This is a genomic window from Affinundibacterium fentianense (assembly GCF_018139545.1).
GTDB lineage: Bacteria > Pseudomonadota > Gammaproteobacteria > Burkholderiales > Burkholderiaceae_D > Undibacterium > Undibacterium fentianense.
Genome location: NZ_JAGSPJ010000006.1, coordinates 1 through 404,677, shown reverse-complemented (window position 1 = coordinate 404,677; position 404,677 = coordinate 1). Strand labels below are relative to the sequence as shown.

The window sequence follows — 404,677 nt, the reverse complement described above, 5'->3', positions numbered from 1 at the left end:
TATTCAGTTGTGCTGCATTCGGGGCAGTCAAAGGATTCGTGATCGTTACCGCTTGTGATGCACTGATCGCTGTGCTGCTATTTAAACTAATCACCGCTGCACTTGTTGCACCGAAGGTATAACCGCCTGCTAAGACGCCTCCGGTGATCGCGGTCTCCGTGACCGTACACGTTTCACCTTGTACCAAGCCCGTGATCGTGCCGGTGGTTCCTGCTGTAAAACTCGTGGTCTTGGTGCCGCTGATTGAACAAACCGCTTGCACACCGATTGTTGGTTGCGTTGTGACTTTACTTGGTACCGTGTCGCCTGAGTAGTCTTTAGTGATATTGAGTTGTGCTGGGTTGGGTGCAGTCAAAGGATTCGTGATCGTTACCGCTTGTGATGCACTGATCGCTGTGCTGCTATTTAAACTAATCACCGCTGCACTTGTTGCACCGAAAGTATAGCCGCCAGCTAAGACGCCACCCGTGATGGCAGTCTCCGTGACCGTACACGTTTCACCTTGTACCAAGCCCGTGATTGTGCCGGTGGTTCCTGCTGTAAAACTCGTGGTCTTGGTGCCGCTGATTGAACAAACCGCTTGCACACCGATTGTTGGTTGAGTCGTGACTTTACTTGGTACGGTGTCGCCTGAGTAGTCCTTGGTAATATTCAACTGCGCTGGCGCCGTAAGTGGATTCGTGATCGTCACCGCTTGTGATGCACTGATCGCAGTGCTGCTATTTAAACTAATCACCGCTGCACTTGTTGCACCGAAGGTATAACCGCCAGCTAAGACGCCACCCGTGATGGCGGTCTCCGTGACCGTACACGTTTCACCTTGTACCAAGCCCGTGATCGTGCCGGTGGTTCCTGCTGTAAAACTCGTGGTCTTAGTACCGCTGATGGAACAAACCGCTTGCACACCGATTGTTGGTTGAGTCGTAACCTTACTTGGTACGGTGTCGCCAGAATACAGCTTGGTGATGTTGAGTTGTGCTGGTGGCGCAACCAGTGGATTGGTCACTGTTACCGAATTTGTCGCTCCACTTAAGGTTAATGGATTCGATCCACTAATCACGGCAGAAGAGGTACTCGAAAATGTATAGCCCCCAGCCAAAGTTCCACCCGTAATCGCAGTCTCACTCAAGGTGCAAGTGTCACCCGGAACAGTGTAAATTGTCCCAGTCGCTGGCGGAGTAAATGTCACATCTTGGGTACCACTCGCGGTACAGACCGCTCGCATCGTAATACTTGGCTGCGAGGAAATCTTGCTCGGAGCCGTATCGTTGGAATAGGCTTTGGTAAAAATCAATGCTGCTGGGTCAGGTAGTTCACCAATAAAATCAAAATTATGAAACTCATTGCCTGAACCGTTTTGAATGAGGTCTCCATAGACAATCACACGGCCATTCATACCCGGCACCGCATGCAGCATGCCGCCATTTGGCACCATGACACTACCACGAAATTGGGAGCTGCCAGTCAAGTTTACTTGGCTAGCGTTCGCAAAATTCCAAACAATACGACGAGTAAGGCTTGGACTAGTATCATTAGGAAAGCCACCTTCGTAAAAGCTATTACTATCAATTGTCACGCTTCCACTTGAAACGACATTGATCAAGACGGTCGCATTAGATGGAATAGACTCAAAATTAATGGAAACGCCTGAAACACTTCCTGCCAAACTAAACACTTGCAAGGCCGACGTTCCGTTGCCGGTAAAGGTCAAGGTTCCGAATTCGTTCACCGCCGTACCTGTGGTCGGCATTCTCAACCAAATTTGACTATTTGCCTGGAGTGCGGAGAAATCGATCGGAGAACTTGGAACTAATACATTTTCACTGACGGTGCCGCCAGTTGTTAAATTACCTGATCCTGTTCTTACGCCGCCAATTAGAGTATTTGTTGATAGTCCTAGACCATCCAGTGCGGCTGTTGCTCCGCTTGCAATATTGAGATTGCCACCAACCACCAATCCAGGATTCCCCGTAATCGATGAATCTTTTGGGACAACGCAGGCTCCCGCGCCTACCGCTATTAAATTATAGAAACCAGCGTTCAGATTAAGGTTACCAGCCACATAAATTCGGCCTTCACCCTCCGCACCCGAATTCACAGAAAAATTTCCACCAACAACAATATTGTAGGACTCATCTCGTCCCACAGAGCCAGCAGAAGGACAATTTCCAGGTTGGGAATAACTGGCAGGGCAACTTGAACCAGAACATGCGGCTGGTCGCGTCGTTGAGAACGCAAAACTCACTTGGGAGAAACTTGCCATGCCGCAGACCACTAAGACCAAATTTATCGCCAAATTCTTAACTCTTTTAGCTAAATTTCGCAGGAGGATTTGACTCCCAACCTGCGCAAAAAAAGCGAAAAGAAATTTGAACGACAATAATACCACTTCCTCAAACCGATGAATCAACATAATTGTTCGAACTTTCATGAATTTTTCCCGACATGGTGGGCGAGAGAGAATTTTGCGACACAAGCATCTCAAAAAAGGAAAAAGAGAATCCAGAAGAAACTTCAATTTCTCATTCAAAAACATAGGCTTAGTGATCTATTAACCCAGAATTATCGCTAGCAAGCAAAAAGCCGTCAAATAATCAAAACTTCATGCATTTATGAAAATTGATTTCAAAAAACTAATTTTAGTGATTGAAACAACAATTAAAGTGGCATTAAATAGGTATTTAATTTGAAAAATACTGGTATTTATTGTTTTTCGAATATTTTTTAATCTTTTTTTGATTTTAGAGGTCTGAACCTAATTCACAATTCTTTACAATGACAAACAAAGAAATCTCAGAATCTGTGGCGCTTAACGTGAAATAAGGAAACCGAATCCAGAATTATGTTGGGACAACTAAAAATGTCACATACGCTGATTCGATCAAATGTGAAGACCTTGATAAAAATAAGAGTGGCGCCCCATCATGCAATTACTTCAGATCCGTTTTCATCCAATTCTATGGCATTCGCATCCACAACCATAAAAGAAACCGACAACCACTTACTCCGATACGACACCCACTTAAATACCAGGCAAATAAAGCTCTTAGTAAAACTATTTCTTTAAACGATGACTCAAACACGAAACAACAAACACCCACAACATCAAACCGCCAGCGAATAAAAAGCTAAAGTGAAATACGCCGATAAATTTGTCGGTGATTTACACCGAAGATACTGCCAATAAAACAGACATGCGTGGGGATTGATGCCACCGCCAAACCGATTGCGTCTCGTTTCAGGCTAGCCTGTGGACCCGCAAAATTGGGGGTATACGGTATAAATCGCAAGTTTTTCCCATTGCTACAAGGCGCGATGTTGGTACACTTTGTGTCCCTACGATTTTCTGGCGGAACAGGATTAGTCAATGAAAAAGAAGTTTGAAAAACTCAGTCAAATTGCAATGCAATCGGCGAATGATGCGGGACGCGCAATAATGAGAGTCCAGCACCAAGCAAAAGATAGGTCACAAGATTTCGCTAAGGATCTGCTACAAAACGTTTCCCACACCGTCAACCAAGAAGTCCTTGAACGTACCCGCGCTATGACGACGGTCGCTCTAGAGACCAGCAAATCTTTGCATCAATCGGTGCAACACACTTTGCATCAAGCTGTCGAACATGAGACTACGCAAGCAATCGTGAATCAAGTCAAAGAGCGTGGCATGCAAGTCGCAGAAAGCACGACACAAGGCGTGAAATTTATCGGCAACCAAGTGGTCGAAGGCGTCAAAAAAGTCGATCAAAAATTGGAAGAGAATCACCTTGAAATCAAGGAAAAAACTGAGACGGTGTCGATGGGACTCGGCATCGCCGCTGGAGTTGCTGCTGGTGCCGCAATAATTGGGCCGCCCCTAGCCGTCGCAGTGGCACCGGTAATAGGCGCAGCCGCCACCGTCACGGGGGCAGTGGCTGGTTCAGCGTATTTCTACTCCAAATGGAAAACCAAAGATGGCAATAAAAATCTCGACGCGACTTCGAATACCGATGTCGATACTAGCAACGGTAACGAGCAAATTTCTAAAGAAGACCCAATGAAATAGACAAGCAATTCTCTCGACAACGGTCTTGCTCGAATTACCTTCGATATTTGCCGTTCGCCTTTAAATAAGCACCCGATTCCTCAATTCAATCAGACCGCTTATTACGCTGCCATTATCTTTCTAGAGCATTCGGCTATCGGCTACAAGTATTCAAGTGATAAACAACTTCTGTGGATGCGACTTTTCCCTTCATCCCGCCTGCGACATCCACTCGCTCCAATAGCGTAATTTCATAAGCTTTGGCATAGTGCTCGAAGACTTCTTGTTCTGAGATAGAAAACGGCGGCCCCTCAACTGCATCTTGTTGATATTCATAAGTGATCAACAATTGAGGCGCACAGTGTGTGATGTGACTTAAATGTCGCGAATAGTCTTTGCGCATCGCAAGCGGTAGCGCAACCAGAGCCGCACGGTCATAGATCGCATCCACTTTTCCGAGCAAATCATGGTTAAATGAAAAGAAATCTCCGACAAAGATTCGGATCTTATTTGCGGAATAGCATTGAAAGCCGGCGACTTGCGTCACTTCTGGTGTGAGCGATAAGTCCTCGAACAATTCCCGTACTGCCAATTCACTCAACTCCACTCCAGTCACTTGATAACCCTGATTCAAGAGATACGCTATATCCTTGGTTTTTCCACATAACGGTAGCAAAATGTGTTGACCACTTTTTAGCTTAAGTTGATGCAAATGGGCGAGCAAATGCGGATTAATGTCTTGCCGATGAAAACCGATTTCGCCACGCCGCCATTTTTCATGCCAAAAATTTATATCCATACAAACTTATCCTTTCAACTCAATTAATAAATATTTCCAAGCCACTTCACGCTCAACATCGATGATAGGATACAAGCTCAAGTCAACTTGAGGTCAAGAACTTTTTTTCTGAAACGATAGGATGGAGTGCGCCTATGGATATCGCTGAAGTTACGCAAACGAGTGGTTTGGCTGCATCAACCCTACGTTACTACGAGGAGATCGGCTTGATCAGTTCAACTGGGCGACGCGGACTTCGTCGGCAATTTCATGAAAGTGTCGTCGAACGCCTCGCCTTCATCCAACTGGCACGCCGTGTTGGTTTTAGTTTGACGGAAATTGCCGAGCTTTTATTAGAATCGACATCCGAAAGAAAACAATTACGACGCGATTTACTGAGCTTAAAAGCGCAACAGATTGATCAACAAATTCGCGAACTGACGGCGATGCGCAACGGCCTCAAGCATGCTGCAGTTTGCCCCGCACCCAATCACTTCGAATGTCCAAGTTTTTTGCGGCTCCTTCGCATCAGCACAAAAAAGGCTAAGCGTGAACATGGATTGTAAACTCCATTTGAAATGCGATTGGTTTCTATACCATTTGAAGTCGTCTCACACTCCCCTCACAAATTCAGTAGCTGAACGCCGTCAGCATGGGATACTATCAACTTTTCGATTATGGCTAGTTCGACGTATGGTAACTTCCTTTGTTCGTTTCAGACTATTGCGAGCGCTCTGTATCGCTGTTACTTCCACCTGTATGACGTTTCCTTTTGGCGTCTTGGCACAGACTGCACCGCCAGCATCAGTTGAAGTGTTATTGAAAAAAGCAGGCCTTAAAAATCAATATCTGAGCATGGTCGTAATGCCAGCGCGAGAAGGTAAACCCGAATTCGCTTATCAAGCAGAAAATATCGTCAGCCCGGCCTCGACGCTCAAATTACTCACAAGTTTTATTGCGCTCGACGAGTTGGGTCCCAATTTTCGTTGGAAAACCCAAGCCTACATCGATGCGCCGATTCAACAACAGGTTTTACAAGGGAAATTGTACTTAAAAGGCGGCGGCGACCCCAACCTCACCTACGACAAATTAAGCCTATTCTTACGCAGCTTACGGATACAAGGACTCAGGGATATCCAAGGAGACATCGTGCTCGATCGAAATTATTTTCAGCCCAATCGCCCCGAGCTGAACGCAAGCAATTTCGATGACAATCCCGATGCCTATTACAACGTGATTCCCGATGCGCTCCTTATTCATAGCAACATCACTGCATTGACTATCACGGCAGATCAACAGCAGGTCGAGGTCAAACTTGCGACACCAATGGACAAGGTGCAAGTAATCAATCAAATAGCGCGTAGCAACGCGCCTTGCAATGAGTGGAAAAATTCCTGGCAAGCTCCGAAAGCACAGCTAGACCAGACCGGACAAATTCAAATAATTTTAAAGGGAAGTTTCCCCAAAAATTGCCAAACAACTGTCTACTTGAACCTACTTGATCGCAATACCTATATAGCTAGCGTTCTACGCGCTTTGTGGCAAGAGTTAGGGGGAAGTTGGCAAGGCAAAGTGATAGATGGCGCGGTTCCACCGAATGCAACTTTGCTCGGACAAAAAGAGTCAGAGACGCTCGCTGACACCATCCGCATCATTAATAAATTTTCTGATAATGCCATGGCACGCATCGCATTTATGACAATGGGTGCCGAATCCGCATTAGCAAAAAATTTTGCTGATACCAATCAAGCAGCCAATGCCGTGGTGCGGGACTGGTTTTTCAAACATGACATCAGTGCACAAGGTTTAGTGATAGAAAATGGTTCAGGTTTGTCGCGCATTGATAGAATTAGCCCAATGCAACTTGCCCATATCCTGCGTGTTGCTGCGAACAGTCATTGGTATCCAGAATTTGCCAGCAGCTTACCCATAGTCGGTATCGATGGCAGCATGCGGAATCGTTTAAAAACAAGTAAAGCGGAAGCAAAAGCAAGAATTAAAACTGGCTATCTAAAAAATGTCATGGCCATCGCGGGCTACGTGCGGGACCAACAAGATCGCGATTGGATTGTTGTCGCCCTATTGAATACCGAAGACATGCCAGCAAACAAAGGGAAAGCTGCTTTAGACGAGGTCATCAATTGGGTTGCGTTAGGACGCCCATAAACCCATTGATGATGCTAACCGCCGCCTCACAAAATAGTCGATTCGTCATTATCCCGATCCAATTTCACCATTGACCCCCTCAATTTTGCAGTTGGTCGTCATCTCGGTGCTTCGAGCAAGAATAATCGCTATAGTGTATGCATGAAGTAGGCTTGCAAGCATACAAGTCACCACATTCACACAGGCGTATTGGTTAAGGAGTTGCTATGTTAAGTTTCTTAATTTGGATTATCGTATTCATCCTCTGTTGGCCCCTTGCACTGCTTGCGTTGGTGCTCTATCCGATTGTCTGGCTACTACTCTTGCCCTTCCGTCTCATCGGTATCACAGTCGATGCCGTATTTGAATTGCTCCGCGCGATTTTATTTTTGCCGGCCCGCATCTTCGGAGCAAAACCACGCTAGTGCATACTTGGTGCAATATCGCTATCCCGCCATACCATGCGAGATCGAGCAAGCAATTAGAGGAATAAATCGCTAGGACAAATGACTAATGCGGGGTGTTAAACAGATCCTGCAACTCTTCACACCAATCCTCGGCATCGTGCGCACTAATTCCTAAAAACTGGCAGACCAATGCGCCGCCTTTGTGCCATTCTGAGGAGCTTTCTTGGCCTTCATATTTCTGAATCGCATACTCTGCCAGAGAGGTGAGCGCGATCAAACCTCGTACACCTTCATCCGTTGCGGTGTCTTCGAGCGTTGCATAATCATGATGCAACAAGATCGCCGTCGAAACTTGTTCTGGGAGTCCCCAAGTTCGCGCCATAAGCGAACCGATCGAAGCATGATTGGTGATGTGGTATTGGTCTTCGATTGAAGTTAGTGGTAACGCATACTCGCTATTCGCTTTTTTCCAAGTTTCACCGTAATCAGGAAATCGTTCCATCAAAATCGGTACGCCGATATCGCAAAACAATCCAAAAGTATGGGCCACATCGGAGGTACAAACTGGAGCACGTCGTACCATCGCACTCAATGCTTGCGCACGCTTACTTGAAAAATCCCAAAATTTTCCCATTTTCATGGCACTCGCACTGATCGATTGGCGGGCAATAATCCCTGTCATCAAAATCCCAGTTTGCGAAGTACCAATCAAATTCACTGCATGATCAACCGACTGCGCTTTGAGCCGTAAGCCAAAAAAAGAGGAATTCGTTAATTTCAACAGCGAAGCGGCGAGCGCGACATCGTTCGCAATGATTTTGGCGAGACCTTTTGCACTTGGTTCGTCTTTGTTCAATTCTTTTTGCAAATCCACCAACAAACTAGGACGAGGCGGGATACGAATTGTCTTTAAGAGGTTGTCGACAGCTTGCTTATCCGACACCACAGGTTGAACAGGTTGATTCATCTTCATTCATATCGAAATTGGAGTGGCCAATTGGCCTATCCGTCTATTAGACATTATTTCCACAAGGAAATCAATTCAGTTCCAGCACCTTAGCGCTATTGCGCTTTCCAAAAAAGCAAATACCATCTCCCTGCCCCAGTTCCCAACACTAATTCAATTGAAGCAGTCATTTAGACTAGACCTGCATGTCACGATGAATTTTGACAAGCATTGCAATTCATTTCAAAGGGATAGGCGTTTGGCGATCAACCGGAACGGCGGTCACACTATTTTGCGGTGAGCCCTCAATTAATTTATCAGAATAAGTCAAATAAATGAGTGTATTTCGTTCAAGATCGACCATACGGACGATACGCAATTTTTTAAATAAAATTGAAAGACTTTGATTAAATACTTCTTCTTGCTGTTTTAATGCCTGCACAAAATGGATCGCTCCCACTTGCCGGCAGGAGATGGATGCTTCAGCCTTATCTTCCGCCAGTCCCAACCCACCTTTGATGCCCCCTGTCTTAGCTCGCGACACATAGCAGGTAATGCCGTTCACCTTCGGATCGTCATAGGCTTCAACCACAATTTTATGATCTGGTCCTATCCACTTGAACGCGGTATCCACACTCCCTATTTTTTGTGCCTTCGCCTCCAAACCTAGCGCCAAAAAGCCGCATGCTATGAGTGCTACGGCATAATTTTTTGCTTGCATATCTTTATCCTTCTCCCGTTCTTAAACAGTTATTTTTTGATCCGACCAAAAAGAGCTTAGCGTAAAAGATGCTAACAGATTTAACATCGGTCAAATACGATCAACTTTCCACGCCGTGCTCTGAGGTGTTAGAATCTCGGCTTATGAAAGCATTTTCTCCATTTAAACTATCACGACGCTTGATCATCGCGGTGTTATTCCTGTACGGATTAACGCTCGGTATCGCTACCGCTGCGCCCGTGATCAATAGTTTGACTGGCGAAAGCATATCGATGATTTGTACCAGTACAGGCGTAAAGTTTGTCACCGCTTCTGGCAAAATCGTCGACGGCAAAGCGAGCAGCCATACTTTAGATTGTTCATTCTGTATGCCTAGCGCAATCACACCAAGCTTGCCACAGCTCGACGCTGCCCCTCCTGTGCATGCGCTTTCTTACGCGACACAAAGTATTCCGTCGGCACGTTTAGCGGCCATCGTTTCAGCCCCACTTCCACCGCGCGGGCCACCCGCACTCAACGCAATCTGATACACAGTCCCGTTCAAGCGCTTCCACTTGAACTGGGCAGTTTGGTATCCATTCCGCTTCTGATCATCTGTTTTGCCGAAGTATTCAGCTCATTTGTGCGCATATTCGCGTCTCTGATTCTCCGAGCACTGCCGTGATCAGGCATTACTTATACCTTGAGTATTTTCATCAAATCATATTGAGACCCGATTCGTCCAATTGATGAAACAAACAGCGCCATACGTGCGCTGCGCTCATGATTGCAATGAGAACACAATGAAACTTTCTAACACTATTCAATTGCGTCGTACCGCTTTAATTATCGCCTTATCTACTGCATTTCCAACTTTTGCGCACGATAACAACAATGACCAAGATGGCGAAAAAGCGAAAGCAGAACGCGTCATTATCAAGGGGGATAAGCCGACGACCCTGCCAACTGAAATTCCCACAACTATCGAAGGCATCAATGCCAAAGCCATTGAAACCACGATCAATGCACTGGATGCGGAAGACGCCCTGAAATACTTGCCTAGCCTGTTGGTGCGCAAGCGCTACGATGGCGACTATAACCACGCTGTGCTAGCGACGCGCGCTTCCGGCACAGGCAATAGCGCCCGTTCGATGGTGTATGCCGATGGTATTTTGATTTCCAACTTACTAGGCAATGGCGCAGGCTTTACACCACGTTGGGGTCTGGTCACACCAGAAGAAATCCAACGCGTCGATGTCCTATATGGCCCATTCTCAGCTGCCTATGCTGGCAACTCAGTGGGTGCGGTGGTCGACTACGTCACCCGGATGCCAGAAAAATTTGAAGGCCATGTCAAACTCGCTGGCTTCACCGAAGACTTTAAAGAAGTCGCCACGGATCAACGCTACAGCGGTCATCAACTGAGCGCCAGCCTTGGCGACAAGCAAGGAGCTTTCTCCTGGTGGGTAAACCTCAACCGCATGGACAGCGATAGCCATCCTTTGGTATTTACCAACAAATTATTGTCAGCAGGGACCGTAAGTACAGCGGGCAAACCTGTCACTGGCGCAGTGGCAGGTCGTAATCCACAAGGTTTAGACTGGTGGTTGATCGGCGCCACCACGCAATATCACACGATTCAAGATCACGCCAAAGTCAAACTTGCCTATGAAATCACGCCAACAATACGCGCGAGCTACACCTATGGTATCTGGCGTAATGATATGAATAGCACCGCAGATAGTTATTTACGCGACGCGAGTGGCAATGCGGTGTACAGCGGCGACGTGAATATCGCTGGCCGAAAATTCACCATCAACCCAACGGATATTGCGAATAGCAAAAATAAACTACAGCATGTCACCCATGGCGTGAGTGTGAAGAGCAATACCAAAGGCGAATTCGATTGGGAAGTGGCTGGCAGTATCTACGACTACCAAAAAGACATCGCTCGCGCACCGACTGTCGCGATTCCAGCCGCCGACATCGGCGGCGCGGGTCGCATCACTGATGGCAGCGGCACTGGCTGGAATACCTTGGCATTAAAAGGAATTTGGCGCCCGAACACCGAGCACATTGTGGAATTCGGCTACCAACGTGACGCCTACAAATTGCACACGCTCGTCTCCAATACCGCAGACTGGATCAACGGTGCCGCCACGACACGCTTCTCCGCCTTCCAAGGTAATTCTGATTTATCAAGTTTCTATGTGCAAGACGCATGGCGCATCAACTCAAACTGGAAAACCATTGTCGGTGGGCGTTTTGAACAATGGTCTGCACATGACGGTGCATTATCGAATGCCACCACCACGTTGCCATTCGTGAAACGCGATGAGAACGCATTCTCACCCAAAGCAGCACTGGCCTATCGAGCGTCAGACGACTTGACTTTGAAGGCATCGATCGGTCGCGCAGTACGGAACCCGACTGTCTCTGAGTTATATCAGGGAACGGTATCGACGCAAACCATCGTCAACAATGACCCCAATCTCAAAGCGGAAAAATCTTGGACTAGCGAATGGAGTGCGGAACAATCACTGCATAATGGTAAAGGATTATTGCGTACGACCTTCTTCCATGAAGATACGGCTGACGCACTGTATTCACAAACGAATACCTTAGTCACACCCAATATCACCAACATTCAAAACGTCGATAAAATTCGCACCAATGGTCTGGAAATCGCTTACCAAGATAACGACGTGGTGATCAGTGGACTCGATATTGCCGGTAGCGTGACTTTCGCGGATTCCATCATTACGAAGAATGATAAATTTGCGAAGAGCGTCGGCAAATGGCAACCACGTGTCCCCAAATGGCGTGCCAATTTCGTCGCCAGCTATCGCGTCAATGAACAACTGTCGACCACACTCGGCATTCGTTATAGTGGCCGCCAATACGGTTCTCTGGACAACAGCGATGTCAATGCATTCACGTATTTAGGCTTCTCCAGCTTCTTAGTGGCTGACTTGCGCGTGCGCTATAAGATCGATAAGCAATGGACTGCGGCTGTGGGGATCAATAATCTCAATAATAAAAAATATTGGGCTTTCCACCCGTACACCCAGCGTAGTTTAGTGGCGGAATTGAAGTTTGATTTTTAGTCATACGCGAAAAATCCCCTCCTCCACATGCGGGGGAGGGTTGGGATGAGGGTGTCTCAGACATTGCACAAGCATTTTGAATCACTCTCTTTTTCAGCCAAGTTACAGTGAAACAGGTCGCAGATTTAGCCAATCGAAATCAAAATTCGAAAAAAGGATTTTAAGATGTATCCAACTTCTCATATGTCCCAACAACGTCGGCAATTTTTAGCTGTCAGTTTGGCTTTGGGTCTAGCTGCGTGCGACAGAAAATCACTCAACTTCAACAGCATCGACATCACTGGTGCCGATTATTGTCGCGATTTTAAGCTCAACGACAGTGATGGGAAGCAACGACAATTGTCCGATTTTAGAGGACGTTATGTCTTAGTATTTTTTGGCTTTACACAGTGCCCCGATATCTGCCCCACCGCGCTTGCCCGTGCTGCCGCAGTAAAACAAAAACTCGGCAAAGACGGTGATCAATTACAAGTGATCTTTATCAGCATCGATCCAGAGCGCGACACCGCGGATCTCATGCGCGCCTACACACACAACTTTGACCCTAGTTTTATTGGTCTACGTGGCAGCGCCGAACAAACAAAACGGGTTGCTGATGAGTTTAAAGTCTTCTATGCTAAGGTCGCCACCGGCAGTAGCTATACGATGGATCATTCGACTTTGAGCTATCTATTCGACAGCACAGGCAAGATACGACTAGCGATGCGGCATGAACATAGCGCCGATCAATTCGCATCGGATATTCGTCAATTAATGCAGCACGCCACTTAGCTTTTTACGGCACACCAATGTCATCCACTTTGTACTGTATGTAGTCCCCACCAACGAAAGGAAAGACCATGAAAAAAATCATCGCTCCACTCTTCGCCGCTCTCAGCTTAAGCCTCAGTGCGGCTGCCTTCTCGCAAGTCGCAGTCAAAGATCCTTGGGTGCGCGCCACAGTCGCACAACAAAAAGCAACGGGCGCCTTTATGCAACTAACTTCGACCCAAGATACGAAAATTATTTCTGCCAGCTCACCTGCCGCAAAATCAGTGGAAATTCACACCATGGAAATGGATAAAGACGTCATGAAAATGCGTCAAATCATGACTTTAGATTTGCCAGCAGGTAAAGCAGTCGAACTAAAACCTGGCAGCTTTCACGTCATGCTCATCGGCTTAACTGCGCAAGTGAAAGAAGGCGACATCGTGCCATTGACACTGACCATCGAAGGCAAAGATAAGAAGACGCAAACAATCGAAGTCAAAGCGGTTGGCAAAGCGATGAATACAACGGCACATAAGATGCAACACTAAACAGCGAACACTGTTCAGACAAGTCAAAAATGCAGTGTCATCCCTGTGAAGGCAGGGATCCAGCGACTTTAACTTTTTAGCTCTCTGGATTCTCGCCTTCGACTTGTACAAGTCGAACAAGATACAAGACTCAACACGCCAAGCAACAAGGCAAAAACCGGAGGACATATGAAGTCAAATTTATCCATGTTTTTCAGCACCATGCGTTGTTTCAATGTCGCTGCCATGGTGGCTTTAGCGATCTGGCACGGCTATGTTTTCTATTTAAATCAAGCCATATCAAGAACTCCGCCATCCCCAGTCATCGAGCTCAAACTCAGCACACCAAGCAATCCAAGCACCGATCACACCGGCCAAAGCACGGTCTAAAAACAATCTGAAGCAAAATTAAACCCATCATGAAAAAACTTCTCTTACCTCTCTGCCTGATTGCCATCACCAACCTAGCCAACGCCCATGTCACACTAGAACAATCAAAAGCCAAAGCGGGCAGTTACCACAAGCTCACATTTAAAATTGGTCACGGCTGCGAAGGTAGTACCACCCATACGGTCAAAATCAGTTTGCCAGAAGCCGCAACAGGCGCGAAGCCCATGCTCAAACCCGGCTGGAAAATCGACACTGTGAGCCAAACCCTGAGCAAGCCGTATGAATCACATGGCAAAACTATCACCACAGGCGTACGCGAAGTGACTTGGAGCGGCGGACAATTGCCCGATGCCTACTACGACGAATTTGTTATTCAAGTCAAACTCAGTGACGAAGTCGGCAAACAATATTTTAAAGTCACGCAATTATGTGAAAAAGGTCGCCTCGATTGGATAGAAATTCCCGCAGAAGGACAAAGCAGTAAAGCGCTTAAATCACCCGCCCCCGTGCTCGAAGTCGAAGCCAAAAACGAAGTCGCGCCGCATCACTAAGCGCCGATTTTCTTCTCAAGCAAAACGAGAATAAACCAAACGAAAAGGTACCAGAGAAGGCGATCGCAGTCGCCGACTCTTCCCGCTAGACACTTTCTTACATAACACATTGAAAAACCCACTCAAAGCATCTTGGAAACGCCCTGCGACATGGTTTCGCTGGCATCGCTGGCTAGGCTATCTGATCGGTATCCAACTACTGATTTGGATCATCGGTGGTCTGATCTTTGCTATCGTGCCATTTCAAACCATGGTCAAAGGAAAAGATTTAGTCAGCAAACCTAGCCTGCAACTACCCGAACAATGGCAACTCAACTTTAGCAAACTCACCACCGAACACGGCGCCTTACAGGGCTTGCAAAGTATCGCATCCGCGCACGGCTTCGCTTTACGCTTGCAATTCAAAGACAAAAATTTGATCACCGATCTTCATGGCACGCCACTGCCCAAGCCGAGCCAAGACCAAATTCAAACTTTCGCGCAACAACTCTATCGCGGCCATGGCAATTTAGAAGCAGTACGACTCCTATCCGCCGTACCTAGGCAACTAGCAATCGTCAAAGAACTAGGCACTCGCACCAACATCTGGCTCGCGCAATTTAAAGACAGCCAAAACACCCGCTTATATTTCGATGCCAACACAGGCGAGTACATCACCGTCCGAACAGACGCTTGGGTCTGGTACGACTTTTTCTGGCGCTTGCACGTGATGGATTATTCCGAAGGCGAAGACTTCAACAATACCTTACTACGCATCGCAAGCATGCTCGCACTTTTGATGATGCTGACGGGCGTGGTCCTCAGTGTGCGGAATCTACTACGCAAGCGATTCTAAAACCCAATCATCAATTGAAAACGATCCTGTCAATAGTCGTGCAGTTACTCGCATCAATTTATTTATCGCATTTTAAACAGAAATACACTCGAGATAGCTAGACAGGGTGAAAATTTGTTTAATTGACACCACCAAATAACTTGATAGAATCATTGACTTTATTGCTGACGCATTTCATCGCTTTTTTAATACACAATAAAATTGTCGAAAAGTAGAAGAGAACTAGGATTTATGCATGCTTGAGAGGGATCACATGAAAAGTGTTATGCGTCAGGTTAAAATGTTATGCGACATTGTGTCGTATATATCTAGTTCGGCCTCACGTTAAATGCAACTCAACTCCGACAACCTGCGCACTATTGCAAGCTCTTCTGACGCATCTGAAGGGGATCGGCGCGTCGCGGCTGCAGTTTGCGTCGCGATGGACGACTGGCCCACACAAGGTCAGATTCTCGTTGACGAATTTCTTCGCGAGTTATTGGCGGAGTTTGGGCAGCCAACTTACGAAAACATTCGTTCTGGTGCTGCCCGTCTAAACATCACGACCGATGCGTGGAAGGCCGAGGCGCTTACGGGTCTCTTGGTTGCATGGTCCGAGAATAATAGGCATTTGAGTCTTTGCGACCTCTTAGGGGGTCTAAGCTCCCCATCGCCGAACCATTCATTCAACCCGGACGCGCTAAAGCGCGCCGGTTAATTCAAGCACGTTAGGAGGCGTAAGTTGCATCACTGCTACGTCTGCGGAGCACCGACAGAAGATCCGCCTTGGGGTGATGACGGGTGCTGTCCGAGCTTCGAAATATGCCCGTGTTGCGGGTGTGAGTTTGGTTACGAAGACTCCTCGGTGAAAGGAATCGAGACGTTGCGAGCAACCTGGCTTGCTGGTGGAGGAGAGTGGCGTGAGCCCAAGTTCAGGCCGCAAGGTCTATCTCTAAATGACCAGTTGAGACAAATTCCAACGGAGTTGCCGGCGAAGGTTCTACGGAACAGTGCGCCGCCTCCTAACTAATCGGTGCAGGCGCGACCGCCCTGACGGGCGGCGGCCTGAGCTCAAACGTTAGCCAGACGAGGTTCGCGAGCGATGACGCCTTCCCATCTCGACTTCATTCGACTCGTCGTTGAAGGAGACGTCGAACAAGTCGCTCGCTGCTTGGCGGTGACTCCCAGCATGGCTTCGACACCGTCCAGTGTCGGCGCGACAAGGACAGACTCGTCTCGGTACTTTTTCTCGGAAATTGCTCACTACTTGTATGCAGGTGATACGGCGCTCCACCTTGCGGCAGCTGCATTCCAACGCCAGATCGCGGAAATCTTGGTAACGGCTGGCGCAGATTGCCAAGCCAAGAATCGTCGTGGCGCAGAGCCATTGCATTACGCAGCTGATGGGAACAGGCACGCCCCTGTCGCTCAAGCTCAGACGATTGATTACCTGATCTCTGTTGGCGCAGATCCAAACGCCACCGATGGATCCGCCGTCTCGCCTCTCCACAGAGCCGTCAGGACACGGTCAATCGCAGCAGTAGCGGCGCTTGTTAAAGGGGGCGCAGATCCACGAAAGCGGAACGCCGCAGGCTCAACGCCATTGCACCTCGCCGTTCAAACGACTGGGCGCAGTGGAAGTGGAACTGATCATTCGCGTGCGCAGCAGGCCGCAATCATCAAGTTTCTCATTGAGCAGGGCGCAAAGGTTACGGACAAAGACGGACGTGGAAGGTCCATCTATGAGGCGGCATCCGATGAACCGTCGCGCTCGGTCCTCCGAGAACTTGGCGCTGGCTAACAGCCCGTTGAACCTGACGGTCCGCCGGGAGCGCGAGTTAGCCAATCGTCTGGTAGAGTCCCGGCGGCCCGCAGGTTAACGGCACGTTATGCCTTTGAAAAAAATGAGCAACGAGTCCTTTAAAGAGTCTTGGTGGCTGATGTATTCCGATTTTCCCAATCTAAATTGGGCTCGGCTTCGTGTATTTGGTACCGGAATGGCGAAAGTATTCGACTCGGATGAAAAGACGCATTCTTTTTCGTCTGAGGGCGACGCAGTGAATTGGCTTCTGGAAGATGAATTCACTTCATACGAAAAACTAGACGAAGAAGATGAACGAGAATATGAAATTTCGATTTCATCAATTAGGCCACCGGTCGGAACAACGCTTGAAGAACTAAAAGGCAAAATGTATGTCAAGGCGAAAAAAGCATAACGACGCGCTCAACACGGAGGGTCTTGGTCAACGCGCCCATGGCGCGTTGACCAATCCCGTCTGGTAGCGTGAACGTTATATTTTAGCTCCCTCCCACCAAGACGATTCTCATGGATGAACGGGCAAAAGCTTGCAACCCGCACTGACTAACAATTGAGATCGATAGAAAATTAGTTTTACCCTGTCTCAGTAATTCAAAAAATAATACGCAAATTCAACTACAACGGGAGACGAGCGGCTTAACATCGGCAATCCAAGCTGGATTGACTCACCCACTCGCTAGCATTGCCAATTCCCCACACCCAAGCTAGCATCTGTCATCTTCTTTACGAGTTCGTCTTATGAAGCCGTTCATCAAGTCGCTTTTTCTATCCTTCTCTTGTATCGCCCTCGTTATCACTAACCTGTCGGCGCAGAGTGCAACTTGGGAAGAAACCGATGGGCAGTTTTTTATCAATGGTGATTTAGCTGCAGTCAAACGCATCTTGTCTAAAGAAAAATACAGCGGTGATCAGCTGAGTTTGGCTTTGAATTTTGCTGCGTCTTCTGGCAATGTGGCGTTGACGCAGTATCTTGATAGCCTTGGTTGGATAAAAGCCTGTCAAAAACTACGCGATTGCAAACCGATTCAGTGGGCTAGCATGAACCAAGCTAGACCGCAGATGGTGGAATGGCTACTAAGCAAAGGTTTTAAATCTGACGCGGAATCGCTCGAAGCTGCGGCCGTACTCAATTTGCCGCAAGACAGCACGGTTGCCAATAGCTTTGCTGTGGTCAAATTGCATTGTGAAAATGGCGTCAATCCGCTCTTAAGTACCAGCTATCAACACGAAGGAAACAAGGTGATGGTGGCTTCAGTGATTGAAAGACTCAGCGAGAGATTAAATTCGGCTAGTCAAGATCAAGGCTACGCTTTGCTACATGCACGAGCGCGTGCAGCGGAGGTGATCACCACCAGCTTTATCAAAGCGGGTTTATGTAAAAAAGGCGCAAAACAATCGACATGGTTTGACGATTACTTGAATCTCATCACAGCAAGCCGACCAGGTGATACCGATCTTAGCAAATCCAATGTTTACCTAGCGGCCAAGGTCGGCAAGGAATGGCGTGGCATCGTCGAAAACTATCTGATGAGTGAAGCCCTGCTAAGCAAAGATGCTGCACAAAGACTGTCGATGTTGAACGCCTTCAAAACAGCAAAATGGCTGGAACGCTGTCGTCAAAATCGGTATTGCAGCCTGATCGATGTCGCCGCAGAAAGTGGCGCGGACAAAGCCACTTTCGATTTCTTGGCGAATGAAGGCTATCCACTTGATAGCCCAAATGCTTCCGGCGTCACTCCACTCGCCTACGCGACAGCAAATGCACAATTCGCTACGGTAAAAAACTTGTGCGAATCCGGTGCCGATTTTCGGAAGACCACCAAAATGGAAATCTATGACCGCTCGATCATCAGCATCGTCCGTAGAGCATACAGCTATACGTGGTGTAGCGCGATCATCGACGCGCCTCTATCCAAATCAGAAAAAGACCCTATCCAACATCGCTGTGAATATGAAGGCGGCTCAATTGCTAGCCCGCAAACTGGTGTCAGTATTCCCGAATGCATACCAGGCAAATCTTGCTTGGGCGTGGCCTTTCCACCAAAGGGAAATGAAACACAGATAAAAAACCTCAGAGCCCTCGCTGACCTCTTTGACTATTACAAGAGTGGTCAATGTAGAACGCCAAACAAAGTACTAAGTTGTAACGCCAACATCAAGCCTTATGCGGTATTGATCGCCGACAAAGTACAACTGCGTAGCGAAGCCAATGCCAATAGCAACAAAATCGAAACGCTATCGTTTGGTACGACGTTTGAAGTCATCGACAGCAATCGCTCCTGCGAAACCATGGCAACGCGCGAAGGGCGTTGGATCAAAGTGAAGGTCAATTTCATTCCGCTGCGTTCTAGAGAAGAGTACATCGACATGCAAGGATGGATTTTTGATGCGTATGTCGATTATCTGCCGACATTAGAACCCTGAGCGCATTCCAATTGCACGCGCTGAACAAGATTGTTCAATTTATGCCTTCCGCATTCGTGGTATGAGAAAGTATCTCCGTCACTCAGTGTTTGGATCTTAATGGTTTCTGCACAGCGCTAGGCGATTGACCAAGATTGCTTAATCGCTAAATTTCGCTCAAGCATCTTCAAAGTGACATGATTTTATCGATGATTTATAACTAACTTTATAGCTAACTTTATAGCTAACTTATAAAGGGAAATAGAGAATTTTACGTGTAAAGATTAGCAATCTTACACCCGATTTATTTGTCCCCAAACAGGAGCACATCCAAAATCAATTCAATTCCACAAGGAAACTTAAACTGGAGTAGTATCCTCAAAACTTGATCGAAAATTCGACCCAATTGGATCACGCCGCTAGAGCAGATTTCATTTGATCGGTTCAACAGATGTCAGGGGGAACGAAGATGCAACATACATCGTTTGAGGAAATGGCAGCGCTGTTTGCCTTGATCCTTGATCACGTCCCCATTGGTGTGGTCATTTTGGATGCCGATTTGCGCCTCCGCTTTATCAACCAAAGGCATGCGCAAAACAACCGCATGGATACAGCCGATCAAATAGGCAAAAAACCGCGCGACTATTTGCCCGAAATCGCCCACATTATTGAACCCAAATTACAATTTGTCATTGACCATGGCATTCCCCTTCTTAATCAGGAAATTCAATCACGCAATCAGACTATCCATGGTCAAGCAATTCATCGCTTAGCGCACTATTACCCATGGAAAAATAAACAGGGGGAAGTACTCGGCGTCTTCGGCATTATTCTTGATTCGCAAGTCGATCAATTTTCCGAAAGTTTGCTCAAAGAGAGCGAGCAACGCCTACTCAATGTCTTAGACAATCTATTCACCTTCGTTGGCGTCCTTGAATTAGACGGCACGGTCAGTCATGCGAATAAAGCGCCATTAGAAGCTGCGGGCATCACCATTGAGGATGTTCGCGGCAAGAAAGTGTGGGAGACCTATTGGTTTGCGCACGACCCGCATTTGCAAGACAAAATGAGAGAATGCGTTGAACTTGCTTTGCTCGGCCATATTTCTCGTTTTGACATGCAGGTTCGCATGCGCGATGGTCAATTAATGTGGATCGATTTTATGATGGCTCCCCTGCGCGATAGCCTTGGGAATATCACCCATTTAATCCCGTCTGGCAATGACATTTCACAACGTCATCATGATGCTGAGGCTTTAGCGATTTCTGAAGCACGTTTTCATTCGATAGTAGATTCCTCAGACGAAGCCATCATTTCTAAAAATCTCGAAGGGATAATCACGGCATGGAATCCCGCAGCAGAACGCTTGCTCGGATACACTTCTCACGAAGCCTTAGGGCAAAAAATTAGCCTGATTTTTCCGCCTGATAAAATCGACGAAGAACGACGAATCCTGCACCAAATCGGTCAAGGTGAACATGTCTCGCCTTTCGAGACCGTCAGAATTCATAAAGACGGCTACCCAATCGAAGTGTCGGTCACCATCTCACCGTTAAGGGATAGACACGGAAAGATCGTCGGTGCTTGCAAGCTTGCGCGGGACATCCGCCTTCAGAACCAACAACGATCGCAAATTCAACGCTCACTCCAAGAAAAAACGGCGCTTTTGCACGAAGTCCATCATCGCGTTAAAAACAACTTGCAAATCGTTTCAAGTCTCTTAAATATGCAAGCGCGCAAAGTGTCAGATGACGCCGCGAAAGCAATCAATGAATGTCAGATTCGAATTCGCTCTATGGCATTGGTTCATCAATTACTCTATGAATCTGACAATCTATCGAATGTCGATATCGTCGACTATTTGCAGCAACTCATCGCTTTAAATAAAACGAGTTATCAAGATCTCCAAGGAGACATCGATATCCACTTTGAATGTGAGGTCGGTGCGGTGTCGCTCGACGTGCAACGTGCGATTCCTTGCGGACTCATCGTATCAGAACTCATTTTAAATGCGTTCAAACACGCATTTAAAGATAGACAGTCTGGCAGAATTCAGGTGCGCCTTAGTGCAATCGACGATCAACAAAGTCCCAAGTTAATCGCGCTTCAAATCAGTGACAATGGCTGCGGTCTTCCTACGAGTTTTGCTTGGGGTGGCCGTCAAAGTCTCGGCGCACAACTCATCCCTTTATTTGTACAACAATTGCGTGCCCACCTCGAAACCCACAGCGATCAAAACGGGGCAAGTTTTCTTATTTCTATTCCGTGTTGAAGACCAAGCTAAGATGATTTCCTTATCGTATTCAAGCTGGTGCCCTAACAAGAACAGGAGTTCTCTATGCAAGTCGAGCGTATCCTAATTGTAGAAGATGAGCCCGTCGTGGCATTGGATCTACAACAAACGCTAGAAGAGATGGGGCACAAGGTGCTTGCAATTAGCCATAGCTTTGAAACTGCGCTCGAGGCTGTGGTACGCGAGCAGCCTAGTCTCGTCATGATGGATATCAATCTGCAAGGTGACATAGACGGTATTGATGCTTGTGATGTGATCTACCAATCATGGCGAACACCGGTCATTTTTCTAACAGCCTATGTCGATGAAAAGACCATTAATCGCGCTGCCGCGTGTCATCCTTTTGGTTACATAATGAAGCCCTATCAAAAAAAGGAATTGCACGCTGCATTGCAGATTGCACGCGCTCGCCACAATGTAGAAAAAGCATTAGCTCGATCTGAGGAAAGACTAGCATTAGTGGTCGAAGCTGCTGATTTGAGTATTTGGGAATGGAACTCGGAAGATCAACAATTGACGGGGGATCCGCATTTCCAGGCTTTGTTTGGCACGCAATTACAACCCTACACAAATAGTCTTCAAACCCTGTTGCAAAGGATTCATCCTGACGATCACGCGCAAGTTCGTAAAATGCTTTCTATCACAGGATTTTTTAATTTCGCGTTTCGCTATCTACAAGCCAATGGCGACTATTGTTGGCTTGAGTTATATGGCAATCTACGTGAGAGGAGTGATGGTCATGTATATGTACTCGGCGCGGTCCGTGACATCACCCAAGAAAAGCAAGTAGAACAACAACTGCTTCAATCTAGTGTCGTCTACAGTGCGGTGGCAGAAGGCATCATGATCCTCGACGCACATGGCCAATTGATCTCAACGAATCCTGCGTTCACACGCATGACAGGTTTCAATGAGGACGAGGTATTAGGGCAACATCCCGCAGACTTTTTACTCATTCCGCAGCAAGACCAACCTAGTTATGCCAACATCGCAGCAACGATTGAGGGGGCTTGGTCAAGTGAGGCGCTTTGCCAATGTCGCGACGGGCGCGTATTCAATACACTTCAACAAATTTGCGCGGTACGCGACGAACAAGGAAAGCTCATCCAATTTGTTCATACCATTGCTGACCTGACCGCGATTCGCGCCTCTGAAAAGCAACTTGTTTATCTCGCCTACCATGACTCGCTAACACGCCTACCGAACCGACGCATGCTCATGGATAGACTTCAGCATACGATGCTCGCGAGCGATAGAAATGCGCAATTCGGTGCGATCTTATTTATCGATCTTGATAAATTCAAACTGCTCAACGATACACTTGGTCACGATGTAGGCGATATTTTATTAACCCAGGTTGCAGAACGCTTACAAGCATGTGTTCGGGAGTGTGACACCGTCGCACGATTAGGAGGCGACGAATTCATCGTCATGCTCGAGCAATTGCAATCCGACTATGAGCAAGCGAAATTACAGGCAAACGTGGTTGGTAAAAAAATACTCGACGCGCTCAATATGAAGTATCAATTGGCTACACACGAGCATATCTGTACGCCGAGTATGGGCATCGCCTTGTTCCAAGGTAGCGAAATCTCGGCAGATACAATCTTAAAACGCGCCGATTTAGCCATGTACCAATCCAAAAAACTAGGGCGAAATCAAGTGAGTTTTTTTGATCCCGACGCCCTACCCCATTTCATTGAACGTCGAACCTTGGAATTTGAATTGCGCGACGCTCTTCAGAAACAAGAGTTTTTACTACATTTTCAAATTCAGGTTGATCACTGGCGGCAACCCATCGGAGTTGAGGCTTTAATTCGCTGGCAGCATCCAGAACTCGGCTTGCTCCTCCCAAGCGACTTCATCCCACTCGCCGAGGAAAATGGTGCAATTATTCCCATTGGCTTATGGGTTTTGGAGCAAGCATGCCAACAACTCAAGGCATGGCAAGCCTCGAACAAGACGGCGCAATTGAGCCTGTCGGTGAATATCAGCGGAAAGCAGTTACAGCAGGCAGATTTCGCCCAGCAGGTCTTAGCGCGAATCGCGCAGTATTCGGTTCCTGCCCATCTCCTCCGTTTAGAGATCACCGAAGGCGTGTTATTGGGAGAGATTGACGCGATCGTTCATAGCATGAATCAATTGAATGCAGCGGGTGTGCGCTTCGCTCTAGATGATTTTGGTGTGGGCTATTCCTCCTTGCAGTATCTTAAACGACTCCCCATCGATCAACTCAAAATCGATCATTCGTTTATACAAGATTTAGAACATGATCAAAGCGATCGCACTATCGTCAGGACCATTGTGGCGATGGCTAACAATTTGGGTGTTGATGTCATTGCAGAAGGTGTAGAAAATGAGTTGCAACTCGAATTATTGCGCAATAAAGGATGCGTCCATTTCCAAGGATATTTGTTTGGACGTCCAATTGATATCCGTCAATTAAACGGGTTTCTATCTTAAGTCGCTATCGATCTGAGTGGGCAAGCTTGATCACAAGGCGACAAGTCATGAGCCGAAATTAATCATGAGCCGAAATTAAATCTTCACGAAGGAAGTTTGGCATGCAATTAAGCTTCAATGCTTTGAATTGGCGCTTTGATTGCATACTTTGATTCCATGTTCTAGCAATTCCATTGAGATTTTACGCATCCAAGCACCCGCAAAAGGAGCTTGACAGAACTGCCCAAAAATTCGACACTCTCAATTATTAGTCAAACACCTAATAATTGAGAGATTGCCGAATCATGGCGCGCCCTTCGCAAAATATTGACCAAGTTTTACTACAAAGCGGGCGCGAGCTATTTCCGCTCTGCGGCTGCTATGACCTATCGCTGCGGGCACTGACGGAACATGCCAAAGTGAATATGGGGATGTTTCACTATCACTTTCGGACCAAAGACAATTTCCTTGCGATTTTGCTGCAATCGATGTACGAAGACTTGTTCAAGCAATTGCAAGCGGAAACGGAACAGCCAAGATCTACACTAGAAAAACTCAAGCACACCATGCTGCGCCTCGCAGGTTTATTACGTGAACATGGAGGTTGGCTCGGTCGTGTATGGGCCGACGCGGCCCGTGGTGATCAAGTCGCCCAAGACTTCATGAGGAAAAATGGCTCAAGGCATATGCAGCTGATCATTTCGCTGATTTTTCAAGCGAAGCAAGAGCAAGTATTGGCTGATATCGCACCGATGCAAGCCTTTACTTTTCTCATGGGTTCGATTGCGGCACCCATGGTGATTGCACCACGTGTGATGCAAATGGGCTTTGCGCCACAATTTTTTCATGAACAAATGCAAGAAACGGTGCTCAGCGATGATGCGATTGTCGAGCGTGTTGAACGTGCCTTGTTTGCTCTGACCATTCCTAAGACATCCCTACCATGTGGAGAAAAGCATCATGCGTAAGACAATTATTGTGTTTGCTTTGTCGGCTGTTTTCTTTACCCTAAGCGCCTGCACCCCATCGCCGAGCAAATCATGGGTGGGCTATGTCGAGGGCGAATATCTTTATATCTCCTCGCCACTCGGCGGTCGCATCGAAACATTGAACGTCCTCGCAGGTCAAGAAGTCGCGCAAAACGCGCCTTTATTTAGCCTAGACAAAGAAGCAGAAACTGCCAATATTGAGGAAGCCAATGCGCGTGCAAAGGCGGCGCGGGCGCTGTCTTCCAATACGGAAAAAGGCAAACGCACCGAGGAGATCGCCGTAACGCGTGCACAACTAGTGAGTGCCGAAGCGCAAGCCAGCCTGGCGCAAAATGAACTACAGCGACAACAACAATTGCTCGCACAAGGCTTTATCTCAAAAGCCAAAATCGAAGATGCTACGACCAATGTGAAACTTACCCAAGCCCGCGTAAATGAATTGAAAGCCGCATTAGCCGTCGCGAGTTTGCCTGCTCGCATTGATGAGCGAACAGCCGCAGGTGCCAATGCAGTTGCGGCAGAACAAGTACTGCGCCAGACCAATTGGCGTGCTAAGCAAAAGACCGAAATGGCACCGCAAGCCGGCTTAATCAGCGATGTGTATTTCCGAGCGGGCGAAGTCGTCAGCGCGGGGCAAGCTGTCTTAGCGCTATTGCCGCCGGGCCATGTCAAGTTACGCTTTTATGTACCTGAGGCAGAATTAGCCACGGTACATGCGGGCGATGCTGTCAGCATACATTGTGACGGCTGTGGCACACCGATTACTGCGACGGTGACCCGAATCGCCAACCAAGCTGAGTACACGCCGCCGGTCATTTATTCCAACGCCCAGCGCGCCAAGCTGATGTTTTTGGTCGAAGCACGACCCGATCCAGCCGTCGCTAAACAACTCCATCCTGGTCAGCCGATTGAAGTAAAACGCAATAAGACGGCACTCCTACCATCCGCACTATCGGAGAAAAAATCGTGAACGGCTTAGCGATTGACGTCAACGGGCTCAGCAAATCCTACGGTGGTCGCGCTGTGGTTGATCAAGTGGATATTCAAGTAGAGCAAGGAAGAATTTGTGGCTTCCTCGGTCCCAATGGAAGCGGAAAAACGACGACCATACGCATGCTTTGCGGATTGCTAACACCCGATGCGGGCAGCGGTACTTGCCTAGGCCTCGACATCTTCAAAGATGCCGCCAGTATCAAACGCCAAGTTGGCTACATGACCCAAAAATTTGGTTTGTATGAAGATCTATCAATACGCCAGAATTTAGACTTTGTCGCGCGATTGTTTGAACTCCCACATCGTAAAGACGCAGTGGATGCGTCACTCGAACGCCTAGGCTTAACTGCACGAGCCTCACAATTGGCAGGCGCATTATCTGGTGGATGGAAACAGCGTTTAGCTTTGGCTGCGTGCTTGATTCATACGCCGCGTCTATTGCTACTCGATGAACCCACCGCAGGGGTCGACCCAAAAGCACGTCGTGATTTTTGGGATCAAATTCACCAACTTGCGACAGAAGGCATTACCGTCTTGGTGTCGACCCATTACATGGATGAAGCAGAACGTTGTCACGAATTGGTTTACATTGCTTATGGAAAAATCTTAGCGCGCGGCACCGAAGCACAAATCATCGATCATTCACAGCTCAAAGTATGGACAGTAGAAGGTGATGATCTGGGAAAAATTTTAGAGCCACTAAAACATTCTGAAGGTGTGTTAAGCGTGGCTGCCTTTGGTAATGCGGTCCATGTCGCAGGACTCGACCAAGATTTGGTCATGGCGGCTCTGGAAGGTGTTCGCCAACGCCATCCCTTGAAGATTGCGGCAAGTCGTGCCAATTTAGAAGACGTGTTTATCAGCATGATTGCGCAAGCGCCGGACAACTTTCAACTGCACTCTCAATATCAGCAAGAGCGAGGACGTTGACCATGACCCACTTCGCAACGCTTGTGCGCTTTTCATGGAAACGCTGCCTCGCCGTATTCATCAAGGAATTTCAACAAATGATGCGGGATCGCTTAACTTTTGCGATGGCTGTTGGGATACCCATCATGCAATTGATCATGTTTGGTTATGCGATTAATACCGATCCCAAAGGCTTACCAACCGCACTCGTGAATTTAGACCATGGTCCTTTTGCCCGCAGCTTCACCGCTGCGTTGCAGAATACGGGTTACTTTCGGATGGATTTTAATCTTAAAAGCGAAAGCGAAGCGGAGGATTTGATTGAACAGGGCAAAGTCCAATTTATCGTCATCATTCCACCGCGCTTTACCGAAAAAGTCGTGCGCGGTGAAAAACCTAGCCTACTGATTTCGGCAGATGCAACGGATCCTTCCGCGTCAGGCAACGCGATTGCAGCACTCAACGCCATCGCTCCGCTCGCCCTAAAGAACGACCTGGTCGGCCCATTCCAGCGTCTACAAAGCATGCCACAAGCTTACGACATACGCATACATAAACGATATAACCCCGAAGGTTTGTCTCGCTACAATATTGTGCCTGGCCTCATCGGGACAATATTGACAATGACAATGGTCATGCTTACCTCACTCGCCATGACACGGGAGCGTGAACGCGGCACCATGGAAAATCTGTTGGCCACACCGGTTCGTCCTGCGGAAGTCATGGTGGGAAAAATTTTGCCCTATGTTGTCATTGGCTACATACAACTCAGTGTGATTATGAGCGCGGCCTTGATTATTTTCGATGTACCGATGATGGGAAGCTTGTCACTACTATTGTCGCTAATTGGTATCTTCATCATGGCCAATCTCGCCGTTGGATTTACATTTTCCACGATTGCCAAAAATCAGCTGCAAGCAATGCAGATGACCTTTTTCTTCTTCTTACCGTCGATTCTCTTGTCTGGTTTTATGTTTCCTTTCCGAGCAATGCCAGAATGGGCGCAAACCATTGGTGAAGTTCTGCCACTGACGCATTTTTTACGTATTGTGCGGGGCATTCTCTTGAAGGGGAATTCTATCGCCGAGCTAAGTCAAGAACTCTGGCCGATGGTCGCATTTCTCGCCGTCGCCGGATTCGTGGCGCTGAAACGCTATCGTCAAACTTTAGACTAACTGAATTTACTGGACATTTGGCTCGCAAACTCCACCGCCAATGCGGCATTGCTTACCTTAGGATGAAAGCGCAAGATCCACGATTGACACGAGCACGAATATAAAAAAAACCGCTGCAAGAATTTGCAGCGGTTTTGGTAAAGATCATGAAAAAGGCATTAGCTTCATTGTGCATCCAACCAGGCTTTCAACGCCGGCAATCGTTCCTGTTTGACTTTCATTTTATATTGTATTCCTGCAATAACCGTATCAACTTCTCTGCGCGCACTCACATCAAGATGGGTTTTCGCAAAAGACTCTAATTTTTCGATCATTTTGGGATCTGTCGATTCTGCTGCAAGCAAGGGAAAATAACGACTGCGTGAAGTCGCATCTACTCTCTCATTGATCTTGTCGATATGACTTAAGGCAAAATCGAAGGCTAAATCAGGATGTCCTCCCGCCACCAAACGTATCATTCCCGCACTAATCGTCAAACCGGGTTCGTCTGTCAATGCCAAATCCAAGGCACGTTGCGCTAACAGAGGATCATTGCTGGAAGCTAATAACTCATAATAACTTTGACGAACCAAAGAAGACGATTCGTTTTTTGCTTGCGCATGCAAGAGATCCCATGTTGCCTGATCCGCGTTTTCTGCAACGATACTGAGTATGAGCAAACGCAGCGCTGCTGGGACTGCATTCGGATCGAGTTGCATCTGATCAAAGCGACGCTTCACTTCCGCTAAGACGCTAGGTTCACCGAGCTTACCCAGGACACCAATTAAATTGGAACGAAGGTTAGCCATATATTCCGCCTCGCCAGTTTTGGCATCCCAGCCCATTGCCTGCAAGAGCGGAGTCAGGCGTTGAAATGCGAATTGCTTGAATGCTTTCTCGCGTGCCTCATCTCCTTTCAAATACCCATCTATCGTCGAAAAAACGCCGGCGATATTGCCCCACACATGGCTACTTGCATTGGCCGGAGTCGCTTTTGCAAGATCTAAATAATTGGCGATATTTTCTTGACCCGCCAATCCTAGAGCCCAACTATCGGTCAAGATACCCACCTGATCAATTGCCGACACCTCTGAGAAATGTTGTACCAGTTGCGCGAATACCGGTGGCGCGTACTGGGTTCGGTAATATCCCATTTGTCCTGCATTCACAACGACCACGCCACACTCTGGCAAAACCAATTTTGCTTGGCCGTTCACAACCAAAGTTCTTCCCTCAACTTTTGTTCCCGCAATTTGTGCAACAACTGGCACACGCCAGTGCAAGGGCTTTTTGTTTGGCAAATCTTTGGAAAACTCACTTTGACGCAAGCTCACAATCGCCTTGCCATTTTGGCAGACGACGTTCTCGACGTAGATCAAAGGAACGCCTGGTTGTTCCGTAAAGTCTTTCGCAATGGCGATGATTGGTTTCTTGGCAGCTTTTTCGACTTGTTGCCACAAATCACGAGACTGCGTATTGGCATACGCATGTTTTTTCATATACCCGCGTACTGCGGTACGCCACGCGTCGGCTCCCACGTAATTTTCCAACATACGAATGACAGCTTCACCTTTTTGATAAGTAATCGTATCAAAAGCTTGGCTCGCCTGATCAACTGTTGTGATCTTTTGTACGACAGCATGTGTCGTCGCTAAGGCATCACGCCCAATCGCCTGTTCACGTACTGAGATAGCATTAAACTCAGGCAACCATTCAGGATGAAGACGCATCATCGTGCGATTCTCCATCCATGAAGCAAAGCCTTCGTTCAACCACAAATCATCCCACCATTGCATCGTGACCAAGTTACCGAACCATTGATGCGCAGTTTCATGCGCAGCTGTCACAAACGCTAATTCTTTGTTTGCGTGGGTCGAAAAAGCAGGGTCAAGCAAGATTGAACTTTCAAATGTAAATATCGCACCCCAATTTTCCATTGCGCTAAAAAACTGACTACTACCAGGTGCAGCAATATTATCCAACTTCGGCAAAGGATAGCGCACACCAAAGTAGTCATTAAACTCGCGCAATATCCCTTTAGATTCTTCCAATACATAGCGTGCTTGGTCCAGGCTTCCACGTTTGGCGATCACACCAATTTCCGTCCCCTCCGATTCAACGGTAGCCCGTTCAAAATCACCGACACTGAGAAACAATAAATACGTCGACATCTTCGGTGAAGTCGCAAATTTCACCCGCGTTTTTCCATCACCTAACGCTGTCTTCGAAAGAACAGGCATATTACTGACTGCGAGCTGTACGCTAGGAACTGTCACTTCCAAATTGAAAGTTGACTTGAACATTGGCTCATCCCAAGAAGGAATGACACGACGTGCATCCGAATTTTCAAACTGGGTATACAAGGCGCGCTGTTTTCCACTAGGGCTATCGTAATCCAATGAGAACAATCCGACCGCTTGGGTACCAATCACACCTTCGTATTCGAGCTCAAGTTGATATCGACCGGTTTTCAGCTGTTGGGAAAAATCGAAACTGGCTGTCTGTGATTCAGGATGGAGGGTGATCTTTGGGTTGTCACGTAGCAGGCGCCCCTGTCCATCCAATAGACGTACTTTATGGAAACGCAAATCCACTGCGTTTAAGGTTAAGACTTGGCGTGCTTGTAACACATCCAAATGTATTTTCACTTTGCCGCTAAAACTCGCCTCGCTAGCATTCGGAATTAAAGCAACATCGTAATGCAGTGGGCGTACGCCGCGCGGCAACTGCGTGGTGACCTTAGCAAGCTCAAGCAAGCTTGGTGACGTGTTCTTCTGAAATGGGGCTACCAAAGCAAAGGCACTCAAACTACTGAGGCCAACGACACTGGCAATCGCGATTGCCATCAATTTCAATTTCATATTTTCCCTTATTTGACTCTTGTATTTTATTGTATTGGTTGTCACCACCGTCCTGCGAAGGGAGTCAGGCTGAACTCGATCAATACCTTATGAACGAGCGTTCATAAGGAAGCTCCTTCTGCGAAAAAAATCGATGACGACAAGCCTATTGTAATAGAACATAGTCTTGCTCTATTACTAAAGCTTAGTCTGTACTCTGTCGAATTAGTTCCCGCTCTCGCTCTCTCTATCCTTTCAAGCCATACAAGATTGCTTGAATACCTTACTTAATTTCCATACTTTCCCCACTCATCAAGTTGCAAGAGCGGTTTAGTTTAGCGAAAGCGTTAATCAAGATTGGCGGTACGATACGGATTGACTTCCGATGCAAACACGACACTGGCCTGATTGCCCCAAGCATTGCGAATATACGTCAGGACTAGTGCAAGCTCTTGATCATCCAAAAACGGGGCGAACGGCGGCATACTATAGGGTCGTGGATTCGATCTTGTTGCTGACGCAAATCCGCCGGCCAAGATGACCCGTAAGGGGTTCCCAAAATTATCCATTTGTAGCGAACGATTTCCTTGCAAAGCGGGATAGACACCCGACTGTCCTTCGCCTTGTTGCCCATGACAATCCATGCAGTGTTGCCGATAAATTTTCTCGCCACGCATCATCATAACTTCCATTTGAGAAGCATCGAATGATGGACGTGCTAGGACTTGATCCAACATATCAGGAGCAGCACGTATCTGGCGTGGCAATGATTGTAGGTATTTCACCATCGCGACGGCATCTTCTTTGTGTAAATATTGCAGACTTTCCCTTACGACTTCAGCCATCGGTCCCTGCACACTAGACTGCTGATTCACACCATCGTGTAACAACTTAACGATTTCCTGCGTGTCGCGACTGCCTAAATCGAGCTCCTCCTTCGCCAACAGTGCAGCCGCATACCACCGACTGCCAAACATTTCGCCCCCAGAAAAATCATTCGTTCCATTGTTTGCACCCAAACTGTTGCGACTACTATGACAGGCACTGCAATGCGTCAAGCCACGGACCAAATAGGCACCGCGATTCCATTCCGCACTTTGTTGCGACTGGACTGTTAGTACGCCAGGCTTAAAGTAAAGCGCACGCCACCATGCAAGGGCAAAGCGCTGATCATAAGGAAAGGACAAACGATGTTCGGGATTGCGCTGCGATACGGATGGCAAAGTTTGCAAATACGCGAACATCGCATCAGCATCATCACGCGTGATATGGGTGTAATTCTGAAAAGGGAAGGATGGATATAGCAAGCGTCCACCTTTCGCTTTGCCATTATGCAGTGCATTCCAAAAATCCTCGGCACTCCAATCACCGATTCCGGTGGCTTTATCAGGAGTGATATTCGGCGTTACAAATTGCCCAAACTCAGTCTGCATCAGGCGGCCACCAGCAAAAGCGACCCCACCTCGTTGGGTATGACACCCTTGGCAATTGCCGAGTTTGACTAAGTACGCACCGCGCTCAAGTAGTTCTTTCGTGAGTGATGCATTGGCGGCGCTGAGTTCGTTGGCGCCCTTCGCCTGACCCGATCCAGATCGAAGCACATGATCAGAAGTACGATTGCTTTCGGTGCGTGCCGCATGCTGATACGAATCGCCAAGTTGATAACCGTACCAAGCCAACAGAATAAATCCAAGCATCAACAACCAAAAAAGTCGCGACACCACATATTTTATTTTCCTTATCATGGTTGAATGCTCCCGCAACGCATAGGAAATTGCTGATCTTTGGTCGCTGTCATGGCTTTGGATTGCACTGGAATCGTTTGATTCGCAAGCCATGCTGAAACGGCGGCGATATCTCCCGCGTCAAGTTGTCTTGCAATGCTTTGCATACAATCAGGCGATGATGCGTGCCGATTACCCGTCTGCCACGCACCCAGTTGGGCGACCAAATAGTCGCGAGGCAGACCAAGCAATCCCGGCACAAATGGCGCTAGCCCTGTCATCAGTTCACCATGACAAGCGACACAGGCAGGAATTTTCTTTACGCGGTCGCCCAATTTCACCAAAGACTCACCGCGTTTCAGCTCAGCCACGCTCGCTGGCGTTGGCTGAGGAGCGGCATAGGGAGGATTCAGTTTGGAGAAATAGTCAGCGATTTCGCTCAAATAGCTCTCGTTCAAATGACTCAGCATATACGTCATCATTGGATAGCTACGTTTCTCATCGCGAAAGTGACGTAATTGATTCAATAAATAGCCACTTGGTTTTCCAGCGATGCGAGGGTAATAACCATCGCTCGTTGCGCGACCTTCTGCACCATGGCAGGCCGTGCATGCCTTTAGCCTTTGCTCTAAGGTATCTGGGATTTTTTGGGCTGAACTGAATTGACACAGAATCAGCGCTGCAAAACACGCCACAATCCGCCAAAATTTAACATACCGCAAGGAGCTTGGAGAGGCATCTCCAATGTGATCGTACTGCGTTGTGAGTAACATCTTCATTCACCAACAAAAAAACAAAAGACGCTGTTGCGCGCACGTTACCAACCTCGCGGTCGTAAGGCACAAACAACAAGCGTCTTCTGTCGATACTTCATTCAACTCGACATATCGATTTCAAAACTTGCGCACTCTGAGGTGTATCTCAATTTTAAGGCAAGCAACTTGGTCAATACGCAAAACAATCTTGCCCAGTCATCGCGATACGACTTTCCGTCCTTCAGTTTTACTCGACTTCTTTACTCTTTACGCTCGCGCGCGAGATCGTTTTATCAGCGAGACGTTTGCTCGACTTCAGCAATTCAATTTCGTCGCTCAATATGTGTGCGGCTTCAATCAACAACACATCTTTCGCTTCTTTACTGGCTTTTTCTGCTGCCAATTCGGAGGCGAGGCTACGTTCACTGCCTTGCAAACCATCATCTTGGGTCGCTAATTTGCTCGCATCACCTTTGGTTTTCACTTTACCTTCTAGGCTAGCGCGAATCGCTTCACGATCCTTAATTTTTTTCTCGCGAGCATCACGTTCTGCGCGGCGCTCTTCTTCATTCAAAGAAATTTCTTTCTTTTCTTTTTGCTTTTTGAATTCCGCGACATCCTCTTTGATGAATTGGAATTCTTTATCTTTTGCGATGCGCAGCTCGTGACGTACTTGTAACATCCCCTGGATATCTTTTAAATTTCCCAAAGCATGATAATTCGCTGGTTTAATTTGCACCCATGGCAATGCGTTGTCATAGCTTGATTCACCATAGCTGTCCGCATCTGTGAAACTAGGATAAGCAATGTCAGGCGTCACACCACGTAATTGCGTGGTGCCACCGTTCACACGGAAAAACTGCGCGACGGTCATCTTCAGGTCGCCATACTGCGCCTTTTCGCTACGCGCCATTTGATCTAAGCTGATTACAGTTTGGACTGTGCCTTTGCCAAAGCTGTTTTCACCGATAATCAGACCGCGACCATAATCTTGAATCGCTGCGGCAAAAATCTCGGACGCAGACGCGGAGCCTCGATTGATCATCACGCCCATAGGTCCATCCCACGCAATTACGCCTGCACTATCATTTTCGACATGGATTTTCCCTTGCGAATTGCGCTGCTGTACAACAGGACCTTTTCCGATGAACAAACTGGTTAATTCAACTGCCTCATTCAATGAACCACCGCCATTGTCACGTAAATCGATTAACACACTATCGACTTTTTCCTTTTTCAACTCCGCCAATAATTTGGCGACATCCCGTGTCGCGCTCTTAAAATCTTTATCGCCACGGCGACGCGCGTCGAAATCTTGGTAAAAAGTCGGCAGCGCAATCACACCAATACGGCGCGTACCCTCTGCTGTTTTGACTTCTTGAATCGATTTTTTTGCGGCCTGTTGTTCAAGGGTGATCTTATTTCTGACCAGCAAAACTGTTTTGTGTGCGCCATCGGGACCAGCATCAGCAGGTAATACATCTAACAAGACAGTCGTATCTTTCGGACCCCGGATCAATTTGACTACATCGTCCAAACGCCACCCCATCACATCAACAGGTGTACTATTCGCCCCTTGGCCGACACCAACAATCCGGTCACCCACTTTCAACTTACCGGACAAAGCAGCTGGGCTACCAGGTACTAATTCCCGTACGGTCGCCATTTCATCTCTATCTTGCAAAGTCGCGCCAATGCCTGTCATAGACAAACGCATAGAGATATCAAAATCTTCCGCTGCCTTTGGTCCAAGATAGTTGGTATGCGGTTCGACTGACATCGCATATGCGTTCATAAACAGTTGAAAAACATCTTCGCTCTTCAACTTGTTCATCCGCGTCAAAGTCGTTTCATAACGTTTTTCTAAAGTTGTCCGAATTGCGGCGGGATCTTTCCCTGCTAATTTGAGACGCAGCCAGTCATTCTTGACACGTTGACGCCACAAATCTCGCATTTGTTCTTCGCTTTGCGGCCAAGGTTCTTTTTCGCGCTGATAGCGATAGCCTTCTTTTTGTGTAAAATCGAAATCCGTCTTCAGCAACTCACGCGCGTAAGTCAGACGTTCCTTGAAACGCTTGTGGTAGAGATTAAACATCTCAAAAGGCGTACGCAAATCCTGTCCAAGAATCGCATCATCTAATTTGTCACGGGCTGCCGAAAATTGATCAATGTCGGACTGCAAGAAAAAAATTCTGTCACCATCAAGTGACTTAACATAGCGATCAAAGATCTTTTCTGACATGGCGTCATCTAAAGGCATGGCCTTATAGTGAAACCGGGTGAAAAATTCGGCCGTCATATTGGCGGCTTGGATTTGTTGTGGTAGCGGCTGAAAATTCAGAGGAGCCACAGCTTGGCTCACTTTAGTGTTATCAGCGGCGTTGGCGAGCACCACTGAACTTGATTCAGCGGTGGCAAAATGAGCGGATACCGCGATGGCAATTGCCATTCCAATCAAGGTTTTCTTCATCGTCTTTCTCCAAGTATTCGTATAACAACAATTACACCATACTGTCTTTTTAAGTGTAATCAACACCACTTTTTCTCATATCTACATACGAATAGTTTTTACTAATATTTCTTACTAATATTTCTTACTAATATTTCTTACTAATACGCAAATCTGACTAATCGCGCTGACCAATCATAGATGGGGACCGATATCTAGCACGATCATAGGCTAGCAGCATATCACTTGTTGGGATTTCCCACATCCGCTCAAGCCTGACTTTCCGCTGTTTCTACGACGTTTTTTGTAACGGTATGTTGTTCCGACCTGTTACAGAATGTTAAGTTCCAGCCATTTGAATATCCGACCACAAATATGAGCAACTAATTCGCATCGCCCCGACTCAGCAAACTTTGATGAACAAGGCGAAAACCGCAAAAGAAACCGAACCCAGCGGCGCCCCAAACAAGCGCGGCAACTATTTCAAACGTATTGCGCAGCTCGGGGTGGCTCAACATCAAAGGCCACAATATCAGCGCGCGACAAGAACAAATGCATGCCATCCCAATCAAACCCGTCCGCAAAAGTGGCAAGCGTCGAATATGCCCAAGGGCTGACAAAGCATACAGCGCACAGATTCCCATCAGTAAGGCGATTACCGCACCACTAACTGGTGCGAGCCAAGTACCTTGACGTGCCGACTCGACAATACTCGGCGGCGCACCAAAAAACGCATACCAAGTTGGTCCAGCAAATAATGCGACAACATGAATCAAGACGCCTATTATGGCAATCGTAGCCGCCACATAGACTCCAAATTGAGTTTGCTTCATCTCTCTATTCCCCAATACCATTCACTGAACCAGCGATACCTACACGTCTATTGATCGATGTTTTTCCCAGCAGGTTTTAAAACCAATAGTCAGCAACACATTTTCCATCGCGCGGCAAATCCTCGAAACTGATCAATCCATCAAAATGATCGATGGGTATCTGCGCCACCTCGGCGGGCTCGGCCAAGCGCAAGTTCACCGCCAACCGGCGTCGTCCAAGTTCGTCGAGTTGTAAGCCACGCCAATGGGTAACACAAGAACATACTGGACACGAATGAAACTCCAATGCTTTTCCGCGTACATAGGTCTGCGTGCGGCCAGTCACGACGATGCCACCCGTTACTCCAGTTCCTCCAGTTCCTCCCTTGGCTCCGGTTACCGCATTCTCATAATCATAGGCCCACAGAACACCGTACCGCCTGCACGCTGTGCAATTGCACGCGGTTGCGCCGTCGGGAAGATACGGAAATCGCCAATTCACGGCGCCACATAGACAAGTTCCACTCAACATCGTCATCTCCTTATTTATTTCAATGTTCTACCAAACACTCGCAAGACTAAGTACGGATTTTCAACAAAACCCTACGTATCGCTTGCACACGCTTATCTGATTACCACGACATTCCGATCTCAAAATTCACCAGCATCGATCTCAACTCATTATTAACTTAAGTGCAACAGCTTCGTTTCCATCGCGATTGTTAATCTACGCAAAATTGCAAAGCTAGCTAGACCAAAAAGGTGACCAGTGCGGGATTGTACAGCGCATTTTCCCTCCGACGATTGAGTGAAAACCAAGTTAATCCCTGCCTACTTTATAAAACACGAGGAAAGAAAATGGAAAAAAGTTCTTGCTTTACTGTGCAACACACAGTACAGTGCACCACATGGGTACAACAGATCATTTTAACAAACTCGAACTTGAATTAAGGCGCGGTGTCGTCGTCCTGGCGACGTTGTCTCAACTCCGCGAGCCTCGTTACGGTTACGAGTTAAGACAAGCATTGACAAGCCAAGGGATGAACATCGAAGAAGGCACGCTTTATCCCTTGCTGCGACGTTTGGAGACACAAGGCTTACTCAAAAGTGAGTGGAGAATTGACGGAGGGCCACCGCGTCGCTATTACGCATTAAATGAGGATGGCCAGCGATTACTCGATCAGCTCAGCTCTTCATGGCATTCCATGAATGAGGTGATGGGACGATTGTTAAAGGAAGTTTAAATGAATCCGAATCAAATAATTGAATCTTATGTCCGCGACGTCGCAGCGCATCTACCGCGCGGCATGCGCAATGATGTCGCGTTTGAACTTCGCGTGCTTTTGCAGGAAGAACACCACGCGAAAACCGAAGGCGCCGTCGACCTTTCCGACACCACAGCCGTGATGAATTTACTCCGCGAATTTGGTCATCCTCACGAGGTTGCCGCCCGATATCGCCCCAACTTCACAGTCATTGAACCAAGCGATGGCCCCCGTTTCATCCGCCTAAGCATCATTGGATTGCTGATCATTTGGTCACTAGGACTCCTAACAAGTTGGCAACAATTAAGTTCAGCGCCAAACAATGTGTTGCAACTACTCGTTAAATGGTGGGGCGGAACGGTCATTCCTTCACTGTGGTGGCCAGGCGCACTAGTTACCAGTTTTGCCATCGCGTCTTGGGTCAAAAAACGTTGGCCTCGGTCGTCCAACTGGAAACCAAGTGACCCAGATCGCATCGTCGGCGGGCGCCTTAGTCTTGCTTTCGCCATTGTCGGCATGCTTTGCGGGATCATCATTTTGATCCAACCTACTTGGATATTGGATTTCTTTTGGAATGGCAAAGCAGCACCCGCGGCTTACGCCGCCTTAACCTACAGCGAGTCTTTTCTGCAACGCCAAGCAGGTCCACTATTCATTCTTATCACGCTGAATGTCCCGTTTTTCATCGCCGTCATGATACAAGGTCGATGGAGCAATCGACTCCGTCAATTCGAGTTGACCTTGAGTTTGCTGACATCAAGCGTCATTCTTTGGACTATTGTTGATGGGCCAATATTACTAAGCGAGGTCAGCGACAAGACAACAAAATTTCTCCTCGTGTTATGCCTAATTTTTACCCTATTCCATTTGACGATACAGTGGATGCGCAAAACGAAACCAAACTTAAGTCCGACGGCGCTGTATTCTCAAGATGTCAGACAATCACACTAGAAAAATAGTCCCCATCGAAGTAGAGGTGAACGAGCACATCATTAGCCATGTGCGCGCGCGGTCGCTAATCAAAACTCTAAGGAGTGGGTCTTAAGTTGCAGGCAAGGAGATCCGAATCTCGGTTCCTTGCCCAACTTCACTACGCAATTGAAATTCGCCACCCCATGCCAAAACCCGTTCGCGCATGCCCGAAATACCGATTCCAGCGACGGCCTGCTCTGGATCGAAACCAACTCCATTGTCTTTTATCTCAATACATAACTGCGTGGGCTCGAAACATCGAGTCAGTTTTATTGAAACTTGGGTAGCCTCAGCATGCTTTAAAATATTCGAACAAGCCTCTTGCACAATCCGATATACGGAAATTGCCAAATCTGCGTCTAATTGCGTCAATTCACCTTCTGTGGTGAATTCAAAATGACAGGCCTCATGTCCAGCATTATATAGGCGCAGCATCTCTTCAATTGCGCCTTCTAATCCCAACATATCGAGAACTTCAGGTCGTAGGCGGCGAACCAAATTGCGCCCATTGGCATACAGATCTAGCGCCAGTTTAACAACTGATTTTGCCCGCTCTTGTATTTCTAAGAAAATTGGTGCGTGGTCACCATTTACTTCGACTCGACTCGCCATTTTTGCAATGCGCTCTGCCTCTAGTCGCACCGCGATCAACGAAGCATTCAGTTCATCGTGAATTTCCACAGCAATACTTTGTCGTTCATTTTCAACTATCGCGTTAACCTTATGAATTAAGCGTCGCTTTTCCGCGTCTGCTTTGAGTGCTTGATTGCGAGATTCGGTGAGCTCTTTGGTGCGCTCGACAACCGTATCCTCTAGCAGTGTCTGCGACTGATGCAAGCTGCGAGCCATCTCATTCAAGGAACGCTGTAACTCACCGACCTCCCCCCCATGCGTCAGCGGAATTTGGGTGTTTGTGCGTCCCGCACTGATATCCTTCAGAGCCTCAATTGCTGCATGCAAAGGACTAGTCAATCCCTTAGACAAATACCATGCCAAACATCCGCTTGCAGCGAGCGCGAGCAAAGACATCAATAATTCGATCGAGAATCGATAGCGCTGCTTATCGAGCAAATAGGTTCTCGTCATGGTTACACGAACATACCCCAGAATCGTTTGGGCTTTTTCCTTGCTTTGGGCAAGCTCATACCGTTCGTGATTCTCGGTATGTAAATTCACCCAAACCATGTGACGCTTAACGGGCAGCTCGACAAATTTCACTTCTGGCTTTGCCCGCCCCGCATTTTCAACGTGACTCATCTCGACCTTATTGGCGTCCACAATATCAATCCGATAGACATTCTGATCCGATTGAATGACGCCATAGATCATTTGCTTGATACCCTGTACATTTCCAGCGATCAAATTGTATTCAACACCGTCTGCAAGCGCCGTGGTGATGGTTTTTGCGCGAGCATTCAACTCATCTTCGACTTCTCTCAAGCGCGCGAAATAGGAATAAGAGAGTAAAGAAAAAAACAGATAAAAGACTGGAAATACGGCGATCACCATCAATCGCGTACGGATGCTCCAGCTACGCCATCTTAGAAACCAAAAAAAACGGTGCCATGAAGCTTGTTGGGTGTCAGTATGCATATTACCTAAGGCTCGATCAGGCCATGTTTAACAGCAAGCTTGGTGATTAATGCAGGACGATGGATTCCTAATTTTTCTTTCACTGCTTGACTGATATTGCTAATCGTTTTTTGCGAGAGATCGAGTTTCTCTGCAATTTCGACATTGGTTAGTCCTTCTGCCATCAACTTAAAAATCGCTAAGCTACGCTCATCTAACAAGGTTTGCGGTGAGGCATCGCCGCGCACCGACAGGTTTGCTAAGCGTTCAGCGATATGCGGCATGAAATACAGTTCTCCTTGGCTCGCTCGATGTACCGCAACCGCCAATTCTGCTGGATCACAATCCTTGGTCACGAACGCTTTTGCGCCAAGCCGATAAGTCTCTTTGATCAAAGCATCTTGATCGAATTGACTCAAAAACACGATCTGGGCTTCGCGATGCTTTTCCATGATTTGTCGTGCCGCATCAAGGCCTGTCATCTCTGCGCCAAAACGAATATCCAAAACCACGACATCAGGGCGCAATGCCTCAAATTGCTGCACAGCCTCCTGCGGAGTTTTCGCCTGCCCGACCACATTGACACCCTCGGCACTGAGTGACATCGCAAAACCTGTCATCACAATAGGGTGATCATCGGCTAATAAGACTCGAATCATCTGGCTCATACACTCTTCTCTATTAAAAGTCCTTCATTCCCACGTAAGCAACCCAGTCAGGCGAATCGCTATGAATCCGACTCGTTTAGCCCAGCTTGATCTCATGCTCTACGCTCACCACAATTTTACTAGTAAATAGCAATTGTATGTTCACAATCAACTGAAATCACTCAATCACCAATGAACCAAAAACTTATCAAGAGCGACATTTCATACAAAACGACACGCAAAGTGGAGTGATCGCATTGCAATTCAAGTCATTGTTTTAGAAGGATAAATTTTAATAGCAACTATTAATGTCATTTAAAAGCAATTAAAAATAAAAAATATTCCTTTATTTTTGCTAGTTACTAGCATAACATGATTCCACAAACACGCAAATCGATGATGTGTACAGCCCCTCGTAGGCCCCATGTATTCCTTCATTGTGAAGTCTGTTTGGTCGCCAGATCCCTATCTACTAAGGAGCACAAGATGACTACGCAAAGCTATGAACAAATTCCCAAAAGAAAACTGACCTCACTGACGGTTGCTGCATTGCTGCACGCCGCAGCGATTGGTCTCGGTTTACAGGCAACCAATGTCATCGATTTTCGACAAGCGCGCATTATCGAACTCGCAACAATCGAGCCTATGCCGCCGCAACCTGCGCCCGAGCCCCTGCGAGAACCACCAAAAACGATGCCTTTGCCGACTTTGATCGAACCGCCACCACTAACACAAATCAATTCCGGTCCCAGCATCACGACCGAGAGGCGCGATCCGGGTGAACAAATAGAAACTGGCTCAGGTGGCACTACTGAGTTAATGACAGGCAAAACCGACGTCATCGCGCCACGCGCGCCCATTCGTATTGCCGCACAAGTCGATGCGCATGCTTGTGCTAAGCCTGACTACCCATCGAGTTCTATCCGCAATGGTGAAGAAGGCATCGTGCACCTTGCGATGCTAATTGGTGCAGACGGTCGGGTTTTGGAAGGCAAGGTTGAAAAATCGAGCGGCTCGCGCGTTCTCGATAAAGCCGCAATTCAAGGCTTGAGTTTATGTCAATTCAAGCCCGGTAGCGTCGATGGCATCCCTGAAAAATCTTGGGCAAAACTTCAATATGTTTGGACCCTTGACCAACCATAAGTGCGAATAGGTATTGCCATCAATTTGCAAGCATTACTTCACAAGGAAATCACCATGCAATCTCTCACATCTCACATCGATCAAGCAAAGTTAGCAGCGCGTTTCGCTTGGGTATGCCTAATTGGGCTGGCCGTCAACGCCTGCAGTTTCTCGAGCAAAATAGACACGGCGCACGAGACGCAATCCAATCCTAGTACCGAGTCAGACATCATCATCCATGCAAAGACAATCACTGAATCGCCACCCTCCCCAATTGCATTGCAAAGCCCAATGGAACTTGCTATGGAGATGCCGGTAGCACCGCCACCGTATATTCCGCCAAGCGGCTCGCCAAACCCAACGAACGCAATGGCAAAAGTGAAGGCTGACTTCGATTCCCATCAGTACCCAACTTCCAGTACGGCGAAGTATCCAAGCTACAAAGAAAATAACTGGAAACTGGTTAGCGAAGAGCCACTTTCCACTTTTAGTGCAGACGTCGATACTGGCAGTTATGCCAATGTCCGACGATTCATCCAGCAAGGTCAGCTGCCTCCACCCGATGCCGTCCGCGCCGAAGAATTAATCAACTATTTCTCTTATAACTACGCGTTACCAAGCAAAGATGCGCCGCACCCTTTTAGCGTACACACCCAATTAAGTCTTTCGCCATGGAATTCCGCGCATCAACTTGTACGAATCGCCATCAAAGGTAAAGATCTTGCCAAAGAAAGCCTGCCGTCCGCAAACCTCGTCTTCTTAGTGGACGTCTCGGGCTCGATGGCATCATCAGAACGCTTACCTTTAATCAAGAGTGCGCTCAAATTACTAACGGCACAATTACGTCCACAAGATCGCGTCAGCTTGGTGACTTATGCCAATGGAACTCGGCTCGCATTAGCAGCAACACCGGGCGATCAAAAACACCAAATTAAGCTCGCAATCGATCAACTCAGCGCTGGCGGGGGAACCAATGGCGCAGCGGGAATCAAATTAGCCTATGCACAGGCGCACTCAGCCTACATTCCAAACGGGATTAATCGCGTCCTATTGGCGACCGACGGTGATCTCAATATCGGTGTCACCAATCAGGATGAGCTCAAGGCACTGGTCGAACGGGAGCGCAAAACAGGCATTAGTCTAAGCACATTGGGCGTCGGCGACGACAACTACAATGAAGCACTCATGAAAAAACTTGCCGACAATGGTGACGGCAGCTACCACTATCTCGATAGCCTCCAAGAAGCACACAAGGTTCTTGTCAATGAATTCACTTCGACGCTGTCAACCATTGCGCAGGATTTAAAGCTTCAAATAGAATTTAATCCCGCACTGGTGCAAGAGTATCGCCTGATTGGCTATGAAGCACGCGCCTTAAATCACGAACAATTCAATGACGATCAAGTCGACGCGGCAGATATTGGCGCGGGACATACCGTGACAGCCCTATACGAAATCAGTCTAAAAGGAGCAAAGGGACATCGAGACACGTTGCGCTATCGCGCCAATGACACGAAGGCCAAAGAAAACCACGCTGACGGCAATGCGAACGAACTGGCGTGGCTGAAACTACGCTATAAACAAGTTCGGGAACATCGCAGTGAATTAATTGAAATACCTATACTTGCTGATCGAGCCGTGAAGGCGATCAATCTGGCGGATCAAGACTTTCGATTTGCCACAGCTGTGGCTGCTTGGGCACAGTGGCTACGCGGAAGCAGTTTAATCGGGGATTTCGGACCAGAACAAATCCTGGCGCTGGCTCGGTCGGCAGCAGACCACGATCACTTTGGACGTCGTGCTGAATGGATACGTTTAGTCGAGTTATCCGCAGCGCTCCACCCTACAAATGCCGATCACTCTCGCCAGAGTCATACAACAGCGCCAACCTTAAACAGCGGAACCACACAATCAATCCCATAAAGACAGGGAAGTTTGTCATGGTAAAGCGTCCATCAATTCTCCGCGTTTAGAATTCAAGGGAATTGATGCGCTTTGTTTTATGACACATTGGCTCTCAACAGATTTGATGGTTGCACTCGAATGCTTTTCAATCGCCCCAGCAACGCCTACAACAAATGATCACGATCGCAGTAGAAGCATGTTAGAAAATCATGTATATTGCCTTTCTTGGAATTATTTTCTATACCGAAAATAACTTTCTAACGATCAAGTCAGTCTCTCCCTTCGCATCAAATTAACCGATCATCATCGCTATGAACCAATTCAATGCACTGCGGGCATTCATAACATTTTTTCTTTTCAGTTTAATGTGCGCATGCGGTGGGAACCACGACGACATAGGATCGTCGAGCCGCAGTTTTCAGCCGGCCCCAAGTAACGCAACAACCATCAATTTAGACGGCCTACGGAGTGACTTTGAGTTAGTCAAAACCTCGACACTATTTCAACTGCGGAATAAGAAAACAGGACAAATCAATTCCTACCCGCTCGCGACGACTACTTTCCAGTTTACTGACGTCAAATTAACAACCACACTCAAGGACATTAGCACGAGCATTGCCGAGAGCGATCTTAAAATTTTAGTCGAACTGTATATCGCTTTTTTCAATCGCGTCCCCGATGCCGAAGGGCTAGCGTATTGGATCAACGAAAAACGCGCTGGCAAATCCATCCCTGAGATTGCAGATATTTTCTACAACGCTGCCATTCAGTACAGCGCGCAAACAGGTTATTCAGCACAAATGAGCCATGCTGATTTTGTCCGGATCATTTACAAAAACGTACTCGGACGATTCGGCGCAACGGCACCACCAGCGGAAGACGTGAATTACTGGGCGGGTGAGCTCGATACTGGAAAGACTAGTAAAGGCGGTCTAATTTTAACTATTCTGAATGTCGCCCATAGTTTCAATAATCACGTTGAGTTCGGTTGGGTACCACGACTATTAGACAACAAATACGCAGTGGCAGCCGAGTTCGCCATAAGCGAAGGAATCACCTATATCAAACCCGAAGAATCCTTAAACAAGACGATGGCCATCGCTGCGGCAGTCTTACCCAATTCGGCAGACGCCGCAAAAGCCTTGTTTAAAAGCATAGGTCTAACAGCTGACCCAAATAGTCTGGCACCACGATTAATTGGCAGTCCTCGCTTCACACTTGGCAACCCGTCTTTGTTAGAGCTCACATTTGATCGTGACATGGATGTGGGCTATCAAACCGAGGGCAGCTACGAACTTGGAAAGACCGGTTGGCGTAGCGATAAACGTAGCTTTTTTATGGAGATAAATAAGTACACGCCGAACAGCAAAGTGATCTTCTATGGGACCGGTACCGATGGCAACCCGGCTTTCGCTTCGGTTGATCACATCCCGATGGAAGAGAATGTGACTTTCTATTTCCCAAAAGATCCAGCCCATTTAATGGATCCTCCTGTGATTGCGAATCCCGTGAAGTTCACTGAGGGCCCCAACCCTATTTTGGAATTTCAATTTGATAGCGATATGAACGCTAGCTACGCACTCGACGGAAACTTCAACTTAAAAAAGGCCTACTGGAAATCCGATAAACGCAGCTTTGTAGTCGAGCTCCTCAATTTTGTAGCGGGCGGCACGATCAATCTAATGGGTGCAAATGCTGATGGCACGCCCGGCTTTGTTGGCACCAACAACGTTCCGATGAAAGTCATGTTTGTCTATCGCTTTCCGCAAGGTGATAACCCGGGAAATCTCGGTGTCGCCAAAGTCATTCAGGGCCCAACTTTTACGGGAGGTAGCAATCCGCAAATCAGTGTCACTTTTGACCGTACAATGGGTCCAGGATTTACTGTGACGGGTGACTATATTCCCAAGTCGAATACTTGGACTGCCGACAAAAAAACGTTTGTTATCAGCTTAGCGAGTTTTACACCAGGTGGAAAAATTGTCTTTGAAGGCGGCACGAATAGCGGCTTCCGCTCGACTGCAAACGAAGCTTTGGGCGAGTCAGTCAGCTATACCTTTCCGAAAGAAGACAACAACAGCACAGGCTACAGCAAAATTATTAGTGGCCCAACTTTTACCAGCGGCAGTGCGCCGAGCATTCGCATCACCTTTGATCGCGATATGCGACCTGATTTTGTGATGTCTGGTAACTACATAGTGAAATCAAGCTATTGGCTGCCAGACCTTAGAACCTTTGTCGTCGATTTTCTCAGTTATACACCCGGCGGGACTATCCGTTTTGAAGGAGGCGACCAAGGCGGTTTCCGCTCAACGCTGAATGAACCACTAGCAGAAGGCTTTACTTTCACATTCCCATTGCAATAGCCTTCGCAAAAAGAACCCGATAAGGATCGCGCTTGACATCGAACACGCTGATACGATCTTTCGATGCAACGATGCAGCCGAAATAGGGACAATTTTTACAAATTACATTGCCTCAACTGAGGCCACTCAACTTTTCTTTGACTATATCGATTGAAGTCGAATTCTCTATGCCTATTCATGAAGTCAACACGTCCACCCGTGTTTCAAAAAATCACCTGTCCACGCAAGTTTGCGCCAACTGCGGTGCTGAAGTTGAAAAATCTTACTGCCCTGAGTGTGGGCAAAATATCCATATTCACCATTCGCTGCTACACCTAGTCGAAGAATTGTTGCATGGCCTATTTCATTTTGATACCAAAGCTTGGCGCACGATCCCAGCACTGACACTTCGACCTGGCGAATTAACCCGAAACTATATCCAAGGCCAACGCACCCGATATGTTTCGCCGCTCGCCTTGTTCTTGTTTCTCATTTTTTCAATGTTCTTTGTGTTCAACTTGACTAGCGGCGCATTGCCGAATGCGATGCATGCGGATAAAAATCAAACTGCACTCCAGACTCAAATCGACTTGCAACAAGACGCTCTCATTGTTTTACAACAGCAACGAAATACCTTGCCACTTAACACACCAGAAGCCCAAACCATCGCATCAAAAATAACTGAAGCAGAATCAACATTAAAACAACTCAAGGCAGCGAAAGACGAACTAGAAAATCAAACTGATTTGGATAAGAGCCCCTTTAATAACCATTCTGAAGACAGCGTACGCCTCAATCTAGAAAAAAACACGCCAAATCTGGCCACGCCATTCGTCGTCAAGAGCCTATCTAAAATATTGCAAAATCCAGAACTCGCCTTATATAAGTTCAAGAATACCTTGTCCAAACTGGCATTCCTTTTGGTGCCAATTTCCCTGCCATTTCTATGGCTGCTATTCGCTTGGCGTCGACAGAATACGATGTTTGAACATGCTGTTTTTTCCTTACATTCGCTTTCGTTCATGTCGATGTTGATGATGTTATCGTCACTGCTTGCAGCTCTTAACTGGTACGCACTATCGAGTTTGATTTTGATTTGTGTTCCACCTATTCATATGTTCCATCATTTGCGCGGGACTTATCAACTTGGTCGCCTGTCAGCAGTTTGGCGCAGTTTTGCTCTATCGATCGTTGCGCTCCTATCACTTGCAATTTTCGCTTTGATCGCCTTGCGCTTTAGCATTTGAAATTGGACATTGAATCCAGAACTGCGCTCTCGCAAGACAACTTTCCGTTGTAGGACACTGGCAACTTAAGGTCACGCCAGATATGATGCCTAGAATCTCTACATTCCAATGCTATCCCTAGTTCAAGAAAGTACGCTATGTCAAATCAAACTAACAATCCAGCCGAGGACTTTTTGGATGAAGTTGAAATTCGGGTATTAGGTTCTCTTGCCGAAAAAGAAGCGACCACACCCGACAACTATCCTCTCTCCCTCAATGCTTTACTCAACGCTTGCAATCAACTGACTAGCCGCGATCCCGTCATGACTTTGAGTGAAGCTGAAGTCACCGTAGCACTTGATCGGCTTGCGCAACGAAAATTAATCAGTGTGACGCATCAAGCAGGAGCGCGCGTCGCGAAGTATGAACACCGCATGCGCCTTAAATGGATGCTTGAACAGGACAAGCTCGCAGCATTGGTGATTTTGATGTTGCGTGGTTGGCAGACTGCGGGAGAAATCCGCAGTCGCGCCGGACGCTTGCACGAATTCCGCGATATTGCAGAATTAGACAAGGCACTAGAATTCCTGATGAATAAATACCCAGCCTTGGTAGCGCGTCTGACGCTCTCTCCTGGGACAAAAGAACCCCGCTATGCTCATCTCCTTAGTTGCGATGAAACTTCAATCGAACAACAACAAGCGACCATGACTAGTCATTCCTTAGCGCCAGCAGTCCGCGCTGACCGAATCAATCAGCTAGAAGACGAAGTTGCAGAACTCAAGCGAAATGTCGAAGATCTGAAGACGCAGTTTGCAGAATTCAAACGTCAATTTGATTAAGAAAAATTCCAAGCAGCCTTAATTATTTTGTTCGTTGAGGTCGATACCGTTCAAATTCTTGGTTTGCGTCTCTACTTTGACCCATGTCTCAAGTTCAAACTCTCCCATTAATTATTGTGGGTATCGTGAATCTTCTCAGTCGAGAGCAAGGAACAAAGAAAGCGATAACTCGGGACGACCTAGATGCAAGCAGCCCCGTTTGCATTGAGGCCTTCTGAACAAATGTCCGATTGGACGAGGATATTTTCCTTTCCATTCATCAGGCTCCATGTCAATATACTAACGTTTTCATCGCCCCCCGAACATAGCACACCACTTAATTGAAGCTTCAACTTTATGAACACGCTCAACTTATTGCTCAACTTATTGCACAACTTATTGCACAACTTATTGCATAACTTACTTAAGCACGCCTATGTCTTTTCGCTGAGTGTATTCCTCAGTCAAACTAGCTTTGCTTGCGACGCTCCAGTCATTGAACGCCCCATTGTTGCCATCGCTGTGCAAACGGATGCACTCATTCAAAAACGCGACTTCAACAGTTTGAATCAGCTGATCTCTGAAATGAATAAGGCAGATTCACTAACGAGCGATGGTCAACCTAAGCTAATGGGCTTTTACCAAGGAATTGCAAACGCCTTATCAGACTGCAAGCACCCTCGCTCAGATATCGACTGGGCGGATTATCGTAGAATCCTACGCGATTGGCATGACACGACAACATATAAAACAGCTGCAAAGATTGCGCTTGCCCAATTCGAACTTGAATATGCTTGGTCTGCACGCGGCAGTGGGTATGCTTATAAAGTGACACCAGAAGGGTGGCGCCTATACTGGGCTCGGACCAAGAAAGCGAAAGATATTCTGAACCAAATCCCCCCAACTGAACGGAATAATCCAGCATGGTATTCAGCAATGTTGGAAGTCGCGGCAAGAGAAGAGCTCAGAGAGGAAAACTACGAAAAGCTGTATCGTGAAGCAATTACTAAGTTTCCCCATTATTACGATTTCTACTTCACCAAAGCTTCTTATATGACAGAAAAATGGGGAGGAAGCGATCAAGAATTTCAACAGTTTGTTCAAGAAACATTGAAACGCTTCGATGAAAAAACGGCGCGCGTCATGTATGCTCGCTTACATTGGTCGCACGGTAGCGACGATATGTTTATTTCAGGGCAAACCGATTGGCCGAAAATGAAAGCCGGATTCGAAACGCTGATAGCAGACTTTCCCGACAAGTGGAATCTGAATAATTTCGCTAAGTTTGCATGCCGCGCAAATGACAAAAAAACTGCGAAGCAACTGTTTGAAAAAATAGGAAAACACGTCACTTTCGCGGCATGGCAGGAACCTGAAGATTTTACCCAGTGCAAACTTAAAAGTAAGGGTAAATCCTAGACAATTCGTTACCTAGGCGATTGAATCGACTTTACGATGCGAATCAAGCGCCATTTCCAAGCACAAATTCTGTTTCGACTTAAGCAATCTGCTGACGCACACATTACATTGGTCGCCAGATTGCAAGTCGTTGACAGTGAGAAAAAATACCTTTGATTTGGCGGCTTTCAAGGTATATTCAATTAAGCAGGCTCTCTCTAGCTCTGAGCAAGCTCAATACAGACTCAATACAGACTCAATACAGACTCAAATCAGCGGTGTTAATTCCGATCAATTTCAACGCTGTCTGCGCATCCGTCGGAGTGACTGCTGCTGCGATTTCCATTCCGTGTTTTATCGCATCATCCCCACTCGCATAACCCAGTCCCAAATCAATTGCGAAACTACGTGCAACCGCGATTTTATTATCGAGTAAATTCGCAACCCATCCTAAAGTTGGATCGCCTTTAAAATTGTGGGCAGCATCCAAGATTGTTGAAACCAAACTGCCTCGGGTTTCACTGCCATCCGCGAGTTTTCCATTCCAATAACTCAAGCCTCCGGCATCGGCTCCCTCTGCGCGTCCCAATACATTTTTGTACACCACATTAATGAATGCGGTGTTTGTCATATTTGCCGTAAAGCCAGTGAGGTCTGAGAACTGCACGCCAGCACCATAGAAAATATCAGCAACCTGATTCACGCTCTTTCCAGCCTGCATCTCACCTATCCAATACACCATACCATCGGCGTCGGGTACCCGATTAAAAAAGGCGACGTACAATTCAATCAATCGCTGGACGCTTGCTGTTGGTGCTTTCGCGGCAACCGATTGCACCATCAAATTCACGGTCATATCCGCAAATTGCAACTTCTCAACCTGACTTAGACTATCAATGCCATCTACGCCCAATTTTGAATAGATTTGATAGGATTCGCCCGATCGTGTGATCTTATACTCGCCCAATTTGCCCGAATACACAGCTGTGTCGATGCCAGCACCACCATCCATCGCATCATTGCCGCCCCCGCCATTCAAGAGATCATCACCTGCTAGGCCATTCATTACATCGTTCGTATTCGTTCCCAATAAATTGTCACTCAGTGCGCTACCGTTGACGATATGCGCATCCAAATTAATTTGCACAAACACTTTATATTGATTGGTATTCCCTTTTCCATCCGACAATGAATAGGTGAAACTATCGAAATTCTTAGTTGCAGAGTTGATCGTGTAGGTGTACGCGCCGTTCGATTGAAGTTGGACACTGCCACTTTCTGGTGCTTTTAAAAGTTGGTAGACTGCCTCGCCATCCGAGAGATCACTCGACACTGGTAAATGACCGCTCTGCGTCGTTCCAAAATCGACAATCAACTCCATATCCGAACCGAAAGCTTTGTTCGCTAGCGTCAAGGTTTGATCTGAAAAACTCAACTTCTCGATATTCAGCAAAGTGTCATACCCTGAAGATCCATCGCGTGCAGCGACAAAAATCTTGCCAAATGCGCTTGTAATGAAATAACTGTCACGATTTGCGGTAAAGATCGCCGTATCGATTCCTTTACCGCCATCGATCCAATCATTACCATTCTGGCCGGTCAATTGGTTGTCAACATCATTTCCCAACAAAAAATCATCGAGTTGTGAGCCGATCAGATTTTCGATCACACTCCCCACCGCGATGCCAAGATTGTTCACAGCTGGAATCCCATCCGCAGTGACACCAAAACTACTTAAATGACCCGGTATTAAATCCATACTCACGCCGACTTTTGAAGCCGAAGCATCGATCGAGTCTATCCCGCCATCATCCACAATCGTCTTTTGTTGCGCAGCATAACTACTGTCCAAGACAATACGTGTATCGGAAGTATTGATGGATTTGGTTCCATACAGGTAGCGCAGTGCGGCGATATCCATATTGCTCCAAGTCGCAGGAAAAAGACCATCGGCCGAGTAATTTTGCGACATCACTGTATAACTCGTTTGATCGTAGGCACTTAGAATTTCTTTTGCGTAATGATCGGCAGCGTCGATATTCCGTGTATGTCGCAAACCTAAGGCGTGACCTAGTTCATGTAAGTACGCGGTATATCCCGCTGTGCCAGGAGCAAATTTCAGCATCGACTCGACGTCCATCCAAATGTCGCCCGCTGCATCACCCGCTTCCCCCGGAAAATGACTCATTCCCTTAGAGTTTAACTGTTGACTGACTCCCATCCGAATACTGCCTGCTTGCCCCGACGACTCATCAATTTCTCGAAACTGCAAACCCGTGAATTGACTCAATTCCTTGAATATCGCTCGCACGCTGTCTCTCTCAGCAGGCGAAAAAGTTCGGAATTGCGTGACTTCGCCCCCCGCACTGGTCGCATTGAGTATAAAACTAAAACTCACTTCAACCGCACTACCCACGCTTGACGACGCATTCCATCGATTTGCAAGCCCCTGTATCAGACCATCCACAGCCAGATCTTGCACGGTCACAAACTCGGTCAGCAAACGCTGTTGTTCGATCTCGCCATCCCAAATCGTGAGTGCTTCAACATTGCTTAAACTTGCAACAAATTGATTCGACAAGCGACTGGTCACCGTAGCGCTCTTTCCATCTACGCTGACTTTAATCGTAAAGTCATCCCACTTTGGTGCCGTATCTGAAAACCACGGCAAATTGACGACATCAAATCCTTCTCGTCCGTCGACAGTATTTTTCCCCGTTCCAGCCCAAAAAGCGTTGGCGTTTTTACTGCCATAAAATTCATTCTCAAACCAATTTCCTGCAGCGGCTTCGATTCCAATTAAGGTGTCACGCCCACCCCAACCATCCAATGCCCAGCCCTCGCCAAGATCAACAACAATTTTTCCCGGCGCACCATCCCAGTATGCCGCTACGACTTGCCACCATGGTTCTCCCTCGATAGGAATAAACTGTATGGTGTCATTCCCACGACCACCCAAAACATTCCCGCTATACGAGCGGATGATGTCGTCACCGTCATCGCCAAAGACATTATTCCAGCTGTAGCGCTCACTAATAGGCTGGGTATAGTCATCTTTACCTTTCGTCAAACGTATGTCAGCCATGCCACTCATCCTTTTTTATGTCGAGAAAACAAATACCAATTTGTCAGTGCCTATAAAACTATCTCAACCATCCAACTCGAGCTGAGCAATTTCCTGAAAAATCGTGCTTATGTTTTAAACAGAGGTAAAGTTTTTTGTGAAAAATTATTTAGATTTGGGAATACGGTCGACAACTGCGCCGCCGGCAAACCCATCCATTGCATGAGACTTGCGCCAACCTGTTCGGTACTGGTGGTGGGTACATGGCGGCCCCCTCTGCCAGGATCTCCGTCTTCGACGCCGCCCAATACCAAAGATGGGAATTGGCCAAACACTTGCCCTCCTGCGACAGCACCACCGAGAACAAACCAATGATTGCCCCATGCATGATCTGAACCAGCGCCGGAGGCTGGGCGTAAGGTACGTCCAAAGTCACTCAAACTAAAGGTGGTCACTTCCGAACTCATACCCGCTGCGACGATCGCTTGATCAAATGCAGCAACCGCTTTGCCGACGACAGCCAGCTGAGCATCTTGGGTACGCGCATCATTCCCACGCTGGCCATAATGCGTATCGAAGCTGCCCCAGCTGACTAAGAACACCTGGCGCTTGTAGCCCATGTTTTTAAACGCGGGAAGAACACTCGCTAAAGCCCGCAAACGCGTCGCTAAATCATCACTTGCGAAATTCGCTTTCGGCTCACTCGCTTTAAGAAAAACCTGTGTCAATAGAGTCGACTCGCTCACACTCAAGTCTAGGGTGCGCGCGTATTCCGATTCGTATTGATTCGAAAACTGCAATTTCGCCATATTATTTAAAGCCTGTGCCCAATAGGTCTGGGGCGAGGCGAGGTCAGCGCGTCCCCAATAACGCGCACCACCTGGCGACATAAACGAAACACTTGCATTTTTTCCGAGCACCAACGTACGATCCGAAGACATCGTGACTGCATTTAGTTTATTCAAGTAAGCAGCAGGTAATAGCTCTAAGGCTCGTCCAGCCCAGCCACTTTGATCAAAATCGCCGCCCCAACCTTGCTGCATCGCAGTTTGATCACTGTGCGACATCAGATAGGGAGGAATAGCAACCGCACGATCAATAACCTGCGCACCCGTTGCGGGTGCGATCAAAGGACCAGCATTCACAATCCATCCAAGTCGCTTCTGGTCATACAAGGACGCGAGTGGCGCTAAACCAGGGTGTACAGCAAAGCTATGCCCCGCACTGGCTCCGCTTAAACTGATGAGCGATTCTTTAGGTAACGCCAGATCGGGGCGTGACTTGCTGTAGTCATTGTAGGCAGCATCAGTCGGAATCAAACTATTGTGACCGTCATTTCCACCATTCAGAAAAATACAAACAAGGGCCTTATAGTCATTCGACGCGGCTTGGCTGAGATTCGTATCACTATATAAAGTACTGATGCCCAATCCGCTTAAAGCTGGCAATCCCAAGGTTTTCAAAAAAGCGCGTCGTTTCATTTGATCACTCCAAAACTTGGACTTGTTAATGCAAACTGCAAAGTCGTCAACGCACCTTGCTCATTTGACTCCCAACGCTCACCGTTCATCAAGCTTGTTAAACTATTGCGCAAGGTCGCGGGCATCGCCCCACGAAACCAACGCTTACTGAGAAGATCTAAAAAGGCTGTCGGCGAAATGCCAAACGCTGCTGTCAACTCATCGAGTTTGCATCCCGAATTTTTCAAATTATTCTGATGATTCGGGTTATTTGTATCCGAAAAACGCCAAGATAAATCACCGAGGCGTGAAGTAAATTCTAGTGTGTTTAACAGACGTTGCTCTGGCGCCAGCAAATTGCTGCCAGGCGCACGGTCACCCGCCTGGTAGTAGGAAAAAATACTAGGAGGGGAAATGGTTGCTTGATTTTGTGGCTGATCCACGTATTCATTCCCTTGCCAAACACCGCGCGTCATATGCTGACAACCGAGTCCTCGATAAACCGATGACAGCCACAACACGGGCTCCCGCAAATAGCCTGACTGACGATCATTGCCACCGAGTTGATCGCCTTGACGCGCTTCAGGATCGAGTAAGATTGCTTTCACCACTGCGGCTAGATCCCCACTCACTCCTTTTCCATTATTCTTGAATACAGCGGAAACTCTTGCGAGATATTGTGGGCTGGGATTGCTAGCGACCAAATGCTGAATCAGACGAAGACTAACAAACGGCGCAGTATTCGGATGCTTCATTAACATCGCAATCACGGCATCCAATTCTTCGGCAGGTCCCATGCCGGATTTAAGGAGAGTTCCCATCACTGTCTTTTGACCACTGTCATGTAAAAAACTCGCTTGTTCTGGGACCATCGCTTGACCGTAATGTGGCCAACTCTGATTCGGCAGTCCGGTATTATTCGGCGGAGCACGCCAGCCCGTCAGGGCGCGCGCCAATTCTTCCACGTCTTTTTGCGTATACGTTTCTTTGACTTTACCTTGTGCATCACGAATCACGCTACCGTCTGGATTCAGTTGCACCACACCGACCGAAAATAGCTGGAGTAACTCGCGAGCATAGTTTTCATTTGGCGTACAACCGAGACATTGGGGCGAGGTTGGGCGATTTAATTCATTATTCAAATAAAAGCCCATGTGTGGATTCAACGTGACTTCTTTTAACAGCGTTGCATAATTTCCTAAGGCGTTGCGACGTAGCATGTTGTAATACTCCATGCTGCCATTCGCTTGTCCCATACTCACCGGAATGTACTGAAAAATCGCCCAAGTCACACGTTGGCGCAGTTGATCGCGAGCAGTTAGCGCAGAATCCCAAAACTCACTATTGCGGTATAGCCAAGCGACTGCCTCACCAGCTTGGTTTGTAAAGTTCAACGCTTCTCGAGGTATCGTATAGGGCACCGCCGGCATCGCGATTTGTGCATTGATCCATCCTTCGTATCCGACACTTTGCAGATCGGCGATCAATGCTGGATTAACGCCAAAACTGACTTGTTCAGCAAATCGCGCAGCAGCGTAATAGCTGAGCGGTGAAGTACTTTGCGTGCTCACTTGCCCACTTGAATTGTGTGCCGCAGGCACAAGATCTTCATTGCTCCGAGTGCAGGCTGTGATCAAAAAAATACTCGTTAAGTAGAGACAGCGGTAAAAATCTTGCATTTTCATTGTTGCCTTCTCCATTGAGACACCCCTCGAACAAAAACTGATCCTTTGTAATGACCGATCTCAGCTCATCAATCCAATTCCAGCTGCGCCCCGAGCAATGACTTCTTAGCTCGCTGAATACGGCGAAATCAATCTCGAAATGGAACTCAAAATGAAACTCCAATTACAAAGCGAATAGAGTGAGAATAACTTAGGTAGGAAACAAACTGTAGGAGGAGGATCCAATTAACAACAGAGTCGCCAACTTATTGATTACAACAAAACAAGTTCAGGTCGTTCGATGGAGAAGCTTCCAATGTCACGCCATTTAACAATAGTCATAAAAGCAATTTCACTTGATCAATCACGTTCGCACAAAATTGATATAAGCTTTCAACAATCAAAACATATGGTGTTAAGACTTGAATCCAAGTGGTGCAAGCGCAATCCGTTTCGCTGAACAGCCTTTGCTGACTAATCAAAACAAGTCATCGAGAACAACTGCCGGCATCGATCAAAGAAATCCACTTCATTCCTCATGACAAAGGACCGTGATGCCACAACATCGAATTTTTACCACTGCTTTCTCAAAGGTCTATCCACTTTACGTCAAGAAAGCGCAAAACAAACAACGTACCCAACAAGAAGTTGATCATCTCATTTGTTGGCTCACAGGCTATACCGAAGAAGCACTCCAAGCGCAAATACTTAGCGAAAAGACTTTCATTGAGTTTTTTGATCAAGCACCCAAAATGCACCCGAACATCCATTTAATTACGGGTGTGGTCTGTGGAGTACGAGTAGAAGAAGTGGCCGATCCGCTGATGCAGAAAATTCGCTATCTCGATAAATTGGTGGATGAACTCGCGAAGGGAAAGCCACTAGACAAGATAAAACGATGAGTTATCGTCAATGAAAAAACATGGGCTTTCTGGTGATTGCCGCGATTTTTCCGACTCGTCTCGACTGCGAATGCCGACTCAGAATCTTGATGGCAATTTGTCTGAGGTAAAACTTAAAAATATCCGTTCGAGTGAGTGCTGTCGACAATCAAGTAGGCGTAGAATTGACACGATTTCATCGATTCTTGTTGAATAAATGCTGTTGATAGCCCGCTGAGAATCCATTTCAAGATAAGCGAAAATAGGCCAAATCCCCAATATCGGCGATGCTTTTCTTGAAATAGATTTTCAAATTCTAAGGATGTCGTCATGAACATTAGAGAAGGAGCAGCACTAGCACACATTATCATTGTTGGCGGAGGCGCTGGTGGACTGGAATTAGCCGTACGCTTGGGCAAACGTTTAGGAAAACGTGGTAAAGCACGGATCACACTGGTTGATGCCTGTCGCACCCATTTGTGGAAGCCCTTACTCCATCAAGTTGCAGCGGGAACGTTGGACAGTCATGCAGATGAGCGTGAATATTTCGCACTAGCGCGCAGTAATCATTTTCATTTTCGATTGGGCCGCATGCTGGACTTATCACGCGAAACCAAGGAAATCTACCTTGCCCCCACTTTAGATGGGGACGGCAAAGAGTTGTTGCCACAACAGGCGATTCAATATGACCATCTCGTCCTTGCACTTGGAAGTCAAACCAATGATTTTGGCACGAAGGGAGCGAAAGAAAACTGCATCATGCTCGATTCGCTAAAGGCAGCCGAGCGTTTTCACCAAAAACTGATCGATCAGTGTCTACGCGCACAAACGCAACAGCAAACGGCAGGCACAGGACGTTTTACGGTCACGATTATTGGAGGCGGGGCGACTGGCGTTGAACTTGCTGCCGAATTGCATATGACCACAAAAATACTGTCAAACTATGGGCTGGTCAATTTCGATCCAGAAAAAGATTTGCGTATCGTTATCGTCGATGCTGCGCCGCGTCTATTACAAATGCTCCCGGAGCGACTTTCCGCTGCGGTTGCAAAAGAGTTACGCAGTATTGCAATTGAAATTCACACGAATGAGCGCGTAATCGAAGTGACGCAAGAAGGGGTCGCTTTAGCAAGCGGTCAGTTTATTCCCAGCGGACTAGTCGTTTGGGCCGCCGGAATCAAAGCACCCGATTTTTTAAATGGTATCGATGGTTTAGAGAGCAACCACTTGAACCAACTCATCGTAAAGAACACGTTACAAACTACACAAGATCCGGCGATTTTTGCAATCGGGGACTGCGCTGCGTGCCCACAAGGAGAGGGTTTACCCAACGTTCCACCACGAGCGCAATCTGCTCATCAACAAGCCAGTTGCTTAGCCGATTCGCTATGTCGATTACTCGAAGGAAAGTCACTCCAAGAATTTCACTACAAGGATCACGGCTCTTTGGTCTCACTTGGCAACTACAGTACGGTTGGCAGTCTGATGGGAGCAATTGCAAGTGGTTCTGTCTTTATTGAAGGAACACTTGCAAAATGGATGTATTGGTCCTTACACAAACACCACCAAGTTGCGGTCAATGGCTGGTTCCATACTTGGCTGTCAACTTGGGCAGAAACGATTGACCGCGTACGCAATCCACGGATCAAACTACACTGAGATAAACGACCTAGCTATGTGCAAAGAAGGAGGAAACAGCACGGGGTTTAGGCAAATGACTTGAGCTTGAGTGACCATTATGCAATACTTGATTCCGATCATCTTGCATTAGCATTTATCTCGCACGAACTCGCGGCTACTTGCCTGCAAATGGACCTGACAAACGATAACTAGCCAGCCATTCAATATCAACACACAACATAAATTCAAAAGCTGCGAGGCTGGTGCCAGCCATTGAATTCACAGGGAGAGTTTTACTATGCGATATTTATTGTTTGGCGCATTATTTTTGCTTACTTTGAGCAATCCTGCACAGGCACAATTTTTCTCATTATTTGGGACGACATTAGATATCGTCGCGACCCCATCAAGCGCCACCATCTACAAGAAAAAGGCTCAAGATAATTCCTTGGTGCCCATAGGTGTAGGAACTGCAAAACTAAAACTAGAGAAAAATGATTCGAATACCATCGTCGTACGTCAAGATGGCTATCGCGATAGCGTACGGAGCTTTTCCAGTGAGGCTGACTATCCCGACAAAGTTTTCAATATTTTCCTGACTAAGCGTGTGGTTCAGTTGACTGCTCTTCCCTATGACGCGAAGATCTTGATCAACGGTGAATACCGTGCGAATCGCTCCTACGAAGTCGAAGTCGACGAAGGTCAAACAACCACGATCGAGATCGTGAAACCCGGATTTGCGACAATCAAACGGATCTACCGCTGGGATCGCGGCGGAGAATTACCACCGATCGAAGACCGTGTTGAATTACAAGACCGCAAAGTATCAATTACCACCGCAGGCGAAGGAGTCGAACTCTTTAGCAACGATGCAAAACTCGGCGAAGGAGACCTCGATTTCATCGTCAAACGTGGTAGTTGCGCGAAACTCTCTGCCAGAAAAAATGGCTGGATGAATGAAACCAAAGAGTATTGCAATAAAGACGGTCAACCCGAACCTCCCCTGTTTGATAAATTCGTGCTCAAAGGTCGTCTCGTCAAAGTTTCAGGTCCCGAGGAGGCCAGAATTTATGTCAATGAAAAAGCCGTCGGCACAGGTAGCATGGCTGTTCAGGTTCCATTTGGCAGCTGTACGATGGTCAAAATTAAGCAAACTGGCTTTCTCACTTTCCTCCAAGAATATTGTGCGAAGCCCAATGAAGTGGAACCACCCTTAGAAGAAAACGTCGTACTCCGCCCCGACGGCTCCTATGCCGCCTCGACTGCGAGCGACCAAGCGAATGTCAATTTCACCATCGAAGTCGGGAAGAAATTAAAGGAAGAACAAGCTTGGAAGCTACTCTCATCGATCGTCCTCAATTATTTCGATGTTCTCGATAATTCAGACAGTCAAACGGGCTATTTACGGACCGCATGGCAGATTAAAACGTGGGGGCAAAATGAAACCAACGAATCCGTTGTGCGCACACGGGTCATACTCAAAAGAATCAGTGATTCCCCACTACGCTACTCTTTGAAAATTGTTAGTGAAAAAAATAAAGATGGATTGCGCGGTAAATGGTCAATCAAAGACGATGAACATTTTGACTCTTGGGATAGGATACTCAATACCTACAAAGACCTCATTAGCGAAGCACAAACTCGTCTTAAATAGCCATCACCATCGGCGATAAGCGCGACACAAAAAAGTCTCCTAGCAAAGTCAAGGAGACTTTTTTTTTAAACAAATGCTAGCTCGTGAAATTCACCAAAATATATAAGTCAAATGTCTCCGAATTAGACAACAGAATTATCAATAAGCTTGAACGCACTGCGCTCTACCCAAGGTAGGAGTTGAACTAATTTTGATCGTTTATTGAATTGACTTTGATTGCGTCGACTGGTCACTTGAAGTGGAAGCATGGAAACTCAGTACCTGTGACAGATTTTGCGCGCCCGGCGCTGATGTTTGTAGAATCCAACCGGCTAAACTGACAACCAATCCGGTGAACAAAAATGGCCAGATCGTCTTGCGAACCGCCGTCCTAAGCCATGTCCCATCTGCTTGTTTCTTCAAGTGCCGATAAAACCCGGTCGTCAACAAAAAATCCACCATCAACTCAGCAAGCAACATCGGAGCGGAATAGACGACGTAGAGCGTGGACAGCAAGATTGCCAAAATTAAGGCACACAGGGCAATAGGAACCCAGATATCATCGGCATCAGCGAGGCTCGATACTGACTTCGCACCTTCCTCGCCTGTTCCCCCAAATAATGACGGTGTCGAGACATTGCTCGCAGATTCAAACGATGTACTTGAACCAGCACCCGAAAAATCACCGCCGCCGCCCTGTAACGAGTTGGCTGTCGGCTCCAACGAAATCGAATGGCCATGCCCAGCGTTGATCAATAAATCAGCAGCATCAACGCCACCCTCCAATAAACCATGCCTATCCAAACTCAACCATAGTCGTAACATCAAAATAAAACCGATATAAGCAAAGCAAAAAGCGCAAAAGTATCGCAACCACATTGCGTGCATACCTAAATGGAAGAGAAGAAATGTCCCAAGAAATCCTAACATCCCTGTCAATGCAACAATCAGCATCATTTGCAAACGTGGGTTAGTATTTTTCTCAAGATAAGTCCGCCAACGCGCAACTAACTGCGCTCGACTAGGTTGGGTAGTGCGATGACTTCGTGGTTTGATCTTTGACATAAAATAGACGCCTAAGGTGGAATCTCAAAGCATCCATTTTAAGAGTTTTTCATATTGCCATGTTAAGCGAGTCACTCGCTAATCTCGATAGAACGGCTTAACGCGACACCTCGAACCAATATGGTAAGTCAGTTTGAATCTGCACTCCCCTAGCTCACTAAGCTCCTTTAGCTCCATCAGCAGACTCACATCACCACATTTTGTAGCATAAATTGGAATTCTTTCGCGTCTGGACCGCTGCCGCCACCGGTCATCACGATATCCGCGCTCCGAATCCCGAATAGACTAATTTCAGTATTGATTTCTGAGATGATGGCAGAATTCAAAACCTCCCCCTGCTCAACCTGTGATGCGACGCCTATCCAAATCGTAGGATTAAATTGAAACACTGCTTTTTGCCCTGGTGCGAGATTCGACTTACTAGCAAACAATCGGCCAGATTTATAGACATAAGCGTTAATCGCTCCACGATTTAAGTTATTCAACAGTTCAATCGCATTCGGGTTATGCGTGACGCCGACTGTGCGTAGTTGATCGCCGGACTTGGTCAATACCATTTCAAAAGCTTCCCCTTGATTGACGGGAAATTGTGGCGTGTAGTTGCCCCAGCTGTCACTCGCGCCGATACTCGAGTCAATAGGATAGACAAAAGGATGGGAATCTCCTTGACCGCAATTTTTGATGACCGTCCAAGCGATGTGATTTGCATTTTCAATGTCAGCAATATTCTTAGCAAATATCAGCACATCGGAGTTATTTTGATCGTTAGAGAGATTAATAAAATTAAGCTGGATATTCATGATGTTGTCCTTGTCTGTTGAGTCGAGTCACTAAGCGACAGAGTTCACCTCAGCAAAATGCATACCATACGCCTCCCATTGTCGAAGATGACTGACGCCATCGACTTACCACGCGCACAATCGTGCTGGCCTCCCTCCTCGTATGAAAGAAGAAACAAGATTTATTTCACTTATTTATTACATGTCAAAAAACTGTCATGACACGACAAACTGAACAGACTTTGATCTACATACATAAGGACTACGCATCCCTGTGCTACAAGTTTCATTTCTTGTACTTCCATCCCAACATCCAGAAATTTACTGAGCTACAGCGCGAAAACACTTATGCTAAAACTCCACTTTTCAACATTCACTCTAGAAGATTTTCTCCAAAACTATTGGCAACAGCGACCTGTCGTCATTCGACTAGGATTTCCTGAATTTGCTGATCTTATCTGTCCAAACGATCTCGCCGGTTTGGCTTGCGAAGATAATGTGGAATCGCGATTGATTTACAAAAAAGATGGCGAATGGCAAGCCGAAGCAGGCCCATTTGAATCATATGAACACGTAGACAATCTTGCGTGGACCTTGATTGTGCAAGCAGTCAATCATTGGTCGCCTGAAGTTGCGCGCTTAGTCGAAGTCTTTTCATTTATTCCTAAGTGGCGATTTGACGATGTCATGATTAGTTATTCGACGCCTGGTGCCGGGGTTGGTCCCCATATTGACCTATACGATGTCTTTATTTGCCAAGGTTCGGGTCGACGTACCTGGCGCGTCGGCGAACAAGGGACGCATCGTCAATTTGCGGCGCATCCCGCACTTTTACATACAGATCCATTCATACCGATTATCGATGTTGAACTACTCCCTGGCGATATACTCTATATTCCGCCTGGCTTCCCACATGATGGCGTCTCGCTTGAAACCTCAATGAGTTTTTCAGTTGGTTTCAGGAGCAAGTCCGCCCGAGATATGCTCAGTGGTTTAGCGGACTACCTAATTGATCAGGATTTAGGCAATACGCTGATCAGTGACGCTGGGCGACAGATCCATCGCCATCAAGGACTCATCAACAGCCAAGATTTTAATTTAATCCAAAATCAAATGCGCGCAGTTCTTGAAGACAAAACTTTAATCACGAAGTTTATCGGAAGCTTTTTAACAAGAACTAAATGTCTACTCGATTTACAAGAGCTTGACGATCCCTATACTGAAGTCGATCTACTTGCGCAACTCCAACTACAAGATCTAAAGCGGACGGGTGGTCTACGATGTTTTTATTTCGAAGATCAAGTCGAACAGAGAATCTGCTACGTGAACGGTGAATGCTATCAGTTTGAGGCATTCGACTCAAATGCGATAAGCCTCATTTGTGATCAAGAGCGATTAACTTGGTCCGACCTCAAAGATCAACTCATTCCATCGGATGGTCAATCAGATTGCGCGGATTTGTTGACGACATTAACTGAGTGGGTCAACTTGGGCTACTGGTATTTTGAAGATCAAGAATAAGCAGCATAGATCTAAGGCGAATTGACAATGCCGCTTGTCGAGAAAGCGGCGAAATTTTGCATCTGTCACGCGATGTTGCGAATCGCGTTGTCATGAACTATGCCAGTGTGAGAGGTGCGACGACTTCTCTAGCAGAACACTAACTTGCGCAACGCTGCGTACTTAAAAGAAAAAGCTTTGCGGTGCTTTGACAGGAATAAAACGAGAATTGCACGCAATAACAAGGTCTCGAAGAGATCTCGATTGAAGATCTTGACGTCGATTGTTTATCGCTCATTCCGAACTTGGCGGCGTATGCAAGATGGTCGCACCTTCACCTTCTCGGCCCTTAAAAAAACTAGCAGAAGCTTGTTCGGCGCAATACATACGAACAATTTGCATGGCAATCCAAGGTGCTTTAACCGGATCTAATCGCACAATCAATCGAATCTCTGCAAAGACCGCATCGCCCTGGCTATTTTCGGCTATGGGATATGGTGTATAACGAGGCTGTACTAGCCAATTTTTCGCGAAATCCAATTGGTCCAAATCTTTAGCATTGGGGCTAAGTAGCAAATCCTTACCGCCACAGGAATCCATTTTTTTGGCTACAAGATGTTCGGGATTGATGCCCAATTCACGCCATGCATCGGCTCTCACGTTTCTTGGCTCAAATGGAATCTTAAGATCTGCACACAGCCCCTTTTGAACTAGAAAGAACCACTCAGGGTGACTATGCCACCTAAGCTGAGCCGATTTGATGTTCTCAAGAAAAGGATGCTCAGTAGGTAATTCATTCAATATAAGGCGATTTAGGATTTGGTCGTGTTGGTTCCGTTTTCCATTGAGAATGGAGAACAAGCGACCTTGTGCGTCGATCTCGACTTGATGCGGCTCCACAATCGGAACATCCCACAACAAGGAAGTTGCATACAGATCGAACAAGGTTCCGCGCTGCCAAACTTGATGTTCCAGCAAGGCTGGCGAATTGCCCCCGACCACCCATTCACGAGCATTCTGTAGCCATTCAGCGTCGCAACCCACATCATGCCAAGGTGGACAATCCGCAAGTTCCGGCCAAAGATCACTGTGTAGTTGGTGCAAGCGAAATCCGGTGCTCAACAGCGAAGTGAAAGCTTGAAACTCCACTAAGCGAATATCCCAACCATTTCCATCCTCGACTATCGCATAATCAACCGTTAAAACGTCGGCTTCATGCGCTTGCTTCCAGCCTTTTTCCAGCGTCCTTACAGCTTGCAAATGGGGTCCCAACGTGGCACACAGAGCATTGAGTCGGGTACACAATCTTTGCTGCAAAGCATGGGATGCAATCACAGGCCACTCGGAAAAAAGTGTCAGATCCTTGGGCAATCGATGGTAAGAGGTATCAGCAGTTCCCGCCCGTTCCGCCCAACCGTGATGCATAGTATGCTTGGAATGCGGCGCAGTCTGCATCAACTCAAAACTACGTGGATGCAGAGGATGCGAAGATGCATCTTGCCCAAAAAAGGTTCGCTCCGCAGTAGTATTAGGGCGAATAGGCTTTCGACTATTGTAAGTAGGACGTAGGAGCAAATTGTGCCTCTTCCGTTGCATGAATCAAATGTTTTACAAGAGTTTGATAGTTTTCAGAGCGCTGAAAAATACCTCGCTGAATATCCGCCGATGCGCCTTGTAAAAAAAGCGCCTGGACTTTCTCTTGTATGCTTTCAAATAGTTGCAATTGTCGCGCGACTTTTTCTATGCGTGCCAACCAATGGGTAAAATAATCGACTAAACTCACCGATTCTTCACTGCCCCAATCGATCAAGCACGCGGCAAGACCACGGCGACGTACACGCCACTTATTCTCCTCAAGACAAGCGCGGGATAGCGGCTTTGGCAACGATCCATTCTGGTAATCCTGTACGAGGCAAGCGACCTCACATTGCAGCAATGCCGTAATTAGCCAAATGTGATCGAGCGACGGAGTCGCATCACAAATTCTGACTTCCAAAGTATGATATCGATGATGAAGTCGCAGATCTTCCCACATCCCATGCTGAGCTTCGAGTGTGCCAACTTTTCTCAGGAGTTGAATATGCCCAAAGTACTCTTCCTCCGATTGCCATATATCAGGGGTCCCCATTCTTGGAAGACGATCTAGCATAGAATGACGCCAACTTTGCATGCCTGTATCGCGCCCTTCATAGAAAGGCGAGCTCAGTGAAATGGCCAGTACTGCCGCCAAACTATTGCGCAAAGAATTGAAAATTGGCATTGGCGGAATGCCCGATGGCAGTCCCAAATGGACGTGAAATCCATACGAGACCAAACTTCGCATAATGTCTGCGTATTCATCCACCAGACGTATATAGTGCTGATGCTTCAGATGATCTTTATTAATTTCCTGTTCTTTCCAATTCGAAAATGGATGCACGCCAGCGGATAAGATCCTTTGGCCTTGGGATTGGGCTCGCAGCCGAATAATTTCGCGCATCGAGGCAACACTGGCGACAATTTGATCGGGTGTTGTGCAGATCGGTGTTTGTAATTCGACAACGGCTTTATGAAGTTCGCATGAGGAACTACCGTTTTGATCCGGAAATTCTGCTTGGCCGCGCTCAAAATCGTGAGGGACCAGCTCAAGACTGTGTTGATCAACAATCTGCAATTCCTCTTCTGCACCTAAAGTAATGCCATGTATCATACGTCGCTCTCTCGTTCGTGATCACTTATACCCATTTACTTGACTCGGATTTTTCGACCCAATTTAGACTTGGGACATTCAACCCAAGAACCCGCTTCCGTTTTGTCGGACAAACTTCCAACGCGATTTCACAACAGTCTAGAATGCCAGAGAGACATTCAATTCTGCCAATACAGGGGTATAAGTGCCCTAGTTCGGGCAATTGGCTGATGTCATCTCTGAGAGGTACGTCAAGGACACATGGTATTGTCAGCAGCGCACGAAGTAGGTTTACACAAGTTAAAAATCTTGCGTCGCTGCACCGTCCTCGTGCAAACGTAAGCAAGGCGCTCGATGATGAGCACTAAATCAGTGCAAACGTATTAAAAATAAGCTTCACTTAGACAATTAATTCTTTACAAATCAAATACTTAAAATAGATCACCAAATTGGAACATTTATTGCTTAAAAGTATGATCAAATCACTTTTACGCACTCAATTAGGGAGATCTCGTCATGAACGAAATGAAGCACGGCGTCGACGCGCTTTTTATATTGCTAGGCGCAATCATGATCCTCGCCATGCATGCAGGGTTTGCCTTTCTAGAACTCGGCACGGTTCGCAAGAAAAACCAAGTGAATGCCTTGGTAAAAATTTTGGTCGACTTCGCCATCTCCACAATTGCTTACTTTTTCATCGGTTATTACCTCGCCTATGGCGTGCATTTTTTTAGCAATGCCAATGTACTCGCGGAAAAAAGTGGCTATGAATTAGTCAAATTCTTTTTCTTACTCACTTTCGCTGCTGCGATACCCGCCATCATCTCGGGTGGCATCGCCGAACGCGCTAAATTTGGCCCTCAATTAATCGCAACCACACTCTTGGTTGGCTTCGTCTATCCTTTTTTTGAAGGCATAGTCTGGAATCAAAGTTTTGGTTTTCAGGCTTGGCTGAAATCCCTATTTTCCTTTGAGTTTCATGACTTTGCTGGTTCGGTTGTGGTGCATGCGGTCGGTGGATGGGCTGCCTTACCCGCTGTCTGGCTACTTGGTGCACGACGAGGACGTTACTCACGTGATGGCGCGATAGCTGCGCACCCGCCATCGAACATCCCATTTTTAGCTTTAGGAGCGTGGATACTCACCGTGGGGTGGTTTGGTTTTAATGTTATGAGTGCACAAAGCCTAGAAAAAATGAATGGCTTGGTTGCCATCAACTCCTTAATGGCGATGGTCGGTGGCACCTTAGCGGCCTTAATTAAAGGTCGCAATGATCCGGGCTTTGTGTACAACGGGCCTCTAGCTGGTTTGGTTGCGGTCTGTGCAGGGTCCGACCTCATGCATCCACTCGGCGCGCTGCTTACAGGCAGTATTGCGGGCTTAATTTTTGTCTGGATGTTTACCTTGACGCAAAACAAATGGAAAATCGATGATGTCTTGGGCGTTTGGCCACTCCATGGATTATGCGGGACTTGGGGAGGCATTGCGGCAGGCATTTTTGGCCTACCAACATTTGGGGGCATGGGTGGCGTTTCATTCATGGCGCAGTTGATCGGCACTTTGTTAGGCCTGCTGATTGCCTCCATCAGCGGCTGGTTGATTTACGGCGTCCTGAAAAAGACTGTGGGAATTCGGCTCGACCCAGAGGATGAATTTAATGGAGCGGATCTGAGTATCCATAAAATTTCATCGACAGCGGAACGCGAGACGAGTTGGTAAATGCTGAGGAGTCAGATGTGGGAATCGCGCGATACCTAGTCTAGGCCCTCAATATCAAAAATAGCACAACCCATAAAAACTCTTTCGACTTCATGCTATTGTGGAGCCAGATTAGGCACACTCGCTCCACTTCATCGACCTTTCTATGATACGTCTTGCTACCCATTCAGACTTTCAATTCATTTTTGACCTCTACATGCACCCCGTCGTCAATCCTTACTTACTCTATGAAAGGATGGATGCCACGGAATTCCAGCCGATTTTCGCGCAACTGCTAGAGGCTCAGGTGCTATACATCTTTCATGATGAGGCACAAGCCGCCGGCATGTTCAAACTTGTACCGAATCGACATCGGACCTCGCATATCGCCTACATCGGAGGTGTCGCGATCGATCCCCAATTGACGGGCAAAGGTTTAGGAAAAAAAATGTTTCAGGAAATTCTGGCATTGGGACAGGCGCAAGATCTTCATCGTCTTGAGCTGAGCGTTAGCGTCGAAAACCGACGCGCTATTGAGCTATACACACAGTGCGGCTTCGTCGCAGAAGGTATCTTACGAGACTACACCTATTTAAAAAGTGAGGATCGATTCATCAATGAAGTCTTGATGTCTTATCTTTATCCGCACCAATCGAAAGAAATCAACTGATACAAAAAAAATGTCGTACCATCGTGGTAGACAGTACGACATTTTCATTCTCTGCGTGTTTCAAGTTGAATGAACGCAAACCCAAGCGACACTTTAATCTGGTCGTGCCAAGGTCGGCGTTCCTCCTATGTACTTTTGTAGCCAGTTCTGTACTTCCCAGTACCAATATACCGAATTTTGGGGTGAAAGTATCCAATGATTTTCATTCGGGAAAATCACCAAACGTGAAGGAATTTTCATTCCCTGCAACACGCCATACAGTGCTGTACTATTGACATACGGTACCCGATAGTCAATTTCACCATGCGTCAAAAGCATTGGTGTCTTAAAATTTTTCGCATAGGTCATGGGGTTATTTTTTTGCATCGTTTGTGGGTCACGCCACGGGCTTCCACCCAATGTGATTTCAAACGAATAATTCGTCGAGTCGGAACCATATTGCGCAATGAAGTCGTTGACTCCAGCATGATCAATAATCGTCGCAAATCGATCCGTATGTCCAGCAAGCCATGCCGCTAGGAATCCGCCATAACTCGCACCTGCTGCGGCAATCTTCTTCGTATCGATGTTGCCGATTTTTTTTACCAAAAAGTCATTCGAACGCAAAATATCTTGGGTGGGTTTCTCGCCCCATTGGAAATTGATACTACGCGCAAATTGCTCACCAAAACCAGTTGAGCCATGACGATTTACCCAACTCACGATGTAGCCGGGTGCAGCCAATACATGGGCATTCCAACGAAAATTAAATGCATTCCCCACCATCGTATGCGGACCGCCATGCATGAGTTGGAGTAAAGGGTAAGTCTTGGTTTTATCGTATTCTGGTGGGAAAATTAACCACCCCTGCACCGTTTCATCATTTGCCCCTTTAAATTCATAACTCTCCACTTTTCCTAACTTCATACCATCCATCAAAGCGTCATTGAAGTGGGTCAACTGACGTACTTCCTGCGTATCCATATCGAAGGAAAAAATTTCATTCGGTCGGTCAAAGCGACTTTGCAAAAAGATCAATTTGTGAGGGATAGTCCGAAGTTTCGACATACCCGCTTGACGCAACACCCGCGCAAAATTGCTACCATCCGTCTGACTGCGATAAATGCTTGTCTCCCCTCGGTCTTCCGCAAGCATCCAAATTTCGGATTGATCATGATTCAATTGAAACTCTGCAATTGCAACATCGCGCGAAGTTGTCACCCCGGTATTTTTCCCCGTGGTCAAATCATGTCGCCATAATTTGGCCGAACTTCCATCGTAAATCGGGGTGTTGGTGCGCAAATAAAAAACGTCCTTATCATTCAAGGACACTTGCACACCAAAGTCGGTACCACGGTTATCCGGACTCAAATTCCTGACATGTTTTTCAGTACTAATTGGAATCCAATAGAGGTCCATATTCTCTGCTTCAGCATGAGGGGCTGCGATGCTATTTTTGCTCAAAACAAGCGCTTGACTATCAGCGGTCGGTTGGAAGTCAAAAGTCCCTGTGACGCTAAATCGATCGATTGAATCCGGTGTCAAATCTCGTATTTGGCGGGTCGCAAAATCCAGCAATAACAAATGGCTGCTCAAATTATCCGTTAGCCAATGATCAAAAAAGCGATACACCCTATCTTCCGTGACTTTTGCGGTCATTTTATTGTCGCGTCGTCGCTTTATTTCTCTCTTCATCGCTTGCAAATCGGATGCACTCCAATTGCCCTTTAGATTCGGAATTGCATAGCTTCCGAATACAATCCCAGAACCATTCGGTAACCACTGTGGATTGATCACGCCAAAAGGCAAATCCAGCAGTTTCTCAGCCTCACCACCGTCCAATCGAAGCATGTACAACGCAGACGCTTCATCATCTTGGCGTTTCGAAGTGAAGATAATTCTTGTCCCATCCGGGCTCCAAATCGGCGCACTATCATTTGCATCCAAACTAGTTAAGCGCCGCGGATTCGCACCGTCGATGTCCATCAACCAAATATGTGTTTGCGCACGATTACGTTCGAGCGACCAATGCTGTACGGTGAACGCGATTTGCTTTTGATCTGGCGAGACGTTGGGATTATCAACCCGCTTGATTGCCCACAAATCTTGTGGCGTGATAAGACGTTTATTATCCCGACTACTCTGGCTCTGTTCGTTTACAGCTGGCGGTCGCACACTGCTACTTTGTTCCTTCACAACCGACTCACTGGCATTCGCGATGCTCAAACTCCCTATCAGAACCGCAATAAAACTGGTCCTTTGAGCATACTGGGTGAATTGTTGCCAATAAGCATAGTGGATTGTTTTACATTGCCTAATCATGGTTTACCTCATTCTGTTTTTATCAAAATTGAATTGTGCAGCAACACGAACAACAATCTGAACAATCGCAATCTGCTCAAATCAATTGGATAGCATACCTTACCGTCCTTCGTGATGAACAGCTTTGTATCGCTGACTGCTTCCCCAAAATGACAAATTTTTTCAAGATACGAGACCTCGCCACCCTCTTTTGCTGCAAATCGCGACCATCCTCGCCATCCGCTCAGGAGAGCAAACTAAGACAAGGTTGAGTAAGTTCGATAAAATGAGGGACTAGAACTCAACGCCTCACCGACAAGCGCCTTGCTTCAGTTAATTGTGCTTGCTATGATGAATCGCCTCCGCGAAAAAATCCCACCTGACTCTCCTTCATGTTACAAAGCCCTATGTCATTTACCTCCTTCGGTCTCTCTACCGCCCTCCAAAATGCTCTCGGGGGACGTGGCTATCTCGCTCCTACCACGATACAACAAGAGGTCATTCCAGCCATGCTAGCTGGGCACGATGTCATTGCAACTGCACAAACAGGCTCGGGCAAGACGACCGCGTATTCCGTGCCAATATTGGAGCGATTTCAAAAGTTAGAGGGAGATAAGAGCCGTCCCGTACGCAGTTTGATTTTGGTCCCTACGCGTGAATTGGCAATTCAGGTCGGCGACACCTTGCGGAGTCTCAGTCAAGGTTTTTCGCATCCGCCAAAATTAGCAGTCCTGTTCGGTGGCATCTCCATCAATCCCCAGATGATGCATTTACGTGGTGGCGCGGATATCGTCATCGCGACACCAGGTCGACTCCTCGATTTGGTCGCGAAAAATGCACTCAATTTGCGACAAGTTGCGAGCCTCGTCCTCGATGAAGCGGATCGTATGCTCGCCTTAGGTTTCACCGAAGAATTAAGCAAAATTATTGAACTACTTCCAAAGCAACGTCAAAACTGTTTTTTCTCCGCGACCTTTGCCCCATTGGTGAGAGAACTCGCAGAACGATTATTAGACGACCCAATCCGTATCAACGTCCCAGATAACGATTTTTCCAAGCCCGACATACTACAACGCGCCATCGTCGTCGAAGCCTCACAAAGAACGCAGCTCTTGCGGCATTTATACCAAACTGAACAATGGCAACGCGTTTTGGTTTTTGTAGCGAGTAAATATACGGCTGATCTGTTAGCAACAAAGTTGCGTCGTGCGCACTTGAGTGCTGATGCGTTTCACGGTGAATTAACCCAAGGAAAACGCAACCAAGTGCTGAACGATTTTAAAGCTTCTAGACTCAAAATCTTAGTGGCAACTGACGTTGCAGCGCGCGGGATCGATATCGATCAATTACCCGTCGTCATCAATTTCGATCTACCGCGTTCGGCAGACGATTACACACACCGCATAGGTCGAACAGGACGAGCAGGTGCTTCGGGTACCGCGATTAGTTTCATTTGCGCAGACGCGGCGAATGAAGCGCATTTTCGTTTGATAGAAAAACGTCAAGCTTGCAAAATCCCGCGCGAACATATTGCGGGTTTTGCTCCAGAAGCAAAAGACTTGGTACTCCATGCGGCCCCAGTATTGAGCGATCCCCATGGAGGGATCAAAGGCAAACGTCCAAGCAAAAAAGATAAACTTCGTGCACAAAGTGCAAACCAATTGGATTCGCAAAATGCAACTCCGTCCGATTCCTGACACAAAATCCTAAGACGACGCCGTGACGATACAGATTGATTCGCGAGTGGATGATTATATCCAGCAGTCTGCAGCTTTCGCCCATCCCATCTTAAGACATATCCGCGCTCTTCTTCATCGACACTGTGCCGAGGCCGAGGAAACGATCAAATGGGGTATGCCACACTTCATGTATCAAGGCAGCATACTGTGCCATATGGCGGCGTTTAAACAGCATTGCTCTCTGGGATTTTGGCTCGCCCATTTGCTCGAAATCGATACAAAACATGGAAGTGCAATGGGTCAATTCGGGCGCATTACGTCGATCACCGATTTACCAAGCGAGCAGGCGTTTGCCGATTTGATCCAAACAGCCCAAGGATTAATTAAGGAAGGACATAAAAGAAATGTCGGCAAAGGGCAGGCGGCCAATCCTATTTCATTAGTCATTCCGCCTACGTTTCTCGACGCTTTACAAGCAAACCCAAAGGCCTACGATTGTTTCAAACATTTTTCTTATACCAATCAGAAAGACTATGTCGATTGGTATTCGGAGGCAAAAACAGAAGCGACACGACAAAAACGTCTCATTCAATCAATCGAATGGTTGACAGAAGGTAAACGTCGAAATTGGAAGTACGAAAAATCATCGTGATCACCTGTCATCGCCATCGTTGCGATGATCACATCTAAGCATACAGCACATTTATTGCATCAACGAAATCAGCAACGACCATCATTCACTTTACTTCTCTCGATAAATTCGTATCATCTTCAAAGACCCTTCATAGTGATATGCCATTTGTTCTTCCGTATAGCGATGTTCAAATCCCACAGGGCAAATCCATCGTGCGAGACAAGTACTGACGCATGCCGCATCGTCTTGCTGCCGGTAGTCCAAACAACGCTGCAAGTCCATTTTTTCAGAATCGATCGCACGGGGTGGACATGCATGCAAGCACGGTTTTTCCACACAAGTCTTGCACGGCGAATGATGGGCCTGGGTGTCAGATCTCACAATCGGTGTGGTCGCTAGCGTGGTATTTGCCAGAATCAAAGCACGATAAGCAAACCATGAACCAAACTCTGGATTGATACCAACCATGAAGGGCGTAGTATGGTGCCAGCCAACCAATTGGCCCAATTTTTGAAGGCTAATACGATGCAAACTTGGGTACACAATTTCATAGGCACTGTGTGGCCAATCCTGAGCAAAATACTGCCGCACTACATCGATGGAAAACGTATCAACAGGATGAAGGTGCAGGGGATTTTGCGCGTCAAGTAAGCCACCAACGCATTGTTTATTTTTTTCCTTTAAGGCTTGCCAAAATCGCCTTCCAGCATGAGCAATCAGGATTAAATGCTGGAATTGGTCAACGGACGGACAAGCTGCCAACAAAGTTTGGTAGACGTCAGAAGGCAAATCACTGACTTGAAAGACCGCATGACAGTTCAAGCCGGCATTGCGTAACAATTCAGATGAGATCGATTCAAACTTGGAGGGGGACAAGGTCATATTCATCCTTCACTGTGCTTCACAATCAGAACCTTCACCGCGAAGGGCTGGTCTATTTCTCCGCGAATAGATGACGCGGACAAGTGTCTCTGCTAGACTCAAAACGTCAATTCCACACTTTTCGGACAAGGATCATCGCAGATTCTGACTAGCTTATGGCACATTTACTCGACAATATTTTTTGGCATAGCCTTTCCGAGTCGCAGTCACAATTTGCAATTGGAGAGGGAAAAGCCCGTCGCTATGCATTGGGTTTTTCTCCAATATTAGGATTCGCTGAACCTTGGAATCCGGACTTTGATGCTTTACGCCCCTACTGCCAAAGCAATGAGCAATTCTATTGTGGTGATTGGTCTGGCGCAATTAGCACAGCATGGCAACAGCATTGGCGAATCGACAAAGAAGCGAGCATGTACAGAATGGTCTGGCAAGGTGAATTACCTTTAGAAGATACCCTATTCTCATACCAGCCCTTAACAACACAAGATGCAGAACAAGCTCTTGCCTTAGCCCAATTAACCAATCCAGGGCCGTTTGGCTTGCGGACTATAGAATTGGGGCTTTATCTTGGCTGCTTCGAAGCTGGTCGTCTTATCGCGATGGCTGGCGAAAGAAGCTTTGCGCATCCCTACCGCGAGATTAGTGGAGTATGCACGCATCCAGATTTTCAAGGTAGAGGACTCGCGGGCCGTTTGATGCGTCAGATTATCCGACATCAACTGCAAGCACAGGAAATCCCTTTTCTTCATGTGATGAGCCACAACAAACTAGCACATGAACTTTATTTAAAAATGGGCTTCGTTGATTACTGCGAAACGCCAGTGCGCGTGATCACGCGATTATAAATCACATCGAATCTGATTTTCGGGGGCATGACGCGCCTACGAATGTGGCCCAGAGAACAATCAAATACGCGCTATCCTGCTGGCGCGCACTCCGGTGGTTATGAGGAAATAGATTGGGCTGTGTTAAACTTCTGCCTCTTCAATTTCCGATTTAAGATCACATTGCTATGAGTATTTCATCCACACAATCCCAACTAGGCCATCTTTATCCACCCGCCTTGTGGCAATGGTTTGAACAAATTTGTGCAATTCCCCATCCTTCCAAGCACGAGGCTGCATTGAGCGCGCACATACAAGCTTGGGCTAGGGAACGTGATCTCGCTGTCATCGTCGATCAGGTCGGTAACTTGATTATTCGCAAACCTGCTAGTGCTGGGATGGAAGATCGCAAAACCGTGGCAATTCAAGCCCACTTGGACATGGTTCCGCAAAAAAACGCGGATAAAGTCCATGACTTTTGTAGTGATCCGATCGAGCCTTGGATTGATGGCGATTGGGTCAAAGCTCGGGGCACGACTTTAGGTTCTGACAACGGCATTGGTATGGCTTCTGCGCTAGCTATCTTGGGCGCGAGTGATATTCAGCATGGTCCCTTAGAGATTTTACTTACCGTCGATGAAGAAGCTGGAATGTCAGGCGCTTTTGGCTTACAAGCAGGCATTTTGGAGGCTGAGATCCTGATCAATACCGACTCCGAACAGGAAGGCGAAATCTACATGGGATGCGCTGGTGGAGTCGATGCAAAAATTGCACTCCCCGTCAAATGGCAAACGGCAGACGAAGATCATCTTGCGTACACGCTCAGCATTTCTGGCTTAAAGGGTGGGCATTCAGGTGTGAATATTCATTTAGGCCGTGGCAATGCGAACAAATTGTTAGCGCGCTTTCTCGCAGGGCATGCCAGCGAACTGCACCTTGCCATCAGCCATTTACAAGGTGGCTCACTCCGCAATGCGATACCGCGTGAAGCACAATGCAGTTTTACGATTCCGGTCTCCCAACTCGAATCATTACAAACACGTGTCGCGCAATTTGAAACCTTAGTTAAGACCGAGCTCGCAGCAACGGAACCTGCAATCAAACTCAGACTCGCTGACGTTCAAGCACCACAAAAAACACTTGATACGGAATCCCAATCACGCTTAATCAATCTCATCAATGCCTGTCCAAATGGTGTGATGCGCATGAGCGACGATATTCCTGGTGTAGTCGAAAGTTCCCTGAATCTTGGCGTTATGACGACCGAAACCGATCAAATCCAAATTATTTGTATGGTGCGTTCGTTGATCGATAGCGGACGAGCCTACATCGAGAGCCAGTTGCAATCAGTGTGTGACTTAGCTCAGGCGCAAATACGCTTTGAGGGTTGTTATCCAGGTTGGAAGCCAGACCAGCAGTCACCAGTAATGGCGATCGTCAAAGACACCTACGAAAGTATTTATCAGCGCGAACCGGAAATCATGGTGATCCATGCAGGCTTAGAATGTGGACTATTCAAAAAACCGTATCCGCATTTGGATATGGTTTCCATTGGACCGACGATTCGTTTCCCACATGGACCAGACGAAATGGTTAACATTCAAACCGTCGGTCAATATTGGACTTTGCTACTCGCCGTATTGCAACGCATTCCGCAACGGACAAACTGAGTTAAGTCGATACCACGCACCAGGCCAGTCATCTAAGATCACTGGCCATTTTTCTGTTTGAATCGCGGCAGACAATTGTGCACTGACGACACTAGATACGATGAAATAGCTAAAAAAATGGACGTATTCGTTTCTCTAAACGCGCAATAAGCAACGGCATCTCTTCGATAGGTACTTGTGCGTATCCAAGCATCAGACCGCACCAGCGATCCTTACTCCCAATATTGTGTCGACTAAGAGCAGGAACAATAAGGCCGTCGGCCAGTGCGGCGGCACTGACGGCAACATCGTCAATTGTTTGGTTATGAAAACATAGCGAAAGATGCATGCCAGCAGTGCTGCCATAAAGGCTCGCGATATCAGAGAATGTATGCTCTAAGAGCGCAACCAAACAATCGCGACGTTGTCGATAAAGGCGACGCATGCGACGCAAGTGCCGAAGAAAATCACCTTCTTGAATAAAACGCGCAAGACACAATTGATCTGCTGTCCTGCCTCGCAAGAGCTGACGCGCGGCCAATTCAGATAATGGGGCGACTAAATTCTTTGGCACCACCATAAAACCAATACGTAAATCTGGAAACATCGTTTTACTGAACGTACCGAGGTAAATAACTGGCGCATGTTCAACCAAGCCCTGCATTGAAGGCAACGGCGGACCGTCGTGTCGAAATTCGCTATCGTAATCATCTTCGATAATCAAGCAAGCGTGCTGCTGTGCGGCATGAATTAAAGCAAGGCGACGCTCCAAACTCATCACTTGTCCGATCGGGTATTGATGGGAGGGCGTGACATAAATAATACGTGGCGAAACGGACTTCCAATCCGATCGTCGTGGAGCCAACCCATCTTGATCGACACGTATGCCTTTAATTTTCAAGCCCGCCGAACGAAAAGCGTTTTGCGCACCAATATATCCTGGACTCTCCATCCAGATCAGGTCCGCAGGATCGGCCAATGCCTCAGCACAAAATTGCAAACTCGACTGCGTGCCATCCGTAATGATCACTTGCATCGGATCGCAGTTCACACCACGTGAGCTGCGAAGGTAAGAAGAAATCGCCTCTCGCAACACCATTTCACCGCATGCGTCCCCGTAATCAAGACAATCTGCAGGAAGTGCTCGCCAGACTGCATCCAGCATTTTCCGCCAACGATCTTTTGGAAAGTCGCGAACCGAAGGTACACCCGGTGCAAAAGCTGTGTGCAAGCTGGCCGCGACAGGGAGTGGAAGAATTTGCTGACTACGTCGCGACAAGGCATGATCTTTTGAAGTAACCGGCGCAAGATCGTTTAAAGAAGAGGACACCTGAATATTTGCATTCACAACACTGCCACGCCGACTGGCATGTAAAAAACCTTCGCTAATTAATTGTTCGTAAGCATATACGACAGTATTTCTAGCGATCCCCAATTCTGCTGCCAGAATCCGGCTTGCCGGCAAGCGTGATCCCGCGTACAAAACACCGGTTTGAATGGCATTCCGAATCATCGCATGCAGACGTCGCTGCGTCGAAATGCGCTTGGTATCCTCCATAGAAATTTGTCGCCACATTTCAAGTAAGAGAGCGAAATCCATTTTACTAGTCCTAAAAAAATTATTAGTTTTGGATCTTTTTATAGAACCAATTAATCATTATAGTTGGAAATAGCGTGAACACCAGCTGAGTCGACCTCCGCGATATCAGCGCCAGAAATTCACTGATCACGCGTAACTTTTGATCATTAAAACGCAAGAACAACCGAGGCAAATCATCTCTAGGAGCCAAGACAAAGCATGGAAAAACAAAACAAGACGCAGACAACAACGCTACCAAGTGAACGAACACGTATTCGGAGAATCGCAGAAAATGCAAACAATGAGAAAGCCATGCTGTATTCAATTATTGATGAAGCTTATCTTTGCCATATTGCTTTTCAAGATGAAAAAGGCATGCATTGCATTCCGACCGCTTGCTGGAGAGAAGACGATTTTCTCTATGTGCATGCGGCAAATGCCAGCCGATTGGCGAAGGTTCTCGGCAGGCAGCAACAGATCTGTGTGACCATTACGCATCTTGATGGCTTGGTGTTGGCGCGCGCCGCCTTTAATCATTCGATGAACTATCGTTCGGCGATGATCTATGGCAGTTTCGAACAGGTACACGATCCAGAGCACAAAGCAAAATCCATGGAAAGATTTATGGACAAAGTCGCGAGCGGTCGTCAAACTGAAGTCCGTCCTGGGAATCATGCTGAACTTGCGGGGACGAGTCTAATGAGAATCGCCTTAGTGGAAACCGCTTGCAAAGTGCGGCGCGGTGGCCCCAAAGATGACGCGGAGGATAGTGCCATTCCGGTTTGGACTGGTGAATTACCTTTGAAACAAATGCACCAACCACCGGTCCCTGACCCAGCGAATCAAACACCAACACCAAACTATGTCACGAGTTGGTATCAAAACACATAGATCAAACAAAGGGCATCAACAAACACCGAGATCAGCGACATCTCGATGTTTGTCGCTCTTGGAATCGGCAAAAACCCATAGTCGCAAACTATTTGGCACACACTAAGTTGGCTTAATCAACAAAAAATTCTCATCCTCAATCCGAGCAACATAAGATCAAGGAAGTTGATCAAACATTTTCCTTACATCGCATCCAGATTGCGACCTTGATTGTTATTTCCACTTTCCAAACTCATATCGATTCGCTTTTTTTCGATCAAGCTTGTCGGTGATCGCAGACTGTGACTCCACAGCTTTCACCCTATAATAATAAAGTCATGCATCGCAATATCAGATTGAGTACCGAGAAAAGTTGAAAATTCTGTTCCGAGCAAAACAAATTTGGATCGATATTCTGATACTTAAAATCGACAAAGCATGGCAAAAGTAAGGCCGTTATTCTATTCAATCACAGCTTGCAATGCGCCAACTAAGGCGGCAACTGTGCGATATTTTTGGACAAAAAATGCATATCGCTTGGGAACATTTCACACCAATTTCATCACTATCCGGAGGCCTCTTGATTGGCCTCGCTGCTGTCATTTTATTCGCAGGAATTGGTCGCATAGCAGGCGTCACTGGCATACTCGCTGGCATTTTAAATAGTCTATTCGCTGCGCAAAAAAATGATTTTCTTTGGCGCTTCGCTTTCATTGTTGGGCTCGGTTTAAGTCCAATCATTTATGCTGGGTTCAACGAATTACCTGCCATCCAACTCGAAGCAAGTTGGCCCAGCATTCTTATTTCTGGCCTTTGCGTTGGATTGGGGACGAGGATAGGTTCAGGCTGCACCAGTGGACACGGAGTTTGTGGGATTTCGCGACTCTCTGGACGTTCTATGATCGCGACAATCTCCTTTATGGGCGCGGGTTTCGCGACCGTTTACCTGATTCGCCATTGGCTATAAAGCTGACTTTTTTATTGTAAAGAAATGATACTTCGTACACTCATCGCAGCGCTCAGCGGACTTATTTTTGGTTTAGGATTGATCATCGCAGGAATGGCGAATCCCGCTAAAGTCCTCGCCTTTTTAGATCTTGCCGGTGCGTGGGATCCCTCCCTCGCATTTGTGATGGCGGGAGCAATCGCCTTGGCGATCCTACCATTTTTGTTACTCAAAAAACGCCGTCTCGCATGGTCTGGCGATCCACTCCGTTTTCCGAAACTAACACGCGTTGATCGACGACTGGTCAGCGGAAGTTTACTGTTTGGAATAGGTTGGGGAATAGCAGGAATTTGCCCTGGTCCAGCAATCGTTTTACTAGGTGCGGGAATCGCAAAAGCGGCCGGGTTTGTTGCCACCATGTGCTTTGGAATGTGGCTCGCTGATCGGATCAGTAGCAACGAGAACAGGGACGATGATTAATGGGCTCGAAACATTGAATCCATCCCCGCAAAAGCATGAATCGTCAAAATAGTCGGCGCAACAGACCAAGCAAAAATGCTAGTCCAAGTTGAATTTTTGCTCATCGAAACGGTACTTTTTTCCCAAAAACCGCCCTATTCACTGAAAATCAATAGACTTTATCGTAATTTGTAAATTCCCTCATGACATAAGCCTATGTTAACATCGCTGTTTTATTTCCAGTTTCTCTTTTATGAGATCGACAAGCGATGGACAAAGCATCAAGCACAATCAATCCAACTAGCAAGCTAGAAGAATATTTTTCCAAGTTTCGGCAACACATTATTGGTATTGACCAAGAATTTGATTCGCCTTACGGAAAACAAAAAATTATTTATACCGATTGGACTGCGAGCGGGCGTTTATACCGTCCTATTGAAGAAAAGCTTATTCACGCATTCGGTCCTTTCGTCGCGAATACGCATACGGAAACAACATTTTCGGGAACAGCAATGACGCTGGCGTACCACGAGGCCAAACAAATTATCAAGAAGCATGTCAACGCCAGTGACGACGATGTGTTGATTAATGATGGTACTGGAATGACTGGTGTAGTCAATAAATTTCAGCGTATCTTAGGATTTAAAGTCCCAGAATCGTTAAAGGAATACTTCGATCTACCGCGAGAAAAGCGGCCAGTCGTATTTATTTCGCATATGGAACACCATTCAAACCAAACTTCATGGCTAGAAACCATTGCAGATGTCGAAGTCATCCCAGCGGACGAAAATGGGTTATTCAGCCTTGAAAATTTAAAAGCACTGCTCGCTCAATATGCGGACAGACCGATGAAAATTGCTTCCATCACCTCATGCTCGAATGTGACAGGGATCAAAACCCCTTACTACGACGTTGCTAAGTTGATGCATCAACACCACGGTTTGTGCTTTGTCGACTTTGCCTGTTCCGGCCCGTATGTTGCCATTGATATGCATCCTGCCGACCCAGCATGTAGTTTGGATGCCATCTTCTTCTCGCCTCACAAATTTTTAGGTGGACCTGGCACTTCTGGTGTTTTAGTGTTCAACAAGACGCTTTATCACAACATGGTACCGGATTGCCCCGGCGGTGGTACGGTCTCTTGGACGAATCCTTGGGGTGAACACAAGTATGTCGACAATATCGAAAGTCGCGAAGACGGTGGCACACCGGGCTTCTTGCAAGTGATCAAGACTGCATTGGCGATCCAACTCAAGGAGCAAATGGGTGTACCACAAATTCTCGCAAGAGAGAATGAGCTAACCCGTTTCGTATTTGCTGAATTAGAAACGATTCCTAACCTCACCATCTTGGCACAACAGCATCAACAACGCTTGGGAGTGATTTCCTTCTTTATTCACGACTTACATTTTAATCTTGGTGTGAAAATCTTAAATGATCGCTTCGGCATCCAAACTCGCGGCGGTTGCAGTTGCGCAGGCACTTATGGGCATTACCTACTCAACGTCGATCAAGAAACTTCACACAAATTAACTGACCAAATTAGTTCTGGTGATCTCACCAGCAAACCCGGTTGGATACGGATGTCCATACATCCGACCACAACTTCGCAGGAAATCGCCTATGTTTGTGACGCGATCAAGCAACTTGCTGCGCATCATCAAACTTGGTCTTCGGATTATCGCTACGACTGTGTAACGAATGAGTTCATTCACAAACAAGCGCAAGCTGCTGAAGCTGCACTAGTCTCGTCTTGGTTTGCGGTGACTGACTAAGCCAGACAATCAAAACATCAAGAGCGGAAACGAATACCTTCGATTCCGCTCTTGTCACTACCGGTAAACTCTATTTTTTGATTACAACTGATAGTACGATTGTTTGTGATTGAATCTCTTTAAATCCAACAGCATTCAATCAAAATCTGGCAATTAGAAATGGAACTGTGCACCAACTGAAAAGCCTGTCACAGTATTTTTCTCTTCCCCGATTTTCACGCGACGAGATTCAACCTCAGCGCGCAGTGCAATATCTTTTGTCAAAGCATAAGTCACGCCTAAACCCAGAACTGGTTGTGTTGATTTGGTATCAGCGGACATTGAAAAGACATTTGGTAAGCTAGCACTTGTGTCAGCAGTAACCCGTGCAATACCTAATTTTGCGAATCCATCTAAGCCATCAGCAAGTTGGTGCTTGAGTACCCCAGCAAGTTCAAATCCTGTTGCTTTCGCTTCTGCAGATGCAGTTGTATTCGCAATCGTTGCTGACGCACTCAATTTCCCCAAGGAAAAGTAACTCGCTTCCAGTGCAAAATTCTTATCGACGTTATATCCCCCAGTCAATTTAAACGCATTTGTACTGGTATCGCACTTCGCGCCGCCTTTATCGCAATCAGAATTCCACTTCGCGATACCCGTTGTCCCTGCCACATAGACTTGGGCGGATGCAGTCGCACCAACGGTTAAACCTGCAATCAACATTAAGGACAGAAAAACTTTATTTTTGAACATAGAAACCTCGAATAAAAACTGTAAATGAAAAATGAACTAGGCTTTTGGCTGAGTCCAATGTCAGCAATCTGTCGACTCATCGTGGCATTTGGCTGAACATGTGGCGGAGCATAAGTGCTCATGCAAAATTTTCTTTTGTTTTAAACTGAGGTCGTTTCTCACAAACTGTGTAGTAGCGACTAGCAATACTTTCTAGCAAATAAGTTCAAATCGGAACTAAACGAAGGGCACATTGTCGCGGGACTTTTTCATGGATCAGCGACATTAGATTGCAGCAAAAATAGTGAAATTTGCATTGTTAGCGCCGAATATCAACGCACTATCGTGTAATATCTTAGAGTTTGGTTTTGAATACACTTTGTCAAACTCATTAGAAGGTTGAACCATGCATGAGGCAAGTAAGGCACTTTCACGCCGCTTACACGATAGTCGATTCGCGTCACGTTATTTCGTCGGGAATGGGGTCGATATCGGTTGCGGGCCCGATCCGGTTAGTCAATACGTTGAGCAGTTTCCACTGATGCGACAGGTAAGAAATTGGGACATGCCTGATGGCGACGCTCAGTACTTGGCGACATTAGCCGATCAGAGCCTAAACTTTGTTCACTCTAGCCACTGCCTTGAGCATATGGTTGATCCTAAGATTGCTTTGCAGAATTGGCTACGTGTCTTGAAACCTGGCGGCCATATGATAATCACTATCCCTGACGAGGATTTATACGAACAAGGGAAATTTCCATCCACTTTTAATAGTGATCACAAATGGACTTTTACAATCCATAAGAAAAAAAGTTGGTCACCTAAATCGATCAACTTACTTGAATTCTTAGCAGAATTTTCTGATGTCGCACAAGTTTTAAAAATTGAATTACTTGACGCAAGTTATCGTTATCAAATTGGGCGATTTGATCAAACTTTAACCCCAGTAGCCGAATCGGGAATTGAATTTATTCTAAGAAAAATTCCTGAGTTAGAGTTGCAGCAAGCAGGCCGCTATCAAACAGTCGCGCAAAACGCGCGTTGAGTGTGATATGAAGATTCATGGCGAATGGGAAATTAGTGTCATTCGACAGATATTGATTCGTAGCACAGCGGGTGTCTTTAACCGAGAAGGGACACTCGCCGTTTTTCAAGAGACTCAAGAAAAGGCGCCTATCCAGGCACCATGGGTGGGTTTAACCAATGCCGAGAATTGGGAAATGTCTGGCGCTGAAAGCTTGCAGCTTTTTCCTAGCATGCGTGAGTGGGCGTTCGCACACCAGTGCCAAGCACTCGCGGTGGTCGTACCAAGTGAATTGAAGAAAAAAATTCATCAAACCCAAACTGGCATTTTCAGCAAGGATCAAGTCGCCTATTTCACACGACTAGATGCAGCATGCGAATGGCTAACGCAAAAAGGGTTTCGCATTAGCCCCGAAGAGTACCCGCATGCCGAATTCATCCGGCGCACCAAGCCCCAAACACCGGACGATCTTGGCGGTACACCAAACGTACAATCCAAAGTTTTACTTTAATTAAAATGCGCCAACATCTGCGCGAGATAACTTGGGGCTGCAACATCATTTTCTGCGGGTGCCCATAGACTGCGCTCTGCCTCGGAAATCGCGACATAGGGCCCTGATTTCGATTCAAAAAACACTGAGTTCGGAGCAAGGGCGACCATGCTGTGAAAGGTTCCGACCGGAATGTGCACACCAAACTGCGCTGTGTTTGGTGCCAGCTCAATCGCCTGAACGACCTGTCCAATTGAATCAAAAAGAAGAACACCGATCTTTCCAGCAACAACCACTAGGGTTTCATCCTTATTCTTCGCCAAATGACAATGTGGTTGCACATAGGTTCCGGGCTGAAGTGCATTCAATAATCGATGACAGAGCGATTCATTATTCTCATGAAAATTCAAATTCTTACGTAAGCGCGCATTGCCACTCGCTTCACTTGATAAGGCACTAAGCATCGCCTGATCTAATATTTGAAATTTTGTCATTCCTGTTCCTTTTTCATTGCAGGTGAAGTTTGCGCCACTTGCAGGCCCAATATCGTGTATTTTTTTGAATTTGCTCGCGAATGTTCAATCGGATACTTTTTGGCATTCAGCAAGATCTTTTCACTTGCGGCATCAAGCAAGTCCACATCTAAGCGATCGGCTAGCATCACCAGATAGTTAAGTACGTCAGCCAGTTCATGTCGAATCGCGGTTCGCGTCATTTCATTGAGCTCATCCAATTCTCCAGTTCTCAACCATTGAAATGGCTCTAATAGCTCTGCTGCCTCAACCGACAAAGCACTTGCTAAGTTTTTTGGCGTGTGAAACTGTTGCCAATCTCGCTCCGCCACGAAGAGACGAAGACGGTCGCGTAATTGTTTTAAATCTTGTAATGATTCTGACATTTTATTTCACTTCACAGTCACATGAGAGAGACGCTATTTTACGTGGATTCAAGCACTTCACCGTGAATCATTTCCCAGTTGCAAATCTTGTTATATGAATATTGCGATGCAATAAAATCTCTGCTAAAACTCGCAATTTCTCGCATCTAGCAATACAATTCTAAATGTTGCAACGCCACAAAATCAATTTCATTTGTATCATCTACGATCGAGCATCTTACCCCTATCACTCTTGCAGGAGGAAATATGATTTTCGTTTCAAATCAGTTTCAGCAGTATCCAACTCAACAACTCGAACAGCACTTGATGGCCTTTTGCGAATTGACACAATCTTTGAGTGAGGAATTTGATCGCACTGCAGAACTCCAAGCACAGACAATCCAAACTTTGGTCGAGAGTGGCGGCTTATTCTTGAGTGATCTGAGCGCCCTGCGTACACCACAAGATTTTTTCGTACGCGCTTCAACCGAACTACACAAAATTGCCGAACAGCAGCAACAGTACTTGCAGGCTGCGATTCAATTAGGGCAAAACATCTTACAGAAATCTTGGACTATCCATCATTCGTTTTCGCCCATTTTGATGGAAACGATGATCAGCACGCAGAATGTGGAGACATCCCAATCAATCAAAGATATTAATCAAGTCGAGCTTGCGCCAATCAACAGCACTCCTTCCGCAAGAAAAACGGTAAGTGCAAGGCGCAAAGCAAACACACAATCCGCAGAAACAGTCGAGCTCAAAGTCAATACAACACCTCGACGTACAACCCAAAGGTCAAAGAATTGAAATCTAACTCCAGCAACGCGGCGCCAGAAATAAACGACGTCAATCAAACAAATGAAGCTCCAGCAAAAAAATCGGCTGTCTTGGGCTTACCGGCACCCGGTAGTATCAAAGCAGGATTCTCTGGAGTCGTCGGACAGCCTAGCTACAAAGCAAAAAGCAGCAAAGCAACGGGCGCAAAATATCGCGTTCGCCAATAAGTAAGTGCCCCCCAAAAAAAAGCCCCCAACATCGCATGCGTGTCAGGGGCTTTTTACTGATGACTATCGAAACTTGATTTTCACCAAACGTGGCAGATCAACTCCAACGTAAATCGTTGCGCGAAAGCGGTAACTGACGCACACGTTTTCCCGTTGCGGCAAAAATGGCATTGCATACCGCCGGTGCCAATGGTGGCAATGCTGGCTCACCCAAGCCCGTCACTGGGAAATCACTCTTTAAAAAATGGACTTCAATCTTTGTTGGTGAATCTGGCATTCGCAGCAAACCATATTCATTGAAATTCGATTGAACAACACGGCCACGTTGAATATCAAGCTCGGGAAACATCAAAGTGCTGATGCCATCAATGACGGACCCTTGTACTTGGTTTTCGGCGCCACTCAAGTTCACAATTTGCGAACCAATGTCTGTGACGACAACTACTCGATCGACTTTGAGTTGTCCCTCTTTTGACACGGTCACTTCCGCAACTTCTGCGATATATCCTCGATGACTAAAGTGAAATGCGATACCTTGCCCTTGGCCGCGCGGAAAACGGCGTTTCCCCCAACCCGACTTTGCAGCAACTTCCATCAATACTTTACGCATTCGGCCAACATGATAGGCCTGCCCTCGCTCACCGGTGCCTGGCATGAGGTCCTTATCTCCGAGGATCTCCAATCGGAATTCAAGAGGATCACGACCTGCCGCATGAGCCAATTCATCGATAAAACTATGAAATACCCAAGCAAAAACATTACTACCTGGCGCACGCCATGGCCCCATCGGTACCCCGGTCTCCATTGGTGTCTGTTCCAATAAACAATTTTCTACCCAGCGTCCTGGGAATTCATCGCCAGACAAGCTCGCCCCGCTTCCAGGTTGCAAAATACTCTTGCCTTCACGAACGACGCGATTCGCAAAGGTCACGAAGTGGTTATGCCAAGCGATTAACTTCCCTTTCTGATCAACACCCCCACGTAAAAAATGAAACCCGCCTGCACGATAATGATCATGGCGCATATCATCCTCGCGCGACCAAGTAAGTTTGACGGGTGCTTTAACGCGCATCGCTATCGCTGCCGCCTCGATCACATAATCGGCGCTCAAACGACGACCAAAGCCTCCACCACTACGTGTCATGTGCAAAGTGATTTTTTCTTTAGGTATCTTCAATACGTTGGTAACGATTGCTTGACCAGCAGCCGGATTTTGCGTCGGAACCCACATCTCTAGGGTCGCGTCTTCCGCTTTATACCAAGCCGTACAGTTTTGTGGTTCGATACTGGCGTGCGAAATAAATGGATAGCTATAGCTCGCTTCCACAGTCTTACTCGCGCTTGCTAGTGCTGCATTGACGTCGCCATCTTTACGTAAACTCACCGTACCAGTTTGTTTCGCTAGGTCCTGTGCCGTGCGAGAAAATTGGTCCCAACTTTCATTCGCAACTTTCCCTTCGTCCCACACCACTTTCAGTTGTTTACGGGCACTAAAGCTGGCCCAAGTGGATTCGGCAATAATCGCAATACCAGGCATCAATCCATTGAGATTATCCGTACCTTCAATGATAAATGCATCGCGCACGCCAGGCAGTGCTTTGATCGCATCCAGATTCGCACTCACAACTTTGCCACCAAATGCAGGACACTTCTCATACACTGCATACATCATTCCGGGCAGCTTGACATCAATTCCAAATAAAGGCTTTCCTGTCACGATGGCGGCATTGTCGACCCCTCCAATTCGACTCCCTAATAATTTGTACTGTGAAGCATCTTTCAGTTTAATCGACTTGATATCCGGAATCGGCAATGTTGCCGCTTTTTCGACCAAACTACCATAGCTCGCTTGGCGCTTGCTGGCTCGATGCATCACCTTGCTCTTCGCTGCAATACATTCGCTGGCTGGCACCTGCCAAGTTTGCGCCGCGGCTTCGATTAACAAAGTACGAGCGAGTGCACCTAATTTCAGGAATTCATCGTAATTCAGAGGCGTAGACAGTGATCCTCCTGCGAATTGACTACCGTACGCTGGATTCAAATCACCTTGAACGATCTGTACATCCTTCCAATTCACCTCAAGCTCTTCAGCGATCACCATTGGTAAGGAGGTCTTAATTCCCTGCCCAATTTCAGGTTGCTTTGAGATCAAAGTCACCACCCCATCGCTACTGATTTTGATCAAAGCATTCGGCTGAAAACTTGCACCGGCAATTGGTTTAACAATACTCTGAACAGCATCCGCATCGCGACTCCAAAAGCTACCCAAAACTAGTGCGGCACTTGTGGCAAAAGTATTCTTAAGGAAATCACGGCGCTCGACATTATCGAGCACTGCGGTGGATTTCATTGGTTGACTAGGCCCTTGATTCATTTTTTACCTTTCTGCGAGCGCGCAATTTCCGCGGCGCGGTGGATTCCTGCACGAATACGCATATATGTCGCGCAGCGGCATAAATTCCCCCCCATCGCTGCATCAATGTCGGCATCACTAGGATTCGGGTTATCTTTGAGTAAGGCTGCTGCACTCATCATTTGGCCGGCCTGACAATAGCCACATTGCGGCACATCAAGTTCCTGCCAAGCCAATTGCAAAGGATGTGCGGCTTTCGGGTCAAGTCCCTCAATGGTAGTCACCTTTTGACGCCCTACGCTTGAGACAGGGGTCATGCATGAGCGCGTCGGCACACCGTTTATCTGCACCATGCAAGCACCGCACTGTCCCACCCCGCAACCATATTTTGTACCAGGCAGATCGAGTGCATCACGCAATGCCCACAACAAAGGCGTGTCAGGCACTAAGTCAACACTTTTCGCTTGACCATTAATCGTTAAATTATATTTACTCATTTGATTCCTTCACCCTGTTTGCTTCATCATACCCACCAATTATTAAAACAAGTCTAGAACGATGTTACGATGAGCCGCCAGAAAAATTTGGCGCCCGATCCGACTTCATTCCTTAATTCTTACAGTTACGCAACTCGCTCTCCAACTCCTGCTTTTGACGTCGAAATTCCTGCATCGATGCCGCGTCGGCACCTGCTTGTAAATTCGCATTCACAATAGCCATTTGAACCTTGATTTTTGGACAGCTTAATTGCATCTTGGGTGCAGGTTCCTCGTCTTGCTTTGTTTTTGTCGTTGTCAATTCCGAACCTGATTTTTGCGCATTCTTTGGCATATTTGAGGCATTTTGGGCCGATCGCGCCGCCTGCAATGAATTCAGCGTCTCAGGATCAGAAGTAGCCAAGATGCGCCGCACAAGTAACTTCTCTTCCATGCAATTGCGTTCTATATTCATCCTAATATCGTTTGAATTTCCACGAACTGCATAAATATCATTAATCAGCCGATCTCGTTCTGGGCTTTCGGACTTTGCCAATAAATCAGTCTTTTGGGCTCCACCCTCTCTCATCCACAAAATTTTCTTCGCTTCTTCACCGCGTGCTTTACATGCTGGATCAATCGATTGGTTTGTTTTCAAACCATCCGCAGTCGCGTTCTCGTTCGTTTTGATTTTGCCAATCACCACGCCCGTTTGTCCGTTCGCACAAGGCTTGTCTTGATAGCTACTGCCACAACGATACATTGTTTGTGCCTGCGCGATTGAGGCGAAGAAAATCATTCCGCAAAAATGGGCAATCGCTATTCTTAATACCTGTTCCTTACGCGTGGACATCATTTCTCCTTGCCTCAGAATTTCCAATCAAAATCTCATCGAGTGCATACGACTTCAGCCCATGTCATCATAAAAAAACCCATGGGAAATTGACTTTCCATGGGTTTTTTCGCTTTCATTATTAAAGCACGAACATGTGAATTGAACGGATGAAACTATGGTTTCACAAACTTCAAAGTCATCCGATCACTCTCACCAATAGCAAGATACTTCTCTTTGTCTTTCTCTTTATTGGTCAGAACTGGAGGTAAAGCCCAAACCCCTCCTTCATGATTAGCGGTATCTTTGGGATTGGCATTGATTTCAGCGCTTGCAGCCAATTTAAACCCTACGCTCTCTGCCAATTGAATCACATAAGCCTGATGGACATATCCCGTACCGCCCTTGTCATCGTGTTTCATGCTGGTTGGCAAACGATGTTCAACCACGCCAAATACACCACCCGACTTCAAGGCATCAAACGCACTTTGGAAAACCTCCTTCGCTGCCGTTGGATTGATTCCCATCCAGTTGTGAACATTTCGAAAAGTCAAAACCAGATCCACGCTATTTTTTGGCGCGTAGTCAATTTTTTTACCCGGGGCGAGGTCACCAAAGCTCACTTTGTCATAAATGGCTGGGGTCGCTTCTAGTTTGGTCTTTAACTTTGCACCCGCACCAGCCAGTATTAGCTGTCCATCTTTTCGCAAATAAGGCGCCAAAATTTCTGTGTACCAGCCTGCGCCCGGCGCCAATTCGACCACGCGAGATTTTTCATTGATTCCAAAAAATTTCAGCGTCTCGTATGGATGACGCGCCGCATCACGAACGACATTTTCTGGCGCACGATGCGCTTGTCCGATCACCTCTTTCAAGGCATCTTGCGCAAACGCTAAACTTGACAAACTACTTGCCAAAACAACAGAAAACAGTATTTTTTTCATAGAATCTCCAAGATTGAATTCAGTCTCTACACCAGATGGCATAGAGGAAATCAGATGTCATTTTGCAGCGCATCGGTTCCCTAAAGAATGCGCGGCAAATCACATAAAAGCAAAAAGACGAATTGCGTTACTTTGACCTAGATTTCTTTCGATAAGTTCCGTCTTCACAAGCCAGTTCAATGATAGCCATACCCTTTGTAAGGCTATTGTAAAACTTTCAGAATTTGGGCAATTTCTTGCCTTGTCTCTATCATTAAACGCTCAGTCCGCTCCTCATTCAAATTCAAATTTTTTAAGGCGACGGGCATCGCATTCCAATCGATTTCTTTTAATGATTGTTTGACAAAACCTGCATCAAGAAAATCAGCCGCGGCAACAACATCCGTCAAAGTGGGGCGACTATGTTCTGGCAAATCAACACGCGTTCGATCCATTACCGCCTCGCGAATATCATCCGAAACTTCCCAACTTTCCAAAATGGCGACACCAATATCCGCATGCCATTGGTCGACCAAGTCCCATAAGGCCTCCATTGAATGAAAAAGACCTTGATACTGATGGGCGCGACTAAGAATATAAAATTTACCGATATCATGCAAAAGTCCCGCGACCATGGCCTTATCAGGGCTCAATTTCGTTCGATTCTTTGCAATCACGAATGACAAAGCCGCAACCCGCATGCTTCGGGTCCACAATCCTTCCATCTGCTCTGACATTGAGGTATTTTCTTGTTGGTCACGCAATTGCTTCATTCCAACTGAGATTGCTATATTGCGCACAACGCCAAATCCCAGCAAGGTTACGGCGATTTTCAACTCTTCGATCTTCTTAGACGTTCGATTGAACATTGGTGTATTCGACAACATCAACACTTGCGCAGAAAGAACAGGTTCAGTGCTAATGATTCGCGCCACTTGTTCACTTGGCATATCAGCGTCATCCAAAGCCTGCCGAATCTTCATTGTGGTCTTTAATGATGTCGGAAATACCAAATTGCGGGAAGATAGCTCCGCGCTAAGGCCTTTGATAAATTCAAATTCAGATTCTCGTTGGTTCATTGTTAATATTTGTTAAAACAGTTAAAGGCTAGATTGATTTAAGTCATCATGGTAAAACAAATGCTGCATCTGGTGTCCATTTATTGGCGCAAGCTGATTTTTTTACAAAATAAACAAATTCCACCACAACACATCCATAGAAACGGAGAAAAACTTGCAATTTTATTGGGATAGAAGAAACTTTCTGGTAATCTAACTAGCAACTTTCAATTGCGCTTGGGAGAGCTCGCATGTTTACCGATGAGGACTTTTTTGCCATCAGCAAGTTTCTAAAGCTGGGTGTGCGTATAGGCATAAAAAATCCTATGGGACAACATCCAAGTTTTTCAACAAGCTTCCCAAATCCCAAAGGAGGATTAGTTAAAATCGAAGTCGCCAGCCTATACGACGTGGAACGCAAATTACGGGCTTTACTGGCAAACGATACGCCTGTGAAAACGAAACTAACGCCGTTCACTTATTTGGGCACCAATTTTGAAGGCGTTCTGTACTGCACCAAAGGTACCAACGAGTTCGTGGTGCAAGAAACTCGAAATATTTTTGGCATGGAATCAAAATCCATCGTTCGCAGTGCCGAGTACTTTATTCAACTTCTCCAGTAAGCATCGCCTATGTCTTGTCTATTGTTGAGTCAAGGATTGCCTGAGTCAAAAGGAAATACATGTCAGCCTCATTAAGCAATGAAGAAATTGAGGATCGGTACTTCCTTCTCGGACAAGTCGAAATTCTCAGCATACTGAACGATCTGGCACATCGCCGAGAACCGGTCTCAATTTACTTTAATGGCGGACAAAATTTCACGCTTTCCCTGATTTTGTCGGCGCGTCCAGATGGCCTAGTGTTTGACTTGGGTGGTGATCCTAAGACCAATGCGCTTTTAGAAAAAGCACCGCAGTGTGTGTTTATGGCTTTCCCTGACGGAATTCGCGTGCAGTTTACTGGCTACAATCCACAGAAATTCATGTGGGGCGATGAAGCGGCTTTTTGGGTACCCGTTCCAGAGCGCATCATTCGTCTGCAGAGACGTGAAAATTTCAGGAATCTGTTGCCCATCGCGAATCCGTTCCGAGTCAAACTGAGCGATGAAGATGGCGACCTCATCGCCAACTGGCCCATCCATGATTTAAGTGTCGGCGGTTTTGGGGTGGTTATCGAAGGTGAGCCCAAATTCAAAATCGGCGACACCATTCCTCAAGTTTGGATCACGTTGTCACCGAAGTCGAATCTACATTGTCCAGCGGTCGTTCGCCACATTACATTTATTGAAAAGACGAAGAATGGCCGATTCCAAATTGGTTTTGATTTTGTCAATTTGCCGCATGCTATGGACATCGCGGTTCAAAGAACCATCATCAGCATCGAATACGAGCGGCGACGCCTAGTCGGAAGTTAGACAACAAAGACACAAAAATGCAGCAATCCTCACTGTTCGACAAACCCGATATTAGCGAAATCCTCTCTCTTCCGGATGCGAAAATTCAATATTTTCCGCATTGCTATACGAAGCCGGAAGCCGATCAGCTCTATCAACAACTTCAACAAGAAATCCCGTGGCGCCATGAGCAAATTCGAATAGCAGGTATAGTCCGGCTTCAACCCCGTTTGAGTGCATGGTTTGGCGACGCGGATGCGACTTATACCTATTCTGGGTTGAAATTGCAGCCTCTAGCTTGGAGCTCTGTTCTCTTACAAATCAAGGAAAAATTAGAAGATACTTGCCATACTGCCTTCAACAGCGTGCTATTGAATTACTATCGCGATCACCAAGATAGCATGGGATGGCATAGTGACGATGAGAAAGAGCTGGGAGCGCAGCCGGTCATCGCCTCGCTGACACTCGGTGAAGAGCGACTCTTTCAACTCAAACATAAGCATCGCCCCGAACTAAGATACAAGATTCCCTTAGCTCATGGCAGCCTCTTAGTCATGGCTGGAGAAACTCAACATCATTGGTTACATGCGATAGCCAAAGAAAAGAGTCATATTTCTGGCCGCATCAATCTGACCTTCCGACGCATATTGAAGTAAGCAACAAAGTTCAATTCGATGCCTTTCACTGACGCCTCTTCGTCATTCACCGACCACTTCCCGCCATTCACCGAAAAGCAGATGACTTGATCAATCGCCTGTCCTATCTTATCCATGTTGCGTGAGCATTGAAACGTAAAACAACCGACAGGAGAACACAACATGAGCAATGAAACCCGCGTACGGAAAACAAGAAAATCCTTTGATCAATTTGAATTCGGTCTGACACTAATAGTGGTCGGATGCGTTTTTCTACTTTACCAATACCAAATCATCGATTTGCATTGGCGCTGGTGGACAATTTGGGCTTTGTTCGCATCATTGTTCGGTAGCATCAAAATTATTCGAGGTCCCGAACTCAGCGATCGAATCGATGGCGTTTTTCAAATTGCTTTAGGACTCACTTTATATGCCATGTTTGAGAGAATGTGGGGCTTAAATTTCTTTATTCATTGGCCAATATTACTCATCGGACTCGGTATCACTTCACTAGCAAAATATCTTGTTCGCTCGAAAGAATAAGAACCCGATTTCGACAACATCGAAGTTCACCCTATTTGAATTAAGGACAACACCATGAAAAATAGAAAACCTGAACAACGCTTAATATTTGGCGTGTTTATCATTATATTTGGCGTACTTGCTTTGGTCGACAATCTTAGAATCTTCAGTACTCGCGACCTACTCCAATTTTGGCCAACGATTTTTATCGTATTTGGCGCGATTAAATTGTCGCAATCACGTGGTCGATCCGGCACAATTGTAGGAGGAGGCTTGATCCTCGTTGGCAGCATCATGACGCTCAACCATCTTGGCATATTAAATGTGCGTATTCGCGATTGGTGGCCCATATTTTTAATTCTTGCTGGCGTGCTATTCATTTTTAAAGATAAAACCGTCAAGACTTTAGAAGGTGCCGTCTTAAATCCTGCGCCAGGGGGGGAAGACAGTCAAATTGATATTGTCGCCATTATGAGCGGATCACAGGGCAATATTGCCGCACAAAATTTCCGTGGCGGTGAAATCACCGCTGTCATGGGTGGCGTAGAATTGGATCTCCGGAATGCTTCAATACAAGGCGAAGCCGTGATTAATGTGTTTGCATTTTGGGGCGGTATTTCTATCAAAATTCCACAAGACTGGGCCGTTGTGAATAATGGTTCAGCTTTACTCGGCGGTTTTGAAGATTCGACTGTCCCCGGTATGAACTCAACGAAGCGCCTGATTATTACGGGAACAGCTGTCATGGGTGGCGTAGAAATCAAAAACTGAATGAATAAGTGAATGAATAAGTGAAGCAAGATGCTGGGATTCTCGGGATAATTCGTTACCCCCAACGCGTCCCAGCCAAATCCTCGCTTCCAATTGACCTGCTCCCGGTGATGATTTTTTTAGCATATTGAACTGTGATCCTATCCATTAATTGATTCGTAATTCCAATCGAAACCAATCCATGAATCCTTTTATCGCTAATCTACGTACAGCATTTCTCACGACTTTGGTCTGGCTGATGATTGGTATTTTGATGGCTGTCGCACTCGTCTTAAGCAATTTGACGAATTGGGAACGGGCGCTCATATTCGCGATTCCTCCCGCGATTATATTCAGTTTCGTATCCGCATCTGCCTACTATGTTTGCCGGTCACTCCCAATTAAAAAACGACGTTTCTTATTGGTGTGTGGCCTGTTTGGTGGTACTTCTTTTATTTCTGGGCTTATTTTTTCTTTAATCTGCGGTGGCTGGAATGTCATCATTAGCTTTCTTCACGAAGCGCGCTTTGGAATTCCGTTCACTTACCCTATCGCTGTTTTTATTATTATCAGTGGTAGTTTATTTTATCTCCTGTCTCTCCTAGCCTACGACGTCTTAATTGCATTTGATAATGTCAGATATGCCGAACGTCGAGAAGCTGAATCTGAAGTACTTGCCCGCGAAGCTGAACTGCAAGTGTTGCGAACGCAAATCAATCCGCATTTTCTATTTAATAGCCTCAATTCAATCAGTGCGCTTACCGCAATCGATGCGAATGCAGCCAGAAACATGACCATAGAATTAGCGCAGTTTTTTCGACTCACACTATCACTCTCCGAAAGACAAAAAATTACACTCGCTGAGGAAATCGCACTTTGCAAGCATTTTTTAACGATAGAGAAAATTCGTTTCGGGCAAAAATTACAAATACAGATGGATATCAACCCAGACACGGAATCATGTCTTCTCCCTCCCATGTTGCTTCAACCTCTGCTTGAAAATGCAATAAAGCATGGAATACGTGATCTGGTTGACGGAGGAACGATTCATCTCACCAGCAAGATCCGCGCGCCATGGCTCTTTATCTCCATTGAAAATCCGATCGATGTTGTGCCAAGTTTGGCGATTGGAACTGGGACAGGTTTAAAAAACCTTAGTGCCCGCATTCAAAGTCTATACGGTGACAAATCTCGCGTTGAATCGCAACGAAATCCACATTCGTTTCGGGTGGAAATTGCCCTTCCGCTTGAACGATGAATACAAAAAATTGTCAACAGAATTTCCGACATACTGACATTCATGAAAAATAAACTAAGTGCACTCATCATCGATGACGAGGAACTTGCAAGAAGACTGACGCGAGAATTCCTTCGCCACCACTCGGACATAGAAATTATTGGAGAATGTGACAACGGGATCCAAGCGGTAGATTCCATACTTGCCTCAGAGCCAGATTTAATTTTCCTTGATATACAAATGCCGAAATTGAATGGCTTTGAGGTATTGCAGGCGACGAACCGTCAACAAGGCGTGATTTTTACAACCGCATATGACCAATACGCACTACAAGCTTTTGATCAACATGCAGTCGACTACTTGCTTAAACCTTTTTCTCAGCAGCGCTTTGATGAGGCACTCAATAAGGCACGTAAATTGATCGGTCAATCCGACTCATCAATACAAGGCTTAATCAAGCAAGCAAGCACAAATATCGAGAGGATTTTGGTAAAAGATCGTGGTCAAACTTTTGTGATTCCTACGGCACAAATTGATTATATTGTGGCGCAAGATGACTATGTTCAGATCCATTTCGCAGGCCGGTCACTATTGAAAACGCAAAGTCTTGCTGAATTAGAGAAACAACTCAACGCAGAACAATTTGTCCGAATTCATCGCTCAAGCATCATCCGTCTTCAAGCCTTAAAGTGTATCGAACGTGCTTCCAAAGATAGCTATCAGGTGGTGATGCATAACGGCACAATACTTCCAATAAGCCGTTCTGGTCATGACCGCATTAAGGGAATGCTGTAAAGTATCGGACTTTTTTACAGTCAGCCTGTCGAGTTGCGACAGGACACATCATGTCGCTCGGTTGATCGGCATAAGACAGAATGAAGGCTTAGCAAGCAAAATGAATATCATCATTAATCAAGAGTTACGCGATTACATTGACCCACTCACGACCCATGAATATCTCGCACTTGAGCGTAGTCTGCTACGTGAAGGTTGTCGAGATGCCTTGGTTCTATGGGGAGAAACACTCATCGATGGACATAATCGGTACGCGATTTGCCAAAAACATAGCATTCCCTTTACAACTAAGCAAAATGATCAATTTTCGAGTATTGAAGATGTCATGTTATGGATGATTGACAATCATCTCGCTCGCCGCAGTGTGTCGAGCTTTCAGCGCGGCGTTCTCGCACTACGCAAGAAAGAAATCATCACCAGTCGCCGCAAAAACAAAAGCAGTCAAGAAAAAGCTGCTGAAGCTGAACAGGTAGCTAAGGAACCCGATCCCGTGTCCGTTGAAACTCGCGAAGAAATCGCGAAGGTGGCAGGCCTAAGCAAACCCGCAGTGGCTCAAATTGAAAAGATACGAAAAGCAGCGACGCCAGAATTAGTCGAAGCAGTACGCGCCGGAACCATTTCCATTAATACCGCCGCAACCATTGCATCATTGCCTGAGGAACAGCAAGTTGCCGCAGTTGCTGGTGGAAAAAAAGAATTACAGCAAGCTGCACGTCAGCTGCGCCAAGTACGTCAGCCACGTGCACGTAAAGACGAAGAAAGCACTCCTAATTCTGAAAACAGTGCGTCGAACGAGACAGCGACAGAGTTGACTCCCGCGTCCGGTCCATCAATGAATGCGCCTTCTATCCAAGCAAATGACTCCCTTCAGTCGGAATTGTCACGTTTACGAATCGAGAATCAAGCACTGAAGTCAGAGGTGTCGGCACTTCGCGCGCAATTAGCGGCGATGAATGCCTAGTTTGCCTTACTTTATTCGGTTTCATTTTGCTTTCAATAAACACCAGGAATTCGTTTGTCAAAGGTGCGGTGAATTGCGCGTGACATCACTCATCAAGAAATGCTATCCATTCTTTCTATGCACTATTAGCTTACCAAGAACAAGGAATTGCGATTGAAGCCCTTAAGAATACGGTAGAATTTGCCGCGGACGATTCTGCGTCGATAGTTTGCTTGCAAATGAGATAAAAATTTCTGTAAGTTATCCGATTTTCAAACCAAATTCGCTGGGTTTTGCTTGAAATTTGCGATTAAGACCCAATTTCCGATTTCAGTATCGGCTGTTAGCTTGTCGCTCGATCCGCCCATTTTGCACTTTGCTTTATTTTGCAATCAAAGTATAAGAATCAAAGCAACACAATATTGTACTAACTAATTTAAAACGCAAAATCCCATTCTGTTCGTGTAAAGAGTAGGGATACATCACAATAAAACACGACATCCTCTCATTTTTATTTTTTTACCTCTCTCGTTAGGAACATCATGACTATTCGCGTCAACGGCAATGAAATCGATGAAGCAACCATCCAAGCTGAAATGGAACGTGCCCGCGCAGCTGGCCATCCAGAAGGCGAACAATTACGCGATAGCGCTATCCAAGAATTAATTTTGCGTCAATTAATGATCGCCGAAGCTGCACAACATCAAATTAATGTTGGAAGCGAAGAAGAAATCATCGGCACACTTTTGCAACAAGAAGTACAAATTGATGAAGTGGATGAGGCAAGCTGCCGTCTTTTTTATGAAGAAAACAGTGCTAGTTTCAAACAGGGCGAAATGGCAGCAGCAAGCCATATCTTATTCACTCCAGGTGAAGGATTGGCGGCTAGTCTCGTCAAAGCAAAGGCCGAAGGTATCTTAGCGGATCTACAAAAAAATCCAGCTGGTTTTGCAGCGATGGCACGTGAACATTCTGCATGTCCATCGGGTAAAGAAGGCGGAGCCTTAGGGGAGTTTGGACGCGGCCAAATGGTACCTGAATTTGAACAAGCAGTGTTCTCCACCGAGGCTGGACAAATCACACCCGAACTGATCGAGACGCAATTTGGTTATCACATTATCCAAGTGACTGGCCGTAAAGGTGGTGATTTGGTCAGCTTTGATGAAGTGAAAGAACGTCTGCAAGCTTATTTGACTGACATGGAAGGACGTAAAGCGACTCATGCATATTTAGCAAAGTTGGTGAGCGCTGCCCAAATTGAAGGTTATCAGTTACCTGCTTTTTCTTGATCCGCTTATAGCAGCTAACTTGTGCCTCAGGCGTACAAAAAGTCGTCACAATCACGGACGCACTTTGTGCATTGCGCATACCAATGTATGCGCAATGCGTTTTTAATTAAATTCATTCAAGTGAAAAATCGTACGATGCGGAACGCTGGGCTTGTGATTTTCCCGTGTCAACATCGATCAGCGTATAGAGTTCGTCTTTTATTGACCAATCACTTTGATATCTCATAAAGGTAAGCGATGAGCGTAACAATGTATTCCACATCCGTCCCCGTTTTCAAACAAATGCTTGGAAGTTTGCAAGTGATTTTACAAAAAGCCCAAGCCCATGCCACAGAAAAAAAGATTGATGATCAAGTCTTTCTTCAAGCGCGCCTCGCACCAGATATGTTTCACCTGATCAGGCAAATACAAATCGCCGCAGATTTTGCAAAAAGTGTTGCAGGTCGACTAGCAGGCGTTGAGCTTCCCGATTTCCAAGATACAGAAACCAGCTTTGAAGAATTACAACAACGTTTAAGCAAAACGCTCAACTTTCTTACGAGTTTGGAAGCAAGTCAATTTGACGGAAGCGAATCCCGTCAAATTATCTTGCGCCCTGGCACACCGAAGGAAAAAACGCTGACAGGCACGGCATATTTACTGAGCTATGGCTTACCACAGTTTTTCTTCCACGTGACAACCGCCTATGCCATCTTACGTCATCATGGCGTCGATTTAGGCAAACGCGACTATATGGGCAATTACTGAGCAACCAGTCCAGCGAGCGTTCACTTCCCGAGCAATCTCAGCGTGTCGCAAAATAGCACGCTGAGTCCATTTAGCCGCACTTTTCCAGCGACAGAATTCCCGTCCATTTACCGCATCAATCAAGGTGACAATCTGATCGATGGAACCCTATCATAGGTCTTGACACTTACAACCGCTTATCAGAAATAAGACGCCATTCAAGGCACTTTACCGACAATTATCTTGCATTATCTTAAATTAAAAGTATATTGCAAAAAAACCTTGAAGCTCTTCCTTGAAAGCTGGTGCCACGATGTTTTCACAATTTCTGGACAAAGATTCGAAAGGGATTCCTGATTGCGAACAACGTCCATTCTTCGACCCTAATCAACAAATTTTCTTCATGCGCTTGCAAAAGGCATTGCCAAATTGTCTGATTTTTCCACAAATTCAATTGGCGGCAATCCTCGAACCGCATATTAGTCATGACAAGAAACGCGCCATCATGCGTCAAAAACTTGCCTCTCGACATATTGATTTTGGCGTCTTTAATAAAGACGTTGAACTGCTTTGTGTCATCGAGCTCGAAGAGGAAAGTACGAGTGCCGCCGATGAGGAATATCCAACACGAAAACTATTAAAAAGTGCAGGTATTAAGTGCGTTCGTTGGAATCGGTCGGCACTACCATCAGCCGAACAAATTCTACGAACATTGGCGCCGTACTCTGAATTAAACGCCCCCAAAGCAGAAACTAGCATGCAAACGATTGGGAAACTTTTCCTCGATGAGGATTTAAAAGATCCGAGCAAACTTCAGGAAAAAGCGTTTACCTACATCGAGCATGGCAACCCCAATGCTCTTTCCTTAGCGGCAATCAAGCGTATTACTCCCGACGCCTTTATTCAGCAAGAGTACCCACATATCTGGCAAAAAATTTGTCTATTCGCCGGTGACCCTCGCTATTTGAAAAATTACTTAGAATCCTTATTCATTCAAAATCGGCCGGTCAGAAGACGTGGATTGCCAAAACACGTCGCGAATGAGGTCATTGCGATTCAAAGTGAAAATGCACGATTCGTGGTTTCTAATGAGCCTGATCCAATTTGGGATCCGACTTTCCTACATCGCTAAGAAATACACTTCCAAAGCAGGCGTTTATAGCTCGGGGGCCAACATATGACCAAGCTTGGTTGCTTTGGTGGCGAGGTAACGCTCATTGTAGGGATTCCGTGCAATGATTAAAGGGATTTGCTCTGCAACTGTAATTTGCATGGACTGCAACGCGGACACTTTTCGAGGATTGTTTGTCATTAATTTGACACTTGTTACCCCAAGATGCTTGAGCATAGGATCGCACAAACTGTAACTGCGTTGGTCTGCGGCAAATCCCAATCGTTGGTTGGCTTCAACTGTATCGGCACCTTCGTCCTGAAGATGATAGGCTTGCACTTTCGCCAATAAGCCGATACCACGCCCTTCTTGACGCAGATACAAAATCAATCCTCGCCCTTCCGCAGCGATCTTTTGCATTGCCAATTCTAATTGTGGCCCGCAGTCACAACGCTTACTGAACAAAGCATCACCAGTCAGACATTCAGAATGAATACGTGCCAATACAGGTTGACCATCTGCGATGTCACCTAAACTCAAGGCGATATGCTCTTTCCCCGAAGCGGGGTCGATAAACGCATGCATCGTAAAATTTGCCCAAGTTGTGGGCAAAGCACATGAATCGACATATTCCAATGCCTGCTCACCTTGAATCGCAGGCAAATCCAAACTTGACATAGTGTTCTCACAGTTTATTCTTGCAAAAGCAAAAACGATCGACTTGCAGCACCGCAGACTATTGCAAATAAGATACGTCTATTGGTGCCAAAAACCAAGAGTATAAACGACTAGGGGCAAGTCAGCAGAAACCGAGCTTGAGGCATATCACTAATTAACGCATGAAATTACCCAAATCAAACATGTAACGCCGTTGGCAGGCTACAAACTTTCGTTTGGACGAGGCATAAATCACAATATGCAGCCAACAGAATAAGGCTCTCAATCGACAGCTTGTCGCCATGATGGATCGCTCAATGCCCAATAATTCCGAATTTAATTGCGCTAACCCGATGAGCATGTCGATCTCAACTAATAATGCCAACCCCTGCTGATCAATCCATTTATCGATCCAATCAAGCTAGGCATCTTACTTTCAATACGGTCTTCAATTTCTTAAAACTGAATACCAATATAGGTGGGAATTTTGAATCGAAATCGAGACGATCTCATATTCAATCATTATTGCCGAACGACATCCGACTTTCGGCACGTCAGATAACCACAAATCGATTCCTCAAAAAATTGGCACTCATTGAAATAGCATTCACCGACATCACAAAATAGTGATGTCGGTATCACCGCGCAAATTTAAGAGGTGTTGATTTCCCCAGCAACTTGATTGTTGCGGTGACGCAGAGAATATTGTCTATCTGCGCAATTGCGAAATGTCGCGCACGGCCCCTCTATCAGCAGAAGTAGCGAGTGCCGCATAAGCCTGTAATGCCTGCGAAACATATCGCTGACGGTTGAGCGGTTGCCAGGCATCAGCACCCTTCTCTTCCATCTTTGCACGGCGCTGAGCCAAAGTCTCATCACTGATATCCAAATGAATACGACGGCTTGGAATATCAATCAAGATACGATCACCTTCTTCGACCAGACCGATCGCGCCTCCCTCCGCTGCCTCGGGTGATGCATGTCCAATCACCAGACCTGACGATCCCCCTGAAAAGCGCCCATCCGTGAACAACGCACAGGCCTTACCCAAGCCTTTCGACTTAATGTAAGACGTTGGGTAGAGCATTTCCTGCATACCTGGACCACCTTTGGGGCCTTCGTAACGAATAATGACAACATCACCTTCGTGTACAGTGTCTCCTAGGATTGCATCGACAGCCGCATCTTGACTTTCAAATACACGTGCCTTCCCGCTAAAGCGTAAGATGCTTTCATCAACCCCCGCGGTTTTAACGATACAACCTTTTTCCGCCAAGTTGCCATACAACACAGCCAGCCCACCATCTTTCGAATAGGCGTTGGCGTAATCACGAATACAGCCGGCGGCGCGGTCCGTATCAAGACTGTCAAATCGCTGTTCTTGCGAAAACGCAAGCTGTGTCGGAACACCACCGGGCGCTGCCATAAATAATTTTCTGACAGCAGGATCATCGCAAACAGCAATATCATTCGCAGCAATCGCTTCAGCGAATGTACGCGCATGAATCGTCGGTCGACTCGTATCAAATAATCCTGCGCGCGCGAGCTCACCTAGAATCGCGATAATCCCACCCGCACGGTGAACATCCTCGATGTGATACTTATCTGTCATCGGTGCGACTTTGCATAAGCAAGGTACTTTGCGCGAAATGCGATCAATATCAGCCATTGTGAAATCCACACCAGCCTCGTTTGCCGCTGCCAATAAATGCAAAACCGTGTTTGTCGAACCGCCCATCGAGACATCTAACGCCATAGCGTTTTCAAACGTCGCCTTGTTGGCAATTGATCTTGGCAGAACACTTTCATCGTCATGTTCATAGTATCGACGAGCAATATCCACAATCAAGCGACCTGCACGCAAAAATAGTTCTTTGCGATCGGCGTGCGTCGCCAAAATTGTTCCATTGCCGGGAAGTGACAGACCTAATGCCTCGGTCAAGCAGTTCATCGAATTCGCTGTGAACATTCCAGAACACGAGCCACAAGTAGGACACGCCGAACGTTCGATTCGGCCAATCTCTTCATCACTTACTTTGCTATCACCTGCCTTGATCATGGCATCGACCAGGTCGATTTTCATGATTTTTTGTTCGCTCGGATTCGCTGGATGAAGACTGGCCAATACTTTCCCCGCTTCCATTGGTCCACCCGAGACGAAAACGACAGGAATATTCAAACGCATTGCTGCCATCAACATTCCAGGTGTAATTTTGTCGCAGTTTGAAATACAGACCATCGCATCTGCACAATGGGCATTCACCATATATTCCACAGAATCGGCGATCAACTCACGTGAAGGGAGCGAATACAACATACCACCGTGTCCCATCGCAATGCCATCGTCAACTGCGATCGTATTAAATTCTTTAGCGACACCACCAGCAGCCTCGATCTCACGTGCCACCAATTGTCCGAGATCTTTTAGGTGTACATGCCCGGGTACAAACTGGGTAAACGAATTCACCACTGCGATAATGGGTTTATCAAAATCACCATCCTTCATTCCCGTCGCGCGCCACAGTGCACGCGCACCCGCCATGTTTCGACCATGAGTCGTGGTTCTCGAACGATAAACTGGCATAACATTTTCCTTGCAAAGATCGAAAAGCTTGAGAGTGCCCTACTCGATTTTATATGTCAAATATAAAAGACTGATTTAATTAGGTCGAAAATCGACTTAAATGACGAGCTCTCGATTTTTCTCGCGCGTGAGCAAACGCGAAGCAAATTAAAAACCCGGTAAGTGCCAAGCTGATAGAGCGTAAAGAGATTTAAAAATTGCATGCCAATAAGTTAGGCATTACATGTAATGTTGACTAAATAGGGACAAAAGGTCGCCATTTCACGTCATGTTCGTTCCCGAATAAAACTAGGAGTTTTCCCGTACACAGAGGGAAAAAACGTCCCACGCAATCAAGTGGCATAGGAATTGCTGTCATCGTTTTCGCACAGCACGAGAATTGACATCCCGATACCTCGCCCGTCTTTCCACAAGTAGCAATGCAATAAAAAGAACGATCAAGGCAGGAGGAAGGTGTTTCGTGAAATGTAGGATTGGGCAAATTAAAGGCACAGGAAAGACCCAATCTGCAGTGATAGTGAACGCATTTTTCATTTTCAATCAATGGAGAAATACCATGAAACAAAGTAAATCCATGATCCAGTCTGACCAAGCTTGTAAAAAATCTTTGCGGTTGTTGACGATAGCGACACTCAGTTGCTTACCGCTCTACCTTGGTTCAGTCCAAGCGCAAACTATCTTACCTCAAGATGCCAAGGCACTCTGTTCTGTTGCGCCACAAAACTTCAAAAATTGGTTTAGCGGCACAGTCACTCTAAATGGCCCGGTCAATCCGGCCAACAGCATGAATTTTCCGAATGGTGGCGATTGTGATTTCTATCAATGGTCCGAGCAAATGTTTTTATGGTTAACTTCACCCGCGCCAAAAACTTATGGAGGCAATGGCTTTGTATTCAATACACCGATTTTCTACAATGTGTCTGGACCCAATGCAAATGGCCAGCGAACTTATTCGCAAAATCAAATTAATACCCCCTTACCTTTACTTAACATTAGAGCAGCACAAGCGGGTCCAAATGGTCTGCAACGCATTATTGATAAGAAAGGACGTGCATTCGAAGTCCTGCCAGCACCCTTAGCCAATAACGGCAAGTCACTAATTAAGAATAGCGATGGTAAAGACATAGAAATCGAACGGATCGAAACCGCAACAGGAAAGCGCCCTGTCTTCTTTGATAGTAACAACCAGAAAATTTCGCTTCCGGAGAAACCAGTTTTAAATACCCAGCTCGCGGCCAAAGTCGCACCGCATCTTTCCACCCTCGACACGCGGACTGCAAAAAATATGGTGCAGGCGTTTCGACATGGGAGCAATAAAGTCGTATTCGTCGATTCCAATGGGAACACGATTGAACCGACCCAAGGTCAAGCAGGCACATCAGCCGTACTGCTAGGACAAAACCAATCTCTGGTTTACTACGCAACGATGGTGAACGATGTTTTTGCCTACTTCCAAACAGGTATTGCGAACGGAAGTATCCCGAACTCCAACAACATTTCACCACCTGGTAATTTCCCAACCGCTTTATTCCCGACCACACAAGCAGAACTCGATCCTGTAATTGCCTACGCTGCTAGCAAGGGAGTCACCTTCCCAGACAAGGAAGCACTGGCCATGGAAATTAAATCAGCTTGGATAGACGCAACAGGAATTGAAGCGCTAGGATTCAAATTAGGCGACTACCTCAGCGTCAAAACACAGGTACCAGAGTATGACAAATCAAATCCGATGTTATGGATACCGACAGGCAAGAACAAGTCGCTGACCTTAGCACTTGTTGGTATGCATGTAGTAGGAAGTGCAAAGGGACATCCTGAGATGATTTGGGCGACCTTCGAACATATGAATAATGCACCCAATACCGCCTATACCTATACCAATAGCGTGAATAAAACTATCACTGTGCCTCAGAATAGTCATGGGAAATGGCTTTTCGCTGCCCCCGATGCTACCACTTATAACGTGCAAAAAGCCAAATTCTGCGCCTCACAAAATGTTGGCGATCAATGTCCGGCTTCAAGTACAAATTACATTGCTGCACTCGTCCCAACGGGAGTCGCAGCGAGCGACACCCTACGCCTAAAAGCATTTGGTTCTGGTTCAGACGCGAGCAATGCGACTTTGGAGAATACCGAGGTCATTTCAACCAACAATAGTGTTCGCAGCCAATTGCTTAAAGGAGACATCCGCGCCAATTACATTCTCACCGGGGCCACTTGGACTGTTGGCGGACAGGTCGTCACGACTAGCAACCAAGCCGGAACGAATTTGCTTGCGAACACGACAATGGAAACCTACGATCAAGGCATCGACAGCAAAAAAAATAATGGTAGCAATTGCTTCGCCTGCCATACCAATGGTGCACAACCCGTAGGTCAGAAAGCAAATACTTCTGTCAGTCATATATTTCGAAAACTAGTTCCCCTCTACCCTAAATCAAGCGCCGGTACAAAGTAAGCAAATTCTGGTTTGAACGACCAGCGCGTATTCTCGACTTCCGCGTTGGTCATTTTTTCCTCCGCCCTCCCTGCAAAGTCGGGCGGTATTGGTCGGTTTCAGCATGGAACCGCGTTTTGATCAATAATAGGCGCATACAAACAGTATTCAGATTATGCGTTCAAAACTGTCCCCCACTACCATTGCGCTCCTCACTGTTCCGCCACTGATGTGGTCGGGTAATGCCATCGTCGGGCGCCTGATTTATCAAGATATTCCGCCCATGAGCTTAAATTTTTTGCGCTGGCTCTGTGCGTTTTTTCTCTTATTGCCGATTGCCTATCCGATTTTTCGACGTGACAGCAGTGTCTGGCGCGAGGCGAGGCATTATGCCTTGTTGAGTTTGTTCGGAATCGGGCTTTATAACGCGCTTCAATATCTCGCATTGCAAAGCTCTGGTCCCATCAATGTTACTTTGGTCGCTTCCGGCATTCCAATTTGGATGTTGCTCATTGGCGCCCTATTTTTTAATGCGCCGATTAGGCAACAGCAAGTCTTCGGTGCGATACTCTCCATCATTGGTGTCTTGATCGTTTTGAGCCGCGGTAGTGTCAAACAACTCATGGCATTGCATTTAGTCATCGGAGATATCTTGATGCTTGCTGCGAGCATCGCTTGGGCCTTTTATAGTTGGATGTTAAGCAATCAACAGCGTTTTGCTGATGTTCGACATCAATGGGCAAAATTTTTACTCGCACAAATTACATTTGGCTTAATTTGGTCCGCTGGTTTTAGTGCAGCAGAATGGCACTACACCGATTTCCATATACATTGGAGTTGGCAATTGGCATTTGCGATACTTTTCGTCGCCATCGGACCAGCGATTATTGCATTTCGATGCTGGGGAACGGGTGTCCAAAAAGCTGGGGCGGATGTAGCGGGATTTTTTGTCAATCTCACACCCTTGTTCACTGCACTTTTGTCGACAATCATTCTCGGCGAGCAACCACATTGGTATCACTTTGCCGCATTCATCTGCATAGTCGCAGGTATTATTGTATCTTCAGGAAAAACGGTAGCGAAAACACGCACCAAAGCCGAAAATCTCTAGCAGACGGCCAAGCGACCATATTCAGTCGAAACAAGGAAAGAAAACTTCAACATGAGCATACAATTACACAGTAAGCCGGATGCACTGCTGGCGCAAACCTTGCTAGTTCAACGCGTACAATTCGATACCGATGTCGCGATCGCTGAAGGCGGGGAGGATCTTGGGCCAAGCCCACATGATCTTTACGACGCGGCACTTGCCTCATGCAAAGCACTCACCGTCATGTGGTTCGCCCGCAAAAAGAATATTCCCGTCACCCATATCGACACCCACATCACACGAGACGACAGTCAAGAGAGACAAGGAATCTACAGGCTCACCGCGAATCTGCAGATTCAAGGTGAATTCAGTGATGCAGAGTTTGCGCAATTAGTCGCCGTCGCAGAAAAATGTCCCATTCACAAATTAATGACCACAGTCAACACAGAAATCCATACGAATGTGGAGCGCATAAAATGACTACACTTGTCCATCTAAAGGCTCACAACAAAGATCTTGGTGGTGGCTTCATCGTTCGACGGCTACTACCCAACGCATTGCGGCAGGCTGTAGGGCCGTTTATTTTCTTTGATCACTTTGGCCCTGTGTCCATCAAGCCTGAGGATAACCACGATGTACGTCCCCATCCACACATAGGGCTGGCAACCATTTCCTACCTATTTGATGGGGTCATTCAACACAAAGACAATTTGGGTTACACGCAGAATATTGAACCGGGTGCAATCAATTTAATGATTGCTGGAAAAGGTATCGTTCATTCCGAGCGACGGCCTCCCGCAATGCGAGAAAAAAATTACACCAATCACGGCTTACAATTATGGATAGCGCTGCCAACTGGCCAAGAAAAAATCGCGGCGGCTTTTCATCATGTCCCTGCAGTTCATATTCCCCATATAGACATAGGCCCAATTTCAATACGAGTGCTCATGGGTCAAGCATTTGAAAAAAAATCCCCCGTTCCTACTCTCTCTCCCACTCTCTATTTAGACATACAAATTGCCGCCAACAGCACATGGGAACTACCTATGCTCGCAGATGAACAGGCGATCTATCCTATTGAGGGTGAATTATCCAATGTCGATGCAGTGATGGAAGCAAACACTTTGCAACTCCAATCGGCACCGCTCGTGCTTAGCAGCGGAAATTTGCCTGCTCGCTTTGTCGTGATTGGCGGTCAAGCGCTTGGTCATCGCTTTATTTGGTGGAATTTTGTTGCGAGCCATCAATCGGATATCGATGCAGCGGCACAGGCTTGGGAAATAGAAGAACCTGATAGCGGTATGCATCAGGTCCCTGGAGAAGTAGAGCGAATCCCCATGCCAGCACGAAGACGTCCGGAAGCATGAGAATAATTTCAGAGTATGCGTTTTGATGCTCGTATTTTTTTACCGTGTTATTTATCTAAACGTTCAATACCCAACATTTTTAACACGTATTTTTCGTAAATTGGTTCAGAATTTCCCGTCTTCATTTTCCGAATGAAATACTTTTCAAACGCAATTTTTGCATAGTGTACCCACTTTCCTTTTTTGAACCAATTCACATTCCGGGGTGGGATCTGTGGCAATGCGACGAATGCAGCACCAGTATCACCCATGTCGGCTAAACATATCGCATTCCAACTTCCTTTTGCTGTCGCTGGCGTACCTCTGAGGTCTGCTTCAATATTATGCACAATTGCGGTGACCATGGTTTCGATCATGTAACCGGTTTTAGGCGCACCGGTTGCAACCGGAGTCACCTCGACCGGTGGAATCGCGATACACACCCCCGCTGAATAAATATTGGCGAACTTTTTGCTACGTTGGAATTCGTCAACGATCACAAATCCACGCGGATTGCAAAGCCCCTCAACCGCGGCGATTGGATCAACACCGCGGAAAGACGGTAGCATCATGCTATATTTAAATGGGAGCTCATGTTCCTTTTTGAGATTGCCCATATCATCCATCTCGCTCACATACATTTTGCCATCTTCTACACGGGTCGTCTTCGCATTACAAATCCACTTGATATCGTTGTTGCGGAACTCACTTTCCAACATGGATTTAGAATCACCAACTCCACCTAAACCGAGGTGCCCAATATAAGGTTCGCTGGTGACATACGTCATCGGCACTTTGTGACGAATTTTCCGACGTTTTAAATCCGTGTTTAGGATAAAGGCAAATTCATAAGCTGGGCCAAAACACGACGCGGAAGGCATCGCACCAACGATTGCAGGCCCCGGTTCATCAAGGAACTTTTGGTATGCGGCAAAGGCATGTTCAGCATGATCTATAGAACATATCGATTGAGTAAATCCAGCAGGCCCCGCTCCTGGCACTTCGTCAAATGCTAATTTGGGGCCAGTCGTAATGACCAAGAAATCATAATGCTGAGTTGTGCCGTCCGCTAAAGTTAATGTGTTCTCCTCTGGTCGAAGTTGTGTGACTGCCTGAGCAATAAACTGAATTCCTTTTTTCTCTAGGTACGGTCGAATCTCAAAGGTAATAGCTTCACGTTGGCGCCATCCCACCGCAACCCAAGGATTCGAAGGCACAAACTGAAAATAATCGACCGCATTGATTACCGTAATTTGATGCGCACTGTCCAGTTTTTCGCGCAACTCATAAGCAGCTGGCATTCCGCCTGTTCCTGCTCCCAAAATAACAATATGTGCCATATCTCCTCCTATTATTGGAATTCAAAAATACCTCAAAAAACAGTTCTTCGTCACCTTCAAGAAATTGGCACGCTGCCACAACGAACTTCCTAAGGCGAATTCAAATGCCTATTTGCCCATTCAATGATTTGCTGCGCAGGCATCACACCACTTTGCCGCGCAATTTCACGCCCATCTCGCATTAACAGCAAAGTTGGGATACTGCGAATGCCAAACTGTTGACTGGCAATCGGTGCGGCATCGCTGTCTACCTTAACAAAACGAATATTCGGCGCCGCCATTGCAGCCTGTTCAAACTGCGGTGCCATAGCACGACAAGGTCCACACCAAGCAGCCCAAAAATCGATCAATATTGGAAGTTCAGTGTGACTAAGAAACTTGGGCAACTGTTGCTCACTCAGTTGAGCGGGATGCGTACTCATCAATGCCTGTCCACATTTTCCACAAACTGGTTGATCTCCTAGTCGTTCATTCGGTACGCGATTTGTCGCATTACAATTTGTGCACACTAATTGCATTTTCTGTCCCTCGCTATTTTGCGTCGCTGAAAACTCAGCAGGTCGTTTACTCGCCCTTTTTGAATCCCAATTTACGCATTATTGTTTCCATCAAACACCATTTCGTCAAACCACTTTGTAAGATATTTGCGCCAACAAAAGCGGTAAATGCTAGGAACCATTGACTAGTAAACAATGGGCTACCTGGAATACCCAAGGCTAAACTCAACAAAATAAAAGAACCCGCAATAACACGTACCATTTGCCATGAAGTCATGATCTTCTCCTAAAAAAATACACAATTACACTCAACAATTAACCAACCATTACTCGATCTCAACGACCACTTCGTATTTGTGGCGATACGCCATGAAATACAAAAGTGGAATCACGACCAAAGTCAATAAAGTAGAAACAAAAATACCGAAAATTAATGAGATCGCTAAGCCATTAAAAATCGGGTCATCTAAAATAAAGAACGCACCCATCATCGCTGCGAGTCCAGTTAAAGCTATCGGTTGGGCTCGCGTGATCGCAGAACTCACTACAGCGTCTTTGAAGTCCATGCCCGAAGCGACTTGGACGTGAATAAAGTCAACCAATAATATTGAGTTGCGAACGATAATTCCCGCGAGCGCAATCATTCCGATCATGCTGGTGGCAGTGTATTGCGCGCCAAGCAAAGCGTGTCCGGGCATCACTCCGATAATCGTCAATGGAATCGGTGCCATGATGATCAAGGGCGTCAAATACGAACCAAACTGCGCTACGACCAGCAAGTAAATCAGAACCAAACCAACCGCATAAGCAGCGCCCATATCTCGGAAAGTCTCATAAGTCACTTGCCATTCGCCATCCCATTTCAAACTAAAACCACGATAAGGGTCTTGCGGGGCAGTAATGAAGTATTCGTTCAATTTACCCGCTCCCGGTGTGATAATTTTTGCAATCTCTGAACGCATCGCAAACATGCCGTACAGTGGGCTATCAACTCGACCTGCCATATCGGCCACCACGTAATTCACAGGAAGACCATCTTTGTGATACAGCGGCTGTTCACGCAAGGTATCCGTGATCGTCACCAGTTCGCGAATCGGGACAATTTTTCCTTGTGCATTTTTCACACCGAGTGTCAGCAAAGTCTCGATATCGCCTTGCTCACTAATAGGTAATCGTAAACTTGTTGCGACGGGATATTTGCTTTCGTCACGCAAATAGCTTGCCGTATCACCGGAGAGTCCAGCACGCAATGTCGTCACAATGCTCGCCTGCGAAATTCCAAGTTGTGCAGCCTTTGGCCGATCAATTAATAGCAACTTACGTGGTGCAAAAATAATGCTGCTATCGTCAACATCCACTATTCCTTCTGACTTTTCAAATACTGCCCGCACTTGCTTCGCCACTTGACGACGCTCCAAATCACCTGGACCATAGATTTCAGCGACGATCGGCGCGAGCACCGGAGGGCCTGGTGGCACTTCCACAACTTTCACATTCGCTTCAGGATCTATTTTTTTTGCCAGTGCTTGTAATTGCGGACGTACGCGGGTTGCGATCACATGACTCTTATCAGAACGATGGTGTTTATCGACCAAATTCACTTGAATATCGCCCACTTCGCCGCCCGCACGCAAATAATACTGACGTACTAACCCATTAAAATTGATCGGTGCTGCCGTTCCGGCGTAGGCTTGATAATCTGTGACTTCTGGAACCGTTTGTAGATAGGTCCCAAGTTCATGCAACACGGCCGCTGTTTTCTCAACAGGAGTTCCAGCTGGCATATCTACGATGACTTGGAATTCCGATTTATTATCAAACGGAAGCATCTTCAACTGCACTAAGCCTAAAACAGGTAAAGCAACAGACAGTGCAATCAATGAAGCAACGCCGAGTCCCAATTTTTTTCTATTTTTACTACCTGTTCTCGAATCTAAAAAAGGTTTAAAGAGTCGATTAAATTGCGGAGCTAGTTTGTCAGCAAGTCCCCCACCTGCATGATGTCCCTCTTTCATCCAAAGACGTGCCAGCCATGGCGTCACAACAAAAGCAATCGCTAAGGACAACAACATCCCCATACTGGCATTAATGGGTATCGGGCTCATATAGGGACCCATCAAACCTGATACAAATGCCATAGGCAGGAGCGCAGCGATCACAGTCAGTGTCGCTAAAATCGTTGGGCCTCCAACTTCGTCAACAGCACCAGGAATGATGTCGACTAGACGTTTCTCAGGAAAAAGAGCCTGATGTCGATGAATATTTTCGACCACAACAATCGCATCATCGACCAAAATACCAATCGAAAAAATCAACGCAAAAAGCGATACGCGGTTCAGCGTGAATCCCCATGCCCAAGAAGCAAATAAGGTCACTGTCAAAGTTAAAATAACAGCGGTGCCGACAATTGCTGCCTCGCGGCGACCGAGTGCGACAAACACCAAGGCAACCACAGAGAGTGTCGCAAACAGCAATTTTTGGATTAATTTTTTAGCCTTGTCGTCCGCCGTTTGACCGTAATTGCGTGAGACGTTGACCTCAATATCCGCAGGAATCACGGCATTCTTCAGAAGCTCGACTCTGGCGATCACAGCATTCGCAACCTCTACCGCATTTTGTCCAGGCTTCTTAGTCACGGCCATGGTGACGGCTGGATATTCTGCAGATACTTTACCTGCGACGCCATGCCAAACATACTGACTTGCCTGCAGGGGACCATCCTCAACCGTTGCCACATCCTGCAGAAAAATCGGGCGTTTATTGCGCACAGCAACGACCAACTCTGCAACGCTATTTGCATCATTCAAATAAGGCCCAGCTTCGATGGCTAAGTTACGGTTGCCAGCACTCAATTCGCCCACTGGCATACCTAAATTTGCCGATTGCAAACTCGCTTGCAAATCCATTACGGTCAAATCATTCGCTGCCAACTTAACGGGATCAAGGGCAATATTGATGGCCCGCCCTGGACCACCAATCGTCGAAATCTCTCGCGTCCCTTTCACCCTTTTTAGATCTGCTTCGATACTGTGAGCAATCGTCTCTAGGTCAAAAGCGCTGTTGTCAGTTTTTTTACTCCAAAGAGTGAGCGAAACAATAGGTACGTCGTCGATACCTTTTGGTTTAATCAAGGGTTCCAAGGTCCCCAAATTTGCCGGTAACCAATCTTTGTGGCTCTGCACGGTATCGTGCAAGCGTACCAGCGCTTCTGTCCTAGGAACACCCACTTCGAATTGAACCGTAATGATTGCGAGACCAGGTCGCGCAACCGACATCACATGTTCGACGTTCGCAATTTGACTAAGGACTTGCTCTGCTGGAACTAGTACCGACTGTTCCACTTGTTTCGCCGATGCACCGGGGAAGGGAATGAGTACATTTGCCATCGTCACATTAATTTGTGGTTCCTCTTCGCGTGGCGTGACGAGTACCGCAAACAAACCTAATAGAAAAGCGACTAAGGCGATCAGTGGAGTCAGCTGAGCAGACTGAAAAAAACCCGCAATTCGACCTGAGACGCCCAATGCTTGTGTTTCTTGAGACATTGTCTTCTCCTATTTCGCTGTGGACAAACTTGCTGCTAGCGGATCAATCGCGACGAGTTCCCCCTTGGCTACACCGCTTAAGATTTCTTGCTCAGTATCCTGAATGCGCCCTGGTTTGATTTGACGAAGGACGGCTTTCCCTTGCGCATTGACAACATAGACCGCATACATCTCCGCACGGCGAATTACCGCAGTGCGCGGCACATACAAGCGACTGTCGCCAAGAACCGATGGATTGCTGTTTGTGCTTGCCGCATTGAATGACAGGGCAATCCGAGCGAACATACCAGGTTGCACACCTCTCACATTTGTTGGCAACTCTAAGCGTAGTTGAACCGTATGCGTATTTGCGTCGGACAATGGCAATACGGTTACATTCTTGGACGCGATAAAACGCTGTTCAGGCGGCATCGATGGTATTTCTATCGTCAGATCTTTACCTAATTTCAACGCGGCGACTTTAGCCTGTGAAACCGTAAATATCGCCCTGAGTGAGCTAGGGTCATAAACAGTCATAATCGATCGTCCTGGCATCGCCATCTCCCCGAGCGCGGAGGGCATTTCTGCCACAATACCGTTATAAGGCGCTGTGATCGAATAAAATCCCGACTGTGTTTGAACAGCATTCGCTTGCGCGATCTGTGCGTTTGCTTGTGCCGCAGCTGACTTAAATTGTGCTTGCGCACGATCCAGCGTCGCTTGACTAATATAGTTTTTCTCAAACAACAATTTTTGCCGCTCATAATCTTTTTCGGCAACTGCTAAGTTCGCTCGCGCAGCATCCACTTGTGCTTTACTCGCAGTGAACTCTTGTTGGGCAGCACGCGCATCAAGACGTACAAGCAGCTGCCCTGCTTTGACCGAGTCCCCTGCTTGCACTGGCAATTGAACAATTGCACCCGATACCTGAGGTGCAATCACCGTGTGCCGAATGGCTTCGATAACACCATCAGCGCTAAGGGTTGCATTTTCATTGCTAGCCCTAACTGCCGCTGTCACCAAAGGCTTGGCATCGCCAGCGAACGACATCTCGGCTAGTGTCATCAATGCAAGTGTCGTAAATAAAACCAAAGGTTTCATGAAGAAAGTTGACATTGTGAATACTCCGCTAAGTTAAATGGGTAAATGAAAGACTGATTTGCATTTGCTTAAATTGAATAATATACTTATTTGCGTAAATGCGCAAATAAGTATTAAATTTTTTTGACGTGAATTAACCTACATAAACTTTTTACAAACCGCACACTCAGATGAAACTCAAATCGAACAGCTGTGTCGCGATGGAAGGGCTATCTGAACTAGCCTTAGAACGCGTCGCTCAGTATTTCTCGGCTTTATCAGAACCGAGTCGACTTAAAATCCTCAATTTTTTGCGGGAACGAGAAAAAAATGTAGGAGAACTTGCAGAGGAGTGTGCGAGCTCTCAAGCGAATGTTTCACGCCATTTATCGACCCTAGCGAAACATGGCTTGGTGACGAGAGAGAGTCGTGGTACTGCCGTGTTTTATCGAATCGCCGATCCGGCAATTTATGCACTATGCGATTTAGTCTGTCGCAATGTCGCGGAACAGCTACAGCAACAAGCCCACTTGCTCGATGTCATTACCATAGCTAGACAAACCTAAAGTCGTGCTCACCTCTGAAAGAGGGATATCAACTTGTTTAGCCGACTATCACCTATCCGCGAAGTTGCATGGCTTCGCGGATCAAATTAGAAACTGACACTAATTCGTTGGTGACACGGTTTTGATCACTTTGCCGTTCTCGTCGAGCATCGTAATCTCAGCGTGACCGGCCGCACTGACCAATAACATCATACGGGTTCGTCCTTTTGCATCTTTCAGTTGGAGGCTTGATCCTTTATCACGGGTATTTCCAAGCCAAATTCGTGGAGCCGATAAACGCCCGTCCTCAGCCAATTTCTTCCAATAGGCGTCTTGCTCTGCCGCTGGTAAGTTATTTGACTCGACTTGGAATCGATCCAAATCCTCCATCGACGTGACCTTAAAGTACGGAACGTCGTTCACACGAATACCTGTCAATTGATGGTTCGCGCTATCGTGATTCAGTAACTGCAATGTTTGATCTTGACGGAATCGGTCAAAAGTCAAGGACAATCCAGAGACAATTTTTCCATCCGGCCCCATTCCACCACGCTGAATCAGACCACCATTTTCAGTTCCTTCTTCGTTCACAAAAAGCATCCCGGCGTAATCACGACGATCTGGACGTGGTCGCTCTTTTCCTTGAATAAAGTCACCGGGAAATTGTGCACGATTCGAAATCACCAAACGTTTCGTGCCATCGGGTTCAACAATGTTGATACGACCGACTGTAATTTCATCAAACCGTTCATGTCTAACTGGCTCACGGGCTCCGATTAGTGCAAAAATTGCGGCCAAAGTTGCCGCCATTGTCGTTGCACCAGCAAAAAAAGTTCTCATTTGCGACATCTTGTTCCTTTCGTTAAAAATAAAAATTCTATCAAAATACACATTTTATTTTCAATAAAGCAATAAAAACAACATGAAAAAATCTTTCTCAACATGCTCAGGCACATGAACATCCACAAACATCGGCTGTAAAAAAGCCTGACGCAATATTCAAACAAAAAAAAGGGAGGCACTTTTGCCCCCCTCCCTTTTCATCGCAAACCCAATCTTCGATTTGACTAATCTGATCCGCCGCACATGCAATGTGCCATAAACAAATAGCCACGTTTATCGCTTCGTAGATCCGCCAACCACGCAAGATCTTTGACCACTTCATTCGCGGCAGCAGGTGGAATTCCACTTGGTGCAACAGCTACTTTAAATTGCTCATTCAGTGCTTTCGCTGCTGCCTTTGTTGCGCCATCTTCGAAGATACTAAAAATACGATCAAACTTAGATGGCTCCCGCTCTATATACGTGACACGATAGTCAGAATTCAAATTAGCACGGTTGGCGGCTGACTTTAACGCGTCTTTAAAACTTCCAATACGGTCGATCAAGCCACGTTCTTTGGCTTGCTCACCTGTCCATACTCGCCCTTGCGCTACCGCATCAATCTTCTCTGGTGTGGTATTCCTGGCAGCCGCTGCCTTTGTGGTGAACTCTTGATATGTATGGTTAATTCCCAACTGAATTACTTCAGCAAAGCGAGGATTCAGTGGTCGCAGAGGATTGAATGCATCACTCATCCAAGTTGTTGTTGTACCAGCAGTATGAACACCAAGCTTGTCGAGTACTTTATCGGCAGTCGGAAAAATTGCAAATACGCCTATCGATCCAGTAATCGTCGCCGCATCTGCAATCACTTCATCGGCCGACATCGAAATCCAATACCCTCCTGAAGCAGCAACATTTCCCATAGAAATAACCACAGGCTTACCGACTTTGCGTGTTAGTTCTAGCTCTTGCCGTATCAACTCAGAACCAAAAGCGCTACCGCCCGGGGAGTCAACACGCAACACCAGTGCTTTCACATGCTCATCTTCCCGCGCCTTGCGCACGAGATTCGCCGTTGACATTCCTCCAATCGCACCTGGAGGCGCATTTCCCTCGCTAATTTCGCCTTCCGCCACGATGACTGCGACCGCCGGCCCGAAGGAAAAATGATTTTGCGCTTGCAGATAATCGTCGAAATTGACTTGCTTAAAACTCTTAGTTTGCGGATCTTTTGCCCCGAGACCCAACATCATTTGACGCAGTTCATCTCGCGACTTTAAGCCATCAATCAATTTCGCATTCACTGCAAATTGCGCCACACTTCCGTTGGCGCTCTTTAACATCTCGGGGAGATTATTGATGCTATTCATGATCGAACCAGCGGGTAACTTGCGTGCTTTCTCAACCCCATCTGTATAAAGCTTCCACATCGCGTTATATAGGTAAGCATCTGCTTCGGCAGATGCACTCGAAGGTCCATTGGCGATGTAGGGTTCAGCAAAACTCTTATAGGTACCCACTTTCAGGACATTGACCGTGATTCCGATTTTATCCAATGCATCTTTATAGTAATTGCGATACCCACCAAACCCACTCAACATCACATTGCCCATCGGGTGCATATAAACTTCATTTGCATGCGCGGCCAAATAGTATTGGCGTTGATCAAAACTCGAGCCCCATGCGATCACTTTTTTTCCACTGGCCTTAAAACGCTCAAGTCCAGCAGCCACTTCGCGCAATATCGCTAGTCCTGACCCTTGCATCCCGTCTAAAGTCAAAACAACACTATTAATTTGAGGGTCTCGCGCGGCCGCATCCAAGACGGTGAGAATATCGCGAAGTTGCGTGGAGCGGCGGTTTTCACCTTGTACCTCAGCGAGAAAAGCATCGCTTGCACTACCAGCGTGCTGTTCCACAAGTTGACCTTTCAAATTCAGGATCAGAGCGGTTTTGTCTTCTAGTTTGACTTTGTCTGATGAAAATATTGCGTTTAATAGCGCAATGACCAACAAGAGAAAAATCAAATTGATGATAAATCGTCGACTGGAATCAACCGCATTCCAAAACCATTTGATGCCTTGCCCGATTGCACGGAAGGGCGAAAATGCCATGATAACTCCTGATAAATAACAACAAACAATAAGACGACAAGACGACCACTCTGCCGATTTGGACACTTCACTGCGCGACTAAGTGATATTTCTTCCGTTGTTTTAGGACACTTAAAAGACCTTACTCTCTTACATTTTACTCAACTTGCACAATCCTTTCACAGAAAACGCAAAAAGATCAAGCTCGCTGATCCTAAGTCTTGTTCTTTGGACGTCGCCCTTCATTTTTCCCGCAAAGAAAAAAGCAATCTCCGGTTCAGGGTAAAATGATTATCGTCTTTAGCTATTACTTTAGCGAATAGCATCGCAGATTAGACAATGACAACATATTCAGGAGACGTATGAAAACAAAAGCAGCCATTGCGTGGGAAGCGGGAAAACCACTGACTGTCGAGGAAGTCGATTTACAAGGTCCACAGGCCGGTGAAGTCTTGGTCGAAATTAAGGCGACAGGTATCTGTCACACGGATTACTACACTTTATCAGGTGCTGACCCAGAAGGTATCTTTCCTGCAATCCTAGGACATGAGGGCGCGGGTGTCGTGGTGGATGTCGGTCCTGGTGTCAAAAGTTTGAGAAAAAATGATCATGTCATTCCACTTTACACACCAGAATGCCGTGAATGTAAATTTTGCCTGTCACAGAAAACCAATCTATGCCAAGCGATACGAAGTACCCAAGGACGAGGTTTAATGCCGGATGCGACAAGTCGTTTTTCTCTCGATGGCAAACCCATTTTTCATTATATGGGCACCTCAACTTTTTCAAATTACATCGTGGTCCCTGAAATCGCACTTGCTAAGATTCGCGAAGATGCCCCGTTCGACAAAGTGTGTTATATCGGGTGCGGTGTCACAACGGGGGTCGGCGCGGTTTTATTCACAGCCAAGGTCGAAGCAGGTGCGAATGTCGTCGTCTTTGGTTTAGGTGGTATCGGTTTAAATGTCATCCAAGCCGCTCGCATGGTAGGAGCGAACAAAATCATTGGGGTCGATATTAATCCAGCACGTGAAAGTATGGCACGTCGGTTTGGCATGACACATTTTATCAATCCCAAAGAAGTCGGCAATGTCGTCGACGCGATTATCAGCATGACAGATGGCGGTGCTGATTACAGTTTTGAATGCATAGGTAACACCACAACGATGCGCCAATCCTTAGAATGTTGTCACAAAGGTTGGGGACAATCCATCATCATTGGTGTTGCGGCAGCAGGTCAAGAAATCAGTACACGCCCCTTCCAATTAGTCACAGGCAGAGTTTGGAAAGGATCTGCATTTGGGGGCGCACGCGGACGTACCGATGTACCCAAAATCGTCGATTGGTATATGGAAGGGAAATTGAATATCGATGATCTGATCACACATAAGTTGCCTTTAGAGCGCATCAATGAAGGATTTGACCTTATGAAAAGTAGCGAGTCGATTCGGTCTGTCGTTGAGTTTTAATGCACTTTATTGCAACAATCATTTAGCAGTACGAAATGTAAATTATTCTTTTCCGACCAGAAACACACGCCTCTCAAAGTAAGGGCGTTGAGTTTCTGGTCCGTTTGCCCTCTCGTGCGCGAATCCCTCAAGGTCAATTTTCAAAGTTAGCAGAAAACCGGAATCCACCTCCATCACATGTTAAAATGCGCGGTTATTCTATACTTTCTGAACACCTGCAATGACCGATTCCATCAATATCCAAGACGACAGCAACGAATCAGAGAATGTCATCGTCAAAAAAGTTTCTACCGACCTAATCCGCAAAGAAGTTGCGCGACGCCGCACTTTCGGGATTATTTCCCATCCAGATGCGGGTAAAACGACCCTAACGGAAAAACTATTGATGTTCTCGGGCGCGATTCAGCTTGCTGGTACCGTAAAAGCGCGAAAAAGCGGTCGCCATGCGACGTCGGACTGGATGGAAATTGAAAAGCAACGCGGTATCTCGGTCGCTTCCTCCGTGATGCAATTTGAATATCGCGACCATGTCGTGAATTTACTTGATACACCAGGTCACCAGGACTTTTCAGAAGATACTTACCGCGTATTGACCGCAGTCGATTCCGCTCTCATGGTGATCGACGCAGCCAAAGGTGTTGAGGAGCAAACGATCAAATTGCTGAATGTTTGTCGTATGCGCAATACGCCCATCATTAGCTTCGTGAATAAAATGGACCGTGAAACCCGCGATCCCTTAGAACTTTTGGACGAATTAGAATCGGTTCTAAAGATCGATTGCTCCCCAGTCACCTGGCCTATCGGTATGGGAAAAACTTTCCGCGGCGTTTATCACATCCTAAAAGATGAAATTATGTTGTTCACGCCTGGTAGTGAACGTGCGGATCAAGAATTTGAGGTCGTTAAAGGAATTGACAATCCACGTCTGGCAGAGCTATTTCCGCTGGAAATCGAGCAACTAAAAATGGAAGTCGAACTGGTCCATGGCGCTTCGCATCCTTTCGATCTTGAAGCAGTGTTAGCCGGCACGCAAACACCAGTATTTTTTGGTTCAGCAATTAATAATTTTGGTGTCCGTGAAATCCTCAATGCCCTACTAGATTGGGCGCCCGCACCACGTGAACGCAATGCAAGCGTCCGTACTGTCGCGCCGACTGAAGAGCCATTCTCCGGATTCGTCTTTAAAATTCAAGCGAACATGGACCCTGCTCACCGTGATCGTATTGCTTTCTTGCGCGTGTGTTCAGGACGCTTTGAACGTGGGATGAAACTCAAACATCTTCGGATCAATCGCGATATCAAAGTGTCGTCCGTTGTGACATTCATGGCTTCGTCACGTGAACAAGTAGAAGAAGCTTACGCAGGCGACATCATCGGTTTACCGAATCACGGTAACATGCAGATCGGCGATAGTTTTTCTGAAGGCGAATTGCTGCAATTCACGGGTATCCCCTATTTTGCTCCAGATTTCTTCCGGATTGCACGAATCTTAAACCCGCTAAAAACCAAGCAATTACAAAAAGGCTTGCAACAACTAGGTGAAGAAGGTGCTGTGCAGGTTTTTAAACCGATTGTGAGTAGCGATTTGATTTTAGGTGCGGTTGGGGTTTTACAGTTTGAAGTGGTGGCTAGCCGTCTAAAAAATGAGTACGGAGTTGATGCCGTATTTGAGGGAACGAGCATCAGCAGTGCGCGCTGGATTACTTGTGAAGATAAAAAAATGCTAGCTGATTTCGAGCGTTCTAGTGCAGGTGCTAACCTTGCCTATGACGCCGCAGGAAATATGGCTTACCTTGCGAGCTCGGGCGTGAACTTACGCTTGACGCAAGAACGCTGGCCAGATATCGTTTTCCATGCAACACGTGAGCATGCGGCAAAATTAGACTAGTCCAAGACACTGTAATTTGCGACGAATCAAGGCGAAAATCTGACTCATCTGACTCCGATTTTCGCCTTTTTTTTTGCAGCTTTTCTTAGCCTATGGTGAGGCGCATCCGTTCAAATCGGATTGTCACGCCATCTGGCAAAGTATCCGCAACGTCTTCGACTTTTTCGAATCCCAATACTTGGTAGAAGGGCACGCCCGGTAATGTTGCCATTAATTCCAAACGTCGATAACCATGTGATAACGCAGCCTGCTTGCAAGCCTCAAATACCGCACGTCCGACCCCTCGCCGAGCTGCGGAAGGGGCGATAAAGAAAGCGCGTATCCTCGCTGGATCATGCGCGGGGTCAAGTATTTCGTCTTCCCCCATAGGCCGCTGATCACCACCGTATAGGGTTCGACGTCGGCTCCATCCACCACAACCAGCCAATACACCATCCAAAGTCGCCGTAAAATAACTTCCATCTTTAACAAGTGCGGTGTCGACTCCGAACACATACCGAATCGCCGATTCGGCTTCCTGTTCTGTATAGAAACCGCGACTCAATACCCGGGCAGACTCTATGATCATTTGATTGAGTTGCGGGACTTCATCCAAGGTACTCGGCCGAACGACTAATGAAGATAAATTGGTCATGCTGATTGATTCCCAATGTGCGAATTTGAAAAAATGACTAGTGAACAATATACACAGTATCGCGATAAAACTAAACTGCCGAAACAATTATTGGCTTTCATTAATAATCGTTCCGGCAATCGCAACAAGTCTTACTTCAACTCGCATTCCTCAATGCTTAACCACCAAGCTTTCGAAATACCAATTCTCCATTCGCTGCATCAACTTGAATCACATCCTTAGGTCCAAATTGACCTTGCAATATTAATTTCGACAAAGTATTTTCGATCTCCTGTTGTATCGCTCGTTTCAACGGACGCGCGCCATAAACTGGGTCGAAACCAGCTTCGGCAATTTTTAACAACGCCGCATCTGACACATCGAGTCCCATGTCCATTTGCGCGAGGCGTTGGTGCAAGGCTTCTAACTGGATCTTTGCAATCGCACCGATATTTTTTGCATCCAAAGCATGAAATACCACAATCTCATCAATACGATTAATAAACTCAGGCCGAAAATGCGATTTCACCTCACCCATGACCGCCATTTTTATCACATTTGGATCACTGCCTTCCATCGCTTGAATCTGGTGCGAACCTAAATTAGAAGTCATCACAATCACAGTATTCTTGAAGTCAACCGTACGTCCTTGACCATCTGTCATCCGTCCATCATCCAGTACTTGAAGTAAAACGTTAAAGACATCATGGTGTGCTTTCTCAACTTCGTCGAGCAAGATCACGCTATATGGCTTACGACGCACTGCCTCGGTCAGATATCCACCTTCCTCATATCCCACATAGCCTGGTGGCGCACCAATCAAGCGCGCGACAGAATGTTTCTCCATAAATTCACTCATATCAATACGAATCAGTGATTCTTCGGTATCAAACATAAAATTCGCGAGTGCTTTACATAATTCTGTCTTACCAACACCAGTCGGACCCAAGAACAAGAACGAACCATAGGGTCGATTCGGATCTCCCAAACCCGCTCTCGAACGTCGAATGGCGTCTGAAACCGCAGTAATGGCTTCATGCTGCCCAACGACTCTTTGATGCAACGCGTCTTCCATATGTAAGAGCTTTTCGCGTTCACCTTGCATCATTCGTGAGACAGGGATACCGGTTGCGCGTGAAACGATTTCCGCAATCTCTTCGGCACCAACTTGGGTACGCAACAAACGCGGTTTTCCGCCACTTTCAACATTTTTTGCTACCTGTTGATCAGCTGATTTTAATTGGGCTTCAAGTTCCGGTAGTCGTCCATATTGGAGTTGCGACATCGTTTGCCAATCGCCTTTACGTTTGGCATCTTCCATCTGTAGGCGAATTTTTTCAATTTCTTCCTTGATGTGGGTACTACCTTGCACTGTCGCCTTCTCAGCTTTCCATACCTCCTCCAAATCGGCATATTCTCTTGAAAGCGCCTTAATTTCGTCTTCAATCAAAGCAAGTCGCTTTTTTGATCCTTCATCTTTTTCGCGTTTAACAGCCTCTTTCTCAATTTTCAATTGAATGAGTCGACGGTCCAGTTTATCCATCACCTCAGGCTTCGAATCAATCTCGATTTTAATTTTCGCCGCAGCTTCATCAATCAAATCGATTGCCTTATCTGGCAAAAAACGATCGGTAATATAGCGATGCGACAATTCAGCCGCCGCGACAATTGCGGGGTCAGTAATATCAACGCCATGATGCACTTCATATTTTTCTTGCAGGCCACGTAGAATTGCGATCGTCGCCTCAACGCTTGGCTCATCAACAATAATTTTTTGAAAACGTCGCTCAAGTGCAGCATCTTTTTCAATGTACTTGCGGTATTCATCCAGCGTCGTCGCGCCCACGCAATGTAACTCGCCGCGTGCTAAGGCGGGCTTAAGCATATTGCCGGCATCCATCGCACCTTCCGCCTTGCCTGCTCCCACCATGGTATGCAATTCATCGATAAAGACGATTGTTTGACCTTCATCTAAGGCGATTTCTTTCAATACGGCTTTTAATCTTTCTTCAAACTCACCTCGAAATTTGGCGCCAGCCAATAATGCTGCCATGTCCAATGACAAAACTCTTTTCGATTTCAAACTATCGGGAACTTCACCATTTACTATACGCTGCGCAAGTCCTTCTACTATCGCAGTTTTGCCAACACCTGGCTCACCGATCAACACAGGGTTATTTTTACTGCGACGTTGTAAAACTTGAATCGCACGGCGAATTTCATCATCACGCCCGATCACGGGATCCAATTTACCCAATCGTGCACGCTCAGTAAGATCTAATGTGTATTTTTTCAAAGCTTCGCGCTGGCCTTCTGCCTCTGGAGAATCAACATTCGCGCCGCCCCGTACCCCTTTAATCGCGGCTTCCAAAGCGCTGCGAGTTAGGCCGTTTTCTCGGGCTAATTTCCCAGCTTCGGATTTATCGTCGACTAGAGCCAGCAGTACCATCTCGCTAGCAAGAAATTGGTCACCTCGTTTCTGCGATTCTTTATCAGCCAGATTGAGCAAGCCCATTAACTCGCGGCCAACCTGCACTTGACCATCACCTCCTGTAACTTTTGCAATACGATCGACTGCACTTCTCAGACCATTTAATAGGCCATTAATATTGACGCCAGCCCTTTGTAACAAAGAACGAGCCCCGCCATCATCTTGATTGATCAAAGCGAGTAACACGTGCACTGGCTCTATATATTGGTTATCATTAGCGACCGCCTGACTCTGTGCATCGGCCAATGCTTCTTGCAATTTTGTCGTCAATTTGTCTAAACGCATACTGCCTCCTGAACGGACTGTTTGATTGCTATATAGATTAGGTGGTAAGAGCCGTTTTCAAGAACCGAATCAACAAAATTTCCCGGCGCTTTGCGCTAAGTCAAACACCTATGCATTTAGAACAACTTAACTTAACTTACCTGCCCCAAGAAGACAGGATCTTGCTCAGAATCGGTTTCTTCGTCAAAGACGCAGATCCAGAGAAACAAGAAGTACAGATATTTTTCACACGACGTATGTTACAAAGAATGTGGCCGACTTTAATGGAAGCGATCGGTTCCCATATGCGCTTGAATCGTCCAGAAACTGCTTTTGCCAGCGATGAACTTGTCAATCTTGAGCACAAGAAAGCGGTCGATACGATCAAGGAGAAAGGTAATTTTAGTCAGGCCTATGACGCCGACAAGCGCAAATCAATGAATGGTGAGCGACCACTTTTATTGGAAACGATCAAGTTCCATTTAAAGCCTGATGCACCTTTATGGCTGCAATTTATTACGCCAGAGAATGGCAGTATCGATTTGAAATTGGAAACTTCTTTAATTCACGGCTTCTGCAAATTGCTCATCGATGCAGAACGTGCGTCTGGATGGGGACTCGAGTTAAGCCTGCCCAAGGTCGATGAAATCGGTGTCCCGCCGCACTTATTAAACTAAGACAATCATTCGTTACACTCACCTATAGCATCAATAAAAAAGGCAGAGACTTTCTCTGCCTTTTTTACAATTTAACAAATCGCTAAATTGTCATCTTGCTGGGGCTACTTACGTCCTTTTACTTCACGTTCCATCAATTTGAAGATTCGTCGATACTCATCCAACCAGCTTTCTGGCTCGCGGAATCCATGTGCTTCCACTGGATAGACTGCTAATTCGAAATTAGGATTTTTCAATTCAATCAGTTTTTGCACCATACGGATACTATCTTGGAAAAAAACATTGTCATCCAAAATACCTGAGCAAATCAATAGAGGACGTTTAAGCCCAGCTGCAAATTCAATTGGCGAACTACGTGCATACGCATCTGGATCCACATCTGGCGTATTTAAAATATTCGAGGTATAGCCGTGATTGTAATGCGCCCAATCTGCGACGGGACGCAACGCCGCGCCCGCAGCAAATTTTTCGGATTTGAACATCGCCATAAAAGTCATAAAACCGCCATACGAACCTCCATAAATACCGATACGCTGAGGATCGACATTAGCATTCTCTACCAGCCAATCAATTCCATCTTCGTAATCCTCTAATTCTGGTGTTCCCATACGTTGATAAATTGCAGTTCGCCAATCACGACCATAGCCAGCAGAGGCACGATAATCCATATCAATCACGACATAACCTTGTTGTACCAACAGATTATGAAACATCATCTCTCTGAAATAGTTAGACCATCCGTGGTGTGCCGCTTGCAAATAGCCTGCACCATGGACAAATAAGACGGCAGGCTTACGCTCACCAACTTGAGTTTTATTGTCACGATAAACTCTTGTGTATATCGGCGCAGCTCCGTGCTTTGAGGGGATTCCAATAATTTCTGGTTTGATCCAATTGATTTGGGTAAATTCTTTTGAGTTCGACTGCGTCAATTGAATCGGTTTGGCGCCTACTTGAGTCGATTGTACAAACAGATCTGGTTGGCGGGTCGTGGTCGAATGAGTCAACAACAATTTGTCTTCAGTTGGGGCTAACTCATACTCTATTCCACCATTCATATCGGTTAACACTTCGTCGCGTCGACCATCATTCGAAACGCGATAAACCTCATGAATTCCCGGATGCTTCTTATTTGCTCGGTAATAAAACCACTTCCCATCATGGGTCATTTGTACATTACTGACTTCAAAGTTTCCATTTGTTAGAGCCTGTGCTTTTCCATCAATGAGTCGGTACAACTGACTGTAGCCCGATTCTTCAGACAAATACCATAATGCTTTACCGTCCGCACTCCAACCAAATTCATTAAAACTACCATCGTTGACCCATGCCCGATCACTTAAGCGATGTGCCAATTGCCACTTCGACTTATCCCCATCGTTCAAGTTCATCGTCAGAATCCATCTGTCTTTATTGTCTGCACTAAATAGACTGAATGCCAATTGCTGCCCAGTTAAGCTCCAGCGAACACCACGAAAATTGACATAGACGGCACGCGGTGCCGCTGCTTTCGGCGCCGGCTTAGCCAAGCGTTTAGCAGTCTCCAGCTTTAAAGACAACAAAGGATCGTCATTGATTCCAGTCAATTGCTCAAGATTCAATTTGTGCGCTTTATTGGCACCGACTTCCACAATATACAAAGCCTCGTCACTTTCACTTCCCGTTCCGACTTTGCTACGTACGTCTTCAATCTTTACATACCCATCGGCGGTAATATAATGAGGCATCTTGTCACTACGCCCATCTTTACGAGGTGCAGCTGTACTGAGGAACACATAGCGACCATCCGGTGAGAGACTAAAACTTCGGAATTCGCGTCCTTTACCTAGATAGATAGGCATTGGTGCATTCGTCACTTGAGAGGCCAATTCTCGCTGACGTACTTCGCTCTCGCGTTTGTCGGTTTCGCGCTTCTTAACGATATCAAATAAGCGACTTTGTTGTGCACTGAGGTAATCTGTACTTTCTTTTCTGGTTGCAGGATCATCATCATTTTTGATATTGACCAACATGGTTTGCTCACCACTTTGTAAATTCATCGCAATGATTTTGCCATCAAGTCGCCAAGCAATTTGCTCATTACCTATGAAGCCCAATAAACCACTCATTTCCCCAGTACGAGTCAATTGCTGCTGTTTGCCATTTTTTAGCAAGAATAGGTTTCCGTTTCGCAACCAAATCGTACGCGAGCGATCAGGGCTGGTGAATTTCTGTTCACTTTCGGCGAGAACCATCTCGGCAGCGCTCAATTTTTGCGCGATGCCGCCTTGCGCACTCACTTTATAAAGATCGCGGAGTTCCGATCCAACAGCTTTACGTAAGAAATAAACCTGCTTGCCATCTTGACTAAAATAAGAACGGTCTGGCGCGATCCCCATCCAATCGGGGTGCGCCATAATTTGTTCCATTTTTAGGGTATTCGTGACTTGTGCGGATGCGGTCGGGACAAACCCGACTGAGATGAAAACTGCTGCACTGAGCAGCAAAATACCATTCTTGTTGATTCTCATTGTGTTGTCCCTCAACGGGTAAGAAGGTCGATAAAAAAACGCTGAACTCTGGGCGAGATTCAGCGTTTATTCGACACGTGTTTTTGAAAAAAATTCCTTACTCAGGTAATTTCTGCTTTGCAATATCACCCTCTACATGCTGCCCTAACTCCCCTTCCCATTTCGCAACGACTGCGGTCGCTAAACCGTTTCCAATAACATTCGTTGCTGAACGAGCCATATCTAAGAAATGATCAACACCAAGCAGCATCAACAAGCCTGCTTCAGGAATATTAAACTGTGACAAGGTCGCAGCAATGACAACCAAGGATGCACGAGGAACACCTGCCATCCCTTTAGACGTCAACATCAGTATCAACATCATTGTGATTTGCGTGCCAATTGAAAGTTCTATCCCATAAGCCTGTGCAATAAACACCGTCGCAAAGGTGCAATACATCATTGAGCCATCGAGATTAAACGAATATCCCAAAGGCAAGACAAAGGAGGCAATCCTATTTTTAACCCCAAATTTTTCTAAGCCTTCCAAAGTCTTCGGAAACGCAGCTTCAGATGAGGCTGTCGAGAATGCCAGTAAAGTCGGCATCCGCAACAAGCGGAGCAGCTCGATTACTCGACCTTTCAAAAGTAGGTAGCCAATAAAAATCAATACCAGCCACAAGACCAGAATCGAAAAATAAAACTCGGCCATAAAGACACCATAAGTTCCTAATACGGCTAAGCCACTTTTTGCAACGACGCCCGACACGGCAGCAAATACCGCAATTGGAGCAAAATTCATCACGTAACCAGTCAACTTCAACATAATATGAGCAACACCATCGATTGCTTCAATCACAACTTTCGCACGATCACCTATCGCTGCTGCTGCCGTGCCAAAAAAGATCGAAAACACGACGATTTGCAAAATCTCATTTTTCGCCATCCCATCTACTATCGATGATGGAACCAAATGCGTGATGAACTCTTTCATACTCAAATTAGTCGTTGTAATCCCTGAGACAGCATCGCTTGCCGGTAGCATCGCATGCATTGCATCGCCTGGTCGGAAAACATTCACCATAATTAATCCGAGTGTGAGCGAAATCAACGAGGCCAAAATAAACCAGCCCAAGGCCTTCCCACCAACACGTCCGACTTCATTCACATCACCCATTTTTGCAATACCAACGACCAAGGTTGAGAACACGAGTGGCGCGATAATCATTTTGATCAAACGCAGAAACATGGTCGTAATCAGTGACATCGTTTCAGAAAAATCAGCTGGCTTTGCCATACTGACATTTGCAAAATAGCCGACAACAATCCCCAGAACTAATCCCAGTAAAATATATGTCGTCAAATTTAAGCGTTTCTTCATGTTTTTGTCCTGTTAATAATAATTTCCAGATTTTCGCTACTGGTTCCAATTTCGACTTTGCAAATTGAATGTCGTCGACGCCATTCCCAGCATACAAATAGCAAGCTCGCTGCGTGTTCTAACGACATTAAAATTGGTGGCTCAGTATACTGGAGGAATTCACCCCATACCACTTTTATTCAAATGGATAGTAAGAAAATTTTCATCCCGTATTCACGAAAACGGAACCGACCAAATTCTAATTGAGACAATAAAAAACCCAGATATTGATCTGGGTTTTTTATTGTTCACGGGAGTTGAAACTCAATCCACTTCGACAACTTCGTGCGACGCGATTGGCGGTGGTGCATCACCGTTCTCGGGGAACTCCAATTTCACCTGTTCCTTATCATCAAGATCGACACTGACCCGCCCACCGCTGACTAACCGACCAAACAATAGTTCATCGGCTAGAGCTTTTCGTAGCATGTCTTGAATCAAACGAGCCATTGGGCGCGCTCCCATCAAGGGATCAAATCCTTTTTTCGCTAAGAATTTGCGTAAGCCATCACTGAAAATAGCTTCAACTTTTTTCTCGTGCAATTGCTCTTCTAACTGCATTAAGAACTTATCGACAACACGTAAAATAATTTCCTCATCCAATGAGCGGAAACTAATAATTGCATCGAGTCGGTTTCTAAATTCAGGCGTAAACATACGTTTAATGTCCGCCATCTCATCGCCAGCCTGTTTGCTATTGTTAAAACCAATCGACGCTTTTTGCAAACTTTCAGCACCCGCATTGGTCGTCATAATAATAATGACATTGCGAAAATCCGATTTACGTCCATTGTTGTCGGTCAACGTGCCATGATCCATCACCTGTAGCAAGATGTTAAACACATCTGGATGCGCTTTCTCAATCTCATCCAATAGTAAAACAGCATGCGGTTTCTTCGTAATCGCCTCTGTCAACAAGCCACCTTGATCAAAACCAACATAACCTGGAGGTGCTCCAATTAAGCGACTCACAGCGTGACGTTCCATATATTCCGACATATCAAATCGAATCAATTCGATTCCCAAGGTAAAGGCGAGTTGCTTCGCAACCTCGGTTTTACCAACGCCGGTCGGTCCAGAAAATAAGAAAGACCCAATCGGTTTGTCTAACTTGCCTAGACCAGCTCGTGACATTTTAATCGCCGATGCCAAGGCTTCAATAGCTGGGTCTTGTCCAAATACCACATTCTTCAAATCACGATCAATTGTTTGCAACTTACTACGATCATCTTGATTGACAGTTTGTGGCGGAATACGCGCGATCTTAGCAATGATATCTTCGATATCTGCTTTTCCGATTGTTTTCTTCTGCTTTGATTTTGGCAAGATACGCTGCGCTGCGCCCGCCTCGTCGATAACATCAATCGCTTTATCGGGCAAGTGTCTATCATTCAAGAATCGAGCAGACAGCTCCGCCGCACTAGTCAATGCCGCCGCTGAATATTTGACGTTATGGTGCTCTTCAAACTTGGATTTTAAGCCCCGTAGAATCTGTACCGTTTGTTCAACGGTTGGTTCATTAACATCGACTTTTTGGAATCGCCGAGCAAGTGCATGATCTTTTTCAAATACCCCACGGTACTCTGTAAAAGTAGTTGCTCCAATGCACTTCAACTGCCCATTCGACAAGGCCGGCTTCAATAAATTTGAAGCATCCATCGTTCCACCAGAGGCAGAGCCAGCTCCAATAATCGTATGAATTTCATCGATGAATAAAATCGCATTCGGCGCATCTTTCAGCTGTTTCAACACACCCTTTAGACGAAGCTCGAAATCACCACGATATTTAGTGCCAGCGAGAAGAGCCCCCATATCTAATGAGTAAACAACAGCCTGACTTAAAATATCAGGAACATCATTCTGCGTAATGCGCCATGCAAGACCTTCTGCGATCGCTGTTTTTCCTACCCCAGCTTCACCCACTAACAGTGGATTATTTTTTCTGCGACGACATAGAATCTGGATAACTCGTTCGACTTCACCATCTCGCCCAATTAAGGGATCAATTTTGCCCTCGAGCGAAGATTTATTCAGATTTTGCGTAAATTGCTCAAGCGGATTTTCTTTGGTTTGCGCTTCGGCTTGCGCATCCTCAGCACCTTCAGACGACTTTTGTGGCTCAATATGATTATCTTTACGAACACCGTGTGAAATAAAATTCACCACATCAAGACGCGTGACGCCTTGTTGGTGTAAGTAATACACAGCATGGGAATCTTTTTCACCAAAAATAGCGACCAAAACGTTCGCGCCCGTCACTTCCTTTTTACCATTGGAAGCAGACTGAACATGCATAATGGCACGTTGAATAACTCGTTGAAAACCAAGCGTAGGCTGTGTGTCGACCTCACCAGTCCCTTGCACGGTCGGCGTATTATCGGCAATAAAATTTGCCAATGTTTTTCGCAAATCTTCAATATTAACGGCACAAGCACGCATCACTTCCGCCGCAGATGGATTATCCAACAAAGCTAGCAATAGGTGTTCGACAGTAATAAACTCATAGCGAGCTTGCCTCGCTTCGACAAACGCCATATGCAAACTGACTTCTAATTCTTGCGCAATCATACTTCCTCCATCACACATTGCAGCGGATGACCTGCCTGCTTGGCGTGTGTTAAAACCAACTCAACCTTCGTAAAGGCGACATCTTTTGTATAGACACCGCAGACGCCTCGTCCTTCAATATGTACTTTTAACATAATTTGCATTGCGGTCTCTTGATCTTTATTGAAATACTCCTGAATGATTGCCACTACGAATTCCATTGGCGTGTAGTCATCATTGAGCAGTACCACTTGATACATCGAAGGGGGCTTGAGTTTCTGCGCCTGTTTTTCGAGTACCGTACTATTATCTTGCTTTATTCCCATACGTCTATTTTAGTACGTTGATCATGTGTGCAGTCACTAATTAAGCAAATAAAACTGCTTCTATTCATTGTAAGCCGCGAAAATTTTTCTTGCTGAAAGTTGATTCAATTTCGCAGTTTTTACAACCCCAAAAAAGACGATCTGACTATTTTTCCAAGAGTATTCCATGCCTCGTTTCTATGAAATGGAGACTAATTCTCGAAGATCAAGAGTACCCATCGCTCGTAAAAAAACAACAATGGTACATCGACAAGCTAATTTTCTTGACTTTAGTTTTTTTTCCGCCAAGAATGATATTTATTGATACTTAACTTAAGTTTTTATTATCAATATGAAGTGGGCAGGTTAAGAAAGGTAGCTTTACAGAGTTTTCTTGCTTTTTCGGCTCGTGTGATTAGTTTATATTTGAAAGATGTATTATGGCAACAGGTACCGTAAAATGGTTCAATGACTCCAAGGGCTTTGGTTTTATCACTCCTGATGATGGCGGTGAGGATTTGTTCGCCCACTTCTCCGCGATCCAAATGAATGGCTTCAAGACTTTGAAAGAAGGTCAAAAAGTGTCATTCGAAGTGACTCAGGGTCCAAAAGGCAAGCAAGCTTCTAACATCCAAAATCCTTAATCCGATTTTGCAATGTTCTTAAAAAACCCGCTGCGGCGGGTTTTTTTATTGATAATTTAATCCGCAAATAAACATCAAGAATTGGAATTTCTCATAATGCGCATTTTAAAGAACATTGGATTGCTCATATTCATAGTCTTAGCGAATGTTTTATTTTGGCGTTTAGGTGGTGTACCGATTCTTACACTTGGAATTTGTCTAGCAATTGCGGGTTCAGGAAATCGTATTCTTTGGTTGTCAGTGCTAACTATTTGTCTTGCCCTATCTTTTGCAATTTATTCTTTTGGCGTTTCGTCTTTTGCATTAGGAAATAATATTTTTATTGGCATTTTAGGATTTGGCCTATTGCCGCTTTTGCCGGCATTGCTAATATGGACCGCCCATAATTTGCGCATCCGTAGAGAATTCATCAATAAGAAAGCTTAACAGCATCGCGAGTCCGTTATGCATCACACCTACCTTAACGAGTCTGACAAGAAGCAGATTTTGCTATGATTAGCGCCGTCACAGATATCGAAACCACCTTGAAACCATTACGTTTTTTAATATGAGAGATTACTGAAACACCCTCACCCCTGCCCCTCTCCCGCTCGCGGGCGAGGGGTAAGAAACAAAAAAGCCGACACGAAGTCGGCTTCTTTTTAAAACTCACACACCCTTTTAAGCTTCGGAAAATTCAATTATCGGGATGCAGATCCAGGCGCAAAGCACAGCCATACACGAGTATGGCGCGCATTTGCAACGAAGATATGCGCCCGAGAATTGGATTTAACGACGCTTAAAATTACATGTTGTCGATCATTACGTCTCCGAAACCTGAGCAAGACACTTGCGTAGCGCCTTCCATCAAGCGCGCGAAGTCGTAAGTCACTTTCTTCGAAGTGATCGCTTTTTCTGTTGAAGAGATCAACAAATCAGCAGCTTCGAACCAGCCCATGTGACGCAACATCATTTCTGCGGACAAGATCAAGGAACCTGGGTTCACATAGTCTTTACCAGCGTATTTTGGCGCTGTACCGTGCGTTGCTTCGAACATCGCGATAGAGTCAGATAAGTTCGCACCTGGAGCGATACCGATACCGCCCACTTGCGCTGCCAAAGCGTCAGAGATGTAATCACCGTTCAAGTTCAATGTAGCGATAACGCTGTATTCTGCTGGGCGCAACAAGATTTGCTGCAAGAATGCGTCAGCGATGGAATCCTTTACGATAATGTCTTTACCTGTTTTTGGATTCTTGAATTTGCACCATGGACCGCCGTCGATCAATTCAGCGCCGAATTCTTTTTGTGCTAATGCGTATGCCCAATCACGGAAGCCACCTTCGGTGTACTTCATGATGTTACCTTTGTGAACGATGGTCACGGACGGTTTGTCATTGTCGATCGCGTATTGGATCGCTTTGCGTACCAAACGCTCTGTCCCTTCGATAGAAACAGGTTTTACGCCGATACCAGAAGTTTCTGGGAAGCGGATTTTCTTAACACCCATTTCTTCTTGCAAGAACTTGATCAATTTCTTAACTTGATCAGAGCCTTGAGCAAATTCAACACCTGCATAGATATCTTCGGAGTTTTCACGGAAGATAACCATGTCGGTTTTTTCTGGTTCACGAACTGGAGATGGCACGCCTTTGAAATAACGTACTGGACGCAAGCAAACGTAGAGATCCAACTCTTGGCGCAATGCCACGTTCAAAGAACGGATACCGCCACCCACGGGTGTTGTCAACGGACCTTTGATGGATACAACGTAGTCTTTCAATGCTGCCAAAGTTTCTTCTGGCAACCACACGTCTGGGCCATATACTTTAGTGGATTTTTCGCCTGCGAAAATTTCCATCCAACTGATTTTACGTTTACCGCCGTAGGCTTTTGCTACCGCTGCATCAACTACCTTGATCATAACTGGGCTGATATCCACACCAGTACCGTCACCCTCGATGTAAGGAATAATTGGATTTTCTGGAACATTCAATGAGAAGTCAGCATTGACGGTAATTTTTTGACCTTCTGCAGGCACTTTAATATGTTGATACATCGTTTTCTCCGTGGATACGTGCGTTCAAACGCTACACTAATACATTCTGAATAGATTCGCGCTTTGCTATTAACATGTCTCAATATCCTCTATAAATTCTATAATCAAGCAAACTTAAAACCGCGCTAGAACCGCATCTGAGCTAAATTACATACTCTTATATAAGACAGAAGACCACCATTTCGTATTATGCACTACTATTTTACTTGATGCCATGCTTTTGCAACACTGAGGAATCAACTTTTTAGCACTAAACTCACCCCATATTCGACCGAACTTTCGATTAGATCAATGAAACTAATTCTATTTAACAAACCGTTTGACGTAATGTGTCAATTTTCACCACACCCTACTCGCGCAACCTTGGCAAATTACATTACAACACCCAATGTCTATCCAGCCGGTCGCCTTGATGCCGATAGCGAAGGCCTAGTTTTGCTAACAGATGATGGGAAGTTACAGCATAAAATCACTCACCCCGATTGGAAGGAGGCAAAAACTTATCTAGTACAAGTTGAAGGCAACGCCACTCAAGAACATTTAATTAAACTTAGCCAACCACTCGATCTGGGCGACTTTACGACACTGCCTTGCAAAGTAATACGAATTGCAGAACCAGATTGGTTGTGGCCAAGAATTCCACCAATTCGTCAACGCGCGACGATTCCAACCAGTTGGCTTTGCATCACACTTACAGAGGGGAAAAACCGTCAGGTAAGAAGAATGACTGCTGCAGTCGGCTTACCGACATTGCGATTAATTCGGAGCAGCATTGGAGAATACAGCCTCGCGAATCACCCTCTACTTCCTGGTGAGTCGATGACTCTTGTGGCTTAAGAAGTTTTCCTGCGAAAAGGCACAAGGCAAAATACGAAAGTAAAAATGAGACTTCATGATTTCCAATAAAATCACAACCATACCAATCGCACCAGAGCGGCGAGCTCTATGCTTTCAATTCAATTTATTTTTTACTATGTAATAGAAAAGACAAAAACCGCAATAAAAATTGCGGTTTTTTTATTCTGTAATCAATATGTTCAATAAAAATTACAGCTTATTTCGTACTGCGCCAAACAAAACTGGCGCAACTCAAAACAATTAAGCCAATGCTTTCAAAGCAGAAGCTAGACGACTCTTGTGGCGAGCTGCCTTGTTTTTGTGGATGATTTTTTTGTCAGCAATACTATCGATCTTAGAAACAGAGTTCTGAAAGATCACTGCAGCAGCAGCTTTATCACCAGCTTCGATTGCCTTACGAACAGCTTTGATCGCTGTACGCAAAGTCGAACGCTGACTAGAGTTGTGTGCATTTTGTTTAACTGCTTGACGAGCACGTTTGCGTGCTTGTGCGGTATTTGCCATGAGATTTCCTAAACGTGGTCAACGCGACGGGTTCAAGGTGTAAGCTCTATTACTTACATGGCCGCGCCGCAAAATTCTGTACAGCTTTGCAGTATAACTGGTTTTGAAGGCGTGTGCAAGCATGACTTTTCCCCTTCATAGTTCAGTACATCCTAGAAATTCAACTTCGACAACAAAACGACTACCTTAATCCCTACGACTATATAAAATCCTAGCGTTTACAATAAACGTTCTCGCCCAAGATAGGATAAATAATGCCCTCTCATTACATCACCCTAGTAGGTCAACACGCCCTTCTCTTGCCATTAGAGCACGATCACCTTGAGGACCTATCCAAAGCGGCCAGCGATGGTTTGTTGTGGGAATTGTTTTTTACCACTGTTCCTTCGCCCAACACCATTGCCAGTTGGTTTGAAAAGGCAATGGAACAACAAACAAAGGATCTGGCTAGGGTCTTCACTGTTATTGACAAAGAACGCAATCAAATCATCGGTTCAACACGTTATTGCAATATGGATAGCGCAAATAAACGGCTCGAGATTGGCTATACTTGGTACGCGCAGACGTACCAACGTAGCGTCTTCAATACGGAATGCAAACTTTTACTGCTGACTCATGCATTCGAAATAATGGACTGCAATGCGGTCGAATTTCGAACCGATTGGTTTAATCAACGATCACAAAAGGCGATTGAACGATTAGGTGCGAAACGCGATGGCGTACTCCGTAGCCACATGATCTTGCCCGATGGACGTGTACGCGATACGGTGGTGTACAGCATACTGAAACACGAATGGCCAGGCGTCAAAGCTAACCTACAATTTAAACTTTCCCGAGATCCATCTAGCTCGACCCATCTTTCAAAATCATAGGCAAACAGCGTGTTAATTGATTTTTTCTTCATTTTAAAAGACGCCAAAATCCCGGTATCGATCAAAGAGTTTTTGACCTTACTGGAAGCTATGCAACAAGGCGTCGTTGGTACCTCAATCGACGAATTCTATTTTTTGTCGCGCACCATGCTCGTGAAAGACGAAGCCAATTACGACAAGTTTGATCGCGCTTTTGGTTTGTATTTCAAAGGCATACAGACGATATTCGAAAAGCACCCTGAGATTCCCTTGGATTGGTTAAAAAAGCGACTCCAACGTGAGCTCACGGATGAACAACGCGCCGCATTAGAAAAATTTGGCTACGACAAATTAATGGACAGGCTCAAGCAATTACTCGAAGAACAAAAAGAGCGGCACGAAGGTGGCAATCGCTGGATAGGCACGGGTGGCACCTCCCCTTTCGGCAATGGTGGTGATAATCCTGAAGGCATCCGCATCCGCGGCAAAAGCGAACGCCGTTCCGCAGTCAAGGTCTGGGAGGCGCGCGCGTTCAAAGATTACGACACCGAGCGTGAACTCGGCACCCGCAATATTAAAGTGGCACTGCGTCGCCTGCGCAAATTCGCCAGACAAGGAGCGGAAGAAGAATTAGCCTTAGATGCAACGATCAAAGCGACCGCCAATAATGCGGGCTACCTCGATATCAAATTGCAACCAGAACGCAAAAACAATATCAAGGTACTTATGTTATTCGACGTGGGCGGCACCATGGATGATCACATCGCACAGATTGAAGAGCTATTTTCCGCGGCAAAAACAGAATTCAAAAATATGGAGTTCTACTATTTCCACAATTGTGTTTACGACTATTTATGGAAAAACAACCATCGACGCCATTCGGAGAAATTCGCTACTTGGGATGTCTTACGTAAATACACGCCGGATACCAAATTGATTTTTGTCGGCGATGCCACCATGAGTCCCTATGAAATTTTGCAAGCAGGTGGCTCGGTGGAATACAACAATGAAGAAGCAGGTGCGGTTTGGATACAACGATTTACCGCCCACTTCCCCAAGTATTTATGGCTCAATCCCGAACCAGAAGGAATTTGGCAATATCGCCAATCCATCGACATCATGCGTAAATTACTTAGCAATCGGATGTTCCCGATTACTTTGTCAGGTTTGGAACAGGGAATGCGTTTATTGAGCAAATAGTCTGAGCTATCGGGGCAGGCCTTACTTTCAAACCCCTCAACGCCGAGACGCAGAGGCGCCGAGGAGCGCAGAGAAAAAAGTTTTGATTTACTCCGCGGTTCTGTACGCCTTGGCGTTTCAAGTATTTTTCGTTTATCCGTACAAACAACAATTTAACTGTACATAAAACCAGTATTTCCCTTTACAATAATTCGTCAAATTGGCGGTTTTCCGTGTAGGATAAAAAAAGAACAGCGTCGCTCGAATTCTGGCGAAAGCAAATAAACAAGCCAATAAATTAACATATCAATAAACTTCTCACCCATTTCATCGCATGGCAACTAAAAAAACCACAACTCCATCCGACTACAGCGAATCATCCATCCGCGTCCTGAAAGGACTGGAACCGGTCAAACAAAGACCTGGGATGTACACCCGCACCGAGAACCCGCTGCATATTATTCAAGAAGTCATCGACAATGCCTCTGACGAGGCTTTAGGTGGACATTGCAAAAATATCCAAGTCACCCTGAACACAGATGGCAGTATCAGTGTAGAAGACGATGGACGCGGCATTCCTGTTGGTTTGCATCCTGAAGAAGGCGTCCCTACGGTCGAAATCGTCTTCACTCGCTTGCATGCAGGCGGTAAATTCGACAAAGGTTCAGGCGGTGCTTATGCCTTCTCTGGCGGTTTGCACGGGGTGGGTGTCTCTGTCACCAATGCGCTTTCTAAACGTTTAGAAATTACCGTATGGCGCGAAGGTGGATTACACAATCTCGTCTTTGCAGACGGTGAAGTCATTCAACCATTAAGTACGCAGCCTTTAGGTCGTGGCGATAAGAAAAACGGTACGCGCGTCTCAGTCTGGCCCGATGGGAAATATTTTGATTCACCGAATATCTCCATCCCCGAAATGCAACGCCTGCTGCGTTCGAAAGCCGTGCTGCTGCCAGGTGTCAAAGTTACCTTTACCAATGCAAAAACCGGAGAAAGTCAAACCTGGCAATACGATCAAGGCTTGCGCGGTTATTTGACCGAAGCACTAACACAAGCCTCACACGGCGAGCTCGTCATCCCCATGTTTGAAGGCGAACAATTTGCCAATGCCGACGCCGATGGTTTTGCCGAAGGCGAAGGCGCATCATGGGTGGTCGCGTGGACGGAAGATGGCGGTGTCGTACGCGAATCCTATGTCAACTTGATTCCAACGCCTGCTGGCGGCACCCATGAATCTGGCTTACGCGAAGGTTTGTTCGGCGCGGTAAAAAGCTTCGCCGAAATGCATTCCTTATTACCGAAAGGCGTCAAACTTTTACCAGAAGACGTGTTCGCCCGCGCCTCCTTTGTGCTATCTGCAAAAGTATTAGATCCACAATTCCAAGGGCAAATTAAAGAGCGTTTAAACTCACGCGATGCGGTGCGCTTAGTTTCAAGCTTCGCCAAACCGCCTTTAGAATTGTGGCTCAATTCGCACGTAGAACTCGGCAAGAAATTGGCTGAACTAGTGATCAAACAAGCGCAATCACGCTTACGTTCACTGCAAAAAGTCGAGAAGAAAAAATCGTCTGGCGTCGCCGTTTTACCGGGCAAATTAACAGATTGTGAATCGAACGACATCACTCGCAATGAATTGTTTTTAGTCGAAGGAGATTCCGCTGGTGGCTCAGCCAAAATGGGTCGCGATAAGGAATTCCAAGCGATTCTGCCATTGCGCGGTAAAGTGTTGAACTCGTGGGAATCTGAACGCGATCGTCTGTTCGCCAACAATGAGATTCACGATATCGCCGTCGCGATTGGTGTCGATCCACACAGCATCAATGACAATATAGATCTGAGCAATCTACGTTACGGCAAGATCTGCATACTCTCAGATGCGGACGTGGATGGTTCGCATATTCAAGTCTTGTTGTTGACACTGTTCTTCAAACACTTTCCACAGCTGATTGCACGCGGTCATATTTGCATCGCCCGCCCTCCTCTATTCCGCGTTGATGCACCGGCGCGCGGCAAGAAACCTGCGCAGAAAATCTATGCACTGGATCAAGGTGAACTCACCGCGATCGAAGATAAGTTACGCAAAGACGGCGTCAAAGATGGTGCTTGGGCGATTTCTCGCTTTAAAGGTCTGGGCGAGATGAACGCCAACCAACTCTGGGAAACCACCATGAACCCGGACACGCGCCGTTTATTGCCGGTGGCTCTGGGTGAATTCGATCAAGAATTCTCCGAAGGCCGCTTCAATATGCTGATGGGCAAAGGTGAAGCGTCAGCACGTAAGGCATGGCTGGAAGAGCATGGGAATGAGGTAGAGGCCGACATCTAGAGAGGCACATAAATCCGATTGCGCGGCGCATTACGGCGTTGCAAATCCTCGCAATACCGACGTATTGCTTTGGTTTGCGCCTTGTACTGCATCCGCGAAATCGAATTTCTGAGCCTCCCTACGGTTTAACTATTGTTGAAAAATTTAGTTAGCAACAAAGACAGAATAAAACGCGGGTTGCACCCGCCTAAAATTAGATTGTAAGACTATGAGCGAACAAGCAAATTTATTTGATGAAGCCCCTGACAATAATGGTGGCAATGGCAGCAATGGTGAAACCTTAACCTTAGCAACTTTCGCTGAACGCGCTTATCTCGATTACGCGATTTCTGTCGTAAAAGGTCGCGCCTTGCCTGACGTGAGCGATGGACAAAAACCGGTGCAACGCCGCATCCTGTATTCAATGAATGAATTGGGATTGAACTCGACGGCTAAACCGCGTAAATCGGCAACTGTGGTCGGTGATGTGCTCGGTAAATTACATCCCCACGGTGATCAATCGGTGTACGACGCGATGGTACGGATGGCGCAAGATTTTTCCTTGCGCTACCCTTTGATTGACGGTCAAGGTAACTTCGGTTCACGCGATGGTGATGGCGCAGCGGCGATGCGTTATACCGAAGCGCGTCTCACCCCAATCTCCAAGTTATTGCTCGATGAAATTGATCTTGGCACCGTTGATTTTCAACCTAACTACGATGGCTCTTATGAAGAACCGACCCTGCTTCCAGGACGTTTGCCATTTATTCTGTTGAATGGTGCTTCCGGTATTGCAGTCGGTATGGCGACTGAAATTCCTTCGCACAATTTGACCGAAGTCGCCAAAGCCGCAGTTGCTTTAATTCGCAATCCAAAAACGTCCCATGCCGAATTGATGGAATTGATTCCCGGCCCAGATTTTCCGGGTGGCGGTCAAATCATTACGCCGGCTGCGGCGATTAGTGAAATCTATTCCAGCGGTCGTGGCAGCGTCAAAGTGCGCGCACGTTGGAAGATCGAAGAACTGGCGCGGGGTCAATGGCAAGCCGTCATCACTGAACTACCACCTGGTACATCTTCACAAAAAGTCTTGGAAGAAATCGAAGAGATTACCAATCCGAAAATCAAGATCGGTAAAAAGTCGCTGTCACCAGAACAAGTCAGCTTGAAGCAAGTGATGCTGTCGGTACTCGACGCGGTACGCGATGAATCAGGCAAGGACGCTGCCGTACGCTTGGTCTTGGAGCCCAAATCCAAGAATCAAGATCAAGCTGAATTCATGCAAATGTTATTGGCACACACATCGCTCGAAACCTCCGCTTCGCTGAACTTGGTGATGATTGGTGGCGATGGTCGTCCACGTCAAAAATCTTTAAGTGAAATTTTGACCGAATGGATTAGTTTCCGCTTTGAGACAGTGACGCGCCGTACCCAATTTAAGTTGAAAAAAGTCAATGACCGTATCCATATTTTGGAAGGCCGCGAAGCGGTACTGTTGAACATCGACAAAGTCATTAAGATCATTCGTGAATCGGATGAACCTAAACCAGCTTTGATCGAAGCTTTCCGTTTATCCGATCGTCAAGCAGAAGACATTTTAGAGATCCGCTTGCGTCAATTAGCGCGCTTAGAAGCGATCAAAATTCAGCAAGAATTAGCAGAATTACGCAACGAAAAGACTAATTTGCAAAACCTCTTAGATGATCCTTCGGCGATGAAGAAATGCATCATCAAAGAGATCGAAGCTGATGCGAAACAATATGGCGATGCACGTCGTACGGTGATCGAAGAAGCGCAACGCGCCTCGGTTGAACAGAAAGTCATTGACGAGCCTGTCACCGTGGTGATTTCTGAAAAAGGCTGGGTCAGAGCACGTACGGGACATGACCACGATCCGGCGCAGTTTAGCTTTAAAGCCGGCGATAGTTTATATGGCACCTTTGAATGCCGCACGGTCGATCACATGCTGGTATTCGGCTCGAATGGACGCGTCTATTCCGTGCCTGTTTCCGCACTGCCTGGTGCGCGCGGTGATGGCGTCCCAGTGACAACACTGATCGATTTAGCGAGTGGCACACGAATATTGCATTACTTTGCTGGCAAAGCGGAGACGTCTCTTTTATTGGCGTCGACGGCAGGATATGGGTTCACCGCCAAGCTTAGTGACATGGTGGGTCGCATGAAGGCTGGAAAGGCCTTCATGACCTTGGACGACGGCGATGAACCTCTCGCTCCAAATGCAGTCACAGAAGATGCGAGCGCGATCGCATGCCTATCTGAAAAAGGTCGCCTTTTGGTGTTTGGGCTCACCGAAATTAAGCACTTGTCTAGTGGTGGACGCGGTGTCATATTGATGGAACTAGAACCACGGGAAAAACTAATTGCAGCAACAGCCATTAGTCAGAAAGGCGTTAAGGTAAATGGAATTGGCCGTGCCTCAAAACCACAGGAAATCAATTTGAGCGCAAGTGGTTTAGCACCACACATCGGCAAGCGCGCACGCAAAGGTAAAGTCCTCGATTCAAAAATCAAAGCAACACATTTATTTAAGAATTAAATTCCTTTAGATATATAGGACTCATCGCAATGCAAAAAGAGTTCGTGTGATTCGTCGCACGAGCTCTTTTTAATCTATTTCGAATTTATTTTGAACTTATTACGAATAGGATGAAGTTCGGTTTATCGGCACTCGGACGCAAACCTGTGCACTCTATTGGTCGCCCAGTATGATTTGATTTTTTCCGCTGTGTTTTGCACGATAAAGTGCGGCGTCTGCTATCGTCAACAGATCATCTGGATTAGTTGACTGACGCGAGTCGGCGATCCCAGCAGAAAATCCAACACAAAATTCACCTTGTTCAGCCATGTGGTGAATAGTAGCAAACATCATTCGAATTTTATCCAAGACCATACGAGCGACATCTGCTGTTGTATTCGGGAAAATAACAATAAACTCTTCTCCACCATAACGCCCAACCACATCGCTTTTTCGCAAGCGTTGACGTAACAAATGCGATAAGGTTCGCAACACTTGATCACCAATCTGATGTCCGTAAGTATCATTCACTTTCTTGAAGTCATCCAAATCCAACATTGCCACAGCTACGCAAGTAACGCTGCGGCTAGCACTCGACATCTTTGCAATTAGGTCTTCTTTAATTGCAGTATGATTGTAAAGTCCAGTCAGACCATCACGCATTACTAAGGTTCGCAGTGCGCGATATCGCTCGGCACGTGTTGCCAATGACGAAGTCAATAACTCAGGTGAAATTGGTTTATTTAAAAAATCATCCGCGCCGACTTTCACAGCCGCAATCTGTTTTTGAAGATTATTCTCACTCGACAAAAAGACGATTGGCACATCCAGATAAGACGGATCCTGACGAATCACCCTTGATAGTTCAACACCATCGCAATCTGGCATATAAACATCCATTAAGATTAATTCTGGACGAAAATTTGCCATCGTTTCTAACACGAGTTCAGGATGATTCAAGACCTCCGCAATCATTCCCGCACCTTTTAGAACGCGGCTATAGTACTGTGCAAGATCCACATCGTCGTCAATAATCAGAATTCGGTAAAGCGGTGGATTGGGTCTATCCAAAATTTTTTCAATCGCCTCTGTCACCGCCAACAAATCGATCGGCTTTAAGAAAAACGCATCCCCCCCTGCTCGGACAGAACGTAGACGACATTCAAAACTATTGATGTTAGAAGTGAAAAGGATAGGAGGTAAAGATTTACCAAGTCCTCTTAAACGCATTACCTCTTCGGTACCGGCAAATTGTCCATGCTGAAAATCCATATCAACTATCAACAAGGATGGCTGATACTGCTCAATCAAACTCTCCAGCTGCGACAATTTTTCAACATGCTGAATATCGAACGCAAATTGCTCCAATAACTGAACAATTTCTTTGTTTTTCTCGAACTCATGGTCTGCCCATAAAATCAAGCCTTTGCCGCGTGGTTCACTGTCCCCTAGCGTTGTGATAGGCGAAGATTGCTCTTTCACTTCACCATCCACAAGCGCATCAGAAACGGGCATGGAAGATTGAACGTAGGCCAGCACTTGCTCACAAAACTGATCTGTTCGTGTTTTTGACCAGTTCGCGCCAGAAATAAACTCCTTGAGTTGTTTCTCTAAATCTCGCGAGGCTTCACCCATCTCCGGAAAACCGAAAGTACCTGCTGAGCCGGCCATGGTGTGAAGTAGACGATGCAATAAAGAAAAATTTTCCCTGTCGTCTGGATGATCTTTGAACCGATTCGTCGCGATTCTTATTTCTTCAAGCTTAGCTGGCAGCTTTGCAATATAAACTTGAGCGAGAGCCTTTAAAGCATCATTTAGCTCTTGGTCCCTATCACTCAATTACGCCACCTTATCCCACAAGGTTCGCGCTTGCGTCGCAAGTGTCATCGGATCGAAAGGCTTTGCAATAACGCCAATTGCACCAAGTGTAAAATAATAATCCTGCTCACTCGATTGTACTTTGGCGGTCATAAAGATGACTGGAGTTGCCGAAGTCGTTGGCAACTTTCGTAATTCAGATAAGGTGGTTGGCCCATCCATATTTGGCATCATGACATCGAGTAGTAATAAATCTGGGACAAAACCCTGCTCAATCGCGGCGATCGCCTCCGCACCAGAACTGCAGGTTTTTAATGTAAAGCCCCCGACCACTTCTAAGGCAATTTGAGCAACTGCCTGAATATCAAGATCATCTTCTACATACAAAATTTTACTGAGCAACTTGCCAGACATACACATCCTTTAAATAAAAACGAGGCGCCAATCGACCATTTCGCCCGAGACACGAAGATTAGCAGCAAATATGGTCATCATAGCTGTCTCAAATGTGTTGTCAAAGCTATTTCACCAGCTCGTGAATTTTTTCCAACAAGAAACATCATTTACTGAAGATGAATGTTTATTATTGCAAAAATAGAAATTGTTTTCCTTTCTGCATTATGTCAAGACTCCTGTCAAAGGAGCGAGCGCAAATTTCCAGAAAACACGCTGCCAACACATGGATTAACACCAATCATATAGGCCAAATCTGCTGGTCGCTCGATCCTCCAAAGTGTAAAGTCAGCACATTTACCCAGCTGTAAACTGCCAATTTTTCCCTGCAAACCTAAGGCTTTTGACGCATGTATTGTCATTCCCTGCAGTGCTTCCAGTGGCGTCATGCGAAACAAAGTACAAGCCATATTCATCGTTAAAAGCGGCGAAGTCATTGGCGAGGTACCAGGATTGCAATCCGTGGCGAGCGCAATTGGAACACCCGCTGCACGTAGCTCGGCAAGCGGTGGATATTTGGTCTCGCGCAAATAGTAAAATGCACCGGGCAACAATACCGCCACGGTACCATGTTCCTTCATCGCTGCAATTCCAGAATCACTCAAATATTCCAGATGATCCGCAGATAACCCTTGATAACGCGCGGTTAAAGCGGCACCGCCTTGATCAGACAACTGCTCGGCATGGAGTTTCACTGGCAAGCCATGCTTGCGCGCTGCCTGAAAAACACGTTCCGTCTGCGCTGGTGTAAAACCGATTTTTTCGCAAAACACGTCTACTGCATCCGCCAAACCTTGTGCCATGATATTCGGCAGCATGCGTTCACACACTTCTTCAATATAGTCGTCAGCGCGCCCTGCAAATTCAGGTGGTAAGGCATGCGCCCCCAAAAAGGTCGTCGTCACTCGCACGGGTAAATCATGTTGAATCTGACGCGCCACGCGCAAAATTTTCACTTCAGTCGGCGTATCAAGTCCATATCCTGATTTCATTTCAAGAGTCGTCACACCTTCGCGCAAACTACTCAGCACACGTGGCAAACTGGCTTGCATCAATTCTTGCTCAGTCGCAGCACGCGTCGCCTTAACAGTCGACACGATGCCACCGCCTTGCCGCGCAATTTCTTCGTACGAAACGCCATTTAAACGCGCCTCAAACTCATTGCTACGATTGCCCGCGTAAATCATATGTGTGTGGCAATCGATCAAGCCAGGAGTTAACCAACATCCTTCGCCATCAAAACTTACTTGTACGGTGTAGCCAGACGGCAAATCTTGAGCGCGACCTAACCAAGCAATCTTGCCATCTTTGACGGCAATCGCTGCGTCCCGCACGATTCCATAATCATTCGCTTCCCCCATCGTAGCAAGATGGACGTTATACCAAAGACTATCCCAATTAACCGAGTCCATGCTGACCTCCAAAGATCGCGCGACCTTGCTCGTGATGACTCAAAAAACTGATGCGCATCACATACAAAAGACTTCCCTCTTCTGCCGTTAAATGAATACGAATACCACTGGCTTCATGCTCTTCATCCAGCAATACCAAATCACCCGCCTCGAGCTGCGTCTGCTTCATGATTTGCGCGCGTCCCTTTTCACAAAATACTAAAATTTGTTGCGCGTCTTCGGCATTGATCACATGTTCACCAGCACGCAATCTTTGCATAAAGTGTTGACACGCATCGCGTCGTGTCATGAGATTTAAATCTACGACGGTCGCATTCACTAGCTCTGCAAAAATATTGTCTTCGCCTGCAAAGCGGTGCGGCAGGCTTTCTCGCGTCAATGTCACAGATTGTTCGTGCGAACTCCCTGAATCAGTCTTCAACACTAAACCAGCACCGTTCAAAATCGCCAAGCTTCTGTCAATCTGTGCAAAATGAGAAAATGGTCCAGCCTGCGAAACGGTCGCGGTACTTAAACGCCAAACAAAATTATCGATACTCGCAGTTTCCGGGAAAATAGCTAATTCGGTGGTACTTCCGCCGCCATTTTTCCACGGCATGGTGCGGTAATCTTTTGCGGTCCATTTGCGCATGTCAACTCTCTAAATAATGTACTTAATGATTCAACGTAAACTGTAAACTGGAAAGGCGCAGAGCACGCCAAGAATTTTAAGAAAACTCTGGGTACACTGCGCCTCTGCGGCAAAAAGACGACAACTTATGCCAAATATAAATGCGAATATAAATCCGCGCATTGCTGACTTAAAGCACCTTCAATTACTAGATTTTTAGCAGCCTCAATATCAGGAGCAAAGAAACGATCTTTATCGTAGAACCCTACTTTAGAACGCAATAATTGATGCACCACCGACAGCGTATCTGAGGTTTTTAATGGCTGATGAAAATCCACACCCTGCGCCGCGGCCAACAACTCAATGCCGACTATCGTTGCGGTGTTATGTGCCATCTCATGCAAGCGACGACCTGCATACGTTGCCATACTGACGTGATCTTCTTGATTCGCTGAGGTTGGAATGGTATCGACACTAGCTGGATGCGCATGCGATTTATTTTCCGATGCCAATGCGGCAGCTGTCACGTGGGCGATCATAAAGCCAGAATTCAAACCTGACGATGGTACCAAGAATGGTGGCAAGCCAGAGATCGATGCGTCGATCAATAAAGCAATACGACGTTCAGAAATCGAACCGATTTCTGCAATCGCCAAGGCTAGAGTATCGGCAGCAAAAGCGACTGGCTCGGCATGGAAATTACCGCCAGAAATTACCTCATTGGTATCCACAAACACTAATGGATTATCGGTTACCGCATTCGCTTCCGTCAGCAAAGTACGTGCAGCATTATTGATGATGTCTAAGCAGGCGCCCATGACTTGTGGCTGACAACGCAAGCAGTAAGGATCTTGCACGCGTTCATCGTTCACCAGATGGGATTGACGAATTTCACTACCATTCAATAAAGTACGATAAATATTTGCAGTCGCGATTTGACCAGGCTGACCACGCACAGCATGAATACGTGGATCAAATGGCGCATCGCTGCCTTTCGCCGCATCGACAGACAAAGCACCGGTAATCGTTGCCGCCTCTAATAAACGCTCAGCGAGGAATAAGCCATTCAATGCCAAAGCCGTCGACACTTGCGTACCATTGATCAGCGCCAAACCTTCTTTCGCCGCCAAGACCACTGGTGTAATGCCAGCTTTCGCTAAGGCCTCTTTGGCATCAACCATCTTGCCGTCAACGCGTACTTGTCCTTCGCCCATGATCGCTAAAGTCATGTGCGACAAAGGTGCTAAATCGCCCGATGCGCCGACTGAACCTTTGACTGGGATCGCAGGCATGATGCCTGCATTGTAAGCAGCAATCATGGTGTCAATCACAGAGGCACGAATACCTGAAAAGCCACGCGCCAGACTCGCAATCTTCATTGCAATAATCAAACGCACCACTTCATCAGCAATCAATTCACCAGAACCAACTGAGTGCGACAAGATCAAATTCTTTTGCAGCAATTCCAAATCTTCATCTGGAATGCGGGTTTTCGCCAATTTACCAAAACCGGTATTGATACCATAAGCCGCATCACCTTTAGCGACGATACGTTCGATGGTCGCAGAAGATTCATGGATAGCCGCATAAGCAGACTCTGCTAAGGCTAACTTAAAAGGCTTTTGCCAGATCGCGCGCAAGTCCGCGAGTTTGAATTGACCCGGTTGTATCGTAAATGTTGTGCTCATATTCTTGTCCTTTATTTTGTCATTCTTTTCGCCACAGAGGCGCTGAGTACGCGGTGTTTTTTTGTTTGTCACTCCTGCGTAGGCAGGAGTCCAGTGTCTTCAATTACACCACCGAAGTCGCTGGATTCCCGCCTTCGCGGGAATGACATTCATAAGCTAACCGCTTTTCTCTGCGTACTCTGTGCCTCTGCAGCAAAAAATATTCGAAATTTATTTAATCATGGGCAATTGCAAGCCATTACGCTTAGCACATGCCACGGCTTGTTCATATCCTGCATCGGCATGGCGCATCACGCCGGAGCCACAATCATTGACCAAGACGCGTGCTAAACGTTTCGCAGCTGCGTCTGTACCGTCCGCCACAATCACCATACCGGAATGCTGTGAGTAGCCCATACCGACACCACCACCATGATGCAAAGAAACCCAGCTTGCGCCACCTGCGGTGTTCAACAATGCATTCAGCAAAGGCCAATCCGACACTGCGTCGGTACCATCTTTCATGCTTTCGGTTTCACGATTCGGACTGGATACAGAACCTGTATCGAGATGATCACGACCAATCACAATTGGTGCTTTCAGTTCACCGTTTTTCACCATCTCATTAAATGCTAAACCAGCGATGTGACGCTCACCCAAACCTAACCAGCAAATACGCGCAGGCAAACCTTGAAAGGCGATACGCTCACCCGCCATATCCAACCATTTATGTACGCCTTTATTTTCTGGGAATAATTCTTTAATTTTGGCATCGGTTTTACGAATATCTTCAGGATCGCCCGACAACGCCACCCAACGGAATGGCCCTTTTCCATCACAGAATAAAGGACGAATATACGCAGGCACAAAACCTGGGAAGTCGAAAGCGTTTTTGACGCCCGTATCAAAGGCAACCTGACGAATATTATTGCCGTAATCCACCGTTGGAATTCCCATCGCATGAAAATCCAACATGGCTTGCACGTGTACCGCGCAGGCTTGCGCCGCATCCGCTGTCAATTTCGCGTGTTGGCTGGCATCTTGTTGTGCAGCCTTCCATTGTTCCACAGTCCAACCAATCGGCAAATAACCATTGATCAAATCATGGGCAGAGGTTTGATCTGTCACTAAGTCTGGCTTGATTCCTCCCGCTTTCGCGCGCTTCACCAATTCTGGCAAAATTTCCGCAGCGTTACCTAACAAAGCAATCGAAATCGCATCTTTACGTGCGGTGTGATATTTAATTAATTCGATGGCATCGTCGATGTCTTTTGCTTGTTTATCGACATAGCGTGTGCGCAAACGGAAATCGATACTCGATTGCTGGCATTCAATATTTAAAGAAACGGCGCCAGCAAATGTCGCTGCCAAAGGTTGCGCGCCACCCATGCCGCCCAAGCCTGCAGTCAAAATCCAACGACCGCCCCATTCGCCACCAAAATGCTGACGACCTGCTTCAGCGAAAGTCTCATAAGTACCTTGCACAATGCCTTGGGTGCCAATATAAATCCAGCTACCCGCTGTCATCTGACCATACATGAACAAGCCTTTACGGTCGAGTTCATTGAAGTGTTCCCAATTGGCCCATTTTGGTACCAAATTGGAATTGGCAATCAAGACGCGCGGTGAATCTTCCGTGGTTTTGAAAATACCGACCGGCTTACCCGATTGAATCAATAAGGTTTCGTCTTCGCCCAAGTCTTTCAAGCTCGCCAAAATTTGGTCATAGCATTCCCAATTACGGGCTGCACGACCAATGCCACCGTACACGACTAAGTGCTTAGGATTTTCTGCGACTTCTTTGTCTAGATTATTTTGAATCATGCGGTAAGCCGCTTCGGCTACCCACGTCTTACAGACTTTTTCAGCGCCGCGTGGTGCTCGGATTTCACGACTAGCATCCCAACGTGGATCGGTATTCATAAAATTCTCCTTGAAATTGAAACTCAACTTGGACTCGACCTTTTCTCAGTCGTTTTATTTATCTTGCATTTCGCTTCGTCGTAAGACTAGCGCATTTATCCATGCAAGAATGAAGTTACGAGTTTAAGTTGTATATACAACTTAATCAAGTCATTTTTTCGGCTATTTTCAGCAATTCAAGTTTCAGAAAGAATTATTGGCGTAATTAGATTGACAATCTTCAGCACACAATTGAACTCAGTTCCGCCATTTCCCCACTGATCGCAAAATCTAAACTGCATAATCGAGCGATGTGCCAAAATCTCACCCAAATCGAAAGGGGTGCAGAGAAACGGATACGCATCAACACGCTATCGAGCGTCAAGATTCAATAATTTCTTAAACGATGGTCTCGGTCGTATGGATAACATAAAAAAATGCGTTCAAAGTATTTCGCAAGGATCCTTGGTTATCTCGGGTTTCAACGATGAGTCATTACACTGAATGTCCTTTTTCATTTAGCCCCTATTTCAAGGTGCAGTGAAACCAGGTTGTCATAACAGTTGAGCTCTATGATTTTTTCTCCGACACCATGATTCAATTCGCGATGCGTACTCGCCCGTGTTACCATGCACAATCAACACGTTTCGAATTCAAACAAATAGCTATCGCTCATGAGCAATGAAATTCATTCAGAACTGATACCCGTTTTTCAACGTATTAAAAATTACTTGTTGAAGGAGATCCAAAACGGCACTTGGAAAGAAGGTGAAGCCATTCCATCTGAGGCAGCGTTGGCATCCAAGTTTCAGGTTTCCCGCATGACTGTCAATCGCGCAGTCCGAGAACTCACCAGCGAACAAATCCTTAACCGTATCCAAGGTTCCGGCACTTACGTTGCTCAACAAAAATACCAAGCCACCTTGGTTGCAATCAAAAGTATCGCCGAGGAAATACGGTCACGCGGTCACGCACATCGCAGTGAATTGCACGAACTCATAGCAGTCGAGGCGAATGAGTTATTAGCCCAACAATTCCAAGCAAAAGTCGGCTTTCCGCTGTTTCATTCATTAATTGTCCACTTTGAAAATGATCAGGCCATTCAAGTTGAGGATCGATGGGTCAATGCGGCGCTCGCTGAAGATTATTTAGATCAAGATTTTTCACACATCACGCCAAACGAATACTTGGTGGCTGTCGCACCGCTAGAAGGTGTTGACTACAGCATTGAGGCCGTCATTCCACCGAAGCACATAGCAGAAATGCTGAAGATTTCTCCTCGTGAGGCATGCTTGGTTTTACATAGAAAAACTCGTTCAAAGAATCAAATCGCAACGATTGTAACAATGTGGCATCCAGGATCTCGCTATCAATTCACCGGAAGTTTCTAATCCATACACCGCCACCAAGACATTACCCTTCGTTGCATAAAATCATCAACAATATTGAATTCCTCCTGAAACACTGGTTCATACACGGATTGAGTCACATTTATGTACAAGCACATTTCGAATTCAATTGATATCCTTAGCTCCCAGTTTCAGCGTGCTTCGTGCATAAGGTCGCACTTGAGTTTGATCATTTTGATCATGTGCAATCTTTTACTATCGTTTGCGGTGAATGCGCAGGTGAAGCCAACTCCACTCGAAGAAGAAATTCCCGCTGTAAAAGAACGTCCAAAAGTCGCGTTGGTGCTTTCCGGAGGTGGTGCAAGAGGCTTTGCACATATCGGGGTCCTTCGCGTTCTTAAAGAAATGCGCGTCCCTATTGATTTCGTCGTAGGAACCAGTATGGGGGCTGTCGTCGGAGGCGCCTACGCTGCGGGTAGATCTGTCGAGGATATTGAGGAAATTGTCCGCACCACATCCTGGGAGAATGTTCTCGCAGATCGCCCCGCACGTGATGCATTAGATTTCCGACGCCGTGAAGAAGACGTTGTCTTACCCTCAAGAATTGAGTTTGCGGTAACACGCTCTGGCATTGCACTCCCCCCCTCCGCCGCCGGCAACGCTTCGCTCGAACAAGCATTGACACGCCTACTCCCCGCAGGCATGAAAAGTGAACATGTCAATCATTTGCCGATCCCATTTCGATCTGTCGCTTCAGACTTAGTGACAGGGGAAATGGTTGAGCTCACGGATACACCACTCTTCATCACCATGCGGGCCTCACTCGCGGTCCCCGGAATGTTTGCACCTGTTCATGTCAACAAACGGCTAGTTGTTGATGGTGGACTTGTACGAAATTTACCGATCGACATGGCCAAAAAAATGGGTGCTGACATTGTGATCGCCGTGAACGTCGGTACACCATTAGCAGAGGAAAAAGAATTGGGTAGCGCGATCAGCGTCGCACAGCAAATGATACAAATTCTGACCGAGCAAAATGTGCAGAGGTCGCTCAAAGAACTGCGGCCGAGGGACATATTGATCGCACCGAACCTCAATGGTATCAATTTTCTAGATTTTAGCGAGCACCACAATGCCATGTTAGCTGGCGACATTGCCACACGCCAAATGGAAAAACGCCTACAAAGTCTCACCACCTCCGTGGCTGAATATCAGCGGTATGAACAGTTGAGAACAGCGGAAGGAAATACGGCGGATGTGAGCTTGCCAATTGCTTCTATCGATATTCAAGGTACACAAAACATCAACCCCGAGATTCTCTTGAAACAATCCGGTTTGAAAGTGGGAGAGGTGACGAGTGAAGAAAAAATACGGCAAGTCACTGGGAAACTTTATGGACGTGGTGATATCGATCATGTTGAAATCGACATTGACGACAAACTGGACGAACGAGAGGTAACAATTAAAACCCACGAGGCAGTTTGGGGGAAGAATCGCCTACGCCTAGGACTCGAACTGTCTAGCGACTTCAAGGACACTCACAATTTCTCACTAGGGGCCATGCATATCGCGGCCTCGCAAAATGATTGGGGGGGTGAAATACGGTTAGCTGGAAAAATTGGTTCAGACAGAGTTTTAGGAGGTCAATTTTTTCAACCCTTAGGACCCGGCAGCGAATGGTTTGTTGCGCCATCTATTCAAAGTAACTCGTCCTCTGCCGATCTATTTTCTGCCGGTAGAAAAATATTTAGAATTGGCTACAAATCCAGCATGATTGATTTGCCTGTTGGTCACCAAATTGGCAATTGGGGCGACATCCAATTGGGCTTCCGACGCGAGCGCGCGGAGGTAAAAAAACTATTACCAGAAGAAATCGGGCCAGATTCACGGATCTTCCAATCGACAGAATATTTACGTTTCAGAGTCGATACACTAGATTCGCTTGCTTACCCGACGAGAGGTAAATACTTAACGGTAAATTGGGAACGCGCACTAGCACAAGATGGATCAAACCGTGCCATCTTGAACTCCTCCATTATTGGCATGAGCGCTTTCAAGAGTGGCGAATGGGCTGGCCACATTTATGGAGAATGGTCACGTTCCCAAGGTGACTTTGCGCCGCTATCTCTAGGAGGTTTCTTACGTCTATCAGGAACGCCGGCCGATTCCTTATCAAATAAGACTGTCGCACTGGGTCGGATTGTGATGGCGCATCGAATTGGCAGCATGCCAGCCGCACTCGGTGGGGCTGTTAGGCTCGGATTTTCGGCAGAATTAGGCGGCGGATTCGGTGAAGGCGAAGCTGTCAAATTCAGTAAAATCAAACGAAGTGGCAGCGGTTTTGTCGCCTTCGATACGCGTTTTGGACCTCTCTATTTTGGCGCAGGATCCACGCAAGGTAGTGGCTCAACCTTTTACTTATTCTTAGGGCCGATTTGGTGAACCACCCGCGTCTTCGTACTTGCCATCGTGGTAGGACGACGCAACGCCGTGAACGCCGAAAATTCCCAAGAACGGAAACCTAGCATGAGTGTATAACCGTCTCGATCCTCAGCGGGAAGTCGTCTATCCTCATGCTGTAACCGAGCGATCTCAGAGGCCAAGTGTTGGATTTTCTGTTGAATTTCCTGCGCGCTGTTTCTCGATAGTCGTGCTGGTACACACATGAGTGTTTCTCCAGCACCATCAAATCGACCATTAAAATAATCGGCGACCACAAATTCTTTAAAGAAAGCTTGAATTGGCCCATCCGCTCGCCAACGAAATGCAGGTGAAACACGCAGACGATAACGATTCATCGGCTTTAGTTCTATCAAGGCATGCTTATCAAGCTCAATCATACAAAGTATGCACTCAGCTTCGGTTAAGGTATAGGTTTCTACAATTTGCTCAAACGTCCAATGACCTAAACAAGAAATAGCCACTAACAGTAGCTTAGGATTGTCCATTAGTGCGCGTTCTTGCGCCAACGTTAAATTGTCAGCTTGAGGGGTGACATCCGCAGCTTGACGCAATACATCTTCCATAGAAATATCAGAGACTTTGCAAATTTGCGCCATCCTCGAGAGCGTCATATCCTTTTGCCCAAACATACGCTTGATACTTGACTCACTCATGTCGATCAGATGCGCCAACTGCTTATAAGTCATACCAACACGGCGCAATTCCATTCTAAGCACATCCAGCAACATTTCTGGAGAACTCATTTTCCACCTCAACGTATTCAATTACATCGGTTAAAAATTATCCGTGAATCTAACAATTCACGGTCATTGGACAAAATTAATTTCGCGCGCCGTCATCGGTCCGATGATCACCTTGTTCAAATGCGCTGGAATAATTGCGTCATATTCTGTCAAGGGAATACGCCCGCCCATAATCTCGGCCCATTGCTGTGGATGCAAAGGCTGTCTGTCGGGCTCGGCATAGCCATCTGGAAAACGCGGAAAGTCATTTTGTAGATCATACTTATCACTTGCCCCCAAGGTGTGGAGAAATTCGTGTGCAACAATCACATTATTCTTTTCACGCATGTCCGGGTTGGCAAATACATTGACCTGTCCGATCAAACCCTCCCGCAAAGCCGTAGAGCGGTGTACTTTCACCAATTGAGGGTCATAATATTGTAAAAACAAGCGAACTTGCGTCCCAGGACCGGTCGTTTTTGCATGGCGATAGGCCCACCAACGAAACTTTAAGCTCCACCAGATAACCTGAAGTACGTTAGCCTCTTCGGGTGGCGGTGGAGGACGATGCGCGATTGCTGCTCGCAAACGTATTTCAATCAACCCATGATCAGACTTGCCATAGTGCTCGGCGGATCGCCGCATAAACTCTTCAATTGATCGAAATTCCCCGCCGTCAAGCTGACGTATATACTCCTCTGACAAACGGCTACCATCTCCATTGATAGGAAAAACATTTACAACCAAAGTGTATTTCCACTCAACAGATGATACCTTTGCTCGATAAGCTGAAAAACTGACAGCTGCGAGCACAAAAAGGAGAATACCAATCCTCAAGCGTTTAAACATATAAGAAAATTGTTTAGAAAATTAGTGGAATTGTAACTGATCACCTTCTATGATTTGACAGTAAGTTTCGAATAAATTAACGGAATCATTAAACGTCCAATAAAAAAAGCAGCCGAAGCTGCTTTTCTTTTACGAACCCAAGTTCAACATTATTTCTTTGCTTTTTTACCAGCCGCTGTTGCTGGCAAGTAAGCCAATGGATCGTTTAAACCACTCTCATAAGCGGTCATCACTGTTTTTGGACGCATACAAGTCGCACCCAAAGTTGTTGAATCAGCAGATACAGAGTTGACACACACCTGCAATTTCATAATCTTGCTTTGAGGAATACCAGCAGCCGCCGCGATGGAGATCACAGAATGTTGATTCGCACCATTTGCTACCAATTGATCCACCGTTTTTTGCAGGTTGCGGCTCGTCGACAATGCAGTGAAAATACCATCCACTGAAGTATCGATAGGTTTCGCTGCTTCAATTGCTGAAGCGCTACCCACCAATGCCAAACCTAAAAAAGCACCAATCATCATTTTCTTCATCATCGTCTCCAAAATTCGACAAAACCATTTTGCCTAACACCGCTGATTCTAGTGAGTTTTTATGATGCTGCAAAGGATTAAATGCAGATTCAAGAAAAAATAAACACGAAGTTAAAAGACCGACAAATCTCTGTTCACGATTTACGACAAAACCCTGTATATTCATGCACTTAGAATAACAAATGTATGATCCACAAGATTATTCATTGGGCATATCATGCGTCGGCAAACCGAGATCGATGCCGTCAAAATCAACCAGACGAATAAGGTTGGTGACATGACCGACAAATATCGTTCGATCGTGCCATCCTTGCGCCCTCGCGGGCACTAACCAATAACCATCTTGATCATGTCCAATCCAAAACCTTGGTTGCTGCATATATTCATAGAAATCAACAGGCATAATCTGCGCTCTTTGGCGATCTTCATTTAGATCTGGTGCATGATCGAATAAACGGGATAACGCATCCATTCGGGTTCATGGAACCGTTTTCCATGCGTGAAAATAAAATTCAGGACTGCTTCTTGATTCGATAACAAAGTCGGATTATCGGTTTTCCACGCCTCAAATTTTGCCGCTAGATCTGGTTCTGACTGCAACATCTCATACGCACTATCTTCAAATACGTAATCCGAAAACGCTTCCTTTTTCTCTAATATGCTATTGAAGAAACCCCAACGGAAGAAACTGTCATGCGCCAAAGGCTCTAGCGTCTCGATTGCGTAACGAGCACTCGCTTGCTGCAAATCGACTAAGTAGTCCCCCACACGCGCGTCAATGGTTTCAATATGGGTAGTTAGACTGATTTCATCGTGAAACATATGACCTTCATAGGGATGGGCGCGCGATTTAACTGCTTCGATGCGATAGGTCTTTACCTCGATTTGTTGATCAGTCTCAACGCGACGCAATTGCACACCGTTCCAAGACAATCGCTCAATTACTTCGCGCCATGCTTGTGGAATCAAATAGCTAAAAGGGGTTTGAATGGTGAGGTCTTCAACAAAATGATCAAAGTAAGCAATCTCTTTTTCCCATACTTGGCTTCTGTCATATCCGAGACGCAAGTAATTCCCTAACTTGCTCGGACTGTAAACCGCAGCAAACCCCTTAAACCGAAAGCTCGACGGGCGGGTATGATCTACCTTCCAACTAATAGGCCATTGCGCTTTTTGACATGCTCGCTTTTTTGCCTCATCGCGCAAAGCCTGAATTTGCTGTGCATGGCGAACTGTAAAATCCAATACGACCTCCACTAAAGTGCGCATCGAGTCATAGCGATCAGCGTAAGGCTTCAACATATGGGTTTCGGGCATGAAACCTATCGTATGGTGCAAAGCTGCAAACCCAGTTGAGAATCGTGGCACTTCCAAAAAGTCTTCAATCCCATCATCAGGGGTTACTTTAACTGGATTCACGTAGGGGCAAGTTGGCCACCCTCTTTGCTCCATTCCTGTATAAATTGCTGGCAACATCGTCTCACGCAAAAACGGTCCCAAGCCATCGCCAAGCTTATCCGCCTGAGTTTGTATTAAGGTCATCGTGTAACTATAGTCTGCGCCATTGGAGGTGTGCGTATCGACCATGACATCTGGATCCCAAGCGCTAAAAAACTGATTAAAAAGCTGTGCACTAAGGCTGTCACACTTAATGAAATCGCGATTCAAATCAAGATTACGTCCGTTCGCCCGAAAGCCAAACAGCTCTGGACCATTCTGATTAACCCTCGATGTATTTTGTCGATTCAGGCTACCATCAACGTTGTAAATCGGGATAAATAGAAAGACTGTTTTACCCAACGCAGCCAGTCGCTCTGGTTGCAAACAAAAATCGCGAACCAATGCCATGCAAGAGTCGATACCTTCGGGTTCGCCAGGGTGAATTCCATTATTATTAAAAAAAATCGGCCGCTTTTCCGACTTTAAAGTCACTCGATCAAAAACACCGTCGGAGGTCACTACACCAGCATGGATAGGAATACCATTATCTGAAATTCCAATTTGTTCGAAATGTAGAATCGTCGGAAAATCTCTCGCCAACCGCTCATAAAATGGAATACAGCTTGCCCACGTTGTCGTTTGATTGCGGTTACCTGATTCGTAAGGAGTGGAATAAGCCGAAGAATTATTCATATCGATGGTTTCTCAATCTGGTTCTGAAAAGGTTAAAATCGTCGAAGATTGTAGCACCCCCTTTCCCAAATTTTTAATGCATTCAACGCGCAGTCAACGAAGAATGCTCAGAGAACATGCGTATTCTTTCTTTTTCTGCTTATGAATCCAGATGACTTACTTGCTTTAGTGAATAAAACTATGCCGTTTGGCAAATATGAAGGACGCTTACTAGCTGATTTGCCCGGACATTACCTAGGATGGTTTGCGCGTGAAGGCTTTCCACGCGGTGAAATCGGACGATTACTCGCGCTCATGTATGAAATCGATCACAATAATTTACGTGATTTACTCGTCCCTCTACGATCAAAATTTTGATTTTCCCGACAAATACTCGACGAGAAAAATTCACATTCTTTAATAAAAAAGTTCAAAAATTGTCGAAAGTACCGGACGACAGTACCAAAGATTCATTCCACTAAGCCCCTTCAAGTAGTTTTAGCAATCTTCGAGAGAAATATCGACACTCCTAGCAAGTCAGACAAGTACGAGCAAAAAATAGTTGGTACTAAGGTGATCGTAGGCGATAGGACAAATCCATTGTCTCTATCCACAGATCATTCCTAGGAACCCGAACGAACACCGTCAAAGAAATCTGTCACTCAGAAAAATGTGAACAGCTTATCACTGGACTACAGAACCTTAAGAGCACGGAGACATACACCTACCTGTGGAAATGCAAGATACTCCCCTCCATTTTGCATTTTCGTATGTCTCTGTGCCGATAAGGCTGAATGTATAAAAAGGCACGGGGTCAATTTGGCCGCCGAATATTTTCTTGGCATGCAATTGCAATCGGCTATGCTTCAATCAAACTCGGTTCCTGCATCAACGACACTGGCAAGCTTGAAAATTATTTTTTCTCACAAACAAACTTCGACACGTTGACGTACAAAGTTGATATGACTACGTAAACCATACAATTCCTCCGCATACGAAAGAGGAATTGAAAGTTGATTCACTCTTGCCTCAATCTCGTCTAATTTCTTCATCTGATCCTGAGCAATTTGCTTGCGCTGTTTGACATTAGCTTCATCGATCGCATGCTCAACAGACCGCAATTGTCCATACCAGCGATAGATACGAGAACGTATCCTCCATACATAAAGTGGTGGAATGATTTTCGACAAAGGTAGTGCGAGAGCGCCAAACGCGAGCAATACTACCCACATTCTTTCGAGAAAATTGGACATCCAAAAACTCAAATAACGTTGTAAAAACGGCGGGCCACTTTTATAGAATTTTTCCGCCTGTTTCTCTACGGCGATTTCTGTATAGCGGTCAGACGGAAATTCGCCCTGCCTACTTAACCAATTGGCCCCGCCATGTATTTTTTTCGCTGCTTGCAAAAACAAGCTAATCAAGGCTGGATGCAAACTTTCATGGGCAACTAAGGTCGCCGTTGGCGAAATTAAATGATAGTCACGGGCAGGAATATTTTTTCCAATATCAACAATCCCCCGTGGCAATATGACATGGGACAAAAAAGGAAATCGGCGGGTATAAGCTTCCGCTTGAGCAAAGTCAAATAAACGAACGCCGGGAGTCTGCAAAAGCATCTGTATCAACAACGAATCTGGCGCAGAACTCATTACTAAAGCATCTAATTTTCCTTCGATAAATGCGACTGTTGCCGGAGTATTTTCATCTTGTTGAAGCTGGACTTCAGACTCCTCCATACTATTCACACTTAACAACTGGCGAAACAAACGTCGCACCCCAAACCCATCTGGTCCGACATTAATTCGTTTTCCTCTGAGCTCTTCGAAGCTGGTCCACTCTTTCTTACTACGATAAAAAATCCAGATTGGCTCATAAAATAAACTACCAAGTGAGATCAATCCTCGCGCCTCAGCATCCAGTTGATTGGTTGAACCGCTTTGCACAAATCCAATATCGATATTGGATTCGAGATCAGTGATTTTCTCTAAATTTTCTTGTGACCCTTGCGATTGATGAACGCGCAATGCAATTTGATTCTTTGCGAGTTCCTCTGAGTATTGCTTTGCGAATATTTCATACGCACTGTTTTCCTGTCCTGCACTAAAATCGAGCGTTCTACCGGGAGCTGGATCGACCAAATAGTAAGCGGAAACCACAATTGCCAATAACAACAAGGCAATCGGTCCAAAAGCAAAAACCGCGTCTTTCAAGGAAAATAGCGTGAACTTGATCTTGGCCATAAGTTTTCCCAAGTTGAAATAAACGAGACTTGATTACGCGCGATTCAAATTAATTGAAATTCCGCCCCAAACTCTGTCAGCGAGTTCAACATCTCAGCAAATGCCGCTTGAACTTGAGTTGGCTCACCTTTCACACCAAGTTCAATATGTCTGCGTACAGTATCACTGCCAACACTCGGTAGACTAAACACTTTGATTCCCGAGTAGTTCGACTCAAGGACTTCCATCATGGGAGTCAAAGTTGACTCTGCCATTTCAAAGACCAGGGTCGATTTCTCAAGATATTGATGTTGATGAAATAAATGACTGTAATGCGTATCTAAAACCCATGCGATCATCGGCCAAGCCATGACAGGGAATCCTGGAACAAAATAATGCTGACGAATAGCGAAACCTGGAATTTTATTGAAAGGGTTGGGAATAATTGCCGATCCTTCAGGAAACTCTCCCATTTTCAAACGATGTAGATGATCGGGGGTATTCAAATCCACTACTTTTTCTGGATGCGAATTCGTTTCTACAATACGTTCTTGGATCAACCGTTTTGCCTCTGGATGCAAAACAAGCGGCACTGCCAATGCAGCCGCGGCACACTGTCTGGTATGATCATCCGGAGTTGCACCAATCCCACCTGTACTAAAAACGACATCGCCACCCTTAAAGCTTCGCTGTAAGCAAGAAATAATACGTGCTCGATTGTCTCCCACATATTCAGCCCATTCCAAAGTCAAACCACGTTCTTTCAGCAACTCTATGACCTTTGCCAAATGTTGATCAACTCGTTTACCGGACAATATTTCATCGCCCACAATAATTAATCCGAATCCCATACTCTACCTCACCTTTTCTCCGTGAATTCAAGATCAACCAGTTGAGTGACATTCTCTTTTACGTCTGACTCTATCTCATTACTCTGGCGCATAGCTTTAAGTGCTGCGAGACAGTAATACTGGTACCACAATCCTGTAAAAATAAAGATCAACAAGTAAACCCAGATCGCCATGCTAACAAACATCGGAAAGAGCAGCACGTATGTCATCGACATCGCTCCGCCCATCCACAGCATTGACGGCAAGCTTCCAATCCAACCTGCAACTAATCCTATGCACAACAAGGAACCACGGTTCTCTGCAACGATTTGTTGGCGCTCTTTTGGACTAGCAAACGCAGCTAAAGCGTCGTAACTCATCACGCGATAGGTTAACCAACCCCATAGCAAGGGCTGGACAAGCATATAAATCGGTGGAATGAAAATCAAAGGCAAAACAACCACCCAAACCAGCGAAAATAAGAAAAACGACCCAAAAGAAAATCCCAGACTCGATAGAAAGCTGGCGCCTCGACGTTTTTCCAAATCTGGAAAATCACGATTACCGACATGTTTGGCGATGCTGGGCATCACCATCAAACCAATAAAAAGCAGACTCGTCATTATCATGATTGGCAATAACAGCCACATCGACAAAAGAGGGACGATGAGTGTTTTTAGGGCAAGCAAACCCAACGAATAGAGCAGATCGCTCGCCTTAGCGAAGGCTTGATGTTCTGAAAAATATGCTTGAATAAAGTCGAATATAGCCTGCAGTCGCCAAGCCATCAAACCGCCCCACAAGAACAAGGAAATGAATAATGGAATTAGACTTAACGCCAGTATTTTGAATCGAAACTGCGCTGCCAAAGCACGTGCCCAAGCACGCATCACTGCATTCACATTCATTATTACCACTTTCGTATTGATGGAAATCGCCTCACGAGGCTGACTTTGTTCGGGGTTGTTTAATACGAACAAATTGTATTTTACCTCGTCTGCATCAAAGAGCCCCATCAAGTTGGAAAGGGAAAATCAAATCAGCTTATTGGTTTTCCACTAAAATAAGCAACTCTGGTTTGTTCTTCAATTATTAAGCAAAGGAAATACGATGTCATCAATTACAACAGTCAGCGGATTGCAATACGAAGATAAAGTCGAAGGAACGGGCGCTGAAGCAACGGCAGGCAACAATGTCGAAGTGCACTACACAGGTTGGCTACAAAATCCAGACGGAAGCGCTGGTAAGAAATTTGACTCAAGCAAAGATCGCGGCACTCCGTTCGAATTTGCTTTAGGCGCTGGACAGGTCATCAAAGGCTGGGACGAAGGGGTGCAAGGTATGAAGGTTGGTGGAACTCGCGTATTAACCATCCCCTCTTCCTTAGGCTATGGTCCACGTGGTGCAGGTGGCGTCATCCCTCCAAATGCGACTCTCATTTTTGAAGTCGAGTTACTAGGTGTTTAATTCTATTAATTCAACTAACGATACGTAAATTAAAACTCGAACCACGCGACTTGCAAACCTAGTCCACAAGCCGTGTAAGTCGCATGGGTCGAATTCAATCGTCTCAATAGAAATGACGTTGAGCGCGTAGACTTATCGCCACATGCATTACTCTTTAATGAAGTGTTCGCGATAATATTTGAGCTCTTCAATAGATTCAACAATGTCGGCCAACGCCGTATGTTTTTGGTGTTTTTTGAATCCACTTGCCAGTGCTGGCTTCCAACGGCGGCAAAGTTCTTTGAGTGTCGATACATCCAGATTACGGTAATGGAAAAATTCTTCCAGCTTTGGCATCCCGCGAAACATAAAACGGCGATCTTGACAAATTGTATTGCCGCACATTGGAGATTTTCCTGCGGGAACATAGGCCTTCAAAAAGGCGATTAAGGCTTTTTCCGCGTCCGCTTCGGTCACAGTCGATGCTTTAACTCGATCAATTAGTCCAGAGCGGCCATGTGTACCTTTGTTCCATGCATCCATTTTATCCAATACGGCATCGGACTGATGGATCGCGAACACGGGGCCTTCAGCCAACACGTTTAATTGCATGTCAGTAACAACAACTGCAATTTCAATAATTTTATCGTTATCAGGATCGAGGCCAGTCATTTCCATATCAACCCAAATTAAATTCATTTCATTCGGCTTGGTAGGCTTACTGATAACAGTGTTAATCGTTTCATTTACTTCGATATTGCTCTCTTGTGACATAATTCTTCCTAGAACTCAAATTCGACCTTGGTCTGTACAAAGCTTAAAACATTTGCAAACTTTGAGATAGCCAATGGTCTTCGACATTTTTTCTGATAAATCAGTATTTTCCCATGAATTCATACACCTTCTCGGTTTTATTCGTTGTTTTTCTTGGCCTCACAGTTAGTTTGCAATTTTGGTTAGCCACACGACAACTTCGCCACGTTGCACGCCACCGAAACGCAGTACCGCCTGAATTTATCGAAAAAATTAGCTTAACAGCACACCAAAAAGCAGCGGATTACACAATCGCGAAAACGCAATTCAGCTTAGTATCCTTATTTTTTAGCGTGATTGTATTGCTGGGATTTACCCTATTTGGTGGCCTGCAATGGCTAGCATCCTCGTTATTCCAATTACTCGGTGATGGCATGACTTTTCAACTCGCACTGCTGACCTGTTTTGCGTTGATTAGTGGGCTTCTCGACTTGCCGTTTGATTTATACCGCCAGTTTGTCTTAGAGGAAAAATTTGGATTCAATAAAATGTCACTCAAATTATTTTTCAGCGACATGCTCAAGAGTAGCCTGATCGGCGCTGCAATTGGCCTGCCCTTGGTTTGGGTCGTATTAAGTCTGATGGGTAAAGCGGGTGCGTGGTGGTGGCTCTATGCGTGGTTAGTTTGGAGTGGTTTTCAGTTGTTGATGATGCTGATTTTTCCAACCTGGATTGCTCCCCTATTCAATAAATTTACACCACTTGCGGACGACAATCTCCGCTTAAGAATTGAAAGTCTGATGCAGCGCGTAGGCTTTGCATCGAGCGGCCTTTTTGTAATGGATGGCTCCAAGCGTAGCGCACACGGGAATGCTTATTTTTCTGGCTTTGGTGACACCAAACGTATCGTGTTTTTCGATACATTAATCGAGCGTCTCACCCCTCCAGAAGTGGAAGCCGTATTGGCACACGAGCTTGGTCATTTCAAATTAAAACATATCATCAAACGCATGGTGATCATGTTTGCTATTTCTCTCGGATTCCTCGCATTATTAGGCTTTCTAAAGCAGCAGATTTGGTTTTATACAGGACTAAGTGTAGACCCGATTATGTTGGCCAATTCTACGAATGCGATGGCTCTCATTCTGTTTATGCTGACCTTACCCGTATTTACTTTCATTTTGTCCCCTTTAGGCTCAATTAGCTCGCGCAAACACGAGTTTGAAGCCGATGCTTTTGCCGTAAAACACACTAACGCACAGGATCTAGTTTCTGCGCTTGTCAAGCTATATGAAGACAATGCCTCAACCTTAACACCCGATCCCTTGCATTCTGCTTTCTATGACTCTCATCCGCCTGCATCAATTCGCATTGCGCATCTCCATCAACACGGTCAACTTACGTAATAACATGCATTCTTACTTACAGAATTTCATCGCATTTTTAATACAACAACTACAGACAACACTATGAAAACAACTGATTTACTTGCAAAAAAGTCTGCTCACACAGAGACGGGTTTACAGAATAACGAACTCGCCTCTTATTTCGCTGCAACGCCGGGCTGGGTCCAAGACGGCCCGCGCATTGTCAAAACCTATGAATTTAGAAATTACTATGAAACTCTCGCGTTCGTGAATGCGATCGCTTTTACTATTCATGAAGAAGATCATCATCCTGAATTGGTCATCACGTATAACCGTTGCATCGTAAAATTTGACACGCACACTGTGAACAATGGCAAAGGCGGGATTTCAGAGAATGATTTTATTTGCGCGGCAAAACTTGATGTGATTTTTACTCAGACTTTCGGCTAATCGCTCCATGGCAAAACATTCCGCTCCGCAGAAAAAGATGGCCGCTACCGAACAAGCAACGGTGATCGCGGCACATGGTCGTCACTACCTTGTCCAGGCAAAAGAATTGAAACTTCACTGCGTAACACGGGGAAAAAAGAGTGATGTTGCGGTTGGTGATCGGGTCGAATATCAACTCACCTCTGCAAACCAAGGCGTCATAGAAGGCATCGTTCCTCGCAGCAGTTTGCTTTATCGTTCCGATCAATACAAATCGAAGATGTTGGCAGCGAATTTGACCCAACTCATCATCGTTGTAGCAACCGAACCAAGCTTTTCAGATGACCTCGTATCGCGCGCTTTAGTTGCATCGGAATCTTCTGGGATTCAAGCGCATATTGTTTTAAATAAAATTGATGTAACTGCTAGCCTCAGCAAAGCACGCGAGCGCGTCGCCTTGTATGCTCGACTTGGCTATCCTGTGCATGAGGTATCTGTGACTGCTGCACCCGAGGCAACACGCACAACCATGCTTAGCTTGGTACAAGGACAAAGTACGATCTTAATTGGGCAATCAGGAATGGGCAAATCCTCGCTCATCAATTTGCTCATACCAGATGCAGAAATTGCGACCCGCGAAATTTCTGCAGCGCTAGACACAGGGAAGCATACAACCACCTTCACCCGATTGTTTCAAATGGAAGACTATGGTGGAAACCCCAGCTATGTCATCGACTCACCGGGTTTTCAAGAATTTGGCCTACATCATCTCAGTGAGGGTATGCTAGAGCGTGCTTTTCCAGAATTTCTGCCCCATTTAGGTGGCTGTAAATTCTACAATTGCCATCATCACACTGAGCCAGGCTGCACAATTTTGGCGGCACTAGACCGTGGTGAGATCGCAGGGATGCGACATGATCTATTCAAGCAACTTGTGCACGAAGCAGCCCAAACAATAGGGTATTAGCAAGTTCAATGCTCATTTGGAATTCGCCATTTCTGCTCGAGCTTGTGATAAAGGCCATTTGCCTTGATCTTACGTAGCCCCTGATCCAGCAGAATTGAAAACTTGAGTGCATCAGGATGTTTTTTCGAAAAACTGACGTAGAGGTCATTTTGCCCTATCGATCCGACTTGCCGAAGCTTCCCGGCCAAGTCGCCCGCATGCTTGCTCATCAAGTAATCCATAACGCGTGTGTAAATTAATGCATAGTCAGAACGTTTTAGCACTAACTTTCTTAAATTAGATAAATCGGTGGGAGCAACTTCGCGCGTAATCGATATGTCATTATCTACTTCGTCAGTGTATGTGTAACCATGCGTCACCCCAACTATTTTTCCTTTTAATGCTGCGGGCTTGAGATTCAACTCAATCGAGTCTGCCCGAGCGTAGATGCCAATTTCTGCCCTGAAGATGGGTTCTTGATGAAATCGCAGAGTCTTCATCAATTTACTGTCTTTTAGGCTATCAAAACAGCCCACTTCTTGTCCACTTTCTGCCAACATTAAACAACGTGCATACGGTGCACTCTTAAAACTCACTTTAACGTTCACGGCTGCATAGGCAGCCTCGAGAATATCGACGGCCAAGCCTTGCAATTTACCATCCTTCAAGGCGGCATAGGGATACCATTCATCCTCGCCAACTAACACCAGATTTTGACTGGCTTCGTCTGCTCGACTTTGTGCGAGCGGTAACATCATGAGCATTGCAAAAAGCAGATGCAGCGCTCGGCGAAAAAGTAAATTCAGCTTCTCTATTCTGGCATCAACTAGCATGGTGCTGGAGTTCTCAAGGATTTTTTATTCATAACCATTTAACCATAGTTTTCAGCAAAATAGTTGCATTTAGGGAAATTCTCTCATTATGAACAACATTGCAGGAACCACCACAACACGTTGAATTATCCTCAAGTACAGCAAGACATAATAAATAGAAATATTATTTAGACACATTTACGCGACAAGCGTCATGAACTTATTTAAAGTGTTTATGTCGAAAACTTGAATTTACAATCAACTGTATTAGATAGATAACTTCTTACTAAGCCCAAAAGACGCAGCTTGATATCAAACAGTTTTGCTGTTCATTTAGTTTGCTAAATCCTTACAATAATTCACCTCAACATGAAAATACGATCCCTCCTCATTAGTGTGTCATTAAGCAGTCTGATTGCTCAGGCTTACGCAATGCCAGCGACCAACGCCTATGTCAGATTCCCAACAATTCGAGCTGACTCGGTAGTTTTTACCGCTGAGGGTGACCTTTGGAAAACGAGCGTCCAAGGTGGAAGCGCGCAACGCCTCACGACCCATCTTGGAGCAGAAACGCATCCTGCTATTTCGCAAGATGGTAAATGGCTTGCATTCACTGCTTCTTACGAGGGAGCGCCTGAAGCGTATGTTATTCCTATCAGCGGCGGCATCCCGAGACGCATTAGCTTTGAGAATACAGCCGTCACGGTTCTGGGTTGGACTGCACAGGGCGAAGTTTTGGTGACTAGTCAAAATCCAGTTGGCCCAATTCTACAAACCGTTATTTCAGCGATCAATCCCCAGTCACTTGCCCGCCAAATTTATCCTGTTACGGATGCGAATGAAGCCGCGCTCGATGAAAGTGGCAAAACACTCTATTTCACACGTTTGGGGCTTCATACGCGAAATGACAATGCAAAACGCTATCGAGGTGGCGCGCTCGCGCAATTGTGGAAATTTGACCTAAACAGTCAATCAGAAGCGGTAAATCTATTTGCTAAAGAAAAATCAAATCATCGCCGTCCGATGCTATGGAAAAATCGACTTTATTTTCTGAGCGACCGAGATGGTGCTTACAACCTCTACTCTGCCAATCTCGATGGGAGCGACGTGCGCCCACTCACCAAGCATCGTGATTGGGAAGTACGAAATCCCCAGCTAGGAGATGGCAAAATCGCCTATCAACTTGGTGCGAATTTACACATCCTCGACATTAGCAATCAAACCGACAAATTAATCAATGTCGATTTGGTTTCAGACTTCGATCAATCGCGCCAGCGTTATATCAAAAATCCCTTGGAATTTTTGACCAACGTACAGGTCGCTGGAAAAGAAGAGAAATTGGTTTTCACTGCACGCGGACAAATGACAATTGCTGCAACTGGCAACCAACGCCGAGTTGATATTCTCCTACCTGAGGGTGCACGCGCTCGCGACGCGGTATTTTCACACGATGATCGTTACGTTTATGCCTTTGTCGATAGCACAGGGGAAAATGAAATATGGCGCTTTCCAGCAAACGGGAATGGCAAGCCCGAACAACTCACTAAAGATGGTGAGACCCATAGACTCGCGATGGCGCCATCACCGAATGGCAAATTGTTAGCGCATTTCGATAAACGTGGCCGCTTATGGCTACTAGATCTGACGACTAAATCGAACATGATCATCGACGACGCAGCCAAAGATGGGAACGGCACCCACGATGAAATCGTTTGGTCACCCGATAGCAAGACATTAGCCATCGTACGCGGCAATAGCTCACAAGGTCGCAATCAAATTGGTTTGTACGATCTCGAAACCAAACAATTGCACTTCGTGACGACGGATCGATACGAATCTGAATCACCGGCATTCTCCAGCGATGGAAAGTGGCTGTATTTCCTATCAAACCGCAATTTCCAACCAGGCGTCGGTGCGCCATGGGGCGATCGGAATATGGGAACTTATTTCGATAAACGTGCTGGGATCTTTGCTTTATCTTTGCAGCCCGGTAATCGTTTCCCATTTAAAGCAGACGATGAGCTCAGCAAAGTTGCAGAGAAAAACGTCGACAAAGCTGAAGGTACGGACGTTAACAAGGAAAATAAAGACGCAAAGCAAACCGAAGCCACAAAGAAATCGGGTAGTTCCATTATCTATCAAGGTTTAGCCGAACGACTTTACGAAGTACCGATTGCGGCTGGTAATTATCGACGTCTCGTCGCTGATGACAAACGTCTGTACTTCCTTGAACGCGATGCCAGCGACCGTAGTCGCAACAATCTTAAAACCTTGGCGATTAGTAAAACCTCTCCTCAAGCTGAAATCTTCGCTGCAGGTGTACGCAACTATGATCTGTCTCTCGACAAAAAACGTGTCATGCTCCATACAGGCGCAGGAAGTGGGGATTTTTATGTCGTCGACACTGCCGCAAAAGCGCCTAGCGATTTAAGTAAAGCGAAAATCAAAGTAGATGATTGGAGTTTTAATTTAAACCCGCGCGAAGAATGGAAGCAAATGTATTTGGATGCATGGCGTATGCATCGCGACTTTCTCTATGACACTAACATGCGGGGTGTTGATTGGCTAAAGGTACGTGACAAATACGCTCCTTTAGTTGACCGTGTGACTGATCGAGCAGAACTAAACGATGTGCTCGGCTTAATGGTGAGTGAAGTAAGTGCATTACATTCGCAAATTCGTCCAGGCGAATTACGTCGTACCACACCAGATGGTCAGGCTGCTGGATTAGGCGCCGTCTTTAGCAAAACAAAAGAGGGCTACCAAATCGAACACATTTATCAGAGTGAGCCGGACTTACCATCCCAACGAGCACCGCTAGACAACCCTGACTTCGATATCAAAGTTGGCGACATCATCACTTCCATCAACGGCAAAGACGTCCTCAGTGTGCGTGATATTTCGGATCTACTTCTTAACCAGGCAGACAAACAAGTATTACTTCAGTTTAAACGCGCAAACCAAACCGTCAAAACCATTTTGGTTTCGCCCATCAATATGCAAAAGCAAGCAAATTTACGCTACAGCGATTGGGAACAGAGTCTAGCCAGCAAAGTCAACCGAACCTCCAATGGAAAAATTGGCTATCTCCACTTGCGTGCGATGGGTCCTGCCGATGTCGCAAGCTTTGCTCGCGATTTTTACGCAAACTTTGATCGTGATGGCTTGATCATTGACGTTCGCCGAAATAACGGGGGAAATATCGACAGTTGGATCATTGAAAAGCTCTTACGTAAGGCTTGGGCATTTTGGTCTTCAGCAGGCAATCAACCGTACGCGAACATGCAGCAAACCTTCCGAGGTCATCTGGTGGTCCTGATTGACGAACTCACTTATTCTGACGGTGAAACATTTGCTGCTGGCGTCAAAGCACTCAATCTTGGACCACTAATTGGCAAGCGAACCGCCGGAGCTGGCGTGTGGTTATCAGACCGCAACACACTCAGTGACAATGGCATGGTGCGTGCCGCTGAAAATGCGCAATTCGATGTCAAAGATGGTCGCTGGCTAATTGAAGGAGTCGGTGTATCACCGGACATCGAAGTCGATAATCCGCCATTTTCTAGCTTCAGAGGTGAAGACAAACAGTTAGATGCTGCATTAAATTACCTGCAGAAGAAGATGAAAGAACAGCCCATCAAACAGCTTGTTCCACAGACCATCCCTAGTTTTCGATAGAGCATCGAGTAAGCTTCTTTCGAAGCATTAAAGAACCGGGAAATACATTCTCACAAAAAAAGGCGTTCAGAGTATTCTGAACGCCTTTCTTGTTTACCAATTTCCGATTCAGATTAGTGCATCATCGTTTAGGCGCGATGATCACTTGGCCCGACAACTTCACGATAAGCATGCCAAGTCGCGTGACCGATAATAGGCATCGCAATGATAAAACCAAGATTCCAAGTCATAAATCCCAGCACGACAAAACTAACAATGGTCAGTCCCCATATCATCGTCAGCGGAACATTAACAAATAAAGCAACAATACTAATAATCATTGCTGTAATCGCATCCGTATCGCGATCCAACATTAAGGGGATGGAAACCCAACTGATCGCGAAGACCAGACTTGCAAAAATAAATCCTATGCATGCATAGACTACTAAAAATTCGACATTTTCCAGCGAAAAAAGTTTTGCCAGAAAACCTTCCATAGTTGGCATACCCTTATTGTAAAACAAGGCGAAGATCACCAGCGAAGCGCGCGCCCACACCATCATAATAACCGCGAGCACCACGGCAAACGTGCCGATATTACTCCATCGCCCACTCATGGAGAAAACACTGCCTATCATGCCTGAACGCAGGTTCTCAATACGCCGACTCACGTCGTATAAACCGAGCGCTAACAAAGGTCCGACCAATAAAAATCCACAAGTCAGCGCAGACAAATATTGTGGGGCATTTGCCAAAGTGAGTTTTAGTACGCCCCCCATCACCGCAAAGCAAATCCCATACATCAAGCCTGCTAAGGGTTCAGCACGAAAATCTTGCCATCCTAAATACAACCAATGAAATGGTCGAAACGCACCTAATCGCGCGACTGGTGGGAAAGCACTTTTTTGATCGATTACCATACGTATATCAGGGGCAGCTGAATCCCCATCACGGCCGTTTGTCGGCTCACTCATTTTGTCTCCCGAGTCAAAGATTTGTTCGTTTTATCAAGTTTTTTTATCCCGGTTTCTCGCAATTCAGCTCATGTTTTTATTCTTGAGCTAAATCAAGATCATCCCGCTCCATCCTAAGCGAAAAATAATCAGAACAGCAATAGATGACAGGAAAGTCGGATAGAAATGACACAAATTTGTCTAAGCTAGATGTGAGCATTGCATGCCCCGCCATGGCTAGCTAAGCTAGGACTATCGGATTTAGGTTAATAAATCTGCCGCCATAGCGCCTCGAGCAGAGCTGGCGAGGTGATCTGCGACGCCGTTTCTATGCCGTGGAATCCAATAAATTTTGAGTCGCGGAATCTGCGAGACCAATTGCTTGGCTCTTTCACGATATATAAGGAGATGAGCAGAAGAATCATGCAATTCGGCTTGGAGATCATCGATAACGACACGACTATCGCCAAACAACAAAATCTCTCGTTTCGTGGCATCAGTTGTATGCAAACAGCAATGAGAAACAATTAATTCTAGCGATGTGATCAATGCGCTGTACTCTGCAATACTACTATTTCCATAACCTATCGCGCGACTCACTTCCCACCGCTCCCCGAACGGCGAAAGCAACAACACGCCAATGGAACATTCGCCGGGATTTGGACTTGCAGAGCCATCAAACCACGCGCGCCACGCCTTTTGTGCCGGTTGATTTGGATCGCTTTGCATCCGCACTGTTTGCTCCAGTTTCATTGCAAAACGGCGTTTCGATTCTTGCTGTTGAGACTGCTTACGTTCAACGATTTGTTGTTGCTGTGCGCGTCGTTGTGCAAGCAAATCGTTCACAGCTAAGGGCTTGGCGACTTCTAGCAAAACCTGCATATATGCTTGCTCAAGACTGATTTTCTGACGCTGTGCGAGTCGTCTGGCGAATACATGCTCACGATGAAAAACAAAGGGCAGAAGTTGTTCAAGCATAATTAGAAAAAAACAAAAATATTCAAGAGCCCGAAAGAAGGTATTGTAAACTGTGCCTATTGCATCTGGCTAAAAGCATACTATCTCTACTTTCCGATGCGCTCGGTTTCGCAAGCTCTCTCTCAGCAAGGAAGCACTATGTCTCTCAAAAAGCATGTTCAGCTTATGGCAAGTTACAATCAATGGATGAATGAGAAATTGTACCTCGCAGCGAGTCAGCTCGATGAAGTTGCACTCCATCTTAATCGAGGCGCCTTTTTCGGCTCTATTTATCTGACACTTAATCATATTGCCGTGGCAGATACGATTTGGTTAAAGCGTTTAAGCGCGAACTTTCTGCCGGACTCAGGACTTCCAGATAGCCGCCAATTTCGCGATATCCATCGACTCGATGCACCTTTGTTCGATAATTTTCAAGATCTTTACGACTACCGAATTGAGATAGACAGAATTCTGATCAGCATTGGAGATCTTGTCGATGAAGCGATGCTTCTTGATTCCGTCCACTATCATGATCTCAAAGGGCATCCTTTTTCGAAAAATCTCTTTAGTTTGCTGATGCACTTGTTTAATCATCAAACGCATCATCGCGGGCAAATAACAACGATGCTGAACCAAATTCAGGTCGACATCGGCGTAACCGATTTGAATGCGCTTATTCCATCGAATTAATGCAACTCTGTATTGGTTCCCAAACTGAGTTTGGATAGCGATACGTAGATTTCAGAAGCAATACCTCCTATCTATCCATGTACGAGTTAGAGTCAAGCTAACAATACAATTGAGTTTTTTACCACTTCAAATAATAAAATTGAGAAATGGGTGAGCTATGCCCGTCCATGATAAATTTGGGATACAAATCGCATTTCTATATAGTCAAACTGCATATAAGCAAATAAATACTATGTAGTTGGTTATAAAGTGGTGTGCACTTATCATGCCTGCTACTTTGCACGAGGCTCTATGACACTTACCTACATCATCTCTGGATTCGCAGTTGGCACCTTGGTTGGTTTAACAGGTGTTGGGGGCGGCTCATTGATGACGCCACTGCTGACCCTGCTGTTTGGCGTATCGCCCGCGGTTGCAGTTGGTACAGATTTGGCATTTGCCTCTATCACCAAGGCAACCGGAACTTTCACGCACCGCTTACGCGGCACAGTTGAATGGCAAGTCGTTCGCCTCTTGTGTATTGGTGCTTTGCCTGCGGCCTTGATCGCCACCCTCGCGCTCAAATATTTTGGCGGCTTAAGTAAAGAACTAGGCCAAATCATCCGGTACTCCATTGCCTCTTCTGTCTTCCTAACCGTCATTGCGATTCTCTATCGAAGTAAATTGATGGCTTGGATGAATGCCCATCCAGAACGCCAATTGCAAGGGACTCGATTAGCAGTCGCAACGGTCATCGCCGGTGCAGTGCTCGGAATCTTGGTCACGATTTCTTCGATCGGTGCTGGGGCTATTGGGGCGACCATTTTGGTCCTTCTTTACCCGAAGATGCCCGCCGCGCATGTAGCGGGAACCGACATCGCTTATGCCGTGCCATTAACAGCGATCGCTGCGATAGGACACTGGTGGCTGGGCTCAATTAACTGGGAACTATTAGGATCGCTGCTGCTGGGCTCCGTACCTGGTATCACTCTTGGCTCCTTGGCAGCGAAAGCAGTTCCCGAAAAACTATTGCGCGGCATTTTGGCAACCACACTAACATTGGTTGCATGCAAATTAGTTTTGTAAGTGATCAAGTTCGCTTCGTTATCTTGTAATCCTGATCGAAACTAACACTCGGTTTGAATTGAGCGTAGTTCAGACTCAACAATTTTTGACAGAAAGCCCCAGTTGAATCCGTGTGCTTGCGATTCACAAGGCACTCTAAAATAGGAAGTTTAAAGATGTATCGCTACGACCAACATGACCATCTGATTATCCAAGAACGCGTTGCCCAATTTCGTGATCAGGTAAGCCGCCGTATCGCCAATGAATTGTCCGAAGACGAATTCCGCATTTTGCGTCTTCAAAACGGTTTATACATGCAAAGACATGCCTACATGCTGCGTGTTGCAGTTCCTTATGGATTACTGTCTTCGACACAGGTAAGAAAATTTGCACATATCGCTCGCAAATATGATCGCGGCTATGGTCACTTCACGACGCGTCAGAATATTCAGTACAACTGGATCAATCTGGAAGATACGCCAGACATACTCGCTGAATTAGCTGAAGTCGAAATGCATGCGATACAAACATCTGGCAACTGCATGCGCAATATTACTTCTGATGAATTTGCAGGAATTGCGCCTGACGAAATTATTGACCCTCGTCCCTATGCAGAAATCTTGCGCCAGTGGACGACCTTTCATCCTGAATTTGCCTATTTACCGCGTAAATTCAAGATTGCTATCAATGGTTCTAAAGAAGACCGTGCAGCGATTGCGGTTCACGATATCGGCTTAACCGTTGTACATAATGATGCCGGTGAAGTTGGTTTCAAGGTCATGGTCGGTGGAGGCATGGGACGAACACCGATATTAGGTAGCGTCATCCGCGAGTTCCTTCCTTGGCAACATGTCATGACCTATTTGGAAGCCATCTTGCGCATCTACAATCAATTTGGGCGGAGAGACAATATCTACAAAGCCCGTATCAAGATTTTAGTCAAAGCACTTGGGGTAGAAGAATTCGCCCGTCAAGTCGAAGATGAATGGCAAGACATCAAGGGCGGACCAGGGACCTTGACGGAAGCCGAACTGGCTCGGGTCGCAAGCTATTTCAGCACACCAAACTACGCGAGTTTGCCGGAAACTGATCAGAGTTTTGTGCAATTACAACAAGAAAATAAGGCTTTCGCAAATTGGGTAAAACGCAATGTCAAACCACATAAAGTAGCAGGTTATAATGCAGTATTGCTATCACTCAAAAAACCCGGTGTACCGCCAGGCGATGCAAGTGCAGATCAACTCGATTTCATCGCAGATTTAGCAGACCGCTACAGCTTCGGCGAAATCCGAGTGACCCATGAGCAAAATCTCGTGCTTTCCGATGTCGAACAAAGTCAATTGTTCGCCTTATGGCAAGAAGCAAAAGCGCATGGACTAGCGACACCCAATATCGGTTTATTGACTGACATGATTTGCTGTCCGGGGGGTGATTTTTGCGCTTTAGCCAATGCAAAGTCCATTCCGATTGCGCTCGATATCACGGACAGATTCAATGATCTCGACTACTTGCATGATATTGGTGATCTTGAATTAAACATGTCGGGATGTATCAATGCATGTGGACATCATCATGTAGGAAACATTGGGATTCTTGGTGTAGATAAAGACGGTAGCGAGTGGTATCAAGTATCAATAGGCGGAGCACAAGGCAATCAAGCAGCCATTGGCAAAATCATTGGCCCATCTTTCTCTGCTGGGCAAATGCCAGAAGTCATCGAGCGCATTATTCAGGTTTACTTGCGTGAGCGCGTGAACGGTGAACGATTTATCGATACAGCGCAGCGGCTAGGCATTACGCCATTCAAAGAATTTGTTTATGCAACACCAATAAAAACGATCGAGCATCACGGAGAGGATGCCGGCTCTGCAGTAGTGTACTAGGGGGAGAAATACATGACGAAAATTATTAAAGATCGCGCGGTAGTGGAAGACAATTGGGAAATCTTACAATTGTCTGAAGACGATACCGCCGACGCAATCGAAGTACCCGAAGGAAAAGTGATCGTGCCACTCAAAGTGTGGCAATTTCAACGTGACAAATTAATTGAGCGAGCCAAAGAGCGCCACGATATCGCAGTCTGGTTTAGCAGCAATGAGCAAGCCAAAGAATTACAGCAAGACTTGTACTTATTTAACTTGTTGGCTGTCGATTTTCCTAAATTTGCTGATGGCCGTGGCTACTCGATTGCCTACAATTTGCGCACACGCTTCAACTATGCAGGTGAGCTACGTGCGATCGGCGACGTGCTACGCGACCAACTGTTTTATATGCAACGCGTTGGTTTCAACGCCTTTGCGGTACGTGCAGATAAAAACATTCATGACGCCATCAAAGGTTTAACCGACTTCAGTGAAAAATACCAAAGTTCGGTCGATGAAAAAAATCCCTTATTCCGTCGTGCGGCAAGAACAGGTAGTTAACTCCATGAACGATACAAGCGAATACGAAATCCGATTAGCCAACACCGTCGCGATCTTAGAGAAAATTGCGAGTGAATTTACGCCCGCAGTTTTTGCCTCTAGCCTCGCGGCAGAAGACATGGTGCTGACGGATTTAATTTTGCGCCGCCAATTTAATATTGGTATTTTTTCTTTGGAGACTGGTCGTCTGCACAAAGAAACCTTGGCAATGCTGGACAAGATTCGCGCTACCTATGCAGTCGACATTCAATTGTTCAAACCCAATCTCGATGCAGTTGAAGATTACGTCAGACAGCATGGCGTCAACGCTTTTTACGACAGCGTCGACATGCGCAAAGAATGCTGCAGAATTCGTAAAGTAGAACCGCTCAATCGCGCTTTAAAAGGCAAAAAAGCGTGGATCACTGGCCAAAGACGCGCACAGTCTGCGACACGCACCGAATTGGCAGTGCAAGAAGACGATGTCGCTCACGCTATGCAAAAATTCAACCCTTTGGCAGATTGGACAGAAGATGATGTTTGGCACTATATTCGCAGCAATAATGTGCCTTACAATGCATTACACGATAAAGGCTACCCATCGATAGGCTGCGAACCTTGCACCCGTGCCATCCAACCCGGCGAAGATGTACGCGCAGGACGCTGGTGGTGGGAAAATCCCGAGTCCAAAGAATGTGGCTTGCATGTGGTGGATGGAAAACTAGTCCGCATTAAAGCAATTTGAACGAAATGATTTGTAAACCGAATACTGAATTAAAAGGCTCCGCATGAACACCGTAGTAGAAAATCACTTCATTGATGCCGCGAGTAATCGCCATCTCGATTGGCTGGAATCCGAAGCCATCCACATCATGCGTGAAGTGGCTGCTGAATGTACAAATCCTGCCCTGTTGTTTTCAGGCGGTAAAGATTCTGTGGTGTTATTGCGTATCGCTGAAAAAGCATTCCGCCCGGGTAAATTCCCTTTCCCATTAGTACACGTCGATACCGGTCACAACTTTCCAGAAGTAATCACTTTCCGTGACAAACGCGTGGCGGAGTTGGGCGAACGTTTAATCGTCGGTTCGGTCGAAGACTCAATCAATCGCGGCACCGTGCGCTTGCGTAACCCCAAAACCGATTCACGCAATGCGGCGCAAGCTGTGACCTTGTTGGAAACGATTGCCGAACATCAATTTGATGCATGCATAGGCGGCGCCCGTCGCGATGAAGAAAAAGCACGTGCCAAAGAACGTATCTTTTCCTTCCGCGATGAATTCGGACAATGGAATCCAAAAGCCCAACGCCCTGAATTATGGGACTTGTATAACACTCGCGTTCATCCAGGTGAAAACATTCGCGTGTTCCCTATTTCGAATTGGACCGAACTCGACGTTTGGCAATACATCGCCCGTGAAAAACTCGAGCTACCACCGATTTATTTCGCACATGAACGCGAAGTGATTCCGCGCAATGGCTTGTTGGTTCCAGTCACTGAATTAACCCCGCCACGTGCTGGTGAAACCGTAGAAAAACAAATTGTGCGCTTCCGCACCGTGGGTGATATTTCTTGTACTTGCCCCGTCTCTTCCGATGCCGCGACTGTCGAAGCGATTATCGAAGAAACCGCAGTTACCCAAATTACCGAACGCGGCGCCACACGCATGGATGATCAAACCTCTGAATCTTCCATGGAAAAACGTAAAAAAGAAGGATATTTCTAATGAGCACCCAGGTACAACAATCCGCCACGACCAACGACCTCACACGTGAACGCGGCCTATTACGCTTCATCACGGCAGGCTCCGTGGACGATGGAAAAAGTACGCTGATTGGTCGTTTGCTATTCGATAGTAAAGGCATCTTCGCGGATCAACTCAATGCAATTTCTAAAGCTAAACATAAGCGTACCGTTGGCGACACCATTGATCTCTCATTGCTTACAGATGGCTTAGAAGCCGAACGTGAACAAGGCATTACCATCGACGTGGCTTACCGTTATTTCGCCACGCCAAAACGTAAATTCATCATTGCGGATACGCCGGGTCACGAGCAATACACACGCAATATGGTGACTGGTGCCTCGACTGCTGATGCGGTGATCATTTTGATCGACGTCTCCAAAGTCAAACTCGGCGACGACGGCAGCGTAGAATTGCTCACGCAAACCAAACGTCATTCCACCATCGCCCATTTGCTGCAAATCGAACACGTGATCGTGGCTGTCAACAAAATGGATTTGGTGAATTACGATCAAACTGTGTACGAGCGTATTGTCGCTGTTTACCAAAGCTTCGCAGCGCAATTAGGTCTACGCGACGTGCATCCCATTCCACTATCCGCGCTGGCTGGCGATAACGTGGTCACCAACAGCGACAATCTAGCGTGGTATCAAGGTCCGACATTAATCGAGTTGTTGGAATCTTTAGACGTGTATGACGACTGCCACGACGAGCCTTTCCGTTTTCCTGTGCAGTTAGTTGCGCGCCACAACGGTCACGAAGCGAATGATTTCCGTGGCTACATGGGACGCATAGAAGCAGGCAAGATCAGTGTTGGCGACAGCATCGTGGTACAACCTTCCGGCCAAAGCGCGACTGTCAAAGATATCCAAACATTAGATGGCTCATTACAAACTGCAGTGGTTGGTCAATCCGTCACCATTTTGCTCAACGAATATGTTGATATCTCACGTGGCGATATGTTGGCAGCAGCAGATCGTCCAGCGACGGTACTCAAATCGCTGAGTGCCGATGTATGTTGGTTGTCTGAAGAAGCTTTAGATTCGCGTCGCAAATATTGGTTGAAACATACCACCCGTCAAGTCGCGGCACGTGTTGCGTCGATCGACACTTTATTGGATATCAATACCCAAGAACGCCGCCCAACTGATACACTTAAATTGAACGACATCGCTCGCGTCAATATCAATGTACAGCAAGCCTTGGCGGCCGATGCTTACGACATCACCCGTGCTACCGGCGCATTTATTTTGATCGACGAAGTCACCCATCAAACTGTCGCAGCGGGAATGATACGTCTTGGCTAATCTATCTGAATCAACTTCGCCCTCGATCCAACAGGAAACAGGCATCGTCTATTTAGTCGGTGCTGGTCCGGGGGCAGTTGATTTGATTACGGTGCGTGGTGCCAAACTCTTGGCTCAAGCGAATATTGTTTTACACGACGCATTGGTCACGCCAGAAATGCTGGAATTGTGTCCACAAGCGATCAAGATATCGGTAGGAAAACGCAGTGGGCAACGCTCAGCTGCGCAAGAACATATCAATCAACAATTGATCGATGCGGCACGACGACACGCGGTCGTAGTGCGCTTAAAAGGTGGCGACCCCATGCTTTTTGGGCGAGCTGATGAAGAAATGTCTGCGCTCGAACAAGCCGGCATCCAGTTTGAGGTCGTTCCTGGCATTACCACCGCGATGGCAGCAGCGGCCAGTGTAAAACTGCCACTAACGAAACGTGGCATTGCACGTAGCGTTGCATTATTTACTTCTAGTACTGCACCGGGAGAAACAACCGAAACCCGCATTCCTGACTGCGACACCTTAATTCAATACATGGGCGGTAGAGAAGCGATGCTAACGGCGCAACGCATGCTCGCCAACAATTTCCCCAATCACTATCCTGTCGTCGTCGTGCAGAGCTGTAGCCGACCCGATGAGCAACATTTACATATGACCTTAGTGCAACTTGCAGAGGGCCTACCACACTGCGAAGGGCCGGTGTTGGTCATGATGGGATATGCAATGCAAAAACGACTATTTTCAGTCTAATCACCGACGACCTCTTCACAACGCGACGCACATCGCCAAGCATACTCACCATCATCTTGCGATAAAACAAGATTGATCTTGGTGCTCTGAATTACACTCGCGAATCTGAACAACGTCGAGCAAATCGACAGCTTGAAAGTCCGACATGCATTTTTTTCAATGGAATGACAGTCTCAGCGTTGACGAACCACGCATCGATGAGGATCACCAAGTCTTAATTGCGCTCATTGACGAATTGCACCAAGCGACTCAGGGAGGTGAAGACTATCTTCATCTCGTACAAATCTTTAATAAACTAATCACGCACACGCGATCCCATTTTCAGCACGAAGAAGCGATCATGGAGTCGATCAATTACCACGGCTTAAAGGATCACCAGCTGCAGCATCAACACCTTCTTGAGCGGATAACAGACTTGGGACATGCCTTAGAAAACGCTCGTGAACTTGTCGCGGTTGAAGCAGCAGAACTACTTCGGTTTTGGCTCAACTCTCACATCTTACTCAGCGACAAGGACATGGTGAATGCTTTTCATCAAACCCAGGTCATCACATAAGCGCGTCGCCAAAATTTAACTGGGGTCAGACTATTCGCTAGTCATCAAACAACCTATGCAATAGTCACGCATCGCCTGAAGTACGCTCTCTTGCTCTCCCGCCGCCGCAACTTGCCGGATGTGTAGATGGGGGTAGACTGCAGATAATTCTTCAACCATGACAGGCAGGTCTCTTAATACGTGCCCACCTTGTCCCAAAAATATCGGTGCAATCGTCACTTCGATACAATCGTCCGCAGCGATTGAGTGCATCAAATCCGGTAATGAAGGCTGCATAAATTCGAGAAACGCCAGCTCGACCCGAACGTTGGGCAAGCTATTTTGTGTCATCATTTTTAATCGTTCAAAAGGTGCTGCCCAAGTTGCAGCCCGAGCTCCATGTGCGAATAAAACTAAGGCTTTTTTTGACATAATCAGACTCAAATGATTTTCAGGGTGTAAAAATAGTGCGAACGCTTAGCGCTGCACGAAACGTAGTCCTGCATAGGCCAGCAACGAGAAAATCAGGCTAGGAAATAACGCTGTCGCAATCGCTGGCCAAGTATTAATCTGCCCCAAATAAGCGAATAAACTATTCACTAAATAGAACACCATACCTAACATAATCCCGCTAAAAATCCGCAAACTAATACCACCGTCACGTGCATGCAAATAGGCAAACGGCAAAGCCAATGCCATCATGACGAGGATGGAGACGGGATAAGTGAGTTTTTTCCAAAATGCGATTTCATAGCGTTCAGTCGATTGTTTGTTTTCCGCCAAATGCCGCGTGTATGACGCCAGTTCAAAAGCCGACATTCGATCCACTTCGGTAAACAAAACAGAAAGGATATCCGGCGTAATCTCGGAAGGTAATTCTTTGGTTTCTGATTTGTGCGTATTTGAAGAAATCATCTCTTCTGTTGCCAAATTTTTCGGAAAACTTGTCTCAACAACGTCACTCAACTGCCACACGTGAGAACGAATATAGACAGCTTTGCTGGCGTTAATTTTTCTGAGCAATTGGAAATTAGTGTCAAATTCATAAATCTTCACACCTAATAAAGTGCGCTGTGGCGATACCTCGCGTACATTCAAAAATCGCGTTCCAATAACACTTCCCGTCGTGCCTTCACTGCGTATGACATCTTTCGTCCACAAACCGCTACGAAATTCCGTCGAAACCAAGTTTGAGGCAAGCGACATGCTAATTTGCTTCGCCATTCTAGTTGCCATAGGAGCGATTACCTCGCCCAACAAATAAGTCAACAAGATGAAGATCAATGCTATTTTTGCCAGCATCTTCGCTGCAGTCCACGGGGACATGCTCGCGGCACGCATGATGGTAAATTCTGAATTACTCGCAAATTGTGCCAAAACATAAATCGTGCCTATTAAGACTGCAATCGGCAAAAAATCATAGGCATTCCCTGGAATATTTAGCAAGACAGTATAAATCGCGTGCTTAATCAAATAGCCATTTTTGTTGACTGCTGCAAGTTCTTTCATCAAATCAAAAAAGGAAGTAAGAACCAACAATGCGAATAAAACAAAGAACACGGCACGAAGGATTTCGCCACCAAAATAGCGTTGCAGCACTTTCATTATTTATCCACCATCAAATCGTGATTAACGCACTGCTGTCCGCGCTTTTGGTAAAGCCTACATTTTAGGTGCCCCCACACGGTACTCGGATGCCATGGGCTATTCACTTTTAAGCGCCACATAAAGAAGAGTGAAATCAAGATTGCAACGATCAGGTGCATCGGCCAAGAGGCACGCCAAAAACTGAGTTTTCCTTGCACCACCGCCATTTGCAGCATATTCAAAATATTCAGATTTACTGCAACCAAAATCAATGCAACGATCATATTCGCCGAACGTCCCACACGAGGATTCACATACCCTAGCGGGATCGCCAGCAACATCAATAGCAATCCCATAAATGGTAAAGAAACACGCCACAACAGCTCACCATCGCGAGTTGGGTTCGGCTCATCAATTAGGGTCTGCACTGGCAATGCTTTAGCAGACTTATTACTCGTGTCGAGTGGACTTTGAGTTGAAAGTAGAACGGCATATTTCTCAAACTGCATCATTTGAAAATCACCTTCGGTCGGCAAACCGTCATAACGGCGTCCTTGGCTCATGACTAAAAATCGATCGCCGTGTGCATCAATTTCAACTTTACCTTCTTTGGCAACAATGACGCTGGGTCGACCATCGTTGTACATGCTCGTAAAGATATTTTGGACTTTAGTCAAATCACCGGAAACCTCCTCGACAAACGAAACACGTCCGCCGCGCAATTCCTGGAATTTGCCAGGTGCGACTTTCGCAATATCCTCGCGTTTCTCATAGCGGTTACGTACTTCCTGCATTTGCTCGTTGGCCCAAGGCGATACCACGATGCTGAGCGTTCCAACAACGATACTTAAAGGCAAAGCCACACTCAAAATAGGTTTCACCCAACTGGTAAGACTGAGTCCCGAAGCGAACCACACCACCATTTCTGAATCTTGGTAAGCCCTAGTCACAACCAGCAAAACTGAAATAAATCCAGTCAAAATCAACAAAATCGGAAAATAATCGAGCGAATAAAACCCGATCAAAATCAATACGTCAGCAGACGCAATCTTCCCACCCGCAGCATCGCGTAAGATGCGAATCAACATAAAGGTCACGGTAATCGTGAATAAAGTGGTAAACACCGCGCTTGCAGCACTGAATAGTTCTCGTCTGAGCGCACGTTGAAAAATCATCATTGATTCAATTTGTCTTGATAAGTGGTTATAACAGGCCCTGACAAGGGGGTTATAATAGTTGTTTTACGCACTCAGGCGAAATTCAAAAGATCATCGCTGATCGATAATAAGGAGCAAGACGTGGACTTTAGCATAAAAACACTAGCAGCCAAAAGCACAGCAGCTGACAATCTCAGCACAATCAAAACCGCCTGTATCGTCGTCGGGGTATTCGAGAATAAAAAATTATCGTCCGCAGCAAGCCAATTGAATAAAAAAGGCGCAATCGATTCGGCATTAAAATCAGGCGACATTTCAGGCAAAGCGGGTTCTACTCTGATGTTGCGCGGCATCACCGACGTCAACGCTGAACGGATTTTGTTAGTTGGTCTCGGCGATGATCCGACTAAAGTGTCGGAGAAAGCATACATTAGTGCCGTACAAAATGCCGCTCGAGGCTTGAACAATCTCGGTGGAACAGATGTCAGCTTGGTGTTACCGCCTGTTGAAGGACGTGATCTCAGCTGGACAATACGCCAAGTAGTGATTGCTTTTCACGAAGCCGTATTTCGTACTGATGCGCATAAAAGTAAAAAAGATGCGATTCCTGCGAACATTAAGAAAATTGCAATCTACGTTGGCGCCAATGAAGTTAATCTTGCAAAAATAGCGCTTGCTCAAAGCATCGCTTTAGCAAATGGCATGGAATTGACCAAAGAACTAGGCAATATGCCGGCCAACTTCTGTACGCCGAGCCACTTAGCAAATACTGCAAAAAAAATCGCTGCAGAATTCAAAATGGCAGTGGAAGTGCTTGAGCGCAAACAAATCCAAGCACTCAAGATGAACAGTTTCTTGTCTGTATCCGCAGGCACAGTCGAACCGCCAAAATTTATCGTACTAAAACATATGGGTGGCAAAGTAAAAGACGCGCCCGTTGTATTAGTTGGTAAAGGTATTACCTTTGATTCTGGAGGAATTTCATTGAAGCCAGGCGCGGGCATGGATGAAATGAAATACGACATGGGTGGCGCTGGCTCGGTTCTCGGCACGATGCGCGCAATCGGTGAAATGAAGTTGAAATTGAATGTCATCGCGATTATTCCTACCTGCGAAAATATGCCATCGGGATCAGCGACGCGTCCAGGAGACATTATTACTTCCATGTCTGGTCAAACGATAGAAATTTTGAATACTGACGCAGAAGGCCGCCTTATTTTATGTGATGCATTAACCTATGCCGAACGTTTCAAGCCAGCAGCGGTCATTGATGTGGCAACCCTAACAGGAGCCATCATCACTTCGCTTGGTCACCATACGACCGGCCTATTCACCCGCCACGATGAAACGCATGACAAATTGGCTGAAGAATTATTGGTTGCGGGCAAACAATCGAATGACGTGGCGTGGCGATTGCCAATTGGCGAACTATATAACGAACAGTTGAAATCCAATTTTGCGGATATCGCAAATATCGGCGGACCCGCAGCAGGCTCTATCACGGCTGCATGTTTTCTCGAACGATTCACCAAAAAATACACTTGGGCTCATCTCGATATCGCTGGCGTATCTTGGAAATCTGGTGCGGCAAAAGGTGCGACGGGTCGCCCTGTGCCAATGCTGACGACTTTCTTAATGAATCGCGCAGGTTAAACTTCGATATCTAATCACAAGACGCGCTCCATGCCCGCATCGAGCGCGTTTTTTCTTATTCGCGCATCTATCGCCTTCGTCTGAGATTACTTATGAAACTAGTCACCTGGAATGTTAATTCTTTAAAAGTCCGCCTACCGCAAGTGTTGCAATGGCTGGAAATGAATCCTGTTGATGTCTTGTGCATACAAGAAACCAAATTAACCGATGATAAGTTCCCACAAGCGGAAATTGAAGCTGCCGGATATCAGGTCGTCTTCACCGGCCAAAAAACATATAACGGGGTTGCGATCATCTCCCGCCACCCAATTGAAGCTGTACAAAAAAACAATCCGCTATTCGAAGACGAACAGCAACGCATCATCGCTGCGACCATCGCCGGCATGCGCATAATTTGCGCCTACGTACCAAATGGACAAGCATTAGACTCAGAAAAATACCCATACAAACTTAGTTGGCTGGCAGCCTTACGTGACTGGGTTAAAGCAGAATTAGAACAGCATCCACAACTTGCGCTGCTAGGTGATTACAATATTGCACCAGATGACCGCGATGTACATGATCCTGCTGCGTGGGAAGGCATGAATCTAGTCTCACCTGCTGAACGTGCTGCGTTTCAAGCGCTGCTCGATCTCGGCTTAAGTGATAGCTTCCGCCAATTTGAACAACCTGAAAAAACTTTTAGCTGGTGGGACTATCGCCAGCTTGGTTTCCGCCTAAATAAAGGCGTGCGGATTGATCATGTATTACTTTCGAAACCGCTCGCAGATCGCTGCACTTCTTGCGTGGTTGATCGAGTTCCACGCAAATGGGAACAACCATCCGATCATGCTCCCGTCATTGCAACTTTGGATTAACTTAAGTAGCGAAATTAGAGAAATCAAGCAAGCAATCAAAGTCTCAAAAGCCGATTAGAAAAACTAGTCGGCTTTTTTATTGATCTGTCACAAAATGATGAAGATTTGGCGTGTATATTCTTTTAGGGAGCACTAAAAACAGCGATGTGATCGTTTTTCATGAGCCTATGTAACAAGTAAATCAAATAGATCTATTCCTCCATCCCCAGCCAATACGATACCCATGTCGAATCCAGATAATTTTCAAGGTCTAAGCGAACAAGAAGCGCAAGCACAATTTTTGATTGATGGCCCAAATGAACTGGCAACGGCACAAGCGCAGAATGTTTGGCAAATCGCTTGGCATGTCATCTCAGAGCCAATGATTCTCTTGTTAATCGCATGTGGATCGATTTATCTCATTTTAGGCGACTGGCATGATGCAGTCGTTCTTTCTGGCTTCGTGATGGGCATGGTTCTAATTAGCTTTTACCAAGAGCGTAAGACCGAACGTGCGCTTGAAGCCTTACGCGATCTATCTGATCCACGTGCAATGGTGATTCGCGCAGGACAACGTATTAGCATTCCAAGCAAGCAAGTCGTGACCGGTGATTATCTTGTGTTATCAGAAGGCGATCGTGTCGCAGCCGATGGGATTTTAATCTCGTCTCTCAATTTAACGGTCGATGAATCCTTACTCACAGGGGAATCTTTGGCTGTAGCCAAAGTAGCTTTCAACGAGCTGGCAACGGATCAAAAGTATGAGATGCATGATCGTGTTGTCCCGCCCTCTTCCGAACAAGAGCAACAGCATCAAGACAAGTTTTTCCAACAGATCACTATGGGCGCTGTTGGTGGTGACAATACGCCATTTGTATTTTCTGGCAGTCTTGTTGTACAAGGTCAAGGTATTGCCGTTATCCGAAGTACAGGAGGAAACACAGCCATAGGAAAAATTGGCAACGCCTTAGCGGAAATTCAAGAAGAACCAACCCGCATCCAAAAAGAAACTAAACAAGTCGTCAAATACGTCGCACTAGCGAGCTTGAGCTTGGCTATTTTATTAGCGGTCTGGTATGGCTGGAGTCGCTCTGATTGGACTCGTGGCATCTTGGTTGGATTAACGTTTGCAATGGCAATGATTCCCGAAGAATTACCCGTCGTACTGACGATTTTCTTGGGTATTGGCGCATGGCGGATTGGTCAAAAGAATGTATTAACACGCCGTATTCCTGCTATCGAAACACTGGGATCAGCCAATGTCTTATGTGTTGATAAAACTGGAACCTTAACGCAAAACAAAATGGCCTTGGTACAACTTGTGAAAGGTGAGCATCAATTCCATTGCGCTCATCAAAGGAGCTTGCCAGAAGATTTACATGAGGTACTGGAATTTGCCGTGCTGGCGAGTCAAACTCAAGGTAGTGAACCAATGGATCATGCTTTGCAGCAAGCTGGGCAGGACTTGCTTGGCGATAGCGAACATTTACACAAAAATTGGCAGCTACTACAAGAATATCCACTCACCAAACAATTACTTGCGATATCGCGCGCTTGGAAAAACACCGATCAAAACACAGATCAAAATACAGATCGCATTGTCATAGCTAGCAAAGGCGCACCCGAAGCAATCGCTGAGCTTTGCCATTTGAGTGTCGATGAATCCACCTCGATGATGCAACAAGTCAATACGATGGCGGAACAAGGCTTACGCGTTCTTGCGGTAGCAAAAGCGGAATTAACCACCGTATTCAATAGCACAGATTTACCTAGCCATCATCATGATTTCAACTTTAAATTACTAGGCTTGGTTGCCTTCGCCGATCCAATTCGCGATGGCGTTCCAGCCGCAATTCAAGAGTGTCGTGATGCGGGCATACGGGTCATGATGATCACCGGTGATTATCCAGTCACGGCGTTAAATATTGCCAATCAATGCGGTATCGATACGAGTTCTGGCGCCTTAACTGGCACACAAATGCAGGCCATGTCAGATGCGCAATTGCAACTGCAATTACAGCATGTGCATGTATTTTGTCGCGTCATGCCAGAGCAAAAATTACGCATCGTTAGACTGCTCAAACAAAGCAATGCAGTGGTGGCGATGACAGGCGACGGCGTGAATGATGCTCCTGCTCTGAAAGCCGCGCATATCGGGATTGCGATGGGCAAACGAGGAACCGATGTAGCACGCGAATCGGCTGATCTCGTACTACTTGATGATATGTTTTTATCGATCGTTGCAGCCGTGCGTCTGGGCCGACGTATTTTCGATAATTTACAAAAAACACTGAGCTTTATCATTGCTGCGCATGTACCCATCATTGCGCTATCATTTTTACCAGTAATGTTCGGCTGGCCTGTGTTGCTGATGCCGGTTCATATCCTGATCCTAGAATTAATTATCGACCCAAGTTGTTCATTGGTATTCGAAGCCGAGCAAGAAGAAGAGAACATCATGCAACGTCCACCGCGTTCCATGCATTCAAGCATTTTCCAAGCCAAAGTTTTATGGCGAGGTTTTTGGCAAGGTAGTAGTATTTTCCTGATGGTGTTAGCAATCTACTGGTTCACAATTCAACATGGCATCGCCAACGATGAAGCACGTGCCATCACGTTCAGCGCGATCGTTGTTGGCAACCTCGGATTTATCTTCCTCAATCGCTCGCTGAGTGGCAATTTACAACACGCACTGAACACCTCGAATCCGATATTTTGGTGGGTCATTGGTGGAACACTCATCGCAATGACACTGATCTTAAGCATACCCAATCTTCGACATCTATTTTATTTTGGTAATCCAAATACGATGCACTTAATAATCAGTACCGTGTTTGCTACTTGCGTGGTGTACATAATCGCGATCATGCAAAGTGTATTTATAAAAAGACGAAATACAAATACCAAGGCCATCTAAATTGCTATAAAGGATATGAAATAGCCTCTAGAAATCTTATCTTTAAATACAACAGTTCAAATAAAATTTCCAAGAAGCAAGCTTATCTGCTACATTGTAATTTGACGAACTAAGTAATCAAGCCCAAAATCTGGTAGATAGATTTTGGTCCTATTTTCAATAAGCAAATCAGGCTTTTTATCTAAGCAAATTGAAATGCGATGAAGGACGTTTTCTGAAACCGGAGCGGCTCTGTGTTATGAATAAATCTGAAGCCTTAGATCTACTGGTCGAACAAGCATTGCGCGGTGATCTGGTATTTTCTGCCAGTGTTGCAACTTCATTGCGAGTGCAAGAAGCCATTGACGTCGCAGATTGCAGTCTTGATAGTGCAGCCAAGATTATTCTCAATGAGCCATTACTCGCAGCAAAGGTGGTCGCTGTCGCGAATAGTGTTGCCTATAATCGCTCATCCAACAGTGTCAGTAACGTACGCTCAGCAATCGCCAGATTGGGTTTTAATACATTGCGCGCTTTAGTTGCATCCTTGGTCATGCGCCAAATTGCCGGCGCTAGTAAGCATCCCGTGATCCGCGCAAAAATCAATCAACTGTGGGAGCATTCAGCGCAAGTCGCAGCGCTGGCACAAGTCATTGCCAGACGCGTCACGAAACTCGATCCCGACACTGCTATGTTTGCAGGGATCGTTCATGAAGTAGGTGGTTTTTATCTTTTATCAAGAGCCGAAGAATTTCCTTGCTTACTTGAACCAGATGACTTATCTGGCGCGAATGACGATGCAAACTTCGATGAACTCAATGAAACCATGGCGAAGGATTCGCAAGAAGCAATCATAGGACGAGCCGTTCTGAAAGATCTCAATCTCCCAAACGAGGTAAACGATGCCTTAGAAGCGCTCTGGTATGGACTGCGAGCCATGCCGCCAGAAAGTTTAGGTGATACCTTATTACTGGCGAATGATCTCGCAAGAACGGTATCCCCATTGGACACGCGCACAGATACGGAAGCAAATCGCTGCGAGTCTGATATCAATTTCGTGGTTGGTGAAGGTAGCTTACAGAGTATCTTAGAAGAATCCGAAGACGAAGTAAGGACACTGTCCGCGGCGCTCATTATCTAAACATATGGCTCCAAACAAAAAGAGCCAGTTCGATCTGGCTCCTTTTGTTACTTCGCCCATCCTAGCAGAAAAATACTTAACAAAATTACTTATACTGACAAGGCATTTTTGATCTGCTGCAAGGACATAGGATCTTCGATCGTCGTTAAGTCACCTGCATCTCTTCCTTCACACACCGCTTGAATCGAGCGGCGCAATAACTTACCTGAACGCGTCTTCGGTAACATCGCCACGAAATACACACGAGATGGTCGCGCCACCGCACCGAGTTGTTTATCGACGACCGCCATCACCTCGGCTTCCAATGCCTTTGCCAATTCAGGCGTTGCTGCGCGCTCTGGATTTTTAATAATCGCAAACGCAACCGCGGCCTGCCCTTTCAATTTATCTTCAATACCGACCACTGCGACTTCAGAAATCTGTGGATGACTAGAAATGCTCTCTTCAATTTCACGCGTGCCCAAACGATGTCCCGCGACATTGATCACATCGTCGGTGCGTCCCAAAATGAAGTAGTAACCATCTTCATCACGGATACCCCAATCGAAAGTTGAATACATTTGTTCATGCGCGAAGTTAGACCAATACGTCTGCACGAAACGTTGATCATCGCCATACACAGTTTGTAAGCAACCGGGTGGTAAGGGGCCTTTGATCGCCACCACACCTTTTTCATTCGGTCCACAGACAGCGCCAGTCGCTTCATTAATGACGGTAACGTTGTAACCATACATGGCAATCCCTGGGCTGCCGAGACGCGTATCTTTGTGCTCAACACCGCGCGCCACCGACAGGATGGGCCAACCCGTTTCAGTCTGCCAATAGTTGTCGATAATCGGCACGCCCAATTCCGTAGCGATCCAATTCGAAGTTGTTTCGTCTAGTGGTTCACCGGCTAAATACAAAGCCTTAAGCGAAGAAATATCGTATTTCTTCATCAGCTCAACGGGATGTTTCTTCAATACGCGTACTGCGGTTGGTGCCGAGAACATGCGCGTCACTTTGTATTTCTCAACGATGCTCCACCATACGCCCGCGTCAGGGCGAATCGGTGTGCCTTCGTACATGATGGTCGCCATACCTGCAATCAAAGGGCCATACACGATGTAGGAATGACCAACAACCCAGCCAATATCCGACGTCGCGAAATAAGTTTCACCCGCATTGCCGCAGAAAATATGCTTCATCGATGAGGCTAATGCCACCGCATAACCGCCGACGTCACGCTGCACGCCTTTGGGTTTACCTGTGGTACCCGAGGTGTACAACACGTAGGACATTTCATTGGACTCTAACCAAGTGACCGGTACTTGTGCGTTCATGTGTTGTTCACGCAATGCCGCATAGTCGACATCACGCCCAGCGACCGAGTTCATCGCATCGAGGCCACGATTGACTAACAATACTTTCGCTGGCTTATGCTCCGCCAGTGCGATCGCTTCATCCAGTAAAGGCTTGTACGGCACCGCCTTACCACCGCGCATCCCGGCGTCGGCAGACACCACCACCACGGGTTTAGCATCGTCAATACGCGTTGCTAAACTCTTAGAGGCAAAGCCACCGAACACCACGGAATGCACAGCACCGATGCGAGCACACGCCAACATGGCGAACGCCGCTTCGGCAATCATGGGCATATAGATTAAGACTCTATCGCCCTTCTTGACTCCGAGCTCCAACATCATCGCTGCCATGCGCTGTACTTCGACATGCAATTCAGCAAAGCTGTAGGTTTTCTCGGAATTGGTTTCAGTCGAAATGGCGATCAATGCCGCCTTATCCGACTGTGTCTCCAACCAACGATCAATCGCGTTATAACAAAGATTCGTCTCGCCACCGACAAACCATTTGGCAAATGGTGGTTTGCTGTGATCAAGCACTTGAGTGTAGGGTTTGTGCCAACTAATGAGTTGAGCTTGTTTGTCCCAGAAGCTGGCTGGGTCTTGAATTGAGGCTTGATAAAAATCTTGGTAGTTCATGGTGTCTCCAGTTTTTATAGCGTTTGGTTTGAATTCTGTTTGGCGTGAAGTTGATTGCTATTGATTGTTATTTGTTTTGCTTAATCGCCTTTTGTACTACATCAAGTTTGTGCTTTGATTCCTATGTGGCTCATCTAACTTTTACGGTCTAACTGCATTCTCTGGCCGGGTGTGGCCCGGCGGCCACTCACTTTTCTTGCTTCGCCAAGAAAAGTAAGCAAAAAGAAGGCGACGCAGGTATCGCTGCCCTTCGGGTACCCAATTGCGCAGGGCAAAAATGGGGAGAGTCAGAAACTCGCTACGCTCAAACATCTGCCTCTCTTTTTCCCATTTCTGCCCAGCACAATTGGCAGCGCTACATGCGGGAACATCAAAACCTACAATCACAACGGTCATTGGTGGTACAAAAAACTTTTGAGACTGATTGTTTGGGGTTGCTTTTGACCTTCATCCACTTCTGACACTGCCAATTGTGCAAGACAGAAAATGGATAAAGAAAGCTTCGTTGTTTGAGCGTAGCGAGTTTCGAAGCTTTCCCATTTTTTGTCTTGCACAATTGGGAACCCGAAGGGCAGTGGCAGCGTGGTCGCCTTTTTTGGGTTACCTTTTTTGGCGAGACAAAAAAGGTAAAGGCTGTCGGGCCACCCCCGACCTACAGGCCATCAAAACTCCAGCAAACAACAAACCAAAGCCCAAACACAAAACATCAAACCGAAACAGCCCTACGATTCAAAGCAAGCTCACTCACCCTCACCCAATAAAACAAATACATCATCACCAACTTCGTCACCGCACTCACACTCGCCAGCAACAACAACGGCCATCCATCTTTAAAACCCAACATCCATCCCAAGAAAATCGAACTCAGATCCATGACAAAAATAAACTGGCTCATCCGTATCGATACCGCACCGGTACTTCCTGAACGCACAATCAAACGAATCTGATGCGCATACGCTTGTGCCAGCAAGATCGTGATCGTGACGATCAGTGTTTGTGAAATCACTCGTCCGTGATCCACAATTCCCATTTGAGAAAACAAACTCAAAACCAATCCCAACAATCCCATCACCATCATCACGCTTGCACCGATCAACACCGTCTTCGTTGCAGTCGTCCGACGATCACGCCACATCTCATACAGCAAAAGCATCACCAACATCGCAGCAATCATGCGTGGCCAGACGATGAAATGATTAAACGGTTTAATCGAATAACCATAAACAAAGAACGACCAATATGCCAAAAAACTCACGCTGAACTGGTTCAGCGACAAAACCGCTGTCGCGCCGCCTTGTTCTCCGCCTTGTTCTCCGCCTTGTTCTCCGCATTGTTCTCCACCGCGTTTTCCACCTTGCTTACGCTGCCACACTTTCTTCACTTGTGACCATATGCCCCACAAACTCGCAATGATCAATAAGGAATTGAGACTCCCTGCAATTTCTAACCACATCTAAGCGTCTCAATCAAAAACAGTCGCCTGGGACGCGCACGAACCCTTCCATCAACACACGAGCACTACGGCTCATGCTCGCCTTCTTCACGACCCATTCACGATCGACCAATTGCGCCTCAGCGCCTACACGCAAAGTGCCTGAAGGATGACCGAAGCGCACTGCCGAGCGTGCGCCGCCACCAGCGGCTAAATTGACTAAGGTGCCGGGTATCGCCGCCGCCGTGCCGATCGCCACCGCCGCCGTTCCCATCATCGCGTGGTGCAACTTACCCATCGACAGGGCGCGTACACATAAGTCAATTTCACTGGCACTCACTTGTTTTCCGCTCGAGGACACATAATCCAAAGGCTTGGATACAAAGGCGACTTTCGGTGTGTGTTGACGTTTCGCAGCTTCGTCGATGTGCTTAATCAAGCCCATGCGCACTGCGCCGTAAGCGCGAATTGTTTCAAACTTCGCTAAGGCGGCAGCATCACCATTGATCGCGTCTTGCAATTCGGTGCCGGTGTAGCCCATCTCTTCCGCATTCACAAAAATCGTTGGGATGCCCGCATTGATCATGGTCGCTTTGAGCGTGCCAATGCCGGGCACTTCCAGATCGTCGACTAGATTCCCGGTTGGGAACATAGAACCGCCAGCGCCCTCTTCTTCGGCAGCTGGGTCCATAAATTCGAGTTGAACTTCGGCGGCAGGAAATGTGACTCCATCGAGCTCGAAGTCACCTGTTTCTTGTACTTCACCGTTCGTCATCGGCACATGTGCGATGATCGTTTTGCCGATATTCGCCTGCCAAATGCGTACTACCGCGATGCCATTGTTTGGCACATTGTCGACCAAGCCCATGCTAATCGCGCAAGAGCCGACAGCCGCGGAAAGATTGCCGCAATTGCCGCTCCAATCGACGAAAGCTTTATCGATCGCGACTTGACCGAATAAATAGTCAACATCGTGATCTGGTTTAGAGCTCTTCGCTAACAGCACAGTCTTCGAGGTGCTCGAAGTGGCGCCGCCCATGCCGTCGATTTGTTTACCATAAGGATCGGGACTACCGATCACGCGCAACAACAAAGCATCACGTGCCGCACCGGCTTGTTGGGCTGCGGCTGGCAAATCTTGCACGCGGAAAAATACACCTTTACTAGTGCCACCACGCATGTAGACGGCGGGGATTTTGATTTGGGCTGGGTGGGACATGGTTTTCCTTTTCTTGGTTCTAAGTTCCCTCTCCCGCGTGCGAGAGAGAGTTAGGGTGAGGGATGCTGAGCTAGCGAAATTGATTGAGCAAAATCGATAAACCTGTTCACGATCGTTGCTTAAAACAATCTCGAAATCCTTGATCAACGCCCCTGATCCCAACCCTTCTCCCGTTCACGGGAGAAGGGCTTTTTTCAACACCGTCATGAGGCTCACGCAGATTTCGAAGACTCCAAAAAGTCCTGTGCAAAACGCTGCAAGACACCGCCTGCTTCGTAAATCGACACTTCTTCCGCAGTATCCAAACGGCAAGTCACGGCGACTTCGACACGCTCACCGTTCTTACGATGAATGACCAGCGTTAAATCTGCACGTGGTGTACGCGCTCCGATCACGTCATAGGTTTCTGTCCCATCGATCCCCAAAGTCAAACGATTCACGCCCGATTTGAATTCGAGCGGCAAGACGCCCATACCAATCAAATTGGTGCGGTGAATGCGCTCAAAACCCTCGGCAACGATGACTTCAACGCCCGCCAAACGAACACCTTTGGCTGCCCAATCGCGTGAAGAGCCTTGACCGTAGTCAGCACCGGCAACGATTATCAGAGGCTGCTTACGTTCCATATAGGTTTCGATCGCCTCCCACATGCGTGTGATTTTGCCTTCTGGCTCAATGCGCGCTAAAGATCCGGCTTTAATTTTGCCTTCAGCATCACGCACCATTTCGTTCTTCAAGGTCGGATTCGCGAAGGTGGCACGTTGTGCGGTTAAGTGATCACCGCGATGCGTTGCATAGGAGTTGAAATCTTCTTCCGGCAAACCCATTTTCGCCAAGTACTCACCAGCCGCGCTGTCGAGCATAATCGCGTTCGATGGAGACAAATGATCGGTCGTGATGTTGTCGCCCAAGACGGCCAAAGGACGCATGCCTTTCATTGTGCGCTCACCTGCCAATGCACCTTCCCAGTACGGAGGACGGCGAATGTAGGTCGATGGTGCGCGCCAATCGTAGAGTGGTGGCACACTCGCTGCTTGCTCTGTCGAGATCGCAAACATTGGCTCGTACACTTTGCGGAACATATCTGGCTTGACGCTAGACTTCACAATCGCGTCGATTTCTTCATCACTAGGCCAGATATCTTTCAAGCGGATTTCTTTGCCATCAACCACGGTTAACACGTCTTTTTCGATATCGAAACGGATCGTGCCAGCGATCGCATAAGCGACGACCAATGGAGGCGAAGCCAAGAAAGCTTGCTTCGCATAAGGATGAATACGACCATCGAAATTGCGGTTGCCTGATAAGACTGCCGTCGCATACAAATCGCGGTCAATAATTTCTTGTTGGATCACTGGATCTAAGGCACCGGACATACCGTTACAGGAGGTACACGCATACGCCACCACACCAAAACCCAGCGCTTCCAAGTCTTGCATTAAGCCGGCTTCTTCCAAGTACAAAGTGACGGCTTTGGAGCCAGGCGCTAAGGAAGATTTGACCCAAGGTTTGCGCGTTAAGCCGAGGCGATTAGCATTACGTGCCAACAAGCCCGCAGCAATCACATTACGTGGATTGGAAGTATTGGTGCAGCTGGTAATCGCCGCGATAATCACGGCGCCATCTGGCATTTGGCCTGGCACATTGTCCCATGCTGCAGCGATGCCTTTTGCTGCTAAATCCGCCGTCGCAACACGGGCATGCGGATTTGATGGGCCCGCCATATTGCGCACCACGCTGGATAAATCAAACTGCAATACGCGTTCGTATTCAACGTGAACTAAGGAATCAGACCACAAACCCGCTACCTTGGCATAGGTTTCGACCAAAGCGACCTGTGCATCTTCACGGCCAGTCAATTTCAAGTAATCGATGGTTTGTTGATCGATACTGAACATCGCTGCCGTCGCACCGTATTCCGGTGCCATATTCGAAATCGTCGCACGATCACCGAGCGTCAAGGCTGCTGCACCGCTGCCGTAGAATTCGAGATACGCACCTACCACTTTGGACTTGCGCAGGAATTCTGTGAGGGCTAAGACGATATCAGTCGCGGTGATACCAGGCTGCGGTTTGCCCGTCAATTCAACGCCAATGATGTCCGGCAAACGCATCCACGAAGCACGACCGAGCATGACGTTTTCAGCCTCAAGACCACCGACACCAATCGCGATCACACCAAGTGCATCGACGTGTGGCGTATGGCTATCTGTACCCACCAAAGTATCTGGAAACGCTACGCCGTTTTGATTGTGCACCACCGGCGACATGCGCTCCAAGTTAATCTGATGCATGATGCCGTTGCCTGGCGGGATCACGTCAACGTTTTTGAACGCCAATTTTGTCCAATTGATGAAATGGAAGCGATCTTCGTTGCGACGATCTTCAATCGCACGATTCTTCTCAAACGCTTGCGGATCAAAGCCGCCACATTCGACCGCTAAGGAGTGATCAACGATGAGCTGCACTGGCACCACAGGATTGACTTGCGCTGGATCACCACCTTGATCGGCAATCGCATCACGCAAACCCGCCAAATCAACCAAAGCAGTTTGACCCAAAATATCGTGACACACCACGCGCGCTGGGAACCACGGAAAATCGAGCTCACGCTTACGTTCGATCAACTGCTTTAAGGAGTCCGTCAAAGTCGCAGGATCGCAGCGACGCACCAAATTCTCAGCCAAGACACGCGAGGTGTAAGGCAGTTTGGCATAAGCCCCCGCCTCGATCGCTTCTACCGCTTCACGTGCATCGAAATAGTCGAGTGTGGTGCCGGGGAGGTTTTTGCGGAATTGTGTGTTCATTTTTTATCCATCTCAAAATTTTTTAATGCTTGTCGAAGAATTTTTCTCGCCGCAGAGGAGCAGAGTACGCTGAGTTTTCTTGATGTCACTCCTGCGTAGGCAGGAGTCCAGCGTCTTTCGCTAATCGACCAACGCCACTGGATTCCTGCCTACGCAGGAATGACAAGCTTCCCCGACATTCGTAACCATCAATACGCCATACTTCAGCATAAAGGACTCTTCGTTCTTTGCGCCTCTACTTCTAAGCTTTTAAGCTCTATCTTTCAATGGTACAAACGCCAAATCTTCTGGTCCCACATAATTCGCGCTCGGACGAATGATCTTGTTGTCGATACGTTGTTCGATGATATGTGCCGACCAGCCGGAAGTACGGGCGATCACGAACAACGGTGTGAACATGGCTGTTGGTACGCCCATCACGTGGTAAGACACGGCAGAGAACCAATCCAAGTTCGGGAACATTTTTTTGATGTCCCACATCACTGTCTCCAAACGCTCGGCGATGTCATACATCTTGGTCGAACCCGCTTCCACCGACAAAGTACGTGCCACTTCTTTGATGACTTTATTGCGTGGGTCGGACACGGTATAAACAGGATGACCAAAACCGATCACCACTTCTTTGTTTTCCACACGACGTTTGATATCGGCTTCTGCTTCGTCTGGATTGTCATAACGTTTTTGAATTTCAAACGCAACTTCGTTGGCACCGCCATGTTTTGGACCACGCAAAGCGCCGATCGCACCCGTGATGGCGGAATGAATATCGGAACCTGTACCAGCGATGACGCGGCTAGTAAATGTCGACGCATTAAATTCATGTTCTGCGTACAGAATCAAGGACGTATGCATTGCACGTACCCATGAGGCTTTTGGTTTCTCGCCATGCAAGAGATGCAGGAAATGGCCGCCGATAGAATCATCATCTGTTTCGACATCGATACGTTTACCGTTGTGGCTGAAGTGGTACCAGTACAAGAGCATAGAACCGAAAGACGCCATCAAGCGATCAGCGATATCACGTGCACCTGGCACATTGTGGTCATCTTTCTCTGGCAGAGTACAACCCAACACCGAGACACCAGTACGCATCACGTCCATAGGATGGGAAGACGCTGGCAAAGCTTCTAAGGCTGCTTTCAAATTCGCAGGCAAACCGCGCAAGGCTTTCAATTTTGCTTTGTAAGCGGCGAGTTCTGCCACGTTTGGCAATTTACCATGCACTAACAAATGCGCGATTTCTTCGAATTCGCAATTGTCTGCCACGTCCAAAATATCGTAACCACGGTAATGCAAGTCATTACCGGTTTTACCTACGCTGCACAGCGCTGTATTGCCTGCAGCAACGCCAGATAAAGCAACGGATTTTTTTGGTTTAAATGTTGGGTTTTCTTGTGTGGTCATGTTAATTCTCCGAAAATTTATTCAATGCAGTTCTGGGCAATTACTTCGCTTTTTGCTGTGCAAACAATGCGTCTAATTTTTGTTCAAAATCGTGGTAATTGATGCGCTCGTAGAGTTCCATACGTGTTTGCATAGTGTCGACCACACTCTTTTGTGTGCCATCGCGACGAATCGCGGTATAGACATTTTCTGCGGCTTTATTCATGGCGCGGAAAGCGCTCAATGGGTAGAGCACTAAGCCGACATCGGCAGACGCCAACTCTTCTACCGTGTACAAAGGTGTAGAACCAAATTCGGTGATGTTGGCGAGGATAGGTACTTTCACCGCGTTGGCGAATTGTTTGTACATATCGAGTTGCGTAATCGCTTCTGGGAAGATCATGTCCGCACCAGCTTCAACGCACGCCAAAGCGCGGTCAATCGCAGCTTCCAAACCTTCGACGGCAAGCGCATCGGTACGTGCCATGATCACGAAGTTTTCATCGGTACGTGCATCAACAGCCGCTTTCACGCGATCAACCATTTCTTGTTTGCTGACGATTTCTTTACCTGGGCGATGACCACAACGCTTGGCACCGACTTGATCTTCAATGTGCATCGCGGCTGCGCCAAACTTGATCATCGATTTGACCGTGCGAGCCACATTAAATGCCGATGAACCAAAGCCCGTATCGACGTCGACCAACAAAGGCAGATCGCACACATCAGTAATACGACGCACATCGGTTAACACGTCGTCCAAATTGGAGATACCCAAATCCGGCAAACCGAGCGAGCCAGCGGCAACGCCGCCACCCGACAGATAAATCGCTTTAAACCCAGCGCGTTTCGCTAACAAAGCATGATTCGCGTTGATCGCGCCGACAACTTGTAATGGAGACTCTTCTTGCATCGCCTTACGGAAGGCGGCACCTGCGGAATATTGAGACATGTTCTGTTCCTTTTTAGTTGGATGCTGCCTCTATTGCAAAGCCCGTGCCAACATCAAGTCAGATTCAAATTACAACACAGAGATACATTAAAAATCAAAGACTTAAGCACTAGCATACAGATGCAATCCCGACTAATTTAGTTGGGGATAATGCGAAAAAACGTTGCAGACGAAACACATTTGAAACATAATCGAAACGCTTTTTGAAACAAAAATTGAAACATTCTTTGAAACACTGCTTGAAACCCTACGAGTAACACCACTAAAAAAAGCACCAATAAACCATGAGCCGACGCCCTCTCGTTCCACGCGATCCACAAGACAAACCCATTATTTGGACAGTCTCAATTTCACGCCTGTTCGATCTGTTTCGCGACATCATGGTGGAGTACGACGCCAGCGCCGAGATTGAGCCTATTCACCTCGGCTTTGAAGAGGCGGCGCAAGTTTTACGTGAACGTCTGCAAACCGAGCATTGCGATGCGGTGATAGCCGCAGGCTCGAATGGTGCCTATCTCAAAAATCGTTTGCCTATTCCCGTCGTCATCGCCAAAGCGAGTGGTTTCGATGTGATGCAGGCCTTGGCACGTGCACGCAAAATATCGCGTCAGATCGCAATAGTGACCTATCAAGAGACGATGCCTGAGCTTGCCGAGTTCAAGACAACCTTTGGATTCCAAGTCGAACAAAGAACTTATGTCACAGAGGAAGATGCCAAAAGCCAAATCAGCGAATTGAAAGCAATGGGTATACAAGCGGTCGTTGGTGCCGGGCTGATAACAGACCTCGCGGAAGAAGCAGGTTTGACTGGCGTCTTTATGTACTCAGCCGGCTCGATCCGACAAGCGTTTGATGATGCAATAGAAATTTCACGACTTACCCGACTCGAGGCATCAAAAGGACGCCAATATCCAGTCGGCGAACTCCGCGCAAAACATAGTTTGACCGATTTGCGCGGAAATTCTGCACTGATGGAAAACGTTCGAAGCACGCTTATGCTTTTCGCACGTTCTCCCGCGACGGTACTCATCCAAGGCGAAACAGGAACAGGCAAAGAACTTGCAGCGCAGGCTATCCATCGCGAGAGTCCACGAGCGCGGCAAGCATTTGTCGCAATTAATTGTGGCGCGATCGCAGAATCACTTCTTGAATCAGAATTATTTGGATATGAGGAAGGCGCGTTCACTGGGTCACGCCGTGGTGGACACGCGGGCCTATTTGAAGCCGCACATCGGGGCACTTTGTTCCTCGATGAGATAGGTGAAATGCCTTTATCACTTCAGACTCGCCTACTACGCGTTTTAGAGGAACGGGAAGTCGTGCGTGTCGGCGGCATCCAGCCGATTCCAGTCGACGTCAGAATAGTTTCCGCAACCCATTGCGATCTAGAAACTCGCGTAAAAGAAGGTAAATTTCGCGCCGATTTGTTTTTTCGACTGGCCGTACTGCGTATCCAAATCCCGCCTTTGCGCGACCGATCGGAAGATGTTTTGGAACTGGCCGAATGGTGCCTCAAGCAATCAACCGCAGCAATCGGTAGTCGACCCCATCCTAATTTGCACGCTGAAATCAGCCGCTGCGATCAAATTCTGCGGTCTTATTCATGGCCTGGGAATGTCCGGGAACTACGTAACGTGATGGAAAGAGTCGCACTGTTTATTTCAGCAACACCGCTACAGGCAATTACGCCTATGCTACTGCAGCAGTTATTGCCAGAAATTCACATGGCGCAGCATGGCAATACTAGCCAATTCAAGCCACAAAGTACGCCGAGCAAAGATTCCTCAACTGAAAAGAATGATCTACATTCCCTACTTCTCGAATTCAATAACAATCGTGAAGCATTAGCAAAACATCTCGGTATCAGTCGAACCACATTATGGCGGCGCCTACGCCAAATGGAAGAAAGGCAAACGCCCAAATCAGCAAGATGACACCCTCTTAACAATGTAATCCGCAGCTGGCCGACACAAAAAGTAACAATTTTGATCGTCAAGTTGGCTAAGTTTGGCATGGTATTTCTCTTTGACAAAAACCCGCATAAGGTAGAATATTACCTTTCCGTTCGACAACAATTTCTTAGGATTATTCATGTCTTCCGAACCAACTATCAAGAAATTACTCATCGTTGACGATAGCAAAGTCTCTCGTATGGTAATTAAGGCTCGCGTCAAAGCGATTCATCCAGATTGGGAAATTCTTGAAGCGAATAATGGTACGGAAGGTATCGCTGTTGCGGAGCAACACAAACCCGATTTCTGTACGATGGATATCAACATGCCTGGCATTTTAGGAACAGAAGCTGCGGAACATATTCTCAAATCTGTTCCAAGCATACGCATGGTAATATTCTCGGCAAATATTCAAGAAACCTTTCAAGATAAAGCGAATGCGATGGGAGCGGTTTTCGTTGCCAAGCCTGTCACTGAAAAATCAATCGCGGAAGCTTTACGTTACTTTTTAGGATAATTGTGGATAGTTTGACCGAACTCCATCTCGATGCTCTCGCTGAAGTTTTCAACGTCGGCGCGGGTCGTGCCGCTGCTAGCTTAAGTGAAATCGTCGGTGACGAAGTCAAGTTATCCGTGCCATCGATCGAGATAAAAAAATCCTCCGAAGCGGATATCAGCATGATGCCAGACACAACCCAAAAATTTGGCGTTGTCAGTCAGCACTTCTCAGGACCATTCGATGCGCAGGCGCTATTGCTGTTCACTGAGAGCCATGCGTTAGAAATCGTACGCGATATGATGGGATCGCAAATGAGCATTGAGGAGCTTGCAGAATTTGAGCAAGAAGCGATGTGCGAACTCGGCAATATCATTCTAAATGCCTGCCTCTCGGCGATGGCAGATATGCTACAAATATCCTTAGATAGTTCACTTCCGAATTACAAAATTGCCTCATCAGAAGACATCATCAAAGGTTTGAGTAATGTTGAGGAACAACCCTATATTCTGATCTTACACATCGATTTAACCATCGAGAAACGTCACTCTGAAGGGCATTTAATTTTTTTATTGAGCTCGATGTCATTGCGCAATTTGGTTCTTCAAATTGAGCAGTTTTTAGGGAAAATTGAATGAGCGCGATTGAAATAAATCAGAGCAGGATACTCGACAATATTACTATCGGACTCGTTGCTGTCGACTCCGAAGAAAAAATCTTGCTATGGAATGCATGGATGGAAAGACATTCCGGTATAGCGGCACAAGAGGCCCTTAACAAAAGAATCGACGAAGTATTTGCGACGCCTCCAAGCTCGGCATTCTTAGCAGCATTGCGCAATACGGTCAGTTATGGCTTACCGGCCGTGTTGTCGAACGCCTTGCATCGTTCACCACTTCCACTGTTCACGCTCGACGAAAGTTTCACCGAGCCCGTCGCGATTCACCAATCGATCACGATTACCTCGATTCCGGCAAATGAAGACAAACGATTTTGCTTGATTCAAATTACGGATTCGAGTACGTCGATTCGACGCGAAAAAATGTTGCGATCGCATTCCGAAGTATTAAAAAAAGACGCAACAACGGATAGTCTCACTGGTCTGTACAATCGCCGTTTTTTTGACGAGCATTACAAGATCTCGTTGGGTCAAGCGATACGACAAAAACATCCCTTATCGATCTTTATGGTCGATATCGATTTTTTCAAACAGTACAATGATTATTACGGGCATCCCGCTGGCGACAAGATATTGATCCAGGTTGCGTCCGCTTTGAAATCACAAATTTCTCGCTCTTCGGATATGTTGGCACGCTACGGTGGTGAGGAATTCGTGTTGGTGCTACCGAATATGACTGAGGAGCATGGAAAACAATTTGCGGAGAAACTTATCGCTGCGGTCAATCACTTACAGCTACCGCATCTTAAATCAAAAGCTGAGCAACGTATCAGTATCAGTATAGGATTAAGTACCTACGATCCAAACAAACATCGCGAGGTTTCGGCCCTCATCGATGCAGCCGACACCGCTCTGTATAAAGCAAAACAACAAGGACGGAATCAAGCGTGTTTTCTCGCGTTAGATACCTTGCTAACGCATCGACTACAAATTCGTCCAAGCTGAATTACGAATTGAAAGTTAGGTTTTGCCAACGCGTCGCAAGGCAACATCCATAGAACAAGGCAACTAGTGATAACCACGCAGAACTTGCGGCAAACTGCCGTCTTTATTTCCTTGCACGATCGCTTTATCTATTTTTGCAATGGCATCAGCATAATGTCCTTTTGCACTCGCAAAGTGTAAGGAGTCGAGAAATAAAGGCTTTTCCGTCACGTTGAAATGCTTGCCTTTGAGATCAGGATCATTCGCCTGCTCTAAAATAAAGTGGTTAAAGTAATTTTCGACATCCTTGTGGTTTTCAAATCCCCGCACGGGCCAAACCATCAAGTCGCTGCGTTTTGCCATTAATTTCTTAAATCTAGAAATTGTCGAAGCGGAATCTTCCTGCACTTTGAAGACCACGTCTCGCGCTTGATCAAATTCCAATCCATGGCTAAAGCCTCGTCCGGTACTGACGATCTTGCCGCGCAAATCTTCCACGGTCTTGTATTGAGGAACGGGTTTACCGTAAGTGATGCCCCACACGCGCTCAACCATCACTGGCTGCGAAAACTGATAATAGCGAAGCCTCTCCGAGGATTTCGAAAACCCATAAATGATCCCATTCCCTACGAGGGTTTCAGCCTGTGCTCGTTTCCAAGGCAATATGATGTGCTCGAATTGCAAACCAGTGCGCCGTTCAAAATAAGCCAAAATTTCAAATACCTTTGGGTCCAATGCTAACTGCCTGCCTTCAGAATCGAGACTCTCTTGCAGAAACAAGCGTAGTTTTTGTTTCTCACCAGCCCGCACTTCACCAAGAAATAAAGTGGCAATTAATAAACATAAAAAGAGTGTAAACCGCTGCTTGAACATACAACTACTAACAAAAATTGAAAAGGGCGAAGTATCGCAGTGGTCGTTCCTTAGAGCAAGTAATTTACACAATAGGGTCCGAAAAATAGAAAATCTCATAAAAGCAATGCAAGAAAATATTCTTTTTACATCGATGTAAGCTTAAAAGTCCTATTCGTCGCGTGCTTGATCAAGTCTTGCATCCCAACAAATTTTGCTTAATCCGATTTAACAACAGCGCGCTTGTCTACGAGTAATTCTTCGTAGATACTATTGAAAATTTCCATAAAGAAATATTTTTCATATTCCATCCGTTGAATGCATGCCGGCTAATAATGTGAAATGTATGACCTTGTGTTTCATTTTTCTCGCGCAACTGAATATATCAATCTACTCACACGCAGCCTCACCATATTCATGCACAATAGTCGCTTCAGTCGTTTCGACAAACTCAGTCTGGATTCCCTCGCGAGTATCCCGTCGTTCTATGTAGGTGTGGTTCAGGTTTTAAGGCGCACTGCTGCTGTTTCCAAGTTAGGAGTAACTTGAATGGAGTCTCCCGCATTTCCCGAAAATGAAGTTGCAAGGCTACAAGCGCTCAAAGAATTAGAAATTCTCGACACGAGTGCAGAAGAAAAATTTGATCGCCTCACTCGTCTGGCAAAACAAATTTTTCAAGTTGATTTTGCCTTGATTTCCCTCATTGACGCCAATCGCCAGTGGTTCAAATCGCGTCAAGGCTTAGATGCCTGCGAAACCAACCGAGATATTTCATTTTGCGGTCATGCCATCTTAGGCAATGAGATTTTTCATATTCCAAACGCCTTGAACGATCCACGATTTGCAGACAATCCTTTAGTCTTGGGACCACCCAATATCCGTTTTTATGCAGGTGCGCCGTTACGTCCCAATGCTGAGTTTTGCATCGGCACACTTTGCATTATCGATAGTCAACCTCGCACCCTCAGCATCAAAGAAATGCGCATATTGCGCGACCTCGCGGACTGTGTTGAACAAGAAATCTTGCAATTGCAACAGCTTCGCCAAAATCAGGCTCTGCAAGCTCTAGCAAAAATTTCCACGATCGTCGACCCAGATTATGCCAATTTGCTCCGCCACGCACTCAACATCGCCAGCCAATTTATCAATTTGGAAGACGCTGCAATCTATGAATTTGGACCGGACTTATATGAAGCTGAGCTCACTGTGTATACCAGCGAGAGCGACACGAATGCGAAATCCAATCTGTGCTTACAACTTTCTAAGCTCGCCGTCACCAAGCAGTCCCTTCTCGTCATCCCAAGCATTAGACAATCTCCGTATGTAAGCTTAGATTCGGGCGGTTCGCTACCATTTGATAGTTTCATTGGTATACCGATCGTGATCAATGGTGCGGTGTATGGCTGTTTAGCTTTTTTCGACCAGGATACACGGCCACCCAATCATCTCAACAAAGCCACGTTAGATTTTATTCAATTATTGAGCGAGTGGACCGCAAGCAAACTCTATGAATGGGAATTGGATACCTCGCTCAAACGCCAACGACAACTCGCCCTAGCGATTTCACGCGCACAAGAAAATTTCATTCATGGTGATAATTTGATCCTAGGTTTTCAAACCTTACTGCAGGATTTACTCGCGCTAAGTCATTGCGAATTTGGATTTATCGCAGAAGCATTGAAGACTAAATCCAATGAGGACTATCTGAAAACCATTGCGTACAACAAACCCCGCGCCGCGTTCTCTCAAGCGACTTTAGAAAACGAAGATATTCACGCGGATTTGATTGCACATCAAGACCAACAATTTTTTTGGTCATCTATTTTTGATCAAGCCATTCGTGTCTATGAAGAGTCACAAATCGTCGTCAGCGATTTGCATTTCATTTGGCCATCACTCGCTAGTTGCCAACATTTTCTCAGTATTCCAATTCACTACAATGGTCAATTAGTCGCGATAATCGGTTTAGCAAACCGCCCCCACGGTTTCTGTGAAAAGTTTATTCAATTCCTTAAGCCGATCATGCTCACAATCGGACAGCTCATTCATGCTGCCCGAGTACAGTCTCAACATGCTGATAGTGAACGACAATTAGCTGATGTCATTCGTGGTACCAATATCGGTACGTGGGAATGGAATGTCCAAACTGGCGAAGTTCGCTTCAATGAACGCTGGGCCAATATCATTGGCTACACCTTGCAAGAAATTTCACCCGTTGACATCCAAACTTGGATCAAATTTGTACACCCAGAAGATTTAATTCAATCCAACCTTTTGTTGCAAAAACATTTCGACGGAGAACTCGACTACTACGATATCGTTTGTCGCATGCGCCACAAAGATGGACATTGGGTTTGGGTCGCCGACCGTGGCTGTCTCGTCAGCAGAACCAAAGATGGTCAACCCTTGCTGATGTCTGGTAGCCATGCCGACATCTCACGAAGTAAAGAAGCAGAGTCGCAACTTGCCCACGCGTATGCCTTGCTCGAGCAATCCAATGCAGCAGCCCAAATTGGTACATGGGAGGTCGATTTCCAACATTCACTTGTCACATGGTCGAGTATCACAAAAGAAATTCATGAAGTTCCTACGGACTTTGTTTGTACCGTTGATGAAGCGATTCAATTCTATAAGGAAGGCAAAGACCGACAACTTGTGTCTCAGTTGGTACAGGAAGCAATCCAAAACGGTTCACCATTTGATACCGAACTAAGAATCGTCACCATGAAGCAACGAGAACGGTGGGTAAGAATCGTCGGAACTTGCCAATTCAACGGCGCTGAATGCGAACGCATGTATGGAACAGTCCAAGACATCAGTGAACGAAAGCATGCTGAAAAAATGAAAGACGAATTCATTTCCACCGTGAGTCACGAATTACGCACACCCCTTACCTCAATTTCTGGTGCCTTAGGCTTAGTTGTCGGCGGCGTTGTGGGTGAGCTACCAAGCAAAATTGCTGGGATGCTTCAAATCGCCCATAAAAACAGCCAACGTCTTAGTTTATTGATCAATGATTTGTTGGACATGGAAAAACTCTCCGCTGGACAATTGCAAATCAAAGCAGAACGCCTACTACTAGGGCCTATCGTGGAGACCGCGGTTGAAGGGAATATTGCTGCGGGAATCGAACGGATGATTTCCAATGCGATTAAGGATACAGCGCCGAACACCTATGTCATGGTGGATCCACAACGCCTCTTGCAAATTCTTTCAAACCTATTATCAAATGCAACGAAATACTCGCCCAATCACGGCCACATTCAAATCCAAATCACTCGAATTGAAAATTGGGTAAGAGTCAGCGTGACGGATCAAGGACCTGGGATTCCACTTGAATTTCAGTCGCGGATCTTTCAAAAATTTGCACAAGCAGATTCGTCGGATACAAGACAACGCGGGGGTACAGGCTTGGGACTGGCGATTAGCAAAGAATTAGTTGAGAGCATGCACGGAAAATTGCATTTTGAATCGCTACTTGGGCATGGCACGAGCTTCTATGTGGATCTTCCCGTCAGCGAGGCTGAAACCTAAAGCACGATTGGAACTTATCAGCAAAATTAAAGTCACACCGCTGCTATGCGCGGTGTCACAATCAAATCAACAACACCGAATCCTTGGCAGGCTTCTTTTCGACAACTTTTTTACCTATTAAAAACCATGAAAAAAATTCCAAGTGTCGTATTAAGTATCGTTTGTGGCGCAATCGCAGCCCCATCCTTCGCAGCGACAACTGTGCTTGAATGCGGCAAACTATTAGACGTGAAAAGTGGTACCTGGCGCGACAAAGTCAGTATCACTATCGACAATAAAACAATTACTAGTATCGGCCCTTGGGGCGCGAATACGAATGCGTTGAATTTACGCGCCTACTCCTGTCTGCCTGGCCTGATGGATATGCATGTCCATTTATCTGATGACCCAAAACCGCAGGTCCAACAACTACGAGAAAGTTTAAGTTCCGATACGGCAGACTTCGCGTTCGGTTCAGTTAGATTAGCAGAACGTACACTGATGGCAGGCTTTACCACCGTGCGAGATCTGGGAGCGGCTGACGGTTTAAATGTCGCAATGAAACGCGCAATCGATGCGGGTAGTATTGTCGGTCCCCGCATGTTCACCGCAGGTAAGGCAATTGGCACGACAGGTGGGCATGCAGATCCATCCAACGGACTTTCTCAGGCAATGCGCAAAGCAAACGGCAAACCAGGACCGGAGAATGGCGTGATCAATAGCGTCGACAGTGCTCGCGAAGCAGTGCGTAGTCGCTACCAGGAGGGCGCAGATTTAATCAAAATCACCGCAACAGGTGGTGTATTAAGCCAAGCAAGCAGTGGGCAAAACGCGCAATTTACCGACGAAGAGCTCAATAGCATCGTCAAGACAGCAAAAGATTATGGTTTTAGAGTTGCGGCACACGCGCATGGCAACGAAGGGATCAAACGCGCGGTTCGTGCTGGCATTGATTCAATCGAGCACGGCACCTATATGGATGATGAGGCGATTGCTTTATTTAAGAAACATGGGACTTGGTATGTACCGACTATCTCTGCGGGAAAATTCGTAGCGGAAAAAGCAAAGATTCCCGATTACTTCTCACCATTGGTGCAGCCGAAAGCAGCAGCAATTGGCCCATTGATTCAATCAACTTTTAGCCGCGCTTACAAAGCCGGTGTCAAGATTGCATTTGGCACGGATGCAGGCGTTTTTCCCAATGGCGAGAACGCAAAAGAATTTCGGTATATGGTTGAAGCTGGCATGCCAGAATTGGCGGCGATTCGTAGCGCTACCTTAGGCGCGGCTGAATTATTGAATCAAAGTCAACGCTTAGGTTCTGTCGAAAGCAATTATGCAGCAGACATTATCGCTGTCTCTGGCGACCCATTAAAGGATATTAGCGTCTTAGAAAAGGTCGAATTCGTGATGAAAGACGGGCAGATCTACAAGAAGCCAGGCCAAAAATAAATCTGGGTTGATGTCAAAATGTTACAGAGATAGGTCCGAGGCCTGATACTATTTCACTCGGCTTATCTCTGAACAAGACTCACCTGCGATTAATCATGTTACCACTTGCTATTCCTGCCACACCACTTCCACCTATTCCAGCAATCGCTCCCAAACTTCCCTACGAAGCGCTTGAGCACGGGAAAAACTACTGGATCGTCGACAATGTCTTACCGAATGCAATCGAGATTGCCGAACGCTGTTTCAATCGAGAAAAGTGGGAATATGGCGCCCCCTATCAACCGGAGAGTTGGCCAGGTATGCGATTTCACGGTGCCTTACTACCTGATGAACTCGCTTTCATTGAAGCCCGTGTCAAAGAATTAGTTGGTAAAGATAAGTTGTGGATGGAACAACCACCTGGTGGACTGCGTCTCGATTGCAATGTTGCGCAGCTGGTAGGCGCAAATGAAAGTACGCCGCATCCGCATACCGACAGCCGCAAATTGTGTCGCTATGCTTGTGTCATCTATTTGAGTCCCAATCCTCCTGCTGACAGCGGAACCAGCTTTTGTCGACTACGTTATCCCAATGGCGCTATCGGCGGCAATATTGTGCTTGCACCACACAATAACTTGGTCGATGCCTTGAAGGTCAAAGCACTCCCAATTCAAGCTTGGTATGAAGATTTACGTGTACAAAATGTATTTAATCGCATGATTTTATACAAAGCCAATCTCGTCCATTGTGCAACTGGGTACTTTGGCAAAGAATTACGAGAAAAACGTTTGACTACCGTATTCTTTTGGATGACCGAGGATGAGTAGTACGAGAGGTCGCAGGATAGAGAAAAATACGGTCAGCCTCCATTTCAAATGGTAAAACTGAGATTCAGTGTATTTCCTGCCAGATCTGAGACCCCTACCAAAGTCACCGTATCTCCAGTCGCGATGGTTGAGCCTGTCCCCAAAGTCAGCAACAATTGTGTTCCATCGGTACTCCAATTGACCAGCGCTCCGGTTCCAAGAACGTGAGAATTATTTAGCAAAACCTCGCTCAATGTGATTGCCTTATTGGTCGCCTCAGAGATGGAGAACAAGAATCGATCACCATCACTGATGGTGCCAGAACTATCCAAATCTTCCCAAGTAGGTAAGCCGCTTGCTGCTGGCACGATAGAATCGATAAATGTCGTGAGACTGCCTCCACTCGCACCGATATTTCCTGCGAGATCAACTACTCTAGCAGAAATTGTTTTCACACCGTCTATCCCCCAACCCGAAGTCGCATCAATCGTTGCACTTGCAAAACCAGCAGTAATTTCTGCTCCGGTTAATGTATGCAAAACGGGCGTTGTAAAGGCGCTACCACCCAATAAAATCTCAATCCTATCTCCAGCCACCGCATTGGTCCCGCTCAAATCGACTGAGACCTGCACCCCAGCAGTCTTTTCCGCTGCGTTAATACCACTTGCAGCAGCGGCCACGACGACGCCATTCGTCGGTGCCGCTGGTGTGGTCGTATCAAGTATCACGGTGAGGTCGCCCCCGACAGCCCCGATATTACCCACCGCATCCGTAATACTTGTATTCAACAAATAACTACCATCTGCGCCCCAACCTGCGCCGCTACTGATCGTAAAACTAAAATTTCCGGCAATGACTTCTGCGCCAGTTATGAGATGCGTAATTGGCACAGCGAATGCCGCACCATTAAGGAATAGGCTTGCAGTGTCTCCGGCAACAGCATTCGTTCCCGACAGATCAACAACAACGGTCACCCCTGCATTCTTTTCCGCAGCACTGATGCCATTGGTTGCCACTGGCACGGTTAGTGGATGGCTAGGCGCATTTGGTGCTGTGGTATCGAGCAAAGTCACCAATAGATTCGCGGTCGCTGTACCAGCGTTGCCAGCGGCATCGGTTACCAATGCCGTGAGTGTTTTAGGCCCATCTATTCCCCATCCAGCGGTTTGATCGATCGTTAAACTAAACGCTTGTGCAGCAAGATCAAGCACGCCTAAGACTTTCTTCACCGGGTTAGCAAAAGACGCGCCATCAATCAGAATTTCCAAAGTATCACCGACCGCCGCGGTACTGCCTACTAAACTAACATTCACGACCACGCCAGCGCTCTTCTCCGCGCCCGTAATTCCACCACCAGCATTCGCTGGCACATTCAACGCGTTTGCCGGCCCTACGGGTGGCGTCGTATCCAAGACCAAACTCGCTCCTGCACTGGATATTCCGACGTTGCCCGCGCTATCGGTCATACGAACCGATATGAGCTTACTTCCATCCGCTCCCCATCCAGCACCGCTGGGAATGACCGCTGTAAAAAAACCATTTGACATGTCTGTCGCCGACAAGGTTTGAATAATCGGCGTGGTAAATGGCAAACCACCAAGTAGCAATTCGACCTTCTCACCCTGCACCACAGTACTTCCAGTCAGGTCCACTAAAACACTCACGCCAGCGGCTTTCTCAACCGCATTAATCCCATTCGTTGCTGCGCTGATCACGACTGGATTACTTGGTCCGTCGGGAATCGTGGTATCCAACAAAATAGTTAACACACCTCCCGGATTGCCCGCATTTCCCAGCGCATCGGTAATACTTGCTGTCAATGATTTAAGACCATCCGCTCCCCAAACAGCCGTGCCTGGGATAACGATGTTGGCAAGTTTTGCGGCGATCTGTGAAGTCGTAATAATTTGCGAGACAGGTGTCGAAAATGGAACGCCATCAATTTGCAAATGCAATGTGTCGCCTGCAATAGCACCTGTTCCAGTCAAGTCAACTGCGACTAACACACCCGCACTTTTTTCAGCATTATTAATGCCATTGACGGCAACGGGAATACTTAAAGTTGCACCTGGCGCATTCGGTGCCGTGCCGTCCAAATTGACGCTCAAGGGAGCACCCGTTGTCCCCGTATTTCCTGCAAAATCGATAAAACGAGCGGTCAATACTTTGGTGCCATCAATACCCCAGCCATCGTTGCTACCGATCGTAAGAGTCGCGACCTTGGCAATAATTTCGCTATCCGTTAAGGTATGTCGAACAGGAATCGTAAAGGAATTGCCTGCTAATAAAATCTCAACCGTATCACCTGCAACAACCGTAGTCCCGGTTAAATTGACTTGCACATCAACCCCAGCCAATCGTTCCGCCGTCGTGATCCCTCCGCCTGAATTGGCTGGTACCACCAATGCAAAACCAGGTCCGGCTGGAGCGGACGTGTCGAGAATTACGCTAATCGAGGTACTACCCGGACTGACATTACCAGCAACATCCACAACACGAGCAGCGAGAGCTTTGTTGCCGTCGGTTCCCCAACCCGCACCACTCGATATAGAAAGATTTAAAAATCCGTTCGCAACATCCGCTGCGGTCAATACTTTCGACACAGCCGACGTAAAGGGCTGCCCATCGATGGTCAATTCAATTTTGTCACCCGTCAACGCATTGGTTCCAGCCAGATCAACCAATACATTCACCCCTGCAATTTTCTCGCTGGCGTTGATTCCGTTCACACCAACTGGAATACTGATGGGATTGGTTGGTGTACCGGGTGCGGTACGATCTAAATTGACGGTCAACGATCCGCCTGGGATACCGACATTACCTGCGGAATCCGTGAGCGTCGCCGACAAGACCTTGTTGCCATCGACACCCCAATCTGTTGTTGATGGAATAATTAAGGTCACGCTCTTTGCGGAGATTTGTACTGCCGTAAGGGTGAACGTCACAGCGGGCGAAAACGCTTTACCGTCTAAAAATAAATTCACAATATCGCCGGCAACGGCGTTTGTATTCGTGAGATTCATTACAACGCTAATTCCCGCCGCAGCTTCCAAAGCATTAATACCGTTCACGGCAGCAGCGACAGTCAAAATAGAGTTCTGTGAATTGGGTGGCGTGCTGTCCAATGTGACTTTCAGATTTCCGCCGGAATTACCCAAATTACCTGCTTGATCGATAATACGCGCGGAAATATTTTTATCCCCATCAACCACACCCCATCCTGGATCACTTCCGGCGATACTCAATGTGGCAAACTTCGCCGTGATTTCGGCTGCAGTTAGAATATGGATTGTTGAGTTAGCAAACGTTTTACCGTCAATCAAGAGCTCGATCGCATCGCCAACTTGCACATTCGTGCCCGTCAAATTCGCAATCACAGCAATATTTTGCGCTCGCTCATCGGGACTAATGCCGCCACTAGCGACCGCCATACTTAAAGGATTCGTCAATGCGGTCGGTGGAGTCGCATCTAGCACCACCGCCAAATTGCCGCCCGTTCCTCCTGGGTTGCCTGCCGCATCGGTGATCCTAGCGCTCAGTATCTTCTCGCCATCTGCACCCCAATTGGATGCCCCTGAGATCACGATCGTTACAAATCCCGCTTTTACATCTGCCTCGGTAATGGTCGCGGCTGCCGCTGGTGAAAAGATCTGTCCACCGTTGAGTATCTCAACCTTATCGCCGGTATTGGCTGTCGTTCCTGCCAAATCGACTTTAACACTCACCCCAGCGGCTTTTTCTGCGGTATTAATTCCATTCAATGCAACGGGAATGACGATAGGATTAACCGGAGCATTTGGCGCAACCATGTTGAGTTCAACCGCCAAATCGCCACCGGGAAGACCTTTGTTGCCCGACGCATCTTTCACATAGGCACTCAAGACCTTGATACCATCTGCTCCCCAGTTCACTGTACTCGGTATCGTGATCGTGAGCTTTTGCGCTTTCACTTCGGTGTCGGTTAACACTTTCGTAATCGGTGTGGTAAAGGCGACTTTATTGATCAAGAGTTCAACCACATTGTTGGCGACCGCATTCGTCCCTTTTAAATCGATAACGACTGCCACCCCTGCTTTCACCTCCGCCGCGCTAATTCCACCAGCAGCGGCCACCACGGTAATTGCGTTCAATGGCGCACCAATCCCAATTCCCGTCACACTTGAATTCATCGCTTTGGTTGCCGTCGTGACGGTACTAACATCACTATTCACCGTCGCCATCAAACTCTTTAAGTAGGCAGGCTGAAAATCTGCGCGTTGCGCATATTGCTGTTCAATTGCGGCCTGTGAAACTGCCATGCGATTAACGATATAAGCTTTGCCTGGCGTACCATCCAAGGTATTCAGCCCAGCGTTGATCATATCCATTACCAGATTGCCACGACTACGCCCATCAATCATCTGTTGTTTCCAATACGACAAGCCCTCTAAGTCTGGAGACTTACCGAAAACATTCACATAAATTAAGGTGACGAACGATTCATACGGCAAATTACTGGGATAAATCTCCTTCACAATGTCGAGACTGAATACCGTCTCCAAGACACTGTCAAATGACTTGCCACTTTCCAACTGCAAAAGCCAATATTCCAAACCACTCTTTTCAGGAGGACGAATGAAAGCAGCCAAGTACAATTTGGTTAATTCATATTGGTAGTTTACGCCCGCCATAATGACTCTCAGTTCATATCAAAATTCAATACCACTCGTCTTTCAGTATACGGCAGAAAACAAGCATTTCTTTATAGAAATATTGTGTTTTGCAAGGTCTTTATCCATCTGTAACAATTTAGCTTGCAATATGCTCACTTATGCCGATTTTCAAGATCATGCACAAGGTCGACGAATTTCAATTTCTTCAATAGAGTAAGGAAAACCCGTCTAATCAATTGATACGCAAAAGAATCTTTCAGTACACTATGACAAAAATACTGCACATACCGTGCACAAGCGAAATCCGAATTGCCTGAACACCATGAGAACCATGACTATACCTTTCAAGCGCAGCCACGCAGCCCACTCGCATCAAGCTCAGTGCATTATGCAAACAATGCATCGTGCGATCCAATTAGCAAATTCATACCGACTAGCATGGCATTTAGCGCTTTTTCTGCTCTTCGCTGCAATCCTAAGTGCCTGTGGTGGTGGCAGTAAAGATGCCACCACACCAACCACACCAGCTCCAAGCCTCGTCTCCATTACAATTAGTCCAGCCAATCCGACGATCTCTTTAGGTCTGACCCAGCAATTCACAGCAAGTGGCAGCTATTCCGATGGCAGTAGTGCGGCGATTACCAAAGACTTGGTATGGAGTGCCCCAGGTACCGTGGCTAGCATCGTGCAGACAACAGGAGTGGCAACCAGCAAGGCTATCGGTAGCGAAACCATCACAGCCACCGTCGGAAAAATCACGAGCACTACCAAATTAAATGTCCAAGCACCGTATGTCGGGATTGCGGCTGGCGGTAGCCATTCATTAATACTGAAAGCGAATGGTAGTCTATTGAGTACTGGATTAAATCGTACGGGGCAACTCGGCAACGGTACAGCCAATGACCAAGCAGATCTGCTTCAACTGGGCACAGTTTCGACTTGGACTTTGGTTGCAGCTGGTGAATTTCATACAGTTGCGCTTCGCAGCGATGCCTCACTTTGGACTTGGGGTTTTAATCAAAATGGGCAACTTGGTGATGCCAGCTTTGTCGACAAACTCAATCCAACTAAGATCGGTAGTGGCACTTGGAGTGCAATCGCAGCAGGGAAATCGCACACTTTGGCGGTCAAAAAAGACGGTACATTGTGGGCATGGGGGCGAAATTTTAATGGCCAACTCGGTGATGGTACAGTTATCGACCGAATCGAACCGGTACAAATCGGTACCGCAAAAAACTGGACAACAGTAACCGCTGGAGCAAGCCATTCGATCGCCCGCCGAGCTGATGGCACGATTTGGGGCTGGGGAAACAATAGCAATGGTCAAGTTGGTGTTGGTCCGAGTTTAACCGTCTTGTCCCCTACCCAAATCGGAACAGCAACTTGGGTTTCCATATCAGCAGGACAAAATCATAGTTTAGGCATTCGCGCGGATGGTGCGTTGTTTACATGGGGTGGAAATGATGCCGGCCAACTCGGTAACGGTGCCCTTTCAGATAGGCTCAATCCCAGCCAAATCGGAACCCAAACCACGTGGGCCTTGGTTTCAGCTGGATCTAAACATAGCCTAGCACTCAAGACCGATGGCAGTCTTTGGTCTTGGGGCCTGAATGTTGACGGTCAACTGGGGTTGGGAGACACGCTCAATCAATTAGCTCCCATTCAAATTGGCGATGCGAAAAACTGGAAAGCGGTATCAGCGGGACAATTCCATACTTTAGGTATTAAAACGGATGGAACTTTGTGGATTTGGGGGCGCAATATCGAGGGTCAATTAGGCAATGGCAAACGCACCAATTTAGCCGTACCAACGCCCCTACTATAATTTATATCATTTCAATACTCGAACAATACATTCTCTGCTCATGCATTCATTGGCCAATTCACGAGCAGAATCGAATACCACAAGTCATAGGCGTTTTAGCAAACCACGCCAAAATATCGGCTAGAATATAGACACATAAAACCTATCTAGCTCTTGGAAAACGATAACTTGCGTCGTCTGACCCACTCTCTTTTCGCAACGCTGTGCCTTCTTTCGCTAATCGTGGCAAGGACGGCTGTCGCGTTCTCTGCTGGTTCCTCACAAGCCCTGCCCAAACAAACTACCAGTGTCGCTGTCCTCATGGCTGAGCAAAAAGGGGATCGCGATCAAGTCTTACCATTGACGAAAAATATCTTACTACTCTTTAATTTTATCGAAGAATCGGCACGAGTAAAAATCGATATCCGACGTTATCCGTGGCGTCGCGTTTTACACAATGGCGAGAACGGCGAAGGACTCATATTCGGCATTTACAAAACACCAGAACGATTAAAAATTTTTCACTTTTCAGAGCCTGTCTATTCTGACAAAGTGTGGCTGGTTTACCGATGTGAAGATCCTTTTGTTTTCAATTCTATTCAAGATCTAAAAAACAAAACTATCGGCATCGTGCAAGGCTCGAGCGCTGGTGATGAATTTGACAGTCAAGTGAATGTCAGCTTTAAAGCTGAATACAATACAAGTAGCTTGGCTGGACGATTTTCCAAGCTCTACCAAAAACGCATGGACGCGTTTCTATTGTACGAGCCACGTACAAACTTAAGAGAAGTTCAACGAGAACTCAACCAACTTTATGCATCCGAATTCGATGAATACCGGAAGAAAAAACAGGAAATTTTTTGCATTAATCCCCATCCTGTCTCGGTTATCGATGCTCATTTTGCGCTGAGCTTACAGGCAGATAGGAGTATTCTCGACAAAATAGACAAAGCACTTATTCAAGGCAAGAAGAGTGGCGAGTTGGAGCGCATTTTTGCCAAATAAATAGCCAATAATATTCGGTACTCAATCAATACAAATTATGAATTTTTTTCAAGCCGACATCCTTCATCCCGTCACTCAGCACGCACAATACCTCCACTTTCGCCGCCGTGCCAATTCGAATCGTCTTGACTTAATCACTAAGCTGAATCAACTGGCCGATCATTTATTTCAAAAACAAGCAGTCGTCGGTTTAGGCAATCAATTTTTGAATTTTCTCCAAGTCCAAATCGATGGCGCGAAAGATTTTCCTGACATTGCTTCAGCACCTATTCCCCAGCATCCAGAAAACTTCGATGTATGGATTTGGCTGAAGACTGACAATCCCAGTGCATTATTTGATCTTACCCGATCAACGAGCGAGCTATTGGAGGTCAATTTCGAATTGGTGAAATCTCTCCCAGCATTTCGCTATCAAGAGGGGCGCGATTTGACCGGCTACGAAGATGGGACTGAAAATCCAGAGAATGAGGCAGCAATACAGGCAGCATTTGTACAATGTGCAGGAAATCCTTTAGATGGCAGTAGTTTTGTCGCGATCCAACAATGGCAGCATAATTTTCATGCATTTGATGCCATGTCTACGCTTCAACAAAATCACATGATAGGGCGTCAAAAACACGACAACGCCGAACTCGACGATGCCCCAGAGAGCGCGCACGTCAAACGTACGGCTCAAGAAGATTTTACTCCGGAAGCATTTCTCTTACGCCGTTCTATGCCGTGGATGGAGCAAAATAAGGCTGGACTGTATTTCACTGCCTTCGGCCATTCTTTTTACGCTTTCGAAGCGCAATTACGTCGCATGTTGGGACTCGAAGATGGCATCGTTGATGCGCTCTTCCAGATCTCCACACCCATCATGAGTAGCTACTTCTGGTGCCCACCGACACGCGATGGGCACCTCAATTTTGACGCCCTGAGCACACTATCCAGCGCTAACCACCATGATTAGCAAGGCATTTCTGCTTTTTTACGCGAATAGAACCACCAAGTAATCACCATGCAACTCACGTAAAAACCAATAAACGTGTACAGCGCCATGTCTGGAGCGCCTGTGATTTTGATCGACGTACCGAAACCTTGTGGAATAAAGAATCCACCATAGGCACCGATTGCACCTGAAAATCCCAATACAGCGGCAGATTCTTTCGCGGCATCCAAGCGAGCCTGTTTGAGCGCAGCGTCGCCCTGGCCTGAACAAGCACGTTCCCTTTCCGTTTGAAAAATAATCGGGATCATACAAAAAGTCGAACCATTTCCTAGTCCTGTCAAAATAAACATGCCAATAAAGGAGATCAAGAAAACACTAAATTGATGTGCATGTAGCGCCGGCAAAATACCCAATGCGATGGTCGTCGCCATTGCTGCAAAAACCCAAAACGTGAGACGTGCGCCACCTAGTTTGTCCGACAAAATGCCACCAATGGGACGAGCCAAAGCCCCAGCCAATGGACCTAAAAAAGCAAACTTCGCCACATCAACTTCGGGAAATTGTGCCTTAATCAGCATAGCAAATGCAGCAGAAAAACCGATAAATGAACCAAAAGTGCCAATGTAGAGCCAACACATCAGCCAGTTATGCTTACGTCGAAAGATGATCGCTTGATCAGAAAATGAGGCCTTAGCGGACGCAATATCATTCATGCCAAACCAAGCCGCAACCGTTGCTGCCAAAATAAATGGCACCCAAATAAATCCCGCATTCGCCAACCAAAACATGACATCGGTATTATTTTTGACGTTATGGTATAAAAACCCATCGCCTGAAATTGCTGCACCAAAGACAGCGGATGAGATCACCATCGGCACCACGAACTGAACAACCGAAACGCCCAAATTACCAATCCCAGCGTTCATTCCCGTTGCGTAGCCTTTCTTTGATTTTGGGAAGAAAAAACTGATATTTGCCATACTCGAACTAAAATTGCCCCCACCCAAGCCGCACAAGAGTGCCAATATCAATAAGGTGGAATAATTTGTCGTCGGATCTTGTAGTGCAAAACCCATCCCGATCGCTGGAATTAATAAACTCGCGGTCGAAATCGCCGTGAATCGGCGCCCACCAAAAACTGGCACCAAGAAAGAGTAAAAAATGCGCAAGCTGGCACCTGACAGCGCCGGAAGTGCTGTCAAGAAAAATAGCTGATCTTTGGTAAATTTGAATCCAGCCTTGTCCAAATTGGCGGCAACGACACTCCAAAGCATCCAAACCGAAAATGCCAACATAAGGCAAGGAATCGATATCCACAAATTTCGGTTCGCGATACTACTCCCCTCTTTGCTCCAAAAATGCCCATCTTCGGGTTCCCATCTGCTCAAAACATGACTCATCTTGTTCTCCATAAATTAAACGCACGACAGCGGTGTCACAAGCTGACGTATTCAGGTTTCTATCGCTACCATGCCAAGATTAAGGAGTGCACACAAACTTGCCAATTATCCCGTTGGGATAATTCAGTGACGCAAATGGTGGGAAGGTCTTAGCCAAAAGAACTAGTCTAGGCAAAGTCTGAAATCAACGAGAGCAATTGAGAGGAACAAATATTGCTGCGCGGCAGGGAGCCGCGCAAGAGAAAAAATTAGTGAAGATAAACACGTCGACGAAACACTACGAAAGAGACGCATCAACACGCACTCTCTACAATGCAACCGCATTTCACTGGTTCTAGCGGAATACTATGCGTGTCTCAGCAAGCATTCGATCCTTGCAGTTGAACGGCAGAAATAGCCTGTTTCATCATCGAAAGATCAATCTCTGATTTTTCTTTTTGTGGTGATTCCACATGTCCATTCGGGTAATCTTGCAATGCGCGTAGGGAAGTAATCTGGATACGTGAAGCACTCACACGTATCAGCCCCAATTCACTTAGATGATGCAGCATGCGCGAAAAGGTCTCTGGTGTCAGGTTCAATAATGATGCAACGACATTTTTCTTCAATTCAAGTCGAATGTCCGTTCTATCTTGGGCGATGGCAACTTGCACCAAATAATCTACCACGCGTTGCATTGCATTATGTGACGACTGCCGTTCAACACTCCGAATAAACCCTAATAACCGAGCTGACAATCCCGTCATCATTTGCCTAGCAATGGAGGGCGATTGGTCCAGCAATTTGAAAATCGCATTCTTGGGTAAACGAAGAATCAAAGAATTTTCTAAGGCTTCTGCGTAGAAGGGATAGCTTTCATCGAGAAACATCATCGCTTCACCAAAACATTGTCCTGGGCGAATCAATTCAACAATCTTGTCGCTCCCATTGGAAGAAGGAATCACAAGTTTGATCAATCCGTATACGAGGATAAAACAGGCTTCTGCTTTGTCACCCTTTTGAAAAAGACTTAAGCCCTTATCCAATTCAAGTTTGGCAACTTCACGTTTCAATCCTTCTAACTCAAAAGGCGAAATATGCCGAAATAAGGCTTGATTCGTTAGCAATCCATCGAGATTAATTTTGCTCATATCGGCTCCCCAACTGTTGAAGTTCAGGTTGCAGTGTAGGGCTCTGATCAAAACATCTCTATACGCCATAAGGACTAGTTATCGCATGCAAATGTAGGGGGTCAACTTGCATTAACTGGCAAATGCGTTACCACCTACAAAAATTGCCAGTCACTTATCCATCCCATGTTCAACCGCATACACCGCGATTTGCACACGGCTAGTGAGATTTAATTTTTTTAAGATATTTTGTACATGAATTTTCACTGTGCTTTCCGCCACATCCAGATTCCGCGCGATTTCCTTGTTACTCTCTCCTCTTGCAAGACAAATCATGGTTTCACGTTCACGCGGTGTCAGCTTTTCTTTTTCTGGCGCAGTACTCGTATTATTTCCAGAACGGAATTGCATCACCAGCTTGGCCGTCATCGATTCCGCAATCACGGGCTCGCCCGCTGCAGCACGTCGAATTGCTTGGGTTAAATAGTCTGCTTCGATATTTTTTAATAAATAACCTCGAGCGCCATTCCGCAGGGCACTACTCAAGTCTTCAGCTTCTTCTGACACTGTTAGCATCAACACGGCTGTTTCAGGCAAATCTTCGATGATCAATTGCATCGCTTCCAAACCGGATAAGCCCGCCATATTGAGATCCATCAGGACGACATCGGGTTTCAGTTGCTTCGCGCGTTTGACTCCTTCTAATCCATCGGAGGCCTCTCCGACAATCTCAAATTCGGGATTTCGTTGCAACAGGAGACGAATCCCGCTGCGAAACAAAGTATGGTCATCAACCAGCAAAATACGAATTGTCATTACTTCACTTTCTGTTGTGGACTTCAAGAAAATTCATGTTGGATGTTTAGTCACAGTTTGTCACTTCTTACAGCAACTGCTTACATCGGGAATCCAAACCAACTAAGCTACCATCTTGTGAACACGAACATCAATAAATGGGCGCTCGCTATGCCACTTGACGCTCTTGACGCAGCAATTGTAGGCGGATACTTGTTCCTACCGTATTAAGGGTCGTGATTGTAAATTGTGCAGAGAGACGTTCGGCGCGCTCTCGCATGATACGCAATCCAACATGACCTTCACCTTTTTCGTGAATCGTATCTAGATCAAAGCCGATGCCATTATCGGTCACCGTCATCGAAAAATCGCGCCCATTTTCAATCAATACCTTGACCGTACTCGCCTGTGCATGTTTGCGCACATTTGATAAGGCTTCTTGCAAAATAAACAGAATTTGCAATTGTTGCTCTGGCGGCAAAGGTGCCCCATTCCCACTAAAATGTATGTCACTCTGTACACCAGATTGCCGTTGGAACTTGGCGACCACATTCCGCATTTCTGACTCAAGATTACTGTCTTGCAAGCGGGTCCGAAAATTCAATAATAATTCGCGCACATCCTCATAACTTTCTTGGACACCAGCGCGCAGCAAGGGGGCAATATCACGAATTTCGTCAGTATCGTTGCGCTTTAACGAGTCTTCTAACATTTGCACTTGCAAATTCAGGAAATTTAAACCTTGTGCAATGCTATCGTGCAAACCTTGCGCTAAGAGATTGCGTTCCTGTGATACAGCAAACTCTTTTTCCTTCGCAATTAATCGTTGATTCTCAATCGCGGAGCCTAAATTCTTGCCCAAGATTTCTAACAAGCGTCGCTCTTCGCTGCTGACAATACGTTCTTTCGCAAAATGTAATGAAAAGCTGCCGATAACCTGATCACGGGTGACGATTTGAAATACAGCAAGTGAGACGTAACCTTCTTCTTGGCAACGATACCGTTTTTGTTGATCAAGCAAGCGAAAATCTCGGACCAAAATAATTCCCTGCTGCGCGGCCGCACCGCATAAACAATCATCCTTCTTGATGCAATGCTCTTCTTCAATCATTTTCTCTGAAATGCCCTCATGCACAGTAATGTGCATGTTGTCGGTCAACGTATCGAGTATTCGCACGGTACCACCATCGGCCTCCATGCGGTGCATAATTCTATGGAGAAAACCGCGACACAGTTCTTCGATTGGATGCGGACCAGCCAAAAAGCCCGCGATCTCATATAAGGTACTCATCTCATGATTCTGCGCCTGTAACTTTGCGGTCTTTTCCAATACGCGCACTTCGAGTGTTCTATGTACACCTTGCACATGGTCCGCCATTTGATTGAATGCTTGAGCGAGAACTCCAAACTCATCTTCAGTCTCGATTGGTAAGCGTACACTGAGATCGTCCTTGGTCATACGCGCGATGCCTGTTTGCATGCGCGTTACTGGTCCAACGATCCAAAGGTACAACAAGTACAATAGGGCGACACTGGCCGCGAGCGACATAAAGATCAGTGCTGTTTGACAAAGGCGAAGCCACGTTGTTTTCTCCGCCAATTCAATTTCGACCAGACTCACTAACTGATTAATATCTTGAACAAAGCCGGGTAGATCCTGTTCATAAAGTGTGAGCGCCTGCCGACGCAATAAGGGATCCTTTTCGGCCAACACTTTCAATACTTGTTCTTGCACAGTGATTCGCCATGCATTTTGTACTTTTTTAGTTTGTTCGCGAATCAATGTCGTCTGTGGCAAAAATAGAGGACGTTTTGGATCCCCTGTCTGTAAATCGGCCAAAGTACGATTAAAGTCAAGCAACTCTTGCTGTACGATATTCGTAGGGCTGGTTTGCGCTAACATTGTCGCTAACCGATAAGAGCGCATTCGTAGACTTCCCGCTTCGTTAATCGCGGCTCCCCCGCCTTCTAATTGCCAAGACAAAAGTAAAGTGTAGCCAATCGCAGCGAGCGTTAATGCCAGACCGAGAATCGTCGTCAGTAAGATTCGAAAGGTTAATCGTTTGCCCATAGGCAAACTGGCTGAAGTAGAAATAGGCGATGTCGGCATGAGAATTTTTTATCTAGAAATAGCTGAACTCAGTTCATTTTGCAATGATCAAATTGTCTCTACCAATTCATGCTGCTGTGTTCCCACTAAAGGACATACCATCGGCAAAAAGCAATCACTGCGCTCTGAGTATGCCAGCAATGCACCGTTCGTCATATCAAAATACCAGCCGTGCAGTGCAAGTTCGCCGCGCTGCTCTCGTTCAGCCACCCATGGAAAGCTTCGCAAGTTATTTAATGACAAGATAATTGCCCCTAACTCACATGCGTGATTTTGCACCTCCACCGAGCAATCAACGAGTTGTGTCAAGATTCTTTGTTTCACAGGTTCGACGATACGCATCCAACGTCCGATAAAATCAATCTTTCGACTCGGCTGATAGCCCTGCATCAATGCCCGAATACCGCCACATTTTTCGTGGCCCATCACAATAATACGTTTGACGTTCAAAGCCTCGACTGCGAATTGTATGGCAGCACTAACCCCTTGTTGATTACCCGATTCATTACAAGGTGGAACAAGATTAGCAACATTGCGAATCACAAAAATATCGCCAGGATCACAATCAAGCAAAAGTGCAGGGTCAACTCGGGAATCGCAACAACCGATCAATAGGGTCGTTGGACTTTGGCCATTATTCAGCTTATTGTAAAGTGGTCTTTCGCCTGAAAAATACTTGCTTTGAAAGCGTTGAAAACCTTCTATAAATTGGTGAATATTTCGTACTTCCATCAAATTCTCCGAATCAAATGCGCTTATCCACCTGTTTGCGACATAAAACGGATAATCTTATGCTTATCAGTGTTAAATTCGTGCCGCTCAGGTTTCAGTTCTATTGCTTGACGAATCACCTGCTCCAAGTCTTGATCACTGATCCCCGCGCGCAATAGCGGCCTTAAGGGGACACTTTGCTCCTGCCCCAAACACATATACAGTGTGCCATCCACGCCCATTCTGAGGCGATTACAGCTTGCACAAAAATGCTGACTTAAAGGAGAAATAAATCCAAGCGTCGCGCGCCCATCTTGAGTTGTCCAGTAACGTGCAGGCCCGCCACCCAATTCCGCCGCAGCTGGACGCAAATTGAACTCTCGTACAAGCTCTTCTCGCAAACCAGCAAGATCGAGAAACTGGGCGTTTTGCCCCGTCACTCCCATCGGCATCGCTTCAATCAGGCGCAAAATAAATCCTTGCTCAAAGCAATATTCCGCCATCTTTAGCACCTCGTGATCGTTCACGCCTTTCATCACAACCATATTCAGTTTGATCGGTTGGAATCCCGCTTGCTTACCGGCCTGCAGTCCCGACATGATGCTATGAAAACTATCACGCCCAGTAATGTTTTGCATACATGCTCGATCTAAGGTGTCAAGACTGACGTTGATCCTTCTCACTCCCGCCTGAAACAGTGCCACCGCATGCTTTTGCAATTGCGTCGCGTTGGTCGACAAGGAAATATCATGAATCTGCGTATGCTGCCCCAATCTAGCCACAAGACTTGGAAGATCACGACGCAGCAAAGGTTCTCCCCCGGTCAACCGAATACGCGTCACGCCCATGCGTCCAAAAGCCGCAACAACCCGATCGATCTCATCAAAAGTGAGCCAATTTTCTGGTTCCTCGAATCCTTTAAAACCTTTGGGTATGCAATAACTGCAACGTAGATCACATCGATCAGTCACCGATACGCGCAGATAACTGAGCGTGCGGCCAAAGCGATCAATCAGCTTGGGAGGCGTAGTTTCTCTGGTCGACATAATTGATAGTTGATTCTCCATACTATTCAGTGTCAATGATTTCCGCCCCCAATACAATTCGCCGGCAAGCTAATTTTCTCTAGTTCTTTTGGGGGATGAAATTTGTCCCGGATCAAGAAACGTGAGCAGAATATCGATGAAAAAATATCAAAATTGGCATCATCACAACGAACCATTTCGATTTTTTCTCAAATGCATACCGCTCCGCAGATTTCCGTTGCCCTCCCTAAGGAAACTTGCTACGCTGAAACATTCGTATTGAGGGTTCTTGTGCTAAGAAACGCGATTAGCACTCGCCCACATGCCTTTTCAGCTTGACTTGAATCGTTTCGCATGAACCAACTTAAAAAAGCAGCGCTCTGTTTTTTTCTTTTTTGTATGCTCCCTTGGGCGAACGCTCTCGCGCGAGAGCAAGAGCGTCCTCTGCCCTTAGCAATCCAATTGGATCGCACCTCGTTTGATTTAAACGGCCATTGGCAAATATTCGAAGATAAAAGCGCAACAATCGGAATTGAGCAGATTCTCAACGAAGTCAATGCGCACAAGTTTGCGAAGTTGAAAGGTAATTTGTCAGCTTCATACACGGACTCGGTATATTGGTTGAAACTTTCAATCCAAAGACCGAAGAATACGAGCCTTGCTGACTGGTGGTTAGAAATTACACCCAATATGCTTGATGACGTGCGCGCCTACCAAGTGAGTCAAGGACGAATAATCAGTACGCATCAATCGGGCGACCACCAAAAACCTAGCGATGCAGAAACAAAACATCGACTCGCTGTATTCCGATTTCAATTTCATGACCAAGAGATTCATACAATCTATCTGCGCCTACAAACGACCAGCGCAATGTACCTCAGCGCAAAGCTCTTCACGCCGCAGTCCTTCGCTGAAGCGAGCAACCGCGAATCCAATTTGATGGGGATTTACTATGGGATTATGCTAGCGATGATCGCTTACAATCTCATACTCACATGGAGCTATCGAGATAAAGCGATCGTTCTTTACCTTCTGTTTTCCTGCGTCACTTTATTGGTTTCTGCGAACAACAATGGACACTTAGCATTATATTTTCCAAGCACTAGTCCGTGGTTAATTGAGACCATCCAAAGTCTTGCCGTCGCAACCCTGCTATTTTTCTACTCACTCTTTGTGACTCACTTTCTCCGCCTGAATAAAAGTATGCCTCTGATGGCAGATGTTTTCACTTTCATTCAAGTGTTCGCTCTAGCAGCGATTATTGGTGTGCTATTCGGCTTAAACGCGAAGATAGCCTCAATGGTACAAATCGTCGCATTTATTCAAATGCTCTTGGTGCTGCCGATTGGTATTTCCATCGGTTGGCGTGGATTTCGTCCTGGCTACATCGTGGTCGCCGCTACGACCGCGTGGATCGCTGGCGGCGTTCTGATTATTTTCCGCAACTTAGGAATCATTGAAAGTACGTGGATTACCGAGTTCGGTTACCAAATCGGATCAGCCATTGAAATCATCTTGCTCGCACTTGCCCAGGCCGATCGAATCAATTACATCAAGAATGAAAACGCGTTGACTCAAGAAAAATTATTGTCGATTTCAAAGCATGCCGAACAAGAACTAGAATTAAAAATCCAGACGCGAACCAATGAATTAGCCGAAGCGGTACAGCGCCTAGAAAAACTAGATCAGCAAAAAAATGAATTCCTCGGGATTGCGGCACACGACTTAAAAAACCCCTTAACGGGAATCATCGGATTAAGCGACTTGATGCGTAAACTCGAGAACAATATCTCGCCCGAACAGCGCTACAGCTATTTAGAACGCATCAGTCGTAGCGGGCAACGCATGATGCATATCATTACCAATCTATTAGACGTCAATGCCTTGGAATCGGGCAATACAAAACTCGTCAAACAAAAAGTTAATTTAAATGAGCTGAGTCATCAAGTTCTGATGCAATATGAACACACCATGCGCGCCAAAGATATTCGGCATTCGTTTTCCTATGCGGATAGCGATCCATTTTCCAACCCATCTACTTACTTTGTGCTGGCCGATCCGAATGCCAGTTTCCAAGTCTTAGATAATTTAATTTCCAACGCCATTAAATATTCCCCGATCGGCAAACAAATCTATATTGAGTTGCATACCGACGAACACTTCGCTACGGTCTCCATACAAGACCAAGGGCCTGGATTATCCGAGCATGATCAGCAGCGCCTGTTTGAAAAATTTACTAAATTGTCTAGTACACCGACTGCGGGCGAGCATTCCAGCGGACTCGGGCTCTCGATAGTGAAAAAACTCACCGAGGCCATGGGGGGAAATGTTCGTTGTAAAAGTCAATTGGGAGAGGGGTGTTGCTTTAGCGTTAGCTTACCCTTAGCTTAGGCACGCGCCCCTCACCACACGATATCCCGATGAAGTTCATACAGAAAGATTTCTGCAATTTGTCATTGCTTCCGATATCTACATCGAATCCCGCTTGTTCTCACAAAAACTAGGCTTCCTCGTCGTTTTGCTTTCTCATCGGTGCCACGAATGGAATCTGTATTGTAAATCGGGTTCCTCTTCCGACCTCACTCTCGACTTGAATACTTCCACCAAGAACCGAGTGCACGATGTTATAAACAATATGCAAACCCAAGCCGCTACCACCAGTGCCTAATTTCGTTGTAAAAAAGGGCTCGAAAATACGTTCAATATTGTCTCGAGCAATACCAGCACCATTGTCTTCAACGACCAATGAAACCGTCTTCAGATCGATTGGATTGGCACGAATTTGTATCTTTCCTTGAGGATGCTCGTTGAGACCATGTATCATCGCATTGAGAATCAAATTGTTCAGCACCTGCCCCAGTGATCCTGGATAACTATCAAGATTCAAACCCGAAGCCACGTCGAGCACTATCTCATGTCCTTCGCGTTTACTGCGATTTGACAATGTTAGCGCGACTTCTTCGCAAAAGTACCGAAGATCAAATTCACGTCGTTTATCTGAGGTCTGATCGACAGCAATCTGTTTAAAACTGCTCACAAGGTTCGCCGCACTCGATAAGCTACGAACCATTAGATCGGAAGACTCCACCGAGCTCAGGCAATAATTTTCCAAGTCTGATCGCTTTATTTGATTCTGCTTCACTTGACTCATGAACTGTTGACTCAGTTCTTGCATCGTACTCGCCATCAATAAGCTATTTCCGATCGGTGTATTGAGCTCGTGCGCTACGCCAGCAACGAGTGAACCGAGGGCCGCTAATTTTTCTTGTTCAACCAATTTGGATTGGGTGATTTTCAAACGGCGATAGGCGTCGGCATTATCAAGCGCAACACCTGTATAGGCTGCTAGCGTTCGCAAGATATTCAAATCATTCAAGCCGAATACGTTCTTTTCAACACTCAATGCGCCAATCAAGCCCATGACACGACCATTCATCAGTATCGGTACATAGATGCCTGAACGAGAATTTTCACTCACAGTGCCATCGACTAATTTTACGTCCGACTCACCCGTTCGACCTGCGATCACCTGATCCAATTTACGACTATCATGTTCGATCTCGTTGATAATTAATTCTTGTGCGGTTAAGACACATCGCGTAGAAGGCTGCTCCAATGCATCAAGGCTGCGTTCATACGGCTGTATTACTTGATCACCTTGAATCGTATAGTCAAACGCAATGCTACGCTTGTCCCAATCAACAATACCAACACCAAAAGTCGATGCAGGGATCATCGTTTTAATGTTGGCATAAAGCGTATCAAGGATTTGCTGACGTTCTAGGGAGGATGTCATTTTTAAGCCTATTTCGCTCAATCTTCCAATATCGTTGCGCGCTTGTTCAGCAATCTCCCTTTGCGCGATTGCCAACTTTTTCTGTTCAAGCACTTCTTGTGTTTGACTCTTGATTTGCTGCTCTAAGTAGACTTGATTCGCTCTCACCGACGCCAATCTACGGTGGTATGCGTAGCGCAATCCCAACAGAACAACCATGATCCACATGCCATACCACCACCAGGTTCGCCAAAAAGGTGGCAACACCACAAGTTCCAAGATTTCAGTGCCTTCGCTCCAAACGCCATCTGGGTTCGCCGCTTTTGCGACGAGGTGATAGGTTCCTGCATCTAGATTAGTGTAGGTCGCAATACTTCGATCAGATTGACCATAGATCCAATCTTGATCATAGCCAGCCAATTTCCAGGCATAGCGAAGATGCGTTTTGTTATAAAAATGGAGTGCCGCGAGTTCAAAACTCACCATGGACTGTTGATGGTTCAGCTGGACTCGCTTTGCTGCACTCAACGGCCCTGTCACACCAATGCTAGCTAAATCATCGTTTGCGCCTGAACGACTTGCTGTGCCGTTTGGGCTCGGTACTCGTTGGGTCTTGGCAAGTGCATCTTTCGAACTCCATATCGAGAGCGATTTATTGAACAGTAAAATATCACTCAACACGACACGTGGTGGAATTGGATTCTCCCAAATAGCTTCTGGGTGAAAATAAACTAATCCGACGCCACCAAAAAGTAATGCACCGTCCCGCGCGCGCGTCGCTGAGGCAAAATTGAATGCCCCTTCAAATCGTCCAAATGCTGGGAAATTTCGCGCCCGATTGAGAGCAGGTTCGAGCCGCATCAAGCCGCGTTCACTACTCATCCAAATTTCCCCATTCTCAGCATCTTGCATTGCCTCGATCACGTCATCTGGCAAGGCAGGGCTAGGTTTCCATAGGACGTATTCCCATTCCATTGTTTGCTGCGGATTTAATGTTGGTTTCACTTCGACCAGTCCCGCTAGTATCGTCGCCGCCCAAATACGACCATGCTGGTCTTGACGCAAACTAGTAATACCCATTTTTTCGGATGCCGCAAAATGATGACTTGGGTGTCGAATCATTTGAAAATCTTGGGTCGTAGGATGAAACCGATACAACGCTCCTTTCGTCCCAACCCATAAGGTTTGCTCGCGATCAATTAATAGACTATCGACAGCATCGTCTTGTAGCCAATTCTCACGTTGATCTTGTGGTCGCGTATCCGTTCGGAAAATTGTCACCTTTCCTGCCGAGTTGATTTGATATAGACCATTCGAAGTCCCTACCCATACAAGACCTTCTCTAGCTTTCACTATCGCCGTGATACGTGCGCCGACAGGAAAATTCTTTTCTAGCTCAATCTCGCGACTACGTTGTGTCTTAGGATCAAAAATCTGCAAGCGCTCGCCACCAATCCACAATTGTTTTTGTTCATCCAACATCAACGCTCGGATATATTCAACCCCAACCACTTGTTTTGGAATCCGTTGCGTATCGCCAGAAGGTAAATGCAATCGATTTAAGCCTCCACCTAAAGTACCAATCCAAGCGTACTCATCACTATCCGCCAAAACCGCTGTTACCAAGCGTTGCGACAAGCTACGCGGATCCCCAGGAATACTCAAATAGGTCGTAAAGCCTCGTCCTTTCAGGTCGACCAAATTTGCACCATAGTCACTGGTTCCTATCCAAAGTCCACCACTTGCATCCAGCATCAATGCAGTCAAATTATCGCCACTTAAACTACTACTTACAGAGGGCAGATTGACAAATCTTTCTAAAGTATTTTTATCGGATTTCCAACGTAACAGTCCTTGATCATTCCCCATCGCAAGCCAGATTGACTTTTCATGGTCTTGTAAAATTGCCGCAACCGTTGCACTAGGTACTTTCAACTGTAATGGAAGTGCGACACTTCTCGGTGCGGTGTTCTTGACGTTCCACAAGGTTAATCCGCCAGTCAAACCAACCCACAATTGACCTTGATCATCTAAAGCTAAACTTCGGACCAATCGTTGAGTCGGATTTTGCTGCAAATTGGGCTCAGCCTCCGCCGCTTTAAATTGAGATAACAATTGTCCATCTCGTCCCAAATGAACGACCCATTGTCCTTGCCCAAACCAAATTCCGCCTTGAGGATCAGCAATGATGGATCGCGCTTCACCACTCAAATAGGAATCGAATTCGGACTGAGAGCGCCAACGAGTAAATGATGCCGCTGTGATATTGAATCGGAGTAACCCAGCGCCGCTGGCTATCCACAGGGCATCCGTACCGTCTTGCACGATCCCGTAGACGACCATTTCCTTCGCTGTGAAACTTGCTGGCATCGCGATACGACGTATCGTATCCGTTTTGAGATCCAAGACATCAATGCCACGTCGGGTTCCGATCCAAAGCCGCTGTTGCGAGTCTTCAAATAAACTAAAAATTCTATCGTGGCTAATCGTTCCAGCGTTTCCCGGTACATGGGAATACAGACGAATATGCCGACCATCATAACGTGTCAGCCCGTTCGATGTTCCGAGCCAAACAAATCCATTGCGAGTTTGGTAGATACTCAGAATACCGGTGCTTGGCAAACCTTGGTCAATACTGAAATGATCAAAACGAAGACGATGCAAAGCACCAGCAGAGGCAGGAGTTAGAGTTTGAAAAAGACTGAGAATAAAAATGGCAAGCCAAAACAAGCGATGCAAGATGAATGACGCTGTCTTCATTCGAAAATATTGCGCAAAACCAGAATGGTAATCAGCACAAGTCCGCAAGGCTAGCACTCCTCTTTTTGTCACAAAATTGGGCAATTTCTTGCCACTGCAAAACTATAGCAGACAAATTAAGGCAATCGTGCAGACAAGAATGATGTCACGGATTATTTCCAAATGACCTACCATCTATTTCAAAATATTTATCTCTTGGCTTTTCTTTTCAACATGCAAAACAAGTTGAAGTTCTTTCCTATAACGAAGTAATGCAAGAAAAAGAAAGAGTGCCAACATTCCTTGTGAAAATGAAAACAAGAGTCCAGCAAAGACTCGAATGCTTGGCGCGAACGGTAGTACGAGTAAGCAGATCCAACTCGCGATTAGGAAACGAGCTTGCCAGCGCAAACGTGAAGGCGGTAAAACAACTTGCATACTAGGCACACGCTGACCCAAAGGTATGCGACGACGCAAATGCAAAAAGACAAGAAAAGGAATGATCTTCCCCAACATCGCGTTAATTGGCATCACCGCCCCGCCAACTAGGCAAAAGACGCCAAGAATCCATCCCAAACCACGCCAAAATGGCGACACCAAATTCGGCATCGAAAGCAAATAAAGGAAAAAGATGAACGCCGCGCTCATCCAGCTCAAGCAACAAACAATCCACAATATCCAAGCTGGATCAAAACGACGTTTCGCTTTCAACAAATAAACAAAAGCACTGGTCGCAAATAGAAAAACCCAAAACGACAGGACCAGAAGCCAATAACGCATGTAGTCCTCAGATAAAGGAATCAACAACATCCCTACACCAAACCACAGCGACCAAGGCAAACTAGCTTGCCACAGGCTACTTGGACGCTTCGCTTGCCAAAACATCGGGACTACAGTCGATCCCACACCAAGCAACAAACTTGCGAGCAAGCCGATAAGGCCCCAAGCGACATGCAGTTGCAATAGATATTGCATATCAAGCTGCCACCATCCAGCGAATGTTCCAGCAAGGCTTACGCCAAAGGCAAAAACAAAAAACAAGGGAAGCGCACTCCCCTGCAAAGTTTTTAAAGTCAAATCTGCTCGACTCGACCAAGCCATGCGCCATCCTGCTTGCACAAACGCGAGAGTAATTGCACCATATAAAATGGTGGCAAGGATGGCGGCAACCGCAAATCCCACTGCTGCGCCGCTTAAAAATCCCACACTTAAACCGATTGCAATCGCCATTGAACCAACTGCGACGAAAGGTGCGAGCCAACGAGCCGCGGGGACAGTTTGTCCTGCAACCACTGGAAATAATTGAAATAAGGCGCCAAGTATAATTGGCACCAACATTCCCAAGACTAAAACATGAGTGACGGCCAATACCAAGGGCGAGAACCGATCAGGCATTCCGTTACCGGGACCGAACGCCAGTAAAAGACCGGCCGCTACCCCCATCCACGGTGCAGGAAGTAGACAGCCAAATATCAAAGCCGGAGACGGAGCAAGTTGGTAGTTAAGAATTTTTGGTGCAGACATGAACGCTCTTTTATTCAAGTGACACAACAAACTCGGTAAGTGAGATAGATCGTTCAGAAAGGCACATTCTGAAATGATGGATTGTCGTCAAGCCAAGCACATAACATGTCATTACCAGTGACAGTACACCTGGCTATATGCTAGTAACTAAGAGCAAGAGCAAGCACCACCACAACCGCCTAATCCAAGTATCGACAAGAGATTGGGAATACTGCCGCCACACATAGGGTAGAGTATGTTTTCTTCTTTGACGTTGTGCTGTTGAATTAAGACATTCAAAGTGTCAAGCGTCGCCAAAGCTGCTTCTACTTTCCCCTGTTCGATTTCGCCCATTGCCTGATCTCGTAGCTGGCGAATCTCCGCATGCTCGTTACGCATGACCACCGTCGGTCCATCCGTCATGCCTGTGGCTTTTTCAAATGCAGGGAATAAACGTTCTTCTTCCAAACGAAAATGATGCTCTAACTGCTCATCAAACAAACGGAAATTTCTACCAGCCGAGGACAGATCGGCTTTATGTAAAGCGGCTTCGACACGATTTAATTGATCGTCACATTCTTGGTGCTGCTTTACTAAACTCATCATTGCTTGAGACATGATTTACTCCTACTTAAATTGCAAGGCTCTACGCCTCTGCAGTAAAAATTTTTATTGCACCAAAGGCGTATCAGCACCTTCCAACTCGATACCGCTGATCTTGGCTTGTCCAACCATCAATTGCAGATACTGGCGCATCGCATGATCGTGGCTCGCTCTTTGCATCGCGTCAGCGATCTTGCTTTCAACTTGCTCGAATGGCAGTAATTTTCCTGCCAATTTACGTCCTAGTTGCACGATGTGCAGACCAAATCGGGTTTCCACCAAACGTGACACGATCTTGTGTTCTTCTGCGGAGAAAATCACTTTTTCAAATTCGGGAACGGTATCGCCACGCGTTAATTGTCCGAGATTGCCACCGACTTCACTCGATGGGCAGTTTGAATTTACTTTCGCCATCGCGGCAAAATTGGCTGGATTGTCCAACAAATCTTGTAACACCACTTCGGCATGACGTCGCAAATTATCCAGATCGAGCGCAGGTGTCACTTGGAATAAAATGTGATTTGCTTCAACTAATTCACCCACAGTAAAACGCTGTGGATGCGCTTGATAGTGACGCAGACATTCTTCTGAACTGGGCTTAGGTACAACGACCTCACGTACTAACAAAGCTTCAATTTTGTCTTCATCTTCACCCGACAAACCGAGTTCATTGGCTTTATCTAATAAGATACGACGCAAGACCAAAGCCGTCATCGCACTCTTCATCGGATCTGCCGTGCCTTGATGCTCTGGCAGTTCTTTTTCCATCTCAGCATCGCTGAGTTCGTAACCATTGACTATGACGGGCACGATTGCCTCCTAAAAATTTATGCTGGCAATTTGATTCATTGTCGCTCCCGATTAGGCAGAAACGACAAGCTAAAAGTTTTGATCAGCGTGGACGTACCAACTGCCATGCACGGCTCAAATAAGCAATTGATGCAAAGCCACTCCACACATGCACTAAACGAGTGAATGGGAAGATCACGAACAAGCTCAATCCCATAAACAAGTGCGCCTTGAACAGGAATGGTGCACCAATGATGAAGGTCGCTGCGTCGCCTTTAAAAGTCACAATGTGCTGTGCCCAAGTCATCAATAAAACCATCATGTGCCCATCGGTATGATGCAAGGATTCAAAAATCGTCGACAAACCCAAGCCCAAGGTGATGAAAATCCACAACAACAAAACTTTGTCACCGGTTTTGGTCACGGCAGAGATACGCGCATCGGTAAAACGACGGTGCATCAAAATCAGCAAGCCAACCATACACAAAGTACCAAACACGCCACCCATCACAATCGCAATCATTTGTTTGAAGCCATGTGATACACCCAAGGTATCCCAGACGATCACAGGTGTCAGCAAACCGACCATGTGACCGAAGAACAGGCCAAGTACGCCGATGTGGAACAAGATATTACCCACACGCAGATTACCGGCATGCAGCATTTGAGAAGAATCACTCTTCCACGTATATTGTTCGCGCTCGAAACGTGCCAAGCTACCGAACAAGAAAATCGCTAAAGCGATATAGGGATAAATCCCGTAGATAAATTGATGTAAGTAGTCCATCACTGACTCCCAAAAAGTTTAATTTGCAGCTGCTTGACTCGCAGCCTTGGGTTGACGTGGATAAAAATTCACAGCCTGCGCGCCACCAGATGCAGCACTCGATGAACACGACAAGCCTGGCTTCAACAAAGGCTCAACACCATCGACACCTGGGCCGAAGGTTTCCATCGCGTCGTCCATATCGCGCACAGGAGGCTCACCTTGTTCTTGCGGCACCACGTCAGTAAATGCAGTCAACAATAAGAATGCGTTAGCATAAGGGCTGCCTTTGCGTTGCAAGCGGATCCCAATCGCGGCTAATACATGGATCGCTTCACCGAGTAATTTCTCTGCAGTTTCAGCATCGACCAGACTTAAGAACTCTAAAAATAGCGGTACATAATCTGGCAATTCGCTCGCTTCTGGCTCAAAACCATAACGGCGATATTCTGAGATAAGATCGACCATCGCTTGACCACGATCACGACTTTCACCGTGAATATGCTCGAACAAGTGCAGGGCGACTGAAGGGGTACGATCGAAGGTTCCCACGTAGTTTTCTTGCACACTGATCAAATCGCTCTCTTGCAAATAATTCAGCAAAGGCTGGAGAGCATCCGCAGTCTCTTGATCTGCACCCAGCTCAGCACGAATTTCAGGCAAAGCAGCGATCAAATCTGGCTGCGGGTAACTCAGTAGTGCGGATAAAATGCGATAAATTTGCATACGATTTCCTCTATTTTTTGTGGCGTTGTTAGCGTCATTTCTACTTTGGATATCCCCTCTCCCGCAAGCGGGAGAGGGTTAGGGTGAGGGGCGTTGAGAAATCCGAACTATTTGACATCACGAAATAAATTCTGATCAACTTGGTCAACGTCCCTCATCCCCGACCCTTCTCCCGCCTGCGGAAGAAGGGAGCTAAAAGCTACTCCGTCGTTGAGAGTTTCTTCCGCGACTTCGGCATATCCACAAAAATCACACTACCCTGCGGCTTCTTACCAAACAAAGCGCCATCAGAAGTACCGCCTGAACAACCATTACCAAAGGTAAATCCACAACTACCTTTTTCGTTGAAACTATCTTCCACCATTTCTTTATGGGAGGATGGAATCACGAAACGGTCTTCGTAGTTCGCAATCGCCATGGTTTGATACATGTCTTCGACTTGCGCTGCTGTCAAACCGACTTGTTTCAAGACTTCATGATCGAGTTCACCATGCACGACTTCAGAACGTTTGTACGCACGCATCGCTAACATTTTTTCCAGCGCTTCCAAGACTGGCTCTTCTTTGCCTGCTGTCAGCAAGTTTGCCAAATAGCGCACAGGAATACGCAAGGATTTCACATCAGGAATAATACCGTTCATGCCCATATGGCCTGCTTCTGCCGCCTTTTGGATTGGTGATAAAGGTGGCACATACCAAACCATAGGCAAAGTGCGATATTCAGGATGCAATGGGAACGCAATCTTCCACTCCATCGCCATTTTGTACACAGGCGATTTTTGCGCAGATTCAATCCAGCTTTCTGGAATACCATGTTTGCGCGCTTCAGCGATGACTTCTGGATCGTGCGGATCTAAGAAGCAATCTAACTGCGCTTGATACAAATCTTGCTCATTCGGTGTGGATGCCGCTGCTTCAATCTTGTCGGCGTCATACAACAACACGCCCAAGTAGCGAATACGGCCTACGCATGTTTCAGAACAAACGGTAGGTTGGCCTGCTTCAATACGTGGATAGCAGAAGGTACATTTTTCCGCTTTGCCTGAACTCCAGTTGTAGTAAATCTTTTTGTAAGGGCAACCAGAGATACACATACGCCAGCCGCGGCACTTATCTTGATCGACCAACACGATGCCGTCGTCTTCACGTTTGTAGATCGAACCAGATGGGCATGACGCCACACACGCTGGGTTCAAGCAGTGCTCACACAAACGTGGCAAATACATCATGAAAGTCGATTCAAAGGTACTGTACATTTCTTTTTGTACGCCTTCGAATAACTGATCGCGACTACGTGAACTAAATTCACCGCCTAAGTCATCTTCCCAGTTCGGACCCCAGACGATCTTGTCCATTTTCTTGCCAGTGATGACAGAGATAGGACGTGCTGTTGGCGGTGTTTGTGACAATGGCGCGTTTTGCAGACGCTCATAATCATAGGTGAATGGCTCGTAGTAATCGTCTATCTGTGGCAAGTTAGGATTGGCAAAAATATTCGCCAAGATGCGCAATTTGCCACCTTGTTTTGGCTCTAATTTGCCAGCCTCGTTTCTATGCCAGCCGCCTTTCCATTTAGCTTGATTTTCCCATTCTTTAGGATAACCAATGCCAGGCTTGGTTTCGACGTTATTGAACCAAGCGTACTCAACGCCATCACGACTGGTCCATACGTTTTTACAGGTCACGGAACAGGTGTGGCAACCAATACATTTATCAAGGTTCAACACCATGCCTACTTGTGCGCGAATTTTCATGACGCTGCTCCTTCAGATTCTTCCAACTTACCTTCTAACCAATCCACTTTTTTCATCTTGCGCAGGACCACAAATTCATCGCGGTTACTACCCACCGTGCCGTAGTAGTTAAAGCCGTACGCCTGTTGCGCATAACCACCGATCATATGCGTTGGTTTCAACACCGCACGTGTCACCGAGTTATGGATACCACCACGCATACCGGAGAGTTCTGCACCTGGTGTATTCACGATTTTTTCTTGGGCGTGATACATCAAGCACATACCTTTTGGCACACGCTGGCTGACCACCACACGTGCTGTCAATGTACCGTTACTGTTAAATACTTCGACCCAATCGTTATCCACCAAGCCTGCTTCTTTTGCTTCGATCTCAGAAACCCAGACGTGGGGGCCACCGCGACTCAAGGTCAACATCCGCAAGTTGTCAGAGTAAGTAGAGTGGATACCCCATTTTTGATGCGGTGTAATCCAGTTCAACACGATCTCTTTTTCACCGTTCGGCGATTTATTCAACATTGGTGCCACAGTCTTGGTGTCAATCGCTGGTTTGTACACACACAAACCTTCACCAAAATCGAGCATCCAACGGTGATCTTGGTAGAACTGCTGACGACCAGTAAGCGTGCGCCATGGGATCAATTCATGTACGTTGGTGTAACCAGCGTTGTAGCTGACTTCTTCCGATTCCAAACCTGACCAAGTCGGTGCAGAAATAATCTTGCGTGGTTGCGCTTGTACATCGCGGAAACGGATCTTGTCATGTTCACGGCCCACCGCTAAATGCGTATGATCGCGACCAGTGATTTTTGATAAAGCTTCCCATGCTTTGACGGAGACATGACCATTGGTTTCTGGTGCAAAGGTCAAAATCATTTCGCAGGCATCAATCGCTGTTTCCAGACGTGGGCGTCCTTTTGATACGCCCTCTTCTGTCACCACTTTGGTGATACCGCCGATTTCATGGACTTCGTGTTCAGTGTTCCAGTTAATGCCTTTACCGCCATTGCCGAGTTTGTCTAACAAAGGTCCAATTGAGGTGAACTTTTTGTAGATCTCTTTGTAGTTACGTTCAACCACAACAAAGTTTGGCGCTGTCTTACCAGGAATTAAATCACACTCGCCTTTTTTCCAATCTTTAGGCTCAAACGCTTGACCCAATTCACCCGGTGTATCGTGCATCAATGGTTGCAAGACGATGTCTTTGCGTGTGCCAAGATAGTCGCCACCGATTTCAGTAAATTTCTTGGCGATACCTTTGTAGATTTCCCAGTCGGTTTTACTTTCCCACAAAGGCTGCACGGCTTCACTCAATGGGTGAATGAATGGGTGCATGTCGGAGGTATTCAAATCATCTTTTTCATACCAAGTCGCGGTTGGCAACACGATGTCGCCATACAAGCAAGTCGTGCTCATACGGAAATCCAACACCGTCAACAAGTCCAACTTACCTTCCGCTGCTTCTTCACGGAATTTGACTTCAGAAGGTTTCACCGCTTCATCTGGGTCATCAAACAAGGCGTTTTGTGTACCAAGCAAATACTTCAAGAAGTACTCATGGCCTTTTCCTGAACTACCCAGAATATTCGAACGCCATACGAACATATTGCGTGGGAAGTTCTTAGGATTATCAGGATCATCGCAGCTCATATTAACCGCGCCAGATTTCAAGCTTTGCTTCAAGTATTCTTGTGGTTCCATGCCCGCTGCGGCCGCTGCATCACACACATCTAATGGATTTGTTTCCAACTGCGGTGCAGATGGCAACCAACCGAGACGCTCAGATTTAGCATTCATATCGATCATGCTCATATGACTGACTTTGGACTTATCCGCCGTTGGTGCGAGAATTTCATCGATGTGCAATTTCTCATGGCGCCATTGACTAGTATGCGCATAGAAGAAGCTAGTACCGTTCATTTGACGTGGTGGACGAGTCCAGTCGGACGCAAACGCTAATGGCGCCCAACCGAACTGTGGACGGAGTTTTTCTTGGCCCACATAGTGCGCCCAACCGCCACCAGATTGACCAACGCAACCACACATCATCAGCATATTGATGATGCCGCGATAAATCATATCGTTGTGGTACCAGTGGTTCAATGCCGCACCGACGATAACCATGCTCTTACCATGAGTATCGTGTGCATTTTGTGCGAACTCACGCGCTACCTGAATCACTAATTCACGTTTAACGCTAGTATGCTTCTCTTGCCATGCTGGTGTGTATGGCACGTCGTCATCGTAGGAGGTAGCAACTGCACCGCCCAAGCCTTGATCGACACCGTAGTTTGCCATCGAGAGGTCATACACGGTAGCGACTAAAATCTCAGAGCCATCTGCCAATTGCACTTTACGTGCTGGCACATTGCGCAACACCATGTCATTCGCATCTGCACCGCCGAAGTAGTTAAAGCCCACACTCACCACTTGGTCATGCTTAGCCACTAAACTCAATTGCGGATCAATCTCGCGACCTGAGCCACCATCTTTTGGCTCCAAATTCCAGCGACCTACTTTTTCGCCATCGTTAACTTTGCCTTCACCCCAGCGATAACCAATCGAACCATTCGGTGCGACGATGTCGTTAGTGTTCGCATCAATCGCAAGTGTCTTCCAATCACCGTTATTTGCCTCATTCAAGCCACCTGGTAATTGGGAAGCACGTAGCATTTGATCTGGCACAAAACATCCATTGCGCTCGACCAAGCGAACCAACATCGGCATGTCGGTATATTGTTTTACATAGCTGCGGAAATAATCCGACTTACCACCGAGGTGGAACTCTTTCAAGATCACATGACCCATCGCCATCGCCAAGGCTGCATCGGTACCTTGTTTTGGCGCCATCCAGATGTCACCAAATTTCACCATCTCACCGAAGTCAGACGACACAGCAACTGTTTTCGTACCTTTGTAGCGCACTTCTGTGTAGAAGTGCGCATCAGGCGTACGTGTTTGTGGCACATTGGAACCCCATACCATCAAGTAAGTGGAGTTATACCAGTCAGCAGATTCTGGCACGTCAGTTTGCTCACCCCAAATTTGTGGGCTCGCTGGTGGCAAATCACAATACCAATCGTAGAAAGACAAACAAGCGCCACCGATCAATGACAAGTAACGCGCACCGGCCGCATACGACACCATCGACATCGCTGGAATTGGTGAGAAGCCAATCACGCGGTCTGGGCCGAATTTCTTCACGGTGAATGCATTCGCCGCTGCGATAATTTCTTGCGCCGTATCCCAATCAGCACGCACAAATCCGCCGAGGCCGCGCACAGATTTATAGCGTTTAGCTTTTTCTGGATTTTGACTAATCGATTCCCACGCTTGAATTGGGCCCATAGTCTTACGCGCTTCTTGCCACATCTCCATCAAGCGACCACGAATCATCGGATATTTCACGCGCTGTGCAGAATACACATACCAGCTATACGAAGCACCACGAGGGCAACCGCGTGGTTCATGGTTAGGCAAATCAGGACGAGTGCGTGGATAGTCTGTTTGCTGGGTTTCCCAGGTGATTAAACCGTTCTTGACGTACACTTTCCAAGAGCAAGAACCTGTACAGTTCACGCCGTGCGTAGAACGCACAATCTTGTCATGCTGCCAGCGACTGCGGTAAGCGTTCTCCCACTGTCTATCCTCATCCACCACCGCACCATGTCCGTCAGAATAGGTGGATTTCACCTTAGACATGAACTTCAATCTATCCAGAAAATGACTCATCTCAAGCTCCTTAATTTGTGCACGCAAACAAAGGTTCACGCCACTTTGACATGATCAAATTTTAGAGATTGGATAGCGTGACGCCCATTCTTCGGAGCGGTGCCTAGCGCTCAGCATTGGCACTAGGGTGGAATAGTTCTTTGGAACTAGGTGGATATAAGTGACTAAAAGAATCAGATCATTTGGCGCTTTTTACAAAACTTCAAAATATTTACATTTTGTATTTTTATTAATATAATATTAAGCTATGAATCACCTGAATGTGAATAAACGTATGGATAAGTTCAAGAAAGTACTGCAAGTGATAGAAATTGCTTGTTGGGTGGTCGCCTTCGTTAATGCCATCAAATGGTCAAATCAAATTCTCTACACTCTCTTCATCGCTAACGGTACAGTCAACGAGCAAGATGCTCTGGTTCGAATTTATATTTCTGTGCTTTGTGTTATCCCAGCACTCGCTATCAAAGGAGCGAGAGCTGCTTGCAAGTCCGACCAATAGAAATCACGACTGATAGCTAAGAATCTGCCGATACTTACCGCCAATCATCAAAAGAAACAGACAGGAAATAAATATGATTACTTCACATGTTCAAGAGCTCAAATAAGAGATAAATTTCATATTTTCTACGAACCAAACTACTTATTCTGAAAGAGCATTAATGAATCCATTCAAGTCATTCCAAAAACAAATATTAACTTACTGCATGCTTGCTTTTTTCGGATGTCTTTCAACGCCGACTTTCGCTGATAATCTATTTGTTGGAAGGTATCTTTCTGAAACCCGAGAGAATTTTGGTAGAGATAAACTGGGGGAGTACGAAATTGCCGTCACTTTCAATGAGTCGCACAAAATTTTCAATATAACTATCTCTCAAAACGGCAAACTTAAATATACATTGGAAGGCACTCCATGTATCCCAGAATATGTAGATTATTTAAACGGTCGTCCAGAAGGAAAAGCAGAAGCGCTATGTAGTACGGATAAATTGAAGTTTCCAATACTTGTGTTCGCCGAGAATGGAATTCGAAACCCTGCCCCTGACTATTCCAAAGATCCTGAAAAGAAAAAAATTGTCGATAAAATTTTGATGGAATCTGGTGTGAAGCCTTTTCCATGGAAACCTTATATCAAAACTCAATACTATGCGTATGTTGAATGGGGATTCTATGGGTTTCGGAAAGTACACTAACTCAACAACCAGCCCCATGTAGAAGTAATGCCTCTCTACACAGAGCCTCGATAATGAACTTAACAAGAACATCAGATGAAAATTATGAATTAAGCTAGGACAACCCGCTAATCACCCCATTATCGTCAATATCAATATGCAAGGCAGCAGGTACTGCAGGCAGACCAGGTAAACGCATGATCGCGCCTGTGATGGGCACTAAGAAACCTGCACCCGCGGCGATTTCAAATTCACGTACAGTGAGTTCAAAGCCACTCGGTCTTCCGATTAAGGCTTCATTATCCGAAAAAGACTTTTGTGTTTTGGCGATGCAAATAGGTAGATGACCCAAGCCTAAACCTTCGATATGTTTGATGTCGGCTAGCGCTTTCGCTTGGAAAACCACGGAGCCAGCGCCGTAGATTTTTTTGGCAACGGTTTCGACCTTGGTCTTGATATCGCTATTCCAATCGTAAATTGGCGTATAGCGTCCGTTGAAGTTTTCTGCAGTTTCGACGACCGCGCGGGCTAAGTCGGTTGTTCCTTCACCGCCTTTTGCCCAGCCTTCTGAGAGTGCCACTTTGGCTCCACGTGCTGCACACGCTTGTTTTAAGAAAGCGAGTTCTTCATCGCTGTCGCTGCTGAAACGATTGATCGACACCACTGCGGGTAATCCAAATTGAGCGATGTTCTCTAAATGCTTTTCGAGATTCGCAAAACCTGCTTTGAGTGCTTCTAAATTGGGCGTAGTGAGCGTTTTGAGATCTTGTCCACCGTGGTATTTAAGTGCACGCACTGTCGCAACAATGACTACTGCCGATGGGCTTAAGCCTGAATAGCCGCATTTAATATCCAGAAATTTTTCTGCGCCTAAATCAGCACCGAAACCCGCTTCGGTTACTACATAATCGGATAAGGACAAGCCAAGTTTGGTGGCTAAAACGGAGTTAGTGCCTTGCGCGATATTCGCGAATGGACCGCCATGGATGATCGCGGGATTGCCTTCTAAAGTCTGCACCAAATTCGGTTTAATGGCATCTTTCAGCAAAGCCGCCATTGCACCTTGTGCTTTCAGATCGCGGCAATAAATCGGCTTATTGTCGTAGGTATCACCAACATAAATATTACCAAGCTTGGTTTTTAAATCTTGGAAGGATTCTGCCAAGCACAAGATCGCCATGATTTCGGACGCGGCCGTAATATTAAAACCCGCCTCACGAGGATTGCCACCGGGGCGACCGCCCAAGCCCGTTATGATGCTACGCAAGGAACGATCATTCATATCCATCACGCGCTTCCATTTGACGGTACGCGGATCGATGCCCAGACTTTCTTTTTGAAAGTAAATATTATTGTCGATCAAGGCAGCTAATAAATTATTCGCTTTTTCGATCGCGGAAAAGTCTCCAGTAAAATGCAGATTAATATCTTCCATCGGCACAACTTGCGAGTAACCTCCCCCTGCGGCACCGCCTTTAATTCCAAACACCGGTCCTAACGAAGGTTCACGCAAGACCACGGTCGTTTTCTTACCTATGCGATTGAGACCTTCGGTCAAACCAATCGAGGTGGTAGTTTTGCCTTCACCAGGTGGCGTTGGCGTGATAGCAGTGACTAAAATCAATTTATTCTTTTTGATTTTTTCTGGATCAATCAAGTGCAAGGGCAATTTGGCTTTGTACTTACCGTAGTGCTCAAGCTCATCGATATCCACGCCCAATACTTTCGCGATTTCATTGATATGTTTAAGTTGTGCACTTTGGGCGATTTCTAAGTCGCTTTTGACGATCATGGATGACATATTTTTTCCTTGTGGGATTTGCTCACTCATTATTACTTCTCTCTATTACAATTCACTTGGCCAGCAGTTGTTCGCTAGTAAGCATAATCGGTATATTTCCTAAGTCATTCAATGTCTTAAAAAAATCTTGCATAAGAAACGGTTTATTCTCCACTTCTAGTTGTTTGGCACGCTGTGTCATCAGGCGTTCGATCAAATATTTTCCGACTACGTAGCTCGTCCCATACCCTGGTTGACGCAGATATAGATGCTGTTCAAATTTGAGCAAGTGCGGCTCACGTCGCATCCAATTGCGAGGCGTCCAATCAAGATGAACCCGACTCGCCTCTTCCATATTTTTTAAGTTTGCATGGGCATACAAAGATCCCAATCCTCTCGCTGCACGTTGGGCCAACAATATCCAGACGAGTTCGCGCGAACGTGGACTATCATCGTGCAATCCCATATGCATAAACATCTCCTCGACACCTGTCGCGATACCTTCGTTGCGGTTATCCCAAATGTTGTACAACAACGGTCCACGACGTATCGGACTCGTATGTGGTTCGTCACGCATCTGCGCCAAATCAAACCAGTGATACCAATGGCAATACAATGCAGCAGGATCATAGTGCAGAGTGATACTGAAAAAATTGCGCTTGTCCTCAGCAACAAAGCTTTGCAGATGTTCACGCAAAGCAGGCTCCATGTTCGCTTTAATTGGCATCACTTGTTTATCCGCCAAGAAACGCATCAACTTGCTAGCGGCGCGATCTGCCATCGCTTTGTACTCAGCATCGGTACTCGCAGCGTGCATCGGTGGTAAATCTTTGTTACGTTGCTCTTCCAATTTCAAATTCGCCCAAGCGCGATCCAACTCACGCTGCAACAAATCCACTTCTTGCTGCCAAGTCATTGGCACCAAATGCACGTTCTGTTGATACCACGTGTAGTTGTCTTTACCGATGCCGGATGGACCAGTTTTATGTGGCGCTTGTGCGGTGAGCCAAGAAATAAATTCTGCATTCGCCTTTTTTGCGGCACCAAGCGCCAACTTTAGAGCGGGGCTGATACTCTGAGCGAGGTCTTTTTCTAACGCTTGAAGTTCTTGTCCCTGCAATTCAAATGTATTGATACCTGCGAGCCACAAGTCACGCGCATTACCAGTCAAATTACGTTTTGCCTGTGTCAATAACGGTGGTACTACCGCCAATTCCTTGGCCAACTTCATTTGATCTTGTTCAGACAGCGGGAATCGGTACTTCCACAACTCGATTGTCGCGTGATTCGTCGGCCCTTCCCTAGCTGGCGTGTCGCTCGCTTCGGTGTACAAACTTTGATAAAAGGCGGGATCGCGCACCCACGGCTGCAATACACGTTGGTTGAATTCATAACCATTCATTTCTGCATTCACGATCTTCCAATCGATTTGCTGTGCCTTAGTCCAGTTTTTTGTCTTCATCGCCAATAACTGAGCATGCAATTTGCGTACTTTTTCAGATGCACGCGCTCTTGCTTGCAAGGTATAGTCTGGTGCGCCCTCCTTCAAAATTGGTCGTTCAATTCGTCGCCACTCTTCAAACAATTTGACCAATGCTTCGTAATCATCACGACCATCTATCCGTGTTGACTGCGCGACGTATGAAGCGCCCATGCCTGTGCTCGTGCCTAGGGCATTCGAAGAGGTGGAATACGCCGAAGCATGAAAAGAGAGTAACAAGATACTCCCGAATACACTGTGTAACACGCCGATTCTTTTCAACATATTCCTAGCCTCTTTTCATTAATTAGAGAAACCGATCGCCGTACGGGATAAGTCGTTTTATGGATTAATCTTACCGTCCTTCATGACTAACTTGACTTGACGGATCAACTTGATGTCTTGAGATGGATCTCCTTGAATGGCGACCAAATCGGCGAGTAAACCGGGCGCAATTCTACCAATTCGATCGGCATAACCAAATGCTTGTGCGTTGACCGACGTCGCTGAACGCAACACATCGATAGCGCTCATACCATAATCAACCATCAATTCCATTTCACGCGCATTGTCGCCATGGGCATAAACTCCGACATCCCCCCCCATGCAGATGCTGACGCCGGCCTGCAATGCTTGGTTAAAACTTTGGCGCTTTGCCAAAATGCGTGCTGGTTCAGGTTGTATGCCTTTTTTCCAACCACGATATTGTTCTATCGCATCACCAGCGGCCAGGGTCGGACATAAGGTGACACCTTTTTCTCTCATTCGTTTAAAGACCTCTGGCGTGCCATGATCACCGTGCTCGATTGTTGACACTCCAGCTTCAATTGCACGCAGCATACCTTCGGGCGTCGATGCATGCGCCACTAGCTGCCGCTTGCCGCTATTCGCGATCTTTGCCATCAAACTCATTTCTTCGACTGAAAAGATGGGTACCGACTCACCATCGCGTCCTGCTCGATAGTCCGCATAGACTTTAATCACATCCGCACCTTTACCGATTTGGCTACGAACCTCTTGTGACACTTGTTCTAGACCTGACACTTCCGCAGCCCCCTGCGGCAAATCCAAGTCAGGATTCATGCTCTTCGGTCCATAAGCTCCTTTTGCCACCAATGCTTTGGTCGCAATGATCATGCGAGGGCCGGGGATCACGCCTTTTTCGATCGCTTTTTTTACGCCGACATCGTCGTACTCTGCGCCTTCTGTGCCTAAATCACGCACGGTCGTAAAACCAGCTTTCAAAGTCGCTTTCGCATGGTTTGCAGCGCGCACAACCCTCTCGGCACGACTTTCCTTCAACACCTGATCATCCCAGCTGACTTCATTATAGGGATGTAGCAATAGGTGTGAGTGTCCTTCAATCAGACCCGGTAGTAATGTCATGCCCTTTAACTCAATTACTCGTGTATCAGCGGCCAATTTAAACCGCATCGGTCCTGCCTCGATGATTTTGTTCTGGCGAACAAGAACCACCCAATCTGGGCGCATATTTTGGCCATCAAATACCCGATCAGGTTTGAGCAGCATATCTGAATCAGCAGCGAAAGCGCCCCCATTTATCATGAATGCCAGCAAGCATAAATTTTTCCAATGCATGAATCTTCCAATCTCTAATTGATTACATTAAGTTGGCAGTGACTACCAATTACAGCTGCTTACACTATTTTTTTCCTAGACCTAAATCGGGCGCGACTTACCAAGCAAGGCTGGGCCATTTTCTTCCCAATTCTGACCGTCAAAAGCAACAATCTTGACTAACGCAGGCTGTTGCTTGAGACAACGTAAGTTCACATCCATGCCGTCTGGGTTGGAACGCGGAACATAGAAAGGTTTAACACCACAAATTTGACAGAACTGATGCACAGCAACCCCTGTGTTGAATCGATATGTCGTCAATTTATCCGCACCAGACAACAAGGTGAAAGCCCGTAAAGGTACAATCAAATGCAAAAAACCTGTCATGCGACATATCGAACAATTGCACTCTTCAACCTCAACGGCTGTTCCTGCTTCCACTTCAAACTGCACAGCACCGCAGTGACAACTGCCAGAGTAGACCATATTTCTCGCTCCTATCGATACAGATAAACTGCTTTTGACGTGAGTACATGACAGGCAAGGAGTTCTGCCTAAGGCCGTCATCGACCGGAATCGATTGCAATCTATTGCTGTGTGAATATTACCCTAGAGCACGCAAATTGCCGCACCTCAACGAAATCCAGATGGTCCAATGAATGCATCTGTGTCGTTTACGCAAACATGCGCGGATATATCAGATTTATCAAAGGATCTAACTTAAAATTCAACTCATTTTATTAGCTCGGATTTCCTATGAACTTCATCGCCTCTAGTGCACGTGCTGCCTTCATCGGTTTGATTTGCCTTGCATTACAAAGTTCAATGCTTGTACACGCAAAGCAGCAAGCAGATATGCAAGCGAACAGCAATCAAAGTGATGTGACATCCCAGACCGCTAAACAAATTCAGCAAGAAAAACTCCAACAAGAATTACGTAATTTACTCGCTGAAAACAAACGTATTAATCACGAAAAAATTCAAGTCCTTGAAGCACAATCCAAGCGCGTCTTTTGGACTAAGTTGCTAATCGGATTTTTAAGCTTGGCGCTATTGGCAGCATTGGTATCTTTCTGGCGACTCCATGTACAACACAAAATTCAAGATGGGATCGAAACACTGACGACTTCACTCAGGCATTTTCAGGACTCACTTTTCACTCTTTCTTTTATCGACACCTCGCAGTTGAGCACAGTAGGTGGCATTTCCTCTTTTGATCTAGACTTAGACGATACACACAGTCAGCAAGCAAACTCAACGATACATGGGTTTCAACGCACCAGTTCCAAGCATGCTGTTATTGCGCGTGACGAGTTTTCTGACATTCGGGGATTCGTTGACGCGTGGTTAAATGTTTATAAGCCTGGCGATCCTCGTTATGAGCAAGCACAAGCAGCTGCGAGCAAACCGAGCTCACCAAAATCTTGGCTGCAGATGCTAGAAAGTCTGCGCCAAAATAACGACCAAATTGGTTTTGAATCACTCCGTAAAGAGATTAAAAAATTTTTTAATCTCAAAGTCATGCCTTGGAATGCGTCGAATGATGTGCAACATCAAAATTTGTATGACTATCCACATATCGTACAAAAAATCTTCGAATGCTGGCATACCAATGACATTACTGTTTACCTCGAACGCCTATTGAACAATTCCCGCCTAAGCCCACGTGAAGGTTTTGATCTACATATTTTTCAGCAGCTAGAGGAATTGCTAAGCCTAGTGAATAGTGACAATCGTCCAAAAACAGTCAGCGATTTGAAGAGTCATCCGATCGCAGAATATTTGATCCATCCAGATCAGCGGGGGAAGCGCACTTACGTTTCGCAACAGAATAAAGATACAGCGACGTCAACTATCGATTCCTCTTTAGCAGCGCAATTCAACTCACCGACCTCGATTGCTGCTACATCAAACGCAACAGGTCCACTATCAGTCAGTAAACAAGACGAATTATTGACACCGAAGGTTTCAACAGCTGCCCTCGCCAATGCGAATACCGCGTCCGATTATACTGTACGTCTCGACCATGTCAGTCGTGCCAATGCCAACCAAGTGCGCATCCAACTAGCCTCTGCTTATCTAGAAATGGCAGACAGTGAAGGTGCCTGCTTGTTATTGGAGGACGTCATCCGTGAAGCTGGGCCTGAACAGCAAGCCCAAGCACGTCAACTATTAGCTGAGATTGAGGCGAAACGAGCGGCACAAGACATTACAATACGCCATCACTCGGGGTATTAACCAGATCAAATCATCAATTGAATTGCGCCAAACTCACGGCCGAAAAAAAAGCTTGATCATTGATTTGCGCACCACCAACAGGGCGTGTTTGCGCCCCCCAAACAACGATCACCATATTTTGTTTTGGATTGATATATAAATACTGACCATGTATCCCTATTGCGCTATAGGCACCGTCGCGCAGCCCATCACGCGTGACCACTGGCCACCACAAATAAGCATAGGGAATCAGTTCGCCGTTCTTCAAGGCTTTAGGCGTAGTCGCTTCATAAGTCCATGCTGTTGGCAAAATCATCTCATTATCAGCCAAACCTCCAGCTAACATGAATAGTCCGAATCGACCATAATCACGCAGGGTCGCGCTCATGCCACTTCCCCCAATTTCCACTCCATTTGGCGAGTCTAACCACCAACTTGCCTCCGCCTCCATTCCGAAGCGCGACCAGATGCGTTCACCTAAATACTGCGAGAGTGGCATTCCGACTGCATTTCGCAAAACCTGCGCTGCGACTTGGGTTTCTCCAGTATTGTAATTAAAGAGTGTGCCAGGCTCGGCCTGCCGCGGTAATTGCTGTAAAACGGCTAAAGCTGCTCCAGGTTTCTGCGCTATCTGTGCTTCTAACAGACGTCGCCGATCAGAGCGCAGATCAGTATAAGTTTCATTCCAACGCACACCCGAACTCATCGTTAAAACGTCTCGGATGCTAACGTTCGCATAGGCACTCGTTTTTAACTCAGGAACATATTTGACGACTGGGTCTTGAAGACTCTTGATCTTTCCTTGTTTCAGCGCAGCGCCAATCAAAGTCGAAGTAATAGACTTGGCAATCGACATCGACATCCAGCGCGTCTTCTCTGTGTTACCAAAGCGGTAGCGCTCCAAATAAATCTGACGATCCTTCAATATCAATAGGCCGGCAATTTGATTCAATTCAAGATATTGATCCAAGCTCACTTGCCGACCACGGTCGGTAAACACAAAGCTAGAAAGCGGCTTCGCTGCGGCTTTCAGCGGAAAAGGTTTATTCGACTTTGGAATAGTGGCACTTGGAAATAATCGATGTATGTTCCGAAACGTACTCACTGCCGTTGCTGTACTCAAGCTGCCATCATACATTTCCCTGACCGTGCCGATTGCTTCTCGTTGATGAGGATAATGGGTCGACGACTTCGATTGTGCGTTGACTTGCTGGATCACGCGCTCCGAACCATGCAAAGGAAGCGTCATGCACGACATCGAGATACCAATCAGAGACAGTAATAGTTTCATCACGAACAAACCCTGCAAAAGAGGAGGAGACACGGAACAAAACAAATAGTATAAACGGATTGATTCCTCTTTTGACAATAACGCTTAGGAAGGTACATGATTGCAGGAAATAGGCCAGCAAGCGTCACAACTCGATCCAACACATACCCCAAAACGCCCTGCCTGTGCACTTCGAATGCATTTATTCCACGCTATCTCAGACTTAGTCGTAGATGAATTTTTGTCGATTGCTTCGATTTATTTGACCACATCCAACAATAGTCATTCGTTTGATCGACTTCAAACAGCTTACTCGCGCTACTTGCAATACTTGAACTGCTTGCGGTTTTGCGCGCCCGTAATTTGACCGGGGCGATCACTTGATTTCCCTGATGATAATGAATATTAAAATCCACCACCTGCGTACTTTGATACTGCCAATCAATTTTGGCGCCGGTCATCAGAGTCCCGCAGACTTCGAGTATGCCACCTGCTTTAATTTCGCCGCGATGCTGAAAACGCCCTTGTTCATCCCATTTCAATTCGACCAAGCTGGCATTTGCCGAAGCTGACAAACCCAAGCTTGCAGCGATCGCCACACAGACGGTGGCGAAACGGAGAGCGGTGATTTTAGGGTTTGAGAATTTAAAGCACATCATCTTAGTGCTGATGTTCGTGCGTATGTTCAGCTTCCTTATGATTTCCCTTGTCTGCTGCTTTTGCGTTGACTTTTTTCGCCAAAGCAAATGGTGTAAAACGCGCTTGCTCCGCTGGCTTACCTGCCATCGTCACAGTCAATGCGCCTTTCAAATTCGCGGTTGAGGCATACGTCGCTTTACCAACAAGACGATTATCACCTTCTGGTACTAAATCAACCGTTGTTTTCTTTGTTCCCTGCACCAAAGTCAAACTTGCGCTTGCTCCTTTAGTAGAAATACCTTTATTCGCATGATCAGTTACATACACCGTGACTGGATTTTCTTTCGCAGTTTTGCTGTCTTGTGCCAACACCAATTCAAAGTGATACACACCCGCCATGCGAGTTTGACCGCCATTCGGTGACTTGATCGAATCAAAGTATTTGTCATCATGAGCGTGTACGCTGGTAACGCTAGCTGCACCAATTGCTACACTCGCTAAAGCTGTCAAAACGAATTTGGAGATTTTCATATTATTTCCCTTTCTAAAAAATGATCACTTTACTTCAAATTAAAATACTTCTTGCTGTTCTTTATTTTTTGTCGCAGCCAACAAATTCAACAATGGTTTCTCACCCCAGCGCCAGAACATCAATGGGGTTAACACGGTATCCAGCAAAGTAGAACTGATCAAACCACCAAAGATGACTACTGCCACAGGATGCAAAATCTCTTTACCCGGTGCGTCGGCTGAAATCAACAAAGGTAACAAAGCAAACGCCGCGACTAAAGCCGTCATCAAGACTGGCGTTAAGCGTTCTAGTGAGCCACGAATAATCATTTGTTTACCAAATTGCTCGCCTTCAAACGCACACAAATTAATATAGTGGCTAATTTTCAAAATGCCATTGCGCGTTGAAATACCCGCCAAAGTAATAAAGCCAACCAAAGCAGCAACCGACAAAGTTTGTCCTGCTAACCATAGCGCTATGACAGCACCAACCAAAGCCAGCGGGATATTCCCCATAATCATCATCGTTAAAGCAATCGAACGATAACGGCTATACAGCACCAAGAACATCAAAGACAAAGACACGAGCGACAACAAGGCAATCAAATTCGAGGCTTTTTCTTGTGCTTGAAATTGCCCCTCTAAAGAAGTCGAATAACCAACTGGCAAATCCTTTGCCGCTAACTCTTCACGTATATCTTTAATCACTTCGGTCATATCGCGACCATCGGTATTTGCCGACAAAACGATGCGACGACGCGAATTTTCGCGATTAATTTGATTTGGACCATCGCTTTCCTCTACCTTGGCGAGTTGCGATAGTGGTAGAAAGCCGCGCGGCGTTTCTATTAACAATTGCTGTAATGCTTGTAGATCGCGACCATTTTCTGGCAAGCGTAATAACATATCGAAGCGTCGATTTCCCTCAATGATCTGCGTGATTTTTTCACCTTCAATTTGTTGCTGCAAGCTACGTAATAGCGCACCGGGCGCAATACCGTAACGCGCCGCTTGATCGTAATCCACATGAATTTTAATTTGCGGAATTAAGACTTGCTTCTCAATTTGCAGATCGGTAATACCGGGAACGCGGCTCAAACGTTCGCGTAAATCATTGGCGATATTACGCAGTGTGTCGAGATCATCACCAACCACTTTCAAAGCAATCTGCGCACGCACACCAGACAACAAATGATCTAAACGATGCGAGATCGGCTGACCGACATTGCTATTGGCAGGCAAGACTTTGAGACGTTCGCGAATATCCTGAATAATCTCATCACGACTACGTTTGGATTTCTTTAAATCGACATCCATCTCACTATAGTGCACGCCTTCTGCATGTTCATCCAACTCAGCGCGACCAGTACGACGCCCAACTTGGGTTACTTCTGGTACGGCTAACATCAATTGCTCAGCTAGACTACCGAGGCGGTTCGATTCTTCCAATGAAGTGCCAGGATTCAACACCAAGTTGACTGTCAAGGTACCTTCATTAAACGCAGGCAAAAACGCACGAGGGAAAAATGGCACGCTGATCGCCGCCAAAACCACTGCGACCATTGCCACTGCAAACAAGCTACGTACATGTTGAAAAGACCAATTCAACAATCGCGTGTCCCACTTTTTCAACCAGACCACGAGCGCACTATCGCCATGACCTAACTGCTTCATCTTTGGCAACAAGAAGTAGCACAACACGGGGGTTACCGTCATCGCCACTGCCATACTAGCCAGAATCGATACGACATAGGCGATCCCAAGTGGTGTGAATAAACTGCCTTCAATCCCCGGCAACGCAAACAAGGGCACGAACACCAACACCACAATCACAGTCGCATACACAATCCCGCTGCGCACCTCACCCGATGCACTGGCGATCACCTGCAAGCTAGGTAAAGGTTGTGCTAGCAAACTATTTTCTTTCAGTCGTCGCAATACGTTTTCCACATCCACCACGGCATCGTCGACCAATTCACCAATCGCAATCGCTAATCCGCCCAGCGTCATGGTATTGATGGATAAATCCAAATAGCGGAATACTAAGATGGTCGCCAACAAGGATAAAGGAATCGCTACTAAAGAAATGATCGTGGTGCGAATATTCAGTAAGAACAAGAACAATAAGATTGCCACCATGATCGCACCATCACGCAAGGCATCATTGACGTTATCGAGAGAATTCTTAATAAAGTCGGCTTGACGAAATAGGAACTGCGGTTGCTCTACCCCTTGCGGCAAATTCTTTCCTAATTCAGCAATTGCGCGTTCAACTTCGCGAGTCAACTTCACACTATCTGCAGTTGGTTGTTTTTGCACCGAGAGGATGACTGCAGGTTTGCCTTTATAACCACCATCACCGCGTTTAAAAGCGGGCGCAATCGCCACTTCGGCGACTTGTTTCAATAAGATCGCTTGCCCTTGCTTCACCGCTACCACGACATTTTGCAAATCTTCAATACGACTGGTGCGACCGATTTGGCGAATTAAATATTCGCGCCCATTTGCCTCAGCAAAACCGCCACTGGTATTTGCGCCAAAATCTTTGAGTGCGGCTTCGACTTTATCGAGCTCGATGCCCAATGACTGCAATTGCGCGGGCTTGATCTCAACCCGATACTGACGAACTTCGCCACCAATCGGCGTGACCTGCGCTACGCCCGGAATATTCAATAAACGTGGCCGCATCACCCAATCGGCATATTCACGTACTTGCATCGCGGATGTACTTGCAGCCGCATTGGTTGAAGTAGCATCGGTGCTTTTGGTATCAGCACTATTAGAATCTGCACTTTTAGGATTTGTACTGATAGGCAATGCAATCAACAAGATTTCTCCCATGATAGAAGAAATCGGTCCCATTTGCGGTGTCACGCCAGCTGGCAATTGCTCACGCACCAAACTCAAACGTTCGGCAATTTGCTGACGATTGCGGTAGATGTCGGTACCCCAATCAAACTCAACATAGATGATCGATAAACCGACACCCGATACCGAACGCACGCGCGTCACGCCGGGCATGCCGTTCATGGTTGATTCAAGCGGAAAACTCACTAGTTGCTCGACTTCTTCCGGTGCCATACCGCCTGCTTCCGTCATCAAAGTCACCGTTGGTTTATTCAAATCTGGAAAGACATCGACTGGCATTTGGCGCATGCTGAGCAAGCCATACACGATCAACAAGATCGAGGCGGCGAGTACGATCAGCCTTTGGCGTAAGCTGGTGTTAATAATGAATTGGAACATAAGCGGGCTTCCTTACTTCACTTGCGCTAACAAGCTTCCGCCAGCGGTCACCACGCGTTCATCTTCTTTTATGCCAGAGACGATAGCGACACGCTCCGCGTCCAGACTATGCGCCACCACCTTACGTTGTACAAAACGTTCCGCTTCCGTATGTACCCATACCGCTGACTCACCGCCTGTCAACTTCATCACAGCGGAATTAGGCACGGCAAATCCTGTCGTTAAGCGCTTGGTTTGAATCATCACTTTTATCGCCTGCCCAACGGCTACTGGGGTCGGTTTGCCTGAAACTCTGAACAGTAAAGGTATTGCTTGCTCACGCATTTGCTGACCACCACCAACAAAATTCAGCGATAAACTGGCTGGTGCATTTGCTGACGCCGAGATCTTTTGCTGCTGCCAAGTCGCGGTTGCATTCGCAATGTCTGCGGTCAAAATAGGATCGTAGGCCAAAGCTTCTACCATCAAGCGATTCGGATCAATGATTTCGAACAGGGTTTCTTTGGCATCCAATACCTGTCCTGTGACCGCATTCGCGACACTGATGATGCCTGACACCGGCGCAATCAAGGCTTCACTTTTTGACAGACTCGCTTCAACCGCTGTTTTACGTTTTTTCAGCGCTTCATAATCAAAACGTGCCGCTTCCACCGTGGCTTTGGGCAAAGCTTCGGATAATTGTTCATAGCGTTGCACCTTACGTTCGGCAATCGATAATTGTGAATCGATATCCGCCAAAATTGATTGGCTATTACCCCGATCCAAACTACTCATCACGGGGCGTAAATACGCTAAGACTTGGCCTTTACTCACACGTTGACCCAGACTAGGTAAGCCAGTTGGCCCTGCTTCTAAGCGACCTGGCTGACTAGCCTGCACACGGCCACCCGCATTTGGATCGGCGATAATTTTGCCGTTGAGTTCTATCGTATTTGGCAATTCTGCTTGCTCGGTAAGCAGAGTGCGCAACGCCAACTGTCTTTGCACAATCTTAGGTACAAACAAACTACCGTCAGATAAACGCTGCGCTGCTGTCGCATCTAAAAGGCTTGGCTTGGCGTTTGGACTAGTATTAGGTTTTGCAGCAGCTTTGTTCGGCTTTTTGCTATGATCTTCATCACCATGCGCTTGTACTACATTAGCGTGAGTCAACAATAATAGTGCAGAAAAAAACGTCGATAATTTCATGGCGGATTTCAAAATGGATCGTGTTTGCATGACTTACGCTCCCCAAGCAGAACGGTTTTGGCGACGCTTGAACATCAACATAGCAATGAAAGATATCACTGCTAACAGTAAGCCCAGTCCAATCCACCAACCTGTTTTCGATGTTTCTGGATGATCATGCGCTTGCTCGCTGAGATCAGGGATCTCTAAACTCGCCGTCATCACATCCCCTAATTCACCCGCCTGTACCGAAATCGACAAGGGATATTTGCCTACTTTTTCCATCACACCTTGCGCCACCTCAATCACATACACGCCTGGTGTAGTCTGCTTGGCGATGGCCTTCAATACGCTACCGCTCTCAACCTCAATCTGCGCATCAGCGACCAAACTATTGTCGGCAAAACGATCTAAATAAATGATCAAAGAACGGCCTTGCAACACCGCGACTAACTCGAAATCTTCGGTTTGGGCAGTAGCGCGCGGCGCGACTTGCGTCGTGGGTGCGGCAGGCGTTGTATGCTCGTGGTCATCATTACCGTGTGCGATTGCCGTGCTAGCGATCTGCACACTCAGAAAAAAAACAATTAAACAAAAAAAGGATTTCAAAACTCACTCCTTGTTAGCGTGAAATCGTCGTCAAACTTGCGCAAAGCAAAACAAACCAAAGCAAAATGACAATCAACAACATCAACCATGTTAAAAATAGCCACTATTATCGCTTTCGCATCACGACAGTTAGCTGACTGCAAGATTACAAATCTGTAATCTGCGGGTGCAAAACTGAGACTCTTAAAGTTAGCTAAGGCATTCTGGGGATTAAAGGGGAATTTATTGGAGTGAAGTGGAACTTCGCGGGTAAAATTGGCGAAAAGGGGAAAAATTTGCCAAACTCCGTAGCTATCGGATAGCAATCGCATCACAACCGCATCAAAATCACATCAAACATCCAAGTCCTACATGAAAATCCTAATCGTTGAAGATGAACAAAAAACTGGCGATTACCTTAAACAAGGCTTAAGCGAATTCGGCTTTAGCGTTGATCTCGCGCGCAATGGTTTAGACGGATTGCATTTAGCCAAATCAGGCGACTATGATTTATTGATACTCGATGTCATGCTGCCCGAGCTGAATGGTTGGCAAGTGTTAGAGACCTTGCGCCGTCAAGGCTTACAAACCCCTGTCTTGTTCTTGACCGCAAAAGACCAAGTCGAAGATCGCGTCAAAGGTTTGGAACTCGGTGCTGATGATTATTTGGTCAAGCCATTTGCATTCTCGGAATTAGTCGCACGCGTCCGAACTCTACTTAGACGCGGCAAAAATCAAATCGAATCCGCCACTTTGCGCGTAGCTGATCTTGAGTTAGATCGACTCAAACATCGGGTCACAAGAAATGGACAAAGAATAGAATTAACCGCCAAAGAATTTTCATTACTCGAATTATTCATGCGCCGTCAAGGCGAAGTGCTGACGCGGTCACTGATCGCCTCACAAGTCTGGGACATGAATTTTGATAGCGATACCAATGTGATTGAAGTGGCAGTCCGCCGCTTACGTAGCAAGATCGATGACGCTTTTGAACCGAAGTTAATTCACACACTACGCGGCATGGGCTATGTGATGGAAGTGAAAGAAACATAATGCAACAACTCTCACTGACAGCGCGTTTAACGCTATTTTTCACCAGCCTATCGTGTATCGTTTTGCTCAGCTTGGGCTGGTTGATTGGTGCGTCCATCGATGCGCACTTTAAAGAGCAAGATCACCATGCCTTGAGTGGCAAATTAGAACTTGCACAGCACATCATTGAACGTGTGAATAGCGAACAAGAAGTACGCAATTTAGCCGATCAGCTCAGTGATGCCTTGGTAGGGCATCATGATTTGGCGATCACCATTTTAGATAAGCAAGGGCAAGTGATTTTGGCATCAGATGCCGTCAAATTTCCCGCTGAATATTTACAACAGGCTCGAAGCCAAACCAGCCCCACCCTGTTTTCTTGGGAAGCCAATGGCGATCACTATCGCGGCTTGGTCAGTATTTTTACTACCAAAGATCCGCAATATGCCCCCATCACCGTGGCGATTGCGACCGACATCGCGCATCACCAAGAATTCATGGCGAGCTTTCGTAAGACTTTGTGGCTGTTTGTCTTTGTAGCGGCTGCACTGACGAGTGTGTTAGCGTGGTTTGCTGCCAGTCGCGGCTTACGTCCATTGCGCATCATGCGCGAACGCGCAGCCAAAGTAACGGCCAACAAATTAGATCAACGTTTGCCGTTAGAATCCGTGCCGCCAGAGCTAGCCGACTTGGCACAGAGCTTAAATCAAATGCTAGCAAGACTAGAAGAAGCGTTTCAACGCTTATCTGACTTTTCTTCTGATCTTGCGCATGAGTTGCGGACACCTATCAGCAATTTAATGACGCAAACCCAAGTATCTTTGTCACAAGCGCGGGATGCACAAAGCTATCGCGAAATCTTAGAATCAAATGCCGAAGAATACAGCCGCTTAGCGCGCATGATTGCGGATATGTTATTTCTTGCCAAAGCAGAAAATGGCCTAAGTCTAGTGAATGTGGAAGCAGTCGATATCGTGCGTGAACTACGCGATTTGTTTGAATTTTATGAAGCACTAGCGGACGAAAAATCAATTCGATTTGATCTACAAATTGAACCATCAAGCACCACAAGTTGGGTGATACGCGGTGATCGTTTGATGTTAAGGCGAGCACTCAGCAATATCTTATCTAATGCCCTACGCTATACACCGGAAGATAACAGTATCCAAGTACATCTACAGCAACAATCCTCGTGTATCGAGCTAAAGATTTGCAATCCCGGCAGCACCATTCCAGCCCATCATCTGAGTCGTATCTTTGAACGTTTTTACCGCGCCGATCATGCGCGCCAACATGCCGATGGCGAAGGCTCTGGTCTAGGATTAGCGATCGTGAAGGCGATTATCGATGGGCATCGTGGACAAATCAGCGCAAGCTCGGAAAATCAACTAACCTGTTTTACCATCCATCTCCCGCGGCAGAATTAGGCTTTGTAGAACCAAGCAGAACTATAATAAAAAAGCGCCTTGTGTATGAATGCACGAGGCGCTTTTTGTTTCAACGGGAATTTATTTTCTTAGCTATATGAAATCAGTTTCACTGACTAAGACGTTTCGCCAAATCATATAAAAACCGCTGACCTTCATACAGCGATTTCACAGGTAAGCGTTCATTCAAGCCATGCGCATTCGAGCCTTCGGGATAATGAAAAATTCCACTCACACCATAAGTCCAAATTCCCGCATTATTTAAGAAACGACCATCGGTTCCACCAGGCGACATGGTTGGCACTACCGGGATACCGGGCCACATTTGATTGGTCAGATCCGTCACGGCTTTCATTAACTCTGGATGCAATGGTTGCGCAGGTGAGACCGTTGCTTTGCCAACTGGCGTGACTTTGATGGCATCATCAGCGAGCACGGATTGAATTCTTGCTTGCGTCTGTTCAACGGTTTCGCCTGGCAAAATACGGCAATTGACATTGGCTTGTGCACGTTGTGGCAGAGCATTGGCCGCATGACCCGCATTGACCATCGTAGCGACACAAGTGGTACGCAAGCTGGCGTTATAAAATGGGGTTGTTGCGCCTAATCGATTCAGTGCGTCCATATCCACTGGTTCGCGCAAAATCGCTTTCATATCAGCTGCCAATTGACCACTTTCCAAGGTCGCCATCGTTTCGAAAAACCCCCGTGTTGTCGGTGTAAGTCTGAATGGGAATTCAAATTTACCCAAACGCGATAAGGCATCTGACAATTGATAAATCGCATTATCTTTGCGTGGTACAGAACTATGCCCACCTGTATTCGTCACTTCTAAACTGAAGCTTTGAAATATTTTTTCACCCGCCTGTATGCCATTCCGTACAGGCTTACCATTTTTATCCAAACTGCCACCACCGCCTTCATTCAAAGCGAGCTCGGCATCAATCAAATCGCGATGATTCTTCAGCAGATACTCAACTCCGTTAAATTCTGCTGGAACCAACTCCTCATCGCATGTCAGCGCCATAATGATGTCACGTTTGGTTTTCAGTTTTTCTTGTTTGTAGCGCATCATGTTCGCCACAAAAATCGCCGCCATCGGCTTATCGTCAGAGGAACCCCGTGCGTAGAAAAAACCATCCTCTTCAATGAGCTTGAATGGATCGCGGATCCAGTCTTCACGTTTCGCTTCAACAACATCGATGTGCGCGAGCAATAGCAAGGGCTTCTGTGTCGCACCTTCTGTTGCTTTCAAACGTGCAACCAAGTTTCCCTTCTTAGGACCACCGGGCGGCACAATGACGTGCATGTCAGCCTCACTAAAACCGGCCTTTTTCAGATGGGCTGCCATCGCTTTTGACGCTGCTGTACAGCTCCCAACGGAATTGCTTGTATTGATCTCCACAAGTTCTTGGTAGATCGCACGCAATTGTTTCTGCTCCGCGTTTAATCCCGATGGAGGCTGAACTGGCATTGCATTCGAGACCACAGCGAATAATAAAGAGGCGCCAGAAACTGCGATCGATGTAGACAATTTTTGCATCATAAGTGGCTTTATTCCTATTAAATTTCTGTTACTTGATTGATGGGAAGCGAACTGTTGTTATGAACAGATTGTGTCGATATAGTTCCCTCACCACCGCTGCCCCATCATAAATCTTGTCGGCCTCTATCCTTTAAAATCCTTGGGTCGAATCGGCGTTTTCCTATGAAATGCTTAGACCACTTACGATAAAACAACAACATTCATAGCATTACAGCATCAAATTTAAAAAAATTGATATTGTCTTTGACTAACTACCCTTAACATATTCTTTCAGGCAACTCTTCTGTTCGGCATTTTGGTTTCTCCCTATTGGATCTCAATACACCTACTTGTATGATTGATTATCAACTAGCCACCTCAAGACGCTACACTTGCTTTCAAGCGCAACGACGCTTGAGCGCTGCCCGCTGGTTCGCTGCCTTGGTGCTGTTACCAAACTTGGCGACTGCGCAGTCCTCGATTCCTGCGGCAGAAACTCCTGCACAATCCACGGAATTGGATGCAAAGCCATCGCTCAGTCTTCATGGGAATCATCGCAGTGACTTGATTAGCAATCTAAGGGGGGGCTTAAAGCAAGGCTCTAGTTGGCTTGGGTATACCGATTTAAAATTAGAAATCGATTTGGAACGTACGATAGCGCTTTCAAATACCCGTTTCTACTCCCAGTTTCATAGCGAGCTCGGTGGCAAACCCAACGCCCAACTCGTCGGTAGCTATATGGGAATCAACAATATTGAAGTCAACACAAACACAGCACAATTATCCCAATTTTGGCTGGAAAAAGTCAGTGCCGACGGTGCCTTGAGTCTACTTGGTGGATTATATGCACTCGATTCCGAGTTTTATGTCACCGAGTCATCTGGTATTTTTTTACAACCGCCACTGGGGATAGGTACATCGATCGGCCAAACCGGCAAGAATGGTCCACCGATTTTTCCACGAACGTCCTTGGGACTCAGACTTAAGTATCAACTCCCATCACAAAGCTATGCACAAATTGCTTTGATGGATGGTGTTCCAGGCGATCCAGACAATCACCACGGTACCCATGTCAAATTGGCGAAGGGTGATGGCACAATTGGCATCGTTGAAATCGGCACGCTCAGCAGCGGTCAAGGGGCAACAAGTCCGCACATTAGCAAACTCGCGCTCGGCTATTGGAAATATACGAGTCCCTATCCTGATTTATTGAATTTTACGCAAACCCATTTAAATCATGGTTGGTATGTGCTAGGCGAGTTTTCCCTGTTAGGAACAAGTGACGCTAGCGATAAAAAGCTCACGGGTTTTTTACGTTTTGGTACAGCGAATGCGAATCTCTATCAAGTTGACTGGTCGTTTAGCGCTGGTTTCAACTACACAGGCTTTCTTGCAGAGAGACCGAATGACGTTCTAGCCTTGGCGATGACCAATTCGCATACCAGTCGCCGATATCAAATCGCGCAACAAGCTGAGAACCATGAATCCATTCTGGAAATGACGTACAAGTATCAATATAACCAACATCTCGCGATTCAACCGGTTGTTCAGTTTGTAATGAATCCGAACATGTCCAAATCAGTCAGCAATGCAAGCGTTGTAGGCATACGTTTCGACTTAAACTTTTGACGCCAACGCCGGAGCGGGCATCAGCCAAACGAGGAAGGCAGGGACTCGCCTGACCTTCCTTGTCGTAATACCGTTTGCAGCGTCAGCCTAGTTCGTTGCTAATGCCAACTGCGCCGATTGCATCATCTCCCGACGGAATTGGAAATGCATCCAAACCAAGGAAACACATACAGTGCCATATAAAAGCATAAAGCAAGAACTCCGCACGCCTGTCAAATCTACCATGGCACCAAACATGATAGGCAATACAAACCCACCTAAGCCACCTGCCAGCCCTACAACTCCCGACACCGCACCGATATTATGTGTATATTCGTCTGAAATAAATTTAAAAACAGAAGCTTTACCCACCGCCATCGCGATCCCGACCACGAACAATAAACTCGTAAAGACCAGAGGCGTCAATGCGATATGGAATGCTTGTGGACCCGTCACCGTTTTAATGGTGAACTCAGTCTGTGGATAAGACAACATAAAGAATGCGATCCAGCATACCCACATTACCCACCAGGTCACTTTATACGCGCCGTATTTATCTGACAGCCAACCACCAAAAGCACGCAACACACCACCAGGTAAAGAGAAACAAGCAGCCAACAAAGCAGCGTCTTTCATGTCAAAGTTATACTCAGTGACATAGTATTTGACCATCCACAGACTCAGTCCCACATACCCACCAAAGACGACAGAGTAATACTGGCAATAGCGCCAAACTTTTGGGTCTTTCAGCATTTTTAATTGTGCGGTGAAACTGACGCTGGACTTCACATTATGGCTAGGGTCAGTCGACGAGAAAACCCAGAAAATCAATGCAGCGGCTAACATCAAGACAGCATAGACTTTGGGTACCATGACCCAGCCTGCCGAAGCAATAATGGCAGGCGCGATAAACTTATTCACCGCCGCGCCAGAGTTACCGGCGCCAAAAATACCCATTGCCAGACCTTGACGATCTTTTTTAAACCATCGCGCCACATAAGGCGTACCTACCGAGAAAGAGCCACCGGCTAAACCGACGAACAAACCTAAGACCAAAAAATGCCAATAAGCGGTCGCATAGCTGATCAAAAAAATCGGAATCACGGTAGAGATCATCAACAAAAACAACACGATGCGACCACCAAATCTATCGGTCCAAATACCCAGTGGCACGCGTATCAAGGAACCTGTCAGCACGGGCATCGCGGTCAGCAAACCAAACTGCGTTTCATTTAAGCCCAAGGTTTTTTTGATCGGAATGCCAATCACCCCGAACATCATCCAAATCGTGAAACAAATGGTAAAAGCCAAGGTACTGGCACCCAGCACCGAATTGGCTTTTCCCGAACTATTTACCTGCGTGGTCATTATTTACTCCCTCAACTTTGATCAGTGCTCTTAGCTTAGGGGAGTTCACGCAATCGGGAAATTCATCAGAAGTAGGCGATCAGATAGGCTAAATAGGCTAGCCCTACGCCAAAAGAACTAGCCCTTATCGCAATCTGATGCGGTAAAGCGCAGCAGCGTGGTTTGAACCAAGTAGGCATCGATTTTTATACTCAGCCCAAGAGTGTTAAACTGTCGTCTGACAGACACTTCATCAGATAGAAAGCAATGAATCAAAATCTCAGTATCGACGAGTACGACGCCCTCGAGCAAATCACTAAGTTAGCGAAAGGGGCTCGCCCCAGTGCTTGCATTTCGCGCAACTCCAAACGTTTAGTCGGTATCAAACTGATAGCACATCGACGCGATGGTAGTTTTGAGTTGACTGATGCCGGGCGACAAATTCTCTTTATCAAACAATGCATCGATGGTCTGCGTGCAATAGCACATGACCCCGACTACGTTTTAAGCGCACCGGTTGCCAGTTTTTTGGCGAAAAAAGCACACATAGAACAAGACAAAGAGAAGGAAAAATGGTCGATTACCGAACGTGGACGTGACTGCTTGGCAGACATCGAAGCGACGAATCCCCCTGCAAAAAATTACTAAGTTGAATTTCGTTCCGTAACGGTCTGACGTCGGCTACTCCACCAAACGAAGGCAAGTGCCAACACTGCGATGCCACCCCACAGTCCGTTACCGAAACGAATATACGGCGTCAATCCTTGCATGCCCTGAATCTCTCCCGCTAGGGTGCCACGGCTCAAGACCGGCATGGCTGCAATCACATTACCACGCGCATCAATCATGGCAGTTGCCCCAGTATTCGTCGAACGCAGCATTGGACGCCCAGTCTCCAAGCTACGCATTTGAGAAATCTGTAAGTGCTGTGGGATTGCACTCAAGTCGCCAAACCAAGCCAGATTAGACACATTCAACAGGATGGTTGCCGCCCCCTCTTTGCTCCGAGCCTGTACACGCAATTGCTCGGCAATTTCTTCGCCAAAGAGATCCTCATAACAAATATTTGGCATCACGCGTTGGTCCTTCACCGCAAATGCTGGCTGGACAACACCGGGGTTGCTGTATTCGCCCAAAGGTATCTGCATCAAATTAACAAACCAACGAAACCCAAATGGAACATATTCACCAAATGGTACCAAATGATGCTTATCATAACGATAGGGGGTCACACCGCCGTCAATTCCCAACACACTATTTGAATAACGCTGGTTTCCATCATCACTGACAACGCCAATCACGAGATGACTTCGCGTTTTCTGCGAGAACTCCTGTAAACGCTGCAAATAATTGGTCGGAAGTTCGGATACCAAAAGAGGTAGCGCCGTCTCGGGCGTCGCAATCAAATCCGCTGCTTGCTCTGTCATCAATCCAGCGTACATTGCCAAGGTCTCTTCCAAAAAGCTGGATGTGAACTTAATTCCCTGATCGATATTCCCTTGCGTCAAACGTACGCTAAGAGGCTGGCCATATGGCTTAGTCCAGGTCATTTGATGCAGACCGCTTCCACAGAACATTATGAACACCAACCCAAATAAGGCCTTGAGTTGGGTTCGTCGATCAAGCCCAACAACAATATAAGCAAGACATGCGGAACACAACATTGCAATCGCGCCGAGGCCATATACGCCAACAATCGGTGCGTATCCAGCTAAAGGACTTTGATGATGTGCGTACCCAACGGCTAACCAAGGAAAGCCCGTAAAGAGATAACCACGTAAAAACTCGGTGCATGCCCAACACACAGGAAAAATCACGACATAACTAAGGGATGCTCTAGCACGCCAACGTAAGCGCAAGCTTTGTAGGAGGAAAAAACACAAACTGGGAAATAGCGCCATGAACGACGCCAACGCAGACAAGGCAATCACGCTCAAGGCCCATGGCATCCCACCATATCGCGACATCGCGATAACGAGCCAACAGACACCCAAGACAAATTGCCCGAATCCATAGCACAGCCCGATGAGCGCGGCCTGTTTTGGGTTCCATTTTGCTGGATCCATCAGCATCACCAAAAGCAGGGCTGGGGTGATCAACTGAATCGGCCAAATCGCATACGGCGCGAAAGCAAGTACGTTCAATGCCCCCAATAACAAAGCCACGAGACAAGCTCGTGGCAATGACAATAATGGCAAATGCGATACGAATCCTCGCATCAAGAATTACTCTTCCATCGTGTAGTTTGCACTGCGCTTCTCAACTAAAACGATCTGCACTTGTCGCGCGTCGGCGCGCAACACTTCAAAATACAATTGACCAATCGCAAATTCGTCGCCTTTATGTGGCACGCGTTGCAAATGGTTAGTAATGAAGCCGCCTATGGTATCGGCGTCAGCATCTTCAAAGTCGGTGCCTATTACTTCATTGAATTGTTCAATTTCCGTTAAGCCTTTGACGCGCCAGCGCTTACCATTACCCTGATTTTCCAGAGCAATCACATTGTCTTCTTCTTCATCAAAGTCATACTCGTCTTCAATATCACCGACAATTTGCTCAAGAACATCTTCAATCGTAATCAAACCTGCGACAGCGCCATACTCATCGACCACCATTGCCATATGATTCCGATTTGCACGAAAATCGCGGAGTAAAATATTTAAACGTTTCGACTCGGGAATATAGACAACGGGGCGCAGCATTTTACGCACATCGAAACTGTCTTCTGCGTAGTAACGTAACAAGTCTTTGGCGAGTAGAATCCCAACGACTTGATCACGATCACCGTCAACTGCAGGAAAACGTGAATGCGCGGTTTCCAATACTTCGGGCATCCATTCGGCAATCGGCTTGGAGATATCGACCACATCCATTTGGGAACGCGGTACCATCACATCACGGGCTGATAAATCGGAAACTTGAAAAACCCCTTCGATCATTGCCAAGGCATCGGCGTCGATCAAATTACGTTCTTGCGCGTCGTGCAAGACTTCTAACAGCTCTTCGCGGTTTTCGGGTTCGGGAGAAATTAGGGCGGTCAATCGTTCAAACAATGACCTATGTGGTTTAAGGTCAGCTGGTCTGACCTTACTAGAGTGCTCTTGCATAATGGGCTTAACGCCGTTGTTTCAATCCTACAGGATACAACATCTGAAGCTATTTCCCAAATTTTGCACGGCATTTATCTGGAAAACCACGTATCGCACTCGAATCGCCAAACATATCTCACTGCAGGAATTAAAAAAATAGAAATAAAATTAAAAGATAATTCAATCACTTATTGCAGCAAGCTCAACTAATATATGCAAATTGACCTTTAAATTAATACGTTCACCCGATCACATCACAATGCTCGACAACTTTTTCCAGTTCCTTGTTAATCACCCGCTCGCGTTGTTCTTGATTGCGTATTACAGTTGCATGAACCTTCTCTGTTTTTCGCTATACGGCTGTGATAAAGCCTCAGCTCGTGCGCAAACATCACGAATTTCAGAGAAAACTTTGCATGGATGGGCTCTTGCAGGCGGTGCGCTCGGTGCTGTATGTGGCCAATCTTGGTTTAGACACAAAACACAAAAAACCTTTTTCAGATGGTTTGCTTGGCTGTGTTTTGCTATACATGTCGTACTACTTTTACAGATCTTCAGTGCTAAGGGATTGACTTCCTTGGCATCGTAGTTCGCACCCTTCTAGACATTCCCCTCAAGACATAGGCCACGATACCAATTTAGATTGGGTTAAAAAGCCACTTCTCCCATAAGCGGGAGAAGAAGATTAGGAGGAGTGTTTGGGTTGTCTGTACTCTTAATGCCTTAAAGGCGATAAGGCTACGCTGCTTTCATAAGCTTCCTGCACCGCAGGTTAATAGCGCAGCAGAGTGTAACTAGCGCTTGCATTTTTATTTAATGTCACAACAAACAAACGATCATATTCATCATCCGCGACGGGTTTCACATCATTAATTCCCAAACCCTTCAATATATCGAGCAAGGTGTTGGAATGTCCTACCACCAAGGTGTTTACCTCTGCCGTAAGTAAACTTTTTCCAAAATTCAAAGACTCTTTCGCCGCATAGGGCGTCAACGCTATTTGCCGTGTTTCCGCTAAAGGCGTGGCCGTCATTTGGGTGCGCTGAAACTCGGTCACGTAGACCTTTTTAATCTCCGCATCGCGCAAGATCATCGCTAAATTCGCAGCACGTTGCTTGCCTTTCAAACTGAGAGTCGGATCACGACTTTCGTCGACTTTTTCGCCGTGACGGACGATGAAGATGGTTTGTGACCAGGCAGAGACGCTTATTTGGCAGACTAGGATTAGCAACAATGCACGTAATGTATTTTTCATTTCTTCACCTTCCAAAAACTCTCAATGATCAATTCACCATCAGAAAAAACTCGCAATCGGATTATATGCAAATCCCAACAATCAGTCCAAAAAAACTCACAACAATAAAAAAGTATCGATAAACGATCATTTTTTATTGCATCTCATATCGCAACTTCATACAATGCTCGCATCAGTGATCTTTTTAAAGGAACGATATATGAACCTAGAACGCAATCAGCGTATTGCAGCATTTCGCAAAGTTAGTGGGTATTTGCTTTGGTTCTCTATGCCACTCCTGATAGTGACTTGCCTTGGCGGGCTAATCGGCATCATTGGACTACTGTCGGTTCAGACAGGAAACGTCGACATCCATCAGTCGATGCTAAAAGTGATGGATGATCCAACTAATTTTACTGAGTTTGTGAAGCCGGGATTAACTACCGCTAGTAAGATTTTCTTCACGTTCGCACTACTCGCGCTTACCGTACCGCTTTTTTATATCCTTCTTCATCTCCAAAAGCTGATTCAATGCTTTCACGATGGAGACATCTTCAATGCAAGAGCCCTCTTCCATGCTAGAGCCGCGTATAAAATCAATCTTTATTTGGGCATTGCTTGGATAGTCGCTAGCTTTGGCGTACTCATTTACTGCTTTCAGTTCGCTGATGGTAATTTGGATCGTACCCTCAATTGGTTGTGGAACACCATCGTCTTTTTTATCGAACTTGGCTTTCTAAGCCTGATCCTATGGGCCTTAGAAATCGGTACCGACCTCAACGAAGAAGCTGAACTCACCATTTAAGGAAACTGCATGCCTATCATTGTGAACTTAGATGTGGTGCTAGCGCAGCGCAAGATGCGTCTCAATACTTTGGCGGAATTAGTCGACATCACACCACAAAATTTATCCGTTCTCAAATCTGGTCGAGCGAAGGCGATACGCTTCGACACTTTAGAAAAAATTTGCCATGTATTGCAATGTCAGCCTGGAGATATTTTGGCGTTCGATGGTGAAGTATCAGCCAATTCGCCGGATGATGCGAGCTAAGGCGATAGTAAACCGTCCATACCGTTCTGACGACCACTCACGACTTCATAGTTAACTTCGTCACATGACACAGACAACCGCAGTAATGCCATCTAGGATGAAGCCCCTGACCAATTAACTTTGCATCATGATTAAAATTATTCTGAATTTTCTATGGCGCGAACTGCGGGTTAGTGCTCCCTTGATATTCATCGCATCGATTTTCTTAAGCTTCTTGTTCAAGGAAAAAGTTTGGATGATGGCAGTCCATGCGCTATGCGTAGGGCTATGTATACAAACACTGATTGAAATGGGGCGACACGGAGCGACCTACTTTCTGCGTAAGTACACCAAACTGGTGCTGCAACAAGACTTCGCTTGGCCTGGCTGGCCCTTCATGTTTGTCTGGATTCCAATTTCTTGTCTAGGCGGATATCTGATCGGCGGCAACATCGCTCTGATACTTACCGGTGATACGCGAAAATTACAAATTCAAGGATATGGCGTGATCATTATTTTAGGCGTGTGCTTGATCACAGCTCTGATGAGCACTATCTACCTATATAGTCGCAATTACATTGCCAGCATGGAAGCGCGCAATGCAGCGATTCAACACAGTGCTACTGAAAGCCATTTACGTCTGCTGCAATCCCAGTTAGAACCACATATGCTATTCAACACACTGGCGAATTTACGTGTTTTGATTGAAGTCGATACGCGTGCCGCGCAAAGCATGTTAGATCATCTCAACGACTTCCTACGCGCCAGCCTCAATGGATCTCGCGCACAAAATCACAGCTTAGAAGAAGAGTTTCTACGCATTCAAGACTATCTGGCCTTAATGCAAATTCGCATGCGCGAACGTCTACAAATTGAACTCAAACTACCACCCGAACTTGCCCACATTCCTATACCGGCCATGATACTCCAACCCTTAGTTGAAAATGCCATCAAACACGGGCTGGAACCGACCGAACATGGCGGTACCATTAGCATTCAAGCGGAGCGTGTGCATCAACATCTACACATTAAAGTAGCAGACAACGGCTGCGGCACAAGGCTAGATCACCCTCAATCGAGTAGTAAGATGGGTTATGGTTTGCAGCATGTGCGAGAACGTTTGCAACACATGTACGGCGCTAACGCTGCACTCGATATCAACACACCTGCTAGCGGCGGCTACAGTGTCACTCTGCAACTCCCGATTATTCAAGGAACCACAAAATCATGAGCATTACTGCCCTTATTGCTGAAGATGAACCTTTGCTCGCAGAACATTTAGAGCGCGAACTACAAAAGCTGTGGCCACAATTAACAATTGTTGCGAATCTAAGAAATGGCGTCGCTGCGCTGGAAACCGGGCTGAAAGAAAAAGTCGATATTTTGTTTCTCGACATTAGCATGCCGCTACTCAATGGCTTAGAAGTAGTGGAAGCACTAGCAGAAGAATGGCCATTTGAAAGCAAAGCTTTCCCTATGATCGTCTTCGTTACCGCTTTTGATCAATATGCTGTGCAAGCGTTTGAAAAAGCAGCGCTAGACTACCTCATCAAACCACTGAGAAGCGAACGGCTGATGCAAACCTGCCAGCGCCTGCAACAGGCCTTGGCACAAAAGACCCCAGTACCGACTACCACCACGCTAGAGCAACTCGCTGGCTTATTCAATTCTGTACCAAATGACAATCGCAGCTATCTTAAAAATCTGCAGGCAAGCAGTGGCAATTCAGTGTACTTTGTTGCGATAGCCGATGTTTTGTATATCGAAGCTGTCGATAAATATCTGAAAGTTGTCACAGCTGAACGAGAATACTTTATACGCGCAACTCTGAGAGAATTAAAAGCGCAACTCGATCCTGAACAATTCTGGCAAATCCATCGATCCACTTTAGTGCAAGTCAACGCGATAGAACGCGCTACCCGTCAAGAATCTGGCACCTTGATCATCCATTTGAGACAACACGCCGACCAACTCAAGGTCAGCAGACTTTATGCACATCTTTTTTCAGGAAGATAGACCTGACCATCGGCAATAAATCAAACCAAGCGTCGGACATCGGGCAAATCGTCTAGTTTATTTTAGGTGTGACGCTACTGATAGATGTGAAAAATGAAGTGATGTATTCAAAACGTACTATTCAGCCCAGACCTCGACGCAAATTTTACAGAGGTCTGGCACAGCACCAATGCAGAAATTAAGATTCAGCGTAAGGATTTGCCAATCCCAAACTCGCTAAAATTTCGATTTCTAAAGCTTCCATTTCTTCCGCTTCTTCATCGCTTTCATGATCGTAACCTTGAGCATGCAAGACGCCATGCACCACTAAATGTTGAGCGTGTTCGAGCACTGTTTTCTTTTGTTCTTTCGCTTCTTTTTCTAACACGTCGGTACACAATATGATATCGGCTTGTGTCACTTCAGCGTCGCTGTCTTCCGTGTAAGCAAAAGTTAATACATTGGTCGCGTAATCTTTACCTCGATAATCACGATTAAGAATTTGCCCTTCTTCAGCATCAACGATGCGTAGCGTCAGTTCTGCGGGGAAGAACAACGCGGCTTGTATCGTTTTGCGCAGCAAAGGTCGCGTCAATACGTCCTTCAAACGCTCATCAGCGTATTGCACGGACAGGTTTAATTTGTGTTTAGGAGTAGTTGCCATCGTTTTCTACGCTATCTATTTTATCGACGTCGAGGTTTCGTCATTGCGGTAGCTTGTTTCAAGCTAACTATTTCTGCATCTTGCTGATCTTGATGTTGAGTCGCTTCCTCATAAGCATCAACGATGCGTCCAACTAGAGGATGGCGCACCACGTCCACGCTGGTAAATTGATTAAAAGCGATGCCACGCACATTGCGCAAGACCTGACAAGCATCGACTAAGCCACTTTTTTGATGACGCTGCAAATCGATCTGGGTCACGTCACCCGTAATCACCGCTTTGCTGCCAAATCCTATGCGCGTCAAAAACATTTTCATTTGCTCTGGCGTGGTGTTTTGCGCTTCATCCAAAATGATGAAAGAGTGATTTAAGGTGCGGCCGCGCATATACGCCAGCGGGGCAATCTCAATCACCTGTTTTTCAAACATTTTTTGGGTACGATCAAAACCGAGTAAGTCGTATAAAGCATCGTACAAAGGGCGCAGATAAGGATCGACCTTTTGCGCCAAGTCACCTGGCAAGAAACCAAGACGCTCGCCCGCTTCGACTGCTGGACGTGTCAGCACTATGCGTTTAACAGCATCACGTTCCAAAGCGTCGACCGCGCACGCAACAGCTAGATAAGTTTTGCCTGTGCCTGCAGGTCCAATACCAAAAGTAATATCATGTTCGAGTATCGCTTTAAGATAGGTATTTTGGTGTGGGGTGCGGCCACGCAAATCACTACGACGGGTCTTGAGTATCGGGCTTTCTACAGCTTCTTCAACTTCGACGGGTGCAACTTCTTTATCGATGTTTTTTGAGGTAGTCGCAGACTTCGTCGCGGTTTTAGCGCTGCGACGTTTTGTCGGCACGATCTCGTCAGATTCGGTACTAGACACAAATCCTGATTCAGTTGCTTTCTGCAAACTACTCACCGCGCGTTGCTCGACCAAGGCCAACTGAACTTCATCTATCGTGATGATTTTCTTCGCTTGCGCATAGAATTTTTCCAATAACTCCAAACCCTTTTCCGCATTGTGCCCGCTCACGATAAATTTCTCACCACGGCGGAAAATACTTAAATCTAAGGCAGCAGAAATTTGACGCAGATTTTCATCTAAAGGACCGCACAGATGCGCCAGCAGTAAGTTATCTAGAGGCTGCGGAACAAAATACAAAACAGGAACAGGTGTATTCGTTTTCAAAGTGTTTTATTTTCCAAAAATAAATCAGTATTGTAGAGCGGGTGCAACCCGCCTTACATTTTTAGTCGACCAATTCACCACGCAATGAATAGTTATAGGACTCGGTTACACGTGTATTCACCAAGGTACCGATCAATTCTTTGCCACCTGAAAAATTCACCACACGATTATTTTCGGTACGACCTTGTAGTTCATTCGGATCTTTCACAGAAGGGCCTTCTACCAAAATACGTTGTACTGTGCCTATCATCGCGTTGCTGTACTTCTTGGTATTCGCGTCAATCACCGACTGCAAAAATTGCAAGCGCTTAAGCTTTAAAGGAGCTGGCGTTGTGTCTTCCAAACTAGCTGCTGGCGTACCTGGACGCGCGCTAAAAATAAAGCTGAAACTATTATCAAAATCGACGTCTTTAATCAACTTCATCAATGCTTCAAAATCTTCATCCGTTTCACCTGGAAAGCCGACGATAAAATCAGAAGAGATATGCATGTTCGGGCGCACCGCCTTCAACTTGCGAATCACGGACTTATATTCGAGTGAGGTATAGCCACGCTTCATCGCTGCTAAGATACGGTCGGAACCATGTTGCGCTGGCAAATAGACGTGATCCACCAATTTCGGAATCTTGGCGTAAGCATCGATCAAGCGTTGATTAAATTCTTTCGGGTGACTAGTCACAAAACGAATGCGTTCGATTTGTGGAAATTCTGCGATGTATTCCAATAACAAAGCGAAGTCAGCGATCTCGCCATCGTCCATCACACCACGATAAGCATTAACGTTCTGTCCTAACAAACTGATTTCTTTAATGCCTTGCTCCGCTAAACCAGCGACTTCGACTAACACGTCATTAAATGGACGCGATACTTCTTCACCGCGTGTGTAAGGCACTACGCAATAACTACAGTATTTCGAACAGCCTTCCATGATCGACACGAACGCGGTAGAACCTTCTACTTTGGCTGGTGGCAAGTGATCAAACTTCTCAATTTCTGGAAAACTGATATCGACTTGTGAGCGACCAGATTCACGTCTGTCTTTAATCAATTGCGGCAAGCGGTGCAAAGTCTGCGGACCAAACACCACATCGACATACGGTGCGCGACGGACTATCGCTTCGCCTTCTTGCGATGCGACACAACCACCAACACCAATTAACAAATCAGGATTCGTCTTTTTCAGTTCACGCAGACGACCAAGATCCGAAAAGACTTTTTCCGACGCTTTTTCACGCACGCTACAGGTGTTAAGCAAAATCACATCGGCTTCTTCTGGCTTATCGGTTTTGATCATGCCATCTGTTGCCGCCAACACGTCTTGCATTTTGTCCGAGTCATACTCGTTCATTTGGCAACCGAAGGTCTTGATGAATACTTTCTTCTGCATGGAACTCTATTCTTCCTACTTTTATTTAAATGATTTCATATGGCCATCAATACTTCATAGCATCGATCACGCCTAATTCTTCTTGGGTAAAGCTACTTTTGATTCTTCAAGAGTCAAAATCCAAATTTTTTCAATTTCGCCAAACTCATTTTCTAAGTAATTGACCACCACGTTACTCACGTCGACGCTAGCAGGCGTTTTAATCAAATTATCGTCGCCATAGATACGCAAACCGGCTGTATGCAATCGTAATTTGCCGTCGATAACAATTTCTGCGAGCACTGTTGTACTCATTTTCCCGCGTTTCACTTCTTCTGGAAAACGACGCTCAATTTGCATCGCTTGCGTCATGTGAACACAAGTAAAAAAACAAAAAAGGCTGGACAGTAGTAATTTTTGCCACAGTTTAACATTCCACATCTTCGCGCCCCTGTTAAATTTGCTTAAAAATCAATTAGTTACAAATTGAATCGTGCAACAAAAAGTGTGCTAGTTTAACACAGCCCGACAGGATAATCGCTGCAGGGTAAGAAACGCGGGTCAGCTTCAAGTCGCTTCTGCTGTTGAGAAGCAAAATCTGGGATAATGATGAAAAAAGTTTTTGGAAATCCAATGCCCACCCCAACCAGCTCCGCACTTCCCCCTGATTTTGATAGTCGCCACTTTCGTCATGCCTTATCGCAATTTGCAACGGGTATTACTGTCATCACGACTCGCCTTGCACAAGGGAAGTTTATTGGCCTGACCGCGAGTTCTTTCAACTCTGTTTCACTCGATCCGCCACTGGTTATTTGGAGCTTAGGCGACAAAGCGCAAAGTATGCCGGTCTTTACTGATAACACACACTACGTGATTAACGTGCTGGCGGCCGATCAACGCCATTTAGCCGAACAGTTTGCCAGCCGTAGCGAAGATCGCTTCGCCGGTGTCGAATTCACTTTATCGCGTACGGGTCTTCCCATACTCAAGGGCGCTTCTGCGTGGTTTGAATGCTTTAATCGCAGCCGTTATCCTGAGGGCGACCATCTCATTTTTGTCGGCGAAGTCGAACAATGCGCATTTAAAAACCAAGCTCCGCTTGTCTACCACCACGGGCAATTCTTGACCAGTAAAGCTTTATGAATTCTATCGATATTATCGGCTACATCGCTGCTTTTTTAACAACAAGCGCTTTCATCCCTCAAGCATGGCTCACTTGGCGTCGCAAACGCGCTGAAGGCGTTTCGCTCGGCATGTATTGCATTATGTTTGCCGGTACGATTGGATGGCTCATCTACGGATTAATGCTCGGCGCTTGGCCTATTATTGTGGCGAATGTGATTTCCTTATCACTGTCTGCCTTCATTTTAGTGATGAAACTGATCTATAAGTAGCAAGGTATCGACAATATTTGCGACAAGATAGGTGTTACTGCATCCACCCAGTTACCTATCTGCTTACCGATATTTGTATTGTATTTTCTGTGTACGTAAGGCTAGTGTATGACCCATGTCAGTAGCAGTTTTTCTGTCAAATATATAGACACTTCCTCCCGTCGTTTTTTCAGTCAATTTATCGCTTTACTTAAACCGCATCTAGCGCTTGTCTGCGGCCTATTTGCTTGCATCATTTTTGGTGGCTTTGAATTTTTTGAGCTATTCTTCACTGCGCCCGCACAGGCTAATCTTCATACGCCAGCAGGTTTCTTCTGCCAATGGTGGGTGCGCGAGATATTAAGTAATTGGCTTGCGCTGGATACCGAGGCTGCTCGTATCGAATGGCAATATTTCTGCTACTTAAGCTATTCTGCGGCACTAAGCCTCTTATTTACCGCCCTACTTTGGCTGCGCAGTCAGCATCGTGCATTTCGCTCGGATGGTTTATTCGCTGTGCAATTAGTCTTAGCGGCATTGAGTATGTCGGCATTGCTACTTGTGTTGGCAGCACAGTTCGCAGCCTTCCTCCCGTTTCGACGTGCGCTCCGCTTTTTAGTCTTGCTGATGCTAGCGTATAGCGGAGTTCATCTCTTTTACGTGTTTAACAATCCCGCACTGGCTGGTACTCATTGGAAAATCGGGGTGTTCTATCTGATCGCACAATTACTGCTCTACTGTATTTGTTTTGCTGCAGTCCTCGCCGTAAAACGCTATTTCAAACAGAGTGCGCAACTCAAGATCGCCTACGCAGAATTACAAGCGACTCAAATCATGCTCAGCGACACAGTTCGCATAACAGAGAGAACAAGAATTGCCCGTGATTTGCACGACATACTAGGTCATCAATTGACCGCACTCAATTTGCATTTAGACTTGGCAGTGCGCCATAGCGCCGCCGTGGGTACTGATTTGAATATGGCGTCGAGTGCAGAGTCGAATACAGAATCAAATATAGAGTCAAAAACGCCATCGCTAGATACGCGACTACAGCAAGCATTGCAAGTGTCGCGCGAACTTGCGCACGATTTACTTGCAGAAGTACGTAGTGTCGTCAGTAGCGAAAAAAGCGATAAAGAAATCAACTTGCAACAAGCTTTGCGCATCTTGTGCGCATCAATCCCCCAACCCAAAATTACGCTGCAATTTGATGAGCTAAAGACACCAGTTCCTATGCACATTGCACACTGTATTTTTTATTGTGTTCAGGAAGCGATTACCAATGTCATTCGACATGCTGATGCACAAACCTTACAAATCACGCTTAAGCAATACGAGCACATGCTCAATATTCAAATCCAGGATGATGGTCAAGGTTGCGACACTCTCCAACCAAATCACGGCCTACAAGGGATGCGCGAACGACTCGAACTATGCAATGGCACACTGAGCTTAAAGCATGCGTCCAAGCAAGGATTTTATTTGGAATTACAAATTCCATTTGATGTGGCGTTCAAAGGATTCCCAACATGATTCATATGGCCTTAGTGGATGACCAAGCTTTAGTACGAAGCGGCATAAGCGGTCTATTAAATATGACCAGTGATATACGTGTGGTGTACGAAGCGAGCAATGGCGTAGAGGCGCGCGCCTTACTTACGCCGCAACCACAAAGCATCGACTTATTATTGTTAGACATCCGTATGCCACAATGCTCGGGCATCGATTTTTTACAAGCGCATGCAAAGCAATTACCACCAACGATCTTATTAACGACATTTGACGATGATGAAGCAATGCTCGACGGGATACGCGCTGGTGCGAGAGGTTTTTTGTTAAAAGATATTTCCTTAGAACGATTGACCGAAGGTATTCGTCATGTGGTCCAAGGCGGTAGTCTGTTTCGGCCAGCACTCACGGAGAAATTACGCGATTCACTGCTCAACAAAGCCACTAGCGCTCAAGTGCCAGCAGGGCAACATCAAGCATGCACGCAACAACGCAGTGAGTCCAACAATGAAAAATTAAGCGCAAGAGAAACTGAAATCTTAGCATTGATGGCAGCTGGATTGAGCAATGCTGAAATCGCCAATGCCTTAGCCCTGAGCGAAGGTACGATAAAAAACTATATCTCGAATATCCTCAGCAAATTGGAGGTACGGGATAGAATTCGCGCGGTATTACGTGGACTGGAATCGGGTTATATTTAGGCCAAATTTTTCAAGGAATATGACTTTCGGCACTGTCGTCTTGAACAACGAAGACTTAGTATGCGATCACTTTTGATCAACCCTATTTCAAGTTACTAGAGGCCAATATGAAGTATCCATTTGCATTTCTTTTCGTCGCAACAAGTCTATGTTTTTCCACCGCAACCTTGGCACAAGAACCTTATTTAGGAATTTCGATTGCAACGCCAGGCGAAGGATCATGGCAATATGCGCCTGGAAAATTTGTCGCCGATAATGAGCATAAGCTCTCTAAAAAATTGTATGGAGGCTGGAATTTTACGAATCAATTCAGCCTAGAAGCGGGTTACTTAAGCTCAGGCTATCACTTCCAAAGCCCAGAAAAAAACACTGCATTTGCGAATTTGAACGTCAAGATGTTGTACACCGCTGGTAAAGTGACTATGCCGCTAGGAGATGCATGGAATGTGTTCGGCAAACTAGGTGTAGCACAAATTCGCTCGGCGTTTAGCGCACAAAATGGATACACAAATTCCTCGCGAGCGGTACGTCCGCTACTTGGTCTCGGCCTTGATTTTAAGATGACGCAGCATCTCGATATGACCTTAGAGTTTGAGCGTGATGGCAAAATCAATCATGTGCCACAACAAAAATTGGAAGCGGGTTTGAAATGGCGATTTTAAGCCACTGAGTCACTCAAAAGCGTTTGCAATACGCCCTGCGAATCAAACGCAGCACGACGTAATCGATCTGCGACGCCTTGCCAATCACGCGTACTTGGCAAGGCTTCCACCAAAATGATATCCGCCTGCACATGATCAAGTTCACGCAAATCAGCATACAGATCATGCGCATATGAAATGGGATCATTGTTTAATTGGCGCCACGCTTGTAACTGAGCGTTGCTAATATGCGGCTGATAAGCCATTACTGCGACGCGCTTTCCCGCAGAGAGTAATCGGGAAATAACGGATTCGAGTTCTGCAACTGCAACCATCGCAACCGGGGTACTTGGTGCATAGTGCGCTTCTAAAGTACCGGAAGCACGCGGTGCGGCTTGATCTGGCGCATTCACTGCCATGCCTAACACTTGTTCCAATTGCAGCGCCGTGATATGACCGGGACGCAACAGCACCGGCCCATGCGTTGCTAAGCGGCTCATGTCGACAATCGTTGATTCTATGCCGACATCACTTTGCCCACCGTCGAGTACAGCAGCGATCATGCCATTCGCGATTTCAGCAGGAAACTCTTCGATGACGTGCTCAGCCTTGGTTGGACTGACATGCCCAAACTTGTTTGCCGATGGCGCCGCCACGCCGCCTTTGCCATCTTTAAACGCACGCAATAAAGCTTGTGCCACTGGATGTGATGGGCAACGAATACCAATCGAATCTTGGCCACCGGATACCGCATCAGGAATATGCTCGGCGCGCTTCAAAATCAAGGTTAAAGGACCAGGCCAAAACGCATCGATTAATGCTTGCGCTGGCGCAGGGATCTCTTTCACCCAGTAACTGATATCTGCTTCTGGTGCCAGGTGCACTATCACAGGATGATTCGATGGACGTCCTTTGGCTTTATAGATATTCGCGACGGCATTAATGTTTTCTGCGTCGGCACCAAGGCCGTACACCGTCTCTGTCGGGAAACCAACTAAAGCGCCTTGTTCTAAGGCGCGGGCAGCCGCAAGAATTTGCTCAGTAGAATTCAATCTCAACCTCAGTCTGGATCAAACAGCGATACCGAGAATCGCACACGCTTGGCGCATCTCGTCTTGTGCTTGCTCCAATGTTGGCGCGATAAATGTGATGTGCCCCATCTTGCGCGCACGACGCGCTTCTGCCTTGCCGTATAAATGCAAGTGGGCTGATGGCAAGGCTAACACTTTATCCCACGCGGGTTGACGCACAGATTCGCCATCAAACCAAATATCACCAAGAATATTCAACATCACGCAAGGCGAATGTTGACGCACGTCACCCAAAGGCAAACGCGCCATTGCGCGTACTTGTTGCGCGAACTGACTAGTCACGCATGCATCAATCGTATAGTGACCGCTATTGTGTGGTCGCGGTGCCATTTCATTGACGACGACAGAGCCATCTTGCAGTACAAAAAATTCTATACAGAGTACGCCAACATAATCAATATCGGCGATCAATTTCAGTGCTGCGTTTTGCGTTTTTAAAGCAGCTTGTTCAGACACGTGCGGACTAGGTACGGTGGTCGTGAACAAGATGCCGTCACGATGTACGTTTTCTGCAATCGGATAGACGACGGCTTGACCATCCGCGCCCCGCGCTACCAACACCGAAACTTCATAGGCGAGTGGCAGCATTTTTTCCAGCACACACACCACACCTTTGAGATTAGCAAAAGCCGCGCGCAACTCTTCCATCGATTTCACGCGGACTTGACCTTTACCGTCATAGCCCATGCGCGCTGTTTTCAAAATCCCTGGGAATAAATCGGCACTGACTTTTTCCAGATCATCTGCTGTACGCAAAATCGCGTGCGGTGCAGGCAAGATGCCGGTTTGTGGCGCACAACGCGTGAAGAAAGCTTTCTCCTCAATACGGTCTTGGGCGATCGACACACATGCCGCGCTTGGCGCAACGAAACCCGTTTCGGCTAATTTGGCCAAACTACTTGCTGGCACATTTTCGAATTCTGTCGTAAATGAAGCACACGCCTCCGCTAACTTTTGCAAAGCCGCCGCGTCATCGTAGGTTGCTTGAATATGTGCGTCGGCGGCATGTGCTGCAGGACTGCCCGCTTCTGGTTCTAATACCATAACTTTAAAACCTAAGGCTTGGGCTTCGTGCACAAACATACGTCCTAATTGTCCGCCACCGACCATGCCTAACATGCTGGATTGCGTATTGGGGAATTGTGGATTGGTGTTGATAGACGTGGACATCGTTGGTTTTTCCATGCTGATACGATACAAATTAAATGCGACTTGAAACGTGGTTTGATGCTAGTGCAAAACTCAAAAATCGAGAGCGCTTGTTACTCAACGTCGTTCCCGCGAAGGCGGGAATCCAGCGGCGTAAAAGCCTAAATACACTGGATCCCTGCCTACGCAGGGATGACGCCTGAATGGCCTGAGCACAAGAATCACGGCACTGTGACCTATGTGCTTCTACGGCAAAGAAAATTGATTCCTTCGCCAAAACTACCGTATTACAAAGGCAAATGCATATCCCGCGCAACTTGCGTTTGCTTGGCGCGGAAGGCTTCTAACTTCGCCGCCATCGCATCATCAGTCGTCGCTAACATCGCAATCGCTGCCAAGGCCGCATTACCTGCGCCTGCTTCACCAATCGCAAAAGTATTCACAGGAACGCCTTTTGGCATTTGCACGATAGACAGCAAAGAGTCTTCGCCACGCAAATACTTCGATGGCACAGGCACCCCAAATACAGGCACGATGGTTTTCGCTGCGATCATGCCAGGCAAATGCGCCGCACCGCCAGCACCTGCAATGATGCCGCGGATACCGCGACTACGTGCTGTCTCGGCATAGGTGAACATTTCATCTGGCATACGATGTGCTGACACCACTTGCGCCTCGAACGGAATGCCGAATTCTTTCAACATAGTCACGGCGTGTTGCATCACATCCCAATCGGATGAAGAGCCCATCACGACACCGATGATAGGCGTTGCGTTGAATGTTGCGTCGCTCATATTACGCCTTCAAACTTTCACCCGTTAAGCGCTCTAAAGCTTCACGGTATTTCGCTGCGGTTTTTTGAACCACTTCGTCTGGCAATGTCGGCGCTGGTGCTGTCTTATTCCAGCTTGTGATGGTTTCTAAGTAATCACGTACGAATTGCTTATCGAATGATGGTGGAGAAATGCCTGTTGCGTAAGAATCTGCTGGCCAGAAGCGTGATGAGTCCGCCGTCAACACTTCATCCATTAAATGCAATACGCCATTGTCATCGAGACCAAATTCAAACTTCGTATCGGCAATAATGATGCCGCGTGTTGCTGCGTAGTTTGCTGCTTCTGTATAAAGTTGAATACTAATGTCGCGCATCTTGGCAGCGAGTTCTGCACCGATGCGTTTTTCCATTTCAGCAAAGCTGATGTTCTCGTCATGCTCACCCATTTCCGCTTTTGCGGCTGGCGTGAAAATTGGGGCGTCTAACTTAGCTGCCTGTGGCAAACCCGCTGGCAATTGGATACCGCAAATCGCGCCCGTATCTTGGTAGTCTTTCCAACCAGAGCCGATGATGTAGCCGCGCACGACTGCTTCCACCATGATAGGTTTTAAACGTTTCGCGACGACTGCACGACCACGTACTTGTTCTGCTTCATCAGGTGCGACCACGGACACTGGGTCAATACCGGTCAAATGATTTGGCACCACGTGACTGAGTTTTTCAAACCAAAAGTTCGCCATTTGATTGAGTACGCGACCTTTATCAGGAATCGCTTCATTCATGATCACGTCAAATGCCGACAAGCGATCACTTGTCACGATCAACAGCTTATCTTCGCCAACGGCATAGTTATCACGGACTTTGCCACGACCTAACAGTGGTAGCGAATGTAAAGTGGAGTTTATTTGCGTAGTCATAATGTGGTCTCAAAAAAAATGCTGAAGGGAGATTCATCAGTTCTTCATCAATACGTGCGCCGTATCAACAAACAAGCTTTGAATCTCCCTGCGGGGCGCACCACGCGCCCGGTTTACTTCGATCTAAAAAGTGATCAGTTCAGATTAGTTCACAACCTGAGCTAATGCACCTGATTTATATTGTTCTGCAACTTTTTCCAAAGTCATCGGTTTGATCTTTGCCGCTTGACCTTCGCAACCAAATGCTAAGAAGCGTGCTTTACAAACCAATTTCGCTGCTTCACGCGCTGGCTTCAAGTAATCGCGTGGATCAAACTTGCTTGGATTTTCAAACATATAACGACGAATCGCAGCAGTCATCGCCAAGCGAATGTCCGTATCGATATTGATTTTACGCACGCCGTTTTGAATACCGATCACGATTTCTTCCACTGGTACGCCATAGGTTTCTTTCATATCGCCGCCGAATTGACGAATTTCTTCGAGCAATTCTTGTGGTACGGAAGAAGAGCCGTGCATGACCAAATGGGTATTCGGAATGCGTGTGTGGATTTCTTTAATACGATCGATCGCCAAAATATCACCGGTAGGCTTGCGAGAGAATTTGTACGCACCGTGCGAAGTACCAATTGCAATCGCCAAGGCGTCGCACTGAGTTTGTTTCACGAAGTCAGCAGCTTGTGCAACGTCGGTCAACAACTGTTCGCGTGTCATTTTTCCGTCCGCGCCGTGACCGTCTTCTTTGTCGCCCATCATGGTTTCCAAGGAGCCCAGTACACCCAATTCTGCTTCGACCGTTACACCAATAGAGTGAGAGAATTTCACGACTTCTTTGGATACCGCTACGTTGTATTCGTAGCTAGCGACCGATTTGCCGTCTTCCATCAAGGAACCATCCATCATCACGGAAGTGAAACCAGACTTGATCGCTGCCATACAAACTGCTGGCGATTGACCATGATCTTGATGCATCACCACAGGAATATGTGGATAAGCTTCGACCGCAGCAGAAATCAAATGACGCAAGAAAGCTTCACCAGCGTACTTACGCGCACCAGCAGAAGCTTGCATAATCACCGGCGCACCAACTTCATTCGCCGCTTCCATGATTGCAGTAACTTGTTCTAAGTTATTGACATTAAACGCTGGAATACCATAGCCATTTTCAGCTGCATGATCCAGCAATTGACGCATTGATACGAGAGACATAGTTTTTAACTCCAAATAAAAAAATCTTCCGTCGAAATGCTGATTAAGCTACTGCGCGACCACATTTTGAATTGGCGATGCTCGCTGTACTCAAGTACAGCTGCGCTTCTCAATCCAAACTGTGACCGCTCGCTACGCTTACTCAGCACTTCTTTAAGCTTGTGGCCTTTGACTTCGGCTGTTTGAATCGTGTTCGTTACTCTTCTAATTCGGCACTGCTAAGAAACTGATTTTTAGGGATGCAGTGCTAGGCGCAAAACGCAGCAATACACTAGTATTGCGAGGCTTTGCAACAACGCAATGCGCCCTAAAAATCAGTTTATTTATTCGCCGATTTTTACTATCCTCATCGCGTTGGTACCACCCACCTTACCCATTTGCTCACCCCAAGTCGCAACGATTAAATCGCCCTTCTTCACCGCACCTTTTTCTAACAAGACGTTTTCTGCTTGTTGCAAAACCAAATCGCGATCTGGGTTGTACGGCAATTTGAAGGTCTGTACATTGCGGTACAAGGCTGCTTTACGCATAGTCGCCACGCTTGGTGTCAAGGCAAACAAAGGCACGTCGATACTTTGGCGACTCATCCACAATGCAGTTGAACCGGATTCAGTCAACGCCGCAATCGCTTGCACCCGTAAATGATGCGCTGTAAACAAAGCACCGTAGGCAATCGATTGATCAATCCGGGTGAATTGCAAATTCAAAAAGTCAGCATCAAGTTTGCACTCTTGGTGCTTTTCCGCTTCGATACAAATCGCCGCCATGGTTTCCACTGTCACTACCGGATATTTGCCTGACGCCGTTTCCGCCGACAACATCACCGCATCTGTACCATCCAATACGGCGTTGGCCACGTCAGAGACTTCGGCACGGGTTGGCACGGCATTGACGATCATCGATTCCATCATTTGCGTCGCTGTGATCGTCAATTTATTCGATGCACGCGCCATCTTGATCATACGTTTTTGTAAAGCAGGAACCGCTGCATTACCCACCTCTACCGCCAAATCACCACGCGCGACCATAATGCCGTCTGACGCATCCAAAATCTCTTGCAACACCGGTATCGCTTCTGCACGTTCAATCTTTGCGATCATCATCGGCTTGTGGCCGTAAGGCTCACCTGCGATATTCGCTAACTGGCGCGCCATTTCCATATCTGTCGCATTTTTGGGGAAAGAAATCGCCAAATAATCGGCTTGGAAAGACATCGCTGTTTTGATGTCTTCCATATCTTTTGCCGTCAATGCGGGTGCAGTTAAACCACCACCTTGGCGATTAATACCTTTGTTGTTCGACAGTTCACCACCAATTTTAACTGTGGTGTGAATCTCGTTACCCACCACTTTATCGACGATCAAGACGATCAAACCGTCGTTAAGGAGCAATACGTCGTTTGCTTTAACATCACGCGGCAAGGCTTTGTAATCGAGTCCGACACGCTCTTGATTACCTAAAGCACAGTCTGCATCGAGAATAAATTTATCGCCGTTCTCAATTTGAATTTTACTGTTTTCAAATTTACCGATACGAATTTTCGGACCTTGCATGTCCGCCATAATCGCGATCTCAATGCCACAGACTTCTGCCGCTTTACGTACCAGTGCAGCGCGATCAATATGGTCCTGTGCCTTGCCGTGTGAGAAGTTCAAACGAACCACATTCACACCAGCTTTTAACATACTAACTAAAGTATCCAGATCACTGGATGCCGGGCCTACTGTCGCTACAATTTTGGTTCCGCGTAACATTGAATCTCCTGATGGATAATTTTTACAAGGTCGTGCTTAAAACTAAAAATCTCTTTAGCCAAAAATTTAGCCTCAAAGAGCGCAGATTATTGCGCCGCTCTTTGCAACAAAATCTCTACGGCTGGCAAAGTTTTGCCTTCCAAAAATTCCAAGAATGCGCCGCCGCCAGTGGAGATATAGCCAATTTTTTCTGTGATGTTGTACTTGGCAATCGCGGCTAAAGTATCGCCGCCGCCAGCAATCGAGAAGCCATTGGATTCCGCAATTGCTTCAGCCAATACTTTGGTGCCATTCCCAAATTGATCGAACTCGAACACGCCAACTGGGCCATTCCACACGATCGTACCTGCTTGACGAATTTGTGCGGCCAATGCATTGGCTGTGTCAGGACCGATATCCAAAATCATGTCATCGTCTTGTACATCTGCGACTGCTTTTACTGTTGCAACAGCTGTTGGAGAAAATTCCTTTGCACAAACTACATCGGTTGGAATCGGCACAATCGCGCCACGCGCTGCCATCATGTCCATAATCGCCTTGGCTTCGCCTACCAAGTCAGCCTCAGCTAAAGACTTACCAATCTTCAAACCTGCTGCCAGCATGAAAGTATTCGCGATACCACCGCCGACGATCAATTGATCTACTTTTTCGGCGAGAGATTTTAAGATGGTCAATTTGCTAGAGACTTTAGAGCCAGCCACAATCGCCGACAATGGACGTGCTGGTTGACCGAGCGCTTTACCCAAGGCATCCAATTCAGCCGACAACAAAGGACCAGCGCAAACGATAGACGCATATTTTGCGATACCGTGGGTCGTCGCTTCTGCGCGATGTGCGGTGCCGAATGCATCGTTTACATAAATGTCGCACAGCTTCGCCATTTTTTGCGCGAGCGCGTCATCGTTCTTTTTTTCGCCTTTATTGACGCGGCAATTTTCTAACAATACGACTTGACCAGCAGCTACTTCCACGCCATCAACCCAGTTTTGTTTGAGTTCAACCGTCACGCCCAATAATTCCGATAAACGTGTTGCTACTGGGGCCAAAGAATCTTCCGCTTTGAATTCACCTTCGGTTGGGCGACCCAAATGGGATGTCACCATCACGGCGGCGCCAGCTTGCAAAGCCTGTTGAATCGCTGGCACAGAAGCGCGGATACGCGTGTCTTCTGTAATATTGCCTGCATCGTCTTGCGGAACATTCAAATCTGCACGAATAAAGACACGTTGACCTTGGAGTTTATTAGCAGCGATGAGATCGCTCAGACGATTAAATTGCATAGCAGGACCAATTAAGATGAGAAGGAATAAATCGAGGCGTGGCATCACGGCAGCCTGCGATTGTCTTGCAATGATCTAAAAAGCAAGTAAATCAACAATTCCGTGAATTTTTAAATTAATCGCGTATTTTACCAAAACACGAGCGCGATTCACGATTTTTCTCACCAATATTGACTTTTATGAAATTTTATTCAGGTATCTTTAGGCTTGCTGAGGATTAGAAGTACAAGCGTACCAAGCTGAATATTCCCATGCCAAAAACAATAGTCAACAACATATCTTTCTTCCAAAGATAGAAAGCAGATGCGACAACTCCCGCAATCAATTTCGGGTTATGCAGAGAGGTGACTAGTTGATTGTCATTGATAAAAAAGTCGGGCGCGACAATCGCAGCCAAGGCGCAACTTGGCGCGTAACGTAAAGCTTCTTGCACTCGTCTGGGCAAATTAATATGATGACCAACCACCCAAAATGCGCTGCGATCAACCACCGTCGCGATTGTCAGCAAGATGATCACGGCCCAGATTTCGATATCACTCATCACCTTGCTCCTGCTGAACTGGATTCATATGCTCCTCTACCCACATTGCCACCGCCATACCGATTAACACCGCGAGCAACAATCCCAGCTTATACGGCATGGCATGTGCAGCTACAGCCACAACACCAGCCACTAAAACACCGATAAATCCTGGGCGATTGCGCATCATCGGCAACAAAATACACAAGATTGCCAAGGTTCCCGCAAATCCTAAGCCCCAATGCATAGGCACCTGACTGCCCGCCAAAATGCCCAGAATGGAACCTGCCTGCCAGACAAACCAGTTCGGAACGATCAAGCCTTTCAAGTACAACACCTGATCACGCTCCTCTGCTGCGTTTTGCCACATCGCGGGAAAGCGATTCATGAACAAAGGAACAGAAATATCGCCAGTCAAGAAACCAAACACGATGCGCTTTGCCCAAGGTAAATGCGCAAAGCGCGGCGCAATCAAGGCTGACATAATCAAAAAGCGTAAATTCACAATCAAGGCGGTCGCAAAGATCACCCAAATCGGCGCGTTCGCCACAATCAGAGGCAAAGCTGCCAATTGCGCAGAGCCAGCAAAGACCAACAGCGTCATCCCAAAAGCCTGCGGCAAACTCAACCCCGCCTTAATCATGGCGACGCCAACGACCATACCCCAAGCAGCCATGCCAAATAGAGATGGCGCGGAAGCCTTAAAGCCTTCGCGAAAGAGAGCCGAATTCCAGTCTTTTAACATAGTGGGCAACGCAACAGCGTCAGATAAGCATGAGAATTGAGGAACATTGCAAGCAAAGCGCTGCTGCAAAACCCGTATTGTAACGCTGCATACCAATACTTGCTTAGCGTCAACGCAAAACATTTGTGAAAGTTCATTGCTCAAGACCATCTTGCATGCTAATCGCTCTCCGCAAATGGAGTGGAATCCGTTAAAATCATGCGCTAAAGCAAATTCACTCAATGAGGAGAAAAACATGTCAAATAAGCCATCCAATACTGCCGCCGCAGTTGAATTACAAGCCAGCGACTTGCCAGCACATTGCCCTAATCCTGCCATGCCTTTGTGGTCTTCCCATCCACGCGTCTATTTGGACTTGTCGCATGGTGATTCAGCGACTTGCTCCTATTGCGGCACTGTTTACAAATTGGCTGCGGGAACGGTATTGAAAGCACACTAGCAGCTGGCAGACTGCTTCGCTGTTTCCGCCCAAAAGACACTCACACGAGAAAATCACATGCCCGCCAAAAAGCAGCTCAACGGTAGTGCAGATGAAGTCGAAATCGCCTTTTACGATGCGATAGCGCGTGGCGACCTCGACGCGATGATGGCACTTTGGGCAGAAGATGAAGAAATTGTCTGTGTTCATCCCAATTCACCGCGTTTAGTCGGGCACGCCGAAATCCGCGCTTCGTGGGAAGCGATCTTTGAAAATGGCAGCATGCATATTCACACACGCCAATTGCACGCCATGCATAATTTATTGACGGCAGTGCATAGTGTGATCGAAGAACTACACCCCAAAGATCAGATCGCCCAAGACGTTCACATTATCGCCACCAATGTGTATATCAAAACGCCGCGTGGTTGGCGCATCGCGACGCATCACGCCTCAGTGGCAGCGGGATCGGCACCAGTTGATCTCACCAAAGCTGACGTCTTACATTGAACGACACAGAATAAATGCACTACTCCTCCCCGTGGTGGCTGGCAGGCGGCCATGCCCAGACCATTTATCCAGCAACCTTGATGCACAAGCCTGAGGTTGCACTCCGACGTGAACGTTGGACCACCCCCGATCAAGATTTTATCGACGTCGATTTTTTAGATGGCGAAGCGGGCAAACCGTTTCTGGTTTTATTTCATGGCTTAGAAGGCTCCAGCAATAGTCACTACGCCCGCGCCTTGATGGACAAATTAAAAAGTTTAGGTTGGTCGGGCGCAGTGCCACATTTTCGTGGTTGCTCAGGCGAGCCGAATCAAGCACCGCGTTTTTATCACTCCGGCGATGCGCAAGAAATCAACTGGATCATCCGTCGTCTGCATAGCCAATTTACAGCAGCCCATCCGCAAGCGAAGTTCTATGCCAGCGGCGTCTCGCTAGGCGGCAATGCTTTATTACGTTGGCTAGGTGAATCGCAATCGAGCGCCCGCATCGTCGATGCCGCTTGTGCGGTCTCGGCACCACTGGATTTAACCAATAGCGGCGCAACTTTATCGCGTGGCTTTAATCGTATTTATACGAAAAATTTTCTACAAACCTTGAAGCCAAAATGCCTGCACAAGCTCACGCAATTCCCCAAGCTATTTGATCGTGAACGCATGCTTAGCGCCAAGAACCTATACGAGTTCGACAATGTCGTCACCGCACCTTTGCATGGTTATCGTGACGTTGATGATTACTGGCACAGAGCCAGTGCTTGTTTGGTACTAAATGAAATTCAAGTGCCGACCTTGGTGCTCAATGCGCAAAATGATCCCTTCATGCCCGCGCAATTTTTACCCAAATCGGCATCGACTTATGTCACACTCGATTATCCACAACATGGCGGTCACGTCGGATTTGCGCAAGGAGCCTTCCCCGGCAAACTAGATTGGCTACCCGAAAAAATCATCTCCCATCTACAAGCACATGGATGACATCGTTCTCGCCGCCATGGCCAAATGGCCGAATGTGCCGGATTGCTACGGCTGGCTAAGTCTCGATGCACGCGGCAACTGGCGCATGCGCGACGAACGTGCACAAGCGTTAAATTTGCCAGGTGATGTGATTCGCAACCCAACGCTACAAAGCTTTATCAATCGCAACTATCTATGCGATGACAATGGGAATTGGTTCTTTCAAAATGGACCGCAAAAAGTCTATGTCGATTTAGCCGCAACGCCTTACATCGCGCAAATCTTGCCAGATCAAACCTGGCGTTTGCATACGGGACAAATCATGCCGCCCGCGACACGGGTTTGGATGTTAGATGATGGGAATATTGCGTGTCATGCTGATCAGTATTTATGCCAACTGGACGACCGTGACATTGGCTTGTTTCTCGACACACTCAAAGAGAATCAGCAGACTTTAGCTGAAGAGCGATTGCTAGAGTTCATGGAAGCATCGACAGAAAGTACCTCTCAATTCAAGATTACTGCAAGAATTGCTGGGCGGGAAATCGTTTTGCAGCAAACGGATTTGACGAGCTTACTAAACGAGGTTGGCTATTGCCAGCAGCCGCGATGAACTGCATTTTGGCAACAATAGATCTGCGCCATTTATTCTTTGCTCGCCTTCGATTAGTCAAACCGGTTTCTCCGTGTTTCGAAGTATTAGATTTACACAATTAATTTCCAATGTTGTAGCTTAGTGACGACTTCGAATTCGTCATAGCTGAAGTCGTCATACTTGAGCGAGCTATTGGCAGCGCAGTCAAAGCTTCATTTCGGGAAAGGTTGCATAGCAATCAGCATATTTTGGATTTACAGGCTCACCTTGAGTGAGTATGCCGGAAGAACCCTTAATATAGCTTTCAATTTTACGTTTTGGCTTCTCGTGCCAACCGATGTTGAATGCGCATAACTTTGGAAAGAATTGGAGTTCGCTATACGGAAGATTGTTGTGAATCCAATAAGCCATTGCTCGCCAGTCCGCACCGGCCTCATAGCGCTCTGTAAACCAAGGAACAATAATGCAGGCCATAGCTCCATGTAGTCCCTCAGAATCAGGTATATCCCAGATGTGGTTCGCATAGTTTTTCTCATTTGAACCACAATTGTGGCCCTTTTCATTTCCGAGACCATTAACCGCGAGAGAACGGTATGCGGAGCGTATAGATATACGTCCAAATGTTGAGTTGAGTGGCTCAAGAAGGCTCTCACAGAGGTTACGACCATTAGCTACAGCTAAATCGGGATTTTCCGGAATGTTTTGTACGCCATAAAAGTTCGAGATTTCGCTATAAAGAAATTCTCTCATATAGAAGGATCTTGACAATTTAACTCGACCAAGATCATCAAATGACTTATAGGAGATTGTTTTGCGCATTTCTTTCCTACGAGGTTAATGTTGAAGATAACGTGCTGCCAGAATGCCGCGGGCATGGAAGTGACCCAAAGCCCAGCTTTGAGTCGTCACGTTAACCGAAAGTTGAGCGACTGTGACACATGGTTCCATTCCACTCGCTGCCTAAGTGGAAGGACATGTTCCATTCCATTCCATAAACCTCTTTTTATAAGTCTAGATCTTGGGTCTTCAATGCCTACTTCTTCTAAAGTGAAATCCATACGGCCAAAATTGCAAGCAGCACAAGTAATTACCATATTTTCTAGCGAATTAGTGCCACCGCGAGCGTGGGGGATTATGTGGTCGTACTGTGCCCACATGACTTGAAATGCAGCGTGCTGAGAAATGTTTTTTCTCCCCCAAGGCAAGGTATTTGGATAAATGGTATGAAGGTAGTGACGTACTTCTTTTCTAATTACAGGAATTTCACAAAATCGACAGTAAAATCCATCACGGCGGAGTAAGCTTGCTTTTTGCTGGCCACTTGGCATTCGAACCTCAAGACGATCTTCTTTTGAAAGTATTGGCAGACTATTCGGTACTGACTTGAACTTAACATAAGGGCTTGATTTCCCCCATATTGATTCCAACCACTCCCTAACCGCTATGTCATTTGCTAAATTAAATAGGTCACTAGCGACCTCACTATTACCTGAAATATGCGCCTCTACTGCGGTTCGAATTAGCTCCGCACATTTGTAAATTTCCGGTATGGGTTCGCGAAAGAAAGCGCGGCTCATGCTTGAAGTTACCTAAATAGATATAGCCAATACAATGTCGCCTAATAATTTAAGATGACGCATAACATTTTTCATTCATTGCCTCCAAAGGCTTGTAAATATTGGGTTTCCAGCATGGCACTGCACATTTAATCAGTATTAACATGTCCGTGAAATACGTCATCCTATTCTTGCATTTTACCAAACACTTTGACCATTCAAACTATACTCCCTACTTCCCCTTCTTTTCGTCTTCCAATTCCTCTTTACGCTTTTCTTTCCATTCACGCTCACGCGCGTCTATCACAGACAAATCGTAATATTTCACATCGGGATCAAGGCGAGCAATGTCGAGTTGGGCTAAAGCTGCGGGTAGTGCACCTTCTAAGGCGTAGGCTTCAGCTAAGGCGATATGTTGTAGTGCTTGCTTGCCTTCTGCTGCATAGGATTTTGCAAGTAAGTGCTGTAACTTGGCTTCGCGGCGATACAGGCTGATCTGGTCACGCAAAAAAGCTTCGGCTTCTTTGTAGTTTTTTGCTTCGATCAACACTTCGGCGTATTGATGCGCTAGGCCGCGTGCTAATGGCAGATCACGCAATGCGGCTTTAGCTTTGGCGACAGCTAAATCTGGACGTTTTTTGCCCATTTCAATATCGATGGCGAGACTCGCAAACGCGCTGGTTTCTTTTAGCCATTTTTTTTGATTTGGCATTTGCGCGATGTGTGCAACTAGGGTATCTAAAAGTTTTTCCGCCTTCAAAAAGTCATTCTTTTTGTAAGCAATAAATGCCAATCCATATTCGCCACTGAGCCGACGCTCTTCGTTACCATTTTTAATTTGATTTTCAAACGCGACTGCGGCATCGATTAAGCCTTGCGCTTTACTGTCTTGCAAAACGCGTACGCGCGCTTGCGTCAAATAAAAATCTAACCCATCAACGCGTTGGCGATAGCGTTCACCAAATAAGCGCCCTTGGATATCTGCCATCCGTTCGCTGGTGAGCGGATGGCTCCGTAGATACGACAAACCATTGTCGGTGTAATTACGCGAGGCGTGCTGCATACGTCCAAAAAAAGCCAACATGCCGGCGGTATCATAGCCACCATCTTTAAGAATTTGAAAGCCGATGCGATCTGCTTCGCGCTCTGCATCGCGACTAAAATTTAATTGCCTTTGAATCGCAAGACCTTGCCCGCCCATAATCATGCCCATTGCGGCATCAGGGCTAGTACGCGCCGCTAAGGCTGCCAATATAATCGCAGCGATCGGAATCAAGAAATCGTTTTTTTGATTGCCTAGCATACGCGCAATATGGCGCTGCGACACATGCCCAATTTCATGTCCCATGACGGAAGCGAGCTCCGACTCGGACTGTGCGGCCAAAATCAAGCCTGAATGAAATCCCAAGAAACCGCCGGGGAAAGCAAACGCATTCAAGACTGGGTCACGTACGGCAAAAAACTCAAACTCGTAAGACTCTTCGCCACGCGCATCAGGCCGTTTATCCAATAGCGAATTACCGAGTTTGGTCAAATATTCAATCACTGGACCATCTTCTAAATAATCGGGATCACGCCGCACACTGCTCATGATCTGCTCACCAATTTTGCGTTCCATAATCGGTGATAAATCACCACGGGCAGCATCGCCCAAAGTCGGCAAGCTTTGATTCTTCGGTGTATTTTGCGTCGTGCTGGGAGGCGTAGAAGGAAGGGTCGAAATCGTGCCCGTTTGTGCATATCCCAAGTGAGGCAAGAGCAAAGTGCTACCAAAACACATCGAGATAGTGAGCTGGATCAACTTAAAACGAAATTTCGGGAATTCTTTTTTCACGATGATATGATCACGAATTAAATACAAAACGCTTTACTACAAACTGGTTGGTTGCGGTCGATGTTGCCTGATAGAACGACACTGAGCTTATCGCCTTTTTTGAGACAGCATATCTTAACTCACATTCGCCCACATTCGCTAACAACCACTCACCAGCAGCCAAAACGCATCGAGAATTTATTTATGACTAGCAAATTTTCTATAACTCCCTCTGCCGAAGTCAATGGTGGTTTGACCCATTTTGATCAAGGCGGACAAGCCCATATGGTGGACGTCGGCAACAAAGACAATACCCACAGAATCGCCCGTGCGGCTGGCAAAATTCGTATGCAGCCTGCGACTTTTGCTTTAATACAAAATGGTCATGCAAAGAAAGGCGATGTGATTGGGATCGCAAGAATCGCAGCGATCATGGCGGCTAAACGTACTAGCGATCTCATTCCTCTTTGCCACCCTTTAGCCTTAACCCGCGTCACGGTTGACTTTGAACTCGATGCAGCAAACCATGCCGTACTATGCCAAGCACAAGTCGAGACGTATGGCAAAACTGGTGTTGAAATGGAGGCCTTAACTTCGGTACAAGTTGGTTTGCTCACGATTTATGACATGTGCAAAGCAGTTGATCGGGGTATGGTGATGAGTGATATCCGTGTCTTAGAAAAACACGGTGGCAAATCGGGGGATTGGACTGCGGTGATTGATTGAATTATTTCGAGTGGCCAATGTATATTGTGTCCCACTCGCATGTATCGGCATCTAGACAAATCTAAGTTTCAATAACACTCCCTCTCCTGTTTGTGGGAGAAGAGGTTTCTAACCTGATCTGAACTTGTGCAGATACCTATGTCATGTAAGAAGGGAATTTCGCCCAAATTCACATTGGGATTTCGGGCTAACATTTCAAATCAATTTTCAAGCCAAATTTCAAACCAATATCCGCAATGTTGGCGTTGAGATCAATAGAATTCATCGATTCAGCAAAACTTTGACGCTCATTCAAAGTTTAGGCAGCATCTGCCCTTCCCTCTCATAACGACTATGCCACGACAAGGCTTCATCAAGTATGTGGGGTGTATGCATGCCACCGTGTCCCGCTTTCGCGCTATCTTGCGCACGCTGAACATAGTCGAGCAAAGCAGGACGATAATCGGGATGAGCACAGCGTTGAATAATGAGCTCTGCCCTGTGGCGCGGCGCTAAACCACGCAAATCGGCCAAGCCTTGCTCGGTTACGATAATTTGTACATCATGTTCTGTATGATCAACATGACTGACCATCGGCACGATACAAGAGATGGTTCCGCCTTTGGCGGTCGACGGTGTCATAAACATCGAGACATAGGCATTCCGTGCAAAGTCGCCTGAACCGCCAATGCCATTCATGATGCGCGTTCCCATCACATGGGTCGAATTCACATTACCGTAGATATCTGCTTCCAGCATGCCATTCATAGCAATGACGCCGAGTCTTCGGATTAATTCTGGATGGTTAGAAATTTCTTGTGGACGCAGAATAATACGTTCTTTGTAAAAATCGAGATGATCAAGAAACTCTTGATTTGCAGCAGGGCTGAATGACAATGCCGTCGCGGATGCCATACTCATCTTTCCCGACTTGATCATGTCCAACATGCCGTCCTGTAAGACTTCCGTAAATCCGCTCAAATTTTCAAAAGGACCGCGATTCAGTCCAGCCAATACCGCATTAGCGATATTGCCGACACCTGACTGCAAAGGCAATAAATTCGGCGGCATACGTCCCAGTGCGACCTCTTGCGCAAAGAAAGTCAAAATATGTTCTGCGATTCTTTCAGACTGCTCGTCTGGCGCTGTAAATTCAGTGTTTCGGTCTGGACAGTCTGTTTCAACGATCGCGACAATCTTATTCAAATCAACACGTAAATAGGTATCGCCGATACGATCCCCCGTATGCTCCATGGGAATCGGCTTGCGATAGGGTGGACGCTCCGTTCCGTAGTAAATGTCATGCATTCCCTCAAGCGCTGCACTCTGGTGCGAATTCACTTCTAAAATCACTTTATCGGCTTGATCTAGCCAAGTCTTATTATTCCCTACAGACGTTGAAGGAATCAAACGCCCATCTGGCAAAATTCCCGCCACCTCAATGACTGCGACATTCAGCTTACCTAAGAATCCAAACCAAACGAACTGCGCGACATGCGATAAATGCAGGTCAACATAATCCATTAATCCAGCATTAATGCGAGCGCGGCAAGTCGGATCAGACTGATACGGCAAACGCATATTCATACCGCCCACTTTAGCCAATGCACCGTCTAACTCAGGTGCGGTCGAAGCCCCAGTCCACAGTCCTATGCTAAAGGTATTACTACCTTGATTCGCTTGCTCAATTCGCTTGGCCAATGCTTGTGGAATTAATTTTGGGTAGGCGGCACCGGTGAACCCGCTCATACCAACATGATCACCATTCTGAATCAAGGCGGCCGCCGCCTCTGCCGACATGATTTTCTGACGCAATAAGGGATGCTGAATTCGGGAATGATTAATCATGCAGTTTGAATAAATCAAGTTATCAGTACAAAGAAATCGTCTTCTTTTGAAGTCAGCGAAGGCACGGATCGTCTAAGGCGACAACCGATCAAATTTAGCGTGCATCGCGTCTAGGCATTGCTACGAAAACTTTTGCGTAGCGACTATCACCACTTGCCAAAATTTTCCAATAATCATAATACTCTGGATAGGCGTCAGGATGTAGACGCTGCATACTAATCATCGTCCGTTTTGCTTGCGCAATACGATCATTTAGCACATAAGTTTGGGCGAGTTTATCCAACAAATGAATATAGGCAAAGCGATGACTAACCCTTTCAACAAAACGAATTTGTTCGTCGCTCATATTGGTTTTTGGCTGTAACCGCATGATTTGAAAATAATCAAAAAAATCGGGTAACAATGTGAATTTTGGCGCCGCCAAAGCGGCCGCGGGAGCGGATGTGGGCTCTGGAACCGAGCGTAGAACCTGAAACCCAGCGACAACCCGATGGTAGTCCAAAGTCACGAGGATGGAGCCGACAATTCCCAATACGAAAAATAAAGTTGGGAAGAATTTAAACAATCCAGAGCACCTTTCTTTGCTGTCAGGCCAAGCGTATCCGTGCAATAAACCTATCACCAAAGAAATCGGTAGCAATACATAGGCATACCATAGCGGATATTCCACCATGCTGTGGACTGCAAGTGCCAATAGCATCAGGAGTCCAAACGCCATCACATTCGATTGCCCCTCATTATTCTTCATTCGCGATGCATAAGCCTGACAAATTTTCCATAGCCATATGGCAACGGCGATTCCCAACAATAAAGTGAATGGCAGTCCAAGTTCGGCTGCAAAATTCAATACAATATTGTGAGCATGCTCGGCGTAAATGCTAGAACCAAAGTTAGCAGCCACATCTAGCTGTGCTTTACCAAAATTTGACCATCCGACACCAAGCCAAGGATGCGTCAACGCGATATTCCATGCTTGCTGCAACAACACACTCCGTTCTGAACGTCCGCCGACGCGATCCGCGACGCTAGCAACTTTAAAGCCCAAGGCTTGCGCCACGTCAGGCAACAAGTACATCAGGACGCAATATATGAACAATAGACTAGCGAGCACTAACAAATGGATGCGATCACGCTTAACCAAACCGAGTGCCAACAAAATGGCGTATGCAGGCAAAATGATCCATGCAATACGTGACTGCGTCAGTACCAATCCCCAAATTAAGATCAAAGCAAGCAAGCTTGCCCAAGGTCCGCTCAAGCGCTTTTCTTGTAACAACCACCAAAGAGAAGCAAAACCAAAACAAATTAAAAGTGCTAACTGGTTTGGCTGAGCCACATTCGCGAAAGGTCGAATCGGTACCCCAGCGTGAATGTTCATGTACATCACAATTGGACGCGCATCCCAACCGGCGATTTGTATTTGCTGCATTCCAACAGAAATCACCGCTGCGACCAGATGCGCCAATGCGAGTGCGAAGCACAACTGTTTGGCATTTTCTCTTGACCGCGCAGCAGTCAATCCAAACACCACGCATGCCGCCGCCAAGATGCCATACATAAACAGATAGTAAGTATCAGCGACTGCAATCAGACCTAGTCCCACTTGCAACATCAAAGTGCTCAGCAAAACGACGATAAGTACAAGCGGGCTACGCAATGAGAAACGAAATGGCGACTGCAATTCAGCAAACCCTATCAATACCAAAACTGCCAAAACGCCACTTAGCTCGTGGTAATAACTACGGAATGGATGCACATGCATCGGTAAGCACTGGGCAAGCACCAAAAGTAAAGCAAAGACACTCAGGCTTAGACGATGCAGACTTAACCAAAGAGCGAGCGAGGAAAAATGTAATTTCATGAATGCAAAATTAAAAAAGGAAGCATGCCCCAATCCCTCGACACGAGAACTTGAATTCGGCGCAGCATTGTAGCGCGAGCAGACTCGAAACGATGCGCCACAAAAAAGAAAAAGGTCGCCGGAGCGACCTTTTTATTCAACCCAATTAAAATCAGGTCTTCGGCAAGAATTTCGTTGGAACTGTTCCTGACACTGCCCAAGTACATTGAGCTCCTGGTACGCAGGTCAAGGTGTACACGATATTTTTTGTATCAACGGTGGTGTCATTGGTACCTTGCATCACTACCGTCACCGTGCCCGCTGTCGTTGAAGTACCTTGCGCGGTGACAGACTTAACATACTTGCTTGTCACGGAGGCCGCCGCCAACAATCCTATACTAGTATTGGTCGTTGTTGCTGACAAAGTGCCTTCATTAAACGCAATCACCAAGCCGGAACGTGCTGTTTCAGACATACTTGTCGCTTCTGCGACTTTGCCTTTTGTTGTGTAATCTTGATATGCTGGCAATGCGACCGCCGCCAAAATGCCGACAATTGCGACAACGATCATCAGTTCGATCAAGGTAAAACCTTGCTGCAGTTTTTGATATTTTTTGCTACTCATCATTTCATCCATCCAATTAAGAAGCCGACCAAAATGCCTAGAACAAACGGAGAATTCAAAATTTCCTGCTTTTCTACAAACTTATTGCCAGCCATGTATTAAATCAAATTTTGGCCACTAATCAAAAAGGCCGCTTTACGCGACCTTTTTGCTATTTCTATAATTCCGCTAAGAATTACGCTTTAGGCAAGAACTTTGTTGGCACTGTGCCTGAGATTGCCCAAGAACATTGCGCGCCAGCAACACATGTCATTGTGTAAACAACGTTTTTTGTATCCACTGTCGTGTCATTTGTACCTTGCAAAACAACTGTCACTGTACCAGCAGTTGTTGACGTACCCGCTGCTGTAACTGATTTCACATATTTACTTGTGATAGAAGCCGCTGCTGCTAAACCGATATCTGCATTCGCAGTTGTTGCAGTCAAAGAGCCATCATTAAAAGCAATTACCAAACCTGAACGTGCTGTTTCAGACATACTTGTTGCTTCTGCTACTTTACCTTTTGTTGTGTAATCTTGATACGCTGGCAATGCAACCGCAGCCAAGATACCGACGATCGCGACAACGATCATCAATTCGATCAAAGTAAAACCTTTTTGTGCTGTTTGGATCATTTTGGAAGTTTTCATTTTAAAGCTCCTATTAAGTTAATTGAGGCATCTTGGTACCACGCTTCCTCTATTGCAAACAGTGTGCCAGCTCAAAAACAGCCTGCCTATCAGCAAATTCCCTCATTTTTCTCGATTTCGATACATTTATATACATATTTGAGACATATTTTGTCAGGTGGAATTAGACAAATTCTGCAAACTGACATTTTTTGTCAGCCCACGTATTTAGTTCTTAAACAAAACGTCTGTTGAGTGGCGCCCTTCAATACAATAGCAATAAATAAAACCCCGCTTGAAATGCGGAAAAAAATTGCTCTAAAATAGATCGAACAAAATCCAAACTTCTTGTCGACACAACAAACCAACTGAAAATCCATGATTAGTCTGCAAAAATTATCTACGTTTACACGTGCCCAAGCCTTCGCGGCGCATCTCGGCTTCAGCATCGCCTTGATCCTGACGGTATTTTGCATTATTCGTTTCGTTTGGTATCCCGACGTATTATTTTCATTGGCAAATGGGAAAGATATCTTACTCATCCTCTCAGGGGTTGATGTTGTACTCGGCCCTTTGATTATGTTAGTAATATTTAATCCGAAAAAGAAATCGCTCAAATTTGACGTTGGCGCTGTTCTTGTTTGCCAGATTGCGTTCATGGCATATGGCTGTTGGACTGTCTATGCAGCAAGACCTGTTTATATTGCCTTCAACAACAGTTACTTTGGACTAGCGACAGCGAGTGAAGTTGACCCCAAAGATCAACAAAAAGCCAGCTTGAAGTCATTGTCCACCATGCCACTTTTTGGACCAGAATTTGTTGGATCCATCATGCCTGCCGATCAAAAAGAAAAAGATCGGATCGTGTTCTTGTCGGGTGTCGGACTTGGCATTCAACATCTTCCGCAATATTTCACCGAACTAGAGAAGCAAAAAGCTGCATTGATTGCAGCGGCGCACCCAGCCCAAGATTTCGACAAACTAGAAGCGGATTATCAAGCCAAGTTGCGCGCGTTTGAATCGGAAGCAAGAGCGAATGGTAAAGAAGTTGGTTTTGTTCCCCTCCAACATCACAGCGCGGGTGCCTTTGTCGCTGTCGACAAAGGAACAGGCAAACCCATTAAAACACTCTAATCATCGAGGGGAATGCGTGGGACGCTTGACTCAGATTATCGGCAATTGCCATTGGCTCAAGCGTCCAGAACCTTAAGACAAGTTTTTCAATGCACCTGTCTAACTAAGTTGAAATTCCATTTTTGTGCCTGACAAATCAATCTCATCGCCATGCGAAAGAATGCGAGGGCGCGCGTCAATGGTCTCGGAGTTGATTTTTGGAAACAACTTTCCTTCCACAAAGGTAATTTTGAAACGATTTCCTTCGCGCGCAATGGAAACCACCAAAATACCAGGACTTCCTAATGTAGTAACCGGCTTAGACAAGATCATTTCTTTACCAGCATTTGCACCAGTTAGAACTTTAATTTTTCCTACTAACAAAGTCTCATCAGGCGAAAATTGATAATTGTCGACTTCGACCACGAACTTTAGTTGGTACTTACCCAACTCAATCACATCACCGTCTTGCAATAAGTGCTTTTTGATTGGTTGCCCATTGACCGAAGTTCCATTAGTGCTACCTAGATCTAGGATAAAGGTTCCCTCAGATGTCGTGTCGATTGCGGCATGCCGACCACTGACGGCTAAATGGTCTAACACCAAATCATTACCTGGCCGACGCCCAATGTTGAGTCGTGCGCGGTCAATATTCATGTCTTTTTGAACCTGACCATTAAAAATCACTACCACTTTCGCCATATTGAGTCCGCCAAATACAAATTATAAAAACGAGAAAAAAGATTCAGTTCACGTCAATCCAAGTGCCCACATTAACAAAAGAATCCTCGCCTTAAATCAAGCAAATACCAAGTAAAATCCGACTAGTCTGTTTCACTCACTCGAACAGCCGGTTAACTTGCAAAAATATACTCCATAAAGCGCCGCTCATGCAATTCTTTCACTCGTATTAAAACAACGGAAATGTTGTCAAATCCACCTTGACGGTTTGCCAAATACACTAAAGTCTTACAGCAAGTATCCAAATCTTGCGCTTGATCACGCAGTACTGTTTGTATATGGATTTGATCCAACATATCACTTAAACCATCTGAACATAAAACAAATATGTCTCCAGGCTTCATTGAGTGGTCATGGACTTCCACTTCAATTTCCTCGTGCGATCCAACCGCTCGAGTAATTAAATTTTTGATGGGGGACAAATGGGCATCAGCAGGCGAAATTAGTCCAGCATCGATTTGCGCCTGAAGGACCGAATGATCGCGCGTAATTTGATCGAGAAAATTATTTCTAAAAAGGTAGGCACGCGAGTCACCGACGTGGCCAACCACAAGCTTATCTTGATGGCACAAAGCGACTACGATCGTCGTACCCATCCCAAAATTATCAGGATTGGCGTTCGCTTGCTCAATGACTTTTTGATTTGCGTAGACAATCGCATCGTTTATCCACATTTCAGGCGCTGAAGTTTGCCAAGGCATGCGTGGCATCCGCAAACTAGCTTGTTTCTGTTGAATCTGTTCTCTGACTAGATCAACACTCATCTGGCTCGCTACTTCGCCAGCATTGTAGCCCCCCATCCCATCCGCCAAAATAGCCAAACCAGCCTCGGGGACGATGGCAATTGCATCTTCGTTGTGACTACGGACTAGGCCCGTGTCAGAATGACTTGCGAACTCCAAGACAGTGTGTGGATGCATGTAAATGGAAAGATGGCGCAGAATTAAAGTAAGGAATTACGGAACCGCTTTCATAATTCGTATTGAGCTTACCACTAAGCAAAGCTATTATGGCTGATGAAAGAATATTTTAATATTTCAATAGCGCAACTACAACAAAATCTGTTCTAGCTCCGCTGATGTACCAACAAAAAAAGGAGCCTAAGCTCCTTTTTTTTATCTAACAGCGATTCGAAGAATCAATACTAAATTACAGCATTGCTTTCAACAAGCGTGCCATTTCAGATGGGTTCTTGGTTGCTTTGATACCGCATTCTTCCATGATATCCAATTTTGCTTGCGCAGTATCAGCACCACCAGAAATCAAGGCACCTGCGTGGCCCATACGTTTGCCTGGAGGCGCAGTCACACCAGCAATGAAACCAACCACTGGTTTCTTCATGTTGTCGCGTACCCAGTAAGACGCATTTGCTTCGTCTGGACCACCAATTTCACCAATCATGATCACAGCGTCGGTATCTGGATCATCGTTGAACATCTTCATGACGTCGATGTGTTTCAAACCGTTGATTGGATCGCCACCGATACCAACCGCAGAAGATTGACCCAAGCCGAGCGCTGTCAATTGACCAACCGCTTCGTATGTCAATGTACCAGAGCGGGAAACCACACCGATACGACCTTTACGATGGATGTGACCTGGCATAATGCCGATCTTGATTTCGTCTGGTGTGATCAAACCTGGGCAGTTAGGACCGAGCAATTTTGTTTTGCTACCCGCTTTAGCCATGCGGTCTTTCAACATCATCATGTCACGAACAGGAATACCTTCAGTGATACAGATCGCCAAATCGAGATCCGCTTCAACTGCTTCCCAGATCGCAGCCGCTGCACCTGCTGGTGGAACGTAGATTACAGAAACAGTAGCGCCAGTTGCTGCTTTAGCTTCGGAAACATTCGCGTAAATTGGAATGCCTTCGAAATCTTCGCCAGCTTTCTTTGGATTTACACCAGCGACGAAACAGTTTTTACCGTTTGCGTAATCGCGGCACATACGTGTATGGAACTGGCCAGTTTTACCAGTGATACCTTGGGTGATGACTTTAGTGTCTTTATTAATCAGGATGGACATAGTGATTCCTTGCGATAATTAAGCGTGGGCAGCAGCAGCGGCAACAACCTTCTGCGCGGCTTCTTCCATCGTGTCTGCAGAAATGATAGGCAAACCAGAGTCAGCTAACATTTTCTTACCGATATCTTCGTTAGTACCTTTCATACGTACTACCAAAGGCACTTGCAATGACACTGCCTTAGACGCAGTAATCACGCCCTCTGCAATCACGTCACAACGCATGATGCCGCCGAAGATGTTGACCAAGATCGCTTTCAATCCTGGGTTTTTCAACATAATCTTGAACGCTTCAGTGACTTTTTCTGCAGTCGCGCCACCACCTACGTCGAGGAAGTTCGCTGGTTCGCCGCCGAACAATTTGATGGTATCCATGGTTGCCATCGCCAAGCCCGCACCGTTCACCAAGCAACCGATATTGCCGTCGAGGGAAATGTAAGCGAGGTCAAATTTAGATGCTTCGATTTCCGCTGGATCTTCTTCGTCCAAATCGCGGTAAGCGACGATTTCTGGTTGACGGAACAAAGAATTCGCGTCGAAGTTAAATTTCGCATCGAGCGCGATCACTTTGCCAGAACCAGTCAAGATCAATGGATTAATTTCAGCCAAAGAACAATCTGTTTCCATGAAAGCTTTGTACAAGCCTTTCAATTGAACACGTGCGTCTTCAATAGAACCTTCTGGCACACCGATTTTACGAGAGATGTCATCTGCTTCAGCGTCTTGCAAACCAGCCGTTGGATCGATCGCGATAGAGTGGATCAACTCTGGATGTTTTTCTGCGACTTCTTCGATGTCCATACCGCCTTCGGAGGATGCCATCAATACCACGCGTTGGCTGATACGGTCAGTTACCATACTCACGTACAGTTCTTTCTTGATGTCCGCGCCTTCTTCGATCAACAAACGACGCACTTTTTGACCTTCTGGGCCAGTTTGGTGTGTGACCAATTGCATACCCATGATCGCGTCTGCGTATTCGCGTACTTGCTCCATGGATTTAGCAACTTTCACGCCACCACCTTTACCACGGCCACCGGCGTGAATTTGTGCTTTGACTACCCATACTGGACCGCCTAAAGTTTCAGCAGCTTTGACTGCTTCTTCAACGGACATGCATGGGATACCGCGCGGTACGGTCACTCCGAATTTGCGGAGGATTTCTTTACCCTGATACTCATGGATTTTCATACGACTTCCCTTCAGACACTGAGGTATTAGTTAAAAATTAAACAAACAAAAAACGATTGCGAACACGAGCTGCACAAACACAAGCACAACCTAGCTTCGATCTATGCCAACAAGCAAAACAAAACTGGACATCCAAACAAAAAAACGCGACGCCTTTGCAGGACAGTCACGTTTAACAAATTAGTTAGATCGAACGATTTCCAGACGTGTTTCCCAAAACAAGCACGCACCAATACAAGCACGATCTACTTGATCACACATCATTTCGACCTGATTCATTTTAAGAACCTGATCAACTTTAGGAAGCCCCAACTGAGGCGTTTTAAAAGTAATCAATTTGATGGATGGCTTAGCCAGCTGGCAATAATTCGAATATAAAAGCCACAATTGCGTGCGTCATCGCAGCTTCTACGATAACAGCCGCTCTTGCGGCGTTGCAAAAAACCAGTGGATTCTAGCACAGCTAAAGCATGATTTCTATTTTTTGGTTAGACCAATTTATTCTGATTACTGTACAGAAAAGCATCATTTTCAAAGTTTCGAGCAATTTTTGCGTTTTCGCAAACGACGAACGATGATCTTCTTTCACTCTTTTGCTTTTCTATCGTTCGGCTGTACTTGCTAACGCAGTTTTATTCATCGATTAAGTCCCTTGGTCTACCTAAAGCATGACGAATTGCACGGCTGGTAAAACCACGCTGCGCCAAAAATTGCATTTGCTTCGCTTTTTCTTTCGGATCTTGCGGTGGATTGGCGAATTTTTTCCAAAGCACCTCCACTGCTCTCTGAAGTTCGTTACTCTCTAAATTTTCTTTAATTTCAATGAGGTCTTCCTTATCAAGTTGATGATTTTGCAATTCAGCTAAAATTCTTTGATTGCCGAATCTTCCCTGACGCCGATGTACGAGGGCCTCCGAAAATCGCTGATCTGAGAGAAACTTAGCACTCTCCAACCAATCCAACAATGCTTCAAGATCATCTTGTTCTTGCAAATAAGGCGTCAATTTTCGTCCCAATTCTTGCCTACTATGTTCACGCATAGATAAGTAACGAAGCGCTCGTCCCTTCAGACTCAACTTTATTTTCATATTCATAAAATCACGCTCTAATTCCTCAAACTCTTCTCCATCAAGACGATAAAAAAAGTCGACCATCTGTCACCAGATTGATCGACTTAAGACTACCGTGATCATCACAAACATAGATAAGGCTGAGTTTACAATTTAGTGTTCAAGCCCCCATCGCCGCTTAAACCTTTTTATTCTTCGGATAAAGGAGGCAACAAGGGAACACCTAACTGTTCACGCACTTTATTTTCGATTTCATATGCCAATGCTGGACGCTCAATCAAGAAGTTACGCGCATTGTCTTTACCTTGGCCAATTTTCTCACCATTGTAGCTATACCAAGAGCCTGATTTTTCGACAATCTTGCAATCTGCGCCCAAATCCAAAATCTCACCTTCACGCGAAGTACCCGCGCCGTACAAGATATCAAAATGCGCCTCTTTGAAAGGAGGTGCAACTTTATTTTTCACAACTTTCACCTTCGTTTCATTACCAACAACCTCATCACCCGACTTGATTGATCCTGTACGGCGGATATCCAAACGAACGGAGGCGTAAAACTTCAGCGCATTGCCACCTGTAGTCGTTTCAGGGCTACCAAACATCACACCAATTTTCATGCGAATTTGGTTAATAAAAATTACTAAGGTGTTGGTACGATTGATACTACCAGTTAATTTACGCAAGGCCTGTGACATGAGACGCGCTTGCAGACCAGGCAACGAATCCCCCATATCACCTTCAATCTCTGCCTTAGGCGTCAATGCGGCAACTGAGTCAACAACAACCAAATCGACACTACCAGAACGCACCAGGGCATCAGTAATTTCCAATGCTTGCTCGCCTGTATCCGGTTGCGAAATCAACAAATCATTTAAATTGACGCCCAACTTTTGTGCGTACCCTACGTCCAATGCATGTTCAGCATCGATGAAAGCGCATGTACCTCCAAGTTTTTGCATTTCAGCAATGACTTGCAAAGTCAAAGTTGTCTTACCTGAAGACTCAGGTCCATAAATTTCTACAACACGACCACGCGGCAAACCACCGACCCCAAGTGCGATATCGAGGCCCAATGAACCAGTTGACACCACCTGTACTTCCTCAATTGCGGCACCATCAGCCAGACGCATGATAGAGCCTTTGCCGAACTGTTTCTCGATTTGAGCCAATGCAGCCGCCAATGCTTTGCTTTTATCGGCGCTGTTGTCAGATTTTCTATCGTCCATAATTTTTCCAGTTAGATGCACAAATCGTCAAATTGACAAATGTGAATATGATTGCGATCACGAATTATCTTAAATTCTCTTTATTCCACGGCAAGACTCAAATCCCCGCATGTCGATACTGTATAAAAAATCAGTAGTTTGCGCAAGTACCTTTTTAAATTATTTTTTTATGTGGGTTTTAATGTGCATTAGGGTGCTTGGTCACGTTGCAACGTGACACGATAAATTCGATTCAATTGGAATCACAGGACGATCTCTGGTGCACTTATCTAAACAAGTTTCTTCACCAGCGCACGACAAGCCACGAAGATGCTATGACGACTTTGTCGTTCTCATCGACTAAGATCAACGTTTTTTCAGGATAGACCCCAAAACACCACGAATAATCTCTCGCCCAACTTGCGACCCTATGGTTCTGACTGCAGATTTCACCATCGTTTCGGCGACATTATCTTTACGACGAATTCTTGAACCACCAAATAAGTTACCGAACATATCGCCAAAAGTTCCCGCTAAACCGCCTCCCGCTGACTCTGTCGAACCCACCGTCGTTGCATCCCTACCAGAACTGCTAGTCTTTGAATCTGCCGAATTGCCAGCTGAGCGTCCCCAAGCGCCGGTGTCCATTGGCGGTTGTTGAGAATTCGAGCTTGGCGCTTGGGGCTGCGAATTGGCTGGATTCTGCGCGACCCGACCTTTAATTTTTTCATAAGCAGATTCACGATCGATCGCTTTTTCATACACTCCTGCGACGATCGAATTGGCCATCACTTCTTTGCGCTGCTCCGGTGTGATCGCACCGATTTGCGATGCAGGCGGTACGATAAAACCACGTTGCACGATATTCGGGCGACCTTTTTCGTCAAGGAAAGAAATCAAGGCTTCACCCACGCCCAATTCACTGATGACGGCTGCGGTATCGAGCTCAGGATTAGGGCGGAAAGTTTCTGCTGCAGCTTGCACCGCTTTTTGATCGCGTGGGGTATATGCGCGCAATGCATGTTGTACGCGATTGCCTAATTGCCCCAAGACTGTGTCTGGAATGTCGAGCGGATTTTGGGTGACAAAATAGACACCGACGCCTTTTGAGCGTATCAGTCTGACGACTTGTTCGATTTTTTGCAGTAATACTTTCGGCGCTTCGTCAAACAAGAGATGGGCTTCATCGAAGAAGAACACCATCTTCGGTTGTTCAACATCGCCGACTTCGGGCAGGTTTTCATACAGTTCAGATAACATCCATAACAGAAAGGTCGAATACAAACGCGGCGATTGTAAGAGTTGATCTGCCGCCAGAATATTGATAAATCCTCTGCCACTGGTATCGGTTTGCATCATGTCGTCTAGGTTAAGCATGGGCTCGCCGAAGAACTCATCGCCACCTTGTTCGCCCATCGCAAGTAAAGCACGTTGAATTGCACCGATACTTGCCGCCGAGATGTTGCCGTATTCAGTCTGAAATTCCGACGCGTTATCGCCGAGGTACTGCAGCATGGCACGTAAATCTTTGACATCCAGTAAGAGCAAGCCATGATCATCGGCAATCTTAAACGCGAGTTGCAATACACCTTCTTGTGTCTCGTTGAGATTCAACATGCGACCGAGTAACAAAGGCCCGAGGTCGGAAATCGTGGCGCGTACGGGATGGCCTTGTTTGCCAAAAACATCCCAAAATGTGACAGGACATGCTTTCCAGCTTGGCGCATCAATATTTAATAAGTCGAGGCGCTGTTGCATCTTCGGTGTTAATTGCCCAGCTTGTGCCATGCCCGACAAATCGCCTTTGACGTCTGCCATAAAGACTGGCACTCCGATGTCGGAGAATGACTGTGCTAGCACCTGTAAAGTCACAGATTTTCCAGTGCCAGTGGCGCCTGTGATGCAGCCATGACGGTTGGCCCAGTCCGAGAGTAAATGAAGATCAAAAGTTTGATTTTTCGCAATAGACTTGGCGATTAAGAGAGGTTTTGACATGGTTTACTCGGCTTATAAATAGGCGGAAAGAGATAATTATTCGAATCAATTGTAGAAAACTTGTGCAAACCAAGCTAGTTCGGCTTCTTGCGCGCGGTTTTGCCTAAGTGCTCTATGTTAGAATAGCGGTCTTCATTATAAAACCAATCCTTTGCAAAGTTTCCATCGCGACATGTCTGAATTGTTAGCGAATGATAAAAATTACCTTGAACAAGTACTCATAAAGAATGGGTAATCGGCAATAGGTGCAAAGGATTGCCAATTTTAGAAAGAGCAATCATGGCAGGACATAGTAAATGGGCCAATATCAAGCATAAAAAAGCAGCGACCGACGCAAAGCGCGGCAAGATCTGGACACGCTTGATTAAAGAAATCACGGTTGCAGCACGCATGGGCGGCGAAGATGTCAATTCCAACCCGCGTTTGCGTTTGGCTGTGGATAAAGCAGCAGATGCCAATATGCCGAAGGAAAACGTCACGCGTGCGATTCAACGTGGTGCCGGTACTTTGGAAGGTGCTAACTATGAAGAAGTGCGTTACGAAGGTTATGGTATCGGCGGTGCGGCGATTATCGTTGATTGTATGACGGATAATCGTGTGCGTATGGTGGCTGAAGTGCGTCATGCATTTAATAAGTATGGCGGCAATATGGGTACCGAAGGTTCAGTGGCGTTCTTGTTTACGCATTGCGGTCAAATGTTTTTTGCCCCAGGCACAAATGAAGATGCACTGATGGAAGCAGCATTAGAAGCCGGTGCAGATGATGTGATCACGGATGATGAAGGCGGTATCGAAGTCACTTGCCCACCACATGATTTGTCAGCACTGAAAGATGCCTTAGAAAAAGCAGGATTCAAACCAGAAGTGGCAGAAGTCGTGATGAAGCCGCAAACTGAAACCGTGTTCACAGGCGAAGACGCGATCAAGATGCAGAAAATTATTGATGCATTAGAAAATCTCGATGACGTGCAGGAAGTATTTACCAATGCGATCATCGAAGAATAAGATTGAGATGTTCATAAATCCAATTGCAGGGCGCTTCGCGTTGTTGCGCATCCTCGCAATACCGACGTATTGCTCCGGTGCGCGCCTAGCGCAGCATCCCTGAAATTGAATTTCTGAAGCATCTTAGGTTCGCATTTTGATTTAGCGAAAAAGTCGCAATTCGTAGCAAACATCAATTCAACTCAACTATTCAGAGTAAATAATGAAAATTCTCGTAGTCGGCTCCGGTGGTCGTGAACATGCATTGGCATGGAAATTAGCGCAATCTGAACGCGCGCAAATGATTTTTGTCGCGCCTGGTAATGGCGGCACAGAATTAAATAAGAATCTGAAGAACGTGAATATCACTGATCCACATGCTTTAGCAGAATTTGCGATCCAAGAGCATATCGGCCTCACCGTCGTGGGGCCTGAAGTGCCACTCGCGGCAGGTATCGTGAATATCTTCCGTGAAAAAGGTCTGAAAATTTTTGGACCAACGAAAGAAGCAGCACAACTCGAAAGCTCCAAAGATTTCGCCAAAGCCTTCATGCACCGTCACCATATTCCCACTGCGGAATACCAAACCTTTTCCGACTTACAAGCTGCACACGACTACCTGAACCAAAAAGGCGCACCGATCGTGATTAAGGCGGATGGCTTGGCGGCAGGTAAAGGTGTCGTAGTTGCGATGACAGCCGACGAAGCACATGCTGCGGTCGATATGATGTTATCGGATAACAAGCTCGGTGATGCAGGCGCGCGCGTCGTCATCGAAGAATTTTTGGCTGGTGAAGAAGCGAGTTTTATCGTGATGGTGGATGGTAAGAATATTTTGCCATTAGCGACCAGCCAAGATCACAAGCGCTTACTTGATCATGACCAAGGGCCAAACACGGGCGGCATGGGCGCGTATTCCCCTGCACCGATCGTGACACCACAATTGCATGCGCGTGTGATGCGCGAAATCATTCAACCAACCGTACAAGGCATGGCGAAGGACGGCATCGTGTTCACAGGCTTTTTGTATGCAGGTTTGATGATTGATGAAGCGGGCAATCCTAAGACTTTGGAATTTAATTGCCGCATGGGTGATCCAGAGACACAACCTATCATGTCGCGCCTCAAAACAGATTTCATCAGCGTGGTAGAACATGCCGTTAACGGTACACTTGATACGGTTGAACTCGAATGGGATAGACGCACCGCGATGGGTGTGGTGATGGCAGCCGCGGGCTATCCCGATGCACCAGAAAAAGGTGCAGATATTAATGGCATTCCCGCAGAAACTGCTGATTGCATCACTTTCCATGCTGGTACCGCCTTAGCAGGTGGCAAGTTGAGTGTGTCCGGTGGTCGCGTGTTATGTGTGGTCGGTCTTGGCGATACAGTCAAAACTGCGCAAAAACATGCTTATGATGTAGTTGAAAAGATTCAATTCCAAGGCGCGCAATATCGTAAAGATATTGGCTGGCGTGCGTTGAATCGTAAGCATTGATCACAAACATTAAGAACTAAAAACCACTCAACACAGAGACACAGAGGTACAGAGGAGTGGCAAGAGAAAAAGCAATTAAGGACACTCGCTTTTGCCTTTCCTCCTCATCTCTGTGCTTTTGTGTTGAGAGGTTTAAAAAAATTCATTTATCATGACCGACGCCAATTCCGTTAAAGACTATTTACTAAGCCTACAAGCTTCCATCGTTGCTGCGATGGAAGAAGTTGATGGCTGCCGTTTTATTACCGACAGCTGGGAGCGCCCCGAAGGCGGTGGCGGTATCTCGCGGGTGATCGAAGAAGGCAAAGTATTTGAACGTGGTGGAGTGAATTTTTCCCATGTGATGGGTAAAAATCTGCCCCCATCTGCCGCCGCAAGTCGTCCAGAATTAGCAGGCCGCCGTTGGGAAGCAATGGGCGTGTCTTTGGTGCTGCATCCACGCAATCCTTATGCGCCGACGGTTCACTTGAATGTGCGCTTCTTTACCACTTATGCCGAGGGACAAGATCCGGTATGGTGGTTTGGCGGTGGTATGGATTTGACGCCGTATTATGGCTTTGAAGAAGATGCAAAACATTTCCATCAAACTTGCAAAGATGCCTTGACCCCGTTTGGTGCGGATTTACATCCGCGCTTTAAGAAATGGTGCGATGAGTATTTTTATCTCAAGCATCGCAAAGAAGCGCGCGGCGTAGGGGGTATTTTCTTTGATGATTTTAATGAGCAATCATTTGAACAAAGCTTTGCGATGACCAAGAGCGTTGGTGATGGCTTTTTGAAAGCCTATCGCCCGATTCTCGAACGTCGCAAAGACCTCGCTTACGGCGAAACCGAGCGCGATTTCCAAGCCTATCGTCGTGGGCGTTACGTAGAATTTAATTTAGTATTTGATCGCGGCACTCTATTCGGTCTGCAGTCCGGTGGTCGTACTGAATCCATCTTGATGTCGATGCCGCCGATTGTAAAATGGCGCTACGATTGGAGGCCTGAGGCGGGAAGCGCAGAAGCCAAATTGGCGACGGATTTTTTGGTACACAAGGAATGGGTGTAAAATCCGTTTTCGCAAATGCTGCAGCCACCGCAGTCAAGCGCTCGATACTGGTGTTTGGTGGTAGTTTCGATCCCGTTCACATGGGGCACCTTGCATTAGTGCAGCATTTTGCAAAGCGACTTGAAGTTGATGAAGTCCGCTTAGTACCTGCGGGGCAGCCTTGGCAAAAAGCCCAATTAAAGGCGACAGCAGAACAAAGAATTAAGATGTTGGAATTGGCATTTGATGAGCAATTATCGGTCCCCTTCAGCATCGACCAACAAGAGGTAGAACGTGCCGCGGCGCAGATTCCTAGCTACACGGTGGATACCTTAACTAATATGCGATCTCAATGGGGTAATGCTCAGTCAAATGAGGAGATCGCGCTTATTTTACTCATTGGTGCCGACCAATTTCACAATTTCGCAACGTGGAAAAACTGGCAACAAATTTTTAAATTAGCACACATCGTCGTTGCCGCAAGACCAGGCTACAGCTTGCAACTCGACACATTACCCCGCGAATTTGCCGCGCTCTGGCAGCAAGCAAATGGCGCTATTGAAGATCTAAAGCAATGTTCTTTTGGTAAAACTTGGCTAGAAACTGATCTGGCTTGGGATATTTCTGCAACACGAATTCGCGACGAATTGCAGCAACAAGGGCAAACCAAGGAAACCACCTCGCTTATTCCACGCAAGGTGTTAGACTACCTTCAAGTGCATCACATTTACAATTAGCGCAAAACGATTAAGCTGAATAAATGCAGTATCTACCTAGTAGTGACGCAGCAATCAGGATGATAAGAAATTAAGATAGATAGGACATTATGGATATCAAAAAATTGCAAACATTGGTCTTCGACGCATTAGAAGACGTTAAAGGTCAAGACATACAAATCTTCGACACCACTGAAATCACTAGCTTGTTCGATCGCGTTTGCGTGGTATCAGGTACTTCTAATCGTCAAACTAAAGCACTCGCTGCTTCAGTACGCGACAAGGTCAAAGAGAGCGGCGGTGACATCGTTGGTATGGAAGGTGAAGCGACTGGTGAATGGGTGCTGGTCGATTTGGGTGATATGGTGGTTCACATCATGCAACCAGCAATCCGTGCTTATTACCGTTTGGAAGAACTCTGGGGCGGCAAAGAAGTCAAAATGGGCGCAGCGAAACGTACTGCAAGCAAAATGACCGCTGGTCCTTTGGATGAAGAAAAACCAAAACGTTCACGTTCTAAAGCCGCACCAGTCGAAGTAACGCCCGATATGATGGCGATTCAAACGACGGTAGAAGACGAAAAGCCAAAACGCAAACCACGCGTGAGCAAAGTGGCTGCTGAGTTGGCAGGTGAAAAGCCAGCTCGGAAGCCCCGTGCAACGTCTGCAACGCCAAAGATCCCATCTGGCGGTCGTGTAAAAGTCGCAGCGACGAAAACAGCCACTGCATCATCAAAAGAAGCAGCAGCGAAGAAAGCAACAACGCGTCGTAAAACCGCAGAATAAATCGTGATCAATTAGCCATTTTATTTCGTCAAGTGGATCAAGAAAAGAGGCAATTGCACTCAATTTTTTCCAAACACGAAATGACAAAAAAAGCCCGCAAAATCAAAAGATTTTGCGGGCTTTTTCACAAGCAATCAAAACATAGAAAAACGGATTACTCCACAGCCTTCACCATATCCTCAATCACCTTCTTAGCATCCCCAAACACCATCATCGTCTTATCCATATAGAACAACTCATTATCCAAACCAGCATAACCAGATGCCATAGATCGTTTATTCACGATAATCGTCTTCGCTTTATACGCCTCAAGAATCGGCATACCCGCAATCGGCGATTTGGGATCTTTTGCCGCTGGATTCACAACGTCGTTCGCGCCTAAAACCAAGACCACGTCAGCTTGCCCGAATTCGCTGTTGATGTCTTCCATCTCAAACACTTGGTCATATGGCACTTCGGCTTCCGCCAACAAGACGTTCATGTGACCAGGCATCCGACCTGCCACTGGGTGAATCGCGTACTTTACCGTGATGCCTTTATGCGTGAGCTTTTCAGTCAATTCTTTTAATGCATGTTGCGCACGTGCTACCGCTAAACCATAGCCTGGAACTATGATGACGGTTTCTGCGTTACCCAACAAGAAAGCGACGTCATCTGGGGAACCAGATTTAACCGTACGTTGTGCGCCGCCACCCGCTGCTGCTTCTGCTGGTGCACCGCCGAAACCACCCAGGATCACGTTGAAGAAGGAACGGTTCATGGCTTTACACATGATGTAAGACAGAATCGCGCCAGACGAACCAACTAAAGAACCTGCGATAATCAACATCGAGTTATTCAATGAAAAACCAATCCCAGCGGCGGCCCAACCAGAGTAGCTGTTCAACATCGACACTACGACCGGCATATCTGCGCCGCCAATCGGAATGATGATGAGCACACCCAACACAAATGCGATTGCCGTCATCAAAATAAAAGGTGTCCAAGCTGGCGCAACGCCACCATCAAAACAGAATACCAAGCCGAGACCAACCATCGCGATTGCCAGCACCAAGTTCAGCATGTGTTGACCAGTAAAACTCACTGGTGCGCCTTGGAACAAACGGAATTTATATTTACCGGACAATTTACCGAAGGCGATCACCGAACCTGAGAAAGTGATTGCACCGACGAAAGTACCGATGAATAATTCGATACGGTTACCAAATGGAATTGCTGCATCACGTGTGGTGATATTGAAAATCCATGGTTCTGCAACCACCGCGACGGCGATACATACAGCAGCCAAACCGATCAATGAGTGCATCGCTGCTACTAGTTCTGGCATCTTGGTCATCTCTACGCGCTTCGCTAAAGTGGCACCAATACCGCCACCAACGACGATACCGACTATCACCAAGCCGTAACCCAAACCAGCGCCGGCCGCTTCGTTTTTCAATTTAACGATCAGCGCAACTGTCGTAAAGGCTGCAATCGCCATTCCGATCATACCGAAGGCATTGCCTTTACGTGCGGTTGATGGATGCGATAAACCTTTGAGCGCTTGAATAAAACATACCGATGCAATCAGATAGAGCATCGTGACGAGATTCATACTCATTATTGCGCCTCCTTCTGCTCTACTTTTGCTTTAGGCTCTTTTTTCTTAAACATCTCTAGCATCCTCTGAGTGACTAAGAAGCCGCCAAAGACATTGACTGCAGCCAGTGCAACCGCCAGTGTGCCCATCACTTGGGCTAGCGCACCTTCGGTTAAGCCTGCGGCCAACATCGCACCCACGATGATGATCGCAGAGATCGCATTCGTCACCGCCATCAAAGGCGTGTGCAATGCGGGTGTTACGGTCCAGACCACGTGATAACCGACATAAATTGCCAGTACAAAAATGATCAAATTAGTGAGTGTATGACTTACTACATCCATGACGTTCTCTCTTTATTTACGTTAAAAGGGACTTCAGTTGTAATGCTGCTCAGATTAATTTTCTCTCTGTCGTTGTCATCCCTGCGTAGGCAGGGATCCAGTGTCTTTGAGCCTTTACGCCACTGGATTCCCGCCTGCGCGGGAATGACGCCTTGTTGTATCGAGCTTAGCTAAACCGCATTAGACTTCAGTAATTCTCTTATTTCATCGTCTTTGAAAATCTCAGCAAATCAATATTCTTTCAAACTAGTGATTTTGTTCTTTGCATCAACGAACACGACTTTCGGTTTGAAGTTGGCTGCGACTTCGTCGTCCATTGGTGCGTAGGTGCAAATTATCATCAAATCGCCCAGTTGTACGCGTCGAGCTGCAGCACCATTTAGAGAGATTTCACCACTGCCGCGTTTGCCTTTAATCGCGTAAGTAGCAAAGCGCTCGCCGTTATTGATGTTGTAGAGTTCAATCCGTTCATGTTCCTTAATATCGGCGGCATCGAGCAAATCCTCGTCGATACCGCATGAACCTTCATAGTTCAAATCACATTGAGTCACAGAAACGCGATGAATCTTGGCGCGTAACATATTTCTTTGCATAATTTCCTCAAAACTTCTATTTAAAACTGATAGTTAAAAAGCGAATCAAAACTTCCCTCGCACTTCTTTAGGTTTTCGCGTTTGAGATGCTTTTCATCGTTTTCAAATTTATTTCTTCAACACTTCGCCACCAGAGCACATCATCGTAGCGACGACGATTTCATCTTCTTTGTTGATCGCCAAATTCGCTTCTTTATCGATAATCAATTTCAAGAAATCGAGAATGTTGCGGGCATACAATGCAGAAGCATCGGCAGCCACCAAGGTCGCTAAGTTCGGCTCACCAATAATGTGAACACCGTATTTCGTGACGGTTTTATTCAGTTCAGACAGAGGACAATTACCGCCCTGCTCGACTGCCATATCCACAATCACAGAACCCGGTTTCATCGCCTTAACGGTTTCTTCGGAAATCAAAATCGGTGCTTTGCGGCCCGGGATCAAGGCAGTGGTAATAATGATATCAGCTTGCTTCGCACGTTCATGCACCAGTGCAGCTTGACGTGCCATCCATGCGGCTGGCATAGGACGCGCATAGCCGCCAACGCCTTTGGCGATTTCGCGTTCTTCATCAGTTTCGTATGGCACGTCGATAAATTTCGCACCCAAGGATTCGACTTGCTCTTTGACTGGCGGGCGCACATCGGAGGCTTCGATCACCGCACCTAAACGCTTAGCAGTCGCAATCGCTTGCAAACCCGCGACACCCACACCCATGATCAAGACCCGCGCAGCTTTTACTGTACCCGCCGCAGTCATCAACATAGGCATAAAGCGTTGATAAGTATTCGCTGCCAGCATAACGGCTTTATAGCCCGCGATATTTGCCTGTGAAGACAATACGTCCAATGACTGCGCACGTGTAATCCGCGGCGCAGCTTCTAAAGAGAAGGCAGTAATACCGCGTGCTGCCATAGCAGCAATATTGTCTGCATCAAAAGGATTGAGCATGCCAACCACCACCGCACCCGATTTGACCAAAGCACGTTCTTCCACCGAAGGCGCACGCACTTTCAAAATCAACTCAGCATCAAATGCTTCAGCAGCTGTGCCTATCGTCGCGCCTGCGGCCTGATAGGCCTCATCCGTAATTGAAGAGGCAATACCAGCACCAGCTTGTACGACAACCTGGTGCTTAGCACTCACATATTTCTTAATTGTTTCTGGGGTCGCCGCAACGCGCGTCTCGCCCGACCGGGTTTCGGCGGGAATGCCGATTTTCATAAAGAACTCCTTTTTATTGTTGATAGCCTTAGGTTCAATGGCAAAAGTGATGACTTCAGGTACACCATGTTACGCAGAAGTTTCTTACTTGGATAAAGCAGGAAACAAAACAAAAACTGACAAGGATTTAATCCACTTGCACTACCTACTAAGCTATTACCAGCGACTGCGAACTGCATACAAATTTGAACTGCCGGAGGGATCTTACATTTAATATTCGACAACGATATTACACGAAAAACGCACCAATCTGGCACAAGAAAAGCACACTGAAGCACGCCACTAAGAAATAACTTGCACTGCTTCAGCGCACCGTTTACGAGAGCTAGAACAAGAAAAATTGGCGCAAACCCGTACCAGATAAGACTTCTGCAAATAAAAGTTGGCGTTAAATTAGATCTTGATCGACTACATTTTTATGTAAAAAATAATAACAAGCCTGATGCGTTTTTCTATAGATAGAATCTTTATTAGTAAATTCGAATCTTGATTTAACCTCGCTCGCGCTTAGAAAGACGCTTAAAAGGGTAAAATATTGACTTGATTGATTGTCTGCCCCGCTTATGTCTGAAACTTGGAAACCCTCTGTCACTGTTGCCGCGATTGTGCCGCGCCAAAACGGTGAGCGCCTAGAATTCTTGATGATAGAAGAAACCACACCCGAAGGTGTGCGCCTGAATCAAGCCGCCGGACATCTTGATCCTAACGAAAGCCTAGAGCAAGCAGTCATCCGCGAAACCATGGAAGAAACGGCGCATGAGTTTGTGCCGGAAGCGCTAGTTGGCACATATATGTCGAAATTTATTTCACCGAATTCAGGCAAAGAAGTGACGTATTTGCGATTTGCATTTTGTGGCAAAGTCATCGCACAACATGACCGCCCATTAGATCACGGTATTTTGCGGGCATTGTGGATGACCTATGAAGAAATTCTGGCATGCCAAGAAATGCATCGCAGCCCCTTGATTTTGAAGTGTTTACAGGACTATCTGGCGGGACAAAGAGCGCCTTTAGATTTGATGTACACGCATCCTAGTGTGACGATTTCGGCAAATTAAAAGACGCCAAGCGACTTTGAATTCACCTTTTCAGGCTTGTAGCTTAGATGAGAAGATGCAAATAAATCGTAGGGCAGGCGAAACTCGCACTGTTAAGCAACTAAGCAACGACAACAAAGTAACAAAAATCAGTAGGAATATTCATGAGTAAAAAACGTGTAGTCATCGGTATGTCCGGTGGAGTCGATTCTTCGGTCTCAGCTTGGCTCTTGAAAGAGCAAGGCTACGAGGTCATTGGCTTGTTTATGAAAAACTGGGAAGACGATGACAATTCTGAATATTGCTCAACGCGCGAAGATTTAATTGACGCGGTCAGCGTCGCCGACGTGGTTGGTGTTGATATTGAAACCGTCAATTTTGCCAGTGAATACAAAGACCGCGTATTCGCCGAATTCTTGCGCGAATATCAGGCTGGTCGCACACCCAATCCTGACGTATTGTGTAATGCAGAAATCAAGTTTAAGGCATTTCTCGATCACGCGATGAAACTCGGTGCGGATTACATTGCGACAGGTCACTATGCGCGCGTGCGTGAAGTCAATGGTGAGTTTCAATTGCTTAAAGCACTCGATGCCAGCAAAGATCAAAGTTATTTTTTGCATCGTTTGAATCAGGCACAACTCAAAAATACGCTATTCCCTCTCGGTGAAATCAATAAAACCGAAGTGCGTAAAATCGCTGAACAAATCAATTTACCGAATGCGAAAAAGAAAGACTCAACGGGTATTTGCTTTATCGGTGAACGCCCTTTCCGCGAATTTTTGAATCGTTATTTATCGTACGCGCCGGGTGAAATCCGCACCGCTGAGGAAGAAGTCATTGGTCAGCATGTAGGCCTGAGCTTTTACACTTTAGGCCAACGCAAAGGTATAGGCATAGGCGGCATTAAGTCGCACCAAAATATCGATGGTAGTAGTGATGCTTGGTATGTGGCGCGCAAAGATGTGCCGAACAATCGCCTGTACGCGGTACAAGGTCACGATCATCCGTGGTTGCTGTCTCATTCCTTAGAGGCGGCACAAGTCAGTTGGATCGCCGGACAGGCGCCCGACCTCGAAAAACTCTCTGCTAAGACGCGTTATCGTCAACCCGATATGGCATGCCGTTTTAACGGCAATAACGAACAATTCCAATTGCACTTTGACGAAGCCCAATGGGCAGTCACGCCGGGGCAATCTGCGGTGTTGTATGACGGTGATGTATGTTTAGGTGGTGGGATTATTAATTCTGCTTCTGCATAGGCGAAGCCATCCTTAATGATGGCGACAATTCATCGCCACCATCGCAATCAAATGAATGAAGGAAATTTGTAGGGCGGGTGCAACCCGCCCTACGATTCCGACAACACTGAAACGAATTACTCCTCTTCAACCTCATCGCCTTCGGCCCGCGCTTTCTCAAAGGCTTTGCCGAAGAACAAGGCATTTTCTAGTACACGTCGACTACCTACCCAACCACTGCGGAAACCCAAGGCCGCGCTGGCTAAAATCACGCTACCATTGCCTACTCGCTCTGCTGTAATTGCGGCTGAGCCCGCGATGCGTTTCGCATTTTCTGCGGAAACATAACCACTCATTACCGGAACGTTACTGTAAGCGGCAACGGTGCCGTAGCGATCACCTTCAAGTCTATACACGTCTGCTTGCGCACGAAATACTGGTAAAGTGTCACGCGGCAGTCCTGCGGCGATGGGATGACTACGATCGATTTCGGTCTCAAAGATCACGCCAGCCACCAATTCTTTGGCACTATTCGCATCTTGATCTTTGTACGCCAAACGCGAGTCTTTGGATTTCTTTTCGTCCGCTCTATCCGCATCTGCTTTCTTACTCGCTTCAGCCTTGACCAATTTGGTATGCAAATATGACTGGCTGCTAGCCCAATTTAATGCGCCTTCAACGCCAATAATGACACCGCCTTGTTTCACAAAACGTTCGATGTTTTTATTCGCCTCGTCGCTTAAACGATAACTACCATCGGCCATCACGATATGGGTATAACGCTCCAATTGTCCACTGGCGAGTCTATCCGTACTCAACATCGTCGTAGGTAAACGTAAGTGCGTATCCAACCAATGCCACAATTCACCCACCGAGGTTGAATCTAAACCTGCTCCCGCCAATAAAGCGACACGCGGACGATCCACAGACTTCAAACTAGCACTACCCAAATCTGTACCGGTACTGCCCGCACCTGAGGTCAATGCCATCACCTCTACGCTAAATTTTGCGCTCGCTTTACGTACGATCTCGGCGACATGGGCGGCAGAAGCACTTTGCATCGCAACAGGAATCACGATACTCCCTATGCCTAAATCTTTTGTACCTTCGGTAGTTTGTATGCGCATTGGCTTAGTGATCGTGCGCAAGCGCAATCCGGTCTGAATCAATTCTGCGAGCAAAGGCGCTGCATCATCGTTTTCCCACGCGAAGGCATACGCAATATTCGACTCCGCTTTCAAAATCGCTTTTGGCAAATCCTGTACAGGTTCGCCAATCACATCACCAGCACTTTTAGCACTCGCGAGATCGTAAGCTTTGGTGACGCTCCAGGCTGAGACGTCGTAAAAAGTATTGTCTTTAAATTGCGTACGTAATTCCGTAATACCCTCTAACAATCGATTTTGTCTTTGATTGAGTGGTACCGCGATCGCATTTTTCGCATCGTAACGCTGACCGTTAATCGTGACACTCCCTTTCACTTGATGCACCGCGATTCCGTGTTGCTTCAACAAATTGGCAAAATCGCGCAAGCGCGCTGGATTGCCTTCTGCGGCAAATAACATGGCGCGATTGGTATCGGCTTGCGCCATCTTTTTCGCTTCATCAAAGAAGTTTTTTTGATGCGCCATGAGCTGATCACGCATCGCATCAGCCGCTTGCAAGGTACTCAATGAAGTCGTGATTTGATTCGCAATCGTATGTTCAAACTTCAATACGCCATTGCGTGAATCTTGGATGTGACCACGTGAACTGGCTTGTTCAAACAAGATCCCGACACTGCCTTGAACATCAGGATAAGTCGATCCTTTGCCATAATAAAAATCATCAAAACCTTCGCGACTAAAATAGAATTCGCCGCGTGCATCTAAGGCTTTGATATGAAATTTAGAAATCGCTTCGGTCAAGCTTTGATTACTCTGTGGCGTCAAAGGATGGGTACGGGAAGGCACGCCAGGTTGAAAGAAATAGGTAGCATCAGTACCTTGTTCGTGGAAGTCACCAAACACATGCGGACGCCAAGTTTGAAATGTGCCTACATGTGCGCGTGATTCAGGATGTTGTAACCACAACCAATCACGATTCAAATCGAACCAGTAATGATTGCCACGGCCACTTGGCCAGCCTTCACGATGTTCTAAGGTATTGGGATCGCTGACCAAGGTTTGACCACGATTGCTATTTGCCCAATGCGCAAAGCGCGCTAAGCCATCAGGGTTCAACATAGGGTCAATCACGACGACGGTGCGCTCCAACATCGCATTCACAGAATCATCCGTCGAACTAGCAAGATGCCAAGCTACTGCAGGAGCAGCATTCGCGCCACTCGGTTCATTCCCATGCACACTGTATCCCAAATATACCACCAGCGGAGTATCGGTGTCACCGCGACCACGCGCCGCTTCTATCTCTGCTAAGCGCTCATGGTTTTTCTGACTGGTAATAATCACATTCAAAATTGGTCTACGTTCATGCGTGTAACCGACCACTCGAACTTTGACGCGCGGCGATTGCATTGCCAGTAATTGATAATACGAGACCAATTGTTCAGGACGCGCATGCCACTCACCAAGTTCAAAACCCAACACGGATGCTGGCGTACTGATTTTATCGAGACGAGCATGCACAGGAATGACGCTTGACGGCGCAGCCGCATGAGCGGGGGCCTGAGCAAGTGAAAAACAGAATGCAAGACTCACAGCCTGAGCGATTTTTTTTAGAGACATAAGGCTACCTATTTATTATCAAGTTGTTGTATGGTGATGAAGATAATGCAAACATGTTGTACATGAATTTCGTGCAATTTTTCATGGCCGCGTCGCTCCATTTAGAGCATGCACTGACTAAATAGTTCAAATCGATATCGATGTCTACCGGTCGAGCGTCAGCCATTCTCAAACAGATAACTTCGATCTCACAAATTAAGGTAACCAAGCCTTATTTGCGCAAAGAGTGAAACTCGATGCAAAAAGTGTAAAATACTACTTCTTTTACGAACGATTGCGATCCCATGGAAGGTTTATCCGAGTTAGCACTAAGTCACGTTGCACAATATTTTTCTGCATTGTCAGAACCAACTCGCCTAAAAATCTTGAATCATCTTCGAGATGGAGAACAAAATGTTGGAGACATTGCACATGCGTGCGACTGCTCTCAAGCAAACGTGTCACGCCACTTATCAACATTAGCGAAACACGGCATGGTCATTCGCGAAGGTCGTGGGACAACGGTTTTCTATCGCATTGCCGATTCATCCATTTATGCCCTTTGTGATTTAGTATGTGGAAACGTAGCACGGCAGTTAGAGTCACAAGCAAATTTACTGAACGCTCTCACGCCCAAAAACAATCCGAAATCTAAGAAAAAATAAAAGTTGTCGATAAACTTTCCAGCGATCATGTTGGTCACCACATTCATGTGGGACTCACACAGAACAAGCTCATTCACTCCGAGCCGCAAGCCAAGTATTCACATTGGTTGATGAAATAAGAAAGACAAATCAGAACCAAGCTCGCCAAAAAAAACTGAAGGCGACCGCCAGCAATAAGCCAGCAAAAATCAATTGAACCGTCGCTGCAGGTAAGAAATTCGCTAGCCTTCTCCCCGCCAAAACACCAAGCACTGAGGCGCATGAAAAGCACAATGAAATCAAAATCGGTAATTCTGCGCCGTGTGCTACTGCGGATGTGACCGCGATTGAGCCGACCAATGTAATGACCATTAATGATGTCGCTGCCGCACTTTGCATACTCAAATTAGTGAAATGACGAAGCAAAGGAACAATAATAAAACCACCACCAACACCCAGCAAGCCCGTTGCAAAACCAGCGCATGCACCGATCAAACTAATAATTGTTGCGGTTGTCCAGCTCCAATCAAATTTTCCCGTGTGCTGATTTATTTTTGCAACGACATCATCACGCGATGTGACACCATGTGGCTGTCTGACTTGGGCTACTAAACGTGCAACGACAATACATAACACGACTGCAAACGCACTCATCAAAAAACGCTGCGACATCCTTTGCGCAAGCATCACACCAACCGAAGTCATAGGCGCGCCCACTAAGGCCATGAGCATGGCAGCCTTGTAGCGCACTTGAGCTTGTCGTAAACCATCAATAGCGCCGATCAACGCACCTAAACTGACTGCCAACAACGCAACGGGCATTGCAGCTTGCATACTCCATCCTTGGCTATATACCAAGGCTGGAATTGCCAACATCCCTCCTCCAGCACCGGTAAGTCCCATAATCAGACCTACAGCAAGCCCGATCAGAAGAATAACAAATATCGCAGCAAGATCCATGAGACTTCATTCATTCCGCAAAATTGATTCAAAAAAACGATAAACACCATTATGGGCTAAATAAATACGGAAATGATGCTGTCTCTGTGCTAAATCAACAGAATCAGGAATCCCGATGATTTCGTCGCGTCCATGCTTCGATATGCTTGCGTTCGAAGCCTAGTTTGCTATGATGGGAAATCTAGTTTATCCAGAACCATAAACCAAGAATGAAACCTCAAATACAACATTTTTTCGACCCTCGAACTTTCACCGCAACCTATTTGGTGTTCGATGTTGAAGGAGGCCATGCCGCCGTTATTGATCCGGTGTTGGACTATGATCCAAAATCAGGACGAACCAAAACGGAATCCGCAGATCAGATATTAGCCGCGCTTAAACAACATCATTTGCAACTCGACTGGATCCTCGAGACGCATGCCCATGCTGACCATTTTTCAGGTGCGCATTATCTCCAGAAGGAAGCTGGCGGGAAAATCGCAATTGGTGCTCGGATCAATCAAGTCCAATCTGTGTTTAAAAAGTTGTTTCATCTAGAGCCAGAATTGGCAGTCGACGGCTCGCAATTTGACCATCTGTTTCAGGCTGACGAATGTTTTCAGATTGGACAATTGCAAGCACAAGCTTTATTTGTCCCTGGACATACTCCTGCCGACATCGCTTACAAAATTGACGATGCGATTTTTGTTGGCGATACTTTATTTATGCCGGATGTCGGCACAGCGCGCTGTGACTTTCCTGGTGGCGACGCAAGAATGCTGTATGCATCGATTCAACGACTACTCAGTTTTCCTGACGATACGCGTCTATTTATGTGTCATGACTATCCACCCAAAGATCGCGAAGTCACAATAGAAAGTAATGTGCGTGCGCAAAAGGAAATGAATATTCATGTCCATCAAGGAATTGACGAGAACGCCTTCGTTGCGATGCGTACCCAACGCGATGCTGGGTTGGAAATGCCCGTGCTCATTTTGCCTGCCATTCAGATCAACATACGTGCGGGAAATCCGCCGCCGCCTGAAGCAAATGGAATCAGCTACTTGAAAATTCCGCTAAACGCACTTTGAATTATTTTTAACACACCTTCACCCACAACTGGCTAATGCCAATTCTCTAGGAGCTTCAAATGAAAATGAACGTCGGTAGCATTGATCGTCTAGTTCGCATTATCGCAGGAGTGAGTCTCATCGCAGCTGCCGCCACCGGCTATATTGGCGTCTGGGGATATATTGGCATCGTACCAATTTTGACAGGTACATTCCGCTTTTGCCCAGCTTATATGCCATTTGGCATTTCAACATGTCGCAAAGAGTAAAAGCCAACCAGGACATCGATCAGAGAATGAAATTTCAATCGTTAAAACCTGCCTTTATCCAAACTTTCTAGAAACGCGATGACCCAATTGAACCCTATACGACGGATAGCAATTAGTACGGGCGGTGGTGATGCCCCAGGACTCAATGCGGTCATCCGCGCGGTTGTGCTTTCAGCCTTACAGCGAGGCTGGGAATGTTATGGGATACGAGAAGGTTTTAATGGCATCTTACGTCCCGACCGTTTCCCTAGCGACGGGGTCTATCGGATTGATAAAGATCAAGTACGTGGCATCAGCCATTTAGGCGGTACGATCCTGGGAACGACCAATCATGGCAACCCGATGCGTTTTGTGGTTAGGCAAGCAGATGGTCGTGAAATCGAAGTAGATCGTACAGATGATATTATTCATCATCTGCGTTCAATGGAAATTGACGCTTTAATTTGTATTGGTGGCGACGGCACGTTAACAATAGCGCACGCGCTACACCAAAAAGGCCGTTCGCAAGGACTGCGCGTCATCGGAGTTCCCAAAACAATTGACAATGATTTGGATAAGACTTACACCACTTTCGGTTTTGATACAGCGGTAGCCTTCGCGACCGACTGTATAGATCGCTTGCATAGCACCGCCGAAAGTCACCGCAGGATTATGGTGGTGGAAGTAATGGGACGCTATGCGGGATGGATTGCCTTACACGCTGGAATGGCAGGCAGCGCCCACGCGATCTTAATCCCGGAGATTGCATTTGATGTTCAAAACGTCGTCAAAAAAATTCAATCCCGTACGCAAACTGGACGACACTATAGCATCGTGGTCGTCGCGGAAGGCGCTCGCGCAAAAGATGGGCAACGCTACTTAGAAGAGCAGGCTCAGGCTGGCGGCGTAGAACGCCTAGGCGGCATCGGCGAAGAGCTCGCACGCGAGCTGGAAAGACGAACCGGCAAAGAAGCGCGCGCAGTCGTTCTCGGGCATTTACTTCGCGGCGGCAGCCCGACATCATTTGATCGCCTTTCTGCCCTACGATTCGGCGCTGCGGCAGTACGCGCACTCGATCAAGGCTATTCAGGTATTATGGTGGCACTCGCGTTTCCGAATGTGAACTATGTGAATCTTGAAGAAGTTGCAGGTCGGATGAAGGGCGTCCCGCTTGATGGCGACACATTACAAACAGGGCGCGATATTGGCATTTGCTTTGGCGATTAAGTTTGCCAATCATTCATAAATTGCTCAAACTGTGAGGCAGTCAACGGTCGAGCGAAATGATATCCTTGTACCTCATCGCAGAATTGTTCACGCAAGAAAAGCAATTGTTCGGCAGTCTCGACACCTTCTGCTATCGTCTGCAATCCCAAACTCTTTGCCATACTGATCACAGCACTCACAATCGCTTTGTCCTCAGGATCACTATGAATATCACGAACAAAAGATTGGTCGATTTTCAATTTCGAGACTTTGAATTTTTTCAAATAACTCAATGAGGAATAGCCAGTACCAAAATCGTCAATTGACATACGCACGCCACGATCATGTAAATCATTCATGACCGCAATTGCGCCGAGGGGATCAATCATCGCTACTCCTTCTGTCAATTCTAGTTCAAGAAATGGCGCATCTAAATGTGACTCGCGTAAAATTTGCGACACTGTTCCCGGCAAATCTGTATGACGAAACTGGATTGCCGATAAGTTTACCGCGACGCTCAAATCTGTCCATCCATGCTCGTGCCAAGCTTGTGTTTGTATCGCAGCGGTTCGCAGTACCCATTCCCCTATCGACAAAATCAAGCCCGTCTCTTCAGCGACAGGAATAAACTCGGCGGGCGACACGGTACCAAGCTCTGGATGAGTCCATCGTAATAGCGCTTCGGTGCCGATCACTCTGCCACTGTTTAAGGAAATCTGCGGCTGATAGACAACATGAAGCTGTTCCCGATCTAGCGCATAGCGCAACGCATTCACCAATTCCATATGGCGTCCCGAGCGTGCTTGCATCTCTGGCGTAAAGAAACGATAAATACTACGACCATCTTGTTTCGCCCGATACATCGCTGTATCAGCATTCCGAAGCAAGGTCTCTAGGTCGTCGCCATCCTCAGGATAGACTGCTATACCTATGGAAGCAGAAATATTTAAATCATATTGTCCTAAATGATAGGATTGACTCACCGTTTTTAGCAATTTTTCAGCGACCCGTTCCGCGCCCAGTTCATCGACACCTGACAATAGCAAAATAAATTCATCACCGCCTAAGCGAGAAACCACATCCTCCTCACGCAAGACTTCTCTCAAGCGACGCGCTAACTCCACCAGCAATGCATCACCGATACTATGTCCCAAGGAGTCGTTAATATTTTTAAAATGGTCTAAATCGAAGAACACCAAAGATAAGGAAGTGCCTTTTCGTTTTGCCGTTTTAAGCGCAAGTTGCGCTTGCTCCTCGAGCAATACGCGATTCGGTAGGCCGGTCAACACATCATAATGTGCTAAATATTGAATTCGTTCCTCTGTTCGCTTTTTCTCCGTAATATCTTCCTGTAAGGATAAAAAATTCGTAATGGCACCGCTCGCATCGCGAATCGGTGAAATATGCGCAAGCTCAATGTATTCGCGACCGTCTTTGTACCGATTGATTAACTCGCCTTGCCAACTCTCGCCTCGACGCAAACGATCCCACACTTCTTCATAAGTGAAGAGCGGCGTATTTCCTGACTGTAAAATACTCGGACGCTGCCCGATGACTTGCGCAAATGTCTTACCTGTCTTTTCAACAAAAGCTTGATTCACATATTCGATCTTCGCATCGGTGTCGGTAATAATAATGATATTCGGACTTTGCTCGACCGCTTGCGATAACTTTCTTAAATTACCTTCCGTACGATGCTTATCAATCGCGATCGCTAGAAAGTGTGCTGCCATCTCAAGCAAAATTAAATGCCAAGGTTCAGGCCTACTTGGAACAGGATGATAGATCGCAAATGCGCCCAAAATGTGATTGTTGGCGGATCGTATGGGCTCAGACCAACAGGCAGCCAAATTTGCCTGTTCTGCAATCACTTTAAAATCTTTCCAATACGGATGGTGCGCAATATCTTCAACCACTGTCCGCAATCCAGAGAACATAGCGTGCCCGCAAGATCCAACGCCTTCACCGATAGCAAGACCATCAATCGCTCGGGAATAAAACTCTGGCAGACTGGGCATCGCTCCCGAGTGCACATGAAGATTATCGGGGTCTAGGGTGAGGATGGAACAAGTACTGCCAGGCAAAAGAGCCTCCAGCTCTAACACCACTGCATGAAACAATTGATCCAAGGAGATTACGTTATTGACATGCTCAAGTAAGAAAGTTCGCAATGATTCTATTTTGCGCGATCGTTGACGTCCGATTTCTAGCTCAAAACGATTGAGTGCAAAACTCAAATCCATCGCAAGTTCAAGCAATAGAATACGAATTTCTTCATCGAAACCATTATTTTGGTCAGCGTACAAATTGATCACGCCATATACCATGCCATTTTTAAAAAGTGGAATCGCAGCAGCGGAAGGGAAAAGATTTGTATCAGTCAATGGCGTGTCATTCGACCAATGCACATGCGCGTCAAGAAATGCTCGAACGCAAAGTGGACGTTCTAGCACTTCTGCTGCTAGTGAAAAACTTTGCGAACGAAAGTGTTCGACGCCAAGCCCATCGAGTGCCACTGGCAGCAAGACGTTTTTATCAGTGTCTGCAACGCAGATCCAAGCTAATTTAATCCCATCGTATTGCAAAATATTTCGGCAAATCTGAACAAACAATTCTTGCTCTGTATGACTACGAACGATAGCCTGATCACATTGACTTAGGACGTTATAAAATTGTGTCAGCCGTAAATTTCTTCTCTCTACTTCGGCACGTCTTTTCGCCAGCTGACTCAACGCCTGTTGGGCTATCGCCAATAGTCCGAGCACACTTTTTTCTTTGCCTGAATCAACCTCAATCTGTTCTCGAAAATCTGCTTGCCCCAAACGGTCAAGGTGCATTTTGATTTGACCAATCGATGCGCCTAAGGTTTGATGCAAGCCTTGATAGGCGCGCCACAACAAAATAATCACGGACAAACACACGATGATAAAGACATAGCGCATTTGTAATGCGACATACTCCGCGTTAGCGACCTCCTTCAAGGTGCGGTTCTCCATCATTTGGTGAAACTCAGCAATCGGTTTCATGATGCTGGCCTTGGCTTGGTGGTAAGATTTATTCGTGAGGAGATCGATCGGGCGTTCGCCTTGCGGCAATTGTTGTGAACCAACAGACTCATATAATTTCATCGCCTGCTTTTCTAGCAACGCAAGTGAATCAGAACTTGCTTTCGCCTCAACCAATTTGACAAATTCCTCATTGCTAATGCCGGTCAAACGCAACAAATCTAAAAGCGCTTCTCCTTTCGTATTCTGTCCGCTTGGGTTGATTGATTCAGACTTCGAACTTGCTAAATCCCAATAAGTTTCTTGGTAACCCATGGGTCGTGCCTGACGACCATCGCGAATAGCAAGGATGCGAAAATAGAAATCCTTATACAAAGTGTCACCGGTCGTAACATAGGTGCGAGCCATGCGGGTCAAATCATCCGACGACTGGCGCAACTCACTCGCTAATGCATGTGATTTAAAACGTCGCTCGTTGACACGATCCAATTGCTTTTCACTACGTACGTAGATCGTAAAGCTCAGTGCCATCAGCGCCAACATACAGAGCGTGAACCAGAAATTTTTGAGGAAACGGATTAAATTACTCAAGATCATTATCAATTGCTTTCGATTCTGCAAAAAGTGGTTTGAAAGGACTAACCTGAGAATTCGTAGAGGCTCCCTTTGATCATGCTATAGCATCAAATTTGATTCAGTTATAACATGCTCACTTCAAGTAACCTTGAGCTAAAACAAGCTCATTGTCCAGCGAGTCTACGCAAAACAACAACACATCTTGCCTTTGGTCGATCACTCCATAAAATGCCGACCCAACAGCGTGGTGCAAACCATTTGTCATGGAACTGACGCAATAAAAAAAGGACACTCATCAGGTGTCCTTTTAGTTCACATGTCGCTTGTCGAGCGAATTTTTAAACTCTCCAACAAGACCGATTTGCACTTTCCAAATCGAATTCAGTTGTACGGGTCAATTGAGGTTTTGCTCGGCTTTCGGATGTATCCTTACCAACACGATACGCGGACCATTCATACGCTTAACAACCGCATCAAATTGCGGAAACTCGATTTTTTGCCCTTCTTCGGGGAGGTCACCAAGTGCGTGCATGATTAGTCCACCGATCGATTCTACCTCTTCACTATCGAGATCGATTCCCAGCGCAATACCTAGAGTGAATAGGGGCAAACTGCCTTTGCCAATCAGCGTGCCGTCATCCAGTAGAGTCCAATCGTTATCATTTTGACGGAATTCGTCACGTATTTGTCCAACTAAGGCGCTCAATAAATTATCGAGAGTTAAAAAACCGACGGGCTTACTATCTCGGTAACCGACCATTGCAAAATGCGGTGCGCCCTTACGGAAGCGTCTAAACAATTCTAGTGCCGGTGTATTAGGCGGGACATATTCAACATGTCTTAAATGTTTACTTAAATCATCCAAGGCTTTACCACTCTGCTGCGCTAGAAATAGATCTTTCAAGTGCAACATGCCCAGCACTGTCTCGCCATCGCTATCAAGATAAGGGTACCGACTAAACCGGTTCCTCGCTGCGGTTGCCATATTTTCTTCTAAGCTAGCGTCTTTATACATAGCCACCACTTCGTTAATTGGGCGCATCAAATCTGAAATTTCGAGATCACCGAAATCTAACATTTGCGCCATGATGCTCCATTCATCGGGCGTCAATTTTTTGCTGGCATGACTGCCGCGCAATATCATTTTGAGTTCTTCCGGAGAATAGTGCGCATCGCTACCATGATTCGCATCGAGTCCAAGCCAAGTCAACACTTTGTTCGCACTATTATTTAGCACCCAAATCGCAGGAAACATCAACCAGTAGAAAAGATACAAAGTGGGCGCCGTCCACAATGACACCCGTTCTGGCGTGCGAATCGCCATCGATTTCGGTGCGAGCTCACCGACAACGATATGCAGGAATGAGATGACGAAGAAGGCGAAAAACAAAGAAATTCGCTGTATCCACTCAGCTGAATCGATCCCAATTGCGAGCAATATTGGCTCAAGAATACGCGCAAATGCAGGCTCACCAACCCACCCTAAACCTAAAGAAGCGAGCGTAATGCCCAACTGACAAGCTGATAAATAGGCATCCAAATGTTGGTGTACTGTCACCAATAATCTTCCTCGAATGCCCCCAATCTTGGCAAGACTACGCACCCGTGTTGCGCGCAACTTGACCAAACCAAATTCTGCGGCAACAAAAAAACCATTCAATAGCACCAAAAACAACGCTAAGACGATATACAAAAAAGTATCCAACGCCCAACTTTCTAAAATAAACAAGCCTCTACTTTACCCTAGAAATAAGACAACTCCGTGGCAAAAGCTCCGCAGAAGTGATTCCAATCAGAAAAATGAGCAAAATCAAGGTCGGAGTAGCGAATGGGCGTAATTCACCTTTCTTCGACGCAAGATCGATTCTCAGCGCAATTGGCGCCAGATTTTGGTCATTTCGTCATGATTAAATGATGTGTCATCGCAATTTCGTTGACAATCGTTAATGCAAAAGTGACACTCCTCCCGTTCACGTAAGTTGAATCACGCAGAATGAACTTTTAACTTCATGGTCGATTGTTTTTCTTTGGAATTTTTTCGATGACTACTCCATTCACACTCAAAACGAGTATTTTGTTTTTAACTATTTGCGCTACTCAACTGGTTCAAGCGCATGAATATGACGCTCTGATTAAGGCAAAAAAATATGCCGACGTCGAAAAGGCAGTGAGCACGAAACTGGCAACCGAGCCAAATAATCCCGATGCCTTAGTCGCGCGCACCGAATTAATCCTAATTGAAGGAAAAGAAAGTCGCCTAGACGAAGCAGTAAAAATTGCCGAACAATGTATCGCGCACAATCCCAAGCATTCAGAATGCCATGAATCACTTGGAAACGTTCTGGGTACCAAAGCCATGCGCGGAGGCGTCATGTCTGCGATTAGTTATGTCGGTAAGATTCGCGATTCATTCAAAAAAGCAATTGAACTCGATGCGTTCAATTTTGATGCACGAAGCTCTCTCATGCAATTTTATCTACAAGCACCCAGCTTTGTCGGTGGTGGGACTGGCAAAGCAAAAGATCTGATTGTTGAAACAATCAAAGTTAGTCCCGCCGCGGGAGCACTACTCCAAGCATCACTGGATCTCCACGAAGAAAACATGGAGCGCGCGATCTCTGGAGCGCTCGCCGTCAACACCTCGAATTCTGAGTCATTGGCGAAACATCAGCGAAATACCTTATCCAATATTGGACATAGCTTAGTGAACGAGAAGAAAATGACGGAGGCCGAAAGAATTTTCCGCGAACTGTGCCAACGGTTTCCCGATTCGTCACTGGGTTTTTATGGCATGGGCAAAACTCTACAAGAACAAGGCAAAATGAAAGATGCCGTTCCCCATTTTGAAAAATCAATCGCAATCGACGCCAATGCGAACGCGTACTATCGTTTGGCAAAAGCATGGCAGCAATTGGGTGAAAAGGTGAAAGCAATTGCAACATTCGAAAAAGCGCTCAATTTTAAACCCGAACTTGCAAAGAAAAGTAAAAGCGATGCTGAAGAACAATTGCGATTACTAAAAGCTTCCATTTGAACCTTGTGAACCTTTAACCTCTTGCCTAATTTGATCATCGCAGCTGGGCCTTGAATAGGATATTCGAGGCCCTATCAAGGCAGTTTAAATTTTTGCGCATATCTGCGCAGTCGCAAAACTGTGCCAGCCGATTTTTCGTCATAGCGCCTTGCTTTCCAATCACAGCGCTGACACGATTGTCGAATTGCACAGACGCCGTGTTAGCAATTCGGTCAGTTCTCGAAACCGAAAAATTCTTTACATTTGTCGTCTAGACAAATTCAATACTTCAGTTCGACCCCACTGTTTGACACGCATCAACAAAACGCCGGAAAGCTTTAGGCAGTTGGGGTTTGAGGACGCATCGCGATTACAATACGCGCTGATGACTTCCTACCGATTTCGAGCACCATAAGAATCAACCAAGGTAAAGCATCGACTATCCTGCATCCCTTGCATCTATCGCTCTTCAACGTACCCAACATGAAAACAAGCATGTCTTCCCCATCCCGTCCGCCCGTCAGCGTACCGCATAATCTGCTTGAAGATGTCTTGGCAATCCTGACAGGGACTTTACTCGTTTCGCTAGGCGTGGCGCTATTTAACCAAGCGGGGTTGTTTACCGGTGGTACAGCAGGGCTGGCTTTTCTGGTGCACTACGCGACAGGATTGAGTTTTGGTGCGGTTTTTTTCACGCTGAACCTCCCTTTTTATTGGCTTGCCTGGAAAAGAATGGGTTGGAAATTCACACTCAAAACTTTTATCTCTGTTGCCCTCGTTTCTGTATTGTCGAGTTTACATCCCAAAATGATACAGCTCAGCGAACTGACACCTTTGTACGTCGCCATCATTGGTGGCTCATTAATGGGTGTCGGATTTATTGTTCTGTTCCGTCACCAAGCAAGTCTTGGCGGCATTAATATTTTAACCTTGTACCTACAAGACAAACACGGGTTTCGCGCTGGGAAATTACAAATGGGGATCGATTTGTGTATTGTTGTTGCTTCATTCTTATTGGTAACGCCAATGGCAATGATTGCATCCATTTTGGGCGCTGTTGTGCTGAATTTAGCGATCATGCTCAATCACCGTCCAGGGCGATATTTGGCTGTCTAATAAGAGCTGTAATAAGAGCTGGTTTTATCTGAGATGCTATCGAATGTTTCAGACGACAAATTTCAGCCTTTCGTCGACACAAGCTAGGTTCGAGTAAAACCTCTAAGTTCTGCCTTATTTTGTAGCAAGGCTGCTTTAGGCGTGTAAAATCGGCGTGCCAAGCACCGCCAAAAGAAGTGGTGCCTTCTTTACTCCAACCGAGGAATCCAGATGAATCAAGTCGTCATCAGCGGCACGGGACTTTACACACCTGCCGAATCCATCTCCAATCAAGAGTTGATCGCCAGTTTTAATGCCTACGTTGAACAATTCAATCAAAATAACGCAGACGCTATTGCAAGTGGCGCAATCGCGGCACTCGAGCCCTCGAGCGAAGCCTTTATCGAAAAAGCATCAGGCATTAAGTCACGCTATGTGATCAATAAATCTGGCGTACTCGATATCAATCGTATGGTGCCGCATATTGCCGAACGTAGTGATGACGAACCTTCGATTATGTGTGAAATGGCGGTCGCTGCCGCCAAGCAAGCCCTAGAGCGTGCTGGCAAAACAACTGCTGATGTCGACGCTGTCATCTGCGCCGCAAGCAATATGCAGCGTGCCTACCCTGCAATGGCAGTAGAGATTCAAAACGCACTGGGAATCGATGGCTATGGTTATGACATCAACGTTGCTTGTTCGTCCGCAACCTTTGGTATTCAAGCGGCCATGAGTGCGATCCAGAGTGGCCAAGCTCGCGCGGTTTTGGTTGTGAACCCTGAAATTACAAGTGGTCACTTGAATTGGCGCGATCGCGACAGCCATTTTATTTTTGGTGACGCATGCACTGCGATTTTATTGGAGCGAGCAGATTTGGCGACATCGCGACATCAATTTGCCATATTGGGAATGAAACTAAAAACCCAATTTTCAAACAATATTCGGAATAACTTCGGCTTCTTAAACCGCGCAGACGAAAGCGGTGTCGGTAAATCGGACAAACTGTTCCGCCAACAAGGTCGCAAAGTGTTTAAGGAAGTTTGTCCTATGGCTGCAGAAACCATTACGGCCACAGTGCAGACTGCGAGCCTCGATGTCAACCAGGTCCAACGTTTTTGGTTACATCAAGCCAACCTCAACATGAATCTCTTGATCGCTCGTCTCATCTTAGGACGAGATGCAACGGCGGAAGAATCTCCTACCATTTTAGACACCTATGCTAATACGTCCTCGGCTGGTTCTATCATTGCCTTCCATAAACACCAAGATGATCTAAAGAAAGGTGCTTTAGGGGTAATTTGCTCATTCGGTGCGGGCTACTCAATTGGCTGCGTAGTCGTCCAAAAACTCTCCGATTAACGTCGGCTTTTTGCTCAGATCACCTGCGAGTTTCATTCGCAGGTGACTTTTAACAAGTTACTTTTGCTCAAAATACTTCCATCTTGGTATTTTTTGCTACTACAACGAAATCTTAAGCCTTGCTTGCTTTTTCTTTTTGCGCTTTGTTGACAAGAAAATCCAAAATCGGCAACACTGCCTCATTCTGTTGTTGTTCGGTCACTCGACCCATGCCTCGCGCGGCCATACTCGGTGAAGTTTGGAGTCGCCCATCGAGAACTAATGTTGGCCACGATTCAATTTCATAGTCAGCCATTACGCGACTCGAACGCCCTTGCTTTGTCAAAACAGAAAACGACTTGTAAGCGTTGTTAAATGCCGTCTTATCGATTGTGGTTGTATCGATGAATGCTCGTACCTGATCATCCGTCAGCAACCGATTTCGTTTCACATGATAGGCCTCGAACACCTTCAAATGTAACTCCTCGGCTTTCCCCATCGCATCCAACGCAAAAAATAATTTTTGCTGCGATTCAACCCCAGGATTTAAAACGTGGATTCGCTTAAACGCGATTTTGTCCCCTTGTTTTTTGACCCAGTCAGCCAATACTGGCTCGAGTGCATAACAATGAGGACAGTAATAAGCAAAAAATTCTATCACTTCGATTTTCTTTCCAATATCACCGGAAAGCGCTTGGGGCTGACGGAGCAACTTATATTCCACCCCTAATTCGGGTGCCGCGACACTTGCGAAGACCGAATTCGTCAATACACCGAAACTTGTACCAGCCAACATTTGCGTAAATCGTCTTTTGCTAATTTGCATGTTCTTATCCGTAAGAAAGGTCGTTGAGAATTTTCCAAGAAAAAGCAGTATAAACGGAAATAAGGATAACCGAGTGCGGCTCGCCCCCCTAGATTCAACGGTATGCTCAATCTCCGCGCTCAAACTCTTGTCGCTATCGCAATCGCTTATGTGCTGCGTTTAATACCAAACCAGCCACCATATGCTGGCAAATACAAATGGCCATCTTCTTTTTGCCCAGAGAGTCCATGCCCTGAAAGAGCAATAGCATCTCTTACTATAGGCAACTCAACACGCACTGGGCGATCGCTTAAATTGAAAGCAACAACAAGATCAGGGGCACCCTCCAACTCGCGGCTAAATCCAAGGATCGGCTCGGGCAAATCAAAAAACTGTATGTCACCCCGCAACAACTGTGGAATAGTTTTGCGCCAACGCATGATACGCCTCGTAAAATGCAGCACTGAGTCGACATCCTTTTCCTGCTGATTCGCTGCAAACGCGAGATGTGCCGCAGGGATAGGCAACCAGGGCTTGCACCCTGAGAATCCAGCAAACTCTTCGGAAGCGTTCCATGGGATCGGTGTTCGACATCCATCGCGCCCTTTCGACTCAGGCCAAAACGTCAATCCGACAGGATCTTGCAAATCTTCGTAAGACAATTGCGCTTCAGGCAGTCCCAACTCATCGCCTTGATACAAACAAGGTGTGCCTTTGAGTGCCAATTGCAGTGTTAAGATCAACTTTGCAAAGGCTGGCTTCGGTTCCGCACCGCCCCAGCGTGTCAATACACGCATCACATCATGATTGCCAACGGACCATGATGCACCACCATCTTTCACTCTAGCTTCAAAGGACTCAACCTGCCGACGAAAATGTGCTGCCGAGAACTCTGCGGTCAATAAATTAAAACTATATGCCATGTGCAAGCGGCGTCCGCCTTCGGTGTATTGTGCCATCACCTCAAGCGCGTCATCCGCACCAATTTCGCCGATCGAAATGGCGTGATACTCGTCCAATAGACAACGCACTTTTTCTAGAAAAGCGAGATTTTCTGGTCGCGAATTATCATAAATATGTGCTTGCATGCCGTAAGGGTTTGAGGCTGCGACATTGACTGTATTCTGCTTTGCCGCGACTGGATTATCGCGTAAAGCTTGATCATGAAAATGGTAAATACAGGCATCCATGCGGAAACCATCGACGCCACGGTCCAACCAAAAACGCATATTCGCCAAATGTGCTGCTTGCACTTCTGGGTGATGAAAATTCATGTCAGGCTGACTGGTCAAAAAATTATGCAAATAATACTGACGACGACGTGTGTCCCATTGCCATGCTGAACCGCCAAAAATAGACAACCAATTATTCGGTGGCGTGCCATCAGGTTTAGGATCCGCCCATACATACCAGTTTGCCTTCGGATTATCTCGGTTAAGGCGGCTTTCAATGAACCATGGATGAATATCGGAGGTGTGGGACAGAACCTGATCAATCATGATTTTTAGACCAAGTTGATGTGCACGCTCCACTAGCTCGTCAAAATCTTCCAATCGCCCAAATAAAGGATCGACATTGCAATAATCTGCGACATCGTAGCCAAAATCTTTCATTGGTGACGTAAAGAAAGGCGAGATCCAAACGATATCAACACCAAGATCTGCAATGTAGTCTAATTTTTCCGTGATACCACGCAAGTCACCTATTCCATCCCCATTACTATCTTTAAAACTGCGCGGATAGACTTGATAAATCACTGCTTCGCGCCACCATTCGGAGGTATCGTTTAGGGTATTCTTCATGATTCGGCCTACAAACTTATTTGAAGATCCAACAAAAGCAAACAAAAATGATTGACATGACAGTTTGGCGAAAAACCGCAGGTTTTTACACGGCGGTCTTGGCTGCCGTATCAACACCAAGCAACTTTATTCTATTCATAAAAAAAGCCCCTCACTTGCTCTCGCAAGGAGGGAGCCGAAACTCACGATCGAATTATCCCCTCCGATGTGAGCAAGAAATAAGTTACTAAAAACCGCATGACACAAATTGATGATGCACCAATTTCAAGCTAAGAGCCTTTTCAGGTCCACCATAGCACTCTCTGCATAGAATGACAATTCCTACACCGGCTTAACTATGATTTATCGCGATCACGACACCGGCATAGCCCACTCACTGAGCCGAACTACTTACCGCGGCAGACGCAATACTTGACGCCCCAACACGTTGTGCGCCTGGCCATAGACTGCCAACTCAATCCCTACGTCGGATTCATTCTCAATGCAAATCACGTCAGGCTTAACAGTGATTTTCAACAAAGACTTGCGGAAAGTAATCCGGAATGAATAAGCTTGCCATTGCTTCGGCAAACTTGGATTTAATTGCAATCCTCCTTCGCGTACCCGCACGCCACCAAAGCCCTCTACCACAGCCATCCAAGTTCCCGCCATTGAGGTGATATGCAAACCATCGTCGGTATCATGGTTGTAGTCATCCAGATCAAGGCGAGCTGTGCGTAAGTAAAACTTATATGCCAACTCTTCGTATCCTAGCGACGAGGCCAAGATCGAATGAATGCATGGCGACAATGACGACTCATGTACTGTCAAGGGTTCATAGAAATCAAAGTTTCTCTTCAATGTTTCTTTGTCGTAGTTCGCCTCAAAGGTATAAATACCTTGTAGAACATCGGCCTGCTTGATGTAACAAGATCGCAAAATACGGTCCCAAGACCAATGCTTGTGGATAGGATATTCACCTTGTGGAATAGCTGTCATAGGCAACAATTCCTTGTCCATAAATCCATCATGTTGAATAAACACGCCAGTCTGATTATCACGCGGCAAAACAATTTTGGCAGCGACGTCAGCCCAAATCGACAGCTCGTCTTCGTGCCCACCTAGATGCGTTTTTTCAGCAATCTCTGTATAACGCACTGGGTTACTTTCTTTTACCAAAGCAAGGCATTCCCGCGTGTAATTCAACGTCCATTGTGCCAACAAATTGGTATACCAATTGTTGTTCACATTATTTTCGTATTCATTGGGTCCAGTAACCCCCAACATCACATAGCCTTTACGACGCTCCGACCATTGCACGCGTTGACGCCAAAAGCGCGAGATCGCGATCAACACCTCCAAGCCATATTCAGCTAAATAATCAACGTCACCCGTGTGATTGATATAGTTATAGATCGCAAAACTCATTGCGCCGTTCCGATGAATTTCTTCAAAGGTAATTTCCCATTCATTGTGACATTCTTCACCATTGATGGTCACCATCGGATACAACGCAGCGCCATGTTTAAATCCTAGTTTCGTTGCATTTTCAATTGCACGACCCAGATGTTTATAGCGATAGATCAACAGTTGACGAGCAACTTGTGGATCAGCTGTTTTCAAGTAAAACGGTAAACAATAGGCTTCGGTATCCCAATAAGTCACGCCGCCATACTTTTCGCCGGTAAAGCCTTTCGGGCCAATATTTAACCGCTCGTCTTCCCCCGTGTAGGTTTGATTCATCTGCAAAATATTGAAGCGAATCGCTTGCTGGGCGGCCACATCGCCTTCGATAGTGATGTCGCATTCCGCCCATTTTTTCGCCCAAGCTGCACGCTGCTCCTTGAGCATAGTCGCATAACCTTTGCTGTACGCAGCAGCAGCGGAGGCCTCGGCTGTCGTCTGTATCGTTGCTTTATCTGCGTACAAAGAGGAGATTACAGCGACATACTTAATCAGGCTAACTGTTTGACCTTGTTCAATTGTGAAGTTGACGGTATTTCCGACTAACTTATCTTGAGAAAAAGGGGAAATCGTATAAGACACGTCGTCGCCATCGTGCTCCATAGCGAGCTTAAACGCACAAGCAACATGAAATGCCGTTTTTTTCGTTTCGCCAGTGATCGCTGCGGAACACTGCGCCGCAGTACGCGAGATTTCTACCCAAAATTGCTCATCGTAATTTGAGTCTTGATTGACGACATTCAAATCAAGTAAAGGGACAAAACTCAACTTGCCGCTGAAATTAAGTGCTCTAACAGCGTAGCGAATTACCGCATTATCGCAATCAACAATGCTCGTAAAACGAGTCGATTGCACTTCAATTTGCTTCCCTGAAGGGAGCGTTGCAACAAAACTTCGCTGCAATAAACCTTCTTGCATGTTGAGTACACGCTTGAAGTTAGTCACTTTCGCGCTCGCCAAATCCAATTCTTCGCCTTCGATATTGACGTGAATGCCGATCCAGTTCGTCGCGTTCAAGACTTTTGCAAAGTATTCCGGATAACCATTTTTCCACCATCCTACCCGCGTTTTATCTGGATAATAGACACCCGCCACATAGCTCCCGCGCAAGCTACTCCCGCTATATTTTTCTTCAAAATTAGCGCGCTGGCCCATTCTGCCATTGCCGATAGAAAATATACTTTCGGAGATACGATTCAAAGCAGGATCAAAACCTTCTTCAATAATATTCCAAGGATCTTTTTTGATGTAATCTCTCATGCTATCTCATCCGTATGTTTTTGATGTATTCAATTTCTTGGCGATCACGAGAACCGAGCAAGTACATTTTCAATTCTCAAACCCATAAAATTCGGCACTACAAAATGGGCCTGTTGAAGTACCGCTTCGCTTCCAATTCCCACGACCTTCATAGCAGCATTACGTGCTGCTTGTACACCGGCAACCGCATCTTCAAACACGATGCAATCTTCCGCTTGAACGCCTAGTTCTTCCGCCGCCTTCAAAAAGACTTCGGGATCGGGTTTCGCCTTGCTTACTTTATTGCCGTCAACAATGGCATCAAACTGGTCAAGAAGCTGAATCCGTTCAAGAATTAACACCGCATTTTTGCTTGCAGAACCTAGCGCGACCCTCATGCCGTACTCACGGACTGAGCGTAAAAATTCTGCGGCACCAGGCAAAATTTCTCCTGGTCCGATTTGCTGTATATACTCTAAATACCAACCGTTCTTCCGAATTAATGCCGCATCAAATTCCAATTCGCTTAATTGCTTTCCTCCGAGGCGCAGAATCAATTTCAGAGACTCGATTCGACTCACCCCTTTAAGCTGCTCATTGTCATGCTCGGTAAAATCGAAACCCAAACTATTCGCAAGGCGTTTCCACGCTAGGTAGTGATACTTCGCGGTATCAACGATTACACCGTCGAGATCAAAAATGCAGGCTGGTTTCATTGCTTTACTCTTATTTAAAAAGGGCTCAATACGGCATATTGGCGAAGCTCACTGGCTTTTTTGCGACTGAATATCGAAAAGACCGAATTCAAAGCGCTTTGGATTTGGATTCAGTTTAATTCAAAGCGCTTTGAAAAGTAAAGGAAAAATTTGTCCCGTTTTGTTGTTTTGTGAGTTTTTTAATGCAACCCGTCGATGGCATCAATATCATCCCTGCTTCCCCAGCGAACTCGCCCCCTACCGATGAGAAGAATTCTTTATCGACTTTGCAAGCATATGCTCTCCTCAAATCTCAAACAACTTGGACTCACTTAAGAAGGCTCTCCATGATTCGTTGGTGCATTGTACTTTTGGCGTTTGCTTGCAGAGTTTCTGCACAAACTGCCCCACCCGATTGGCAATTGCCAAATTGGGCGCAGAGGAAATTACCAATACTTGCCCGAGAAAAGCACATAGAATTTTCCACTCGCATCAATCCCTTTGTGTGGCGTGCCGATTTTGATGGCGATGGTGTCGCTGACTATGCCGTATTCATTAAAAGCAGCACAACAGGCAAAGAGGGTATAAGCTTTCTACTTAGGAAAGAAAAATCACCTTTCCTCATCGGCGCGGGGACAGCATTCGGCAATGATGGAGACGATTTTTCTTGGCTTGACCTTTGGTCTATCGAAGATCGCGGAACATTGCAAACCAGCTACTACGAAAAATCCGTCAGACTAAATCGAGATAGTTTACTGGTCGCAAAAAGTGAGTCAGCAAGTGCGCTCATTTATTTCAAGTCAGGCAAACTCATTTGGCAGCAACAAGGTGACTAAGCGGTATCAATTATTGTACCGACATTCTGGGCCTGAGGTAATTTGCTTAACTTCACCACCTATAAAAATAACGATGGGCAAAATTCTGATTGACACCAAATATGTCACTTGGCAACTCACATCAATATCAGAAAAATGGTCATCAAAAATGCACTTATAAGTGTATTAACTTTGTCTTCGATCGAACCGAGGACAAGTTAAGTGTCGCAATTAGCAACGATCTCAATCAATTACTCAAATGAATTGGTCGACGCAATCCAATTCGCTCAATTTGAAAAATATGCCCATCTTTATTGGCACGATGATGTGCCAAGTGCTAAGCTATCCCTTTCTTCATCGAGGGAGTGCGACCATGCAACGAGTAACTGGGATCGGCGGAATTTTCTTCCAAGCGAAAGACGCTCCAGCTTTGCAGGCTTGGTATAAAGCGCATTTAGGAATCGATGTACAGGCTTGGGGTGGCACCTCCTTTAGGTGGGCTGACGCCGATGGCAAACCCGTTGATGGCTCAACGATCTGGTCGATAAGCCCCATAAAAACGGAAGGAATTGGTCCAACTAGCTCCCCGTTCATGATCAATTATCGCGTTGCTGACCTCCACACTTTGGTCAAGGTATTGAAAGAAGAAGGCTGTCAGGTACTAGACAACATGGATGAGTCAGAATACGGCAAGTTTGCATGGGTCATCGATCCTGAAGGCAATAAAATTGAACTATGGGAACCTCCCGCTGGTCAATGATTAATGGCGAATAGGCGCGAGAATACCCCTCGTAATCTCTCATTGCCAATGCGCACTTCCACATTATTCTCCTTATTCTCTAACCAATTTTATGATCGATGCACACATTGCTGGACGCTTATTTGGACACGCTGAACAACGCCAAGGGCAAAGTGGCAGCAACTATGTGACGTGCAAAATCAAAGTCTTAAGCGACGAAGGCGATTCGTTGATATGCAACGTTATTAGCTTTAATACCGCTATTTGTCAGGCCTTATTAGCAGCTGAAGATGGTGAAAGCTTAAGTCTATCGGGTGCCCTCACGCCCAAAGTGTGGACCGATAAGCACGGTGTCGCGCGTCCCGCCATCGACTTGGTCGCACATCGATTCTTATCACAAACAAGCTCCACACCCTAAGCTGACGCTCTCTTCCAGATCCGTCGACGACTTGCTAAGTTCGAGTCACAAATCGCCCTCTGAGTGCGGTATTCGAGACTACCACAAACAATTGAATTTCCGACAAAAGTCCCATAAGATGCAAGCCTCACTGTAATTCCCTCAACTCCGGTTTCACTCAAATAAACGAGGACAATATGTACATAAGAAAAAATTGGGCAACACTGGGTGCAAGTGCCCTCATCAGCCTAGGAGCGTCACAAACCAGTGTCGCTCAGAACGCAAAAACACTCAGTCCTCCAATCGCTGCGAAAGCACAATGGTCTGAGGTGCGCCATGGCGAAACAGTCACGGACGATTATCGCTGGCTACAAAAAAAAGAAGATCCGAATGTCATCGCCTACTTAAATGCTGAAAATGACTACACCGCAGCGCTCACGGCTGGCGTGCAGCCATTAGCGGACAAGTTATTCGCAGAGACCAAAGGCCGCATGAAAGAAACCGACTTATCCGTGCCCGTGCGAAGGGGTAAGTACTATTATTACTCTCGTACGGAAGCTGGCAAACAGTATGGAATTAATTGCCGCCGCCTAGCTGATGCGAACATGAATTACGATGACAAGGCGCCTGAGGAAATCTTACTTGACCAAAACGAACTCGCAATCGGAATGAAATTCTTCATGGTTGCAGGTACGTCGGTAAGCCCTGATGATCGCTATCTGGCCTACTTAACCGATACAACAGGTTATCGTCAATTTAAGTTACAGATCAAAGATTTAAAAACGGGCCAGCTCTTGAGCGATACCGCAGAACGGGTAACCAGCATGGCTTGGGCGGCTGATAACAAAACCATGTTCTTTGTTCAGGAAGATGCAACGACCAAACGTTCTGACCGTTTATTTCGTCTGAGTTTAGGCAGTCAGCCTGTCGAGTTATATAACGAAAAAGTAGAACAATTCGGGATTGGCGTCGGCACGACCCACGATCGTAAGTACATTCAACTGAGTGCATTTGCAACTGACACCAGCGAAACCTGGTTACTCCCCGCTGATCAACCAATGGCGGAATTCAAGACTGTCTTAGGAAGAACAAAGGGACATCGTTACAACGTTGATCACCGCGACGGCCAACTATTTATTCGCACCAATAAAAATGCAAAAAATTTCCGTATCATCAGTACGCCAGTTGGAAAATTAGCAGAGAAAAACTGGAAAGAAATTGTTAAACATGATGACAAAGTGTTGATCGGTAATTATGAAGTTTTCCAAGACTATCTGGCTGTGACAGAAAAGACGCAAGCTCTGAATCGCACACGAATTTACCAATTCAAAACCAAGCAGTGGAAGTCTGTGCAATTCAATGATGAAGTGTACTTAGCAAACAGCGCAGGCACCCCCGAATTTACGGCGACGAAATTACGCATGTCGTATCAATCCCCTACCACCCCACCAATGGTCATGGATGTGAACATGATGACTGGCGAGCGTCAAATCCTTAAGCAGCAAGAGGTCGTTGGCGGCTATGATGCGAGTCAATATCAAGCTCGTCGCTTGTGGGCAACAGCAAAAGACGGCGTCAAAGTGCCGCTTTGGGCTGTCTACAAGAAAGGCGTGAAGTTTGATGGCAGCGCTCCAACCTTGCTTTACTCGTATGGTAGCTACGGGATTTCGACTGAAGCCACATTCTCTCTTAGTCGCTTAAGTTTACTCGATCGTGGCGTGATTTACGTGCAAGCCCATATTCGAGGTGGTACCGATCTAGGCGAACGTTGGCATGAAGACGGCATGCTGATGAAGAAGAAAAACACCTTTACCGACTTTATCGCGGCGGCCGAATATTTGATCCAAGAAAAATGGACAAGCAAAGACAAACTCATTATTCAAGGCGGCAGTGCCGGTGGACTGTTGATGGGTGCTGTGGTCAATATGCGTCCCGATCTATTCAAGGCGGTACATGCAGCTGTCCCGTTTGTCGATGTGATGAATACAATGATGGATGCTAGCCTACCTTTAACGACTGGTGAATATCTTGAATGGGGCAATCCTAACGACAAAGCGGCTTACGACTATATGCGCAGTTATTCGCCATACGACAACATCGAGAAAAAGGACTACCCTGCGATGTTAGTGACGACAGGTTTAAATGATAGCCAAGTGATGTATTGGGAACCGGCTAAATATGTCGCAAAATTGCGCGCGCACAAAACGGATCAAAATCCACTGCTATTAAAAACAAATATGGCGGCTGGGCATGGCGGTGCATCTGGTCGCTATGATGCGATTAAAGAGGGCGCATTCAATTTTGCGTGGATGTTGTCACAATGGGGCATTAATGAATAATCCAAGACTGTAAAGTCAATCATGGAAACAAATAAGCATCTGTTTCTGTGATTTGATCGAATGGAATGCCAGCCACAGTGCTGGCATTTTTTTCGATACGCGAAAACAATAAAAATCAAAAACTAGATTTTTCTACCTAATTCGTTTAGCCTTAGTCGGAGAAAATAATTAAAAATTATTCTTTTTGAATTAACACCATTTGCCGAGAATCGATATCGCAAAAAAATGACATAGCTGAAGTCACCGAATTGAACTATCTCATGCATCGCCAGATCTCCCATTCTGAGATAGCGCCTTTCACTAGACAATGCACAAACGATCGTATTGCAACAATCCCCGGTAACAGAAATTTGGAAAGTGGTGAAAACTAAGATGCAATTCAAATTCTGGGTGATCACTCATCTCGTATTTCTTTGTTGGGTACCTTAGAACTTTCTATCCAAGTTCAAACAGAATGCATTTGTTTTCATGACACGATAATAATGCGCAGAATAACGGGTGGAATAAGAAAAGAATGAACCATCGATATTTCGCACAATTAAATTGGGACAAGTCCCATCCACACAAACTACGCGAGGGCACTCTTTGTCGCATGTAAGCGTCAATTGTTCGATTTTATGATACCCGTTTGAGACTTAATTTTTACTGCAATTCACCATGCATCCTACTGACCCAAAGTACGTGGCCTCTAACCGCCCAGTTAATCGCAGAACGACCTCCCTTCCCAAGGTAGAAGAAAAGCCGCTCAACCCCACCCTCAAGAATCGAATCACTTCGCTTCGAGCGAAGCACGTATTTGGCTTATCTTTATCTGATCAATTAAAAAGACGCACGATTTCGAGCGCATCGAATAAAGTCAACAGCACCCAAATTCTCAACATCTTCTGTCTGACATTTTCTGTATTGGGACTCGTTTTAGCCGCAATCCAACATTCATTTTCGATCGCGATGCTTGCGAGTCTCGGGTTGCTGATCTGTCTAATTTGGATGGGCATTGCACGTGCTCGACATCGTTCAGCATTACAGTACGTTGCGAATTCCACATTCGCCGATGAAGCCATGTTTTTCGACGAATTAAGTCTACTGGCGTTTGACAAAGTCATCGAAAAACTTAGCCTTGCCCAATGCAATGATCACGATCAAATCGCGCAAAGCTCTTCCCAATTAGGTGAGTCATTCGCGACTCTAAAATCACAATTGCTCGCGATCAAAGCTCAATTCATACAAATTCATGAGCTCACTCAACAATCCAATTCTCAAATGGATTTGCCAATCGACGATAAATTCTATCTGAATGAATGTCTTCGTCGATATTTACCTGATAGTCTAGAAAGCTATCTTCAAGTGCCGGCCGATATTCGAAACACAAAAGTGATCGAAAATGGGAAAACTGCGCTAGATTTGTTATTGCAACAGCTGCATCTACTCCAAATGGAAATAGAACATCGTGCGGAACAATTAAGGAAAAACGCCGCAGCGCATTTATTGCGACAGCAGCGTTTTTTAGAAGCAAAAAGTCGAGAATCCCAAACTATCCAATAAAAGCATGCACGATCAATGGTATGAGCTGTACGGTTCTCGCTATTTTCAGTTTATGCAAGCGGTGCATCCTGACTTGATGAAGCGGTCGTCAAATTTGCGCGTTCCATTAATGCGACTTCATGTGCATCACGAATTGTTTTCGCAAGGGTAAATGTCGACGCGATCAAGAATAGCCAGCTTACCACCATGTAGTTTTTTTCCCATGTTGGAATATTCATCCGCCAGAGCCCCCACGCGGTCAATATAATTGCTGCCGCGAATGCAGCCCATACCGTCATGACCCACGATGCTGTATCAATCTGTCCATCGCGATTATCGCGGATCATTTTGGCAACTGCGAAACAGGCAAACAAACTAAAAAACAAACCGAGCGCGACAAATGCTCGATCCAATTCTTGGCCCGGCAACTGAATCGCTCCGGCAGCGCAGGCTACGATGGCAATGCCGAATGATAGCCAAACTTGAAGACGCCAACCATTACTGTCACGCTGCATGATGTATTGTGTGGTCATTTTTCCCTCTCAATGAAATTGTTGATTTGACGAATGAAACGATGCTGCTTTGCACGACCTATAAACGAAACCTACTCTCAAATGAAACTTACAATGCAACAGGGCCGGCAATTTCGGTACGACTCGCTTCGCGCACTTGGTGTTGACGATGCTTATCCAAATATTGCTCAGCTTTTTCAAGTTGTTGCTGAATAATGTGATTATTTTGACCCATCACATCGATTGCTTTTGATTTAAACGTATCCATCGCGTCCATCGCTTTAAAAGTTTGATCAAACATTTCTTTTAACTTATCGATGCCGACCATCGGGTTTTGTGCAAACTGCCCAAGCCTATCCGTATGCTGATTTAGCAGACGGCCTGTTTCACCAATTAAACTCTCAACAGTCTGGTTGATGCCTGTTAATGCATCCATCACTTTGATTTGATTCCCTGTCGCACGAGCGAGAGTTTGCGCAACCGCAAGGGCACTCATTCCCGTTGTAGCAACACGACTACAGCCATTCATCATCTCTCGACCCGTCTTCTTCAGAACATCCAAGGCCAAATAGCCGTTCGTGCAAACTGCCTGCTGTGTCAACATGTCCTGTAAATTTTGTCGTGCATAGAACAGTACTTCTTGTTCGAGTGCTTGAGCACGCACACTATCGTGCGCCTTTAAAGCCAATACCCGCTCATGCAAGCGTCGGTCTAGAGTTTCTGCAAAGTAAATGGCACCATTTAATTTTTGCATTGCTTCCCACAACTTCGCACGGGTAGCTTCAATATCAAGGACATCGCGTTGCATATCGTCACGTGCCGCGTAAAGCTGCTGCATACTCTTCTGTAGCTGACTGGCTGCTCCCTGATACCGTCGAAAATAACTCTGCAATTTATTTCCATAAGGAATCAAGCCCAGCAATTTCTTCGGCTGAAATAAATCACCTTCTTTTCCCGGATTCAATTGATCTAGATGTTCGCGCATCTCTTGTATTGCTTTGAAAGCGGAGCTATCTTCCATACCGATGAAATTAGTTTGCAACAGACGCCCCTGCATCAGCCCTGATGCAATTGAGATTTCCTCACGCCCTAAAGCGAACGCGCTATCAAGTCGCGTTTTGAAACTCTCACTTTGCAAATCTTCTGACAACAAAGCTTGCATAAAATGTTCAACTTGATCCTCAACCGCGTTTTTCATATCGGCGCTCAGTGGTACAGCTGCTTTTGCCACTTGTTCGCTAACTGGCGTGATCACTTCAGGGGCTTGTAAGACAAATTGACTATTCAATGGGCTTGTTGTGTGATCTTTCATTTTCTTCCTTTCGGATCAAATTAAATTTATGGCAATATAAATTGACATTAATTTATTGGCAATATGCATTTAGTCGATTGACCTTTTCGTCGGAAATTTGCTCTAGGTTCCTCAGGCACTGGGTCTCACGCGACACAGCTTGACTCCGAACAATCGACGACAAAATATGCCAGCGGGCCTTCAAATATTCCACTTTCACGATACAAGTCGCACCTCCCTAACAAGCGAGTCTCCCTAGGCGATACCACCGACAAATTTCACTCGACTAGGCCTTCTTATGCGTTTCCAAGAATCTCCACGGCTTCCGTTCATTCTCTTGTAAACTGGCTAAGGCACATGTGTCTAATTCTTCTTTTATCTTGCTATGCATCCTGCAAATAAACTCAAACTCAGTTTCGTCATCCTTTGTTTTCTCAGCGTATTCTGGTACTTAGATCGGCCATTTCCTAACACAGGTGCACTTTACGATAGCCTTCCTGTTGACAGGACTAAACTCACATCTCAAACCCAATATACTTCTCCCGCAGCGAGTATTCAGGTTCAAGGAAAAATCAACTCGACACTCAAAGACTATCTATTCAAATTCACACAAGTACACCCGAATCAAACAGGCATTTATATTTTGGAAAATGCACTGGATTCCCTCTTGGCTAGAGCATGGTTAGCCGATCATGCGCATCACAGTATTGAAGTCCAATATTTCAAATGGAGTAACGACAATATCGGCACGCTCGCATCAGAAGCACTATTGCATGCCGCAGATCGAGGTGTGAAGGTCCGCGTCATCGTCGATGATCTATACATCGAGGCCGAAGATAAGACGTTTCTTGCGCTTGCAAGGCATCCGAATATAGAGATTCGGATCTACAATCCCAAACACCGAGTGGGGACCAACGTCGGCAATCGCCTTTGGAGTGTCATTGCCGACTTCAAGAGCGCAAATCAGAGAATGTACGACAAATCTTTTGTTGTGGATGGCGTGATCGCCATCATCGGAGGTCGGGATATGACTAGCGAAGCCTTCGATCCTCATCACCGTGCACATTTCCTAGATCGTGATGCTCTTTTAATCGGTGATGCTATGGACAGAGTACGTGCAAATTTCGACAATTTTTGGCAGCATCCATCGACTAATGCAGTCGAGAAGATTTTTGCGGAGAGTCGTCTTGCCCACCTCGAATTTGACGATCCAGAGATCCTGAAAATCTATCAGCAGTTGCATCTCTATGCGCAGGAGACATCCAACTTTAATCCAGCAATCAAACCGGAAATATCAAGCCTGCCTGATACTTTTGAACGACTTGTGCGTGAAATGATTTGGACCAAAGTCGAGTTCATTCATGATGTTCCGGGCAAAAATCACAGTGCTGGCTGGCAAGGCAACGGCGACAACTCGCGTGCGCTCGCGCAACTTGTCAGATCGGCGAAAAAAGAAATTTTAATTCAATCGCCTTATTTGGTTCTCTCTGACCAAGTTAAATTGATAATCAAGGAATCGTTAGCTCGTGGAGTGAAGATTTCAGTTCACACGAACTCACTCGCCTCAAGCGATAACTTGCAAGCTTTCAGCAAATATCGCGAGCAGCGCGAAGACTTACTTAAAATGGGACTACAAATATACGAATTGAATCCCAACCCAATCAATTCAAGACGCCTATTGCATTCTCCTGTCATCGAAAAATTGAACCCTAAGGTGTTTGGGCTACACGCAAAGTCGATGGTGATCGACCAAGAAGTTGCCTACATTGGTACGTTTAATTTCGACCCGCGATCTGAAAATTTAAACTCAGAAGTTGGCGTGCTGATTTATAACTCACAGTTAGCCCAAGGCTTGGCCGAAACAATCAAGGCCGATATGCAAAGTGAGTACAGTTGGAATGCAGCCAAAGATAACCCCGATCGAAATGCGGACTGGCTAACCGTTCTCAAAATTCGCTTTTTACAACACCTACCACTACGACCACTTCTATGAAATCTTGCGTATGAAACCGGGAAGGCAGATTGGCGTCTAGGCAGAATCACACGTATTTTGATGTGAAGCGAGCTCAATGAAATGCGGTAGCTGTTTGATCGATACATCCTCCAGCTGGTTTAATTTTATATGACGACGTAATTTGCCCTGACCCGCCAACATGCCAAATTGATCGGGTAATTTTGCACCGTCGCTAAACTCGATGGTGATGTGATTCGAATAAACGAATACACCACAAAAAGGCTGAAGTATTCCAAACAAAATGCCGCCATACTTCACCTCTTCGACGATTCCCGGAGCCATGTCTAAGATAATTTGGCGCACAGCTTGGACCAAAGTATAGTGATCCGGACGCGTCAAACGAAGGTCGTCCAACAATCCTTGTACACGCTCATCCTGGAGCTGATGATGCAATGTGGTCTCCTAGCATTGAAAAACTGCGAAAAAAATCGGATTAGCCAGTTTTTACAAACCTGATCACGGGTCGATGATCAGCGTGCGTGATTGACTGTCTCACCGGCAAGCAGAATAGGCTGCCACAAAACTTGCAAGTCTGAGGGCGAGGTCCCGTTTTGCAGTAAAAGCAGCATTTCTATCATTTTCTTTCCAGCAAGATCAGGGTTCGGTTGTTCGATCGTGGTGACATGGTAGCCCGCCAATGAATCCTCCATTTTTCCCCAAACGATGATAGAAATCTGCTTTCCAATGGCGATTCCCGCATCAAGCAAAGCACGCATCGCGCCCACACCTGCCATATGATTGTCCACGATCACGGCGCTTGGAAGGATGGAACCATTTAATAGCTGCTGCATGGCTGCATAGCCTCCCCGACGATCGTTCGAATTATTTTTTAACAGATCTGGATTGCATTGCAAACCGGCGTCCTGCATCACAGTCTGAAAGCTATCGAAGCGTTGACGGGCAAAGTTCATTTCCAGAGGCGCGCTCATCAAGGCGATCCGCTGGTGTCCATGCGCTAATAAATGTTCGACAGCGATACGCATTCCGCTTTCATTGTCATAATCAAACCATGCATGAGGTTCGTTGACACGGGTACGTCCATGCGCGACAAAGGGCAAGCCATGTTGGGCTAGGTAGGCAACCCGTTCGTCATAGAGTTTCGTACGCCCAACGATCAAGCCATCCACTCGACGCTCTTTCACCATATGTTCATATGCGCGTAACTCATGTTCTGGCGATACAGGCGCCATGATCAGATCCATTTGCCTGACTTCGAGTGCCTCAACCATGCCGCCAATAATTTGCATAAACATGGGGTCAGCCAAATCGTTTGCTATCAATGCGTGGATTATGCCTATCACATTGGTACGACCAGACGCCAAACTCCGCGCCATGGGATTGGGGCGGTACCCAAATTGCTCTGCTGCTTCGAGCACTCGTTGACGTGTGCGTGCACTGACCTCTGGATAGCCATTTAATGCACGGCTCACCGTGGTTTCAGAGATACCGAGATTTTGTGCCAAGCTTTTGAGATTCATGGGACCTATAAGGTTTGCGAATACATACGGATTAAAAAGAAAGGAAGTGTAATAGTATGCGACCTGCTATACAAGCCTGAACAAACAAGTCAGATCGCAATACCGAAATTGGCGCTTTCTTCTAAATAATGCACAGCGTTTACCAATTAACACGAATTAAATTCGATCGTTTTCCTGCCTTGCTGGCGTTGGTTGTAAACTCCAGCTCCAATTTTTGGGTCTGTCTATCCCACTCAAATTTTAAAATTTGATCGCCAAAATGGACTTGTTTTGGTGCATCTTGGATTTGATGAATCGTCAATTTGACTTGTTTATTTTGCGCTGGCATTCGCTTGCCATGCACCTGACTTAAGTGGATTTGCAATTGCGACTTGCTAGCGTCAAATCGACTTTCAAATTGATGGAGACGATACAAGCCTTGACTAAACGCCTGTGGCGTGACGCCATCATCTTCATACATTTTCCCACGGCTAGATACGACACTCGCATCGTGATAATAGTGCAATTCCAATTGCTGCTCTTGATAGAATTGCGTGCTTTGCATCGGTGCCGCCATCGGAATCAGTGCTCCTGCACGAACAAAAACAGGAATATGGTCCTCCTGCACATCAACGCTATGAGATCTACCACCGTCATAGATACGTCCAGAATAGAAGTCAATCCATCGACCCGCGGGAAATAAAACATCCGCTTGTTTCTGCCCAGGATTTGTGACAGGTTGGACTAAAAAATCCTGCCCCCACAGATAGGAAGCGGAATGTGCTAAAAATTTTGGGTTGCTTGAATCTTCGAAAAACAAAGGACGCATCAATGGCAAACCTTGCTCCTGATTCTCAAAAGCAAGAGTGTAGTTATAGGGAAGCAAGCGATAGCGCAAAGTCACCGCTGCTTTGGCTAAACTCTTTGCTCTGTCCGCGCGATAAACCACCTCAGAGGGCACTTCCTCCTGCGCGTGTGGTCGGAAAATTGGTTGAAAAACGCCATACTGCAACCAGCGAACATACAGTTCATCATCTAAATTTGCCCCAGCAAAACCACCTAAGTCAGAATGCATATAGGCCATCCCTTGCAGCCCCATCTGCAAAGCGATTTCGGGCTGTGAACGCAGTCCGCCCCAAGTGCGATTAACATCGCCCGACCACGGAATCAATCCAAACCGTTGCGATCCCGAATAACCAGCGCGCATCAAGATAAACGGACGCTGATTGGGTAAATCTTTCTGGTAACCTTGCGCAACCAGTTTCGCCCACTCATGACCATAAATATTGTGGACTTGATCGGCCCCCAATTGGCCATCAGCATGACGCAAGGCACTTGGATGCACTTCAGGCTCACCCAAGTCACCCCACACACCAGCAACACCCAAGCTCGCGAGGTCTTTATAAATTTGCCAAAACCATGTTCTTGCTTTGGGTTTAAAAATATCAATTAACCCCGTATTGCCAAAATAAAAGTCGTAGGTGTAAGGTTTGCCTGCATGATCAGTCGCCAATACCTCTTCGCGCACTGCCTCTTGCCATCTTTTTGAGGTCGTTAATATAAACGGCTCAGTAATTAAAACCGTCTTGACACCTTGTTGATTAAAATCTGCGATCATCGCTTTGGGATTTTGAAATTGATCTGGATCGAAAGCCAAATTCCCCATTGTTCCCTTAATCTCTTTTCCGAACCAATACAGATCAAAAATAATCGCATCAACTGGAACTTGCTCGTGTCGGTACTGTGCAATCAATTGGCGTGCTTCCGTCTCCGAGTGATATCCAAAACGACTAGCAAAATGTCCTAGGGCCCAACGCGGTGGCAATGGCTGGCGTCCAGTCAATTGTGTGTAATGACCGACCAGACTTTGCCAATCATTTCCTGCAATAACTTGGTAGGTTTTACGTCCACCGATCGTTTCATAAGTCAAGGTATTCGCTTTACTACTATCAAGATCTAGGGTTCCGATTGCAGCATTATCAAAATGGATGCCGTAAAGTTTCGATGAATAAACTAAAGGAATGCCGAAATTCATCTGACTAGATTGTTCTTCATATCCATAATGCGCCTTGTTATACAAAGGCAGACGATGCCCCCGACGATTCATGCCGAGAGCGCGGGCACCCGCCCCGTACAGCATTTCTTGCGAATCAAGATTAAAACTCAATCGTTCTTGATTTTTCTCTGGGCTTTCAATTTTTTCATAGCCTAACTTCTCCGAAGTAAGTAATTTCCCGTGATAAAAATAGCGAAGTTGGAATGGTGATTTTTGAATCTGAACTGCGATCCCTTTTGTCGCATAGTCGATATGCGTTGCCGACTCTTTAAACTGCGTCAAGGCAGTGAGTGGCCGAGCGACCACGGCGTGCGACTGCTGTTCGAAACTGCTTAAAACTTGTCCTTGCGGAATAAAACTTGTCTCAATCACGTCATTCGAATACGCACGGATCTTATAGAGTCCATCATTGGTATGAACTTCCAAATGCGTGGGCCGTACATCAATTTTTTGAATCAAACGATGTGCATTCTGGGCGACGGCTTGTCCCGAAAAAACGATTGCCAAACCACTGCTCGCAAAGCCCACAAGATGTTTTAAGGAAAGAGATTTTTTCATGGCTTGCCCAATAAGATAATCGAATGCGTCGCATGCATTTCTAGCATGCCATTCTTGATGATATGTTTTGTTCCAGTGTAATAGTCACGCACAACTTCACCGTCTTGAAATACCCCATCGATAGGAATGCTTAAGGCCTTACCGATTTCTATATCCAGTGCGGCAATCACAGCATCGCTCACACCATCCTTTTGATAATGGCGTTTAAAAATATACGGTGTGGCAGAAATTTGTTGATGAACACCCGCTCCCACTGCAATATGCGCTCGTCGAAATTGTCCTAGTTTTTGCCAATGAATCAGCAAATCTCGATAAGACTTAGAGACTTGAGGCGGTGAGTTTTTCGGAATCTCAGGCAAGGGTTTATGGCCTTGCAAGACGCTCCAATCCATCATCGAACGTAATTTTGCATCACCTTGCGCTTCATCGATATTCAACATGCGAGCAATTTCGTCACCATAATAAATTTGCGCCGAGCCAGGACTTAACAGTAACTTTGTCGCCGATTCAAACGTACGTTGACGCGTTGGATCAAATGGACTGCCATCATCATGTGAACTGATGTAATTCAATACGGAATAACCACGTAGTTCTTTCTGCAAATACTGCGAGTAACGACTAAACAATGCCTCATAGGATAGATTTGCATCCGATTTGAAGCCAAAATTGATCATGCTGTCGAAACCGTTGGCGTAATAATTGATTCGAGAACCACCATCCATCCGAAACAATAAACCATCACTAATCGGATAGTTGTATGCTTCAGCGGTCATAAAGAACGGGTCATCACTCAACTTTTTATTCGGATTGGCCTTTTTCCACTCCTCGAAAGCAAGACTGGCTTCTTGCTTCAATTCCTTCCAAACTGACGCTTCCACATGTTTGACGGTGTCAACGCGAAACCCATCTATTCCGTGACGGCGAACCCAATCCGTCTGCCATTTTATTAAGTAATACCGTGGAGCACGTGGATAACCCGTGCGGCCAAAAAAAGCCTCAAGCTCTTGAACCTCACGTTGATAACGACCTTCTTGTTTCCACTTCTTAATCAAAAATGGCGGAAGCTCGACGGGCTGATCACTTTCGGTCAAAAAGTCAGGCAAATTTTTAACGAGAGTGCATTGCATTGCCCCGTTTGCCGACTGGTAATCACAAGTGGGGGACGTTCTAACCCAATCGGCTGGCCACACTGGATCGGACTCAGTTACAGGTCCCGTATGATTCAGAACCACATCAAGCAAAATCCGAATACCGTGTCGATGGGCAGTCTCAATCAAATTATTCAAGTCTTTTTCTGTTCCCCAATTCGCATCGATGCTCGTAAAATCTTTTGCCCAATAGCCATGAAACCCATAAGATTTGCCGGTACCTTCATCGGTAGCAGCATGAATTTGTTCAACCGGAGGCGTGAGCCAAAGCGCATTAACGCCTAATCGAGAAAAATAACCGTCCTTAATTTTGGCCGTAATCCCCTTCAGATCACCTCCCATGAAACCACGCAACGCTGCCGCATCAGCTTGACGACCATAAGCCAAGTCATTCGATTTATCAGAATTAACGAATCGGTCCGTCAATACGAAATAGACAGTTGCGTTCTCCCACAAGAATGGATGGGAACTGACTTGTTTGTGACGTTCAGCAGCACTACTGCTGAAGCCAAAAAACACGATTGCAATCGACAAACTAAGCAAAGTCTTGCGGAACATAGTTCTTTCCTCTATTTTCATTGTGAGCTTCAACTTTTGTGTTGTTGTGCTCAAGCTTGCTCCGCACACGGATAAGGTGAAATCGGTGCCGAATGCCACGCGTCAGCACCAACTGATTTCGTTATGAACTGATTCCTGTCTTGCACCTATTTCCATCTTCCAAACCACTCTCGGTCTTTCTGTGCGGCAGCAACGTCGAAAAATCAATCCATGTTGTACTACTGTGCTTTAACCTGATCAACCTTGTCTTGCACCAATAAAGTCAACACACCTGCCAGCACCATACAAGCGCCGCCGAGCATTAATACTTTGACCGATTGATTCGCGAAAAAATGTTTCAAAATCGCTCCCAGTACCACACCCGCAACGATCTGCGGAATCACAACGAAGAAATTGAATAAGCCCATGTAGTAACCCATTTTGTTGGCTGGTAAGGCACCCGCTAGGATTGCATAGGGCATGGTCAAAACACTAGCCCATGCGATTCCAACACCGACCATCGGCAGCAACAACATTTCTTTACTAGTAATCGCGAAAATACTAATGAGACTGAGGCCACCGATCGTGAGACACAATAAATGCACCATCTTACGGCTAGTAATTTTTGCCAACATTGGTAGCAAAAATGCGGCTATTGCGGAAACACCGCCATACATCGCAAACATAATACCGACCCAATTACCTGCTTCTTGGTAAGCACTTGATTGTGCGTCGCTTGAATGAAATACACCCTGCGCAATCGATGGTGTGGTGTAGACCCACATCGCAAATAAGGCGACCCACGTAAAAAACTGCACGATCGCCAATTGCACCATCGTCTTAGGCATTTTAAAAAAGCCGCCGAGGATCTCTTTCACTGCATTCGCCAAGCCCTTGTTCGCAGCACGCTCTGCCAAAAACGCATCCATATCGGCTGGAGCATCTTCCTTGCTCAGTAAAACGGTCCATAAAACAGCGAGGAAATAGACAGTTCCACCGACATAGAACGAATAGCGCACGGTGTCTGGAATCGCACCATTCACAGGTACATTGCTGACGCCCAAATAGTCGGTAAAAATCGTTGGCAACAAGGAAGCAATCACACCACCGCAACCGATGAAAAAGGTCTGCATTGCAAACCCGCCGGTCTGCTGACTCGCATCCAATTTATCACCAACAAATGCCCGAAATGGTTCCATCGATACGTTGATCGACGCATCCATCAACCACAGCACAAAGACCGCCATCCACAATACGCTAGAGTTAGGCATCAAAAACATCGCGATGGATGCTAAGACCGATCCAACAAAAAAGAATGGGCGTCGACGTCCCCAGGTCGGATGCCAAGTGTTATCGCTCAAATATCCTATCAACGGTTGTACTAAGAGACCCGTAATCGGTGCTGCTAGCCAAAGTATCGATAAGCTGTCGATGTCCGCGCCTAGGGTCGCGAAAATGCGGCTGGTATTCGTATTTTGCAGTGCAAATCCAAATTGAATACCAAAAAAGCCAAAGCTCATGTGCCAAATTTGCCAGAACGTTAGGCGCGGTTTTGCTAGTTGTTGCATTGTTGTCCCCTCAAAAATTCTATGTTTCATTGGCAAGGCACATTCAGCCATGCCGCGATTCTTCTTGCTCTATGCACTGCGGCTAATCAATTCACGAAGCCGCGCTAACTTTGGTTGTACGACTGGCACTGTCAACATCGTGCTGCCGATTGCCATTAACAGCAAGGCGGTGAATGTCGCATCGGTGATGATTGCTTTGTCTAGCAAAATATTGGCGAAAATAATCATAATGAGCGCTTTAGTTTGTAGTAGCCACGCAATGATGCTCGCTTCGCCAGGTTGCCATTGCAATATACGTCCAGCAATTTGAATCCCGAGCCACTTGCCACTAATAGAGGCAAACAAAAGACCAGCTGCGACGAAAAATACAACGACACCTCCTAGAGTCCAGTTGGTTTTCAAACCAGTACTCAAGAAAAATACGGGCATCATAACGAGCAAAACATGGTGCCGGAGCAAATCCATCTTCTCCTGATTAAACCATTCTGCATCCATCACAGCGCCAGCTAAAAAGGCACCTACCATAAAATGCAATCCCGCCCAGTCTGCGGCAAACGAGCAAAGTGCCAGCCAAATTAAGGCGACATACCAACGATCCTTTTCTTCGATCGCTTGCATCAATTTTCTAAACCCAAAGGCAACAACACCAAATACCACGAGAAAGATCGCTTGTCGTCCAACCCTAGTCCAATCAAGCATAATCAAAGCCAAAACACCCCAGATCGCAATATCATCGACACTCGCGTAACGCAAAATTCTTTGTCCCATGGGTTCACGCAGAATCTGCAATTTTTCCATCAGTAAAATCAAAATTGGGAGAGCAGTAACCGCGCAAGACATTCCGATTCCCAAGACAAATTGCCAACTCAATGCTTTTTGCCCCATCCAACCTGGAAATGGCAACATCAATACAGCAACGACACTTCCAAACATCAAGGGCACACCCAAGGCAAGACCTGCAGTGATTCCGCTTTCGCGCTTGTGTTCCCACGCTTTTCGCAGATCCAGCTCTATCCCGGCGATCATTACAAATAGCATGACAGCCCACCATGCCACTCCATTTAATCCTTGTACGACGACAGGGTTGAATACAAATTGATAGACATCGGGCAAGGCATTCCCTAAAACCCCGGGGCCTAGCAAAATGCCAGTAATAATTTGCACCACCACCAAAGGCGCGAAATAGTCTGTCCTTCCGAGCCGCCAAATCAAATAGGGCAAAGTAAAAATCACCAACATTGCGATCAGAAAAATTTCCGTATTACTCATCATTGCCAGACCTTTGTCGAGATTTTCAAATTAGCTTCGTGGTGCCGCACAATGCTTGGCAATATACGCGGCATGATCTGGCATTACATTGACGCATTTTTTAATCACATCTCGCACACTTTCAAGATACTCCAAGGTATCCACTTCGGTTTGTAAGTCGACCAATGCGTGATAGCCTTCTACTGGCATATTTTGGCCCTCAAAAACTTGCAACCAACCGACTTCAGCGAACAACTCATCGTCGACACGCAAGAGTCGCCCACTCGCCCGATACATCTCCATCTTGTGTGTTAAAGAATCAGGAACTGCCATTGCAGCACAGTTTTTCCAAAAATCGGCGTCATCGCGTTGATTCAACTTGTAATGCAAAATCACAAAATCCCGAATTCGCTCGAATTCAAATCGACTTTGACGGTTGTATTCTTTGATATCAATCTGACTAAATTCTCGACTAGGGAAAAATTGGATCAAACGGGCGATTGCGGTTTGAATCAGGTGAATACTGGTGGACTCCAAGGGTTCGAGGAAGCCCCCTGCTAAACCGATCGCAACCACATTCTTATTCCAAGCTTGCTTACGCATACCCGTCGTAAATTTAATTAAACGCGGATCGGCCAAAGGTTTGCCATCAAGGTTCGCCAATAGACACGCAGTCGCTTCATCTTCGCTAATGAATTGGCTACAAAAAACATGGCCATTGCCAATTCGATGCTGAAGCGGAATACGCCATTGCCAACCAGCTTTATGCGCAGTAGAACGGGTGTAAGGCAATAGTGTTGGTGCTGATTCACATGGGACGGCAATTGCACGATCGCAGGGTAAATAGTGTGTCCAATCTTCATATCCAGTGTGCAAGGTCTGCTCGATCAACAGGCCGCGAAAACCCGAACAGTCGATAAACAAATCACCGTCTATCGTCGTTCCATCTTCCAAAACTAAGCCCGTGACAAAACCATCCGTATCACGCTGCACCACTCGTGTTATTTTTCCCTCGGTGCGGATCACGCCAAGTTTCTCCGCATATTTCCGTAAATATTTGGCGTAAAGGCTAGCATCGAAATGGTAGGCATGGGCGATCTGATTTAATGGTGAATTTTCTACTTCGCGATTCGCTGGCATGAATTTATTCGCCTTTGCCGCCATACGCGTGATGGAATATTCTTCCAGTTTTGCGACTTTTCCTTGTTGATTATATTTTTGCCAGTACTGATCAAATCGGACGGTATAAGTATCTTGACCTATCGTGCCAAAGCCATGCATATAGCGGTCACCCAGCTTGCCCCAATTTACAAATTCAATACCCAATTTGAATGTGCCTTGGGTCTCCCGCAGAAAATCATTCTCGTCAATTCCAAGTACGTGATTGAAGCGCTGTATCATCGGAATTGTTGCCTCACCGACGCCAACTATCCCAATTTCATCCGATTCAACAAGGCGAATATTGTATTGCCCTTGTAAGGTACGAGCTAAAGCGGCGGCCGTCATCCAGCCGGATGTACCGCCACCAACAATGATGACATCTCTAATCAAATTAGTATTCATTATGCGTTCTCACATCAGAAAGAATGAATTGAAAATGGTGGGTATATCAAAGCCATATTGTGGGCTTCGAAGTACACGATCACCGCAATAGTAGCAGTGTAGCCGAGCGCGTTAGATCACCCCACATTTTCAATTCAATCTCGAAACTTAAGCCGATTTGCAAACAACATCACTAATAAAAACTAGCAATCATTTCGATGCTCAAGCAAACCCGCACTGCATTTGCAGGCAAAAAAAAGACCCCTGCCATGCCGCGCAGGGGTCTTTACTTAGTTCAGATTAGAACTTGTAGTTTGCACCGAACAAATAGGTTCTACCGTAAGTCACTTTATTCGTAATCACGTTAGGATCTGTGTTGTACTCTTGGAATGGCGTGTTGTTCCAGTTATTCGCTTGAATCAACAAAGACAAACCTTTCAACCAGCCGGTTTGGAATTCGTAAGATGCTTGCAAATCAACCAGCGTTTCACCCTTCACCATCGTCAACTGCATATTGTCTTGATAGTCGCTAACTTGACCCAAGAAATCAGAACGCTTACGTGCAGCCCAAGCCACTTGGAAGCCATTTTTCTCGTAGTACAGACGCAAGTTGCTGACTTTCTTCGACAAACCTGGCAATGGAATGTTCAAAGAGCTCACTGCCACGTTGCTAAAGCCAAAGCCTGGCAAAGTAATTTGGCTCGATGTATCTGAGTGATTCAACATCGCACCAAAGCCATCGAGGTAAGATGAGAACATATTGAACGGCACGTTGATTGCCATTTCAAAACCAGAGATATTGCCGCCTTCACCATTACGTGGTGAAGTCAACAAACCAACGGTTGAACCTTTGTACGCACCAGTCAAAGGCAACGGCGTTTTTGCACTGACATAAGGAGCAAAATCAAATGTTGTTGGCGAACGATAGATGTAGGTATCTAAAGATTTATAGAATCCAGCGATACTGAAATAACCTTTGTTACCAAAATACTTCTCGTATGATAGATCCAAAGATTTCGCCAAGAAAGGCTTCAGATTTGGGTTACCACCGCTACCAGTCAAAATCGGATTATTTCCTTGCGTGGTCACGCCGAATGCTTGGCTCGCACGCATATCATCCATATTTGCACGAGACATGATTTTCGCTAAACCAACGCGGAAGAACTGATCATTGCCCAACTCATAGGATACGTTCAAACTTGGCAGAATATTCGAGTACTTCGTACCACCACCCACGACACTTGATGGACAAGTTGCTGCCGTGATGCCTGTGCAGTTCGCCAAATCAACTTGGTTACCGGTTGAAGATTGATCAGTATGAACGAACTGCAAACCGACATTACCGCGGTAGTTCAATCCGAGCATCTGACCGTCAAGATCGCCCATCGCATAAGCTGTCGTCACTTTTTCATGTACAGACCAGTCTTTCGCTAACACAGAAGCATCAACCCAACGCGCCAATTCATAGATTGAACCTAATGAGCCTTCAGGATCAAATGAGACAATCGGCAAACCGGTCGTTCCAGCTACACCCACTGCAGTGCCCGGCACTGTCGCGGTCGCATAGCCATTCGCACCTTTAACAACCAAACGACCTTCTTGGCCTGCGCGAATTTTTTCACGATCTGTACCGTTGATACCAAAACGAGCGGTAACGATAGGACCAAAATCAACATTGCGACTCGCATTCAAACGGAAACTCGTTACTTTGTCGTCTACAGTCGGCAACGCAACATAACCAGCCTGAGGCGAATTGACGCCGCCACCCCAACCGTCAACGTCTGTCAACTTCGCAACATTACGATCACCAAAGTTCAAACTAGTCGTATATTTGACATCATTAAAATTACCACCATTAAAACCGGTGTAGCTGATCGACGCGAGGTTGGTCGCATCACCTGGCTGACCTGCGGTTGTTTCATAGCGTGATGCATCTTTCTTGGCTTTGGAGTAAGCCAAATCTGCATTCAATGTCCAATCGTCGAGTTTCAAATCACTGTTCCAGCCGATAGAAGTAAATTTATCTTTCGCTGATTCTTTGTGATTACGCACAACACCTTTATAGTTGCTGAACGTCCCTGCAGTTGCCACGCCGTTGACGATCGTTGCATTGCTCAATACGCCATCTGGATCATAGCCGCCAGCGGAACCCGCAACGGCACCTTCCAAACCTGTTTTCTTCAAACTCGAGCTACCCGCTGAGTAAAATACATCAACTGTCGATTTGAAGTTTTTGTTTGGCTTAAACTGCAAAGTCATCGATGCACCGTCACGGTCGCTCTTACTGGTTTCCGTGTCAGCACCGAAGCCACCGATGGTTTTGACTTTCGCACCGTTATAATCAACTTCTGGAGACCAACCACCCCAAGTATTAAATCTTTGTTGTGCGCCGCCATCTTCTTTAAACTTAGTGAAGCCTAAAGACAAACCGATTGTGCGATCAGCGAATTGATCCACATAGGAGAAAGAGTAACGATCACCAGAACCTTCAGAGGCGGTTTTCACACCAGTACGTTGCTTACGATAAGCAGCGGAAATTACTTGCTTACCGAAGTCCAATGGTTTCAAGGTATTCAAATCAATCGTTGCAGCCAAGCCTTGACCAATCAAAGATGCATCAGGTGTTTTGTAAATCAAAACAGAACCCATCAATTCTGCTGGGAACAAATCAAACTCAGGCGCACGTGCGTTACCAGTCGATGCTTGTTCGCGACCATTCAACAAGGAACCGTTAAATGATGGCGACAATCCACGCACACTAATATCTGCAGCTTTACCAGAAGAACGGCTACGTTGCGCAGTCACGCCTGGCAAACGCGCAATAGACTCTGCAACACTAGAGTCAGGCAATTTACCGATATCTTCAGCAGAAATTGCTTCTACGATGGAAGTCGAATTTTTCTTCAGAGAAATCGCCGCTTCGATACCGCGACGAATACCTGTCACAACAACTGTATCAACGCCTTGCGTTGCATCTGCCTTAGCTGCTTCTTTCGCTGTCTCCGCTTGTTGTGCATAGGCTGCACCGGAGTTCAAAGCCAGCATCATCGCGCAACCAGCCGCGATCGGCGTCAATTTCACCACGGCACGGTTCAAGCCTGAACTTTGCTGGCGCTTATTTAGATTCAATTCCATTTAAATCTCCAAATGTTTTTATCACTGCAATCTAGGGGGGGGAGGAAATCACAAACTACGTTCTATTTTTTTGCTTCGAATTCGAATCAACAACTTTTGGTTTAAATTCAAATCTTGGGGCAAGTTTGTACCAAAACTAAATTTACTGTCAATCAAAAAAACCGCCTATTTCTGCAAGAATTCCGCTTCTCCTATGAGGAATCTCGCTACTACGTGGCTTGAAAACCACAAATTCACACGATTACTTGATGTAGTCAAACTACATTTTTTGAGTTTCATTATCAAGATTCCATGGATTTTTTCAAAGCGCTTTAGATTTTTTGATGGAATTTATTCAAAGCGCTTTAGATATTTTTTAATTTTCTTTATTCACCCTAGCCCAAATAAAATGAATTGCAAGCATTAATATTAACTTGTGGCAATATTTCACATTGTTTGTCTCGCCATATCGTCGTGCTGAAGGTCCAAGCAGCACATCGACTGCGATAAAAAATAAAAAAACCGCTAGCCAATCAAGGACTAACGGTTTTGCAAATCCGACTTACTCAGAATAACGGACGGTCTAGCTTATTTCTTTCCGTTTCACGGCTGAATCAGGATGAGGTGATTTAGAGATTTTTTGGTCGCCCAGCTTTTAAAGGGGTAAGACCTGAAAGCATTTTCTTTAGCCTAGTGACAGGCGTCTTCTGCAACAACACCAAACCTAATCGTAGCAACTGGCTCTTCTTAACCTCGACACCCGCCGCGATACATGCCTTTTTTACCTCGCTCAAAACGGCATACTCGGCCTCAGGCATGGTAAAGCTATCACGTACCAACTTTGGTTTTCTTATTTTTTCACGAATGCCATCATCCATTTTTCTCGACTTCTCTAACACCTTCGTTGCAATTGGCAATTTATCCTTCGCAGCACGACTTGATTTCACATCGGACTTTTTGACTATCTTAGTGGTAGATTGAGTTGCGGGCTTTCTCGCTATTGGCTTCACGGCCAATTTCTTTGCACGACTTTCTCGCAATCTTTCGACGGACGCATCGGCCAAGTTGGATTTGATAGCCGATTGCTTAGTCTTCACCACTGGTGTTTGTTTACCCGCTTCTGTTTTACCCATCGTCGGCTCTGCTAGTGCCGACTTCGATCGTTTAAGTGCTGTCATACTATCTCTCCTCTTAGGACACCATAAAATACCAATTCACTTCGATCAAACTATGCCTGTTCGAGTTCGATCCGCAACGTCACTTTAATTTCTCGACCGCACCACAAAATCAATACCGACTTCACGCCAAGACTCCACTTCTTTTCGCAACCAAAAGTTCACTGTCGGGTGTAAAGCAATCCAATCAGCTTTGATCTCAAGTTCAATCTTATTTTTCATTCTCAGACTAAAGTCTTTGAAATCCAATTCGACCCGCGCATGCATTAAATTCACTGCGAGTCGCAAGGCAACCACCGCCTTCACAAAATCCGGATCGCCTAAGACATCACCCAATTTTCGCAAATTACCTTTTTGACTCAACACTAAACGGCTCATCAACTTTTGCTCGCGCGTAGTGAATCCTGGAATGTCACCATATTCCACCAAATAACTGCCATGTTTATGGTAGGCGGTGTGCGAAATCAACATGCCTACCTCATGCAACAAAGAGCTCCAATAGACATAGTGCTCCCATTGCGCATTGTTTGGCTTCAATTGAATAAATATAGCGCGCGCCATATCCGCGACTAAATTGGCACGAACTTGATCTGCTCGAAAGACCAATAAAAAATCTCGCACCGCGTTTTCGCGTCGGTCTCGCTTGGTTGATCTTAAATAGAGATCCCACATCACCCCCATTCGCAATCCCGCCTCGATGGGCTTCAAAACATCAATATTCAGCTCTTGAAAAAGGCCAATCAAAATTGCCAAGCCACCGATGACCATCGCCACTCTTTCGGGCTTGATTCCAATGAGATCTAGATGTTCAATCTGCTGTTTTCGAATACAGTAATCGCGCAATTGCAATAATTTATCTAAGCTTACTTCTGGATCACCAAATCCATTTTTATACAAGGCATCAGATATTGCGCGTACTGTTCCGGAAGACCCATAGGCATTCCTCCAAAATTCTGGCTGATAGGCGGGTACCGCATCTTCAAGCAGCGAACGAACAGTCAACACTGCCGCATCAAAACCTTCTGCAGTAATACGTCCTTGCGGAAAAAATTGCTGGCTATGTTTCACCGTACCAATCGGAAAAGACTCTACTTTCGTAATTTCGTGCCCATTTCCCAAGATGATTTCAGTGGAACCACCGCCTATGTCAATAACGAGACGACGTTCGGACGACCCTAACAACGCATTGGCAACACCAAGGTAAATCAAACGTCCCTCTTCTTCCCCTGAGATTACCTCGATGGGCAAACCTATCGCAGCCTCAAAAGCTGGCAAAAAATCAGCTGCATTCTTTGCGATCCTAACAGTATTGGTCGCGACGACTCGTACTGCATCGATCGGATACCCTGCTAATACCGTTTTGAAATTACGGAGGCAACGCACAGCACGTTCTATCGCTTCAGATGTCAAATTACCTGAAGGATCAAGCCCAGCAGCAAGCCGAATTGGATCTCTCGCACTCTTGACGACTCGAATTAAGTTCCCCTCATATTTTCCGATATGAAGTCGAAAACTATTCGAGCCAAGATCAACCGCTGCAAACATGAAGAAGTCCTTCCCAAGAAATAAAAACGTCAATCGTAATCAATACGGCATATCGCGCAAAAAAACTCAAACCACAACGATTGGCGCACACCTACCTTATCAAGTTAAGCGTGATCATATCTCAGGCATTTGAAAATTAGGGAACTACAAGTTGAACTCACCAACGAAGCACAATAAATGATATTAATCATTTATTGTGACAATGCCGTGACCTTCAATAGGAGAAGATGCGCTTGAAAAAAAATCGATAAGGCGCAAGAGAAAAATGGTCGAACGACAGGATTCCGATACCTTAGATTAAAGAAGGGAAATCTGGTATTGCCGATCGAGAGACGTCTACTTCACGGGCAAAAAGAATCTTTGTGTCAAGCCATCAAGACCGGTGGAATGCAAGATTTCGCTCAATCGTTGGGCGGAACGCATGTTTTTCCCGCCCTTGTATTCAGCAATAATCAACTCATTTTTCATCGAATGCTCCCAACCCACCAATTCCGTGACTCTCACCTGATACCCATGCGATTCCAATTGCAGACAACGTAGTACATTTGTTATCTGACTCCCAAATTCTCGTGTATGAATAGGATGCCGCCACATCTCAGATAAAGGATTGCTTTTTACTACATCGTTTTTGGACTTGCGCAATTCCGCCGCCACTTCCGCTTGACAGCAGGGCACTAAAACCATGAAACGCGCTTTCTTCTTCAATGCAAAATCAATCGCATCATCCGTTGCAGTATTGCAAGCGTGCAAAGCTGTGACAATATCAATCTGTGCCGGTAAATCACTAGACTGACTTGATTCAGCCACTGATAAATTCAGAAATTGCATGCCGGTGAAAGTTAATCTCGCGGCCAGCTCACGCGAACGAGCGACCAGTTCATCCCGCGTCTCGATACCGTAAATACAAGAGCTGTGCGGTTGGTCCAAACCCTTAAAAAACAAATCGTACAAAATAAAGCCTAAGTATGATTTACCTGCACCATGGTCGACCAGATTGACACTCTTTTTTTCGTCTAAGACTTCTTGCAATAAAGGCTCAATAAATTGATATAAATGATAAACCTGTTTCAATTTTCGTCGGCTATCTTGATTCATTTTGCCGTCACGCGTCAAAATATGTAGCTCTTTCAATAATTCAATTGACTGCCCGGGGCGGACTTCATGTTTATCGTGGGAACCCCGCTGCGCAGATTGGGACGCCGATGAATTTTGTTTGATTGCAGATTTCATAAATTGAGCCAGTCATTCAGCAAGAAGCGAAACCGCCATTTTACTTGATCAAAGACTACACAACAAAAAAGGCCAGTCTCTTTCGATCCTGACCTTCATTATGCGCGACCGCAATGAATTTACTCTTGTCCCTTGCCCACCTTCACAAAAAGTACACTGATTGCCGCGCACAACAGCAATGCACCCGCGAGCCTGACCACATTTTCTGGATGTCCACCAAGCCAACGATGATAAATCAAGGGTAAGGTTAAAATTTGGATGATCATAGGAATCACAATAAACATGTTAAAGATACCCATGTACACACCAGTTCGCTCCTTTGGAATACTGCCAGCCAACATGATATAGGGATTGCCCATAATACTCGCCCATGCTAACCCCACTCCAATCATTGGAAGCAACAACCACTCCTTTTGTTGAATCTCTGGAATCGCCAACATACCTAAACCCGCGACACACAGACATGCACTGTGCACAAATTTAGGTCCGAAACGACGAGCGAATGGCACCAATGCAAAAGCAGCAAGGAAGGCGATGAAGTTATAAAAAGCGCCCATTTGGCCATTCAGTAAACCGGCATCGCGAAATCCTGAGGACGCCGGATCCGTCGTTCCGAACATAGACTTCGCGATAGCCAGCATAATGTATTGCCAATAGCAAAATAGCGCATACCATTGGAATAACTTCATCCAAGCCAATTGCTTCATGGTCGTTGGCATTTCTCTGATCGCGGTCCAAATCTCTAACACCGTGGCTTGCATTGAGCGCGGCTGGCTATTCATCTGCGCGATTTCCTCTTTACTCAAGGGGAGTTCTGGTGTCGTTTTCAAAGTCCACAAAATTGAACCTAAAGAAAACACCGCTCCTATCAAAAAGGCAGCGATGACGATATGGGGAATATGGTTCGCATTGACGGCATCCTTATTCATTCCAACAAATACCAAAAGCGATGGCGTTAAATAGGCAAGCGTTTGCCCTAAGCCGGTAAATGCACTTTGTGTTAAAAAGCCTATTGAATGTTGGCTCTTATCCAGCCTATCACTCACAAAAGCGCGATAGGGTTCCATGGTGACATTGTTCGCTGCATCTAAAATCCACAACAAACTCGCTGCCATCCATAATGTAGGACTAAAAGGCATCGCCAATAGTCCCAAGCTACAGAGGATGGCACCAATGAGAAAATACGGCGTTCGTCGCCCCCACCGACTGGTTGTCTTATCACTCATGGCACCAATAATAGGCTGCACCAACAGGCCAGTCACTGGCCCAGCCAACCATAAATAGGGCAAGCTCGACTCATCTGCCCCTAAGTAGCTATAAATGGGACTCATACTGCTTTGTTGAAGTCCAAAACTAAACTGGATGCCAAAGAACCCAAAATTCATATTAACGATCTGCCAAAACGACAGATGCGGCTTTTTCATTGGCATACGAAGGCCTCCATTTACATGAGAATAATTCTACTTATCCAGCGAAGCGTGCTTCCCACTGCTTACGCCAGTCTTGATAAAACTGCGTCGATTCTGCAACCGCTCCGCGCACACCACAAATCGCGGAGGCAAATTGACGCGCGGCCTCTAAGCTTTGAGGCAAAGGCCAGTTCATTTGCCATCCCAAGATGAAGACTGCGGCAAAGGCATCACCAGCACCAACGGTATCCACAATGTTTAATCTAGGAGTATCCATATCGAGACTGTGGAAGCAAACACCAGTCGAATCCAAATAGAAATATCCTTTTGCGCCCAGAGTAACAATGATCGCCTGCATATAGTAAATGTCCATTAACTTCTGGCATGCACCACGCAAACTTGCTTCGTTGTAGCTTACTTGCCATTCGGGCGAATCACAGCAATGATGAAGTACGAACTGCAACTCATCTTCATTCAACTTCACGATATCTGCATAGTTTAGAGAAACAGTAATAGTCTCCAAACTTGCTTGTCCATCGCGTAAATTTAAATCGAGAAATTTCGTCGCTCCCTCGGCGAGTTCCGCTTCGAGTAAGCCAAATAAAGTTTCACGTGAGACCGCGCTTCTTTGAATCAGCGAGCCAAAATAAATGAGATCGGGCGGCACTTCACTAAAATATTCAGCCAATATCGACTGCACCGCTTGTGACTCAATAAAATCGTAAGCTTGATCTCGCAAAATCTCAAATCGATGTGAGCTTGCGTCTTCGGCGTTGGGCATGTGCACCACGACTCGTCCACTCGCATGATCGGGGTCTATCTGCATACCAAGTCGACTTAACTTTGTCCTCTGCATTTCTTCGAGAATGCGTTCACCATTTTGATCGCTCCCTATTCTACTCACCATGCAAGGACATGCACCAAGCAATGCCAAGCTGCGCGCGACATTAAACGGAGCGCCACCGATCACGTTTTCGCTCGGAAACTCATCAATCAATGTTTCGCCGTAAATTAATAAGTTCGGCTTTGTACTCGAATTGAATTCAGTCATCATGTGTTTAGTTTTATGTGAAGTGTTTAGCAATTTTTTTGCGGAAATAAGTTGAACCAACTATATTCTGCAGTCTGCCATCATCCGCTAACACAATGCAACCATCGCTGCGAATAGGGTGACATCACAAACTCTGCTGCCATTCCCTCGGTAGTCAACACATCCACATAATTGTGGATCGATTCCAACCATTCAGCGCGCGAACCATTATGATCTTGTGACGATGCAGTGACACCAGACATTACATTGAGTTGCTGGACTAAGGCGCTGCCCGATACCGTCACATCTTCACTGCTAAAATTAAACAAACACACCACATGATCGCGCTCCAGCAATGCCCCACGCACGAAACCAAGTATTTTGTCGGAACCGGTCTCCATAACTTGCCGCGCCCGCTGTGCAGCAAACGCAGGTAATTGCTGACGTTGATGGATGAGATGACACAATCTATGGTGCACGACGCTCGCAACTTTGTTCTTATTTGACAATGAAGCCAACGCTTCGGTGTTCAATGTTGGCCTTTGCATCCAGCGTCCATCAAAGCTACGTGCGGGATCTTCGCAATAGGATCGATCATTGGTCTGCGCAATCTCGTCCCCCATATAGATCAATGGTATGCCACCAAAACTCATAGCGAGACCATACATCAACATTAAGCGCTGAATACCTTTCTCTTCAAGTTGCGCGTCTTCGGTGCGAATGCCACACAATGACGCTGCCATTCCGACCGTCCCATGCACAGTATGAGGATCGCTAGCCTGAAACCGTTCACCATCGGCAAAACTCGACGCATCTGAAGTATAAAATTCGGATGCGTGCTGAAGCCGTTCTAAACCTTGCTTTTCACTGCCAGCACAAGCATTCGCTTCAGCACGCAAGACATTCCAGCCAATATCATCATGACAGCGGACATAATTCAGCCAACTGGCTTGCGCTGGCAATACAGGGGTCGCTCGCATTACCGCTTGAAGGAGATCGACTTTCTGTTCAGATAACGCGACCCAAGATGAGGCCATCAAGCTACTGTGATAAGCGATATGACATTCCTGCAATCCCGTACTTGCGTCGCCCAGATAGGCGGGCAAATCTGCTGTTGGGACTATTGCTTCAGCTTTCAAAATGACGCCAGGAGCCGCTATCGTTACGATGTCACGTATTGCTTGCAATAGGATGTGTGCTTCTGGCTGATTCATGCAATTGGTACCCATGCGCTTCCACAAAAATGCCGTGGAATCCAAGCGAAACACCTCGATGCCACTATTCGCCATTCGCAACAATGCCAAAGCAATTTCGGAAAAAACGACAGGGTTGGTATAATTCAAATCCCATTGATAAGGATAGAAGGTTGTCCATACCCATTTTTCTAAGCGGCTGTCGTAACTAAAATTTCCCGGTGCAGCCTGCGGAAAGACTTGGCCTAAGCTTTGTTCATATTGATCAGGTCGATCCCGATCGGGGAAAATGTGAAAAAATTCTTGGTACGCTTGTTGCCCCTGTTGAGCAGCAAGCGCCCAAGGGTGATCATCCGCAACATGATTCAAAACAAAATCGGCACAAAGCGAAATATTTGCTGCACGTAGTGCCTCGGTCAACGTCAACAAATCTGCGTGCGTACCTAGACGCGGTTCAATTTCGTCAAAGCTCGCAACGGCGAAACCGCCATCATTTTCGCCGTCAATGGTCAAATCGCGTGCACGGAAGAATGGTAATAAATGTAAATAACGCACACCCAATTGCGTCAAGTGGGGAATACGTTGTTTGACGCCTTGCAAGTTGTCAGCGAAACGATCGACGTAGGCACAATATCCGACCATATTCTGGTGCAAGAACCAATCTGGATTCTCTACTCGCTGCGAATCAAGTGCAAGCAAAGCATCGCTACGTTGACTTGCCAACTCCAGAACATTGTCAATCAATCCTTCAAACCACGCGTCAAATTGCGCTGTTTCACCGTAAACGCTCGATAGCTTTTGACGCAAACCCGTAATTCGCTGATCAAGGCGTCGCTGCATGTCGATTTGGCGACTCTCGGAAAAGCGCGCCAGAGAAAAGGAATGATTCATGTTGAGATCGAGAAAATTTTGCAAAGTGATCGAAATGACTGGGTCGACTAACACCATCCGATGAGCAGTTACTCATCGTGGTTGTACTTTAAAAAGACATCTATGACGGATTCCTAGAAATCCTGTCACAGATCACACCTATCATCGCAGTCACGCAGAAGCACACGAGCGCCATCACACCCTATGTGCTTCCACCCTTCAATTAAAATGAATAACTAATCGATGCACGGACAGAACGTCCATTGACCGAACGTGCAGCATGACCATCTCCTTCGATTTCTGTATACCCAATCGAGTTAAACAGATTATTTGCATTGATGGATGCTTTCACATGATCGTTAATTTGATAGTTAATGAACGCATTCACGACGGTAAAACCAGGCATCGTCAAGGTATTATTATCGTCACCCCATGATTTAGAAGTTCCGATGACGCTCGTGCCGAAAGTGACGTCTCCAGAGTTCCAAGTGGGAGTCAACTGATAGATGCTACGCGCCTGGCGACGAGGTGTTTTCCCTATCACGGACTTATCGTTTGCATTCACGATCGACGCATTGGTTAAGGTTGCACCAGCACTCAAGCGGAAGGCGCCAATCCGATAACTCGCTTCAATCTCAGCGCCCTTAGCATCATAGCTATTCGCTGTAAATTTCTGCGTTGTTGCTTCAAAATTCGACTCATCCGTTTTGGCTTGGAAGAAGGTGACAAAACTGCTGAAGTCACCGGATTTCCATTTAACGCCAGCCTCATTTTGTTTGACAATATTCGTGCTTATAGGCATGGAGCCATCGAGCGGATTTCCAAACATAATACGGTCGGCGTTGAAAGCAATCCCCTCACTGCTGCGCGCAAACAGTGCAAGATTTTTGTCGACACTAAAATTAAATCCAAAGGAATAGGAGGTATGATTGACCGAGTAATCAATCGTCTTCAAATTCGCTTGTTTGTAAGTTTGATTGACTGCTTGATTGTATGTCCCACTCGCATCTTGCGTATCTTTCCTGAGGCTAGCGTCAAAATTCCATGCCCCACTTTCAAAGCCCAAGGTCACGTAGGGCGAAGTCGTTTTGTACTGTGCATCGATAGCACGATTACAGCAACCTCCCCAAACATCGGTACCTTGCGCTAACAAACCCGGTGATCCAACGATGGTCGACGCTGAGTTTAATAAGGCTGGTTTATCACCACTGGCTTGCAATAAGTAGTGATTGAAATTCCAAGTCAAAGCGACATTTTGTAACGAGGTAAATAAGCCAGCGGTGACCGCCAATTTACCATCAGCAAAATTGAAGCTATTCGAGATACGTAGATCATTCACTGTGCTTCCCAAGTCGTCGATAGAGGTATTAAACACCGCTGCTGTGATCGCTTTCCCTGTGTAGACCTTACCTGCATTGGGTCCGGTAGCATAGGTCATGGAAGATTGGGTATTGCCGTTATCTGCGGGAAAAATAGAAATAAATCGACCCGAATTCGTAGACTTGCGGAATTTTTCATCCAGTGTCCAGCCTCCGCCCAAGTTTAGTGAGGCTTCCGCTCCAAAGGCATTATTCACGACATGCAAACCATCATTGATATTGGTGGCGATGCGTTGATTATTTTTATCCAAAACGATATCTTTGACCCAATATGGCGAATAGAAACTGGCCGTACGTGGATCGATTCCCGGCATTTCTGCAATGACGCCATTGTTGCTCTTGACAGGCACTGGCATGTTCATTGGTGTCTTGTCATCCAGATGTTTCAAGCTTAACCTAAGGTACCCATTCTCAAGTTCATGGGTCAAATTGGCGCGTAATTGCCCACCGTCCTCTGCCGTTACCCCGGCTGGACGCGAACTGTCACCGACGCGATAGAACCCACCGATAAATACACGTGTCTTGTCCGAGACGGCTGCTCCATAGTCAAAATCGTAACGAGTCTGGTTAAAATCCAAACCCTTACTAATTCCAACACTGCCACCCTTTTCTTTACCATTTCGAGTAATAAAATTGATGATGCCACCAGGTGCATTCGTCGCCAAAGTAGAAGCAGATCCTCCTCGCACCACTTCTAAGTGGCTCATTCCACCATCGGCTCTCAAATACATATCAGGCGTGACAAATGCAATGTCGCCAAACTGCAAGATGGGCAATCCATCTTCCTGAAATTGCACATAGCGTGCTCCGCCAGCCGAAATTGGCACACCCCGCACTGTCAAATTCGCGTTTCCCTCCCCCCCGGAAGATTCCGCGCGAACACCTGGAATTGCGCGCAAGATCTCCGCCGCATTCGTCGGCGATGACTGCATGATTTGATCAGATTCAAGCGTACTGACAGACACGCTTGCTTTCATTTTTGACTTACCAATCGGCGTCCCCGTGACAACGACGGTATCAAGATTCAAGCCTTCTTTCTCTTTGCTGGACGCATTCTGTGCTTGAGCATGAGCGATCGTCAGCATTGCGATCGATACTGAGAAGGACATTTGCTTTAAGTTGCTGATAATTCTTTGTTGATTTGCGCGCATTTCTTTGGTCTCCTTGGTGTTCCATCTGATTTCCGTGACACACGATGTGCACGGCTACCTGCCATTTGTTTCAGTAAGAACTTCTTGCAAGTACTTTTGGCACTCGACCGCCCATTTTTAAAGCTGGATGCGGCATCGTTGATTTCTCGGATCGACAACCTGGAGGGCAACGAATTCAGTTTTTCTTTACTGATGGATTCGATTATGACGCACAAAAGATGCACAATGCAATCGATTGCAATAACTATTTATTGTGCAATGCGGCATTTATTTTTATACTTACGGAGTGACTCTGATTTTTTCTCAGATTGTCAAAAATTTTGAAGGGACTTACGTGAATTTAAGAAATTTACATTTAAAATCAATTAGTTAAATAAATTAAATCGACATAAAATGTAATGAGAAAAATAATCTTATTCGAAAATTTTGCAACGCATCACATCGATACTCGATGTAGAGCAACCCGGTTGCCAAAACAAGACAAATTGCAATCGTTTGCAATAGTTCAGACATTCATTAAGCCGAAGATTCAATTATCGATGTAGTCTAAATCACACTGGCATCGGGAGATAGACACGTCAATCAAGGATAGGACTATCCAAAGGATAGATACTTAGCGATGTTTGGTGATGCAAAGTGATGCTTATTGATGATCACTAAGTCAAAATACAGTGGCACTGTACCCGTCAAACAAATTCGATTCTGTTGAATAAGATAGGTACGTCTAACTTGACGCTCTTGCAATCAACTCGGTTTGCAAAAGGACAGGAACCGAAGGTCGAGCATCCGCTAAACTAAGTACAGCAGCAACCAAGGCTTCACCAGCTGCTGCTATCGGTTGGCGCACGGTCGTTAAGGCTGGATGAAAGTAACGAGCCAACTCAATATCATCATAGCCTACGACGGCCACATCTTCGGGCACGGTCATCCCGATCTCACGAAAGGAATTGATCGCGGTCATAGCGAGCAAGTCACTACATGCAAAGAGGCCATCAAATACAAGCTTGCGCTCCAACAGTGTTCGTACGGCATTGCGCCCACCCTCTTCGGTAAAAACTGCAGGCACAACCAATTTCTCATCAAAAGGAATTTGAAAGTCACGCAGGGCCTGTCGATATCCTTCAAATCGGTCTGCGACTTCAGGTAGCAGAACATCTCCAAAAAAAGCAATGCGTCGACGCCCTTTTTGTAGCAAGTGTTCGGTAGCCAAACGACCGCCCGCCAGATTATCACTGCCGACGGTTAGATATAATTGCTGTGGAATTTGCGCACCCCAAACGACAATAGGAACACGACGTGCAGCCATCTGGTTGAGCTGATCATGATGTCGCCATTGACCAATTAGAATGACGCCAATGGCGCGCCCCGTATCGTAAATTTGCGCAGCGGTATCCAACTCATCAGCACTCACGCGCGTCAACAGCATATCGTAGCCTCTGTCCGTTAAGGCATCCGCAATACTTCCCAAAATACCGAGAAAAAAAGGATCAGACAAATGTTGGCGAGTGACACTATCGAAAGGAACGACAACTGCCACAGTTCGATTCTGCTTCAATCGCAAATTCTGCGCACCAACATTAATCGAATAATTCAAAGATTTTGCCAGCTGCTCAATCCGCGTACGCGTCTCTTCGTTGATCAGTGGACTCTTATTTAAAGCACGAGAAACAGTCGCCGTGGAGACGCCAGCCAACCGCGCTATATCTGACATCTGCAGACGTTTCTGATCGGATGAACTAGCTAAAGGAGCGATGGATTTCTGATTCATTGCAAGGTTCTGTAAGACTTGACAGGCACAAGTATCACATAAATTTCAGCATGGAATCACAGAAAATCAACGATCCACAACTGTCGACAACATTATTGGCTAGGAAACGCAAATCTTTAAAAAAAAGGCCGATCAAACGCAATACAGTTATGATCACCCTATACGGTGACGAACAATCCATGCCACCGAAGATTCCTGCAAAAAAACGCTACAGCCCAATGCGCAAAAAAAAGACCCAGCCAAGGCTGAGTCTTTTTTGTTTTGGTAGGCCGTGCGGGATTCGAACCTGCGACCAACGGATTAAAAGTCCGCTGCTCTACCAGCTGAGCTAACGACCCAAAACTTACTACCATCTACCGAACCAATCAAAACAACAACACGAAATATCCGGTAAATGAAAAGGACTTAGATTTTCACCTAAGTCCTTCACTGTATTCGTGGTAGGCCGTGCGGGATTCGAACCTGCGACCAACGGATTAAAAGTCCGCTGCTCTACCAGCTGAGCTAACGACCCGAAAGAACGAAATTATAAGATGATTCTCAAAGCCTGTCAATTACAGGCTTTGATTATTTTATTGCCGTCAAGCGGGACTTAGCCGCCTGCGCTGCTTCTGTCCCAGGATATTTTGACATCAATAAGATCAATGTCTTGCGGCTTTCTTTCTTATCTTTCAACTCAAGCTGACAAGCTGAAATATTCAATAGCGCGTCCGGCGCCTTACTGCTATCCGGATAATTTTTCAACAAAGTCTGCAATGCCGCAATCGTATTCTTGCAATCACGTTGAGCGTAGTAGGAGTTGGCTAACCAATACTGCGCCTGACTCGCAAACACTGAGTCACCGTAATTCATCGTGAAAGCGCCAAATGCCGTGACCGCGTTTGCATATTGTCCAGCTTTGTACAAACTCATTGCCGCGTCATAACTACGCTGCTCACTTTGCTCTATCGTGACTTCTCGGCCGTCAACACTCAATTTTTTAGGTTCTAGGGCTCGAATGCGTTTATCTAAATCCGTATAGAAGTCTTGTTGTCGCTTTTGCAAATTCGCGACATCATTTAGCAAGACCTCCAATTGACCACGCAAGTTCGTTAATTCGGCTCGCAATTGCTCATTCTGATTATTTAGCTCGAGAGCGCTATTCTTATCCGCCTTCTCATCGATCCTAGCATCGAGACGAGCGGTTAATGCCGCGACATCAGCACGCAGCTTGAGAATAGCCTTGCGCGCCTCATCGTCATCGAGCAAACCCGCTGACGCCAAACTGGGAAAAATGGCGATGGCAAACAAGGCAGCGCGCAATGCGTCTGAGAATTTTGACAATTTCATAGTTAACCTCAAATTCAACAATTACAGAACATTGGAGATTCGCTCGAATCTACCAACCGTCAATATAAAAAAACGGACTTTGCAGTAGAACACCGCAAAGTCCGTTTTCTCTATAACACTAATCAATACATCACTATTTCGTCAACTGACGAATAAGACAATTATTGATAGATAATATCTGAGCGACGGTTTTCAGCCCAAGATGCCTCATCACTGCCAGTCGCTTTCGGTTTTTCTTCACCCAAAGAAACCGCTTCAACTTGTGCATCGGCTACACCCAACAAAGCCAAGGCTTTACGTACTGCTTCCGCGCGTTTTTGACCCAACGCCAAATTGTATTCACGACCACCACGTTCGTCTGTGTTACCTTGCACCAAAATTTTACGGCCTTTATTAGCTACCAAGTATTTTGCATGCGCTTCAACTACTGGTTTGAATTCGTCCTTCAATACATAGCTGTCGAAATCAAAATAAATACTACGCTTCGCCAATGCACCTTGTGTCAAAGGATCCACTTCCGCAGCTTTAACAGGAACGATTTCGCGTGTATCTGCTTTCACTGGTTCTGGTGATTTTTCAACAATCTTCGCTGGCTCTTCCAATTTCACTGGTGTGCTGCATGCACTGATCAAAGCAACGCTGGCAAGCAGCAAAGCAACGGTTTTAGATGCTGAAGTTAAACGCATTTTTTTCTCCTGACTGATAGGTAATAAACGGTAAATCAAACCAAACGCGAAATTGTAACCCAAAATTGTCCAAACTCCACTATTTCATGAAAGGACCCCAGGTTGGCTCGCGAATATCTCCAGCCTGAATCGACAATTTCTGCTTAACTTTCCCGTCGGTCGAAACAATTCCTAGCGTGCCACGTCGACCAAGTTGCGTTGCATATAAAATGTAACGACCATTTGGCGCAAAACTTGGCGACTCATCCCGAGTCGTGTCAGATAATTTCAATTCTTGCCCTGTTTGCAAATCCATCGCATAAACTTGGTCTCCACCTTCACGACGAGAGATGTACACCAACGTATTGCCATCAGGGGAAATGCGTGGTGATAAATTGTAACTACCTTTAAAGGTGATACGTTTTACATCAGCACCACTCGCAGTCATGCGATAGATTTGTGGCCCACCGCTTCGATCACTCACGAAATAAATAAACTGGCCGTCGGGAGAATATCTCGCCTCCGTGTCGATACCAGCCGAATTGCTTAGCCTCTGTGCATCCGATCCATCCGCATTAATTGAATAAACCTGTGCAATTGCTCCTTTAGACAAGGTGACCAACAACTTGCTACCATCGGGCGACCACGATGGAGAAGAATTATTACCTTTAAAATTCGCCACTGTAGTGCGTTGCCCGGTCATCAAGTTTTGAATGTAAACAATAGGCTTCTTCAATTCCATCGAAACATACGCGACTTTAGTTCCGTCTGGTGACCATATCGGTGAAATTATCGGTTCCTTCGAAGTCAGTGCAACTTGCACGCCTTCACCATCGGCATCAGCGATTTCTAAGCGATATTCGCTGCCAGCTTTGGTTACATAGGCAACACGAGTGGAAAAAACACCTGGCAACCCTAATAATTTTTCGTAAATGTCGTCTGCGATTTTATGTGCTGTCAAACGTAGTTTCGGATTTGGGGTATCCATCGAAAACCCTGACAACATAGATGACTTTGAAACGTCATACAATTTATACCGTATATCAAATCGGCCTTCGCCCCGTTTCTGTACACTACCAACGACTAGCGCGACTGCACCACGGTTTTTCCATGCGTCAAAATCGATGCTCGCATTTTCAGAGATCGCCATACCCACTTCGATCAATTTAAAATAGCCGCTACGATTAAGATCATCTCGAATAATGGATGTAACAAGCTGCGGTGAGATTTCTTCATCAGCAAACGCTGCCACGGCAATAGGCACTTGATTCGAACCGACGCCAGATACTTCGACCCGCATCTGCGCTTGACTGACTACCGCGCCCAAAAACATCAATACAAAGCCTACAATTTTTAACAAGCTAATTTTTTTCATCGTTATTAATCTTTCATGCGGTGAACAATGTTGAGGCTGGCTGGAACTGAACCTGTTTTATCCCGTGGGAAAGGTTGCGACTTGTCGATTGCTTTTTCAACTGCCTCATCGAACGCGAGAATACCCGAAGATTTTGTCTTTTTCACCGGACCTCTCAAGGACCCATCGGGAAACAAATTAATGATAAATTCAACAGTGGGGTTGCTCGACGACGTATCGCTAACCACAAAAATTGTATTCGATCGAATTTTCGCTGCAACTTTGGCGTTATAACTTGGATCACCACGATTATTCCCAGTTGATTTCAAGGCATCTCCCAAACCACCCGCGCCTGACTTGACTGCTTGACCATTTAATCGACGCATGTTCTCTTCAAAAATCTTATCTTGAGCCGCCTTTTCTTGCGCCAAGCGCTTTTTCTCCGCGGCCTCTTTTTTCTTAGCCAACTCAAGCTCAGCTTTTTTTAATTCCGCTTTCTCTAATTCTTCCAACTTCTTCTTTTCAAGCTCTTTGCGTTTCTTTTCTTGTGCAATCGCTATCTCTGGATCTTCCTTCTCCACCTCTTTCGGAGCTTCAATAACTGGCTTAGGTTCTTCTTTCACTTCTTCCACGGGCACAGGCAATGGTGCCGCCTCGCGCGTAGTCAAGTCCCACACTTCCGCTTCAACTGCGACCATTTCACTACTCTGCCATTGAATGCCAACAACCAAAAACATCAAAAGCAAACCATGGACGAGCCCAGCAAGCGCCAGTGACTTCCAGATTGCGTCATCATGTGGATTAAATTTACGCGAGTTGTAGATAAATTCGTTCATTAATTATTAGGACCAATTTGCAACTAACTAGTTCTTCGGCGCGATTATAAACTGACTTGGCAGAACTACCGAGCTCGGAATATACGCAACCATGCGCAATCACATTCAGTTAAACGAAAAACTATACCGCACGTCAGCAGAATTATCTGTGCCAGAACGTCCAACGAAGCGAATTCGCCGACTCAACTGCCAACTTAATTTCAATGCGCCGCTCGCATCAGACACCCCGCGCTCTACAGACAAAACCAAGCCTGGACGCAATCGCTTTCCGATATTCACGACTTTATCGTTCGATGCTGCACCCACTGCAATTGCCCCAGCAACAGTTTGGCTTGGCAATTTGGACGCTCCTCCATTCTCCGCTGGCCCAATTGAGAATTCATCGAAACCTAAGCCTTGCACTAATTCACGCGGCAAATTCCGGCTACCATCACCACCAAACAAAGCTCCAGCTGCCGACAGCAAAAGTGATGCATCAGCTGTTCCAACTTGTTCAGATTCTCTCCCTAACACTAGCCATGAGATTTTTTCACTATCTGGTACATTTGGTTCAGAAACAAGTCTGACTTGCGGACGTGCAACCGTTCCTGTGACATCAACCCCTGCCTCTACAGCCAAGCCTTTGCGCAAAGCGCGAATATTCAGAGACGGGTTACCTGGTGTTCCCTGAAAATTCAAAATTCCTCGCTCAATCTCAAGTTTTTGCCCATAACCCTCATATTGACCACCGTTCGTGACGATTGATCCACTGGCATGGACAGGCGCCCCATCGCTACTTCTCAATCGCATAGTTCCTGTCAAGGCGGTATCTAAGCCGCGTCCAACAAATACGAAACGGGGGCCCATATCGATTTGCAGATCGAGTTTCGTCTTCCATACTTTTTTGTTTTCTTGAGAAGTTAAATCCTCGTCAAGTACCTTCCCTGACTTTGTCACAACCACATCTCCCGATAAACTGGGAGGCGGCATTTTCGGCAACTTAAAATAGGCAGCATCTGCACCTAACTTGCCGATTAAAGACCAAATTCGATCGGATTGGGTAATGTCCGCTTGTCCGCTGACCACTAACCATCGATCTTTTCTTTGCAAGAGGGGAAATGCTTTCCAATTTGCATGAATTGCGCCATTTTGATTCTTCCAACTTACCTCGCCTGAAGCATTAAACTCACCTTCTCGCCCCAGCCAATTTAAATCCTGAAATTGCTCTAATTTAGGAACCAAATTGACTTTGCTAGTAAATCGCAATTGCTGAAGTTTTAGCGTATCTTGATTCAATTCTGCATGCAGCTCGCCATTAGGAAATAACAAGCCTTCCGATGCAAACGCCAACTCCAGTCCATGCCCTTCTAATTTTGCATTGTATTCTGGTCGCGCCGTGCTCCCATTGAATTTGGCATCTAATTTCAGCGCACCTTTCGCGGTAAAGTCCGCACTCAGTTGATTCGCTAACCATTGCAATTCTGGAACTGACGCATGGATCTCGCCACTTATTGGCATGTCGGAATTCCAAGTCCATCGATCATTAATTCGCTGCAATTGTGTCGCCAATTCAGCATCCCACTGGCCCAATTTACTTCCGCGGCTCATGAATTGCATCCTGACACGTTCTGCATCGCTTCCAGCAACGAGTCCACCAGCGTGGAAACTCGCACTCAACTCTCGCAAACCTAGCTGAGTCAATTGTCCCGTTCCATCTAGGTCACTCACAGTGAGATCCCCTTGTTGCCTTTGTATACGCACCATGCCACGCAAATGATCCTGAAGCTGCACATCCCATTGTGCGCCAAGCTGAAGGTCACCATGTAAATTTTCTGCAGGTCTAAACATGTCAACAATCGGCATGACAGGAAGTGCGTCCCATTGCCCTCGGGTTGAATAAGACAATGGACTCCAATCAAACTGTTCAAGTCGAACCTGTCCCATCACACCTTCAAAACGGGCCTGGCCAAGACCGAAACCCTTTGTGGTGAAGCGCAAGGGTGTCGGCTCCAGTAGCCGTAAATCTTCCTTATAACTTGAATTCTTTGGCAGGAAGCCACTCAATACGAATTCTTGCACATTACCGTGCCACACGATCTCCGCTGGATGCGTCTGCGGGGGACGTATCGCACTTTTTGATCGGAGATCATTGCCGATTTGCTGCCAACTTCCGTTGGCCCTAAATTGCAGATTACGAGTTTGATCGAATTGCGTTCTCAATTCAATTTGGTGCGAATTGCGCGACCCATTTAAATTGACCTTCAGTTGTTCAATGGCTGAAAAACGATGCATGATTGGGGTGCTCACCGGGTCATTCGGAAGATGCGGCTGGTGTGTCCCCCAATCTTTACTCAGATCATTCTGAGCCAATCGGATTTGACGAGCCACAAGATTGAACTTCAGCGCATCCGTTGGAGCAAGACCAAACTCGCCATCCCCATCAATCTGACCGATATAGATACCCTTCTGAGTCATCAGATCCGCACCGTGAGCCTGAAATTCACCGGACAGTGCATCTAATTTCCCTCGCAAATTAGCCTTTAAATTCGCCTTACCTCGCATGGAAACGATCCCGAAAGTCTCCAGTAAGGAGAGCTGATCTGCTTTCAAATTCACTTCTAAACTATCCTGCACTTTGCCCAAACCACCTTTGAGCGACAATTGATTTGCGCCCCAATTCAAATCAAATTCTTGAACCGCCAAAGCTGTTTTATCATGCCAGTCAACCATGCCATGAGCGAGTATTGGTTGACCAGCAAGTTCGCCAGACAAACTTGGTAAGTTTAATTTCAATCGAGTTTTGTTTCCAAAATTCCCTGATAGTTCAAACGCGCCATCCAATTTCCCTTTTGGAGCAAGCCACCAATGTGCAGGATCAAATCGATTCAAAGTAGCCTTCAACTCAAAATTTTTCGTTTGATCAAAATCCACCTTACCTTGCCCATCTAAGCGTGCTTCGTCGGCTTGCAAAGTCATTTTTTTTAAGTGCAGAACACCATTGTCTCCCTGCGCATTCAAACGAAAACTCGCTTCCACCTCCGCCTTTCCGCGAGGCTCGGTAAATTGCGCTTGAAAATCGAGACTTCGATCAGTCTTGGTTTGAAGTTGGATTTGACCTTGAATTCGACTTTCGCGTAACCGACTGTCAATATTTAGTAAATTAATATCTTGCAATTTTAGTTGAGCAGTTACCAAGGGCAGCGCAGTGGATCGAAATTCGATCATAGAATGTCCCTGAATTTGTCCGCCATTCAAATCGATTCTTGCATTTTGCAGTGTTAAATTTTCTTGGTTCCATTTGATATCAGCATACAGTGTTCGCAGCGGCAATCCTTTTTGATCAAGTGTCGCAGGGACATGATTTTTTGCATGTACAAATCCGTCCAAACTCCAACCCGTCTTCGGTTGTCCGACAACGCTCTGGCTGCTTGCTGTCATTCGAGAATTAGCGCTGCGATCGTTCCTTGTGCTTGACGCAGTCCCGGCCTCAACCGTAGGTTTCGATCCAGGAATTCTCACCTTGTTTACCTCGACCAAAGGTTCGACAAAATGGTCGCTTTCGATACTCTGTTTTTTGAATTGATGCTGGCTAACCGAATTCACCTTCTGCGGCATGTTGCCAACACCTGAGTTGTTTGCATTTAAATTTATCTCAAGATCTAACATCGCATTCGGTGCCGCTGAATGAATCCATTGAGGATTTAACGTCGCGATGTTTGCCCGCGCTGCTTCCAATGGGAAATCCAGAAATGGTGCCAAAACCAAATCCAAATCAATCTTGGCCTGTTGTTCCGGGTCGGCACGTCGACCATCTTTCGCTTTCAAAACAGAATTTGCTTTCAACAGAAGTCGCTCCAAGCTGCCAGACATTTCCCCTTCCAACAACAGCTTTGGCAGATGTGATTCAGCACGGCCGGAATAAATAAAATTCCCTTGAGTAACAAATGGTCGTCGTGTTTGCCACTCTTGCTGAATCTTGACATCACCCCATTCTGAATTGAGGCGCAGTTGTATTTGATGAAGGTGTGAGTCACCTTGCCAATGTGCGGTGATTCCCGCAATACGCGCATAGACATACGGTTGCGTTACTTGACTATCAGCATCGTTTTTTTGAAATTCTGCCAACTGAATTCGACCAATCGCGAGCTTATCCAAATTCAGCTGAAAGGGGAGTCCTAGGTACTCAGGCGTACTGGATGAGGTATTACTTTTCTTGTGTGCAATTTCGACACTGGCTATCTTTAAGGAATTGATGAAAAGCTGCTTACGTAACAACAGCCAGGCATTCCAATCAAGTTCAACACTATGCAAATTAATTTGATGCTGACTATTCACATAATTGATCTGATCGATTTCGACGTGATTCGCAAGTTGGCCTCGCATTTGCCCAAACTGCAGTTGACCAGCACTCAACAACTCGATACTCCGTAACGCTATTCGCCCCCCCAACTGAGTGTGTAAGAGCACGACTAGTAATACGCATAGGAGTCCGAACGAAATACCAATTCGAACAAACATACGATAGCCAAAATAAGGCTTAGTTGGCAAAACAGACTGCGTTTTGCTTTCTTCATGCTCAATTCTCTTGGTCCGATTTAACTTCGTCATTTATTCAATTTCGTTGCGGGAAACACGTTTAAAAAGCAATGGCGATGGAAAAATCTAAACGAAATTTCTTGATTTGTCTGCCGTACGATAGATCTAACGCGATCGGCCCCGCGGGGGTCTTAATCCGCGTACCAACGCCAATACCCTGCTGTAATTTCAATGTAGACCAATTCGTGGCAGCGCTTCCCGCATCAAAAAACGCAGCGAATCCCAAATTTTCGCTGCGCCAATGTACATATTCCAGACTAGATGCGGCCATCACGCGCCCACCGACTACCGCTTCACCTTGTCGCACGCCCAAGCTTTGATACGCATAGCCACGAACCGAAGTACTACCTCCAGTACGGAATAGGTAATCTTCAGGAATACCATTTGCACTACTACTGAAGACTTTTCCAAGCTCCATACGGACAAGGAAATTATCGCGTTGACCAAGTGGATACCAATACTGGTATTTACCGTACAAACGCACAAATCGCTGATCAGAAACGATCGCTTTATCTGATACTGCCATATCGACTTGAGCACGCTGCCCTTGGCGTGGAGCAAAGACATCATCAACATTTCGCCAAGTCCAACCGGCGCTCGCAACAAGCGCTCGGCTTCGACGTTCAGTTTCGAGGTTCGTCGTCGACTTTTGAACTACCTTCTCTTGGGTATAATTTAAACCTAGTCTCTGCTCAACCAAGCCATGTGTAATCGTCCTTTTGATACCCAACATTGATTTAGTCTGCAACAAACCTTCTAGATTTGAGCGGTCGAACAAGAGACCAAATGAATCTAAGCGATTATTGTCGTTCGGCGGCAAATTCACATCGGCATAGGCAAGTTGGCGTTTTTGTTCAATTCGCAGTGCCGAATGCAAGTCCCAAACACGATTTAGTAGATTCCGGTCTCGATAACTCACCTCCGTGCGAAACCCAGTACTTGAACTATAACCTGTACCAAAACTCAAATCACGGGTTTGCCGCTCAGTCAAATTGAGTTCAATCGGCAATGCATCGGCTTTCGTACTATCTGTTTCGATATTGAATGCAACCGTTGAGAAATAGGCCGAATTCTGCAACCCACGCTGGAACTCGGTCAATCGATGACTCGAGTATGGCTCGCCTTTTTTAGGGGGATTGAAGCGATCAATTAACCAGAGAGGATAGCGCTCCAGGCCGATCACCGACAAATCACCAATTAGGAAAGCGGCACCGCTATCGACATCCAATTCTAAATTTGCCAATGCACTGTCTGGATCAATCGATGCGCGACTATCAACTAGTACGGCACCAGCATAACGAAACGAACGCAAATTTTCCATCAGCATCGTCTTCGCATTACTCCAATCATCCTGACGAAACCAGGCGCCTGGCAACAAATTCCAATCAGCAATTAACTTTGCGCGTCTCGCAATCGCACTAGGATCTCCAGCCTCCGCAGCATCCTGCAACGCACCGGTAAAATGAATTAGGACATTCTTAATTTGCGTACGACTGCCAGGTTCAATTTGAATATCGACGCGCGTACCCTCTTGATTTTTATCGAATTGCAAGCGTGGGGAGAAATATCCCTCTGTCGCAAGAATCTCACCAATCTCTCGTTGCAATTTGCGTAAAAAACTCGCCGTTGGGATCTGAGGCTCTGCACCTGTTGCAAGCACGGGGATGTGCTGCTCCAGCAAATCCAAAATACTGCTCGATGAAGTTCGAACGTAAAATCGAGCAAAAATTCCTTCACTTTGTGTGTCTGAATTGAGAATACCGGCTTTTTTCTCCGCAATCGGAAGTGCTGGATCGTTCGACTGCGCCATGCTACAAAGTGGATTTAATCCTAGTATCGTGACGATACTCAACGCCGCACATCGTTTTGACATCTTGAGTCCAATTCGTTATGACACCAATCGCGTTTACTTGGTGGCGAGTCCTACGCGTTGGATGCCAAGTTTCTTTGCCTCTGAAATCACTTGGATAACTTCATCGTACTTAATCTCTTTGTCAGCCGAAACTAATACCGACATATCTGGTTTGGTCTGATGATATTCCTTTAGCTTTGCGAACAATTGCTTACGATCTAACGCACTTAGCTTTGCTTCCTGACTCGATTTTCCACCACTTCGCGAATTGATACTAATACTAGCGGATGCATCTGGACTCAAACTTATCTCAATATAATCGGCCGGAGGTTTTGTCGATTGCCCCGCCGTCGGTAAGTTAATGACATTTGGATTAGTCATCGGCGCTGTTACCATAAAAATGATTAACAACACCAACATCACGTCGATGTAAGGTACGACATTAATTTCAGCTTTAAACTTGCGTTTACGTTCGCCACGAAGTGAACTCATGAATTTTTATGGAAACACGATTACTCAGCGCGATTGGCGTTGCAAAATATTGGAGAATTCCTCTATGAATGTCTCAAAGCGTATTGCCAATCGATCGATATCGTGCGAATAGCGATTGTAGGCAAGTACCGCCGGGATCGCGGCAAACAAACCGATTGCAGTCGCAATCAATGCCTCTGCAATCCCGGGCGCGACTGCGCTGAGAGTCGCCTGCTGCACATTCGCGAGGCCGCGGAAAGAATTCATAATTCCCCAAACTGTACCCAGCAACCCAATGTAGGGCGAGACCGAGCCGACCGAGGCAAGAAAGGACAAATGAGACTCAAGGTGATCCATTTCACGTTGATACGATGCCCGCATTGCACGGCGCGCACCATCCAGCATGGCACCTGCATCTAAATTCGCCTTATTCGCTGCCTTCACTTTATGGTACTCATTCATTCCTGCTTCAAAAATTCGCTCTAAAGCACCAGTCTTGTCACGACTTCCACGATGATTCGCGACCGCTTGTTGATACAGTTCTACCAAATTTCCACCAGCCCAGAACTGTCGTTCAAACTGCTCCGTCTGCGTCCGCGCTTTTTTAATTGCAAACATTTTACTGAAAATATAATTCCAGCTAGTAATTGAGACAAGTAACAAAATCGCCATCACGATTTGTACGATCGGAGAGGCGTTTAATATCAACGCAGAAAATGAAAGGTCGTGGGTTATAGTCATCATATATTCATCGTAATGATTGGTTCAGGTGTCGCTTTTCACAATTTGACCGAGGTTTATAAGAGTAATTGTCAAAACTATTGCGTATGGTACTCGTCTAGTTTCTATTTTCACGGAACAGATCTGGGCGAATCAACTGTAAAACTGGCTTTGGAATCTGTATCGGGCGCCATGCTGCCATATCCACACAACAGATCGTGATTAGGGCACTGACTAACAATGTTTCACCACGACGTGCCTGCTGTAAAAACGTGATCGATGCGCGACCCGTTTTTTCAACCATTGCGCTGATCTGAAGTTCATCATCCAAACGCGCGGGAGCATGATACTCGACATTCGTCGCTTTGACGACAAACAAACATTGATGATCACGTGCCATAGTCGAGGACAAGACACCTATTTCCCGCAACCACTCTGTGCGTGCGCGCTCAAAAAACTTCAGATAATTCGCGTAAAAAACAATTCCTCCCGCGTCCGTATCTTCATAATAAACGCGCAATGGCCAACTAAACACATTCTGTTCCATACTTTTCCACGAAATATCTATTGTTCCCGACATCAATCACAATTCGTGAAAATGCCGCATTACCTTCACGGGAGTAACCAAAGTTTATAGCGGACCTTCGTTGATCAATTCGCTTGCCGCTGGATCGCCAGAGGGCCATACCCTTGACACGTTGGCATCATCTCGATGTGATTCACATTGATATGACTAGGCAAAGTGGCAATCCAATAAGCGGTTTCTGCAATATCCTCGGCGGTCAATGGCTCAGTCCCTTGGTAGACAGCTGCCGCTTTTGCAGCATCCCCCTTGAACCGCACATTTGAAAATTCAGTTCCGCCACATAGGCCTGGTGCAATATTGGTCGCACGAACACCAGTACCAATCAAATCGGCACGCAAATTTAATGTGAACTGATCAACAAACGCTTTGGTCGCACCATACACATTTGCGCCGGGATAGGCGGTCGAGCCAGCAATCGAACCGATATTGATAATCAAACCATTTTTCCGACCTACAAAATGGGGCAACATTGCACGAGTCATCCTGACCAAGCCTTTGTTATTTGTGTCGATCATCGTTTCCCAGTCATCAAGATCCGCGAGTTGAGCTGGGGCAATCCCTAATGCCAAACCGGCGTTATTAATCAACACGTCGATGTCACGCCACTCTTCTGGTAATCCTTCAAAAAAAGCGGATATTGAATCTTTATCTGCGACATCCAATACGACAGGCAACATGGATTCACCCAATTTACCCATAGCGTCTTGCAAAGCGTGGAGTTTTTCCTCTCGCCTTGCCGCTGCGATGACACGATGCCCCGATTGCAAAAATCGCCGAACCATTGCCTCACCAAACCCTGAGCTCGCGCCAGTGACCAATACCAACATATTTATATACCTTTTGACAAAATCGAGATTTAAGCACCACCTTCTATATTTTATCGTTTTTCAATCAACTTTGAGGTAAAACAGCCGATTTAGCATAGAAAGGTATTCCACCAACGCAGTCCAACGTACAACTCATATTGTCATTTCAGTTTTAACTCACATTGCTTTTCTACTCATTTTTAGGTGTAACTCATGCTGCTTAAATACTTATAAACGCTCGAAAACCTAGTGCTAGAGCGGCTTTGCGGATAGATACAAACTTCAATAGAACAAGCATAATCTTTCGATGCTCGGTGATTTTCGGACATCGGCTCAACTTGATCTCCCCCCCCTAATCACGTAAAATTCGTTCACCATTTTTGTCTCACGCAACTGGCGAAAATGCAGCAACTTTTTATCCAAAAGTACCTGCAGAAGATGGAGTTCCATCGTGAAGCGTGAGATTCGCAGAGTCGATTCTTGATTCTGGCCGTACGCCTGGGTAACTCGATGGTAAAAGTGATTGAGACTTGTATCAGCAAGCATTCGCATTTTTACAAATCAGTCCCAATCCATTTTTTCAATTTTCACGCTTTTTCTACAGGAAACCCATGTTCTCCAAGAATCATACTCTCGCTAATATCGATCCAGAATTGCTCGCCGCGATTCAAGCCGAAAATGTACGTCAACAAGAGCATATCGAGTTGATCGCCTCTGAAAACTACACTTCTCCAGCCGTGATGGAAGCGCAAGGTTCTCAATTGACCAATAAGTACGCTGAAGGTTATCCAGGCAAACGTTATTATGGTGGCTGTGAGCACGTTGACGTAGTCGAGCAACTGGCGATTGACCGCTTAAAACAAATTTTCGGTGCAGAAGCCGCTAACGTACAACCTAACTCAGGTTCACAAGCGAACCAAGGTGTGTTCTTCGCCGTCTTGAAGCCAGGCGATACCATCATGGGCATGTCTTTAGCCGAAGGCGGTCATTTGACACACGGTATGCCATTGAATATGTCAGGCAAATGGTTCAACGTGGTTTCTTACGGTTTGAATGAAAAAGAAGAAATCGACTACGAAGCCATGGAACGTTTGGCACGTGAATCCAAACCAAAGTTGATCATTGCTGGCGCATCGGCTTATTCTTTGCGTATCGATTTCGAACGCTTTGCGAAAATCGCAAAAGAAGTAGGCGCGTATTTCATGGTCGACATGGCCCACTATGCTGGCTTGATCGCTGCTGGCGTCTACCCTAACCCTGTGCCGCACGCAGACTTTGTCACCTCTACGACACATAAGTCGTTACGCGGCCCACGTGGTGGCATCATTTTGATGAAAGCTGAACACGAAAAGATCATCAATTCAGCTATTTTTCCTGGCTTACAAGGTGGTCCATTAATGCACGTGATTGCGGGTAAAGCAGTTGCATTCAAAGAAGCATTGAATCCTGAATTCAAAGCGTACCAAGAACAAGTTGTAAAAAACGCAGATGCCCTAGCAAAAACTTTGATCGAACGTGGACTACGTATTATCTCTGGTCGTACAGAGTCACACGTAATGCTAGTTGACCTACGATCTAAAAATATCACAGGCAAAGCAGCCGAAGCGGTACTTGGTTCCGCACATATTACTTGCAACAAGAATTCCATCCCGAACGATCCTGAAAAACCATTCGTTACCTCTGGCATCCGTTTAGGTAGCCCAGCTTTGACCACCCGTGGCTTCAAAGAAGCAGAGGCAATCAAAATCGGTCATTTGGTTGCCGATGTTTTGGACAATCCAAATGACAATGCAACGATTGAGCGAGTCAAAGCAGAAGTAAAAAAATTGACCGATGCATTCCCTGTTTATGGCAACTAAAAAATAGTCAAAAGCCACTCTAATGAGTGGCTTTTTTTATAACATCTAGAATAAAAGCATCGATCAACATCGAAATATCGAGCATAATTCAAGTGCAACGATCAAAGAAAAAAACTCGCGCAATAAAATCGAGTAATACACCTCTAATAAAAATAATTAATCGTGGAACCTATCCCGTGTTTGCAGGAGAAATGCAATGAAATGTCCTTATTGTCATCATGTTGATACCCAAGTGATAGACACGCGCATTTCTGAAGAGGGTGATAGCATCCGTCGTCGCCGTCGTTGCGCAAGCTGCGATAAGCGGTTCACAACCTACGAACGAATCGAACTAGCGATGCCCGTGATCGTCAAGAAAAACGGGAGTCGCTCAGAATATGAATCATCCAAATTGCGTGCTAGTTTGATGCTAGCGTTACGCAAAAGACCTGTTTCCGCCGAAGCTGTGGAGACAGCCATTCAAAGAATAGAAGAGAAATTACTGGCAAGTGGAGAGAGAGAAATTGTCTCCGGACACCTGGGTGAGCTCGTAATGCGAGAACTAAAGCGTTTGGACAAGATCGCTTATATACGTTTTGCATCGGTTTATAAGAGTTTCGAAGACGTGTCGGAATTTGTCGAAGCAATTCAAGAAGTTAAAAAAAAATAGCGAGTTGAAACAACTCGCTATTCATCGTCCAAGTCAATCTAACTAAATCATGTAATTCAGAGGTGATTTCAAACCAATTGATTCGATTTGATTGAGGAAACAGACGCCCCTTATTTAGACCAGCAAGTTTCTGTGGTCATCCCCCCAGTTAAAGTTCCGCTACTCCCCTTTTGACCTAGTTGATTATAGGTGTAGGTTGCACAATCATCACCGGCCATTGCATTGGCTGGAACAGCTTCAATCGCATAGTTCATGACACCTCGCGCAGGCGCAGCACGGAAGGCTATGTTGTAATTGACTTTCGTACCTGTTGCACCTCGCGGCGAAACGAGATTTGGCAACACTGGCGCAACTGGCACCGCTGCAGCCGTTTGAAGATAGGAATTATTTTCTGAAAAAAATCGCTCCATATATTGTGCATTTTCAAGCAAAAGTGCACGAACTTCCGCACGATTACCGCGCCGCACATTATCTCGGTAGCTTGGGTATGCGATCGCAGTGATAATTGCAATAATTGCCACCGTGATCATTAGCTCAATTAAAGTAAAACCTTTCTGCTGTCTAACATCTAATGTATTCATTTCTCAACTCCCTCAACTTATTTTTCTCATCAATTCGATACTCTACTGCCGCCCAACTAACTGACGCCACAATCGGACGGTTGGAATTGCAGCGGATAATTTCGCGTCTTTACCAGAAGGTGGTACTGTTCCAGTCTTTGCATCAGCTTGGAAAATCTTCACTTTGCGGTTACCCATCCGAATGATTGTGGTACCAAATGTTGCGCTGCTTTGTATTCCGCTCGCCATCGTATCAGATGCATCCACAACGCCATTCCCATCTGAGTCGATAGTTTGGTAACCTAAGGCGCCACCGTTCAACGGACTAATTTGCAAGGTTGTGGACAGACCATCAATGACACAGAGATCCGTGCTACTACCTGGAAATAAGGTTGTGAAAATTACTTGATCCTCAAAAATAATTGGATCATTGACTACGCGCTCTCCTGATTTCACTTTTAATGTCATAAACCATCCGCGTTTTGTCGCCCAAGGAACCACATTCTTGGTCACTTGGTATAACTTCCCACTGGCACTCAAAGTTTGTTCGACCAATTGCGACTGCGTGACCTGGCTCGTGGTGGTTTTATCCCAAATTCCGTACAAAGTTTCTTTATCTGTCGTTGCTGCATCGGTGTCTTCAAAAATTTTACCGGTCCCAAACACAATCATATTGCCGCCTTCTGGGTGAGGGTAAATTTGAGGCTGTGTTGTGATCGGTTGCTTACGCCCACTATCGACCGCGCTAAACAATGGAGTCGCTGATGGTAAGGCTAAGCCTGGCGTCGTCACCATCGAAGGCGCCGTACCAGTTGTCACAAAATCAAACTTCCACAAATTGCCTTGACGATCTCCAGCATAAGCCGCTTTGATGGTTGAATCCGCGTTCAATAGCAATTTGGGTGTGGACAGACCGTTTGGTGTACCAGCGCCGCCAATTCCTGTCTCAATCTTCTTAATGAGGTTGCCTGTTTTTAAGTCTAAAACATACAACACTGCTTTCAAGCTCGTGCTTTCAAAGCCATTGCCGAATACCGCAACCCAACGTCCGTCACGCATAACACCAATTTGAGCAACCCCGATCGTATAACCTAAATCGGCATCAACTGCAGGAACAGTCGAATTGTATTCCCACAGAACATTAGTCTTATCAAAGGTACTTGAATCAGTCACATCCAAAGCAAACACCGATTTCGCGCCCGCACCAGTTGTTCCTACTAAAATTGTTTTCCAAGGTTTGGTTGAATCAGAACCGATCGCTGCATCAGCAATGGACGGTGTACCATCAACATAGAATCGATGAACATAATTAGGCTTCGCCAATTCATGTAAAAATGGAATAACCGCTTTGGGAATATAGGCGAATCGCTCTTTGCCACCATTCGCATCAGCCGTTGCATCGAACGCATGCAACATTCCGTCGTTGCTACCAACAAATACAGTTGCCGCCCTTGTCTTTTTCGTGGTGAGATATTTGCTGTATGTAGTCTTGCCTGGAATATCGGTAGGCAAGAAAATGTAGCCACCGTCCTTGCCTTCTTTCAAGTACTGGGGATCAGAATTGACCAAATCACCTAACAAGACTTTACGCGTGCGGAAAGGTTTTGACTCCAAGGACTTTTCACCCTTTACATAGTCCAAAATATCTTTTCCATAAACCGTATACGCTGGTGCATATGCCGCTGCCGCTGTGTTCATGATCGTTTGATCCCCAGAGGTAATATTGTCGAAATCAAATTCGGTACCACCTTTACCATTCGCGTTCACCGTCACGATTTTACGAGATGCAGGAACAGGAATTTTTGTATCCGTATCCCAATCATTGACCGACTTTATATTGCCACTAAGATCAACTGATTTTTGTTCCAATCGGCCAGACCAATCAGCAGTCTGATAGGTTGAAGTGTATAGCTTCAGGCCGATATCCAATGTGTTTTTGGAGGTCGCTACCGCCGCGGCATCGCCGGATCGTGCTGCTATTTCATTTAATGCGCTATTCAGGGCATCAGAAAACGCCTGAGGATTGCCTGCATTAAAATATTTACCTCGAGAATTCAAAGCGGCGTGCCATAAGTCATCCACTTGATTTTCCGAGGCTTTAGGCCAAGACTTTGTCCCTGAGGTAAGTGCTGCCAAATCAACCGCTGGATCTAAAGTCCCCTTGACGCCAAGTCCCACCGTATATTGGACTAAATGCTGCCAAAAGGCCGGATCCACACCGTCACGCGAGGGCGGTACATTTTTTTTGGCTGCCAACCAATCTGTTCTCAGGTCATTGACCCAATAATACATAGCGATATCAGCCAAGGTATCGCCCTCACCATCCATATAAGGCTTAACAGCAGTGTATTTGTAAGTTTTTCCTTCCGAACTCGTCATTGTATTGCCGTTTTTCCCATCCCAGTCACCTGTGCGACCTGTGCCAGCTCCGTCATTGTTCCAATATCCATCGGTCATCAAAATATTGTAATTTTGCCGGCAACTAAGTTGATCACTGGTGCTGCCGACATTGTATTTAGTCTGCCAAGGGCCAGTTATCGTTCCATCTTTAAAATACTGCCCAATATCATCCACGGCCTTTCGAAGAGGAGTACCAGCAGATGGAACTTTGCGTTGATACAAAGTATTGAGAAAATTTTTCTTATTCGTTACGTCGAAATCATCAGACACATTTAATACTTTAGTACCCGTCGTATTAATCGTTCCAAATCCGACACGCAGAGTCGATGCTTGGTTAGCAAATGCCCTGCCGCTACCAGCGCGTGCTGATAACATCCTCGAACGGTAGTACTGGAACCAATTCGCAAAATTCGTAATTTCCTCGTCATAGGTACATGTTGTCGAGGCACAATCTGAACGGGCTGCAGATTTTGCAGGCAAAGTCGTTCCTGATTTAATTTCAATTCGCTTAAAACAACTGAGTTTGCTTGTATTGCAAGTTGTCAATCCATCTGGATTATATTGAAAATAGGTAGCTGGATAGAATTTTGTTTTATCGGCGACCCCATTTATCGTCCACTTCGGAGTCGAGGTCGTCGCGTTAGCAGCATCATTTAGCCACTTGTTACTATGGATATCGTAGTTCTGCTCTACTGTGAGATTTAAAGTCGCCGTACTCATCGAGCTGACAGTAACCGGATTATATTTCGCAGCTGTCGGGCTCGCATTTGGCATATTATTCCCATAGGGATTCGATGCTGTAATACTAGCCGGATCGATCCATGGATCGTAACGAACAGCTGGGTTGTAATACATTTTATTGGTCTCAGGTGAGCGCCAACGTGCGACCGTAATATTGTCCGAAAAACCAACAACGGTCTCCAAATTCGAACTGTAATTGCCATTACCACTGACGTTATAAACGTCGTCAGGCGATGGAAACACTCGCGTTACCCAGCAAGTATCATTACAGTATAAAAACATGTCAGTACGAGATCCATCGGTAGTCGCATTTCCAGTCGGTGTAAGTTCCTCGGGCATCACTTCGAACATCATCGACCCCGAATCATCTAAGGTATAGAAAACATTGGGTGGGACATTCGCTTTTACAAGTGGCGGTAAATTTGAGATACCTGCAATACTTGAAAGAGGTGCCAGCAATTGACTCGCAACCAGCAATTGCACTATCGAATAGGTCAAATAGGATTTTTTATTCATCATGATGCACCTCGATTAATTATTGCCGCAACGAATGACTTCTTGTAGCCAGACAACTGCTGTATCAACACTACCTACACCGCGCGCAGTTATCACGTAAGGATAAAACTGTTCGCCACCACGATCATTCGGCTGTTCCCAACGCTCAATCATGCATTGCGGTTGATCCGCAACATTCACAATCGAATTTGCCTCCGACAATTTGACCGCATTGTTTGCGCCTGCACCTTTCCAATTCGCAGCCTTAGTCCACTCATCGGGAAAATTGCTCGTGACATCAGCAATATTTGCCGGTTTTTGCGATGGAATAGCTTTCACAGGTGATGCGTCTGAAATCTTGCACATATCTAATGCACCCACCGTCAACACGATAAAGCTTTCACAAAAGCGAAGTGCCTTTTCTGCTGCCTGAAATGCGAGATCCTGAGCACGTAGATTCGCAGTCACTTTCTCATCCAATGTCGCTTTCTTAATTGCAGTGACGGCGAGCATCGTCATGACAATTAAAAAAATCATACTGACCGCTAACACGAAACCTCTTTGTTTTTGATGAAATTTAAATTTCATGTTGCCCCCACTGAACGGCTTCGAATTGCCACTGTAGTCGAGAATACACCACGGATTCGACGATCCGCTGCCGTTACCAATTTGTCTTCACAGTCACGGTAGGTTTGCGGTGTGGTCACCAAATTATTATTCGCAGAGCGCACAACGATGCAAATGCGGACTGACACAACTCGCCCCCACATGTCCGGTGTCAACATCTTATCTGCAGTGACAAACTGGTTCACATTTTGGACAGTCATTGTTTTGTCGTTCTCTAAAGTCACTTCATCTGGCGATAAACCATAAGTCACTTTCATAGCCTCGACATTCTCGGCAATAGGTTGTGCAGCATTCGCTAGATTGCTTCCAGGAGCAGTATTCCCATTGCCCCGACAGTACAATTCAGGATTTCCTGTTGTCGCATTATTTTGCACAAAGAATCTATTCTCAATAACATAATACGCCGCTGTTCCTGGACGACCATTTAACTCTGGGATTGCGGGGGAAAGAATAGCATTTGCCCCCAAACAGTCTGTTGGAGTAGCACCTCCTGAAGCGATGACATTTTGATCCACAACATAGCGAACCAAAAAAGCGTCAGAAGCTGTTCCAGCCGCACAAGCTACCGTTGTAACTTCAGTTGCAGTATTGGCGAATCCGCCTGCACAACCTCGTATTGCGTTTTCTGATGCACCAGTTTTCAAGTTGGAATAACTCGTGTAAGTGGCGGGATAAGCTTTGTTTAATTTCAAAGCATCGTCCGTATTCACATATTTTTCATTGGTGGATAAGATTGTTCCATATCCGGCCATACGAACATGAAAAGCCATCAAATTTAAGGCAAGTCGACCTTCCTCATCGAGCCTGGTCTTATCATCACCGGATCTAAATGTTTGACGATTCGTTACAAACAAGGACGACACGGCAATTAAGATTACCATTCCTATGGTCAAAGCAATCATCACTTCGACGATCGAGCGACCTTTTTCGTAGTTCGACGCGATAGTGAAATTCAAATGTGTTTTCATATTGAGAATCTCAAATTAAAACAACGAACACCTGCTGGAGCTTTTGCAGCTTCAGGGCAAGTCGCATCGACATCCGTAAAAGTGGGCTCCTTCCACATCACCGTCACATCAAAAGTCGACCCCACACCACCAACCACCGGAACGATAACACCAGCGCCACCGATCAATCGACGTTGTAGGTTGCGCAACCATTCTTGAATATCGTTCGCTGCGATTTGAGCTGATGTGCATTTCGTAGAGACGCAATCATTTTGAGGATCGTGATTGGCCGCATACACTGTCCCATACTCGTCAAGGAAAGTGTATTTTGCTTCATTTGTTGCTTTATCTGTGGGAGCTCCGGTTGCCACCCAATTACTCCGCATACGTTCACCTAAATCATAAGCAGCTTGCGTTGCTTCCGATCGCTGACTTGCCGTTTTCTGAAACTTCATTGCATTGATCTGCAGGCTAGCCAGACCAAGTAAGCCTATCGCCATAACTAAAATTGAAACCATAATTTCAATTAAAGTAGCACCACTTTGTCGTCGCATATTTTGCACAATCGTCTCCATTCTATGGACAGTCCGGTGTTTTACCGACCCGTGCCCTTCCGCCAACACCAATGCAAACCGCTCTATCTAAATTTGCATAACCGGTTGGTGAGCTAACTTGAAAATTCACCGCTGTAAAAGTCTGGCCGGTCGAACCAAAGGTAACGAATTCAATCGCATTACTTGGAATAATCGACCCATCCTGGGAAGTTGCCAACATGCGTCCTTGAACTCGCAGTAAAGTATCCCCAGCTTCAAAATCACCATCGCCATCAACATCTGCAAAAATTAACCAACCACTTCCCCATCCGACATTTGACACACTGCTTGGCGATTGATCGCATACTGGTGCTGCATCATCTGCGGTTGCGCTCTTGCAAATAGACACGCGAACCCCTCGCTTCAGAGCCTCAGAGCGAGCCAACAGCAAGTTGCCGTGTAGATCTGCGGTAATGCTTGAAATTCTGTTTGAAATAACCATATTTCGGTATGAAGGCATCGCCATAGCAGCCAAGACACCGGTGATGGCCAATACAATCAATAATTCCACTAAAGTGACACCGTACTGGATTTGATTTCGCTGCAGATTAGCGGGCATTTTTATTCTCCTTCTGTTATTTTGGAGTATACAGAAGAAGTGCCTGTGCGCAATTTTTTTCAGATAAGCGGCGGGGAACGCTTGATGCGAGGGCGTGATTTTTCGAATATAAAAAAGACACGAAGCTATTTTTGCGCGCATTCTTGCTTGTCAATTCTGGCGCGGCCTCCTGACGCAATACAGATATAGCGAAAGTAGCTTGGGTCCAATTTTCCCTCGGGTGCAACAATGGAGAACTCTAAAAATGTTCCATATACTTGTCCAAGGTTATTGAATTTTATTTGCTTACGGATTGGGCTTGAATTTATTGAGCCAACCGTTGACGATTGAAACACCTTTCCATGTACTTGTAAAATTTCATCTTCAGTCGAATATTTTCCATCTTGGTTTCGATCATGAAAGATAATCCAACCATCGCCCCACTCCGCGCTAGCACCTGTCGCAGCTGCAGCATCACAAGATGCTGAATTGCCATCAGCATTTGTACTTCGGCAGATTATTACACCTCCACCCCGCTTTAACGCTTCTGATCGGGCATAGAGTAGTGCTGCATGCAAAGTACTTGATGCCGTATAGATGCGCATACGCGCAACCAAATTTGAATACGATGCTAGAGCGATTTGCGAAAGCACACTTACCAAAAATAGAGAAATGATTAACTCTGTAAGAGTCATTCCTTTGTAGTATTGATTCCTTTGATTCTCCATGATGTTTCCTTTTTTTATATTCGAGGAAAAACTAAAATTATCAAAAAAGATACTTATAAAGACACATACTAACACCACTATATAATTAAAAACATTTTTACTATTCTTTTTGTTATTTTTTTGCACATTCTTACTTTAGTTGTTGTAGATCACCAAAGTGAATTGGTTTTTTAAGTCAATTACTATTAGAGGCTTAGTTTTGATTGACAAAAAGGTATATGGTTATCAAAAGCTGATACAAGGACGAAGGAGTTTTTATAGTGCTTAGTACTAAAAAAGTCGTGAAGGAGAGCCTGAGGAGTGGTGGATCGAAGGTGAGGAGTAACAAAGAATCGGGTTATGTGGAATATGTTTTTGTGTAGGGATAAAGCAAAAGCCCCTGATTCGTTGG

The 404,677-nt window shown here is 46.2% G+C and carries 328 protein-coding genes, 2 tRNA genes, 1 pseudogene and 1 riboswitch; of the genes and pseudogenes, 150 read left to right on the top strand and 181 right to left on the bottom strand.

The window, feature by feature from the left end; genetic code table 11:
- On the bottom strand, positions 1 to 2,431 hold a 2,431-nt coding region (locus KDM90_RS15435), incomplete at its 3' end, for a choice-of-anchor A family protein (RefSeq protein ID WP_212676509.1).
- A 936-nt stretch (positions 2,432 to 3,367) separates the two neighbouring features.
- Between KDM90_RS15435 and KDM90_RS15430 the strand changes: the two genes are divergently transcribed.
- Positions 3,368 to 4,042 carry a hypothetical protein gene (locus tag KDM90_RS15430; RefSeq protein ID WP_212676508.1) on the top strand — a complete coding sequence of 225 codons (675 nt, stop codon included), beginning with the start codon at positions 3,368 to 3,370 and terminating at the stop codon, positions 4,040 to 4,042.
- A gap of 133 nt (positions 4,043 to 4,175) precedes the next feature.
- Here the strand turns inward: KDM90_RS15430 and tmpT are convergent, their stop codons facing one another.
- The gene (tmpT, locus tag KDM90_RS15425; RefSeq protein WP_212676507.1) at positions 4,176 to 4,820 is read right to left on the bottom strand and encodes a thiopurine S-methyltransferase; all 645 of its coding nucleotides are present in this window, start codon (positions 4,818 to 4,820) and stop codon (positions 4,176 to 4,178) included.
- A 134-nt stretch (positions 4,821 to 4,954) separates the two neighbouring features.
- On the opposite strand from tmpT, the gene KDM90_RS15420 reads away from it, so the two are divergent.
- The 3 genes from KDM90_RS15420 to KDM90_RS15410 all read left to right on the top strand — a co-directional run bounded on the left by KDM90_RS15420 (position 4,955) and on the right by KDM90_RS15410 (position 7,369).
- Positions 4,955 to 5,365, top strand: a complete 411-nt coding sequence (locus tag KDM90_RS15420; protein WP_212676506.1) for a helix-turn-helix domain-containing protein — start codon at positions 4,955 to 4,957, stop codon at positions 5,363 to 5,365.
- 193 nt (positions 5,366 to 5,558) lie between these two features.
- Positions 5,559 to 6,965, top strand: coding sequence for a D-alanyl-D-alanine carboxypeptidase/D-alanyl-D-alanine endopeptidase (dacB, locus tag KDM90_RS15415; protein ID WP_212676505.1), 1,407 nt, complete (start codon positions 5,559 to 5,561; stop codon positions 6,963 to 6,965).
- A gap of 206 nt (positions 6,966 to 7,171) precedes the next feature.
- A complete protein-coding gene (locus KDM90_RS15410) occupies positions 7,172 to 7,369 on the top strand; it encodes a hypothetical protein (RefSeq protein WP_212676504.1) in 198 nt (65 codons plus the stop codon).
- A gap of 85 nt (positions 7,370 to 7,454) precedes the next feature.
- Here KDM90_RS15410 and KDM90_RS15405 read toward each other — a convergent pair whose 3' ends face one another.
- On the bottom strand, positions 7,455 to 8,318 hold the full coding sequence (locus KDM90_RS15405) for an HDOD domain-containing protein (RefSeq protein WP_212676503.1): 864 nt from the start codon (positions 8,316 to 8,318) through the stop codon (positions 7,455 to 7,457).
- 217 nt (positions 8,319 to 8,535) lie between these two features.
- Positions 8,536 to 9,018: a CreA family protein gene (locus tag KDM90_RS15400; protein ID WP_212676502.1), complete on the bottom strand. Its 483-nt coding sequence runs from the start codon at positions 9,016 to 9,018 to the stop codon at positions 8,536 to 8,538.
- Between the two features lie 143 nt (positions 9,019 to 9,161).
- Here KDM90_RS15400 and KDM90_RS15395 point away from each other — a divergent pair, with 143 nt between their 5' ends.
- The 17 genes from KDM90_RS15395 to KDM90_RS15315 all read left to right on the top strand — a co-directional run bounded on the left by KDM90_RS15395 (position 9,162) and on the right by KDM90_RS15315 (position 28,159).
- A complete protein-coding gene (locus KDM90_RS15395; RefSeq protein WP_212676501.1) occupies positions 9,162 to 9,545 on the top strand; it encodes a hypothetical protein in 384 nt (127 codons plus the stop codon).
- A 255-nt stretch (positions 9,546 to 9,800) separates the two neighbouring features.
- Positions 9,801 to 12,104 (top strand): TonB-dependent receptor, encoded by a 2,304-nt coding sequence (locus KDM90_RS15390; RefSeq protein ID WP_212676500.1) that lies wholly within the window; start codon positions 9,801 to 9,803, stop codon positions 12,102 to 12,104.
- 165 nt (positions 12,105 to 12,269) lie between these two features.
- Complete coding sequence (locus tag KDM90_RS15385) at positions 12,270 to 12,875, top strand: SCO family protein (protein WP_230409831.1); 606 nt, start codon at positions 12,270 to 12,272, stop codon at positions 12,873 to 12,875.
- 68 nt (positions 12,876 to 12,943) lie between these two features.
- Positions 12,944 to 13,402 carry a copper chaperone PCu(A)C gene (locus tag KDM90_RS15380; RefSeq protein ID WP_212676499.1) on the top strand — a complete coding sequence of 153 codons (459 nt, stop codon included), beginning with the start codon at positions 12,944 to 12,946 and terminating at the stop codon, positions 13,400 to 13,402.
- Positions 13,403 to 13,570: 168 nt separating this feature from the next.
- Positions 13,571 to 13,771 carry a hypothetical protein gene (locus KDM90_RS15375; protein WP_212676498.1) on the top strand — a complete coding sequence of 67 codons (201 nt, stop codon included), beginning with the start codon at positions 13,571 to 13,573 and terminating at the stop codon, positions 13,769 to 13,771.
- Between the two features lie 29 nt (positions 13,772 to 13,800).
- On the top strand, positions 13,801 to 14,322 hold the full coding sequence (locus tag KDM90_RS15370) for a YcnI family copper-binding membrane protein (protein ID WP_212676497.1): 522 nt from the start codon (positions 13,801 to 13,803) through the stop codon (positions 14,320 to 14,322).
- Between the two features lie 109 nt (positions 14,323 to 14,431).
- The gene (locus KDM90_RS15365) at positions 14,432 to 15,157 is read left to right on the top strand and encodes a PepSY domain-containing protein (RefSeq protein WP_212676496.1); all 726 of its coding nucleotides are present in this window, start codon (positions 14,432 to 14,434) and stop codon (positions 15,155 to 15,157) included.
- A gap of 328 nt (positions 15,158 to 15,485) precedes the next feature.
- Complete coding sequence (locus KDM90_RS15360) at positions 15,486 to 15,854, top strand: hypothetical protein (protein WP_212676495.1); 369 nt, start codon at positions 15,486 to 15,488, stop codon at positions 15,852 to 15,854.
- Between the two features lie 384 nt (positions 15,855 to 16,238).
- The gene (locus KDM90_RS15355; protein WP_212676494.1) at positions 16,239 to 16,937 is read left to right on the top strand and encodes an ankyrin repeat domain-containing protein; all 699 of its coding nucleotides are present in this window, start codon (positions 16,239 to 16,241) and stop codon (positions 16,935 to 16,937) included.
- Positions 16,938 to 17,040: 103 nt separating this feature from the next.
- Positions 17,041 to 17,352, top strand: coding sequence for a hypothetical protein (locus KDM90_RS15350; protein ID WP_212676493.1), 312 nt, complete (start codon positions 17,041 to 17,043; stop codon positions 17,350 to 17,352).
- Positions 17,353 to 17,693: 341 nt separating this feature from the next.
- Positions 17,694 to 19,379: an SH3 domain-containing protein gene (locus KDM90_RS15345; RefSeq protein WP_212676492.1), complete on the top strand. Its 1,686-nt coding sequence runs from the start codon at positions 17,694 to 17,696 to the stop codon at positions 19,377 to 19,379.
- A 448-nt stretch (positions 19,380 to 19,827) separates the two neighbouring features.
- Complete coding sequence (locus KDM90_RS15340; protein WP_212676491.1) at positions 19,828 to 21,630, top strand: PAS domain S-box protein; 1,803 nt, start codon at positions 19,828 to 19,830, stop codon at positions 21,628 to 21,630.
- Positions 21,631 to 21,696: 66 nt separating this feature from the next.
- Positions 21,697 to 24,114, top strand: coding sequence for a two-component system response regulator (locus KDM90_RS15335; RefSeq protein ID WP_212676490.1), 2,418 nt, complete (start codon positions 21,697 to 21,699; stop codon positions 24,112 to 24,114).
- Between the two features lie 284 nt (positions 24,115 to 24,398).
- A complete protein-coding gene (locus KDM90_RS15330; RefSeq protein ID WP_212676489.1) occupies positions 24,399 to 25,061 on the top strand; it encodes a TetR/AcrR family transcriptional regulator in 663 nt (220 codons plus the stop codon).
- On the top strand, positions 25,054 to 26,052 hold the full coding sequence (locus KDM90_RS15325) for an HlyD family secretion protein (RefSeq protein WP_212676488.1): 999 nt from the start codon (positions 25,054 to 25,056) through the stop codon (positions 26,050 to 26,052). Before KDM90_RS15330 ends, KDM90_RS15325 begins: the two co-directional genes overlap by 8 nt.
- Positions 26,049 to 27,005: an ABC transporter ATP-binding protein gene (locus tag KDM90_RS15320; protein ID WP_212676487.1), complete on the top strand. Its 957-nt coding sequence runs from the start codon at positions 26,049 to 26,051 to the stop codon at positions 27,003 to 27,005. Before KDM90_RS15325 ends, KDM90_RS15320 begins: the two co-directional genes overlap by 4 nt.
- 2 nt (positions 27,006 to 27,007) lie before the next feature.
- Positions 27,008 to 28,159 carry an ABC transporter permease gene (locus tag KDM90_RS15315; protein ID WP_212676486.1) on the top strand — a complete coding sequence of 384 codons (1,152 nt, stop codon included), beginning with the start codon at positions 27,008 to 27,010 and terminating at the stop codon, positions 28,157 to 28,159.
- A 164-nt stretch (positions 28,160 to 28,323) separates the two neighbouring features.
- Here the strand turns inward: KDM90_RS15315 and KDM90_RS15310 are convergent, their stop codons facing one another.
- From KDM90_RS15310 to KDM90_RS15285, 6 genes are all read right to left on the bottom strand, one after another.
- Entirely contained in the window at positions 28,324 to 30,999 is a 2,676-nt protein-coding gene (locus KDM90_RS15310) for a M1 family metallopeptidase (RefSeq protein WP_212676485.1), read from the bottom strand.
- Between the two features lie 326 nt (positions 31,000 to 31,325).
- Positions 31,326 to 32,723 carry a cytochrome c gene (locus KDM90_RS15305; RefSeq protein WP_212676484.1) on the bottom strand — a complete coding sequence of 466 codons (1,398 nt, stop codon included), beginning with the start codon at positions 32,721 to 32,723 and terminating at the stop codon, positions 31,326 to 31,328.
- Positions 32,720 to 33,475, bottom strand: a complete 756-nt coding sequence (locus KDM90_RS15300) for a c-type cytochrome (RefSeq protein ID WP_212676483.1) — start codon at positions 33,473 to 33,475, stop codon at positions 32,720 to 32,722. Before KDM90_RS15300 ends, KDM90_RS15305 begins: the two co-directional genes overlap by 4 nt.
- A gap of 229 nt (positions 33,476 to 33,704) precedes the next feature.
- The gene (locus KDM90_RS15295; protein ID WP_212676482.1) at positions 33,705 to 35,927 is read right to left on the bottom strand and encodes a carboxy terminal-processing peptidase; all 2,223 of its coding nucleotides are present in this window, start codon (positions 35,925 to 35,927) and stop codon (positions 33,705 to 33,707) included.
- 362 nt (positions 35,928 to 36,289) lie between these two features.
- Positions 36,290 to 36,739: a hypothetical protein gene (locus tag KDM90_RS15290; RefSeq protein WP_212676481.1), complete on the bottom strand. Its 450-nt coding sequence runs from the start codon at positions 36,737 to 36,739 to the stop codon at positions 36,290 to 36,292.
- 76 nt (positions 36,740 to 36,815) lie between these two features.
- Positions 36,816 to 37,250, bottom strand: a complete 435-nt coding sequence (locus KDM90_RS15285) for a GFA family protein (protein WP_212676480.1) — start codon at positions 37,248 to 37,250, stop codon at positions 36,816 to 36,818.
- A gap of 376 nt (positions 37,251 to 37,626) precedes the next feature.
- On the opposite strand from KDM90_RS15285, the gene KDM90_RS15280 reads away from it, so the two are divergent.
- Together KDM90_RS15280 and KDM90_RS15275 are read left to right on the top strand one after the other, a co-directional pair.
- A complete protein-coding gene (locus tag KDM90_RS15280) occupies positions 37,627 to 37,962 on the top strand; it encodes a PadR family transcriptional regulator (protein WP_212676479.1) in 336 nt (111 codons plus the stop codon).
- The gene (locus KDM90_RS15275) at positions 37,963 to 38,934 is read left to right on the top strand and encodes a hypothetical protein (protein ID WP_212676478.1); all 972 of its coding nucleotides are present in this window, start codon (positions 37,963 to 37,965) and stop codon (positions 38,932 to 38,934) included. It begins immediately after the preceding gene.
- Positions 38,935 to 39,024: 90 nt separating this feature from the next.
- Here KDM90_RS15275 and KDM90_RS15270 read toward each other — a convergent pair whose 3' ends face one another.
- Both KDM90_RS15270 and KDM90_RS15265 read right to left on the bottom strand, forming a co-directional pair.
- On the bottom strand, positions 39,025 to 40,548 hold the full coding sequence (locus KDM90_RS15270; RefSeq protein ID WP_212676477.1) for a sensor histidine kinase: 1,524 nt from the start codon (positions 40,546 to 40,548) through the stop codon (positions 39,025 to 39,027).
- A 5-nt stretch (positions 40,549 to 40,553) separates the two neighbouring features.
- On the bottom strand, positions 40,554 to 41,195 hold the full coding sequence (locus KDM90_RS15265; protein ID WP_212676476.1) for a response regulator transcription factor: 642 nt from the start codon (positions 41,193 to 41,195) through the stop codon (positions 40,554 to 40,556).
- 465 nt (positions 41,196 to 41,660) lie between these two features.
- On the opposite strand from KDM90_RS15265, the gene KDM90_RS18060 reads away from it, so the two are divergent.
- The 6 genes from KDM90_RS18060 to KDM90_RS15235 all read left to right on the top strand — a co-directional run bounded on the left by KDM90_RS18060 (position 41,661) and on the right by KDM90_RS15235 (position 50,012).
- A complete protein-coding gene (locus KDM90_RS18060; RefSeq protein ID WP_230409830.1) occupies positions 41,661 to 42,317 on the top strand; it encodes an energy transducer TonB in 657 nt (218 codons plus the stop codon).
- A 54-nt stretch (positions 42,318 to 42,371) separates the two neighbouring features.
- A complete protein-coding gene (locus KDM90_RS15255) occupies positions 42,372 to 44,219 on the top strand; it encodes a vWA domain-containing protein (protein ID WP_212676475.1) in 1,848 nt (615 codons plus the stop codon).
- A gap of 293 nt (positions 44,220 to 44,512) precedes the next feature.
- Positions 44,513 to 46,567: a DUF4214 domain-containing protein gene (locus tag KDM90_RS15250; RefSeq protein WP_212676474.1), complete on the top strand. Its 2,055-nt coding sequence runs from the start codon at positions 44,513 to 44,515 to the stop codon at positions 46,565 to 46,567.
- A gap of 167 nt (positions 46,568 to 46,734) precedes the next feature.
- Entirely contained in the window at positions 46,735 to 47,793 is a 1,059-nt protein-coding gene (locus KDM90_RS15245; RefSeq protein WP_212676473.1) for a DUF3667 domain-containing protein, read from the top strand.
- Between the two features lie 137 nt (positions 47,794 to 47,930).
- On the top strand, positions 47,931 to 48,614 hold the full coding sequence (locus tag KDM90_RS15240) for a YceH family protein (protein WP_212676472.1): 684 nt from the start codon (positions 47,931 to 47,933) through the stop codon (positions 48,612 to 48,614).
- A gap of 336 nt (positions 48,615 to 48,950) precedes the next feature.
- On the top strand, positions 48,951 to 50,012 hold the full coding sequence (locus KDM90_RS15235; RefSeq protein ID WP_212676471.1) for a hypothetical protein: 1,062 nt from the start codon (positions 48,951 to 48,953) through the stop codon (positions 50,010 to 50,012).
- Positions 50,013 to 50,247: 235 nt separating this feature from the next.
- On the opposite strand, the gene KDM90_RS15230 is transcribed toward KDM90_RS15235, so the two are convergent.
- The 3 genes from KDM90_RS15230 to KDM90_RS15220 all read right to left on the bottom strand — a co-directional run bounded on the left by KDM90_RS15230 (position 50,248) and on the right by KDM90_RS15220 (position 56,200).
- The gene (locus KDM90_RS15230; RefSeq protein WP_212676470.1) at positions 50,248 to 53,076 is read right to left on the bottom strand and encodes a DUF4214 domain-containing protein; all 2,829 of its coding nucleotides are present in this window, start codon (positions 53,074 to 53,076) and stop codon (positions 50,248 to 50,250) included.
- 107 nt (positions 53,077 to 53,183) lie between these two features.
- Positions 53,184 to 54,536 (bottom strand): DUF1501 domain-containing protein, encoded by a 1,353-nt coding sequence (locus KDM90_RS15225; protein ID WP_212676469.1) that lies wholly within the window; start codon positions 54,534 to 54,536, stop codon positions 53,184 to 53,186.
- Positions 54,533 to 56,200: a DUF1800 domain-containing protein gene (locus tag KDM90_RS15220; RefSeq protein WP_212676468.1), complete on the bottom strand. Its 1,668-nt coding sequence runs from the start codon at positions 56,198 to 56,200 to the stop codon at positions 54,533 to 54,535. Before KDM90_RS15220 ends, KDM90_RS15225 begins: the two co-directional genes overlap by 4 nt.
- A gap of 533 nt (positions 56,201 to 56,733) precedes the next feature.
- Here KDM90_RS15220 and KDM90_RS15215 point away from each other — a divergent pair.
- From KDM90_RS15215 to KDM90_RS15205, 3 genes are all read left to right on the top strand, one after another.
- Positions 56,734 to 57,081, top strand: a complete 348-nt coding sequence (locus KDM90_RS15215) for a DUF2200 domain-containing protein (protein ID WP_212676467.1) — start codon at positions 56,734 to 56,736, stop codon at positions 57,079 to 57,081.
- A gap of 309 nt (positions 57,082 to 57,390) precedes the next feature.
- Positions 57,391 to 58,719 carry an NAD(P)/FAD-dependent oxidoreductase gene (locus tag KDM90_RS15210; RefSeq protein WP_212676466.1) on the top strand — a complete coding sequence of 443 codons (1,329 nt, stop codon included), beginning with the start codon at positions 57,391 to 57,393 and terminating at the stop codon, positions 58,717 to 58,719.
- 259 nt (positions 58,720 to 58,978) lie between these two features.
- On the top strand, positions 58,979 to 60,334 hold the full coding sequence (locus tag KDM90_RS15205; protein WP_212676465.1) for a hypothetical protein: 1,356 nt from the start codon (positions 58,979 to 58,981) through the stop codon (positions 60,332 to 60,334).
- Between the two features lie 198 nt (positions 60,335 to 60,532).
- On the opposite strand, the gene KDM90_RS15200 is transcribed toward KDM90_RS15205, so the two are convergent.
- Positions 60,533 to 61,378, bottom strand: coding sequence for a hypothetical protein (locus tag KDM90_RS15200; RefSeq protein ID WP_212676464.1), 846 nt, complete (start codon positions 61,376 to 61,378; stop codon positions 60,533 to 60,535).
- Between the two features lie 185 nt (positions 61,379 to 61,563).
- Entirely contained in the window at positions 61,564 to 62,178 is a 615-nt protein-coding gene (locus tag KDM90_RS15195; protein ID WP_212676463.1) for a hypothetical protein, read from the bottom strand.
- Between the two features lie 327 nt (positions 62,179 to 62,505).
- On the opposite strand from KDM90_RS15195, the gene KDM90_RS15190 reads away from it, so the two are divergent.
- On the top strand, positions 62,506 to 63,678 hold the full coding sequence (locus KDM90_RS15190) for a cupin domain-containing protein (RefSeq protein ID WP_212676462.1): 1,173 nt from the start codon (positions 62,506 to 62,508) through the stop codon (positions 63,676 to 63,678).
- A gap of 273 nt (positions 63,679 to 63,951) precedes the next feature.
- Here the strand turns inward: KDM90_RS15190 and KDM90_RS15185 are convergent, their stop codons facing one another.
- On the bottom strand, positions 63,952 to 65,232 hold the full coding sequence (locus KDM90_RS15185) for a hypothetical protein (RefSeq protein ID WP_212676461.1): 1,281 nt from the start codon (positions 65,230 to 65,232) through the stop codon (positions 63,952 to 63,954).
- Complete coding sequence (locus tag KDM90_RS15180) at positions 65,207 to 66,346, bottom strand: carboxylate-amine ligase (protein ID WP_212676460.1); 1,140 nt, start codon at positions 66,344 to 66,346, stop codon at positions 65,207 to 65,209. Before KDM90_RS15180 ends, KDM90_RS15185 begins: the two co-directional genes overlap by 26 nt.
- Positions 66,347 to 66,841: 495 nt before the next feature.
- Here KDM90_RS15180 and KDM90_RS15175 point away from each other — a divergent pair, with 495 nt between their 5' ends.
- Together KDM90_RS15175 and KDM90_RS15170 are read left to right on the top strand one after the other, a co-directional pair.
- Positions 66,842 to 68,044: an ammonium transporter gene (locus KDM90_RS15175; RefSeq protein ID WP_212676459.1), complete on the top strand. Its 1,203-nt coding sequence runs from the start codon at positions 66,842 to 66,844 to the stop codon at positions 68,042 to 68,044.
- Positions 68,045 to 68,189: 145 nt separating this feature from the next.
- Positions 68,190 to 68,693 carry a GNAT family N-acetyltransferase gene (locus KDM90_RS15170; protein ID WP_212676458.1) on the top strand — a complete coding sequence of 168 codons (504 nt, stop codon included), beginning with the start codon at positions 68,190 to 68,192 and terminating at the stop codon, positions 68,691 to 68,693.
- A gap of 93 nt (positions 68,694 to 68,786) precedes the next feature.
- Here the strand turns inward: KDM90_RS15170 and KDM90_RS15165 are convergent, their stop codons facing one another.
- Complete coding sequence (locus tag KDM90_RS15165; RefSeq protein ID WP_212676457.1) at positions 68,787 to 70,994, bottom strand: S9 family peptidase; 2,208 nt, start codon at positions 70,992 to 70,994, stop codon at positions 68,787 to 68,789.
- A gap of 386 nt (positions 70,995 to 71,380) precedes the next feature.
- Here KDM90_RS15165 and KDM90_RS15160 point away from each other — a divergent pair, with 386 nt between their 5' ends.
- Positions 71,381 to 72,670, top strand: a complete 1,290-nt coding sequence (locus KDM90_RS15160; RefSeq protein ID WP_212676456.1) for a DEAD/DEAH box helicase — start codon at positions 71,381 to 71,383, stop codon at positions 72,668 to 72,670.
- A gap of 22 nt (positions 72,671 to 72,692) precedes the next feature.
- A complete protein-coding gene (locus KDM90_RS18360; protein ID WP_329605334.1) occupies positions 72,693 to 73,304 on the top strand; it encodes a YdeI/OmpD-associated family protein in 612 nt (203 codons plus the stop codon).
- A 90-nt stretch (positions 73,305 to 73,394) separates the two neighbouring features.
- On the opposite strand, the gene KDM90_RS15150 is transcribed toward KDM90_RS18360, so the two are convergent.
- Complete coding sequence (locus KDM90_RS15150; RefSeq protein WP_212676455.1) at positions 73,395 to 74,168, bottom strand: hypothetical protein; 774 nt, start codon at positions 74,166 to 74,168, stop codon at positions 73,395 to 73,397.
- A gap of 155 nt (positions 74,169 to 74,323) precedes the next feature.
- Here KDM90_RS15150 and KDM90_RS15145 point away from each other — a divergent pair, with 155 nt between their 5' ends.
- Together KDM90_RS15145 and KDM90_RS15140 are read left to right on the top strand one after the other, a co-directional pair.
- Positions 74,324 to 75,013, top strand: a complete 690-nt coding sequence (locus KDM90_RS15145; protein ID WP_212676454.1) for a GNAT family N-acetyltransferase — start codon at positions 74,324 to 74,326, stop codon at positions 75,011 to 75,013.
- Positions 75,014 to 75,180: 167 nt separating this feature from the next.
- Positions 75,181 to 76,662 carry an aminoacyl-histidine dipeptidase gene (locus KDM90_RS15140; protein ID WP_212676453.1) on the top strand — a complete coding sequence of 494 codons (1,482 nt, stop codon included), beginning with the start codon at positions 75,181 to 75,183 and terminating at the stop codon, positions 76,660 to 76,662.
- Between the two features lie 109 nt (positions 76,663 to 76,771).
- On the opposite strand, the gene pdxR is transcribed toward KDM90_RS15140, so the two are convergent.
- Positions 76,772 to 78,241 carry a MocR-like pyridoxine biosynthesis transcription factor PdxR gene (pdxR, locus tag KDM90_RS15135; protein ID WP_212676452.1) on the bottom strand — a complete coding sequence of 490 codons (1,470 nt, stop codon included), beginning with the start codon at positions 78,239 to 78,241 and terminating at the stop codon, positions 76,772 to 76,774.
- Positions 78,242 to 78,439: 198 nt separating this feature from the next.
- Here pdxR and KDM90_RS15130 point away from each other — a divergent pair, with 198 nt between their 5' ends.
- The 4 genes from KDM90_RS15130 to KDM90_RS15115 all read left to right on the top strand — a co-directional run bounded on the left by KDM90_RS15130 (position 78,440) and on the right by KDM90_RS15115 (position 82,270).
- Positions 78,440 to 79,111, top strand: coding sequence for a pyridoxamine 5'-phosphate oxidase family protein (locus KDM90_RS15130; RefSeq protein ID WP_212676451.1), 672 nt, complete (start codon positions 78,440 to 78,442; stop codon positions 79,109 to 79,111).
- Between the two features lie 505 nt (positions 79,112 to 79,616).
- Positions 79,617 to 80,057, top strand: a complete 441-nt coding sequence (locus KDM90_RS15125; protein ID WP_212676450.1) for a YeeE/YedE family protein — start codon at positions 79,617 to 79,619, stop codon at positions 80,055 to 80,057.
- A 24-nt stretch (positions 80,058 to 80,081) separates the two neighbouring features.
- The gene (locus KDM90_RS15120; protein WP_212676449.1) at positions 80,082 to 80,516 is read left to right on the top strand and encodes a YeeE/YedE family protein; all 435 of its coding nucleotides are present in this window, start codon (positions 80,082 to 80,084) and stop codon (positions 80,514 to 80,516) included.
- A 248-nt stretch (positions 80,517 to 80,764) separates the two neighbouring features.
- A complete protein-coding gene (locus KDM90_RS15115; protein ID WP_212676448.1) occupies positions 80,765 to 82,270 on the top strand; it encodes an aminotransferase class V-fold PLP-dependent enzyme in 1,506 nt (501 codons plus the stop codon).
- A gap of 153 nt (positions 82,271 to 82,423) precedes the next feature.
- Here KDM90_RS15115 and KDM90_RS15110 read toward each other — a convergent pair whose 3' ends face one another.
- Entirely contained in the window at positions 82,424 to 83,002 is a 579-nt protein-coding gene (locus KDM90_RS15110) for an outer membrane beta-barrel protein (protein WP_212676447.1), read from the bottom strand.
- A 385-nt stretch (positions 83,003 to 83,387) separates the two neighbouring features.
- Here KDM90_RS15110 and KDM90_RS15105 point away from each other — a divergent pair, with 385 nt between their 5' ends.
- Together KDM90_RS15105 and KDM90_RS15100 are read left to right on the top strand one after the other, a co-directional pair.
- Positions 83,388 to 84,026 carry a methyltransferase domain-containing protein gene (locus KDM90_RS15105; protein WP_212676446.1) on the top strand — a complete coding sequence of 213 codons (639 nt, stop codon included), beginning with the start codon at positions 83,388 to 83,390 and terminating at the stop codon, positions 84,024 to 84,026.
- A gap of 7 nt (positions 84,027 to 84,033) precedes the next feature.
- Positions 84,034 to 84,516: a hypothetical protein gene (locus tag KDM90_RS15100; RefSeq protein WP_212676445.1), complete on the top strand. Its 483-nt coding sequence runs from the start codon at positions 84,034 to 84,036 to the stop codon at positions 84,514 to 84,516.
- On the opposite strand, the gene KDM90_RS15095 is transcribed toward KDM90_RS15100, so the two are convergent.
- Entirely contained in the window at positions 84,513 to 84,989 is a 477-nt protein-coding gene (locus tag KDM90_RS15095; protein ID WP_212676444.1) for a WbuC family cupin fold metalloprotein, read from the bottom strand. The genes KDM90_RS15100 and KDM90_RS15095 overlap by 4 nt on opposite strands.
- Positions 84,986 to 85,393: a nucleotide pyrophosphohydrolase gene (locus KDM90_RS15090; RefSeq protein WP_212676443.1), complete on the bottom strand. Its 408-nt coding sequence runs from the start codon at positions 85,391 to 85,393 to the stop codon at positions 84,986 to 84,988. The genes KDM90_RS15095 and KDM90_RS15090 overlap by 4 nt, the downstream gene beginning before the upstream one ends.
- Positions 85,394 to 85,639: 246 nt before the next feature.
- Here KDM90_RS15090 and KDM90_RS15085 point away from each other — a divergent pair, with 246 nt between their 5' ends.
- Positions 85,640 to 86,182, top strand: a complete 543-nt coding sequence (locus tag KDM90_RS15085; RefSeq protein ID WP_212676442.1) for a phasin family protein — start codon at positions 85,640 to 85,642, stop codon at positions 86,180 to 86,182.
- Positions 86,179 to 86,379 (top strand): hypothetical protein, encoded by a 201-nt coding sequence (locus tag KDM90_RS15080; protein WP_212676441.1) that lies wholly within the window; start codon positions 86,179 to 86,181, stop codon positions 86,377 to 86,379. Before KDM90_RS15085 ends, KDM90_RS15080 begins: the two co-directional genes overlap by 4 nt.
- Before the next feature lie 97 nt (positions 86,380 to 86,476).
- On the opposite strand, the gene KDM90_RS15075 is transcribed toward KDM90_RS15080, so the two are convergent.
- From KDM90_RS15075 to KDM90_RS15055, 5 genes are all read right to left on the bottom strand, one after another.
- Complete coding sequence (locus tag KDM90_RS15075; protein WP_212676440.1) at positions 86,477 to 88,753, bottom strand: xanthine dehydrogenase family protein molybdopterin-binding subunit; 2,277 nt, start codon at positions 88,751 to 88,753, stop codon at positions 86,477 to 86,479.
- Entirely contained in the window at positions 88,750 to 89,229 is a 480-nt protein-coding gene (locus KDM90_RS15070; protein ID WP_212676439.1) for a (2Fe-2S)-binding protein, read from the bottom strand. Before KDM90_RS15070 ends, KDM90_RS15075 begins: the two co-directional genes overlap by 4 nt.
- A 112-nt stretch (positions 89,230 to 89,341) precedes the next feature.
- On the bottom strand, positions 89,342 to 90,064 hold the full coding sequence (locus tag KDM90_RS15065; RefSeq protein WP_212676438.1) for a hypothetical protein: 723 nt from the start codon (positions 90,062 to 90,064) through the stop codon (positions 89,342 to 89,344).
- Between the two features lie 152 nt (positions 90,065 to 90,216).
- Complete coding sequence (locus KDM90_RS15060; RefSeq protein ID WP_212676437.1) at positions 90,217 to 90,984, bottom strand: class I SAM-dependent methyltransferase; 768 nt, start codon at positions 90,982 to 90,984, stop codon at positions 90,217 to 90,219.
- A gap of 203 nt (positions 90,985 to 91,187) precedes the next feature.
- Positions 91,188 to 92,042, bottom strand: coding sequence for an HDOD domain-containing protein (locus KDM90_RS15055; RefSeq protein ID WP_212676436.1), 855 nt, complete (start codon positions 92,040 to 92,042; stop codon positions 91,188 to 91,190).
- Positions 92,043 to 92,272: 230 nt separating this feature from the next.
- On the opposite strand from KDM90_RS15055, the gene KDM90_RS15050 reads away from it, so the two are divergent.
- The 11 genes from KDM90_RS15050 to KDM90_RS15000 all read left to right on the top strand — a co-directional run bounded on the left by KDM90_RS15050 (position 92,273) and on the right by KDM90_RS15000 (position 101,440).
- Complete coding sequence (locus tag KDM90_RS15050; protein ID WP_212676435.1) at positions 92,273 to 92,644, top strand: hypothetical protein; 372 nt, start codon at positions 92,273 to 92,275, stop codon at positions 92,642 to 92,644.
- Between the two features lie 59 nt (positions 92,645 to 92,703).
- Entirely contained in the window at positions 92,704 to 93,435 is a 732-nt protein-coding gene (locus KDM90_RS15045; RefSeq protein ID WP_212676434.1) for a flagellar brake protein, read from the top strand.
- A gap of 17 nt (positions 93,436 to 93,452) precedes the next feature.
- Complete coding sequence (locus tag KDM90_RS15040; protein ID WP_212676433.1) at positions 93,453 to 94,070, top strand: alpha-ketoglutarate-dependent dioxygenase AlkB family protein; 618 nt, start codon at positions 93,453 to 93,455, stop codon at positions 94,068 to 94,070.
- 162 nt (positions 94,071 to 94,232) lie between these two features.
- Positions 94,233 to 94,592 (top strand): LiaF transmembrane domain-containing protein, encoded by a 360-nt coding sequence (locus KDM90_RS15035; RefSeq protein WP_212676432.1) that lies wholly within the window; start codon positions 94,233 to 94,235, stop codon positions 94,590 to 94,592.
- A gap of 54 nt (positions 94,593 to 94,646) precedes the next feature.
- On the top strand, positions 94,647 to 95,342 hold the full coding sequence (locus KDM90_RS15030; protein WP_212676431.1) for a LiaI-LiaF-like domain-containing protein: 696 nt from the start codon (positions 94,647 to 94,649) through the stop codon (positions 95,340 to 95,342).
- 181 nt (positions 95,343 to 95,523) lie between these two features.
- Positions 95,524 to 96,579, top strand: a complete 1,056-nt coding sequence (locus KDM90_RS15025; protein ID WP_212676430.1) for a sensor histidine kinase — start codon at positions 95,524 to 95,526, stop codon at positions 96,577 to 96,579.
- Positions 96,580 to 96,621: 42 nt separating this feature from the next.
- On the top strand, positions 96,622 to 97,353 hold the full coding sequence (locus KDM90_RS15020) for a LytR/AlgR family response regulator transcription factor (RefSeq protein ID WP_212676429.1): 732 nt from the start codon (positions 96,622 to 96,624) through the stop codon (positions 97,351 to 97,353).
- A 100-nt stretch (positions 97,354 to 97,453) separates the two neighbouring features.
- The gene (locus KDM90_RS15015) at positions 97,454 to 98,314 is read left to right on the top strand and encodes a ParB N-terminal domain-containing protein (protein ID WP_212676428.1); all 861 of its coding nucleotides are present in this window, start codon (positions 97,454 to 97,456) and stop codon (positions 98,312 to 98,314) included.
- Between the two features lie 521 nt (positions 98,315 to 98,835).
- The gene (locus tag KDM90_RS15010) at positions 98,836 to 99,582 is read left to right on the top strand and encodes a peptidylprolyl isomerase (RefSeq protein WP_212676427.1); all 747 of its coding nucleotides are present in this window, start codon (positions 98,836 to 98,838) and stop codon (positions 99,580 to 99,582) included.
- A gap of 237 nt (positions 99,583 to 99,819) precedes the next feature.
- Positions 99,820 to 100,329 (top strand): DUF1993 domain-containing protein, encoded by a 510-nt coding sequence (locus KDM90_RS15005; RefSeq protein ID WP_212676426.1) that lies wholly within the window; start codon positions 99,820 to 99,822, stop codon positions 100,327 to 100,329.
- Between the two features lie 292 nt (positions 100,330 to 100,621).
- Complete coding sequence (locus KDM90_RS15000; protein ID WP_212676425.1) at positions 100,622 to 101,440, top strand: DUF2726 domain-containing protein; 819 nt, start codon at positions 100,622 to 100,624, stop codon at positions 101,438 to 101,440.
- 24 nt (positions 101,441 to 101,464) lie between these two features.
- Here the strand turns inward: KDM90_RS15000 and ribA are convergent, their stop codons facing one another.
- Positions 101,465 to 102,097 (bottom strand): GTP cyclohydrolase II, encoded by a 633-nt coding sequence (gene ribA / locus KDM90_RS14995; protein ID WP_212676424.1) that lies wholly within the window; start codon positions 102,095 to 102,097, stop codon positions 101,465 to 101,467.
- A 688-nt stretch (positions 102,098 to 102,785) separates the two neighbouring features.
- A complete protein-coding gene (ilvD, locus tag KDM90_RS14990; protein ID WP_212676423.1) occupies positions 102,786 to 104,660 on the bottom strand; it encodes a dihydroxy-acid dehydratase in 1,875 nt (624 codons plus the stop codon).
- 556 nt (positions 104,661 to 105,216) lie between these two features.
- On the opposite strand from ilvD, the gene KDM90_RS14985 reads away from it, so the two are divergent.
- From KDM90_RS14985 to KDM90_RS14970, 4 genes are all read left to right on the top strand, one after another.
- Positions 105,217 to 107,118 (top strand): hypothetical protein, encoded by a 1,902-nt coding sequence (locus KDM90_RS14985; RefSeq protein ID WP_212676422.1) that lies wholly within the window; start codon positions 105,217 to 105,219, stop codon positions 107,116 to 107,118.
- Positions 107,119 to 107,272: 154 nt separating this feature from the next.
- Complete coding sequence (locus tag KDM90_RS14980; RefSeq protein ID WP_212676421.1) at positions 107,273 to 108,208, top strand: DMT family transporter; 936 nt, start codon at positions 107,273 to 107,275, stop codon at positions 108,206 to 108,208.
- 51 nt (positions 108,209 to 108,259) lie between these two features.
- Positions 108,260 to 108,667 carry an OsmC family protein gene (locus KDM90_RS14975; RefSeq protein WP_212676420.1) on the top strand — a complete coding sequence of 136 codons (408 nt, stop codon included), beginning with the start codon at positions 108,260 to 108,262 and terminating at the stop codon, positions 108,665 to 108,667.
- A complete protein-coding gene (locus tag KDM90_RS14970) occupies positions 108,664 to 109,554 on the top strand; it encodes a pirin family protein (RefSeq protein WP_212676419.1) in 891 nt (296 codons plus the stop codon). The genes KDM90_RS14975 and KDM90_RS14970 overlap by 4 nt, the downstream gene beginning before the upstream one ends.
- Before the next feature lie 47 nt (positions 109,555 to 109,601).
- Here KDM90_RS14970 and KDM90_RS14965 read toward each other — a convergent pair whose 3' ends face one another.
- The 5 genes from KDM90_RS14965 to KDM90_RS14945 all read right to left on the bottom strand — a co-directional run bounded on the left by KDM90_RS14965 (position 109,602) and on the right by KDM90_RS14945 (position 116,010).
- On the bottom strand, positions 109,602 to 110,873 hold the full coding sequence (locus KDM90_RS14965; protein ID WP_212676418.1) for an NAD(P)/FAD-dependent oxidoreductase: 1,272 nt from the start codon (positions 110,871 to 110,873) through the stop codon (positions 109,602 to 109,604).
- 89 nt (positions 110,874 to 110,962) lie between these two features.
- Positions 110,963 to 111,391: a thioredoxin TrxC gene (gene trxC, locus KDM90_RS14960; protein ID WP_212676417.1), complete on the bottom strand. Its 429-nt coding sequence runs from the start codon at positions 111,389 to 111,391 to the stop codon at positions 110,963 to 110,965.
- 46 nt (positions 111,392 to 111,437) lie between these two features.
- Positions 111,438 to 111,647 carry a YgaP family membrane protein gene (locus KDM90_RS14955; protein ID WP_212676416.1) on the bottom strand — a complete coding sequence of 70 codons (210 nt, stop codon included), beginning with the start codon at positions 111,645 to 111,647 and terminating at the stop codon, positions 111,438 to 111,440.
- A gap of 49 nt (positions 111,648 to 111,696) precedes the next feature.
- Complete coding sequence (locus KDM90_RS14950; protein WP_212676415.1) at positions 111,697 to 114,915, bottom strand: efflux RND transporter permease subunit; 3,219 nt, start codon at positions 114,913 to 114,915, stop codon at positions 111,697 to 111,699.
- A 9-nt stretch (positions 114,916 to 114,924) separates the two neighbouring features.
- Positions 114,925 to 116,010 carry an efflux RND transporter periplasmic adaptor subunit gene (locus KDM90_RS14945; protein WP_230409829.1) on the bottom strand — a complete coding sequence of 362 codons (1,086 nt, stop codon included), beginning with the start codon at positions 116,008 to 116,010 and terminating at the stop codon, positions 114,925 to 114,927.
- Between the two features lie 155 nt (positions 116,011 to 116,165).
- Here KDM90_RS14945 and KDM90_RS14940 point away from each other — a divergent pair, with 155 nt between their 5' ends.
- A complete protein-coding gene (locus KDM90_RS14940) occupies positions 116,166 to 116,540 on the top strand; it encodes an ArsR/SmtB family transcription factor (protein WP_438947442.1) in 375 nt (124 codons plus the stop codon).
- A gap of 99 nt (positions 116,541 to 116,639) precedes the next feature.
- Here the strand turns inward: KDM90_RS14940 and KDM90_RS14935 are convergent, their stop codons facing one another.
- Together KDM90_RS14935 and sppA are read right to left on the bottom strand one after the other, a co-directional pair.
- Positions 116,640 to 117,359: a hypothetical protein gene (locus KDM90_RS14935; protein ID WP_230409828.1), complete on the bottom strand. Its 720-nt coding sequence runs from the start codon at positions 117,357 to 117,359 to the stop codon at positions 116,640 to 116,642.
- A 227-nt stretch (positions 117,360 to 117,586) separates the two neighbouring features.
- Complete coding sequence (gene sppA / locus KDM90_RS14930; protein ID WP_212676413.1) at positions 117,587 to 119,458, bottom strand: signal peptide peptidase SppA; 1,872 nt, start codon at positions 119,456 to 119,458, stop codon at positions 117,587 to 117,589.
- A 341-nt stretch (positions 119,459 to 119,799) separates the two neighbouring features.
- Between sppA and KDM90_RS14925 the strand changes: the two genes are divergently transcribed.
- Both KDM90_RS14925 and KDM90_RS14920 read left to right on the top strand, forming a co-directional pair.
- A complete protein-coding gene (locus KDM90_RS14925) occupies positions 119,800 to 120,906 on the top strand; it encodes an S-(hydroxymethyl)glutathione dehydrogenase/class III alcohol dehydrogenase (protein ID WP_212676412.1) in 1,107 nt (368 codons plus the stop codon).
- 220 nt (positions 120,907 to 121,126) lie between these two features.
- Positions 121,127 to 122,794, top strand: a complete 1,668-nt coding sequence (locus KDM90_RS14920; RefSeq protein ID WP_212676411.1) for a peptide chain release factor 3 — start codon at positions 121,127 to 121,129, stop codon at positions 122,792 to 122,794.
- 85 nt (positions 122,795 to 122,879) lie between these two features.
- Here KDM90_RS14920 and KDM90_RS14915 read toward each other — a convergent pair whose 3' ends face one another.
- Together KDM90_RS14915 and clpB are read right to left on the bottom strand one after the other, a co-directional pair.
- Positions 122,880 to 123,428 carry a GNAT family N-acetyltransferase gene (locus tag KDM90_RS14915; RefSeq protein ID WP_212676410.1) on the bottom strand — a complete coding sequence of 183 codons (549 nt, stop codon included), beginning with the start codon at positions 123,426 to 123,428 and terminating at the stop codon, positions 122,880 to 122,882.
- A gap of 157 nt (positions 123,429 to 123,585) precedes the next feature.
- Positions 123,586 to 126,183, bottom strand: a complete 2,598-nt coding sequence (clpB, locus tag KDM90_RS14910) for an ATP-dependent chaperone ClpB (RefSeq protein WP_212676409.1) — start codon at positions 126,181 to 126,183, stop codon at positions 123,586 to 123,588.
- A 110-nt stretch (positions 126,184 to 126,293) separates the two neighbouring features.
- On the opposite strand from clpB, the gene KDM90_RS14905 reads away from it, so the two are divergent.
- Positions 126,294 to 126,839 (top strand): hypothetical protein, encoded by a 546-nt coding sequence (locus KDM90_RS14905; RefSeq protein ID WP_212676408.1) that lies wholly within the window; start codon positions 126,294 to 126,296, stop codon positions 126,837 to 126,839.
- 104 nt (positions 126,840 to 126,943) lie between these two features.
- Here KDM90_RS14905 and KDM90_RS14900 read toward each other — a convergent pair whose 3' ends face one another.
- The 4 genes from KDM90_RS14900 to clpS all read right to left on the bottom strand — a co-directional run bounded on the left by KDM90_RS14900 (position 126,944) and on the right by clpS (position 133,621).
- The gene (locus tag KDM90_RS14900; RefSeq protein ID WP_212676407.1) at positions 126,944 to 129,349 is read right to left on the bottom strand and encodes a S9 family peptidase; all 2,406 of its coding nucleotides are present in this window, start codon (positions 129,347 to 129,349) and stop codon (positions 126,944 to 126,946) included.
- A gap of 97 nt (positions 129,350 to 129,446) precedes the next feature.
- Complete coding sequence (locus KDM90_RS14895) at positions 129,447 to 130,709, bottom strand: dicarboxylate/amino acid:cation symporter (RefSeq protein ID WP_212676406.1); 1,263 nt, start codon at positions 130,707 to 130,709, stop codon at positions 129,447 to 129,449.
- A 303-nt stretch (positions 130,710 to 131,012) separates the two neighbouring features.
- Entirely contained in the window at positions 131,013 to 133,316 is a 2,304-nt protein-coding gene (gene clpA, locus KDM90_RS14890) for an ATP-dependent Clp protease ATP-binding subunit ClpA (RefSeq protein WP_212676405.1), read from the bottom strand.
- Positions 133,313 to 133,621, bottom strand: coding sequence for an ATP-dependent Clp protease adapter ClpS (gene clpS / locus KDM90_RS14885; RefSeq protein WP_212676404.1), 309 nt, complete (start codon positions 133,619 to 133,621; stop codon positions 133,313 to 133,315). The genes clpA and clpS overlap by 4 nt, the downstream gene beginning before the upstream one ends.
- Before the next feature lie 419 nt (positions 133,622 to 134,040).
- On the opposite strand from clpS, the gene KDM90_RS14880 reads away from it, so the two are divergent.
- On the top strand, positions 134,041 to 134,244 hold the full coding sequence (locus tag KDM90_RS14880) for a cold-shock protein (RefSeq protein ID WP_110257373.1): 204 nt from the start codon (positions 134,041 to 134,043) through the stop codon (positions 134,242 to 134,244).
- 96 nt (positions 134,245 to 134,340) lie between these two features.
- Positions 134,341 to 134,670, top strand: a complete 330-nt coding sequence (locus KDM90_RS14875) for a hypothetical protein (RefSeq protein ID WP_212676403.1) — start codon at positions 134,341 to 134,343, stop codon at positions 134,668 to 134,670.
- 358 nt (positions 134,671 to 135,028) lie between these two features.
- On the opposite strand, the gene icd is transcribed toward KDM90_RS14875, so the two are convergent.
- The gene (gene icd / locus KDM90_RS14870; protein WP_212676402.1) at positions 135,029 to 136,282 is read right to left on the bottom strand and encodes an NADP-dependent isocitrate dehydrogenase; all 1,254 of its coding nucleotides are present in this window, start codon (positions 136,280 to 136,282) and stop codon (positions 135,029 to 135,031) included.
- A 291-nt stretch (positions 136,283 to 136,573) separates the two neighbouring features.
- Between icd and KDM90_RS14865 the strand changes: the two genes are divergently transcribed.
- Positions 136,574 to 137,119 (top strand): pseudouridine synthase, encoded by a 546-nt coding sequence (locus tag KDM90_RS14865; protein WP_212676401.1) that lies wholly within the window; start codon positions 136,574 to 136,576, stop codon positions 137,117 to 137,119.
- 261 nt (positions 137,120 to 137,380) lie between these two features.
- Here the strand turns inward: KDM90_RS14865 and rpsT are convergent, their stop codons facing one another.
- Positions 137,381 to 137,644, bottom strand: a complete 264-nt coding sequence (gene rpsT, locus KDM90_RS14860; protein WP_212676400.1) for a 30S ribosomal protein S20 — start codon at positions 137,642 to 137,644, stop codon at positions 137,381 to 137,383.
- A 254-nt stretch (positions 137,645 to 137,898) separates the two neighbouring features.
- Here rpsT and KDM90_RS14855 point away from each other — a divergent pair, with 254 nt between their 5' ends.
- The 4 genes from KDM90_RS14855 to parC all read left to right on the top strand — a co-directional run bounded on the left by KDM90_RS14855 (position 137,899) and on the right by parC (position 144,536).
- Positions 137,899 to 138,516, top strand: a complete 618-nt coding sequence (locus tag KDM90_RS14855) for a GNAT family N-acetyltransferase (protein ID WP_212676399.1) — start codon at positions 137,899 to 137,901, stop codon at positions 138,514 to 138,516.
- A 9-nt stretch (positions 138,517 to 138,525) separates the two neighbouring features.
- Positions 138,526 to 139,695: a vWA domain-containing protein gene (locus KDM90_RS14850; RefSeq protein ID WP_212676398.1), complete on the top strand. Its 1,170-nt coding sequence runs from the start codon at positions 138,526 to 138,528 to the stop codon at positions 139,693 to 139,695.
- A gap of 313 nt (positions 139,696 to 140,008) precedes the next feature.
- On the top strand, positions 140,009 to 142,000 hold the full coding sequence (locus tag KDM90_RS14845) for a DNA topoisomerase IV subunit B (RefSeq protein ID WP_189344718.1): 1,992 nt from the start codon (positions 140,009 to 140,011) through the stop codon (positions 141,998 to 142,000).
- Between the two features lie 208 nt (positions 142,001 to 142,208).
- Complete coding sequence (gene parC, locus KDM90_RS14840) at positions 142,209 to 144,536, top strand: DNA topoisomerase IV subunit A (protein WP_212676397.1); 2,328 nt, start codon at positions 142,209 to 142,211, stop codon at positions 144,534 to 144,536.
- A 153-nt stretch (positions 144,537 to 144,689) separates the two neighbouring features.
- Here parC and KDM90_RS14835 read toward each other — a convergent pair whose 3' ends face one another.
- The 6 genes from KDM90_RS14835 to hutU form a co-directional block, all read right to left on the bottom strand.
- Complete coding sequence (locus KDM90_RS14835) at positions 144,690 to 146,354, bottom strand: diguanylate cyclase (protein WP_212676396.1); 1,665 nt, start codon at positions 146,352 to 146,354, stop codon at positions 144,690 to 144,692.
- Positions 146,355 to 146,747 carry a response regulator gene (locus tag KDM90_RS14830; RefSeq protein ID WP_212676395.1) on the bottom strand — a complete coding sequence of 131 codons (393 nt, stop codon included), beginning with the start codon at positions 146,745 to 146,747 and terminating at the stop codon, positions 146,355 to 146,357.
- 221 nt (positions 146,748 to 146,968) lie between these two features.
- Entirely contained in the window at positions 146,969 to 148,198 is a 1,230-nt protein-coding gene (hutI, locus tag KDM90_RS14825; protein ID WP_212676394.1) for an imidazolonepropionase, read from the bottom strand.
- Complete coding sequence (locus KDM90_RS14820; RefSeq protein ID WP_212676393.1) at positions 148,185 to 148,829, bottom strand: HutD/Ves family protein; 645 nt, start codon at positions 148,827 to 148,829, stop codon at positions 148,185 to 148,187. The genes hutI and KDM90_RS14820 overlap by 14 nt, the downstream gene beginning before the upstream one ends.
- A gap of 125 nt (positions 148,830 to 148,954) precedes the next feature.
- Positions 148,955 to 150,496, bottom strand: a complete 1,542-nt coding sequence (hutH, locus tag KDM90_RS14815; RefSeq protein ID WP_212676392.1) for a histidine ammonia-lyase — start codon at positions 150,494 to 150,496, stop codon at positions 148,955 to 148,957.
- Between the two features lie 210 nt (positions 150,497 to 150,706).
- Entirely contained in the window at positions 150,707 to 152,398 is a 1,692-nt protein-coding gene (gene hutU, locus KDM90_RS14810) for a urocanate hydratase (RefSeq protein WP_212676391.1), read from the bottom strand.
- Between the two features lie 653 nt (positions 152,399 to 153,051).
- Between hutU and hutC the strand changes: the two genes are divergently transcribed.
- Both hutC and KDM90_RS14800 read left to right on the top strand, forming a co-directional pair.
- A complete protein-coding gene (hutC, locus tag KDM90_RS14805; RefSeq protein WP_212676390.1) occupies positions 153,052 to 153,768 on the top strand; it encodes a histidine utilization repressor in 717 nt (238 codons plus the stop codon).
- A gap of 177 nt (positions 153,769 to 153,945) precedes the next feature.
- Positions 153,946 to 156,168, top strand: a complete 2,223-nt coding sequence (locus KDM90_RS14800; RefSeq protein ID WP_212676389.1) for a patatin-like phospholipase family protein — start codon at positions 153,946 to 153,948, stop codon at positions 156,166 to 156,168.
- On the opposite strand, the gene KDM90_RS14795 is transcribed toward KDM90_RS14800, so the two are convergent.
- From KDM90_RS14795 to KDM90_RS14775, 5 genes are all read right to left on the bottom strand, one after another.
- Positions 156,141 to 156,932, bottom strand: a complete 792-nt coding sequence (locus tag KDM90_RS14795; protein ID WP_230409827.1) for a helix-turn-helix domain-containing protein — start codon at positions 156,930 to 156,932, stop codon at positions 156,141 to 156,143. The two genes, KDM90_RS14800 and KDM90_RS14795, sit on opposite strands and share 28 nt — an antisense overlap.
- Positions 156,933 to 156,995: 63 nt before the next feature.
- A complete protein-coding gene (locus tag KDM90_RS14790; protein ID WP_212676388.1) occupies positions 156,996 to 157,760 on the bottom strand; it encodes a hypothetical protein in 765 nt (254 codons plus the stop codon).
- Positions 157,761 to 157,909: 149 nt separating this feature from the next.
- Positions 157,910 to 158,299 (bottom strand): hypothetical protein, encoded by a 390-nt coding sequence (locus tag KDM90_RS14785; RefSeq protein ID WP_212676387.1) that lies wholly within the window; start codon positions 158,297 to 158,299, stop codon positions 157,910 to 157,912.
- Between the two features lie 196 nt (positions 158,300 to 158,495).
- Positions 158,496 to 158,768: a hypothetical protein gene (locus tag KDM90_RS14780; protein WP_212676386.1), complete on the bottom strand. Its 273-nt coding sequence runs from the start codon at positions 158,766 to 158,768 to the stop codon at positions 158,496 to 158,498.
- Positions 158,726 to 160,429 carry a M14 family zinc carboxypeptidase gene (locus KDM90_RS14775; protein ID WP_212676385.1) on the bottom strand — a complete coding sequence of 568 codons (1,704 nt, stop codon included), beginning with the start codon at positions 160,427 to 160,429 and terminating at the stop codon, positions 158,726 to 158,728. Before KDM90_RS14775 ends, KDM90_RS14780 begins: the two co-directional genes overlap by 43 nt.
- A gap of 141 nt (positions 160,430 to 160,570) precedes the next feature.
- Between KDM90_RS14775 and KDM90_RS14770 the strand changes: the two genes are divergently transcribed.
- The gene (locus KDM90_RS14770) at positions 160,571 to 160,786 is read left to right on the top strand and encodes a DUF3820 family protein (protein ID WP_212676384.1); all 216 of its coding nucleotides are present in this window, start codon (positions 160,571 to 160,573) and stop codon (positions 160,784 to 160,786) included.
- 545 nt (positions 160,787 to 161,331) lie between these two features.
- Here the strand turns inward: KDM90_RS14770 and KDM90_RS14765 are convergent.
- Genes KDM90_RS14765 through KDM90_RS14755 form a run of 3 tightly spaced genes read right to left on the bottom strand, consistent with a single transcriptional unit; the run spans position 161,332 to position 164,368 of the window.
- Positions 161,332 to 162,651: a TAXI family TRAP transporter solute-binding subunit gene (locus KDM90_RS14765; protein WP_212676383.1), complete on the bottom strand. Its 1,320-nt coding sequence runs from the start codon at positions 162,649 to 162,651 to the stop codon at positions 161,332 to 161,334.
- A 44-nt stretch (positions 162,652 to 162,695) separates the two neighbouring features.
- On the bottom strand, positions 162,696 to 163,481 hold the full coding sequence (locus KDM90_RS14760; RefSeq protein WP_212676382.1) for a competence/damage-inducible protein A: 786 nt from the start codon (positions 163,479 to 163,481) through the stop codon (positions 162,696 to 162,698).
- Positions 163,482 to 163,489: 8 nt separating this feature from the next.
- Positions 163,490 to 164,368 (bottom strand): EI24 domain-containing protein, encoded by an 879-nt coding sequence (locus KDM90_RS14755; protein ID WP_230409826.1) that lies wholly within the window; start codon positions 164,366 to 164,368, stop codon positions 163,490 to 163,492.
- Positions 164,369 to 164,570: 202 nt separating this feature from the next.
- Between KDM90_RS14755 and KDM90_RS14750 the strand changes: the two genes are divergently transcribed.
- The gene (locus tag KDM90_RS14750) at positions 164,571 to 164,927 is read left to right on the top strand and encodes an FKBP-type peptidyl-prolyl cis-trans isomerase (protein WP_212676381.1); all 357 of its coding nucleotides are present in this window, start codon (positions 164,571 to 164,573) and stop codon (positions 164,925 to 164,927) included.
- A gap of 147 nt (positions 164,928 to 165,074) precedes the next feature.
- Here KDM90_RS14750 and orn read toward each other — a convergent pair whose 3' ends face one another.
- Complete coding sequence (gene orn / locus KDM90_RS14745; RefSeq protein ID WP_212676380.1) at positions 165,075 to 165,680, bottom strand: oligoribonuclease; 606 nt, start codon at positions 165,678 to 165,680, stop codon at positions 165,075 to 165,077.
- Positions 165,681 to 165,793: 113 nt separating this feature from the next.
- Between orn and KDM90_RS14740 the strand changes: the two genes are divergently transcribed.
- The 3 genes from KDM90_RS14740 to rsgA all read left to right on the top strand — a co-directional run bounded on the left by KDM90_RS14740 (position 165,794) and on the right by rsgA (position 168,422).
- On the top strand, positions 165,794 to 167,065 hold the full coding sequence (locus tag KDM90_RS14740) for a M48 family metallopeptidase (protein ID WP_212676379.1): 1,272 nt from the start codon (positions 165,794 to 165,796) through the stop codon (positions 167,063 to 167,065).
- Between the two features lie 63 nt (positions 167,066 to 167,128).
- A complete protein-coding gene (locus KDM90_RS14735; protein WP_212676378.1) occupies positions 167,129 to 167,476 on the top strand; it encodes a 4a-hydroxytetrahydrobiopterin dehydratase in 348 nt (115 codons plus the stop codon).
- 7 nt (positions 167,477 to 167,483) lie between these two features.
- Positions 167,484 to 168,422 (top strand): ribosome small subunit-dependent GTPase A, encoded by a 939-nt coding sequence (gene rsgA, locus KDM90_RS14730; RefSeq protein WP_230409825.1) that lies wholly within the window; start codon positions 167,484 to 167,486, stop codon positions 168,420 to 168,422.
- A 5-nt stretch (positions 168,423 to 168,427) separates the two neighbouring features.
- On the opposite strand, the gene KDM90_RS14725 is transcribed toward rsgA, so the two are convergent.
- The gene (locus KDM90_RS14725; protein WP_212676377.1) at positions 168,428 to 169,159 is read right to left on the bottom strand and encodes a substrate-binding periplasmic protein; all 732 of its coding nucleotides are present in this window, start codon (positions 169,157 to 169,159) and stop codon (positions 168,428 to 168,430) included.
- Between the two features lie 423 nt (positions 169,160 to 169,582).
- On the opposite strand from KDM90_RS14725, the gene KDM90_RS14720 reads away from it, so the two are divergent.
- A complete protein-coding gene (locus KDM90_RS14720) occupies positions 169,583 to 172,891 on the top strand; it encodes a S41 family peptidase (protein WP_212676376.1) in 3,309 nt (1,102 codons plus the stop codon).
- Positions 172,892 to 173,019: 128 nt separating this feature from the next.
- Here the strand turns inward: KDM90_RS14720 and KDM90_RS14715 are convergent, their stop codons facing one another.
- Both KDM90_RS14715 and KDM90_RS14710 read right to left on the bottom strand, forming a co-directional pair.
- Positions 173,020 to 173,844 carry a DUF2189 domain-containing protein gene (locus tag KDM90_RS14715; protein WP_212676375.1) on the bottom strand — a complete coding sequence of 275 codons (825 nt, stop codon included), beginning with the start codon at positions 173,842 to 173,844 and terminating at the stop codon, positions 173,020 to 173,022.
- A 240-nt stretch (positions 173,845 to 174,084) separates the two neighbouring features.
- Entirely contained in the window at positions 174,085 to 174,801 is a 717-nt protein-coding gene (locus KDM90_RS14710; protein ID WP_212676374.1) for a ribonuclease HI family protein, read from the bottom strand.
- 138 nt (positions 174,802 to 174,939) lie between these two features.
- On the opposite strand from KDM90_RS14710, the gene KDM90_RS14705 reads away from it, so the two are divergent.
- The 9 genes from KDM90_RS14705 (at position 174,940) to KDM90_RS14665 (ending at position 183,269) form a co-directional block, all read left to right on the top strand.
- Positions 174,940 to 175,473, top strand: a complete 534-nt coding sequence (locus KDM90_RS14705) for a DinB family protein (protein ID WP_212676373.1) — start codon at positions 174,940 to 174,942, stop codon at positions 175,471 to 175,473.
- A gap of 291 nt (positions 175,474 to 175,764) precedes the next feature.
- The gene (locus KDM90_RS14700) at positions 175,765 to 176,538 is read left to right on the top strand and encodes a sulfite exporter TauE/SafE family protein (protein WP_212676372.1); all 774 of its coding nucleotides are present in this window, start codon (positions 175,765 to 175,767) and stop codon (positions 176,536 to 176,538) included.
- Positions 176,539 to 176,693: 155 nt separating this feature from the next.
- A complete protein-coding gene (locus KDM90_RS14695) occupies positions 176,694 to 178,400 on the top strand; it encodes a nitrite/sulfite reductase (protein WP_212676371.1) in 1,707 nt (568 codons plus the stop codon).
- A 12-nt stretch (positions 178,401 to 178,412) separates the two neighbouring features.
- Positions 178,413 to 178,940, top strand: a complete 528-nt coding sequence (locus KDM90_RS14690; protein ID WP_212676370.1) for a DUF934 domain-containing protein — start codon at positions 178,413 to 178,415, stop codon at positions 178,938 to 178,940.
- Positions 178,941 to 178,944: 4 nt separating this feature from the next.
- Positions 178,945 to 179,664: a phosphoadenylyl-sulfate reductase gene (locus KDM90_RS14685; protein WP_212676369.1), complete on the top strand. Its 720-nt coding sequence runs from the start codon at positions 178,945 to 178,947 to the stop codon at positions 179,662 to 179,664.
- 43 nt (positions 179,665 to 179,707) lie between these two features.
- Positions 179,708 to 180,643 carry a sulfate adenylyltransferase subunit CysD gene (gene cysD / locus KDM90_RS14680; protein ID WP_212676368.1) on the top strand — a complete coding sequence of 312 codons (936 nt, stop codon included), beginning with the start codon at positions 179,708 to 179,710 and terminating at the stop codon, positions 180,641 to 180,643.
- Complete coding sequence (locus tag KDM90_RS14675; RefSeq protein ID WP_212676367.1) at positions 180,643 to 181,968, top strand: sulfate adenylyltransferase subunit 1; 1,326 nt, start codon at positions 180,643 to 180,645, stop codon at positions 181,966 to 181,968. Before cysD ends, KDM90_RS14675 begins: the two co-directional genes overlap by 1 nt.
- Positions 181,961 to 182,713 carry a uroporphyrinogen-III C-methyltransferase gene (gene cobA / locus KDM90_RS14670; RefSeq protein WP_230409824.1) on the top strand — a complete coding sequence of 251 codons (753 nt, stop codon included), beginning with the start codon at positions 181,961 to 181,963 and terminating at the stop codon, positions 182,711 to 182,713. The genes KDM90_RS14675 and cobA overlap by 8 nt, the downstream gene beginning before the upstream one ends.
- Before the next feature lie 145 nt (positions 182,714 to 182,858).
- Positions 182,859 to 183,269 (top strand): bacteriohemerythrin, encoded by a 411-nt coding sequence (locus tag KDM90_RS14665; protein ID WP_212676366.1) that lies wholly within the window; start codon positions 182,859 to 182,861, stop codon positions 183,267 to 183,269.
- Positions 183,270 to 183,299: 30 nt separating this feature from the next.
- On the opposite strand, the gene KDM90_RS14660 is transcribed toward KDM90_RS14665, so the two are convergent.
- Genes KDM90_RS14660 through lptF form a run of 3 tightly spaced genes read right to left on the bottom strand, consistent with a single transcriptional unit; the run spans position 183,300 to position 186,010 of the window.
- Entirely contained in the window at positions 183,300 to 183,680 is a 381-nt protein-coding gene (locus KDM90_RS14660; protein ID WP_212676365.1) for a sirohydrochlorin chelatase, read from the bottom strand.
- A 45-nt stretch (positions 183,681 to 183,725) separates the two neighbouring features.
- Positions 183,726 to 184,853 (bottom strand): LPS export ABC transporter permease LptG, encoded by a 1,128-nt coding sequence (lptG, locus tag KDM90_RS14655; protein ID WP_212676364.1) that lies wholly within the window; start codon positions 184,851 to 184,853, stop codon positions 183,726 to 183,728.
- Positions 184,853 to 186,010: an LPS export ABC transporter permease LptF gene (lptF, locus tag KDM90_RS14650; protein WP_212676528.1), complete on the bottom strand. Its 1,158-nt coding sequence runs from the start codon at positions 186,008 to 186,010 to the stop codon at positions 184,853 to 184,855. Before lptF ends, lptG begins: the two co-directional genes overlap by 1 nt.
- A 123-nt stretch (positions 186,011 to 186,133) precedes the next feature.
- Between lptF and KDM90_RS14645 the strand changes: the two genes are divergently transcribed.
- The 4 genes from KDM90_RS14645 to KDM90_RS14630 all read left to right on the top strand — a co-directional run bounded on the left by KDM90_RS14645 (position 186,134) and on the right by KDM90_RS14630 (position 192,518).
- Positions 186,134 to 187,645, top strand: a complete 1,512-nt coding sequence (locus KDM90_RS14645; RefSeq protein WP_212676363.1) for a leucyl aminopeptidase — start codon at positions 186,134 to 186,136, stop codon at positions 187,643 to 187,645.
- Positions 187,646 to 187,737: 92 nt separating this feature from the next.
- A complete protein-coding gene (gene xth / locus KDM90_RS14640; RefSeq protein ID WP_189344868.1) occupies positions 187,738 to 188,502 on the top strand; it encodes an exodeoxyribonuclease III in 765 nt (254 codons plus the stop codon).
- Positions 188,503 to 188,725: 223 nt separating this feature from the next.
- On the top strand, positions 188,726 to 191,398 hold the full coding sequence (locus KDM90_RS14635; RefSeq protein ID WP_212676362.1) for a cation-translocating P-type ATPase: 2,673 nt from the start codon (positions 188,726 to 188,728) through the stop codon (positions 191,396 to 191,398).
- A gap of 238 nt (positions 191,399 to 191,636) precedes the next feature.
- A complete protein-coding gene (locus KDM90_RS14630) occupies positions 191,637 to 192,518 on the top strand; it encodes an HDOD domain-containing protein (protein ID WP_212676361.1) in 882 nt (293 codons plus the stop codon).
- 89 nt (positions 192,519 to 192,607) lie between these two features.
- On the opposite strand, the pseudogene KDM90_RS14625 reads toward KDM90_RS14630, so the two are convergent.
- From KDM90_RS14625 to prpB, 6 genes and pseudogenes are all read right to left on the bottom strand, one after another.
- A pseudogene (locus KDM90_RS14625) lies at positions 192,608 to 194,524 on the bottom strand (propionate--CoA ligase); the annotation flags it as partial.
- Between the two features lie 679 nt (positions 194,525 to 195,203).
- Positions 195,204 to 195,950: a hypothetical protein gene (locus KDM90_RS14620; protein ID WP_212676359.1), complete on the bottom strand. Its 747-nt coding sequence runs from the start codon at positions 195,948 to 195,950 to the stop codon at positions 195,204 to 195,206.
- Between the two features lie 13 nt (positions 195,951 to 195,963).
- A complete protein-coding gene (prpF, locus tag KDM90_RS14615) occupies positions 195,964 to 197,148 on the bottom strand; it encodes a 2-methylaconitate cis-trans isomerase PrpF (protein WP_212676358.1) in 1,185 nt (394 codons plus the stop codon).
- Positions 197,149 to 197,360: 212 nt separating this feature from the next.
- Positions 197,361 to 199,955 (bottom strand): Fe/S-dependent 2-methylisocitrate dehydratase AcnD, encoded by a 2,595-nt coding sequence (acnD, locus tag KDM90_RS14610; protein ID WP_212676357.1) that lies wholly within the window; start codon positions 199,953 to 199,955, stop codon positions 197,361 to 197,363.
- A gap of 249 nt (positions 199,956 to 200,204) precedes the next feature.
- Positions 200,205 to 201,359, bottom strand: coding sequence for a bifunctional 2-methylcitrate synthase/citrate synthase (gene prpC / locus KDM90_RS14605; RefSeq protein WP_212676356.1), 1,155 nt, complete (start codon positions 201,357 to 201,359; stop codon positions 200,205 to 200,207).
- Between the two features lie 40 nt (positions 201,360 to 201,399).
- The gene (gene prpB / locus KDM90_RS14600; protein ID WP_212676355.1) at positions 201,400 to 202,290 is read right to left on the bottom strand and encodes a methylisocitrate lyase; all 891 of its coding nucleotides are present in this window, start codon (positions 202,288 to 202,290) and stop codon (positions 201,400 to 201,402) included.
- A gap of 284 nt (positions 202,291 to 202,574) precedes the next feature.
- Here prpB and prpR point away from each other — a divergent pair, with 284 nt between their 5' ends.
- The 4 genes from prpR to KDM90_RS14580 all read left to right on the top strand — a co-directional run bounded on the left by prpR (position 202,575) and on the right by KDM90_RS14580 (position 206,362).
- A complete protein-coding gene (gene prpR / locus KDM90_RS14595) occupies positions 202,575 to 204,224 on the top strand; it encodes a propionate catabolism operon regulatory protein PrpR (RefSeq protein ID WP_212676354.1) in 1,650 nt (549 codons plus the stop codon).
- Positions 204,225 to 204,381: 157 nt separating this feature from the next.
- A complete protein-coding gene (locus KDM90_RS14590; protein WP_212676353.1) occupies positions 204,382 to 204,759 on the top strand; it encodes a response regulator in 378 nt (125 codons plus the stop codon).
- 2 nt (positions 204,760 to 204,761) lie between these two features.
- Positions 204,762 to 205,376: a chemotaxis protein CheC gene (locus KDM90_RS14585; RefSeq protein WP_212676352.1), complete on the top strand. Its 615-nt coding sequence runs from the start codon at positions 204,762 to 204,764 to the stop codon at positions 205,374 to 205,376.
- Positions 205,373 to 206,362, top strand: coding sequence for a sensor domain-containing diguanylate cyclase (locus KDM90_RS14580; protein ID WP_212676351.1), 990 nt, complete (start codon positions 205,373 to 205,375; stop codon positions 206,360 to 206,362). The genes KDM90_RS14585 and KDM90_RS14580 overlap by 4 nt, the downstream gene beginning before the upstream one ends.
- A gap of 63 nt (positions 206,363 to 206,425) precedes the next feature.
- Here KDM90_RS14580 and KDM90_RS14575 read toward each other — a convergent pair whose 3' ends face one another.
- Positions 206,426 to 207,214, bottom strand: coding sequence for a substrate-binding periplasmic protein (locus KDM90_RS14575; protein WP_212676350.1), 789 nt, complete (start codon positions 207,212 to 207,214; stop codon positions 206,426 to 206,428).
- A gap of 528 nt (positions 207,215 to 207,742) precedes the next feature.
- Between KDM90_RS14575 and KDM90_RS14570 the strand changes: the two genes are divergently transcribed.
- The 3 genes from KDM90_RS14570 to KDM90_RS14560 all read left to right on the top strand — a co-directional run bounded on the left by KDM90_RS14570 (position 207,743) and on the right by KDM90_RS14560 (position 212,964).
- Positions 207,743 to 210,727, top strand: a complete 2,985-nt coding sequence (locus KDM90_RS14570; protein ID WP_212676349.1) for an ATP-binding protein — start codon at positions 207,743 to 207,745, stop codon at positions 210,725 to 210,727.
- Positions 210,728 to 210,853: 126 nt separating this feature from the next.
- The gene (locus KDM90_RS14565; protein ID WP_212676348.1) at positions 210,854 to 212,158 is read left to right on the top strand and encodes a metal-dependent hydrolase family protein; all 1,305 of its coding nucleotides are present in this window, start codon (positions 210,854 to 210,856) and stop codon (positions 212,156 to 212,158) included.
- 95 nt (positions 212,159 to 212,253) lie between these two features.
- Positions 212,254 to 212,964, top strand: a complete 711-nt coding sequence (locus KDM90_RS14560; protein WP_230409823.1) for a DUF6445 family protein — start codon at positions 212,254 to 212,256, stop codon at positions 212,962 to 212,964.
- A 44-nt stretch (positions 212,965 to 213,008) separates the two neighbouring features.
- On the opposite strand, the gene KDM90_RS14555 is transcribed toward KDM90_RS14560, so the two are convergent.
- Entirely contained in the window at positions 213,009 to 217,613 is a 4,605-nt protein-coding gene (locus KDM90_RS14555) for a DUF4214 domain-containing protein (RefSeq protein WP_212676347.1), read from the bottom strand.
- 370 nt (positions 217,614 to 217,983) lie between these two features.
- Between KDM90_RS14555 and KDM90_RS14550 the strand changes: the two genes are divergently transcribed.
- The 3 genes from KDM90_RS14550 to KDM90_RS14540 all read left to right on the top strand — a co-directional run bounded on the left by KDM90_RS14550 (position 217,984) and on the right by KDM90_RS14540 (position 221,356).
- Positions 217,984 to 219,420 carry an RCC1 domain-containing protein gene (locus KDM90_RS14550; protein WP_212676346.1) on the top strand — a complete coding sequence of 479 codons (1,437 nt, stop codon included), beginning with the start codon at positions 217,984 to 217,986 and terminating at the stop codon, positions 219,418 to 219,420.
- Between the two features lie 300 nt (positions 219,421 to 219,720).
- On the top strand, positions 219,721 to 220,404 hold the full coding sequence (locus KDM90_RS14545; protein ID WP_212676345.1) for a substrate-binding periplasmic protein: 684 nt from the start codon (positions 219,721 to 219,723) through the stop codon (positions 220,402 to 220,404).
- Positions 220,405 to 220,441: 37 nt separating this feature from the next.
- Entirely contained in the window at positions 220,442 to 221,356 is a 915-nt protein-coding gene (locus tag KDM90_RS14540; protein WP_212676344.1) for a Dyp-type peroxidase, read from the top strand.
- Here KDM90_RS14540 and KDM90_RS14535 read toward each other — a convergent pair.
- The 6 genes from KDM90_RS14535 to moaA all read right to left on the bottom strand — a co-directional run bounded on the left by KDM90_RS14535 (position 221,353) and on the right by moaA (position 228,527).
- On the bottom strand, positions 221,353 to 222,735 hold the full coding sequence (locus tag KDM90_RS14535; protein ID WP_212676343.1) for a NarK family nitrate/nitrite MFS transporter: 1,383 nt from the start codon (positions 222,733 to 222,735) through the stop codon (positions 221,353 to 221,355). The genes KDM90_RS14540 and KDM90_RS14535 overlap by 4 nt on opposite strands.
- 356 nt (positions 222,736 to 223,091) lie before the next feature.
- On the bottom strand, positions 223,092 to 223,865 hold the full coding sequence (locus tag KDM90_RS14530) for a Crp/Fnr family transcriptional regulator (protein ID WP_212676342.1): 774 nt from the start codon (positions 223,863 to 223,865) through the stop codon (positions 223,092 to 223,094).
- A 150-nt stretch (positions 223,866 to 224,015) separates the two neighbouring features.
- Positions 224,016 to 224,660: a response regulator gene (locus KDM90_RS14525; RefSeq protein WP_212676341.1), complete on the bottom strand. Its 645-nt coding sequence runs from the start codon at positions 224,658 to 224,660 to the stop codon at positions 224,016 to 224,018.
- Between the two features lie 148 nt (positions 224,661 to 224,808).
- On the bottom strand, positions 224,809 to 226,749 hold the full coding sequence (locus KDM90_RS14520; RefSeq protein ID WP_212676340.1) for a type IV pili methyl-accepting chemotaxis transducer N-terminal domain-containing protein: 1,941 nt from the start codon (positions 226,747 to 226,749) through the stop codon (positions 224,809 to 224,811).
- 48 nt (positions 226,750 to 226,797) lie between these two features.
- Positions 226,798 to 227,481 (bottom strand): carbonic anhydrase, encoded by a 684-nt coding sequence (locus tag KDM90_RS14515; protein WP_212676339.1) that lies wholly within the window; start codon positions 227,479 to 227,481, stop codon positions 226,798 to 226,800.
- Positions 227,482 to 227,504: 23 nt separating this feature from the next.
- Entirely contained in the window at positions 227,505 to 228,527 is a 1,023-nt protein-coding gene (gene moaA, locus KDM90_RS14510; RefSeq protein ID WP_230409822.1) for a GTP 3',8-cyclase MoaA, read from the bottom strand.
- Positions 228,528 to 228,839: 312 nt separating this feature from the next.
- Here moaA and KDM90_RS14505 point away from each other — a divergent pair, with 312 nt between their 5' ends.
- On the top strand, positions 228,840 to 230,876 hold the full coding sequence (locus KDM90_RS14505) for a sensor histidine kinase (RefSeq protein WP_212676338.1): 2,037 nt from the start codon (positions 228,840 to 228,842) through the stop codon (positions 230,874 to 230,876).
- A gap of 109 nt (positions 230,877 to 230,985) precedes the next feature.
- On the opposite strand, the gene KDM90_RS14500 is transcribed toward KDM90_RS14505, so the two are convergent.
- From KDM90_RS14500 to KDM90_RS14465, 8 genes are all read right to left on the bottom strand, one after another.
- Complete coding sequence (locus tag KDM90_RS14500; protein ID WP_212676337.1) at positions 230,986 to 235,092, bottom strand: two-component regulator propeller domain-containing protein; 4,107 nt, start codon at positions 235,090 to 235,092, stop codon at positions 230,986 to 230,988.
- A 102-nt stretch (positions 235,093 to 235,194) separates the two neighbouring features.
- Positions 235,195 to 236,523, bottom strand: coding sequence for a hypothetical protein (locus KDM90_RS14495; RefSeq protein WP_212676336.1), 1,329 nt, complete (start codon positions 236,521 to 236,523; stop codon positions 235,195 to 235,197).
- 147 nt (positions 236,524 to 236,670) lie between these two features.
- Positions 236,671 to 237,120 carry a hemerythrin domain-containing protein gene (locus KDM90_RS14490; protein ID WP_212676335.1) on the bottom strand — a complete coding sequence of 150 codons (450 nt, stop codon included), beginning with the start codon at positions 237,118 to 237,120 and terminating at the stop codon, positions 236,671 to 236,673.
- A gap of 51 nt (positions 237,121 to 237,171) precedes the next feature.
- The gene (locus KDM90_RS14485; protein ID WP_212676334.1) at positions 237,172 to 237,915 is read right to left on the bottom strand and encodes a peptidylprolyl isomerase; all 744 of its coding nucleotides are present in this window, start codon (positions 237,913 to 237,915) and stop codon (positions 237,172 to 237,174) included.
- Between the two features lie 82 nt (positions 237,916 to 237,997).
- Positions 237,998 to 238,681: a respiratory nitrate reductase subunit gamma gene (narI, locus tag KDM90_RS14480; RefSeq protein WP_212676333.1), complete on the bottom strand. Its 684-nt coding sequence runs from the start codon at positions 238,679 to 238,681 to the stop codon at positions 237,998 to 238,000.
- A gap of 18 nt (positions 238,682 to 238,699) precedes the next feature.
- Positions 238,700 to 239,386, bottom strand: a complete 687-nt coding sequence (gene narJ, locus KDM90_RS14475) for a nitrate reductase molybdenum cofactor assembly chaperone (RefSeq protein ID WP_212676332.1) — start codon at positions 239,384 to 239,386, stop codon at positions 238,700 to 238,702.
- 199 nt (positions 239,387 to 239,585) lie between these two features.
- Positions 239,586 to 241,139: a nitrate reductase subunit beta gene (gene narH / locus KDM90_RS14470; RefSeq protein WP_212676331.1), complete on the bottom strand. Its 1,554-nt coding sequence runs from the start codon at positions 241,137 to 241,139 to the stop codon at positions 239,586 to 239,588.
- On the bottom strand, positions 241,136 to 244,870 hold the full coding sequence (locus KDM90_RS14465; protein WP_212676330.1) for a nitrate reductase subunit alpha: 3,735 nt from the start codon (positions 244,868 to 244,870) through the stop codon (positions 241,136 to 241,138). Before KDM90_RS14465 ends, narH begins: the two co-directional genes overlap by 4 nt.
- A gap of 247 nt (positions 244,871 to 245,117) precedes the next feature.
- Between KDM90_RS14465 and KDM90_RS14460 the strand changes: the two genes are divergently transcribed.
- Both KDM90_RS14460 and KDM90_RS14455 read left to right on the top strand, forming a co-directional pair.
- Positions 245,118 to 245,369 carry a hypothetical protein gene (locus KDM90_RS14460; RefSeq protein WP_212676329.1) on the top strand — a complete coding sequence of 84 codons (252 nt, stop codon included), beginning with the start codon at positions 245,118 to 245,120 and terminating at the stop codon, positions 245,367 to 245,369.
- A gap of 160 nt (positions 245,370 to 245,529) precedes the next feature.
- Positions 245,530 to 246,060: a hypothetical protein gene (locus KDM90_RS14455; protein ID WP_212676328.1), complete on the top strand. Its 531-nt coding sequence runs from the start codon at positions 245,530 to 245,532 to the stop codon at positions 246,058 to 246,060.
- 94 nt (positions 246,061 to 246,154) lie between these two features.
- On the opposite strand, the gene KDM90_RS14450 is transcribed toward KDM90_RS14455, so the two are convergent.
- From KDM90_RS14450 to KDM90_RS14435, 4 genes are all read right to left on the bottom strand, one after another.
- Positions 246,155 to 247,870, bottom strand: coding sequence for a formate--tetrahydrofolate ligase (locus KDM90_RS14450; protein WP_230409821.1), 1,716 nt, complete (start codon positions 247,868 to 247,870; stop codon positions 246,155 to 246,157).
- A gap of 22 nt (positions 247,871 to 247,892) precedes the next feature.
- A complete protein-coding gene (locus KDM90_RS14445; RefSeq protein ID WP_212676327.1) occupies positions 247,893 to 249,584 on the bottom strand; it encodes a DUF885 domain-containing protein in 1,692 nt (563 codons plus the stop codon).
- Positions 249,585 to 249,641: 57 nt separating this feature from the next.
- Positions 249,642 to 250,898 (bottom strand): metal-dependent hydrolase family protein, encoded by a 1,257-nt coding sequence (locus KDM90_RS14440; RefSeq protein WP_212676326.1) that lies wholly within the window; start codon positions 250,896 to 250,898, stop codon positions 249,642 to 249,644.
- Between the two features lie 81 nt (positions 250,899 to 250,979).
- The gene (locus tag KDM90_RS14435) at positions 250,980 to 251,363 is read right to left on the bottom strand and encodes a GFA family protein (protein ID WP_212676325.1); all 384 of its coding nucleotides are present in this window, start codon (positions 251,361 to 251,363) and stop codon (positions 250,980 to 250,982) included.
- 270 nt (positions 251,364 to 251,633) lie between these two features.
- On the opposite strand from KDM90_RS14435, the gene KDM90_RS14430 reads away from it, so the two are divergent.
- The gene (locus KDM90_RS14430; RefSeq protein ID WP_212676324.1) at positions 251,634 to 253,115 is read left to right on the top strand and encodes a FimV C-terminal domain-containing protein; all 1,482 of its coding nucleotides are present in this window, start codon (positions 251,634 to 251,636) and stop codon (positions 253,113 to 253,115) included.
- 13 nt (positions 253,116 to 253,128) lie between these two features.
- Here the strand turns inward: KDM90_RS14430 and KDM90_RS14425 are convergent, their stop codons facing one another.
- The 6 genes from KDM90_RS14425 to KDM90_RS14400 form a co-directional block, all read right to left on the bottom strand.
- Positions 253,129 to 254,385 carry a serine hydrolase domain-containing protein gene (locus KDM90_RS14425; protein ID WP_230409839.1) on the bottom strand — a complete coding sequence of 419 codons (1,257 nt, stop codon included), beginning with the start codon at positions 254,383 to 254,385 and terminating at the stop codon, positions 253,129 to 253,131.
- Positions 254,386 to 254,576: 191 nt separating this feature from the next.
- On the bottom strand, positions 254,577 to 255,023 hold the full coding sequence (locus KDM90_RS14420; protein WP_212676323.1) for a hypothetical protein: 447 nt from the start codon (positions 255,021 to 255,023) through the stop codon (positions 254,577 to 254,579).
- 1 nt (position 255,024) lies between these two features.
- The gene (locus KDM90_RS14415; RefSeq protein WP_212676322.1) at positions 255,025 to 255,534 is read right to left on the bottom strand and encodes a hypothetical protein; all 510 of its coding nucleotides are present in this window, start codon (positions 255,532 to 255,534) and stop codon (positions 255,025 to 255,027) included.
- 39 nt (positions 255,535 to 255,573) lie between these two features.
- A complete protein-coding gene (locus KDM90_RS14410; RefSeq protein WP_212676321.1) occupies positions 255,574 to 258,759 on the bottom strand; it encodes an efflux RND transporter permease subunit in 3,186 nt (1,061 codons plus the stop codon).
- Positions 258,760 to 258,771: 12 nt separating this feature from the next.
- A complete protein-coding gene (locus KDM90_RS14405) occupies positions 258,772 to 259,977 on the bottom strand; it encodes an efflux RND transporter periplasmic adaptor subunit (RefSeq protein WP_212676320.1) in 1,206 nt (401 codons plus the stop codon).
- Between the two features lie 3 nt (positions 259,978 to 259,980).
- Complete coding sequence (locus KDM90_RS14400) at positions 259,981 to 260,535, bottom strand: hypothetical protein (protein WP_212676319.1); 555 nt, start codon at positions 260,533 to 260,535, stop codon at positions 259,981 to 259,983.
- A 351-nt stretch (positions 260,536 to 260,886) separates the two neighbouring features.
- Here KDM90_RS14400 and KDM90_RS14395 point away from each other — a divergent pair, with 351 nt between their 5' ends.
- Together KDM90_RS14395 and KDM90_RS14390 are read left to right on the top strand one after the other, a co-directional pair.
- Positions 260,887 to 261,567, top strand: a complete 681-nt coding sequence (locus KDM90_RS14395) for a heavy metal response regulator transcription factor (protein WP_212676318.1) — start codon at positions 260,887 to 260,889, stop codon at positions 261,565 to 261,567.
- Positions 261,567 to 262,973: a heavy metal sensor histidine kinase gene (locus KDM90_RS14390; RefSeq protein ID WP_212676317.1), complete on the top strand. Its 1,407-nt coding sequence runs from the start codon at positions 261,567 to 261,569 to the stop codon at positions 262,971 to 262,973. The genes KDM90_RS14395 and KDM90_RS14390 overlap by 1 nt, the downstream gene beginning before the upstream one ends.
- A 109-nt stretch (positions 262,974 to 263,082) precedes the next feature.
- On the opposite strand, the gene KDM90_RS14385 is transcribed toward KDM90_RS14390, so the two are convergent.
- Positions 263,083 to 264,519 carry a M20/M25/M40 family metallo-hydrolase gene (locus KDM90_RS14385; protein WP_212676316.1) on the bottom strand — a complete coding sequence of 479 codons (1,437 nt, stop codon included), beginning with the start codon at positions 264,517 to 264,519 and terminating at the stop codon, positions 263,083 to 263,085.
- A gap of 333 nt (positions 264,520 to 264,852) precedes the next feature.
- Between KDM90_RS14385 and KDM90_RS14380 the strand changes: the two genes are divergently transcribed.
- Complete coding sequence (locus KDM90_RS14380; protein ID WP_212676315.1) at positions 264,853 to 266,127, top strand: carbohydrate porin; 1,275 nt, start codon at positions 264,853 to 264,855, stop codon at positions 266,125 to 266,127.
- A gap of 87 nt (positions 266,128 to 266,214) precedes the next feature.
- Here KDM90_RS14380 and KDM90_RS14375 read toward each other — a convergent pair whose 3' ends face one another.
- Positions 266,215 to 267,474 (bottom strand): MFS transporter, encoded by a 1,260-nt coding sequence (locus tag KDM90_RS14375; RefSeq protein ID WP_212676314.1) that lies wholly within the window; start codon positions 267,472 to 267,474, stop codon positions 266,215 to 266,217.
- 246 nt (positions 267,475 to 267,720) lie between these two features.
- Here KDM90_RS14375 and KDM90_RS14370 point away from each other — a divergent pair, with 246 nt between their 5' ends.
- Positions 267,721 to 268,101: a hypothetical protein gene (locus tag KDM90_RS14370; RefSeq protein WP_212676313.1), complete on the top strand. Its 381-nt coding sequence runs from the start codon at positions 267,721 to 267,723 to the stop codon at positions 268,099 to 268,101.
- On the opposite strand, the gene lnt is transcribed toward KDM90_RS14370, so the two are convergent.
- Positions 268,098 to 269,618, bottom strand: a complete 1,521-nt coding sequence (gene lnt / locus KDM90_RS14365; RefSeq protein ID WP_329605333.1) for an apolipoprotein N-acyltransferase — start codon at positions 269,616 to 269,618, stop codon at positions 268,098 to 268,100. The genes KDM90_RS14370 and lnt overlap by 4 nt on opposite strands.
- A 60-nt stretch (positions 269,619 to 269,678) precedes the next feature.
- Positions 269,679 to 270,560 (bottom strand): HlyC/CorC family transporter, encoded by an 882-nt coding sequence (locus tag KDM90_RS14360; protein ID WP_212676312.1) that lies wholly within the window; start codon positions 270,558 to 270,560, stop codon positions 269,679 to 269,681.
- Between the two features lie 241 nt (positions 270,561 to 270,801).
- On the opposite strand from KDM90_RS14360, the gene KDM90_RS18465 reads away from it, so the two are divergent.
- Positions 270,802 to 271,131 (top strand): DUF1294 domain-containing protein, encoded by a 330-nt coding sequence (locus KDM90_RS18465; RefSeq protein ID WP_369123431.1) that lies wholly within the window; start codon positions 270,802 to 270,804, stop codon positions 271,129 to 271,131.
- 183 nt (positions 271,132 to 271,314) lie between these two features.
- Here KDM90_RS18465 and KDM90_RS14350 read toward each other — a convergent pair whose 3' ends face one another.
- Positions 271,315 to 271,797: a histidine phosphatase family protein gene (locus KDM90_RS14350; protein ID WP_212676310.1), complete on the bottom strand. Its 483-nt coding sequence runs from the start codon at positions 271,795 to 271,797 to the stop codon at positions 271,315 to 271,317.
- A gap of 199 nt (positions 271,798 to 271,996) precedes the next feature.
- On the opposite strand from KDM90_RS14350, the gene KDM90_RS14345 reads away from it, so the two are divergent.
- The 4 genes from KDM90_RS14345 to KDM90_RS14330 all read left to right on the top strand — a co-directional run bounded on the left by KDM90_RS14345 (position 271,997) and on the right by KDM90_RS14330 (position 274,822).
- Positions 271,997 to 272,581 carry a hypothetical protein gene (locus KDM90_RS14345; protein ID WP_212676309.1) on the top strand — a complete coding sequence of 195 codons (585 nt, stop codon included), beginning with the start codon at positions 271,997 to 271,999 and terminating at the stop codon, positions 272,579 to 272,581.
- A gap of 9 nt (positions 272,582 to 272,590) precedes the next feature.
- On the top strand, positions 272,591 to 272,827 hold the full coding sequence (locus KDM90_RS14340; protein WP_212676308.1) for a helix-turn-helix domain-containing protein: 237 nt from the start codon (positions 272,591 to 272,593) through the stop codon (positions 272,825 to 272,827).
- Between the two features lie 127 nt (positions 272,828 to 272,954).
- Complete coding sequence (locus KDM90_RS14335; protein ID WP_212676307.1) at positions 272,955 to 274,037, top strand: sensor histidine kinase; 1,083 nt, start codon at positions 272,955 to 272,957, stop codon at positions 274,035 to 274,037.
- On the top strand, positions 274,034 to 274,822 hold the full coding sequence (locus tag KDM90_RS14330) for a LytR/AlgR family response regulator transcription factor (RefSeq protein WP_212676306.1): 789 nt from the start codon (positions 274,034 to 274,036) through the stop codon (positions 274,820 to 274,822). Before KDM90_RS14335 ends, KDM90_RS14330 begins: the two co-directional genes overlap by 4 nt.
- Positions 274,823 to 275,000: 178 nt before the next feature.
- On the opposite strand, the gene ybeY is transcribed toward KDM90_RS14330, so the two are convergent.
- From ybeY to KDM90_RS14310, 4 genes are all read right to left on the bottom strand, one after another.
- On the bottom strand, positions 275,001 to 275,465 hold the full coding sequence (ybeY, locus tag KDM90_RS14325; RefSeq protein WP_212676305.1) for an rRNA maturation RNase YbeY: 465 nt from the start codon (positions 275,463 to 275,465) through the stop codon (positions 275,001 to 275,003).
- A 20-nt stretch (positions 275,466 to 275,485) separates the two neighbouring features.
- Positions 275,486 to 276,652 carry a PhoH family protein gene (locus KDM90_RS14320; protein WP_212676304.1) on the bottom strand — a complete coding sequence of 389 codons (1,167 nt, stop codon included), beginning with the start codon at positions 276,650 to 276,652 and terminating at the stop codon, positions 275,486 to 275,488.
- Positions 276,653 to 276,713: 61 nt separating this feature from the next.
- Positions 276,714 to 278,039, bottom strand: a complete 1,326-nt coding sequence (miaB, locus tag KDM90_RS14315; RefSeq protein WP_212676303.1) for a tRNA (N6-isopentenyl adenosine(37)-C2)-methylthiotransferase MiaB — start codon at positions 278,037 to 278,039, stop codon at positions 276,714 to 276,716.
- A 72-nt stretch (positions 278,040 to 278,111) separates the two neighbouring features.
- Complete coding sequence (locus KDM90_RS14310) at positions 278,112 to 278,390, bottom strand: hypothetical protein (RefSeq protein ID WP_212676302.1); 279 nt, start codon at positions 278,388 to 278,390, stop codon at positions 278,112 to 278,114.
- Positions 278,391 to 278,651: 261 nt separating this feature from the next.
- Between KDM90_RS14310 and KDM90_RS14305 the strand changes: the two genes are divergently transcribed.
- The 5 genes from KDM90_RS14305 to KDM90_RS14285 all read left to right on the top strand — a co-directional run bounded on the left by KDM90_RS14305 (position 278,652) and on the right by KDM90_RS14285 (position 282,263).
- A complete protein-coding gene (locus KDM90_RS14305) occupies positions 278,652 to 279,161 on the top strand; it encodes a flavin reductase family protein (protein ID WP_212676301.1) in 510 nt (169 codons plus the stop codon).
- Positions 279,158 to 279,412 (top strand): SemiSWEET family sugar transporter, encoded by a 255-nt coding sequence (locus tag KDM90_RS14300; protein ID WP_212676300.1) that lies wholly within the window; start codon positions 279,158 to 279,160, stop codon positions 279,410 to 279,412. Before KDM90_RS14305 ends, KDM90_RS14300 begins: the two co-directional genes overlap by 4 nt.
- Positions 279,413 to 279,520: 108 nt before the next feature.
- Entirely contained in the window at positions 279,521 to 280,924 is a 1,404-nt protein-coding gene (locus KDM90_RS14295; RefSeq protein ID WP_212676299.1) for a sensor histidine kinase, read from the top strand.
- Positions 280,921 to 281,601 carry a response regulator gene (locus KDM90_RS14290; protein WP_212676298.1) on the top strand — a complete coding sequence of 227 codons (681 nt, stop codon included), beginning with the start codon at positions 280,921 to 280,923 and terminating at the stop codon, positions 281,599 to 281,601. Before KDM90_RS14295 ends, KDM90_RS14290 begins: the two co-directional genes overlap by 4 nt.
- Positions 281,602 to 281,708: 107 nt before the next feature.
- Entirely contained in the window at positions 281,709 to 282,263 is a 555-nt protein-coding gene (locus tag KDM90_RS14285) for an outer membrane beta-barrel protein (RefSeq protein ID WP_212676297.1), read from the top strand.
- On the opposite strand, the gene KDM90_RS14280 is transcribed toward KDM90_RS14285, so the two are convergent.
- The 9 genes from KDM90_RS14280 to KDM90_RS14240 all read right to left on the bottom strand — a co-directional run bounded on the left by KDM90_RS14280 (position 282,260) and on the right by KDM90_RS14240 (position 291,919).
- Entirely contained in the window at positions 282,260 to 283,300 is a 1,041-nt protein-coding gene (locus KDM90_RS14280) for an L-threonylcarbamoyladenylate synthase (protein ID WP_438947441.1), read from the bottom strand. The two genes, KDM90_RS14285 and KDM90_RS14280, sit on opposite strands and share 4 nt — an antisense overlap.
- A gap of 12 nt (positions 283,301 to 283,312) precedes the next feature.
- Positions 283,313 to 284,503 (bottom strand): 5-(carboxyamino)imidazole ribonucleotide synthase, encoded by a 1,191-nt coding sequence (locus tag KDM90_RS14275; protein WP_212676296.1) that lies wholly within the window; start codon positions 284,501 to 284,503, stop codon positions 283,313 to 283,315.
- Between the two features lie 266 nt (positions 284,504 to 284,769).
- Positions 284,770 to 285,276: a 5-(carboxyamino)imidazole ribonucleotide mutase gene (gene purE / locus KDM90_RS14270; protein WP_212676295.1), complete on the bottom strand. Its 507-nt coding sequence runs from the start codon at positions 285,274 to 285,276 to the stop codon at positions 284,770 to 284,772.
- Position 285,277: 1 nt separating this feature from the next.
- A complete protein-coding gene (locus KDM90_RS14265; RefSeq protein WP_212676294.1) occupies positions 285,278 to 286,174 on the bottom strand; it encodes a phosphoribosylaminoimidazolesuccinocarboxamide synthase in 897 nt (298 codons plus the stop codon).
- A 144-nt stretch (positions 286,175 to 286,318) separates the two neighbouring features.
- The gene (gene fba / locus KDM90_RS14260; RefSeq protein WP_212676293.1) at positions 286,319 to 287,383 is read right to left on the bottom strand and encodes a class II fructose-bisphosphate aldolase; all 1,065 of its coding nucleotides are present in this window, start codon (positions 287,381 to 287,383) and stop codon (positions 286,319 to 286,321) included.
- 323 nt (positions 287,384 to 287,706) lie between these two features.
- The gene (gene pyk, locus KDM90_RS14255) at positions 287,707 to 289,137 is read right to left on the bottom strand and encodes a pyruvate kinase (protein ID WP_212676292.1); all 1,431 of its coding nucleotides are present in this window, start codon (positions 289,135 to 289,137) and stop codon (positions 287,707 to 287,709) included.
- Positions 289,138 to 289,223: 86 nt separating this feature from the next.
- The gene (locus KDM90_RS14250; protein ID WP_212676521.1) at positions 289,224 to 290,417 is read right to left on the bottom strand and encodes a phosphoglycerate kinase; all 1,194 of its coding nucleotides are present in this window, start codon (positions 290,415 to 290,417) and stop codon (positions 289,224 to 289,226) included.
- Between the two features lie 217 nt (positions 290,418 to 290,634).
- Entirely contained in the window at positions 290,635 to 290,958 is a 324-nt protein-coding gene (locus tag KDM90_RS14245; protein ID WP_212676291.1) for an AzlD domain-containing protein, read from the bottom strand.
- Entirely contained in the window at positions 290,951 to 291,919 is a 969-nt protein-coding gene (locus KDM90_RS14240) for an AzlC family ABC transporter permease (RefSeq protein WP_329605332.1), read from the bottom strand. The genes KDM90_RS14245 and KDM90_RS14240 overlap by 8 nt, the downstream gene beginning before the upstream one ends.
- Between KDM90_RS14240 and KDM90_RS14235 the strand changes: the two genes are divergently transcribed.
- Genes KDM90_RS14235 through KDM90_RS14220 form a run of 4 tightly spaced genes read left to right on the top strand, consistent with a single transcriptional unit; the run spans position 291,918 to position 294,173 of the window.
- Positions 291,918 to 292,121 (top strand): zinc-finger domain-containing protein, encoded by a 204-nt coding sequence (locus tag KDM90_RS14235; RefSeq protein ID WP_212676290.1) that lies wholly within the window; start codon positions 291,918 to 291,920, stop codon positions 292,119 to 292,121. The two genes, KDM90_RS14240 and KDM90_RS14235, sit on opposite strands and share 2 nt — an antisense overlap.
- Positions 292,122 to 292,178: 57 nt before the next feature.
- Positions 292,179 to 292,610 carry a YybH family protein gene (locus KDM90_RS14230; protein WP_212676289.1) on the top strand — a complete coding sequence of 144 codons (432 nt, stop codon included), beginning with the start codon at positions 292,179 to 292,181 and terminating at the stop codon, positions 292,608 to 292,610.
- 14 nt (positions 292,611 to 292,624) lie between these two features.
- A complete protein-coding gene (locus KDM90_RS14225; RefSeq protein ID WP_212676288.1) occupies positions 292,625 to 293,581 on the top strand; it encodes a YheT family hydrolase in 957 nt (318 codons plus the stop codon).
- Positions 293,574 to 294,173 (top strand): DUF2946 family protein, encoded by a 600-nt coding sequence (locus KDM90_RS14220; RefSeq protein WP_212676287.1) that lies wholly within the window; start codon positions 293,574 to 293,576, stop codon positions 294,171 to 294,173. Before KDM90_RS14225 ends, KDM90_RS14220 begins: the two co-directional genes overlap by 8 nt.
- Before the next feature lie 186 nt (positions 294,174 to 294,359).
- Here the strand turns inward: KDM90_RS14220 and KDM90_RS14215 are convergent, their stop codons facing one another.
- The 3 genes from KDM90_RS14215 to KDM90_RS14205 all read right to left on the bottom strand — a co-directional run bounded on the left by KDM90_RS14215 (position 294,360) and on the right by KDM90_RS14205 (position 297,545).
- Positions 294,360 to 294,974 carry a hypothetical protein gene (locus KDM90_RS14215; protein ID WP_212676286.1) on the bottom strand — a complete coding sequence of 205 codons (615 nt, stop codon included), beginning with the start codon at positions 294,972 to 294,974 and terminating at the stop codon, positions 294,360 to 294,362.
- A gap of 86 nt (positions 294,975 to 295,060) precedes the next feature.
- On the bottom strand, positions 295,061 to 295,732 hold the full coding sequence (locus KDM90_RS14210; RefSeq protein WP_212676285.1) for an HNH endonuclease: 672 nt from the start codon (positions 295,730 to 295,732) through the stop codon (positions 295,061 to 295,063).
- A gap of 211 nt (positions 295,733 to 295,943) precedes the next feature.
- Positions 295,944 to 297,545: a M48 family metalloprotease gene (locus KDM90_RS14205; RefSeq protein WP_329605331.1), complete on the bottom strand. Its 1,602-nt coding sequence runs from the start codon at positions 297,543 to 297,545 to the stop codon at positions 295,944 to 295,946.
- Between the two features lie 183 nt (positions 297,546 to 297,728).
- On the opposite strand from KDM90_RS14205, the gene moaC reads away from it, so the two are divergent.
- Complete coding sequence (moaC, locus tag KDM90_RS14200; protein WP_212676284.1) at positions 297,729 to 298,250, top strand: cyclic pyranopterin monophosphate synthase MoaC; 522 nt, start codon at positions 297,729 to 297,731, stop codon at positions 298,248 to 298,250.
- A gap of 291 nt (positions 298,251 to 298,541) precedes the next feature.
- On the opposite strand, the gene KDM90_RS14195 is transcribed toward moaC, so the two are convergent.
- From KDM90_RS14195 to KDM90_RS18040, 4 genes are all read right to left on the bottom strand, one after another.
- Positions 298,542 to 300,077 (bottom strand): acetyl-CoA hydrolase/transferase family protein, encoded by a 1,536-nt coding sequence (locus tag KDM90_RS14195; RefSeq protein ID WP_212676283.1) that lies wholly within the window; start codon positions 300,075 to 300,077, stop codon positions 298,542 to 298,544.
- A gap of 94 nt (positions 300,078 to 300,171) precedes the next feature.
- Positions 300,172 to 301,938 (bottom strand): PglL family O-oligosaccharyltransferase, encoded by a 1,767-nt coding sequence (locus KDM90_RS14190; RefSeq protein WP_212676282.1) that lies wholly within the window; start codon positions 301,936 to 301,938, stop codon positions 300,172 to 300,174.
- Between the two features lie 151 nt (positions 301,939 to 302,089).
- Entirely contained in the window at positions 302,090 to 302,545 is a 456-nt protein-coding gene (locus tag KDM90_RS14185) for a pilin (RefSeq protein ID WP_212676281.1), read from the bottom strand.
- Between the two features lie 172 nt (positions 302,546 to 302,717).
- On the bottom strand, positions 302,718 to 303,173 hold the full coding sequence (locus tag KDM90_RS18040) for a pilin (RefSeq protein WP_329605330.1): 456 nt from the start codon (positions 303,171 to 303,173) through the stop codon (positions 302,718 to 302,720).
- Between the two features lie 357 nt (positions 303,174 to 303,530).
- Here KDM90_RS18040 and KDM90_RS14175 point away from each other — a divergent pair, with 357 nt between their 5' ends.
- Positions 303,531 to 304,286 (top strand): hypothetical protein, encoded by a 756-nt coding sequence (locus KDM90_RS14175; protein ID WP_212676280.1) that lies wholly within the window; start codon positions 303,531 to 303,533, stop codon positions 304,284 to 304,286.
- A 99-nt stretch (positions 304,287 to 304,385) separates the two neighbouring features.
- Here KDM90_RS14175 and KDM90_RS14170 read toward each other — a convergent pair whose 3' ends face one another.
- From KDM90_RS14170 to KDM90_RS14140, 7 genes are all read right to left on the bottom strand, one after another.
- Positions 304,386 to 304,967: an FHA domain-containing protein gene (locus tag KDM90_RS14170; RefSeq protein WP_212676279.1), complete on the bottom strand. Its 582-nt coding sequence runs from the start codon at positions 304,965 to 304,967 to the stop codon at positions 304,386 to 304,388.
- Positions 304,968 to 305,119: 152 nt separating this feature from the next.
- Positions 305,120 to 305,926, bottom strand: coding sequence for a Stp1/IreP family PP2C-type Ser/Thr phosphatase (locus KDM90_RS14165; protein ID WP_212676278.1), 807 nt, complete (start codon positions 305,924 to 305,926; stop codon positions 305,120 to 305,122).
- A gap of 229 nt (positions 305,927 to 306,155) precedes the next feature.
- On the bottom strand, positions 306,156 to 307,037 hold the full coding sequence (gene sucD / locus KDM90_RS14160; protein WP_186914681.1) for a succinate--CoA ligase subunit alpha: 882 nt from the start codon (positions 307,035 to 307,037) through the stop codon (positions 306,156 to 306,158).
- Between the two features lie 18 nt (positions 307,038 to 307,055).
- Positions 307,056 to 308,240 (bottom strand): ADP-forming succinate--CoA ligase subunit beta, encoded by a 1,185-nt coding sequence (gene sucC, locus KDM90_RS14155; RefSeq protein WP_255423111.1) that lies wholly within the window; start codon positions 308,238 to 308,240, stop codon positions 307,056 to 307,058.
- A gap of 617 nt (positions 308,241 to 308,857) precedes the next feature.
- Positions 308,858 to 309,313, bottom strand: coding sequence for a recombination regulator RecX (recX, locus tag KDM90_RS14150; RefSeq protein WP_212676518.1), 456 nt, complete (start codon positions 309,311 to 309,313; stop codon positions 308,858 to 308,860).
- 170 nt (positions 309,314 to 309,483) lie between these two features.
- The gene (gene recA / locus KDM90_RS14145; RefSeq protein ID WP_212676277.1) at positions 309,484 to 310,521 is read right to left on the bottom strand and encodes a recombinase RecA; all 1,038 of its coding nucleotides are present in this window, start codon (positions 310,519 to 310,521) and stop codon (positions 309,484 to 309,486) included.
- 345 nt (positions 310,522 to 310,866) lie between these two features.
- A complete protein-coding gene (locus tag KDM90_RS14140; protein ID WP_212676276.1) occupies positions 310,867 to 312,495 on the bottom strand; it encodes a helicase HerA-like C-terminal domain-containing protein in 1,629 nt (542 codons plus the stop codon).
- Between the two features lie 279 nt (positions 312,496 to 312,774).
- Between KDM90_RS14140 and KDM90_RS14135 the strand changes: the two genes are divergently transcribed.
- The 5 genes from KDM90_RS14135 to rsfS all read left to right on the top strand — a co-directional run bounded on the left by KDM90_RS14135 (position 312,775) and on the right by rsfS (position 317,508).
- The gene (locus KDM90_RS14135; protein WP_212676275.1) at positions 312,775 to 313,500 is read left to right on the top strand and encodes a YebC/PmpR family DNA-binding transcriptional regulator; all 726 of its coding nucleotides are present in this window, start codon (positions 312,775 to 312,777) and stop codon (positions 313,498 to 313,500) included.
- Between the two features lie 202 nt (positions 313,501 to 313,702).
- Entirely contained in the window at positions 313,703 to 314,977 is a 1,275-nt protein-coding gene (gene purD / locus KDM90_RS14130) for a phosphoribosylamine--glycine ligase (protein WP_212676274.1), read from the top strand.
- 151 nt (positions 314,978 to 315,128) lie between these two features.
- Entirely contained in the window at positions 315,129 to 316,028 is a 900-nt protein-coding gene (hemF, locus tag KDM90_RS14125; protein ID WP_212676273.1) for an oxygen-dependent coproporphyrinogen oxidase, read from the top strand.
- Complete coding sequence (gene nadD / locus KDM90_RS14120; RefSeq protein ID WP_212676272.1) at positions 316,019 to 316,744, top strand: nicotinate-nucleotide adenylyltransferase; 726 nt, start codon at positions 316,019 to 316,021, stop codon at positions 316,742 to 316,744. The genes hemF and nadD overlap by 10 nt, the downstream gene beginning before the upstream one ends.
- 89 nt (positions 316,745 to 316,833) lie before the next feature.
- The gene (rsfS, locus tag KDM90_RS14115) at positions 316,834 to 317,508 is read left to right on the top strand and encodes a ribosome silencing factor (RefSeq protein WP_212676271.1); all 675 of its coding nucleotides are present in this window, start codon (positions 316,834 to 316,836) and stop codon (positions 317,506 to 317,508) included.
- A gap of 154 nt (positions 317,509 to 317,662) precedes the next feature.
- On the opposite strand, the gene KDM90_RS14110 is transcribed toward rsfS, so the two are convergent.
- From KDM90_RS14110 to KDM90_RS14095, 4 genes are all read right to left on the bottom strand, one after another.
- On the bottom strand, positions 317,663 to 319,108 hold the full coding sequence (locus tag KDM90_RS14110) for an NAD(P)(+) transhydrogenase (Re/Si-specific) subunit beta (protein ID WP_212676270.1): 1,446 nt from the start codon (positions 319,106 to 319,108) through the stop codon (positions 317,663 to 317,665).
- Complete coding sequence (locus tag KDM90_RS14105; protein ID WP_212676269.1) at positions 319,108 to 319,431, bottom strand: NAD(P) transhydrogenase subunit alpha part 2; 324 nt, start codon at positions 319,429 to 319,431, stop codon at positions 319,108 to 319,110. The genes KDM90_RS14110 and KDM90_RS14105 overlap by 1 nt, the downstream gene beginning before the upstream one ends.
- A 230-nt stretch (positions 319,432 to 319,661) precedes the next feature.
- On the bottom strand, positions 319,662 to 320,024 hold the full coding sequence (gene panD / locus KDM90_RS14100) for an aspartate 1-decarboxylase (protein ID WP_212676268.1): 363 nt from the start codon (positions 320,022 to 320,024) through the stop codon (positions 319,662 to 319,664).
- 108 nt (positions 320,025 to 320,132) lie between these two features.
- Complete coding sequence (locus KDM90_RS14095; RefSeq protein ID WP_212676267.1) at positions 320,133 to 321,248, bottom strand: Re/Si-specific NAD(P)(+) transhydrogenase subunit alpha; 1,116 nt, start codon at positions 321,246 to 321,248, stop codon at positions 320,133 to 320,135.
- A 563-nt stretch (positions 321,249 to 321,811) separates the two neighbouring features.
- Between KDM90_RS14095 and KDM90_RS14090 the strand changes: the two genes are divergently transcribed.
- Positions 321,812 to 322,306 carry an NUDIX hydrolase gene (locus KDM90_RS14090; RefSeq protein ID WP_212676266.1) on the top strand — a complete coding sequence of 165 codons (495 nt, stop codon included), beginning with the start codon at positions 321,812 to 321,814 and terminating at the stop codon, positions 322,304 to 322,306.
- Positions 322,307 to 322,449: 143 nt separating this feature from the next.
- The gene (mnmA, locus tag KDM90_RS14085; RefSeq protein ID WP_212676265.1) at positions 322,450 to 323,547 is read left to right on the top strand and encodes a tRNA 2-thiouridine(34) synthase MnmA; all 1,098 of its coding nucleotides are present in this window, start codon (positions 322,450 to 322,452) and stop codon (positions 323,545 to 323,547) included.
- Between the two features lie 116 nt (positions 323,548 to 323,663).
- Here mnmA and KDM90_RS14080 read toward each other — a convergent pair whose 3' ends face one another.
- A complete protein-coding gene (locus KDM90_RS14080; RefSeq protein WP_212676264.1) occupies positions 323,664 to 326,252 on the bottom strand; it encodes a M14 metallopeptidase family protein in 2,589 nt (862 codons plus the stop codon).
- Between the two features lie 284 nt (positions 326,253 to 326,536).
- On the opposite strand from KDM90_RS14080, the gene KDM90_RS14075 reads away from it, so the two are divergent.
- On the top strand, positions 326,537 to 326,896 hold the full coding sequence (locus KDM90_RS14075) for an ArsR/SmtB family transcription factor (RefSeq protein ID WP_212676263.1): 360 nt from the start codon (positions 326,537 to 326,539) through the stop codon (positions 326,894 to 326,896).
- Positions 326,897 to 327,025: 129 nt separating this feature from the next.
- On the opposite strand, the gene KDM90_RS14070 is transcribed toward KDM90_RS14075, so the two are convergent.
- Positions 327,026 to 327,835: a sulfite exporter TauE/SafE family protein gene (locus tag KDM90_RS14070; RefSeq protein WP_230409819.1), complete on the bottom strand. Its 810-nt coding sequence runs from the start codon at positions 327,833 to 327,835 to the stop codon at positions 327,026 to 327,028.
- 209 nt (positions 327,836 to 328,044) lie between these two features.
- On the opposite strand from KDM90_RS14070, the gene KDM90_RS14065 reads away from it, so the two are divergent.
- The 3 genes from KDM90_RS14065 to KDM90_RS14055 all read left to right on the top strand — a co-directional run bounded on the left by KDM90_RS14065 (position 328,045) and on the right by KDM90_RS14055 (position 330,359).
- A complete protein-coding gene (locus KDM90_RS14065) occupies positions 328,045 to 328,905 on the top strand; it encodes an MBL fold metallo-hydrolase (RefSeq protein WP_212676262.1) in 861 nt (286 codons plus the stop codon).
- 59 nt (positions 328,906 to 328,964) lie between these two features.
- On the top strand, positions 328,965 to 329,153 hold the full coding sequence (locus KDM90_RS14060; protein WP_212676261.1) for a YgaP family membrane protein: 189 nt from the start codon (positions 328,965 to 328,967) through the stop codon (positions 329,151 to 329,153).
- A gap of 78 nt (positions 329,154 to 329,231) precedes the next feature.
- Positions 329,232 to 330,359, top strand: coding sequence for a 6-phosphofructokinase (locus tag KDM90_RS14055; protein ID WP_212676260.1), 1,128 nt, complete (start codon positions 329,232 to 329,234; stop codon positions 330,357 to 330,359).
- Here the strand turns inward: KDM90_RS14055 and KDM90_RS14050 are convergent.
- A complete protein-coding gene (locus KDM90_RS14050) occupies positions 330,356 to 333,940 on the bottom strand; it encodes an EAL domain-containing protein (protein ID WP_212676259.1) in 3,585 nt (1,194 codons plus the stop codon). The genes KDM90_RS14055 and KDM90_RS14050 overlap by 4 nt on opposite strands.
- A 373-nt stretch (positions 333,941 to 334,313) precedes the next feature.
- Positions 334,314 to 335,624: a hemolysin family protein gene (locus KDM90_RS14045; protein WP_212676516.1), complete on the bottom strand. Its 1,311-nt coding sequence runs from the start codon at positions 335,622 to 335,624 to the stop codon at positions 334,314 to 334,316.
- Between the two features lie 336 nt (positions 335,625 to 335,960).
- Between KDM90_RS14045 and KDM90_RS14040 the strand changes: the two genes are divergently transcribed.
- The 3 genes from KDM90_RS14040 to KDM90_RS14030 all read left to right on the top strand — a co-directional run bounded on the left by KDM90_RS14040 (position 335,961) and on the right by KDM90_RS14030 (position 339,386).
- Positions 335,961 to 336,953 (top strand): tetratricopeptide repeat protein, encoded by a 993-nt coding sequence (locus KDM90_RS14040; RefSeq protein ID WP_212676258.1) that lies wholly within the window; start codon positions 335,961 to 335,963, stop codon positions 336,951 to 336,953.
- 474 nt (positions 336,954 to 337,427) lie between these two features.
- Positions 337,428 to 338,048, top strand: a complete 621-nt coding sequence (locus KDM90_RS14035; protein WP_230409818.1) for a YitT family protein — start codon at positions 337,428 to 337,430, stop codon at positions 338,046 to 338,048.
- Positions 338,049 to 338,258: 210 nt separating this feature from the next.
- Positions 338,259 to 339,386: a beta-ketoacyl-ACP synthase III gene (locus KDM90_RS14030; protein WP_212676256.1), complete on the top strand. Its 1,128-nt coding sequence runs from the start codon at positions 338,259 to 338,261 to the stop codon at positions 339,384 to 339,386.
- A gap of 112 nt (positions 339,387 to 339,498) precedes the next feature.
- Here the strand turns inward: KDM90_RS14030 and KDM90_RS14025 are convergent, their stop codons facing one another.
- The 4 genes from KDM90_RS14025 to pgmB form a co-directional block, all read right to left on the bottom strand.
- Complete coding sequence (locus KDM90_RS14025) at positions 339,499 to 340,191, bottom strand: thiol:disulfide interchange protein DsbA/DsbL (RefSeq protein ID WP_212676255.1); 693 nt, start codon at positions 340,189 to 340,191, stop codon at positions 339,499 to 339,501.
- Positions 340,192 to 340,337: 146 nt separating this feature from the next.
- Entirely contained in the window at positions 340,338 to 341,972 is a 1,635-nt protein-coding gene (locus KDM90_RS14020) for an alpha-glucosidase (protein WP_212676254.1), read from the bottom strand.
- Between the two features lie 390 nt (positions 341,973 to 342,362).
- A complete protein-coding gene (locus tag KDM90_RS14015) occupies positions 342,363 to 344,675 on the bottom strand; it encodes a family 65 glycosyl hydrolase domain-containing protein (protein WP_212676253.1) in 2,313 nt (770 codons plus the stop codon).
- Between the two features lie 44 nt (positions 344,676 to 344,719).
- Positions 344,720 to 345,370, bottom strand: coding sequence for a beta-phosphoglucomutase (pgmB, locus tag KDM90_RS14010; protein ID WP_212676252.1), 651 nt, complete (start codon positions 345,368 to 345,370; stop codon positions 344,720 to 344,722).
- A 182-nt stretch (positions 345,371 to 345,552) separates the two neighbouring features.
- On the opposite strand from pgmB, the gene KDM90_RS14005 reads away from it, so the two are divergent.
- The 5 genes from KDM90_RS14005 (at position 345,553) to KDM90_RS13985 (ending at position 351,181) form a co-directional block, all read left to right on the top strand.
- Positions 345,553 to 346,185, top strand: coding sequence for a hypothetical protein (locus tag KDM90_RS14005; RefSeq protein ID WP_212676251.1), 633 nt, complete (start codon positions 345,553 to 345,555; stop codon positions 346,183 to 346,185).
- Positions 346,186 to 346,537: 352 nt separating this feature from the next.
- On the top strand, positions 346,538 to 346,924 hold the full coding sequence (locus KDM90_RS14000) for a VOC family protein (RefSeq protein WP_212676250.1): 387 nt from the start codon (positions 346,538 to 346,540) through the stop codon (positions 346,922 to 346,924).
- A gap of 91 nt (positions 346,925 to 347,015) precedes the next feature.
- Positions 347,016 to 347,321, top strand: a complete 306-nt coding sequence (locus KDM90_RS13995; protein ID WP_212676249.1) for a single-stranded DNA-binding protein — start codon at positions 347,016 to 347,018, stop codon at positions 347,319 to 347,321.
- A gap of 176 nt (positions 347,322 to 347,497) precedes the next feature.
- Positions 347,498 to 349,639 carry a S9 family peptidase gene (locus tag KDM90_RS13990; protein ID WP_212676248.1) on the top strand — a complete coding sequence of 714 codons (2,142 nt, stop codon included), beginning with the start codon at positions 347,498 to 347,500 and terminating at the stop codon, positions 349,637 to 349,639.
- Between the two features lie 657 nt (positions 349,640 to 350,296).
- Positions 350,297 to 351,181: a hypothetical protein gene (locus KDM90_RS13985; protein WP_212676247.1), complete on the top strand. Its 885-nt coding sequence runs from the start codon at positions 350,297 to 350,299 to the stop codon at positions 351,179 to 351,181.
- 50 nt (positions 351,182 to 351,231) lie between these two features.
- On the opposite strand, the gene KDM90_RS13980 is transcribed toward KDM90_RS13985, so the two are convergent.
- On the bottom strand, positions 351,232 to 351,693 hold the full coding sequence (locus KDM90_RS13980) for a YiaA/YiaB family inner membrane protein (RefSeq protein WP_212676246.1): 462 nt from the start codon (positions 351,691 to 351,693) through the stop codon (positions 351,232 to 351,234).
- Between the two features lie 88 nt (positions 351,694 to 351,781).
- The gene (locus KDM90_RS13975) at positions 351,782 to 352,984 is read right to left on the bottom strand and encodes a toxic anion resistance protein (RefSeq protein WP_212676245.1); all 1,203 of its coding nucleotides are present in this window, start codon (positions 352,982 to 352,984) and stop codon (positions 351,782 to 351,784) included.
- Positions 352,985 to 353,348: 364 nt separating this feature from the next.
- Here KDM90_RS13975 and KDM90_RS13970 point away from each other — a divergent pair, with 364 nt between their 5' ends.
- Entirely contained in the window at positions 353,349 to 354,956 is a 1,608-nt protein-coding gene (locus tag KDM90_RS13970; RefSeq protein WP_212676244.1) for a phospholipase D-like domain-containing protein, read from the top strand.
- A gap of 36 nt (positions 354,957 to 354,992) precedes the next feature.
- Here the strand turns inward: KDM90_RS13970 and KDM90_RS13965 are convergent, their stop codons facing one another.
- The 28 genes from KDM90_RS13965 to KDM90_RS13830 all read right to left on the bottom strand — a co-directional run bounded on the left by KDM90_RS13965 (position 354,993) and on the right by KDM90_RS13830 (position 394,170).
- A complete protein-coding gene (locus KDM90_RS13965) occupies positions 354,993 to 355,370 on the bottom strand; it encodes a DUF1801 domain-containing protein (RefSeq protein ID WP_212676243.1) in 378 nt (125 codons plus the stop codon).
- Between the two features lie 77 nt (positions 355,371 to 355,447).
- Positions 355,448 to 356,455: a substrate-binding domain-containing protein gene (locus tag KDM90_RS13960; protein WP_212676242.1), complete on the bottom strand. Its 1,008-nt coding sequence runs from the start codon at positions 356,453 to 356,455 to the stop codon at positions 355,448 to 355,450.
- A 139-nt stretch (positions 356,456 to 356,594) separates the two neighbouring features.
- Positions 356,595 to 359,048, bottom strand: coding sequence for a glycoside hydrolase family 31 protein (locus KDM90_RS13955; RefSeq protein ID WP_212676241.1), 2,454 nt, complete (start codon positions 359,046 to 359,048; stop codon positions 356,595 to 356,597).
- Entirely contained in the window at positions 359,045 to 360,754 is a 1,710-nt protein-coding gene (locus tag KDM90_RS13950) for an alpha-amylase family glycosyl hydrolase (RefSeq protein WP_212676240.1), read from the bottom strand. Before KDM90_RS13950 ends, KDM90_RS13955 begins: the two co-directional genes overlap by 4 nt.
- Positions 360,755 to 360,972: 218 nt before the next feature.
- The gene (locus KDM90_RS13945) at positions 360,973 to 362,301 is read right to left on the bottom strand and encodes an MFS transporter (RefSeq protein WP_212676239.1); all 1,329 of its coding nucleotides are present in this window, start codon (positions 362,299 to 362,301) and stop codon (positions 360,973 to 360,975) included.
- Between the two features lie 69 nt (positions 362,302 to 362,370).
- On the bottom strand, positions 362,371 to 363,570 hold the full coding sequence (locus KDM90_RS13940) for a cation:proton antiporter (RefSeq protein ID WP_212676515.1): 1,200 nt from the start codon (positions 363,568 to 363,570) through the stop codon (positions 362,371 to 362,373).
- 30 nt (positions 363,571 to 363,600) lie between these two features.
- The gene (locus KDM90_RS13935; RefSeq protein ID WP_212676238.1) at positions 363,601 to 365,112 is read right to left on the bottom strand and encodes a tryptophan halogenase family protein; all 1,512 of its coding nucleotides are present in this window, start codon (positions 365,110 to 365,112) and stop codon (positions 363,601 to 363,603) included.
- Between the two features lie 279 nt (positions 365,113 to 365,391).
- Positions 365,392 to 368,226 (bottom strand): TonB-dependent receptor, encoded by a 2,835-nt coding sequence (locus KDM90_RS13930; protein ID WP_212676237.1) that lies wholly within the window; start codon positions 368,224 to 368,226, stop codon positions 365,392 to 365,394.
- A gap of 608 nt (positions 368,227 to 368,834) precedes the next feature.
- On the bottom strand, positions 368,835 to 369,383 hold the full coding sequence (locus KDM90_RS13925) for a hypothetical protein (RefSeq protein ID WP_230409817.1): 549 nt from the start codon (positions 369,381 to 369,383) through the stop codon (positions 368,835 to 368,837).
- A gap of 84 nt (positions 369,384 to 369,467) precedes the next feature.
- A complete protein-coding gene (locus tag KDM90_RS13920; RefSeq protein WP_212676236.1) occupies positions 369,468 to 370,925 on the bottom strand; it encodes a Ppx/GppA phosphatase family protein in 1,458 nt (485 codons plus the stop codon).
- 336 nt (positions 370,926 to 371,261) lie between these two features.
- Positions 371,262 to 372,155 (bottom strand): class I SAM-dependent methyltransferase, encoded by an 894-nt coding sequence (locus KDM90_RS13915; protein WP_212676235.1) that lies wholly within the window; start codon positions 372,153 to 372,155, stop codon positions 371,262 to 371,264.
- A 119-nt stretch (positions 372,156 to 372,274) separates the two neighbouring features.
- Positions 372,275 to 373,585 (bottom strand): MFS transporter, encoded by a 1,311-nt coding sequence (locus KDM90_RS13910; RefSeq protein WP_230409816.1) that lies wholly within the window; start codon positions 373,583 to 373,585, stop codon positions 372,275 to 372,277.
- Between the two features lie 34 nt (positions 373,586 to 373,619).
- A complete protein-coding gene (locus KDM90_RS13905) occupies positions 373,620 to 374,618 on the bottom strand; it encodes a PfkB family carbohydrate kinase (protein WP_212676234.1) in 999 nt (332 codons plus the stop codon).
- A 77-nt stretch (positions 374,619 to 374,695) separates the two neighbouring features.
- A complete protein-coding gene (locus KDM90_RS13900) occupies positions 374,696 to 376,678 on the bottom strand; it encodes an alpha-amylase family glycosyl hydrolase (protein WP_212676233.1) in 1,983 nt (660 codons plus the stop codon).
- A 202-nt stretch (positions 376,679 to 376,880) separates the two neighbouring features.
- A complete protein-coding gene (locus tag KDM90_RS13895) occupies positions 376,881 to 379,187 on the bottom strand; it encodes a TonB-dependent receptor domain-containing protein (protein WP_212676232.1) in 2,307 nt (768 codons plus the stop codon).
- 724 nt (positions 379,188 to 379,911) lie between these two features.
- Positions 379,912 to 380,955, bottom strand: coding sequence for a LacI family DNA-binding transcriptional regulator (locus KDM90_RS13890; protein ID WP_230409815.1), 1,044 nt, complete (start codon positions 380,953 to 380,955; stop codon positions 379,912 to 379,914).
- 262 nt (positions 380,956 to 381,217) lie between these two features.
- A tRNA-Lys gene (locus KDM90_RS13885) sits at positions 381,218 to 381,293 on the bottom strand.
- A 100-nt stretch (positions 381,294 to 381,393) separates the two neighbouring features.
- Positions 381,394 to 381,469: transfer RNA gene (locus KDM90_RS13880), tRNA-Lys, on the bottom strand.
- Positions 381,470 to 381,522: 53 nt separating this feature from the next.
- Complete coding sequence (gene ybgF, locus KDM90_RS13875) at positions 381,523 to 382,284, bottom strand: tol-pal system protein YbgF (RefSeq protein WP_230409814.1); 762 nt, start codon at positions 382,282 to 382,284, stop codon at positions 381,523 to 381,525.
- A 161-nt stretch (positions 382,285 to 382,445) separates the two neighbouring features.
- A complete protein-coding gene (pal, locus tag KDM90_RS13870) occupies positions 382,446 to 382,970 on the bottom strand; it encodes a peptidoglycan-associated lipoprotein Pal (RefSeq protein ID WP_212676231.1) in 525 nt (174 codons plus the stop codon).
- Between the two features lie 79 nt (positions 382,971 to 383,049).
- Entirely contained in the window at positions 383,050 to 384,324 is a 1,275-nt protein-coding gene (tolB, locus tag KDM90_RS13865) for a Tol-Pal system beta propeller repeat protein TolB (RefSeq protein ID WP_212676230.1), read from the bottom strand.
- A gap of 5 nt (positions 384,325 to 384,329) precedes the next feature.
- The gene (locus tag KDM90_RS13860; protein WP_212676229.1) at positions 384,330 to 385,139 is read right to left on the bottom strand and encodes an energy transducer TonB; all 810 of its coding nucleotides are present in this window, start codon (positions 385,137 to 385,139) and stop codon (positions 384,330 to 384,332) included.
- 105 nt (positions 385,140 to 385,244) lie between these two features.
- Positions 385,245 to 389,726, bottom strand: a complete 4,482-nt coding sequence (locus tag KDM90_RS13855; RefSeq protein WP_212676228.1) for a translocation/assembly module TamB domain-containing protein — start codon at positions 389,724 to 389,726, stop codon at positions 385,245 to 385,247.
- Between the two features lie 28 nt (positions 389,727 to 389,754).
- On the bottom strand, positions 389,755 to 391,587 hold the full coding sequence (locus KDM90_RS13850) for an autotransporter assembly complex protein TamA (RefSeq protein ID WP_212676227.1): 1,833 nt from the start codon (positions 391,585 to 391,587) through the stop codon (positions 389,755 to 389,757).
- 33 nt (positions 391,588 to 391,620) lie between these two features.
- Positions 391,621 to 392,058: an ExbD/TolR family protein gene (locus KDM90_RS13845; RefSeq protein ID WP_212676226.1), complete on the bottom strand. Its 438-nt coding sequence runs from the start codon at positions 392,056 to 392,058 to the stop codon at positions 391,621 to 391,623.
- Positions 392,059 to 392,082: 24 nt separating this feature from the next.
- Positions 392,083 to 392,778, bottom strand: coding sequence for a protein TolQ (gene tolQ, locus KDM90_RS13840; protein ID WP_212676510.1), 696 nt, complete (start codon positions 392,776 to 392,778; stop codon positions 392,083 to 392,085).
- A gap of 97 nt (positions 392,779 to 392,875) precedes the next feature.
- Positions 392,876 to 393,304, bottom strand: coding sequence for a tol-pal system-associated acyl-CoA thioesterase (ybgC, locus tag KDM90_RS13835; protein WP_212676225.1), 429 nt, complete (start codon positions 393,302 to 393,304; stop codon positions 392,876 to 392,878).
- Positions 393,305 to 393,408: 104 nt separating this feature from the next.
- Positions 393,409 to 394,170: an SDR family NAD(P)-dependent oxidoreductase gene (locus KDM90_RS13830; protein WP_212676224.1), complete on the bottom strand. Its 762-nt coding sequence runs from the start codon at positions 394,168 to 394,170 to the stop codon at positions 393,409 to 393,411.
- 358 nt (positions 394,171 to 394,528) lie between these two features.
- A riboswitch (ZMP/ZTP riboswitch) is annotated at positions 394,529 to 394,660 on the top strand.
- 100 nt (positions 394,661 to 394,760) lie between these two features.
- Between KDM90_RS13830 and glyA the strand changes: the two genes are divergently transcribed.
- Entirely contained in the window at positions 394,761 to 396,008 is a 1,248-nt protein-coding gene (gene glyA, locus KDM90_RS13825; protein ID WP_212676223.1) for a serine hydroxymethyltransferase, read from the top strand.
- A gap of 196 nt (positions 396,009 to 396,204) precedes the next feature.
- Positions 396,205 to 396,657, top strand: coding sequence for a transcriptional regulator NrdR (nrdR, locus tag KDM90_RS13820; RefSeq protein ID WP_212676222.1), 453 nt, complete (start codon positions 396,205 to 396,207; stop codon positions 396,655 to 396,657).
- Positions 396,658 to 396,767: 110 nt separating this feature from the next.
- Here nrdR and KDM90_RS13815 read toward each other — a convergent pair whose 3' ends face one another.
- The 7 genes from KDM90_RS13815 to KDM90_RS13785 all read right to left on the bottom strand — a co-directional run bounded on the left by KDM90_RS13815 (position 396,768) and on the right by KDM90_RS13785 (position 404,412).
- On the bottom strand, positions 396,768 to 397,238 hold the full coding sequence (locus tag KDM90_RS13815; RefSeq protein WP_212676221.1) for a type IV pilin protein: 471 nt from the start codon (positions 397,236 to 397,238) through the stop codon (positions 396,768 to 396,770).
- Between the two features lie 42 nt (positions 397,239 to 397,280).
- Positions 397,281 to 400,877 (bottom strand): pilus assembly protein, encoded by a 3,597-nt coding sequence (locus KDM90_RS13810; RefSeq protein WP_212676220.1) that lies wholly within the window; start codon positions 400,875 to 400,877, stop codon positions 397,281 to 397,283.
- Positions 400,878 to 400,889: 12 nt separating this feature from the next.
- The gene (locus KDM90_RS13805; protein WP_212676219.1) at positions 400,890 to 401,441 is read right to left on the bottom strand and encodes a pilus assembly PilX family protein; all 552 of its coding nucleotides are present in this window, start codon (positions 401,439 to 401,441) and stop codon (positions 400,890 to 400,892) included.
- On the bottom strand, positions 401,438 to 402,448 hold the full coding sequence (locus tag KDM90_RS13800) for a PilW family protein (RefSeq protein ID WP_212676218.1): 1,011 nt from the start codon (positions 402,446 to 402,448) through the stop codon (positions 401,438 to 401,440). The genes KDM90_RS13805 and KDM90_RS13800 overlap by 4 nt, the downstream gene beginning before the upstream one ends.
- Positions 402,445 to 402,981, bottom strand: coding sequence for a type IV pilus modification protein PilV (gene pilV, locus KDM90_RS13795; protein ID WP_230409833.1), 537 nt, complete (start codon positions 402,979 to 402,981; stop codon positions 402,445 to 402,447). The genes KDM90_RS13800 and pilV overlap by 4 nt, the downstream gene beginning before the upstream one ends.
- Before the next feature lie 22 nt (positions 402,982 to 403,003).
- On the bottom strand, positions 403,004 to 403,579 hold the full coding sequence (locus tag KDM90_RS13790; RefSeq protein WP_212676216.1) for a GspH/FimT family pseudopilin: 576 nt from the start codon (positions 403,577 to 403,579) through the stop codon (positions 403,004 to 403,006).
- Positions 403,580 to 403,704: 125 nt separating this feature from the next.
- Positions 403,705 to 404,412: a GspH/FimT family pseudopilin gene (locus KDM90_RS13785; protein ID WP_212676215.1), complete on the bottom strand. Its 708-nt coding sequence runs from the start codon at positions 404,410 to 404,412 to the stop codon at positions 403,705 to 403,707.
- Positions 404,413 to 404,677 lie beyond the last annotated feature (265 nt).

Coding starts and splice junctions, on each gene's coding strand:
- KDM90_RS15430 (WP_212676508.1), top strand. CDS start 3,368: ATGAAAAAGAAGTTTGAAAAACTCAGTCAAATTGCAATGCAATCGGCG.
- tmpT (WP_212676507.1), bottom strand. CDS start 4,820: ATGGATATAAATTTTTGGCATGAAAAATGGCGGCGTGGCGAAATCGGT.
- KDM90_RS15420 (WP_212676506.1), top strand. CDS start 4,955: ATGGATATCGCTGAAGTTACGCAAACGAGTGGTTTGGCTGCATCAACC.
- dacB (WP_212676505.1), top strand. CDS start 5,559: ATGACGTTTCCTTTTGGCGTCTTGGCACAGACTGCACCGCCAGCATCA.
- KDM90_RS15410 (WP_212676504.1), top strand. CDS start 7,172: ATGTTAAGTTTCTTAATTTGGATTATCGTATTCATCCTCTGTTGGCCC.
- KDM90_RS15405 (WP_212676503.1), bottom strand. CDS start 8,318: ATGAATCAACCTGTTCAACCTGTGGTGTCGGATAAGCAAGCTGTCGAC.
- KDM90_RS15400 (WP_212676502.1), bottom strand. CDS start 9,018: ATGCAAGCAAAAAATTATGCCGTAGCACTCATAGCATGCGGCTTTTTG.
- KDM90_RS15395 (WP_212676501.1), top strand. CDS start 9,162: ATGAAAGCATTTTCTCCATTTAAACTATCACGACGCTTGATCATCGCG.
- KDM90_RS15390 (WP_212676500.1), top strand. CDS start 9,801: ATGAAACTTTCTAACACTATTCAATTGCGTCGTACCGCTTTAATTATC.
- KDM90_RS15385 (WP_230409831.1), top strand. CDS start 12,270: ATGTATCCAACTTCTCATATGTCCCAACAACGTCGGCAATTTTTAGCT.
- KDM90_RS15380 (WP_212676499.1), top strand. CDS start 12,944: ATGAAAAAAATCATCGCTCCACTCTTCGCCGCTCTCAGCTTAAGCCTC.
- KDM90_RS15375 (WP_212676498.1), top strand. CDS start 13,571: ATGAAGTCAAATTTATCCATGTTTTTCAGCACCATGCGTTGTTTCAAT.
- KDM90_RS15370 (WP_212676497.1), top strand. CDS start 13,801: ATGAAAAAACTTCTCTTACCTCTCTGCCTGATTGCCATCACCAACCTA.
- KDM90_RS15360 (WP_212676495.1), top strand. CDS start 15,486: ATGCAACTCAACTCCGACAACCTGCGCACTATTGCAAGCTCTTCTGAC.
- KDM90_RS15355 (WP_212676494.1), top strand. CDS start 16,239: ATGACGCCTTCCCATCTCGACTTCATTCGACTCGTCGTTGAAGGAGAC.
- KDM90_RS15350 (WP_212676493.1), top strand. CDS start 17,041: ATGAGCAACGAGTCCTTTAAAGAGTCTTGGTGGCTGATGTATTCCGAT.
- KDM90_RS15345 (WP_212676492.1), top strand. CDS start 17,694: ATGAAGCCGTTCATCAAGTCGCTTTTTCTATCCTTCTCTTGTATCGCC.
- KDM90_RS15340 (WP_212676491.1), top strand. CDS start 19,828: ATGCAACATACATCGTTTGAGGAAATGGCAGCGCTGTTTGCCTTGATC.
- KDM90_RS15335 (WP_212676490.1), top strand. CDS start 21,697: ATGCAAGTCGAGCGTATCCTAATTGTAGAAGATGAGCCCGTCGTGGCA.
- KDM90_RS15330 (WP_212676489.1), top strand. CDS start 24,399: ATGGCGCGCCCTTCGCAAAATATTGACCAAGTTTTACTACAAAGCGGG.
- KDM90_RS15325 (WP_212676488.1), top strand. CDS start 25,054: ATGCGTAAGACAATTATTGTGTTTGCTTTGTCGGCTGTTTTCTTTACC.
- KDM90_RS15315 (WP_212676486.1), top strand. CDS start 27,008: ATGACCCACTTCGCAACGCTTGTGCGCTTTTCATGGAAACGCTGCCTC.
- KDM90_RS15310 (WP_212676485.1), bottom strand. CDS start 30,999: ATGAAATTGAAATTGATGGCAATCGCGATTGCCAGTGTCGTTGGCCTC.
- KDM90_RS15305 (WP_212676484.1), bottom strand. CDS start 32,723: ATGATAAGGAAAATAAAATATGTGGTGTCGCGACTTTTTTGGTTGTTG.
- KDM90_RS15300 (WP_212676483.1), bottom strand. CDS start 33,475: ATGTTACTCACAACGCAGTACGATCACATTGGAGATGCCTCTCCAAGC.
- KDM90_RS15295 (WP_212676482.1), bottom strand. CDS start 35,927: ATGAAGAAAACCTTGATTGGAATGGCAATTGCCATCGCGGTATCCGCT.
- KDM90_RS15290 (WP_212676481.1), bottom strand. CDS start 36,739: ATGAAGCAAACTCAATTTGGAGTCTATGTGGCGGCTACGATTGCCATA.
- KDM90_RS15285 (WP_212676480.1), bottom strand. CDS start 37,250: ATGTTGAGTGGAACTTGTCTATGTGGCGCCGTGAATTGGCGATTTCCG.
- KDM90_RS15280 (WP_212676479.1), top strand. CDS start 37,627: ATGGGTACAACAGATCATTTTAACAAACTCGAACTTGAATTAAGGCGC.
- KDM90_RS15275 (WP_212676478.1), top strand. CDS start 37,963: ATGAATCCGAATCAAATAATTGAATCTTATGTCCGCGACGTCGCAGCG.
- KDM90_RS15270 (WP_212676477.1), bottom strand. CDS start 40,548: ATGCATACTGACACCCAACAAGCTTCATGGCACCGTTTTTTTTGGTTT.
- KDM90_RS15265 (WP_212676476.1), bottom strand. CDS start 41,195: ATGAGCCAGATGATTCGAGTCTTATTAGCCGATGATCACCCTATTGTG.
- KDM90_RS18060 (WP_230409830.1), top strand. CDS start 41,661: ATGACTACGCAAAGCTATGAACAAATTCCCAAAAGAAAACTGACCTCA.
- KDM90_RS15255 (WP_212676475.1), top strand. CDS start 42,372: ATGCAATCTCTCACATCTCACATCGATCAAGCAAAGTTAGCAGCGCGT.
- KDM90_RS15250 (WP_212676474.1), top strand. CDS start 44,513: ATGAACCAATTCAATGCACTGCGGGCATTCATAACATTTTTTCTTTTC.
- KDM90_RS15245 (WP_212676473.1), top strand. CDS start 46,735: ATGCCTATTCATGAAGTCAACACGTCCACCCGTGTTTCAAAAAATCAC.
- KDM90_RS15240 (WP_212676472.1), top strand. CDS start 47,931: ATGTCAAATCAAACTAACAATCCAGCCGAGGACTTTTTGGATGAAGTT.
- KDM90_RS15235 (WP_212676471.1), top strand. CDS start 48,951: ATGAACACGCTCAACTTATTGCTCAACTTATTGCACAACTTATTGCAC.
- KDM90_RS15230 (WP_212676470.1), bottom strand. CDS start 53,076: ATGGCTGACATACGTTTGACGAAAGGTAAAGATGACTATACCCAGCCT.
- KDM90_RS15225 (WP_212676469.1), bottom strand. CDS start 54,536: ATGAAACGACGCGCTTTTTTGAAAACCTTGGGATTGCCAGCTTTAAGC.
- KDM90_RS15220 (WP_212676468.1), bottom strand. CDS start 56,200: ATGAAAATGCAAGATTTTTACCGCTGTCTCTACTTAACGAGTATTTTT.
- KDM90_RS15215 (WP_212676467.1), top strand. CDS start 56,734: ATGCCACAACATCGAATTTTTACCACTGCTTTCTCAAAGGTCTATCCA.
- KDM90_RS15210 (WP_212676466.1), top strand. CDS start 57,391: ATGAACATTAGAGAAGGAGCAGCACTAGCACACATTATCATTGTTGGC.
- KDM90_RS15205 (WP_212676465.1), top strand. CDS start 58,979: ATGCGATATTTATTGTTTGGCGCATTATTTTTGCTTACTTTGAGCAAT.
- KDM90_RS15200 (WP_212676464.1), bottom strand. CDS start 61,378: ATGTCAAAGATCAAACCACGAAGTCATCGCACTACCCAACCTAGTCGA.
- KDM90_RS15195 (WP_212676463.1), bottom strand. CDS start 62,178: ATGAATATCCAGCTTAATTTTATTAATCTCTCTAACGATCAAAATAAC.
- KDM90_RS15190 (WP_212676462.1), top strand. CDS start 62,506: ATGCTAAAACTCCACTTTTCAACATTCACTCTAGAAGATTTTCTCCAA.
- KDM90_RS15180 (WP_212676460.1), bottom strand. CDS start 66,346: ATGATACATGGCATTACTTTAGGTGCAGAAGAGGAATTGCAGATTGTT.
- KDM90_RS15175 (WP_212676459.1), top strand. CDS start 66,842: ATGAACGAAATGAAGCACGGCGTCGACGCGCTTTTTATATTGCTAGGC.
- KDM90_RS15170 (WP_212676458.1), top strand. CDS start 68,190: ATGATACGTCTTGCTACCCATTCAGACTTTCAATTCATTTTTGACCTC.
- KDM90_RS15165 (WP_212676457.1), bottom strand. CDS start 70,994: ATGATTAGGCAATGTAAAACAATCCACTATGCTTATTGGCAACAATTC.
- KDM90_RS15160 (WP_212676456.1), top strand. CDS start 71,381: ATGTCATTTACCTCCTTCGGTCTCTCTACCGCCCTCCAAAATGCTCTC.
- KDM90_RS15150 (WP_212676455.1), bottom strand. CDS start 74,168: ATGACCTTGTCCCCCTCCAAGTTTGAATCGATCTCATCTGAATTGTTA.
- KDM90_RS15145 (WP_212676454.1), top strand. CDS start 74,324: ATGGCACATTTACTCGACAATATTTTTTGGCATAGCCTTTCCGAGTCG.
- KDM90_RS15140 (WP_212676453.1), top strand. CDS start 75,181: ATGAGTATTTCATCCACACAATCCCAACTAGGCCATCTTTATCCACCC.
- pdxR (WP_212676452.1), bottom strand. CDS start 78,241: ATGGATTTCGCTCTCTTACTTGAAATGTGGCGACAAATTTCTATGGAG.
- KDM90_RS15130 (WP_212676451.1), top strand. CDS start 78,440: ATGGAAAAACAAAACAAGACGCAGACAACAACGCTACCAAGTGAACGA.
- KDM90_RS15125 (WP_212676450.1), top strand. CDS start 79,617: ATGCATATCGCTTGGGAACATTTCACACCAATTTCATCACTATCCGGA.
- KDM90_RS15120 (WP_212676449.1), top strand. CDS start 80,082: ATGATACTTCGTACACTCATCGCAGCGCTCAGCGGACTTATTTTTGGT.
- KDM90_RS15115 (WP_212676448.1), top strand. CDS start 80,765: ATGGACAAAGCATCAAGCACAATCAATCCAACTAGCAAGCTAGAAGAA.
- KDM90_RS15110 (WP_212676447.1), bottom strand. CDS start 83,002: ATGTTCAAAAATAAAGTTTTTCTGTCCTTAATGTTGATTGCAGGTTTA.
- KDM90_RS15105 (WP_212676446.1), top strand. CDS start 83,388: ATGCATGAGGCAAGTAAGGCACTTTCACGCCGCTTACACGATAGTCGA.
- KDM90_RS15100 (WP_212676445.1), top strand. CDS start 84,034: ATGAAGATTCATGGCGAATGGGAAATTAGTGTCATTCGACAGATATTG.
- KDM90_RS15095 (WP_212676444.1), bottom strand. CDS start 84,989: ATGACAAAATTTCAAATATTAGATCAGGCGATGCTTAGTGCCTTATCA.
- KDM90_RS15090 (WP_212676443.1), bottom strand. CDS start 85,393: ATGTCAGAATCATTACAAGATTTAAAACAATTACGCGACCGTCTTCGT.
- KDM90_RS15085 (WP_212676442.1), top strand. CDS start 85,640: ATGATTTTCGTTTCAAATCAGTTTCAGCAGTATCCAACTCAACAACTC.
- KDM90_RS15075 (WP_212676440.1), bottom strand. CDS start 88,753: ATGAATCAAGGGCCTAGTCAACCAATGAAATCCACCGCAGTGCTCGAT.
- KDM90_RS15070 (WP_212676439.1), bottom strand. CDS start 89,229: ATGAGTAAATATAATTTAACGATTAATGGTCAAGCGAAAAGTGTTGAC.
- KDM90_RS15065 (WP_212676438.1), bottom strand. CDS start 90,064: ATGATGTCCACGCGTAAGGAACAGGTATTAAGAATAGCGATTGCCCAT.
- KDM90_RS15060 (WP_212676437.1), bottom strand. CDS start 90,984: ATGAAAAAAATACTGTTTTCTGTTGTTTTGGCAAGTAGTTTGTCAAGT.
- KDM90_RS15055 (WP_212676436.1), bottom strand. CDS start 92,042: ATGAACCAACGAGAATCTGAATTTGAATTTATCAAAGGCCTTAGCGCG.
- KDM90_RS15050 (WP_212676435.1), top strand. CDS start 92,273: ATGTTTACCGATGAGGACTTTTTTGCCATCAGCAAGTTTCTAAAGCTG.
- KDM90_RS15045 (WP_212676434.1), top strand. CDS start 92,704: ATGTCAGCCTCATTAAGCAATGAAGAAATTGAGGATCGGTACTTCCTT.
- KDM90_RS15040 (WP_212676433.1), top strand. CDS start 93,453: ATGCAGCAATCCTCACTGTTCGACAAACCCGATATTAGCGAAATCCTC.
- KDM90_RS15035 (WP_212676432.1), top strand. CDS start 94,233: ATGAGCAATGAAACCCGCGTACGGAAAACAAGAAAATCCTTTGATCAA.
- KDM90_RS15030 (WP_212676431.1), top strand. CDS start 94,647: ATGAAAAATAGAAAACCTGAACAACGCTTAATATTTGGCGTGTTTATC.
- KDM90_RS15025 (WP_212676430.1), top strand. CDS start 95,524: ATGAATCCTTTTATCGCTAATCTACGTACAGCATTTCTCACGACTTTG.
- KDM90_RS15020 (WP_212676429.1), top strand. CDS start 96,622: ATGAAAAATAAACTAAGTGCACTCATCATCGATGACGAGGAACTTGCA.
- KDM90_RS15015 (WP_212676428.1), top strand. CDS start 97,454: ATGAATATCATCATTAATCAAGAGTTACGCGATTACATTGACCCACTC.
- KDM90_RS15010 (WP_212676427.1), top strand. CDS start 98,836: ATGACTATTCGCGTCAACGGCAATGAAATCGATGAAGCAACCATCCAA.
- KDM90_RS15005 (WP_212676426.1), top strand. CDS start 99,820: ATGAGCGTAACAATGTATTCCACATCCGTCCCCGTTTTCAAACAAATG.
- KDM90_RS15000 (WP_212676425.1), top strand. CDS start 100,622: ATGTTTTCACAATTTCTGGACAAAGATTCGAAAGGGATTCCTGATTGC.
- ribA (WP_212676424.1), bottom strand. CDS start 102,097: ATGTCAAGTTTGGATTTGCCTGCGATTCAAGGTGAGCAGGCATTGGAA.
- ilvD (WP_212676423.1), bottom strand. CDS start 104,660: ATGCCAGTTTATCGTTCGAGAACCACGACTCATGGTCGAAACATGGCG.
- KDM90_RS14985 (WP_212676422.1), top strand. CDS start 105,217: ATGAAACAAAGTAAATCCATGATCCAGTCTGACCAAGCTTGTAAAAAA.
- KDM90_RS14980 (WP_212676421.1), top strand. CDS start 107,273: ATGCGTTCAAAACTGTCCCCCACTACCATTGCGCTCCTCACTGTTCCG.
- KDM90_RS14975 (WP_212676420.1), top strand. CDS start 108,260: ATGAGCATACAATTACACAGTAAGCCGGATGCACTGCTGGCGCAAACC.
- KDM90_RS14970 (WP_212676419.1), top strand. CDS start 108,664: ATGACTACACTTGTCCATCTAAAGGCTCACAACAAAGATCTTGGTGGT.
- KDM90_RS14965 (WP_212676418.1), bottom strand. CDS start 110,873: ATGGCACATATTGTTATTTTGGGAGCAGGAACAGGCGGAATGCCAGCT.
- trxC (WP_212676417.1), bottom strand. CDS start 111,391: ATGCAATTAGTGTGCACAAATTGTAATGCGACAAATCGCGTACCGAAT.
- KDM90_RS14955 (WP_212676416.1), bottom strand. CDS start 111,647: ATGACTTCATGGCAAATGGTACGTGTTATTGCGGGTTCTTTTATTTTG.
- KDM90_RS14950 (WP_212676415.1), bottom strand. CDS start 114,915: ATGTCTCAAGAAACACAAGCATTGGGCGTCTCAGGTCGAATTGCGGGT.
- KDM90_RS14945 (WP_230409829.1), bottom strand. CDS start 116,010: ATGTCAACTTTCTTCATGAAACCTTTGGTTTTATTTACGACACTTGCA.
- KDM90_RS14940 (WP_438947442.1), top strand. CDS start 116,166: ATGAAACTCAAATCGAACAGCTGTGTCGCGATGGAAGGGCTATCTGAA.
- KDM90_RS14935 (WP_230409828.1), bottom strand. CDS start 117,359: ATGAGAACTTTTTTTGCTGGTGCAACGACAATGGCGGCAACTTTGGCC.
- sppA (WP_212676413.1), bottom strand. CDS start 119,458: ATGGCATTTTCGCCCTTCCGTGCAATCGGGCAAGGCATCAAATGGTTT.
- KDM90_RS14925 (WP_212676412.1), top strand. CDS start 119,800: ATGAAAACAAAAGCAGCCATTGCGTGGGAAGCGGGAAAACCACTGACT.
- KDM90_RS14920 (WP_212676411.1), top strand. CDS start 121,127: ATGACCGATTCCATCAATATCCAAGACGACAGCAACGAATCAGAGAAT.
- KDM90_RS14915 (WP_212676410.1), bottom strand. CDS start 123,428: ATGACCAATTTATCTTCATTAGTCGTTCGGCCGAGTACCTTGGATGAA.
- clpB (WP_212676409.1), bottom strand. CDS start 126,183: ATGCGTTTAGACAAATTGACGACAAAATTGCAAGAAGCATTGGCCGAT.
- KDM90_RS14905 (WP_212676408.1), top strand. CDS start 126,294: ATGCATTTAGAACAACTTAACTTAACTTACCTGCCCCAAGAAGACAGG.
- KDM90_RS14900 (WP_212676407.1), bottom strand. CDS start 129,349: ATGAGAATCAACAAGAATGGTATTTTGCTGCTCAGTGCAGCAGTTTTC.
- KDM90_RS14895 (WP_212676406.1), bottom strand. CDS start 130,709: ATGAAGAAACGCTTAAATTTGACGACATATATTTTACTGGGATTAGTT.
- clpA (WP_212676405.1), bottom strand. CDS start 133,316: ATGATTGCGCAAGAATTAGAAGTCAGTTTGCATATGGCGTTTGTCGAA.
- clpS (WP_212676404.1), bottom strand. CDS start 133,621: ATGGGAATAAAGCAAGATAATAGTACGGTACTCGAAAAACAGGCGCAG.
- KDM90_RS14880 (WP_110257373.1), top strand. CDS start 134,041: ATGGCAACAGGTACCGTAAAATGGTTCAATGACTCCAAGGGCTTTGGT.
- KDM90_RS14875 (WP_212676403.1), top strand. CDS start 134,341: ATGCGCATTTTAAAGAACATTGGATTGCTCATATTCATAGTCTTAGCG.
- icd (WP_212676402.1), bottom strand. CDS start 136,282: ATGTATCAACATATTAAAGTGCCTGCAGAAGGTCAAAAAATTACCGTC.
- KDM90_RS14865 (WP_212676401.1), top strand. CDS start 136,574: ATGAAACTAATTCTATTTAACAAACCGTTTGACGTAATGTGTCAATTT.
- rpsT (WP_212676400.1), bottom strand. CDS start 137,644: ATGGCAAATACCGCACAAGCACGCAAACGTGCTCGTCAAGCAGTTAAA.
- KDM90_RS14855 (WP_212676399.1), top strand. CDS start 137,899: ATGCCCTCTCATTACATCACCCTAGTAGGTCAACACGCCCTTCTCTTG.
- KDM90_RS14845 (WP_189344718.1), top strand. CDS start 140,009: ATGGCAACTAAAAAAACCACAACTCCATCCGACTACAGCGAATCATCC.
- parC (WP_212676397.1), top strand. CDS start 142,209: ATGAGCGAACAAGCAAATTTATTTGATGAAGCCCCTGACAATAATGGT.
- KDM90_RS14830 (WP_212676395.1), bottom strand. CDS start 146,747: ATGTCTGGCAAGTTGCTCAGTAAAATTTTGTATGTAGAAGATGATCTT.
- hutI (WP_212676394.1), bottom strand. CDS start 148,198: ATGGACTCGGTTAATTGGGATAGTCTTTGGTATAACGTCCATCTTGCT.
- KDM90_RS14820 (WP_212676393.1), bottom strand. CDS start 148,829: ATGCGCAAATGGACCGCAAAAGATTACCGCACCATGCCGTGGAAAAAT.
- hutH (WP_212676392.1), bottom strand. CDS start 150,496: ATGAGCACAACATTTACGATACAACCGGGTCAATTCAAACTCGCGGAC.
- hutU (WP_212676391.1), bottom strand. CDS start 152,398: ATGAATACCGATCCACGTTGGGATGCTAGTCGTGAAATCCGAGCACCA.
- hutC (WP_212676390.1), top strand. CDS start 153,052: ATGAGCAATGAAATTCATTCAGAACTGATACCCGTTTTTCAACGTATT.
- KDM90_RS14795 (WP_230409827.1), bottom strand. CDS start 156,932: ATGAGTTCTCCAGAAATGTTGCTGGATGTGCTTAGAATGGAATTGCGC.
- KDM90_RS14790 (WP_212676388.1), bottom strand. CDS start 157,760: ATGTTTAAACGCTTGAGGATTGGTATTCTCCTTTTTGTGCTCGCAGCT.
- KDM90_RS14785 (WP_212676387.1), bottom strand. CDS start 158,299: ATGATGAAGAAAATGATGATTGGTGCTTTTTTAGGTTTGGCATTGGTG.
- KDM90_RS14780 (WP_212676386.1), bottom strand. CDS start 158,768: ATGGATGCGTTATCCCGTTTATTCGATCATGCACCAGATCTAAATGAA.
- KDM90_RS14775 (WP_212676385.1), bottom strand. CDS start 160,429: ATGAATAATTCTTCGGCTTATTCCACTCCTTACGAATCAGGTAACCGC.
- KDM90_RS14770 (WP_212676384.1), top strand. CDS start 160,571: ATGAATCCAGATGACTTACTTGCTTTAGTGAATAAAACTATGCCGTTT.
- KDM90_RS14765 (WP_212676383.1), bottom strand. CDS start 162,651: ATGGCCAAGATCAAGTTCACGCTATTTTCCTTGAAAGACGCGGTTTTT.
- KDM90_RS14760 (WP_212676382.1), bottom strand. CDS start 163,481: ATGGGATTCGGATTAATTATTGTGGGCGATGAAATATTGTCCGGTAAA.
- KDM90_RS14755 (WP_230409826.1), bottom strand. CDS start 164,368: ATGAATGTGAATGCAGTGATGCGTGCTTGGGCACGTGCTTTGGCAGCG.
- KDM90_RS14750 (WP_212676381.1), top strand. CDS start 164,571: ATGTCATCAATTACAACAGTCAGCGGATTGCAATACGAAGATAAAGTC.
- orn (WP_212676380.1), bottom strand. CDS start 165,680: ATGTCACAAGAGAGCAATATCGAAGTAAATGAAACGATTAACACTGTT.
- KDM90_RS14740 (WP_212676379.1), top strand. CDS start 165,794: ATGAATTCATACACCTTCTCGGTTTTATTCGTTGTTTTTCTTGGCCTC.
- KDM90_RS14735 (WP_212676378.1), top strand. CDS start 167,129: ATGAAAACAACTGATTTACTTGCAAAAAAGTCTGCTCACACAGAGACG.
- rsgA (WP_230409825.1), top strand. CDS start 167,484: ATGGCAAAACATTCCGCTCCGCAGAAAAAGATGGCCGCTACCGAACAA.
- KDM90_RS14725 (WP_212676377.1), bottom strand. CDS start 169,159: ATGATGTTACCGCTCGCACAAAGTCGAGCAGACGAAGCCAGTCAAAAT.
- KDM90_RS14720 (WP_212676376.1), top strand. CDS start 169,583: ATGAAAATACGATCCCTCCTCATTAGTGTGTCATTAAGCAGTCTGATT.
- KDM90_RS14715 (WP_212676375.1), bottom strand. CDS start 173,844: ATGAGTGAGCCGACAAACGGCCGTGATGGGGATTCAGCTGCCCCTGAT.
- KDM90_RS14710 (WP_212676374.1), bottom strand. CDS start 174,801: ATGCTTGAACAACTTCTGCCCTTTGTTTTTCATCGTGAGCATGTATTC.
- KDM90_RS14705 (WP_212676373.1), top strand. CDS start 174,940: ATGTCTCTCAAAAAGCATGTTCAGCTTATGGCAAGTTACAATCAATGG.
- KDM90_RS14700 (WP_212676372.1), top strand. CDS start 175,765: ATGACACTTACCTACATCATCTCTGGATTCGCAGTTGGCACCTTGGTT.
- KDM90_RS14695 (WP_212676371.1), top strand. CDS start 176,694: ATGTATCGCTACGACCAACATGACCATCTGATTATCCAAGAACGCGTT.
- KDM90_RS14690 (WP_212676370.1), top strand. CDS start 178,413: ATGACGAAAATTATTAAAGATCGCGCGGTAGTGGAAGACAATTGGGAA.
- KDM90_RS14685 (WP_212676369.1), top strand. CDS start 178,945: ATGAACGATACAAGCGAATACGAAATCCGATTAGCCAACACCGTCGCG.
- cysD (WP_212676368.1), top strand. CDS start 179,708: ATGAACACCGTAGTAGAAAATCACTTCATTGATGCCGCGAGTAATCGC.
- KDM90_RS14675 (WP_212676367.1), top strand. CDS start 180,643: ATGAGCACCCAGGTACAACAATCCGCCACGACCAACGACCTCACACGT.
- KDM90_RS14665 (WP_212676366.1), top strand. CDS start 182,859: ATGCATTTTTTTCAATGGAATGACAGTCTCAGCGTTGACGAACCACGC.
- KDM90_RS14660 (WP_212676365.1), bottom strand. CDS start 183,680: ATGTCAAAAAAAGCCTTAGTTTTATTCGCACATGGAGCTCGGGCTGCA.
- lptG (WP_212676364.1), bottom strand. CDS start 184,853: ATGAAAGTGCTGCAACGCTATTTTGGTGGCGAAATCCTTCGTGCCGTG.
- lptF (WP_212676528.1), bottom strand. CDS start 186,010: ATGATTTTTCAACGTGCGCTCAGACGAGAACTATTCAGTGCTGCAAGC.
- xth (WP_189344868.1), top strand. CDS start 187,738: ATGAAACTAGTCACCTGGAATGTTAATTCTTTAAAAGTCCGCCTACCG.
- KDM90_RS14635 (WP_212676362.1), top strand. CDS start 188,726: ATGTCGAATCCAGATAATTTTCAAGGTCTAAGCGAACAAGAAGCGCAA.
- KDM90_RS14630 (WP_212676361.1), top strand. CDS start 191,637: ATGAATAAATCTGAAGCCTTAGATCTACTGGTCGAACAAGCATTGCGC.
- KDM90_RS14620 (WP_212676359.1), bottom strand. CDS start 195,950: ATGTGGTTAGAAATTGCAGGGAGTCTCAATTCCTTATTGATCATTGCG.
- prpF (WP_212676358.1), bottom strand. CDS start 197,148: ATGTCCCACCCAGCCCAAATCAAAATCCCCGCCGTCTACATGCGTGGT.
- acnD (WP_212676357.1), bottom strand. CDS start 199,955: ATGAACACACAATTCCGCAAAAACCTCCCCGGCACCACACTCGACTAT.
- prpC (WP_212676356.1), bottom strand. CDS start 201,359: ATGACCACACAAGAAAACCCAACATTTAAACCAAAAAAATCCGTTGCT.
- prpB (WP_212676355.1), bottom strand. CDS start 202,290: ATGTCTCAATATTCCGCAGGTGCCGCCTTCCGTAAGGCGATGCAAGAA.
- prpR (WP_212676354.1), top strand. CDS start 202,575: ATGAGCCGACGCCCTCTCGTTCCACGCGATCCACAAGACAAACCCATT.
- KDM90_RS14590 (WP_212676353.1), top strand. CDS start 204,382: ATGTCTTCCGAACCAACTATCAAGAAATTACTCATCGTTGACGATAGC.
- KDM90_RS14580 (WP_212676351.1), top strand. CDS start 205,373: ATGAGCGCGATTGAAATAAATCAGAGCAGGATACTCGACAATATTACT.
- KDM90_RS14575 (WP_212676350.1), bottom strand. CDS start 207,214: ATGTTCAAGCAGCGGTTTACACTCTTTTTATGTTTATTAATTGCCACT.
- KDM90_RS14570 (WP_212676349.1), top strand. CDS start 207,743: ATGGAGTCTCCCGCATTTCCCGAAAATGAAGTTGCAAGGCTACAAGCG.
- KDM90_RS14565 (WP_212676348.1), top strand. CDS start 210,854: ATGAAAAAAATTCCAAGTGTCGTATTAAGTATCGTTTGTGGCGCAATC.
- KDM90_RS14560 (WP_230409823.1), top strand. CDS start 212,254: ATGTTACCACTTGCTATTCCTGCCACACCACTTCCACCTATTCCAGCA.
- KDM90_RS14555 (WP_212676347.1), bottom strand. CDS start 217,613: ATGGCGGGCGTAAACTACCAATATGAATTAACCAAATTGTACTTGGCT.
- KDM90_RS14550 (WP_212676346.1), top strand. CDS start 217,984: ATGCAAACAATGCATCGTGCGATCCAATTAGCAAATTCATACCGACTA.
- KDM90_RS14545 (WP_212676345.1), top strand. CDS start 219,721: ATGGCTGAGCAAAAAGGGGATCGCGATCAAGTCTTACCATTGACGAAA.
- KDM90_RS14540 (WP_212676344.1), top strand. CDS start 220,442: ATGAATTTTTTTCAAGCCGACATCCTTCATCCCGTCACTCAGCACGCA.
- KDM90_RS14535 (WP_212676343.1), bottom strand. CDS start 222,735: ATGAGTCATGTTTTGAGCAGATGGGAACCCGAAGATGGGCATTTTTGG.
- KDM90_RS14530 (WP_212676342.1), bottom strand. CDS start 223,865: ATGAGCAAAATTAATCTCGATGGATTGCTAACGAATCAAGCCTTATTT.
- KDM90_RS14525 (WP_212676341.1), bottom strand. CDS start 224,660: ATGACAATTCGTATTTTGCTGGTTGATGACCATACTTTGTTTCGCAGC.
- KDM90_RS14520 (WP_212676340.1), bottom strand. CDS start 226,749: ATGCCGACATCGCCTATTTCTACTTCAGCCAGTTTGCCTATGGGCAAA.
- KDM90_RS14515 (WP_212676339.1), bottom strand. CDS start 227,481: ATGGAAGTACGAAATATTCACCAATTTATAGAAGGTTTTCAACGCTTT.
- moaA (WP_230409822.1), bottom strand. CDS start 228,527: ATGGAGAATCAACTATCAATTATGTCGACCAGAGAAACTACGCCTCCC.
- KDM90_RS14505 (WP_212676338.1), top strand. CDS start 228,840: ATGAACCAACTTAAAAAAGCAGCGCTCTGTTTTTTTCTTTTTTGTATG.
- KDM90_RS14495 (WP_212676336.1), bottom strand. CDS start 236,523: ATGTCTGCACCAAAAATTCTTAACTACCAACTTGCTCCGTCTCCGGCT.
- KDM90_RS14490 (WP_212676335.1), bottom strand. CDS start 237,120: ATGTCTCAAGCAATGATGAGTTTAGTAAAGCAGCACCAAGAATGTGAC.
- narI (WP_212676333.1), bottom strand. CDS start 238,681: ATGGACTACTTACATCAATTTATCTACGGGATTTATCCCTATATCGCT.
- narJ (WP_212676332.1), bottom strand. CDS start 239,386: ATGCAAATTTATCGCATTTTATCCGCACTACTGAGTTACCCGCAGCCA.
- narH (WP_212676331.1), bottom strand. CDS start 241,139: ATGAAAATTCGCGCACAAGTAGGCATGGTGTTGAACCTTGATAAATGT.
- KDM90_RS14465 (WP_212676330.1), bottom strand. CDS start 244,870: ATGAGTCATTTTCTGGATAGATTGAAGTTCATGTCTAAGGTGAAATCC.
- KDM90_RS14460 (WP_212676329.1), top strand. CDS start 245,118: ATGAATCACCTGAATGTGAATAAACGTATGGATAAGTTCAAGAAAGTA.
- KDM90_RS14455 (WP_212676328.1), top strand. CDS start 245,530: ATGAATCCATTCAAGTCATTCCAAAAACAAATATTAACTTACTGCATG.
- KDM90_RS14450 (WP_230409821.1), bottom strand. CDS start 247,870: ATGAGTGAGCAAATCCCACAAGGAAAAAATATGTCATCCATGATCGTC.
- KDM90_RS14445 (WP_212676327.1), bottom strand. CDS start 249,584: ATGTTGAAAAGAATCGGCGTGTTACACAGTGTATTCGGGAGTATCTTG.
- KDM90_RS14440 (WP_212676326.1), bottom strand. CDS start 250,898: ATGCATTGGAAAAATTTATGCTTGCTGGCATTCATGATAAATGGGGGC.
- KDM90_RS14435 (WP_212676325.1), bottom strand. CDS start 251,363: ATGGTCTACTCTGGCAGTTGTCACTGCGGTGCTGTGCAGTTTGAAGTG.
- KDM90_RS14430 (WP_212676324.1), top strand. CDS start 251,634: ATGAACTTCATCGCCTCTAGTGCACGTGCTGCCTTCATCGGTTTGATT.
- KDM90_RS14425 (WP_230409839.1), bottom strand. CDS start 254,385: ATGAAACTATTACTGTCTCTGATTGGTATCTCGATGTCGTGCATGACG.
- KDM90_RS14420 (WP_212676323.1), bottom strand. CDS start 255,023: ATGATGTGCTTTAAATTCTCAAACCCTAAAATCACCGCTCTCCGTTTC.
- KDM90_RS14415 (WP_212676322.1), bottom strand. CDS start 255,534: ATGAAAATCTCCAAATTCGTTTTGACAGCTTTAGCGAGTGTAGCAATT.
- KDM90_RS14410 (WP_212676321.1), bottom strand. CDS start 258,759: ATGTTCCAATTCATTATTAACACCAGCTTACGCCAAAGGCTGATCGTA.
- KDM90_RS14405 (WP_212676320.1), bottom strand. CDS start 259,977: ATGCAAACACGATCCATTTTGAAATCCGCCATGAAATTATCGACGTTT.
- KDM90_RS14395 (WP_212676318.1), top strand. CDS start 260,887: ATGAAAATCCTAATCGTTGAAGATGAACAAAAAACTGGCGATTACCTT.
- KDM90_RS14390 (WP_212676317.1), top strand. CDS start 261,567: ATGCAACAACTCTCACTGACAGCGCGTTTAACGCTATTTTTCACCAGC.
- KDM90_RS14385 (WP_212676316.1), bottom strand. CDS start 264,519: ATGATGCAAAAATTGTCTACATCGATCGCAGTTTCTGGCGCCTCTTTA.
- KDM90_RS14380 (WP_212676315.1), top strand. CDS start 264,853: ATGATTGATTATCAACTAGCCACCTCAAGACGCTACACTTGCTTTCAA.
- KDM90_RS14375 (WP_212676314.1), bottom strand. CDS start 267,474: ATGACCACGCAGGTAAATAGTTCGGGAAAAGCCAATTCGGTGCTGGGT.
- KDM90_RS14370 (WP_212676313.1), top strand. CDS start 267,721: ATGAATCAAAATCTCAGTATCGACGAGTACGACGCCCTCGAGCAAATC.
- KDM90_RS14360 (WP_212676312.1), bottom strand. CDS start 270,560: ATGCAAGAGCACTCTAGTAAGGTCAGACCAGCTGACCTTAAACCACAT.
- KDM90_RS18465 (WP_369123431.1), top strand. CDS start 270,802: ATGCTCGACAACTTTTTCCAGTTCCTTGTTAATCACCCGCTCGCGTTG.
- KDM90_RS14350 (WP_212676310.1), bottom strand. CDS start 271,797: ATGAAAAATACATTACGTGCATTGTTGCTAATCCTAGTCTGCCAAATA.
- KDM90_RS14345 (WP_212676309.1), top strand. CDS start 271,997: ATGAACCTAGAACGCAATCAGCGTATTGCAGCATTTCGCAAAGTTAGT.
- KDM90_RS14340 (WP_212676308.1), top strand. CDS start 272,591: ATGCCTATCATTGTGAACTTAGATGTGGTGCTAGCGCAGCGCAAGATG.
- KDM90_RS14335 (WP_212676307.1), top strand. CDS start 272,955: ATGATTAAAATTATTCTGAATTTTCTATGGCGCGAACTGCGGGTTAGT.
- KDM90_RS14330 (WP_212676306.1), top strand. CDS start 274,034: ATGAGCATTACTGCCCTTATTGCTGAAGATGAACCTTTGCTCGCAGAA.
- ybeY (WP_212676305.1), bottom strand. CDS start 275,465: ATGGCAACTACTCCTAAACACAAATTAAACCTGTCCGTGCAATACGCT.
- miaB (WP_212676303.1), bottom strand. CDS start 278,039: ATGCAGAAGAAAGTATTCATCAAGACCTTCGGTTGCCAAATGAACGAG.
- KDM90_RS14310 (WP_212676302.1), bottom strand. CDS start 278,390: ATGACGCAAGCGATGCAAATTGAGCGTCGTTTTCCAGAAGAAGTGAAA.
- KDM90_RS14305 (WP_212676301.1), top strand. CDS start 278,652: ATGCCCACCCCAACCAGCTCCGCACTTCCCCCTGATTTTGATAGTCGC.
- KDM90_RS14300 (WP_212676300.1), top strand. CDS start 279,158: ATGAATTCTATCGATATTATCGGCTACATCGCTGCTTTTTTAACAACA.
- KDM90_RS14295 (WP_212676299.1), top strand. CDS start 279,521: ATGACCCATGTCAGTAGCAGTTTTTCTGTCAAATATATAGACACTTCC.
- KDM90_RS14290 (WP_212676298.1), top strand. CDS start 280,921: ATGATTCATATGGCCTTAGTGGATGACCAAGCTTTAGTACGAAGCGGC.
- KDM90_RS14285 (WP_212676297.1), top strand. CDS start 281,709: ATGAAGTATCCATTTGCATTTCTTTTCGTCGCAACAAGTCTATGTTTT.
- KDM90_RS14275 (WP_212676296.1), bottom strand. CDS start 284,503: ATGTCCACGTCTATCAACACCAATCCACAATTCCCCAATACGCAATCC.
- purE (WP_212676295.1), bottom strand. CDS start 285,276: ATGAGCGACGCAACATTCAACGCAACGCCTATCATCGGTGTCGTGATG.
- KDM90_RS14265 (WP_212676294.1), bottom strand. CDS start 286,174: ATGACTACGCAAATAAACTCCACTTTACATTCGCTACCACTGTTAGGT.
- fba (WP_212676293.1), bottom strand. CDS start 287,383: ATGTCTCTCGTATCAATGCGTCAATTGCTGGATCATGCAGCTGAAAAT.
- pyk (WP_212676292.1), bottom strand. CDS start 289,137: ATGTTACGCGGAACCAAAATTGTAGCGACAGTAGGCCCGGCATCCAGT.
- KDM90_RS14250 (WP_212676521.1), bottom strand. CDS start 290,417: ATGCAATTTAATCGTCTGAGCGATCTCATCGCTGCTAATAAACTCCAA.
- KDM90_RS14245 (WP_212676291.1), bottom strand. CDS start 290,958: ATGAGTGATATCGAAATCTGGGCCGTGATCATCTTGCTGACAATCGCG.
- KDM90_RS14235 (WP_212676290.1), top strand. CDS start 291,918: ATGTCAAATAAGCCATCCAATACTGCCGCCGCAGTTGAATTACAAGCC.
- KDM90_RS14240 (WP_329605332.1), bottom strand. CDS start 291,919: ATGTTTTTCTCCTCATTGAGTGAATTTGCTTTAGCGCATGATTTTAAC.
- KDM90_RS14230 (WP_212676289.1), top strand. CDS start 292,179: ATGCCCGCCAAAAAGCAGCTCAACGGTAGTGCAGATGAAGTCGAAATC.
- KDM90_RS14225 (WP_212676288.1), top strand. CDS start 292,625: ATGCACTACTCCTCCCCGTGGTGGCTGGCAGGCGGCCATGCCCAGACC.
- KDM90_RS14220 (WP_212676287.1), top strand. CDS start 293,574: ATGGATGACATCGTTCTCGCCGCCATGGCCAAATGGCCGAATGTGCCG.
- KDM90_RS14215 (WP_212676286.1), bottom strand. CDS start 294,974: ATGCGCAAAACAATCTCCTATAAGTCATTTGATGATCTTGGTCGAGTT.
- KDM90_RS14210 (WP_212676285.1), bottom strand. CDS start 295,732: ATGAGCCGCGCTTTCTTTCGCGAACCCATACCGGAAATTTACAAATGT.
- moaC (WP_212676284.1), top strand. CDS start 297,729: ATGACTAGCAAATTTTCTATAACTCCCTCTGCCGAAGTCAATGGTGGT.
- KDM90_RS14195 (WP_212676283.1), bottom strand. CDS start 300,077: ATGATTAATCATTCCCGAATTCAGCATCCCTTATTGCGTCAGAAAATC.
- KDM90_RS14190 (WP_212676282.1), bottom strand. CDS start 301,938: ATGAAATTACATTTTTCCTCGCTCGCTCTTTGGTTAAGTCTGCATCGT.
- KDM90_RS14185 (WP_212676281.1), bottom strand. CDS start 302,545: ATGATGAGTAGCAAAAAATATCAAAAACTGCAGCAAGGTTTTACCTTG.
- KDM90_RS18040 (WP_329605330.1), bottom strand. CDS start 303,173: ATGAAAACTTCCAAAATGATCCAAACAGCACAAAAAGGTTTTACTTTG.
- KDM90_RS14175 (WP_212676280.1), top strand. CDS start 303,531: ATGATTAGTCTGCAAAAATTATCTACGTTTACACGTGCCCAAGCCTTC.
- KDM90_RS14170 (WP_212676279.1), bottom strand. CDS start 304,967: ATGGCGAAAGTGGTAGTGATTTTTAATGGTCAGGTTCAAAAAGACATG.
- KDM90_RS14165 (WP_212676278.1), bottom strand. CDS start 305,926: ATGCATCCACACACTGTCTTGGAGTTCGCAAGTCATTCTGACACGGGC.
- sucD (WP_186914681.1), bottom strand. CDS start 307,037: ATGTCCATCCTGATTAATAAAGACACTAAAGTCATCACCCAAGGTATC.
- recX (WP_212676518.1), bottom strand. CDS start 309,313: ATGAAAATAAAGTTGAGTCTGAAGGGACGAGCGCTTCGTTACTTATCT.
- recA (WP_212676277.1), bottom strand. CDS start 310,521: ATGGACGATAGAAAATCTGACAACAGCGCCGATAAAAGCAAAGCATTG.
- KDM90_RS14140 (WP_212676276.1), bottom strand. CDS start 312,495: ATGTCAAAACCTCTCTTAATCGCCAAGTCTATTGCGAAAAATCAAACT.
- KDM90_RS14135 (WP_212676275.1), top strand. CDS start 312,775: ATGGCAGGACATAGTAAATGGGCCAATATCAAGCATAAAAAAGCAGCG.
- purD (WP_212676274.1), top strand. CDS start 313,703: ATGAAAATTCTCGTAGTCGGCTCCGGTGGTCGTGAACATGCATTGGCA.
- hemF (WP_212676273.1), top strand. CDS start 315,129: ATGACCGACGCCAATTCCGTTAAAGACTATTTACTAAGCCTACAAGCT.
- nadD (WP_212676272.1), top strand. CDS start 316,019: ATGGGTGTAAAATCCGTTTTCGCAAATGCTGCAGCCACCGCAGTCAAG.
- rsfS (WP_212676271.1), top strand. CDS start 316,834: ATGGATATCAAAAAATTGCAAACATTGGTCTTCGACGCATTAGAAGAC.
- KDM90_RS14110 (WP_212676270.1), bottom strand. CDS start 319,108: ATGAGTATGAATCTCGTCACGATGCTCTATCTGATTGCATCGGTATGT.
- KDM90_RS14105 (WP_212676269.1), bottom strand. CDS start 319,431: ATGGATGTAGTAAGTCATACACTCACTAATTTGATCATTTTTGTACTG.
- panD (WP_212676268.1), bottom strand. CDS start 320,024: ATGCAAAGAAATATGTTACGCGCCAAGATTCATCGCGTTTCTGTGACT.
- KDM90_RS14095 (WP_212676267.1), bottom strand. CDS start 321,248: ATGAAAATCGGCATTCCCGCCGAAACCCGGTCGGGCGAGACGCGCGTT.
- KDM90_RS14090 (WP_212676266.1), top strand. CDS start 321,812: ATGTCTGAAACTTGGAAACCCTCTGTCACTGTTGCCGCGATTGTGCCG.
- mnmA (WP_212676265.1), top strand. CDS start 322,450: ATGAGTAAAAAACGTGTAGTCATCGGTATGTCCGGTGGAGTCGATTCT.
- KDM90_RS14080 (WP_212676264.1), bottom strand. CDS start 326,252: ATGTCTCTAAAAAAAATCGCTCAGGCTGTGAGTCTTGCATTCTGTTTT.
- KDM90_RS14075 (WP_212676263.1), top strand. CDS start 326,537: ATGGAAGGTTTATCCGAGTTAGCACTAAGTCACGTTGCACAATATTTT.
- KDM90_RS14070 (WP_230409819.1), bottom strand. CDS start 327,835: ATGGATCTTGCTGCGATATTTGTTATTCTTCTGATCGGGCTTGCTGTA.
- KDM90_RS14065 (WP_212676262.1), top strand. CDS start 328,045: ATGAAACCTCAAATACAACATTTTTTCGACCCTCGAACTTTCACCGCA.
- KDM90_RS14060 (WP_212676261.1), top strand. CDS start 328,965: ATGAAAATGAACGTCGGTAGCATTGATCGTCTAGTTCGCATTATCGCA.
- KDM90_RS14055 (WP_212676260.1), top strand. CDS start 329,232: ATGACCCAATTGAACCCTATACGACGGATAGCAATTAGTACGGGCGGT.
- KDM90_RS14050 (WP_212676259.1), bottom strand. CDS start 333,940: ATGATCTTGAGTAATTTAATCCGTTTCCTCAAAAATTTCTGGTTCACG.
- KDM90_RS14040 (WP_212676258.1), top strand. CDS start 335,961: ATGACTACTCCATTCACACTCAAAACGAGTATTTTGTTTTTAACTATT.
- KDM90_RS14035 (WP_230409818.1), top strand. CDS start 337,428: ATGTCTTCCCCATCCCGTCCGCCCGTCAGCGTACCGCATAATCTGCTT.
- KDM90_RS14030 (WP_212676256.1), top strand. CDS start 338,259: ATGAATCAAGTCGTCATCAGCGGCACGGGACTTTACACACCTGCCGAA.
- KDM90_RS14025 (WP_212676255.1), bottom strand. CDS start 340,191: ATGCAAATTAGCAAAAGACGATTTACGCAAATGTTGGCTGGTACAAGT.
- KDM90_RS14020 (WP_212676254.1), bottom strand. CDS start 341,972: ATGAAGAATACCCTAAACGATACCTCCGAATGGTGGCGCGAAGCAGTG.
- KDM90_RS14015 (WP_212676253.1), bottom strand. CDS start 344,675: ATGAGAGATTACATCAAAAAAGATCCTTGGAATATTATTGAAGAAGGT.
- pgmB (WP_212676252.1), bottom strand. CDS start 345,370: ATGAAACCAGCCTGCATTTTTGATCTCGACGGTGTAATCGTTGATACC.
- KDM90_RS14005 (WP_212676251.1), top strand. CDS start 345,553: ATGCAACCCGTCGATGGCATCAATATCATCCCTGCTTCCCCAGCGAAC.
- KDM90_RS14000 (WP_212676250.1), top strand. CDS start 346,538: ATGCAACGAGTAACTGGGATCGGCGGAATTTTCTTCCAAGCGAAAGAC.
- KDM90_RS13995 (WP_212676249.1), top strand. CDS start 347,016: ATGATCGATGCACACATTGCTGGACGCTTATTTGGACACGCTGAACAA.
- KDM90_RS13990 (WP_212676248.1), top strand. CDS start 347,498: ATGTACATAAGAAAAAATTGGGCAACACTGGGTGCAAGTGCCCTCATC.
- KDM90_RS13985 (WP_212676247.1), top strand. CDS start 350,297: ATGCATCCTACTGACCCAAAGTACGTGGCCTCTAACCGCCCAGTTAAT.
- KDM90_RS13980 (WP_212676246.1), bottom strand. CDS start 351,693: ATGACCACACAATACATCATGCAGCGTGACAGTAATGGTTGGCGTCTT.
- KDM90_RS13975 (WP_212676245.1), bottom strand. CDS start 352,984: ATGAAAGATCACACAACAAGCCCATTGAATAGTCAATTTGTCTTACAA.
- KDM90_RS13970 (WP_212676244.1), top strand. CDS start 353,349: ATGCATCCTGCAAATAAACTCAAACTCAGTTTCGTCATCCTTTGTTTT.
- KDM90_RS13960 (WP_212676242.1), bottom strand. CDS start 356,455: ATGAATCTCAAAAGCTTGGCACAAAATCTCGGTATCTCTGAAACCACG.
- KDM90_RS13955 (WP_212676241.1), bottom strand. CDS start 359,048: ATGAAAAAATCTCTTTCCTTAAAACATCTTGTGGGCTTTGCGAGCAGT.
- KDM90_RS13950 (WP_212676240.1), bottom strand. CDS start 360,754: ATGTTCCGCAAGACTTTGCTTAGTTTGTCGATTGCAATCGTGTTTTTT.
- KDM90_RS13945 (WP_212676239.1), bottom strand. CDS start 362,301: ATGCAACAACTAGCAAAACCGCGCCTAACGTTCTGGCAAATTTGGCAC.
- KDM90_RS13940 (WP_212676515.1), bottom strand. CDS start 363,570: ATGAGTAATACGGAAATTTTTCTGATCGCAATGTTGGTGATTTTTACT.
- KDM90_RS13935 (WP_212676238.1), bottom strand. CDS start 365,112: ATGAATACTAATTTGATTAGAGATGTCATCATTGTTGGTGGCGGTACA.
- KDM90_RS13930 (WP_212676237.1), bottom strand. CDS start 368,226: ATGGAATTGAATCTAAATAAGCGCCAGCAAAGTTCAGGCTTGAACCGT.
- KDM90_RS13925 (WP_230409817.1), bottom strand. CDS start 369,383: ATGACAGCACTTAAACGATCGAAGTCGGCACTAGCAGAGCCGACGATG.
- KDM90_RS13920 (WP_212676236.1), bottom strand. CDS start 370,925: ATGTTTGCAGCGGTTGATCTTGGCTCGAATAGTTTTCGACTTCATATC.
- KDM90_RS13915 (WP_212676235.1), bottom strand. CDS start 372,155: ATGAAATCTGCAATCAAACAAAATTCATCGGCGTCCCAATCTGCGCAG.
- KDM90_RS13910 (WP_230409816.1), bottom strand. CDS start 373,585: ATGCCAATGAAAAAGCCGCATCTGTCGTTTTGGCAGATCGTTAATATG.
- KDM90_RS13905 (WP_212676234.1), bottom strand. CDS start 374,618: ATGATGACTGAATTCAATTCGAGTACAAAGCCGAACTTATTAATTTAC.
- KDM90_RS13900 (WP_212676233.1), bottom strand. CDS start 376,678: ATGAATCATTCCTTTTCTCTGGCGCGCTTTTCCGAGAGTCGCCAAATC.
- KDM90_RS13895 (WP_212676232.1), bottom strand. CDS start 379,187: ATGCGCGCAAATCAACAAAGAATTATCAGCAACTTAAAGCAAATGTCC.
- KDM90_RS13890 (WP_230409815.1), bottom strand. CDS start 380,955: ATGAATCAGAAATCCATCGCTCCTTTAGCTAGTTCATCCGATCAGAAA.
- ybgF (WP_230409814.1), bottom strand. CDS start 382,284: ATGAAATTGTCAAAATTCTCAGACGCATTGCGCGCTGCCTTGTTTGCC.
- pal (WP_212676231.1), bottom strand. CDS start 382,970: ATGCGTTTAACTTCAGCATCTAAAACCGTTGCTTTGCTGCTTGCCAGC.
- tolB (WP_212676230.1), bottom strand. CDS start 384,324: ATGAAAAAAATTAGCTTGTTAAAAATTGTAGGCTTTGTATTGATGTTT.
- KDM90_RS13860 (WP_212676229.1), bottom strand. CDS start 385,139: ATGAACGAATTTATCTACAACTCGCGTAAATTTAATCCACATGATGAC.
- KDM90_RS13855 (WP_212676228.1), bottom strand. CDS start 389,726: ATGACGAAGTTAAATCGGACCAAGAGAATTGAGCATGAAGAAAGCAAA.
- KDM90_RS13850 (WP_212676227.1), bottom strand. CDS start 391,587: ATGTCAAAACGATGTGCGGCGTTGAGTATCGTCACGATACTAGGATTA.
- KDM90_RS13845 (WP_212676226.1), bottom strand. CDS start 392,058: ATGAGTTCACTTCGTGGCGAACGTAAACGCAAGTTTAAAGCTGAAATT.
- tolQ (WP_212676510.1), bottom strand. CDS start 392,778: ATGACTATAACCCACGACCTTTCATTTTCTGCGTTGATATTAAACGCC.
- ybgC (WP_212676225.1), bottom strand. CDS start 393,304: ATGGAACAGAATGTGTTTAGTTGGCCATTGCGCGTTTATTATGAAGAT.
- KDM90_RS13830 (WP_212676224.1), bottom strand. CDS start 394,170: ATGTTGGTATTGGTCACTGGCGCGAGCTCAGGGTTTGGTGAGGCAATG.
- glyA (WP_212676223.1), top strand. CDS start 394,761: ATGTTCTCCAAGAATCATACTCTCGCTAATATCGATCCAGAATTGCTC.
- nrdR (WP_212676222.1), top strand. CDS start 396,205: ATGAAATGTCCTTATTGTCATCATGTTGATACCCAAGTGATAGACACG.
- KDM90_RS13815 (WP_212676221.1), bottom strand. CDS start 397,238: ATGAATACATTAGATGTTAGACAGCAGAAAGGTTTTACTTTAATTGAG.
- KDM90_RS13810 (WP_212676220.1), bottom strand. CDS start 400,877: ATGATGAATAAAAAATCCTATTTGACCTATTCGATAGTGCAATTGCTG.
- KDM90_RS13805 (WP_212676219.1), bottom strand. CDS start 401,441: ATGAAATTTAAATTTCATCAAAAACAAAGAGGTTTCGTGTTAGCGGTC.
- KDM90_RS13800 (WP_212676218.1), bottom strand. CDS start 402,448: ATGAAAACACATTTGAATTTCACTATCGCGTCGAACTACGAAAAAGGT.
- pilV (WP_230409833.1), bottom strand. CDS start 402,981: ATGCGACGACAAAGTGGTGCTACTTTAATTGAAATTATGGTTTCAATT.
- KDM90_RS13790 (WP_212676216.1), bottom strand. CDS start 403,579: ATGCCCGCTAATCTGCAGCGAAATCAAATCCAGTACGGTGTCACTTTA.